Genomic DNA, 461,373 nt, shown 5'->3' with positions numbered 1-461,373 from the left:
AATACAATTTTGAAAGCAATTCACAACAAACCGATCAAAAGAAGTTCATAGGGAACTGTTGGGAATTATAAGCTAAAATACAATTTTGAAAGCAATTCACAACTTTAGATAATGTATGTATGAACTATTTCCTGTTGGGAATTATAAGCTAAAATACAATTTTGAAAGCAATTCACAACCTTGGACTTACCCGAACGAATAGACAACTTGTTGGGAATTATAAGCTAAAATACAATTTTGAAAGCAATTCACAACAGTTGTACAAAGTTACTTTCGTAGCTTGCAGTTGGGAATTATAAGCTAAAATACAATTTTGAAAGCAATTCACAACCTGTTGGTCTTGACCCTATTCAAAGTGAATGTTGGGAATTATAAGCTAAAATACAATTTTGAAAGCAATTCACAACCTTATTCAACAAAGGAAAGAAAGGGAACAAGTTGGGAATTATAAGCTAAAATACAATTTTGAAAGCAATTCTTGAATTAGATAAAGCCAATCAAGAGTTTTATGAATACCTACTATGGGTTATTCAAATAAAATCTTGATATCTACTTTTAATGCTGAAGCAATTTTCAGGAGTGTTTTAACCGTTGGATTACTTTCTCCCCTTTCTATTCTACCAACTTGATTCTCAGATATACCAATCTCTATAGCTAATTTGGATTGAGAAAAATCTGTTGTTTCTTCTCTAATCCTTCTTATGGTAGCACCTAGTGCAATTAGCACCTTATATCGTTCATCTTTTATCACAATATAAAATTCCATCATAAAAAAATATTAATCCCACACATATATGTGTGTTTGTTATATTTTTTTGTTATATTTGCTTTTGAATACATACATTTGCGTTTCTTCATTTAAAACATTTGAAGCATTCGCTTTGAATTTCGTCTTAGAAAACTGGTAATTTTAAAAGGAACGAAATGATAAGTAAGATGCTCACGTCCCATGGCGTGGGCTCACTTATTGTTCCCGGGTATACCAGTACCTCTAAGGCAGTAAGATGAGTTCCATGCCATTTTTTATGCCATTTAATTAGGCAAAACTCAACTTCAAATTCTTAGCGATATCCCTTCACTTACAAGTCTCGCCATTTGTTATCAATATTTTATTAAAAAATAATCTTAACCAACAGCCAGTTCATGATTGCATAATTATTTACTTAAAAAATACCTGCACCGAAAAAACCTTTTGAATACAAATGGACATAATTAAATTTGAGTTAGTTACTAAAAAGGTGCAGGTTATTTTCTAACCTTAAAATTCGTTGCCTATGACAAAATAAAAAACAGGAAAAAAAGCCTTATTACTCTTCTTTCGGTTGAATTGAGGACTCAAGTTCACAAAAATAACGTTTCATCTAAAAATCACTATCATAAAAACTATTTCTTCATACATATGTTTTAGAGTTGTTCCTGAAAATAAATCCTTATTTTCTATAACACAATTACAGACAATAGCAGTTGCTATAGGATTGGTTTTTTAACATCCAAAAAATTAATACATTGAAGTACTACAGATTAATAAAAGCAGTATTAATAGTGGCATTTATAACACTTATATTCTTTTGGCTTTGTGGTTGCGACGGTTTTATGCGAACTTAATGCCTGTTAGATTATAATTTTTGAATAAAAAAAATACTGGGAAATATAACAATTTAATTAAAAGGATGCCTATGATAAAAAAAATAACAAAAAGTGAGATTAGTTAACGCCCCGTTTACTTCTCACCTCAAAATCACAAAAAAGGCCCTCCAACCCGTCAGCAAACTAGTATAGAGGACCATCGCTAACAAAACTAACGTTTCATTTAACTATACCAATATTATGAAAAATATTTCATTTTACAAGGGTGGTTCGGCTTTTTGGTACCTGATTATTTTTGGGTTCTTACTATCCTACACCCCTGCTCCAGCAAAAACCATACTGAGGCAAATGCAGTCGCAACCACAGCAAAGCCAAATAAGCGGTACCATTACTGATGGCACAAGCCCATTACCCGGCGTAACCATTTCCATAAAAGGAAAAGCTACATCTGGAGCTATCTCTGACGTGAATGGTAAATATACCCTGACCGCATCGCCCAACTACATTCTTGTTTTTACGTTCATCGGCTTTAAAACCATAACAATACCAACTAATGGTCGCTCCGTTTTAGATATTCAGATGCAAGAGGATGCCACTGCGTTGCAGGAGGTCAAAATTAATGCCGGTTATTATTCCGTGAAAGAAAGCGAACGCACCGGAAGTATTGCCCGAATAACGGCAGCAGCCATCGAAACCCAACCGGTCACTAATGTGCTGGCCGCCATGCAAGGTCGTATGGCTGGAGTGAGTATAATACAAACCACTGGCGTACCAGGTGGTGGATTCGATATTAAAATACGAGGGCAAAACAGTATTCGAACCGATGGAAATGCGCCCTTATATATTATTGATGGTGTTCCTTACGCCACTGACCCTATTGGATACAATCAAACATCCTCTACATTTCCATCAGTTACCAGTCCTTTAAACAGTATTAATCCTGCAACTATTGAAAGCATTGAGGTACTAAAAGATGCGGATGCTACTGCCATTTATGGTTCCAAGGGTGCGAATGGTGTGGTGCTCATTACTACCAAAAGAGGAATGACGGGTAAAACGACCGTCAACGTTAAATCGACGACCGGCGTTGGAACGGTGACAAAATTCATGAAACTAATGAATACCGAGCAGTATCTTGCTATGCGCCGTCAGGCTCTCAGTAACGACCGTATCACCACCTATCCTCAATCTGCCTATGATGTAAACGGTACATGGGATCAAAACCGGTATACCGACTGGCAAAAAGAATTTATTGGAGGTACAGCACAATTTAACGATGTGCAAGGTGTGCTTTCTGGAGGCTCTAATAAAACGCAGTTTTTACTGAGCAGTACCTATCATACAGAAACTACTGTGTTCCCGAGCGATTTTATCTATAAAAAAGGTGGTGCTCAATTTAATATGAACCATAGCTCTGAGGACAATAAATTCAAATTCACTTTTTCGACGGGATATAATCTCCAGAATAACGACCAGCCGGCTTTCGACCTGACCGCAAGCTCTCGTTCTCTAGCCCCAAATGCACCAGCACTTTATAATGAAGACGGCAAACTCAATTGGGAAAATGGCACTTGGCAAAATCCTTTGCGCTTTATGGTCGCTAAATTTAAATCCAAAACGAATGACTTGGTATCGAATGCCGTAATATCGTATGAAATTTTTCCAGCTGTTGTTTTAAAAAGCAATTTTGGATTTACAGACTTAAGACATACCGAAACCCGAACCTCACCCTCCACTATTTACAATCCATCCTTTAATTTAACAAGCAGCAATTCAAGTATCTACTTCAACACTACCAATCGACAGTCTTGGATTATAGAACCTCAACTAAATTGGGAAAAGGAATTAGGCACAAGTAAAATTGGAGTGCTTTTAGGAGGAACTTTCCAAAACCAAAACACAACCCGTCTTTACCAATTTGGTAGTGGTTTTACATCCAACAGTCTCCTTTATGATTTGGCCTCAGCAACAACTGCTCGTGTTCTTTTTAGCGACGATGCACAATACAAATACCAAGCTTTTTTTGGAAGAATAAATTACAATTGGAACGAACGATACCTTTTCAATTTTACAGGAAGACGCGATGGCTCCAGTCGTTTTGGTCCCGGCAAACAGTTTGCTACTTTTGGTGCCATTGGTATGGCTTGGCTATTTTCGAAAGAAAATTTTCTAAAAGAAAACAGCTGGCTTAGCTTTGGAAAGCTTCGGGCCAGTTACGGTACTACCGGAAACGATCAAATTGGGGATTACCAGTTCTTAAACACTTATACTTCCACAGGTATTCTTTATGATTCCAATGTAGGATTGCAACCTTCAAGACTCTTTAATCCCAACTTTGGATGGGAGATTAACAAAAAATTGGAAGCTGCTATAGAGGCGGGATTTTTCAATGATCGACTATTTCTAACAGCGGCCTGGTACCAAAATCGATCTTCCAATCAACTTGTAGGTATACCATTGCCTGGTACAACAGGATTCCAGACCCTACAGGCCAATCTAGACGCTACCGTAGAAAATGCAGGTTGGGAATTTACTTTACGGACGGTTAATTTTAGTACTAAAAATTTTAACTGGACAACCAATTTGAATCTTACATTTGCTCAGAATAAACTCTTACGCTACCCCGGTTTAGAAACATCCACAAACAGTCAAAAGTATCGTATTGGTCAACCTTTGAACATTGAATTACTTTATGAATACACTGGTATCGATCCACAAAAAGGAGTTTATCAATTTAAAGACATTAATAGCGATGGTGCTATCACCTTCCCGAACGATAAACAAACTGCTGTAGATCTAAATCCTCAGTATTTTGGAGGAATCCAAAACCAATTGAGTTACAAAAACTGGAAATTAGACTTTCTTTTCCAATTTGTAAAACAGGAAAAACGCAATTACACCATCGGATTTGCAGGACAAATGACCAATCAGCCTGCCCGAATGGCTGACAGTTGGCAACAACTGGGAGACGATGCCACTGAACAAATCTATACAACCGGAGCAAATAGTGCAGCAGTGACTGCGAGTTCGCTGTACAATCAAAGTACTGGTATACTTACTGATGCCTCTTTTATACGGCTGAAAAACATTGCATTATCTTATGATTTGCCCCTCGTTATCCAAAATACAAAATGTCAAATCATTTTTCAGGGTCAAAACCTGCTGACTTTGAGTAGCTATAAAGATGGAGATCCCGAATTTATAACTGCTGGCTTTTTACCTCCTTTAAAAATTATAACTGCAGGAATTCAACTCACTTTCTAACTGTACACCTATGAAAACAATAAAACTAACACCGACTTCTAAACATCGCAACTGGTTGGTATTTCCAGTAGCGTTAGTATTACTTTGTATAACGTCATGTGATTCTTTTGTGGAAGTGGAACTGCCAAAATCACAACTAACAACCGTTACAGTATTCGATGAATATGCCACGGCCGAAGGTGCCTTAACTGATGTTTATTCGAAGATTAGAGACCAAGGTCTATTGACTGGCACTTCAGCAGGTCTTTCCTATCAATTAGCAAATTATACTGATGAATTTACTTGCTACTCTGCTCCGGGGGGACCTGCTCTGCCATTTTACTTCAATACGCTCCTACCGGCTAACACTTCAATTTCTAGCTATTGGAATAGTTCTTATAATCAAATTTTCGCTGCCAATGCTGTAATGGAAGGTGTTCAGAAGAGTGCTAAACTATCTGTTAAACAAAAAGAGCAGCTTACGGGGGAGGCTCTCTTTATCAGGGCGCTGCTGCATTTTTATCTCACAAATCTTTATGGTGAAATTCCTTATATCCTAACTACAGATTATCAAAGTAATACTACAGTTAAAAAAAATACTGTAAATGAAGTTTATACACAGGTAATTTCAGACTTAGATACAGCAATAAATCTATTGTCACAACAATATGACGGTCCTGAGAGGATTCGTCCAAATCAATTTGTAGCTAAATCACTTTTAGCAAGGGTATATCTTTACGATGGAGCCTGGGCGGAAGCAGCCAATGCTTCGTCTGGAGTTTTAAATGCCACAAATTTCTATTTTCTTGAAAATTCGATTAGTAGTGTTTTCCTTAAAAATTCTAAAGAAGCCATTTGGCAACTGCAACCTGCCACAGCTGGTAAAAATACCGATGAAGCTGCCTCATTTATCTTCCTTTCAGGTCCTCCGACCATGGTGGCGCTATCTGATAACCTGATAAACTCGTTTACTACTTCTGACTTAAGAAAGAGTAACTGGACTAAAGCTGTATCAAAAGGCAGCGATATATGGTATCATCCATACAAATACAAAGCTTTTAATCCAACGGCCACCTCCGTAGAATATTCGATTGTTTTCCGTTTAGCCGAGCAATATTTGATCCGAGCGGAAGCAAGAGCACAACAGGGCGATTTGATTGGGGCAAAAGAAGATCTTAACAAAATTAGAAAACGTGCAGGATTAAATGAAACAACTGCTGTTACACAACACGAAATTTTAAATGCAGTACTGCAGGAACGAAGATGGGAATTATTTACCGAATACGGACATCGATTTTTTGATTTGAAACGCTTTGGAAAAATTGATTCCGTATTGTCCGCTACCAAAGCTGGTTGGAATTCAACCGATGTTTTATTTCCGTTGCCTCAAAATGAACTGAGTGTAAATCCTAACCTACGTCCTCAAAATAATGGCTATTAAAATTTATAGTATGATAATCCAAACTATTTCCGTTCGAAAGAAACTCAAAATAGGAAAACACTTCCAGCTGAATTTAAAACTCATTTTATTTTTAATATTGATTTTTGCATTTTCAACCTGTCCTATTTGGGGGCAGGTGGTAAAAAAAAAACAGCTCATGGAATCTGACTATCATTTATGGGGAAAATTAAACCTTGATAAAGTAGCGTCAAATGGCAAATGGTCCAGTTATAGCATGCGCTATGAAAAAGGTACTGATACTTTGTTTGTGAGCAATACTGAGACGAGTAAAAAATTCGCTTTCCCATCTGGGAAAAATTCGCTTTTCGTCGGAACAAATCATTTTGTTTGTATGGATGACAAAGGAGCTTTGCGAATTTTAAATTTAGTCACTGGAAAACAGCAGATTTATCCTCCAGTAAGCCACTACGATTATTCTATAGAAACGAACCAGATTGTCCTACTCAGTAAAGAAGAACAGGTACTGAAAATTATAAACCTGAAGACCGACGTAACTGACACCATTAATGATGTTCAAAATTTTAAGATGGATCCTAGTAAAAAGGAACTCGTTTTTACGAAAATGAAAAATCTAAAGTATTCCATTGGTTTACTCCATTTGGGAAATAGCAGTGCAATAAACTGGATTGTCGAAAACAGTTCGAATCATTTCCGTTATTTTACCTGGCATGAACTCGGCAAATCAATCGCCTTTTATGCCTTTAATCTTTCAGATTCTGATGATACAAAACTGTATTTCTATAATGTAAAAGATAATGCTTTACAGGAATTGAATCCTACAACTCAGAAGGATTTTCCAACGGATAAAATCTTGGATAGAAAAATGGTGTACCCTTTAACAATATCCTCTGATGGACTAAGTGTCTTCTTTGGGCTCTGTCCCCAATCGGAACAAGAACAAAAAAAAACGGCTGATAATGTCGAAGTTTGGAATAGCAATGCTAAATGGATTTATCCTTTTGAGAAAATAAAAAGCCAACCAAACGCACAGGTTACATTAGCGTTATGGTATCCACATCTTAAACGTATAAAATCAATTTCGTCTCCTGCATTGCCAAAAGTGATGCTGTCAGGTAATCAGGATTTTGCCATTCTATCCAACCCAAAAGAATATGAGCCTCAATTTGAATACGAAGGCCTAAGGGACTTTTATATCATGAACTTAAAAACCGGAGAAACAGAAATTCTACTTCGAAAACACAAATCCTTTAGTAAATATCTTTTACCCTCACCTTCTGGAAAATACATTGCCTATTTTAAGGACGCCCATTGGTGGGTGTATGATATTGCAAAAAGAATGCATCAAAACGTCACTAAAAACAGCAATACGTCCTTTTCTGGAAAAGTGCATATCCTTGACGGAACCGCGGCGTATGGAAATGTGGGATGGAGTAAAAATGATGATAACTTAATTGTTTACGATCAATATGATTTATGGTCCATAAATTCCGATGGTACCACTAGTAAAAGGCTTACACATGGAAGGGAAAAGCAAATAACCTTCAGAATTGCGTCGCTCGCCGATAATGATCTTTTTAAATCTAATTTTGACGGTAATAAAAGTAAAACTATCGATCTCGACCATGAGCTAATTTTAAGTGCGGCAGGTGCTGATCAAAAAACAGGCTACTTCAAGTGGAACAGTAATTTTGGAGAAAAGCCAATTGTTTATAAAGACAGCTACATTGATCAAATGCACTATATCAAGGATCAGCAGCTATATGTCTATCAAGAACAGCAATCAGACCTCTCGCCTCGCTTGATGTTTCAAAAAAAATCCGAAATACCAAAACCTTTTTTCGAAAGTAATGCGCAACAGTCAAAATACCACTGGGGAACCTCAAAGCTAATTTCCTTTCGCAATTACAAGGGACAGGAACTAAAGGCAGTTTTATATTATCCGGCTAATTATGATCCCCAAAAAAAATATCCAATGATTGTTAATGTCTATGAGAAGCAATCCGATAAAATTCACTTTTACCACAATCCTAGCCTATTGATGCAAGCCGGATATAACCGAACTGTTTTTACGTCAAAAGGCTATTTTGTACTTTGTCCTGATATTGAACATGAGCAAGGAAAAGCAGGATTCAATGCTGTAGATTGTACGGTATCTGCAACCAAAGAAATAATCAAACTCGGTTTAGTGGACCCAAAAAAAATTGGACTAATTGGACACTCATTTGGGGGTTATGAAAGTGCCTTTATTATTACTCAAACTAATATATTTGCAACTGCAGTTGCTGGAGCAACAGCAACGGATCTGACTAGTTTTTACTTGACCGTTGGCTGGGATACAGGAAGACCTGACATGTATCGTTTTCAAAGTGAGCAATGGCGGTTAGGAAAAACTCCTTTCGAAGACCCTTCATTGTACACAAGAAATTCACCAGTTGCGAATGTGAGTGCTATTGAAACTCCATTACTATTATGGACAGGAAAAGAAGACCAACATGTGGACTGGCATCAAAGTGTGGCATTTCATTTAGCCCTGCGCAGACTTGGGAAAAAGAATATTATGCTACTGTACCCCGATGAAAAGCACGTCATATTAAAACCTAATAACCAGAAAGATCTCAGCCACAAAATAGAGGAATGGTTTGATTATTACCTCAAGGAGAGAAAAGATCAATCCTGGATTAAAGAAGGCGTAAAGTAATTATTTTATAAAAAAACAGTGCAGTTCCTTATCGGAACTGCACTGCTCTTTTTGCTCGGCTGATAATTAGTTTGAAGGACGATATAGAATCTCACTACAATTATTATCTTTTCCGAAAGCCTGAACACCGTTTACCTCGCAAATTAGACCAGGATTGGTATCACAATTTACCTCGACACTACAAGGCCCTTCTGGCCCATCCATGTACCCTTGTTTCGGAGTAGCTAAATTAGAACCACTTTGCATCGACGTGGTCAAAAAGGCTCCTGAAATGCCTAGAATTGCAACTGCTGCAAAAGGCACGATCGTTTTAAAAAATGTCGTTTTCATAATAAAAAGTATTAAAATTAAACTTAAAATTGATCTACTTTTTTCTACAGGTTTTCGATCTTTTTTCCTGATACTGGCCGGTATTTTTTTATAAATGAGAATGTGTTCACATTCCATTTATCATTTCTTTTTTAAGAATGTCTTTCAATTCGAAAATTTTTAAGTTTGTACCAAGAATCACATACAAATGGGTTTTCGTAACAAAGAGAGATTGGAGTTTATTCTCCTTGACACCAAAAATTGGAAAGCTCAAAACATAGGTGTTCTTTTTTAGATTGTATACGTCAATAATAGCGGCTTGTTTCCACATGGAATCATCCTCATATAATCCAGGAACCTTCGATTCAACAAATAAAAGGTTACTTTTTGTAGCAGTGTTTGCATTTACGATAGCGGGTGGGGCGGACATTTTTCGTTGCGAACCATCTTTCAAATAAGCCACTTTAATCTTAGCATTTGATATGGTGTCAATCGTACGTTGCCTTTGTTGCAAGGTGCCGTTTTTATCTGCTAAAAAATTTCATTACGATAGAAATAAACATAAACTATTCGACCTAATTCAGCATTAAAAAGCAACATCCCATCGGTATCAAAAATACCATCTATTTGTTTTTGCAATAGAGCTGGCAAATACTGAACTTCAGGAGATCGATTCGAGTTAAAAATACCAAGAATATGGGCGGCTCCTACCCCCGTATTATTTCGAAAAACTATGCTAATACTATCGATAGGTTCTGCTTGGGTAAAATTTGGAACATCTTGTAACTCCTCTGTAATTTTCCAATCCTCAATGCTACCTTTAAAAATTCTGGGCACACTGCCATCAGTTAGAAAAAAGTAATTTCCTCTGATTAAAACTTTTACCGAGCGAAAAGGAAGATTCCTATTTTTAAAATCAATTACAATTCCTTTTACTGCTTTAAAACTGGAATCTATTGATAGCATGCGAAGTGGGTCTGTAAAATTACCAAGATACATAGTGCCTTGGTTGTACCCTGAAAAATAGTAGGAATTAAATTTTAAATCTACCGAATGAACCAGCTCAATAGAGCGTCGGATATACCGCCTAACGAAAGGATTTTTTCGTTGCATTAAATCCTCAGAGCACAAAAAAAGAATAGTCATAATACCTACACTCGATATTATCGCAATAGGAATACTTTTAACAAGAGGTCGTAGTATTTTAAATCGTGTATTTTCAATACTTATTTGATTTTGCCAAACCAAAGCTACAACAGCTAATCCAACAAATGCAACGTTAAAGACAAGATGGGTATTCCAACTCATTTTTTCCAATATACCGCCGCAAGAACAAGGAACAAAAGCACTAAAATTCAGCACAATAAAAATATAGCTTGTAAACAAGGTCATTAAACTTAGCGAGGCAAAAAGACCTAAAGTACGCCACTTTGGAATTGCCAGTACTACCACTATTCCAAGTTCCATTATCGGCACTAATCCAGCTACCCACCAAGCAAAAGCACTTAATAACGGAGACTGTCCCAATTGAACTTGAAAATTTTCAAAATCAAGTAATTTACTGACCGCTGCGTATATAAATAACAGAACGTATAAAAGACAAATTAATTCAACGGCAACACGCTTGATTTTGTTTAGTTGTTTCATAATTCTATAGTTTTTTAGTATACTGCTATTTTAATTAAATCCGTTACATTAGCTACATCCAAAACAAATTTAGGTACGTTATTTTAAAGATAGCGTGTCTGAAACAAGCCAATAGTTTTCAGAAATAAGCCATTTTATCCTTTTAGAAGAACAATAAAAAAAAGTGCTTACCACTATTTTGTTTGGTAAGCACTTCATTTTACTTTGAGAAGCTTATGCTATTTACAAGCTGCACTTAAAGTAGTAAGCTTTTGATTCAATTCTACAATTCCAGCTTTTTGAAGACACTCTTCAGCTACATTCTTAAGCTCTGATAACCCTTCTTTCGACAGGCTACCTAATACTCCTGAAACATCATTTTCCACTGTCATTCCCCGCTCAATAACATGATGCAACAACAGTACATTTTTTCGTGAAATTTTCAAGTCAATTTTCACCATCTCATTCATCCCAGGCGTGCTCAATATCGTATCAAACACTTTAGCCACATCATTTGTTGTCAGCATAATTTTCACATTTTAATTAATAATTTACTGTTACAAAGGTATAAAGGGACGTATTAACTTTGATAGGCGAAATATACCTATGATAGGTAAGATTGCTACCGCTTACTTAACTTCGTATCTGATTCAAATTTTCAACTTAAAATTTATGGTACCAGATGCTGTTTTTTCTTTAAGACAAGAGCCAAAAACCTTCCTAAAAATAGTCAGGACTTTGTCTCTTTTAAGTCGAAATATTGCTTTGAAAAAGCACTTTCTAAATCAAAAATTTTGAACAAAACCGATTTGGATTTTGAGGGTCGAACAGTTCAAAATTTTGATTAGCGTGCCTTTTCCTTGAGTATTATAAATAAAGATAAGAATAGACTCTGCAAGAACTGTAATATTTCAAAAATTATAGCAGTAGGCTCTTACATGCTCCGAAATACTGTTTTTACTATCTCTGATTTTAAAAAATTTGCTGTAAATAAGAAATCAGCTTTTTGAGCATTTTAAAACAATTGAAAATTATAATAGACATTAAAGTCTCTGAAAGATTGCCACGTTCCTGCAATCGGCAAGATGTCCGGTTGTATCACAACCGATATCTTGCTGCCTATTCACTCGGGACTCGTGGGCAGTGACACTGAAAGATTAAAAGAGCTTAAAAACAGTAAAATGATAGATGATGAAAGAGCAAAACAACCGAACAAAATGGCTTCATCTGCGGTTGACCCCTGATGAATATCAAAAGATAATGAAGGAGTTTAATAAATCAACTTGCCGAAAAATAAGCGATTACGCTAGAAAAAATCTTTTACACAAACCTATCGTCAATACCTATCGAAATCAATCCTTAGACGATTTTATGGCGGAAATGATTCGCCTGAGAGGGGAACTTAATGCTATCGGGAACAACTTCAATCAGGCTGTAAAAAAACTTCATGCGTTACAGCAGATTACAGATTTTAAGCACTGGCTCATTAGCTACGAATTGGAAAAAAAGATTCTTTTTAATAAGGTGGATGAAATCAAAAAACACATTCAAAAATTTGCAGAATCATGGTTGCAATAATCAAAACTGGTCATTCCATAAATCGCATTTTGAACTACAATGAAAATAAAGTTCAGCAGGGTATAGCAGAATGTATTGGCGCCGGAAATTACCCGGTCGATATTGAAAAAATAGTTTTTACAATGAAACTAAACCGGTTTTTGAAACAAGCTGATTTGAATGAAAATGTGAAACGGAACAGCGTACATATTTCGCTCAATTTTGATGTGACTGAAAAAGGAATTCAAAAAGAGAAACTAATGGAAATAGCGGATACTTATATGGCGAAAATTGGTTTTAAAGAACAACCCTATCTGGTGTATCAACATCATGATGCGGGACACCCTCACATTCATATCATTTCCCTAAAAGTCAGGGATGATGGTAGCCGAATAGACATGCAGAATATTGGTCGGAATCAATCTGAAAAAGCCCGAAAAGAAATTGAAACAGCGTATGGATTGGTTCCAGCGGAGAAGCATAAACGAGAAAAAGAATTAGGAATAAAACCTGTTGATACAAACAAAGTAGAATACGGACGCACCGAAACCAAACGGGCTATAACCAACGTCTTGGATAAAGTGATCCAGAATTACAAATACACCAGCCTGCCAGAATTAAATGCTGTGCTTCAACAGTATAACATTGCAGCAGACAGAGGAAGCGAAAATTCAAGGATTTTTCAAAACAAAGGGTTAGTGTATCGCATACTGGATCAAGGTGGTAATAAGGTTGGCGTCCCAATTAAAGCGAGTGATTTTTACAGCAAACCAACACTTAAATTTTTAGAAGATCGATTTAATGAAAATGAAAAATCGAGAACGCCTCATAAATCAAGAATAAAAAATGCTGTTGATATTGCATTATTGAAAAATAAAAAAATGTCAATTCAGGAATTGGCAAAAATTGTAGAAACGTCTGGAATCAAAATGGTTATTCGGCAAAATACAGAGGGTTTAATTTACGGTATTACCTATGTGGATCACCAAACTCAATCTGTTTTTAATGGAAGTGCTTTGGGGAAATTATACAGTGCTAAGGCCGTTTTGGAGCGTTGCAATTTGAATGAATTTATTAATCAAAATACAACTGTTTTCACCGTTAAAAAATCAGATGCAATTTCCTTGCAATCAGACTCTAAAGAAGTTGGGCATATTTCTGTTGATCAAGATTCTAAAAAAAGTATAACGGGTGATGATAGTAACGTGATGGCAAAATTTGTTAATGCACTTACACAGTCAGAACACGATTCCTCCTTCTTACCCAATCAACTAAAAGGCAAGAAGAAAAAAAAGAAACGAAAAGGACAATCTGATAATCAATAAACGAAACCATTATGGCTATGCAAACAGGCGAAAACGAACAGGCATTGCGAAAAATTCTCGATATGACCCGACTCATCAGTATTGTACTTTTACTCCTCCATTTTTATTATTATTGTTATAGCGCCTTCAAAGAGTGGGGCTTTGTTAGTGCCTTTAGTGATTCTATTATAGGTAACATACAGCGCACGGGATTGTTCCGCTATTTTCATAAATCCAAGATTTTTACTTTGGGATTTTTATTGATTTCCTTACTTGGAGCAAAAGGCCGCAAAGACGAAAAACTAAATCATAAAACAGCACTTGCTTATATCATAACAGGTGTATTAATTTACTTTCTGAGCTACTTATCGCTGTTCCTAAAAACAGATACTACTGCAAAAGCAATTGTTTATATCGGTAGTACGACTATCGGATTTTTAGTAATGCTTTCAGGAGGTACTTTACTCTCACGGATTATAAAAAACCGGTTAAATAGCAACGATATTTTCAATAAAGAAAATGAAACCTTTCCGCAGGAAGAACGATTGCTGGAAAATGAATATTCCATCAATCTTCCGGCGCGGTATCATTTGAAAGATAAAGTCCGAAACAGCTGGATCAATATTATCAATCCCTTTCGTGCGTTGATGGTTTTGGGAACTCCAGGATCAGGTAAATCCTATTTTGTTATTCGGCATGTGATTACCCAGCACATTCGCAAAGGGTTTACCATGTTTATTTATGATTTTAAATTTGACGACCTTTCAAAAATCACTTATAATACTTGGCTGAAATACAAACACCTCTATCCTATTCCACCACAGTTTTATGTGATTAATTTCGATGACCTGACCCGCACACACCGATGCAATCCATTGGAGCCTTCCGCTATGACCGACATCACGGATGCTGCTGAATCAGCGCGAACTATTTTACTGGGTTTAAACAAGGAATGGATCAAAAGACAGGGTGACTTTTTTGTCGAATCACCGATCAATTTTCTGACTGCGATCATCTGGTATCTAAGAAAGTACAAGGAGGGTCAATTTTGCACGCTGCCCCATGTTATTGAGCTCATGCAGCTCGACTATGACAGTCTGTTTACAATATTGCGGACGGAGAAAGAAATTGAAGTACTCATCAATCCATTTATAAATGCGTATCTCAATGATGCCATGGAACAACTGGAGGGGCAAATTGCTTCTGCTAAGATTGCGATGGCCAGACTTTCTTCTCCCCAGTTGTACTATGTACTATCCGGAAATGACTTTACATTAGACATTAATAATCCGGTTGAACCAAAAATCGTCTGTATAGGAAATAACCCTCAAAAAATTCAAATTTATGGAGCCGTATTATCCTTGTATGTTTCCCGTTTAATCAAGTTAGTGAATCAAAAAGGTAAACTCAAAAGCAGTCTGATCTTCGATGAATTTCCGACTATCTATCTCAACAATATGGATAGTCTGATTGCAACCGCACGAAGCAATAAGGTAGCCACTTGTTTGGGGATCCAAGATTTCAGTCAACTTCGTAAAGATTACGGGCGCGAGCAAGCCGATGTGATTATGAACATCACCGGAAACATCGTCAGCGGTCAAGTTACTGGTGACACCGCCAAGCAATTGTCAGAGCGTTTTGGAAAAATTATGCAGGACAGAAAATCGCTATCGATAAATAGTGGTGACACTTCCATCAGCCGCTCCAAACAATTAGAGTCAGCTGTTCCCCCATCTAAAATATCTGCTTTAAGTTCAGGTGAATTTGTAGGCATGGTTGCCGATGATCCTAACTGCAAAATTGAATTAAAAACGTTTCATTGTGAAATAGTCAATGACCACGATGGACTAAAAAAAGAAGAAGATAATTATAAAGATATTGCCATTATTAGGAAGATTGATACAACTATTGTGCAACGAAATTATTTACAAATTAAGCAGGATATTCAAGAGATTATGCAATCTGAAATTGAGCGCCTTTTAAATGATCCTAGTCTGGCCTATTTGGTATTGAAAAAGTAAAAACTATTTTGCACTCTCCAAAAAGCATATTGAAATTGTATATTATTTTATTTGCTAATTCTGGCATCATTTTTAAAACTTTTTGATTTCAAAAATTAATTAATTATTAGATAAAATCAAAAAGGAGCATTTTGAATAAAAATTTGTACTAAGGAATTTAATAAATTAGAATATTTACCGCAGCGACTATTAAAATTTTTCAATGTTAATGAAATTCATACGATAAAAAGTAGTCCTTTTACGGCTTTTCTCATTCGTCTTAATTAAATATTCAATACATTAGCGATCGAATTATCAGATTTTAAATTAAAATCAATCCCATAATGACATTCAACGAAGATTCCAGAGTAAAAATTCCAACCTTACTCCATTTAACCTGTTTAGGATACAATTACCTTTCGCTCAAAAACGCTGTTTGGGACGAAAGTACCAATATTTTTACCACCGTTTTTATAGACAGTATTTCTAAGATAAACTCAGGTATTGAGCCATCTGATGCAAAACGATTGTTGGATGAAGTCTCTTTACTGTTGGATAACGAAGATTTAGGAAAAGCGTTTTACGAAAGAATTACGGAGCGATCTGGAATCCGATTGATTGACTTTGAGAATTTCGAGAACAACACTTTCAACGTGGTTACTGAATTGCCTTGCAAAAAAGATGATGAAGAGTTCAGAACAGATATTACTTTATTAATCAACGGGATGCCATTGGTTTTTATTGAAGTAAAAAAACCTAATAATCAAAATGGAATATTAGAAGAGCACAAACGTATCGAAAGACGATTTCAAAACAAAAAATTCAGAAAGTTTGTCAACAGCACCCAATTGATGGTTTTTTCCAACAATATGGAATATGACAATAATTCCATCATGCCTATTGAGGGAGCTTTTTATGCTACGGCATCGTATGAAAAACCATCATTTAACTATTTTAGAGAAGAAGTTACTTTTGATTTAAATACACTATTGACTCCATTTGATGATGATCTTGAAAATTTTATCTTAAAAGACAACAATCTCGTCGGGATTAAAAATTCACCAGAATTTATAACCAATAAAAATCCTGACAAAATGACTAATAGAATTTGCACCTCTCTATTCCAAAAAGAGCGTTTGCAATTTATGCTGCAATATTCCATAGCTTATGTAAAAGGTTCTAAAGGCTTGCAAAAACACATCATGCGGTATCCGCAGCTTTTTGCAACCAAAGCCATTGAAGCCAAGCTGGAAGAAGGCGTTAAAAAAGGGATTATTTGGCATACGCAAGGAAGCGGGAAAACAGCCTTGACGTTTTACAACGTAAAATACCTAACCGATTATTTTCAAAAGAAGAATATCATACCTAAGTTTTATTTTATTGTAGATCGTTTAGATCTATTGACTCAGGCTTCTAAAGAATTCAATAGCCGTGGACTGGTCGTGCATAAAATCAATTCAAGAGATGATTTTGCAAAAGATATCAAGTCAACCAGCGTCATTCATAACAATTCTGGTAAAGCGGAAATTACGGTTGTCAATATTCAGAAATTTCAGGATGATGCTGATGTGGTTCGTAATACCGATTACCAACTCAACATACAGCGTGTTTATTTCTTAGACGAAGTACACCGCAGTTACAACCCTAAAGGAAGTTTCTTGGCAAACCTTAACGAATCGGACTCCAACGCTATTAAAATTGGTTTAACTGGAACACCGCTGTTAGGAACAGATTATAATTCGAAAGCTTTATTTGGCGGTTATATTCACAAATACTATTACAATTCCTCGATTGCGGATGGTTATACCTTGCGTTTGATTCGGGAAGAGATTGAAACTAATTACAAGCTGACATTAAAACAAGCTCTGGAAGAAATTGATGTGCTAAAAGGCAATGCTGATAAGAAAATTGTCTACGCACACCCTAAGTTTGTAGAACCAATGCTAGATTATATTGTTCAGGATTTTGAGAAAGCACGCATCTCGATGAATGATAATACGATTGGTGGATTAGTGGTTTGCGATTCATCCGAACAAGCTAAAATGTTGTTTGAAATATTCGAATCGAAATATGCTACAAATACAACCGTTGATAATAGTTTGTTACAAGCTGCGGAACCTTTGGAAAATTATGGATCTAAAAAGAAATCCGAAAGCAAAGTAACCACTGCTGTGGTAATCCTTCACGACATAGGCACCAAAGAAGAACGCAAAAATAAAGTAGAAGAATTCAAAGACGGAAAAATTGATTTTCTATTTGTGTACAACATGTTGCTTACAGGTTTTGATGCACCAAGATTAAAGAAATTATATATTGGACGTGTAATTAAAGCGCACAATTTATTGCAGACTTTAACCCGAGTAAATAGAACCTACAAAGATTTTAGATACGGTTATGTAGTCGATTTTGCCGATATCCAAAAGGAATTCGATAAAACCAATCAAGATTATTTCAACGAATTGCAATCGGAATTAGGGGATGAAATGGAGCATTATTCCAACATCTTTAAATCGCAGGAAGAAATTAATACGGAAATCAAGGAAATCAAAGACGTCTTGTTTCATTTTGATACCATGAACGCTGAGGTTTTCTCGCAACAAATTACGCAAATCAACGACCGAAGCGAAATTCTAAAAATCACTAGGGTGTTGAATAATGCCAAGAGTTTGTATAACTTGATACGATTATCGGGCAATTATGAATTATTAGAACAACTCGATTTTCATACCTTAACCGTACTATCCCGTTCAGCTAATGAACGTTTGGCATTGATTAATGCAAAAGAAGCCTTAGAAAGCAATATTGATAACTCAAACCTATTGAACATTGCCTTAGAAGATGTTATTTTTGCATTTGTAAAAGTGAAGGAAGAAGAAATGGTTTTGGCCGATCAACTCAAGAACATTCTTCAAAAAACCAGAGAAATGTTGGGCGGTAATTTCGACCAAAAATCACCGGAATTTATTTCGCTAAAAGAGGAACTCGAACGCTTATTCAAAAAGAAAAACTTGAATGAAGTTACCAAAGAGGAAATGGAACGCAACATCAGGGAACTTGAAAAGATATACACGCAAGCCAAAGAATTAGAACGCAAAAACCAATTACTGAGAGCCAAATACGATAACGACGAAAAATACGCCCGCTTGCACAAACGATTGATGGAAAAAGATCCCTTGACGGATAGCGAATCCAAACTTTTTGAAGCCTTAAACGGATTGAAAATAGCCGTTGACGCACAAATTATTCAAAACTCTAAAATGCTAGAGAACGAAAGTTTTGTGGAACGTATGGTAATGCGATTGGTGATTGACCAGTTCAAGAATAAACAGCATTTGGAATTGGATGCAACCACAACCAAGCGCATCAACGGAATGATTGTCAAAGAATACATGAATGAGTTTTATGGACGAACAGCCTACTAATATGAAACAGCAAGAAGCCATTCAATTATTTGAAGAAAAAAAAGTAAGAACCCTTTGGAATCAAGACGAGGAAAAATGGTATTTTTCTATTGTTGATACCGTGAGTGTACTAACCGATAGTCCTAATCCACGAAAGTATTGGAGTGTACTAAAAACAAGATTAAAAAAAGAAGGAAGTCAGTTGACTACAAATTGTAGTCAACTGAAAATGCAGTCAGCTGATGGAAAATATTATAAAACCGATGTTGCTGACACCGAACAACTTTTCAGGTTAATTCAGTCGATACCTTCGCCTAAAGCGGAACCTTTTAAAGTTTGGTTGGCGCAAATAGCTGCAGAACGTTTAGACGAAATGCAAGATCCTGAATTGACTATTGACAGAGCATTGGAACAATATATGAGTTTGGGTTATTCGGAAAATTGGATTAACCAACGCTTAAAAAGTATTGAAATCCGAAAAGAATTAACGGATGAATGGAAAAGTAGAGGATTGAAAGAAAGGGTACAGTTTGCAACACTTACTGATATTATTTCTAAAGCCTGGTCGGGAAAAACAACCAAAGAATATAAAATGCTCAAAGGCTTGAAAAAGGAAAACCTGAGAGACAATATGACCAACACCCAATTGATCTTAAATATGTTGGCAGAAGCTTCGACCAAAGACATTTCGAAAGCGACTAATCCTGAAAGCTTCGAAGAAAATAAAAAGGTGGCGGAACAAGGAGGCAACGTAGCCAAAGTAGCTATGAAAGAATTAGAGTCCAAAACTGGGAAAAAAGTTGTAACAGCATTGAATGCAAAAGACAGCTTAAAACAAATAGAAGACAAAAAGAAGACAAAAAGAAGAAAAAATAAATGACTACCACAATACAATTTGAAAAGCAAACCAAAAACCTCATAGACGATTTAAAAAGCGTTTGTGCCAATTATGGTTTGGGAAATGACGGAAACGAATTCAAGATTATCACCCAAGTATTTTTATATAAATTCCTGAACGACAAATTTGTTCATGAAGTAAAACAAATCGACGACAAAATAGCAACAGCCGACAATTGGGAAGCCGTTTTAAAAAGCTACAATGACAACGATTACGAAATGCTGATGATGCAAATGAGCGAAAGTACCGCCCGCTTGCAACCCAAACATTTTATTTCCAGTTTGTTCGAAAGACAAAACGAAGCCAACTTCTCGGATATATTTGACAATACCTTACTGGATATTGCAAAAGAAAACAGCGATTTATTCTCAGTATTGACCGAAGGTGGCGAGAAAATTGTCTTGTTCGAAAACATAAGTAAATATGTAACGGACAAGCGCGATGATTTTTGCAAAGCCATTATCAACAAGCTGATTAATTTTAGTTTTGAGAATATCTTTCATGAAAAGTTTGATTTTTATGCGACGATTTTCGAATATTTAATAAGCGATTACAATACCAATAGTGGCGGAAAATATGCCGAATATTTTACACCGCATGCCGTAGCTAAAATTATGGCACGTTGTTTAGTGGATGGTGAAGTAAGCAATGTAACGTGTTATGATCCAAGTGCGGGATCCGGAACCTTGTTGATGAATCTAGCTCACCAGATTGGCGAAACGAAATGCACCGTGTATTCTCAGGATATTTCACAAAAGTCTTCGAACCTATTGCGACTGAATTTAATCCTGAATGATTTGGTACATTCTATTCCGAATATTGTAAAAGGAAACACGATTCTAGAACCGTATCACAAAGACAAAAACGGACGCTTGCAGCAGTTTGATTACATTGTGAGTAATCCTCCGTTTAAGTTGGATTTCTCGGATTATGTGGCCGATTTAGACAGCAAGGAAAACCACGAACGCTTTTTTGCAGGAATGCCTAATATTCCTAAAGCCAAGAAAGACAGCATGGCAATTTATCCGTTGTTTGTACAACACATTATGTATTCGCTTACCGCAAAAGGGAAAGCGGCTATTGTAGTACCCACAGGATTTATCACTGCACAAAGTGGTATAGAACGAAAAATACGCGAGCAGATGGTGGAACGCAAAATGTTGCGTGGCGTAGTAAGTATGCCGAGTAATATTTTTGCAACTACAGGAACTAACGTTTCTATTTTGTTCCTTGACAAGGAAAACACCAAAGGCGATATTGTACTGATGGATGCTTCTAAACTAGGAACTACGGTAAAAGAAGGAAAGAACCAAAAAACATTATTATCCCCGCAAGAAGAAGATTACATCATTGATACGTTTAACCAGCACGAAGCCAAGGAAGATTTCTCGGTGGTGGTTTCGTATGACGATATCAAAGCCAAAAACTACTCGTTGAGTGCCGGACAGTATTTTGAAGTGAAAATTGAATACACCGATATTACTGCAAAGGAATTTGATGACAAAATGAAATATTTTGAAACCAATTTAAGTATGATTTTCAGCGAAAGCAAAACTTTAGAAATTGAAATTCAGAATAATTTGAAAGGGTTGAGATATGAGTAAGGTGATGACTTTAATGAATGACTTAATAGAATTAATTTCTATGGGGCCTTTTGGTTCCGATATTAAAGTTGATAATTTTATCAGTGATGGAGTACCTGTTTTAAATGGATCAAATGTTTCAAGCATAAAATTAACTGAAACATCATTCAAATATGTATCTCCAGAAAAAGCTAAAGCACTTAAAAAAGCAAATGCTAAACGAGGTGATATTATTATTACACATCGAGGAACAGTTGGTCAAATTAGTTATATTCCTGATAATTCTAAGTATGATAATTATGTAATTTCACAAAGTCAATTCAGAGTTTCATTGAAAAGAGATTTAGTTGATCCAATATATTTCACATATTACTTTCATACTGATGAAGGGCAAAAAAGGTTATTATCTTTCAAAAGTCATGTTGGTGTTCCAGCTTTGGCACAAGCAACAACAAATTTCCGTTTATTAGAATTTCCATTAATTCCATTAAATGAACAACAAAAAATTGCCAAAGTCCTTTCTGATTTAGATGCCAAAATAGAACTCAACAACCGCATCAATGCCGAGCTCGAAGCGATGGCAAAAACGCTGTACGACTATTGGTTTGTGCAGTTTGATTTTCCTGATGCCAACGGAAAACCTTATAAAACTTCTGGTGGTAAAATGGTTTGGAATGAGGAATTGAAAAGAGAAATTCCTGAGAGGTGGGAAACTTTAGATTTAGAAAAGATAGAAAAAAATATCGTAACGGGAAAAACACCTTCAACTTCAAATCCAGATTTTTATAATGGAAATATTCCATTTATTACTATTGGCGATGTTAGAGGAAATATGCATATTGTTTCAACTGTTCAAAAACTGACAATGGATGGAGCCAATCAACAAGCTAATAAATTTATCCCAAAAGGAACTATTTGTGTAACCTGTATAGCAAGCCCAGGATTAGTTGGTTTTGCAGCAGAAGATTCTCAAACAAATCAACAATTAAATTCTGTTGTTTGTAGAAATTTTGAAAACAGATATTATTTGTATTTCTATTTGACTGATTACTTTAAATATTCTAGTGCAAAAACGGGTAATACATTTGCTAATATGAATAAAGGTGATTTCTCTGCTATAGAAGTGATAAAGCCACAAAAAGAAATATTGATTAATTTTTCTAATACGTTAAAATCTTCAATAGATAAAATTTTGACTAATTCTAAAGAAAACCAAGAACTCGCTTCGCTTCGGGATTGGTTGTTGCCAATGTTGATGAATGGTCAGGTTAGTGTGGGTGATGTTGCCGTCCTTCGTCAAGCTCAGGATGACATGTTGGGTATGGTTGCAGAGGCAAGCGCACGTTATGAAAAATAAAAGTACACATCCTGAGTTCGCACTGAAACTGCAATCAGGAGGTATGATTCCATTTGAAAAAACGGGAATTCTACCTAATTATTTGGTTTTCACTTCCCGAGAACTGCGCAGAACATGGCGTTTTAAACTAAAAGCAGATACACAAAATGGCGTTTTAAAAGTGAATGGGCAAGTGGCGTTTTATTATTTTTTTGATGACTTGGGTTGTAAAATCCAGTCCGTCACTGATGGAGAAGTTGGAGAGGATTGGGAGATTGATGATATTTTGTTAGAATTAAGAGATTAAGCATTTCAAAATTATAAAAAGTAAAATATGGAAATTTTAAATAGAAGTGCCATTACAGTGGTACCAAAACAACCTTTTATAGATTGGGCAAATGGGTTAACACCTGAATTCCCAATGAAAATAAATGTTCTAGGCGAATCACATACCTATTTAACCAATCCTGATTTTGAAGATGCCGACAAACACATCAAAAAATATTTCAAGGAAATTTTCATAGAAGAATTAAGCGGCATTTGGACAGATGAGAACGATTGTATAAAAAAAAGAGATTTCAAAACATTCTGTGATTGGTTCAGTTTTGAAATGTCTGATTGGGTACAAGATTTGAGTACTAATCCTCTCTTTGATGATGATTTTTAAATAAAACAAAGATGTCAAAACGCGATGAATTACAGCAAATGCCTTTGTACCAAAAGGCAGAGCAAATCCTAAAAATCACCATGGGATTAGTGGAAATTGTGCCCAAAGAGAACGAGTTTTTACAAGAAACCACGGTACGCTTTATGATGGAAAATGCGTTCCATATTCCTGCCAAAATTGCTGGTGCCGCAGGGGTTGGCTTGTATGATTTAAAAATGGAAAACGCAGCGCTTATTCGCAAAGCGGCCAGAGAATTGTATGTACAGGCAGGTAGTTTACGTTTCGAAGAATGCATCAAGGATAAAGATTACATCGAATTATTAAGAAATACCATTAATGAATTCAGATTATTGTTTATTGATTGGGTGACGGGTTTTGATGTATGGGATTATATCAAAGACAGTTGGGGATTATTTAATCCACCCGGTGTCAATGCCCATGATAAAGATCCGGATGATGATATTCCATTTGATCCAAATGATTTTTTTGATGATATATAAATGAGTTTACGGAAAACCGTAAAGGAGAAAGTATTAAAAGCTGTAGGTTTGAACTTTCATGTTTAGGAAAAAATAAATTTTCCAGTCCAATTATTTGGATACAATATAATTACTTACAGCAAACAAAATATACTTGATGAAACACCTTTACACAATTCTATTTTTATTCTTTCTACTAACTTTTAATGCCAGCTCTGTTTATTCTTCAAATAAAATAGAGGAAAACATAAAAATAAAAACAGTTGCAAATCCATCTGGACATATAACAGGAAATACAACGGTATGCCAAAATGCAACACAGCCTGTTATAACGTTTGAGGTTGACGATAATGCAAAAGCACCTTATACTTTTACTTATACCATAAATGGAGGAGCTCCATTAACTGTTTCAACAACAGGAAGTACTAAAAGTGTAACCGTTTCTGCGCCAACAAATGTTGCAAATACTTTTACATATATTTTGACTGGAATAAAAGACAAAGACAATACTGTTGTAACTGTTGCCAGTAACAATACTGTAACAGTTAAAGTGAACCCTTTGCCAGTTGTAAATTTTACCTTTTCAGATAATCAGTGCTCGGGAACTGCAATACAATTTACATCAACAGTTTCTGGAAACCCTAATTTTAGTTATTTATGGGATTTTGGAGGAAATGGCAGTGGAAATACTTCTATAAATCCAAATCCTGCTCATGTTTTTAGTAATACGAACGGAAATTCGACACAATCGTTTAATGTAACTTTGACTGTTACTGATAATAATGGATGTGTAAATAAAATAACCAAAGTTGTCACAATTCAAAATCCAGATACAACTTTAAATTCAGATGCAGTTTCTGATATTTATAATGGCTTTAAGACTTTTAGGGTATGTACCAATACGAACTCAGAGATTCAATTTATCAATGCCTCTACTACATTAGCAACAAACAACAGTTACACGATAAGTTGGGGTGATTCAACTCCTGATTTTACTTCAACAGCATTTTCAACAACTACACATACTTATGCTGTTGGACTATGGACATTAACCTATACCATAAAAAGTCAAAATGGATGTTCAATTTCAAGAGTATATAAAGTTTTTGTAGGGAATAATCCAGCAGTAGGAATTGGAAATCCCGGTAATACGAATATTTGTATATCAACACCACTAACGTTTCCTATCACAGGAACAGAAAACAATCCACCAGGTACAATTTATACTGTTACTTTTAATGATGGTTCGGCACCTTTGACTTTTAGTCATCCTCCTCCAGCTTCTGTTACTCATACCTTTTTAAAATCTTCGTGCGGGATTACCAGTAATAACGGTTCAACAATTTATCAAAATTCCTTTTCAGCAAATATTGAAGCTTCAAACCCTTGTGATACATCAGGGGGGAGCGTTGTCCCAATACGTGTTTCCATTGCTCCAATTGTTAATTTTACAATTCCACAACCAATAATTTGTACTAATAATTCAATATGCTTAACCAACACAACAATTGGAGGGGAAATACCGACAAATAATTCCTGTGGAGCTCCAAAATTAGTTTGGATAATTTCTCCATCAACAGGCTTCACACTAAATAGTGGGTCATTAGGAAGCGATAACAATGGATCTACAAACATAAACACATGGACATCAGGTACAAATGCAATTTGTCCAATTTTCAATACACCAGGAACTTATACAATTACATTAAAAGCAGGTGGTAACTCATGCGCTTTTGATCAAATAACAAAAACTATATGTGTTGAGGCTCCACTTGTTCCTAACTTTACACTAACAGAAAGTTCAGGTTGTTCACCGCAAACAATAACTGCTACCAACACAACGGTTGAAACTAATTCTTGTAGTCCTCCACCAACCTATGTTTGGAGTACAACTTTTACTCCATCAAGTTGTGGAACAGCTATTGCATCAATTCCAAATCAAACCAGTGCTAACGCATCATTTAATTTCACTGAGCCTGGAACTTATAGTATTAAGCTTACGGCAACTAATTCTTGTACGCCCTCCCAATCTGTAACTAAAACGTTCAACGTTAAACAACCCCCAAAGGTTACCATTGCGCCAATTACATCTTTTTGCCAAACGGGAGTTTCAACAGTAATTAATCCTACAGCGACTGTAATTAACTGTGGGACCCAATCTCCGTTGACGTATGAGTGGAGTTTCCCAAATGGAACACCAGCAACTGCGACAACTGCGAACCCTGGTCCTATTAGTTATACTAGTTCAGGAATCTTTTCCTATTCTTTGAAAGTAAACAATGAATGTGGAACCACTATTACTAACAGTTCTTTCACAATCAAACCCACACCAACAGTCGATGATATCACAAGCCAACAAAAGTGTAAAGGACAACAATCCGATGCTATCCTGTTTGGCGGGGGACTTGCTGGTACAGTTTACAGTTGGACAAACAACAATACAGCAATAGGATTATTAGCTGCAGGCACTGGAAATATAAATCCATTCACCCTTACCAATACAGGAACAACAGTCTTAAAAGCTACAATAACAGTAACACCATCACTAAATGGCTGTTCAGGACCTCCAAAAACATTTACTATCACTGTCAATCCAGAGGCTACAGTAAACACTTTAAGTAACTCGGTGCTTTGCAACTCTGCTCTGCAAAATACAATTACTTTTAGCAGTTCTTCAGCAACAACTACTTTTTCATGGACCAATAATACACCTTCCATTGGGTTAGTGGCAAGCGGAACTGGTAGTATTCCAGCTTTTACTGCTACAAATACAGGAATATCCCCTGTCGTGGCTACTATTACAGTTACTCCATCAAATGCATTGGGTTGTAATGGTCTTCCAAAAACATTTACTATCTCTGTCAATCCCACTCCTACTCCATTGGCCTTGACCAATCAAGAGTATTGCAATGGAGTTGCAACTTCTCCAATAATTTTTAGTAATGACGTTTCAGGAACTACTTACACTTGGACTAATTCAAATATTGCGATTGGTTTAGCCGCAAACGGAACGGGAAATATACCATCATTTACACCAAAAAACACGAGCGGAAACCCTATTACCGCAACAATAAGTGTTACCCCAAAAGCGAATGGATGTGCAGGAACACCCAAAAACTTTACCATTACTGTAAACCCGTCTCCAGTAGTTACCTTTTCAATGCAAAATCAGACCATTTGCTCAGGTGATACTTCGGTTTTGGTAACATTAAGCAGTGTTGCCGGAGCCACTTTAAATTGGACGGCAATCCAACCATCAGGAATGTCAGGAGTCGTTCTAAGCGGAACCAATACAATCCCTGCACAAACTTTAGTCAATAATACAAATGCCAATATTGTTTTAACGTATAATGCCACGTCAACATTATCAAGTGGAGCAACTTGCGCTGGAGCAACATTTATTTATACTATAACTGTAAAACCAAAACCATTCATTGCTGCGAATATGACTGCGATTAGTTGCAGTGGTTTGTCTTTCTCTGTTACCCCAACGAACAGTGCTGGAAATAGTATTCCAACAGGGACCACTTATTCTTGGAGTAATCCAATTGTAACTGGTGGAATTACTGGTGGGATTTCAGGAACAAATCAAACTAATATAACTGGAACATTAAACAATACAACTACTGTTGTTCAAATAGCAACTTATACCGTAATACCATCATTCAATGGTTGTGCAGGTTTACCGTTTGATGTGGTAGTTTCTGTAAATCCAAAACCAGATGTAAATGCGATCACGGATATTATTCTTTGTGCTGGAGAAACAAGTACACTGATTAATTTTTCAGGTAATGTTTTAGGAGCAACCTATAATTGGTCATCCAATCTTACAAGCATTGGAATAGCAGCTTCTGGCAGCAATTCCGTTCCATCATTTACAGCAATAAATACAGGTTTAACCCCAATAATTGCAACAGTTACTGTAACACCAGCAGCTAACAGTTGTACGGGTTTATCCAAAACATTTAAAATAACTGTTAATCCGCGACCGAACGTTAATTCAATAACCAATCTGGTAAAATGTAATGGCATCGCCAGTGGAACTATCCCTTTTACTGGAAGTGTAAATGGAACTACTTTTGATTGGGCGAATGATACACCGTCAATAGGTCTAGCCGCTTCCCGAAGCGGCAGTATTCCAAGTTTTACAACAACAAATACTGGAATAACACCAGTAATTGCAACTATAACCGTTACGCCGAAAGCAAATGGGTGTCTAGGAACTCCAACCACTTTTACTATCACTGTTAACCCAACACCTACAGTAGATTTACCATCAAATCAAACGGTTTGTAATGGCCAATCTACTACCGCTATTTTATTTTTGGGAACAATTCCAAGTACGAGTTACAATTGGACCAACAGCAATTCAAATATAGGATTAGGAGCTAACGGCGTGGGAGACATAACTGCTTTTACTGCGATAAATAACGGAACGACCCCTATTTTTGCTACTATTACCGTTACTCCAAATGTAAATGGTTGTTTAGGAGCTTCCAAAACATTTATCATCACTATAAATCCATCGCCGTCAGTTTCATTTACACCTTCAAATCAAGTGGTGTGCTCTGGATCTTCTAGCAACGTTGTCAATTTAACCAGTTCATCGGGTACAAGTTTTACTTGGACTGCGTTGCAACCCTCTGGAATACTTGGCGTTTTGACTAACGGAACCAATACAATTCCGGTTCAGACATTAATTAATACCACTAATCTTCCTATTGTGGTTACTTATTTTGCGAAAGCCGAATCAAACAGTGGCGTAAGCTGTCAAGGTGTTACCTATCCTTATACTATTACTGTGAATCCAGTCCCTTCCATCACGACCGCACAAGCGCAAACTATTTGTTCCAATTCCGCTTTTTCAATAGTTCCGTTAGATAGTGGCGGAAATACTGTCCCGGTTGGAACCACCTATTCATGGTCCTCTCCAGTGGTTACGGGCGGAATTACAGGAGGCGGAGCATTGACAAATCAAACCACTATAAACGGCACGTTAATTAATCCAACAGATGATGTTCAAACGGCCACATACAACGTGACTCCAAAATCTGGAACCTGCACAGGACCTTCATTTACGGTGGTAGTAACAGTTAATCCTTCTCCAAAAGTTCAATTTTCGGGACCAAATCAAACACTTTGCTCTGGAAGTGATAGTTCTTCTATAAGTTTATCAAGTCTTACTACCGGAAATGTTACCTTCAGTTGGACGGCAACAATTTCTGCTGGAATTACTGGAGCAACAGGTTCGGGAATAGGAACTATCCCAACACAGACTTTAGTAAATTTAACCACAACATCACTAACTGTAATTTACACTGCAACAGCAACTTCCGAAAATAACGGGGTTTCTTGTTCAGGTCAGCCATCGGATTATGAAATAACGGTAAATCCTGCAATTATTGCATCCAGTATTCTGTCTAATTTTAATGGTTTTAATTTGAGTACTGTTGTTGCCAATGATGGTGCAATCAATGTAACAGTTACTGGAGGTTTGGGTTCATATACTTATTTATGGACAGGACCAGGCAGTTATTCGGCATCAAGCCAGGACATTTCAAATGTTCCAGCGGGCGCTTATTCATTAACTATAAACGATGGACTTTGTAATCCTGTGGTATTAAATTTTAACTTAACGTCACCATTACCTTTACTTATTCAGGAAGATATTGCAGCACAAATCGATGTATTGTGTTTTGGTTATTTGACTGGAGCAATTAAAATTGATATTACACAACAATCTGTTGGACCTTATGATTATCTATTGACTTTGCAAGGAGGTGGAGCAATCAGTAACATTATCAACGCGACGGCTACAAATTATACTTTTAATAATTTGACAGCAGGCATTTATGACATTAAAGTTACCGATGCAAATGGAAGTAGTAAGACAATTCTAGGAATAGAAATCACGCAACCCAGCGGTATTTCAGCTTCCATATCATATCCTTCAAATATCAGTTGTGCTGGAAGTGCAGCGGGTTCAGCAACGGTAACTGCTACCGGAGGAATAGGGACTCTTACCTATTCTTGGAATACAAATCCAATTCAAACCACAGCAACAGCAACAGGTTTGACAGCAGGAAATTATACAGTTACAATTACAGATTCCAATAATTGTTCGATCCAAAAACTGGCTGTAATTACGGAACCAAATGGGATTACTGCATCCATCACATCACGAATCAATGTACTCTGTTTTGGCAATAATACCGGTTCTGCAACGGTATCTGCTACCGGAGGAACAGGAGCTTTAACTTATTTATGGGACACTACTCCGGTGCAAACTACGGCAACAGCGACGGGATTAGTAGCAGGTACTTATAATGTAACCGTAACAGATGCCAATGGTTGTTCAAAAAATCTAACAGTACTTATTATTCAGCCCTTAGCAGCATTAGAGTCCATGATTTCGAATTCAACTAACGTGAGTTGTTTTGGAGGAAATAATGGGAATGCTACTGTCTTAGCTTCTGGAGGGGCGCCACCTTACACTTATTCCTGGAATACAAGCCCAATTCAAACCTCGGTAACAGCTACAGGATTAACATCAGGAATTTATAATGTAACGGTTACAGATGCAAATGGATGTGTAGATTCAAGCCCCGTAACAATAATAGAACCAGCAGGAATGTCTGCAACTATAACTGCACAAACGGATGTTTACTGTTCAGGAAATAGCACTGGTTCAGCAACTGTAACTGCTACTGGAGGCACAGCACCTTATAGCTATTCTTGGAATACAATACCAGTTCAAACATCAGCTACAGCAACAAATCTGGCAATGGGTACTTATACGGCCACCATTACAGATGCTAATGGTTGTACTACAACCACTCAAGCCACTATCACAGAGCCAAACGGTATTGTAATTTCAATTGCCTCACAAACCAATGTAAATTGTTATGGAAATAATACAGGTGCAGTTTCTGTTTTAGCAAGTGGAGGAACTGGAATCTTATCATACTCTTGGGATACAATTCCGGTACAAACTTCTTTAAATGCAACAGGATTAATTGCAGGAACTTATCATTTGACCGTTACCGATGCTAATAATTGTACGAAGGTTCAAACAGTAAATATTACACAACCCGACGATATTAATATAACTACTGATCTTGAAAAAGATATTACTTGTTTTAATGATGCCAATGGTGAAATTAAAATCACAATCACCGGAGGTACATTGAACTACAATTATACTTGGACGAAAGATGGAATTCCTTATGCAACTACCGAAGATATATCCAATTTAAGTCCTGGCATATATGTAGTAACCGTTTCCGACGCGAATAATTGCAACCCAAAAACTGCGACATTTACCATCACTGAACCACCTGTATTAGCTGTAAGCCTAACCAGTCAAACTAACATATTGTGCTTTGGAGAAGCTACAGGAGCTATAGAAATTACTGTGGTTGGAGGAACACCTGCACTTTCTGACTATAACTTTGCTTGGACTGGGCGTAACGGATTTACCAGCTCCAATAAAAATCTTTCTGCTATTAATGCTGGAACTTATAATGTATTGGTTACCGATAATTCGGGCTGTTCTAATGCACTTGGTGTTACACTTACCCAACCAACTGCTATTATTTTATCAGCCACTACCACTCCAATAATCTGTTATGGATCTAATGATGCTTCCATATCTCTTACTATAAATGGCGGTGTAACTCCTTATACCATTATATGGAGTAATCTGGGAGGCGGAACGTTTCAGGATAATCTTTCGGCCGGTGATTATCTGATCACCGTTACAGATGCAAATAATTGTGTGAAAACACTAAATGTAAATATCCCGGAAGCACCCATTTTTACAATCAACCCAGTTGTTAAAAACATTTCTTGTTTTGGTGCCCATGATGGTAGTATCAATCTAAATATTATTGGAGGGATTACTCCCGTGAAGTTGGTTTGGGATGACAGTTCAGTAGCTGGAAATGTAATGAATAATTTAGGACCAGGCTCTTACACCGTAACGATTATTGACAGTAAACCCTGTACCATCAAAAGAACTTTTATAATATTGGAACCTCAACCTTTAATTTTATCAGCTAATACAACCAATGCCTTTGATTGTGACAATGCTAATAGTGGTGCAATAAATCTTCTCGTTGCCGGAGGTACACCACCTTTTACCTATTCTTGGTCAAATGGATCTACAATGGAGGATTTAGCTACTATTCCTGCAGGAAATTATCTGGTTAACGTTACAGACAGCAGAGGCTGTTCAAAACAGGCGCAATATAGCATCAACCGACCGCCACCTATAGTTATTGGAGTGGCCACCAAAACAGAATTTGACTGTGAAACCAAATACGTTAAACAAAACTTTGTAGCCCAAGTTTCGGGTGGGGTTCCACCCTACCAATTGTCTTGGTCTAATGGAACTGTCAGCGGTCCAAATAATGAAATAATGAATACTAGCCAAAACGGAACAGCAATATTATATGTAACTGATGCAATAGGCTGTAAAGCAAATTACTCCTTCAATGTTAAATTGCAGTCTCTTGGATCACCATCATTTAATGCAACATCATATTCTTATTTAACTTATGGCAGTTATTCAATAATGGATCCAGTACAGTTTACCAATACCGCTACGGGTGATTATATCAGTATCGTTTGGGACTTTGGCGACGGTAGCTTTTCAACAGATCTTAACCCAGTACATACCTTTATAAATCCAAAAGAGTATACGGTTACACAAACCGTTACGTATCCATTTGGATGCATTTACGTACAAAAAATCAGTTTTACTGTCGAAAAAGGATATGTGTTTGTTGTTCCCACTGCTTTCACACCCAACAACGATACTGTCAATGATACATTCAGACCTGTGACTAAGGCTTTAAAAAATGTTCGTCTGGATATTTATGACACTTGGGGTTCAATGATCTATTCAGAAACCGGAGACACATTGAAGGGGTGGGATGGTAAAATAAAAGGCCAGAATGCAGAAAATGGCAACTACTATTGTAAAGTTAGCGCAGAAACTTTTTACGGAACTATTGTCACTGAAAATCAACCTTTTGTATTAATAAAATAATCAATCACAGAGAATGAAATTTAAATTTGCTTTATATATCCTGTTAACTTCCATATTTATAGTAGAAGTTAATGCACAAGATCCTGTTTTTTCACATTATTATTTTGTCCCTGAAACGCAGAACGGCGCGTTTACAGGAACTGTAAACACGTTAAATACCGGAATTTTACACAGAACACAGTGGCCCGATGGAGCTAGAAGAGTGGATACCGATTACGCCTTTATCAACGGCTCCATTGGGAATTTAGCAGAGGATTCTCGTCCGAGTGATTCAAATCTTCAAAATATTGGAGTCGGCATCACCGTATTAAATCAACATGAGGTTTTTACAAATTATAATTACACTCAAATTAATGGAGTATTTTCGCTAAATCTTGACTTGGATAATTTTTATTCTGGATTAAGAATGATTTTAGGATTAGAAGGTGGCTATGGAACTAAAAATTTTAATTTTAAAAGTCTTTTGTTTGAAGATCAAATTAATAGTAACAATGGTAGTATTGGTAGTGGTAGTTCAGATCCAAGTCTTTTAGGCCTGCAAAATAAAATAGATTTCGTGGATATTTCATCAGGTCTTTTACTTTACACCGATGACTTTTGGTTTGGAGCTTCAGTGAAGCATCTTAACACTCCCAATATTGCCTTCGATTCTCAGGGTAAGCTCCCTTTAGATATGAACTTTAGTTTTCAGAGCGGATATGCCTTCAATCTGGATAGTAGTCCCGCTTTAACATTCTTACCAAATGATTCCAAATTAGTCCTCACCTCAAATTTTATGAAACAAGGACAATATAATCGATTGGATTTTGGTAGTGTTGTTCATTTTAATCCATTTATTCTTGGAGTCATTGCTGCAACAAATCCTATGATGAAAAGTGATGAGAGCCATGTCCTTACTTCAGTGAATCTGATTGGTTCTATTAAAATATCTAACTTCACTTTTGGCTATTCCTATGATATAAATACTTCAAAAATTGCGAATACCCAAGGAGTTCATGAATTTTCGCTTACTTGGCAGATAGGCAGGGAATGTCATAGCTGTAATAATTATTTAGCAAGAAGGCCATGGGGTAGGAATTATGATGATTAAAATTTTAAAATTTTAAAAAGCAAGGGTCTTCTATATCTTCAATCTAAAAGGAGAATGTATTATGCAACTGCCAATTATACAAAACAGTCACTTACCGCAATACCTAAACTTTGGAGTTTTTAGATTAAAACACAACTAGGTTAATTATGCATTTTCACAATAGGACTTTATAATTTTTTGACTCAATTAATACCAATTGCAGTTAAACTAATTTTGTACGTCAAAATAAAAAGATACACCAAAGTCATGAATAATGAAAGACTAATCTCCTTTCCTAAGACTCCTGACTTCGTATTACTTTCTAACAATAACCTATATTTAAAGCTTAATTTTTAAATCGTTAATATCTCTTTTCAACTCTAAAAACATGTCTTTTACACTTACGGTTTCAGTTAATTCCTGTTTTTCATCTGTCAGTCCAATGTTACACACGTATTCCCAAATTTCAAGGATGGAAGATACCTTAACTTCATAAGGAGGATAAAAACTGTTGTCTGATGCTACAACAAGTGCGTTCATTTTGTTTTTATTCAATCGCTTGTACACCATACCTTCATTTTTGGTAATCAGTATGTAGGTTTTACCATCCTTGACATCTCCTAACTTTTCAATATACCGCCCAACAATGATGGAACCATTTTCATGTGGTGGCATCGAATCTCCTTCCACCGGAAACCCCCTGTGCTTGCCCGAGCCCAAAAATGGCAATGAAATTTGCTGCAGATTTTCTATATATTCCGGATCAGCATATCCATTCAAATACCCGGCTTTTACTTTTTGTGTAACGACTTCTATAAAATTTTCTCCCTTATTATCTACCGTAATTGGTAACACCAATCTGTTATTTTCCAATTGTAACAAATCATCTACCGGTATTTTTCGAACATCCACAGATAGCAACAGATCTATACTGATGTGGTAATAATGCGCTATTTTCTTTCAGTATTTCATACGGGGCTTCCGAGGTTCCATCTTCATATTTGACGTACCTGCCCCTGGTTATCCCTAAGGATTCCGCCAGCTTTTCTTGCGAAATTTTATGTTGCACTCTAAGGTTCCTGATGTTGTCGGAAAATAAAGACATAGGTATTTTGTTATAATTTGTAACAACAAATATAATCAAATTTGTTAGTATCTGTACTAATTTTGTAACGTATAAAAAAGAAAAGAAGATGGAAAGAGCAATTGTACACATGGATTTAGATACTTTTTTTGTGTCCTGTGAAAGACTAGGAAATTCAAAACTGGAGGGAATCCCTTTGATTATTGGTGGCGGTGATCGTGGTGTCGTGGCTTCTTGTTCCTATGAAGCCCGCACCTTCGGAGTGCGTTCCGCCATGCCTATTAAAATGGCACTCCGCCTCTGCCCTCAGGCAAAAGTGATGAAAGGCGATATGGAATTGTACTCCAAATTATCGCATGACGTAACCGAAGTGATCCAAGAAAAAGCACCAATTGTTGAAAAAGCCAGCATCGATGAGTTCTACCTCGATATTACGGGTATGGATAAATTTTATGGGGGGTACAAATGGACCAACGAACTGGCACATTCCGTTATTAAAGAAACTGGTCTACCAATAAGCTTTGCTTTATCGGTTAACAAAACGGTTTCCAAAATTGGTACTGGCGAAGCCAAACCAAAAGGAAACTTAGAAATACCCGAAAATAGGGTGCGGTCTTTCTTAAATCCGCTTTCGATTCAAAAAATTCCCATGGTGGGCGATGTGACTTTTCAGTTGTTATCCCGAATTGGAATCCGTACCATTCAGACCCTTTCAGAAATGCCTGCTGAAGTCCTGCAACGGATGATTGGCAAGAACGGTACCGATATTTGGAAGAAAGCCAATGGTATCGATAACAATCCGGTAGAACCCTATACGGAACGGAAATCTATTTCAACGGAACATACGTTTACTCAGGATACCATTGACATTCCAAAATTAAAATCAATACTGATCGGAATGGTGGAAAAACTGGCTTTTCAATTGCGCTCCGAAGAATGGCTGACTTCCACCGTGGTAATCAAAATTAGATATTCCAATTTCGACACCGAAACCAAACAATGCAAAGTCCCCTATACCTCAGCCGATCACACGCTGACCAAAACAGTTACCGATTTATTTGATAAAGTATACCAACGTCGCATGCGACTCCGTTTAATCGGAATTCGTTTCAGTGGGTTGGTTCGTGGCACCTATCAGATCAACTTGTTTGAAGATACTGAAGAAATGCTATCGATATACCAAGCGATGGATAAAATGAAAACACGCTATGGCTTTGATGCGGTGATGCGATGTGCCGGGGCCACCTTTAAACCCAACAACAAAGCAGAAATTTTAAAACGCAAATTATAACATAATGTACCTCAACTGCCATTCTTTTCATTCCCTGCGCTACGGCACCATACCGCTGTTGGATCTTATCCAGCAGGCTGTTGTTTGTGGGGTTAAGACAATGGTATTAACGGACATCAACACGGTTACTGGTATCTATGATTTTACAAAAGCCTGTAACGAAGTTGGGATTAAACCAATCGTCGGAATAGAATTTCGCTGCAACCATCAATTGCGGTACATCGGTTTGGCTAAAAATGCTGATGGGCTCGCCGAAATGAACCGCTTTCTGACCAAACATAATTTTGAAAATAGTCCTTTGCCATTGGCTGCTCCTTCATTTAATGACGTATGCATTATTTACCCTTTCGAAAATAGGCCAACGGAATTAAAAGACCATGAATATATAGGGATTGCTCCCGAACAGCTTCCCAAATTATTTCTTCCCGAATGGAATTCTTGGCTTACCAAAATGGTGATTTTACAATCTGTCACCTTTCGGACTAAAAGAGAATTTAATCTCCATAAAATTCTTCGAGCTATTGATACCAATGTGATTTTGTCCAAATTGACTGAAGCCGATTATTGCAAAACATCTGAAGTAATGATTCCTTTGGAGGAATTGCTTTCGAAATTTGAAGAGTATCCACAGATCATCGAAAACACACAGAAACTGATGGATCAATGTCATTTTGAATTCGACTTCAAAACACCCAAAAACAAAAAATACTATTCTGGAAGCCGGGAAAGCGACATCCAGCTTTTGACTAAGTTGGCTCATGAAGGAGTATTAAAAAAATACGGTGCCGATAATCCGCAAGCGTTAGCAAGAGTCGAAAAAGAATTAAAGGTGATTGACCAATTGGAATTCAGCGGCTATTTCCTGATCACTTGGGACATCATTCAATACAGCATGAGTCAGGGATTTTTACATATTGGTCGAGGTAGCGGTGCCAACAGTATAGTGAGTTATTGTCTAGGAATAACGGACATCTGCCCTATTGAACTCGATTTGTATTTTGAACGCTTCCTGAATGTGAACCGCAAGAGTCCCCCGATTTTGACATTGACTGGTCCTGGAAAGAACGTGATACCATTCTCCGATATATTTTTGATACTTATGGCGCGGATCATGTTGCTTTCTGTGGAACTAATGTGGAATTTAAGTACCGCTCCATATTTCGAGAAGTGGGTAAGGTTTTTGGTTTGCCCAAAGAGGAATTAGATGCTTTGGCTAAAAACCCAATGGCGTTACATGATAAAAATCAAATCGTAAAGCTAGTGCAGGAATACGGTATGCTACTCGAAAAATACCCCAACCAACGCAGCATGCATTCCTGTGGTATATTAATCTCGGAAGAACCCATTACCAATTACACACCTTTGGAAATGCCTCCGAAAGGGTTTTCAGTAGTGTTGTTCGACATGCACATTGCGGAAGATATTGGCTTTGAAAAGTTTGATATTCTGAGCCAGCGCGGGATTGGCCATATCGATGACAGTGTGAAACTTATTGAGAAAAATCAGGGGATTAAAGTCGATATCCGAGATACTGCTATATCAAAAAATGAGGCGAAGGCGAATCATTTTCTAAGCCACGGAAAAACCATTGGATGCTTTTATATCGAAAGCCCTGCCATGCGAGGGTTATTGCGCCGACTGAAATGTGATAACTACAAAATACTTGTTGCAGCATCCTCAATCATCCGTCCGGGTGTCGCTCAATCGGGTATGATGAAAGAATACATTTTCCGACACAACCATCCGGATCGTTTTGAATATTTTCATGACGTTTTTAAGGAACAACTCGGTGAAACGTATGGGGTGATGGTCTATCAGGAAGACGTAATCAAGATTGCTTTACATTATGCAGGACTTCCCGCAGCCGATGGCGACATTCTGCGTCGGGCCATGAGCGGGAAAGGACGCTCTAAAGCAGCACTTCAAAAAGTAAAAGACAATTACTTTGCCTGCTGTGCCCAAAAAGGACATCCGCTTAAGTTGAGTGAAGAAATATACCGTCAGATTGAATCTTTTGCTGGCTATTCCTTTTGTAAGGCGCACTCCGCTTCTTACGCTGTCGAGAGTTACCAAAGTCTTTATCTTAAGGTGTACTACCCTATTGAATTCATGGTAGCGGTAATCAACAACCAAGGTGGATTTTACCGTACCGAAGTATATGTTCATGAAGCTAAAATGTCAGGGGCTACCATTCAGAATCCCTGTGTCAACAAGAGCGACTATGAAACTACGGTATATGGTACCGATGTCTATTTGGGTTTTATGCATCTGGAAGGGTTGGAAAGTAGACTAGCGCATTTTATAGTTAAAGAACGTCAGCAACGGGGCGAATTCATCTCTTTGGAAGATTTTATCAACCGCATTCCAATAGGCATTGAAGGAATACAAATTTTGATTTTTATCGGAGCGTTCCGTTTTACTAGTAAAACAAAAAACCAATTGCTGGTGATCGCCAGACTCATTTTGGTGAATTTCAAACCCGAAAATAGAAATCTAATGCTCCTGCAGGAACCAATCAAGGAATATGAACTGCCAGTACTTGCACGATCCCCTTTTGAAGATGCTTTTGATGAAATCGAACTGCTGAGTTTTCCGGTTTCCTGTACTCCTTTTGATTTGTTGCAAACAAAATATCGGGGGGACGTAATGGCGAAAGATTTACTAAAGCACCATAAAAAAACAGTGAAAATGCTCGCGTATCTTATCTCCAGAAAGCACGTGCCCACCAAAATGGGAACGATGTATTTTGGAACTTGGGTCGACATCGAAGGGGAATATTTTGATACCGCACATTTTACTAAAAGTTTGGAGAAATATCCGTTCCAAGGCGGTGGCTGTTATTTGCTCTTAGGAACTGTAGAAGTGGATTACCACTTTCCTACTATAACTATTTCCAAAATGGCTAAAATGCCATTCATCCCCGATCCAAGGTATTCCAACACCAATGACCGGCAATATAAAGTACACCAACAAATTCGGGAAGATGTAAGCATGACCCAACGGGCACCGTATCCTCAGGAACATGAAATTAATTTGCCGAGGCATAAAATGGAGGTGGGTCCAAAAAAAGAGCCTGTCTGACACTTTTAGGAGTGATAAAGGAGCGATTTTACCAACTTCATACACAAGAATAACAATACATTTTACGTTATATACCAAATGAAAAATCAGGAATACGCAATAGTAGATATAGAAACCACAGGCGGGAATGCCAGTGGCAGCCGCATTACAGAAATTGCCATAATTATCCATAACGGAACTAGTATAATCGACCGTTGGGAAACGCTCGTCAACCCAGAAAAGGAAATACCGCTTGCCATTTTTTCGCTAACTGGCATTAACAATGAAATGGTACAGGACGCACCCATTTTTGATGCCATTTCTGAAAAGGTTTTAGAAATGCTTAGCGGACGTATTTTTGTTGCCCATAATGTGAACTTTGATTATTCGTTTGTTCGCCACCAACTCGAAGCCAGCGGTTTCAAATGGACTGCGCCGAAATTATGCACCGTTCGAGCAGCCAGAAAGATTAAGTCGGGACTAGCTTCATATAGTTTAGGCAGACTTTGCAATTCCTTAGACATACCTTTGACAAACCAGCACCGTGCTGGCGGTGATGCGGATGCTACCGCAATTTTATTTTCCCGTTTACTGAAATGGGACGTTGAAGGTGTAATCGAAAAAATGATAAAAAAGACTTCTCAAGACCAGCGCTTACCCCCCAACCTACCGCCTGCTGATTTCGAGCAGTTACCGGATAAAGCAGGAGTCTATTATTTTTACGATCAGACAAGAAAAGTCATTTACGTAGGAAAGGCTATCAACTTAAAAAAACGCGTGGCTTCCCATTTCAGTGGTCATAATATCACTCCACAAAGACAAAATTTCTTGCGGGACATACATGCCATTTCCTTTGAAATCTGTGCTACCGAATTAATGGCACTGTTGCTGGAGTGTACTGAAATTAAGAAACTGTGGCCCACCTACAACAGGGCATTAAAACGCTTTGACCCTAAATATGGATTGTATGAGTATGAAGCCCGCAGCGGTTACCGATATTTGGCTATTGGCAAATTAGGCAAATTTCAGGCGAGCATAGAATCTTTCAATAGTTTATACAAAGGCATCAATGTATTGCGTAGCTTATCCGAACAATTTGGCATTGATAATCGATTCTGCAATTACGGCATGGACGACCATGAAGAATTTATCCCTAAACCGGACCGGAACGATTTACCTGACATGGAACAACACAACGAACAAGTCGAAAACGCTATTGATTTTTTAGTAAAAAACAGACCCAGCTTTGCCATTATAGACAAAGGAAGATCTGACGAAGAACGCAGTTGCATTTGGGTTGAAAAAGGTCACTTCTATGGAATGGGATATATCGCTTCGGATATTGGTTTTACGGATCCATCTGAAATAAAAAATCATGTCACTCCATACAAAAGTAACCAATACAGTGTGGATTTAATCCTTGCGTATGCGGAGAAATATCCCAGAAAAGTGCTTTTTAAACAGAACCAGAAGGAATGAAAACTCGTTTAAATCACTTAGAATTATTCACAGCAGGAAATTATTGCATCACCATGTTACAGCGAAAACCATAGGTTCTAACTATGTCATAAGTTCCTGAACGATATTCTTCGCAAATCAACTTTATTTTAAGGTAGCTGTAACTACTACTCTAACAAATTTTTAATAAACGCCTTGGATGGGTGATCAATAAAGTAGTACTTTTGGTATACGATTTTCCAATGGCAAGCAAATAAACAAATGACTACTAACAACGAATTAATCAAATTTTTAGACGCACAAAATCAGGTGTACCTAAAAGCACTTTCAGAACTAAAAAATGGAAAAAAAGACACCCACTGGATGTGGTACATTTTTCCTCAATTAAATGGATTGGGTTCTAGTGAAACCGCACAGTTTTATGGAATTGAAAATCGAAATGAAGCTAAAGTCTATTTACAACATCCTGTCTTGGGACAACACCTAATTGAAATTTCTTCCGTTGTGCTCCAACTTGAGGGAAAAACAGCTGCAGAAATATTTGGAACTCCAGATGACATGAAATTACGCTCTTGCATGACGTTATTCGCAAACGTTGAAAATGCCAATCCGGTATTTCAGAAGGTATTGCAAAAATATTTCAATGGATTATCTGATGAACTTACATTACAATTACTAAATAGGATCAAGTTATAATCCAAAACCTGCTGACCATCTGCTTTATCTTCTGAAAATAAGATTCTTTAAAGAAAACTACCAGCAGCCCCGTAAATCCTATTGACACTGATAATAGTATTTCTCCATCAATTGCCTCAATCGGATTTTTTTGTAAAAAACAATACGATTTTAAATTCAGTTTTCTTTCCAAACGGACTAAAAGGCAGCTAAGATAGTGTCTCATGTATGCTGCGAGCGCATAATGGCTGTGTTACTCTGGCCACCCTTCGGGACTTATAGCTCTCCACTTCCATAAGCCCCTTATTTCTTGCTTTCTTTTTTCCCGTTTTTTCTTTTGAAAACATTTTGTGGAGTGGGACGGGTTCTAAGGAAGCAATTGAAATACTAATAGTAATCATCTAAATCACAACATCATGGCACACAATCTCAATTACAACGAGCAGACGGCAAAACACAGCTTTTTCAGTGTCAAAGAAAAAGCATGGCACAATTTAGGGCAGGTTATACAGGACTATCCCACTAGCGCTGAGGCAATACACTACGCAGGACTGGATTACGAAGTGGAAAAAAGGAAACTGTTTACACCCAAGTCGGACAAAATTTCCATCGAAGGCGACCTGCTCCACAGTACTATAGAAGTACCAAATTATTTCAGTTCCGTACGCACCGACAACGATGTCGTTTTGGGCGTGGTAGGCAAAGACTACCAAATCGTACAAAACAGGGATGCCTTTTCCTTTTTTGATACTATTGTTGGTGGTGACGGTATTCTGTACGAAACCGCAGGGGCTTTAGGCAAAGGGGAACGCATTTTTATTACCGCTAAACTGCCAAACTATATCCGCGTGGGTAAAGATGACCTAATCGAAAAGTACATTTTCCTAACGACCTCCCATGATGGAAGCGGAAGCATTACTGCTGCTTTTACCCCCGTTCGTATTGTTTGCGCCAATACCTTGAATGCTGCCCTGCGCAACCAAAGCAATACCGTTCGCATTCGCCATACCTCCAATGCCAAACAACGTTTGGAACAAGCACACAAGGTCATGGGCCTTTCAGATATCTTGTCGGAACAAATGCAAGCTATTTTCAATTATTGGACAAAACTGCCCATTTCGGACAACGAGGTAAAGAAACTCATCCAATCTGCCCTTGCACCAAGCAAAGAGGTGCTCAAAAACCTTCAAGAAGGCAATGAGGACGAACTGTCTTCCTGTTTTACCAATATGGTCGATAGTGCATTTTCTTATGCTATGAGCGACCCTACTCAATTAATGAATACTACCAAAGGAACCGTTTTTGGGGCATACAACGCCATAACAGGCTATTTTCAAAATGTACGCTCTTACAAGGATGAGGAAACCAAATTGTGTTCGCTTTTAATGGGTGGTACAGGACAGCAACGGTCACAGTCAGCTTTTAACCTTTGTACCGATTTTGCAACCAAAGGAATGGATGCGCTACTTTTTAATTAATTCATTAGGGCAGGCAGTAAATACTGCCTGTCCCTAATATTATCAACCTGCTTTAAATTATTTATGTCAGATCGTATTCTCTTTTTACTCCCTCTGCCTTGCTAATACCCCCCGAACGAGACATTTTAATCCCATAAAAAACCGCCCAATTGCTCCCACTTCTGTACCACCTTATCCAAATGGTTACAAAGAAAGGAATGATTTTATGGTTCTTCCAAAAACTCCAAAAGACTTCATTCATAAAGTTGCTACCCGATACCAGCCAATATAGAAGCACCCCTATTAACGGATTTATTACTGATAATACCAACCGAAGCCAAAGGCCCGCCGCACTGAAATCGCGCCGGACTGCGTCGGACTTTTTTCGAGGCGCTTTTGACTGAATCAATTTCTATTATCTGAAGATTATTCTAAAATAAGTCGCAGACTTCAACAATTGACTGACTTCTAATTATTAGCATTTTTTCACGGAATAGTGAATTTTTATATACTCGATTATTAAGGTTGCGCCTGACGCTTTAAAGTGAAGAATTCCCCAAAGTTTAAAATTATCCAAAAATTTGCTATCGAGTTTTACAGCATTTATGATTAATAAATCTGTCTAAGAATATCAACTAAATGATAAAAAATGCAATAAAGGGAGCAAAATCTTGATTTTAAAAATTTATATTAAATTAAATTACAAATTGTAGGTTTCTAATCTGCTACAAAATCAATGGATAATTCCTGATATGAAGGAATAATTGTGATTATACAAAAAAGCTAAAGGAGAGATTTTAAGGAAAGTATTTTTAAGAAAAACGACAAAAAAAAGATAAATTTATACCCAGATATTACAAGAGTACAATTGCTGTCGTATAAAAAAATAGCGTCAAAAAAAACTAAATTTGAAACACTAAATTCAAAATATTGGTATGAAAATTTTTTTGATGCTCTAATTATCAATTTTATTTTTTTCTTGTCACCAAAAATAAAAGGACAATGCCGCAGCTCCTGCCTCATATTCCATTGTAGCAAATAAAAAGAAAAAAGAGAATAAACAAATAGGCGAAACTATTCACATGAATTTTTAGAAATGAAAAAGGCTCCTTTGCAGGGAGATGTTCTTTAGATTTTATACCTATTTATAATATACATCAAATTAAAAATGGAGTTTACTTACTTTGGAGGCACGGAATTGCTCGAACTACAGGTAATTGAAACGTCCGTTTCAATTAAATTATTTTTTCTGGATAAATCTTCCGATTGCCCCTTTGAATTGGATTTAAAAATCCCAGTTTAGCAAAAAGGAGCTTTTATTTTAGCAATAAACATTCGCTAATGGCTGATAATCCCTTTTCGGGTAAATTCAAGGTACAGCCTAAGAATAAAAAAGAATAATTTGTGTCGCTTCCTAATAATCAAAACCATAAGTTACCTGCTAATTATTTATTATTTTTTAGTATCTACTGATCAAATAAAAACCTTGTGAAATCGAAAGTGCTATCCTACTAATTAAATACTGCTATTTAATGTTAGTAACTAATAATTAATATTTCAATGAAACACCATTGTATAATTATTTGTGTATTTGCGGAAGTGTAATCGATTAAATACCGGTCAAACACTTTTAAAATTAAAATAAAAAATGTTTATTTATGAATAAATATTCGATTAAATACCGTGTATCTGTCGATAATTTTACAAAAATATCTTAATCATGGATTTCAGCAAATTATTATCTTCGCTTGCAGCGCAGCCAATCACCTATCAAATTTTGACCAGCCTACTGCGCCAATACAACCGACCTAATCATGAAATTAAAGCACTGAAAAATCAAGGAATAATCAAATCTGTAAAAAGAGGAATCTACATTCCCGGGAAAAATGTAAATATGCAAATGCCCGAAGTTTAATTGCCAATGATACTTAAGGTCTATATTTACAACAGTTAATCTTGATAACTTATACCTTAAAGAAGCCACCTAAGCTTTCTTTCTTGGGGGTCTATATCGCTGTTTTGAATCAGAATAAATGGAAGTCATTTTTTATTTAACCAACACAGCTCTTTGTTTCCTATCGGAAACAGAACTGCTTTTCTATTGATAATAAATTGTTTGACCAACTTGTAAAACTTTGCACGTTTTTTTAATGGGAAATATTTTTTTATCATTTCTAAAGAGAGAGTAAATCATAGACCTTTTATGGAAAAGATACCGATTGCTTTTTTTAAAATATCCGTTGCATTTTTGCATCTTTTTGTTCTATTTAAACTCGGCTATTAGCTCCTAATCTGGTGTTTGCTTAACATTGGCTTTACTAGGATAACTTCCTTATCCAAACCCTTCACACTCTTTTCTCTATCGATACAATTGTAGAGCCGTATTACCAAATTGTTTTACTAATTTTGAAATATTATGTCTTTCATAACTCAATTGAACCGCTATCTCTTTGAAAAATTCGTCGTGAATTTTTCAAATCTTTTCATAAATGAGAATTAAGGTATTTGTTCTGAAATTTTTTATGAGTGTAAAGTTAACATTTCCACATTTTCACTGATAGATATTTTTGAAGAAGTTTTTTTGTGGCCTCAACGTAAGATTATCTTTTTTTTTTAAGATTAAGTAAATATTTTTTTTTCGAGCATATAAATACATTATACCCCAAATAAATACACTTATACCGTTTAATCAACGTTTATTACCTTTTATTTTTTTAACATAAGATGACCTTCGAAATTTGCAATTATTATAATTTGATCATTAATATTTAATTAGTCTTTCCAAAATTATTTGAAGTATAGCGTTAATTATTATCAATAGATCATTAAAATTCATGGTTGTAATTGAAAGTTGAAATGAATTATGATTTAATTCCTATTTCATTCTTTAAGTTCATTCTCACTTAATTAATTTAATGAAAACATATTTATCTTTCAAGATACCGCTTCTCTTATCGATATTGCTTTTTTCCACTGAAATAGTAAGCCAAAACGTTAATCTTGGAATACTGGAATCTTTTGAGGGCTTCACCGGGGCCGGAGCTGTAACAAACGGGGCCGGAGCTTCCTGGACTGGTGATGTTGGAACCAATAATGGATCAATTAGTGGATTTGGTGCACCACCATCGTTTACAGGTAATGTTTATAATGCTAATGCAATCACAGTACAAAGTAGAATTGATTTGTTTCGATTATACATTCACCTTAACGACCTCTTTGTTGACTTTCCGGCCACCCATCCTGCTGCTTTTGGGGCTGGAGAGACAATTCAGCCGGGAGTTTACTCCATTCCGGGTGCAGGATCTATAGGAACAATTCTAAACCTTGACGGCGGAGGCAATCCAAATGCTTTTTTTGTAATTAAGTTTTTCGGTGCAATGACGGTAGGAGCTAATGCGCAAGTTAATTTAATAGGAGGAACGAAATCTAGTAATGTCTTTTTTATTGCAGACGGGACAATTTCTGTTGCAGCAAATGCTAATCTTAAAGGAACAATACTTTCCCGCATAGGTGCCATTGATCTGGGCGCAGGCGCTACTCTTGAAGGACGAATGCTTACCCTTCAAGGTGCGTTGGTTACCGGAGTTGGTGCAAAAGTGAGTCAACCACCAGACGTGTGTACAATTCCAATATTTTGCGAAAATGTATGTAATCCTGCTCCTGATGTTGATGTTTTGGGAGTGCTTTCTAACTATGCCTTGTATACTAACTTAGGGGCTGTCTCTAATACTGGAGTTACAGGTATTGACGGTAATATTGGCTCGAATTCTGGATCGGCAACTGGTTTTGAAAATTCAATAATTGTGGGGTCCTTCAACATTGCAAATGCGAATACAGCACAAGCAAAAATAGATATAGAAAATGCGTATAATTCTCTTATGGCATTACCAAATACAGTGCCCTCCGACGCAGGCGTTTTGCCGCAAGTACTTTTTCCGCATGGTTCTTCGTTTGGGAACACATCACTGGAAGGAGAAACTATAAATGCAGGTGTTTATTTTATAAATGCAGCTGGATCCCTAGTAGGAAATCTTATTTTAGATGGTCAAGATAATCCCAACGCAATCTTCGTTTTTAAATTTGCTTCCTCATTGACAGTTGCTGCAGGAGCAAAAATGATTCTAATCAACGGAGCACGACAATGTAACGTTTTCTGGATAGGTGGAGCTGGCGTTCCCACTGGTGCGATAGCTATCGGTGCAGGTGCTGTTTTAAAAGGAACTTTTCTTTCTCACAACGGAGCTTGTGGCTCGGGTGCATCTGTGTTTCTTGGAGGCAGGCTGCTTTCTACTGGCGGAGCAGTTACTGCCTACTCCGGTGTAATTTTTAACAATCCTGTTTGTATTACTTCTAAATCTTTAAAAATACCGGCCATTGAAGCAATAACAGATAGGCCAAGCGCTTTACCTGACACAAACACAGCAAGTGTAATCAATAACGATGCTTTAAATGGTGCCCCAGCAGTAATAGGAACTGCAGCAGGACAAGTAACTTTGTACTCCACCGCCAACGAACCTTTAACTATGAATCCCGATGGAGCAATAACTGTGGCATCTAATACCGCTGCTGGAATTTATCCTATAACGTACACCATCTGTGAGGTTTCAAATCCAACAAGTTGTAGTACCGTAACTAGTAATGTAACAGTGACTGCACTAGGAATAGCTGCGATAAATGATAATTATAACCTACAGTGTACTGCAAGCGTTACTTTAGGAAATGTGCTAACTAATGACACATTAAATACTACGACTTTTTCGGAAAACGACATCACGATTACCATAATATCAGGAGGTAACGAAAATATTATTTTAAATACAACTACGGGAGATCTTTCAATAACTAGCTTTCTTGGATATGGTGCACATACTTTGGAATATAAAATATGTGAGAAACTAAATCCAACAAATTGTAGTAGTAGTAATATTTATATAAAAATAACTAAACCTGTAGAGCCTGCAAAAGTAGATTGCTCGGATACTTTCACTTTCACACATTGTACATGGGTAAAAGATAATAAGGTTCCCATAATAAGATGATTTTTTATTTTTAAATAGTAAACTTTTATCTGATCGGTTAACATAAAAATTAGAATTTATCATCAATGCATTTTTATAGCTTTTTTCTATCATTTTCATGAAAAAGAAATGAATTTTGATAGGTTTCAATTTTTATGACCCAATTCGATACAATTATGAAACTAAGTGCACTTACTACCTAGTATTATTCCATTAAAAATAATTTAAATAATTTTATCTCCCGTGTACTAAAGAAAATTGTTTATCATAAAATATACTACTAAATTATAAAAATATTACTTGAATTTTGAATTAGTAAAAGAAGCAAGTAACTCCGCTCATAAATTAAACAGAAGCAACCGTAATTAATTTCCATTTCATTATAATTTATAATCCTATCTCTCTTGTGAAAAAAAAGTTATATCTGTCAATAGCAACACTAGTGCTATTATTTAGCTCAAACAAAATATTAAGCCAAACCATTAATCTAGGAATACTGGAATCTTTTGAAGGGTATACTGGTGAATCTTCAATTACAAATGCTGGAACATGGATAGGGGATGCCGGTACAAATGTGGGTGGATTTGGTGGATTTGGTGGACCACCCACCTTTGTTGGTACTACCTATGCTGCCAATGCAACGACTGCCCAATGTAGATTCGATTTGTTTCGATTGTATATCCACCTTAATGCGTTATTTGTAAATTATCCAGATACCCATGCTGCTGCCTTTGGAGCTGGAGAAGTACTTACCCCAGGTGTTTACTCTAGATCAGGCGCTGGATCCGTAGGAACGAATCTTACTCTTGACGGGGGAGGTAATCCAAATGCATTTTTTGTTTTAAAATTTGCTGGTGCAATGACGGTAGGTGCTGGGGCAAACGTTATTTTGACAGGAGGTACACAATCTTGCAATGTGTTCTTCATAGCGGACGGTTCTATAGCTGTTGCGGCAAGTGCTAACATTAAAGGAACCCTTTTTGCTAAGGTAGGAGCCATTGGTTTGGGAGCTGGAGCCATTGTTGAAGGAAGAATGCTTACTTTATCAGGAGCAATAAATACTGGAGTTGGATCAAAAGTAAGCCCTCCACCAGGTAAATGTACTATTCCAATTTTTTGTGAAACTAGTTGTACTCCAGCACCTGCTGTTGATGTTTTAGGAGTTGTGGCTAATTATGCCCTTTATACCAATTTAGGTGCTGTTTCTAACACAGCTGTATCGGGTATTAATGGTAATATTGGTGCAAATTCTGGCTCTATAACTGGTTTTGCAGATTCAATAATTATTGGGTCTTTTAACATCGCAAATTCCAGTACGTCCCAAGCAAGTATTGATATAGAAAATGCCTATTTAAGTCTAATGGCACTCCCAAACACAGTACCCTCTCCACAGGGGGTAGTGCCTGCAATAATAGCACATAGTCCTGTTTTTGGATCTATTGCTGCGGGTGGAGAAACAATAACTCCGGGAGTATATTTGATAAATAATAATGGGGCTTTATTGAATACACTTGTATTAGATGGTCAAAATGATTCTAATTCAATATTTGTATTCAAATTTGCAGGAACTTTTTCAGTTGGTGCAAATGCAAAAATGATTTTGATTAATGGTGCGCGCCGCTGTAATGTTTTCTGGATTGGTGGCGCGGGAATAGCTACTGGTGCTATTGACATTGGAGCAGGTGCAGACGTACAAGGAACCTTTTTCTCTCATGGTGGAGCGGTTGGCTCTGGTGCTTCTTGTTTTATTGCGGGACGACAAATTTCTACAGGTGGAGCGATTGTTACTTATGGAGGAGTGGTTTACAATAACCCAGAATGTGTCACCTCTCGGTCATTAAATGCGCCTGCCATTGAAGCAATAGCAGATACCCCAAGTGCATTACCAGACACCAACACTTCAAGTGTACTTGCAAATGATACCGTAAACGGAATTCAAGCCGTAATCGGGACCGCTCCGGGACAAGTGACTTTAACTTTTACAAACAGCGGTCCATTAACAATGAATCCTGATGGAACAATAACTGTTGCGGCTAACACAGCTGCTGGAACTTATTCAATATCTTATACTATATGTGAGGTTTCTAATCCTGCAAGTTGTAGTAGCGTAACAAGTTTTGTAACAATAACTGCTGCGGTAATTTCAGCGTTCAATGATAGTTACGAGCTGGACTGTAACGCAGGTGCAATATTAGGTACTGTGCTAACAAATGACACATTAAATTCTATTTCTGTAGTGGCAAATAAAGTAACCATTTCTTTAGTTTCGGTTGCTAATGCAAATATAAATTTAAACACAAGTAATGGAGAGTTATCTATAATTAATGGTATTGCATTTGGTGAATATACATTAGTGTATAAAATTTGTGAGAACCTTAATCCTGCAAACTGCAGTAATGGTACAATCAATATCAAAATAACTCAAAAGGCAAAGCCAGCAATAGTAGATTGTTCGGATACTTTCACTTTCGTAAACTGCGACTGGATAAAAGACAGTAAGCTTCCCGTAATTAGATAATTTATATTTTTAAAAAGTATCTGTTAAGTAATTGGTTAATCATAAAAATTAGAATTTATCATCCAAACACTTTTATATCCTTTATTGTAATCGTAGCGAAAGAAATGAATTTTAATAGCTTTCGAATTTAATGATTCATTTCGATGCGGTTATGAAACTGCAAGAACAGTTATTACTTTGTGTTATTTTATTAAAAATAATTTAAATATTTTTGCAATGTTTGCAATGTTTGCAAAACCTAAATTATATTTTTTTTCAGTTAAGTTGTAAAATACAACTTGAATTTTGAATCACGAAAATAGGCAATTAACATAAAGTAAACATAAGTAACTTTCTTTAATTCCCATTTCATTAACTTTTTATATTCCAAACCAACTCTCTTGTGAAAAAAAAAATATATCTATTTGTAGCAATTAGCGTGCTTATATTTAGCTCAAACAAAATATTAAGTCAAACTGTTAATTTAGGAATACTAGAATCTTTTGAAGGCTACACTGGAGCGGGAGCTATTACAAACGGCGGGACTTGGACCGGTGATGCTGGCACAAATGTTGGGGGATTTAGCGGATTTACCGCACCACCAATTTTTACTGGTAAAACTTACGCAGCCAATTCAACGACCGCACAGTGCAGATTCGATTTGTTTCGATTGTATATTCACCTTAACGCTTTGTTTGTAGACTATCCAGCTACTCATGCTGCAGCTTTTGGAGGAGGTGAAACTATTACACCGGGTGTTTATTCTATCCCGGGTGGTGGATCTATTGGGACAAACCTCACCCTCGATGGTCAAGGAGATCCAAATGCCTTTTTTGTAATAAAATATTTTGGTGCTATGACAGTAGGAGCAGGAGCAAATGTTATTTTAAAAAATGGTACACAATCGTGCAATGTCTTTTATATAGCAGATGGCTCAATAGCTGTCGCGGCTGATGCTAATATCAAGGGAACCTTATTTGCTAAGGTCGGAGCAGTTGGCTTAGGTGCTAATGCTATTCTCGAAGGAAGAATGCTATCTTTAGATGGGGCATTAGTCGTTGGTTCTGGTGGAAAAGTAAGTCCCCCGCCAGGGACTTGTACTATTCCAATATCATGCGAAGCTAGTTGTAGCCCTGCTCCTGCCGTTGATGTTTTGGGCAGTTTAGCTAATTATGCCCTATATACCACCTTAGGGGCTGTTACCACTACTAGTATATCTGGTATTGACGGTGATATTGGCACTGATTCTGGCACTATCAGTGGTTTTGAATCTTCAATAATTGTAGGGTCATTCAACATTGGAAATCCGAGTACAGCACAAGCGAAAATAGATATTGACAATGCTTATAAAGCACTTATGGCTTTGCCAAATACAGTGCCTTCGGATGCAGGTGTTAGTCCTGTTGTACTTGTTGCACACTCACCAACTTTTGGGTCTGTCGCGCCCGGTGGGGAAATCATCACTCCGGGAGTTTATTCTGTAAATGGTGCTGGATCTTTATTAAACACATTAGTTTTAGATGGCCAAAATGATCCCAACGCTATATTTGTTTTTAAATTTACTACCACGTTATCAGTTGGGGCGCAAGCCAAAACAATTTTAATTAATGGAGCACGCCGTTGTAATGTTTTCTGGATTGGTGGCGCTGGTTCTCCTACAGGTGCTATAGACATTGGAGCAGGTGCTACATTACAAGGTACCTTTCTGTCGCATGGTGGTGCAGTTGGCTCAGGTGCTTCTAGCTTTATTGCTGGAAGACAACTTTCTACCGGCGGGGCAATTAGTACATATTCAGGCATAGTATATAACAACCCCAAATGTGTTACCTCTAGATCCCTAAACGCGCCAGCTATAGAAGCAATAGCAGATAGTTCAAATGTATTACCCGGGACAAACACAGCAAGTGTGCTTGCCAATGATACTTTGAATGGTGATCCAGTAGTAATCGGAACTGCAGCAGGACAGGTAACTTTGACTTCTACACCAGACTCGAACAGTCCCCTAACCATGAATGCGGACGGAACAATAACTGTTACGGCTAACACAGCTGCTGGAACTTATTCCATATCCTATACTATATGTGAGGTTTCCAATCCGATAAGTTGTAGCACCGTAACGAGTACGGTAACTGTAACTGCTGCAGTAATTTTAGCGGTCAATGATAGTTACGAGCTGGACTGTAACGCAAGTGCAATATTAGGTACTGTGCTAACAAATGACACATTAAATTCTGTTTCTGTCGTAGCAAATAAAATAACCATTACATTAGTGTCGGGTGCTAATGTAAATATTATTTTAAACACAAGTACGGGAGAGCTATCTATAACCAATGGCATCGCCTTTGGTGAATATACTTTAGTATATAAAATTTGTGAAAACCTGAATCCTACAAACTGTAGTAATGGTACAATCAATATCAAAATAACTCAAAAGGCCAAGCCAGAAATAGTAGCTTGTTCGGATACTTTCACTTTCGTAAACTGCGACTGGGTAAAAGACAATAAGATTCCGGCAATAAGATAATGATTTATATTTGGATATTATCCGAAGTGGCACACAGCTTCAATCGATAGTGTTACCAAAAGTAAGAATTAAATGAATCGGTCAATTTCAATTTTCCCGAGGTCGCTTACTGTATTTTTTGAGGAACGCAGCTATCTGCTGTTGTTGACTGCATGCAACATGAGATTGTTGCGTTCTTAACAATTACTGCGTCCCTGGTCGCAATGACGGATTAATGGTGTGTTTTTTTACCACTGATTCAAAAGATTTTCACAGATTCCTCAAATCCGTTTTTATCCGTGTTTTCGCTTTTGCAAATTCGAATTATCAGCGTCCTGTAAAAAAAATTCACCACGGATTCAAAAAATTTTCACAGATTCCTTAAATTTATTTCTATCCGCGTTTTTGATTATGCGAATCGGTATTATCAGCGTCCTGCAATTTTTTCGCTACGGATTATAAAGTTATTAATGCATTTAAAATATTCCATAACCATAACCAAAATCGATAACGTTATACCGATATACGGACAACTATTACTTGGCGTATTTCAGTAGCACATTATTATATCAAATTTTATATTTTAATTTTCACGTCCAAATCCGTACGAAAAACAGAGCGTGTTTTCGGAAAAGTAGTTTTGATCAAAAATTGAATTATTTAAAAAAAATAATCAGAACAAAATTGATAAGAGGCAAGTGCCGGTTATTCTCATTTCATTTTTACCTCAATATTTTCAATTCATCTACATTATGAAAAAAGAGTTATTTTACAGTTTAGTATCTATTGCACTTTTGCTTTTCTCCACTGCCCTTTTTAGTCAAACTCCCAATGGCACTGCCAATTTAGGAATACTTACCTCTTTTGAAGGGTATACAGGAGCTGGAGCTATAACAAATGGAACGGGAGCCACTTGGACAGGCGATGCTGGTACAAATGCTGGAATAATTAGTGGACTTGGTACGCCACCTGATTTTATTGGAAATACCTACAATGCCAATGCGTCAACCGCTCAGGCTCGCTACGATCTAATGAGGTTCTACATTCACCTTAACGGACTTTTTGTTGACTACCCAGCTACGCATGCTGCAGCTTTTGGAGGTGGCGAAACGCTAATACCCGGTGTTTATTCCATACCTGCTGCTGGATCTTTGGGCACGGTTCTTAATCTTGATGGCGGAGGAAATCCTAACTCCTTCTTTATAATTAAGTTTGGAGGCGCAATGACAGTGGGAGCTGGTGCAGTTGTTAATTTAATTGGAGGAACACAATCTTGTAATGTTTTTTTTATGGCTGATGGAGCTATTTCTGTAGCGGCAAATGTAAATCTAAAAGGAACTCTATTTGCAAAAGTAGGCGCTGTAGGCATTGGGGCAGGTTCTGTTCTTGAGGGAAGAATGCTTAGTTTTGAAGGAGCGATAGTTACTGGAGTTGGAGCTGCAGTTAGTCTACCTCCGGGCATTTGCACCATTCCAATATTTTGTGAATCGGATTGCAGTCCAGCACCGTCCGTTGATGTTTTAGGCGTTCTTTCAAATTATGCCCTTTTTACTAATTTAGGTGCTGTAACAAATACCGGCACCAGCGGAATCAATGGAAAACTTGGAACAGAATCTGGTGCTTCATCTGGTTATGAGTCGTCTATTGTTATCGGTTCTTTTGAAACTGCTAACGCTGCAACAGCACAAGCAAAAATAGATTTAGATAACGCATACATAGCGCTTATGGCTCTTCCAAATACAGTTACTGACCATACTGCAGCTTTTGGTATTGGAGAAACAATTAATGCGGGTGTTTATTTTATAAATAGCGCAGGTTCTTTAGGAGGAACGCTCACTTTAGATGCTCAAAATAATCCCAATGCCATATTTGTTTTTAAATTTGCTGGGGCAATTGGTGTAGGAGCAGGATCAAAAATTATTTTAGCTAATGGAGCACGTCGTTGTAATGTTTTTTGGATTGGTGGAGCTGGAATTGCCACTGGTGCCATTAGCATAGGAGCCGCATCTGATTTAAAAGGAACTTTTCTTTCCCATGGTGGCGCTTGTACCTCTGGAGCTGGTTTGTTTCTATCGGGTAGGCTTCTTTCCACTGGTGGTGCAGCTACTACTTATGCAGGTATTATTTATAACAATCCAGAATGTGTAACTTCTACATCTTTAGGGTTGCCTGTAATAGTAACAGTAGCAGATAATCCAAGTGTATTTTCAGGAACCAACACCGTAAGTGTTATCGACAATGATACATTAAATGGAATTCAAGCCGTAATCGGTACAGCTCCGGGACAAGTAACTTTGACAGCTACACCAAACGGACTCTTAACAATGAATCTTACTACAGGAACTATTGCTATTGCAGTAAACACGCCAGCAGGAAGTTATCCAATAAGTTATAAGATCTGCGAAGTTACCAATCCAACAAATTGTAGTACAGTAACAAGTACCATAACGGTAACTATGCCAGCGCCGACTGGAACATTAGATTGTACTAAAACTCAAATTATTCAAGCCCCAATGCTAGGCGTACCTAATCAGGTAACCCTTGTAGTTAGTATGAATGTTACAACCGCAGGTAATTTTCCAGTTACTTTGAATGGGTCAGGTATGAGTTTAGCCAATGGAATTACCTACGTAGCTACAACTTTTACGGGAGAGCGAACATTTAATATCCCAATGAATTATGATGGCACCACCTTAGGCACGCTTACTTTCGCAGTGGGCTCTAACACTTGTATTGCAGATTTAAGTTTGACTATGAAAAAAGCTGTAATTGATGTATGGACATTGGATAATTGTACCATCAAGATTGCAGCGCCAACATTAAATTAAATTATACCATTATCGGTAAACTAAATTTTTTGATATGAAAAAACAGTTCCTATTTAGTGTAATAGCTATCGCTCTATTATTATTTCCAAATTCAAGCTTTAGTCAAATACCTACAATTGGACCTAATTTAGCAAAGTTTACTTCGGTATCAGCTTTGCATACGAGCTACGGTGCAAGCGCTGTAGTGAGTAATAATGTAAGCGCAGGCCTTACATGACGATTGGCGCTAACACAACAGCAGGAGACCTCTATGCTAATGGCTACATCACATTAGGTGCTGGAGCGGTTGTAGGTACGCAAACAATTCCAAATACAATCCTATCCGCTCAACTACAAGAAATAGCTGATGCGAAGGCAGCCCTATCGGCTCTGACGCCAAATTTCACACCTGCTTCCGTTGGCTTTGGTGTCGCAGATATCATTGTACCAGGAGTATACCTTTACACGGCTGCTTTAGGCATTCCTGCTAACGCCGTTGTTACCTTTGATGGTGGTGGGGCTGCAAACCCAAAATGGATTTTTAATGTAAATGCTGCTATCGTCGTGGCTGCTGGTGTTACATTTAAAATAATTAATTCAGGCCCAGGAGCTAGTGTAATTTGGAATTCAGGATCGCATATAACAATAGGTGGACTTACACCATTTGTGGGTACTATTTTTGCAGAAAGTTATGTAACTTTTGCGGCGGGAGCAAGTCTCCCGTGTGGTAACGTATTTTCTCGCACTGGTTATATAATATTAGGTCCTGATGTAAGTTACACATCTTCGAATTGTATTGGTGGAGCTGCATCTAATCCTTATCCAGTTCTATTAGCCGTAGCAGAGACAACTGCATCCGTAAATGGTTTTACGGGTGGAAACACCGCTGCATTAACTGCAAATGACCTTTTGAGCGGTGCGCCCGTAGTTATCGGAACAGCTCCAGGAAATGTTGTTCTTACAGGGGTTACTATACCAAACGGAATGACATTAAATGCAAATGGTACGGTTACTATTGTACCAAATACAGCGACAGGAAATTATAACCTTACCTATAAAATATGCGAAGTTACCAACCCAACAAATTGTAGTACGGTAACAAGTACCATAACGGTAACTGTGCCAGCGCCGACTGGAATATTAGATTGTGCCAAAACTCAAATTATTCAAGCACCTATACAAGGAGTACCCAATCAAGTTGCACTTGTAGTTAGTATGAATGTTGCAACCGCAGGTAATTTTCCAGTTACTTTAAATGGGTCGGGTATGAGTTTAGCCAATGGAATTAACCACGTAACTACAAATACTACAGGAGTTCAGACATTTTATATCCCAATGAAATATGACGGTTCTACCTTAGGCACACTTACTTTCGCAGTAGGCTCTAACACTTGTACTGCAGATTTAAGTTTAACTATGAAAAAAGCTTTAATTGATGTATGGACATTGGATAATTGTACGATCAAGATTGCAGCGCCAACATTAAATTAAATTATACCATTATCTCTAAACTAAATTTTTTGATATGAAAAAACAGTTACTGTTTAGTGTAATAGCTATCGCTCTACTGTCATTTCCAAACACAGGCTTTAGTCAAACACCTATAATTGGGCCTAATTTAGCAAGGTTTACTTCGGTATCTGCTGCGCATACGAGCTACGGCGCAAGCGCTGTGGTGAGCAATAATGTCAGCTCGGGCCAATATGTCACACTAGGCGCTAACACTACAGCTGGAGACCTCTATGCTAATATCTACATCACATTAGGTACTGGTGCGGTTGCAGGTACACAAACAACACCGAATACAGTCCTTTCCGCTCAACTACTAGAAATGGCTGATGCAAAGGCAGCACTATCAGCTCTGACGGCAGATTTTACACCTGTTACAGCTACTTTAGGTGTCGCGCAGACCTTAGCACCCGGAGTATATCACTACGCAAGTGCTTTAGGCATTCCTGCAAGCGCCGTTATTACCTTTGATGGTGGTGGAGCTGCAAACCCAAAATGGATTTTTAATGTAGATAGTGCTATTGTCGTGGCTGCTAATGTTACATTTAAAATAATTAATTCAGGCCCAGGCGCTAGTATAATTTGGAATTCAGGATTGTATCTATCTGTAGGTGGCCTTACACCATTTATCGGTACTATTTTTGCAGAAAGCTATGTAACTTTCGGGGCTGGAGCGAGTCTTCCGTGTGGAAACGTGTTTTCTCGGACTGGTTATATCACATTCACTGATAGTGCAAATTTTACGTCTTCGAATTGTATTGGTGGAGCTGCAACTGCTCCTTACCCAGTTATAGCAGCAGTAGCAGAAACAACTGCATCCGTAAATGGTTTAACGGGTGGAAATACCCCTGCATTAACTGCAAATGATCTTTTGGGTGGTGCACCCGTAGTTATCGGAACAGCGCCAGGAAATGTTGTTCTTACAGGAGTTACTATACCAAACGGAATGACATTAAATGCAAATGGTACGGTTACAATTGCACCAAATACAGCAGTAGGAAATAATAACCTTACCTATAAAATATGCGAAGTTAGCATCCCAAAAAATTGTAATACAGTGACCTCTACAATTGTAGTTGCAGCACCAACAACAGCTGGAATATTAGATTGTGCCAAAACTCAAATTATTCAAGCACCAGTGCAAGGCGAACCAAATCAAGTAACACTCGTAGTTAGTATGAATGTTGCAACCGTAGGTAATTTCCAAGTTACTTTGAGTGGGTCAGGCATGAGTTTAGCCAATGGAATTACCTACGTAACTACAACTAATACAGGAGTCCAAACATTCAATATCCCAATGAAATACGATGGTACTGCCCTAGGCACACTTACTTTCGCAGTAGGCTCTAATACTTGTACTGCAGATTTAAGTTTAACTAAGAAAAAAGCTTTAATTGATGTATGGACATTGGATAATTGTACGATCAAGATTGCAGCACCAACATTAAATTAAATTATACCATTATCTGTAAACCAAATTTTTTGATGAAAAAATATATAAATATAAAATACTGTATTTTGGGTTGGATGTTTGTATTGTTAGGCTTTGTTAATGTAACATTTGCCCAAACCGCAGACTTAACAACGCACCAGCCAAGTGCATCTCCACCAAATGGTGCTACATTTGAGTGGCACAATGCTTTACCAATATCAGCTAGTAGTTGGGTAGCATCTCCCACAGCAGTAATTCCCCGGCTTTACTATGGTGTCTATAATTTTGGTACTTGTTATAGTGAAGCGGCACCATTACGTGTAGCCACAAATACATGTCCTGCTACTACTGTGGATTTGAATAGCTTTGTGGCAACTACGGGTACTCCTTCGGGAATGACTCTTACATTTCACAATGCCTCACCTGTGTCAGATTCCAATAGGCTATCAGGAAGTGCAATTACTGCTGCTGCCCCTTCAGGAACATACTATGTTGCTTATCGAGATAATATAGTAGGTTGTTTCAGCAAAGTAAACGTGATAGTTGTAGTGAATTCTTCCTGTTTAGCAGCAATTGAAGCAGTAGCAGATACTCCAAGTGCATTACCAGGCACCAACACAACAAGTGTACTAGCAAATGATACCGTAATCGGAATTCAAGCCGTAATCGGGACCGCTCCAGGACAAGTGACTTTAACTTCTACAAAAAGCGGCCCATTAACAATGAATCCTGATGGAACAATAACTGTGGCAACAAACACAGCTGCTGGAACTTATTCCATATCCTATACTATATGCGAGGTTTCTAATCCTACAAGTTGCAGCACCGTAACGAGTAATGTAACCGTAACTTCCGCGGTAATTTCAGCGATCAATGATAGTTACGAGCTGGAGTGTAACACAAGTGCAACATTAGGAACTATTCTAACAAATGATAAATTAAATACTATTTCTGTAGTGGCGAGTGAAGTAACAATTACGCTAGAGTCGGGTGCTAATGCAAATATTAATTTAAACACAAGTACGGGAGAGCTATCTATAACCAATGGCATCGCCTTTGGTGAATATACTTTAGTTTATAAAATTTGTGAGAACCTTAATCCTACAAACTGTAGTAATGGTACAATCAATATCAAAATAACACAAAAAGCAAAACCACCAATAGTAGATTGTTCGGATACTTACACTTTCATAAATTGCGATTGGGTAAAAGACGATAAGATTCCGGTAATTAGGTAACTTCTAATACATAAACATAATACTACTATCACATTATACAAATTACCGATTGTTGAAGATATTTTTATGGAAATCAATTTTTTTATTTAATAGCTATAGTGAATTATTAGGTCTCTACTTTTTAACAGCATATTGGGAAGAAGGACAAATCAATTTTAACTTATTTCTAAGAACCAAGGAGTTAAGTTGTATCTATATACCATTTATTTAGTTCTCAAAGCCATTACTAATTAGTTTTTTCTTTACAAAATTATTGAATTTATTTCACAGAATGCAAAAATATCTTTCCTTTATGAGAAATAATCCTTTTAGTTTAGTTAGTAAAATAATAACAGAGATAATATTTTACTAACTAAATGACAAGTAAATAACCAGCAAACTTTATGATAATTAGCTAAAAATCTGTTGCTTTATGAATCTGAAATATTTGATAGAGTTAGCCCTAAACTTTTCCTCTTCAATACATTTTTAATATTGTTTACATCGTAGAGATCGTCAATCGCTACTATTCCCTTTGTGGGAATACACAAATCTCATGCCTCGGAGAGTCACCCCTGCTGAAACATTACTTTTATGTTCGGAAGGTAGATTTAAAAGTTTGTAAAGGCAACGTTCTAATGCCTCTCACTAAATGAAAAAAGAATACGACGAATAGAAATTACAATTATATTCCATAAATTTATTTTTTAGATCTGGCTTTTAATTATTTAATTTTAAAAAACTATTCTCTCACATTAACTAGGGTCATTATTCTATTCCCAATTGTCAAACCTCCTTGATCTGTTTTCCATCTAATATCGATACTCTGGCCAGAGGCTATTGTTGAAATAGCTTGCAAAGAAATATCTGTAGCACTTAAGGTACTTATTCTTGTTCTATTGGAGTTAGCGATCATCACTCCATTTTGATAAATACTAAATGTGGCTAAACCAGCAGTAAGTGGTGCAAGTATAAATTTCACTTGAGCTGATCCCCCTGGTGGAAAAATAACGCCAACAACCATTGGTGCAGTTAATCCTGTAATAACTCCCGAATTAGTTCCTACATTGCCCTTGATAGCCGATGTAAATATATTTTCAATATTACCCAACGAAGTGAACATTCCAAAAGTTTCCAATACTCCTAGTTTAATTGGAGAACAATTTTCTGGAATTGTCAACGTTAAATTATCCGAAAGTATAGTTCCATTTGTGGTTAAAAGTCTTCCTTCGATAACACATCCCGCACCTGCTCCAATTGCTGCACCGTTAGAGATTATCGTTCCCTTCATTTTTGTAATTGCTCCCAAACCAATGGCCGCTTCTGCAACCCAAAAAACATTGCAAGCAAGTGCGCCATTTGTTAAAACAACCATTGCGCCTGCCCCCGAATTAAAAGCCGCGCCAATTCTAAATATAAAAACCGAGTTAGGATCATTTTGACCATCCAATGTTAACGTACCCAGAAATGCAGCTGCAGCACCTGTAGTGTAAACACCTGGCTTAAGAATTTCTCCATTACCCAAAACAGCAATATGTGGGGTTTTAGGCGTTGTTATAGCATTAATCTGATCGTAAATTGCACGGAGATCAATTGCCGCTTGGTTTGTAGTTACAGGTGTTGGTGCACTTTCTGTTGGCCCTAGGGTATAATTGTATTGACTATTAAAATTCACAAAATATGTGCCAGCTGGAGGAGAAATTGTCATTCCAGAAATTACTTCGTCCACTGTGGAGGTCGTCAAAAGAGATTCTGTGGCATTAATTGATTTAAATTTATTAGAATTTGCCAAAACAAACTCGGTTGTAGCGATTTGTGTTGAATTATTTCCCAAGGGTGCTGTAATTGCTTTATTAGAAGTGCCCACCCAAATAATACTCTCTAAGCCATCACCAATATTATTTTCTATTTGATTTGTTGTAGTATTAAAAATCACTAAGCCCTTTGCTGGCTTGAGGAGTGCTCCTCGCTCTAATGTGGTCATTCTTGGCAAAAGCATTCCTTTTGTAGTCGATGACAAATCTAATATAGCAGAGGCATCAGGAATTAGTGTTCCTATGCCTATTTGGGCATGAACAAATCCTGAACTTATAATAAGAAATAATGTAAAAAAGAAAAAGTTTATTTTCATTGTGATTCGCTTTCGAATTTTAATTAAAGTAAATAGTTTCTGGAAACAAATAATAATCTTTTTTAGTAAGAATAATTATAATAAAAAAGTCTCAAAAAAAAGATTATTATCGACAATATGTTTAAATAATCGGACTTAAAACCTAATTAGGTTTTATTTTACTTTAATTATAGTCAAGGTTCTATTTCCTAATGCTATTTTTTCAGAATTTGTGTTCCATCTAACCTCAATAGATTGATTTGCTTCAACGGTTGCTATTGCTTGTAGCGATAGATTTAAAACACTGGCATTACAAGATAATGATTTGGTCGAACTAGGAATTAAATTTCCATTTTGATATATACTAAACGAAGCTACCGATGGCTTATTATTTGGTTCTGTTGTGGTGGTGGTTGTACTAGATCCCACTGATGATGGAGTTGTAGATAAATAAATTTTTCCGTTGTGAGTTGATGTTTCAAGACCTGTAACACCCCCTAAATCAGTACCAATGTCTCCTGTAATTGTCGAAGCTGCAGTATTAGATATATCCCCACCGCCAGTAAATAAAGCAAAGCTTGTTGCTGCTCCCAGATTAATAGGTGATACATCTAAGGGGACAACAGCTGTTGCTGGACCAAAAGTAATTGCACCGGCTAAAGTCATCAGCCTACCTTCAAGAGTACACGTAGCAGAGATTGCTCCTGCACCTGAACCAGCTATCATTGTACCTATCATAGTAGATCCGGCTCCAACACTGGGCGATCCCACAGATGCATAAAAAATATTACTTGCTTTTGCACCATTTTTCAACACAATAATAGTTGATGCTCCACAAGCAAATGCCCCCCCAATATTAAATACAAAAAGTGCATTGGGATCATTTTGAGCGTCTAAGTTTAAAGTTCCTGCAACTGAGGCAGCGGCAACAAAAGAATAAACTCCAGGTAACAGTGTTTCCCCAGAACCCATTGCAGCAGCGTGTAAGGGTTGAGTGTCGGGCATAGCTCTTAGTTGGTCATAAGCTATTTTTAAATCAGCCTTTCCTTTCGCTGTTCCTGCACCCGAAGTTGTTACCGTAGTTGTTACTGTCGATGCAGCATTATTGAACTGACTATTAAATACTACCGAATAAGTTCCACGAGTTAGTGGAGCTACAGTCATTCCAGCTGCCAGAAAATCTGTAGTTGAGTTTGTTGTTGTTTCTCCTGTAGCCGAAACGGATTTATAGGCCGTGGAAAAGTCTTGCCAACCCAAAACAGCACCATTGTATGAATTAAATTCTCCTTCAACTGTATTAAAAATTATTAGACCCAGTGCTGGCGATGCAATTAAGTTCCTTTGAGTGGTCGTCATTCTTGGAATAAGGAGTCCTTTTTCAGTGGATGTTAAATCTAAAATGGAGGAGTTATTTGGAAGTAGTGTACCAATTCCTATTTGGGCTTGGTTAATCTGTGTTAGTAGCAATGCGGTAATAATAATTAAACTTTTTTTCATGTATTGTTTCTGTGTGTTTTATAATTTTTAATTTATCTGACCTTGATTAAGGTTAAATTTCTGGTTCCTAATTCTAGTTTTGCTATTGTTTTTTTCCATTTTACGTCAATTATTTGCCCTGATTCTATTTTTGTGGTTCCCTGTAAACTAATATTCCTATACCCCGAATTACTTGTTGTTGTTCTGAAAGAATTTAGTATCAAAATGTTATCTAAATACAACCCAAAATCGACAGCTGCTTCTATTTTATTATCGCCCATACTAAAAGTTTGAAAAGTACCTGTCGGAGTATAAAAAGTGGCTCCTGTAGCATTTTCGAAACCTGTAATTGCACCTGATTGAGTTGCTATTCCTCCAGTATATGTTGAGATCCCTGCATTAGACAATGCACCGCCTTTTGATAAAATAATAAAATGAGCTAATGATTTAATATCAATAACTTTTGAAAGCGTACATGGGATATAAGCTGCTCCTGGTCCAAAAGCAATGGATCCCATAGTAGAAAACATCCTACCCTCGATAAAAGATCTCGCAGCTATAGAGACAGCACCCCCAGAAATTATAGTGCCATACATTGTAGAATCCGCACCTATATTTGCAGCTCCTGTACTCACCCAAAAAATATTACAAGCTTGTGCTCCATTTGCTAATATCATATTAGCGCCTACAGTTCCAAACGCACCGCCAGTTCTAAAGACAAAAACGACATTAGGATCGCCTTTTGCGTCTAATGTGAAATTTCCAGAAACATCAATAGTTGAAGTTGTGTAAACACCTGGTGCAATTATTTCATTACTACCATAAATTGCAGTATGCACTCCACCCCTTACTGTAAGTCCTAATAAAAAATCTCTAAGCGAGATTAGTTCACTAGCAGCACCATCAATACTTGTAGTCGTAGTGATTGTAATTAATGAATTTTTATATAAACTCACTAGTGTCCACTTAAAATAAGTTAAAAACCAGCTGGTTAGAATCAAGTTCATTGACATTATTGTAATCTGATTTCATAAGTAATTCATTTACAGGTGTTTTATCAAGTAATGATGCTGATAAAATTTGTAGAATTTCGTAGATGGAACGATTGATTTTTAAATCTTTTGCAATTATTGACACCAAGCAATAAGTTATTATTGCGATGTTGATTTGTATGCGAACAGCATTTTCTGTTGTACCCCAAAAGGTCTTAACTTTCAGATGTTGTTTAATCCATTTGAAGAATAATTCAATCTGCCAACGCTGTTTGTAAAGCAAAGCAATTTGCTCGGCTGACAAGTCAAAATTATTAGTCAAAAAGATTAGGGTTTTATTATTTTCAGCATCAAAGAACTTCACTTTTCTAATCTTTTCGGGATAATCTTTTGAATTATAAAAGCCGTCTATTTTCCCTGTTTGGTCATAAATAACCCCAGTAGATTTATCCGTTTTTTTAGAATACATTCTTTTGAATTTTAAATTTGATTTTGCCCTGACTACAAAATAAGCAGTTGATCTTGTGATTTGATAAAGCCTTAAATAATCAACATAAGCACGGTCAAAAATATAGTAAGCAAAAGGTTCGTAATTGATGATGTCCATAGCATTAACATCGTGCACATTTGCCTCTGTGATGTGAATAAATACTGGGATTTGTGTGTTAATATCAAATAGTGTGTGGAGTTTTATTCCTGCTTTGGTTTTTCGAAAATGAGCCCACCAAAACACACTCAAACACAAGTCAATAGTTGAAGAATCAAAAGCATAAATATTACCTTTTATTTCAAAACTATCGTTGCAGTTTTTTTCTTGGGCAATCAATATTAAATGGTTGGCAAAGTCTTCAAATATTTTATAATTACGATTTTCATTTGCCTTGGATAAGTTGCTTCGAGTTACATTTTTTCCAAATCCTAAATGATACGATTTTGATTGATGTGCTTCGATAACAGTTATCAAATCTCGCAAGCTTTCACGAGAGGATAATTGACCAAAAAGCATACATAAAAGTTGATTCCAACAAGTAAAATGTTTAACACTTTTATTACCATTATATTTGTTACAAGTCTATCAAAAACACGTTGTGGTAGAAATTCAACCAATTGAGAAAAGACATATTTGCCGTGATTCATTTTCGTAAAGTTAATTTACGAACATAAGAATTCAATTCAAATCGTCACGCTCTAAAATGAGACTTAAAATACAGATTTACAATAATTTCAAAGAACTTTTTTTAATCTATAGTGGACACTAGTGATATAAACTATCAAAATTAATAAAATAAATACCGGCCATAGGAGTTAGACTCATTCCTGATACTACCACGTAAGCAGGATTGTCGGTACTAATTATCGCCGAGGCTGAAATAGTCTTGTACCCCGCTGTAAACTCACCCGAGGAAATTCCGTCAAATAGATCAACTGCATTTTTATCTGTGTTATAAACAAGTAGTCCTTCAGACGGCAAATCTATAGCATCTCGTTCAACGGCCGTCATTCGAGGAATTAATAATCCTTTTATGTCTGATTTTAATTCTAAAACTGAAGATGAATCTGGATTTTGTATACCTATACCAACTCGGGCTCCAGTTTTTAATGAAAATACTACAAATAGAAAAACTAAATATTGTTTTTTATATTTCATTCTGTAATTAGTCTTAACGATACAAACGACAAGCATGTTGAAAGTGAATCGTTATTTTCTATGATGGATCACCACGATAGTTTTTCATCATCAATTTTTTTTGAGTAACAAAATTAAACTTCTATTAAATTTTACACATTACAAAGTAATAAGTGTAGACATATTAGAATAAGTGATAAAAGAAGGCTTTAAAATATCTCTATTTTAATTACAACAATATTTTTTTGCTACACATTTGATGTATAATTTTTATTACTCACTTAAGAATGATAAAAAACATTTCTGTTCATTTTACATTTGATTCCACTTTAATTTGAGTACGCTTTGAGCAATTATTATTCTCGAATAAATCAATATATACTTCATAAATTTACCAAAGTAGACTTTGAAACTTCTAGGAATTAAGTTCTAAGTTTCTCTGTCTTTTACTTAAGTCAATTTTTTAAAATAAAAAATAAAGTCGACTCGTAAATCTGTAAGTGCGTTTTATCGGATTTTAACAGCTGTTAATATTCTATTTCCTATTTCTACTTTATCAGAATCCGTTTTCCATCGAACTTCTATAGGTTCGCCGGCAGCTATAGTTGCCATGGCTTGCAAAGAAATGTTAGAAGCATTTTCAGAACTAATTAAAGCTTTTGTAGAACTTGGAATTAAAATACCATTTTGATAAATTCCAAAAGTGGCAAGTACCTTATTCTTATTGTCAACTGTTGTAATGGTTGTCACAGTATCCAACGGAATAACTGGTGTTTCTGGTGTGTAAATTTTTCCATTCAGGTTTGCTCCTTCAAAACCTGTGATAGCCCCTAAATTTGAACCTATATCACCCGTTATTGTTGCAATAGCTGTATTGGTAATTGCGCCTATACTAGTAAACATAACAAAACTACTAAGAACACCTAAATCAACATAAGAGCAATTAGAGGGTATCGCTATAAAATCTGCCGCGGTAGATATTGCTGCAGCAGTAGAAAACATTCTCCCCTCAATAACACTATTAGCCCCTGCGCCGACAGCAGCACCATGAGAAAGTAGCATTCCTACAATTTTTGAATCTGCTCCTAAAACAATTGCTGCCTCTATTACCCAGAATACATTACAGGCTTTTGCTCCATTTTTGAGTACCATTTTCGCCCCTGCTCCTGCATTAAAAGCAGCTGCAATTTTGAATACAAAAACGGAATCAGGATTATTTTGACCGTCTAATGTAAGTGTTTCGAGCAAGGTTACCGCAGAAGCTATAGCATAAACCCCTGGCGTCAAAATTTCTCCATTACCCATAATGGCACCATGAGAGGAATTTGTTACTGTTTTACCATTTAACTGCTCATAAATCTTTTGTAAATCTTTTGCCCCTTGGTCCGTGCTTATTCCACCGGATTTTACTGTTGTAGACACCTCAACTTTTGAATTATTATACTGACTTTCAAATGATACTAAATAATAACCCTCTGGAGGAGTTACGATCATTTCTGGCACTTGTACCTCCTGCAGTTCATCTGTGGTAACAGTACCAACTGCATTTATCGAATCAAATCCTAAATTGATTTTTGTAGTTTCCATAATACTAGCCCATTTTACAAGAATAGTTGTGCCAATATTATGTTCTAATACATTTGTATTCGTATTAAAAATGATTAAACCAATGGCAGGATATACTATTAAATCTCGTTGCAGCGTTGTCATTCTTGGGGGAAGTAGTCCCCTTGAAGTAGAAACCAAATCAAGTATAGAAGATAAATCAGGATTTGGCGTTCCTAGACCATTTTGTGCATTTCCCACTACTGAAAATAAAATTAGTAGTACGAAAAATTGTTTTATTCTTTTCATTTTTAAATTATTGGACTTTTAGTACTGTCAAAATTCTATTGCCGACTGTTATTTTATCAGATCCAGTATTCCAACGCACCTCAATAGGCGCTCCATCTACAATAGTTGCTATAGCTTGTAATGAAATACTTGCTGCACTAGCTGTACTAACCAAAGTTTTGACAGAGCTTGGAATTAATACATTATTTTGATAAATACCAAAGTTTGCTTGTACCTTAACATTATTGTCAAAATAGGTAGTTGTGGTAACAGGTTCGATTTTTATTATAGGCGTAGTAGAGGTGTAAATAGAACCCGTTACTTTTGAAATTTCAAGCCCAATTACGACCCCTAAATTTGTACCTATATTTCCTGTGATTACAGAATCAGCTGTATTACTTACCCCTCCAATACTTGTAAATAATGCAAAATTTGAGAGGCTCCTTAAATTAATTGGAGAAATTCCAAAAGGTACTTTAACGATGCTAGGACCAAAAGTTAACGCTCCAGCGATAGAAAACATTCTTCCTTCTAAATCGGTACCAGCACCAACGGAGCCTGCTCCTGCTTTTGCAATTAAAGTCCCTTTGATTATACAAGCGGCACCAATCCCAGGAGAGCCTTCGGATACCCAAAATATATTCCGAGATTCGGCACCATTTGCCAAAACTATTGTTGTAGCAGCCCCAATGGCAAAAGCACCTCCTACCTTAAAAATAAAAACAGCATTCGTATCACCTTTTGCATCTAAAGTTAATGTCCCCGCTATTGAGGCAGCAGCGGTAAAGGAATACACTCCCGGAAAAATGGTTTCTCCACCACCCAATGCGGGTGCATGGGTCGCATCCGTTACCGGAATTGCCATTAATTCTTCGTAAGCCGATTGAAGGTCTAGTACACATTGTGCAGTCCCAACTACGGGCGATGTTGTAAAATCTACAGGGATTTTTTCATTATTAAATTGGCTATTAAAAGACACTAAATAGGTCCCTGCCAAAGGGGATAAAATCATTCCAGAAACTAAAATATCTGTTGGTAAATTTGTTGTAGTGGGCTCTGTTTTACATACAGAATTATGAACCGAACTTGGTGGTCTATTGGATATCACATCCCAAGTTTTAGTCTCTGGTACGCCACTATTTATTTCTAAGCTATTGGTATCCGTGTTAAAAACCATTAATCCTTGGGCGGGTAACGCAATTAAATCTCTTTGGTTTGTTGTCATCCGAGGGAGTAAAAGCCCCTTCGATGTCGAATGTAAATCTAATACAGCACTTTGATCTGGGGTAGCCGTTCCTAATCCGATCTGTGCCGTTCCAGCCACTGTGTATAGTAGTATTGTTATTAAAACAATAGAGTATTTTCTTTTCATTTAGTTTTTTTATGGTAACTATTTTTATTGAATTTTAATAACCGTTAGGGTTCTATTTCCTATTATTAATCTGTCAGAACCTGTTTTCCATCGAACTTCTATCGATTCGTCGGCAGCAACAGTTGCAATGGCTTGCAAAGAAATATTAGCCGCATTGGCTGTGCTAATCAAAGCTTTAGTAGAACTTGGAATTAAGACCCCTTTTTGATAAATTCCAAAAATAGCGAGGACTTTATTATTATTGTCTATCAATAATCCAGGAGTGGAATATCTGTCTGGCGTGTATAGATTGCCATTAATAATGGCACTTGAGTAACCCGATACTAATCCTTTAACAGTACCTATATCACCCGTATAATTAGAAACTGCAGTATTAGCCAGATCGCCATTACTTGAAAAGATAACATAAGTAGCTAGCAATCCTAGATTAATTAGAGAGGGACCCGATGGTATAGCGGCATTTCCGGGTCCAAAACTTATAGCGCCACTTGTGGACAAGAACCTTCCTTCGAGCTCTACACCAGAGGCTCCAGCAATGGCAAACCCATTCGATAAAACATTTCCTTTCATTATGGTACCCGCAGCAAAACCTATTGCTCCCTCGATAACCCAAAAAACATTTTTAGCCAAAGCGCCGTTGGCCAACTTAATTGTAGCTCCTGCCTCTGATGTAAAAGCCCCGTCAACTCTAATAATGAATAAAGCATTCGGATTTCCTTGGGCGTCTAAGGTTACATTTGTTTTTATAGATGAGGCTCCGACTAAAGTGTATACACCGGCTGTTAAAACCTCTCCTGCTTCGGTAGCATTCCCAAAAACGGGACCATGGCCTGTATTTGTGGTTGGCTTTGCTTTTAACTCTTTATAAAGCGCTTCTAAATCCAAAACAATTTGTGGCGTTGTTGTAAGTACTTGTGCATTATTAAATTGACTATTAAATGTTACCGAATAGATTCCTGCCGCTGGAATCAAAATCATTCCACTAATAATTTCTGATGTTATGGAACTAGTTGCACCATCATCCGAAGCGGTTACCGTTTCATACCCTCCTTTTGTTCCTTTCCAATTTGGGGATTGTGGGGTTCCTGTGTTGGTTTCTAAATCGTTTGTAGTGGTATTAAATAATACTAATCCTGCTGCTGGATTTTGAATAGCAACTTTCTGGGCTTCTGACAATCGAGGAGGTAAAAACCCTTTAGAATTCGAATTTAATTCCAAGAGAGAGGAGGCATCTGGGACTACTGTTCCGATACCAATTTGTGCCTTCACTGTTCCATAAAGAAACATCAGGATTAGCACCGCTGTTTTTTTGATCTCTTTCATAGTATTCGATCCATTATTGTTTATGATAAAGAGCATTTTAAAAAAAATTATAGGTAACGAACTCTCATTTAACTTTTATCAAAGTCAATATTCGTTTACTTATTTTTAATTGACTTACATCTGTTTTCCATCTAATATCTATTGCTTCTCCATCAGCTACTTTTGCTATTGCCTGTAGGGAAATATCTACTGTAGGTGTTTTGCTTTGTCTTATTCTACTGGAATTTTCGATTAGAACATTGTTTTCAAAAACACTGAAAGTCGACAAAACATTCTTATCTATAGTGACTAATGGACTATCGGGACCATATATGATTCCATTTATGGTAGAGGTACTAAAACCTGAAATTAAACCAAAATTAGAACCTATATCTCCCGCAATTGTTGAAATACCAGCATTAGTTACAGCACCAACACTTGTAAATAATGCGAACGAAGAAAGTACACCTATATCTATAAAAGTACAATTTTGTGGAATGGTTACCGTGGCGGGACCTAATGTTACTGCACCTTGATTAGAAAACATTCTTCCTTCTAAAACACTTCCAGCAGCCATAGAAACTGCTCCAGCATTAGAAAGTAAGGTTCCTTTCATATTTGTATTTTCCCCTAAGGCTATGGCATCTTGAGCGATCCAAAAAACATTACATGCCGATGCGCTATTAGCCAAAATAACCGTTGCGCCCGCAATTGAAGTTAAAGACAAAAACTTAAAAATAAAAACAGCATTTGGATTTCCTTGGGCATTTAATACTAACGAACCCGCTACAGAACCTGCACCGTTAATTACTCGAACTCCTTCAAAAAGTTCTTCTCCATTTCCAAAAGCGGGAGCATGACCCGGATGTGTTTCGGGAATTGCATTTAATGTATTATACGTGGCCTTCAAATCTACTAACGATTGTTGCGTCATATTTACATCATAACTAAATGGCGCACTATTGTATTGTCCATTAAAAGAGACTGCATATGTTCCTGTACCAGGAATAATTGACATTCCTGGAATTACTCCATCTGTAGCACTCATTGTTGTCGCATCATCTCCTGCATTAGCAGTAAAATAAGTAGCACTGGATCCCGAACTTGAAGCGGCTATTCCATCCCAAGCTTTTGCAAGCGGGGTACCATTATTAATGTCCAATGCATTTGTTGTCGTGTTATAAATAATCAATCCTTTTGCCGGTAGGTCAATAGCGTCTCGTTCTATTTGAGTCATTCTTGGCGGTAATAACCCCTTGCTAACAGAATTCAAATCTAAGAGGGCTGATGCATCGGGCACTAAGGTTCCTATGGCAATTTGCGCACTTGTAATTGAAGAAATTAATCCAATTATTAAGAAAAAGTAAGGTGTTTTAATTTTCATATTATTTTTATAAGAGCTTGTTAATACTCGTATTTTTCCGGTATCACACAAATTATTGTGTTTTTACTATTGTTATTATTCTGTTGGTTACTTTCAATTGGCTTACATCTGTTTTCCATCTCACTTCTATTGTTTGACCGTCTAAAACGGTTGCAATTGCTTGTAATGTAATATCTGTTGTTGGTGTTTTACTTCTCCGGGTTCTACTAGAATTAGGAACTAAAACCCCATTTTGATAGATACTAAAAGTAGCTAGTACATTTTTGTCAATCGTTACTAATTCGCTTTGGGGACCATAAGTATTTCCGAGTACGGTAGAATCCGAGAAACCGCTAATTAAACCTAGATTAGAACCAATATCGCCTGTTACATTTGAAATTCCTGTATTGGTCACGGCTCCCACAGCAGTATATAGAGCAAAACTTGAAAGTACTCCAATATCGAGAAAAGAACAATTATTAGGAATTTTTAAAGTAGAGTTATCTATTGTAACCGCTCCCGTAGTCGAAAGCATTCTTCCTTCTAGCGTACAACCTGATGCCATGCTAACTGCACCATTATGCCCAAAAAGAGTCCCCCTCATACTCGTTGATGCTGCTAAAGCAACTTCCCCCTCGGCTACCCAAAAAACATTGCAAGATGAAGCTGCATTGGCTAAAATGACTTTAGAACCCGCTCCCGATGTAAAAGCTGCTCCTAATTTAAAAATGAATACTGCATTAGGATTTCCTGCTGCGTTTAAAAATAAGTCTCCTGCCAAGGAAGAAGCTCCCGGAAAAGAATACACCCCTGGTGTTAAAATTTCACCATTACCAAAAACGGCTCCATGAGTGCTATTTGTAGTGGGTACAGCCATTAAATTTTTATACATATCTAACAAATCTAATTTTGACTGTTGGGTTATATTTACATCATAGTTAAAGGGGGCACTATTATATTGTCCATTAAATGCTACTGTATATTTTCCCGCCCCTGGCGTAATAGTCATAGCTGGCACAAGCTCGTCAAATACCGACATCGTTGTTACATCTCCAGTGGCATCAACCGAAAAACTGATTGAATTAGCACCTGAGCTTGCTGTAGCAATATCTTTCCAAATATTTCCATCAAAAAAATTAAAAGTAGCTGTTGCTGTGTTGTACAGTAAAAGCCCTGTCGCAGGTTCCAAAATTAAATTACGTTCGCTTGTAGTCATTCTAGGCGTAAGAAATCCTTTCTCTTTTGATTTTAATTCTAAAACCGAAGTAAAATCTGGACTTACTGTTCCAATACCTATTTGTCCCGATGCGACTGCTGTTATAGTCAGCAAAAGAACCAATAGAATTTGTTTCATATTCATGCCTTAATTATTTAATTTTATTAATCTTTCAAACATCTTACTGCATAACCATATCCAGGTACCGATGTAGTAGAGCGAAACACACCTTGCTGCGCTGAATCTAATTTTCGAACCACAGGAAAACCCGCAGTTACTTGACTAGAACTCCAAAAATTTGTTTCGGTTCCACGACCTATAAATTGAATTGTGCGGTCTCTACTTCCGGACAATAAGGCAGAAAACCCAATAGCACTAGTTCCGGTCTGACTTAAACCAATTAATTTAGAACCTACAGCACCACTATTTCTGAAGCCTACTTGCTGTTGGTCTGCTGTTGTCATTCCTAGAGCATTTTCTAGATACATCCATTCGCAATCCGATGGAATATGCCAATCTGTAGGGCAAACTCCTTGTGCCCTTTCGGCTATACTATTGTTCATGGCTGCGCTCCACTGGTACAAATATCCTTCGCTTGGAGCAATTTCAGTGGTACTCCAACCTGCTGTTCCCGATGGAATACTTTCGTTATAAAAGCCCCAATACCCCTGATCTCCTGGTGTTGAGCTAGTCCAACTAGTTGGGGTGTTTGTACTAAAATTAGATGGGATTTCTTTTAAATTCTCGGTCATCCAGCATTGCCCCCCTATAGTTAATGTCCCGTAAGTAGTAGCACCAAGCGTAACCGAATAATCAGAACAAAGACGCGTAGAGATAATTTTTGAAACACAAGCTGTATTGTCTGGAATAGTACCAAAACTAGGGGCTAAATTTGCAGCGAGACTCACTCTATTAAAGGTGCAAGTAGGAGTTGTGTTTATCGTAAAATCATCTGAACCTGATACTGTGGGAATCCCTGTGGCTCTAAATATTATCGTTTGTTTACCAATAGCTGGAAAAGTTCCTGAAGCCGAAAAAGTAACTCCGTTTGCTGTGGCCGACAGTAAATAAGTTCCCGCAATTAAGACCATGGCTTCCACTGTTTGTGTTACACCTGCAACTACATAGCCCTCATACAAATTTCCTGCACTTGCAACACAAGTGTAAGCTTGAATTAAAGAAGAAGCATTAGATGTTATAGAAGTATAACTTTGAGAAGCAGATCGTACCCATTTATTGTTTTCAAAACAAGTGTAAATAAAAGTGGGTGTTATTCTTATTTCTCCCGCTTTTCCACTTGCTGTTGCGGAGGCGGGCGGAATGGTACTAAATTTATAATAATTAGCATCGGCATATTCTTTAGTAACAATTACTTTTTCGGACCCTGCACTTATTAAAGCATTTGTAACGGACGGCAAAGTAGTAGTACCATTTTTAATAATTAAAAAAGCATCTGATCGGGTATTGACATCCGTCCCATTTCCGATATGAAATAATTTATCTGTTGGAATGGTAACCATGGCAGAATTCGGTTCCGTATTTGAGGCATACACCCCCCCTACCCATTCGCCATAGGATTTTGCTTCATTACCAATACCACCCGAAATGGTAGTGCTAATTGCAATTGCTTTATTCAAACTTCCTCCAGAAATGGTTCCGTTAATTTTATTTACCATATTAGTGAAACCACCAGAAATTGTTGCATCTGTATTGCTAAGCTCAATAGTATTTTTTATTCCTCCCGAAATGGTAGCGTTTAAAGTTAGAGAAGAAACTGAATTCTCTGATCCTCCTACAATTACTGAGTTATTTCCAATTGCATTATTTTTAAAGCCCCCTCCTATGAAGGAATTGGTCCCGTTTGTATAATTAGCAGAACCTCCAAAAATAGTATTGCTTACTGCTTCTGTAGTATTGTTTATACCGCCTCCAATAAAGGAACTTCCCCCGATAGCTGTATTTCTAAAACCACCTGCTATACCAGATGCAATTCCTATTGCATTATTATAAAAACCTCCTAAAACTATGGAACTTCCACCATCCATAGTATTACTATATCCAGTGGGGAGATAAGTACTTAAAATATTTTCACCTGCTAATCCAGTATCACCCGCTGGTCCATCCAGACCTACAGGACCTTTTGTACCTGATACACTAATCCAATTAGGAGTTGAATTACTTCCTGAATTAGTTTCAATACTCAATGTACTTGTATTATAAATCAGTAATCCACTAGCAGGATTAATAATATTGTCTCTCGCAGTAGTATTCATTCTAGGCAACAAAATTCCTTTGCTTGTAGATGTAATATCAAAAATAGAGGAGTCATCTGGTGTAACAGTCCCTAGACCAATTTGCGCTTGAGTACTACCTACTATTATAAACAATAGAATAAATAGTATACGGGCTGGTTTTTTCATTTTTTAATGTTTTTTAAAATAAACTACTTCGGAGCCGAGCCCCAAATGTATTAGTGATACAACAGTCACAAATTCACAGATTTTTAAAAATATTTTTTAATATGTGAATCTGCAGCCAAATAAACCGAAGCGGAGCTTCAAGTAATCAAACATAAGGAGATTAAATCACCAAGAATAAGCTGGCGTTCTAATCCATAAATTTGTTGCAATACAAGAATAAATATAATTCTGTGTCAATCGCACTTCACCTGCTACTCCAATATCGGAAGACGAAGTTGGTGCTATTGTTTTTATTCTAGAATAGGTAGCCTCTACAAATTCTTTTGTTATAACCGCTTTAGGAGAACCCTCAGAAATTAGTTTATTAGTTACAGAAGGCAGCGTGGCTAAGCCATTTTTCAAAATCGTAAAAGCATCTTTCCTGTTGGTATCAGATGTGCCATTTCCTACATTAAAAATTCGATCTGTAGCGTAAAACGATGTTGCCGACATGGGTGTGTAATTTGTGCTATAAAGACCACCTACCCATTCACCATAAGACGCAGCAGTGTTGTGGCTTCCGCCAGAAACTGCTGAACTATTTCCACTGGCCACATTATATTCGCCCCCTGAAACTATTGCATTCAATCCTGTGACAGAATTACTTAAACCTCCATTAATAACTCCGTATTGAGCTGTTACTGAATTTAATTTTCCACCAATTATTGTGGATGCACTTCCTGTAGCTTTATTTGTGCTACCACCAGAAACAGTAGCATTTTCTCCTGAAGCTAGATTAAATTCACCGCCACCGATAAAAGAATTAATACCGCTAGCCTCATTATTAGTTCCGCCTGCAATTGTTGAATTCAACGCTGGAGTGCTATTGTTAGCCCCACCCCCAATTATAGAATTTTCTCCACAGGCTGTGTTATTTATTCCTCCAACAACTGTAGAATAAGGTCCACAAGCCGAATTATTATAGCCCCCAACAATCGTAGAACCTATAGCGCCAGAATCATTCATAGGAACTCGCGCTTTCAATCCAACTAATCCAATATCTCCTTTTAAACCTGAAATTCCAATAGGACCCTCTATTCCAATTACAGATATCCAAGCGGGTACATTAGCGTTTCCCTCATTTATTTCTATCCAACTATTTGTAGTATTAAAATACAAAAGTCCTTTTGCTGGATTTAAAATCGAACTAGATGCACTAATTCTTGGAATAAGAAGTCCTTTGTCTGTGCTTGAAATATCCAAAATTGAAGATGCATCAGGGTATAAAGTGCCAACACCCATTTGCGCCTGCATAATTCCAAATTTCAGGAAAATTAAAGCTGTGGTGATTGTTATTTTTAGTCTCATTTTCATACTTTTAAATTCAAAAATTTTATTAACTAGATACTAATTACCATGTTTCTACTTCTGTCCTGACCCAAGTATTAGGCTCAATACATGTATAAATATAAGTGGGTGTAACTCTAATTTCTCCTACTATTCCAAAATCGCCGGGAGCCAGGGGAGCATTTGTATTAATTTTTGAATAATTAGCATCTGTATATTCCTTTGTCATAATAGCTTTTTTACTTGCAGCTTCTATCAATAAAGTGGTTGTACTTGGCAAGGTTGCTAATCCATTTTTAAGAATCGTAAAAGCATCTGAGGAAGAGGTGGGTAATTCCCCGTTGCCAATGTTAAAAATTCGGTCTGTTGCTATAAAGACATCAGTCGAGGTGGCTGAATAATTTGTCCCGTTCAATCCTCCTGTCCATTCCCCATAGGATTTTGCAAAATTATTTCTTCCACCAGAAACAGCCGACGCATTACCATTTGCAGCATTTGATTCCCCTCCTGAAATATTAGAATTTGATGCTGATGCTTTATTATTAGCTCCACCTGCAATGGAGGCATTTTCTCCTGATACGTTGTTTGTTGTACCTCCTCCTACAGAGGAACTAACTCCCGAGGCGGTATTCGTCGTTCCTCCAGATACGCCAGAATTTTTTGCACTTGCCTTATTTGTAGAACCCCCACCAACAGCTGAATTTTTGCCAGAGGCCAAATTAGTTGTTCCTCCAGCAACAGAGGCATTAAAACCTGGAGCAACATTTGTTGTTCCCCCTCCTATCAGGGAGTTTTCTCCACAAGAGTTATTCGTAGTACCACCAATAACTGTTGAATACAATCCACATGCAATATTAGTAGTACCGCCCCCTACAATAGATCCAAGTAAACCACTTGATGAATAGGTGCGTCCCGTAACCCCTGTTAATCCTGTAGGACCTTTAGCACCAGTTAATCCAATAGGTCCTACTGCCGAAAATTGTACCCAATTTGAAATTGGACTACTATTATTAACTTCTAATTTATTAGCTGTTGTATTAAAAATAATTAAGCCTAAAGCAGGATTACTAATTGCATTTCTATTTGAATCGCTCATTCTTGGTACAAGAAATCCTTTCGATTCCGATGAAAAATCTAGTATCGATGAGGGATCTAAAATTGGCTTCCCTATTCCAACCTGTGCGTTTACAATTCCTGAAATAAAGATAAAAACTATTAAACTATATGTTCTCGATTTATTCATACTATTTTTTATTTAATACATTTTATTTATACCAACCTTTTTTTTCCAACTTGTAACTCAAGATAGAATTCCATTATTTGTGGTCTCACAAGAAACCAAGGAATTAATAACAAAAGCTATGTTTGTTGCGCAACCAACTGTGGTTCAATTTACTCCACTCATAGTATTGATGGTTCATGAAATAACTCTAAATTGGGCTCCACTAGCACTATTGCACTATCATCCATTCTCCTAAGATTCAATTCGACTTACACTGTTAGAAACACCTGCTGCAATTCCTGAATTTGCAACAAAAATTGCATTTGCAAAACCATCAGTACCTATAAAAACTAAGCACGTATTGTCATCAGTGCTTCCTAATATAATAACAGTTATAGTACCCCTATATTTGTTTATTGTTACTCCAATTACAATTGTATCGGCTCCACTTACCATGTTACTAAAACCGCCTATTATTGTTGAATTTACTCCTGATGCCGTATTTGTAGTCCCACCGAAAGTGGTAGCATTGGATGCTAATGCATTATTTGTTGTACCACCAATAGCCGAAGAATTTACCCCAACAGCAGTATTAGTAGTACCTCCCACAACACTTGCGTTATTTTCAGAAGCAAGATTGGTGGTTCCACCTAATGCGCTTAAATTAATTCCAGATGCAGTATTCGTTGTGCCACCAACTGCGCTTGAATTTGGTCCTGTAGCAGTGTTTGATGCTCCTAAAGCTATAGTAGAACTTGATTGAGCATCTCCAGCTGGACCAACTGGACCAACAGATCCAGTAGCACTAATCCAAATTGGTTCTATCGATGTTCCTGAATTTATTTCTAACGATTTTGAGGTCAAATTAAAAATAATTAAACCAATTGCTGGACGTTTTATAAAATCTCTATCGGAGGTATTCATTCTTGGAATTAGCAACCTCTTAGTCATTGACGATAGGTCTAAAACTGCAGAAGCGTCAGGGTGTCCTGTGCCTAACCCTAGCTGTGCATTTGTAATTCCAGTAAATAACAACACCAGTACAATAAATATTTTATTTTTATTTCTCATAGCTTTTACTTAAATTATCTTTACTAACAAAATTATTTTATCTTTTAGCAGCAATTACCATGTCCCGGCTGCTATTGTAGACTTTACCCATGTATTGGCAACGATACAAGTATAAATAGCCGTTGCGGTAATACGTATTTCTCCCTTTATCCCTTGTGCTGAAGCAGAGGTTGGAGCTTCAAAAGAAATTTTAGAATAATTAGCATTCGCATATTCTTTGGTTAAAACTGCTTTATCACTTCCATTGGCGATTAATTCATTCGTTACACTTGGTAATGTTGCCAAACCATTTTTTAAAATTGTTAATGCATCTGAACTTAATTGTCCTATACCCTTTCCGTTTCCAATATTGAAAACTCTATCTACACCAACAAAAGTTGTTAAAGATGAATTTAAAGCCGTTGTGCCATATAAACCTCCAGCCCATTCACCATAAGAACCTACACTATTATTTATCCCTCCAGAAACAGAAGAATTAAGTCCGCTTGCAGTATTATTTCTACCCCCAGAAATTGTTGCATTGATGTTTGTAGCTGTATTTATTGTTCCTCCAGCTATATGCGCCGTAAGATTAGCAACTGTATTTAAATAACCACCCGAAATTGTTGAATTTATGCTCAATGCGGTGGTAGCATTTGTATTACCACCTGATATAGTCGAACCAATTCCGCTAGAACTATTATTAAACCCACCGCCTACATAAGAGTCTCCACCAGTAGCAAAATTATTTTGACCGCCCACTACACTAGCATTAATTCCATTGGCAGTATTTTTAAAACCACCACCTATAAAGGAATTACCCCCTATTGCAGAATTTGTATTACCGCCTCCTACTGTTGATGTTACTCCTACAGCAATGTTATTTAATCCACCACCTATTGAAGAGCTTACGCCACTTGCTGCGCTTGAGGGATCCAATACAACTGTATAAACTGTGTTAGTCCCTATTGTGCCTTGAGGTCCCGAGGGTCCGGGTAATCCTATAGCTCCAATTGGTCCTTCGGAACCTGTCCAAATAGGATTAGTTTTGGTACCTGAATTAACCTCAATTCGTTTTGATGTAGTATTAAAAACAATCAATCCAAAGGCTGGTGATACAATATTTCCTTGTTCTATCTGAGACATTCTAGGAACTAATACACCTTTATTTATTGAATATAATTCAATTATTGCGGAATCGTTTGGCAACAGCGTTCCAATACCTATTTGAGCATTTAAACTACTGATTACAAACAAGAAGTAAATAATTAGTATTTGGCGTTTTTTATTCATGTTTAACTACTTTAATAACCATATTATATAAAATATTATTTCTTTTTAGAAACTAGAAACGGGGGTTCTTACCCATGTATTAATAGCATAACAAGTATAAATATAAGTACTAGTCATTCTTATTTCTCCCGGAATTCCCAATGCCTCTGAACTAGATGGTGCATTAGAATTTATTATAGCATAATTGGCATTGGCATATTCTTTAGTTACTATTGCTTTGTTACCTCCGCCAGCAATTAATAAATTAGTAGCAGACGGTAAAGTGGCTAGACCATTTTTCAATATTGTAAAAGCATCAGATCTCGCAACTCCTGCAGCAGAACCATTTCCGACATTAAAAATTCTATCGGTTTCGATAAAAACAGATTTTGAACCTGGAGCATAAATAGTTCCAAATAACCCACCTGTCCATTCTCCATAAGAATAAGCTGTATTTGACAAACCACCTGACACTGTTGAACTATTACCTACAGCAATGTTACTAAAACCACCTGAAACCGTAGATTCCTCCCCATCGGCGGTATTGCTATTTCCACCTCCTATATTTGAGTTAATTTTATTTGCTTTATTTGTAAAACCACCTGCCACATTTGAATTTTCTCCATTAGCCTCATTAGCACTTCCTCCTGATACACTAGAACTTAATCCTCTAGACCAATTTGTTGTTCCTCCTCCTACAGAAGAATTTACACCTACAGCATGATTTGTTGTTCCTCCAACAACACTAGAATTTAATGCTGATGCACTATTTGTTGTACCGCCGCCTATAAAAGAATTCTCTCCACAAGCTGTATTTGTTGTACCCCCACTGATAGTAGAATTTAACCCACAAGCGGAATTTGTAGAACCGCCACCCACGGTTGAATTAGCTCCTGTTGTAGTGTTTGCTACACCTGTTGGTTGATTTGTAAATGTCCCTGCAGGACCCTGTAATCCCTGAACTCCTTGCGGACCAACAACACCCATTGACCCAACGGTACCTGTTAGTAAAAACCAAAGAGGTCCTCCAGCACCATCTCCTATATTCACTTCTAATGCTCCTTTTGTAGTATTAAAAACCAACAGACCAATACTTGGAGAAGTAATTGAGATCTGCTGGGCAGTTGTTAAGCGTGGTATTAGCAATCCTTTTGTCGTAGAACTTAAGTCTAAAATCGAGGAATCATCCGGAACAATTGTACCAATTCCTACTTGTGCGTTTACAATACTAGAAAATAACAATAGCGTGAATCCTAAATATTTTTTTATATTTTTCATTTTGTATAACTTTATTAATTTAATCCCATGTGCTTACCGCTGCTCTAACCCAATTATTTGTAGTGACACAAGTATATATATAATCCGCTGTAATTCTAATTTCTCCAGCAAAACCATTATCTGTTTTTGAAGTTGGTGCTATTGTTTGGTTTTTTTTAGCATATTTAGCTTCCGTGTACTCTTTTGTTACTATTACTTTTGACCCTCCTGCATCTATTAATTCATTTGTAATACTTGGTAAGGTGGCGACACCATTTTTTAATATCGTCAAAGCATCAGATCGGTTACTAATTCCTATTCCATTTCCTACGTTAAAAATCCTGTCAATTCCAACAAAATTTGTGGGTGCTACAGGGATGTAATCTGAACCATAAACTCCACCTACCCATTCTCCGTATGATTTAGCTGTATTTCCAATTCCTCCAGATACGGTAGCTATTGTTCCGCTAGCACTATTGGAAATTCCGCCAGAAATAGTCGAATAAACTCCAATGGCACTATTAGTATTCCCACCAGAAACAGTAGATTCTGCACCTGTTGCACTGTTCGTAAAACCGCCTGAAACCGTTGTATTAGCACCTATTGCATTATTTGTATTTCCACCAGACACCACCGCTCCTTCACCGGAGGCACTATTAACAGTACCACCAGATACTACAGCATTTACAGCTGATGCATTATTGGTATCCCCACCAGAAACCACAGCATTTACACCGGAAGCACTATTTAAAGAACCTCCCATAACTGAAGATCCTGCCCCAGAAGCAATATTGTCTTTTCCGTTTAAAACTCCTGAATTTACTCCCGAAGCGATGTTTTTGTTACCCCCGGAAATGGAGGCTCCTGCTCCTACCGCCTGGTTTAGTGTGCCTCCGGAAACTGTTGCATTAACTTGATTTGCCAGATTAGAAACTCCTCCAGAAACAACCGAACCAGCACCCGAAGCAATATTAAGGCTACCGCCTGAGACATTAGAATTCACTCCATTAGCTTGGTTTTGATCCCCACCTAAAACGGAGGCTCCTGCGCCAAAGGCTCTATTAAAATTTCCGCCAGCAACACTTGCATTGACCCCTACAGCCGTATTATCTTTTCCACCAGAAATTGCGGAACCAGCACCTGAAGCTTCATTATTAACGCCCCCAGAAACATTAGAATTAGTACCCTTGGCAATATTGGAGTTTCCGCTTAAAATACCTGCACCTGCTGCCGAAGCCTTATTTAAAGTTCCACCAGCAACATTTGAATTTACATCAATTGCACTGTTAGAAACGCCTCCCGAAATTACGGAACCTGCTCCACTTGCTGTATTTTGATCCCCACCTGCAATAGTAGCTACTACACCACAAGCCACATTATTAGTTCCACCGCTTACAGTAGAGCCATCCCCGCAGGAACTATTACCAACACCTGTTCCCCCTATTACAGATACGGAACCAGTGAGACCAATAGGACCAGCAGGACCAATAGGACCTGCGGGACCAACTAAACTGTCCCACAAAATACTTGAAGCAGAACCATTGTTGATTTCTATCGTATTGGTACTCGTGTTAAATATTAGTAATCCTTTTGCTGGATTTTGAATCAAATCTCTTTGTTCTACTGTCATTCGTGGTGCTAAAAATCCTTTTTCAGTTGAATACACATCTAAAATCGCAGACGGATCCGGAGTAACTAATCCGATCCCGATTTGAGCTGAGGCAATTTCAAAAGTACTTATCATTAAAATTATCCAAAAGCCTACTCTATTTTTCATTTCTTAATTTTTAAAATTTATTTAATCAAATACAGTCCAGAAATAATTATAAATTGAACCTAACATAACTTTGCTTTATTCTATAACGCTATAATCTGCGCGCACTTTTTAATTCTTCTAAACTGCTGTACTTTCCTAAAATTTTTCTGTCCTTGTCCAAAACAAAAAAACTAGGGGTTGCCATAATATTATAATCTATTACACTTTTTTCATTCCATTTTTTAAAATCCGAGTAATGAATCATATTATCTAAATTCAAAACTGCTTCTGCAAAACTCTTTTTATCCTCGTCTAAGCTAATAGCGAGTACTTTTATGTTCTTTCTAGTTGCCATTAACTCGTTCAGTTTTGGCATTTCAACGGAACAGTTTGGACACCAACTAGCCCAAAACGCAACAATAATGGTTTCGTCGCCTATATCTTTTAATGTTTTCGGATTCCCTTGAACGTCTCTAAATTCAATTTCAGGGGCTTGCATCCCCACTTTCATTTTAGCATAGCCGGATACTCTTTGATCAAAATCTTTTTTATCTGTTTCGTTTTGGCATTGATTCCCATCGAAACTATATTTTTCATCAATATATTGTAATACTTTTTCTTGTCCAATTTCTTTAAAACCAAGTGTTAAATACTGTAAAACAAAATTTTTAGTTTCTTTATTTCCTCCAAATTTCTGCACTATCGTATCTACACTTTTTATAAATCCATTTTCCATTTCTGTTGCATCAAACTTCATTTCTGGATTCCTATAATATTTTAAATAATTTAGAATATGTTCCCAATAAATGGGGGTGTTTATCAGTTTTGGATTTAGAGTATTGATGTGATCCCAATAATGATTTCTATGATTATAGGCTTGTATTTGGGGCAAATCGGTAGGGTTTGCAAAATAATAGGGTCTGTTTGCTACCATTGCACTTGACAATGAAGATGCATTTGATGTAATAAATTTATCGAAATCGAGCCTATAGTTTTCTTTTTCGAGTTGTGCACTTTGTTGTACTTGACGAACAATTTTATCTTTTTGACCTGGATATTGATTCAGCAATTGATCTAACAATTCAATCTTCCTCAATTTTATTTGGCTTTGAGCTAGATAATCATACCATCTTTTATTTTCATTTGACTCCGTAAAAAAGGGCTGCTTAGTGTTTTTGTTTAGATCTAAAGTAAAATGAATTTTCTTCTCTAAACCGTCAATAATAACATCTAAATATTCATTTGCATTTACCTGACTAAACTGAAAGCGATACACACCAGGCACAATAGCATATGGAATTTTCATCGTGAAAATTTCATTTTGTATCTTCACTGCACCTAGCGTTTTTTGACCGACACCAAACCCAATTAGAACTGCTTTTGTATATCTTGAATTCCCTTTTAAATGTCCAGAAATAGTAATGCTATCTTGTGATTGCGAAAACACGAGACTACAATATAAAAAAAGTATTATTTTTACTATAATTTTCAAATGGTCATTTTGTATTAAAACCGCTGAACAACTATTGAGGTGCAGCGGCAATTGAATTATTTATTTTAATTTATAACTACCAGCTGGTAGTCGATAGTACGGATCGGACCCAAATATTATCCGATACACATAAATAGATAAAATTTGGTGTTATTCTCACTTCACCAGCTTTTCCTTCTGAGGTGACTGATAGTGGAGGAGTACTATTAAATTTAATATAATTAGCATCCGCAAACTCTTTAGTTAGAACAGCTTTACCACTTCCATTTGCAATTAATAAATTAGTTACACTTGGTAGGCTAGCGAGTCCATTTTTCAAAATTGTTAATGCATCCGATGAATAGGCTGTACCCGAGCCGTTACCTACATTAAAAACTCGATCGGTACTAGAAAATCCAGTTGCTGAATTTGGCGCATAAATAGTACCATACAGCCCCCCTACCCATTCACCATAGGACTGAGAAACATTTCCTATTCCGCCGCAAACCACGGAAACATCTCCTTTTGAACTATTATTATTGCCCCCAATGACTATCGATTCATTACCTGAGGCTACATTAGTAGTTCCTCCTAAAACTACAGCTCCTATTCCGCTTGATGTATTGTGATTGCCTCCTAAAACTCCTGATTCACTTCCGCTTGAAAAGTTAGTGCTACCAGCAATAATTCCAGCATTTGCGCCAGTAACACTATTAGAAGATCCCGCAAGAATACCAGATCCAGAACCAGCTACGTTGTTAGTAGAACCTCCGAGAATAATGGAATATACTTGGTTTGCAACATTAGAAATTCCACCTACTACACTGGCTCCTAAACCAGTTGCCTTATTAGTATCGCCGCCTACAACAGTAGTGTATACACCACTAGCTAAATTAAACTTGCCTGCAAGAATTCCCGAATCAAGTCCCGAAGCTACGTTAGTGTTACCCGCTAAAACAATCGAATTTACACCGCTTGATAAATTGGATGAACCACCTACTACAGTTGAATTTAATCCACTAGAGGTATTAGTTTCACCTCCAGCTACTATTGAATTAGAACCGCTTGAAAGATTAGTGGTTCCAGCAAAAACGCCAGAATTCAAAAAAATAGCTTTGTTTGTTGTGCCGCCTACAACGGTAGAATTAACCCCACTGGATAAATTAGTAGTTCCGCCTACAACACTCCCATTCGCCCCGCTTACTGTATTAGTAGCTCCAAAAGCTACAGTAGTCACGGAACCAGTTAATCCAATAGGACCTGCAGGACCCACGGAACCAATAGCACTAACCCAATTAGGAATAGCAACACTGCTGATATTTACTTCTAGTTGGCTACTGGTCGTATTAAAAATAATTAACCCCGTGGCAGGATTAATTATATTGTCTCTAAGAGTGGTCGTCATTCTTGGTAGTAGCACTCCTTTTGACGAAGAGGTCACGTCTAATAATGCCGACAAATCTGGACTTGCAGTCCCAATGCTTATTTGTGCATTAGTTAGTGCAGATCCTAAAAAAATTGGCAAAAGTAAAATGGATAGTATTTTTTTCATTTCATAATATTTTAACTTTTATGGAAATTTAAATTTATGTACTCGCTTTGGTTGTCTATTGAATATAATGCGGAATGAACAAAGAATATTCACTACTCAAAATACCTTTACTATTTGAAATATTCTAATATAAAATTATAAGTTCCAAGAGGGTAAACCTGACTAAAAATAGCATCTCCAGTTACCAAATTATCAGTTGTTTTTGAGAAATCGAATGAATGTACGGAAGGGGAAAATACCAGGGAAGATGTTCCCTTAAAAATAGTAATCCTGTAGACTCCAGTAATTCCAATAGGTGGATTTATAGTTGTTACCGCTGAATTACCAACTATTGTAAACTGCCCTTTTATAGCATAAACAGGGGTCCCATCAACTGAAATTGATGAAGTTACTTCTGTATCAGTTATATTTTTTAAGGCATTGCTTCCCATAGCGACCCACATACCTCCTAAAGCCGAATTAACAGTTGGGAAAGATTTGTTTGGATTACTAAAATAATAAAAACCTGGACTAACTGAAACCGACATACCACTTGCCGTAGTAGAGCTTGTTACCGTATTATAAACAACTGTACCGTCAAATTTGTTAGGATTATTGGAGCTAAGATAAGTACCATTATTAGTCAATAATAATATTGACAAGTCTACCTTAGGAAAAGCGAAACCTTTTCCAACATTCGTGCTTCCAATACCTGCACCATTCCATAAAGTAGAACTCGACGCATCTAAAAAGAGACTACTCAAATTAATAGAATTATTACCAACTGTTTGATTTGATTTAATTTGTGCGTTTACAAGCGCACCAAAAATTGCAGAAAAAACAATGGTAAGATATAATTTATTTATCATTTTATTTATTGTAAAATAATCAATTTGAACCTACGTTATACCAGTCAAATCCATCCGTAACAAATTGATAACCAGCATTTGGATTGGCATTGGGAACATTTCCACCTTTATAACCTCCTCCTCCAATTGCAACAGCAAAACCAGGGGCATTCACCCCCGATACTTCAAATACGGTGAATACTTTTCCAAGCATAGCTAACGTCGCCACAGGAAAAGTGATAGTGGTGGCAGAAGTTGTACGAACAAAATTATTACCGTCAGTGGCAAGAATTAAAACATTTTGATTTGAGTCGCTTCTCCAAGTTGGAATACTACTTGCTACTGCCGCTTCATTCTTAACCCAAACCATCCCGTTATTTGTATACAAACCTGGAGTTACATCGCCAATAGTAGCAGTATTATAGACCGTCATTCCCATGACACGTGTACCCGATAATGACCAATCAGCGGTGCCCGTTAAAGCTACATGCGAAAATTTAAGTCCTTTTGTATTTGATTCTAATTCTAATAAAGAACCCGGATTTCGTGAGGTAGGATTGTCGCCGATTTTCAACTGTGCAATCGTCGAAAAACCTAAAAATAACATAACGACTAAAAATATTTTTTTCATTCTAAACTTCTAAAAAAAATTTACTTTTGACAAACTAAAACAGTAACACCACAAATAATGAACAAGACCAAATTTATTATTGATTGGCAATCTTTGTATTTGTTAAGTAATAATCGCTTTTATTTGGTCTTAAACGATAAAAAAAGAGATTACAAATTTTTGAAAGAAAGAATTTAGTAGGACCAGAATAAAATTTTTAAACAAGTACAACCAAATATATTTAGATTTATTGATCCGCTTCATTAAATTTTTTTAGATAAAGCACTCTACTGTAATTTTTTATTATAAAACACAAGTTTGAAATACTTTGAAAATCCAGCACACAAACGGTTATACCTATAAAACAACTACCTAATAGTTAAATAATGTCATAATACTTTTTCTTTATTGTCAAAAGATACTGATGCTGTTACCAAGTCTTAACAACTAGCGAAAGAAAACATAATAATTTTCTAAGTTAAAAATCGAAATCGACCCCTTTTAAACTTTTGAGTTCAATTGAAAATGGTAATTATAAAACCCTAAAGTATGCCATAATATGCTATTATCAACAGATAAAAGGATGTTGAAAGTATTCATCACAATTACAGATAACTAAAAAAAACGCTCAATAAAATACAAACATTATTATAAACCAAAACACCTTTACATCAAAAAGACTTTGATCACGAAAATCAAAGCCTTTTTTTCAGAACTTACACCTTTTAGGAAAGTATAGTACTACTTAACCCTAATGAACCTGTTGAATTTTTCTAACTTCCTGCCTGATATAGGTATAAGAAAACCATTCAATAACTCACAACTCATGCCGTCTCTTTTATCAATTTTATGTACAAAACGCATATTTACAATATACGAGTTGTGCACTCTAAAAAAATGATTGTTATCAAGCACACGACTTTCATAGTCTCCTAAATTTTTACAAGATAAAAGTGAACTTCCATTTGCCAAAAAAAATCTTGTGTATTTACCATCGGCTTTACAATACATTATATCATCCATTTTAAGAAAACTAATTTCATCTACAGAAGATATAGCAACATATTCTCTTTGAGTTTTTCTCATATTTAAAATAGCAAACTCTTCTGAATTTAAAATACCCATAAAAGTCTCCATTTCAATTTTCTTGACGATTTTTCCAACCGCCATACAAACTTCCTGCATGATTAGAGGTTTAAGGTCAACAGAAATAAATATTGAATCTGTAATATTTATTTGGGCAAAAAGACTGTCAATTGGTAGGCCTTGACTCTCTTTAACTTTACTGACACAATAGTTAACAACTATTTGGTTCAATACAGCTAAGTTAATAAGCTCTTCTTGTGTAGTGGTAAGGTTTTGTAATATCATAAATTTTTAATAGATTCCCGAAGGAATTCAAATTTGAGGTTAATTCTGTATCTCATATAAACACATAGGTTAGATACAAAATAAAAAAAAAATTTTATGACTCCAATTCACAAAGTAATATACGCTGACATTTAAAGATAAATGTATATAAAACCAGATATTGAAATTACATCCATAAGTGTACTACTAACGTAACACACATCTAATAAAAAGATTTACTTACTACTTTTTCTAAATTTTACATTAATCTTATCGTACCTAATATTATTGATATAGATTTAATTTTAGCTAAAGGCACTTCAAAAGACAATTCATTATCACTTAACAGAAAAAAAAAATCATTTGTATTATACTTCTTAATTTTTTTAATCCAAGTCCCATCTTCAGCAACTATTAGATATTCACTATTAAATACTTTATCAGATTGAAAAAATAAATTAAATAAATTGATTTTCTTACAAGCAATTATGTCACCACTAGTAAATTTCGGAAACAAGCCAAGATCTTTAACCTCTGTTAAATAATCGGCATCATTGAACGCTGGAATAATAAAAAAATTACTTTCAAAATTATCAATATTCAACGCATCTATTTCATATAAAGAAATTTCATCAAAAGGTACAAAGGGTATTCTTTTACTATTTTCTTTAAGTTTAATTAATAAATTATTACTTTTAACCATGTTTCCAGTCCCAGAAATCAACCATTCAGGATTAATTTCTACACATTTCTCACAAATTAAACCTATATCAAAAGTATTTCTTGATTTCCAATTACTTAAGACCTGAGAAGATACTCCTAAAAAATTTGCGAATTCTATTTTCTTATCAAAACCATAATACTTCATCAAAATATTTAAAATCTCGCTTTTATTCATATTTGTAAATATAAATTAAACAATTTGTTTAACTTTAGTATTTTTATTACACAATTTGTGTATATATTTGTTTCAATATTTGAAACAAAGTAATTAATGGATAAAAATAGTCAAAAAAAACAATATAATAAGTATGTTTCAGTTGTAATAAAACGTTTGAAGGAAAAATACGGTTTTTCAACTCAATATATACATCAATCGTTGAGAGGTGATCGACTTGGAGTTTCCTCCGAAAAGATAAAAATTGACTACGAAAATTTTGTCAAAGAAATTGAAAAAGTTCTTAAAAAATGACTTTTGAAATTTACTGTTATCCAACAACTAAAATTCTTATTTATATTTTGAAATTAAATATTTTCTACACTCACACACTTTAATTATATTATTCATTGAGCTGACTGAATTAATATTAAAAAGTGAAATATTTTTGTTTAAAACAAGAACTATATTAAACAAAAATTAGAAACTAACTATTAACACTATTTATAGAGTCAGTCATCATAAAATATATTTGAATACTGCCTTTGCTTAAAAAAAACAATAGTAATTCTAATTGTCAACTTAAAGAACAGTTACTTAAAATTTACAACTGCACTTTTATAAAGAAATCCGCTAAATTGAGCTGTAATGAACATAAAGCTCGTCATTGGCTGGAGAATTAGGATTTACTGCGCCTCGTTTGAGTGTCTGGTATAAAGAGAACGAAGATTTTAAGCAAGTTTCCCAGATAATGGTAATGTACAGAAAGTCAGAAAAACAAGTTGTTCACGAGCTTGAAAGAAAACTTAGTAATGAAAATCTAGTCGTCCCATATCAAAAAAATAATTGACATCTCTTCCAAAATAGTCAACAAATTATTCATTCATCAGGAATTCTGAAAAGATAAAAGGAATTAAGAAGCTCTACGTAGTCGAATATGTTAGTCAAAAAAGTTATTATCTAGTGAATAGTGACCTGTTTTAAACAGAAAATAAATAATTGATTAAATAAAAAATAAAATTAATCAACCTTAAGCCAGCGATCATATCTATTAGCGTAGAGGCAACTACTGATTTGGGTTTCTTTATCCGAAAATTCATGTGGAATGACCCTTACTATAAATATATCACTTTGATATCAAAGCTTAATTAAACAAGAAATCCGAGGTTACTACCAACTTTAAAGAAAAACATGTAATTGTACAAAATATTCTCAATCAAAAATTTTCATTAAGAAAACTATCAAAAAAATGATTCAGACAGTATTTATATTTAAGTAAAATCAAGTTTTCTATATTAAAGAATCGTTATGTATTTCGACAACAGTATAATTATTGGTCGGAGTATGAGCATCAGGTCGAATTTTGAACAGACATGTTTTGCCGACTTGAAGAATCGTTGTTAAAAACTGAAGTATAAAAAAAGCAGTTAGTTTATTAGTCGGTTTACGATGAGTCATCAAATCCAGCCGAGACTATAATATGATATCGAATCTTATCAATGTGATTAATTCCTTGAAACAGATTACGATTACAAAGCATAAAAAAGGAAACTTTTGTGGTAAAGAAACGACCGAAATATTTTTTAAGATTTTAAAAACCAACTAAGCTTGGGGACTAAAATTTCGTTATTAGAGCAAATAGCTACCAATTTACTTAAATCAACCGCACTAGTATAGAAAAGCATTCCACACTAAACATAAAACCGAATAAATACACGAAATAAATAAACAACATTAAAACGCTATCTACTAAAAACCGCAAACTATATTTATTTACAATAACTTCAATCTTTAGCCAAAACAAATAAAAATATGAAAAAAAAAAAAAAATAGACGCTATCCCGTAAAGTGAAAAGTTGAAAAGTTAAGGCTCGAACTGTTAAGTCGGAGCCTTTTGTCAAATGTAAGGGTAAATTGGTTTATAGCAATTCCCCTGTTATGGCTTGGTATTGACTATTTCTTGGTTGCTTCTCTTAGAGCCAAATATAGGAATTAAAGCACATCATCATCTATAGGGAATGACATTTTATTTTTAGTGTATTTGCAGATTTTACTATTAAGATTTTCAATTAAATTTGTAGTATAAAAATAATTTTTCGGATTTCAATTGCGAAGTCAAAAAGGCTGTTAGCTCATCCCAGTTGTCACGCCAAGATTTGATAGCATAAGAATATTTAGCATCCCATTTATCGGAAAAATTGTATAAACTAGCTCTGCTGCTTGTTTTGTTGGAGCGTTGTAAATATGTTTCATATCCGTAGTAAACTTCTTGCTGTCTTTCCATACAACGTATTTACATGCATTCCTAATTTGATGAACCACACATATTTGGGTTTGAGACTCAGAAAAAACAATTCTGATTGTTTGAGTAAAGCCGTTCAAATTATCGGTAGCTGTGATAAGAATATCTTCTACACCACGAGCTTTTAAATCAGTTATAACACTCATCCAAAAACTACTACTTTCGTTATTGCCAAGCCACATACCTAAGACTTCTTTATTACCTTCTCTGTTGAGTCCCACAGCTAAATAAATGGTTTTGTTGATTACTTTTGAGCCTTCTCTAACTTTGGAAACAATTCCCTCCATCCAAACAATTAAATAAAGATTGTCCAAAGGCCTATTTTGCCAAGTAATTGTTTCAGTGATAATTATGTTAGTTATCCGTGATATTGTTGAAGTGGAGACTTCAAAATCATATACTTCCTTTATTTGTTCCTCAATGTCGCTAATGCTCATTCCTTTTGCATAAAGCGATATAATAACATTTTCTATGCCTTGTAGTACATTTCTTTTTTTTGGAACAAGTATAGGATTAAATGAAGAGTCTCTATCGCGCGGAACTTTGATTTCATTTTCTCCAAAAGAGGTCCTTATTTTTTTTCTTCTGTGTCCGTTACGATAATTTCCGCTGGCGGTTTTGTCGTGCTTCTCATTGTCTAAATGAGCATCGAGCTCGGCATCGAGCATGTGCTCCACAGCTCGTTTGTGCAACGTTTTGATAAATGAAGTTAAATCATCCACATTCTTGAAAGATTTATAGAAATCTTTTTTGTTAAATATTTTGTGTTTGTCGATCATAACTATGTAAATTTTAAAAATATGAAAAAAAGTTATTTCCGAAAACTTTTTTTGAACTTTGCGGCCAAAAAAATATCAGAATAACTTTACGACTTATACAGTTAATGAGACACCACCAATACCTGTTAGAAATGTTGTCATATTTACTATTATTCAAATAATATACTAAATCCTGCCTTTACTCCATTAAATGTGTCATATCCCGCAATAACTCCAAAATCATTAGTTATTTGATATTGTCCACTTGCTCCAATTATTGGATCAAATATCAACTTATCATTCTTATGATAAACATCATCATCCTTTTTAAAGTTCATCATTTGTCCATACATCCCAAACCCTATATTTCCTGTAACTAAAACCTTCCTTACATAACCTAAAGAACCTATCGCATATAAACAAAACCACTGTTCTTTTGAAACGCTTGTTTTATACTGTTTTTCATATTCTGCAATGTGTTTTCCAGCCCATCGACCTTGCGTATTTTTATTTTTTAAAGTCCCTGAAAAACCAACTCCTAAAAAACTACTCTCTGTATTTCTAACTTGGAAATACATCTCTGCTCCTAAAGTTTCATTAGTACCATAATAATAGTGTTGTAATGCTTCTTGACCGTAACTTATTAATGTGCTTGACAGTAACAATATTGTGATTATTTTTTTCATTCATTTAAATAAAAGCACCAAGAATTAAAAATTTATAATAATAAACTCACTACGTCTATTTTTAAAATGCTCATCCTCAGAACACTGTACCCCGTCAATACAATTATTAATTATTTTACTTTCTCCAAAACCCTCACCAATAATTCGATTAGCATTTATCCCATTCTTTACAAGCCAATCTACTGTGGACTTTGCCCTTTTCTTTGACAGTACAAGATTATATGAAACACTATGTCTACTATCAGTATGAGAAGAAACATTAATTTTCATACTTGGGAATTGATTCATTATAATAAGTACTTTCTCTAATTGAAAAGCAGCGTCTTTTTGAATATCGGCACGGTTTAGAGGGAAATAAATAACTGGAATATCTAAAATATTAGCTAAATCAGTACCAACTGATAATAATTTGATACGCTTTTCGAGAACTAAATCATATACAACATCATCACAATTTTTATCAATAATAACTTCAATCTCTTTGGTTTCGAAGTTTTCCATTTCAGCTCTCAAATAATACTTTTTTCCACACAAAATATCGAAACTATAACGGCCGTAGTAGTCTGTACTACTTTCTTTTAAAAAAATAAAATTTTCATCGTAGAGACTAACTTTTGTATTAGACAAAGAAGATTTAGAATCTTGATCAGTTATTATTCCTGAAATATTCTTTTTAACAATAATTTCTCTAATTTCCGTCAGTTTATAAATGTCATCACTTCCATTGCCTCCATCTCTGTTGGAGCTAAAAAACCCGTTCTTACTTTTAGCATCAATAATGAAACTAAAATCATCTTGAGAACCGTTCACAGGGGAACCAACATTTTTAATTTCATCATAACGATTTTCATTGTTCATCTTCACAACATAGATGTCCAATCCACCTAGACCTGGACGTCCATCACTTGAAAAATACAATTCATTATCAGCACTTATGAAAGGGAAAGTCTCTCGACCCTCGGTGTTAATTGTCGCACCTAGATTCTCAGGAATTGAATAACCTCCATTATCTTCTACTATAACTTTGTACAAATCAGACTGACCAAATGTGCCCGGCATATTGGACACAAAATATAATACTTTGTTGTCTAGGCTAAGAGCTGGATGACCTACACTATATTGATTACTATTAAACGGTAACTCAACTATGTTAGTCCACTTTCCATTTAGTAATGTCGCTTTATATAATTTTAACAATGTAACGTTATTAGTATCGGAGCCTAACTTACCATCTAAATAATTATTTCTCGTGAAATACATTGTCTTACCATCTTTTGTGAAAATGGGTGTTGACTCATTAAAATTTGTATTAACATTATCACTGAATTTCTGAGCTTTACTATAGCTACCGCCAGGCATTTGCACCACTTTGTATAAATTAGTGGCTAACTGATTTGTGTACCTTAATTTCTTCTTTGAATCAGCACCACGTATACGAGCTGAACTAAAAACTATCGTATCACCAAAAAAAGCACTACCGTAATCAGAAAATTCCGTGTTAATTCCCGCATCAATTATATTATAACGACCTGAATTATTCTTAATTTCTTCTCTATAATTCCTGTGATTCTTAAACAAAAAAGCTCTTTGGTCATTGCCTGATTTCATATTAAAAAGCACTAACATTTTATCCGCGTTAGTGTAATCAACTATAGCCTTTAACGATTGGGAATATCTGTAATAAAATTCAGGTTCCTGATTATTATTCATTGTATAAAGCTCAGTATACCATCTCGCCGCTGTTGCCAATTCAGCATTAAAATAGTACGCATTACCTAATTTTTGAAACATTTTTTCGTCTTTATACCCCTTTTCTGCTACTTTTTCATAAATCGCAATTGCATCGACGAACGCATTATTTTCATATTTTTTATTCGCAGCATTTAATTTAACAATTTGTGCATTTGCAAAAAAGGAAAATAATGTAAGTCCGATAGCGAAATGTAAAGTTTTAATTTTCATATTAATTTTTTAAAAAAATCTAGGAGAATATAGTGTGGTGTATCTGTTAAATATTTCGTATCGCAAAAAAATCTCATGAGATCCAGAGTTGTAATTAGAAAGACTGGTCGTGTTGAAGTCGTATCCATACCCAATAAACCAAGAGTCATTTGCTTGAAAACCAACTAAAAAACTTACTGCATTACTTGTTCTATAAGAAAGTCCTGCTACAAACTTCTCATTCATCATGAAATTTGCTGACACATCTACTTCCACAGGAGCTCCTAATACAATTTTAGTGAGAACGGAGGGTTTAAATTTAAATTCTCTCGTCAATTCAAATACATGACCAGCTGTTAAATAATAATTTATTAATTTTTTAGCTACATGACTAGTAGCACCTTTATTTGCAAATTTATCAAAATGCTTAGTTTCTAATAAATTAGGGACAGATAATCCAACATAAGCATTTTCAGAATGTAAATAGATCCCTACGCCGATGTTGGGCGTAAATTTATTGTCTATGTTGGTATCAAAACTGTAGTCATTCTCATCATATTGCCCCACTTTTGTAAAATCAATATTTAATAAATTTACAGAACCTTTTAAGCCGAAAGACAACTTAAATTCCTCTGATGCAGGAATTGTATAGGAAAAATCTACAGCTATGTTACTTTCGTCTGAAGGACCGATTTTATCGCTTAATATTGACACACCCAAACCCATATTTGTGTCACCAACGGGCATCTGTAGTGAAACATTGCTTGTCTTTGGTGCGCCGTCTAATCCGACCCATTGCGCACGGTGCAAAGCAAAAATACTTGTTGTTTCTCGTGATCCTGCATAGGCTGGATTTATATTTATTGTGTTATACATGTACTGGGTAAACTGCGCGTCTTGCTGTGCGAAACTTGCTGCTGTTACCAGGAATAAAACTAGAATTTTTATTTTCATCATCTATATTTAAAAAAGCCTAGAAATTTGAATACTAGGCTTTAGGTTTACTATTTTTTATTAATATACAAATACCCTGTATTTTGATAGTTTTTTGATTCTGTATCTCTGTACTTAACTACATAGAAGTAGGTTCCCGCAGGTAATTCCTTAGTTTTTGAGACTGTTAGATAATTTTCTGAAACTCCATAAAAAGCGATATCACTATTGTTATAATTACTACGTTCAAATACTAATGCACCCCACCTATTATATACACTAACTGTATTATCTGGATAACATTCAATACCTCTTATGTACAACATATCATTTTTACCATCTCCGTTTGGTGACATTCCATTGAATACCTCAATAACACAACCATTAAGCATTACAATTGTTGGATTATCTCCCAGTACGTCAGTATCATCTGATTTGTCTGCTACAATATCTCCTGCAAAGGTTGCTCCTGAAACGGAAGCTTGATTGCTAACGCTCCCCTTAATGATATCAGCCTGCGAAATCGTGTAGGTCCCTTTGTAGGTCGATGAGTCAACCTCACCACTTAACAGAGTAATTGGGGTTCCTGCGATATTTATTCCAGGTAAAACATCTGTCACTTTAATATTAATTAATGGTGCCAAACCTGTATTTACTATCGTAAAGCTATAAGTAATTGTTTCGCCAGCTTGTTGAAAACCATCATTATTGCTATCAATGACAACACCGGTTTTGATTAAGGCAATACCTCCTCCTTTTACTACTACAGTCGTTGGCAAACTTACTTTTCCTTTGTCATCAGTAGCTGTAGCTGAGATAAATCCGTCTCCTTGCGGTGCCGCTGATGTTACCGGGCCAAATTTGCCATCTGCACCTACCATAAAATATCCATTTGTCCCATCAGGGAACGTTACTATTACCGCACTGTTTGGTTGCGCTGATCCAAATATTGAAATTGTACCGTTTGCATTAAAAGTGATTGGCAACGTAATTACAGGCGATAATGGTTTTGTTGTATCACTGTATAAAGCTGTAGCCGGCAAACTTATATTTCCTGCAACATCTTTAGCATTAGCGGTGATTGTTCCACTTGTTTGTGGCGTTGCTGATGTTACTGGTCCGTATTTCCCTAGTGAATCTACTAAGAATGTTCCTGTTGTTCCATCAGGGAACGTTACTGTTACTGTACTTCCTGGCTCTGCTGTTCCGATTACCGAGATCGTTCCGTTCGCATTGGCTGTAACCGTATCAATGGTCGGTGCTAATGGTTTTGTTGTATCTTTATAAGGGACAGTTGCATCAGAACTCACATTTCCGGAAACATCAGTAGCTTTTGCTTTGATTGTTCCACTAGTTTGCGGGCTCAATGATGTTACTGGTCCGTATTTCCCTAGTGAATCTGCTAAGAATGTTCCTGTTGTTCCATCAGGGAACGTTACTGTTACAGTACTTCCTGGCTCTGCTGTTCCGCTTACCGAGATCGTTCCGTTTGCATTGGCTGTAACCGTATCAATTGTCGGTGCTAATGGAGCTGTCATATCAGCACAACTCGCTATGCTTACCACGACATGAGCCATAGCTGAACTGTAAGTTCCTGAAGTATATGTAAAAGCAAAATAAGATCCTGCTGTTGCTACCACATAATCAGTCACTTTCGTTGCTGATGAAGGTGTAGCATTAGTGTGCCATTCTAAATTTGCTGCTGTCATATAAGTAGATAAATCCACCGTAACTGCAGAACAACTATTTGTCGCGACACTTATTTTAGATTCTGGACTGTAGCAGTTACCAGGCGCATAATATACACCATAATAAGCACCTGCTTCAGCATTACTGACATTACCCGGAGCTACTAAATTTGATGGATTTGCAGGAGTACCATTATGCCACTCAAAAACACTACCAGTTGGATCCGTTGCAGATGGCTGGTGCTGATTTAAATCTACTGTAGTTTGAGAAAACCCTGCAATACTAAATGCTAGTATTGCAAGAGTTAAAAACCATTTTTGTACATTCATTTTAGAAAATTTCATATCTATTATTTTAAAATAAATTAGCGTAAAATTGGTGCTACATATCCTGCTGGACAACACGTACCAGATTGAGTGGCTACTACTCCTGTTGAAGCTTCACTGCTAATTTTGCAAGTACTTGCTGTTTCCTTATAGAATGCGTAATAGGTTCTATCTGGCGCAGCCTTCGATGGATCGACTACTGAAGATCCTGTTGGTGGATTAGTTAAATTATTGTCATACCATACTACTTCATAGCCTGTAGCTATCGTTCCTATGAATAAAGCGCTAAGATTTACTGTTACAGACGGACATGTGTTTGTAATAGTATATGCAGTTAACGCAGGTGCTGTCGTTAAAGAAGGTTCTGTAATTGTACCTATAGCAGTAGTTGTACATCCATTAACATCGGTTACGGTATAAGAATAAGGTCCTGCAGCGTGCGTGAATGTTCCTGTTCCTGTGTAAGGTGCAGTTCCGCCTGTTGCAGATACGGTTACTGTTGAATTTCCTCCGTTACAAGTTATTGCTGTTGGCGTTACTGTCAATGTAATTGCTGATGGTTCTGCATTGATTGTTGCACTTGCAGTTGCTGTACATCCATTGGCATCTGTTACTGTATAACTGTAATTTCCGGCTGCTAAAGAAGTTGTGGCTGAACCTGTATATGTTAATGTTCCTGTACCACCACTTGAAGCTAAAGCTACACTTCCTGTTCCACCATTACATAAAATTTGTGTTGGCGTTGCTGTAAATGTAATTGCTGATGGTTCTGCATTGATTGTTGCACTTGCAGTTGCTGTACATCCATTGGCATCTGTTACTGTATAACTGTAATTTCCGGCTGCTAAAGAAGTTGTGGCTGAACCTGTATATGTTAATGTTCCTGTACCACCACTTGAAGCTAAAGCTACACTTCCTGTTCCACCATTACATAAAATTTGTGTTGGCGTTGCTGTAAATGTAATTGCTGATGGTTCTGCATTGATTGTTGCACTTGCAGTTGCTGTACATCCATTGGCATCTGTTACTGTATAACTGTAATTTCCGGCTGCTAAAGAAGTTGTGGCTGAACCTGTATATGTTAATGTTCCTGTACCACCACTTGAAGCTAAAGCTACACTTCCTGTTCCACCATTACATAAAATTTGTGTTGGCGTTGCTGTAAATGTAATTGCTGATGGTTCTGCATTGATTGTTGCACTTGCAGTTGCTGTACATCCATTGGCATCTGTTACTGTATAACTGTAATTTCCGGCTGCTAAAGAAGTTGTGGCTGAACCTGTATATGTTAATGTTCCTGTACCACCACTTGAAGCTAAAGCTACACTTCCTGTTCCACCATTACATAAAATTTGTGTTGGCGTTGCTGTAAATGTAATTGCTGATGGTTCTGCATTGATTGTTGCACTTGCAGTTGCTGTACATCCATTGGCATCTGTTACTGTATAACTGTAATTTCCGGCTGCTAAAGAAGTTGTGGCTGAACCTGTATATGTTAATGTTCCTGTACCACCACTTGAAACTAAAGCTACACTTCCTGTTCCACCATTACATAAAATTTGTGTTGGCGTTGCTGTAAATGTAATTGCTGATGGTTCTGCATTGATTGTTGCACTTGCAGTTGCTGTACATCCATTGGCATCTGTTACTGTATAACTGTAATTTCCGGCTGCTAAAGAAGTTGTGGCTGAACCTGTATATGTTAATGTTCCTGTACCACCACTTGAAGCTAAAGCTACACTTCCTGTTCCACCATTACATAAAATTTGTGTTGGCGTTGCTGTAAATGTAATTGCTGATGGTTCTGCATTGATTGTTGCACTTGCAGTTGCTGTACATCCATTGGCATCTGTTACTGTATAACTGTAATTTCCGGCTGCTAAAGAAATTGTGGCTGAACCTGTATATGTTAATGTTCCTGTACCACCACTTGAAGCTAAAGCTACACTTCCTGTTCCACCATTACATAAAATTTGTGTTGGCGTTGCTGTAAATGTAATTGCTGATGGTTCTGCATTGATTGTTGCACTTGCAGTTGCTGTACATCCATTGGCATCTGTTACTGTATAACTGTAATTTCCGGCTGCTAAAGAAATTGTGGCTGAACCTGTATATGTTAATGTTCCTGTACCACCACTTGAAGCTAAAGCTACACTTCCTGTTCCACCATTACATAAAATTTGTGTTGGCGTTGCTGTAAATGTAATTGCTGATGGTTCTGCATTGATTGTTGCACTTGCAGTTGCTGTACATCCATTGGCATCTGTTACTGTATAACTGTAATTTCCGGCTGCTAAAGAAATTGTGGCTGAACCTGTATATGTTAATGTTCCTGTACCACCACTTGAAGCTAAAGCTACACTTCCTGTTCCACCATTACATAAAATTTGTGTTGGCGTTGCTGTAAATGTAATTGCTGATGGTTCTGCATTGATTGTTGCACTTGCAGTTGCTGTACATCCATTGGCATCTGTTACTGTATAACTGTAATTTCCGGCTGCTAAAGAAGTTGTGGCTGAACCTGTATATGTTAATGTTCCTGTACCACCACTTGAAGCTAAAGCTACACTTCCTGTTCCACCATTACATAAAATTTGTGTTGGCGTTGCTGTAAATGTAATTGCTGATGGTTCTGCATTGATTGTTGCACTTGCAGTTGCTGTACATCCATTGGAATCTGTTACTGTATAACTGTAATTTCCGGCTGCTAAAGAAGTTGTGGCTGAACCTGTATATGTTAATGTTCCTGTACCACCACTTGAAGCTAAAGCTACACTTCCTGTTCCACCATTACATAAAATTTGTGTTGGCGTTGCTGTAAATGTAATTGCTGATGGTTCTGCATTGATTGTTGCACTTGCAGTTGCTGTACATCCATTGGCATCTGTTACTGTATAACTGTAATTTCCGGCTGCTAAAGAAGTTGTGGCTGAACCTGTATATGTTAATGTTCCTGTACCACCACTTGAAGCTAAAGCTACACTTCCTGTTCCACCATTACATAAAATTTGTGTTGGCGTTGCTGTAAATGTAATTGCTGATGGTTCTGCATTGATTGTTGCACTTGCAGTTGCTGTACATCCATTGGCATCTGTTACTGTATAACTGTAATTTCCGGCTGCTAAAGAAGTTGTGGCTGAACCTGTATATGTTAATGTTCCTGTACCACCACTTGAAGCTAAAGCTACACTTCCTGTTCCACCATTACATAAAATTTGTGTTGGCGTTGCTGTAAATGTAATTGCTGATGGTTCTGCATTGATTGTTGCACTTGCAGTTGCTGTACATCCATTGGCATCTGTTACTGTATAACTGTAATTTCCGGCTGCTAAAGAAGTTGTGGCTGAACCTGTATATGTTAATGTTCCTGTACCACCACTTGAAGCTAAAGCTACACTTCCTGTTCCACCATTACATAAAATTTGTGTTGGCGTTGCTGTAAATGTAATTGCTGATGGTTCTGCATTGATTGTTGCACTTGCAGTTGCTGTACATCCATTGGCATCTGTTACTGTATAACTGTAATTTCCGGCTGCTAAAGAAGTTGTGGCTGAACCTGTATATGTTAATGTTCCTGTACCACCACTTGAAGCTAAAGCTACACTTCCTGTTCCACCATTACATAAAATTTGTGTTGGCGTTGCTGTAAATGTAATTGCTGATGGTTCTGCATTGATTGTTGCACTTGCAGTTGCTGTACATCCATTGGCATCTGTTACTGTATAACTGTAATTTCCGGCTGCTAAAGAAGTTGTGGCTGAACCTGTATATGTTAATGTTCCTGTACCACCACTTGAAACTAAAGCTACACTTCCTGTTCCACCATTACATAAAATTTGTGTTGGCGTTGCTGTAAATGTAATTGCTGATGGTTCTGCATTGATTGTTGCACTTGCAGTTGCTGTACATCCATTGGCATCTGTTACTGTATAACTGTAATTTCCGGCTGCTAAAGAAGTTGTGGCTGAACCTGTATATGTTAATGTTCCTGTACCACCACTTGAAGCTAAAGCTACACTTCCTGTTCCACCATTACATAAAATTTGTGTTGGCGTTGCTGTAAATGTAATTGCTGATGGTTCTGCATTGATTGTTGCACTTGCAGTTGCTGTACATCCATTGGCATCTGTTACTGTATAACTGTAATTTCCGGCTGCTAAAGAAATTGTGGCTGAACCTGTATATGTTAATGTTCCTGTACCACCACTTGAAGCTAAAGCTACACTTCCTGTTCCACCATTACATAAAATTTGTGTTGGCGTTGCTGTAAATGTAATTGCTGATGGTTCTGCATTGATTGTTGCACTTGCAGTTGCTGTACATCCATTGGCATCTGTTACTGTATAACTGTAATTTCCGGCTGCTAAAGAAGTTGTGGCTGAACCTGTATATGTTAATGTTCCTGTACCACCACTTGAAGCTAAAGCTACACTTCCTGTTCCACCATTACATAAAATTTGTGTTGGCGTTGCTGTAAATGTAATTGCTGATGGTTCTGCATTGATTGTTGCACTTGCAGTTGCTGTACATCCATTGGCATCTGTTACTGTATAACTGTAATTTCCGGCTGCTAAAGAAGTTGTGGCTGAACCTGTATATGTTAATGTTCCTGTACCACCACTTGAAGCTAAAGCTACACTTCCTGTTCCACCATTACATAAAATTTGTGTTGGCGTTGCTGTAAATGTAATTGCTGATGGTTCTGCATTGATTGTTGCACTTGCAGTTGCTGTACATCCATTGGCATCTGTTACTGTATAACTGTAATTTCCGGCTGCTAAAGAAGTTGTGGCTGAACCTGTATATGTTAATGTTCCTGTACCACCACTTGAAGCTAAAGCTACACTTCCTGTTCCACCATTACATAAAATTTGTGTTGGCGTTGCTGTAAATGTAATTGCTGATGGTTCTGCATTGATTGTTGCACTTGCAGTTGCTGTACATCCATTGGCATCTGTTACTGTATAACTGTAATTTCCGGCTGCTAAAGAAGTTGTGGCTGAACCTGTATATGTTAATGTTCCTGTACCACCACTTGAAGCTAAAGCTACACTTCCTGTTCCACCATTACATAAAATTTGTGTTGGCGTTGCTGTAAATGTAATTGCTGATGGTTCTGCATTGATTGTTGCACTTGCAGTTGCTGTACATCCATTGGCATCTGTTACTGTATAACTGTAATTTCCGGCTGCTAAAGAAGTTGTGGCTGAACCTGTATATGTTAATGTTCCTGTACCACCACTTGAAGCTAAAGCTACACTTCCTGTTCCACCATTACATAAAATTTGTGTTGGCGTTGCTGTAAATGTAATTGCTGATGGTTCTGCATTGATTGTTGCACTTGCAGTTGCTGTACATCCATTGGCATCTGTTACTGTATAACTGTAATTTCCGGCTGCTAAAGAAGTTGTGGCTGAACCTGTATATGTTAATGTTCCTGTACCACCACTTGAAGCTAAAGCTACACTTCCTGTTCCACCATTACATAAAATTTGTGTTGGCGTTGCTGTAAATGTAATTGCTGATGGTTCTGCATTGATTGTTGCACTTGCAGTTGCTGTACATCCATTGGCATCTGTTACTGTATAACTGTAATTTCCGGCTGCTAAAGAAGTTGTGGCTGAACCTGTATATGTTAATGTTCCTGTACCACCACTTGAAGCTAAAGCTACACTTCCTGTTCCACCATTACATAAAATTTGTGTTGGCGTTGCTGTAAATGTAATTGCTGATGGTTCTGCATTGATTGTTGCACTTGCAGTTGCTGTACATCCATTGGCATCTGTTACTGTATAACTGTAATTTCCGGCTGCTAAAGAAGTTGTGGCTGAACCTGTATATGTTAATGTTCCTGTACCACCACTTGAAGCTAAAGCTACACTTCCTGTTCCACCATTACATAAAATTTGTGTTGGCGTTGCTGTAAATGTAATTGCTGATGGTTCTGCATTGATTGTTGCACTTGCAGTTGCTGTACATCCATTGGCATCTGTTACTGTATAACTGTAATTTCCGGCTGCTAAAGAAGTTGTGGCTGAACCTGTATATGTTAATGTTCCTGTACCACCACTTGAAGCTAAAGCTACACTTCCTGTTCCACCATTACATAAAATTTGTGTTGGCGTTGCTGTAAATGTAATTGCTGATGGTTCTGCATTGATTGTTGCACTTGCAGTTGCTGTACATCCATTGGCATCTGTTACTGTATAACTGTAATTTCCGGCTGCTAAAGAAGTTGTGGCTGAACCTGTATATGTTAATGTTCCTGTACCACCACTTGAAGCTAAAGCTACACTTCCTGTTCCACCATTACATAAAATTTGTGTTGGCGTTGCTGTAAATGTAATTGCTGATGGTTCTGCATTGATTGTTGCACTTGCAGTTGCTGTACATCCATTGGCATCTGTTACTGTATAACTGTAATTTCCGGCTGCTAAAGAAGTTGTGGCTGAACCTGTATATGTTAATGTTCCTGTACCACCACTTGAAACTAAAGCTACACTTCCTGTTCCACCATTACATAAAATTTGTGTTGGCGTTGCTGTAAATGTAATTGCTGATGGTTCTGCATTGATTGTTGCACTTGCAGTTGCTGTACATCCATTGGCATCTGTTACTGTATAACTGTAATTTCCGGCTGCTAAAGAAGTTGTGGCTGAACCTGTATATGTTAATGTTCCTGTACCACCACTTGAAGCTAAAGCTACACTTCCTGTTCCACCATTACATAAAATTTGTGTTGGCGTTGCTGTAAATGTAATTGCTGATGGTTCTGCATTGATTGTTGCACTTGCAGTTGCTGTACATCCATTGGCATCTGTTACTGTATAACTGTAATTTCCGGCTGCTAAAGAAATTGTGGCTGAACCTGTATATGTTAATGTTCCTGTACCACCACTTGAAGCTAAAGCTACACTTCCTGTTCCACCATTACATAAAATTTGTGTTGGCGTTGCTGTAAATGTAATTGCTGATGGTTCTGCATTGATTGTTGCACTTGCAGTTGCTGTACATCCATTGGCATCTGTTACTGTATAACTGTAATTTCCGGCTGCTAAAGAAATTGTGGCTGAACCTGTATATGTTAATGTTCCTGTACCACCACTTGAAGCTAAAGCTACACTTCCTGTTCCACCATTACATAAAATTTGTGTTGGCGTTGCTGTAAATGTAATTGCTGATGGTTCTGCATTGATTGTTGCACTTGCAGTTGCTGTACATCCATTGGCATCTGTTACTGTATAACTGTAATTTCCGGCTGCTAAAGAAGTTGTGGCTGAACCTGTATATGTTAATGTTCCTGTACCACCACTTGAAGCTAAAGCTACACTTCCTGTTCCACCATTACATAAAATTTGTGTTGGCGTTGCTGTAAATGTAATTGCTGATGGTTCTGCATTGATTGTTGCACTTGCAGTTGCTGTACATCCATTGGCATCTGTTACTGTATAACTGTAATTTCCGGCTGCTAAAGAAGTTGTGGCTGAACCTGTATATGTTAATGTTCCTGTACCACCACTTGAAGCTAAAGCTACACTTCCTGTTCCACCATTACATAAAATTTGTGTTGGCGTTGCTGTAAATGTAATTGCTGATGGTTCTGCATTGATTGTTGCACTTGCAGTTGCTGTACATCCATTGGCATCTGTTACTGTATAACTGTAATTTCCGGCTGCTAAAGAAGTTGTGGCTGAACCTGTATATGTTAATGTTCCTGTACCACCACTTGAAGCTAAAGCTACACTTCCTGTTCCACCATTACATAAAATTTGTGTTGGCGTTGCTGTAAATGTAATTGCTGATGGTTCTGCATTGATTGTTGCACTTGCAGTTGCTGTACATCCATTGGCATCTGTTACTGTATAACTGTAATTTCCGGCTGCTAAAGAAGTTGTGGCTGAACCTGTATATGTTAATGTTCCTGTACCACCACTTGAAGCTAAAGCTACACTTCCTGTTCCACCATTACATAAAATTTGTGTTGGCGTTGCTGTAAATGTAATTGCTGATGGTTCTGCATTGATTGTTGCACTTGCAGTTGCTGTACATCCATTGGCATCTGTTACTGTATAACTGTAATTTCCGGCTGCTAAAGAAGTTGTGGCTGAACCTGTATATGTTAATGTTCCTGTACCACCACTTGAAGCTAAAGCTACACTTCCTGTTCCACCATTACATAAAATTTGTGTTGGCGTTGCTGTAAATGTAATTGCTGATGGTTCTGCATTGATTGTTGCACTTGCAGTTGCTGTACATCCATTGGCATCTGTTACTGTATAACTGTAATTTCCGGCTGCTAAAGAAGTTGTGGCTGAACCTGTATATGTTAATGTTCCTGTACCACCACTTGAAGCTAAAGCTACACTTCCTGTTCCACCATTACATAAAATTTGTGTTGGCGTTGCTGTAAATGTAATTGCTGGATTACCAATTACAATCACCACTTGATTCAAACGTGTTAAAGTCCCTCCAACATTATCAAAAAGAAAATAGGTTCCTCCGATAACAGCTGATGACGTTCCTACCTTTGCGGTACCAATACTATTTGTATGCCACTCAAATGAAGTGGCAGTAAAACCTGTTTGGTACCCTATAAGATTCACTGATGCGTCTCCACAAGCACTAATTTTCACATCTACTTTTGCAGCAGGACTGTAGCATTCACTTGTCGCATCATAAAACACACCATAATTTGTGCTTGTAGTGGCTGCTGTTATCGCTGATCCTAATAATTTAGTTCCTGCACTTGGAGTAACTGAACTATGCCATTCAAATATACTTCCCATCGGAGGTGCTGCACTTGGTTGGTGGTCAGTCAAATTAACGGTGACGGACTGCGAAAAAGTAACTATATAAAAAAATAGTAACACTAAGGTTACCATTTTTTTTCTAATAAAAAACTTAAATACTTTCATGATTTTACTTTATGACTATTTAATTATGGGATAACTTATTCCTGCATTACATACAGCACCAATACCTATGGCCTGAATGCCCTCGACCATTGTACCACTTAAAGTACTATTTCTAGTGAAAGCGCTTGCACCTGCGTCACCAAGATTAATCCAATTTGAACCATTCCATCCTACCAGACGCAAATTAGCCGGATAAATAAACGCACCTATTGCACTTATTTCCGGCATCGATACGGTAATGCTTAAGCCTGCTCCTGTACCACTAATAGACTGCCAATCCCATTGCCCAACTGGACTCACACCCACAATAACCCCCGAAACCGAAGCTTTGAGATTGAACGAATTAGCATTAGTAGGATCTGGAGTAGTACTTGGATCTCCTACAATCCAAGCTGCTGCATAAGCATCCGTATTATTTCCTGAAGGGTAAGACCCAATTGATAGTGTCCTATAGTCTGCTCCTGTTCCAATTGGAAAGGTAAAAGCCTTTGTTCCATATTTTTTAACATAGCCGTTGACATGATGCGTGTCATCAGCACCCGTATATGCATTTCCAGAATCACCGTCCCAACTGTAATAACCTGGTGTTGTGGACCTATCAGTTGACCATACAGTACTACTTTGAAAGTCATATCCCATTGACCCCGAAAATAGTTCACCTCCAGAAGCCACATGATTTTGAGCATTAATGTTAAGCAATGATGCAGAAACCAAAATAAAAATCAAATATGACATGATACCTCGTGCCGCTTTGTTTTTGATATATCTCATTTTTATATTAATTGTTAAACATTTATAATTACAAATTAATTTTAATATCTTTAGTTAATAAAATTTAGCCAATTCAATTTTTTTCTACTACTTTATAGGAATTACTTAAAACTATCGTTTATAGGTGAAGGGGATATCTTATCTCTTAGTGTACAAAATAGGAAATGCCATTATAATGACTTAAAAGGATAAGGACAACTGCTAATATTTACAAAAAATTGGTTTGCGTTTTTTATATTTTTTGAAAAGCATTTAGGAGATTAAAAAATCTCACCAAACATCAGATAAAATTTTTAAGTAAGACCAATTGAACTAAATCTTATGACGCCATCAATCTATCAAAATACTAACCACCGTCTTTGATTCATATTCTAAGATTAATAAATTTATCTCTATTTAAGTTTTATTATACAAGCAGATTAAGCTCCAATTTCATTGACTGCAATATGTTTATTTAGGGTCAACAATAAATTTTCGGCATCAATTAATGATTCTTTCTCTATTATCAATTCTATGAAATCGTATTTGTTAATCAGAATAATTTTATACTGAAAGGTTTTAAAAAAAATACCCATAATGCCGATAAATAGAATTATACAAATAATAAATAACTTTGATACTACTACCATTTTAGCAGTAAAAAGTAAGATAATAAACCCTAACAAAATAAAATATAATAAAAAATTGAAATGAAGCATTCTTCTTTTTAAAAGTAAAATTTTCCTAATATCCTTTATTCGTATCGAAACTTTTTTATCACTAGAAGCAATTATAACCCTACCTCCTTCAATAATAGCAAAGCTGTCATCATACTTATACAATTTTTTATCACGTAATTTTCCTGTCATTTTAAAAAAATTATTTTAATTTCATTAAGACTTTTGTATCATTTTAAGTTTTAAAAGAGAAAAATTGTTTATTCAAATAATTTTCAATTATCACTTGATCTCCAACTTCACACTTAACATTTAAGGAAGAACTTTCACCAAAACAAATAGCTAAGAATTTATTTAAAATTTTATCATATTCTACAATTAAAAAACCTGCAGAAATTGCTTTCTGTGCAACTGTGTTATGAATTATTTCTTTACTAAAAATTATTGGTATATTTTTTTCACCAATTATATATTTCAATATTGTCATGATTATTTAGTTTTTTATATTATCTACAACACTTTTTTAATCTAATATTATTTCGAAAATTTGTTGATCAATCTACATTTAACATTAATACTACCATTCATCTAATCAATATCAACTATAAAGTTTTGAATAATCATTAGTCCCAAATCTATACTAATTTGCAATTCTACATTATCTCCCCTTTTCAGAGAGACATCCTCCATAATAAATACAGCCGTGCACTCAATTAATGTTTTTAGATTAAACTTCTTACACTCAAAACCTACTTTTAAACTATAATTAGCAATTCTTTCAATAGGATTTAATATTTCATATCCAAAAGACTCCAATAACTTTTGTTGTCTATAAAAATTTATTCTTGATTTAAGAGATAATGGGTCAGTGTCATTTTTAATGATGTATATTTTATTTAAAGAATCAATCACATTTTTAATTTCATTACACTTCCTTAAATTAAGTGGTACCAAGTTTGATTTTAGAATCCTGCATCCTACCTTTAACTTATATTCTACTGCCTAAACTAAAAAAAAAGCTTAAAGGAGTTAGATATCATTTACTCTAGTATTGTTATGAAATTTCATTTCTACCATAAATAGAACCGGTTCACTATCTATGCATTAACAAAATTTTAATCAATACAAAAATATTGGTACTGCTTCAAAAAATAAATTAGTAGTTAATAAGTGTTAATATTTAAGCATAGGTGATGATTTTATGCTGAGGTATTACCAAAACTAACAGTCTAACAATAATTTTCAAGAGGGAATACTAATTCAGTATGTCTAATCCTTTACTGTTGAAGTTGCTAAATTCTTCCATGATGTAATATTAAGTAGAAATTTAAAGGAGATCTTTAATATGTAAATTGTCCAATATTCGAATCCATCTATAGAGTGGAATTTATACCGAAAAGTGGACAAAAAAACAACATCTTTGGAGTCTAAAACAGGGAAATGTAAAACCTAAGACTATCTTACACTTTAAAATTTAAGCGCAAGGCTCTAGCGCTGGGCAATACAGATTGCACTATTATAAGGGAAGTGCGTGAATAAGCTACAAAGCGCAGATAACATCCGAGGATGGAATAACCAGCTCAATGATAAAAGACTAAGCTGTAGAGCAAAACAGACTACAGAAAATATACTTCTGCAATTAAAAAGGATGAGGAGAACTTGCAGAAGTCAAGCAGGAAATGGAAATATTAAATAGAGCCGCCAGCATTCTCGCTGTTGAGACATAAGTTAAATTTGAATTTATAAAACAACACACTATTTCTTAACTTTCTGCAATAACTAAGTTAGCATATTCAATGTGCTCAGGAAATTTAATCTACAAAGTTGAATCAATCTAAAAAATCACTAAACAAACTGCTTTTTCAATGTTGATAATAAATTATAGGGTTTAGTAATTTTACAAACAAAAATTACTTTTACTAAACAATACAAGTCTAGTTTCTTGAAAAAACGCATGTAAGAACCTTTAAATTATGTTAGAAAATAAAACTAAAAATTTAATATCAAAATAATGCTTTACGCAGATTTTTAAACATTAATAATTATATTTCTTACAATAATACTTTCGCTCGACGTTTTTGAGCATTTTTTTCCAATAATACCAAAAAAAAACCAAAATAATCATTCATGTATTTGGATATTTATTTCTTTATGTTCCCACTTATTCCTGAATATGACCCCCATTTCCCTTATGTTCTCATTTATTACTTGGAAGTATTTTATTTATTTATTTATTTAGCTATAAAGTATTAATGCTTTATTTTTGATGAGGATGAAACTACGAGTTTTGAACAGCTAACGCTGCTTTTTAATCCCCAAAAAAATATGTTAAGTATCTGTGATTATGTCCTTAAAATTGACACACCTGTAACCGATAAAATTTTTCGTCTGTTACAATTAGAATGACAACTTTTGAAATGCTAGCACTTGCTCAACAAAATAACTCCGATCATAGTGTTTATTCTAGAACTATTGTAAAAACTGCCTTAAAAATTAAATCTTTTATTATTGAAGGAGATAAAAAAAAGGATTTTCTATAGCGGCCAATTTAGATGGTGTAGATCATAATATTCAAGTTAAATTATATTACGGTATTGAAATTGATGAGCATAAAATGACTTCTAAAGAGGCTATTGCAAAATTAAAATCTGAAAAAGATAAAATGGAATTAGGTCTTGTTAGATCCGATGAGTATAATTCAAGAAAATTAGAATTAGTTAAATTTATAAAATAAACGCACACCAGAAGTGAAACTAATGCCACACGAAAACCTTCGTGCGGTTCTTTATAGGTACTGTTATTTTTGAAGATACAGGGAATATAGTAGAATAAAACCGGGAAGCCGAAAACTGTAATAAAGAGTAGGTGATTTAGAAATAAAAAGAGTTTGCTTGTTATGAAGTAATTTATAGCAGCATTAAATTTAAAAGCAATGATTAAAAAAAAGTATTTTACCATATTATTTATTTTTTTAGCTATACTAGCTTCCGCACAGGTTAAAATTGGGGTTAATTCTACCGTTGTTAATCCTAACTCCTTATTAGAATTAGAATCTAATGACAAGGGATTGTTATTGTCTAGAGTAGCTCTAACTAGCACTAATAGTTTTTTGCCCTTAGCAGCACATATTCAGGGCATGATGGTTTATAATACAGCTAATGCTGGAGATGTTTTACCTGGGATTTATACCAACAATGGGGTAAAGTGGGTTGCAACCGCATCAGCCACAGTAACAGACGCCACGGCAACCTCAGGAGGAATAATTAATACTACAACCCAAACTTTAGGCACGGGTGCTAAAACTTTTACTAATGATTTAATTGTACATGGAATTACTGTAGGAACTGGTGCAGGTAGCACAAGTACTAACACAGCTATTGGCAGAAGCGCACTATTGTCTAATTCTACAGGTGCATCAAATACCGCAACGGGAAATAATGCTCTTTTAAAAAATACTACTGGTGCAACAAATACCGCAACTGGAAATAGTACACTTCTATTCAATACTTCAGGTTCACATAATACTGCCACAGGTGAAGGTTCCCTTTTGTTTAACATAATTGGTAATTCAAATACTGCAACGGGCGAATATTCGAACTATATGAATAGTTCTGGAAATAATAATACCTCAATAGGCGAATATGCTTTATATCAAAACACAACAGGCTCAAGTAATACTGCGTTAGGAAATTACAGTCTAAGAGGTAATTATACAGGAAGTAATAATTCAGCCCTAGGAAGTTATACTAGATTTGCTGGAGATTTCAATAATTCTACTGCTATTGGGGCAGAGGCAGCTATTTATGCTAGTAATAATATACAAATAGGTAATAATCAAATTACCAAAGCTACTGTTCAAGTAGCCTGGACAATAACTTCTGACAGAAGATGGAAATCAAATATTAAAACATCTAATTTGGGATTGGATTTTATAAAACAATTGCGCCCTGTTTCGTATTTACGTAAAAATGACGAAAGCAAAAAAACGGAATATGGGTTTATTGCACAAGAATTAGAAGAAACATTACATAAAATTGGCGCTAAAAATGCGGGGATTTTAAGTAAAGATGGACAGGGAATGTATCAAGTTCGTTATAACGATTTTATAGCTCCAATGGTAAAAGCCATTCAAGAACAACAAATAACAATTGAAGCACAACAAAAGCAAATAGATGATTTGAAAATGTTACTGGAGCAATTATTAGCAAAAAAAGTAATTGAAAATACAAATCAAAAATAATCACAGCACCTCGAAGTGTTCTTTAAAAATTAAACTTTCTTAATCGATAGGTATGGACATGCTAACTTAGCCATCAAAGAAAATTAAGAAATAAATCTTAATTTTAACTTATAAAACAAGTGCGCAAAATTTACAACAAAGCTTTTAAAGAGAAAGCAGTCCAGTTGAGTTATGATAGAGCAAACACGTCAGAACTCTCCTGAGAGTTAGGAGTAACAGCCCCAAAGTTGTACAAATGAAGCAAAGAGTACCAAGAGCTTGGAGAAGGAAGTTTTCAAGGAAAAGGAAATTTAAAACTAACACCCGAGCAAGAAAAGTTTCACGAACTGGAGAAAAGACTCAAAGATGCCGAGTTGGAGCGTGATATATTAAAAAAAGCAATAGGCATTTTTTCCAATATCGGTCGATGATTTATAGTTTTATTAAAAACAATGAACAACTATTCCCGATTGAAAAAAAGTGCAAAGTTCTACAAGTGAGTAGTGGAAGTTATTATCGATTGAAAGAACAAGCAACCACTGCAATACAGCAACGAAAAATCGCTATAATAGAAAAGATAACATTAATTTATTTTTAATCCAAACAACGATAAGAAAGTCCTAGAATAACATTAGAACTTCGGAGTATTGGTTATAAAATTTCAAGACATTAGAGCTGTGCTCGAACAAGCTAATCAATTACAGTAGTTAAAAATATGAAACAATTAGGCTTTCGAAGTAGACTAAGCAATAAAAGCAAATTAACGACCAAATCAAAATTACTTAATCGTCGCAAATATAGTAAATAGGGAGTTTATTGTTAAAATCCCTTGAAATGTTTGGATTTCTAATATCACCAATATGAAAAATAAAGAGGAATTTGTATATCTGACAAACTATTATGGATTTATACGACCGAAAAATTATAAGATGGAGTTTGAGCCATGGAATGAGTACAGATGACCCGATCGATAGCGAACAGGCGAAGCAAACTAAGCTTGAAAAATGAAAAATGGCGGTTAAAAACCGAAATATTGAGGAAGGTTCGATTTTTCATTCCGACAGAGGTGTTCAATATACAAGCAAAAAGTTTGTAAATGTACTTGATTCCTATAAGAAAATAACCTGTGGTATGAGCTGCAAAGAAAATTGTTGGGTCAATGCAGTTAGCGGAAAGCTTTTTAAAATCCTTGAAAACTGACCCGAGAGCTTTGTTCGAATAGGCGAAGCAATTGATTTATGGAAACATACTAATTTCAAAAGAACAAATGAAGCTGAAAATCTTTGACCAGAGCTAAGCGAACTGGCGAAACGATACATTGAAATTTGGTACAACAGAAAAAGGAGACACTCTGCTTTGAATTATACGACTATTGAAGAATTTAACAATCAAATTAATTATAAAAATGTAGCTTAACTTAATGTCTATTTTTTTTATTTTTATATCCAATTGAAGATTCTATTTCAAAAGGGATCTTATTGAAAGAGGCCAAGGTAGGAAGAAACACAAATTTTACTATTAAGCTGTAAAAATGTACATCGAAGTAATTTCCAAACTAAAAATTAATATGCTAATTTTTTGTTGGGAAATTTACAGAAATTAGTACCAAATTTGATCAAAAATAGGGTTGTTTTTCTCTTTAAAAAAACCATAAAATTATCAAAAAATAATTTTTTATCAATACATTTATAATGTATTGATTTTATTATAAAAAATTAGGAATTATTATAGGATTACTAATAAATAATGTATTTTTATTAAAAAAATGCTTATTTCTGTTAAAAATAAAAAAATTATTCGGATACTGTTCCTTGTAATCTATTAACTCCTATTAAATAATATATATTTCTGCATCGGTGCATAGAATTAAATTTGTAGCTGTATTTTTTTAAAACAAATTTTAAACTTATTTGTCGCAAGTAAAACCATAATTTATTTACAAATTCCCAATGTTTTTTTTTAAAATTAAGAACTAAACACTGCACCAACCAATAATAGCAAGGTTATTATTTAAAAATAAAATTATTTTAAGTTTTTTACAAAAAAAATGGTAGTACAACAGATTCAAAAAAAATTTATAGATCTAAAAATATGTAGCAAAAGTGATTTTATAAACGGATAACCCAATAATTAAGCACTTATTCATTATATTCGCTGAATTAAAAAAAACTTTGAAAGTATAGTGACTCTATAGGTGACCCCGTTATTAAAAAACGTTTCGAAAGCCCAGTATTTACTGGGACTATTATAAAGGCATCGGAGCCTCTTTCTCCGCCAGTAGAAATACAAATTGAATTAAAACCCTTTAAATCGTATGATTTAGAGGGTTTTTTCTTTTACACCCCCTCCAAAATATTCATTAATGCGTGTCCGTAAAGGGATAAATTGGATCAAGCCCAAAAGTTGTGGAGTAGCAAAAATTACGCATAAATATTAGTCAGCCTAAAAAGGAAAAATTCAACGTTTCTCGCACCTCTGAATTGACTTCTAAATGCTTTTATTTTGGCCTTGAATGATTCCGCTGATGCACTCGTGCTTCTATTATCAAAATAGCTCGATATTGTTTGGTAATGATTCATTATAGATCTGGAGATTGTATTGAAAGGCTTTAACCCAGATTTATTTACTTTCTCATGCCATTTGGCTAATCTTGAGAGTCCAATGATTATATCGGTTATTTTCTCAAAGATATTTCTCAATTCTTGAGCTAAATTGTATGCTTTTTCGATATCGGGATATAATTCAAATGATATAGAGGCACGTTGTATTTGGTTTTCGGACCATTTAGATTTGTGTTTATATAAAAATAGCCGCTACGGACTAGTAATTGTTTAAGTGTATCTCCATTAGATAGCATTTCATATTCAAACTTTATATTCCCTTTTTTAGCTTTTTCCATCGCTTGATTTTCCTGATTTATTGATTGCCAACGGTATTTGATTCTGATTTCTTGTAAAGCTTCCAAGGCTAATTTTTGAACATGGAAGCGGTCGGTTACCAGTGGGGCATTTGGAAAACATTTTTTGGAAATTAATCCCATATTTGCTGCCATATCCTGGGTAATCTCTTTGACTTGATTGCGCGCTTTGAGAGGAATTATTTCTATAATAGAAATGACAGTATCGGCTTTAGTTCCGGCAATCACGGCTACTATACTCCCTTTCTTTCCTTTAGCTGCTTTGTTAGTTAAAATAGTATAGAGTTCGCCATTGGTGAGGGTCGTTTCATCTATTGATAAACGTTTGCCTAAGTTTTTTGGAAAACTAAGCCATTGCTTGGCGTGTGAGAGTTGATCCCAAGTTTTAAAATCACTTAGGAAATCTTTGTATTGATGTTACAGATTTTTGCCACTAACTCCATAGAAAGAAGCAATGGCATTACAGACATTAGCCTTGGAATCTATTGATCTCTTTTAAAAAAGATGCAAACTCCTGTGTTACCCGAGTCCCGTCTGCTACTAAATTCCTCCTGAAGTTTCGGGACTAAAGACGACTTGCCCAGTTTCTTCATTGAGCAATCTTCTGCGTGTGATATGAAGATATACTTGGTGTCCGCGAATTAGAAAATCTTGAAAGGTTATCTTATCAAAGAATCCTTTTCTTAACAAAAAAAAAATCCTCATCAAATGAATGATGAGGATTCTTCAAAGAAAGGCGACGACATACTCTCCCACATAACTGCAGTACCATCTGCGCAGGCGGGCTTAACTACTCTGTTCGGGATGGGAAGAGGTGAGCCCCGCCGCAATAACCACCTTAAGAGGTTATAATTGCTTTGGGCAATTACTTGCAAGTCGTAATTCGTAATTATGAATTCGTAATTGCAATAATATCTTAACATACTGAGATAAAGAAAAGTTTTTTTGTTAGAAAGTTTCTTCTCTCCCGATTTGCATCGGGAGGAAAAGCGTACATAAGCTTACGGGTTATTAGTACTACTCGACTATGACATTACTGCCTTTACATCTATAGCCTATCAACGTGGTCATCTCCCACGACCCTTAAAAGAAATCTCATCTTGTGGTGGGTTTCGCGCTTATATGCTTTCAGCGCTTATCCCTTCCAAACGTAGCTACTCTGCGATGCCACTGGCGTGACAACAGATACACTAGAGGTTTGTCCAATTCGGTCCTCTCGTACTAGAATCAGATCCACTCAAATTTCTTGCGCCCACAGTAGATAGAGACCGAACTGTCTCACGACGTTCTGAACCCAGCTCGCGTGCCACTTTAATGGGCGAACAGCCCAACCCTTGGGACCTTCTCCAGCCCCAGGATGTGACGAGCCGACATCGAGGTGCCAAACCCCCCCGTCGATATGAGCTCTTGGGGGAGATCAGCCTGTTATCCCCGGCGTACCTTTTATCCTTTGAGCGATGGCCCTTCCATGCGGAACCACCGGATCACTATGCTCTACTTTCGTACCTGATCGACCTGTATGTCTCTCAGTCAAGCTCCCTTATGCCATTGCACTCTACGCACGGTTACCAAGCGTACTGAGGGAACCTTTAGAAGCCTCCGTTACTCTTTTGGAGGCGACCACCCCAGTCAAACTACCCACCAAGCAATGTCCCCCGCATAACGGGGTTAGGCCTCAGATAAACAAAGGGTTGTATTTCAACAATGACTCCACAACGCCTAGCGACGCCACTTCACAGTCTCCAACCTATCCTACACATCATTTATCCAAGGTCAATACTAAGCTATAGTAAAGGTGCACAGGGTCTTTTCGTCCCACTGCGGGTAAGCGGCATCTTCACCGCTACTACAATTTCACCGAGCTCATGGCTGAGACAGTGTCCAGATCGTTACACCATTCGTGCAGGTCGGAACTTACCCGACAAGGAATTTCGCTACCTTAGGACCGTTATAGTTACGGCCGCCGTTTACTGGGGCTTCATTTCAATGCTTCTCCGAAGATAACATCTCCACTTAACCTTCCAGCACCGGGCAGGTGTCAGGCCCTATACTTCATCTTACGATTTTGCAGAGCCCTGTGTTTTTGATAAACAGTCGCCTGGACCTCTTCACTGCGGCCAGCATTGCTGCTGGCGACCCTTCTCCCGAAGTTACGGGTCTATTTTGCCTAATTCCTTAGCCATGAATCTCTCGAGCACCTTAGGATTCTCTCCTCGACTACCTGTGTCGGTTTGCGGTACGGGTACTTATTACCTGAAGTTTAGAGGTTTTTCTTGGAAGCCCTTAGGCGCACTATCTCTTTGTCCGAAGACTCCGAGTACTATCGTATTTCCCCAAAACCCGTGGATTTGCCTGCGGGTCTTATAGGTAGGTACTTCAACGAACTATTCCGTCAGTTCGCGGCGCTTTCATCACTCCGTCACCCCATCACAGTAATAACTAGTACGGGAATATTAACCCGTTGTCCATCGACTGTCCCTTTCGGGTTCGCCTTAGGTCCCGACTAACCCACAGCTGATTAGCATAGCTGTGGAAACCTTAGTCTTTCGGTGTGCGGGTTTCTCGCCCGCATTATCGTTACTTATGCCTACATTTTCTTTTCTAACCAGTCCAGCAGGCCTTACGACTCACCTTCAACCCTGTTAGAATGCTCCCCTACCACTTAGAGTAAACTCTAAATCCATAGCTTCGGTAATATACTTATGCCCGATTATTATCCATGCTCGTCCGCTCGACTAGTGAGCTGTTACGCACTCTTTAAATGAATGGCTGCTTCCAAGCCAACATCCTAGCTGTCTGGGCAGACAAACCTCGTTCTTTCAACTTAGTATATATTTGGGGACCTTAGCTGATGGTCTGGGTTCTTTCCCTCTCGGACTTGGACCTTAGCACCCAAGCCCTCACTGTTATGAAACATTATATAGCATTCGGAGTTTGTCAGGAATTGGTAGGCGGTGAAGCCCCCGCATCCAATCAGTAGCTCTACCTCTATATAACTTTACGCATAACGCTGCACCTAAATGCATTTCGGGGAGTACGAGCTATTTCCGAGTTTGATTGGCCTTTCACCCCTACCCACAGGTCATCCGAAGACTTTTCAACGTCAACCGGTTCGGTCCTCCACTGTGTGTTACCACAGCTTCAACCTGCCCATGGGTAGATCACACGGTTTCGCGTCTAACACTACTGACTAAAGCGCCCTATTCAGACTCGCTTTCGCTACGGATCCGTGGCTTAACCACTTATCCTTGCCAGCAACGTTAACTCGTAGGCTCATTATGCAAAAGGCACGCCGTCACCCCACGAAAGGGCTCCGACCGCTTGTAAGCGTATGGTTTCAGGATCTATTTCACTCCGTTATTCACGGTTCTTTTCACCTTTCCCTCACGGTACTGGTTCACTATCGGTCTCTCAGGAGTATTTAGCCTTAGCGGATGGTCCCGCCAAATTCAGACAGGATTTCTCGTGTCCCGCCCTACTCAGGATACCACTATCGTTATCTTCTTTTACTTATACAGGGCTATCACCTTCTTTGGCTCTACTTTCCAGTAGATTCTAATTCAATCCGCAACAAATAACGTGGTCCTACAACCCCAATATTGCCGTAACAACATTGGTTTGGGCTAATCCGCGTTCGCTCGCCACTACTTACGGAATCACTTTTGTTTTCTTCTCCTCCGCCTACTTAGATGTTTCAGTTCAGCGGGTTTGCCCACCTATCGGTGTACTATGTCTTCAACATAGTGGGTTGCCCCATTCGGGTATCTACGGATCAATTCGTGTGTGCCAATCCCCGTAGCTTTTCGCAGCTTATCACGCCCTTCATCGCCTCTGAGAGCCAAGGCATCCCCCATACGCCCTTATTTTGCTTATTGTACCAACCTTAAAATTAATTAAGACCGTTTCTTTTACTTGTCTAATGATAAACAAACAAAAAATGCTTTCTACTTTTTATTATTTTCTTATCTCAATATGTCAATGAACTTTTTCTTTTTGAATAAAGAACATAGAGAATAGATAATAGACTTAATCTATATTCTTTTTTCTATATTCTATCTTCTCGAAGATAGTGGAGAATAACGGAGTCGAACCGTTGACCTCCTGCGTGCAAGGCAGGCGCTCTAGCCAGCTGAGCTAATCCCCCAATCTTTTTTAATTATGAATTGTGAATTATGAATTATGAATTATTGTAATTCGTAATCTTTCAACCCTAGAATTTCCTTTCAATCTGTTTCTATGAACGTTTTTGTATAAATACTTAATAATAAGTACTTAATGCTTTTTTTGTTGTCTCGGACAGACTCGAACTGTCGACCCCTACATTATCAGTGTAGTACTCTAACCAGCTGAGCTACGAGACACTCTTTTTTTTGAGTAAAGAATAAAGACTTAAGATTATAGACTAAATCTATGCTCTATATTCTATTTTCTTTTCTCTCTTTTTTTTATAAATTAACAGCAAGAGTAATAAAATGTTGAAACTTGTTTCCAACTTGAACTTTCGTCTTCTTTCCCTAGCGTGTATTACTACTAACACTAAGGCTCTAGAAAGGAGGTGTTCCAGCCGCACCTTCCGGTACGGCTACCTTGTTACGACTTAGCCCTAGTTACCAGTTTTACCCTAGGCAGCTCCTTGCGGTCACCGACTTCAGGCACCCCCAGCTTCCATGGCTTGACGGGCGGTGTGTACAAGGCCCGGGAACGTATTCACCGGATCATGGCTGATATCCGATTACTAGCGATTCCAGCTTCACGGAGTCGAGTTGCAGACTCCGATCCGAACTGTGACCGGTTTTATAGATTCGCTCCTGGTCGCCCAGTGGCTGCTCTCTGTACCGGCCATTGTAGCACGTGTGTAGCCCAAGGCGTAAGGGCCGTGATGATTTGACGTCATCCCCACCTTCCTCACAGTTTGCACTGGCAGTCTTGTTAGAGTTCCCGACTTGACTCGCTGGCAACTAACAACAGGGGTTGCGCTCGTTATAGGACTTAACCTGACACCTCACGGCACGAGCTGACGACAACCATGCAGCACCTTGTAAATTGTCTTGCGAAAAGTCTGTTTCCAAACCGGTCAATCTACATTTAAGCCTTGGTAAGGTTCCTCGCGTATCATCGAATTAAACCACATGCTCCACCGCTTGTGCGGGCCCCCGTCAATTCCTTTGAGTTTCATTCTTGCGAACGTACTCCCCAGGTGGGATACTTATCACTTTCGCTTAGCCACTGAGATTGCTCCCAACAGCTAGTATCCATCGTTTACGGCGTGGACTACCAGGGTATCTAATCCTGTTCGCTACCCACGCTTTCGTCCATCAGCGTCAATCAATTAGTAGTAACCTGCCTTCGCAATTGGTATTCCATGTAATCTCTAAGCATTTCACCGCTACACTACATATTCTAGTTACTTCCTAATAATTCAAGTCAGACAGTATCAATGGCCGTTCCACCGTTGAGCGATGGGCTTTCACCACTGACTTATCTGACCGCCTACGGACCCTTTAAACCCAATGATTCCGGATAACGCTTGGATCCTCCGTATTACCGCGGCTGCTGGCACGGAGTTAGCCGATCCTTATTCTTACGATACCGTCAAGTCTCTACTCGTAGAGGTGTTTCTTCTCGTATAAAAGCAGTTTACAATCCATAGGACCGTCATCCTGCACGCGGCATGGCTGGATCAGGCTTGCGCCCATTGTCCAATATTCCTCACTGCTGCCTCCCGTAGGAGTCTGGTCCGTGTCTCAGTACCAGTGTGGGGGATCTCCCTCTCAGGACCCCTACCCATCGTTGCCTTGGTAAGCCGTTACCTTACCAACTAGCTAATGGGACGCATGCTCATCTTTCACCGTTGTGACTTTAATATCATGTTGATGCCAACTCGATATACTATGAGGTATTAATCCAAATTTCTCTGGGCTATCCCTCTGTGAAAGGTAGATTGCATACGCGTTACGCACCCGTGCGCCGGTCTCTAATTCCGAAGAACTATACCCCTCGACTTGCATGTGTTAAGCCTGCCGCTAGCGTTCATCCTGAGCCAGGATCAAACTCTTCATCGTATATTGTACGCTTGATTGCTCAAGCTATTGTTATTCGACTAAATTCTAGTGGTTTTTTCAAATCTCTCGATTCTATTACTCTTATTCTTGTGTCTTGTTCTTGCGAACGAGACGGCTGTCAATTCAATATGTCTAGGAACGTGTTCTTATCTTGTTTTTAACTCCTTTTAACACTTGTTATAGTGTTTCTCGAAGCGGGTGCAAAAGTACAACTTTCTTTTTAACTGGCAAGAAAAATTTGAAGTTTTTTTTAAGATAAATTTTATCTCGTTTGCTTCTCTTTTCTTATCAATCTATCAAGGAACTTTGCGCGTCTTGCGGGGTGCAAATGTAACATCCGTTTTCTAATCTCACAAGCCTTTTTAATCTTTTTTAGAAAATAAATTTTCTCTTTTGATTCACTTTACTTGCCAGTATTTGAAAGAACGTCTGCGTCATTGCGGGTGCAAAACTAACACCTTTATACCGTTATTCAAGCTTTTTTAAACCTTTTTTTTACCCTTTTTTTAACATTATCTTTAACTTGCTGAAAACATGCTTTTTGAAGCGTGAAGTTTTTTAAACAAAATAGCAATCTATTAGCCGATACACGCCATTTCAATCCAAAATTACCTATTTCAGTACCATTGCACGGCTATCGACTACCCTTCTTTATTTACTAAAGCTTTAGAAATTCAATCTTTGTTCATACTTTAACAGCTCTTCACTAAACTCTAATCCTTCAAAACAGCCGACCTTGACAGTATTTGAACAAAAAAACTACTTTAGACCAATAAAATGACTTTATCCTATACCTTATATCACTAGTGTCCACTTAAAATAAGTTGAAAACCAGCTGGTTAGAATCAAGTTCATTGACATTATTGTAATCTGATTTCATAAGTAATTCATTTACAGGTGTTTTATCAAGTAATGATGCTGATAAAATTTGTAGAATTTCGTAGATGGAACGATTGATTTTTAAATCTTTTGCAATTATTGACACCAAGCAATAAGTTATTATTGCGATGTTGATTTGTATGCGAACAGCATTTTCTGTTGTACCCCAAAAGGTCTTAACTTTCAGATGTTGTTTAATCCATTTGAAGAATAATTCAATCTGCCAACGCTGTTTGTAAAGCAAAGCAATTTGCTCGGCTGACAAGTCAAAATTATTAGTCAAAAAGATTATGGTTTTATTATTTTCAGCATCAAAGAACTTCACTTTTCTAATCTTTTCGGGATAATCTTTTGAAGTATAAAAGCCGTCTATTTTCCCTGTTTGGTCATAAATAACCCCAGTAGATTTATCCGTTTTTTTAGAATACATTCTTTTGAATTTTAAATTTGATTTTGCCCTGACTACAAAATAAGCAGTTGATTTTGTGATTTGATAAAGCCTTAAATAATCAACATAAGCACGGTCAAAAATATAGTAAGCAAAAGGTTCGTAATTGATGATGTCCATAGCATTAACATCGTGCACATTTGCCTCTGTGATGTGAATAAATACTGGGATTTGTGTGTTAATATCAAAAAGTGTGTGGAGTTTTATTCCTGCTTTGGTTTTTCGAAAATGAGCCCACCAAAACACACTCAAACACAAGTCAATAGTTGAAGAATCAAAAGCATAAATATTACCTTTTATTTCAAAACTATCGTTGCAGTTTTTTTCTTGGGCAATCAATATTAAATGGTTGGCAAAGTCTTCAAATATTTTATAATTACGATTTTCATTTGCCTTGGATAAGTTGCTTCGAGTTACATTTTTTCCAAATCCTAAATGATACGATTTTGATTGATGTGCTTCGATAACAGTTATCAAATCTCGCAAGCTTTCACGAGAGGATAATTGACCAAAAAGCATACATAAAAGTTGATTCCAACAAGTAAAATGTTTAACACTTTTATTACCATTATATTTTGTTACAAGTCTATCAAAAACACGTTGTGGTAGAAATTCAACCAATTGAGAAAAGACATATTTGCCGTGATTCATTTTCGTAAAGTTAATTTACGAACATAAGAATTCAATTCAAATCGTCACGCTCTAAAATGAGACTTAAAATACAGATTTACAATAATTTCAAAGAACTTTTTTTAATCTATAGTGGACACTAGTGACCTTATATAATAACAAAAATCCCTTTTCCATTCGCTACTATATATATAAGGTGACCAGATTTATTGTATTAATATGAGTTCTTCTACTCTTAATTAAACTGGATATCTTAATTATTGCGGGCTTCGCGTTAGGGATAGCAGCGAATAGCCCACAGTCTCGTTGAGTCTCAAACTCAACAAGACGAGGACTTGAAGCGAATAGCCCGACTTATTATATAAAGAAAGACGATTATCCTTTACGATAACCGCCTTTCTTTATATAATGAGGAACGCAATAATGAATTTTATTTCTTGAGATTTTCAGCTCTAGATTCCCAAGAATCAGTTAGACTATCATAATCAACTGGTTTTGCCGGATTTTGATTTTGCAATCGACCGGAATCAAATGCCCGAACTAATATAGTTTCTATCAGGTAGTCTTCATTAACATCAAAAGGCGCATACTTTGTTTTTAAATTTATATCAAACATGCTTGCCGCCGTATTCGACCAAAATGCTTTCCAGCCACTTTTGAGACTTTTTACTAATTCATATGTTGTGGTGCCTGTTTGACGATCAATTAACTTTACCAATATCTGACCTTGTTTACGGGAAAGCTTTTTGAGTTTAGCTTCGAACTCATCACTCAAATAACTTTCTACTATCTTAAAGTACTTTTTTTTCTCCTTGTTTGTTTTTAGGTTCGCCATTCCTCTATTTAAGTTCGACAATCTTTCAGACGCTAGCTTTGCATAAGGATAGGTTTTATAAACACGATTTTGGAGGATTAAAAATTGCTTTCTTGCTTCGGGATCCGTTTTCCCCTTGTATATCAACACTTCTGGCAGTTGAATGGTATCACCAAGAATAAATTCATCTTCTCCTAATTCATATCCCATCTTTGTAGTGTCCTGAGGTATTACCTGAGCATTAACAGTCATAACGGTACATATAAAAAACAATAAAAATTTAATTAGCTTCATACAGGAAAATTTAATTGCCAAAATTATACATTATATACGCAACTGTAATGCCAAATTTCTACTTTAGCAAAAAAATAATTTTATGAGCACTAAATCAATATTAAACAAGTCCTCCCTTGAGTTTTTAGAAAACTACCTTAATAATGCATCACCCACAGGTTACGAAAGTGGCGGCCAAAAAATATGGATGGAATACCTGAAACCTTATGTAGATACTTTTATAACGGACACTTACGGTTCAGCTGTTGGAATCATAAATCCCGATGCACCTTATAAGGTAGTGATTGAAGGTCACGCTGACGAAATTTCATGGTACGTTAATTATATCACTGACGACGGATTAATCTACGTGATTAGAAACGGCGGTTCGGATCATCAAATTGCTCCATCAAAACGCGTTAATATTCATACTAAAGCAGGAATTGTAAAAGGTGTTTTTGGCTGGCCGGCTATTCATACTCGAAACAGAGATAAAGAAGAAGCGGCAAAAGTTGACAATCTATTTATTGACATTGGTTGTGAAACTAAAGAACAAGTTGATAAAATGGGAGTGCATGTAGGTTGTGTAATTACGTATCCTGATGAATTCATGATTTTGAACGAAAACAAATTTGTTTGCCGCGCCATCGATAACCGTATGGGTGGGTTTATGATTGCAGAAGTGGCTCGTTTGTTGCACGAAAACAAAATAAAACTTCCGTTCGGATTGTATATCACCAATTCGGTTCAAGAAGAAGTAGGTCTTCGTGGTGCAGAAATGATTACCAAAACTATCAAACCCAACGTAGCTATTGTCACTGATGTTTGTCATGACTCCACTACTCCAATGATCGAAAAGAAAATTGAAGGAGATACAAAAATTGGTCGAGGACCTGTAGTCACTTATGCACCTGCAGTTCAGAATAATTTGAGAGAACTGATTTTAGAAACTGCAATGGCAAAAGAAATTCCGTTCCAAAGGTTGGCTTCTTCTCGCGTTACCGGCACAGATACTGATGCTTTTGCGTACAGTAATGGCGGTGTTGCTTCAGCTTTGATATCTTTGCCGTTGCGATATATGCACACTACGGTTGAAATGGTACATCGTGATGACGTTGAAAACGTGATTAAATTAATTTATGAAACCTTATTGAAATTAGAAAACGAAGAAACATTCTCTTATTTCAAATAGTTTTAGAAGCTAATACCGTCTCGTTCTAAAAACGAGATTGCAATCTTTCCCTTTTTGGCAGCAAAAAGGAAAAGGATTTCCTCTTCAAACGAAGTTCACTGAACTCCGCTGAAAGTAGAAACAAAGTGAAGTAATCGGGGCTAAAAAACCGCAGTTCAAATTATGAATTGCGGTTTTTTTATTAACTTTACTCATACAATTCATAAAAATGCAATCAACCACCACATCAATCGAAGCGTATTTAGAAGAAATCACAGAGGAAAGAAAGATAGCTTTTACAAAACTCCGAGAAACAATTCTAGAAAATATTCCAAATGGATTTGTTGAACAAATGTCCTATGGTATGATCGGTTATGTTGTGCCACATTCCATTTATCCAAACGGCTATCATTGTGATCCAAAACTCCCGTTACCCTTTATTAACATCGCTTCGCAGAAAAATTTCATTGCACTTTACCACATGGGAATTTATACCAAGCCGGAATTACTGAATTGGTTTGTCTCCGAATACCCAAAACACAGCAAACAAAAATTAGACATGGGAAAAAGTTGCATCCGATTTAAGAAGATAGACCAAATCCCGTTTGATTTAATTGCTGAACTTGTGCAAAAAATGTCAATAGATGAATGGATAACTTCTTATGAATCATCATTCAAAAAATAAAAAAAAACCGCACTTCAAAATTATGAATTGCGGTTTTTATTTTTTTTACAGAAATTGTTTTATCTGTTCGCTAGATATTCCAAAACATTTTTCTCAATTCTTTCATCTATATTAGTGATGTCTGCTTTTATAAATTTCTCTCCTAAGATATTTTCGTATAATTCGATATATCTCTCAGAAACGGTTTCTATATATTCGTCAGTCATATTTGGAATTTGTTGCCCTTCGAGTCCTTGAAAACCATTCTCGATTAACCAACGACGAACAAATTCTTTCGATAATTGTTTTTGTTCTTCGCCGTTGTTTTGACGTTCCTGGTATCCTTCTGCGTAAAAATAACGAGAAGAATCCGGTGTGTGAATTTCGTCGATCAAGACAATTACACCTTCTTTAGTTTTACCAAATTCATATTTGGTGTCCACCAAAATCAAACCACGACCAGCAGCGATTTCAGTTCCTCTTTGATATAAATCTCTTGTAAATTTTTCTAAAACAATATAATCTTCTTCAGAAACAATTCCTTTCGATAAAATATCCTCACGAGAAATATCAGCATCGTGTTCTCCATTATCCGCTTTAGTTGTTGGTGTAATAATAGGTTCAGGAAATTTATCATTTTCCTTCAAATAGTCAGGCATTGTCACACCGCAAATTTCTCTTTTGCCAAGAGCGTATTCACGAGCTGCATGACCTGAAAGATAGCCACGAATCACCATTTCTACTTTGAAAGGATCGCATAGATGCCCCACAGCAACATTAGGATCAGGAGTTGCAATTAACCAGTTAGGAACAATATCCTCAGTCAATTCCATAAATTTAGTAGCAATCTGATTTAAAATTTGACCTTTATATGGAATTCCTTTTGGCAGAACTACATCAAAAGCTGAAAGCCTGTCAGTAGCTACCATAACCAAAAGTTCATCATTAATATTATACACTTCTCTTACTTTACCGCGGTAAACAGATTTCTGGTTTGGAAAATTAAAATCAGTAGTTGTGATGGTGTTGCTCATTATACTAGTTGTGTGTGTTTATTTTTAGTTCCTGCAAATTTAAAACTATTTCATAGAGTTTCGCAAAGAACAGAACTCTTAAATTTAACTTTTATCTCTAAAGTTATTTTTTAAGCAACGTTTCATTGAATAAATTTAAGATTCGGCTATATTCGTCAACCCAAGAATAGGTTTCTTTAAAACCGTGAGCTTCCACCGGGAAACTGGATAAACTCCATTTTTTCTTGCCTAATTCGATAAAACGCTGAGACAAACGAACAATATCTTTGTATTCTACATTGTCATCTACCATTCCGTGAAGCATTAACAAATCCCCTTGTAAATTATCCGCAAAATAGATTGGAGAACTTTTTTTGTATGCATCCGGATCTGTTTCCGGGAAATTAAGAATGTTTCCGGTGTAGCCATGATTGTAATGGGCCCAATCAGTAACGGAACGTAATGCAGCTCCCGAAGCAAACTCTTTTGGAGTTGTTAGCATTCCCATCAACGTGATGAAACCTCCGTAAGAACCTCCATAAATCCCCACTTTTGAAGCATCAATTCCGTAATTTTCGACAAGAAATTTCTTTCCATCAATATTATCTGTTAAATCTTTTCCACCCATAAAACGATAAATTCCTGTTCTAAAATCACGCCCATATCCATCACTTCCTCTATAATCAATATCTAAAACAGTATAACCTAAATCGACCAATAGATTATGAAACATATATTCTCTGTGGTAAGTGCTCCAGTAGTTGTGTGCATTTTGCAAATAACCGGCACCATGTACAAACAAGATTGCTGCCTTGTTCGCATTTGCAGTTTGTGGCTTATACAATCTGGCATTTACAGGAGTTCCATCCTGCGCTTTGAAAGTGATTACTTCCAGTTCACGCCAAGAATATCCTTTGAAAATTTCCGATGTTGATGACGTTATCTGATTTAAGTTTGTATTCTTTTTATTAGCCGCTACATACAGTTCCCAAGGTTTATTTTTATAGGAATAACGAACCAATAAGGTACTCTCGTCTGGAGACAAACTCACTTCATGAGCACCATCTTTAGTTAAAATAGGCTGTAAGACTGGATTTGAAACTTCCAGTTTATAAAAATTTCTGTTTCCCGGATGCGTAGTTGTTGTGGTTAAATAAAAAGATTTTTTATCTTTTGCCAAACTTACGTTGCGCACTTCCCAATTTCCTTTGGTCAACTGCGTTTTCTTTTTTGATTTTAAATTATAGCTATACAAGTGAGAATAATCGGTCTCTTCGGATTGAAAATAAATAGTTTCATTATCTCCCAAAAATCCAAGTGTTCCTCTACCATACGAATTAGAAGGAATTCCAGGTCCGCCAATCCAAGCTTCATCATGTTGATGATCTAATTCCTGAAAAGTCCCATTTTCTAAATTCAAACTAACAATCCATCGGTCTTTGTTGTCTTGACTTCTTATTTCAGCAATGGCATACGAACCGTTTTCATTGTAAACCGGTTCCTGAACTACGATTAGTTTGTCCTTTTGTGCTGCAGTTTTTGATTTTTCATAAGAATCAAAATATTTAGGAACATCCTGAATATGACTCAACGATGAAAAATTCAAGAAATAAACAGAATCTTTGGCGATGTTATAAATTCCGAATTTGGTTGCCAACAAATTATCTACAGAAACTTTTTCCTTCGTGTCTTCAATTTGGTTGAAACCATCGGCAGTTATAAAACGTTCCATTTTTTCACTTTTTCGTTCCGAATCTTCTATTAATCTGAAGGTGGCAAAATTTCCTTTTGGATCTACTTTTAAGCTTCCAAAAGTGTTTTTTCCATAATAATACGGTTTTGGAAAATCCGATTTTGTAGTTTTTGATTTTGCCAAATTCCATTTTTTCAGTGCTTCTTGATCTCTTACAAATTGGAATAATTCCTCTTGTTGGCTTTTCAAAAAAGATTCTTTATCAGTGGCTTTCTCATCTGATTTTCCTTTACGAAAGTTCGTGATTTGAATAATAGAACCTTCATTAGTATTAAACTGAAAAAGATTTTCATTTTGTCTGAAATACAATATTCCTGCCACAGCGCCCATTTGTAAATTAGAAATTGGACTGCTTTGTTGATAGAGTTTTTTCGAAGTTTTACTTTTCAAGGAATATGAAAATAGTCTTCCTTTATCAATGTAATAATACAAATCTGGATTGGTTGTTTTTTTGAAATCTAATTTTGAAAAAGCAGCTTCATTTGGAGTTGCCAATTCAGGTTTTGACAATCCGTTTTTCCAAAAATAAGTACTCGTACCCAATTCATTATTTGGATTCCAATCAAAATAAACTTTCTGTCCATCTAAAGACCATCTTTCATTCTCTGGTTGCGCACCAATGAAAGCATTGCCCTTCATGATTTCTTCCAGTTTTAGCGTTTGGCTTTGAATTGTTATGGAAAACAAAATACAGATAACAAGGATTATTTTTTTGTTCATTTGGTTTTAATTTTATGCATAAATGGGAAAATATGGTTATTTAAAAATTTAATTGTTCAATAATTCTTGGGCAATATATTTAGCAACTCCTTCATTATCATTCGTCATAATAACTTCTATATGAGAAAGTTTATTTTTCAGGCTTTCAGGAGCATTTCCCATCACCAAAGCTTTGCCAGAGGATTTGAGCATATTTTCATCATTATAGCCATCACCAAAAGAAATGCTTTGTTCGAAAAGAAAATTCTCTTTTTCCAGAATTTTGGCAATCGCAACACTTTTGTCCACTGATTTATCCATAAATTCCAAACAAAACGGCAAACTAAACGCATGGCTAAAAAGTTCAGTATGATTCTCTAAAATTCGGTCTCTCAATTCAATTAATTTCGAATGTTTTTCGTGTGTGAAGAATAATTTTATTCCGCTAACGTCATCTAAAGTATCGAAATCAACAATTTCAGGTAGGTAATTTAATTCTGTCTGAAAACTATTTAATTTTTCGTTTATTTTATTGGTTTGCCAAACATTTTCTTTAAATAAAACGGTCGTAATCTCCGGGTCTATATCTAAATTTAATATTGATTTAATATCGTCACTTTTTATATCAAAAGAAAACAGAAGTTCTTTTTCAGGAGAATGAATACGTGCTCCATTTGAAGTAACTAAATAAACTGGGCATCCTAAACCCTCAACCAAAGGCATTGCGTCCAAGTGATGGCGGCCAGTTGCTACAATTATTAAATAATTTTGATTATGAAGTTCTTGAAAAACAGTTTTAGTATATTGGGAAATTTTGTGATCTGAATTGAGTAACGTTCCGTCTAAATCACTGATAACTACTTTAATTTTATCTTTTAAAATCATTTCTTTTAACTGAAATTTTATTAATTCCAAATTTATTGCATTTTTAAGACATACAAAAGGAATCAATCGGATTTTATTTAAAGCTTTACGGATAAACTGGTAGCTTTTTTTAAATAATAAAGCGGAAAGGAAGTCCATTCTCTACTATAAATGAACTTTCTTTCCTCTCCAAAAAATTTTATTTATTTCCTAATCGTTATTTTCAATCATTTTATAAGCATCAATTACTTTTTTGACTAATCGGTGTCGCACAATATCTTTGTCATCCAGATAAATTATTCCAATTCCATCAACATCTTTCAAAACCAATAAGGCTTCTTTGAGTCCGGAAATAGTTCTTCGTGGTAAATCGACCTGACCAGGATCTCCTGTTATCATAAATTTAGCGCTTTTCCCCATACGGGTAAGAAACATTTTCATTTGGGAATGAGTAGTATTTTGGGCTTCATCTAAAATTACAAAAGCGTTATCCAGTGTTCTACCTCGCATGAATGCCAACGGCGCAATCTGAATTATTCCCTTTAAAATATAATCTTCCAGTTTTTCATTCGGCAACATATCGCGCAATGCATCATATAATGGTTGCATGTATGGATCCAGTTTTTCCTTCATATCACCCGGAAGAAAACCAAGATTCTCACCTGCTTCAACTGCGGGACGCGTTAGAATGATGCGTTTAACTTGTTTTTCTTTTAGTGCTTTAATGGCCATGGCAACACCTGTATACGTTTTTCCGGTTCCGGCTGGTCCAACGGCAAAAACCATATCATTTTTTTCCATCGTATCCACCAGCAATTGCTGATTGCGCGTCATGGCTTTTATGATTTTTCCGCCTACTCCATGCACTAATATTTTATCCTGTCCCTGAAATTTTCTGTCTTCCTGAACATCACCAAGAATTACGCGTTCAATTACATTGTTATCAATATTATTGTACCTGGAAAAGTGAACCATTAATCGTTGAAAACGTTTTTCGAACTCGTCCAAAACTTCTTTTTCACCAAAAGCTTTCAATGTTGTTCCCCGAGCGACAATTTTCAATTTTGGATAATATTTTTTAATTGTTTCAAGATGAGTGTCTTGAGCACCCCAAAAGTCTTTTGGAGCGATGTCTATGAGCTCGATTATTCTTTCGTTCAAATGATGTAGTTTTTAAATTAAAATATGTGAATTAGTGATTTTTTTTTCAAAGTGAATAATTGTAGTATTAATTTGAATTTGTCTTTTGTTTTTTGCTTTTTTGAATTTACTATTATTAGCTTTGCGTTTCTCAAATTTAATGAAAATTAGTTTTACAAAACACCAATAGTTATAAACAAATTTATGTCAATAATTACCCTTACTTCCGATTATGGCTTGAAAGACCACTTTGTAGGTGCGCTAAAAGGGAAAATTTTATCTGAGTATTCCGAAGCTAAAATAATTGACATTTCACATGAAATTGACCCATTCAACACGGTAGAAGCAAGTTACATCATTAGTGCTTCGTATGCGAGCTTTCCAAAAGGAACTGTTCATCTTATTGGTGTGGACATGGAACACAATAAAGAAAATCAACATATTGTGATGCAGTGGAACGATCATTATTTTATTGCCGCCGATAATGGTATTTTAAGCATGCTTTCGCAAAAAATTGTCCCCCAAAAAATCGTGGCAATCAATATTCACGATCGTTTACCCAGTGAAGCAGCTGATCTGGATGTGTTTGTAACCGTTGCCTGCCATCTTGCCAAAGGTGGTTTAATGAACGTTATTGGGAAAGAAATAAACACGATTAAACAAGTCACCGACTTACAAGCTTTTCTTTCCGCTGATGGAAATTCGTTGAAAGGACACGTGATTTACATTGACCATTTTGGGAATGTAGTGACCAATATTTCTAAAAAATATTTTATAGAAGTTGCCAAAGGAAGACCTTATGAAATTGTTATGAAAACCAAAAACATCAAAACAATTTTGCCCAACTATTCTGCCATTGCAAATTCTGATAAATATCCTATCAAATCATATGAGGGCGAAAAATTAGCAATTTTTAACGAAGCCGGTTTTCTTGAAATTGCTATTTTTAGAAGCAATCCTTCTAAAGTAGGTTCTGCGAATAGTTTACTAGGATTAAATTATAGGGATGTAATTATTATAAAATTCGTTTAAACTTTAAACAAAAAATCAAATGTTAGTACGCATAGTAAAATTGAGTTTTCACGAGGAAAATATTCCTGCATTTTTAGAAAACTTTGAGTTAATGAAAGATAAAATACGAAATGCGCCCGGAAATCGTTTCTTAGAATTGTATCAGGACAAAGACAATAAAAGTATTTTCTTTACGTACAGTTATTGGGAAACTGAAGCTGATTTAGAAAATTACAGAAATTCTGAACTTTTTTACGATGTTTGGACATTTACCAAGAAATTATTCAACGGCAAACCGGAAGCTTGGAGCGTGGATAAATTAGTCACTTTAGAATAAAAAAAAGTTTAAAAGTTTAAGGTTTAAAGTTGTTGGATTGAAAACTTTAAACCTTAAACATTTAAAACTTTAAACAAAAAAAATAAATGAAATCAATAGTTTTACGAGAGATAAAATCCTTTTTCGGTTCGCCCATAGGTTACCTGGTAATTGCGATTTTTCTAATTATCAACGGATTGTTTCTTTGGGTTTTTGAAGGAGAATATAATATTTTGAATACCGGTTTTTCTGATTTGACTCCGTTTTTCACTTTGGCGCCCTGGATTTTGATATTCCTGATTCCTGCAGTAACAATGCGCAGTTTTTCGGATGAAAAAAAACAAGGAACATTAGAATTATTGTTGACGAAACCATTGAGTATTTGGCAAATCGTAAATGGAAAATTTCTTGGTGCTTTACTTTTGATTGTACTGGCAATTATTCCAACATTTATTTATGTGGCTGTTATTTCCAGTTTAGGAATGCCGGAAGGCAATATCGATATAGGAAGCACAATTGGTTCTTATTTTGGATTATTATTTCTGATTGCAGCGTATTCAGCCATCGGAATATTTACTTCAACGCTATCCGATAATCAAATTGTAGCTTTTATCGTTGCAGTATTTTTATGTTTTTTCTTCTATTTCGGTTTTGAAGGTTTAGCTTCTGTTGTTCCAAATGTCTCTTCCATAATCGCTTCTTTAGGAATGCAAGATCATTTCAAAAGCATGAGCAGAGGCGTATTAGACACAAGAGATGTCCTTTATTTTACGAGCATCACCGTTGTCTTTCTTTCATTTACTGTTTATAATCTCAAATCTTTCAAATCGTAATGACTACTTCTAAGAAAAATAACTTAAAATCAGTATTGATTATTCTTGCCATTGTAGTGCTTGCGAATGTAGTAGGAAGTTCATTATTTCATCGTTTTGATTTAACAAAAGATAAAAGGTATACACTTTCGCCTACGTCTTTGAATATCATTAAGCAGGTTCAAAATCCGTTGTCTATAAAAGTATATATGCAAGGCGATTTACCGCCTGAATTCAAGCGTCTACAACAAGAAACGAAACAATTACTGGAAGAATTTCAGGCGTATAATAACAATATCGTTTTTGAATTTGTGGATCCTTTGGAAAACGAAGACGCCAGCATGGACAATATTAAGGAGTTGTATCGAAAAGGGCTTACGCCAATAAACATAACTGTTGATGACAAGGGAAAGCAATCTCAGGCGATGGTTTTTCCCTGGGCAATTGCCGTTTACGACAATAAGGAAGTTAATATTCCATTGTTGAAAAATATTATGGGAGCTTCAACTACCCAAAAAGTAATAGGATCTGTGCAGCATTTAGAATATTCGATTGCCGAAGGTTTGAATAAAATTACCAAAGCCAAACAAAAGAAAATCGCTGTTATCAAAGGAAATGGACAATTACAGGATATTTTGATGGCAAAATTTCTTTTACAGGTTCGCGAAAGTTATTTTATAGGTCCATTTACTTTAGACTCAGTTGCCAAAAATCCTATTGGAAGTCTTGAAGCTTTGGAAAAATATGACTTGGCCGTAGTTGCTAAACCTACCGAAACGTTTACCGATGCGGAGAAACAAGTTTTGGATCAATTTATCATCAATGGCGGAAAAACATTGTGGCTGATCGACCAAGTTTCGGCAGAAATGGATAGTTTGTACAATCCTTCAGGAGCAACTTTGGCGTATCCAAGAGATTTAAATTTAAATGATATGTTCTTTAAATACGGTGTCAGAATCAATCCTGATTTAGTAAAAGACGAACAAGGAAGTCCAATAAAACTGGCCACTGGAGAACAAGGAAGTGCGACTCAATTTCAGGAATTTAACTGGAAGTTTGCACCGCAGGTGTATCCAAACAGCTTGCATCCGATTGTGAAAAATTTAGGAGGAATCAAATTTGATTTTGCAAATCCAATCGACACTTTGAAAAACGGAATTAAGAAAACCATTTTGTTGGAATCGTCACAATATTCAAAGAAAATAGGAACACCCGCAGAGATAAATCTGAACATCGTTGCCGAAGAAACTTCGCCAAATGATTACTTGAACAAAGGGAAAATTCCACTTTCGGTTTTGTTGGAAGGTTCATTTCATTCGATGTTTGAAAATCGAGTGTTGCCATTTGAACAAAAAACATTTCAAGCCAAAGGAAAAGAGAACAAAATGATTGTGATTTCGGATGGGGATTTGATAAAAAATCAATTGGATAAAAACCTTCAACCGGTCGAATTGGGATATGACCAAAGGTCTGGAAATTTGTATGATAATAAAGATTTCCTGATAAATTGCGTCAATTATTTATTGGATGACAACGGACTTATTAACATTCGAAGCAAAGATCTTGATTTACCTTTATTGGATAAAGAAAAAGTATATGAAAACTACACCCGAACACAAATCCTAACTATCGGGCTTCCAATTCTTATTTTAGTACTTTTTGGTGTGGTATTCACTTTCCTTCGAAAAAGAAAATACAGCAAATAGATGTTAATAAAAAAGTTTCCAAACTAGAATAGTTTACGATATATTTGTAAAATGTATCGTATTTCAGATTTAGAGGAATACTTTAAAAAATAAAACAAAACAGATGAAATTTATAGTATCGAGTTCGTACTTATTGAAACAATTACAAGTTTTAGGTAACGTGATCAACAGCAGTAATACTTTGCCTATTTTAGATAACTTTTTATTTGATTTAGACCAAAATGTGCTGACGGTTTCTGCTTCTGATTTAGAGACAACCATGTCAGCTACATTAGGAATTGATTCAGAAAGTAAAGGAAGCGTTGCTGTTCCTGCAAAATTACTTTTGGAAATCCTTAAAACATTCCCGGAACAACCCTTAACTTTCACGGTTGAAGAAAACAGTACGATAGAAATCAGTTCTAATTCCGGAAAATATGCTTTGGCATATGCTCCCGGTGATGAATTTCCAAAATCGGTTAACTTAGACGATCCATCGGTAACACTTGTCCCTGCTGATGTTTTGGCAACAGCCATAAGCAAAACTATTTTTGCTGCGGGAAATGATGATTTGCGTCCGGTAATGTCTGGTGTATTTTTCCAATTTTCGCCACAAGGATTAACATTTGTAGCAACTGATGCTCACAAATTAGTAAAATATGCGCGTACTGATGTAACCGCTTCTCAAGTGGCTGATTTCATAATGCCGAAGAAACCTTTGACTATTTTAAAAAATATTCTTGGTACTGCGGATGCTGAAGTGAAAATTGAATACAACGATTCGAATGCTACTTTCTCTTTTGACAATTATGTTTTAATGTGTCGTTTGATCGATGGAAAATATCCAAATTACGAAGCGGTAATTCCAAAAGAAAATCCAAATAAATTAATGATTGACCGTTCTCAATTTTTGAGTTCTGTGCGTCGTGTTGCTATCTTTTCGAATAAAACAACACATCAGATTCGTTTGAAAATTGCTGGTGCTGAATTGAATGTTTCTGCTGAAGATATTGACTATTCCAATAAAGCCGAAGAAAGATTGACATGTGATTATCAAGGTGATGATATGCAAATAGGGTATAATTCTCGTTTCTTGACTGAAATGTTGACCAACTTGCAATCAGATATGATTATGCTTGAAATGTCATTGCCAAACAGAGCAGGAATCCTTACTCCTGTTGATGGATTAGAAGAAGGTGAAACGGTTACGATGCTTGTAATGCCGGTAATGCTGAACAGCTAATTCAATTGTAAAATACGCTATTAACCAAACCATTTTTATATTTAAAAAAACCGTCTCGATTAATTATGAGACGGTTTTTTGCTTTTAATCATCTCCTTTTTGTCATTCCGCGGGGGAGGAATCTGTTTGGTATTCCGTTTAAATGATTCCTGATGCCAGTGGTTTGCTTCGTTCCTCGCAAAGACAAACTGAGCGTTTAAATCTAACTAGTCAAAAATCTAAGAAGTCTAAGAATCCCAACTAAATCACTCCCATTTTTTTCATTAAAAATGTAGCACTTCTATTTTTACAAATTCCATCACGCAGTTTGTAATCAAAATGAAGTTCATTATTGATAATCTCTACTTCAAAACATTTGTTGGTTAATATATTTGGATATTCATTGGTGGTCAAGCAAACTTCAATATCATGGGTAGCTATAGCTCCAACGGCTTTTTTACCAATTACTTTTTTGACTACTTCAATTGTTCCGTTGCGTTTATCATCTGAATTTGTTCCGCGTAATATTTCGTCCAATAAAACAAATGCGGATCTATTTTCTAATTCGTCCATAATTTGCTTTAAGCGTTTGATTTCCGCAAAGAAATACGATTCACTATCGGACAACGAATCGGATAATCTCATGGAAACCAAAACGGGTAACGGATGAACATTAGCTTGACTGGCACAAACCGGCGAACCCATTCCTGATAAAACCATGTTGATCCCCAAACTTCTTAGAAAAGTACTTTTACCGGACATATTAGAACCCGTTAAAATCATAAATGATTGGGGATGAAAACGCACATCATTTCCTATTCTTGTCTTTTGATTTAATAAAGGATGGCTTAAATCCTTAAAATCTATTTCAAAATTGGTGTTTAAGATTGGATATACAAACTCGGGATTGTTATACGTAAAATTGGCTAAACTGTTCAACATTTCAAATTCACCTATAACTTCCAGCCAATTTTCTAATGCTTCGTTATGGTCATTTTTCCATTGAATTAATGATTTTAAAACATGTAAATTAAAAAGAAACGTTCCATTGAATACGATAGCCGTTACGAAATTACTGATGCTGTCCATATTAGAAAACAAACCTGCTAATTGTTTCAAATGAACGCTGGAATTGTCTTTTTTGAACATTAGTTTATGTTGCAAATCAATTAATTTTTGTGATTGAAAAGATTCGTTTTCAATTTTTTGCAACAGCAAACTATATTGATGAATAGTTTTATCAATGTTGGTAGAATTAGCAACTTCAGCTTGGATTCGCTTCATAAAACGTCCTAAAATCATTAAATTAATAACAAAAAAATACGACAAAACAGAAGCAAAAAAGGTATTAGAAGTCACTACATAAGCAATCAGAGCTCCCAGGAAAAGAAGTGGTGAAAAATAGGAAATAAAAACACTCATTTTAGACAAAGGCGTGCTATTGAATGTACTCCACTTGAGAAGCGTCTCATAATTTGATTGATTGTCATTGCTTACTTTGGCGAAAGCCAAAAATTCCTGACGCCAATCTAATTTTTCGGATAATTCTTTTACTGCACGATGATTTCTGGTGATTTCATCATTTGGTAAAAGTGTCAATAATTGGTTTGCAAATATTTTTTTACCAATAAAAGTTGCGGTTCTATTCAAGTTTTGGAATAAGGAATGTTCACCAAAAATATCTAAATCATACGCATACGGATGATGAAAATCATTGAATTCCTGTCCGTTTTCGAAAGGAATTTTATTTCGTTCCAAATAGGAAATTTCATTTTCATTAATATCAAATAAGGCTTGATTGACTTGCTTTTCGAAAACTAATTTAGAATGAATGCGCATCAGTACAACGAACAATCCAAAAAGAAAAATCGCGGCAGCGATCAAAATAATTTCGCTGGTTTTGATGTAATAATATATTGAAACCAAAAAAAGTACAATAGTAAGAAGTCTTAAAATGCTTATACTATTGTACTTTTTATTGATTGCAGTTAATGCTGTTGAAAAGCTAATCTTTTTTGCTTTGTATATTTCCATAATTCAATTGATGAATTGCAAATATAATGAAATAGATTACTTTGAAGTCTAAATTAAAAGGCAATGGCGATGCCGAACTACATAGAATTCATGCTTTCAATTGAATCAACACGGAATCAATCAATATGAATCGCTAAAATTGGAAAATCAAAATTTGCAGCTATTTTTTTCGTTAAGCTAGGTTTGAAAATCCCTTCAAAAAAACCTCTTTTATACGTAAGCATTGTCAGGACATCAACTTCTTTATACATTATAAAATCCAAAATAGTTTCTTTGACTGCATCACTGTTAATCACATAAAAATCTATCGGCTCATTAATAAATTCCTCTTCCCACTTAGCAACTGTATCTTTAGAAACATCAGAATCACTGGTTTTTACATACAAGCATTTTACTTTTGCTTTCGTTTTTTTGGCAATCTCCAATACCATTTTTAAGGCTTTTTTATCTTTTGTTCTAAAACGAGTTGTGAATCCAATAATTTCAATTTTTTTGAATTTTGCTTCTATTGGAACACATAACATGGGAACATCTATTCCAGAAATTACAGAACCTGTATTGGTACCCATAAAAAAAGCGTCCCATCCAGTGGCTCCAGAAGTTCCCATTATGACAAAATCTATTTTATCTTCTTTGATACATTTTTTAATATTATGGAGCAAATCCCCATCCATAAGTCTATGAGACATCTTAATTTTATCCAAATGACGCTCTTCGGCTATAGCCCGCAATTTTGGAATTTCATTTTTAAACATATCAAATTGCGCTAACTCTAATGAATCATAAATGACTGCGTAATTTTCTGGAAAAAACTGATTGTCATAAATTGGCAGTTCAAAAGTGTGCAATAAAACAAGTTCACCGTGAACTATTTTTGCAAATTCTAAAGCATGAACAAAGGCATTTGTAGCCACTTCAGAAAAATCGGTTGGAAAGAGAATTTTTTTCATTTGTAATATGCTTTTAAAGGATTCATTTACTAATAAATATTGAGAATTTTTCGAGTATTCAAATCGGAATTAATTTTATTCATGAATCGCCAAAATCGGTACATTGATGTGAAATGCTAATTTTTTTGAAAGACTAATTTCAAAAAGTTTCTCAAAGAAATTTCTGTGATACACGTGCATTGCTAGCAAATTAATTTTATGCAAATCGATAAAATTTAAAATAGCTCCTTCAACATCTTCTCCTTTGATGGAGTGAAATGTAACTTCATTATTTTCTATTAATGCATTCCATTCTTCTCTGGTGTCGTCTTTAACTTCATGATTCGGAGACGCTATACGTAAGCAATCAATATGCGCTTGAAATATTTTGGATAAAGAAAGAACTCTTACAAAAGACCCTGTGTCCTCTGGTTTATATTGCGTAATAAACAGTATTTTTTCAATTGGATGGTATTTACAGTGCTCCGGTATGACTAAAGCTAATGCTTTGACATCATTCATTACTTTTGTGGCTATCGTACCAAAAAAAGTTTCTTTAAGACCCGTGGCGCCTTTAGTTCCCATAACCACAAAATCGAAATTTTCATTCTCGGTTATTTTTTTTATTTCTGGAACCAAATTTCCCAAAATCAAAACATGACTTATTTTGATATGACCTAAATTATGTACTTCCGCAATTTTTCTTAAAATGGGAACTTCATCTTTGTAATTCTCAAAATTACTAAGTTCCGTTACATCATAAATTTCATGCAAATATTCCGAAACATTAACATAATTGGCTTGTGGCAATTGGTAAACATGCATTGTAACTATTTCGGCGTTAATAGATTCTGCCAAATTCAATGCGTAAATGAACGCATTTTTAGACAGCTCTGAAAAGTCGGTTGGAAACAGAATTTTTTTCATAACACTATAAATTATTGCAAATCAATTATTTATATAAATTTACGAAACAAAAAAACGAAATAAACTGATAATTATCAGTTTGGCTAATTTTTAACAAAAAATAAAGGTAATGGTTTAATAAGCGAGTCTTGAAGCCATGTCTATTTTGCTTACTTTTGCATCAAATTGAATTTAAATATGATACCTCAAGATTCCATAGTGGCACTAGCAACTCCTTCGGGAGCTGGAGCTATAGCCGTAATTAGGATTTCCGGCCAAGATGCCATTACTATTGGAAATTCTGTTTTTAAATCTGTAAAAAATAAAGTACTAACGACACAAAAAACGCATACCATACATTTAGGACATATTATGGATGGCTCCAAAACTTTGGATGAAGTGCTGGTCTCCATTTTCAAAGGGCCAAATTCCTATACCGGCGAAAATACTATTGAAATTTCTTGTCACGGTTCTACTTATATACAACAGCAAATCATTCAGTTATTGCTTCGAAAAGGCTGTCGAATGGCAGATGCTGGCGAATTTACGTTGAGAGCATTTTTAAACGGAAAACTGGATTTATCACAAGCAGAAGCAGTTGCCGATTTGATTTCATCAGATAACGAAGCGTCACACCAAATTGCAATGCAACAAATGCGGGGTGGTTTCTCTAATGAGATAGCTAAACTAAGGGAAGAATTATTGAATTTTGCCTCACTGATTGAACTCGAATTAGATTTTGCAGAAGAAGATGTAGAATTTGCCGATCGAACACAATTTCACGAATTACTGAATCGAATTGAATTTGTCCTAAAACGATTAATAGATTCTTTTGCAGTAGGAAATGTGATCAAAAACGGAATTCCTGTGGCTATTGTAGGTGAACCCAATGTGGGAAAATCGACGCTTTTGAATGCTTTATTGAATGAAGAGCGTGCCATTGTTTCGGAAATTGCGGGAACAACGCGCGATACTATTGAAGACGAATTAGTGATTGGAGGAATCGGGTTTAGATTTATAGACACCGCCGGAATTCGGGAAACGGAAGATGTGGTAGAAAGTATTGGAATTCGTAAAACGTTTGAAAAAATTGAACAAGCGCAGGTTGTCGTTTTTCTATTTGATAGTTCCGAGTTTAAAGTTTCAGGTTTAAAGTTAAAAGTAGAATTAGAAAAAATTAAAAACCAGTTTCCTTTGAAACCCCTAGTAATCATTGGTAACAAAGCCGACAAACTAGAGGAAAATGAAATAAAAAATTTGAAATCAGAAATTCCAGAAATCTTACTAATTTCTGCAAAAGAAAAATTAGGTGTTGAGGAATTAAAAAATCAATTACTTTCTTTTGTAAATACTGGTGCTTTACGAAATAATGAAACAATCGTAACTAATACAAGACATTACGATTCATTACTAAAAGCTTTGGAAGAAATACAAAAAGTAAAATTTGGACTTGAAACTAACTTATCCTCCGATTTAATGGCATTAGATATTAAGGAAGCTTTGTATCAGTTTGGAATGATTACTGGACAAGTTACCAATGATGAATTGCTGGGAAATATTTTTGCTAATTTCTGTATCGGAAAATAAAAGAACTTTCTTTAAGTATTCTTAACTTTCTATAACTTGACTACCATTGATTTAGCTGTATTTTAGCTTTCTTGTAATAACTTTAATTCATACATTTGTTACACTCGATGTACACCTCAGGACAAAAAAGGTGTAAAAATGTACACCTATGAATATTACTTTAAAGAAAAAGAAGTTAAAAAATGGTAAGTTCAGTCTATACCTTGAATACTATAAGGGTTCTACTCTAAACTTAGATGGCAAAAGGATTCATTTAAGAGATTTTGAGTATCTAAAATTATATCCAAATCAAGATCCAAAGACTGCTGCTGAAAAAAAAGAAAATAAAGAAATTGACACTTTAAGTGAACAAATATTATCTATCCGTAAAGCGGAATACTTTCAAGGTAAGTTTGACATCAAAAACACGTCTAAGTCAAAAAGATTGTTTTTAGATTATTTTATAGAGAAAACTGAGGAAAAAATTGACTCTCCTAAAAACTACGGGAACTGGACGGCAACTTCTCTACATCTAAAAAGATGTATTTCATCAAATCTTACATTTGATGAAGTTGATGAGAACTTTGTTAAGCGAGTGCGTTTGTACTTTGACAAAGAAGCTAAAACAAAAAGTGATACACCTCTGTCACTTAATTCAAAATATTCTTATTATAACAAGTTCAAAGCTTGTCTAAGAGCTGCATTTGATGATGGCTATTTATCAATAAATTATGCTTCGAAAACAAAATCATTTGAACAAGCTGAAAGTCAAAGAGAATATCTAACGCATCAAGAGCTACAATCACTAGCTAATACTCCTTGCAAATATGAAATTTTAAAACGAGCCTTTATTGCATCTGCATTGTCAGGTCTTAGGTGGAGCGACATAAATACTTTAGTTTGGTCAGAAGTAAGGGATGAAGACAATGGAGTTAGTAGAATAAATTTTCGGCAACAAAAAACTGAAGGAGTTGAATATCTATATATTTCAAAACAAATTCGAGAATTGTTTGGAGAAAGACAAGATCCAGCGGAAAGGGTTTTTAAAGGCTTAAAATACAGTGCGGTTTACAATAACGAAATTGTTCGTTGGTGTAATCGTGCAGGAATATCGAAACATATCACTTTCCACAGTGCTAGGCATACAAATGCAGTACTTTTACTACAAAATGGAGCGGACATCTACACTGTATCAAAAAGACTTGGGCACAGAGAAATACGCACGACAGCAATTTATGCAAAAATTGTTGATCAAAAAATGAAGGAAGCAGCTAATTTAGCGTAAAATCTGATAATTTATTAATTTTAGAAAAATTTTATATGATGAAAGAAATAGATAAAGTTGCCCTGATAGTATTAGAAAACGGGAAAGTTTTAAGCACTAAGTCGATAGGTAAAAATAAATATTACATACCGGGAGGAAAAAGAGAAAATAATGAAAAGGATAATGAAACGCTAGTACGGGAAATTAAAGAAGAATTGAGTGTTGATATTTTGCAGGAAACCATTATGTACGTAGGAACATTTATCGCTCAATCTGACGGTGATACAAAGGGTGTAAATATAAAAATGACCTGTTATAAAGCAGACTACATAGGCGTACTAGAGAAAAATAATGAAATAGAGGAAATTAGATGGCTTAGTTATTACGATATAGGGCTAGTATCTGAAGTAGATAAAATTATATTTGATTTTCTGAAAAATAAAAAAGAGTTGTTTTAATCGCCTCATTTTTTATCTAAAACATCCCTACCCTACTTTCCAATAGTTCCAAATACTTCTCTTTCATATCATCAGTAAGAAAAGAAATTTCAAGCAGCTCCTTCCATTCAGGAGTTGCTTTTTTCATTTGTTCGAGAATGCTTGCTATCGTTTTTTCGTTGAGTTGTAATCTTTCCTTGCCGTAGTAATCTATGAAATCAGTTGCTTTTAAATTACTTTTTTTTCCCTTTAAGGTCAGTGCAATTTCCTCTACTGGATTTTTAATAGCTATGGTAGAATTTAGAAAGTCGTAAATTGGTGCTAGTGAGGTTTTGTTATTTTTGGTAATTAGCGAAAAATTTTTCAAATGCATGTCTTCATTTCCAGTTACATAACAAAAAAGAATTCTTTTGAAAAAATCAGCTTTATCAATAGCAGGAAATGAACAGTACTCGTCAAGTACAGGAATCAATTTTTCCATTGTAAAACGATATTTTGTATCTCTTGTGTTCCCAGTCAATTGAGCAAAATCTTCTGTTGCGTACTTACTTCCCTTACCATGTCGGTCAAAACGTTTAATGAAATAAGACAAACTACCATCTTTACCATAAATCATCCCATGAAATGGCACTTCTAAACCAAACACTTTTGCCATTCGCATAGTTACATCTTCATTTTCTGGTAATTGTGGAAAAAAATCATTTTGTGGCTTTATAATGTAGGTTCCAAATTGATCCACAATTTTAAATTCTTGATCCACTATTGAAATAGCTGCGGTGAGCTTTGGTTGGACACCCTGAATGGATAGCTTTTTAGCTCTATTAGCAGCTTCCTGACGAAGTTCTACAGCTGTATAAGGCAAATCATTTAAATAAGTCAGTTTAGGAGATATCATTCTAAGTCCTTTTTCACTGTATTTATCAGTACCACACAATTCATAAGTAATCGGACATCTATTCATCTTCGATCAATTTAACCGTTACTGAACCTACTAAATCATTTCCAGTTGCAATCAATTGAGAGAAATAATCTTTCTTATCAATTTTCACAATTCGCAGTAATCCCTCTAACATGACACCTTCAGGCAATAGCCCTTCAAAAAAGGGTGGAAAGAATGTATAGCTATATTTTTTCTGAGTTGTGGGCATAGTTAATGAAACCGCTTCGCCATCATAATTTTCATCATATTCAAAATGATAGTCGTTTGCAGCAATCTCTGTTAAAATTCCAGCTCTTTTTCCGTGTGCAAATACAATTGCTCTTCTCATAATTATTTATTTAAAGGACTTTTAAATTCCACTTTAATATTTAGCACGCGGAGTACTGCCAAAAGATTGTTCAAACGAACTGTTTCTTTATTTTTTTCAATATCAAAAACAGTGGTCTTACCTACTCCAGCTAAGTCAGCTAATTCAAGTTGTGTCAATCCTGCTTTTTTCCGATGGTCTTTAATGAAAGTACCTAAATCAAAATCATCCATTTTATACTGTTTTAACGGTAAAAATAAACAATTTAGATATTACAAAACATTTATTTGATATAAATAACCTTTTATTACTGTTATAGCAGTAAATAAACCGATAAAAGATGATTTTACAATTGAAAAATTAAAAAAAAGAAAACAAAAACTGCTATAACGGTAATAATCACCGCAAATATGCGGTGATTAAAAACAATTACCACCGCATCGATCTCCATATAAACAAAAATGTTTACATTTGTACTATGAATGCATTAATCGAAAAATACAAAGGCATACATCCTGGAATAGTATTGGAACGCTTACTTAACAAAAAAGCGATTTCACAGCGCCCTTTTGCCCTTTCAATTGGTGAGCATCCACAAACTATAAACGCAATAACAAAAGGAAGAAGGAAACTCAATATAGCACTGGCATTGAAAATTGAAGAAAAGCTAAGTTTAGAGGAAGGCTCACTAGCTTTACTACAAACCTATTTTGATATTCAGGAACAAAAAAGTAAAACAAAACAAGAAACTCCAAACTTAAACCTTTTAAGAAAGGTGTTGTTTTGGGATACAGATATCACTAAAATTGATTGGCAGAAACAAAGTGCAGCGGTAATTCTTAGAATATTCGAACGAGGAAATGATATTGAAAAAGAAGAAATAAAACGTTTCTATAAAAGTGAACTCATTAGGTCTACACTTGAGCAAAATACTCGTAAACCCTATACTGTTTATAAAAATAAAGAACAATCGTAATGTTATACTATTCCACTGTAAATAAATTACTTAAAGAAAGTTTGATTCAATTAATGCAATCAAAAATCTTTGATGATTTTAGACTTGTAGGCGGTACAGCATTGAGTTTACAAATAGGTCATAGAGAATCTATCGATATTGATCTGTTTAGTGATGCTGAGTACGGATCACTAGATTTTAGAGCCATAGAAATTTATCTAAAAGATAACTTTCAATATGTAGATTTTTTAGACACTATTCCAGCAATGGGGAAAAGTTATAGTATTGGAGAAAATAAAGAAAATACCGTAAAACTTGATTTGTATTACACAGACGATTATATCCAACCCGCTATAGAAGTTGATGGTATCAGAATGGCAACTATTGAAGAAATTATCGCCATGAAGTTAGAAGTTATTCAGGGAGGAGGGAGAAAAAAAGACTTTTGGGATCTACATGAATTACTTCGGTCTCATGATTTAAGCCAAATGTTAGATTTACACGAGCAAAGATATCCTTATTCACATGACAAAGATTTAATAATAAAAAACTTTACATCCTTTGAACAAGCTGATGAAGATTTTAATCCAATTTGCTTTAAAGGAAAGTATTGGGAGTTTATAAAGGAGGATTTTGAAGAAATTATTCTCCAATTTAAATAGCTACAATTTCTTTTACTGTCTTTACAAATGATTATTCTACTATATTAAGTACTCTTTTTGTACACCTCTACCCTTCTAAAGCCTTACAAATACTGATAAATTAGATATTGTATCGGAAAGTAGCAGAACAAAGTATCACAAAACAACAAAAAATAAACGAGTTAAAGTATTGATAAAAAATATTTTAACTCATTTTTATTTAGACTTTATTTTAGATAATAAGCGTTATTTTGATTCAATTTGTACCTCAAATTATGGCTCTTAAATACACCGAGTAGTAATTTAAATGTACTTAAAGTAGTTAGTTTTTAAAGTTATTTCAACTCACAACTTTAATTAATCAATAAAAATTTAGCAAACCCAGTACTAAAATCGCAATTAAGATTGTTATATTTGCGGCCAAATTGCATTACTTCGTTTATAAAAATTAATGCTGTTTGTATAAAATTAAGAATGAAAAAGAAAATTATCTTTATTAATTTTTCAGTGTCTTTAATGGTGTTGTTCACAATGCTATTTCAGACGGTCCATTCTTATGAACATATTTACAGGCAGATCAATGAAAAGCATTGTGATCATAATAATAGCCGAAACAAAAATCAAATCACACACAGCCATTCGGTTGATCCAAATTGTTCTATTTGCCATTTTGCTTTTAGCACATTTATCCCAACTGATTTTTATCCTTATTCCTTTACTAAAGTTATTTATGCAACTCCGCTTGCATTCATTTACTCTAAAGTAAATTCGATTTTTTTTAAAGGCAGCCTTTTTGCACTTCGAGCGCCACCTTCCCTAATTTAACACTACATTTTAATTTATCTATTGAGAGTTCGCGTATTCCTATTTTTTTTAAATATGGAAGAAGTGGCTGGTTTGGGACTGCTTTTCTGTACGCCTCAATTATAATTTGTAGTCAAAGAGCTTTTTGGCTGGAGTATCATCTACTCTTTGTCAGTCTGTTTCTGTGTTTTAAAATCACTCCATTTAACAATTTAAATCTGATTTTCATTAGTGTAGCTTCTGAATATTGGTGAATTGTATCTATTTCTAAAATTCAAATAAAACTATTTATAATATGCTTACAGCTAAAAACCTGACCAAGAAATACGGGAATCAAATTGCTTTAAACGCTTTAAATTTAACCATAAAAAAAGGAGAGATTTTTGCTCTTTTGGGTCAGAATGGTGCAGGAAAAACCACAACAATTAATCTCTTTCTAGGTTTTATAAAACCTACCTTTGGAGAATTAAAAATAAATGATATTTCGGTTGTACAAAGACCGGAGGAAACCAAAAAACATATTGCTTACATTCCCGAAACAGTCACTCTATATACCAATCTTACGGGTCTCGAAAACCTAAAATTCTTTTCGTCTTTAGCGGGTTTTAAATATTCGAAAGATGAACTAACGTTTTTTTTAAACAAAGCAGGTTTGCAAACTACGGCTCATAATCAAAATCTAGGAGGCTATTCTAAAGGAATGAGGCAAAAAGTAGGTATTGCGATTGCAGTAGCCAAACAGGCAAAAGTCTTACTTCTTGACGAACCCACCAGCGGGTTAGATCCAAAAGCTTCTAATGAATTTTCGCAAATCCTGAAAGAACTCTCAGCTGATGGAACGGCAATATTAATGGCTACCCACGATATTTTTAGAGCAAGGGAAGTCGCCACACATATCGGAATTATGAAACAAGGAAATCTTGTCACCATCATCGAAGCGGATAAAATATCGGCAAATGAACTCGAAGAGTTGTACCTCCAAACTGTCTAAACGGAAATAAGAATATTTCCATCAACCTAAAAAATGAAACATTTATATATCTCTTTACTCCTTATTTTAGGGAGTTACACTGCTAATTCTCAGAAAATTTCAGGTAAAATCACAAATATTGACACCAAAGAAGCAATCGCTGGTGCAATCATAAAATTAGTTAATTCTGAAATAGAAACAACAGCTACTCAAGACGGAAATTTCGTTATGGAGGGAGAAGGAACAATAGAAATTACGGCATCGGGCTACAAAACGATTCAAATAAAATCACGTTCTACATTTATGAACATCGAAATGATTTCGAATAGAACTGAATTGCAAACCGTAGAAATAGTTGGTCGCTCTTCCAAAAAGTACAATAGCGATTATTCTTTTTCGGCAACAAAAATTGCAGCACTTAACAAAGATATTCCGCAATCTATTTCTACTATTACCAAAGAATTGATTGCAGATAAAAATGCTTTTTACCTCGGTGATGCCGTAAAAATGGCCAGCGGTGTGATTCCATCGAGCTACTATAATCAATACTCGATTCGAGGCATCAGCCAAAATGAAGAAGGACAAATCATAAACGGAATGCGTACGCGTCAATATTATTTTCTGCAACCTTTGACCAATAATATTGAACGTGTTGAAGTAATTAAAGGACCATCAAGCGCTACTTTCTCATCCGTTGATCCTGGAGGAAGTATCAATTTAGTCACCAAAAAACCATTGGCTGTTGACCGAAAAGAAGTCAGTATGAGCGTGGGAAGTTTTAGTACGCTTAGAGGAACTTTAGATTTTACAGGTCCTTTAAACGAGTCCAAAACGCTACTATATCGCGTGAACGGAGCGTATCAGGAGGCAAAATCCTTCCGTGATTTGGTTAGCAATAAATCCTTTTTAATAGCTCCGTCTTTCAGTTATATTCCAAATGAGAAAACGGCTATAAATACGGAAATGATTTTGAGTAATATGGTTGGAATTCTCGACAGAGGACAACCAATTTTCGGCGCAATTGCTGGTGTTACAAACCTAAACAAAACCCCGATAAGTCTTAATCTAGGCGCTCCAAATGATTTTTTCAAGTCGAAAGAAATGATTTTGATGACTAATCTGGCACATAAATTTACTTCTAAAATTAGTTTTAATGCCTCTTACATGAAACAATCCTGGACCGAAGATCTTCAGGAGCATCGAACCACTAATGCTTTTGCAGTTGATATGAACAATCAGGCTGTGGCAAGTCTGGCAATGATGCAATTTGTGCAACGCCAGCAATACTGGAATGTTGATAATTTGAGTGCTTTTTTAAATTTTGATTTTAAAACAGGAAAACTCAGTCACAAACTACTCACCGGTTACGATTTAAGCAGCTGGAACAAAACCAAAGGTGGTGGACAAAATGCAGCCAGAGGTTATCTTCTAAAAGACGGAACAGTTGCTAATTCGTTTGTCGTAGCAAATGCTACCAATTATCAAACTATTACCGTAGACGGAGTTCTGTTGCCTAAACCCAATGTAAATTATTTCAACTTAAATAATCCATCATACACCATTCGAAATATCGAAGATTACACCTTGAATGTACGAACTGCACTTCCTTCTGCACTTACCTCAACCAATGCCATTTATATTCAGGACCAGATTCAATGGGAGAAATTCACTTTTTTATTGGGTGTAAGAAACGAATGGTTTGAAGACATTACCAATTATGAGACCAATAATGAATTGACAGTAAAAAAAACAGCTTTATTACCACGAATTGGAGTTACATATGCAATTAATGACGCTCTTAATATATATACGACTTATCTAGAAGGGTATCAACCACAATCAAATACGGTTACTTTGATGCCACAAACGGGTTCTTTGCCAGGAGGAAGTTTGTTTGATCCTTTGGAAAGTAATTTGAAAGAATTTGGAGCCAAAGCCACTTTATTCAACAATAGAATAAGCGTAAATATGGCACTTTACGAAATTAATCAAAAAAATATTTTGATGAATGCAAATGACCCAAACAACCCAGATTTATTGGTTACTAGAGGTGCTGAACGCAGTCGCGGATTTGAGTGGGACATTGCAGGATATATCACATCGAACTGGCAAATTAACGCTTCGTATAGTTATATTGATGCAAAAATTACTAATGATAGAGATGTTTCTTTGATTGGAGCACGAAAGCAAAATACACCAAAGAACAGTGGCAATTTATGGACTCGATATAATTTTGATCCGCCTTCAGCTTTAGGTGATTTCGGAGTTGGTTTTGGAGTACAATATCAAAGCAGTAAAGTGCCATGGTTTACCAGATCTTTCATCATTCCTGATTTCACTGTTTTTGATGCCGCCCTTTACTACAAACCCAACAAAAGCAACATGCAAATTGCTATAAATGCCGGTAATTTATTGAATAAAACTTATTGGTTAGGAGCTCAAAACTTCCTTCGATTATTTCCTGGAGCCCCTAGAAATGTAAACCTTACGGTAACTTATAAATTTTAATCATTACACATGTCATTACACAACGAAATTTTAATAGCGAAACATCTTAATAAAGCTATTTTTAAGAATAGGGCTTTGCCTATCATCATAATTTTTATTGGCATATTATTACTTTACGCGACATTTTCGGGTTGGAAAAATTACACCAATCAAAAGGAGACCAGCGAAAAGTACCAACATGAATCTAGGGAAGACTGGTTGAATAATCCTGATAAAAATCCCCATCGAATGGCACATTATGGTAATTTCGCTTTCCGCAAAAGTACTTCTTTGAGCATGTTCGAATATGGGATGGAACCTTTTTTTGGAAATGCTATTTTTCTGGAAGCCCACAAGCAAAATTCGGCTAACTTTTCGGATGCAGGATTTTCTAGCAGTATGATGCGTTTTGGTGAAATCAGTATTGCCATGGTATTACAAATTCTATTTCCGCTGCTGATTTTCTTTATTGGTTTTAATGCTATAGCAACCGAAAGAGAAAACGGAACTTTAAAACTCCTTTTAAGTCAAGGCGTCAGCTGGAAACAAATACTATTAGGCAAAACTTTAGGAATTGCCAGTGTTATTATGATTCTTTTTATTCCAATAATTTTAGTCCTGCTTTTAGTTTGGATGTTGCTCCAAAACTTTACTGTTTCAGCAGATGAAATTCTTAAAATGATGCTATTTATTCTTTTCCATTTTATTTATTTGCTGTTTTTTTGTGTGATAGCGGTTTTAATTTCTGCTGCTAGCAAAACTTCTAAAAACGCATTGGTATCCTTAATTGGAATATGGCTGCTCTTTACGATTATTTTGCCTCGAACCACTCAGTCCATTGGAGCCTACGTGTATCAAGCACCGTCGAAAATTGAATTTAATAGCGCTATCGAAAAAGACATTTTAAAACAAGGAGACAGCCATAATCCGAATGACTTGCATTATAAAGCTATAAAAGATTCGCTACTCAGCGTTTACAAAGTCGATTCGGTACAAAAACTTCCTTTCAATTATTCCGGTTTTATCATGACCGAAGGCGAGAAAATCAGTAGTACTATTTACAATAAACATCTAGATACTTTGTTGCAGGTATATGCCAAACAAAATAGTTTTTCGAAAGCGGTTTCGTTTATCAATCCGTATATCGCCATTAAAAATATTTCGATGGGATTATCGAACACCGATTATGATTCGTATATCAATTTTCAAAAACAGGCGGAGACTTATCGTTACGATATGGCTCAAAAAATGAATGCTTTGCAGATAAAATACATCAGCAATAAAAAGCAAAATCCTACTGATACTCCTCAGACCATCAATAAAAATTATTGGGCAGATGTACAAGAGTTTCAGTATGAACCGAAAGATGTTTTTACAATTTTAAAAAACGAATTACTTTCTATCATCTCCATTGCGTTATGGATTGGCATTCTTTTTTTCCTGATTAAAATCGCCTACAAAAACCTTAAAGCTATTTAATATGTTAGTATTACTCTTCAAAAATTTCATTCGCTCGAGGGGAACCAAAATCGGATTATTATTTCTATTCCTTATTTGTTTTATTAGCCTGTTGATTGGAAAACAATTTCAGGAAAAACAAGCAAAAAACGTACAGGAGGCTATACTTTATCAAAAAGAACACATTGCTAAAAATGTTAACTTTCATCAAGATGATTTGGGGCTTCTGTTGTATTATTTAAAATTTTCGCTTATCAATAAAAGTTTTCCCGTTAACAGTTTGGCTATTGGACAACGGGATGTAAATCCTTCGATACAAAGTGTCACTATTCGTGGTTTAGAAGGGCAAAAATACGATGCCGAACTCAATAATCCGAACAACCTTTTGCTCGGAAATATCGATTTTAGTTTTGTTCTCATCTACCTGTTTCCATTGTTGATAATTGCTTTTTCATACAATCTAATTTCGGAAGAAAAAGAAAGCGGCACTTGGAAAATTGTTGTCACTCAGAGTCAAAATACTTTTTTATACATTCTGAAATTATTCTACATTCGAATTTTAAGTTTGACTCTATTACTAACAATTGTACTTGCAATTGCCGCTTTTTTACTAAATATTCCCTTAAATATTTCATTTCTGACATTTTATGGAATTAGTGTTCTGTACCTACTTTTCTGGTTCGCTGTATGCTTTTTTCTGGTTTCCCTGCAAATGAATTCAAATTTCAATGCGGTTATTTTATTGACAACATGGTTATTTTTAATTATCATTTTACCCGCTTTAATTAATACGTACATTGTAAACAAATATCCTATTCCAGAAGCGTTAGAACTCACTGTAAAACAACGTAATGCTTATCATGAAAAATGGGATATGGATAAACAAGAAACTTTAGATAAGTTTTATACGCATTATCCTCATTTCAAAAATTATCTTTTACCGGACAAAGAATTCAGCTGGCTTTGGTATTATGCGATGCAACAAATGGGCGATGATGAATCGGCAAAAGAATCCGGCGCTTTGGAGTCAAAATTAGAGCAACGCAATCAATCTAGTCAACAAATTGCGCAATTCATACCAACGTTGCATGCACAAATGCAACTCAACGAAATCGCTAGAGCCGATTTAGGAAATCAGCTTTTGTTTTTAAAAGAAACCAAACAATTTCACGAGAAATTACGCTTGCATTTTTATCCTAAAATATTTGACGATGAAGCAGTAAATAAACAAAAATGGGACAACTTCAAAGTCGAAACTTTTAGTGACAAATCAAAAATCAACTTGAAGAATGCTTTTCTTCCCTTAGTAATATTCAATTTTATATTACTCTTTTTGGGTTGGTTAAATTTTAGAAGAAAAAACATTTAAACTATCATTACCGGCAGGAAATAGCAAATCGACAAAGAAAAATCAAGCTAGGTATAGTCAATATTTTGTATTATTTTATAAATAAAAGCATTATTTTGACTAAATTAGCAATAATTAATAACTAAATATCTAATACCATGAAAACTCCTCTTCTTTTTTGCTTACTGTTTGCTAGTATAGGATTCCAAAGTTGTAAAAATAATGAAAACGAAAAAGTCATTAATTCTAAAAAAATCCCAGTTGAAAAACCTTTAAGTGTCCAATGCTATCAAGCTATGTACGAAAAAGATACAATAGATTTGAAAATGAACACTTTGCAAGACGGAAAAATATCAGGCGATATGGTGATGAAATTTTTTAATACACCCAAAAAAGTTGGAACAATTGCAGGAGAATTCAGTGGCGACACATTATTTGCCAGCTATACCTTCTTTCAAGGCGATAATAAAAAAATAACATTTAAAAACCCGATGGCATTTTTAAAGCGAGGCGAGCAACTTATTTTAGGCAATGGAAAAATGTTAAATACTATGGGAGCAACCTATTTTGATAAAAGCTCACCTATAGACTTTGACAAAATAAAATTTAAGTTTACAGCTGTTGAGTGCGCCGCTGAATAGTAGATATTTAGAGTCTAATGGTACTCTTTTTGATAATAATCAAAATATACTCCATATTTTTTTAATTCATTATTTGTAACTGATTGTAATAAATTGAAGAGTTTTATCTTAATTCTTTATTTATATTCAAGTATGCTGTCCGGGGCAGGCTATTTACTGCAAGTTCGCAGGAATCTGTCCATAAAACAAACCCTAAAACGAGCTTCCTGTGGTCGCTGTTTTAGGCTTTGTTTTATAAAAGGGCTTCTTCCTTTGCGAGCTTTCCGTTGCTATCCTTGACAGAGAACCTACATCCCATAACAATCAAATTAGTACACTTCTCAAAAGCTTTTCCAATAAAAAATAGTATATTTAAATTATGAAAAAGCATCACACTATTATTATTGCAGGAGCCGGTGGAATCGCAGAAGCTGTTGGTCTCTTATTGATGGAATGGAGCGAGGTTCCTCCTACTCTTTTCATTGGTGACAGAACGCATTCAAAAGCAAAAAAAGTAGCGCATTGGATTCAAGAAGGAACCACAAAATCAGGATCCATTCAAGACTTTCATCTTGCTGAAAATGGCTTAACCGAGGAAATGAAAACAATCTTACGTCAAGCAGACATCATTCTCGACTGTTTACCGGGCGGCCAAGCACCAAGAATAGCAAAATTTGCAAAAGATTACAATCTCCATTATGCAAACCTAACGGAATACGTTGCGGAAACTGAAGAAATAATAGCACAGGCAAAAGACGCAGAAACAGGGTTCATACTTCAAACGGGTTTAGCGCCGGGATATATTGACTTACTTACTAATGGACTTTTTCAACAGTTTTGTTCAGACTTTGAAGTTGATAAAGTAGACAAACTGGAATTCAAAGTTGGAGCGCTGACCAATCATGCCGTTGCTCCGCATTACTATGGTTTTACGTGGAGTCCTGTTGGAGTAGCTACTGAATATATAAAAGAAACTATAGTATTAAGGAATTTCAAAAAAACTACCCTACCATCACTCTCAGAAAGAACTACTATTATAATTGATGGCATTGCTTATGAAGAGGATCTTACTTCAGGCGGTGCAGCAGATTTGCCTGACGCATTATTAGGAAAGGTTCGCTCCCTCGACTACAAAACCTTACGTCATCCTGGACATTATGCATGGATACAAGAGCAGATTGCTAATTTAGAACATACAACTGACACAATTAAAGGCTTACAAGAAAAAATGGAAGCCATTATCCCTCACATTGAAGACGACAAAATTATTTTATATGCAGCTGTAGAAGGCAAAGATGCAGCAGGTATTTTGCGCAGACGTGAGATTGCAAAATGTATACTTCCTCAAAAAGTGGGAAAACATCAATTGAGGGCAATCCAAACAACTACCGCAGCACCATTGGTACAAGCAGCGCAACTATTACTCGAAACACCGCTTAGCGGAGTTGTATTACAAAGCAAAATTGATCCAATTCCCTTTTTAAATGGAAACTACATCGTCCCAGTTTATGGTAAATTAATTAAATGAAAAACGCAGTGATTCCCATATATCTATTATCCGAAGACTTACTAAAGAAAATCTTGAAAAAGCGAACCGCTTATTTATAACAATAAACAATCATTTTTTGGACAATACTATTGTTCTACGAAAGTTTTATTCTGCTCAAGAACATTTTTTTACAACTGATACCTTTATATTCAACAGCAATCCAAAACCGGAACTTGTACAAGGATTTTTTATTAGTTGAAAATTTTTCAATCCAAATGGCTTAATTCCCTTTAAGTGATCTGCGACATTACGATCAAAACAATGGCTATCAACGCTAGAAAAAGTCCAGCATAATTCATTTTTGTTAGTTTTTCTTTAAAAACAAAAATGCCCACAAGGCTTCCTATGACAATTACTCCCATATTCATACCGGCAAAAACCGTTGAAGGATTTTCAGCGAAAGCTTTATGCGCTTTTAGATAAAAAAGTATGTTTCCAAAATTGAAAATACCTACCAAACCACCAAAAATAATATTTCTAAAGTGCATCGGCTTTTTAGAAACTATGACATCATAGACTACTGCTCCTATCATAATGAGTAGCGCAATTCCAAAAACTACAAATAACGAAGTGGTATAAGGCAGACTTGTGTAAAGAGCAATTTGTTTAAAAAGAATGTCTATAATTCCAAAGCCCAGTAAAACTACTGCAGGATAAATCCATTTGTTTTCTGTACTTTGAGAGGGTTTCGTAAGAATAAGCAATAGCGCCGGAAATCCAACCAAAAGCGCTATGATTTTTAGGATATTAAAATCTTCTTTAAAGATTAACCATGCCGCCAAAATGGGTATAAAAAGCGAAAGCCTTTGGGCCGCATCTGTTTTTACAATACCTACCTGTTTGATTGAAGCTGCCAAGAAAAGAAAAATTGCAGGCAATAAAATACCAATAGGAACATAAATACCCCAAGGTGCCAAAGTCCTTACCTTGCTAAGATCTGGGCTGAATGACAAATAACAAAAAATAAGAGCAAAAACATAATTCCAACCAACAATTTGAACCTGACTTACATTATAACTGCGTGCAATTTTAAACAACACTCCAACAGTTATACTGCATATAATACTCAAAATTAGAAATAGCATAATTCAATATTTACCTTGCAAAATTACTATTTATATGCGTACTTTATATTTGTTTCCACAAATTATAGAAAAGCTTTTTTATAAAAGTAATTGTTTACTGCAGGACAATAATAAAAATATAAAGTATGAAATATATCCTAATCCTATTATTTGGAACTTTTGTCTCGAATGCGCAAATAACCACCGAGCAATTAAACCTGATGCCTTGGCCACAAAATATAAAGTTGTCCGAAGGCACTTTTGCTTTAAACAAAAATTTTAAAGTGAATATTACGGGTAATCCTAATTCTCGAATTTTCATAGGCGCAACCAACTTTGTAAGACGATTGGACGGCAGAACGGGATTGTTTCTGGAGCAAAGTTTTTTGACGAAAGTCAACGAAAGTCCGGAAGCCGAATTACAAATAAATTGTACTCGCAATGGAAAAATAGAAATTAATGAGGACGAAAGTTACCAACTTATAATTACCTCGAATAAAATAATCATTAATGCAACCAATGATTTAGGGGCGTTGCATGGTTTAGAGACTTTATTGCAATTGCTACAAAATAATAGTACCTCGTATTATTTTCCAGTTGTTGAAATTTCGGATTCGCCACGTTTTACCTGGAGAGGATTGATGATTGATGCGGCCCGACATTTCCAGCCGGTAGATGTTATCAAAAGAAATCTGAACGCTATGGCTTCGATGAAAATGAATGTTTTCCATTGGCATTTAGCCGATGATCAAGGTTGGAGAATTCAATTAAAAAATCATCCTAAATTAACTGAATTAGCGTCAGATGGATATTTTTATACTCAGGAAGAAATCAAAAACATTGTAAAATATGCTGATGAAAGAGGGATTCTGGTAATTCCAGAGATAGATGTCCCCGGTCACGCTTCGGCATTGCTGACTGCTTATCCGGAGATAGGAAGTAAAGTTGGTGAAGGAAAAATCACGTATGAAGTACAAAGAAATTCAGGGATTTTCAATTCAACTTTAGATCCTTCAAATCCTAAAACTTATGAAATTTTAAGCTCAATTTTTGATGAAGTTTGTCCGTTATTTCCGGGTAGTTATTTTCATATTGGTGGTGACGAGAATAATGGAAAAGAATGGAATGCAAATCCGGCTATTCAAAAATTTAAGAAGGAGAATAATTTGGCTAACAACCATGATTTGCAGACTTACTTTAACATGAAGTTGATTCCAATGCTGAAAAAACACAACAAAAAATTGATGGGTTGGGAAGAAATAATGACCGAAAACATGTCTAAAGATGCCATAATTCATGCTTGGAGAGGAACGAACGAAGGGCAAGAAGCTGGTGGAGCATTGATCAAAGCTGCGAAAAGCGGTTACAATACTGTTTTGTCTAATGGATATTATATCGATTTGATGCTGGGTGTAGAAAGTCATTATTTGAATGATCCATTACCCAAAAAGATTATTCTTAGTCCAGAGGAAAAAGCAAGAGTTTTAGGAGGGGAAGCTGCAATGTGGAGCGAACTCGTAACACCCTTAAATATAGATTCCAGAATTTGGCCACGAACCGCCGCAATAGCCGAGCGATTATGGTCAAGTGCGGAAGTGAATGATATGAACAGCTTACGCAAAAGGTTGAAAACAATCTCTTTTCGATTAGAAGAACTAGGAATTACACATATTAGAAACAAAGAAGTGACTTTGAGAAACATCAGCAACAATCAAGATACGCGTGCCTTGAATGATTTTTCGAACCTTTGTGAACCTCTGAAAAATTATAAACGCAATGGTGGCGGAAAGAAATACAGAATGCATTCACCGTTAACCTTATTTGCTGATGCTTGCAATGCTGATGCTTCGGAAGCGCTAGATTTTAATGTTGCAGTTAATGCGTATTTAGCTGATAAAAGCAAGGAGAATAAAGTTGCGGTAACTGATTTTTTCAAGAAGTGGATTGCCATGAATTCCGATTTAATTGCTTTGAGTGCCAATGCTCCATTGGTGCAACCTCTTTTACCTTTGTCTAAAAGTTTGAGTGATTTATCGGAGCAGCTATTGCTTTTAATGGATAAAAAACAAAAAATTAATCAAGCGTTATTAGAGGATTTATTAGAAAAATGCAATACCAGAAGTCCTGCTGATGTAGAATTAGCGGTTTATGGGAGTTTGAAAAAATTAAGTCAATGATATAGAGGTTGTAGGTAGTACTATTTATTAAGGTTTTCTATAATCCATTTATCTACTGGAATTTTTCTTTCAACATATTCTGAATACTCTTTGTAATTAACTAAATCAATGTATAAAACATAATAATTTTTTCCGTCTGCAGATACTTTAAAATTTTTATAATCATCATAGTTTTCATCAGCTCCATTTGGATATTTATTACATAATTCAAAAGTTTTTATTTTATAAAAAGAATCAAATTCCGATGGTTTTTCGACAATTTCAAAAAACAACTTTTTATCAGAACAATTAAAGCCATTAATCTTGATGATTTGATTTTTTCTTTTTTCAAAAAAAGCTAGAATTTCTTGTTCTTTTTTATTGTATTTGAATTGATAGGGAATGAATTGATGCTCTTTTGTTTCTATATCTTTCGGATGATTTCGTTTTGAAATTGTTTTAATTTCTTTTCCATTCCTGTCAACAAAACCCCAAACACCTCCAACTAAAGGTGGATGTTCTTCATCTTTGGCGGTGTCCCAATTACAGCCATTGCAATATTGTGCAAACCCAAAACCCAAAGGTGAGATATAATCATATTGGGCTGAAATGATTTTATTTCCAAGTCTGTTAGCTAATCCAGATTTTCCATTTTCTTCGTAAAGAATATATCCTTCATGAAAATCACTATTTCCCAATGCAGCTAGTGCAGTTTTGAATAAGTAATTTCCTTTTCTGTCAAAATATAAATCTCCTCTATTCTTAAAACTCAATAAGAAAATACTAGATTTGATTTCAATACTATCATTATAAGCAACTGTTTCCCAAGTCACATCAGCAGAAACAATTATTTTTCCATCTTGATTTTTGACACCTAGAAGACTATCTTTTTCAATATAATAGAATAACTTTTCAGTTTGTGAAAAGGTTAAATGAGAAATCAAAAGCAATAAGAAAATGCAAATTTTTTTCATAATAAATCAATTGAGGTATTGGGTTCGATCTGTTGATGTTTTTCTATTTGTTAACGCAAAAAAATATTTTTACAAAAGATAAAATTTAATTTAAAGGTATTAAAATTGAGGTAATTATTCTCAAACTAAAAAACCGAAATCAACTTTTTAAAATTTTAGTTTGATATCAAAAATAGCTATTGCTAACTACATTGTTATTTAGTTCATATCTGTGTATTTTTTTCGTATTTTTGCAAAAATTTTATAAAATAAACATTCATGTTAACAGTAAATAATTTATCAGTTCAGTTTGGCAAACGAATTTTGTTTGACGAAGTAAATACTACCTTCACACACGGTAATATCTATGGCGTTATCGGAGCCAATGGCGCTGGAAAATCTACTTTTCTTAAAATAATTGCAGGTGAAATGGACCCAACTTCGGGAAATATTCATTTGGAACCAGGAAAACGTATGTCGGTTTTAAACCAAAACCACAATATGTTTGACGAAAGCACCGTATTGGAGACCGTTATGATGGGAAATAAAACCCTTTATGCGATCAAAAAAGAAATGGATGCTTTGTATTTAGATTACAATGACTCAAATGCAGACAGAATAGGCGAGTTACAAGTGCAATTTGAAGAAATGAATGGGTGGAATGCAGATTCTGATGCAGCATCAATGTTGTCAAATCTTGGCATTACCGAGGAACATCATTACACTTTAATGGGAGATTTGGAAGGAAAAATAAAAGTTCGTGTCCTTTTGGCACAGGCGCTTTTTGGAAATCCGGATTTACTTATTATGGATGAGCCTACCAATGATCTGGATTTTGAAACCATTGCGTGGTTAGAAAATTTCTTGGCTAACTATGAAAATACCGTAATTGTAGTTTCTCACGACAGACACTTTTTAGATTCTGTTTGTACGCATATTTCGGATATTGATTTCAGTAAAATAAATCACTATTCAGGAAATTACACCTTTTGGTATGAATCAAGCCAATTAGCGGCGAAACAACGCGCACAACAAAATAAGAAAGCAGAAGAAAAGAAACAGGAATTAGAAGAATTTATTCGTCGTTTTAGTGCGAATGTAGCCAAATCAAAACAAGCTACTTCGCGTAAAAAAATGATTAGCAAGTTGAATATTTCCGAGATAAAACCATCAAGTCGTCGTTACCCTGCCATTATTTTTGACCAAGAGCGCGAAGCAGGAGATCAAATTTTGAATGTGCAGAATTTAAGCGCTTCCATAGATGGAGAAATTTTGTTTAAAGGAGTAGATTTGAATATGGCCAAAGGCGATAAAATCGTTCTATTCTCGAAAGATTCGCGCGCAACAACTGCATTTTATGAAATATTAAACGCAAATCAAACCGCAGATTCAGGAACTTTTGATTGGGGAGTTACAACAAACCAAGCCTATTTGCCGGGTGATAATCATTCATTTTTTGAAAGTGATTATTCTCTTGTAGATTGGTTGCGCCAATGGGTAAAAACGGAAGAAGAGCGTGATGAGGTAAACATTCGTAGTTTCCTTGGGAAAATGATTTTCTCCGGTGAGGAAGCGTTGAAAACCTGTAGAGTTTTATCAGGAGGAGAAAAAGTGCGTTGTATGTTGTCTCGAATGATGATGGAAAGAGCCAATGTTTTAATGCTTGACGAACCTACAAATCACTTGGATTTGGAATCGATTACAGCTTTTAATAACTCATTAAAAAACTATAAAGGTTCTGTGATTTTCACCACACACGATCATGAATTTGCTCAAACCGTTGGAAATAGAGTTGTCGAATTGACACCAAATGGCGCTATTGATAGATATATGACTTTTGATGAATACTTGGATAACGAAGGTGTTCAGGAATTAAGAGCTAAAATGTACACCATATAAAAAATGATTTGTATAAAATAGAAAATCTCCCGCAATAGTGGGAGATTTTTTTTGAAGAGGTTTCAAATATTGGTTTGAAAGTAATGTTGTTTACTTTCTACCAAAAATTTTGCTGATGATAAATATTATTATGGCTATCACTGCAACAACTATAAATATACCAACACCTACACCGGCTTTAAATATTCCTTCTATTATTGAACAACTTGAAAATGAAATTAATACTATAAAAAGCATCAATAATCTGGTGAGTCTTTTTTGCATGATCTTTTTCTTTAATTAGAAATATAAAATTACTAAATAGGAGTACTTATTTGTTATATAATTTCTACAGTTTATTATAAAATTTCTCAATAGTTTTAAAAAAAATCACAAAATATAACTTTATAAATATTTTTTAAACGACTATTTATGTAAAAAAATATATTTTTGAATTTTATTATTTCTATGCAAACCAAGCTATCAATATGACTAACATAACTTTAAATTTAAAATCTCCAAGAATAGAAGTGGTAGATGCCTTACGTGGTTTTGCCATTATGTCTATTATGCTACTTCATAATGTTGAACATTTTGAATATTATCATTTGCCTGAAAATTTTCCTGCTTGGCTTGTCATTATGGATAAAATAGTTTGGGACTCAATGTTTTTCATTTTTGGAGGAAAATCATATGCCATTTTTGCGCTTCTTTTTGGGTTTAGTTTTTACATTCAAAATGATAATCAAGCTAAAAAAGGAAATGATTTCCGGGGGCGATTTTTTTGGCGTATGATGCTATTATTAATTTTCGGACTTATAAATACTGCATTTTATCAAGGAGATATTCTGACCTTATATGCTTTTCTTGGCCTTTTATTAATACCAGTTGTCAACTGGAGTAACAAAGCCGTTTTTATTACGGCTGTTATATTGATGCTGCAACCTTTAGAATGGGCAAGATGTATTTATTATATGCTGAATCCAGATTATGTAGCACCACCTAACGTATCAACTGGGTATTATGAAGGTATTGCTCTTTATATGAAAAATGGTTCTTTTCTAGATTATGTAGTAGGAAACTTGACGTTAGGAAAAATTGCTTCCCTGTTGTGGTCATGGGAAAATGGAAGATTTTTTCAGGCTCCGGCATTATTCTTATTTGGAATGTTGCTGGGTCGAAAACAGCTTTTTGACACAACCGATGCAAACCAACAGTTTTGGAAAAAAGTATTACTATATTCAAGTATTTTATTTATACCATTATTTGTTTTAAAAACTCATACGGTAGATGTTATAGGAAGAGTAACATTATCAAATAAACTCACCATTATATTTGCTTCTTGGTCAAACGTAGCATTTATGTTAGTTCTCGTTTCAGGATTTATTTTATTGTATCAAAAGGGATCTGTTAATAAAGTATTTTCTAAGCTGATTCCTTTTGGAAAAATGAGTTTGACTAATTATATCATGCAATCCATGATTGGTTCCTTTATTTATTACCGATACGGATTAGGGCTTTTTGAATATACAGGTGCAACGTATTGTTTATTGATAGGTATTGTATTATTTATTATCCAATTGTTATTTTGTACCTGGTGGCTTAAAACCCATAAACAAGGACCTTTAGAAACGATTTGGCATAAAGCTACATGGATTTCATGGGGTAAATAATAAATGACTCTATTTTCTCTCTTTTTAATTACAAAATCATAAATCGGAATTCGTATATTTGCCAAACCAAACCACACAATTACTATGAGTCAAAAAGTATTACTTACTGCAAAAGAAGTTACTATCATACTACATCGTTTGGCCTGTCAATTAATTGAAAAGCACTTAGATTTTTCAAATACAATATTAGTTGGAATTCAACCAAGAGGTGTTTTTTTGGCAGAGCGTTTAAAAGAAATTTTAGAAAAAGAATATCAAACTCCTGAAATTCAGTTAGGTTATCTGGATATTACCTTTTTTAGGGATGATTTTAGAAGAACCGATAAGCCATTAGAAGCTAATAAAACCAAGATTAATTTTATCGTAGAAAATAAGAAAGTCATTTTCATAGATGATGTTTTGTTCACCGGACGAAGCATTCGATCTGCGTTGACTGCTATACAATCTTTTGGACGACCTTCGGAAATTGAACTTCTGGTTCTTATAGACAGACGTTTCAGTCGCAACTTACCCATTCAACCAGATTATAGAGGAAGGCAAGTAGACGCAATCAATAATGAAAAAGTAAAAGTAAGCTGGAAAGAAAATGAGGGTGAAGATGGCGTGTATTTAATTACAACTTAGATTGCATTCAAACGCTAACTATTAAAAACTATAATCGTAAACCAAGATGAAAGAATTAAGCGTAAATCATTTATTAGGCATAAAATATATCAACAAGAATGATATTGACCTGATTTTTGAAACTGCTGATCATTTTAAAGAAGTCATCAACCGACCTATTAAGAAAGTGCCTTCGTTACGAGATATTACCATTGCCAATATCTTCTTCGAGAACAGTACCAGAACAAAACTCTCTTTTGAATTAGCACAAAAACGTTTATCAGCGGATGTTATTAGTTTTTCGGCAGCGCAATCTTCTGTCAAAAAAGGAGAAACATTAATTGATACTGTAAATAATATCCTTTCGATGAAAGTAGATATGGTAGTGATGCGACATGCGAATCCGGGAGCTGCTTATTTTCTGTCTAAAAACGTAAAAGCCAGTATCGTCAATGCGGGAGATGGTGCACATGAGCATCCTACACAAGCGTTGTTAGACAGTTATTCGATTAGAGAAAAACTAGGTGAAGTAGCTGGTAAGAAAGTTGTTATTGTAGGCGATGTTTTGCACTCCAGAGTCGCTCTATCCAATATTTATGCTTTGCAAATGCAAGGCGCTGAGGTCAAAGTTTGCGGACCTAAAACACTTATTCCAAGATATATTGAATCGCTTGGTGTTACCGTGGAACCTGATTTAAGAAAAGCATTAGAATGGTGTGATGTTGCGAATATGTTACGCGTGCAAAATGAACGCATGGATGTTAATTATTTCCCGTCCACACGGGAATATGCACAACAATATGGAGTAGATAAACCGCTTTTGGATTCTCTTAATAAAGAAATTATAATTATGCACCCCGGACCCATTAATCGCGGAGTAGAAATTACAAGTGAAGTAGCTGATTCCAATCAATCCGTGATTTTAAACCAGGTAGAAAATGGTGTAGCAATCCGAATGGCAGTTATTTATCTTTTAGCTTCAAAAATTCAATAAACTAATTTAAAACTTTGTAAATTAGCTACTTATAAACAACACTGCCACAAAGCAGTCTTTGAAATTTAACACAATGAAAGTAGATCAAAAAGGACATACGATAACAATTAGGGATACTCAGGGTGATTTTACTTCTTTTTTAATGAAGGTTACCCATCAATACAAAACTTTCGAAAAACACAATATCATAATTGATCTTTTGATGCATAGCGATTTGTCTACAAATGATATTAAGTCATTTATGCCATTATCAAAACAGCATAAAAAAGCTAAAAAGTCGTTTGTTATCGTTACTTCTGATTTTGATTATAATGCTGTTCCTGCTAAATTAACTGTGGTTCCTTCATTATTGGAAGCGCATGATATTATAGAAATGGAAGAGATTGAAAGAGATTTAGGCTTTTAAATGAGTTTATTCGGTTACTTGTTTAACCGCCAGATTTATTTAACCAAATATGCATAACCGATTAAACAGTTAAACAAATAACCGAATAAATTAAAATTGAAACTAACAATCCTTGGTTGCTATGCCGCAACACCCCGAACATTTACCAATCCTACTTCACAGATTTTAGAAATAAAAAACAGACTTTTTTTAATTGATTGCGGGGAAGGAACCCAAGTGCAATTGCGCAAGAATAAAATCCGCTTTTCTAAAATAAACCATATTTTCATTTCCCATTTACACGGAGATCACTTTTTTGGATTAGTCGGTTTAGTATCCACATTTACTTTACTGAACAGAACTACGGATTTACATATTTATGGTCCAAAGGGCATCAAAGAAATTATCAAATTGCAATTGCGATTGTCCAATTCCTGGACGAATTATGGTTTGTTTTTCCATGAATTGGAATCTTTGGAAAGCGAAATTATTTTCGAAGACGAAAAGGTTTTAGTGAAAACCATTCCTTTGAAACATCGTGTGTATACGAATGGATTTTTGTTCCAAGAAAAAATTGGAGACCGAAAACTGAATTTGGATGCCGTTCAGAATTATGAAATAGAGAGTTGTTATTACCAAAAAATAAAAAACGGAAAAGACATCACGCTGGAAGACGGAAGAATAATTGAAAACGAAAAATTGACATTTGATCCTGTTCCGGCAAAGAATTACGCATTTTGTTCGGATACAGTTTACAATGAAGCGATGCTTCCAATTATAGAAAATATAGATGTGTTGTACCATGAATCTACTTTCCTGCAATCTGAGGAAAATCTAGCTAAAAAAACATTACATTCTACTGCCAAAGAAGCGGCGACAATTGCTTTGAAAGCCAATGCTAAACAATTAATTTTAGGACATTATTCCACGCGATATGAAAATATCGAATTATTTAAAGAAGAAGCGGAAACTATTTTTCCCGAAGTACTCTTGGCTGATGACGGAAAAAGCTTTGAGTTTTAAACCAAAGAAAAAACAATTTTAAGTATCCAAGAGCTGCTGGATTTTTCGATAATGTAAATCGAATTGTGCAGCAATCAACATTTTTAAAATAAAAATTATGAATGACTTAAGTAATTACAGAAAATCATACGAGAAGAGTGAATTATTGGAATCTACTATCCCAGAAGACCCAATAAATTTGTTTAACCGATGGTTTCATGAAGTAGAAGACTTTGGAGGTGACAGTGAAGTTAATGCGATGACAGTCGCTACAATAGGCTTAGATGGTTTTCCAAAATCTCGAGTTGTCTTGTTGAAAAAGTTTACGGAAGAAGGTTTTATTTTTTATACTAATTATAATTCAGAAAAGGGTAAGGCCATCACAGCAAATCCGAACGTTTGCCTGTCTTTTTTTTGGCACACAATGGAGCGTCAGGTTATAATCAAAGGAATTGCAAAAAGAACTTCGGAAATAACTTCTGACAGTTATTTCGAATCCAGACCTGATGGCAGTAAATTAGGAGCAATTGTGTCCAATCAAAGTGAAGTGGTGCCTTCCAGAGACTATTTGGAGGAAAACTTAAAACAGTTGGAAAAAGATTTTGAAAGCATGGTAATTCCAAGACCCAATCACTGGGGCGGATTTTTAGTAACTCCTTTAGAGGTAGAGTTTTGGCAAGGAAGACCCAATCGATTGCATGACAGAATTCGTTATACAAGTCAACAAGATTATTCTTGGAAAACGGAACGTTTGTCTCCATAATCAAATATGTAAAAACATATTTTAATTAATTTACAAATGTGTTTTGCAAAAATTATAATTACCTCGCATGATTAAAAGGCAAGGTTTTCCCTATTCATAAAACGCTATTTTTATTTAAATTTTCATACAAAACGCTGTTTATCTAGCAAATGAAGTAATAACAATACGTACTATATTAAAATTTAAAAATCAGAATTTCTGAATAAAATCAGATTCTAAAAAAAAATAGGTGTTCTGATAAATACTTATAATTTACATGTCTTTACATTACAGAAAATTTTATAAGAGAAAGTCAATATTTTTTATGATAAAGCACAAAAAATACTGATTTTTTTTATTCGGAAAATACATCTTTATGAATTGTAATTTGCTTAACATTAAAGTGCCAATCAAAAAAATCCTGACAGAATAATACCTGTCAGGATTGCAATATTAATTTTCTTTAAAACAAACCACCAACCAAATTGAAAAGAAACTAATATTATAGTATTGATTTAAAACTCAAAGTAACTTTTTTAAACTATTGTAAACTGCTAATTCTACATCAGCATTCTTTTTAGAATTACATTGTAACAATAAATTATTCATTATGGCTGGATTTACAGTTTGCTTTTTCTCGATAACGAGTAAAAGTTGTTCTGAAATATCACTTAAACTTTTAGACAAAGGTAAAAGCGGTTGCATTAATGGAGCATTAGCACTTAAACTAATTAAGTCTGCATTCATCGCAATCCATTTTTTTAAATAATTAGTTACAACAGTTTGATTTTCTGAGCTTTTATTCTCTAAATATTTGTTTACCGCTGTATCAAAATCAAAAACATCTAATGCATCTGCTGTACATGCATCAGCAAATAAAGTGAAAGGAGAATACATGCGATATTTTATTCCATGACTATTACGAGTATATAATTTCAATGGTTCACAAACATTTGAAAAATCATTTAGTGAATTAGTTTGTTGATTGTTACTAATGTTTCTTAAAATTACTTCCTTATTCCTTACATGTGTAATTCCAAGTTCTTCTAATCTAAAAGAAACCGTTTTTAGTCTTTTATAAAGGCTATTCATATCGATAACATTTTCATTAGACCATAATCGTTCCGCAATAGCAGCTGTTCTAGGCCAAATTCTTGAATCTATGTTTAAAGGAGTTGCAAGTTCGCTCCACATAGCTGCTTCTCCACCTAGAATCCTTGCTTTTTCTTCAGGAGAGAGAATGCTGTTTTTGGGGATTGGATCATTTAGATAATGACTTTCTACACCTAACATCAAATCAATGTAATAGCCATTTGACAAAACTGTTTTGAAATCATTTTTTGCGGCTTTGATTAATGAACCACCTGCTGAAAGCCCTTCATTAGTTCCTCTCCAGGCATGGATAATGGCATCTTTAGACATATTATCAGTCATTATTTCTTCCCATCCCATTAATTTTTTGCCATGCTTTTTTAACATAGGCACTAACTGCATGGTGAAATACGTTTGCAAATCATGATTGTTTGCTAATTTATTTTTCTTCTTAAATTCTTGTATTTTAGGATTTGCATCCCATTCTTTTCCATTGTTTTCATCGCCACCAATATGAAAATAATCACCCAGGAATAAAGGACAAACTTCATCAAAAATTTCACTCAACAATTGATATGTTTTGGGATTTATTGGATCTAATGTTGCATCAAAAATTCCGGATCTTCTTTCGATTGCATAATTTGCAATTGTAGCACTTTGTTGTTTACTTTCAACTGAATTAGATTTTAAATCAACCACTTTGCTGCCTAATTCTGGATATGCCGTTAGCATTGCAGATGCATGTCCCGGAACATCAATTTCCGGAACTACTAGAATTCCTCTATCTCCGGCATATTTTACAATATTCTTGATTTCTTCTTGAGTGTAGAACTCTCCGTCTGAAGCCATTTGTGTAAGCTTTGGATGGTTTTTCATTTCTATTCGCCATCCTTGATCATCTACTAAATGCCAATGAAAAACGTTCATTTTCATTGAAGCCATAGCATCCAGATTTCTTTTGATAACATCAACAGGCTGAAAATGCCTTGCAGCATCTATCATCAATCCTCTCCATGTAAACCGTGGTAAATCTGTAATTTCAATTGTTGGGAAATTATATGATTTACTATTATTTTGCAATAATTGCAATAATGTTTCCAAACCATGTAAAGCTCCTAAATCAGTTGTAGCATTAATTTTTATTTTATTAGATTCAATACTAAGTTGGTAACTTTCATCTTCATATAATCCTATTTTTCCGTTGCGAACACAATTAATTTGCAATTCAGCTTCTGGATTTTCGTTAATTTTTGTTGAAAAACCTTGTTCAAAAAACAAACCCGTTCTACCGTCTAATCTTCGCAAGAAGTTAGTTGCTCCTACAAATATTCGAGGGTTTGGATTACCGGTAATATTTACTTTAAATCCTTGGCTTAAAGCAAAAGAACCTGCAGTTAAATTTATATTTTGTGGCCATGGCATAAGATCTAATTGTTCTTTATATATTTGAGCATTAGAAACAAAAGCAGAGAATAATAGGATTAGAATGAATTTCATGTTTTTTATCCGTTTTTTTAAAGGTATTTTTTAATAGTCGAAACGCTTAAAAGCTTCAATAGCTTCATATTCAGCAAGACCTAAATCGTCGTATAGTTTTGCCGTGCTCTTATTACGGTCTTCGGCTCTTACCCAAAATTCTCTAGAGTCGTTCCCTTGAAACATCACTCTGTCTTTTTGAGATTGGTGGTATAAAATAGCATGTCTTTTGAGTAAAACCTCATCAGGACTTAATGGCACAGCCATATCAATTTCGTGAATATCCCATTCATGCCAAGCACCTCGGTATAGCCATAACCAACAGTCATTCATGTATGGCTGTGCTTTTAATGCGGCCATAGCGGTAAAAATAGCATTCAGACAAACTTCATGGGTACCATGAGGATCAGCAAGATCTCCGGCAGCAAAAACTTGATGTGGTTTAATTTTAGCAATAATATCTTGAACAATAGCAATATCTTCTGGGCCTAAAGGGTTTTTCTTTACTTGTCCTGTTTCATAAAATGGTAAATCTAAAAAATGAGTGTTTTCATCTTTTAATCCAATATATCTTGTAGCAGCATAAGACTCTCTGCGTCTAATCAATCCTTTCAATTTTCTAACCTCAACCGAGTCAACTTCATTTTCTGTTTTATTATTTAAAAAATCAATAACTGCTTGAAAATTAATTATAGTTTTATCATCTCCAACAAAATCGTTACAAACTTCGGCAAATTTAAGTGCTTCGTCATCTGTAACTGCAATGTTTCCAGAGGTTTGATAAACTACATGGACATCATGTCCTTGTTTTATTAATTTCGAAAAAGTTCCTCCCATAGAAATCACGTCATCATCAGGATGCGGGCTAAAAAGGATTATTCTTTTCTTATCAGGATTAGCCCTTTCCGGTCTATGAGAATCATCAGTATTAGGTTTACCTCCTGGCCATCCGGTTATAGTGTGCTGCAATACATTGAACATATTTATATTCAAGTCATAAGCAGATCCTTCTAATGCTAAAAGATCAGACATTCCGTTATTATTGTAATCTCTGTCAGTCAATTTTAAAATCGATTGATTGGTACTTTGACACAGCCAAACAATCGCTTTGCTTTTTAATTCTTGAGTCCAAATACACTCACCAACTAACCACGGTGTTTTGAAACGGGTTAATTCTGAAGCTGCCGATTGATCTAAAACGAAAGTGGCATTAGTATGATTTTGCAAAAATGTAGCTGGAACTTCAGAGCTAATATCCCCTTGAATCGTTCTTTTTATTATATCGGCTTTATTTTGCCCCCAAGCCATTAATACAATTCTTTTAGACCTAAGAATCGTAGAAACTCCCATAGTAACGGCTCTTTTAGGAACATTGTCAATCCCATTAAAATCTGATGAAGCATCGACTCTTGTAATATGATCCAAAGTAATTATTCGAGTACCTGAGTTGATATGAGATCCCGGTTCATTGAACCCAACGTGACCCGTACGACCAATACCTAATAATTGAAAATCAAGTCCGCCAGCATTTTTAATATTCATTTCATAATCAATGCAATATTGATTCAGCTCTTCAATGGCTATAGTTCCGTCTGGAATATGTACGTTTTCACGCTTAATATCAATATGATTAAAAAGATGCTGGTGCATAAAATAATGATAACTCTGATTGTTCTCTTTAGTCATTGGATAGTATTCATCCAAATTAAAAGTAACTACATTTCTAAAACTTAGTCCGTCTTCTTTATGCATTCGAACCAATTCTTCATACACTTTTATAGGTGAAGACCCCGTAGCTAAACCAAGAACACAAAATTTATTTTTCTCTTGCTTGGATCTAATTAATTCAGCAATTTCTTGAGCTACAATTAGGGAAGCTTCTTTTGAGTTTTTGAAAATTTCGTTGTGAATTTTTTCAAATCTAGTTTCTTCAAATTTACCGGCACTTTTATAGCTAATATCTGGTTTAATTTCTAAAGCACTTTTCATTTTATTTTATTTTATTTATTAGATTTAATTACCTTTGTGATATTGAGTATATTACAAATACAAACTATTGATTTATTCTTTATACAAAAACTTATTTAAATTATTCTTCATATGTTTTTTATAAACTAAAAAAATATTTTTTGAAAGAATCTATTGATTTTAGCTCTTTTTGCTTAATATATGGTATAAAGCTAACTAAAACGTTTTTTCTGAAAAAATAAAATATACCAACAGTCAAAAAATTTAAACAAACGACATGATTTATTCAATAATGCGTTTCTAAAAATATGCCTTATTTTATAGCGCTGATTTTAAATTCTTTAATAGAGACTCATTTATTAAAAAAATCTCATATAAAAAATGGCGTAAATAATAGGAATTACTTACACCATTTCTATTTTCAATCTATACTTATCTTTTTAGAAGTTAGGTCCGGTAGTATCCCACCAAAGTCTAGTTCCTCCAGTATCAGCTCCACCAAGTTTTGTTAGTCCTGTCGCTACACCACCTGCATTTCCATCTTTTTCAGACTGTACAAAGTTTACCCTTCTTACCCCTAAATTAGAATCAATTTTACCTCCACTTGTGTTTTTAAGAACCGGTAATAATTTTGGATATCCTGTTCTTCTATATTCTGACCAAGCTTCTTGTCCTTCCGGGAAACCTGCAATCCATTTTTGAGTAATAATTTTTTGCAACTTCACTTCATTTGTGGCAGCAACATCCCAAGCAACAGTCACATTATTTAATGCTGCACCATTATTTGACGGAAAATTAGGATCTACATACGCTTTTGCTGTTTTCATATTATCAGCAATGTAAGCTGTAGCCCCTGAAACTCCGTGTTGATCGAAAGAGGCTGTTATACCCATTTCATACAAACTTTGAGCTGTTCCACCCATATTCCAACCTCTTAAAGCTCCTTCAGCTCTTAATAAATATACTTCGGCTGTATTCATCAAAACAATCTCTTTTGAATTAACAATTGGACCAATCGCTGAAAAATCAACATGATCAGCTTTAGCAGCAATTTCTATTCCAGTACGAACTCCTTTGAACTGACCAGGAAATTGAACTGATGTATTAAAGAAAATCGGCAACCTTGGATCAGCATAACCACCCATTATTGATTCCATATCTGCTGACATACGAATGTCTCCCCATGCTGTGCTAATTGTAGCAATTGGATTGTTGTATGTAGGAGATACTACTTTGAAAGTATCAGCATTTACAGTCATAACTCCATATTTTTGAGTAATGGCTTTTTCTGCTTCCGCTTTCGCCAAAGTTGGATTCTTTTTAACGATACGCATGGCTAATCTTATACGTAATGAATTAGCAAATTTAACCCATTGTTTATAATCTCCTTTATAAGATGAAAGATCAGTAGTTACAAATGTAGAAGTTTCATTTGCATCTACTCTTTTTGTTAATTCAGCAACTGCAACATCTAATTCTTTGAACATTTGATTGTAAACTTCGTCTTGAGAATCATAAGCAATTACCGGATCAGTAGTTCCAAATTTTGAATATACAATAGGTCCATATGTGTCCGTTATCCTATGCATTCCTTCAACTTTCAAAATCAAAGAAAGCGCATAAAACTGATCGTATTTCCCTTTTGCTTTTTGTTCTACATTGTAGGCATTAAACATTACATCTCCATAAGCGGATCCCCAAGCAAAACCATTCCAACCGTCTACAAGATCATAAGTAGTGTTGTTTGTTCCTCCTCTAAATGCAGTCCCTGTAGCCATATAACCTGACCAAATATCTCCTTGTAATCCTTGTTGGACTTGGTATTTCCATTCTGGCGTAAGAACTATTATATTATTGAACATTGGCCCAAATGAACCTTTTATATGATTAAAATCTTGTTCTAATAATTCTTGGGTAATACCGTTTGGATTAGTATTTATTTCTTCAAAATTATCTGTACAACTCACTGCAGCAAGCAAGGAAATACAAATAGCTGTTCTTTTTATATTATTTAATTTCATGATTTTTTGATTAGAAAGTTACGTTTAAATTAAGACCGATACTTTTTGTAGATGGCATTCCGTAAACATCAATACCTTGCAAACCTTCCCCTGTGCTTAATGAAATATTAGGATCAAATGGAGCATCTTTATAAATAAAACCTAAATTTCTGGCAATTAATGACAAACTGGCTGTTTGTAAGAAAGGTAATCTTTTAGTATTAAAAGTATACCCTATTGAAACTTCTCTTAAACTTACATTGGTAGCATTATAAACATATTCTCCTGTTGCTCCTGCTCTACCGCCTGTTTGTTTGTAATAACTTTCTGCTGGATATTTTCCTGCAAAAGCAGAACCATCAGGATAAACTGCATTAATAGCAACTCCACCATCATTTCTAGCATCTCCTGTAGCTTTTGAAACTCCAAATTCGTCATTTATAGCTTCAGTTAAACTCATTAGGTTACCACCAAATCTTCCATCGATAAGTACATTTGCAAAGAAAGAACCAAATTTAAATGAGTTAGAAAAACCTAACATAAAGTCTGGATTAGAATTTCCTACTTCTTCAAAATCTGTTTTTTGAATTGTTCCGTCAGCATTTAATAGCACTCTGCCTTGAGCATCTCTTTTTATATTTACACCTTCGATAACACCATAGGGTTTACCTTGATCTAAAACGTAACGGTAGTTATTCACTCCAGCTTCAGTCAAAATTACTTTTCCTCCTAGTTCAGCGGGAATTTCCTTAACTGTATTTTTATTTTGAGAATAATTTACCGTTGCATCCCAAGAGAACTTATCGGTTTTAACAATTTTTCCGGTAACAACAGCTTCAAAACCTATGTTTTTAATACTACCTGCATTAATACCATAGTATTTTACACCAAGCGGATTCGTTAGTGGAGCAAGAATTTGTAAATATTGATGTTTAGTTTCTGAGTTATAATAAGATAATTCGAATCCAAGTCTGTTATTAAACATTTTCCATTCTGTACCAATTTCAACTTCTGATTTTAATTCTGGACGCAATGAAGTTCCAGGTTTTGGAGCAGCAATAGCGGGCTTATTACCTTCTGAAGTAAAACCATTAGTTGGAGAAGTAACAAAAGGAAAAATATCATTCCCTACTTGTGCATACGTTGCACGAACTTTTCCGTAATTAATAAAATCCGGCAAAGTTGTCATTTCGCTAATAATAGCAGTTACACCCACAGAAGGATAAAAGAAACCAGAATTATTTGTATTTACTAATGTAGAAGACCAGTCGTTTCTTGCTGCAAGATCTAAAAATAACATGTCTTTATATCCAAAAGTAGTAGATGCAAAAACAGATTGTACTTCTTTCGAAGAATCTAACGTTTGTAAATTTCCTGCATTATTCACAAAGTTACCCAATGTAAACCAGTTTGCAATTTGTAAACCTCCGCCAATACCCGAATCCAAAGATGTTCTTTGATTTCCAATTGTATTGGTAATGCTTGTTCCTATGTTAGCATTAAAACTAAAATCTTCATTGAATTTAGTATTTATTGTAGCAATCAAATCACCATAGCGTTGCGTGCTTAAAGTATTCACGTTTATGTATCTTCCGTTTGTGTGAGATAAGGTACCTTGTGTAGTGGCATATATCTTTTTATCAAAACCACTTTCTACACGATTATAACTATATCTTGAAGCAACATTTAACCAATTATTTACTTTGTAATCTAAAGCAATCGATCCGTTAAAAAATTGATTAGTATCTTCTGACTTATTTCTATTGATTCCCCAATATGGATTTTGAAGAATGTCCCTATTAGTCATCCAGTTTTGAACCATCATATTTCTTGAAGGATCAAAAACTTCGTAGTTCTCTTTGTAGGCATTAAAATCATTTCCTCTTGGCATCAAATAAACGCCGGTCAAGGGATTAAAATACAGTCCGTTTACAGGTCTATTGATAACTTTTTGAGTAGTATAATTTGCATTAGCGGCAACACTCAATTTATCATTGAAAAATTTTGCTGTTTGACGAATCCCAAAATTATTTTTCTTTAAACCACTTCCCGGTATAATTCCAGATCCACTTGTGTTAGCATAAGATAAAGTAGTAGATGATATTGCTGAAGCCGAAGAAAAAGCCAATGAAGTAATTTGTGTGTTTCCAGTATCAAAGAAATCTTTCACATGGTCATTAGAAGCTCCTTTTGCTCCCCAAGTTTCTTCGCCTCCTACTACAGCAACATATTCATTTTGAAATTTTGGCAAATATGCCGCCGACTCAAAAGTAGTTACTGACGAAGCTTTAAGATTTGATTTTCCTTCTTTTGCTTTTTTAGAAGAAAGTAAAATTACTCCATTTGCACCTTGACTTCCGTACAATACAGATGCAGCAGCGCCTTTAAGAACTATCATCCCTTCATAATCATCTGGATTAATAAGAGACACAACGTCTCCTCCATCACGGTTTCCACCTGCAGTATCTCCAAAAGCACTATTAGGTTGTCCTGAAGTTCCATTAAACAGAGGAATACCATCAATTACATAAAGCGGTTGGTTGTTACTCACGGAAGAATTCCCTCTGATAACCACTTTTGTAGAACCACCTGTACCACCAGCACTTTTTGTCACGGCAACACCCGCAATTTTACCCGCAATTGTATTAATGATATTTGCATCTTTAACACGAGTTAATTCCTCTCCTTTTAATTCTTGAGCGGCATACGTTAATGATTTCCTGGTTTTCTTGATACCAAGAGAAGTTACCACTACTTCAGTAAGTGCTGTAGAAGCAGCCTCTTTCAATTGTACTTTAATAGCACTATCCTCACCGACTAGAACTTTTTGGGTTTCTGAGCCAAGGTAAGAAATCACCAAGGTCTTTCCTTTTTGCACTTGAATAGAGAAATTACCGTCAAAATCGGTAATGGTTCCTTTTGATTCTCCTTGTACTGTAATGGATGCCCCAGGCAATGGTAAACCGACAGCATCGGTCACTGAACCTTTGACAGTTTTTACTTGTGCAAGCATAACTTGCGAAGTAAAAATAATCATAAAGATTAAGATAATTTGTTTCATTTTGAAAGGTTTTTGTTAGTTATGGGGTAAATTTATCTTTAAGGGTATTCTAAAAAAAATAATTTATACCAACTGTACTTTATTTTAAACCAACGACATAATTTTGTCAACAATACGTTTTTCAAGCACACATTTATGCATTTTTTCTACCTGTATTCTATTTTTTTATATTTTTATTTAAAAAAGGTGTTTTTTATTGTCAAATTGATTAAAGTTGTAAAAAATTAAGAACCCCTATTTTAATGCATCAATCATTAATTATTAAGTAAAAAAAGTGCGTAAAAAAAAAGAAATAAAATTCGATATCAGACTTCAAAACCATCTTTGGTTTTGGGGATTGTTTTTTTTAATGAACTTCCTTCGATGGGGTGCTTATTTTAATGATTATGGATATTCATTAAAATCTAATATTTTAGAATTTTCACTTCACATTCCATTAGTATATTTCAATCTATATTTCCTTATACCTCGTTATGTATTAACTTCAAAATATTATAAATATAGTTTAGGCTTACTATTGAGTTTAATGGTGATTTATTTATTGAAAACTGAATTAACCTATTATATTATTTCCGAAGATACTTGGCCAGAAGCAAACAGAGAATACAAACCTTTTGATTTGAATCATATTGTAGCTGTATGCATTGGTGAAATTTATGTGCTTGCAATGGCATCTTCAGTATATTTAACTTTAATCTGGCTTAAGGAAAGGGAACGAAATAGAGCTATAAAAGAAAATCAATCTAAAATTGAATTGAAATATTTGAAAAATCAAATTCAGCCTCATTTCTTCTTTAATACTTTAAATAATTTGTACGCTTTAACGCTTGAATCCTCTGAAAAAGTTCCAGATGTGATTATAAAGCTTTCAAAATTGATGGAATATGTTCTATACGATATTGAAGGAACTAAATTTGTTCCTTTGATAAATGAAATTAATTATATTCAGAATTATATTGAAATCGAAAAACTTCGTTTTGAAAACGTAGAAGTAGCCATTAATATAGATTCTAATATTGATGAAATTAAAGTTCCACCTTTACTTTTTATATCTCTTGTTAAAAATGCGTTTAAACATGGTGGCATAAATAATGGCAATCTTAAAATAAAGATTACCTGTAAAGTCATTAATGGAACTGTCTTGAGTTTTGAAATTCTGAATAATTTTGTACTTTCACAGCATACAAAAACAAAAAAAGGTATTGGTCTAATAAACACTAAGAAGCGGTTGAAATTAATTTTCAAAAACCAATACACTTTCGAACATAAAGTAAAGTTTAATTATTATATCATCTCTTTGCAAATACCTATTCATAATGAAGATTAAATGTGTTTTAGTAGATGATGAACCATTAGCTATAAAAGTCCTTCAGAATTATTTTACCAATTTTGCGGATTTTGAAATTATTGGCACGTTTAGCAATGCTCTGGAAGCCCTGGAGTTTATCAATAACAATAGTGTAGATGCCTTATTTCTCGACATCAACATGCCTATGATGACAGGTTTTGAATTGATCCGATTAATAGAGTATAAAACTAAAATTGTAATCACCACTGCCTTTAGGGAATTTGCTGCCGAAAGCTATGAATTAGACGTTTTAGACTATTTAGTAAAGCCAATCCCATTACCCCGATTTATTAAATGCATCAATAGGATTTCAACAGAAATCAATTTAAAGAATAATATTAAAACGGAGATGCATCGAATCGAACCCCATATTTTTATCAAAGTAGATAAAAAAATGGTAAAAATAACAATAGATGAAATTCTGTTTATCGAAGGAATGAAAGAATACATAAAGGTTGTGACTATTGACAAAACCTATATTACACACAAATCATTAACTTCTTTATCTGAGGAACTACCATTGGATCGATTTGCAAGAATTCATAAATCATACACTATTGCTATTGACAAAATAAAATCTATTGAGGGGAACCGAATCCAAATGCTTTCTTACACTTTACCCATAGGACGAAATTACAGTAAAGATGTAAAAAGTAAAATTTTAGAATAAAAGTGTTTTCAATATTTTATTTGAAATTGCAAAAAATCTAAAAAAAAGCATCTTTTTTTAACAAAAATTGGTTATTCTACAATTCTAATAATATTTTGTCGATATTATTTTTTTTTAATTTACTTAACAAATATATTTACGGTCTTACAACAATAAAAAGTATTTAACACTAATCATTAACCCATTTATACTTATGAATTCAGAACAAACAAAGTCTAATAATTCCGCGCTTTATACGCTCATAACCGTATTTTTCTTTTGGGGTTTTATTGGAGCTTCAAACGGGATTTTTATTCCATTTTGCAAAGCTAAATTTGGCTTAGACCAATTTCAAAGTCAACTAATCGATTTTGCTTTTTATGGTGCTTATTACATCGGTGCTTTATTGCTTTTCATTTTTAGTAGTATTGCCAAAAAAGATATTCTTAACGGTTGGGGATTCAAAAAAGGAATTATTTACGGATTATTGGTCAGCACATTTGGAGCTGTACTTATGATAATTGCGGTAACACAAGGAAGTTATTTGTTTATTCTAGGCGCATTGTTTATTGTTGCACTTGGCTTTTCACTACAACAAACATCGGCTCAGCCTTTTGCAGCATCTCTTGGTGAACCGCATTCAGCATCAAGCAGATTGAATCTTGCAGGAGGAATTAATTCATTGGGAACCACGATAGGACCAATAGTTGTCTCTATCGCTTTATTTGGAGTTATTGCAGGTGTAAATATTGAAGAATTTGCTCAAAAACCAGATTCATTAGATTCAATGAGAATTCTGTATGTATTTGTGGGAGGACTATTTTTATTAGCAGCAGCGTTGTTCCATTTTTCTAAAAAATTACCCGCTGGAAAAAGTGATTCTACTTTTGAAACGGCTAACAAAGCAATGCAAACCTTAATTGCAATCACTGTAATTTTGGTTGCTATTTTTGCATATATCTTTTCTCGTTATGAAGACGCTGAATTTATCACTCGTTTTATAGAGAATAAAGAAAAAGATTATTTAGGATTAGCCTTAACAGTTTCTACACTTTTGGTAGTTGTTATTGGTTTATTCTTCGCAAATACAACAGCTCAAAAAAACCCGGAAGGATGGGGAGCCATGAAATACCCGCAATTAGTTTTGGGAATGTTAGCCCTTTTCGCTTACGTGGGTGTCGAAGTAACTATAGGAAGTAACCTTGGTGAATTATTGGTAACCGCTGATTTTGGTTCTATTTCTGGGCCAGCCTTAGCGCCTTACATGTCTATGTATTGGGGAAGTTTAATGATCGGGCGTTGGGCAGGAGCCATTACGGTTTTCAATCCATCATCACAATTAAAGAAAATTTTACTTATCGTTATTCCTTACATAGCTTTTGGAGTAGTTTTAGCTGCTAACGCCATTTCTGGACAAGACGTAACGCCTTTGTATGCGTACGCATTTGTAATTTTGTTTCAAATCGCTGGTTTCTTCTTAGGAAAAGACCAACCATCAAGAACACTTATGATTTTTGGATTAATGGGAATGACAGCCATGCTTATTGGTTTATTCACTACAGGAACGATTGCAATTTTTGCTTTCATGAGCGGTGGATTATTCTTAAGTATTATGTGGCCTTCTATTTTCTCATTGGCAATTGCAGGTTTAGGAAAATACACCTCTCAAGGTTCGGCCTTCTTGGTAATGATGATCCTTGGTGGTGGAATTATACCGCCATTACAAGGAAAAATAGCAGATATTATCGGTATCCATGCTTCTTACTTTATTCCAGTTTTATGTTTCGCATTCATCGCATTCTACGGTTGGAAAGTAATTGGAATTCTAGAAAAACAAGGAATCGGAAAAGAAATAGAAGTTGGTGGAGCACACTAATTTCAACACAAACTAACCAAAACCAAACCAATAAAAAAACTCCCATTTTGCTTAGCATAATGGGAGTTTTTATTTATTCCGAAATCTGAAATCAAAAATCGCTAATCTTAAATCTATTTATTTCCTTTCTCAAAATCAGCTACAAACTGTGCCAATCCAATATCAGTCAAAGGGTGTTTCAACAAACCGTAAATCGCAGATAGTGGTCCGGTCATCACATCAGCACCAATTTTTGCACAGTTTACAATGTGCATCGTGTGACGTACTGAAGCAGCAAGAATTTGAGTTTCGTAACCGTAGTTATCATAAATTAATCTGATTTCTTCAATCAAAGCCAATCCATCTGTAGAAACATCATCCAAGCGACCAATGAATGGAGAAACATAAGTAGCTCCCGCTTTTGCAGCCAATAAAGCCTGTCCTGCCGAAAACACTAAGGTTACATTCGTTTTTATTCCCTTGTCCGAAAAGTATTTAGCAGCCATCACTCCTTCTTTAGTCATAGGCAATTTTACCACGATTTGCTCGTGTAAATCCGCTAACTCTTCACCTTCCTTAATCATTCCGTCGTAATCCAAAGCATTTACTTCGGCACTTACATCACCATCAACAAGGTTACAAATATCAACATAATGCTTCAAAATGCTGTTTTTTCCTGTAATTCCCTCTTTGGCCATCAACGAAGGATTGGTTGTAACGCCATCCAAAACGCCTAATGCCTGTGCTTCCTTAATCTGAGCTAAATTAGCCGTGTCAATAAAAAATTTCATATTATATAATTTAATTGTGTGTTTCTAATTCTTTTGGGCGTGACCCTTCGTGAAAACTTCGGGTCGGGCTTTCCGTTACAATCTTTTATTATTTAAAGAAAAAAATAAAAGGATTTTCACTGCTATCCCTCACGCAATATAAAATACCTAACAGCCACTGGTTGTTCTCTTCTTAATCTCAAATCTCACGCAAATTTCCGTACAAAATTACAACTTATAATGGTTCATCAGCATTTTTTCATATACTTTGTCGGGAAGTATTCGTTTCAAAACAATTGATATTTTTTGCATAAAAACGCCCACTTTATAATGAATTTTAGGTTCCCGAGTTTGGATAATCTGATAAACTGCTTCAGCCATTTCATTAGGATTACTGCCACTGTCAACATGTTCATCCATCGTTTTCAATGTATTCCCGTACGGAGTTTCGTATGCTGAACCATTTAGCACCGGAGCATGAAAACGTCCCGACGCAATATTTGTCGCAAAATCTCCAGGAGCTACATTAGTAATATGAACACCAAATGATTTCACTTCCATACGCAATGCTTCTGTGATAAGTTCTAACGCTCCTTTTGAAGCAGAATAAACACTTCTGTAAGGCAAGCCCATATACCCTGCAATCGAAGTGACATTGATAATCAAACCCGAGCTTTGCGCACGCATTTGGGGCAAAACTGCTTTCATTACTTCAATTGGACCAAAAAGATTAGTCTCAAAATTATTCTTGATCTCCTGCATCGGAATTTCTTCCAATGGTCCCGTAATCCCAACACCAGCGTTGTTAATGACAACATCAAGTCTTCCGGAAGTCGCAATCACTTTGGCAACAGCCGCATGAATCGAATCCGCATCCCGAACATCCAAAGCCACTAAAGGGAAAACCGAATTCAAAATTCGATCTGGATTCCTACTGGTTCCATACACAACAAAACCTTTATGATGCAAAAACTCTCCAACAGATTTTCCTATTCCCGAAGAACCTCCTGTAATTAGAACTACTTTATTCATGATTATTGCTGTTTGTGATGCGAAAGGTCCAAAAATAAAAAAATCCTCCCGAAGGAAGACTACTTTTGTAATAAATAAAAAATGGCAAGCGACCTACATCGCACCGCTCAACCACGTACCCTTGCTATGTTCCCATCCTGGGGGAGTCTGCAGGAGCTGGTCGTGTAGGACTTGCCGGTGCAAATATACAATCTTTTTATATTTTTACAAGAGCTTTAATCATTAAAAATAACATTGTATATTGGTACAACAAAAAAAATAAATCATGAAAAACTATAACTTCCTATCTGTCATTTTATTAGGAATCACCTTAGCAAGTTGCAACGAAGCAAAAAAAGGTGAAAATACTTTGTTCTCCTTTGATAATTCTAAATTTAAAGAACAATATAAACCTCAGGAAGTTCTTTCTTTGGAAATTTTGAACTCCAATTCCAAAACTATTGACAGCGTTGTCTACTATGTAAATGACAAAAAAATTAGTTCAAAAAAAGGAATTGACAAATTATCTTTTGAACTGAAAGATCAAAAATTGGGATATCAAAACCTAAAAGCTTTAGTATATTATGAAGGACAAAACTCAGAAGCTACCACAAGAGTAGAACTAGTTTCTGATATTCAACCAAAATTATTAAAATACACCATCGTAAATACGTATCCGCACGATATTCAAGCATACACACAAGGGCTAGAATTTTACCGAGACACGCTGTATGAAGGAACTGGAAACGGTTCTGGAAATAGTACCGGAATAAAAGGAGTTTCAAGTTTAAGAAAAACAAACTATAAAACCGGCGAAGTTTATAAAAAAGTGGAATTGGCTGACAAATATTTTGGTGAAGGTATTACGATTTTAAATAACAAAGTATATCAGTTAACCTGGCAAAATAATGAAGGGTACGTTTATGACGCAGATACTTTCAAAAAAGAAAAAACGTTTACCTATTTCAAACCAATGGAAGGTTGGGGATTGACTAATGACGGAAAATATCTTTATCAATCTGATGGTACCGAAAAAATTTGGATAATAGATCCAAACACATTTAAAGAAGTAGATTACTTAAATGTGTATTCTTTTGAAACAAAAATAAAAGCAGTTAACGAACTCGAATGGATTGACGGGAAAATTTATGGAAATGTGTATCAAAAAGACGCTATTGCTGTTATCAATCCGAAAAATGGAGCGGTTGAAGCAATTATTAATCTTGCTGATTTGAAGAAAAAAATAACTCAATTACCTGATACGGATGTTCTAAACGGAATTGCCTACAACCCTAAAACAAAAACCATTTTTGTAACGGGTAAAAATTGGGACAAAATGTTTGAAATCAAAGTTTCAGAATAATTATCATATAAAATGACAACATTAATTATCAATATTAAAGAGTTGCTCCAGGTTCGGGATTCTTCAATTTTGAAAGTTTCGGGTGCTCAGATGGCGGTTCTACCTACCATTAAAAATGCCTATTTAGTACTTCAAAATGGACTTATTTCTGATTTTGGTTCCATGGCGGATTTACCTAACATAAACCCAGAAAAGTGTATTGACGCAGACGGAAAAATAGTTTTACCCTCTTGGTGTGACAGCCACACCCATATTGTGTATGCGGGAAATCGGGAACAGGAATTTGTAGATCGAATCAACGGTTTGACGTATGAAGAAATTGCTAATCGTGGCGGTGGAATATTAAATTCAGCTAAAAAACTGAACGAAACTTCCGAAGAAGAAATTTACCAACAATCCAAAGTACGACTGGAAGAAGTCATGCATTTGGGAACTGGAGCAATAGAAATCAAATCGGGATACGGATTGACGGTTGAAGGAGAATTGAAAATGCTTCGGGTGATACAGCGATTAGCTCAAAACTATCCAATTACAATCAAAGCAACTTTTCTGGGTGCTCATGCTTTCCCATCGGAATACGCAACAAACCACCAAGATTATATCGATTTAATCATCAATGAAATGCTCCCTGAAATTGCTAAAAATAAACTGGCAGATTTCATCGATGTATTTTGTGAAACGGGTTATTTTACGGTTGAAGAAACCGAACAAATCATCGAAGCTGGGATTAAATTTGGCTTAAAGCCAAAAATCCATGTCAATCAGTTCAACTCTTTTGGCGGAATTCAAGTTGGAATAAAACACAATGCACTTTCTGTAGATCATCTAGAAGTAATGAAACCAGAAGACATTAAAGCGTTGGAAAATACAGAGACGATGCCTGTTGCATTACCTTCTTGCTCTTATTTTTTGAGTATTCCTTATACGCCAGCTCGAGAAATGATCGCGGCTGGACTTCCTCTCGCTCTGGCAACGGATTATAATCCAGGTTCAACTCCATCCGGAAATATGAATTTTGTAGTAGCAACTGCATGCATCAAAATGAAAATGACTCCCGAAGAAGCCATCAATGCTGCCACAATAAATGGAGCTTATGCGATGGGAATTTCTGAAACCCACGGCAGCATCGCCATCGGTAAAAAAGCAAATCTGATTATCACAAAACCCATACCCTCCTACTATCAAATACCTTACGCTTTTGGCAGTAATCTGATTGAAACTGTACTTTTAGAAGGTGAAATTTTTGCATAAAAAAAGAGGAACATTAAAGTTCCTCTTTTTTATTCGTATTTTTTTTGGATGATTATCTTAAGATAAAACTTGTTTTAGAAACCAATATATCAGTATCAAAAATATTGATAAAGTAAGTTCCTTTAGCAAAATCTTTACCTTTAAGATCTTGAGTTACTTGAACAGTTTTATTGTCATATTGTACAACCGTTGTAAAACTGTAGGTTAACGTATTATCTCCAAAAGTTTGTGTTTTTTTGTCTCCTAAAACATTGTTTTTACTATCAATTACTTGAACGTAATACATTTTCTCACCAGATTTAGCAATCGGGTTTTCAGGAATTGTAAAACTAACTCTAAGGACGTCAGCTCTGCTAGCTTTGTCTGTTTCAATTTGTTTTCCAGAACTTCTTAATTTAAAAGCCGATCCTCTTGTGTTTAAAACTGTCAATTTTGAACCAATTTCAACCGCTTTCGCTAATTCTTCGTTTTGACCTACCAAAACTTCATTGTATTTCTTTGATTCTCCCAAAACAACTACTGTACTATCACGTTGTGTAGTTAAAGTTGTATTTTGCTTTTTTAGCCCTTCATTTTCCGCCATTAAAACTTTCATATTGCCTTGCAGCGCGTTGAATTGAGTTCTATATTTTGACAATGAAGCCACATCACCTTTTGATTTGCTTAAATCAGACATTAAGTTCACCACTTTATCTCTTTCCAGAATTAACTCATCGGACATTGAAGTGTTTTCAGCGATAGCTGCATCATAAGTCGATTTTAATTCCTGTAAATCTTTCATCACCGACTCTTTCTCAGTCAACGTAGTTTTTAATTCCGTTTTAACAACTTCAGCATCAGAAGTCATTTTAAATATGTATATTAGACTACCCACTAATAAAATAGCTAATACAGCTATGACTGCTTTAAGACTTGAACTGCTTTTTTGATTTTCCATCTCGATTTAATTTTTGGTTTATGTACAAATTTAACAATATATAACTACCTAATAACGTAAGTTAACACAATTATATTATTTTTGACCAAAATATTTTTTTTAATGGAAAAGATTATCCCGTTTACAATAAAAGATCTCTCAAAGATAACCAACCACAGAAGTGGTGAAATAAAATTTGGAGAAAAAATGATAACTGTTCCAAAAGATGTTGATTCTGTTGAGTTTTTGAAAACTTGTGACGCTAAATATGTATTGTTTGGTATTCCCGAAGATATTGGAATAAGAGCAAATTACGGTAGACCCGGAGCTGCTTCAGCTTGGGACAGCGCCATAAAAAGCATCGCAAATATTCAGCACAATCGTTTTTGTAAAGGCAGTCAACTTGTCGTTTTAGGTCAACTTGATGTAAGTGAACTTATGAATAATGTTGAAATTCTTGATTTCAATGACATTGATGACCGTTCTAAATTGAGTCAGCTCGTTGATAAAATTGATAAAGATGTATCGCATATCATTTTCAGTATTGTGAAATTAGGAAAAACTCCAATTGTTATTGGTGGCGGACATAATAATTCCTACGGAAACATAAAAGGAACTGCTCTTGCAAAAGGCAAACCTATAAATGCAATTAATTTTGATGCCCATTCGGATTTTAGAATTCTAGAAGGACGTCACAGCGGCAATGGTTTTTCTTACGCTTTCGAAGAAGGCTTTTTGAAAAAATATTTCATTTTTGGTTTACATGAAAATTATACTTCCAAAAGTGTTTTGGATATTATCAAAAAAATTGAAGATCGAGTTCGATATATCACGTATGATAGCGTTAGTATTAGAAAAGAAAAAGACTTCGACCAAGAAATGATCTCCGCATTAAGTTTTATAAATGATGATTTTTTTGGAATTGAAATCGACTTGGATGCAATTCCTAACATTGCTTGCAGTGCTATGACAATGAGTGGCTTTTCTGTGGAACAATTGCGCCAGTTTATTTCGTTTTTTGGAAAAAATAAAAATGCTTCCTATTTGCATATTTGTGAAGGCGCACCGGATTTAGGAGAAGAAACAAACAATCATCTCATAGGAAAACTGATAGGTTATCTGGTAACTGATTTTATTAAATCCAACAGCGCATTACCAATTTAAAAAAACACTTTGGACTAAAAGACTATTGATTTAGTTGGCAAACATGAAGTCTGCACCGTTACAATTCGAAATAATAGCCACGAATTTCACAATTTAGCACAAATCACTTCGTGAAAATTTGTGGCATTTTCTTGTCAAGCTAAAAACTAAATACACTATAACAATTGATTTTACTTATTTTCAGAACCAACAACTTTTAAAAACTCCATAAATTGGGTTCCTAAAAAAGTTATAAAAAACTGTAAAAAATATTAATACTATCTTTGTCGAACTATCTATGTACTTAATACAAGATATTTAATATCCAAAATATGTTATTCGAAGAATTATCACTTTCAAAAAGTATACAAAAAGCCGTATTTGAACAAGGCTACCTTAACCCAACTCCTATTCAAGAACAATCTATTCCGCTAGTATTAGCTGGTCGAGATTTAATAGGATGTGCACAAACAGGAACAGGAAAAACAGGCGCATTTGCAATACCAATTATACATCAGTTACACCGAATTGTAGGTTCGTCCAAAAAAGCTAAAGTAATTAGATCTCTAATCGTAACTCCAACGCGAGAATTAGCCGTTCAAATAGGCCAAAGTTTCGACGATTATAGCAAATATACTAATTTGACTCAACTGACAATTTTTGGTGGTGTTTCACAAAATCCTCAAGTTGACGCCTTAAAAAACGGTGTCGATATTTTGATTGCAACTCCAGGAAGACTTCTTGATTTACATAAACAAGGTTTTATTGATTTAGATCATCTGCATACACTAGTTCTTGACGAGGCAGATCAAATGTTGGATATGGGATTTGTAAATGATGTCAAAAAAATTGTAAAGCTTACGCCAAAAAACAGACAAACGTTATTTTTCTCTGCAACAATGCCAATTGCTATTAGAGAATTAGCCGAAATGTTTCTGACGGATCCCGCAACCGTAACTGTTTCGCCAGTTTCCTCAACAGCTGAAAACGTAGAACAAAGGGTTTATTTTGTTGAAAAGGCCGAGAAAAGAAATTTACTGTATCATTTGATTAAAAATGAAAATTTATCAGATGTACTGGTTTTTTCCAGAACGAAACACGGTGCTGATAATGTTGTAAAAGCATTGCGAAAAAACAACATTGCCGCCGAAGCAATTCACGGTGACAAATCACAAAATGCAAGACAACGTGTTTTGGATGCTTTCAAAAATAAGGAAGTCGGCATTTTAGTGGCAACTGATATTGCAGCTAGAGGAATTGATATTGACCAATTGCCGTTTGTAATTAATTTTGATTTACCAAATATTCCTGAGACGTATGTTCACCGAATTGGTAGAACCGGTCGCGCTGGAAACGGTGGAATTGCTATTTCTTTTTGCAGTAAAGACGAGCACACCTATTGGAAAGACATACAAAAACTGATAAAAGTTGATGTTAAAACAGTAAATGATCATCCGTATCATTGGCACTCGGGCAGTCCCGAATCAGCACCAGCATCTGCTGCACAAAAAAATTCAAACCGAAGCGGTGGAGCGCATAAGTCAAGAAAGTCTGACGCATCTAAACAAAATAAAAAGCGCTGGTATTAATTGTATTTCCAAATCAATTTTTCAGCTGTAAGAATTGCCCTTTTAACCAAAACATAAAAACGTAATTAAACGTTAATACATTGTTATTCAACGTTTTAAATGTTAAAAGCTGTTTTAAAAAATAATTAAATCATTAAATTTGATTCAAAATATTACAAACAACTTTAAACAAAAAATTATGGAAACCTTAGTTAAAAGAAACGGATTAGTGCCAGTGATTAATTCCAGTTTATTCCCTTCAGTAAATACATTTTTTGATGATTTTATCTCAAGAGATCTTTTTGATTGGACTGATAAAAATTTTACCGCTATGGGCAGTAATTTACCATCTGTTAATTTAAAAGAAACTGATGACAAACTGCAAGTAGAACTAGCTGCTCCGGGAATGAAAAAAGAAGACTTTAAAGTTGAAATTGACAACAACATGCTCATGATTTCTTCTGAAAAACAAGAAGAAAAAGAAGAAACTAGAAAAAAAGATAATTACGTTCGCAAAGAGTTTAATTATCAATCATTCTTTCGTTCTTTTACTTTGCCTGATTCAATAGATGAAAATAAAATTGAAGCAAGTTATAAAGATGGAATTCTTCATGTTGATATTGCAAAAAAAGACAATGGTAAGAAAAAAATGTTGAAAAAAATTGCAATAAAATAAAAAAGCATTCAATCTTAAACAGATAAAAAATCGTTAAATCTAAGAGTTTGTACAAGACTTTAAAGGTTTAACGATTTTTTTTAGTGATCAAAAAATTTTCATTTCTTTAGTTTTTAGAGATTAAAATTGTAATGATTTTGTACAATTTAACCGAATCAAAAGGTTTTATAATAATATCATTAATTCCAGCTGAGAGCGCTTCTTCTGTAATATCAGCTTTATCAAAAGCTGTCAGCGCCACAATTGGTGTTTCGATTCCCATCAGACGAATTTTGCGAGTAGTTTCAAACCCATTTATTAGAGGCATATTGATATCCATCAGGATAATATCAAAATATTCTCTATCAAGGATTTCTAGAGCGGCATATCCGTTATCAACTACGCTACATTTATAATTATTCTTTTCTATGGTTTTTTTGGTCACCAGCTGATTAATACGATTGTCCTCAACAACTAAAACATTTATGGAATGAGGAGGAGAAATATCAACTTGAATGTTATTGATGATATCAATTGTTTTCTCAGGATTGTATTCGAAAGCAATCAAGAACTTAAAAATAGTTCCCTGACCAATGGTGCTTTGTAATGAAATAGTACTATTGAATAAACCTAAAAGTTGTTTTACTATGGAAAGTCCAAGTCCAGTTCCTTGATAATCCGTTTCTTTTCGACCTACCTGCACAAATTTATCAAAAATCTTCTCTTGATCTTCAGCTGCAATTCCAATTCCGTTGTCTTCAATTCTGAATTCTATAAAATAAGATTTACCTTCTACTCTTTCTAAATTTACGTGAATTATTACTTCACCATTTACCGTAAATTTCAGAGCATTACTCACCAAATTCATAATGATTTGTGAAAGCCGTAATTTATCCCCAATCAAATATACTGGTATGGCAGGATCAATTTTTACGATGATAAAATTATTATTTTTTTTAGCTAAAAAGGAAAGTGAATTTTTGACCATATTAATTTCATCCGAAATATTAAAAGTCAAATTCTCCAAAATCATTCTATTATCTTCAATTTTGTTGATTTGAAGAATATCATTTACGAGCGAAAGCAAGTATCTGGCCGAAAATTTTAGCGAACTCAAGTGTGGACTGTCGGCTAATTCTTTATGCTCGTCCAATAACATATTTGTAATTCCTACCACTCCATATAAAGGAGTTCTGAGTTCATGGCTAATGGTTGATACAAATTGCGATTTTAAAACAGAAGCTTCCTCAGCTTTTTCTTTTGCAATTAGTAGTTGTTTATTAGTCGCTGAAAGTTCTGCATTCAATTTTTTTTTGAAATTATTGTTTTTGAACAAAGTATAAAGCAAAAGCAACAAAACGACGGATATTACTGTAAATAACACCAAAATCATTTTAGATTTTTCAACAATTTGAAGTTGGGCTTTTTTTTCGATTTCAAAATTATCGATTTCTCTTTTATGCTCATCCAATTCAACATTAATTCCGGCAACATTAGCTTTCTCCAGTTTTTCTTTGTTGTAGAGTAATGCGGTAATTTCGTTATATCGATTAAGGTTTTCGTACGCATTTTTAAAATCGCCTTTGTTCATTAAATGCTTAGAATATTCAAGATGTGCAAAGGATAAATCCGACTTTTCATTGCTGTCTTTTCCAGCTTTAATAGCATTTAAAAAAGAACTAGTGGCTTTTTCATGATTGCCTTGTTGGGAATAATACATTCCGTTCAGCATATTTACAGCACCAGCATTAGAATTATTACCGAATTTTAAATTGTACTTGTTTACGAATTCTAAACTTGGATATCCTTTTTCAAAATGGCCAACGTCAAAATAAGCCCAAGCAATATTCAATTTTGTCATAAAAATCTGATTCGTGTCCGCTATTTTTTGACTATATTTAATAGCATTTTCATAAAAATTTATGCCTTTATTATATTGCTTCTTTTCAAAACAGTAAATATTGCCTAAATTGTTATGAATCTTACTTTGAAGAGTATCATTACTAGTCCTGTTAGCGTATTTTAATGCTTTATTGTAGAAATAAATAGCTTTGTCAAATTCAGCAAGTTCAGCGTAATTAGCAGCTATGGTATTGTAGGAAATTGTAGTTGCAGCAGAATCATTTGCAGTAATGGCTTTTTGTAATGCTACCTTAGAAATTTCTAATGATTTTTCAAAATTAGCCTCCTTTAAATATTGAGAAGCCAGATCCGTTAGTTTGGTAATTTCTTTTTGAGAAAAAAGTTTTGTTTGTGCAAAAATAGTACTGTTCAACGAATTTACCGTCAACAATACCCACAGAACAACACGTATTTGATACATAAACAATTAAATTTTATCAAATATACATTATATTAATAAAAAAAGAGAAAAAGTATAAATTATGTCTTAAAATCAAAAAGAAGAAAAGAATAGTTTAAATCACAGAAAAATTCCAATTATTAAACAAAAAAAAACCTGCTCAATAATGAACAGGTTAAGATAGGTACTTTAAAATACTATCAATTTCTATTATTCGATAACAGCGTCTTCTGTTTCATCAGCACCTTCCCATTGTCCTACAACAGAAGTTGCTAAAGCATTTCCTAATACGTTTGTTGCGCTTCGAAACATATCACAAAAATGATCAATTGGCAAGATCAAAGCAATTCCTTCAATTGGAATATCAAACATGCCACAAGTAGCAGCAACAACCACCAAGCTCGCTCTAGGAACGCCTGCAATTCCCTTGCTGGTAAGCATTAAAACCAAAAGCATGGTCATTTGAGTGCCTAAATCTAAATCAATACCATAAGCTTGAGCAATGAAAATACTGGCAAAGGTCATGTACATCATACTTCCGTCTAAATTGAAAGAATACCCAAGAGGTAACATGAAAGAAACAATTCTATCTTTTACGCCAAAACGTTCTAATTCTTCTGTCAATTTTGGAAATACAGCTTCACTGCTAGTTGTACCAAAAGCAATAATTAACGGACTGACAATTCTTTTAAGCAATACAGTCATTCTACTTTTTAGAAAAATATACCCCACAACAATCAATACTGCCCAAAGTGATGATATTCCAATTAGGAAAGAACCAAAAAATTTAAAATAGGTAATTGCTAATTCCTGAAAATCTCTTACAGCAAATACTCCCGCTATAGCCCCAAAAACTCCTATGGGAGCAAACTTCATTACATAGTTTACCATTTTAAGAACAATGTGAGATGTTTTATCCAAAGCGTTTGTAACTGGCTTCACATAATCTCCCAATGCAGCTGCGGCGAGACCAAAGAAAATAGAAAAGATTACAATCTGTAAAATTTCATTGGTTGCCATTGCCTCAAAAATACTTTTAGGAACAATATGTTCGATAAAATTTTCAAATGATATGTTTTGTGTTTTTGCAGTAACCTCTGAAACTGAACCCATATCAACATTTGATAAATTAAGGCCAACTCCTGGTTCCAATATGTTTACAAAAAACATTCCTAATAATAAGGAGATCAATGAAGCGGTAAAAAACCATCCCATCGCTTTCCCTCCTATTCGTCCAACTGCCTTGATGTCACCAAGTTTTGCAATACCAACAACTAAAGTGGTGAAAACTAATGGTGAAATAATCATCTGAACCAATCGAATGAAAATTGTTGCCAGAATTTTGATTTTATTACTAAAATTTTGAGCCGATTCTGGAGAAATCGAATTGTGTATGATAATGCCTAAAACAGCACCCAAAACCATAGCTATCAATATTTGCCCTGTTAATCCTGAAAAAAAAGATGTTTTTTTAGTTGTATCGGTATTCATTAATGTGTTTGTTAGGCTTCAGTACTTATCATCATTAGCACACTATCTTTTTTACTGGCGGGAAGCTAAAAATTGATATTGTGTAAAGAAGAAAAGCTCCAAAAATTAGTATTAATATGTTTTGTTTATTAGATAAAAATCAGCTAAAACAATGGCTGCCATTGCTTCAACAATAGGCACAGCTCGAGGAACTACACAAGGATCATGACGTCCCTTTCCAGTCATTTCCGTAATATTGCCTTTATTGTCTAAGGATTCTTGTTTTTGCATTATGGTAGCCACCGGCTTAAAAGCAACTCGGAAATAAATATCCATTCCATTACTGATACCGCCTTGTATTCCGCCTGAAAGATTGCTTTTTGTCGTTCCATCAGCATTGTATAAATCATTATGTTCGCTACCTTTCATTTTTGCACCACAAAAACCACTGCCAAATTCAAATCCTTTTACAGCATTTATGGAAAGCATTGCCTTACCGAGTTCTGCATGAAGTTTGTCAAAAACAGGTTCTCCTAAACCAATAGGTACATTTTGAATCACACAGGTTACAGTTCCGCCTACCGTATCACCTTGTTTACGAATATCCCGTATGTATTCTTCCATGATTACAGCTGCTTCCTCATCTGGGCAGCGAACCGGATTATTTTCGATTTTTAAAAAGTCTAAATCTTGGTATGGTTTTTCTAAAAAGATAGGTCCAACTGAAGAAACGAAAGCATTAATTTTTATTTCTGGTAACATTTGCTTTGCAACCGCTCCAGCCACAACTCTACTGGCAGTTTCACGAGCAGAACTCCGTCCGCCACCACGATAATCCCGAATTCCATATTTTTTTTCATATACATAATCAGCATGACTAGGTCTATAATTATCTTTTATATGGGAATAATCGTCTGATTTCTGATTGGTATTCGGAATGATAAAGCCAATTGGTGTACCTGTTGTTTTACCTTCAAAAATCCCAGAAAGAAATTGCACGCCATCTGGCTCTTTTCGTTGGGTAACTATAGCGGACTGACCGGGCTTTCTGCGAGACATTTCGAATTGAATTGCTTCTAAATCTATTGTGATTCCCGGAGGACAACCGTCTATTATTCCGCCTAAAGCGTCACCGTGAGATTCTCCAAAAGTTGTTACCCTAAATAGTGTTCCGTAGCTATTTCCCGCCATTATAATTAGTTTTGAACAAAAGTACCATTTTAGTTTAAAGTTCAAAATTTTAGTCTTTAAAGTTTTAACCAACATTCCACATTTATTGTTATTAAATTAATCTTGTGTTGCATTTCTTAACCTTAAATTCCATTTCATTTGATAATATTTCGATTATTTTGGTAAACTTCAAATTCAAATACCTTGAAAAAAAGAAAAGTCGAGTTAGTAGTGATTTCAGATGTACATCTTGGAACTTTCGGCAGCCATGCTAAAGAACTTTACAATTATTTATCTGCCATAAAACCGAAAATTTTAGTTTTAAATGGTGATATTATCGATGTATGGCAATTTAGAAAATCCTATTTTCCAAAAACGCATTTAAAGGTCATCCAAAAAATCATCAGTTTTGCTTCAAAGGGAACAAAGGTGTATTACATAACTGGAAATCACGATGAAATGCTCCGAAAATTCAGCGATATGAATTTGGGTAATTTTGCTTTAGTTGACAAATTAGTCCTAGATCTTGATGATAAAAAAGCATGGATTTTTCATGGCGACGTCTTTGATGCTTCTGTGCAGCACTCAAAATGGATTGCAAAATTAGGCGGATTAGGATATGACTATCTAATTCTTTTAAACCGATTTGTAAACTGGTGTTTGTTGAAAATAGGAAAAGAACCTTATTCTTTTTCTAAAAAAATAAAGGCAAGTGTTAAGAAAGCAGTAAAACACATTTCTGATTTTGAGAAAACAGCCACTGAATTAGCAATCGAAAAAAAGTATGATTATGTAATTTGTGGTCACATCCACGAGCCAAAAATGATTCAAAAAGAAACTAAAATGGGCAGTACAATGTATTTAAATTCCGGAGATTGGATTGAGAATTTAACAGCATTAGAATACAATAAAAAACGTTGGAAATTATTTCGTTATTGCGAAATGAATTATGTAGAAGAAGATAATCTATTTGAAATGGAAGATATTTTAAGCAATCAAGACATTGCTTCCGTGCTATTCTCGAAACAAAACATTTTGATGTGATTCTCTTTTAGGTGCGCTGTGATGCCGGGACATGTAAATTATATAACTTATTTCTAAAATTTTATAAAAACGGATCTTATCTTAGCATTACATTTGTATCAACAAAAACTTACTTATGAAAAAAATTATTTTATCGGCAATCATGTTAATTGGATTAGCATTTACCGCACAAGCTCAGGATATTTCAAAAAATGCATTAGGTCTTCGTTTTGGAAGTAATAATGGATTTGGAACTGAGATTTCTTACCAAAGAGGTCTAGGTGACAACAATAGATTGGAGTTAGATTTAGGTTTTAGAAACAGAAATGACTACAAGGGATACAATGATGATTCAATTAAATTCACTGGTTTATACCAATGGGTATGGAACATTGATGGTGGTTTCAACTGGTATGCTGGTGTTGGTGGTGGAGTAGGAAGCTATGATAGAAATTACAATGATAACACAAATTATGACAACAATGGTATTTTTGCATTTGCTGCAGGAAATATTGGTTTGGAATATAATTTTGATATTCCATTGTTGATTTCTATAGATTTCAGACCTGAATTTGGTGGAAACGGATACTATAATGACAATTACGGATCTGATGTAGCTTTAGCTCTTAAATATCAATTCTAGTATTATCTAGATAATACATGACAACGGCCACTAGAAATAGTGGCCGTTTTTTATTTAATTATAATTTCTTTTTTTGAATTTATTTTGACAACACAAAAAGGAGTTGTAAACGCCTGTGTTACCATGCTGCCGGGTTCAGGATTGGTTTCTTTTACGGTTATAATTACATTTTTATCAGTTTCAACAATATTTTCAATTCCTATACTATAACCGCCAGTTGTTTTCTCTCCCATATTCAAAACAATAAAATTCGAGTTTTGAATGTCAGTTGCACTAATCTTATCTTTCAAATTTTCATCATTCTGCAGCATTTTAATTTCGTTTGGCTCAGAAAGTATTTCAAAAAAACGAATATTAGCGCCGCCATTAGATTGCTGTGTCAAAACTTCATATAATTTGCTTGTATCTGAAATCTTTGAAGAAGTAGTACTACATGAAGCAAGCGTAATAGCAAATGCGGAAAGAATTAGTTTTTTCATTTTTGTATTTTTAAATAAACGGAAAAGCTTAAACTACTTATTCTCATTCATAAAATTATCAATCGAGAGTTTATAAATATTTATTAATGGCTTTTTGATACAACTCTTCGTAAAGTGGCAAAATGTTTTTAATGTCAAATTGTTTCGCAACTGAAAACGCATTTTCTTTAAACTGTTTCAGAACCAAATCATCCTTTAAAATTTTCAAGGCATTTTGAGCCATTTCATCTGTATTTCCAACGTCACTTAAATAACCGGAAATCCCGTCAAAATTTACTTCGGGCAAACCTCCGGAATTACTGGAAATGACAGGAACTTTGCACGCCATTGCTTCCAGAGCGGCTAAACCAAAACTTTCTGTTTCAGAGGGAAGCAAAAACAAATCCGTTAAGCACAAAATTTTGTCAATTTCGTTACTGTTCCCAAAAAAGATGACTTTATCTAAAATTCCCAATTCCTGACATAAATATTCTGCTTTTTCTTTTTCAGGACCATCTCCTACCATCATTAGTTTAGCAGGAATCTCCTTTTGAATGTTATAGAAAATTTTTATAACATCCGGAATTCTTTTTACTTTTCTAAAATTACTGATGTGGGTAATAATTCGCTCATTTTCTTTCGCCATAACTGAACGTTGACAAGGAATACTAGGGTCATTACTGTTTTTATCTAATTCAATAAAATTTGGAATCACCTCAATTTCATTTTTTATATTGAATAATTTTAAGGTAGCGTCCTTCAAACTTTGGGAAACCGAAGTTACAAAATCTGATTTATTAATGCTAAAAGTTACGGCCGGTTTATAAAAAGGATGATTACCAACCAATGTAATGTCAGTTCCGTGTAAAGTAGTCACCATCGGAATATTGATTCCTTCATCTTTTAACATTTGCTTGGCCATATACCCCGCATAAGCATGCGGAATGGCGTAATGCACATGAAGCAGTTCTATTTTATATAATTTAACCATATCGACTAATTTACTAGACAAAGCCAATTCATACGGTTGATAATGGAATAAAGGATATTCAGGGACATTTACTTCGTGGTAATGAACATTTGGACTTAAAAGTGCCAAACGTACGGGCTGACTGTAAGTTATAAAATGTATTTCATGACCGCGACGAGCCAATTCCAGTCCGAGTTCTGTAGCGACAACACCACTACCACCAAAGGTAGGGTAACAAACAATTGCAATTTTCATGTGTGTAATTTAATAAAACGAAATTAAGAAAAATAGGAATGGGTTTTATGGAATTTTAAGTTAAATACGAGATGAATTTAAAATTTCATTCGCTGAATTCTAACCGCATTCAAAATTGCCAGTAATGCCACACCAACATCCGCAAAAACAGCTTCCCACATTGAGGCAAGTCCACCAGCTCCAAGAATTAAAACTATCAGTTTTACAGAAAAAGCCAAACTAATATTTTGCCAAACGATTTGTTTTGTTTTTCTTCCAATGGCAATGGCGGTAAAAATCTTAATAGGCTGATCATTTTGAATAACAATATCAGCCGTCTCAATTGTTGCATCGCTTCCTAAACCACCCATAGCAATTCCGGCTTGCGCCAAAGCAATTACCGGAGCATCATTTACGCCATCTCCCACAAATGCGACTTTTAGTTTTTGGTTTATAAGTGCTGTTACTTTTTCGACCTTATTTTCCGGTAATAAATCCCCAAAAGCTTCATCAATATTCAATTCTTTGGCAACAGCCGAAACTACAGCTTGATTATCACCGGATAGCAGAATTGTTTTGATATTTAGTTGGTGTAAACTTTCAATAGCTGTTTTAGCATCTTCTTTTATTTCATCGGCAATAAGGAAATAACCAGAATATTTCTTATCGATGGCAACAATAATAATGGTAAATGGAATTGCATCTAACTGTTTGTCATAATCGATATTAAATTTATTCATCAGTTTTGGACTTCCCACTAAAATTTCTTTTCCATCTGCAACTCCTTTCAAACCAAGCCCTGAAATCTCCGTAACATCAGAAACAACAATTTCATTATTAGCATTATTGGCGAATTCTAGTATTGCAGAACCAACAGGATGCGAAGATTTTGCTTCGATTGCAGCAGTATAAGTTACCAAATCAGCCTCGGGAATCCCTATTGAAACTACTTTTTGAACTTTAAAAACACCTTTAGTCAAGGTTCCAGTTTTATCCATAACCACTACCTGAATAGCTGCCATTATATCCAAAAATGTAGATCCTTTAAATAAAATTCCGTTTTTACTTGCTGCCCCAATACCCCCAAAATATCCCAACGGTATCGAAATAACTAAGGCACAAGGACATGAAACCACCAAAAATATTAAAGCGCGATACAACCACTCTTTAAACACATACGTTTCAACAAACAAGATTGGAACCAAACAGATGGCAATGGCAAGATATACTACTATTGGCGTGTAGATTTTAGCAAACTTCCTAATGAATAATTCTGTCGGCGCTTTTTTGGCAGTAGCATCCTGAACCATTTCCAGAATTTTAGACAATTTACTATCCGTAAATGCTGTAGTAACTTCAACTTGAGAAATCGTATTGAGATTAATCATTCCTGCAAGAATTGTTTCTCCTTTTGATTTGGTGTCAGGTTTACTTTCGCCGGTTAGTGCGGCTGTATTGAAAGTAGCATAATCCGAAAGTAATTTTCCATCCAATGCTAACTTTTCTCCGGGTTTTAATTCTATTATTTCTCCAATAGTAACTTCCCGAGCTTTTTTGGAAACAATATTAACCCCATCAAGAACATTTGCAACATCAGGTCTTTCATCCAGTAATGATTTGATGTTAGATTTGGCTTTTTTAACGGCCAGCATTTGAAACAGTTCACCAATGGCGTAAAATAACATTACAGTAACTCCTTCTGCATATTGACCAATTCCAAAAGCGCCAATGGTAGCAACACTCATCAAGAAAAACTCAGAAAAAACTGCTCCGTTACGAATACTTTGATACGCTTCTTTCAAAACCGGAAAACCAACTGGAATATATCCTATAACATACCATGTAATTCGAATCCAACCATTAAACCAAGATTGAGTAAAGTAATTATCAATTAGAATAGCAATTAGCAATACTATAAAACTAATTATGGCAGGTAAAAACATTTTGAAGGTACTTTCATCTCCATTAGAATGATCATGATCTTCCTCATCGAGATTTTTCGACTCACTGTGACAAGTACAACATCCCGCATCTAGTCCTACTTTGTTAGCTTTTTTCTCTTCTAAATTACAGCAAGCTTGTTCAATATCCACGTCATGTTTGTGTGTCATTTTAGATGGTTTATTTAATAAAAGAACAACTAATAACAATCAAAAGTGTTACTATTACTATAAAGTTAATTGAATTTAGTGTTTTATCTTTTGATATAGCACATAAAATTACCGCTTCTAATAGCCAGACAATTATTTATTTATAATTAAATCATTTAGACTTGAATTCTTTATCATTTTCAAACGTTAATTACAGTACTTCAAGCGCTACTTGTCCTTTATAGAACTTTTTTTATTAATCCATTTATTTACTTTATAGCTAAGATAAGCCGAACCGCTACCAATAATTGCTCCTGCAAGTACATCACTTGGATAATGAACCCCTAAATACATTCGAGAATATCCCACTGCGCCTGCCCATACAAAAGACGGTGCAATAACATACCATTTGGGATAGGCTAAACTCAGTGATGTTGCTGTTGCAAAAGCTAAAGAAGTATGTCCCGAAGGAAATGATTTCCCCAAAGACGATGCTGCTTGATCAATATCAGGATAGGTCTCAAATGGTCTGCTTCTTTTTATAGTATGTTTCAATGCAGTGGTAATAAATGCATTTACTAAGAATGTTTCCCCTATAAAAATTGCTTGTTTCTTGATGGTACTATCTTTCTTTATTAAAGCAACCGAATATAAAATAATGGGAGTTGCCACACTGATTGGAACCGCACTATTCGTTACTAATTTAAAAGTAGGATCTAAATTCATATTCCTATCAACATTGATATCTCGTAGAATATTAATATCAATATTTTGAGCATTTACAAAAGTCATGCAAAAAAGCAATACAATTAAATTGACTTTTGTAAAAACAGCATTCCTATTTTTCATCAAACTATTTTTATCTCAAATATACTTTAATTCAGCTAAAATTTATAACTAAATATTTCTAATAGAATTATTGAAAACGTTTTTAATAGAAATAGTCCAAATGAAATTGTTAATAATTTCATTTGGACTATTTCTATTATAACCTCAAAAATAGGTTAGTTTATAATCGCTTCATAAATCACCTTTTGGATATCTTCCCGAATATTTTCTTTGGATAATCTGTTCTCAGCAGCAACTGGAAAAGTTCTATTTGATAAAAATACATACACAATTTGTGTTTCAGGATCGGCCCAAGCCATCGTTCCTGTGTAGCCAGTGTGCCCAAAACTGGTCATTGAAGCACAACCGCATGTAGGACCTTCGGCACCCAATTGCGGTTTATCAAAGCCAACACCTCTCCTATTTCCTGCCGCACAGAAATAACAAGTATTAAAATCCTCAAATGTCTTTTCAGAAAAATACTGCTGATTACCATAATTCCCTTTTTGCAAATAAAGTTCCATTATTTTAGCCACATCCATTGCATTCGAAAAAACACCGGCGTGACCAGAAACTCCGCCTTCTAAAGCAGCCGATAAGTCGTTGACATACCCTTGCAAAAGCTGGCGACGGAAATACGTATCGGTTTCCGTTGGAGGAATTCTGTTTTTGTCAAATTTATCCAGTGGATTAAAACTGGAATTATTCATACCAAGCGAGCGATAGAAATTTTCCTGAATTAAAACATCCAATGTTTTACCCGTTGTTTTTTCCAAATAATCCTTTAAGATCATGAAAGTTAAATCACTGTATTTGTATTCTTTTTTCACTGACAGCTTACTATCCACAATCATTTTCATAATAGTATCACTAAAATCATTTCGTATAAAAAGACTATCTCCTAATTTTTTCGAGAAATTCTCTTCGGCAACTTTCCTAAAATAAACCTCAGAAGGAGATTTTGATTTATTCATTGTGGCCTTGTAAAATGGAATTCCAGCTGCTAACCCAGCATAATGAGACAATAAATCTTTGAAATTAATATTTGCCTTATTTGAATCTTTGAAAATCGGAGACATTGTTCCTAATGTAGTCTCCAGATTTATTTTTTGTTGATCGTATTGCAACATAACATTTGGTAAAGTTGCTAAAATTTTGGTTAACGATGCCACATCATAAATATCTGAATCCTGCACTTTAATCGTTTTATCATAGGTATGATGCCCGAATGATTTTTGATAAATAACTTTTCCTTTTCGGGCTACCAGAACCTGAACTCCAGGTGTCATTTTAGCATTAATAGCATTATTGGCGATATCGTCAATTTTTGATAAAATAGTTGAATTCATTCCAACATTTTCCGGTGTAGTAAACCCTAAACGATTCAATTTTTCTGTTGGTAAACCATCATTTACTTTGAAACTATCATTGATTGAAACCGGCAATTTACCTTTTGCTTCGATAGATCCAAAAATTAATTCTGCAGAAACTATTTGAGCAATCTTACTATTTTGATAGGAAACAACTAATCCTTCAATATCCTCAAAATTTGCAATTGGTAATAAAGAGTATGGTTTTGCAAAAACATTCAGAATTACATTATTGTTTTTGGCTAAAAAATTGATTTTGAATACTTCATTCGATTTTAAATCATCGTTTCTAAAAGCTACATCTGATTTGTGGTAACCAATGATTACAGTTGTAAAAGGCTGTAATTTCGCTTGAAGACTATCCAAATTCGTTTCTGCAATTTCAGCTACTTCAGCATATTTTTTTAAAGTCGAAACAAATGCATCATTACTGTCATCGCCAATTTTTACATAAGCAATTTTTTGTTTGTCCAAATTTTTAATTGGTAAAACAGTACCCGTATTTTTTAGAACAGTAATCGCATTTTCATACAATTCATATTGCAATGCATCATTTTCGACAGTATTTAAATCGCTGTACAAATTTTCTATAACAATCGGTTTGTACGCATTCAAACCAGCTTTATACTTGAATTTTAAAATTTTCTTTACAGAAAAAGCCAACCGTTCATCAGTAAATAAATTCAATGAATATGCTAATCTAAATTTATCAATCGCAGCAGGGACATTCTCAGGAAACAACAAAACGTCATTTCCGGCCATAAAAGCTTCAAAGTTGATTTCACTTGGTAATTTGAAATCGCTTACACTTTTCATATTTAAGGCATCGGTAAAAATAAGGCCTTTGAAACCCAATTCTTTTTGAAGAATATCAGTCACTACATTATAAGAAATTGAAGAAGGAAAATTATTCCTTGGTTCTAAACTGGGAACGTTTAAATGTGCCACCATAACTGATGCAAGTCCTTCATGAAACATTTTCTTGTAAGGGTAAAACTCAATATCTTTTAATCTTTCTTTTGAAGAATTGATGATTGGTAATTTTTTATGAGAATCGGTATCCGTATCGCCGTGACCCGGAAAATGTTTCCCTGTCGAAAATACTCCCTGACTTTGAACCCCGTTCATTACGGCAATCGCCCGTTCTGTAACTTTAAATTTATCTTCGCCAAAAGAACGAAAACCTATAATAGGATTTTTAGGATTTGAATTGATATCAAGCACCGGTGCAAAATTAAACTGCATTCCCAATCGCTTGCTCTGCTGTCCCATTTGCGCACCAACTTTCTCTAAAAGTTTCATGTCTTGAATAGCCCCGAGAGTCATATTCCAAGGATAACGATAGGTAGAATCCAATCGCATACCTAAACCCCATTCCGCATCACTTCCTATAAAAAGTGGGATTTTTGATTTGGATTGAAAACGAATAGTCAATTTAGCCTGGCGAACCGGACCGCCTTGAAAGAAAATTAATCCTCCAATTTTATAATCCAAAATAAGTTTTTCTATTGCATTACTATGAGCAGAATCTTTATTGGAATAAGCAGCAACCATAAATAATTGCCCAAATTTTTCCTCTAAGGTCATATTATTATAAAGACTATCTACCCATTTGTTTCCTTCGGGAGACAAGTCAAAAAGCTTAGGAATATTAGCAGTATTTATGCTGTCCAAATTCTCTATTTTGGACGGAATGTTGGTTACAATTTTTTTGTTCTTATTCACTTTTGTACCAACACAACCCGCAGCAACAAAAATAAATAAGACATAAAAAAAAACAATTTTAATGCCTATTTTTTTCATTGAACTATTTTGTTTAAAAAAAGCGACTATGCCAGCTGTCAATAGCCGGAACTTCCCACGATTCATTGTATTCTTCTATATTATTAACCAAATTATTGAAAACGATTGTGTTCTCCGTAACCGCTTTATCTTTAACCATCTTTTTAAAATCAATCAATGGTTTGTGCGCAATATGCTCCCCAAGTTTAAAGGTAACATTCATTTTATCCAATAAATCAACAGTATATTTTTGTTCTAAACTTTGAATAAATTCAACCGAGGAATCAATAGAACATCCTGTTGCTGGCTGAACATCTTGATTTACTGCAATAATAATAAAGCGATTGTATTTTAATTCATACGATGATTCTAAACTAGTACCATGCGCAGCCCAACTTTCAAGAAAGGTTTGCAAAGCAGTTTCAATTTCAGAAAATTCCGCATCCGAAAACTTTCTGTTTGATTGATAAATCCAGATTTTAGATTCTTCGGGTAAATTTTCAAAAGGAACGTACATCTTAATTATGATTTATGAGTTATGAATTTTAAAAGTGACATTCAAAATTCTTAATTTTTTTTGATTTAAAGATCTTGAGCATTGGCGATTAATTCCGCAATATCCATGACTTTTACTTCGCCTTCTTTTTCTTTATTTTTAATACCGTCAGTCATCATCGTATTACAAAAAGGACAACCCGCAGCAATTATTTCCGGTTTTGTTTCTAATGCGTCTTCAGTTCTTTCAACGTTGACTTCCTTGTTACCTGGTTCAGCATCTTTGAACATTTGCGCACCACCAGCACCACAGCATAAACCGTTTGCTTTAGAGCGTTTCATTTCGACTAATTCAGCATCTAATTTAAGAATCAAATCTCTAGGTGCTTCATATACATTATTAGCTCTTCCTAAATAGCAAGGATCGTGAAAAGTAATTCGCTTTCCTTTGAATTGTCCTCCTTCAATAGTCAATCTTCCGTCATCTAATAATGATTTCAAAAATTCCGTATGGTGAACTACTTCATATTTTCCGCCTAATTCCGGATATTCATTTTTTAGTGTATTGAAACAATGCGGACAAGCAGTGACAATTTTTTTTGCTTCGTATGCATTTAAAACCTCGATATTCATCATGGCTTGCATTTGGAACAAAAACTCGTTTCCAGCTCTTTTTGCAGGATCACCGGTACAACTTTCTTCAGTACCTAAAACGGCAAAAGGAACATTTGCACGATTCAAAATACGGACAAATGCCTTTGTAATTTTCTTTGCTCTATCGTCAAAACTTCCTGCACAACCTACCCAAAATAAAACTTCTGGTTGTTTCCCTTGAGCTAACATTTCGGCCATTGTTGGCACTATTAAATTCTCTGACATACTATTTGTGATTCGGTTATTCGTTGATTTGATTATTCAAGTAAACGGAAAATTATTCTTATATTATACGAAATGAATTCTTAACAAATAAAACAATTATTCATTTTTCCAGTTCAATCGGTCTTGTTGATTGTATTGCCAAGGCGCTCCATTATTTTCTATATTGGTCATCATGGCATTCAAAGGCATTGGAGCCGCACTTTGCTCCATAACTAAATAGCGACGCATATCCATAATAATAGAAAGCGGGCTAATGTTTACTGGACACTCTTCCACACAAGCATTACAAGAGGTACAAGCCCAAAGCTCTTCTGGTGTGATATAATCGTTTAATAATGTTTTGTTATCCGGAATAAAAATACCTTTATTGGCATCAATATTTCTACCCACTTCTTCCATCCTGTCTCTGGTATCCATCATGATTTTACGAGGAGACAATTTTTTTCCAGTAATATTGGCTGGACAAGATGAAGTGCAACGACCACATTCTGTACAAGTATAAGCGTTCAATAATTGTACCCAATTTAAATCCTGAATATCACTAGCACCAAATTTACTCGGAACCGCATTTTCATCCGCTGGTGCTGCTGCAAAAGGATCTGCATTAGGATCCATCATTAATTTTACTTCTTTGGTAACAGACTCTAAATTATCAAATTGTCCTTGTGGATTCAGATTTGCAAAATAGGTATTAGGAAAAGCTAACAGTATATGTAAGTGCTTTGAAAAATAAAGATAATTCATGAAAATTAAAATTCCCACAATGTGCAACCACCAAAATATCTCTGATAGCAACATTACCAATTCATTTGACATTCCATTAAAAACAGGCTCAATAAATTGACTTATTGGGTAAGAACCTGCTTTTATAAAATGTGAAAAACCTCCGGGTACATTTTGCAAATGCAAATCAGATGCATTCATCAATAAAAATAAAGTCATCAGAACCACCTCAAAATACAAGATGTAATTCGCATCACTTTTAGGCCAACCTTTCAAGTCTGAACTTACAAATCGTTTGAGTTTGATTGCGTTTCTTCTACTCCAAAAAGCAAAAACAGCAACTAAAACCAAAAATGCTAAAATTTCGAAGGAAGCAATCAGCACATCATACGTTGTTCCTAAAAAAGCAAAAACACGATGCGTACCAAAAAGCCCATCGATTATAATTTCTAATAATTCAATGTTGATGACCACAAAACCTACGTATACAATTATATGAAGTATTCCAGCAATGGGTCTTTTCACCATTTTTGATTGGCCAAGAGCAATCATTGCCATATTAGTCCAACGCGCTTTAGGATTATCAGAACGATTTACATCAGTTCCAAGATTGATATTTCGTCTAATTTTTTTAACACTTGTAAAAAAATAACCAAAACCAATTACCAACAGAATGGCAAATAAAATATTGTCTAAGTAGCTCATAATTACTAATTTTTTACATTAGGTATAGAATCGTTCGTAGGACCAACATAAGGTTTGTTTTTCTTTCCAAAAACAGAGATATTCACATATCGTGTTGGATAAAGTCTAATATCCTGCAATAATAATTCTAATTCTTTTGTAGAACTTTTAATGTTCTGGTAGAAAGCTTCATCGTTCAATAATTTACCCATAGAACCTTTACCAGATTCCAAACCACTCACAATACCATCGACTCTTGCTAAAGTTGCATTCAAATTACGGGCAGTTTTAGCTAAATCAGCTTTATTAAGGGAATCGGATATTTTAGAAAAATTTCCAGAAATTTTATTAAAATTGGTTACTACTCCATTTATTTGAGTTTTATTAGCGTCCAATAAATCATTAACATTTATAGAAACTTTGTGGAACTGTTCAATAGTCTTACCTAATTCAGCCAAAGTAAGTTTTAAATCTTGCTGGCCTTTTTGATCCAAAACGTTATTTAATCCTGTCATTAATTTTTCAGTACTTCCCAACAACTTTTCAAGTTTTTCCTGAAGGGGAGCTAATTGATCTCCTACTTTATCAGTAAGACCCATTTTTACTCCACCTTGCAACTTCTGACCATCAACAGCAAAGGTTTTGTCATTAAAATTCGGAATAATTGCAATTTGTTTTCCTCCAATAAATCCTGGCTCATAAATAGATGCAATACTGGATTTAGAAATTGGAAAATCAGTTTTTAATTGTAACTCGACTAATAATACACCTGTATTTTCATTTATGGTAATGCGACTCACTTTACCTATAACTAAACCGTTAAGGGTTACTGGTGCTGATGTTGCTAAACCTTCAACACTTTTATACTCTACAAAAAAAGTTTTGTAATTGGTAAAAAGATCTCTTCCTTTTAAAAAACTGTAGCCCCAAATAAATAATAAAATAGATGCAATTACCAAGATGGCAGTTTTAATTTCTCGTGTTATTTTCAAAATTTAAGTATTTTTTACAAATTTAATATAAAATATTTGACTTGTTATAATTATTTCAGTGCTTCTTCAACACTAATATTTTTTCCATTCCTAAACGCTATAATATACGCTGAAGAATACCCTTTGGATTTAACCTCTTTCAAATTCTGTTTCGCAAGACTATAATCCGTTGTAGCGCCGTAAGCATATTTATAGAAAGAACCATTGTTTGTTCTAACGCTGACATTCTTTAATCCCTTAAAATTAGAAGGATTTAATTCGATATTTTTATTTCCAGCGGCAAATTGAACTTTAAAAACCACATCGGAATTTTGTGTTTTTGTTTCGCTCTTTTGTGAAACTGATTTTTCAATATTTAGTTTTGATTTAGTGCGCTTTAAATTAATTTTTGTACTGTTTTCCGTTATTTTTTTGGAGAAATTATCCTGATTAGTATTATCGGATTGTGTTCCAAAATATTCTTTTTTGTACGCGATAATTGCTGTTGCAATTGCCTGCGCCATCTTGTTTTGTCCCACATTTGAATTTAGAAAAATTCCTTCCTCATTATTGGATAAAAATCCTAATTCAATCAATACACTGGGCATGTAAGCGGCATCCAAAACCCATAACGGAGTCTGCTTTATACCTCTTGATTTTCGATGCACTTTATTTTTAAAATTATTTTCAATTTTTGAAGCTAAATTTATACTTCGGTCTAAATAATCTTCTTGCAGAATTTTCAATCCTATTAACGTTTCGGGATTTTTGGGATCAAATCCTTTATAAGTTTGCTTGTAATCTTTCTCCAATAATATAACTGAATTTTCTTGTTTTGCGATTTCCAAGTTAGCTTTACTCCTTGCCAAACCCATTACAAAAGTTTCTGTACCAAAAGGAACTGGATTTTTGACAGAATTACAGTGTATAGAAATAAATAAATTGGCATCAAGACTATTCGCTTTTTTAGGTCGGTCCTTTAATTCTATAAAAACATCTGATTTTCTAGTATGAATGACTTGAATACCACCCTCTTTTTCAAGGAGCTTTTCTAGTTTCAATGTTGTTTTGAGTGCAATTTCTTTTTCAACAAAACCGTGATAAGAATTACCAGGATCTTTGCCGCCGTGACCCGCATCTAAAATTACAATAAACTTTGCATGGGACTGAGGAAAAACATTTACTGCGAAAAATAAAAACAGTACTATAAAAACGATTTTAATTTGTTTGAGAATCTTCAAAATATAAGTAGGTGTGTTTTCCAATTATAACATAAAAGTAAGTGCTATTATTTTAAAGCATCCTGAATGTTAATTTTTTCTCCGTTTTTGAAAGCTATCAAAAAAGCAGTATTATAACCTTTATCCTTTGCTTCGCTTAATTGTTTTTTTGCTTCGTCATAATCAGCAGTTTCTCCGTACATATATTTATAAACTCTATTTTCATAGGCTACAGAAATATTTTTCAACCCATTGAAATTTCTAGGAATTAATTCTACTCTTTTAATGCTTGCCGAAAGTTGTACTTTGAATATTGGTTTAGAATTATCAACCCCCTTTTTAGTTTGCGTTGACTCCACCGTTTGAGAAATAGTCTTTGGTTTTGTTGGGGTAATCGTATCTCTTATTGGTTTTTCATTAATTTTTTGCGAAGGTCTTTCTTCAAAAATTTCAATTTCACCACTACCATAATATTCCTTTTTATAGCTAATAATCGCATCTGCAATAGCTTTGGCAATTTCATCCTGTCCTTCTTCAGAATTTAATCTATTTCCTTCGATTGTATTAGATATAAAACCCATTTCTATCAACACGCGTGGCATGTATGCTTTATGAAGCACCATAAAAGGTGCTTGTTTCACTCCGCCTCCTCTTATTTTTTTTCCTAGATCTTCAAAAGCGTCTTCTACTTTACTGGCGAGCGAGATACTGTTATCCAAATATTCTTCCTGCATCAGCGTCATTCCAATCATCGTTTCCGGAGAGTTAGGATCAAATCCTTCATATTTTTGTTTATAATCTTTCTCTAAAGTAATTACGGAGTTCTCTTTTTCGGCCGCTTCTAAATTTGATGCCACTTTACTCAAACCCATTACGTAGGTTTCGGTACCGTCAGCAGCAGTGTTTCTATTAGCGTTACAATGAATGGAGACAAAAATAGTAGCATTAAATCTATTGGCAATGTTAGCTCTTTCAATCAAATCAATAAATACATCTGTTTTTCGGGTGTAATTCACCTCCATTTGTGGAGTAGCTGCTAATATTTTTCCAACTTTTAAAACTACTGCCAAAGCAATGTTTTTTTCGATCCGGCCTTCGTAAACAGCACCAAAATCATGCGCTCCGTGACCTGCATCTAAAGTCACCTTAAAATTATTGGTTTGACTATATCCGATTACCGAAAATATTATCAAAATAAAAGTTAATATTCTTTTAATTTTATATGTTTTGCGCATAAAGATATAAGTTAATTTAATTAAAAGACTACCGCTATAAAAATATTTATTTGCCTATTTTTGACAAAAAATAATATGTAAGTTTGACATGTCAAAAAACAGGCCATAATTTTACAAAAATAGCATTTAAACCTTTGCATACAAACTTATTTAATATCGTTTTATTATCAATTTTCCTATCCGTAGGTTCTGGTAAATTATATTCTCAAGATATAACAAAAAAAAAGACGGCTATATCCCCTACTAAACAAATAGATAGTACCAAAAAAAGTATTATCAAAAGTAAAACTCCTATTTTAATTGTTGAAAAAGATACCGATACAATCAAAATCGACAGCATAAAACCTAAAAAAGCATTTCTAGATGGTAAAGTGAGATACAAAGCCGATAATTATGCTAAAATTGATCAGAAGAAAAAAATCATAACCTTATATGACCAGGCAGAATTGTACTATCAGGACGTTGAACTGAAGTCTGGGATTATTGTAATGGATTATGAAAAAAATGAAGTTTATGCCGGACGTATCAAGGATTCAACGGGTACTTATACGCAATATCCAAATTTTAAGCAAGGTGCAAATGTAATTGAACCCGATTCTATTCGGTTTAACTTTAAAACAAAAAAAGCTTTAATTTGGAATTCAAGGTCGGACCAAGGTGAATTTAAAATAAAAGCAGCCATAACAAAGAAAGAGAACGACTCGGTTTATTTTCTAAAAGGAGCTCGTTTTACCACCTCAAAAGATATAGACAATCCAGAATATTATTTTCAAACGAATAAAGTAAAATTTATTCCAGGTAAAAAAGTAGTAACCGGTTTGACCAATATGGTTATCGCAAACGTACCAACTCCAATTGCATTACCCTTCGCTTTTTTTCCAATGAGCAAGGAAACTAGTATTTCCGGGTTGATTTTACCCAGTTACAATGACTCTAATAATCGAGGATTTTCACTTCAAAATTTAGGATATTATTTTGCGCTAAGCGATAATTATGATTTAACGGTTTTGGCGGATTATTATACCAACGGAAGCTATGGATTGCGTTTTGAATCCAGCTATGCGAAACGATACAATTACAGAGGAAACTTGAATGTTCGATTTGAAAATTTAATAAACAGTGAAAGAGGTTATCCGGATTATTTGAAACAAAACATTTATAACATTCAATGGTCACATTCAAAAGACTCTAAATCAAATCCGAATTCTAGTTTTTCAGCATCTGTGAATCTTGGAAGCAGCAAATATTTCCAGCAATCCATCAATCAGGTAAATATTGGATCAAACCTGAACAATACTTTGAGTTCATCGATATCGTATTCAAAAACTTTTACATCAGTTCCTCAGGTAAGAATGTCGCTTACTGCAACACATTCACAAAATACGCAAACCGAGGAAATCAATATGACTTTACCAACGTTACAGTTAAGTGTTGACCGAATTTATCCGTTTGTTGGAAAAGATGGAGTTAGAAAAGGTTTGTTAAAAAACATCAACTTACAATATAATTTAAATGGAAGAAACAGTATCATTACTTCTGATTCTTTATTTTTCAAACCGCAAATGTTCAGAGATGCAAAAGTCGGTTTCCAACACAGCATTCCATTAAGTACCAATTTTAAATTATTCAAATATTTTAGTGCTTCATCATCTTTAAATTATGAGGAAATTTGGTATACCAAAACAATTGAAAGAAGTTTTGATGTAGACCAAAGTAAAGTTGTAGATAAAACAATCAATGGATTTGACGCTTTTAGAACGTATTCATTCTCATCGAGTGTTGGAACCACGATATATGGAACTTTTAATTTTGGCAATGACAAAAAAATCAAATCCATAAGACACGTCATGAGACCATCGATATCATATGGTTACACTCCAAGTTTCGAAAAATATTATGATACCTACGCATCTGACGCTAGTGGAACAATAAACAAACAATATACTCGGTTTGAAAATGGAATTTACGGTGCTCCTGGTTTAAACAATGCTAATACCTTAGGCTTTGATTTAAGCAACACATTTGAGGCTAAAGTAACCGATAAAGACAGTACAAAAGTAGAGCCTAAAAAAATAATGCTGCTTAACAACTTAAATCTTTCAACATCCTATAATTTGGATGCAGACGGAGTAACTTCTTTAGCTTTTTCACCAATACGAGTTAGCGGTGGGACAACTTTATTAGATAATAAAATGAATGTTAATTTTGGAGCCACGTTAGATCCATATGCAATTGACAATTCCGGAAACCGAATAAATGTTTTTAATATTGATAATGGGGGAAGTCTTTTTAGAATGACGAGTTCTAATATGACGTTAAACTATTCTATTTCAAGCCAAGGTAAAGACGATAAAAAAGATAAAAATGTTCAAAGTCAACGAAATGGTGGTCGCGAAGATGATTTATTTGGAACAAATACTGACTTAGGAGACAGCAGAAGAAGCCAATTCGAAGATGAAGAAGATACTGACGACGAAGATATAATTTCTGAATTTTTCAACTCTAAACTTCCTTGGGACATGACTTTTGCCTATTCATTAACGTATGGAAATAACAATAGGGAAAACAAAATAATTGGTAATTCTATTATGATATCAGCCAATGCTGACATTACTCCAAAATGGAAAGCAGGTGTTTCTACAGGTTACGATTTTGTTCAGAAAGGTGTTACTTTCACCCAACTTCGTTTTGAAAGAGATTTATTAAGTTGGAGAATGGATTTCAACTGGTCTCCGTTTGGTACCAATGCCAACTGGGGTTTCTTCATTGGAATAAAATCTGGCGTGTTGAGCGACATCAAATGGGATAAAAGAAGTACGATCAACAGATAATTCTATTCCATATTAAATACTAATTGACACTACGTTTTTTTAACTTTAGACCAGCTTACTTTTATGAAAAAAATAATTTTAACAGAAAATGCTCCGGCTCCAATTGGACCTTATAACCAAGCTGTTCTTAAAGGAAATACACTTTATACTTCAGGTCAAATTGCGATAAATCCAGCGTCAGGAGAATTGATTACAGAAACCATCGAATTGGAAACCGAACAAGTGATGCAAAACATGAAAGCAGTTCTAGAAGCTGCAGAAATGACATTTGACAACGTTGTAAAAGCAACAATCTTCATTATGGACATGAATGATTTTGGGAAAATAAACACTGTCTACGGTTCTTATTTTAATGAAACAACAGCTCCTGCGCGAGAAACAGTTCAAGTGGCTTGTTTGCCAAAAAACGTAAATGTTGAAATTTCAATGATTGCAATACTTTAATATTTAATAGCAACATTGAGTTAAGCAATATACATTCCGTTTGGAACTATTTCAAATAATATTAAATCAAAAAATCACTGGCAATTTACTTTTAATCAAGTAAATTGTCAATGATTTTTTTTAGTTCAAAACTGAATTTCTCTAGCTGAAACTATTTATTTGCTATGTGGTACGCAATAAGTCCGTCAATAGGTCTTCTTAAAACATTACCTAATTGCAATTCATATTTATCAAAAGTTTCTTGTAATTCATCTTTTAGATAAAAAGCAATCGAACCTACAAAATGTACAGGAACTTCTTTACAATTATCATATTGTTTGATATAATTTTTCACAAAAGATTTCATTCCTTTAAAAATAATTTTTCTGCAGAATTCTGTTTCTTTATGTTGAATTAAAAACTTTGCGAAAGTAGCCAAGTACGCATTTGGATTTGGTTCTTTGTACAATTTGCTTTTTATCGCATCTGGATCTAAATCGTATTCTTTTTCAAATTCGACTGCTAGTTCTTTTGGCATTTTGTTGAAATAATACTTTCTGATTAGTTCTTTACCAAAAACATTTCCACTACAATCATCCATGGCAATATAACCTAGGGACTGTACTTTTTGGTGTAATTCTTTACCATCAAAATAACTGCAATTTGATCCTGTTCCTAAAATTGAAACAATTGCCTTCTCTCCTTTTGGAGTTGTTGCATAAACTGCTGCATAGGTATCTTCTTTCACGTCAATAATAGCGTTAGGAAAATAAGTTTGAAAAACTTGTGAAAGTGTAATTTTCATTCTATCAGTGCCGCAACCGGCGCCATAAAAAAACAAATGGCTTGCATTTTTTTTATTTTGTAAAATATCAAAACGATCATTCAAACGTTCAATAATTTCATCTGCATCAAGAACTTCAGGATTTAACCCTAATGTTTGTGTTGTAAACAATACTTTTCCATGGTCATCTATTGCAATCCAATCAGCTTTTGTAGAACCACTATCAACTATTAATCTCATATTCTTTTGGTTTTTCGGTTTCGGAGTTACCTGTTTTTAATTGCGTTTAACGGAAAACATCTATCTTAAAAAGTAACAAAAAATAAAATCCCGTTAAAATAAAGATAACGGGATTTGTAAATATAAAGAATTATTTTAAACCTGCAATGTGAACAGATAAATCAATTAATTTGCTAGAATATCCGTATTCATTATCATACCAAGAGATGATTTTGAAAAAAGTAGAATTCAATCCAATCCCCGCATGAACATCAACAATAGAGGTTCTTGGATCAGAAATAAAATCCTGAGATACTACTAAATCTTCTGTATATCCTAAAATACCTTTCATAGTAGTTTCAGAAGCCTTTTTCAATACTGCCATTACTTCTTCATAAGAAGTTTCTTTAGCCACTTTTACTGTTAAATCTACCACAGAAACGTCAGCTGTAGGAACACGCATCGACATACCTGTTAATTTTCCGTTCAATGATGGAATCACTTTACCAACTGCTTTTGCAGCACCAGTTGATGATGGAATAATGTTTAAGTTTGCTGCACGTCCACCTCTCCAGTCTTTCTTAGAAGGACCATCTGTAGTCATTTGAGTTGAAGTTGTTGCGTGAACCGTAGTCATTAAAGCTTCAACTATTTCAAAATTATCGTGAATAACTTTAGCTAAAGGAGCTAAACAGTTTGTTGTACAAGAAGCATTAGAAACAACCATATCCGTAGCTTTCGCTTCAGTATGGTTAACTCCCATTACAAACATTGGCGCATCAGCAGAAGGAGCAGAAATAATTACTTTTTTAGCACCACCTTTAATGTGCTCGGTTGCAGTTTCAATAGTAGTAAAAAAACCAGTACATTCAGCAACTACATCAACATCAACCTCATTCCATTTTAAATCTGCTGGATTTCTTTCAGCTGTAATACGAATGTTTTTTCCGTTCACAAAAAGTTGTCCTTCTTTTACTTCGACAGTTCCGTTGAAACGTCCGTGAACTGAGTCATATTTTAATAAGTATGCCAAGTGATCTACATCTAATAAATCATTGATCGCTACTACTTCAACGTTATCTCTGTTGAAAGACTCTCTGAAAACGATTCTTCCAATTCTTCCAAAACCGTTTATTCCTAATTTTACTTTTGACATTTTACTTTAATTTTTTTGTTTATTTTATATTAACTTCATATAAAGTCTAATTTCCTCACAATAAACTTTAACCACTTATGTAGACATAATGTCTGAAACTCTTAATAATTCTCTATCAATCTCTGTTTTGCCTTTGATTGCTTGTTCTAAAGGTGTCAACGAAACTTTATCATTTTGTAATCCAACCATATAATTTGATTTACCTTCTATTAATGACTCAACAGCTTTCACTCCTAGTCTACTGGCTAAAACTCTATCAAAACACGAAGGCGAACCACCACGTTGCATATGACCTAAAACAGAAACTCTAACATCATATTCAGGCAAATTAGCTTCGACATAATCTTTTAATTCGAATACATTTTTACCTATTTTATCTCCTTCTGCTATAACTACTATACTGGATGATTTACCTGAAGCTTTACTTTTTTGCAAAGATTCCAATAATCGATCTAAACCTAAATCTTCTTCTGGAATAAGAATTTCCTCTGCTCCTGCTCCAATACCGGCATTCAAAGCAATATGACCGGCATCTCTACCCATTACCTCTACAAAGAATAAACGGTTGTGAGAACTCGCAGTATCTCTAATTTTGTCAATTACATCTACTACAGTATTCAGCGCGGTATCATATCCTAAAGTATGGCTCGTTCCAAAAATATCATTGTCAATGGTTCCCGGAATTCCCATCACAGGAAAATTAAACTCCGTATTAAACAACAACCCTCCTGTAAAAGTTCCGTCACCACCTATTACCACTAAAGCATCAATTCCGGCTTTGATAAGATTTTCATGTGCTTTTTTTCTTCCTTCTGGTGTTTTAAATTCTAGAGATCGAGCCGATTTCAAAATCGTTCCGCCTTTATTTACAATGTTGTTGACACTTCGGGGTCCCATTTCTTTGAAGTCTCCTTCAATCATTCCCTGATATCCTCTATAAATTCCTATACATTCTATGTTATGATAAGCACAAGTACGAACAACTGAGCGAATTGCTGCGTTCATCCCTGGTGAGTCTCCTCCTGAGGTGAGAACGCCAACTTTTTTTATTGTTTTTGGCATTATTTAAGTATTAAAGCGTAAAATTAGCAAACATAAACCATTTTCAAGGCTGTGTGTTTAATAAATTAGTAAAGCATTATGAATTCAAACGTTTTCGTTGATAAGTTTTTTAGAAACTCAAATAAATTGAATTTTATTTAACAAAAGTGAAAAATAACTAACTTTTATTTAACAATTAACAATTCGTCTGTTTTTTCACTATTAAACGAGTCGATATACTGCATAATTTATTAGCAAGAAATCATAAAGTTTTTTCCTGTTTGGATCTAAAAAAAAAATTGTGGATTTAAGTATGTACGTTTTGGTTTACTGCAAAACAGTTTGAGGCGTCACTTTTTTTCAATTCAAAATGATATTGCCTCCAAGTCCAAAGTGTGACAACTAGTCTTCTTCAGGTATCAAACCTTCTTGATTTTTTTTGATTTTTTCAGTATTCGTTTTTTTTGATTTTGAAAAATTAATATAATCCGGAGATAAATTTGAATCTTGATCTTCCGAAACCGGAGCTGAAAGACTCTCAAATTTGAGATTTTTAAATATTTTATTGACAAATTCTTTGAACGTATCAAAATCGACTTCATAAGAAACCCCTAAACCTTGCGTGTAGCCAATTCCTTGACCAACATAATTAATGTCATTTTCTTTATTAAAAAGTCGTAAATTAAGCGTTCCGTCCTGGTTAACTCGATATAAAACTTCAACGTCGCCTACAATTGCTGATTCATTAATTCCGCCAAAAGGAACTCCCAGTTTACCATTGATGGTCACTCTTTCATTAATTTTAGATGAAATTGTAGCAACAAATCTTCCGTCGGTTTCTTTTCCTATTCTTCTGTCGGCACCAATAAAATTAAGTCCAACTTTAAATTTTTCATCATCAGATTGAATAATCCCACCTAAAATACTCGAAGCGGTTTCAAATAAACTTCCAGAGAAATCAGACTGGTTCACTCCTTCCGGACTCAAAAATCCCCCTGAAGATAGTAAATACAACGCCTGCGTCTGACGGACATCTTTGTCGTTTAATTTATATTGAATTTCCGATTTCAATACATTACTTACTGTTGGAAATTCAATATTAAAATCAGGTTCAGGACTAGTTAAATCACCTCGAAGCCCAATCACTACTTCAACGGGAACTTTGGTATTAAAGGAGGAGTTATCCAATAAAACAGCAGGATTCGCCGAAGTTTTATAGATTGCTTCCAAGTTTAATTGCGCCTTCATAGGATTTCCTTCCCATGTAATTGAACCTCCTTTTTTTACTTCAAATTTCTTATCAATAAGCCCACCGTATTTGAAATTATAGGTTCCTTCATACGCCTGGAAATCACCCCACATATTGAATCTTCCCAAAGTATTAATTTTAAACAAAAGCGATCCAAAACCTTTTCCTTTCATTCCGTGACCAGTATTTCGGTCCAAAATCACTTCTACTTCGGCGTCTGGTGTAATATCAAAATCAAATTCTAATTCTAGTCCGTTGTAATTTCTGCTGTTTTCAACAATACCATTTTCCAGATTGTATTTTTCCTTAGCCGTTACAAAATGAATAAAGATATTATCACTAACACTTTCGGCATTATTTATAGGTATTTTTACCGCAGTTCCTTTCTCAGATTTAGCTTCAACTTTTATAAACAAGGAATTTGTGGGCCCCTTAATAGTTGCCTTTCCATCTATAAACGCTGTACCATAATATGCTGCATCTTCACTATCTTTAGTATCTAATGCTAATAATCTTTTAGAATTAATGGCTAAATCTAACTTCCAATCCGTAAAATTATTATGTTCAATACTTCCGTTTAAGTTTCCTTTTGTTCCATATTTAGTGTCGGTCAGCGTATTATTTCTAAAGAGAAACTTTTCATCCGTCAAATCAATAATCGTATTATCGCTCAAACCATAATCTACATTCAGATACGGTATTGTAATTCCAGCAGCATCTAAATAAAGACGACCGCTAATATTAGGTTTTTTAAGATTTCCTTCAATCGTTGAATTCCCTGAAATATAACCTCGTATATTAGACAATACTTCACCGCCAAGAGAGTTTAAAGTTGCAATATTGAATTTATCAAATTTCAATTGTAAATCTAAAATTGTTTCTTTATTCACTATTTCAAAACTTCCATCCGCTTTGAATAAATCAACATTTTCATTTTCTAAATTCGAATTGATGTTGAATTTCCTCAGACTTTCGTCGCCTTCAATATCAAAATTTAACGTTCCTAAATCCGTTTTATTCACGTTCAATTTGTCAATAATAATAGAAGCTGTCGGTTGGTAAACGTCGTTATTCTGCTTGAAATTCACTTCTCCATTTATATTTCCATGGACTACAAACTTTTCATTGACGGGCGTAATCTGATTTAAATCAACGTCTTTAAAACTCAACTTCAAATCCTTAATGGTAGTGTCCTTAAAAACCCCAGCTAATGAAATAGATTGGTCTTCATGCGATAATATGATGTTATCAATATCAAAATTCTTGAATGATTTATCAAAAACAATCTGGTTGTCTGGTGTTTCATTTTCATTTAAAAACCAAAGATAATCCTTGAATTTAACCTCCGATTTACTAATTCCTACGACATTATTATTATCCTTATTGATGGTGTGGTATAAATTCAGGTTATAATAATCTTCCGCTTTTGGACCACCTTTAAATTCAGAACGAAAGAACAACGTATCTTTCATCGTAACATTTATCAGGCTAAAATCGCGTATTTTATAATATTTCGTCTTAATACTATCTAATTCTATATAAGCATTATACAATGGGTTTTTATTATCCACTGAAACTCTAATATTATCAAGTGTATTGTTCGCAGCAATAATCTGAGGTGAATTAAAATTGAGTTTAAACTCCTGATTATCGGAGTTAATACTTCCTTTTACAATAGTATTGGAGCCAATTGAAATTTCAGGATAAAATATCTCGATGATCTTATTATAGATGGAAAAATTAAACTTTAGGAACTGTCCTTTTTTGACTTTACTAGGTTTGAAATTCGTGTAAAGACTTCCAAGAGAATTTTTAACCAAATTTTCCAATTGATTGAATTCATATTTACCCACAATTTCACCCTGAACAATATCTGGAGAATTTACGGTTATCGTTCGTACTCTATTGCTGTCAAAAGTTGAATTTATTGCAAAATCATCAAAATTATAAGTGTCTTTTGCATTTTTATATGACGTTTTGTTTATGTAGACATTTCCCTGAAAGTTCTCGATATTATTCCCTGAAGCCTGAACCACAACATCGCCTTTAAACACCGAAACCGAATCTTTCATTAACTTCAACTTATACAAATCTGCATTTTCAACGTTGATATGAAAATCGTAACGGCTATCTTTTTTACTCAAGTCCAATAATCCATCAAAATTCATGATCAAATTTGGGTCGTTAACAGAAATTTGACCTTTATAGTAAGGACTTTTAAGCGTACCGTCGACAACAATATTGGTATAATTGTAATTTTTATAATCTATTTGACTAATATCTCCTTTGATGGCAGTATCTAAAAATTTTTGTTTAAAACCTTTTCCATCAACATCAATATTCAAACTAACGCGACCCAAATCTTTTTGATCCAATAATGTTCCAATGTCAAAATTATCAAAGATTACATTCCCTAAATAAGAAGCCTTGTCAATTACATTTATATTTTGAATCGCCAATTTTGAAGTTACTTTTCCCAATGCGGTAATCATAGAAAAATCAGCATCAACTGCTGTAGTTGAAACATTAGAAGTTCCCGAGGCAGAAAATCGACCTAACTTTTTTAAGGAACTAGGTAATTTAGTTCCTAAAATATTTGGGAGTATAACTACCAAATCTCCATAACTTGACGTTAACTTATCAAACTTAGCGTACATGGAGAATTTTTGACCTTTTTTGGCAAACAAATTTTTAAAATTGATATCTCCGTTGATTTGTGTTTTGCGGTCATCAACTAATTTCAAGTTTTTAAATTTCAGATCATTCAGCGTCCCCTTAATACTTGCTTTAGCATAAAAATGCTGGTTTTTACCAATTTCTTTATAAAAATAACGAATATCATTTGAAGCTATGGAAGCCGAATTTAATTGGATATCAAACAGTACTTTATCAGTAAAATTGGAGAAATCTTCAATTTTATAGTTCAACAAAACCGTTCCAACCAGCGTAGATTCTTTGGTCAATAAATCAAGATTTTCAAGCTTTATGTTTTTCTTTGAATATGTGAATTTTGATTTCAAATTTTTAACATATAAACCCCGAAAGTCAAGAAATGACATTTTGTTTATAGTAGTAGTCACGTCTGGACCAAATATCAAGAAATCCGTTACGGATGCGTTAAGTTTTGTTAAATCAAGATCTTTTGGATTGTCTCTATTATCATCGGTTAAGATAAAACGTCCGTCAAAAATTTGAAGCTTATTTGCTTTAAGCAAAAACTTTCTGCTGGAAGGTTTCCCGGTTTCAAAAGCTTTAATGAATTTATCAAGATTAGATTCTTTTTCGTTTTTATAAGTTCTCAGATTAAAAAGCAAACCATGCAAATCCAAACCATCAAAAATCAAATCACCATTAAGTAGTTTCTTACTTTCCAAAATAGTGGTTGAAATTCTTTCGGAGTAAATTAAAGTGTCTTTATGGTGGTCCAGAATCAATACTTTTTTAAATTTCAACCCACCAAAAACCGAAACGGCAACACCATCAATGGTAATATTAGTTCCAAAATCCTTATTGATACTATTAGTAAAATAACGTGCAATTTTCGTTTGAACAACTGGCATAGTAACCGCAATAGCAAGTACCAACAAAAGCAGGATTAATCCAAGCAGCAAGCGCAACGCTATTTTTATAACTTTTTTGATACCTATTTACTATTTAATGTTCTAAAATTTGATTTTGCCATTGGAAACGGGGTGCCTTTGATAAAAATTCTTTAATTTTGGCTTTTGACAAAGAAATATTTTTCTATAATTGACCCATCAAATGTAATTCAAAATTTGTGCCTTTTTATGCAAAATCCTGAGGTTTTTATTCTTGCTATCGAAAGTTCCTGTGACGATACTGCTGCTGCCATTTTACAAAACGATAAAGTACTATCAAATGTTGTGGCAAATCAGCTCATTCATAATCAATACGGCGGCGTAGTTCCTGAACTCGCCTCTCGTGCGCATCAACAAAATATAGTTCCCGTTGTCGATGCTGCTCTTCGCAAGGCAAATATACAAAAAGAACAACTATCCGCAATTGCTTTCACTCAAGGTCCTGGCCTTATGGGTTCGCTTTTGGTAGGAAGTTCTTTTGCAAAATCATTGGCGCTGGCGTTGCAAATTCCATTGATAGCAGTAAACCACATGCAAGCCCATGTTTTGGCTCATTTTATTGATGAAGATGGTTTTGAAAAACCTAGCTTTCCCTTTTTGGCGTTGACCATAAGTGGCGGACATACTCAAATAATTAAAGTAGATAACTTTTTTGACATGACGGTGATTGGCGAAACTACTGACGATGCAGTAGGTGAAGCCTTTGACAAAAGTGCGAAAATTTTAGGTCTTCCCTATCCAGGCGGTCCGTTGATTGATAAATATGCGCAACTTGGTAATCCAAAAGCATTTGCATTTACAAAACCTAAAGTTCCCGGTTTAGATTTTAGTTTCTCTGGTTTGAAAACGGCAATTTTATATTTTATTCAAAAGAAAAAATTAGAGAATCCAAATTTCGTCGATGAAAACCTCCATGATATTTGCGCTTCGATTCAGTTTACCATTATAGAAATTTTGATGGACAAATTGAAATTGGCCGTAAAAGAAACCGGAATAAAACAGATTGCTATTGGTGGTGGCGTTTCTGCTAATTCTGGAATTAGAAATACGTTGAAAGAAGCCGAGAACAAATACGGATGGAAAACATTTATTCCAAAATTTGAATACACCACTGATAATGCTGCCATGATTGGAATTGTGGGTTATCAAAAATTTTTAACACAAACATTTGAAACTTCCGCTGTCGTTTCTAAAGCAAGAATACAACTATAAATTATGCAATTATTTTACAATCCAACTATTACAGAATCCACTGAAGTTTTTTCTTTCGATAAAGAAGAAAGTAAACATATCATCAAAGTATTGCGCAAAAAAGATACCGACCTACTATATGTTACCAATGGTCTGGGATTTTTATTTAAAACTGAAATCACATTGGCTTCCGACAGTAAATGCACGGTTAAAATCATTTCTTTCGAGAAAGCTGCTCCTTCAAAATTCAGATTGCATCTGGCTGTAGCGCCCACTAAAATGAATGACCGCTATGAATGGTTTCTAGAGAAAGCCACCGAAATAGGCATACAGGAGATTACACCAATTATTTGCGATCACTCCGAACGTAAAATAATAAACAATGAACGCTTTGATAAAATTTTATTGACAGCGATGAAGCAATCTAATGAATTATATCTGCCTAAATTGAATCCCGCTATCACTTTTAAGGAATTTGTAAAACTTAAAAATGAAGATGTAAAACTAATTGCGCATTGTGAAGAAACAGATAAAAAAACATTGAAATCCGTTTTGAAACCAAATGAAAATATTACTATGCTGATAGGTCCTGAAGGTGACTTTTCCGAAAAAGAAATTGCTCTAGCACTTGAAAATGATTTTACTGCCGTTTCATTGGGAAACACCAGATTACGCACAGAAACTGCAGCAATTGTTGCCTGTCACAGTGTAGTATTTGTTAATGAGGACTAATTGATTTAATTATGAGGCAACTGTTTTATCTTCTTTTAATCCTTTCAACACCGTTGTTTTCGCAAGAAATTGCACTCGTAAAATACAGTGGCGGTGGCGATTGGTATGCTAACCCAACTTCACTGCCAAACTTGATAAAATATTGCAACACCAATATTAATACCCGTATAAAAACAAAACCGGCAACTGTTGAACCAGGAAGTCCCGATTTATTTTCATATCCTTATGTACACCTCACTGGTCACGGAAATATCGTTTTCAATGAAGCTGAAGTAAGCAATCTTAAAAATTATTTATTGGCGGGAGGATTTCTTCATGTAGACGATAATTATGGGATGGATCAATACATAAGAAAAGAAATAAAAAAAGTATTCCCCAATAATGACTTAGTTGAAATTCCAGCGAATCATCCTATTTTCCAAAAACCTTATACATTTCCTGCTGGCTTACCAAAAATACACCAACACGATGGAAAACGACCTCAGGCATTTGGCATTTTTATAGAAAACAAACTTGTACTGTTGTATACCTACGAATGCGATTTAGGAGACGGCTGGGAAGATCCGGAAGTCAACAACGATCCTGCATCAGTACGCGAAAAAGCATTAAAAATGGGCGCAAACATCATTAGTTATATTTTCAGTAACTAAACGCAATCTAATACCATCTATCTATTCCAATTTCTTTAGTATCTTTTTTTATTTTAAAGATCAAATTGTAGTTTATTTTTAAAGCTACATTGAAAACGTCTCTAACATAAATATAGAAAAATATCTTTTTCTATATTTTATGTTTTTAAAAATCAGTCCATTACTTTAGACTATTTGTGATGCTGTAGTTAACAAAATTGACCTAAAAAATCTTGATTAATACTAATTATGCTCAAGTAGCACATTTCTATATTTCAAGCAAATCAGCGCATTATCAGAACAAATGATAACGAAGGTCACAAATCATTCAATTAAACACACTAAAAGAAGTAATTCTTTATCGAATAGTAAATTCAAACATAAGAAAATACATTGAAAATTAAAAATCGAAATTTACGGAAACCCGTAATATCTACAAGTTAGAAATTATTCAATAAAAAAGTTGAGTAATTATTTTTTTTGTGAAATATTTGTTATAAAATTGTGAAATAATTAACCAAATCTATTAATTTATAACAAATCTATTATGAAAAAAATTATTTTATCTGCTGCAGCATTTTTGATGCTTTTCTCTTGTCAGAATGACACAACAGAAACTACTCCAGAGACGAGTGCTACATTACGCCGCGGCTGTGCTTCACATGAAGTGCTTGCTGCTCAAATGAAAGCTGATCCTACATTAGCCTTGAGAATGAATAAAATTGAAGCTTTAACTCAAAAAGCTATGACCTCAGGACGTTTAGTAAATGGAAAAATAGAAATTCCTGTTGTGGTTAATGTACTATATAGAACTGCCGCAGAAAATATTTCATTAGCACAAATTCAATCACAGATTGACGTATTAAATGAGGACTTCAATGCTACGAATGCAGATTTTAGCAGCACTCCGGCTTTGTTCTCTAATGTTGCAGCAAACGTAGGAATAACATTTGTACTCCAAAATGTAGTTAGAAAATCAACCAGAACGGTTTCCTTCTCCACTAATAATGCGATGAAAACTGCAAGCAAAGGAATAGCGCCTACTTCACCAACGACGGTCTTGAACATGTGGTCATGCAACATGGGAGGCGGTATCCTTGGATATGCACAGTTCCCTGGAGGATCATCAGCAACTGACGGGGTTGTTATGGATGACAATGCATTTGGACGAACAGGTACAGCTGCAGCACCCTTTAACTTAGGAAGAACAGCAACGCACGAGGTGGGGCACTGGATGAACTTACGCCATATTTGGGGTGATGCAACTTGTGGAAGCGATTTAGTTTCTGACACACCTACACACAATACAGCAAACTATGGCGTTCCTGCTTACCCACATTACAGTACTTGTGCTGGAACTCCGGTAGAAATGTCTATGAACTACATGGATTATACCGACGACAGAGGAATGTACATGTTCTCTAACGGTCAAAAATCAAGAATGGCTGCGATTTTTGTTTCAGGTGGAGCAAGAGCAAGTTTCGGAATATAATTTCTCTCAAAATTAATAAAAAGAGGTGACCTTAAATTAGACTCCCCAAAAAAGTTAAACACTATTTGGGGCAGTGGAAAAGTCACCTCTTTTTAATTTAAAAGACTATAACTATATTTTTTTAACATGATTATACAGAAGACATAATCTCCATAAATTTTATTTACTGGAATATGTTGCTTTAGTCTAAAATAGTAAAACTAGAATCTTTATTGTTCCGATACTAAGCACATAATTTTAACTCTTTTTTTTTTAAAATTATTTTTCAAATAAATGTTATGAAAGTTTGTTATTAGTAAAAATTAAAAAACAGTTAACCAAAACCATTACTTTAGAACAAATTTATTATGAAAAAAATTCTTTTATCTGCTGTAGCATTATTGATGCTTTTTTCTTGTCAAAATGACACAACAGAAATTACTCCTTCAGCTGATGCAGCTACAAAACGTGGTTGCGCATCTCAAGAGGTGTTAGCTGCCCAAATGAAGGTTGACCCAACTTTAGCCTTAAGAATGAACGAAATTGAAGCTTTCACACAAAAAGCAATGTCAACAGGCCGTTTAGTAAACGGAAAAATTCAAATTCCTGTAGTAGTGAACGTACTTTATAGAACAACAGCTGAAAATATTTCATTAGCTCAAATTCAATCACAAATTGATGTTTTAAATAAAGATTTTAACGCAACGAATTCCGATTTTAATCAAGTTCCTTCTTTATTTTCAGGTGTAAAAGCGAATGTAGGAATCTCTTTTGTACTAGAAGCTGTTTATAGAAAAGCTACTACAAAAACTTCTTGGGGTACTAACGACGCTATGAAAATTGCTTCTCAGGGCGGAATTGCTCCAACTACTCCAACTACTAGGATGAACCTTTGGGCTTGTACTATTGGTGGTGGAATCTTAGGTTATGCTCAATTTCCTGGTGGGTCTTCTTCTACTGATGGTGTTGTAATTGATTCAAAGTATTTAGGAAATACTGGCACAGCCGTTTACCCTTTCAACTTAGGAAGAACAGCTACTCATGAAGTTGGTCACTGGATGAACTTACGTCACATTTGGGGTGATGCAACTTGTGGAAGCGATTTAGTTTCTGACACACCTACACACAATGCAGCAAATGCTGGAGTTCCAGCATATCCACATTACAGTACTTGTTCTGGTAACCCAGTCGAAATGACAATGAACTATATGGATTATACTGATGATAGAGGAATGTATATGTTCTCTAACGGTCAAAAATCAAGAATGGCTGCCGTTTTTGTTTCAGGTGGATCAAGAGCAAGTTTCAGATTGTAGTTTTTTAGTTTTTTAGAATCCGAAACTCGCTACTTGTTAGCGAGTTTTTTTTATATTTACAAACTAAAATATAAACATGATTACTTCAAAAACTATTTCAAACGGAATTCTTAGAGCATTATTAACAATAACTTTTTGTGCACTAGTATTGTTCTTTTTTTATCAAATTCAATCCGTACTGATTTATCTTGTTGTATCGTTCATACTCACATTAATAGGGAATCCCATTTTAGACTTTTTTAAAAAGCGATTAAAATTCAATCATATTGTTGCAACGATAGCAACATTGTTTATTTTCATATTAATCATTTTTGGTTTTATAATGATGTTCGTCCCTTTGATCTTATCTCAAGGACAAAACCTGTCACTTCTCAACACTGCTGAAATTGAAAAAAACATAGTTCAGTTAATCAATCAAATTACCGTTTTTCTGGACAATCACCAAATTGACTCTGCTCAAGTTTTACAAGAAGCAAACATTACCTCCAAAATAAATTTTAATTTTATACCTAACTTTTTAAATACGATTCTAGGTACACTAAGTAGTTTAGGCGTTGCATTAGGTTCTGTTTTATTCATTACTTTTTTCTTTTTAAAAGATAGACTCATGTTCATTGTAGGAGCAAAAAAACTAATTCCAAATAGCCATGAAGATCAAATATTACATTCATTAGAAAAAATTAATCACTTGCTATCTCGCTATTTTATTGGATTATTGCTTCAATTATTCATTGTTTTCCTTTTATACCTAATTGTGTTATTCCTTTTTGGAGTTCCAAACGCGCTTGTCATTGCCTTTTTATGTGCAGTTTTGAACATTATCCCCTATATTGGACCGCTTATTGCATCCGTTTTAGCTGCCATTCTAACTATGTTAAGCAATCTGGGAAGTGATTTTCAAACTGAAATTTTGCCTACCACCATTTATGTTTTAATTGGTTTCTGGATTGTTCAAATAATTGATAACAATTTATCTCAGCCAATTATTTTCTCCAAAAGCGTAAGCTCACATCCGCTGGAAATATTTCTTGTTATTCTGATTGCCGGTTTCCTTTTTGGAATATTAGGAATGATAGTCGCTGTTCCTTTATACACCATAATTAAAGTAATGGGTAAAGAATTTTTCCCCGAAAACAAAATTATCATGCTATTAACAAAAGATATTTAATGTTGGATTTAATGCTTTTAAATCCCGAAATACAAGCATTTATCAATGCGAATATTGGCGCGAGCATTTCGAAATTAGCGCTCCAAAAAAATCCATTTCCTGACGTGGATTGGATTCGTATTTTGAATCAAATCGAAGCAAAAACAAAAGCAAAAGATAAATTACCAAATTGGTTTTCAACCGAAAATATTATTTATCCAAGTAAAATATCAATAGAACAAACTTCATCACAAAAAACAGCAGAATATAAAACTTCCATAGTTTCTGGTGAAAGTTTAATTGATTTGACGGGAGGTTTTGGTGTAGACGATTATTATTTTGCAAAAAAAATAAAAAATATCGTCCATTGCGAAATCAGTTTAGAATTATCAGCGGTTGTAAAACATAATTTTGAGCAATTGAATGTTTCAAATATTTCTTGTTATTCAGGTGATAGTTTGGATACTTTACACCTTTTAAATAAAAAATGGGACTGGATTTACATTGATCCATCCAGACGGAATGATACCAAAGGAAAAGTATTTCTGCTCAAAGATTGCTTGCCTAATGTACCTGAAAATTTAGATTTTTATTTTAAAAATACAGAGGCAATTTTAATCAAAACTGCTCCATTATTGGACATTTCAGCTGGATTATCTGAATTACGACACATAAAAACGATTCATATTGTAGCCATTGATAACGAAGTTAAAGAGTTATTATGGGAAATCCACAAATCTTTTTGTGGTAATACAACTATAAAAACAATAAACATAACAAAGGATAAATCAGACACTTTTGAATTTATTTTGAATGAGGAATCTAATTCTTCAACCTTAAGTTTGCCAAAAAAATATCTTTACGAACCCAATAGTGCAATAATGAAATCTGGTGGATTCGATGCCGTAAGTTCCCTCTACAATTTAGATAAACTTCATAAGCATTCTCATTTATACACTTCGACTGAAATCAAATCTTTTCCAGGACGCGTTTTTGAAATTCAAAAATTTTTGCCGTACAACAAACTGGAAATGAAATCCTTTTTAGAAAACACACAAGCAAATATCACAACACGAAATTTTCCAGACAGCGTTGAAAGTATTCGAAAAAAATGGAAAATAAAAGACGGTGGAAATGTATATTGTTTTTTCACAACCGATGAAAATAATCATAAAATTGTTTTAATTTGCACCAAAATTTCATAAAATGAAATACATTATTACAATAACCATATTATTCTTCAGTCTGAACATATTTGCTCAAAAACCATGTGATTACAGCGCTAATGTAAATGATTCTATTGGGAGTTATAAATCGACCAAAGAATACATGATTAGCGAAAAGAATTTTGCGGGGAATTCCAGTTATATTTTTTATTCTTTGGCATTAACAGATGGATTACCAACTTTAACAGTTCAATTAATTCAAAAAAGTAAAGATTTTATAAAAGCGAATTGTTTCGACAAAAATTCTAAATTATTTTTGCAGTTAACCAATGGAAAAATAATCACATTAATTCATATCGATCAAGAAAATTGCGGCACTATGATACGTGATGAGAAAGGATTTGACAATAGAGTTAATTCCGGAATTTTCATGTTTATGAAAGATAGTTTTCAGGATTTAAAAAGCTCACCTGTATCCATGATGCGAATTAAATATTTAACAGATACCGAAGATTATGTGTTCAAAAAAGAGTTCAAATCTGAATTAACGAGCGAAATTTACAATCCAGAGACCTATTTCATTGATAACTTAAAATGCATTGAATAAGTACTTATTTACAATCCCATTTAGCATTAGAAACTGCATCATTCAATCCAGACTTTAAGTTGTAATGCCACCATTCGGAATCGAAAGAATTAAACCCGTTACTTGTCATTATAGTTTTCAATACTATTCTGTTTTTCTTCACTTCTTCTGAAACATTTAAATAATTGTGACTTGCTTCTATTCCAAAAAAGTCGAAGGAAGTTCCCATGTCTAATTCTTTTCCAAAACGATCTACTAAAGTAATATCTACTGCTCCTCCTCTATTGTGAATAGAACCTTTGGCAGGGTTAGCCACATATTTTGGGTTAGAAACAATTTTCCACATTTTTTTTTGAATATCCAAAGGGCGGTAACAATCAAAGATTTTGATTTTGTAACCTTTTTCAATAAACTTTTTATTAGCTGCAATAAGTGCATTAACCGTTTTTAAACGTAAAAAACATTCTCCACAGTCATAGACTTTTGCTTTTAAGAAGTTATCAGCAGTAGCATATTTCATATCATATTCAAAATCTTGACTATACTGTTTTAAATTGACAAACGTACTGTCATTTACAAACTGATTATTGACTTCAGCCTTATAAATCACATTTTGAGATTTACAGCTAACCATCCAGAAAAGAGAACATAGCAATACGGATAATTTATAGTCGAAATTCATAGCATCTATTTTTTATAAAAATAACACAATTAACGAAGTTTTTCTAATACTTCTAAAAACAAAAAAAGCTGCTCAGAAGAACAGCTTTAAGAATCAAAAAAATCTTATTTTTTATAATATTTCTTATACTTTGGATAGGAAATTGCACCAAACAATGTAATTCCTACAAGAGAATACCAAATCCAACTTAAAGAATGTGCTTCACCACTTGCGTAAGAATGCAATCCTACCAAGTGGAAATTTACGCCATAATACGTAAACAACGTAGAAATAAAAGCGAACATACTCATCAAATTGAAAATCCATTTTCCTCGTAAAGATGGAACAAATCGAGCATGAATGACAAAAGCATATACCATAATAGTAATCAATGCCCATGTTTCTTTTGGGTCCCATCCCCAATAACGTCCCCAACTTTCATTAGCCCATTGTCCTCCAAGGAAGTTTCCAATAGTTAACATTATCAAACCTATCGTCAAGGCTAATTCATTAATATAAGTGATTTCCTGAATATTCAAATCCATTTTGGCTTTGTTTTTTTCATTGGTAAACAAAATCAGTAATAATGAAACAGCACCTAAAATAAATCCTAATGCAAACGGTCCATAACTAGCTACAATTACCGCAACGTGAATCATCAACCAGTAGGAATTCAGTACCGGTTGCAGATTTGCAATTTCCGGGTCAATCCAATTCATGTAGGCTGCAGCCAAAATCATCGCAGTTACAAAAGCTGAAGAAGCCACCGTAAGTTTCGATTTTCTGTCGAAAGCCAATCCAAAAAACATTGTTGCCCAAGCGACATAAATAATCGATTCATAAGCATTACTCCATGGCGCGTGTCCAGAAATATACCATCTTGCAATAAGTCCCAAAGTGTGTAACACAAATAATCCAATTACAACAATGTGCATAAAATTAACTAAATAATTCAATGCCTTTCTTTCTTTGAAGATTTGTAAAATCGTGAAAAACAACATCAAAATCGATGCGAAAATATACCAATACGGTAATTTTTTGAAAACATCATATTTATTATACAACACTTCTGATGTAATTCTTTCTTCACTTGGTCTTACTTTACTTCCAAAACGTTTTTGGAAACCATTGATGCTTTCCAGCAATTCATCGGCAGTTTTGTAATCGTTAGAAGTTGAAGCGTTTGCCAAAGAACCAAAATACAATGGCAATACATTTTTAGTGTATGTTGCTTCCATTCCTTTGAAACCTGCTTCGTTGAGTTCTAAATAGGAAACCCATTTGTTATTTTTATCATCCGGAAGTGGAAAAATCTTTAATATTCGACCGCTTAATGCAGATTCCATCAAGTTTACTTTCTTATCCGTTTCTATAAAATCTTTTTCGAATTGATTAGGATTAGCTGCTTTAAATGCTTCTTCTAAATATTTAGAAAGCTTATAATTTCCTTTGGCATCAAAGAAAGCCACAAAAGGAGCAAATTCTGCTTTTTTGTCGACTCCAATAATTTTTCGAATACTGTCATTCCCGCTTTTGATGTATATAATTGGAATTTCAATCCAGTAACTTGCATATTGCGTCATGGACAAAAATACCTGATCAGAATTCATTCCGTTATACGAATCATCATGACTTACTTTACGCAACAATTCTGATGAAAACGTATTAATTGGTTTCATTCTACCTCCACCATCTTGAATAACAAGCCTACCGAATTTTGCTGCATGTGCTTCAGGCACTTTATATTTAGTAATCAAATCATTCAGTTCATCCTGACTCAATATTTTTTTGGTATGATTAGCATGCGTTGCCGGTGCTGCTTCAGCTTCCGTATGCGCATGTCCTTCGTGATCCGCGTGATTATGTTCCTGTTCTTGTGCGAAACTGCTGAAACTAAAAAACAATACAAGAATAGTTAACAATTTAGCTTTTTTAATTTTCACCACTTCCAGTTTGCGCTTGATATCCGCAAAACGGGAATATTTAGTAAACATAATCGCCATCATTGCAAAATACAACATAAAGTAACCAATGTAAGTCAGTGTGGTTCCCCAAAAATCATGATTTACAGACAAAACCGTTCCTTTTTCGTCTGGATCAAATCCTGATTGAAAAAAGCGATATCCATCATAATCTAAAACATTATTCATATAAATTCTGGCATCAAATGGTTCTTTGTCCTCAACAGTCACCTTACTTTCAAACGAAGAATAACTTTTCTCCGTTCCTGGATATTTCTGGGCAATGAAATCATTCAATTTTATCTTGAAAGGCAATACATACGCTTTACTTCCGTAGAAAAAAGAGTAATCGATATTCCCGATTTTTACAGTTTTGGCCTCTCCTACTTTACCCTTGGAACCTAAAACAGTAACAGTTTGTTCTTGACCTTCAGCCATAACTTTCACCGTTATTGCATCTTCATGATTCTTAGCTTTGAAATCATTATCCGATTCATAATCAACAATTCCTTTTACGGCAGGATCTGGAAACACAAATCGCATTTCGCCAATGCTGTATAACGAACGCATCATCAATGGTTGTAAATTGTCCTTAGTTACTTTTCCTTGTAATTTATCTGCCATTCGCATAAAGTTTCCTTCAAAAGGCGTTTGAATTGTGTAGGCACTTCCTGTAGTGTTGATGTTTATGGCACCATCTGTAAATTTATTTAACGAAAATAATACATTATGTATATTTTGTACTTCACCATCTTTCAAGAAATGCTCGTGTCGACCACTATCTCCAGCTTCTACAATTTTTAAAAATACTGTTCCCTTTGGATCAGGCTTAATGTATTCTTTGGCTCCCATTATGAAATTTTCATATTTTACTTCAAATGGTGTGTCAGCAAACTTTTCGGAAATACGGAAATTATTATTTACAGCCGGAGAAAGCAACACTTGTTTTTCAAAAACCCTGCGCTTCATTTCCCCTTTATATTCGCCATCAACAAAAACAGTCAAAAAAGTTTTATCTGAAAAAATTTGATTTTCTGAAGCGCCTTCGCGAATGGGCATCATCCCTTCATAACTAATGTAACGGGTTACAAAAGCACCCGTAATTATGAAGATAAAAGATAAATGCAGCAATAAAGTAGCCCATTTTTCTTTTTTTAAGAGTTGGTAACGCTTGATATTTCCAATGAAATTGATCACAAAAAATAAGTGAATGGCTTCAAACCACCAGGCATTATAAACTAAAATTTTTGCGGTATCGGTGTTGTATTTACTTTCGATAAAAGTTCCGGTAGCCATGGCAACGGCATAAGAAATAAATAAAAAGGCCATTAAACGTGTAGAAAACAAAAAAGAGAATATTTTTTTATCCATTTTTATGGGATTATGTTTTGTAAAAGTGCCACAAAAGTACTTAAAAATGTTGACTTCTTTATTCTGACATTTGTTAATTAAATCCAAAATTAAGAATGATTCGCGAACCCTGAAAAGGCTCTTTTTAAGACAAAATCAAATTTTTTATTCGTGTAAATTTCGAATAAAACTCTTAATATTTTTTTGCTAATTTTGTCCCATGGTCAAAGTAGTAATTATTGGTTCCGGTAACGTAGCGCAACATCTGATTGCCGCTTTTCAAAATACTCAAATTCTGGGGTCGGAAATTGAGCTTGTTCAGGTGTATTCCAGACAAACAGCAAGTGTTTCCCACCTACTCGATTTGGAACAGATTACAAATGATTTAGACACTTTGGCGGAAGCGGACTTGTATATTATTGCTGTTTCTGACGATGCAATTGGAGCAATTTCATCGCAACTTCCGTTTAAAAACCGGTTGGTTGTGCATACATCAGGAAGTGTTCCACTACATGCTTTGGATGAAGATAACCGAAAAGGAGTTTTTTACCCTTTACAAACTTTTACAAAAAATAAACCCGTTGATTTCAAAATTATACCCATTTGTTTGGAAAGTGAAAATGCAACTGATTTTCAATTACTGGATAAAGTAGCCAAATCAATTTCTGAAAAAGTTTTCGCAATCAATTCAGACCAACGCAAAGCCTTACATGTGGCAGCGGTATTTGTCAATAATTTTACGAATCATTTGTACCAAATAGCTCAGGAAATTTGCCAGGAACATCAAGTGCCTTTCGAAATTTTGAAACCTTTAATCGCTGAAACCGCCAATAAAATCATGGTGCTTTCTCCGGAAGAGGCGCAAACTGGTCCTGCAAAACGCAATGACACAGAAACTATTGCAGCACATGAAGCTTTTTTATTACAGGCAAATCATTTAGATATTTATAAAACACTAACACAATCAATACAAGAGAATGGCAAAAAGTTATAAGGAAATAATGAACGATATCACTACTTTTATTTTTGATGTCGATGGCGTACTTACTGACAGTTCTGTTTTTGTAACCAATGAAGGAGAAATTCTGCGTACGATGAACATTCGCGATGGTTATGCGATGAAAGCTGCAGTTGAAAGCGGTTATAATGTATGTATAATTTCGGGAGGAAGTAATGAAGGCGTTCGGGTCAGACTGCGAAATCTTGGCATTACTAATATTTATTTGGGCACACCCGATAAAGTAGAAACCTTTGATGAATATACTGATGTTTACCAAATAAATCCGGAACACGTTTTATATATGGGCGATGATATTCCAGATTATCATGTGATGAAATTAGTAGGATTACCAGCTTGTCCTCAAGATGCAAGTCCAGAAATCAAAGGGATTTCAAGTATATTTCGCATAAAAATGGAGGAAAAGGCGCTGCGAGAGATGTCATTGAACAAGTGATGAAAGCGCAAGGAAAATGGATGGCGCATTTTGACGGGAAACACGATTAGTGCTATTTTAAATATTAAATTATAAATTTTAAATGACATCTGTGGTTCCATTTCTAAAACTCATCCGATACCAAAACCTGCTCATGCTTGCTTTTATGCAGCTTATTTTTAGGTACGGATTTTTTAAAATTCAAAATATTCCTTTGGCATTAACGGATTGGCAATATGGATTATTGGTATTGTCAACCGTTTTGATTGCTGCTGGTGGCTATGTCATTAATAATATTTTTGACCAACAAACGGATGCTATCAACAAACCCAATATGGTTGTTGTGGGCAAAAATATTTCGGAAACAAAAGCCTATAATTTTTACATTGGACTTACTGTAACAGGCGTGGCGATTGGTTTCTATTTATCAAATGTTATAGCCAAACCAGGTTTTGCATCCATTTTTATTCTGATTGCAGCTACACTTTATTTATATGCCACAAGCCTGAAACAAATGATGCTCATTGGCAATATTATTGTAGCATTATTGCTTTCGTTTAGTGTAATTATAATTGGGATTTTTGATTTATATCCTGCCACAGGATTAGACAATCAACAACAAATGGGATTGTTTTTTTCGATCTTATTAGATTACGCCATTTTTGCTTTTATGATTAATCTGCTTCGGGAAATCGTTAAAGATATTGAAGATACTGATGGTGATTACAACCAAGGAATGAACACATTACCCATTGCAATAGGAAAATCGAGAACTGCAAAAATAGTTTTTGGATTGAGTTTTATTCCACTTTTTTTTATTTTGTTTTACATAAATAAATACTTATTTGAATTACTATTCGTTACCATTTATCTGTTGCTTTTTGTTGTAGGTCCGCTGGTTTTTTTCACTGTAAAAATGTGGACGGCTACAACCAAAAAAGAATTCCATTTTTTGAGTATACTTTTAAAATGGATTCTACTTTTTGGAATTCTTTCCGTTATTGTTATCAGTTTAAACATGAAATATAATGCTTAGAAATAAATTAAAAAAATACACTTTAATTCTGGCTTCGGGTTCACCGAGACGTCAGCAATTTTTCAAAGATTTAGACTTGGATTTTGAAATCCGATTAAAAGAAATTGAAGAAATTTATCCACCTGAATTACAAGCGCACGAAATCACTAATTATTTGGCTGAATTGAAAGCAAGCGCTTTTGAAGGAGAATTAAAACCAAATGAAATTCTGATTACCAGCGACACTATTGTCTGGCATAACAATACTGCTTTGGGTAAACCAAAAGACGAACAACATGCTTTCGAAATATTGAAATCATTATCGAATGCTACTCATGAAGTTATCACTTCGGTTTGTTTTAAAACGAATGAAAAAATAAAAATTTTATACGAAATAACAAAAGTCACTTTCAATGAATTAAGCGATAAATCGATTCGCTATTATTTGGAAAACTACAAACCATATGACAAAGCAGGTTCGTATGGAATACAAGAATGGATTGGGTTTGTAGGCGTTTCAAAAATTGAAGGTTCGTATGCTAATGTGATGGGAATGCCAACGGATAAAGTCTACGAATATTTAAATAATTTAGCCTAGTCGTTTTATGGAAATATCATTTATACAGGAATTTACTCGGGAACTAATTGCAACCGGAATCTTAGGGATTTTACTGATTTTATTGCGAATAATTTCAACAAAATTAGTCCGACGCTATGCAAAACTAAATCAAAAGCTGGAACACAGAACCAATCTAGTTATCAAATACATTCATTTATTGATAAATATCCTGGTGATTATTTCTTTAATACTAATTTGGGGAGTTCAGACTCAAGACATTATTATTGCGCTTTCATCAATCACAACTGTTGTAGGCGTTGCTATGTTTGCCCAATGGTCTATTTTGAGTAACATTACTTCCGGTATTATTTTGTTTTTTTCTTTTCCTTTTAAGATAGGTGATATTATCAAAATACATGATAAAGATTTCCCAATTGAAGCAGAAATAGTAGACATTGGAGCTTTTCATGTTTTTTTAAAAACAAATGACGATGAAAACATTATTTACCCAAACAACCTTCTTTTACAAAAAGGAATCTCAATATTAAAAAATCATTTTGAAAATAAAGAATTCGTAGATTAATTCATAACTTTATGAATGAAAAATTTATTTTCATTCATAAATCTCTTGATTAAGAAGTGATAATTATGCAACAATTGCTAAAAAATATGTAATACTTTAATTTTTATATTTACACATATTTGTCGGTTGCTAACTGGTAAAAAACAGTTGATTTATAAAACAAAACCAAAAGATATGAATGACATCCTGAAACTTCCATTTTACGCAAAATTAAGCTTGACTTTATTGGGTTTAATTTCTATTGTCTTTATTTTTTATATTGGTCAAGACATATTGATTCCTGTAATGATGTCGTTTTTATTTGCCATATTATTGTATCCTATTGTTCAGTTTTTCAAATCAAAACTTCGTTTTCCACATGTCTTGGCTGTAATGATAGCAGTGATATTGTTTGTCTTAATTTTTATAGCTCTTTTTGTATTCCTATCTTTTCAGATTAGTGATTTTGCTGATGATTTTGATAAAATTGAAAGAAACATTAATATTCATCTTAGTAATATCCAAGGATTTGTCAGAGATAATTTTCATTTAAGTTCCAGAGAACAAAAACAGTATATTGATACTGCAGCTGAAGATTCAATGGAAAAAGGAAAAGAAATCATTGGAACTACCCTAATGTCTTTTACAGATACTTTAGTCAATTTGACTTTGATACCGATTTATACCTTTTTAATTCTTTTATACAGAACTCATTTTTTATTGTTCCTATCTAAATTAGTTAAAAAGGAAAATCACGAACAGTTAAAAAACATTTTAACAAATGTTAGAGTAGCCATCAACAGTTACATTGTAGGTTTGATTATTGAAATGATTTTAATATCTATAATGACAACGCTTGGTTTTATGCTTATAGGTGTAAAATACGCTATTTTATTGGGAATAATAACAGGAATTCTAAATCTGATTCCGTACATCGGAATTCTATTTGCCGGCGTTTTAAGTATTGTTGCTTCGCTTACCGGTTCCCCTGATTTATCAATAATCATTGGTGTTATTGTAATTACTATTGTCGTTCAGCTTATTGACAATAATATTATTGTTCCTTTGATTGTAAGTTCTAAAGTTGAAATAAACGCATTTATATCGATTGTCGGAATCATTATTGGTGGAGCAATTGCAGGCATTTCTGGAATGTTTTTAGCACTTCCTATTCTAGCTGTTTTAAAAGTGATTTTCGATAGAATTGAATCTTTAGAACCTTGGGGATATTTAATGGGCGATCATTTACCTAAAACATACACGTGGCGTAAAATCAAATTACCCCTATTTGATTCTGAAGCACCAGCGGAAAATATGATTATAAAAGCTGATGTTGTTGTTCCGATTTTTACTGAAACTACTACAGAAAATGATTCAAACCGAACCAATAGTTAGATTAAGTATTCAAAAAAATATTAGTTTCGAATTCTGAACTTTTACATCCTTATGCAATCATAGAGCTATACTCTTGAGTTGCTTCACTATTTTTACAGTTGATTCTTTTGCAATGTATAAAAAAATAAAACTGATATTATTCCTTCTTTTTATCTGTGTTTCACAGATAACTATTGCGCAAGAAACAGAGACCAAAAAAGATTCCTCCAACTTATATTTAAATATTAAAAACTATTCTAAAAAGAATAAGTTTACCAAATTAATGCATAAAATAGTTTTTAGAACGCCTGTTTTAAAAAAAGAAATAACAAAAGAAGTTCAAAAAAAATACGGCAGTTTTGAAGGAAAAATTATAAGGAATATTACTATTCTAACACTTGATCCTTTTGGTTATTCTGAAATTGACACATTAAAAAAGCCTATAAATTGGGCGGAAAGAAACGGAAATAAAATCCATATTAAAACCAATCGACTTACAATAAGAAATTTATTACTTATCAAAAAAAACAAGCCTTTTGATTCGCTGCTTGTGAAAGAATCCGAACGTTTGATACGTACACAACGCTTCATAAATCGCGTGGATATTGCTCCCAATTTAATTCCGAATAGCCCTGATTCTGTTGATATTGCTATCCGAGTTTTGGATTCCTGGAGTTTGGTTCCCAAGGGGTCGCTATCAAGTTCACGAGTAAGCTTTGGACTGAATGACCGGAATTTTTTAGGATCAGGTCATCAATTTGAAAATAAAATAAGAAACAGATTTAGTGACGGAAAAAGTGCCTATTCCGTTGCTTACAGTATTCCCAACATAAAAAACACTTTTATAAACACTAAAGTCAGCTATCAAATTGATTTAGAAGAGTATTATGGTAAAAGTATAGCAATTGATCGCCCTTTTTATTCTCCATTGACAAAATGGGCTGGAGGAATTTATGTCGATCAGCAATTTAGAAAAGACACTTTGCCCGACTCCAATTTAATATTTGCATATCAAAATTTTAAATACAACACACACGATTTTTGGCTTGGACGAGCTTTTAGAATTTTCAAAGGGAATACCGAAAGAGAAAGAACAACAAATCTTGTTACTACAGGCCGATTTTTACATATTAAATATCAAGAAAGTCCCGTTTTTGAATACGATCCCGATGATTTTTATTCCAATGAAAAACTCGCTTTGGTTGGCATTGGGATTTCATCCCGTAAATTTATTAGAGACCGCTTTATTTTCAGAAACGGAATCATTGAGGATGTTCCTATTGGAAGAATATACGGAATAACAACTGGTTATCAATATAAAAACAATGCCGGACGATACTATTTGGGTGGTCGCGCCGCTTTTGGAAACTTCTATAAATGGGGGTTTCTAAGTGGTAATATTGAAATTGGGACTTTTTTTGAAAGAGCCACTACAAAACAAACGGCATTTTCTTTTCAGGCCAATTATTTTACCAATCTAATAAGCATTGGGAGATGGAAATTGCGTCAGTTTGTAAAACCACAATTAGTCATTGGTTCCAACCGAATGGAAGCTATTGGAGATCAACTTTCAATCAACGAGAATTATGGTCTGAATGGATTTACAATCGCGAAATACGGTACCGAAAAAGCACTATTAACACTCCAAACTCAAGCATACGCACCTTGGGATTTATGGGGTTTTCGATTGAATCCGTATCTAAATTATTCAGTTGCATTACTTGGAAATGCTAAAAATGGCTTGACAGAAAGTAAAGCGTATTCAAAAATTGGAGTTGGTTTCATTATCAATAACGATTATTTGGTTTTTAGTTCGTTCCAAATTTCAATTTCCTATTATCCTTCAATACCGGGATATGGTGAGCATATTTTTAAAACAAATTCTTTTGAAACGACTGATTTTGGTTTCCAAGATTTTGAATTAGCAAAACCACGAACTGTAATTTACAAGTAAAAGAAAACAAATCAGAATCACAAGTATAAGCAATATAAATCTTTAAAATGCTAATTTTAATAACAATACAAATTATTCATCAGGCGTCTTAGTGGAAATTATATAAATAATGATATTAATAGTATAAGAATTTGTAGCGTAATATTTGTTACATTTATCAAATAGAAATTTTTAACTAAAACTAAAAGAAATGAAAAAAGTTACCTTTTATTTAATGATGATGGTATTGTCATTGAGTGTTGTTCCTACGCAAATGTTAGCTGCTGAAAAAACTCCAACTTCGGTTTCAAATACCCCAAAAGAGGTTCCTGCTGAGGTTAAAGTATTGCTTAATCGTCTAGACGAAATAAAAGCAATGGATAAATCTTCTTTGAATTCTTCAGAGAAAAAAGAACTACGTAAAGAAGTACGTGCGATTAAAGCTGAATTAAAATCTACAGGAAATGGTGTTTATTTATCTGTTGGAGCTATTATTATCGTTATTCTTTTATTGATTCTTTTGTTATAAGCCAATAAAATTAAAAATTAAAAAAGGAAACGGTCATTCGTTTCCTTTTTTTATGCAGGGCATATTTCAAGCTTGGCATAGTTCTTGGCTTTTGTTAAGAGAATAGCGACTTAGTCAAGTACCGTTAAATAGAATATTAATTAAATTTTGAAAATATGAAGACATTAAAATTAATCGCCGCCGGAATAGTACTTTTATTATCCAGTACAGCAATGCAAGCACAAGTTTCAGTAAATGTAAATATTGGCAGTCCACCAGCTTGGGGCCCTGCAGGATACTCAGCTGCCGAATATTATTATTTGCCAGATGTGCAAGCGTATTATGATGTAAGACAGAGTCAATTTATTTATTTAGGAGGAGGCCAGTGGGTTCGTTCCAGAAATTTGCCAACACAATATAGAAGCTACGATTTGTATAATGGATACAAAGTGGTATTAAATGATTATCATGGTTCAAGACCTTATACTTACTTTAAAAATCATAAAGTTAAATATTATAAAGGGTATAAAGGAAAACCACAAAAAACAATTGGAGTCCGAAAAGTGGTAATTCATAAAGATTCTTATAAACAAGGAAATAACGGTAATGGACGTCAAAAAAATGGAAATAACGGAAAAGGAAATGGAAAAGACAAGCATTAATCCTTCATAAAAACCTAAAAATCAGAACCTCCAATCGAGGTTCTTTTTTTTGACAAAAACACACCCTTAATTAAATCGTAAAAAGATGTTAATTATTTTACGTTGGCACAGTTGTTGAAAATAGGTAAAAAGATATATCAATAAAAGAATTATACAAAATATTTAAAATTAAAGAACATGAAAACATTAAAATTAATCGCCGTAGGAATTATACTTTTTGCATCTAGTACCATACACGCACAAGTTTCAGTTAATGTAAACATTGGTAGCCCTCCATCTTGGGGACCTGTAGGATATGCTGAAGCACAATATTACTATTTACCCGATGTTGAAGCATATTATGATGTTAGAGCTACCCAATTTATATATTTCGGTGGTGGACGATGGATTCGTTCCAGAAATTTACCTAACCAATATAGAAATTACGATTTGTATGGCGGATACAAAGTAGTACTTAATGATTATCGTGGATCCAGACCTTACAATAATTTTAGAAATCACAAAGTCAAATATTATAGAGGATATCATGGAAGAGAACAAAGAAATATAGGTTATAACAATAACCGTAGAGTATATGTAAAGCAAAGAGGAAATGACAATCATAGAAGATATGATAATGATAACAATAGAAAATATAAAAAACATGATAACCGAAATAATGGAAACGGCAGTGGAAACGAAAGAGGAAATGGGCGTGGAAATGGACATGATAGAGATTAATCACACATTTGTTTAAAGAGAGAGAGGATACCAAAATTGGTGTTCTCTCTCTTTTTTATTAAAGAAAACCCAAAATATTTCAGAAGAAATTATTTAATTCCTACTTTTGAAGCTATTGCAAATTAAATTTAAAAAAATGCAAAAAAAATACGTGTCCGCTATTTTAATGTTTCTTTTATGTTGCCAAATAACAAATGCGCAACAACCACAAAAACCAAATTCTGTTGAAACTTACAATCAAATCGAAAAGCTGAATTTTCTAGGTTCTGTATTATATATCGCCGCACATCCAGATGATGAAAACACCCGATTAATTTCTTATTTATCCAATGATCAAAAAGCCAGAACTGGGTATTTGTCTTTGACACGCGGTGATGGTGGCCAAAACCTAATTGGTACTCAATTACGCGAATTATTGGGAGTGATACGAACCCAAGAGCTTATTGAAGCCCGAAAAATTGACGGAGGAGAACAATTTTTTTCCCGTGCCAATGATTTTGGTTTTTCCAAAAATCCAACAGAAACTTTAGAAATTTGGGATAAAGAGAAGGTTTTGGCAGACGTTATTTGGGCCATCCGAAAATTTCAGCCGGATGTAATAGTAAACCGATTTGACCATCGTTCTCCAGGAACTACGCACGGTCATCACACTTCATCGGCAATGTTGAGCGTCGAAAGTTTTGAACTAGCCAACAATCCAACTATTTTTCCGGAACAATTGCAATTTGTAAAACCTTGGCAAACCAAACGCCAGTTTTTCAATACTTCCTGGTGGTTTTATGGAACTATGGAAAAATTTAATGCTGCTGATAAAAAGAATCTAATTGCTTTAGAAACTGGTGTTTATTATGCCGGATTAGGAAAATCAAATCAGGAAATAGCAGCATTGAGTCGTAGCCGTCATCAATCACAAGGCTTTGGAAGCACCGGTGAGCGTGGTGAAGAAACAGAATATTTAGAATTCATAAATGGTGATGCTTTAAAAGATAAAATATCACTTTTTGAAGGAATTGATACTTCTTGGAACCGAGTAAATGGAGGAAAAGCAATAGGAGAATTATTGACAGTTATTGCATCTGAATTCGACCACAATAATCCTTCGGCAAGCATTCCTAATTTGGCGAAAGCCTACTCTATGATGAAAACTTTGGATGAAAATCATTGGGCGCCATTGAAATCAGCAGCCATAAAAGAAATTATAGCGGCTTGTTCCGGTTTGTATCTTGAAGCCGTTGCCCAAAATCAGGAAGCGACTCCCGGAAGCACAATCAAATTGAAACTCGAAGCAACAAACAGAAGCTCCGCACCCATACAATTAATTAGTGTTACTACTTTACCCAATCAAATTACCACACCTCAAAATCGTGAATTAAAGAACAACATCCTAAATAACATAAACCTCGATTTAAAATTACCGGAATCAATTAATTATACACAACCGTATTGGTTAAGAGAAAACGGAACCGTTGGGATGTATGCCGTAAACCAACAACAAAACATAGGAATTCCGGATATTATTCGGGAAACGAAAGTGGTCTTTAACATTCAAATCAATGGAATCAAAATCCCTTTTGAGCGAACTGTAGTCTATAAATACAATGATGATGTAAAAGGCGAAGTGTATAATTATCTAGATATTGTTCCTGAAGTTACCACTTCAATTCTAGACAAAGTATTGCTATTTAAAGATACCAAAATTAAATATGTAGGCGTAAAAATCAAAGCAGGTAAAGATGCCGTTAAAGGAAATCTTCAACTTGAACTGCCTCAAAACTGGAATGTTTCACCTAAATCCATTCCTTTCAATATACTAAAAAAGGGAACGGAACAAATTGTTTATTTTGAAGTAACTGCACCTAACAAATCCGATGAAGCAGTTGCAAAAAGTGTTGCGATAATTGATAACAAGCGATTTGACAAAGAACAAATCATCATTAATTATGACCACATCACGAAACAGCAAGTTTTGAAATCGGCTGAAGCCAAATGCATTAAAACAGATTTAAAAACTAATGGTGAAAAAATTGCCTACATTATGGGTGCCGGAGATGAAGTTCCTAGCAGTCTGATTCAGTTAGGCTACACCGTTACCCTCCTTAAACCTGAAGAAATAACACCAGAGAAATTAGAAAATTTTGATGTAGTAATGACTGGAGTTCGTGCATACAATACTGTTACAGCATTAGCAAATAAGCAAAATATACTTTTTGATTTTGTAAAAGGCGGAAAAACAATGCTCGTTCAATACAATACTGCCGGTGATTTGGTAACCGAAAATATTGCGCCTTATCCATTGAAACTATCGCGCGAACGCGTAACGGAAGAAGATGCCGAAGTCCGATTTTTAGCACCAAACCATCCCGTTTTGAATTTCCCAAACAAAATCACTGCTAAAGATTTTCAAGGTTGGAAACAAGAACAAGGATTGTATTATCCTAGCGAATTTGACAAAGCCTTCACTCCTATTCTATCTTCAAATGATAAAGGAGAAACACCAAAAAATGGTGCTTTGCTGATTGCTCCTTATGGAAAAGGGCACTATATTTATACGGGATTAAGTTTTTTTAGAGAATTGCCTGAAGGCGTTACCGGAGCCTATAAATTACTCTCTAATATCATCTCATTGAAATCATCCGAAACAGTTCCTCCCCAAAAAATCAAAAACTAAACCAGTCTGAAATGGAAACAAAAAAAATAAAAACCTGGAAGAAAAACTATACTTGGGTCCTTGTAGCCAACGCTATTTACATCTTAATCTTTTGTCTCATCATGAAATTATACGCTTAAATTATGCAATTATTTGACTGGATTATACTCATTGTTACCTTACTTTTCATCGTAATTTATGGCGCTTGGAAAACCAAAGGAAGTAAAAATGTAGAAGACTTTATACTGGGAAGCAATGAAACTCCTTGGCATGTTGTAGGACTTTCAGTGATGGCAACACAAGCCAGTGCCATCACGTTTCTTTCTACTCCAGGGCAGGCTTATCACGACGGAATGGGTTTTGTGCAGTTCTACTTTGGACTGCCAATTGCCATGGTTGTAATTTGCGTCACGTTTATCCCTTTATACCACAAATACAAAGTATATACAGCTTATGAGTACCTCGAAAAAAGATTTGATTTAAAAACGCGTTCCCTTGCAGCCATTCTTTTCTTGTTCCAAAGAGGACTTGGAACTGGATTGACTATTTACGCTCCGGCGATTATTTTGTCGGCAATATTGGGTTGGAATCTTACTTACATGAATATCATTATTGGTGTTTTAGTCATCATTTATACTTTTTCCGGTGGAACCAAAGCAGTGAACGTGACTCAAAAACAGCAGATGTTTGTGATCATGTCGGGAATGTTTATCACCTTTTTTCTGATATTACATTATCTTCCTAATGACATGACATTTACTAGTGCGCTTCATATTGCTGGAGCTAATGACAAAATGAATATTGTCAATTTCTCTTTTGACCCGGAAGAAAAATACACGTTTTGGAGCGGAATCACAGGTGGTTTTTTCCTTGCATTGGCTTATTTTGGTACCGACCAATCTCAAGTCGGACGTTACTTATCAGGAAGATCCGTTCGAGAAAGTCAGATGGGACTGATTATGAATGGGCTGCTAAAAGTTCCTATGCAGTTCTTCATTTTACTGACCGGAGTTATGGTTTTTGTCTTTTTTCAATTCAATCCTGTTCCGTTAAATTTTAATCCAAACAACAAAGCCATGATTGAAAAATCAGCATACAAAGGCGAATACAATGCTTTGGAGCAAAAATTAGACGATTTATCCGAAGATAAAAAAGTAATTAATCTGTTGTACATCGATCAGCTTAACCAAGATTATGACAATCCAATCCTTCGAAAAGAATTAGTGGCATTGTCCAATAAAGAAAAAGATTTAAGAGATCGAGCCAAAGAAATCATCCTGAAAGCTGATAGCAACAGTGAAACGAACGATAAAGATTATGTGTTTTTTCACTTTATCCTGAATTATTTACCTCGAGGACTTATTGGATTATTGTTAGCCGTTATCATTTCAGCAGCTATGTCATCAACCGCTTCAGGACTGAATGCATTGGCTTCTACAACAGCAATCGATATTTACAAACGCAATCTGAAAGAAGAAAAATCAGAACGCCATTACCTGTATGCTACTAAATTTTTTACCTTATTATGGGGAATTATTGCAATCCTTTTTGCCTGCATCGGAACACTGTTTGAAAATTTAATTCAGTTGGTAAATATCATTGGGTCTATATTTTACGGAACTGTATTAGGAATATTTTTAGTTGGTTTTTACATCCACAAGGTACAATCCAAGGCTATATTTTACAGCGCCGTAGTTAGTCAGCTTACTATTTTTATCATTTATTATTACGCTATTTACATCTTTCCAAGCGGTGAAGAAAAATTGGGGTATTTATGGCTAAATTTCATTGGAGCGATGCTGACAATTGTGATTTCTTTATTATTGCAGTGGACCATTTTCAGAAAACAGAAAGTACGCTTGCAGTCTTAAAATTTAGAATTCATTTTTAATGCATCAAATGATGATTAAATTTTAAAACAACCATGGTTCATAAAAACACTATTGGTTAAAAATAAAAATCTCCCAAATTTGAATCAAATTGGGAGATTTTTTATGATAAAAATAATGCTATTTATTTCCCATCAACATAATCTTGTAAATAGCTAAATCGTGGAGTCAGTTTTCCTTTCTCGGTAATTTTAGCTCTTTGTAAAATTCCGTCTTTATCATTATTAAAAAACGCAGGAATTACATGTTCCAACACCATTTCTCCAAATCCTTCACTAGCGTCTTTGGGTAATTCACAAGGTAAATTATCAACTGCCATGACCACAACCGCTGCAGGATGAAAAACGTCAACTTCTTTATCTTCACTTGGAAAATATCCGTACAAAGGTTCCGCAATAGTCGATGATCTTAGCGTACAGGCAATTGGACCGTTAACATCGCAGGAAACATCAGCCACAACTTTGATTTTGCAATCTTTGGACTGAAGCATCTCGCGAGTCAAAATCACCGGAGCTTCATTGGCATAAAAATGACCTGAAATATAAATATCAGATACTTTTGTAAATCTTTCGAAATTAGAAATATATTCGTCCGGATTTTGATAAAAATCAGTAAAATCGAATACTTGCCCGTCTTTTCGTTTGTTGTAATCTAAGACGTCAATTTGAGTATAAACGGGTTGTGTATAGTTTTTATTCAAATAATTCTCTACGGAAACTTCTTTAATTTTTATGGCATCCAGAATTTCTTTGGCTCCATTTCCCACTTTACCAGTTCCTGTAATTACAAATTTCAAAGGAGGTAATACTACCCTTTTTAAATGTGTAATCAATGCCTCTTTGCCCGAAAGTGTTTCTGCTTTTGGTAATTTAAACAATTCGAATTTGATTCCAAAAGCGCGAATGCTATTATAAGCGCCTACGATTCCGGCATAACGCCCAAAACCTATCAGCCTGCGATTATTAGCATCAACTATGGTTTCATAATCATACAAATCAATCTTTTTTTCTAATATTGCCTGCAATAATTTTCGATTGTAAGGCTGTTTTTTTATCGTGTGAGAAAAAAAGAAATAGGTTTTATTTGGAATCAAATTTTCTAACGGTACTTCTTTTACACCAAATAAAACATCACAATCAGTGATATCATCCGTCAATTCGATTCCGAGATTTTCATATTGAGCATCGGTAAAAACCCTAATATCAGAACGCTCTACTTTCACAGTGACATTTTGATGCTGTTGTTTTAACCTTGTCAGCTCATCTGGTGAGAATACAACTCTGCGGTCTGGCGGATTTTTTCTTTCTTTTATGATTCCAAATTTCATATATTTCGTACGCTTTGAATTTATTTTAATATAACTTTATAATACATATTTGTTACAAATATAACAATTTAAACTAAATTGAATTTATTTTTTAATAAAAATACACTGACTGAAAACTACTACTCCCTGATGTCCAAAATAGTACCGAAAATGGGATTACAGACGACTAATAAAATAGTGTTAAGGTTTGGAAAAAACAACGTCTAAAAAGACATTGATTCTATATATTTGCCTTTCTAGCACTACAGAAATGATTTTTATAAAAAAAACAAAGATACTATATATATTTCTCCTCTTTTTAATTTTGGGCTCTTGCGCAAAAGAGAAAAAGAAAGTTGAGTTAAGCGATGCCAAACTACCAAAGAGTACATTACCTAAAAAGAAGCCGTTAACAAACCCGGAGCCTAAACTTACGGCAGAGTATATCAATTCGAAAAAACAAGAAATAGACTCGTTTTACAAAAAAAACTGGCCTAATAACAGTGCAAACGGAAGTTTTTTGGTTGCTAAAAACGGCCAAATTATCTATGAGAAATACGAAGGCTACGCTAATTTCAGAGATAAAACATTAATTACTAAATCTACTCCTTTACATATTGCATCAGTTAGTAAGGTTATTACGGCAACCGCTATTTTGAAACTCGTAAATGCAAAAAGGATAGAACTAGATCAAAAGGTAAATACAATCTTGAAAGAGTTCCCTTATCCGGATGTTACCATAAGAACATTACTGAACCACAGAAGCGGTATGCGTCATTATGCCTATTTTACAGATCGTGACAAAACTATTTGGGATAGAAAAAACATACTTACCAATCAAGATATTCTGACAATCATGGCGACTAAAGATATTGGATTAGAATTCAAAACCGATACCCGCTTTAGTTATTGTAATACTAATTATGCCATGCTGGCATTAATAATTGAAAAAATCACAAAACTACCTTACAAAGATGCCATGAAACAGATTGTTTTCGAACCACTCGGTATGAAAAATACCTATATTTTTGACTATGAAAGAGATAAAGATACTGCAGTTACTTCTTATAAAGGGAATAAAGTTGAGATAGGAAAAGATTATCTGGATGCAGTTTACGGAGATAAGAACATATATTCGACACCGCGGGACTTATTTAAATTTGACAGAGCCAGAAACAATTCTTCTTTTTTAACACCTGAATTACAAAGTCAAGTGTATAAAGGATACAGCAATGAACGTAAAGGAACAAAAAATTATGGTCTTGGAATTCGAATGGTCAATTGGGAAACGGGACAAAATTTTTATTTTCATAATGGTTGGTGGCACGGAAATACATCATCCTATATCACATTACGAAAAGAAGGAGTAACCATTATAGCGCTATCTAATAAATTTACCCGTAAAACGTATGACGTTCGTAAATTGGCTGTGCTATTTGGCGACTATCCGTTCCGATTAAAAGATGAATAAAAAAAGGTACGGTTTTTGAAATACTGATAGTAATTCATTAATAGTAGTTAAAATAAAAAGTGTACATTTGCCAACTCAAAATTCAGGTTTGGATTTTGAAATAAAAAAGGGGTCGACTGGTTTTGACAGCAAGTCGAATTGATTAGTAAGCACGTCGAGCATTGAGACCTTGCTCGTAAATATAAGATCTTATCATTTTACACGGCGAAAATAACTACGCTTTAGCTGCATAATCCGAATTAAAGTACGATTACGCCACGTTCCTATCAGATAGGAAAGCTGGATTCTCCTTGAAAGCCTTGGTTTGTGGCGTTCAGTTCAGGGGAACCGTAAAAATAAACCTAGATTTCCATGAGCTTCGGGTGGATTTCAAAATTAAGAAGATAAGTAGCGTGTGGCTGTTTCTGGCCTAGTACACTATCGAAAATTCAATCAGGAAATAAACGCGTAGAAAGCTTCTTAGTTGCTTGTTTGGACCCGGGTTCGATTCCCGGCGACTCCACAGGATGGGATGATTGAAAAATCATCCCTTTTTTTATTATATAAAAGCAAACCTTTTTCCTTCATTAACAGGTGATTACGAGACAATAAATCAATCATTGTAGGTGTTCGATATATACTCTTTTCTGTTATTTTATTTGCCATAATCCGTATTTTATAACGAATGTATGGTGCTAACAGCATGAAAAAGTCTGTAGTTCTTAATGCTCAATTTTACCCCAAAATCAGGTGGTCAATTTGACTGGTTTTTCCAGCATCCTTCTTAATCACAATTTTCGAAAGAAATCTTAAAAACTTTCTAATAATTAGCCTTTCTGACCATTTAACAATTTCCTTATATTTTTTTCTCTTCAAATATGATCTAATAAAAAGTCTAATTTATATTCAATTCACAACGAAAAAATATAAAATTTCAATGATTTTAGTAACAGTTGTCTTGACAGCCTTTAACGCAGAATTTTCGTCTTATTGAATTAAAAGCATATTACAGTGTTTTAATCCACAAAATATTTATTTCAAAAAATGGCACCTTATATTACAAATATCCTATATAAAATACCCTTTTTTAAGAATTACTAATTAATTCTTAAAAACACAAATTAAGTATCTTAATTAAGTATTAATACTTATATTTGTCTAATAATACTTAATTAAGAAGATTATGATTAAAGTAATAGTAGTCGGAAACGGCATGGTAGGTTACAAGTTTTGTGAAAAATTCATTGCAAAATCAGGACAAGAAAAATACCAAATCACCGTATTTGGAGAAGAACCAAGACGCGCTTACGATAGAGTTCACTTGAGCGAATACTTTTCCGGTAAAGGCGCTGACGACTTATCATTATCAACCTCCAATTGGTATGAAGAAAACAACATCATATTAAACACCTCTGAATTAATTACGGATATTAATAGAGAGCAAAAAACAATCCACACCCATTTAAAGAAAACTCATACTTACGACTACTTAGTTTTAGCAACAGGTTCGGCTGCTTTTGTTCCGCCCATTGAAGGGGTAGATAAAGAAGGGGTTTTTGTATACAGAACCATAGAAGATCTGGATGCAATTATGGCTTACGCCAAAAAAATAAAGCAAAATGGCGCTACAGAAGCTGCCGTCCTTGGTGGTGGATTATTAGGATTAGAAGCCGCTAAAGCAGTCTATGATTTAGGATTAAATCCTCATGTAGTGGAATTTGCTCCCCGATTAATGCCCAGACAACTGGACAAAGGTGCCAGTGAGATGTTAAAATCAAAAATTGAAGAACTTAATATTAGCATTCACCTGAATAAATCAACCCAATACATTGCAGGTGATGATGCTATAACAGGAATGATGTTTGAAGGAGAAAATCTCCTGAAAGTCGATATGTTGGTAATTTCTGCAGGGATAAAACCACGAGACGAACTGGGAAGAGTTTCCGGACTGGAAGTTGGCGTACGAGGTGGAATTGTAGTAAACAACAAAATGCAATCTTCAGATCCATACATCTATGCGATAGGCGAAGTAGCGCTTTACAATCATATGATTTATGGTCTGGTAGCTCCTGGATATGAAATGGCCGATGTTGCCGCTGAACAAATCCTAAAAGGGGCAAAAACGATGCGGGAAACCATCGATATGTCTACACAATTAAAATTAATTGGGGTTGAAGTGGCGAGTTTTGGAGATCCATTTAATGAAAATGAAAATGTGACTGCCATTGTTTACGAAAATAAGTTCAATGGAATTTATAAAAGAATTAATGTTACCAAAGACGGGAAAACCCTTTTAGGCGGGATTTTAGTTGGCGACTCGAGTGATTATAATGCTTTATTCCAAATTTACAGCAATGCTATGGCTTTGCCTAAAAACCCGGAAGATTTGATTTTGGGTTCAAGAGGCGGTGAAACATCTTCTTTTGGAAGTGCAATGGATTTACCGGATTCAGCAATAATTTGTTCTTGCGAAAATGTTACAAAAGGGGCTATTTGCTGTTCCATTATTGATGAAACTTGTTCCAGCTTATCAGATGTTGTGAAACTTACCAAAGCTACAACGGGTTGTGGTGGCTGTAAACCGATGGTGGTCGATATTGTAAAAGCCACTCAAAAATCAATAGGAAAAGAAGTTAAAGACACGATATGCGAGCATTTTCATTATAACAGACAAGAATTGTTTGATATAGTAAAAATAAATAAATACACCAATTTCTACGCAGTAATTGATCATCATGGTAATGGGGATGGTTGTGAAGTTTGCAAACCAGTAGTTGCTTCTATTTTCTCCAGTATCTATAATGACACCGCGAACAAACACGTTACTACCCAAGACACAAATGACCGATTCCTTGCCAATATTCAAAGAAACGGAACCTATTCTGTTGTTCCAAGAATTGCCGGTGGAGAGATTACTGCGGAAAAACTAATTGTCATCGGACAAGTGGCCAAACAATTTGATTTATACACTAAAATTACCGGAGCACAACGTGTCGATTTATTTGGTGCACACTTAAATGATTTGCCAAAAATTTGGAAAATACTAATCGAAAATGGTTTTGAAAGTGGACACGCTTATGGAAAATCATTAAGAGCCGTAAAAAGTTGTGTAGGAAATGCTTGGTGCCGTTATGGTATGGATGACAGTGCTGGTTTTGCCATTGAATTAGAAAACAGATACAAGGGAATTCGTGCCCCACATAAAATAAAAGGAGGCGTTTCTGCATGCATCAGGGAATGCGCCGAGGCAAGAGGTAAAGATTTTGGACTAATTGCAGTTGAAGGTGGTTGGAATCTTTACATCTGTGGCAACGGCGGAGCGAATCCAAAACACGCTGTTTTATTGGCCGAGCAAATAGACAAAGCAACCGTTATCAAATATTTAGATCGTTTCTTAATGTACTACATCCAAACTGCCGGACCATTAGTCAGAACGGCCACATGGTTGGAAAAATTAGACGGTGGCATGGATTACCTGAAAGAAGTAATCATCTTTGACCGTTTGGAGATTTGCGAAACATTAGAAGCAGAAATGGAGTCGCTGGTTGGCACTTTTGAATGTGAATGGAAGCAAGTTCTTGAAAAACCAAGATTGATGAAGCGTTTTAACCACTTCGTTAATTCTGATGAGAAGGACGACAATATTGAATATGTTCCTTTAAGAGATCAAAAAATGCCAAAATCTTGGTAAAAAAAAATAAAAACACAAACATGGAAAACATCTTAGATCAATACGAAACAGTACATCCAAATGATGCAAAAATATGGTTCAAGGCAGGAAAAACGATTGATTTTTCGACTAATAGAGGCGGCTGTATTAAATACAAAAACAAACAAATTGCCATTTTCAATTTTAGTCGCCGCAATCAATGGTATGCCTGTCAAAATGCCTGTCCGCATAAAATGGAAATGGTACTATCCCGTGGAATGTTAGGTTCAGCAGACGATATCCCTAAAATTGCCTGTCCGATGCACAAAAAAACATTTTCGCTTATAGACGGTTCAAACCTAAATGGGGATGATTTAAAAATAGCGACTTACCCAGTAAAAATTGTCGATGATGAGGTCTTCGTTGGCTTTTTGGATTAATTATGTATCTTTGATTTCAAACATTTTAAATGACAACAACACCATTCCAAAACGCAAGTACATGGATTGATGCAGAGAATGCTCAAGATCCAAATCACGAAATATGCCAATCTGTAACCTATCCAAAGGAACTATTGTATTCGAACAGAATGTATGAGAGGCTGATGGATTTCTATCCAAATGCATCCGAAGCCATTCAAATAGCTTCCAAAGCGCAACACATTTGCCGATGGAAAATAGCGCGGGAATCCTACCCAATGGATCGTGTGGGATATCTGAAATGGCGCGAAGATTTGAAAAAATTCCATGCCCAAACCACCACTGTAATTTTAGAAAAAGCAGCCTACTCAGAAGAATTTATAGCCAGAGTTTCATTTTTAATTGAAAAAAAATTACTCAAAAAAGACGCTGAAACGCAACTCCTCGAAGACGTTATTTGTCTGGTTTTTCTAGAATATTATTTAGACCCTTTTGTACAAAAACACGACAGGGAAAAAATGAAAAATATCATTCTGAAAACTTGGAATAAAATGTCAGAAACAGGACATCAGGAAGCCTTAAAAATAAACTACAGCAATACGAATCTTGAATTGATAAAAGAGGCACTTGGATTGTAATTTGATTTCGTTATGAAAAAAAGCGCAAAAGCGTCTATCGATACTATTTCATTTAAAAACTTGCGACGATTGTATCTTTTCGCCTTATTGACGATTGCCATTACGGTATTGTTAAGCCAGCTGTTGATACAATACAATCTCAACAGTCAAATGAGCGATTCCCGAATAATCAATATTTCCGGAAAACAAAGAATGTTGAGCCAGAAGTTGACGAAAGAAGTTTTGATTTTAAATTTCGTAACAGATACTGCTAAAAAAAACGAAAAAATAAACAGTATCAATGAAACGCTTTCGCTTTGGAAAACTACCCATTATAATTTAGAAAAAGGAAATGACAGCCTCGGTTTTCCAAAAGAGAAGAGTAAATCCCTTTCTGAATTATTTAAGTTCATTAAACCTAATTTTGATAGTATAGTTAACGCTACTACCATTTTTTTAGAAAATAAAAAACTAAACAAAAAAGAACCCGAAAATCAAAAATTAGTACAATCCATTCTTGAAAATCAAGTAGTTTTCCTGTCTAAAATGAACCAAATTGTTAATGAATATGACAAAGAAGCACTAGAAAAAGTAACCCTGCAGAGTAAAACGGAATATGCGATTTTGGCTTTTACATTATTGATTTTATTACTGGAATTTCTATTCATTTTTAAACCCACAAATAAAAAAGTAGAAAAGCTAATTTCTAAACTGCTGCTATCCGAAAAAAAGGCTTTGAAACTCGCACACGACACTGAAGTTATAAGCGAAATAAAAGAAAACTCAGTCAAAGAATTGAAATCGCTCAATTATGCGATGGAAAACACCTTACTCTATTGCCGCGTTTCACCGGATGGAAAGCTGATACACATTGGAGAAAAGTTCTCTAAATTATTGCAATACAATCCCTTTATTTCTGACAAAACATTCTCTCAAGTCGTAACACCAATAGAGAAAGAGCAAATCGTTATTGACCGGATTATTACTGAAAAACAACGAAGTGGCTGGCAAGGCGAAATAAACATTACCAATAGAAATGGAGAATCTATTTGGCTGGATTTATCGATGGTTCCAGTTACCATAAAAAAAGAAGAATCCGAATTATTGATTATCTGTTTTGATATTACTGAGCGTAAAAAAGCAGAAGAGGAAGTCGAGCGATTGAACACTGAAAATGTAACCGACAAAATCAATCAGCAGAAGGTTATTTCGAGTAAAATTGTCGAAAATCAGGAAAACGAGCAAAATAGAATTGCACGAGAAATCCACGACGGAATTGGACAAATGTTAACCGGATTAAAATTCAGTTTGGAAAGCATTAATCTGGATGATAAAGAAAAAGCATCTCAAAAAATTGAGTACCTCAAAAAACTATCTTTGGATATTATAAAAGGAGTACGAACGGCCACTTTCAACTTAATGCCACCAGAATTAAGCGACCACGGAATCAATTCCGCGCTTGCAAAACTCACTCAAGAATTATCAAAACTAACCGGGAAGAATATTCTTTTTTACAACAAAACCAATTTTGACAAACGTCTGGATTCGCTAATAGAAATCAATATTTACAGACTAACGCAAGAAGCAATTAACAATGCCATTAAATATGCTGATTCTACTCATATTATTGTACAATTGTCTCATAGCTATTCCATATTGAGCATTACAATCGACGATAACGGAAAAGGATTCGATATTAATGCAGCAGAGAAAAAGCGAAACAGCGAGTCCGGAATGGGATTGCTTTTTATGAAAGAAAGAATACAATACATTAATGGTCGTGTTTTCTTTAACTCCATTCCCGGTGAAGGAACCCGAATCACCTTCAATATTCCCATATAAAAGATAAATTTTAGAATTAGGACTTTATTTTTAAGAATTACGTATCTTAGCCTTCCTTTTAGGTTTTTATACGTAAAAATTAGATTTTAAAATTAAGCAAATTATGAGTAATACTATTCGAGTTGTATTGGCAGATGACCATGTATTTGTGAGAGACGGAATCAAATCATTATTGGAAAACGAAGCAAATATTGAAGTTGTCGGCGAAGCGACCGACGGTTTGGAGGCATTGAAAATAGTAGAAAGTTGTAAACCTGACTTACTAATTTTAGATATTCGCATGCCTAATATGACAGGAATTGAAGTTGTCGAAAAACTACGAAGTCAAAATAATTTGGTTAAAATTGTTATGCTGTCCATGCATGAATCAGAGGAATACGTATTAAAATCAATCAAAGCCGGAGCTGACGGATACTTACTAAAAGGATCTAGTAAAGAAGAATTTCTTAAGGCATTGCATACCATTTCTAATGGCGGAAAATATTTCAGTGGCGACATTTCATCTATATTAATTGGACAACTGACCAATTCAAATTCGGTTCAGGAACCAAAACAAATGTCCGACGAAGAGCAGTTGATTACCAAAAGAGAACGCCAAATTCTTAAACTTTTATTGTCAGGCAAGGGAAACAAAGAAATTGCCGAGGCTTTAGATATCAGCAAAAGAACTGCCGAAGTACATCGTTTTAATTTGATGAAAAAATTGAAAGTAAAAAACCTTATGGAACTTTCTAATAAAGCTAACGAGTATTCCTTGATATAAACGCAACTCTAAAAACACTTATTTTCCTAGACTACGTATACTATTTTCTTGATTCTCGGCTAAAAACAATATCAATTTCGTATTCAAAAATCTTTTTTCATGCAACTAAGTTTTTTTTCAAGCTTAAAAAGAGCAACTTGCTTAATAATTTCATAATATACAAGTCCAATAATAGCTATTTAGAAATAAATACCTCAAATTTTAAAACATTGACACAAATACGTATTTTTACGTATTAAATACTTAAATTAAGTAATAGTACTTATATTTGTAAAAAAATATAGGTACGATGAAAACTTCAAACTCTTTATCCCAATCGCATAAAATTTTATTTTTAAACACACTTGCATTCACGATATGTTTTGCTTGCTGGACTTTAAATGGTGTTTTGGTAACTTTCTTGGTAGACAACGGTATCTTCAAATGGAGCGTTGTGCAAGTGGGATGGCTTCTGGGAATTCCAATTCTTACGGGTTCCATTATGCGATTACCAATTGGTATTTTGACTGATAAATTTGGCGGAAAATACGTTTTCTCCATACTACTCCTTCTCTGCTCTATTCCCTTATTTCTACTGCCATTAGCGGATAGTTTTTTTATGTTTGCCCTTTTAAGCTTTTTGTTTGGTATGGTAGGAACAAGCTTTGCCGTTGGTATTGGCTATACTTCTATTTGGTATCCAAAAGAATGGCAAGGTAGAGCATTGGGGATTTTCGGAATGGGAAATGCCGGAGCTGCTATTACCACATTCATTGCCCCCTCTTTATTGAATCATTTCTCACTTGATGATCCGCAAAACGGTTGGAAATTATTACCTATTATATATGGTTTTGCTTTAGTCGTTATTGGGGTATTTTTCTTGATTTTTGCCAAAAACAAAAAGATAGAAAACCACACCAAAACCGTTTCACAAATGCTGTATTCCTTAAAAAGCGCACGCGTTTGGCGATTTGGAGCCTATTACTTTTTGGTTTTTGGGTGTTTTGTTGCTTATTCCCAATGGTTGTTGCCTAATTTCATGAATGTATACCAAACGAGTCTTGTGATGGGTGGATTGTTCGCCACCATGTTCAGCTTACCATCTGGAGTGATTCGTGCTTTTGGAGGATATTTATCGGATAAATTTGGTGCTCGAAAAGTGATGTATTGGGTATTGGGTTCTTCTGTAATCCTAAGTGCTTTGTTGATGATTCCAAAAATGGATATTACCACAACAGGGCCTGGAGTTTTAGCCACCAAAAAAGGTACAATCACTATGGTTTCTGATTCGAATGTAAAAATTGGTGACACCGATTTTGCCATTACTCAAAAGACAGAACAACCGCAGCAAAGTTCTATTTTTCCGGTTCGAACATCGTGGCAACAAGTAGTTGTAAGTCAGAATCAAGATGTCAAGAAAAAGGAATTGATTGCTAAAGGAATTACCCATATTCGTTTTGATGCCAATATGTGGGTGTACTTAGTTTTGGTGATTCTGATTGGTATTTCCTGGGGAATTGGCAAAGCTGCCGTTTACAAACATATTCCTGAATATTTCCCGACAGAAGTGGGTGTTGTAGGTGGAATGGTAGGAATGATTGGTGGATTAGGTGGTTTTTTTGGACCAATAATCTTCAGTTATTTACTGACAGCAACAGGAATTTGGTCCAGCTCTTGGATATTCATCCTGTTATTTTCAGCCATTTGTTTGATTTGGATGCACTTTACAGTAACGAAAATCATGAACGAAAAACAACCTACGCTATCCCGAGAAATGGAGCGCAAAAAATAAAAATATACTTTTTTGAATGGGTTATTTGGGTTAAAGAAGTTGTTATTCATACACAAAAACCACCTTTAAAAAAGTTTCCTAAACTTTCGATTCCTCTAGAAAGTTTTTACTTCATACACAGTTATAAAACTAATTTTCCTATTACGGTTTTATATCTTGTGTAGAAGCTAAAAAAAGTATTCAACCGCAGATTCATAGATTTTATGTTTGTGATTTGCGGTTTTTTGTTTTAATTGAATGTTCCAAATCAACCACGGATTAGCGAATTAACGATCATTGTTATAATTGCATTTGCGATTCATTTTAAATTAAGTCAATATTTGAGATTGATGATAAATACTACGATCTAAAAACCCAATTAATCTGTTTATCGCATTGTAGAGACGCACTGCAGTGCGTCTCTACAATGCGGTTATGTCGCACGTCTTTACAATATCCCCTCTTTAAATATATATCCAACAAAAATCCCCGTAACGTTTTAACATTACAGGGATTTTTCACTCAAAAAAATTAAATAAAACTAACTTTTATACACCATTCCCATATCTTCGATGGAGAACTTATCGGTTAAGAGGTGTAATAATTTATCTCTTAGTTCAATATATTCGGGCATTTTTACGATTTCGATTTTGTTTCTGGGTCTTGGCAAATGTACTTCTACAATTTCCCTGATGGTGGAAGCCGGACCGTTATTCAGCACCACAATTCTATCGGATAGGAATAAGGATTCTTCGATATCGTGCGTAATCATAACGATGGTTTTTTCACGGTTGTTTAAATTCCATAATTTCAACACTTCCAGTTGCATCGAACCTTTGGTTAAGGCGTCCAAAGCGCCAAAGGGTTCATCTAATAGCAACACGCCCGGATTGATGGCAAAAGCTCTGGCAATGGCAACTCTTTGTTTCATTCCACCCGATAATTGTCCGGGTAACTTATCTTTATGCTCGTATAAATTAACCATTTTCAGGTTTTTCTCGACAATTTCTTGTTTCTCTTTTTTGGAGCAATCCATTACCGAATCAACTGCTTGAAAAATGTTTTGTTCAACAGTCATCCAAGGCAAAAGCGAATAATTTTGAAAAACGATTCCGCGATCCGGTCCCGGTCCTTTTATTTTTTTATTATCTAATGCTACTGTTCCTCCTGTTGGCGTAAGCATTCCTCCTATCGCATTCATAATAGTCGATTTTCCACAACCGGAATGTCCAATGATGGAGATGATTTCCCCTTTTTTGATGGACAGATTGATATCTCTTACGGCTACATATTTTCCTTTTGGTGTTGGAAATGAAATTTCCAAATCTTTAATTTCTAAATAACTCATGATTTCTTTATTTAATGATTTAAAGATTGGCTCTAAAAATCGATGTTATTTTATAGTGAATTCTTTATTTATCGGGTTTGCGTGAGTGATGGCAGTGGAGCTCTTTTTTGAGCCGATTTTCTCGGCTTAAAAAAAGCGGGAACGTACAGCGCGACCCGAAGTTGCGAGGCGACAGACGAAGCAATCTGAAGGGGCACGCCCAAAAGAAAAACTTTCTAATTTTAAAACTACGCTTTGTAAGCTACTTTATTTTCGATAAAAGTGAAGATTCTATCAAAAAGCAATCCTACAATCCCGATGATAATAATGGCCGAAATTACTTTTTCGAGACTTAGCGCATTCCAGCTGTCCCATACAAAAAACCCGATTCCTGCACCACCGGACAACATTTCGCCCGCTACAATTACCAACCAAGCGACGCTAATACTCAATCGTAATCCGGTGATAATGTGTGGTAAACTATAGGGAATTAAGATTTTAGTCAGGTATCTCATCTTGGAAAAACCAAAAGCTTTAGCCACATTTTTATGATCTTGCGGAATCGACGCCACTCCAAAAGAAGTGTTGATCAGCGTGGACCATAATGAGGTGATGAATACGATAAATACGGTTGCCATTCCGGTGTCTTTGAAAACTACCAAGCCAATTGGGAACCAAGCCAGCGGCGAAACGGGTTTGAGCAACTGAACGATTGGATAAAAAATTTGTTTGCAAATGGTGCTTGCTCCCATAAGAATCCCAATAGGAATGGCAATTAAAGAACCCAATAAAAATCCGGAAAGTACCGTTTTGATAGAGCTGAACAATTGCAATCCAATTCCTTTGTCATTTGGTCCGTAATCATAGAACGGATCGCTTAACATTTCTTTTAAAACGGTCAAAGTAGCCACTGGTCCCGGAAGTGCGTCTTGAGTAAAATAACTGAGTAAGCTCCAAAAGCCTCCAAAAATGACCAAACCAATTCCGGCAAAAAAGCCTGATTTTGATTTTTCAAGTAGTGTATTTACGGCTAATTTGATTTTATAATTTTCTGCTGCGACACTTTTTTTGCTTTCTGTCGCCACATTGATGGATGAATCTAATGCATCAATAGTTAGTGTGTTTTTATCGGACATGGTTCTAAAATTTAGTTTAATAATTCATTTATCTTTTTACAACTTTCAAATAAGCCGCAGGATTTGCAGGATCAAAAACCGTTTTATCCATGGTAAGTGCAAATGGTTTCATATCATCATTTGGCACTTTAATTTTCATGCTTGCCGCTACTTCTTTATACAAATCATCCAAAATCAATTTATCTGCAATGGCAGCATAATTTGGTGCTTCTTTCAAATATCCGAATCTAACAAACTGCGCCATTGCCCATATTGCGTGTGATTTACGAGGAAAGTTTACCATTCCGCCTTTGTGAAACAACATATAATCTTTGGCATATACTTGTGTTCCTTGGTTGCAACCCAAATCATAATTTCCCATCAATCTGTTTTCGATTACATCAGCCGGAGCGTTCACATAAGGCGCTCTACCGATAATCGCTGCTGCTTTTTTACGGTTTACAGGATTGTCTAACCAAATGCAGGCTTCCATAACGGCTTTCATTACTTTCACTAAATCGGCTTTGCGTTTAGCACTGAAATCCTTGTTTACCACCAAAGCTTTTTCCGGGTGATCTTTCCAAATATCCTGAGAAGCCACTTGTGTAAATCCAATTCCTTGTTTTACCGCAACGCCACCCCAAGGCTCTCCTACACAAAACCCGTCCATATTACCCACTTTCATATTAGCAACCATTTGAGGCGGTGGAATTGTAATGATTTTTACTGCTTTTTGATTCAAACCTGCAATTGACATCCAGTTGCGCAACCATAAATCGTGTGTTCCTCCAGGAAATGTCATTGCAAAAGTCACTTCTTTTTCGGCTTTTAGTTTAGCCGCAACCACTGGAGTCACTTTATTCATTTGTTTGAATCCCACTTTTCCACAAAAATCTTTTGAAAGCGTAATCGCTTGTCCGTTTACATTCAGCATCATCGCAATTTTCATTTCGGAACCTGCTTTTCCACCTACTCCGGTGTATACTGAAAATGGCATGGAATACAAACAATGTGCTCCGTCTAATTCTCCTGTCAGGATTTTGTCACGAACATTTGCCCAAGACGATTCTTTGGTCACCACAACCTCAACACCGTATTTCTTGAACAAACCCAATTCCTTTGCCATAACTATTGGCGAGCAATCCGTAAGCGGAATAAATCCTAATCGCACCGGATCTTTTTGGGCGGTTATTGTTGTAAAAGCCGAGCTGAATACTACTAAAACCATCAATAGTATTGCTTGGAAATTCCCTATTATTTGTTGATTTGATTTTTTCATTTTAAAAAGATTTAAAAGTTATTTTTTTATTTTTTAGCTAAAAAATTAGGTTTAATATTGACCATTACATACGCAAATTGCGGACTTAAATCTGGTGTTGTAACATTCTTAACCGCCGCAGAAGCCATAGAATTAGTCGCTTTCATGATAGAATAACCCGCTTCAATATTGATCATTTTGGTTAAATTGTATTTCACTAACAAATTCACTTCGGTTCCTAAATAAGAACTTAATTCTCCTCCAGCTCCGTTAGATAATTTATCCGCAGCTTGAAAACCATGAACATCTAAAAAGAGACTCAAATTATCTTTTACATTGTACTTCACTTTGAAGAAATAGTTAAGTAATCCTTGTTTTCCAAAACCATTCGCCGCATAGAAATAATCCATGCTTCCCCAGAATTTATGTGGTGTTCCATAAAGCGGATCAAAACGATTATTATCTGACGTTGCCGTTACTGTTTTTGTACCGTCATCACCCGATAAATAATCGATTCCAGGGCCTACAAATAATTTTCTTCCCACTTGCAAAGCTGAAGTAATAGAAGCCAGATTAGCACTTATAGAGCGACCATCTTTGTCCTTTCCGCCTTGATGGTAGAGACTTCCCGTAAGATTCAGTTTTCTGGTAATCGTCGAATTAAAATAAAATCCGGTTGTATTGCGGCTCCAAACTCCTTCTCCAAATACTTTAGTAGTTACCGCCGGAGTTCCTGAAGTTACATTAGTGTATTTATTGAAATCATCTTTGAAGAACAGAAAAGACACATCTCCAAAAAAGAATTTTCGACCTAAATACGCATACTGAAAGGATTTATACATTGTTCCAATTCCATTTGTACCGGCACCATAAGCAGGATTTGTCCCGTTATAAATAGTGCTTGTGTTTAGTTCTTTGTTTTGATTAAAAGCAGCTCCAACATCGGCAATCCAACCTTTATTCGCAAACTTAAAAACAACAGCATCGTGTCTTCTTCCTTGTTGCAACCAGTCTAAACCGCCCAATACTTTTTGGTCATCATACGAGATTTCCTGGCGTCCAAACTTTACGGATAGATTCTGGATTTTACTAATCGTATCATTCAACATAATCTCTCCCCAAGCTTCATGCAATAAAATTCCGTTATTCGCTTCAGTAGTTGTTCTGTTTATAGTTGAAGCATCTTGACCCCAAACGCGTACGTCTTGCAAAGCCATAAATACTTTAAAACGATATCCAGTATAACCTATATTTAATCGCGCTCTTTGTGAAGTAAACAAACCTGCTTTATCATCTTCTTTCTGCAACGTTCCTTGTCCCGCTCTAAGTTCTGTTCTTTCTCTTACTTGTCCTGTTGCTGTTAATTGCGCTTTGGTTTCGTTATAAATTAAAAATGTTAAAGCAATGCCTAAGAAAATAGATTTGGAAAGAGTTCTACTTGACATTTTTTCTTTGCTTAATCCTTGAATACGTAATGATGTAGTTTTAATCTTTTGCATAATCATCTGTTTTAATTAGTATGTAGCAAATTTACGTAAGTATAAATACTTACGTATAATATAAAAAACAGCTGTTAATAGCTTTTTAATACCAGAAAAAAAGTAGTTATGTCAGTTTAATTACTGCCTTTTAGCAGTAAATAGCAGCAAACCCAGCAATAGCTTGAGGTTAGCTGAATTGAATACGTAGAAAAGGAAGTAGAAACTTCTGGGATTTTCTCGAAAGGCGTTTGGATAATTGACTTTTAAAGACTTTCGATGTTAATTAAATGGGAAGTGGTGGTGGATACAATCTGAAATTGAGCACTAAAGGTATTTGTGCTCTTTTATTTCAGATTTTAATTTGTCTGTGTCGACTAATCCTATTTTCTTACCGATGGTTGTAATAAGTACTTCTTTTTTTAAACTTGAAATCACTCTAATTACCTGCTCATCAGTAGTTCCTGCAAAATCGGCAATTTCTTTTCTGGATAAATCCAAATCGATAACACCGTTCAACTGACCAAATTTTTTATGAATATACAATAAGGTATCAATGACTCTTTCCCTTACGTTCATTTGGGCAATTTTTCGAATGTTATTCTCGCTTTTATTCAATTCTTCTGCGTAAAATAACATTAAATCAAAGGTAAATTCAGGAACATTATGAAGTATTTCCAGCATGTCTTCATTACTGAAATTACACAACATCGTATCCTCTAAAGCGTACGCACCAATGTGGTAGCGCTTGCTCGTACCAAAGCCTCTAAAACCAACTGTATCGCCATCTTTGGTCAAACGTACAATTTGTTCTCTGCCGTGAATGCCTGTTTTTACAGTCTTTACTTTTCCTTTGTAAATAAAATACAAGCCTTGGATTGGCGCCCCTTCAATTATAAATTGTTGCGATTTTTTACAAGTGAAACTTCGATTTTTATCAATGTACTTTTTCATTTGTTCTAAATGAAGGTGCTTTTTTATAAAACAATTTTCATTTATGCAACTGGTACAAGTGGCTAATTCTTCTTTCATACGTAGCTAAAATTTAAAAATCGTTTACAAAATGATGGGATGCATTCATTTATTTTAACCAAAAATATAAAATAATATTCGTTTAATACGTATTAATACGTAAAAATACTTATTTTTACATTTCAATATCTTAGTTAGCGCTCAAATACAGGCTTTCATTATTAATAAAGAAATTCAATAATGCAAAATTCAGAAATCAAAACTACGTGTTCCTATTGTGGAGTAGGATGCGGAATTATAGTAACCAATGATTCTAAAAATGGAATAACAGTAACCGGCGACAAAAACCATCCTGTCAATAAAGGAATGTTATGTTCCAAAGGGTTGAACTTGCATTATGTAGTCAATGATACTTCTGACCGAATCCTATATCCGGAAATGCGATGGAGTAAATCACATCCTATGGAACGTGTGAGCTGGGATACTGCTTTGGATCGTGCTGCGGCAGTATTTACCTCCATCATAAAAAAACACGGTCCAGACAGCGTAGGATTTTACATTTCCGGACAATGCCTCACCGAAGAGTATTATTTGGTAAACAAGCTCGTAAAAGGATTTCTGAAAACCAATAATATCGACACCAACTCTCGCTTGTGTATGAGTTCAGCTGTGGTGGGTTACAAAAAAACATTTGGCGAAGATGCGGTTCCCATCGCTTACAACGATATTGAACTCGCCGATACCTTTTTGATAACCGGAGCGAATCCTGCTTGGTGTCACCCAATTCTTTTTAGACGTATCGAACAACACAAAGAAAAAAATCCAAAAGTAAAAATCATTGTAATTGATCCCCGAAAAACAGATTCGGCCTTAAATGCTGACTTGCATTTACAAATCATTCCAGGGACTGACATTGTTTTATACCATGCTTTGGCCAAAAGGCTCATCGAAAAAGGATATGCCGACACTGATTTCATTAAAAACCATACTGAAAATTTCAAATTATATAAAGATTTAGTTCTTGCAAGCTCGCTAGAGAAAGCATCAAAACTCTGTGGAATACCCGTAAACGATATCAAATTAGCCGCCGACATCATTGGCAAAGCCAAAGGATTTCTTTCGCTTTGGGCGATGGGACTCAACCAAAGTGCTATTGGCGTAGATAAAAATACCGCTTTACTCAACCTTTCTTTACTCACCGGACAGGTAGGAAAACCGGGTTCAGGCCCTTTTTCATTGACGGGTCAACCCAATGCTATGGGCGGTCGTGAAGTGGGCGGAATGGCAAATTTACTCGCAGTTCATAAAGAATTAAATAATCCCGTTCACCGAAAAGAAGTTGCAGATTTTTGGGGAGTGGAAGACATCTCCGAAAAACCGGGATTAACGGCAACAGAAATGTTTGAAGCCTTAGAATCTGGAAAAATGAAGGCAATTTGGGTTATTTGCACCAATCCATTAGTGAGTTTACCGGATTCTCGCCGAGTAGAAAAAGCGTTGGCTAATGCCAAATTTGTGGTGGTTCAAGAGATTTCCCATAATGCTGATACTTCAAAATTTGCCGATTTATTATTGCCGGCAGCAGGCTGGTTAGAAAAAGAAGGCACGATGACGAATTCGGAAAGACGAATTTCGTATTTACCAAAAGGCATCAACGCACCGGGTGAAGCACTTCCCGATGTGGAAATCTTGACTCGCTTTGCTAAAAAAATGAATTTCAACGGTTTTAATTTCAACACCGCCGAAGACATTTACAAGGAATATTGCCTGATGACCAAAAACACCAATATTGATATTTCTTTTTTAAATTACAATCGATTAAAAAACGAAGGTACTTTTCAATGGCCAGTTCCAGATTATGGACATCCCGGAACGCCTCGTTTATTTGCGGATAAAAAATTCTATACGCCTTCGCAAAAAGCGATTTTTAATCTGCCGACAGCGATTGAGAATACCTCAGAACAACCCAGTAATCAATTTCCGTTTATTTTAACAACGGGACGCATTAGAGACCAATGGCATACGATGACTAAAACGGGAAAAGTATCCCGATTGATGACGCATATCCCAAGTCCGATGCTGGAAATAAATCCTATTGATGCCTACAAAGCAGCCATAAAAAGCGGCGATATTGTGGTGGTGACTAGCAAAAATGGTACTGTTCGCGTAAAAGCAAAAGTGTCTGATTCTGATTAGGGAAGGCATACTTTTCTTGCCGATGCACTGGGGAAAACAATTAGAAAATGACTTGAACAGAACCAATAATTTAACCAACACCGTTGTAGATCCCATCTCAAAAGAACCCGATTTTAAGTTTACGACCGTTTCTGTTGCCAAATATGTGAAACCTTTTGAGAAAATCGCAGTTGTGGGCGCAGGAGCAGCCGCTTTCCGATTCATTCAGAACTATAGAGAAATCAATACTTCGGATGAAATTATCGTGTTTTCGAATGAAGAGAATCCTTTTTACAACCGCGTTTTATTACCCGAATATGTAACGGCGGAACTTTCGTGGGAACAGCTTTTGAAAATCAAAGACGAAGCCCTGAGTAAGCTAAATATCACGATGAAATCGAATGTTTCAATTGATACTATCAACACTAAAGAAAATACAATTCTTGATAGTGATGGCATCGTTCATACTTTTGATTCCCTGATATTAGCAACCGGAAGCCGACCTTTTATTCCTGAAAATGCGCAGTTGCATCTGCCGGGACGCTTTACCATAAGAAAAAAAGAAGATGCGGACCGATTGAAAAACTATCTGGATGACACTAATTTGCCTCCAGAGGAGCAGCATGTAGTTATTGTAGGCGGTGGATTATTAGGATTGGAATTGGCTGCAGCCTTGAAACACAAAAAAGTAAAAATTACTATAATTCAAAGGGCTTCCCGATTAATGGAACGTCAATTAGATCGAATTTCCAGTAAATTACTGGCCGAGGAAGTCCAGCTTCGGGACATTCAAATTTATTTTGATAATGAAGTTAGCACGGTATTCGAAACAGAGAACCCGAACGAAATTGAAATTGCGCTCAAAAGTGGTCGAATCATAACTGCTAATGCCATCGTATACACCATTGGAACTATCCCAAATATAGAATTAGCCAAAGAATCCGGCATTTCCTGCGGGCGTGGCGTAAAAGTGAATCAGTATTTACAATCGTCGAATCCAAACATTTTTGCCATTGGTGAAATCGCTGAATTCAACAATCAGTTATTCGGCATCACCTCAGCGGCTGAAGAACAAGCGGATGTTTTGGCGAATTTTATGGCCGGCGACATCAGCAGTTTCTATAAAGGTTCCGTTTTAATGAACATCCTGAAACTCGAGGACATCAATTTATGCAGCATTGGTGTAATTGAAATCCCAGAGAATGATGATTCCTACGAAGAAATTGTGTTTTCTGATTTGGGAAAAAGATATTATAAAAAATGTATCGTCAAAAATGATTTGTTAGTAGGTGCAATTTTGATGGGCGATAAAAATGAGTTTGCCGAATTCAAAACCATGATTGAAAGCAAAATCGAATTATCCGACAAAAGAAATACGTTGTTGAGAGGAAGTTCGAATGCGAAACCCGTTTTAGGAAAACTCGTTTGCTCTTGCAGCCAAGTGGGAAGCGGGAATATTGAAGAAGCCATAAAAAGCGGCGTAACTAACTTCACTGAATTATGCAAAACCACCGGCGCTGGACTGGGTTGCGGAAGTTGTAAAACCGAAGTGAAAGAAATTTTAGCAAAAACTAAATAGTGTTTGTTTCAAGTTTAAGGTTTAAAGACGAAACCTTAAACTTGAAACCTTAAACTTGAAACTATAAAAAACATGGAATTGACAAGACTAATAGTAAAAGGAGGCGTGATTTCACCGGGTGAATTACGAGAAATTGTAAATATGGCTTTAGAACAAGGGCTGGATTCCATCTCCTTTGGTTCTCGACAAGACATTATATTTCCAAAAGATTTTACGGCGGTTGATAAGGAAAAAGTCGGCAAAAATCTTTTTGTTCATCCCAATGAAAAAAGCGGAAATAACATTGTTTCGTCCTATGTTTCCACCAATATTTTTAGGAATACACCTTGGCTTACGGGAAATAAATTTTTATATATTTTAGAACAATTTACGGAACATCCCAAGCTAAAAGTTAATATCACCGACCCAAAACAACAGCTTGTTCCTTTGTTTACCGGACACATCAACTTCATTGCTTCGGATCACGAGGATTACTGGTTTCTATACATTCGTTTGCCCAAATGGGACAAAATGGAAATGTATCCCGTACTGATTTACAGCTGGAATATCGCTGAAATATATTATGAAATAGAAAAGAAACTTATTGAAGAACCAGATTCTGTTGAAATGATTTTTCAATTGGTCAGCGATGCTTTGGACACCAATAACAGAACCATAGACAAACCCTTGAACATTCCTTTTTATCCTTTCCCGTACTACGAAGGCATGAATCGTTTGGGAATTGACCAATATTGGCTGGGTTTGTATTGGAGAAATAACCTCTATGATTTAGACTTTCTAGCAGCAATGTGCGATTTGTGTTTTGATTGTAAAATTGGAAAAATATGCATCACGCCTTGGAAATCGTTTATCATAAAAGGGATTCCAAAAGACCGAAAATTAGACTGGGAAAAATTCCTGGGCAAAAAAGGAATTAACGTGCGTCACTCCTTATTAGAACTCAACTGGCATTTACCCGTTGCGATAGAATGGGCATTGAATCTCAAAACATTTCTGGTTCGAACGCTGGATCAGTTTGACATCAGCACATACGGGCTTACCTTTGGTTTATCAGAATACAACAGAGACGGGCATTATTTCACTTCGATTGTAGTTGAAAAAAATGAGTTGCCAAAAGATTTAGAATCCATCAAAATTAGAGACACCTATAATGTCTTGTATGCCAAAAATTTTGACCCAAATACCAAAGAATATATTGTTCATGCCCAAGATGTGGACAAACTGGAATTGCCAACGATTTTAATTGAATTGAGTAGGAAATATTTTGAGGAATTAGGAAATCAAATTGCCGAAGTACCAACAAAAGCTGCCAAAAAAGAGAAAGTAGCGCAAGACATTCATCAATGTCCGGAGTGCTTGACTTTATACAATTCAGAATACGGCGATGTTATTCAAGGCATTGAAAAAGGAGTTTTATTCAAAGATTTACCTGAGGATTATTACTGTTCTTTATGTGAATCTCCAAAAATAAACTTTATCGTATTAGCCGGAGAAAAACTGGGAACTGTATAAAAAAGCCATTTATAAAACAACTAACGCATCAAATGAACACTACTTTCAAAACGGTAAGCACCTCACATATCACCATTTCAGAATTAATGCTGCCTTCGCACACTAATTTTAGTGGCAAAATTCATGGAGGTTACATTTTATCACTACTCGATCAAATTGCTTTTGCCTGCGCTTCCAGATTTTCAGGAAATTATTGTGTAACGGCTTCTGTAGATACGGTGAATTTCTTGAAACCTATTGAAGTGGGCGAACTGGTAACTATGAAAGCCAGTGTAAATTACGTGGGAACGAGTTCTATGATTATTGGTATTCGTGTTGAAGCCGAAAACATTCAAACCGGAGTCCTAAAACATTGCAATTCGTCTTATTTTACAATGGTTTCCAAAGACAAAGAAGGAAAAAACGCTCCCGTTCCCGGATTAATTTTAACCAATCTAAAAGAAGTTAGTCGGTTTCAAAACTGTGTCAAACAAATTGCTTTGAAAAAAGAAAGAGAATACCAAAGAAGCATTGCTACTTTTGGGTCTATTGAAACTATTTTGAGTTTAAATCAGTATAATGTCAAGGTAGAATTGCAATGAATTCCATTGATTCTAAAATATAAAAATGGGTACTCCTTTTACAAAACAAGATTGTAAAAGAAGAACCATTACTACTATAAATACTTCAATTATAATGAATAATTTTGGGCAACACCGCATGATTTCATTTCGCCAGTTTGAAAACCATGTTGTTTTCTAATCGAATCAATATCACTTCGAAGTTTTTCTAAATTCTCATTTTTGCAAATTATTGTTGCAACGATAAAATGTATCCCTTGACTTTCAAAATCAAAAGAATTATTCCCAAATTCGTCTACAAATGCAGTAATATTTTGTTGCATTTTGTTTTTTTTTTAATGAGGTATAACGTTTATTCACTTGGCGATGTGGCGGATTAAGTAAGTCTAAACTTTCGGGTAACAACTATTTTTACAAATACAAAACCATCTTTAAAAGAAGACTAAATCCGCCATATTGCCAAAGGTCATACCTAGTTATTCTATTTCAATGTCAAGCCTATTTTTAAAATGGTCTTTCCAAAATTTGATTACTATTTCAATTTCATAGACAAAATATAAAATAGTTCCTTCCTCCATTTCTATTTCAAGACTTGTTTGATCAAATTCTCTACTAAAAACATTAGAAAATGGACCTTCGTGTCTTAAAGTTGTATTTATTGAGGCCTTGGCGTAGAAACTTTTGAATGTTTTGAACCATTATCAATATCATGCATAATCTTTAGTGATCCACATTCAGGATAAAGTGTTTCTCTAAAATCTCCAATAGAAGACATTAAATGGACATCTTTGTATTGTTCAAAAACCCAATCAACCAAATGCCACGCATTAGTACATAGTTCAGTTGCTTTAACTGATGATGTGTCATCTTTTTTAAATTCTTCGTATTGTAAAAGCAAATCCTTTAATCTATCTTTTTAGTTCATATCTTCAAATGTGTACATAGTTTCTTTATAATTAGGAATAACTAGCATATAGTACTGACGTTATTATACTTATCATCCTAAATCGGTTAGGCAGCACTGATAATCATCAGACATTACTTCTTTCAAATGTAGTATTTAATCACCGAAAAATCTGATAAATCAGTTTTGATAATTAACTTATTTTCAAAAATAATTCCTTCTTAATAGTAAACTTTACGGGAAACCGCATTCACGGTTTTTTCCACAAATACCCTAGCCCCGGTAGCAATGAATACCCCATGCAGGTGGAGAACCACTTTTTCTGGTGGTGGCAGAGCGACCGCAGGAAGCTCCTGCCAGCGCCTAGAAAAAGGGTTTGAGACCAAATAGGTTGTAACGAATAACGGGAGTAGCTCCTAAAAAAAGCGTCGTATTAACCGCCAATAGCAATCATGCTGCGGTTATCTTGATTCAAAGCAGGATTATTCACATCCTCGATTGTAGCCATTCCTGCGCGTACTTTCTTTTTGTTTTTAATGGCAAAAGCAATCAAGTCTTCTATCGCTTCGCCATTTCTGAAAGGCGTCAGTAAATCTGTCTCGGAGTTGGAGAACAGACAGTTTTTAATTTTCCCGTTGGCTGTAAGCCGAATTCTGTTGCAACCGTCACAAAAAGGATTGGTTATCGAACTGATAATCCCAAAACTTCCCAAGTAGTTTTTTATTCTGAATTCTCTGGCGGTGAAGTTTTTATCATCTTCTAATTTCTCTAAATGGGATTCCGGGAAATGATGTTGCACCTGATCCAGAATCTCCTTTTGAGAAACCATTTTGCTCTTATCCCACTCATTTCCTGCAAAAGGCATGAATTCTATAAACCGAATCGAAATGGGTAAAAACTCGGCGAGTTTAATAAAATCAATGATTTCGTCGTCATTGAATCCTTTTATCAAAACCACATTTACTTTGATTTTGAAATCATTGTTCAACAATAAATGCAGATTATCAATTACACTCTGAAACTGGTTTCTAAGGGTAATCGAATGGAATTTGGAAGCCACCAAAGTATCTAAACTCAAGTTGATTTTCTTGACCTTAAATTGCTTTAAAACGTCTATATGTTTGTTAATCAGAATTCCGTTTGTAGTAATGGAAATCTCGGTTTTGAGTGACGCTAGTTTGGCTATAATTTCAGGAAAATCTTTTCGTAACAACGGTTCTCCGCCGGTCAATCTTATTTTGTCAACACCATTATTGACGAATGTTTGGGCGATGGCGTGAATTTCGTCAGCCGTCATCAAGCTCGCTTTTGGACTTAATACAATTCCATCGGCTGGCATACAATAGGTACAACGCAAATTGCATCTCTCAATTAAGGAAATACGCAAATAGTTGTGTTTACGTCCAAAATCATCCGTTAAAACAGCATTATTTGGTGTCATGATTATTGCCTTTTAAAATATGAAAAACATGTAGCACATGAGGAAATATGGCATCCATGGATTCTTTTGCACCATTGGTTGAACCGGGCAAAGCCAAGACCAACGAATTTCCTAAAGTTCCTGCTACGGTTCTGGAAAGCATCGAATACGGCATGCGTTCTTGCCCATAACTTCGTATGGCTTCCTCGATTCCCGGAATTCTGGTTTCTAATAAAGGTTCCAATGCTTGCGGTGTAACATCTCTTGGCGAAAGCCCGGTTCCTCCCGTAAAAATGATCAATTGATTCTCTTTGGCGAAAGCTTTAGTGCGCTCTTGAATCACATCAATTTCATCCGGTATGATTTCGTAATGCGTAGTTTCCACTCCGCTAGTTTCCAGTTTTTCAACAATAATTTTACCGGAACGATCTTGTTTATCGCCTGCAAAAATAGAATCGGAACAAACAAAAACCGCCGCTTTAATGGCTGATGGAAATCTATTTTTGAAAGACGATTTTCCACCTTCCTTACTGATTAACTTAATCGTCGAAATCTCGATGTTTTTGTCAATTGGCTTCAGCATATCATACATCGTAAGCGCCACAATTGAAGCCCCGTGCATCGCCTCGACCTCAACTCCGGTTTTGTAAACCGTTTTCACATTGAAAATAATATCAATGCTCAATTCGTTGATTTCATATGCTACCGAAGTAAATTCAATTGGAATAGGATGACAATCCGGAATGGATAAATGCGTGTTCTTCACGGCAAACAATCCAGCAGTTTTTGCCATTTCCAGTACGTTTCCTTTTGGAACCAGATTATTTACAACGGCATCAATAGTTTCTTGCTTGCTAACTATAACTGTTGCTTTTGCGGTTGCGGTACGGAGCGTACTTATTTTATGTGTGATATCAACCATTTTTATCTGTCTATAGTTTTAAAATCTAAAGTTGCAAAGTCAGCCTCTTGAAACAATAAAACCGTTATTTTTAATTCGTTTGGATTATTCTATTTATAGAATTCAAAAAGACTTCAGCCTAATCCACTTTAAGACTTTCGACCTTCGACTTTATGGCTTTATGACTTTATGACTTTATGACTTTTATGATTACAAACTATTTTTCTTCCAAGTAAATGTACTGTTTTCAAAAATTTCTTTGCCAAAAATAGGCACATCTGTTTTTATCCAATTCACAATCGTTTCCGTGGCCTCATACACTTGCTTTCTTCTGGCTGCCGAAACAAAGACAAATAAACAGATTTCTCCTGCTTTAACCACGTCCAAACTATGATAAATGTGCATGCAAATTAAATCGAATTGCGCAAAAGCTTTCTCTCTAATTACGTTCAGGGCTTCGTCTGCCATTTCTTCGTAAGCGGTGTAATCTATTGCAGCTACGGTTTGCCCATCAATTACATCGGCTCTGACCTGTCCCAAAAAAATATTGTGCGCACCAATAGTGGTTTTCGATTGATGTTTGGCAATCGACTGCCCTATAAATTCCGAAGAAATTGGTCCTTGAATGAAAACAGTTTTCTTACTCATGATTTTATTTTATTTATACTTACAAAGTTTCAAAAGCCTTGTAGGCATCTATTTTATCTAATGCTTTAGCGCCACCGGAAATACTTTTGGCATTCCTGAAATTATTATTTCTAAGAATCTCTACTGCCTTTTTACTTCTAATTCCGGATTGACAAAAAACAAATAATTCTGCATTGCTATCCAACAGATGCAAGGTTGCTTTTAAACGGTGTAACGGAATTTGAAGTACATTTTTGATTGTTATTTTTGGATACTCATCCAAATTTCGAACATCAAGAAAAACAACATTTTTATTATTTATTTGTTCCAAAGCGAGAGCAGCACTAATTTCAAGATTTGCAGTTTCTACTGAGCTATACTTGTTTTTGAAAGTTAGTAAATCAATAGTGCTCGTAACTTTTTTTGAAAACTCAAATTTCTGTTGTTCGTTATTCAACATATTATAAACCAATAATTTTCCAGACAACAACTCTCCTATTCCCAAAACCATTTTCAAAACTTCATTCGCCTGAAACATCCCGATGATTCCCACCGATATTCCCATAACACCTGCATCATTACAGTTCCTTACTTCACTATTTTCCTCTGGAAACAAACAGCGGTATGTAGGTCCGTTTTCATAATTAAAAACAGCAACCTGCCCTTCAAATTTATAAATAGAACCGTAAACAAACGGTTTGTTGGTTACGCAACACGCATCATTAATCAAATATTTAGTAGTTAGATTATCCGTGGCGTCAACCATAATATCATAGTGTTCGAATAAAGAAATTGCGTTTTTCGAGTCTAATTTCTCCGTGATTGCATTTATATTTATCGAAGGATTGAGTTCCAAAGCCATTGCTGCTGCCTCCAGCACTTTGCTTTTCCCCACCGAACTGCTTTTGTAAATCACTTGGCGTTGCAAATTGGTCACTTCGATTCGATCATCGTCAATAATCCCAATTTCCCCTATTCCGGCTGCAGCCAAATACGGTAAAACAGCCACACCCAATCCTCCGGCACCAATTATTAAGACTTTGGCTTGCTGCAGTTTTTGTTGACCATTAATGCCTACTTCAGGAAGTATAATTTGTCGGTTGTATCGTGTTGTTTCCATAATCTTAAATCTCTATCCTCCGGCAAATGGTGGTAATAAAGCAACAATATCGTTACTTTTTAGAATATAACTGGTCGTATCTTGTATTATTTTTTGATTAATGGCTACGCTAAATGAAAGCAGATTCAATTCATATTTATAGTTTAATACAGACAATAAATCTTTCAAAGACATATTCGAAAAAGAAAATTCTTCCCCTTGACTTTTTGTTTTTTCAGCTATAGCTCCAAAATATTTTACCGTTATCATGACATTACATTTAAATTTTGAAAAATAAACTCGTCTTCTAAATTCTCCTCTTGAAAATAAGCCGTTAGTTTCGAAGCATTTCGCACCACTTCACCAATGACAATAATTGCGGGAGAAGAAAGTTGTTGCTCTTGAACTAATTTTGCAATCGAACTCATTGTTCCAACCACTTTTTTCTCCGTGTCTTTTGTTCCGTTTTGAATGATGGCAACAGGCAAATCATCGGTTCTGTTGTTTTGATAAATCGAAATAATTTCGTCCAATTTATTCATTCCCATCAAAATAACTACCGTTGCTGAGGATTGTGATGCCAAAACCACGTCTTTAGACAATTTATGATCCGAAGTAGTTCCGGTAATTACCCAGAAACTTTCGGCAATTTTTCTTTGTGTCAAACTAATTCCATTTGATGCCGGCACTCCTAAAGCCGATGAAATTCCGGGAACAATTGCTGTTTCCAAATCAAATTTTTCGGCGAATTCTATTTCTTCACTTCCTCTTCCAAAAACAAATGGATCGCCGCCTTTTAATCGGACGACATGGCCAAAACGTTTTGCCATCGACACAATCAATTCATTAATTTGATCCTGACTGTAGGCGTGACAACCAAAACGTTTCCCCACAAAAATGATTTCGGCATCCGACGCATATTGCAATAATTCTTCATTTACAAGGGCGTCATACAAAACTACATCAGCACTTTCCAGCGCTTTAATAGCTTTTAAAGTAATCAACTCTACATCTCCAGGACCTGCCCCGACGATTGTCAATTTTGGTGTATTTGAATTTTTCATTTTAACTGGGATAAATTGGTATTTAATTCGTTCAACTCGGCAACAGAATTTATATTTTTAAATAAGTGTCTTTTTTCATCCGTAATCGGAATCAATTGATGTTTTACATTTGAAATGAAGCGCATCATTTTTAAATCATTATCATCAATTGCCTTTTTTAAAACAGGTATTACAGTTGTAGCATAAATTCCTATCAAAGGATGAATCCGATTTGCATCTTCAAAAACAGAAACATCAAAATTTGAGCTATGCTTTTCGATCAACTCCAATAGTATTTCACTAGAAATCAATGGAATATCACAACTCAATATCAAATTCATCACGGTTTCTGAATGAGCCAAAGCGGTATATATTCCGCCCAAAGGTCCTTTATCAACTACAATATCTTTTATTTTTTTGTATGCTAAATAATCATAATCGTTTGTATTCGTAATCAATTGAATATTACTTGAAATTGGCAAAACCGATTCAATAATATGCTTGATAAAAGGTTTGTTTTGGTATAAAACCAATCCTTTCTCCGATTGCATTCGGCTACTTTTCCCTCCACAAAGAATCGATACTTGCATACTTTCTAATGTATTGATTAAACAATCAACTTCACGCTCGCTAATAATATTACGGTTGCCAATACATATTTTAAAACCTTATTCGAAAAATAACCACTCCCGTAAAAGGCTCCTAAAATCCCTCCGAAAACAGCTATTGGAACTAAATAAAAGCTTTCTGTTGGAAACGTTTTGTCTCCCATAAAATATCCCGAAAGTCCTGCAATAGAGTTCACCAGAATAAATAAACTGGAAATAGCTGCTGTTTCTTTTAACTTTGCCCAACCCAATAATAATAGAATTGGACTCAAAATAACGCCTCCGCCAATCCCTAACATTCCAGATAACAACCCTATCCCGAAACCTATTCCCATAGCTAAAGGAATATTTATTTTGGCACTTTCTGTTTCTTTTGAATTAAAAAAACCGAACAACCGCAACGCTGCCAGAATCAAAACAATTCCTAACAATATCTTATAAAAACTATTTTCTAACGGAATCATCCCTCCAATAAAAGCAGCCGGTACCGAAGTTATCGCAAAAGGATAAAACAGTCTGGGCTTGAAGAAATCTTTTTTATAATAAAAGAAAAAAGAAATTCCTGAAACAAACAAATTAAGCAATAAAGCAGAAGGTTTCATCACCGAAACAGGGAGTGCAAAAATCGCCATCAATGCCAAATATCCCGAAGCACCGCCGTGTCCCACACTGGAATACAAAAACGCAACCACCACTAATAATACGCCGAATACAATCAAAAAATCATTATTTACTATTGACATCTTTACGCTATTAATTAAGTGGTATAACCAGTACTTCCTGATCTTTTTCAATATTTACGGCATCATAGGGCAAACAAATTAAAGCATTTGCTGTTGCAAAAGTATTCAGCATGGCGGAACTTTGACTCTCTAAAACCGTCACTTTTTCATCATCAAAAAACGCTTTCAAGAACAATGTTTTCCCTGAGGTATTTTCAAAGTGTGCAGTTATTTTTCGTTTGATTTTTGGCAAATGAACCGCTTCAAAACCCATATTTATTTTTAGCGCCGGATGAACATAAATATAAAAACTGGTCAATGTCGAGGCTGGATTTCCAGGCAAAGCAAAAACTATCGTTTTGTCTTTTTTTCCAAAAAATAATGGTTTTCCAGGCTTTTGATTGATTTTATAAAACAACTCTACTACTCCATTAAATAAAAGCGCTTCCTTCACAAAATCATAATCCCCAACCGAAATTCCGCCCGAAACAAGCACTACATCAAATGCAGACACACAATATTTCAAGAGCTTTTTAGTAGCTTTCAAACTATCCTTTACCCGGAATGTTTCCATTTTTTTAATACCAATTCCCTGCAAAGCGGCTTGCAGCATAATCGAATTACTTTCGTAAATCTTTCCTTGAGCCAATTTCTTACCTGCTTTTACCAATTCGTTTCCAGTAACCACAATCGCAACTTTTGGCTTCGCATAAACGGTAATTTCAGTGATTCCTAAACAGACTAAAAAACCTACAGCTGCGGGAGTTATCACCGTATTATTTTCAAGTACCAGCTCGTTTTCCTTGATTTGCTCGCCTTTGTTTCTGACATTCGCAAACTGTGCGGGCATTTTGGTGATTTCAAGCGTTTGATTTGCGACCGTAGTATGCTCTTGCATCACAACCGTATCCAAATTATCTGGGACATAAGCACCTGTGAATATTCGGATTGCCTCTTCTTTTTTTATTTTTTTATTCGAAAAATCACCGGCTTTCGAAGTGCTTACCACATTAAACTGTTGCATTTCACTACAGGCAAAAGCGTAACCATCCATTGCTGATTGACGAAAAGGAGGCATATCCATTGGTGAATAAATAGCTTCCGCCAAAATAAAACCAAGTGATTTAGCTACTTTAATTTTCCTGATAGGCATCTTGCAACTATTTTGTGCAATAATTGATAAGGCTTGGTCTACTTGTATCATACAATTTTGAATAAAAATAAGTAAAAATACTTATTGCGAATATACGTAAATATACCAACTTCAATAAAAAATTAACTTCAATAACTGACGAAATGAATAAAGTGCAATTAAATTGGTTTTACTTATCATAAACCAAATAAAGCTATATCAAATCTGAAATATCCGTAAAACAAAAAACAAAAAAAATGATATATAGATTGGTTTATTAATAGAAGTTGAAATCTTTGAGCCACAAAATATAGGCCCCTGTAATAGCAAATTTTAATGAAAGCTTTAGTGGAATTATTTATTATTAATGAAACAGATCTTATCAAGATTTTTTTACTTTCCATAAAGTCAGTATTTGCAGGTACTGCTGATTCGGACTTCATCAAGTATCTTCAATTTCTAGATCTAACAATGTTTGTTTTTAATAGAGTAAGGAACTATTCCTCTTTAACTTTATCTTTACTTTTTGTTTGCATATCCATTATCCTCTTGCAACACTTTTCGATTGATTATTAAACAAATTTTAAGCTATTAAATCAGATAAAAAGAGGCTACTATTCCATATGCATTTTCTGAAACAAATCACAGTTATCGACTTAAATGTCGGTGGGCATTCAAAATAAATCATCAATTTCAACTATATGCTTTTACATATAAATTTAATTTAATAAAACAAATTATATGCTTTTACATATAATTAATTATATTTGTTTAAAATTGTTGCAAAAGCATATAATTATGCCATCGCTAACAATACAGTTAAAATCATTAAAAATGGCGATTACACAGAATCTATAAGAATCAATAAATTTCCGACTATGAAAACAATAGCAGATTTTGTAAAAGAGAAAAGAAATGAGGTAAACCTCACTCAGGAGGACTTTGCAGTGCGAGCCGGTGTTGCTCTTACAGTGATACGAAAAATAGAACAAGGAAAAGAAAACCTGAATCTCGAAAAAGTAAACCAGGTACTCAAAATGTTCGGACATACCTTAGCTCCGGTAAATGCAAGGGAATTATCAAAAAGTGAAGATTAGAATCTATGAGAAAAGCAGCAATCTATTATAAAGAATTCCTGGCAGGAGTACTCACAGAAACAGATGATGGGGATTATACGTTTCAATACGAAGAAAAGTATGTAGCGGAACATCCGAAAGAAAGTATCACTTTGACCATGCCGGTACGAACAAAAACATATACGGAAAAACGGTTATTCCCTTTTTTTGAAGGTTTAATACCCGAAGGATGGTTATTGGATATTGCCTCCAAAAACTGGAAAATAAATCCAAACGATCGTATGGGACTCCTTTTGGCTTGTTGCCAAAATTGTATCGGAGCAGTCAGTGTTCAACCAATACCAAATGAAGATGCCTAAGAAATGTTTATATTGTTACCAATCATTAGACGATAAAATCGGTGATGATTTTCATGAGCAGTGCAGCTTAGAATTTTTCGGTACCAAACAACAGCCGGCATTCGAGCATTCGTTAAAGCAAATGGTAGAATTAGCCAAAAATGTGGTAGAACGAAGCGTGGCAGTACCTGGAGTACAACCCAAATTGTCGTTATCTATTGTAAACGATACTATCCAGGACGGAAACAAAGGAAGGTTTACAGTCGTTGGCACTTTAGGCGGCAATTATATTTTCAAACCACCCTCCAAACAATTCCCTGAAATGCCAGAAAATGAGCATGTAACGATGCGAATTGCGGAAGCTTTCGGCATCAACACCGTAAAGTCGAGCTTGATCAAATTACAGTCGGGCGAATTGTCCTATATCACCAAACGCATTGACCGAACGGAAACTGGAGAAAAAATTCACATGCTCGATATGTTCCAAATCACAGAAGCTTTTGACAAGTACAAAAGCTCGATGGAAAAAATAGGCAAAGCTCTAGACGAATTTTCAGATAATACTTTGCTGGACAAAGTATACTTTCTGGAACTGGGTATTTTCAGTTTTCTGACCGGCAATAATGATATGCACCTGAAAAACTTTTCGATGATCCATCCCGGGGAAACCTGGACATTGGCACCAGCCTATGATTTATTAAACGTGGCCATCGTAAATCCAGATGACACCGAGGAATTAGCTTTAACATTGGAAGGTAAAAAGAAAAAATTAAAATGGGAACATTTCAAAAGACTGGGCATTAACCTTGGCTTGAATGAAAAACAAATAAAAGGAATTGCAAAACGGTTCCAAAAAAACAAGTCCATAGCTATCCAGTGGATTGATAATTCATTCCTGTCGGATCCATTCAAAGAAAAATACAAAATTTTGTTGGAAGAAAGATACGATAGGTTATTTGAAACCGATTAAGCAAACACTTTTTTCATAAATTTAGGTTAGATAACTTGTTCATTTTTTAGAGTCATTTTCTGTTATTTTGCTGCATAATTCTCAATAAAACAGCACTCTTATAGAGCATTATTTATTGAATTCAGCACGGTAAAAATAGGGTAAATTCGGTTAGCCATATAACATCCAAGAGCCTAATTTATTAACAAACAGTAAATTATAAAGAGATACAAATCTCTCTTTCATCCCCATTGAAAGTTTCAAAAAAAACGTTAAAAGTTCAAAGTCATTGAATCATTAATGCTATAATTGTGCTGTTTTTTAAATTTTTATAAAAAAAATTATAACTTTCGATCAACCATTGGATTAATGTGTTCTTCGAAATATAGTACTTCAAATTGAATAAACACAATAATTTACTTTAAATTTGTTAAAGGTTTGTTTGTTGTTATTGAGGTGTTATTGAGGTGTTATTTTGTTCAGATTAGTACCTTATTTGTACATCGACATCTGTAAACCCCTATAAAAACTGGGTTGATAATTTCTGCATCGAAAACCGATGATTGATATATTTTTTTCATCCCCTCACTAAATTATTATTAAGGATAGGAAAAAATTATTATTTATCTTTATTACCAATTCTGCTTTTGTTTTAAAATTTATATTGAATTTGAGATTGCTAATTTCTTTAAATCATCTAAAAAATGGTTCGAAAATTCTCCTGAAATAATTACATTTCAGGAGAATTTGATTAGATAATTTTCTTGTTTTAAATTTATCTATCTAAAGTGTTCAGCTGTGAAAAGAGTTTGACAGTCGAACTCTCACGACTACTTTAGCTATAACTTTTTACCTTAAAAAAACTTAGAATTATTAAAAACATTTCGCAAAATATTTTAAAATTAAAAAATAATCACTTTAATTAAGTGATTAAAAAACAACATATTACGTCATAATTTTAAGCTATCAAAAAAAGTTAAAATTGACATAAGGTGTTCGATTGAAGCCCCAGTCACTCCACAAAAAACAATTAAATTATAATTAGAAAGTTTTATAGCAAAAACTGATTATGATCAAAGTGAGCGTCGAACACTTTTTTATTTTAGTATAAAGTTAAAATCTAGGAGAGACACCTCATACCAGATAAAAATATAACTGTCATAAATTCTAAATTTTATTTTAATGGATGCTCTATGGATTTCGTAAAAAAGACAGTACCCACGATAACGGGATCAAAACTAAATTGAAATGGGTTTTTATAAAATAAAAAAAACAGTAGTAAACTTATGCTCACTACTGTTTAAAAGTAATTATTGACATACTCTTTATTAGGAACCCGAATTTATTTCCATCCGCCACCTAAATCTCTGTAAACATGCACCACCGCGTTAAGTTGCGCTTTTTTGGTATCTATAAGTTCGAGTTTGGATTCCAAAACATCACGTTGGGTCATCAAAACTTCAAAATAATCCACTCTGGCAGACTTAAATAAATCACCTGCTACCGTAATCGAGCGGCTCAAAGCCTCTACTTGTTGCGCTTTCAATTCGTAACTTTTTTCCAAATTATTAATTTTAGAAAGCTGACTGGAAACCTCGAGATACGCGTTAAGAATTGTACGCTCATAGTTGTACAGCGCCTGAATTTGTCTGGCATTCGCAGATTTATACTCCGCTTTTATTGCATTTCGATTGATCAATGGTGCTGCAAAATCTCCTGCTAATGAATACAATAATGATTCTGGTAATGTAAACAAGTACGATGGTTTAAAAGCATTTACGCCTACCCTTGCACTAATATCTAATGAAGGATAAAACTCAGCACGAGCTACTTTTACATCTAGTTTTGCTGCCTCCAATTCCATTTCTGCTTGTTTAATATCGGGTCTGTTCGCCAATAATTGAGCAGGAATCCCAGAATGAATTACCGTAGGCAACACGCTAATAAAATTCGTTTTATCTCTCTTTATTTCCTGCGGGTATTGCGCTAACAAGAAATTAATTTTATTCTCAGTTTCTTTTATATTCTGGAGAATCTCAAACTCCATACTTTTGGAAGCCATAACCTCTGCCTGAAATTTCTGAACAGCCAACTCAGTTGTCCTAGCAGCTTCTTTCTGAATTTTCACAATTTCCAAAGCGGTGCTTTGCAAGGCAATATTCTGTTTTACAATATCTAATTGGCTATCCAAAGCCAGCAATTCATAATACGAATCAGCAACTTCAGCAATAAGATTAGTGATTACGAAATTCTTTCCTTCAACCGTTGATAAATATCGACTTACAGCTGCTTTTTTAGAATTGCGCAATTTTTTCCAAATATCTACTTCCCAATTGGCATAAGCGGCTATTTTCAAATTGCCCAATGGATCTGGCATTTCTAAGCCGGGTCGAATTTCAGTTGATGCATCTCCGGCGCCTTGGCTGGTATATCTTCCCACTTTTTCAATTCCTGCGCCTGCGCCAATACCTACTTTTGGCAAAAGAGCACCTTTTCGCACACGGATATCGTTTTTAGCAATTTCAATTTCCTGCAAAGTAATCTGTAATTCCTGATTGTTTTTTAAAGCAATTTCAATCAGGTTTACCAAATTAGGATCTTTAAAATAGGTTTGCCAAGGCGTCGCAGCTATGTTGGTAGTATCGGTGCTCTTGTCGAAAGATTCCGGAACTGCTTTGGTTTCAATCAACGGTGCTAAAGCAGGCGTACAACTTGCCACCGCCAGACAAATACCTAGCGGGACAATATATTTATAATTCTTTATTTTATACATGATTATCATCAAATTCTTCGGTTAATGGATTTTCTTTTTCATTTTTTACCAGTTTATATTTTTCAGCAATTTTGCCAAAAACATAATACAATCCGGGAATCACAAATACCCCGCATATAGTTCCTATCAGCATTCCTCCTGCTGCCGCTGTACCAATAGTTCTATTACCAATTTTACCCGGTCCAGAGGCAAATACTAATGGAATTAAACCTGCGATAAAAGCAAAAGAAGTCATCAAAATAGGACGGAATCTGGCTTTTGCTCCTTCCATTGCAGCTTCAAAAACTGATTTTCCAGCCGCATGCCTTTGAATGGCAAATTCGACAATCAGAACGGCATTTTTACCTAGCAAACCAATAAGCATTACCATTGCCACTTGGGCATAAATATTGTTTTCTAATCCTGCTATTTTCAATAAAAGGAAAGCTCCAAAAATTCCCGCTGGTAAAGAAAGTATTACGGATAATGGCAGTATAAAACTTTCGTATTGGGCTGCCAAAACCAAATACACAAATCCCAAACAAATCAGGAATACCCAAATGGCTTGATTTCCTTGTGCTACTTCATCGGCAGAAATTCCTGCCCAATCAATATCGTATCCTCTTGGTAATTTCTTGGCTGCTACTTCCTGAATCACTTTAATAGCTGTTCCGGAACTATAACCTGACGCAGCTCCACCACTAATTTCAGTAGAAGTGTACATATTATGTCGGGTGATTTCCGAAAGTCCATATACTTTTTCTAATTTCATAAAAGCGGAAAAAGGCACCATTTCATCCCGATTGTTCTTTACGTATAATTTCAAAATATCATCAGGTTGTGCACGATATTCCGGAGCAGCCTGAACGATTACTTTATAGTTGATTCCGTATTTAATGAAACTGATTTCGTAGTTACTTCCCACCAATGTGGACAAAGTATTCATTGCATTTTCGATGGAAACCCCTTTTTGCTGTGCTATATCATTATCAACTTTCATCATATATTGAGGAAAACTGGCGCTGAAGAAACTAAAAACATTCGTTAATTCTGGACGTTTGTTCAATTCCTCCACAAACTCTTTATTGACTTCTTCCAGTTTTTTGAAATCGCTAGTGCCTGTTTTATCAAGCAAACGAAGTTCAAATCCTCCTGCTGCACCATATCCCGGAACTGCTGGTGGTTGGAAAAACTCTATGTTAGCTCCGGGAATATCTTTCGATTTTTCTTCGAGCTCTGTCATTATCTCCTGTACAGATTCTTTTCGATCATCCCAATCTTTAAGATTAATTAAACAAGTTCCAGCGTTTGCTCCAGTTCCTTCGGTCAAAATTTCGTAACCTGCTAATGACGAAACCGATTTTACACCATCAATTGTTTCAGCAATTTTCTGTAATTTCTCGGCAATATTATTGGTTCTTTCTAGTGAAGATCCCGGAGGTGTTTGAATAATGGCATAGAACATTCCCTGATCTTCATTTGGAATAAATCCAGAAGGAACAGTGCTACTAATCAGCCAAGTTCCAGCACAGAATCCCAGAAGTGCAATAAACGTAACTGTTCTTCTATTGACAATTTTACCCAATACATTTTGGTATTTGCCTTGAGCCAAATTGAACTTATCATTGAAACCATCAATAAATCGATTGATAGGCGTTTTCTTTTTTGGTTTTCCGTGATTGTTTTTTAACATCATTGCACAAAGTGCTGGTGTCAAAGTCAACGCTACAATTCCCGAAAGGATGATTGCAGTTGCCATCGTAATAGAAAATTGTCTGTAGAAAACTCCAACCGGACCCGACATAAATGCAACTGGAATAAATACCGCAGCCATCAGAAATGTAATCGCTATAATAGCTCCCGCAATTTCGTGCATTGCTTTTTTGGTCGCTTTTAGTGGCGAAAGATGTTCTTCTTCCATCTTGGCGTGAACAGCTTCGATCACCACAATGGCATCATCGACGACGACTCCAATAGCTAAAACCAAGGCGAATAACGTAATTAAGTTCAATGAAATATCAAAGAAAGTCATAAAAGCAAAAGTTCCAATCAAAGAAACAGGCACCGCAATAGCTGGAATAACCGTAGAACGCCAATCTCCCAAGAAAAGAAACACCACTAATCCAACCAAGATAAAAGCTTCAACCAAAGTATGAACTACTTTTTCGATAGAAGCGTCCAGGAATTTAGAAACGTCATAAGAGATTTCATAATCCATTCCTTTTGGAAATTTCGTCTTAATTTTTTCTAGTTTAGTTTTTAAATCTTTTATAACCTGATTGGCATTCGATCCAAAAGATTGTTTCAGTATGATGGCTGCAGAAGGTTTTCCGTTCAAATTTGAATAAATATCATACATCGAACTACCAAATTCTACTTTTGCAATATCTTTCAAACGCAATAATTCTCCGTTACTATTGGATCGTACTACAATATTTCCGTACTGTTCCTTGGTAGTAAAACGACCCGAATATTTCAATACATATTCAAATGCTTGTGAACGTTTACCAGAACTTTCTCCAGTTTTTCCTGGCGAAGCTTCTAAACTTTGACTGGATAAAGCTTCCATTACTTCTTCGGCAGAAATTTTATACGCCAACATACGATCTGGTTTTAGCCAGATACGCATTGCATATTCACGTGTTCCTAAAATATCTCCAGAACCTACCCCATTTACCCTTTTCAATTCGGACAAAACATTGATATCAGCATAGTTGTATAAAAACTTCATATCGGTATTTTTGTCCGTACTATAAAGATTGACATACATCAACATACTCGGTACTTCTCGAGTAATTTTCACTCCTTCACGGACTACTAATGGTGGTAATTTATTGGTAACAGAAGCGACACGATTCTGAACATTAATAGCAGCCTGATTCGGATCGGTTCCTAAATTAAAAACTACCTGAATACTGGCTTCACCGTCATTTCCAGCATCAGAAGTCATATATTTCATTCCTGGAACTCCATTTAACGCTCTTTCTAGCGGAATGATAACCGATTTGATCATCAATTCTCCATTAGATCCAGGATAATCAGCGGTAATATTTACCATCGGTGGCGAAATGGAAGGAAACTGGGTAATCGGTAAATTAAGTACCGACAATACCCCTAAAAAGACAATTACAAGCGATATCACTATGGACAACACTGGTCTTTGTATGAATTTATTAAACATTTATTTATTTTTTAATGATTAAACCAAATTGAAGTTTAAATTTTGAACTGCAAACTGTCACTGAATACTGGACACTTTTACTCTGCTTTTAATCGTAAATGAGTGATAACCTCTTTTGGCGATACATATTCGTATTTAATTTTGTCATCTTCTTTCACTTTCTGAACTCCATCTAATAAAATTTTGTCATTAAGAGTAATACCGCTGGCAATAACATATAAATCAGGGATTTCACCAGTAATGGTAATTTCTTTGGACTCGATTGCATTGTTTTTATTCACTACAAAAACATATTTTTTATCTTGAATTTCATAAGTTGCTTTCTGTGGAATTACAATTGCATTATTCAACGCAACAATCATTTGAACTTCTCCTGTTTCTCCGTGTTTTAATAATTTATCCGTATTGGGAAATCGTGCTCTAAAAGCAATATTTCCTGTTTCATTATTAAATTCGCTTTCTATAACTTCAACATCCCCTTTGAATTTAAAGACTTCGTTATTTGCTAAAAGCAGGCTTACTTTGGTATTAGCCCTGTCATTTATATGGGTTTGATAGTCCAAATATTCAGGTTCCGAAACATTAAAATAGGCAAACATTTGACTATTATCAGAAAGACTAGTTAGTATTTCACCTTCATCAATCAAGCTTCCTAATTTCAAGGGAATTCGGTCAATAGTTCCGGCAAATGGCGCTCTGATTTCAGTGAAAGATAAATGAAGTTTAGCCAAAGCCACTTCGGCTCTTGCCTGCTCCAATTTGGCTTGAGCCAAAGACTGTTCGTTTCTGGAAACTATATTTTTGTCGGCAAGGGTTTTGGCATTTTGTAATTCAATCTCAGCGCCTTTGGCTTCTGCTTGTGCCTTTAGTAATTCTGCCTGATACATTCCCGGCATAATTCTAAATAGTAGCTGACCTGCGTTTACATATTGTCCTTCATCTACATAGATATTTTGTAAATATCCTTTTTCCTGAGCTCGGATTTCAATGTTTCGAACGGAACGAATTTGTGAAACATATTGTTTGGTAAACGAAGTATCAATTTTTATTGGATTGGTAACAATAAATTTTGTCTCTTCTTCTTTTTCTTCTTTTTTTGTTGTACAACTTGTTAGACACAACAAGGCAATCAAGCCCGTGAACACGAGTATTTTATTCATGATGTAAAATGGAAATTAAGCGATTAAATACATGGAATTGGGAATTCCTTAGACATAAAAAGTCATCAGTTTACAAAAAATATTGGAGCTGAAATACCATACATGGAAACGCAAAGCTTTCATAAAGTAAGCAACCTCAAAAATTTAGTAACTGATTTCAGTATTAATCAAATTCTTAATACCTGCTGAATAATATAAATAGGATTTGACTGCCCACAAAATGGTGCGAAGATTTTAAAATTCTTATTACAATGGTTTATAACAGACTGACAAGAAAATGTCTGATACCAAATTTTTAAAACGCCAAATTTTTCGGTGAAATTTTTATTTAAATTTTTGTCTTTGAGAGAATCGCTGTTGGAAAATTCCTCTTCTATATCAAATCCATCAGCATTAAACATAATACTACCTGAACTAGTGTTATCAATTTTTACTAGATCTGACTTTAAAAAACTAGAAGTTATCGAGTTGTAAATAACATTGTCATGCGAAGCAGCATGTATATAATTTCCTCCGCTTTGCAGATAGAAAAACAAATATAGAAAAAATACAGTTACTCTCATTTCAAGGCCAAAAGTAATGAAAATAATGAAAGAAAAAAACAATTTAAATTATGTTTAACAAGGAAAAAAAAGAGAAAACGATTGCAACACCTTTAAAGAAAAATTCACTAAAAAATGAATAGATTTGAACGCATTAGATACCTTTAAACATATAATTTTTAGAGTTATATAAACAAATGGCGAACAATAAATAGCGATTTATAGGAAGCCCGAAACAATTGTATTCGTAAATATTCTTTCAAAGCGTTCTGTTAATTCAAAAACTCTTCTTTAAAACAGGACAACTATTTTCATGTTTATACTTTAATGACACTATCCTAAAAAGTGTGTAAGTAAAAAATATAGGGATTTGACTTTTTAATTAAAGTTGAACACTTTTTTCAAATGTAGTTAAAAACTGGTAGAGTATTAATCCACAGGTAAAGATTGGCATTGACTATGTTTTGGTTGCTTCTCTTAAAGCCGTATGTACAAATTCTAAGACAGCTTCATCTGTTGGGAATGATATTTTATTTTTGGTGTATTTCTGATTTTGCCGCTCAGATTTTAAATTAAATTTGTTGCGTAAATTATTTTTCTAATTTCTACAGGGAAGTCAAAGAATATGGTAAGTTCCTCCCAGTTTTCTTCCCAAGATTTAATAGCGGATGGATATTTATGGTTCCATTTTTTAGAAAAATCTTTCAAGGATGCTTTGGCTGCTTCTTTAGTTGGAGCGTTGTAAATAAGCTTCATATCCACCTAAAATTCCTTTTTATCTTTCTAAACCACATACCTTGCCGGATTGCAAATTTGATGTACGACACAGATTTGGGTTTGTGATTCTGGAAACACATTTTTAATAGTCTGCGTAAATCCGTTTAAGTTGTCAATAGCTGTAATTAGGATGTCTTCAACACCTCTAACTTTTAAATCGGTAAGAACTCCAAGCTAAAAACTAACACTTTCATTCTTTCCTAAGCATACTCTGAGAACTTCTTTTTTGCCATCTCTGTTGAGTCCAACGGGCAAATAAATGGTTTTGTTGATTATTTTTGAGTTTTCACGAACTTTAAAAACAATGCAATCCATCCAGACTATCAAATAAACAGCTTCTAAAGGCCTGTTTTGCCAAGCAATTATGTCACTCGAAACAGTATCGGTAATTCGGGAGATGGTACTAGTGGAAACTTCAGAATTATAGACTTCTCTAATTTGTTCTTCGATGTCGCTATTGCTCATACCTTTGGCCATAAAGAAAGATAATTACATTCTCTAAACCACCTAGTATATTTTGCCTTAAGGGACAATTAAGGGATTAAAAGAAGCGTCCCAACTCTTGGAACTTGAATCTCGGATTTTCCAAATGAGGTTTTTATTTTCTTGTTAGAAACCATTACGAGCATTGGTTTCTAGTAGATTTCTTTTACCTATCATAGCCTAACTGGGCATCTAATTCACCTTCGAGCATTTTCTCTATTCCTCGCTTTTGTAGTTGCGCTAAAAAGCCATAAAGGTCTTCGCCTGTTTTGAATTGCCTCAAAAATTCATCGAATAATAAATCTTCCTTTTTCATAAAATGTGTAAATATTAAAATTAAGTAAAAAAAGTATTAGGGTTTGTGCAAACCCTAATACTTTTTTTACCTACACTTTATAAAATACTACCATTAGAATTTATAAAACAATGTCCAAAACTGCTTATTCAATCTAACCCATTTAGAAATTGTTAGACTCATTATAACTTTCTAGATTCGAAGAGTAAAAAACATAATTTTTTTTTCAAATGTTATTTCACTCATTGAAACTTAATAACATTATCATACTTGACTAATCATCTAAAAAAATACCCCCCAATAGCATCTAACTTTGTGGGGTACTTTAGAAAATTTGTTGTTATCAATTTTAATTTTATTATTCCATTGTAACAATAATAAACTCACTACGTCTGTTCGCTTGGTGTTCGTCTTCAGTACATTTCACTCCATCAACACATTTATTTACCAGTTGACTTTCACCATATCCTTTTCCAGTTAATCTATCGGATGATATTCCATTTTTAATCAACCATTCAATAGTTGCTTTCGCTCTTCTATCCGATAACTTTTCATTGTACTTATTGGTTTGTCTACTATCCGTATGTGAACGCACATCTATTTTCATCTTCGGATTTGATTCCATAACTGATAGTACTTTCTCTAGTTCAAAAGCAGCATCTTTTCTAATAGTCGACTTGTCCAAATCAAAGTAGATGATTGGTATATTCAACGTTTTGGCCAAATCAGTTCCAACTCCTATTTCTTTAATACGTTTTTCTAACTGTAACGACAACTCTGTCTTACCAGTTCTGTTTCGTATTGTAACTTTTTCTTCTGTAGTTTCATACGACATTTTATCTGCTCTTACATAATATGTTTTACCACACACTGCCTCAAAATTATATCTCCCTGTTTCATCGATTAAACTCTCTTTTACTAACTTAAATTCGTCATCGAACAAACTTACTTTTGCATCTGATAATTGTATCCCTGTCTCCTTATCTGTGATAATTCCACACAACATTTGCTCGCAAGTCAGTTTTCGTAGTTCTGTAAATCTGTAAATATCATCATACCCATTGCCGCCTTCTCTATTCGATGTAAAAAAACCATTACGATTTTTACTATTGATTAAAAAAGCAAAATCATCTAGAGGCCCATTAATGGGTGACCCTACGTTTTGGACTTCTCCAAAAAGATTAGATTCCCCTATTTTTGAAACAAATATATCTAATCCTCCTAGTCCTGGGTGTCCATCACTTGCAAAGTACAATTCATTATCTTTGGCTATAAAAGGAAATGTTTCTCTACCTTCTGTATTAATTGATTTCCCTAAATTTTTTGGCGATCCATAACTACCATCTGAGTTTATCGTCACACTAAACAAATTGGATTGTCCTATTGTCCCTGGCATATCAGAAGCAAAGTACAAGATTTTCTCATCCAAACTCAAAGCAGGATGCGCTACACTATATTCATTACTATTGAAGGGCAATTCTATAACATTTTGCCACTTTCCAGCCTCGAACGTAGCCTTATACAATTTTAGTAAAACTATTCTTTCCGAACTTCTTTGCTTTTTACCATCTAAATAATTGTTTCTGGTGAAATACATTGTTTTCTCGTCTCGTGTAAACACCGGAGTTGACTCATGGAATTTAGAGTTGATACTTTTATCAAAACGAATTGCTTTTCCCATCTCTCCATCTGGCTTTATTTCCGAAAAATACAAATTGGTAAATGATTTATTATTCCATTTGAACACTTTCTTTGCAACTCCACCTGTATCTCTTGCTGATGCAAACACCAAATTATCTTTCAAAAAAGAACTCCCATAATCAGAATATTCGGAATTTATACCTGCATCTACTACTTCAAAACGACCCGAATTAGTTTTTATGTCCTCCAGATAATTTTTTTGTTCTGCATAAAGTTTTCCCCGCTGATCATTTTTCGATCGCTTATTAAATTCTTCTAACATCGTATCGGCTTTGGTATAATTACCCACAGCTTTTAATGTTTGCGAATAGCGGTAATAATATTCTGGCTCCTGTTCTTGATTCATAGCGAAAAGTTCAGTGTACCATTTCTCTGCTTTGACAAGATCTGCTATAAAATAGTAAGCATTACCCAATTTTTGAAACATTTTCTCATCCTTATATCCTTTTGAGGCTACATACTCATAGGTATAAATAGCATCTACGTACGAATAATTTTCATACTTTTTATCAGCTGAAGGTACCTTAGCTTTCTGACTATATCCTGACAATGTCAACAGCAGCAATACCGTACTGTAACTATAAAATATTTTTCTTATTTTCATAATGCTTTACGTTATTTAGAAGAATCTTGGAGAAATTATTTTGGTGTAGTTATTGAACAATTCATATCGCAAAAAGATTTCATGAGAACCTGAATTGTAATTGGCTAGTCGTGTGGTTTCTAAGTCGTATCCATATCCTATGAACCATGAATCAGTTACTTGAAAGCCTACCATAGCACTTACCGCGGCACTCCATCTGTACGCTACTCCCATAACAAACTTATCATTGAACATGAAGTTTGTTGATAAATCTACCTGCAAAGGAGCTCCCTGAACATACTTAGTTAATAATGATGGTTTGAATTTTACATTGTAACTTAAATCAAAAACATGCCCCGCTATTAAATACAAATTAATATTTTCTTTGGCAACATGACTATTTGCACCTGGAGCAGCGTATCGATCAAAATGCTTAGTTTCCAGTAAATATGGAGCCGATAAACCAACATAAGATTTATCCGAATGCAAATAAAAGCCAACCCCAATATTAGGAGAAAATTTATTATCAATATTAGTCTGAAAAGCATAATCATTCTGATCATATTGACTCAATCTATTAAAATCTACATTCAACAAATTAGCCGATGCTTTTATTCCGAAAGATAGTTTATAATTATCCGATGTATTTATGCTATAAGAAAAATCAACGGCAAGATTATTTTCGTCAGATGGTCCGATTTTGTCATTTATTATTGACACACCTAATCCTATATTACTACTATTGATGGGAGTATTCATCGAAGCAGTATTGGTTATGGGTGCACCATCTAATCCTACCCATTGTGTTCGATGGAGTGCAAAAGCACTCAATGACCCCCTAGAACCAGCATAACCCGGATTTATGTTAATTGTATTATACATGTACTGGGTAAACTGAGCATCTTGTTGTCCGTATCCCGATAGAAATACTAACAGAAAAACAAAACTTACTATCTTCATTCTCATCTCTATATTTTTTTTTAATTCTTAAGGATTTTTACAGTTTATTTCTTTCCATTTATATATTTATATATAAATAACCGGCTTTTTCCTGTTGCTTATTATCTTGATCTTTATACTTAAAGATATAATAGTAAGTTCCTACAGGTAACGCTTCCTTTTTGTTAACCGTTACTCTACCTTCTGATATACCAATAAATGCCTTATCTTCATTATTGTAACCATTTCTTTCAAATACCAAAACACCCCAACGATTATATATTTCTACTGTATTCTCAGGATAACATTCTATTCCATCAATTCTTAAAATGTCATTATTACCATCACCATTTGGTGATACAGCATTGAATATTTTTATAGTACAGGCTGGGTCAACTTTTGGTTCATCCTCTAATATGGTAATTACAATATTGGAGTTACTTTCTATTAAAACTAATTGAGGAGTCAATCCGGTAACAATAGCCTGATTAGTAACTTTTCCAAAATTAATATCCAATTGTGTTATTGTGTAAACTGCTGAATAAGCAGTACTATTAATTTCTGTTAAACCTAAGGATGCAATAGCACTTCCTGTAATTACCAAACCTGGTAAAGAATCACTGACAGTTACATTATTTAGAACAGTGCTTCCAGTGTTAGTGATTATAAAAGTATAACTTATAGTCTCACCTACCTGAGCAAACCCATCCCCATTTTCATCATTAAATACTCCCGCTTTTAATACGCTTAAATTCGGAGAATCATCATTATCCACTATCGTTCCTGTAGCACTTACTGCTCCATTGTTGATCGTGAAAGTCTCATCTGCTTCATCAATAGCATCTTGAGTCGTTGGTACACTTACTGTTCCTGTGGTTGCACCTGCTGGTACGGTTACCGTCACATTCGTTGTCGTGTAATCTAAATCACCCGCTGTTCCATTGGTGAATGTAAAGGTATACGTCGTATCTACTGCAGATGGGTTGCTCAATACAAATTCGAATACGATTGCATCGCCTTCTGTGGCACTTGCTGGTGCGATTCCGATTACTGTTGGTGCATTGTCATTATCCACTATCGTTCCTGTAGCACTTACTGCTCCATTGTTTATTGTGAAAGTCTCATCTGCTTCATCAATAGCATCTTGAGTCGTTGGTACACTTACTGTTCCTGTGGTTGCACCTGCTGGTACTGTTACCGTCACATTCGTTGTCGTGTAATCTAAATCACCCGCTGTTCCATTGGTGAATGTAAAGGTATACGTCGTATCTACTGCACTTGGGTTGCTCAATACAAATTCGAATACGATTGCATCGCCTTCTGTGGCACTTCCTGGTGCGATTCCGATTACTGTTGGTGCATTGTCATTATCCACTATCGTTCCTGTAGCACTTACTGCTCCATTGTTGATTGTGAACGTTTCATCTGCTTCATCAATAGCATCTTGAGTCGTTGGTACACTTACTGTTCCTGTGGTTGCACCTGCTGGTACGGTTACCGTTACATTCGTTGTCGTGTAATCTAAATCACCCGCTGTTCCATTGGTGAATGTAAAGGTGTACGTCGTAGCTACTGCACTTGGGTTGCTCAATACAAATTCGAATACGATTGCATCGCCTTCTGTGGCACTCGCTGGTGCGATTCCGATTACTGTTGGTGCATTGTCATTATCCACTATCGTTCCTGTAGCACTTACTGCTCCATTGTTGATTGTGAACGTTTCATCTGCTTCATCAATAGCATCTTGAGTCGTTGGTACACTTAATGTTCCTGTGGTTGCACCTGCTGGTACGGTTACCGTTACATCCGTTGTCGTGTAATCTAAATCACCCGCTGTTCCATTGATCAACGTGAAAGTATACGTCGTAGCTACTGCAGATGGGTTGCTCAACGTAAAGTCAAACACTACTGGGCTTCCTTCTGTGGCACTTGCTGGTGCAATTCCGGTTACTGTCGGTGCATTGTCATTATCCACTATCGTTCCTGTAGCACTTACTGCTCCATTGTTGATGGTGAACGTTTCATCTGATTCATCAATAGCATCTTGAGTCGTTGGTACACTTACTGTTCCTGTGGTTGCACCTGCTGGTACAATCACTGTTACATCCGTTGTCGTGTAATCTAAATCACCCGCTGTTCCATTGGTCAACGTGAAAGTATACGTAGTTGCTACTGCACTTGGGTTGCTCAACGTAAAGTCAAACACTACTGGGCTTCCTTCTGTGGCACTTGCTGGTGCGATTCCGATTACTGTTGGTGCATTGTCATTATCCACTATCGTTCCTGTAGCACTTACTGCTCCATTGTTGATTGTGAAAGTCTCATCTGCTTCGTCAATGGTATCTTGAGTCGTTGGTACACTTACTGTTCCTGTGGTTGCACCTGCTGGTACGGTTACCGTCACATTCGTTGTCGTGTAATCTAAATCACCCGCTGTTCCATTGGTGAATGTAAAGGTATACGTAGTTGCAACTGCAGATGGGTTGCTCAACGTAAAGTCAAACACTACTGGGCTTCCTTCTGTGGCACTTGCTGGTGCAATTCCGGTTACTGTCGGTGCATTGTCATTATCCACTATCGTTCCTGTAGCACTTACTGCTCCATTGTTGATTGTGAAAGTCTCATCTGCTTCGTCAATGGTATCTTGAGTCGTTGGTACACTTACTGTTCCTGTGGTTGCACCTGCTGGTACGGTTACCGTTACATCCGTTGTCGTGTAATCTAAATCACCCGCTGTTCCATTGGTCAACGTGAAAGTATACGTCGTAGCTACTGCACTTGGGTTGCTCAATACAAATTCGAATACGATTGGATCGCCTTCTGTGGCACTTGCTGGTGCGATTCCGATTACTGTTGGTGCATTATCATTATCCTCTATCGTTCCTGTAGCACTTACTGCTCCATTGTTGATTGTGAACGTTTCATCTGCTTCATCAATAGCATCTTGAGTCGTTGGTACACTTACTGTTCCTGTGGTTGCACCTGCTGGTACAATCACTGTTACATCCGTTGTCGTGTAATCTAAATCACCCGCTGTTCCATTGGTCAACGTGAAAGTATACGTAGTTGCAACTGCACTTGGGTTGCTCAATGTAAATTCGAATACGATTGCATCGCCTTCTGTCGCGCTTGACGCTGTAATTTCGGTTACTGTTGGTGCATTATCATTATCCTCTATCGTTCCTGTAGCACTTACTGCTCCATTGTTGATTGTGAAAGTCTCATCTGCTTCATCAATAGCATCTTGAGTCGTTGGTACACTTACTGTTCCTGTGGTTGCACCTGCTGGTACAATCACTGTTACATCCGTTGTCGTGTAATCTAAATCACCCGCTGTTCCATTGGTCAACGTGAAAGTATACGTAGTTGCAACTGCACTTGGGTTGCTCAATGTAAATTCGAATACGATTGCATCGCCTTCTGTCGCGCTTGACGCTGTAATTCCGGTTACTGTCGGTGCATTGTCATTATCCACTATCGTTCCGGTAGCACTTACTGCTCCATTGTTGATTGTGAAGGTCTCATCTGCTTCATCAATAGCATCTTGAGTCGTTGGTACACTTACTGTTCCTGTGGTTGCACCTGCTGGTACAATCACTGTTACATCCGTTGTCGTGTAATCTAAATCACCCGCTGTTCCATTGGTCAACGTGAAAGTATACGTAGTTGCTACTGCACTTGGGTTGCTCAACGTAAAGTCAAACACTACTGGGCTTCCTTCTGTGGCACTTGCTGGTGCAATTCCGATTACTGTTGGTGCATCATCATTATCCACTATCGTTCCTGTAGCACTTACTGCTCCATTGTTGATTGTGAACGTTTCATCTGCTTCATCAATAGCATCTTGAGTCGTTGGTACACTTACTGTTCCTGTGGTTGCACCTGCTGGTATTGTTACCGTCACATTCGTTGTCGTGTAATCTAAATCACCCGCTGTGCCATTGGTGAATGTAAAGGTATACGTCGTATCTACTGCAGATGGGTTGCTCAATACAAATTCGAATACGATTGCATCGCCTTCTGTGGCACTTGCTGGTGCGATTCCGATTACTGTTGGTGCATTGTCATTATCCACTATCGTTCCTGTAGCACTTACTGCTCCATTGTTGATTGTGAAAGTCTCATCTGCTTCATCAATAGCATCTTGAGTCGTTGGTACACTTACTGTTCCTGTGGTTGCACCTGCTGGTACGGTTACCGTCACATTCGTTGTCGTGTAATCTAAATCACCCGCTGTTCCATTGGTGAATGTAAAGGTATACGTCGTATCTACTGCACTTGGGTTGCTCAACGTAAAGTCAAACACTACTGGGCTTCCTTCTGTGGCACTTGCTGGTGCAATTCCGGTTACTGTCGGTGCATTGTCATTATCCACTATCGTTCCTGTAGCACTTACTGCTCCATTGTTGATTGTGAAAGTCTCATCTGCTTCGTCAATGGTATCTTGAGTCGTTGGTACACTTACTGTTCCTGTGGTTGCACCTGCTGGTACGGTTACCGTTACATCCGTTGTCGTGTAATCTAAATCACCCGCTGTTCCATTGGTCAACGTGAAAGTATACGTCGTAGCTACTGCACTTGGGTTGCTCAATACAAATTCGAATACGATTGGATCGCCTTCTGTGGCACTTGCTGGTGCGATTCCGATTACTGTTGGTGCATTATCATTATCCTCTATCGTTCCTGTAGCACTTACTGCTCCATTGTTGATTGTGAAGGTCTCATCTGCTTCATCAATAGCATCTTGAGTCGTTGGTACACTTACTGTTCCTGTGGTTGCACCTGCTGGTACAATCACTGTTACATCCGTTGTCGTGTAATCTAAATCACCCGCTGTTCCATTGGTCAACGTGAAAGTATACGTAGTTGCAACTGCACTTGGGTTGCTCAATGTAAATTCGAATACGATTGCATCGCCTTCTGTCGCGCTTGACGCTGTAATTTCGGTTACTGTTGGTGCATTATCATTATCCTCTATCGTTCCTGTAGCACTTACTGCTCCATTGTTGATTGTGAACGTTTCATCTGCTTCATCAATAGCATCTTGAGTCGTTGGTACACTTACTGTTCCTGTGGTTGCACCTGCTGGTACGGTTACCGTTACATCCGTTGTCGTGTAATCTAAATCACCCGCTGTTCCATTGGTCAACGTGAAAGTATACGTCGTAGCTACTGCACTTGGGTTGCTCAATACAAATTCGAATACGATTGGATCGCCTTCTGTGGCACTTGCTGGTGCGATTCCGATTACTGTTGGTGCATTATCATTATCCTCTATCGTTCCTGTAGCACTTACTGCTCCATTGTTGATTGTGAACGTTTCATCTGCTTCATCAATAGCATCTTGAGTCGTTGGTACACTTACTGTTCCTGTGGTTGCACCTGCTGGTACAATCACTGTTACATCCGTTGTCGTGTAATCTAAATCACCCGCTGTTCCATTGGTCAACGTGAAAGTATACGTAGTTGCAACTGCACTTGGGTTGCTCAATGTAAATTCGAATACGATTGCATCGCCTTCTGTCGCGCTTGACGCTGTAATTTCGGTTACTGTTGGTGCATTATCATTATCCTCTATCGTTCCTGTAGCACTTACTGCTCCATTGTTGATTGTGAAAGTCTCATCTGCTTCATCAATAGCATCTTGAGTCGTTGGTACACTTACTGTTCCTGTGGTTGCACCTGCTGGTACGGTTACCGTCACATTCGTTGTCGTGTAATCTAAATCACCCGCTGTTCCATTGGTGAATGTAAAGGTATACGTCGTATCTACTGCACTTGGGTTGCTCAACGTAAAGTCAAACACTACTGGGCTTCCTTCTGTGGCACTTGCTGGTGCAATTCCGGTTACTGTCGGTGCATTGTCATTATCCACTATCGTTCCTGTAGCACTTACTGCTCCATTGTTGATTGTGAAAGTCTCATCTGCTTCGTCAATGGTATCTTGAGTCGTTGGTACACTTACTGTTCCTGTGGTTGCACCTGCTGGTACGGTTACCGTTACATCCGTTGTCGTGTAATCTAAATCACCCGCTGTTCCATTGGTCAACGTGAAAGTATACGTCGTAGCTACTGCACTTGGGTTGCTCAATACAAATTCGAATACGATTGGATCGCCTTCTGTGGCACTTGCTGGTGCGATTCCGATTACTGTTGGTGCATTATCATTATCCTCTATCGTTCCTGTAGCACTTACTGCTCCATTGTTGATTGTGAAGGTCTCATCTGCTTCATCAATAGCATCTTGAGTCGTTGGTACACTTACTGTTCCTGTGGTTGCACCTGCTGGTACAATCACTGTTACATCCGTTGTCGTGTAATCTAAATCACCCGCTGTTCCATTGGTCAACGTGAAAGTATACGTAGTTGCAACTGCACTTGGGTTGCTCAATGTAAATTCGAATACGATTGCATCGCCTTCTGTCGCGCTTGACGCTGTAATTTCGGTTACTGTTGGTGCATTATCATTATCCTCTATCGTTCCTGTAGCACTTACTGCTCCATTGTTGATTGTGAACGTTTCATCTGCTTCATCAATAGCATCTTGAGTCGTTGGTACACTTACTGTTCCTGTGGTTGCACCTGCTGGTACGGTTACCGTTACATCCGTTGTCGTGTAATCTAAATCACCCGCTGTTCCATTGGTCAACGTGAAAGTATACGTCGTAGCTACTGCACTTGGGTTGCTCAATACAAATTCGAATACGATTGGATCGCCTTCTGTGGCACTTGCTGGTGCGATTCCGATTACTGTTGGTGCATTATCATTATCCTCTATCGTTCCTGTAGCACTTACTGCTCCATTGTTGATTGTGAAGGTCTCATCTGCTTCATCAATAGCATCTTGAGTCGTTGGTACACTTACTGTTCCTGTGGTTGCACCTGCTGGTACAATCACTGTTACATCCGTTGTCGTGTAATCTAAATCACCCGCTGTTCCATTGGTCAACGTGAAAGTATACGTAGTTGCAACTGCACTTGGGTTGCTCAATGTAAATTCGAATACGATTGCATCGCCTTCTGTCGCGCTTGACGCTGTAATTTCGGTTACTGTTGGTGCATTATCATTATCCTCTATCGTTCCTGTAGCACTTACTGCTCCATTGTTGATTGTGAAAGTTTCATCTGCTTCATCAATAGCATCTTGAGTCGTTGGTACACTTACTGTTCCTGTGGTTGCACCTGCTGGTACGGTTACCGTTACATCCGTTGTCGTGTAATCTAAATCACCCGCTGTTCCATTGGTCAACGTGAAAGTATACGTAGTTGCAACTGCACTTGGGTTGCTCAATGTAAATTCGAATACGATTGCATCGCCTTCTGTCGCGCTTGACGCTGTAATTTCGGTTACTGTTGGTGCATTATCATTATCCACTATCGTTCCTGTAGCACTTACTGCTCCATTGTTGATTGTGAAAGTCTCATCTGCTTCGTCAATGGTATCTTGAGTCGTTGGTACACTTACTGTTCCTGTGGTTGCACCTGCTGGTACGGTTACCGTCACATCCGTTGTCGTGTAATCTAAATCACCCGCTGTTCCATTAGTCAACGTGAAAGTATAAGTAGTTGCTACCGCAGATGGGTTGCTCAACGTAAAGTCAAACACTACTGGGCTTCCTTCTGTGGCACTTGCTGGTGCAATTCCGGTTACTGTTGGTGCATTATCATTATCCACTATCGTTCCTGTAGCACTTACTGCTCCATTGTTGATTGTGAAAGTCTCATCTGCTTCGTCAATGGTATCTTGAGTCGTTGGTACACTTACTGTTCCTGTGGTTGCCCCTGCTGGTACGGTTACCGTTACATTCGTTGTCGTGTAATCTAAATCACCCGCTGTTCCATTGGTCAACGTGAAAGTATACGTAGTTGCAACTGCACTTGGGTTGCTCAATGTAAATTCGAATACGATTGCATCGCCTTCTGTCGCGCTTGACGCTGTAATTTCGGTTACTGTTGGTGCATTATCATTATCCTCTATCGTTCCTGTAGCACTTACTGCTCCATTGTTGATTGTGAACGTTTCATCTGCTTCATCAATGGTATCTTGAGTCGTTGGTACACTTACTGTTCCTGTGGTTGCACCTGCTGGTACGGTTACCGTTACATCCGTTGTCGTGTAATCTAAATCACCCGCTGTTCCATTGGTCAACGTGAAAGTATACGTAGTTGCAACTGCACTTGGGTTGCTCAATGTAAATTCGAATACGATTGCATCGCCTTCTGTGGCACTTGCTGGTGCAATTCCGGTTACTGTCGGTGCATTATCATTATCCACTATCGTTCCTGTAGCACTTACTGCTCCATTGTTGATTGTGAACGTTTCATCTGCTTCATCAATAGCATCTTGAGTCGTTGGTACACTTACTGTTCCTGTGGTTGCACCTGCTGGTATTGTTACCGTCACATTCGTTGTCGTGTAATCTAAATCACCCGCTGTTCCATTGGTCAACGTGAAAGTATACGTAGTTGCTACTGCACTTGGGTTGCTCAATACAAATTCGAATACGATTGCATCGCCTTCTGTCGCGCTAGCAGGACTGATAGTTGCAACAGTAGATGCGTTATCATCATCTAAAATAGTACCTGTAGCACTTACTGCTCCATTGTTGATTGTGAAGGTCTCATCTAACTCGTCAATAGTATCTTGGGTCGTTGGTACACTTACCGTTCCGGTAGTTGCTCCCGCAGGAACTGTTACTGTAACATCTGTTGTAGTGTAATCCGCACTTCCAGCAGTTCCATTAGTTAAGTTGAAGGTATACGTAGTCGCTACCGCAGATGGGTTGCTCAACGTAAAGTTGAATGACACATTTGATCCTTCAGTAGCACTAGCAGGACTGATAGTTGCAACAGTAGATGCGTTATCATCATCTAAAATAGTACCTGTAGCACTAACAGTTCCAACAGCAATGCTGAAGGTCTCATCCAACTCGTCAATAGTATCTTGGGTCGTTGGTACACTTACCGTTCCGGTAGTTGCTCCCGCAGGAACTGTTACTGTAACAGCTGTTGTAGTGTAATCCGCACTTCCAGCAGTTCCATTAGTTAAGTTGAAGGTATACGTAGTCGCTACCGCAGATGGGTTGCTCAACGTAAAGTTGAATGACACATTTGATCCTTCAGTAGCACTAGCGTTCGCAATAGCGTTCACAACAGGCGCAGCATCATTATCTAAAATAGTACCTGTAGCACTAACGGTTCCAACAGCAATGCTGAACGTTTCATCTGATTCGTCAATAGCATCTTGTGTCGTTGGTACACTTACCGTTCCGGTAGTTGCTCCCGCAGGAACTGTTACTGTAACAGCTGTTGTAGTGTAATCCGCACTTCCAGCGGTTCCATTAGTCAAGTTGAAGGTATACGTAGTCGCTACCGCAGATGGGTTGCTCAACGTAAAGTTGAATACCACATTTGATCCTTCAGTAGCACTAGCAGGACTGATAGTTGCAACAGTAGATGCGTTATCATCATCTAAAATAGTACCTGTAGCACTAACAGTTCCAACAGCAATGCTGAACGTTTCATCTGATTCGTCAATAGTATCTTGGGTCGTTGGTACACTTACCGTTCCGGTAGTTGCTCCCGCAGGAACTGTTACTGTAACAGCTGTTGTAGTGTAATCCGCGCTTCCAGCGGTTCCATTAGTTAAGTTGAAGGTATACGTAGTCGCTACCGCAGATGGGTTGCTCAATGTAAAGTTGAATGACACATTTGATCCTTCAGTAGCACTAGCAGGACTGATAGTTGCAACTGTAGATGCGTTATCATCATCTAAAATAGTACCTGTAGCACTAACGGTTCCAACAGCAATGCTGAACGTTTCATCTGATTCGTCAATAGTATCTTGTGTCGTTGTTACACTTACCGTTCCGGTAGTTGCTCCCGCAGGAACTGTTACTGTAACAGCTGTTGTAGTGTAATCCGCGCTTCCAGCAGTTCCATTAGTTAAGTTGAAGGTATACGTAGTCGCTACCGCAGATGGGTTGCTCAACGTAAAGTTGAATACCACATTTGATCCTTCAGTAGCACTAGCATTCGCAATAGCGTTCACAACAGGCGCAGCATCATTATCTAAAATAGTACCTGTAGCACTAACAGTTCCAACAGCAATGCTGAACGTTTCATCTGATTCGTCAATGGTATCTTGGGTCGTTGGTACACTTACCGTTCCGGTAGTTGCTCCCGCAGGAACTGTTACTGTAACAGCTGTTGTAGTGTAATCCGCGCTTCCAGCAGTTCCATTAGTTAAGTTGAAGGTATACGTAGTCGCTACCGCAGATGGGTTGCTCAACGTAAAGTTGAATACCACATTTGATCCTTCAGTAGCACTAGCAGGACTGATAGTTGCAACAGTAGATGCGTTATCATCATCTAAAATAGTACCTGTAGCACTAACAGTTCCAACAGCAATGCTGAACGTTTCATCTGATTCGTCAATAGCATCTTGAGTCGTTGGTACACTTACTGTTCCTGTGGTTGCACCTGCTGGTACAATCACTGTTACATCCGTTGTCGTGTAATCTAAATCACCCGCTGTTCCATTGGTCAACGTGAAAGTATACGTAGTTGCTACTGCACTTGGGTTGCTCAATACAAATTCGAATACGATTGCATCGCCTTCTGTCGCGCTAGCAGGACTGATAGTTGCAACAGTAGATGCGTTATCATCATCTAAAATAGTACCTGTAGCACTTACTGCTCCATTGTTGATTGTGAAGGTCTCATCTAACTCGTCAATAGTATCTTGGGTCGTTGGTACACTTACCGTTCCGGTAGTTGCTCCCGCAGGAACTGTTACTGTAACATCTGTTGTAGTGTAATCCGCACTTCCAGCAGTTCCATTAGTTAAGTTGAAGGTATACGTAGTCGCTACCGCAGATGGGTTGCTCAACGTAAAGTTGAATGACACATTTGATCCTTCAGTAGCACTAGCAGGACTGATAGTTGCAACAGTAGATGCGTTATCATCATCTAAAATAGTACCTGTAGCACTAACAGTTCCAACAGCAATGCTGAAGGTCTCATCCAACTCGTCAATAGTATCTTGGGTCGTTGGTACACTTACCGTTCCGGTAGTTGCTCCCGCAGGAACTGTTACTGTAACAGCTGTTGTAGTGTAATCCGCACTTCCAGCAGTTCCATTAGTTAAGTTGAAGGTATACGTAGTCGCTACCGCAGATGGGTTGCTCAACGTAAAGTTGAATGACACATTTGATCCTTCAGTAGCACTAGCAGGACTGATAGTTGCAACAGTAGATGCGTTATCATCATCTAAAATAGTACCTGTAGCACTAACAGTTCCAACAGCAATGCTGAACGTTTCATCTGATTCGTCAATAGTATCTTGGGTCGTTGGTACACTTACCGTTCCGGTAGTTGCTCCCGCAGGAACTGTTACTGTAACAGCTGTTGTAGTGTAATCCGCGCTTCCAGCGGTTCCATTAGTTAAGTTGAAGGTATACGTAGTCGCTACCGCAGATGGGTTGCTCAATGTAAAGTTGAATGACACATTTGATCCTTCAGTAGCACTAGCAGGACTGATAGTTGCAACTGTAGATGCGTTATCATCATCTAAAATAGTACCTGTAGCACTAACGGTTCCAACAGCAATGCTGAACGTTTCATCTGATTCGTCAATGGTATCTTGGGTCGTTGGTACACTTACCGTTCCGGTAGTTGCTCCCGCAGGAACTGTTACTGTAACAGCTGTTGTAGTGTAATCCGCGCTTCCAGCAGTTCCATTAGTTAAGTTGAAGGTATACGTAGTCGCTACCGCAGATGGGTTGCTCAACGTAAAGTTGAATACCACATTTGATCCTTCAGTAGCACTAGCAGGACTGATAGTTGCAACAGTAGATGCGTTATCATCATCTAAAATAGTACCTGTAGCACTAACAGTTCCAACAGCAATGCTGAACGTTTCATCTGATTCGTCAATGGTATCTTGGGTCGTTGGTACACTTACCGTTCCGGTAGTTGCTCCCGCAGGAACTGTTACTGTAACAGCTGTTGTAGTGTAATCCGCGCTTCCAGCGGTTCCATTAGTCAACGTGAAAGTATACGTAGTCGCTACCGCAGATGGGTTGCTCAACGTAAAGTTGAATGACACATTTGATCCTTCAGTAGCACTAGCAGGACTGATAGTTGCAACAGTAGATGCGTTATCATCATCTAAAATAGTACCTGTAGCACTAACGGTTCCAACAGCAATGCTGAACGTTTCATCTGATTCGTCAATAGTATCTTGGGTCGTTGGTACACTTACCGTTCCGGTAGTTGCTCCCGCAGGAACTGTTACTGTAACAGCTGTTGTAGTGTAATCCGCGCTTCCAGCGGTTCCATTAGTTAAGTTGAAGGTATACGTAGTCGCTACCGCAGATGGGTTGCTCAATGTAAAGTTGAATACCACATTTGATCCTTCAGGAGCACTAGCAGGACTGATAGTTGCAACAGTAGATGCGTTATCATCATCTAAAATAGTACCTGTAGCACTAACAGTTCCAACAGCAATGCTGAACGTTTCATCTGATTCGTCAATAGTATCTTGGGTCGTTGGTACACTTACCGTTCCGGTAGTTGCTCCCGCAGGAACTGTTACTGTAACAGCTGTTGTAGTGTAATCCGCGCTTCCAGCGGTTCCATTAGTTAAGTTGAAGGTATACGTAGTCGCTACCGCAGATGGGTTGCTTAATGTAAAGTTGAATGACACATTTGATCCTTCAGTAGCAGAAGCGTTTGCAATAGCGTTCACAACAGGCGCAGCATCATTATCTAAAATAGTACCTGTAGCACTTACTGCTCCATTGTTGATCGCGAAGGTCTCATCCAACTCGTCAATAGTATCTTGGGTCGTTGTTACACTTACCGTTCCGGTAGTTGCTCCCGCAGGAACTGTTACTGTAACAGCTGTTGTAGTGTAATCCGCGCTTCCAGCAGTTCCATTAGTTAAGTTGAAGGTATACGTAGTCGCTACCGCAGATGGGTTGCTCAACGTAAAGTTGAATGACACATTTGATCCTTCAGTAGCACTAGCGCTTGCAATAGCGTTCACAAAAGGCGCAGCATCATTATCTAAAATAGTACCTGTAGCACTTACTGCTCCATTGTTGATTGTGAAGGTCTCATCTAACTCGTCAATAGTATCTTGGGTCGTTGGTACACTTACCGTTCCGGTAGTTGCTCCCGCAGGAACTGTTACTGTAACATCTGTTGTAGTGTAATCCGCACTTCCAGCAGTTCCATTAGTTAAGTTGAAGGTATACGTAGTCGCTACCGCAGATGGGTTGCTCAACGTAAAGTTGAATGACACATTTGCTCCTTCAGTAGCACTAGCGTTCGCAATAGCGTTCACAACAGGCGCAGCATCATTATCTAAAATAGTACCTGTAGCACTAACGGTTCCAACAGCAATGCTGAACGTTTCATCCAACTCGTCAATAGTATCTTGGGTCGTTGGTACACTTACCGTTCCGGTAGTTGCTCCCGCAGGAACTGTTACTGTAACAGCTGTTGTAGTGTAATCCGCACTTCCAGCAGTTCCATTAGTTAAGTTGAAGGTATACGTAGTCGCTACCGCAGATGGGTTGCTCAACGTAAAGTTGAATGACACATTTGATCCTTCAGTAGCACTAGCAGGACTGATAGTTGCAACAGTAGATGCGTTATCATCATCTAAAATAGTACCTGTAGCACTAACAGTTCCAACAGCAATGCTGAAGGTCTCATCCAACTCGTCAATAGTATCTTGGGTCGTTGGTACACTTACCGTTCCGGTAGTTGCTCCCGCAGGAACTGTTACTGTAACAGCTGTTGTAGTGTAATCCGCGCTTCCAGCAGTTCCATTAGTTAAGTTGAAGGTATACGTAGTCGCTACCGCAGATGGGTTGCTCAACGTAAAGTTGAATACCACATTTGATCCTTCAGTAGCAGAAGCATTCGCAATAGCGTTCACAACAGGCGCAGCATCATTATCTAAAATAGTACCTGTAGCACTTACTGCTCCATTGTTGATTGTGAAGGTCTCATCGGATTCGTCAATAGTATCTTGGGTCGTTGGTACACTTACCGTTCCGGTAGTTGCTCCCGCAGGAACTGTTACTGTAACAGCTGTTGTAGTGTAATCCGCGCTTCCAGCAGTTCCATTAGTTAAGTTGAAGGTATACGTAGTCGCTACCGCAGATGGGTTGCTCAACGTAAAGTTGAATACCACATTTGATCCTTCAGTAGCACTAGCAGGACTGATAGTTGCAACAGTAGATGCGTTATCATCATCTAAAATAGTACCTGTAGCACTAACAGTTCCAACAGCAATGCTGAACGTTTCATCTGATTCGTCAATAGTATCTTGGGTCGTTGGTACACTTACCGTTCCGGTAGTTGCTCCCGCAGGAACTGTTACTGTAACAGCTGTTGTAGTGTAATCCGCGCTTCCAGCGGTTCCATTAGTTAAGTTGAAGGTATACGTAGTCGCTACCGCAGATGGGTTGCTCAATGTAAAGTTGAATGACACATTTGATCCTTCAGTAGCACTAGCAGGACTGATAGTTGCAACTGTAGATGCGTTATCATCATCTAAAATAGTACCTGTAGCACTAACGGTTCCAACAGCAATGCTGAACGTTTCATCTGATTCGTCAATGGTATCTTGGGTCGTTGGTACACTTACCGTTCCGGTAGTTGCTCCCGCAGGAACTGTTACTGTAACAGCTGTTGTAGTGTAATCCGCGCTTCCAGCGGTTCCATTAGTTAAGTTGAAGGTATACGTAGTCGCTACCGCAGATGGGTTGCTCAATGTAAAGTTGAATACCACATTTGATCCTTCAGGAGCACTAGCAGGACTGATAGTTGCAACAGTAGATGCGTTATCATCATCTAAAATAGTACCTGTAGCACTAACAGTTCCAACAGCAATGCTGAACGTTTCATCTGATTCGTCAATAGTATCTTGGGTCGTTGGTACACTTACCGTTCCGGTAGTTGCTCCCGCAGGAACTGTTACTGTAACAGCTGTTGTAGTGTAATCCGCGCTTCCAGCGGTTCCATTAGTTAAGTTGAAGGTATACGTAGTCGCTACCGCAGATGGGTTGCTTAATGTAAAGTTGAATGACACATTTGATCCTTCAGTAGCAGAAGCGTTTGCAATAGCGTTCACAACAGGCGCAGCATCATTATCTAAAATAGTACCTGTAGCACTTACTGCTCCATTGTTGATCGCGAAGGTCTCATCCAACTCGTCAATAGTATCTTGGGTCGTTGGTACACTTACCGTTCCGGTAGTTGCTCCCGCAGGAACTGTTACTGTAACAGCTGTTGTAGTGTAATCCGCGCTTCCAGCAGTTCCATTAGTTAAGTTGAAGGTATACGTAGTCGCTACCGCAGATGGGTTGCTCAACGTAAAGTTGAATGACACATTTGATCCTTCAGTAGCACTAGCGCTTGCAATAGCGTTCACAAAAGGCGCAGCATCATTATCTAAAATAGTACCTGTAGCACTTACTGCTCCATTGTTGATTGTGAAGGTCTCATCTAACTCGTCAATAGTATCTTGGGTCGTTGGTACACTTACCGTTCCGGTAGTTGCTCCCGCAGGAACTGTTACTGTAACATCTGTTGTAGTGTAATCCGCACTTCCAGCAGTTCCATTAGTTAAGTTGAAGGTATACGTAGTCGCTACCGCAGATGGGTTGCTCAACGTAAAGTTGAATGACACATTTGATCCTTCAGTAGCAGAAGCATTCGTAATAGCGTTCACAACAGGCGCAGCATCATTATCTAAAATAGTACCTGTAGCACTTACTGCTCCATTGTTGATTGTGAAGGTCTCATCCAACTCGTCAATTGTATCTTGGGTCGTTGGTACACTTACCGTTCCGGTAGTTGCTCCCGCAGGAACTGTTACTGTAACAGCTGTTGTAGTGTAATCAGCGCTTCCAGCGGTTCCATTAGTCAACGTGAAAGTATACGTAGTCGCTACCGCAGATGGGTTGCTCAACGTAAAGTTGAATGACACATTTAATCCTTCAGTAGCACTAGCAGGACTGATAGTTGCAACAGTAGATGCGTTATCATCATCTAAAATAGTACCTGTAGCACTAACAGTTCCAACAGCAATGCTGAACGTTTCATCTGATTCGTCAATAGTATCTTGGGTCGTTGGTACACTTACCGTTCCGGTAGTTGCTCCCGCAGGAACTGTTACTGTAACAGCTGTTGTAGTGTAATCAGCGCTTCCAGCGGTTCCATTAGTTAAGTTGAAGGTATACGTAGTCGCTACCGCAGATGGGTTGCTCAACGTAAAGTTGAATGACACATTTGATCCTTCAGTAGCACTAGCGCTTGCAATAGCGTTCACAAAAGGCGCAGCATCATTATCTAAAATAGTACCTGTAGCACTTACTGCTCCATTGTTGATTGTGAAGGTCTCATCTAACTCGTCAATAGTATCTTGGGTCGTTGGTACACTTACCGTTCCGGTAGTTGCTCCCGCAGGAACTGTTACTGTAACAGCTGTTGTAGTGTAATCCGCGCTTCCAGCAGTTCCATTAGTCAACGTGAAAGTATACGTAGTCGCTACCGCAGATGGGTTGCTCAACGTAAAGTTGAATACCACATTTGATCCTTCAGTAGAACTAGCAGGACTGATAGTTGCAACAGTAGATGCGTTATCATCATCTAAAATAGTACCTGTAGCACTAACAGTTCCAACAGCAATGCTGAAGGTCTCATCCAACTCGTCAATAGTATCTTGGGTCGTTGGTACACTTACCGTTCCGGTAGTTGCTCCCGCAGGAACTGTTACTGTAACAGCTGTTGTAGTGTAATCCGCGCTTCCAGCAGTTCCATTAGTTAAGTTGAAGGTATACGTAGTCGCTACCGCAGATGGGTTGCTCAACGTAAAGTTGAATACCACATTTGATCCTTCAGTAGCACTAGCAGGACTGATAGTTGCAACAGTAGATGCGTTATCATCATCTAAAATAGTACCTGTAGCACTAACAGTTCCAACAGCAATGCTGAACGTTTCATCTGATTCGTCAATAGTATCTTGGGTCGTTGGTACACTTACCGTTCCGGTAGTTGCTCCCGCAGGAACTGTTACTGTAACAGCTGTTGTAGTGTAATCCGCGCTTCCAGCGGTTCCATTAGTTAAGTTGAAGGTATACGTAGTCGCTACCGCAGATGGGTTGCTCAATGTAAAGTTGAATGACACATTTGATCCTTCAGTAGCACTAGCAGGACTGATAGTTGCAACTGTAGATGCGTTATCATCATCTAAAATAGTACCTGTAGCACTAACGGTTCCAACAGCAATGCTGAACGTTTCATCTGATTCGTCAATAGTATCTTGTGTCGTTGTTACACTTACCGTTCCGGTAGTTGCTCCCGCAGGAACTGTTACTGTAACAGCTGTTGTAGTGTAATCCGCGCTTCCAGCAGTTCCATTAGTTAAGTTGAAGGTATACGTAGTCGCTACCGCAGATGGGTTGCTCAACGTAAAGTTGAATACCACATTTGATCCTTCAGTAGCACTAGCAGGACTGATAGTTGCAACAGTAGATGCGTTATCATCATCTAAAATAGTACCTGTAGCACTAACAGTTCCAACAGCAATGCTGAACGTTTCATCTGATTCGTCAATAGTATCTTGGGTCGTTGGTACACTTACCGTTCCGGTAGTTGCTCCCGCAGGAACTGTTACTGTAACAGCTGTTGTAGTGTAATCAGCGCTTCCAGCGGTTCCATTAGTTAAGTTGAAGGTATACGTAGTCGCTACCGCAGATGGGTTGCTCAATGTAAAGTTGAATGACACATTTGATCCTTCAGTAGCAGAAGCGTTCGCAATAGCGTTCACAACAGGCGCAGCATCATTATCTAAAATAGTACCTGTAGCACTTACTGCTCCATTGTTGATCGTGAAGGTCTCATCTAACTCGTCAATGGTATCTTGGGTCGTTGGTACACTTACCGTTCCGGTAGTTGCTCCCGCAGGAACTGTTACTGTAACAGCTGTTGTAGTGTAATCCGCACTTCCAGCAGTTCCATTAGTCAAGTTGAAGGTATACGTAGTCGCTACCGCAGATGGGTTGCTCAACGTAAAGTTGAATGACACATTTGATCCTTCAGTAGCAGAAGCATTCGCAATAGCGTTCACAACAGGCGCAGCATCATCATCTAAAATAGTCCCTGTAGCACTTACTGCTCCATTGTTGATCGTGAAGGTCTCATCCAACTCGTCAATAGTATCTTGGGTCGTTGGTACACTTACCGTTCCGGTAGTTGCTCCCGCAGGAACTGTTACTGTAACAGCTGTTGTAGTGTAATCCGCGCTTCCAGCAGTTCCATTAGTTAAGTTGAAGGTATACGTAGTCGCTACCGCAGATGGGTTGCTCAACGTAAAGTTGAATGACACATTTGATCCTTCAGTAGCACTAGCGTTTGCAATAGCGTTCACAACAGGCGCAGCATCATCATCTAAAATAGTACCTGTAGCACTTACTGCTCCATTGTTGATTGTGAAGGTCTCATCCAACTCGTCAATTGTATCTTGGGTCGTTGGTACACTTACCGTTCCGGTAGTTGCTCCCGCAGGAACTGTTACTGTAACAGCTGTTGTAGTGTAATCCGCACTTCCAGCAGTTCCATTAGTTAAGTTGAAGGTATACGTAGTCGCTACCGCAGATGGGTTGCTCAATGTAAAGTTGAATACCACATTTGATCCTTCAGTAGCACTAGTGTTTGCAATAGCGTTCACAACAGGCGCAGCATCATTATCTAAAATAGTACCTGTAGCACTTACTGCTCCATTGTTGATCGTGAAGGTCTCATCCAACTCGTCAATAGTATCTTGGGTCGTTGGTACACTTACCGTTCCGGTAGTTGCTCCCGCAGGAACAGTTACTGTAACATCTGTTGTAGTGTAATCCGCACTTCCAGCGGTTCCATTAGTTAAGTTGAAGGTATACGTAGTCGCTACCGCAGATGGGTTGCTCAACGTGAAGTTGAATGACACATTTGATCCTTCAGTAGCACTAGCGTTCGCAATAGCGTTCACAACAGGCGCAGCATCATTATCTAAAATAGTACCTGTAGCACTAACGGTTCCAACAGCAATGCTGAACGTTTCATCTGATTCGTCAATAGTATCTTGTGTCGTTGGTACACTTACCGTTCCGGTAGTTGCTCCCGCAGGAACTGTTACTGTAACAGCTGTTGTAGTGTAATCCGCGCTTCCAGCAGTTCCATTAGTTAAGTTGAAGGTATACGTAGTCGCTACCGCAGATGGGTTGCTCAACGTAAAGTTGAATACCACATTTGATCCTTCTGTCGCGCTTGCTGGTGCGATTCCGGTTACTATAGGCGCAGCATCATTATCTAAAATAGTACCTGTAGCACTTACTGCTCCATTGTTGATTGTGAAGGTCTCATCTGATTCATCAATAGTATCTTGGGTCGTTGGTACACTTACCGTTCCGGTAGTTGCTCCCGCAGGAACTGTTACTGTAACAGCTGTTGTAGTGTAATCCGCGCTTCCAGCGGTTCCATTAGTTAAGTTGAAGGTATACGTAGTCGCTACCGCAGATGGGTTGCTCAACGTAAAGTTGAATACCACATTTGATCCTTCAGTAGCACTAGCAGGACTGATAGTTGCAACAGTAGATGCGTTATCATCATCTAAAATAGTACCTGTAGCACTAACAGTTCCAACAGCAATGCTGAACGTTTCATCTGATTCGTCAATAGTATCTTGGGTCGTTGGTACACTTACCGTTCCGGTAGTTGCTCCCGCAGGAACTGTTACTGTAACAGCTGTTGTAGTGTAATCCGCACTTCCAGCAGTTCCATTAGTTAAGTTGAAGGTATACGTAGTCGCTACCGCAGATGGGTTGCTCAACGTAAAGTTGAATACCACATTTGATCCTTCAGTAGCACTAGCGTTTGTAATAGCGTTCACAACAGGCGCAGCATCATCATCTAAAATAGTACCTGTAGCACTTACTGCTCCATTGTTGATTGTGAAGGTCTCATCGGATTCGTCAATAGTATCTTGGGTCGTTGGTACACTTACCGTTCCGGTAGTTGCTCCCGCAGGAACTGTTACTGTAACAGCTGTTGTAGTGTAATCAGCGCTTCCAGCAGTTCCATTAGTTAAGTTGAAGGTATACGTAGTCGCTACCGCAGATGGGTTGCTCAACGTAAAGTTGAATACCACATTTGATCCTTCAGTAGCACTAGCGTTTGTAATAGCGTTCACAACAGGCGCAGCATCATTATCTAAAATAGTACCTGTAGCACTTACTGCTCCATTGTTGATTGTGAAGGTCTCATCTAACTCGTCAATAGTATCTTGGGTCGTTGGTACACTTACCGTTCCGGTAGTTGCTCCCGCAGGAACTGTTACTGTAACAGCTGTTGTAGTGTAATCCGCGCTTCCAGCAGTTCCATTAGTTAAGTTGAAGGTATACGTAGTCGCTACCGCAGATGGGTTGCTCAACGTAAAGTTGAATACCACATTTGATCCTTCAGTAGCACTAGCAGGACTGATAGTTGCAACAGTAGATGCGTTATCATCATCTAAAATAGTACCTGTAGCACTAACAGTTCCAACAGCAATGCTGAACGTTTCATCTGATTCGTCAATAGTATCTTGGGTCGTTGGTACACTTACCGTTCCGGTAGTTGCTCCCGCAGGAACTGTTACTGTAACAGCTGTTGTAGTGTAATCCGCACTTCCAGCGGTTCCATTAGTCAAGTTGAAGGTATACGTAGTCGCTACCGCAGATGGGTTGCTCAACGTAAAGTTGAATACCACATTTGATCCTTCAGTAGCACTAGCATTCGCAATAGCGTTCACAACAGGCGCAGCATCATTATCTAAAATAGTACCTGTAGCACTAACAGTTCCAACAGCAATGCTGAACGTTTCATCTGATTCGTCAATGGTATCTTGGGTCGTTGGTACACTTACCGTTCCGGTAGTTGCTCCCGCAGGAACTGTTACTGTAACAGCTGTTGTAGTGTAATCCGCACTTCCAGCAGTTCCATTAGTTAAGTTGAAGGTATACGTAGTCGCTACCGCAGATGGGTTGCTCAACGTAAAGTTGAATACCACATTTGATCCTTCAGTAGCACTAGCGTTTGCAATAGCGTTCACAACAGGCGCAGCATCATTATCTAAAATAGTACCTGTAGCACTTACTGCTCCATTGTTGATCGTGAAGGTCTCATCCAACTCGTCAATAGTATCTTGGGTCGTTGGTACACTTACCGTTCCGGTAGTTGCTCCCGCAGGAACTGTTACTGTAACAGCTGTTGTAGTGTAATCCGCGCTTCCAGCAGTTCCATTAGTCAACGTGAAAGTATACGTAGTCGCTACCGCAGATGGGTTGCTCAACGTAAAGTTGAATACCACATTTGATCCTTCAGTAGCACTAGCGTTTGCAATAGCGTTCACAACAGGCGCAGCATCATTATCTAAAATAGTACCTGTAGCACTTACTGCTCCATTGTTGATCGTGAAGGTCTCATCCAACTCGTCAATTGTATCTTGGGTCGTTGGTACACTTACCGTTCCGGTAGTTGCTCCCGCAGGAACTGTTACTGTAACAGCTGTTGTAGTGTAATCCGCGCTTCCAGCAGTTCCATTAGTTAAGTTGAAGGTATACGTAGTCGCTACCGCAGATGGGTTGCTCAACGTAAAGTTGAATACCACATTAGATCCTTCAGTAGCACTAGCGTTTGCAATAGCGTTCACAACAGGCGCAGCATCATTATCTAAAATAGTACCTGTAGCACTTACTGCTCCATTGTTGATCGTGAAGGTCTCATCCAACTCGTCAATAGTATCTTGGGTCGTTGGTACACTTACCGTTCCGGTAGTTGCTCCCGCAGGAACTGTTACTGTAACAGCTGTTGTAGTGTAATCCGCGCTTCCAGCAGTTCCATTAGTCAACGTGAAAGTATACGTAGTCGCTACCGCAGATGGGTTGCTCAACGTAAAGTTGAATACCACATTTGATCCTTCAGTAGCAGAAGCATTCGTAATAGCGTTCACAACAGGCGCAGCATCATTATCTAAAATAGTACCTGTAGCACTTACTGCTCCATTGTTGATTGTGAAGGTCTCATCCAACTCGTCAATTGTATCTTGGGTCGTTGGTACACTTACCGTTCCGGTAGTTGCTCCCGCAGGAACTGTTACTGTAACAGCTGTTGTAGTGTAATCCGCGCTTCCAGCAGTTCCATTAGTCAACGTGAAAGTATACGTAGTCGCTACCGCAGATGGGTTGCTCAACGTAAAGTTGAATACCACATTTGATCCTTCAGTAGCAGAAGCATTCGTAATAGCGTTCACAACAGGCGCAGCATCATTATCTAAAATAGTACCTGTAGCACTTACTGCTCCATTGTTGATTGTGAAGGTCTCATCGGATTCGTCAATAGTATCTTGGGTCGTTGGTACACTTACCGTTCCGGTAGTTGCTCCCGCAGGAACTGTTACTGTAACAGCTGTTGTAGTGTAATCCGCGCTTCCAGCAGTTCCATTAGTTAAGTTGAAGGTATACGTAGTCGCTACCGCAGATGGGTTGCTCAACGTAAAGTTGAATGACACATTTGATCCTTCAGTAGCACTAGCGTTTGTAATAGCGTTCACAACAGGCGCAGCATCATTGTCTGTGATAGTAACTGTAGCAGTTTGATCACCTAACTCTGAAGCACAACCTCCAGTTACATTAACGACATTGGCTATAACAGTTTCAGAACCTTCATTAATAGTATCATCTACTGGGGTAATGGTAACAGTTCCTGTAGTAAATCCCGTTGGGATAGTAATAGTTGTACTGCTTGCCGTATAATCAGATCCTGATGTTGCTGTTCCTAAGTAAGAAATTGTAACAACAACATCACTAATAGTTACTGTTGATAAAGTGGCAGTCAATGTTCTGCTGCTTCCAGAATTTTCAGCGATTGCAGTTGTTCCTGTTAAAGTTATATTTGGTGAATACACTGTAACTGTTCTTGTCGAAGTAGCATTAGCACATCCTCCACTGCCTAATACTGTATAGGTAATAGTAGTAGTTCCAGGAGCAATTCCTGAAATCAATCCTGATGTACTAACCGTAGCAACTCCCGTTGCATCTGAACTCCATGTTCCTCCTGAACTTCCATTAGATGAGAATGCAGTTGTACCTCCAACACAAATAGCTTGTGTTCCTGATACTGTTCCTGCATTTGGTGCAGCGGTTACTGTTACTGTTCTAATAGCGGTAGTATTACCGCAACCTCCTGTACCTGTTACAGTATATGTTATAGTAGCTGTTCCTGGACCGGCTCCTGTTATAACTCCGCTTGAAGCATCCACAGTAGCAACTCCTATTGCATTTGTACTCCACGTACCTCCAGTATTTCCACTTGAAGTAAAGGTCGCAGAGCCTCCAACACAAATAGCTTGTGTTCCTGATACTGTTCCTGCATTTGGCGCAGCAGTTACCGTTACTGTTCTAGTCGCTGTAACATTGCTACAACCTCCGGTTCCCGTGACTGTATATGTGATAGTCGCTGTTCCTGGACCGGCTCCTGTTATAGCTCCGTTTGAAGCATTCACAGTAGCAACTCCAGTTGCATCTGAACTCCATGTTCCTCCACCATTTCCATTAGATGAGAATGCAGTTGTACCTCCAACACAAATAGCTTGTGTTCCTGATACTGTTCCCGCATTTGGTGCAGCGGTTACCGTAACCGTTCTAGTAGCGGTAGTATTACCACAACCTCCAGTACCTATTACAGTATATGTTATAGTAGCTGTTCCTGGACCAGCTCCTGTTATAACTCCGCTTGAAGCATTAACAGTAGCAACTCCTATTGCATTTGTACTCCACGTACCTCCAGTATTTCCACTTGAAGTAAAGGTCGCAGAGCCTCCAACACAAATAGCTTGTGTTCCTGATACTGTTCCTGCATTTGGCGCAGCAGTTACCGTTACTGTTCTAGTCGCTGTAACATTGCTACAACCTCCGGTTCCCGTAACTGTATATGTGATAGTCGCTATTCCTGGACCAGCGCCTGTTATAGCTCCGTTTGAAGCATTCACAGTAGCAACTCCAGTTGCATCTGAACTCCATGTTCCTCCACCATTTCCATTAGATGAGAATGCAGTTGTACCTCCAACACAAATAGCTTGTGTTCCTGATACTGTTCCCGCATTTGGTGCAGCGGTTACCGTAACCGTTCTAGTAGCGGTAGTATTACCACAACCTCCAGTACCTATTACAGTATATGTTATAGTAGCTGTTCCTGGACCGGCTCCTGTTATAACTCCGCTTGAAGCATCCACAGTAGCAACTCCAGTTGCATTTGAACTCCATGTACCTCCAGTATTTCCACTTGAAGTAAAGGTCGTAGAGCCTCCAGCACAAATAGCTTGTGTTCCTGATACTGTTCCTGCATTTGGCGCAGCAGTTACCGTTACTGTTCTAGTCGCTGTAACATTGCTACAACCTCCGGTTCCCGTAACTGTATATGTAATAGTCGCTGTTCCTGGACTAACGCCTGAAACTACTCCTGATGAATTAACCGTGGCTACTCCAATTGCGTCAGAACTCCATGTTCCTCCACCATTTCCATTAGATGAGAATGCAGTTGTACCTCCAACACAAATAGCTTGTGTTCCTGATACTGTTCCTGCATTTGGTGCAGCTGTTACCGTAACCGTTCTAGTAGCGGTAACATTGTTACATCCTCCAGTACCTGTTACAGTATATCTGATTGTCGCTGTTCCTGGACCAGCTCCTGTTATAACTCCGCTTGAAGCATTCACAGTAGCAACTCCGATTGCATTTGAACTCCATGTTCCTCCGGAATTTCCGTTAGATGTGAATGTAGTCGTGCCTCCAACACAAATTGCTTGTGTTCCAGATAGAGTTCCTGCATTTGGAGCTGCAGTAACCATTACCACCACAGGTTTTGTATCAGTACAGCCTATTGTATTTGTACCTTTAATATAATAGGTACCAGCAGTTGCAGCTGTAGGTGTTGCATAAACATTTGTTGCAGCTGAATCAGTGTAATATGTATATGTTTGATTTGAGGAACCTGCAGTAATAGCATTTGTTGTTAAATTCACCGTAGCAGGAGAACAAACTGCAGCTGGATTATTTACAACTAAAGAATATGCAGAACATTCAGGTTGAACAATTAAACATTGTGGTACTACATTTGTAGAGACACCGCCTGTAGTTGTAAAATTAGAATTACTATTTGTAAAAGGGCCCGGATTTCCTGTACAGGATGGATTGTATTGACCAGGACGATTGGTAATATCTACAGTAATCGTAGCTGTTGCTCCAGCAGGCAAAGTCAATCCAGAAAGGGAAACGCTTCCCGAATTTGGATTTGCAGTTACCGTACCTAAAGTTCCTCCTCCGGTATAATTAATGGTCATATTAGGAGTAGCTGCTACTCTTAAACTAGAAGGTAATGTATCTACAAAACCTAATCCTGTTAATAAAGCAGCTCCACCACCATTATTTGAAACAACCCAAGTATAAGTAGCAGTTTGTCCGTCTATAATTGTTGTAGGGGAAAGCGTTTTTGTTACTGTAGGAGCGGTTACATCTATCGATATAAAATAAGAACCTGCAACTAAATAGTCTCCTCCTGTGGATTGTTGTTGTAATCTAACATTTATAGGAGTTAGTGAATTTGGTAAAATACCTGACGCATTAAAAATATCAGCATCATAATCCCAAGATTCAGCAGGACCATATAAGTGGCCTGCACTGATTGGGTTTCGAGTAGTTATATTACCAGACATCGCAGGACCGCCATCTGCGGAAACATTATTATTTGCAGTCATGGCGATACTACTGTTTAAAGCATCATCTACTCTTCCTGTACTAGGGTCTGCTAAATTATTTAAAGTTGGAGTTGTACCTATTAATCTTCCAAATCTTAAATAATCCGCATAATTTCTATCACCATAAGTTCCTGTTAAACCAACAACAGCAGTAACTATTCCCGAAGCAGGAACAGTTACATTGTTTACATCTGAATTGACTGTCGCATTGTTAAAAAACTGCCAATTGTCAGCAACTGTAATGTTTCTAGATGGTGAAGTGGCATTACTATAGACCACGATAATAGACCATCCACCCATTGGTAAATTTTCAGCTATAGGCATCGGGTTAGGATCTGCAAGAAAGTATCTTCCATCTGGTCCGCCACCAGTCACACTCACGTATCCATTTGCAGGCATCATTGAGGTAATATCCCATATTGATTGATGGTAATACGCATCACCCACAACTCTTTTGTTTGCTATTGCATCCGCGACCAATAAAGTAGTGTACGCTGTATTTCCTGGAGCTTTAAATTTCACCGACGTAAAATTATTGCTTACATTATTATTGCTTCGACCTTTTTCAATGGCCAAAAATGCTCTTTCTATTCGAGATCCAGCCGGTAAAATTAAATCTGAACTTGTTGAATGGCTAGTCGTAGGATCACCGTCAATATCAGGAACTAATCTAACATTTGTACCAAAGCCAGCATTGGCCGTGGTCGAATAATACCATGAGTTACCAAACAGCGTGGCTCCTCCTTTTATAACACCCTGGTATCGATTTGTTGATTGAGAAAATGAAACCGAAGTAACCGCTAACATTAAAACAATAAAAAATAATTCAATAGTTATAATGTGTAATTTTCTTGTCATGTAATTCTTTACGGAGGTAAAATTTATCATGTATATCTGGGGTATTTGGATAGTAGTATTTTTAATATTCTATTTACGAAAAAAAATAGAATTTGGTTTTTTTATCTGTCTAGTTTATTGGACAACTCAAAAGCACTAAATTCTTTTGTGGATAAATATTGATGGTTCGGCAATTAGTAAAAATAGTCACGGCTAATTCGTTAGAGAATTTATGACGAATTTGTATGGAGTACAAATAGAACAAAGTTACATTATCAAAATATTTGTATAAGATAGAGATAAAATAAGACACTGTAAAAGAGATAATAAAAGTAAAGTTCTTCATATATTGAATTTTATATTTTAAATCTGTTTTGTAAACTTAATTATCACTTACAATAATTAATTGTTAAGGATTACAAAAAAAATCCAAAATCAATGTTTAATTACACAATACCCTGCAAATGTAAGTTTTTAAGCAATTACTAGTGATGACCCAAAAAAAAAAGACTAAATAAGACCTTTATTCGACAAAATGTATTATTTACTCGTTATAAAGCACAGTTTTAGAGCCCCAAATTGCTAATTGAAGTAAAAATATGGTACGATATATTAACTTACAGGCTATTAATCCCCTATAAAAGCAAAAAAAACTGACTCTTTATCGCTAAGTAGTCAGTTTTTTTTTATAGTCTTAAGCTTGTAAATAATATGTTAATGTGGCGTACCTTCTATAGATTAAGCTTACTATTTTTTCGGCTAAAACCAAAATAAATCACCAATCCAATCAAAAGCCAGATTCCAAAATAAATCCAGTTCCAAACACTCAATTCTGCCATCATATACAAACAACAAATCAAGCCTAATAACGGAATCAATGATAAGTTTGATTTAAAAGACCAAACCAATAATCCAACCAAAACGATAAGGAAAATCCACATTGGAATTTTATGTTTAAACAAACTAAAACCACTTTCATATTTCACAGCGTCTGCAATTGGCAAACCAGCTATAATACTGGAATATTTTGCATCGTCTTGTTGGTATTGACTTAATAAAAGTTCTAAATCTGGCGTTTCATCCGTACTATTATTAGCGTCAATACGCACTAAATACTCGTATACTTTTTGGGTTTCTTCTTTGTTTAACGATGTGATAATATCCGATGAACTATTGATCTGTGTTTCATTCGTAATAAAATCCATAGTCGCTTTTTCATTGTAACCAAAAGCAAATACTAATCCAATAATAATGAAAACTGGCAATATGTATTTTGAATTTACATAAGGAGTTTTGAATTTTCCACGAGGGATATCAGTTCTGTTTTGTAACACTAAAACTCCGGCACAAACCAATACAAAGGCGAATAAAGTTCCAATACTACACAAATCCGTAACTAGTGTTAAATTCAAAAACAAAGCTGGAACGGCAACCACAAAACCAGTCACGATTGTAGCGTAGGAAGGCGTTTTATATTTTGGATGTACTTTTGAGAAACGTTTTGGCAACAAACCATCACGACTCATACTCATCCAGATACGCGGTTGTCCCATTTGGAAAACTAATAAGACACTAGCCATAGCAACTACTGCACTTACTGCAATAATTCCCGACATCCATTTCAGATCTAATTTCTCAAATACAAAAGCCAATGGATCACCTACATTCAATTGGTCATAAGAAACCATTCCAGTTAAAACTAAGGCAATTGCAATATATAAAATGGTACATATAATTATGGCCCACATCATTCCTCTTGGTAAATCGCGTTGTGGATCTTTACATTCTTCCGCTGTTGTTGAAATAGCATCAAAACCGATGTATGCAAAAAATACTGCTGAAACTCCTTTTAAAACTCCTGTAACACCATTAGGTGCAAATGGATCCCAATTTGCAGTATCTACATAGAAAACACCAACAGCAATTACTAAAAGAACGATACATAATTTGACAACCACCATGATATTACTCGCATTTCGAGACTCCTTCATCCCGCGGTAAATTAATGCGGTGATTAAAACGATAATTAATAATGCTGGAAGATCTGCCACAAAATGAAATGAACCAATAACAGGTGAAGTTGTCCAAGCCATATAAGCATCTTGCAAAGCCGGACTCAAGTTGGCATATTCTTTTCCGCCTTGCATGAGTGCAGTTGCATCATCAAATCCTCTGGAAGCAGACAAGAAATCCATTTGAACCCATTGCGGTAACTGAACGCCACCACTCTCTAGTAAACTTGTAAAATAATCACTCCACGATATGGCAACCGTTATATTACCAACCGAATATTCCATAATCAAGGCCCAACCAATAATCCACGCTATAATTTCGCCAAAAGCAACATAAGAATATGTATAAGCACTCCCGGAAACGGGAACCATTGAGGCAAATTCAGCATAAGCAAAAGCAGCAAAACTACATGCTATAGCAGTAAACAAGAATAAAAAGATAACCGCAGGACCTCCATCAGCACTTGCTTTTCCAATGGTACTAAAAATACCTGCTCCTACAATTGCAGCAATACCAAAAGCAGTCAAATCTCGTGCAGTCAAGTGTTTCCCTAGGGCATTGTGTCCATCAGCATTATTTTTTTCAACTTGTTTTAATATATCTTGTACTGTTTTTTTTCTAAATAAACCCTTTAACGCCATATTGTAAATTTTATCATTAAAAATTAATATACTGTAAATTATGTGTTTTTATGTTGGATATTATGCAAATAATCTTCAAAAATCAAAAGTATAAAACAAATTGAACTAATGCTGTTTCTCTAACTATTTTTTTTATTATTTTTTAAAACCTTTAAAATGATTTCTTTATTCATTTAAAAAGTCAAATAAATCAATTTCAGTACTAAAAAAAATAAATTTCATAAAACTAAAAGACATTTTTCCGCTTCTGATAAATATCTTCATTTTCTACTGATTACTTCAAACAACTCCTTAAAATTGTCACCGGATGCAATGCTCTTCTGCTAGTTCCGTCAAAAATCTGATGGCGACAACTCGTTCCAGCTGCTGCAATAGCTGTCGTCGATTCAGTAGCTCTAATTTTAGGAAACAATGTATCTTCGCCCATTTGCATGCTGATTTCGTAATGTTCTTTTTCGTATCCAAAAGAACCTGCCATACCACAACAACCGGAATTATAAATGGTAACTGAACTATTTTTAGGAACATTCAACATCGCAAAAGTCGCTTCCATCGTGCTCAACGACTTTTGGTGGCAATGCCCGTGAATTTTTATTATTTTCTCTTCATCGGAAAATTGCTCTTCATGAATTTTACCTTTTGTAATTTCATTTTTGAAAAATTCTTCGATCGTAAATACACTTTTGGCTAATTTTTCGGCACCTTTTTTATCATCTGCTAATCGAATATATTCGTCTCTAAAGGTCAATATAGCTGAAGGCTCGATTCCTATCAAAGGAAAATCTGCAGTAATGTAATCCGAAAAAATAGCCACATTTGTATTCGCAATTGCTTTTGCTTCTTCGAGAAACCCTTTCGAAATAAAAGCTCTTCCACTTTCTTCATGATCCACCAGAATCACCTCATATCCTAACGCCGTCAATAACTCATACGCATCGATTCCTACCGAAACGTCATAATAATTAGTGAACTCATCACAAAATAAACATACTTTTCCGTTTACAAAAGAATCACTTGGCGCCTGATTCCAATTTTTCTCGTACCATTTTCTAAAAGTCTTTGGAGCCAAAAGCGGCACTTCTCTTTTTGGAGCAATTCCCATGCTTTTTTTCACCAAAGGCAAATTCACCATGAAATTCGTAAACTTTGGAGTAATACTTCCCAAACCATTTAGTTTCGCATTAAAAGCAAATATTTTATTGCGCCATGAGAATCCATTTGCTTTTTGATATTGGTACAAAAACTCCGATTTCAAAGCCGCTACATCCACATTACTGGGACATTCGCTGGCACAAGCTTTACAACTCACACACAATTCAAATACCTTATACAATTCTTCGTGGTCGAATTTATTATCTTTCTCTGAATGTGTCAGGTATTCCCGCAGCGCATTAGCTCTGGCGCGAGTCGTATCTTTTTCATTTCGGGTAGCGCGATAACTTGGACACAAAGTCCCGCCAGCAGAAGGTAATTTTCTGCAATCACCAGAACCATTGCATTTTTCAGCAGCACGCAAAATCCCCAAACTATCCGAGAAATCCTGAATTGTTTGTATATCCGGTTCCTCTCTACCCGCCTCCACCCGAAGGTTTTCATCCATTTTGAAAGCATTTACAATTTTACCTACATTCAAAATGGTATTAGGATCAAAGGCATGTTTGATTCTTCTTAGCAATTCATAATTCTTATCCCCAATCATAAAAGGCAAAAACTCACCACGCACAATTCCGTCTCCGTGCTCCCCACTCAAAGATCCTCTATATTTTTTAACCAAAATTGCGACTTCGGTTGCAATGTTTCTAAATTGATGTAATCCCTCTGTTGTTTTGAGATTTAAAACCGGACGCAAATGCAATTCTCCTGCGCCGGCATGTGCATAATAAATAGCACTCTGACCATGACGCTCCATCATAGCGGAGAATTCGGCAATATAATTAGGTAAATCACTCAATTCAACGGCGGTATCTTCAATAGAATCAGCAGCTTTATTATCACCCACAATACTTCCTAAAAGCCCGAGACCTGCTTTTCGCAACTCATTTATTTTATCAATATCAGCTCCATATATTTTTGGCAAAGCATACCCGAAATTGTTTCTTTCCAAATCGGCGATTAAAGCATTCGCTTGTCTTTCGGCATCCTCCATACTATGATGTGAAGCTACTTCGAGCATAATAACCGCTTTTGGTTCGCCTTGAATAAAAAATCGATTTTTGGCTTGCTCTCGATTGGTTTTAGTACAATCCAATATTGTATCATCCATCATTTCGCATGTGTACAAATGATGTTTCATCGCGGTAACCACGGCTTCTAAACTTTCTTGAATCGTATGAAAATGCGCAACCACCATCACATTATATATTGGTGGTACATGATCTGCTTTTAGTGTAATTTCAGTGGTAAAAGCCAGCGTTCCTTCGCTTCCGCAAAGGAGTTTTCCTAGATTTATAGTGTTTTCGGTTCCTCCAAAAAGTTCCGATTTCAGTAACAAATCAATTGCGTATCCGGTATTTCGTCTGTGAATTTCAGGTTTCGGAAATTCCTTGATAATCTCTTTCTGGTTTTCTACATTCGAAAGTTCCTCATAAATGGTCTTGTAAATAGAACTTTCAAGCGTGTTCCCTTTTGTTTTTTCAATGAATTCGGCTGAAGTTATTTCTTTAAATATTGCCAAAGTCCCATCACTCAAAACCGCTTTGATTTCCACTATTTTATCTCGGGTCACTCCGTACCGAATCGAGGTAGTTCCCGATGAATTATTGCCTACCATTCCTCCTATCATACAGCGATTTGAAGTTGAAGTATTAGGTCCGAAAAATAATTCGTGCGGTTTTAAATATAAATTCAGTTCATCCCGAATTACTCCCGGCTGCACGGTAACCGTTTTTTGTGCAGAATCAAAAGAGACAATCTTGGTGAAATGTTTTGAAACGTCTACAATTATTCCGTTACCTACTGTTTGACCGGCTAACGAAGTTCCAGCAGTTCTCGGCGTAATTGAAATTTTATTTTTTGCTGCAAAGCGAATAATTTTGACAATATCGTCCTCTGATTTTGGAATCGCTACAGCAACTGGCATAATTCGATATGCGGACGCATCTGTGGCATAAAGTGTCTTATGGAGATCATCGTATAAAAGTGTTCCTTCTAATGACTGAGATAATTCTTGTAATTGAGGCGTAATTGACATGTGGTGGCGTAAATTGCTATTATTTTCACAAATATAAATAATCGTGAATTATATTTTTACTATTTAAGTAATAAAAAAAAACTTTTATTTATCGTACTTTTATATCTACAATCTTAAAAATTTAGGATAAATGGCTTATAATGTCATACTTCACGATAAATTAAATGAGGTAAAAAATAGATTATAAAATTATACTGAAACCATATTGAAATTTTTAAAAAAATATTCGCTGTGTGATAAATGTTACTGTAACTAAAATTTAAACTGACAATATTTGCATCATAAAATTTACAATTATGGAATATTTCGGTTATTTTGCGTCAATACTAATAGGCGTTGCATTAGGACTAATCGGTGGAGGTGGTTCCATTCTTACAGTGCCCGTCTTAGTTTATTTATTTGCAGTTGAACCAGTGCTAGCAACGGCATACTCTTTGTTTATTGTAGGCTTAACTAGTGCGGTAGGAACTGTTGGCTATTTTAAAAAAGGGTTGGTAAACATAAAAACAGCCATTGTTTTTGGTATTCCTTCCATCATTGCCGTTTTTACTACAAGGGCATTAATAGTTCCTGCGATTCCTAAAGAAATATTTTCGATAGGAGACTTTATCCTGACGAAAGACCTTTTCTTAATGCTGCTTTTCGCAGTGATTATGATTATTGCGTCTTACAGCATGATTAAAAAAGATAAAAAAATAGCTTCTGAAGAACCTCAGGAACAAAAATTTAATTATCCACTCATACTAGTAGAAGGAGCACTGGTTGGAATAATCACCGGACTTGTGGGAGCTGGAGGTGGATTCCTGATTATTCCTGCTTTAGTTATTTTGAGTAAACTTCCCATGAAAGAAGCGGTTGGAACTTCATTAGTAATTATTGCTGCCAAATCTCTAATCGGTTTTTTTGGAGAAGGTGGAGAAAACGGTATCGATTGGCAATTTTTATTTACCATTTCAGCATTTGCTATTGTTGGAATTTTTATTGGCACAGCATTATCTAAAAAAATTGATGGCGCAAAACTAAAACCTGCTTTTGGTTGGTTCGTTTTAGTTATGGGAATTTATATCATCACCAAAGAGTTATTCCTAAAATAACACTCTTATGTGACAAAAGTCACAATTGTCTTGATGGGAATTCAATATGTTTATTTCTTTATTAAAAAAATAAAAAAAATGGCTAATCATTATCAAATACTAATCATCGGTGGTGGAAATGCGGGACTTTCTGTTGCTTCCCAATTACTTATCAAAAGAAGTAATCTAAACATTGGAATCATTGAACCATCTGAAAAACATTATTATCAACCTGCATGGACATTGGTTGGTGCCGGTATATTTGATATCACTAAGACCATTCGTAATGAAAAAGATGTAATCCCAAAGAATACCACCTGGATCAAAGAAGCTGTAGCTGAATTTATGCCCAATGAAAACAAAGTAAAATGCCTTTCGGGTGCTGAATTCACTTATGATTACTTGGTAGTCTGCCCCGGAATTCAATTGGATTGGAATAAAATAAAAGGACTTCAGGAAACTCTGGAAAAAAACAATGTCAGCAGCAACTACTCATTTGAACATGCACCATATACTTGGGAAATGATTGAAAATTTCAAAGGTGGTACAGCGGTTTTTACAAACCCAACAACACCTATAAAATGTGGAGGAGCACCACACAAAATTATGTACTTGGCTTGCGATTATTGGCGCAAAAAAGGAATTTTGGATAAATGTGACGTTCATTATATTTCTGGAGCAAGCGCAATATTTGGTGTCAAAGAATATGCTGAAACATTAAAAAAAGTAGTGGCTAAATATAATATTCATGTTCATTATGGCGCTAATGTTACAGCGATAGATGGTGAAAAGAAAACAGTTGAATTTGAAACCAAAGAAATTGATGAAAACCTAAACCAGAAACTATCTTCTAAAAATGCCGGCTGTTACGGTATCATCGAAAATAGCGCTGATGAAGAACTTCAAAAAGTAACATTGAATTTTGACTTATGCCACGCAGTTCCACCACAATCAGCTCCTGATTTTATAAAAAAGAGTCCATTACATGACTCTATAAATCCATTAGGTTATGTGGAAATTGACAAAAATACAATGCAACATATCCGTTTTCCAAATGTATTTGCCCTTGGAGATTGCACCAATGCGCCGTGTAGTAAAACGGGTGCGGCAATTAGAAAACAAGCTCCGGTTGTGGTAGAAAATCTTTTGGCATTTATGGATAATAAAAAAGCCACCGCAAAATATGACGGGTATAGCGCCTGCCCTATTCCAACACAATATGGAAAATTAATGTTGGCTGAATTTGATTATACAAATACGCCAAAAATGACTTTCCCTATAAATCAGGCAAAACCAAATTGGGCCATGTGGATTCTTAAAACTAAAATATTACCATGGTTGTATTGGAATAAAATCCTAAAAGGAACTGCTTAATAATTAATACCTAGATTTTTAATTTGTTATCCCTTTCAAGTCAAACTGAAAGGGATTTTTTTATTTTGGCTTATGTGACAACTATCACTTTTTAATGGAATTAGTATTCGGAAATTTACAGAGTGAACATTCACTTTCTTGTTTTTAAATCAATTTAAAATGGAAATTTCAGAAAAGCAGCGAAATTAAATTCGATATTAATTTTTAGAAAATGATACAATTAAGAACTATTATTACACGCAAAAGGAGTGAGTAACTATTTTTACGAAACCGAAAAATTAAGGTTTTGATCGACATCTCTTTTAACATCCACAAAAGTGAATTTGTAACTACCATATGAGAATCGTGTGCGGGGAAATCGACTTTGTTATACCTACTTTCAACAATGGATAAGGATTATAAAGCAATATTATTTTGGAAGCTTCAGCAGAAATAAAGAAAAGTTATTTAGAAACGACGGACTGATTTTAGCCACAAAATCACTTGAAAAACTCCAATATTTAATTAATTGAGACCACCTTTATGATGGTTTTTTTTGTGCATATTAAATAAAAAAACAGTTTTATTTCCTTCTGTGACTTTTGTCACATACTGTATTTACTGATAAAATAGTTATTTTAGTATGATAATTATCACTTTGAGAATTAAAAGTGTCTTCTAAATTTGCCCTAATCTTATTTATCTGAAACTACTATTAATTCAAAAACCTTGATTATGAAAATCGAACAAATTTACACCGGATGTATTGCACATGCAGCTTATTATTTAGAGAGTAACGGAGAAGCGGCAATTTTTGATCCTTTACGCGAAGTGCAACCGTACATTGATAGAGCATTTAAAGACAATGCCAAAATTAAGTACGTTTTTCTGACCCATTTCCACGCTGATTTTGTTTCGGGACATTTGGACTTAGCCAATAAAACAAATGCCAAAATTGTTTACGGTCCAACAGCAAAACCGGCTTATGAAATTATTACTGCCGAAGACGGACAAATTTTTGAAATTGGAAACTACAAAGTTAAGGTGATTCATACACCAGGACACACCATGGAAAGTACTACTTTTCTGTTGATAGACGAAAACGGAAAAGAACACGGAATTATAACCGGTGACACCTTATTTATTGGTGACGTAGGCCGTCCCGATTTAGCGCAACATGTTGTTGCTGATTTGACCGAAGACAAGCTGGCCAGACATCTTTACCAATCCTTACGCAACAAAATCATGCCTTTATCTGATGATTTGATTGTATATCCCAATCACGGAGCAGGTTCAGCTTGCGGGAAAATGATGAGTAAAGAAACTACCGATACATTGGGAAATCAAAAGAAAACCAATTACGCCTTGAACCCAAATATGACCGAAGACGAGTTTGTTACCGCTGTTTTGACCGGATTGACGAATCCTCCTGCCTATTTCCCTGCCAATGTGTTGCTGAATATAAATGGTTATGACAGTTTGGATGCGATACTAAAAAAAGCAAAAACACCATTAAATCCAACCGAATTTGAAGTTGTGGCAAATGAAACCAGAGCTTTAGTATTAGATACACGTGACGCATCTGAATTTGCTGCAGGATTTATTCCGAACAGTATTAACATTGGTTTAGATGGAAGTTTTGCTATGTGGGTGGGCGAAATGATTGCTGATATTAAACAAGAAATCTTATTAGTCACAGAAATTGGTAAGGAAGAAGAAAGTATGGTGCGCCTTTCGCGTATAGGGTACGATCATACTATTGGCTACTTAAACGGTGGAATTACTTCTTGGAAAAAGGCAGGTTTTGAATTGGATACGGTAAATAGAATTACGGCCAAACAACTGGAAGACACTGTTGATTTTGATGCAACACTAATTTTTGATGTCAGAAAGAAAAGCGAATTTTTATCGGAACATCTTATTGGAGCAATAAATGTTCCCTTAAACGAAATTAACAATCACTTGGCAGAATTTCCAAAAGACAAAAAATTTATTTTGCATTGTGCCGGTGGATATCGCAGTATGCTCGCAGCATCAATTCTAAAAATGCGTGGCTGGAATAATTTTGTGGATGTTATTGGCGGTTTTACAGAAATTAAAGAAACCAGTCTTTTAACATCTGATTATGTTTGTCCAACGACATTACTGTAAATAATTCAAAGGTTTTTAAATCAAAAGAGATTGCCATTTTCAGGCAATCTCTTTTTTTGTTATGTGATATAAGTTACCATAACTACAAAATGCGTGAGCTACTTTTGAAGAAATAATTGAAAGTAACATGAGAAATACAATCCTGACAATTGCAATTTTAAGTATGATAATAGGTTGTAAGAAAGAAGAAATTGCAACCCCGATTCTAGAAAAAAAAACACCAATAGAACAACTAATTTCCGGAAATCAACGTTTTATTGAAGAAAAATCTATTCATCCGCATCAAGACAAAAAAACAGTGCTAAAAAACCAAAATGAACAACATCCTTTTGCAGTAGTACTATCTTGTTCAGACAGTAGAGTTTCTCCTGAAGTATTATTTGACCAAGGATTAGGCGATCTTTTCGTCATTAGAAATGCAGGAAACTTAATTTCAGATATTGACATGGGAAGTATTGAGTATGCCGCAGAACATCTTGATGTGAAATTAATTGTTGTTTTAGGTCACACAGAATGTGGTGCCATCAAAGCCTATATCGAAGATAAAGATAATTTATATAAAAAACATTTGAACCACATTGATGATATTGTAGCCACTCTTGCCGAGGAAAAAGAAGAACAGGCTGAAGAAAAAAAAATGCCGAAGGAAAAAAACTTATTGGGTTCTATAAATGCTAATATTGAACACTCAAACAGGCTTATTCAAGAAAATTCAATTGTAAAAGAGCATAAAACTAAAATTATTTCCATGCGCTATGACGTGCATACAGGCAAAATAATTCAGTTATAAACTGCTATGTAACATTAGTCACCAAATTTAAAGAATTCATGCATTAATTTTGTCAAATAAATTAGAAACTTAAAAAAATAAACGATATGTATTTTCAACACATTTACGACAAGAGTCTTGCTCAGGCAAGTTATTTTATTGGCTGTCAAAAAGCAGGAGTAGCCGCAGTTATCGATCCTAAAAGGGATGTTGATACCTACCTTGAAATTGCCAAACAAAACAATATGAAAATTACTCATATTTTAGAAACACACATTCATGCTGATTTCCTTGCTGGATCTAGAGAATTAGCCGCATTGACGGGAGCAGAAATGTACCTTTCAGCCGAAGGCGGACCCGATTGGAAATATGAATTTCCTCATGTTGACATAAAAGACGGTGATGTTCTAAAACTAGGGAACTTAAAAATAGAAGTGGTTCACACACCGGGACATACTCCGGAAAGCATCAGTTTTCTGCTAACAGATACGCCTGCCAGCGAAGAGCCTGTAATGCTGTTCACCGGTGACTTCGTATTTGTTGGTGATGTTGGAAGACCTGATTTGTTAGAAAAAGCAGCAGGAATGAAAGGAACGCAGGATATTGGTGCCAAACAAATGTATCAATCTATTAATAAATTCGATGCATTACCTGAATACATTCAAGTTTGGCCAGGCCACGGAGCAGGTTCTGCTTGTGGAAAAGCGTTAGGAGCTGTACCAAGCACGACTGTAGGTTATGAAAAAATAAGAAACTGGGCTTTTCAGCATAAAAATGATGAAGCTGGATTTGTAAAATATTTATTGGAAGACCAACCGGAACCACCAAAGTATTTTGCAATGATGAAAAAACTAAATAAAGTTGATCGTCCTTTGCTTACTGCTGTTCCAAAATTAAAAAAATTAGATTACACTGAATTAACCGCAGCTTTAGCAAAAGGAACTAAATTGATTGATGCCAGAGATAAAACAGAATTTTCTAAAGGATTTATTCCGGGAAGTATCAACATTCAGGGGAACAATTCTTTTGCAACTTGGGCAGGATGGTTTCTTACGTATGAAGAACCTTTTATATTGCTTGCCGATGAATCGCAATTAGATGATTTGACCAGAAAACTAATGAGAATCGGATTAGACAACATTCAAGGTTACGTTCCTTCTACAAAAATATGGGAAGAAAATGGTGGTTCTTTAGAAACTGTAAATCAAATTTCATTAGAAGAATTTAAAACGCTACAACAAGAAAAAGATGTTCAGGTAGTTGATCTTCGTGGTGTTGCAGAATACAATGCAGGTCACATCAAAGGAGCTGACAATGTATTTGTAGGTACTTTAGTGAATAACCTTGACAAAATAAGTAAAGATAAAAAAGTATTAATCCATTGCCAAGGCGGTGACAGAGCGGCAATTGCCTACTCCTTATTAGCACGAAATGGTTATAAAAATGTACTGAACTATTCTCCTGGAATGAATGAGTGGATGAGTCAAAATAATGCTATTGAATACTAAAAAACGCAATTATGTTTGGAATTTTTAAAAATATGTTTTCAAAAAAAGACAACACACAAATGGAAAAAATAATAAAAGAAGGCGCGTTCCTTGTAGATGTTCGCACACCGGGAGAATTTGCTGAAGGTAATGTAAAAGGATCAACCAATATTCCGTTGGATCAGGTGGCGAGCCAATTGGAAAAATTCAAAGGAAAAGAGCACATTATTGTTTTCTGCCGAAGTGGGAATCGCAGTGGTCAAGCCAAAATGATTTTGGAGCAAAATGGTTTCAAAAACGTTACCAATGGCGGCACTTGGCAGGACGTAAACGAAATGATCAATAAATAAACAGCAATAATTTTAAAATAGTGTGCAGTTTAAAGCAAGTAAAATATCTGTTTTAAACTGCACACTTATTTATTCAGCAATCGAAATTAATTACATTGGTATAAGTAACGGACAGCGATATTGATTTAAATAAAGAGTAAATTTGATAGTATTTCTAGAAAAGGTATTGATTTTACCTTTTTTAGAAAACGACGATGACTAAGCTAAGCAATAAGAATAAAACAATGTTGCATTTTTTTTACCATATAAGTCATGTAAGTTTAAGTTTCGATTGTGTTAGCCTTATGTAACTTAAACAATCATAAGGTCATTTAAGGTTTAATTCTTATATGACTTATATGTTAAATATTATTTCACTCATTTTTTAGTATGACATTAAATAGGTCCAACTACTTACTTTAGCAATTAATCAAACAAATAAAATACTATGGAAGCGAAAAAACCAGCAAACAAAGACTTAATTTTAAGAGAAAAATTAGCATTACAGCGAACTACTTTGGCTAATCAATCTACTTTTCTTTCCTTTTTACGGACCTCCATGTATTTTTTGATTGCAGGCTTGAGTTTGAGAAATCTCCTAAAAATTGAAAATAGTTTACTGATTGAAATCGCACTTTTCGTCACTTCATTCATCATTTTTGTTTATGGAATTGTGAACTATTTTAAGCACAAAAAATCCATTGCAGAAAATAAAAAACACATCGGTGACTATCAATTAGAATATTACAAATTATAAGAACCTATTCTTTTAGGGCTAACTTCTATTCCAAACAGTCATTTTAATTCCTAAAAAAATCAATTGAAAACAAATACAACTAAACTTGGATTAAAAGAAAATTGGAAACAGTTTACTATTTTGGTTATTGTCAATGCTTTTGTTGGCGGAATGATAGGAATGGAACGAACAATTATTCCAAAGTTTGCCGAAATTGAATTTGGCATTGCTTCTAAAACGGCTATTCTCTCTTTTATCATTGCATTTGGAATCACGAAAGCCATTACCAATTATTTTACAGGTAAACTGTCGAATCGTTTTGGTAGAAAAAATTTGCTTTTATTTGGTTGGATGCTAGCCATACCTATTCCTTTTATTTTGATACATGCTGAATCTTGGAACTGGGTCATTTTTGCAAATATCCTTCTGGGAATCAGTCAAGGACTTACTTGGAGCAGTACGGTGGTGATGAAAATTGATTTGGTTGGCGAAAAAGATCGCGGACTTGCGATGGGACTCAATGAGTTTGCAGGTTATTTTGCCGTTGGATTAGTTGCTTTTCTATCAGGCTATATCGCCCAAAAATATGGTATTACGCCCTACCCTTTTTACTTGGGAATCGGAATTTCGATAATTGGTTTTCTGTTGACTTTGTTTTTTGTGAAAGACACCCGAGTATTTGTACATCAAGAAAATGCCACCAATACAACTAAAAAACTAGAAAATATATTTCTCGAAACCACTTTCAAAAACAAAACATTAAGCGCCATAACCCAAGCCGGATTAGTAAATAATCTGAATGATGGTATGATTTGGGGTCTGTTGCCTATAGTGTTGCTTTCGTTGAACTATGACTCTCAGAACATTGGAATTATAACCGCTATTTACCCTACCGTTTGGGGTTTTGGACAATTAATAACCGGAAAAATGTCTGATGTTTATTCGAAAAAAAAGATGCTGTTTTGGGGAATGTTACTGCAGGGAATAGCGATACTTTTTATTCCTTTTGCTGAAGAATTCTATCAGTTGGTCGCCATTTCAGCCTTTTTGGGTTTGGGAACGGCTTTGGTTTATCCTACTTTTTTATCAGCAATTGCGCAAGCGACAAATCCACATCAAAGAGCCGAAAGTATTGGTACATTCCGACTTTGGCGCGATTTAGGATATGCAATAGGTGCGATTATTTCAGGAATAACAGCCGATTTATTTGGTGTAAATTATGCCATTATTCTGATTGGTGTCATCACCATTGTATCGTCACTGATTATTAAAATCCGAATGCCGAAAGACTCTTTATAAAAAATAAGTCACAAATTTTAATCTAAAATCATCTCTTTTTAGAGAATAACAATTAAAAAAATGGAACTAAAAAAATCAAAAAAATCAACTATTCAAAATATTGTTTTTATCGTATTGATAGCACTTCTTTTGTTTAGTCCTTTGGGCACTTTTGTAAAAGTACATTTAAACCGATTAATTGCTTTTTCGCCTAAAACTATAGCCGTAACAGATCAAAAAATGCTTTCCAGTTATCAATGGCAATTAAAAGATGCCACTGGAAAGATAGTGTCATTGGAAGCATACAAAGGAAAAATTGTATTTATTAATTTCTGGGCCACCTGGTGTCCGCCTTGTATTGCAGAAATGCCAAGCATCCAAAAATTATATGTTGATTATCAGGATAAAATCGTCTTTTTGTTTGTGACGACGGATCCATTCGAAAAAGCAAATGCTTTTATGATTAAAGAAAATCTGACACTTCCTGTCTATCAATCCATAACCAATCCTCCATTCGAAATGGAATCTTCAACAATTCCGGCAACCTATCTTATTGATCAATCCGGAAATGTAATTGTCGCCAAAATTGGAACTGCGGATTGGAACAGTGATTCGTTCCGAGAAAAGCTAGATGAGTTATTAAAAAAATAATAGCGATGGAAAACGTAATTTCTGTATCGGTCAAAATCAATAAAAAAGATAATAAACAGTCATAAAACCTTAATTACAAATTAATTTTTTACATAATTATTTAAAGTATTTGAAAAATCAAATACTTTTTTTTGGTTAAATTTTAATACGATCCTATTAATTTAAATCGTAAATTACTGATTACTAATTAATTAAAATTATTTCAAATTGTTTCAATTATATTAATATTTTTTCCTTGTGTGACAAAAGTAACATAACTACTCATTTATAAATATAATCTTTGCATTGACAAAAAAATTAAATATGGGAATTTTAGAATTAATCAGAGAACCTTGGCCGTGGTATATTGCGGGCCCTTTAGTTGGACTTACTGTTCCGGCTTTACTAATCATTGGAAATAAATCATTTGGAATTAGTGCCTCGTTACGTCACACTTGTGCCATGTGCTTACCGGCAAACATAAAGTTTTTCAAATACGATTGGAAAAAAGAAATCTGGAATATGTTTTTCGTTTTCGGTATTTTATTGGGTGGTGTAATTGCCTTTAGTTTCTTATCAAATCCTAATCCTATTATCATTGATGGTAATCTAAAAACTGAATTGGCTGGCTACGGCATAACCGAAATTTACGGAATGTTACCGGAGCAATTATTCTCGTGGGAAAGTTTATTTACACTCAAAGGCTTTTTTATGATGGTTATTGGTGGCTTTTTTATCGGTTTTGGTTCTCGTTATGCGGGAGGTTGCACCAGTGGTCATGCGATTTCCGGTTTGTCTAATTTACAAATGCCATCATTGATTGCAACATGTTGTTTCTTCATTGGCGGATTGATTATGGCAAATGTTATATTACCATTTATTCTTTCACTTTAAAAATTACAAATTATGAACATTAAAGATCAAAATACAGATTTCGAGACACGTTCTTTAGATACTTCTTGTATCAATGAGAGCCAATTGGAACACAAATGGTACCACAACTTAAAATACTTAGTCATTGGTGTTTTGTTTGGTATTGTTTTCATCAAAGCAGAAATTATCAGTTGGTATCGCATTCAGGAAATGTTCCGTTTCCAATCTTTTCACATGTATGGTGTAATAGGAAGTGCCGTTGTGGTCGGAATAATTTCCGTTTTCCTGATTAAAAAATTCAATATTAAAACCATTTACGGTGAGAAAATTGAGTTCCACGACAAAACCTTCAACAAAGGACAGATTTATGGTGGACTCATTTTTGGATTGGGCTGGGCAGTAACCGGAGCTTGTCCTGGACCGTTGTTTGCACAAATTGGAACGGGTGCTACCGTGATGATTGTTACCCTGTTTTTTGCAATTGTGGGAACTTGGGTTTATGGTTATTTTAGAGATAAACTGCCTCATTAATAAATTATGAATCCAGAAAAACAAAATATAGTCCAATTTAGATCACTCGTAAAAAGACTGATTTATCTCTTTATGACTATTATTTTCTTAGTCATGGGGTTGTTCTTGGTTGTGTTTTTCAATTCATCCATCACCTCTTGGTTTCAAAATAGTGATTCAAACCTCGATTCCCTTTATATCGATGCTAAGAAAAAAGTGATGGTGCAAAATGAAACGGCAAAATTCTGGAAGCCAGCTGATATCAATTTGATTACAGATGGCACTTTAAAACAAGAAGTCGAATATGGAAAAGATCTAATTGCGCATACGTCTAAATATTTGGGACCAAATGGTAGTGTGAAACAAATCACAAACGGGATGAATTGCAACAATTGCCATCTGGATGCCGGAACAAAACCTTGGGGAAACAATTATGGTTCCGTATATTCGATGTATCCAAAAATGAGAGCGCGTAGCGGACAAGTGGAAAATCTCTACAAAAGAGTCAACGATTGTATGGAAAGAAGCTTGAACGGCCAGCCACTCACAAAAGACGACAGGGAAATGAAGGCCATGATAGCATATATCGAATACATTGGTAGTAATGTCCCAAAAGGAAAAGAAGCAAATGCGGCTGGAATATATGATTTAGAGTATTTAGATCGTGCGGCTGATCCTATAAAAGGAAAGGCATTGTATGATGCCAAATGTGCGAGTTGCCATCAGGTGAATGGTGAAGGAATTTTGGCAGCAGATGAAAAAGAATATACGTATCCGCCACTTTGGGGTAAAAACTCCTATAATACTGGTGCGGGATTATTTAGAATCAGTCGTTTTGCTGGGTACATAAAATATAATATGCCTTTAGGAGCAACTTATGAAAATCCCCAATTATCCGATGAGGAATCATGGGATATTGCGGCATATGTAGAAAATATGGAAAGACCATCGAAAGATTTGAGTCAAGATTGGCCCGATATTTCTAAAAAACCAGTGGATCATCCTTTCGGTCCTTTTTCAGATTCATTTTCAGAAAACCAACATAAATTTGGACCTTTCAAAACTATAAAAGACGAAAAAAAGAAAAAAGAAAAAAAATAATTTTTAAAAATCAATTATGAAAAACGTGAGGATTTTATTTGTTTTTGCATTTAGTATGATTTCCATCATTTCTATGGCGCAAAAAAAGCCAAATAAACATAAAATCATTTTTCAGTTTACCAATGCTATCGATACTTTACAACAGAAAGCAATTATTAACCAGCTGAAAAATATGACTACACATTGGCCAAATGCCAAATACGAAGTAGTGATTCACAGCATGGGTTTACCATTTATAATGTCAGCAAAATCAAAGCAAATACAAGCTATAAAAGCATTACGGGCTAAAGGTGTTCGTTTTGTAGTATGTGAAAACACTTTGAAAAGTCAAAAAGTAACAAAAGAACAATTGATGTCAGAAGTTGAATACATTCCGGTGGGAATAGCAGAAATTGTAGAAAAACAAGAGCAAGGCTGGAGTTACGTCAAAGGTGGATTCTAATTTATCCCTGCTAAATAGCAGTAAATTAAGTATCGGTTAGCGGTTATTTTCATCGAAGTTAACCAAATCAATACTTACATTTTGACTTAAAATGACCTCCAAATTTTAACTTTAATTCGAGGCATTAATTCTATATTTTATAGTAAGTAATACGCTGTTTTTTTGCCTTTTTTTTATCACGTTTTAAAAAAAATTGAATAGTCAATCAGATAGAAATATCACAGAAAATTTCTTAAACGAAAAAAAATAATTCATTTTTAAAAACAACATATTCATTGTTTAATTCAGCATTACATCAAAGATTTTGAAGCTTGTAATTTAAAAGATTCGATCCATTGGCTGTAATTATTTATAAATAAGATGATATTTTGTTATTTCATTTGAGGAATAACAATCTGATAAAGTCTATAAAATGCGATTTCTAATTCCTCGACATGACAAAATAAAAGAGTATTAATTTACAATTTATAACTTTTAATAATTAAATCTAATTCTATCGAACGGATTAGATTCAAGATATAAAAATCATCTTTCGTATGTAATGCGCAACGTGACGAAATATACTCAAACCCTGTTTTACGATTTATAATAATTTTAAACTAACCAATTAATTATAACAAACAAAATCTAGAACTTATGAAAAACAGACTAACCATAATTTTGATTTTCTTTATTACTAACTTTTTTGCACAATCTGGACATTTAATGCAGGGAGTTGGAGCCGTAAATATGTCTATGGGCGGTGCTTCAACTGCGCAACCAATTGACATTAACGGTGCTTTAAAATGGAATCCCGCTGCAATATCTGCATTTGAAGGCAGCACTATTTCCTTAAATATAGGTTTATTCATGGCAAATCCAGAGCTTTCATCGACCGTTCCTACACCTAATGGTCCAATGAGTGGTAAATCTACCGATGTAAAAAGCAATTCGATATTACCCTCTTTGGGTTTTGTTTACGGAAAAAAAGACAGTAAACATACCTTCGGAGCATTTGCGTTTGGAGTAAGCGGTTTTGGTGTTGATTTTCCTGAAAGCACGACAAACCCGATAAATATGCCTCAATCTATGGGCGGTTTTGGAAATTTAACTTCCAATTATATGATGCTTCAAACTGGTTTAAGTTACGCCTATAAAATTTCAAAATCACTTTCTATTGGCGTTAGTCCAAACTTTAATATTGCTACATTAGAATTAAAACCCAATCCTACCGCAAATCCCACAATGGCAGGATATCCAACCACTAATAATGCCCTGGCAACAGGTTTTGGTGGTCAAATTGGTATTTTTTATCAAAATGAAGAAGGTTTCAAATTAGGAGCCAGCTATAAATCAAAACAACAATTTTCAAATTTTGAATTTGAGAATACCTATTTGGACAATTCCAGTTCTAAAAATTCTTTTAAAATGAATTTTCCTGCAGTCTATTCATTAGGAGTTGGATATTCAAACCGTGAATTTGATTTAGCATTTGATTTTAGACAAGTTGAATACTCTAAAACAGAAGGTTTTGAAGACTATGGATGGTCTGCAACAGGTGCTGTACAAGGTTTTGGCTGGAAAAATATGCAAGTATTATCGATAGGAGCACAATATAAAGGAATCAAAAAATTGCCTTTAAGAGTAGGGTATACCTATAATACCAATCCTATAAAACCAGAACTAGCGTTTTTCTCAACTTCTGCAACTGCAGTAATTCAAAATGCCTATCAATTTGGTTTTGGATATGAATTTTCAGAAAAATTAACGTTGAATGCGGTTTACCATAATGCTACAAGTGACGGCAGTACCGAAGGACCTATTTACAACCCAATGTTAGCTGGGCAAACTGATTCGTTAGGCACAGTTCCTAACAGTAAAGTTTCTTATAAGATGGACACAAGTATGCTAATGTTAGGCATTTCATACAAAATATAGTTTTAAATAATAATCATTTTAAATAAATAAAATGGAATCAAATAATAACCGACGAAATTTCCTAAAATCAGTAGGAACTTTAAGTCTGGGAGCGGCGATAATTTCGCCCCTTTCTGCTATTGCAAATACAAATGAAACCGAGGGAATAAAACTGGATGCAGCAATCGACCAAAGCAAACCTCAAACAATTTCTATTCTGCAAACTACCGATGTGCATTGCCAGATTCATCCGCATGATGAATTATTCTGGGAAAATGGGAAAGCTGTTTTTAGAAAAACTGGCGGCTATGCCTATATGGCAACGATGCTAAAAAAGCTAAAAAAGAAAAACCCAAACACCTATATCATTGACACTGGTGATATGTTTCAGGGCAGTGAATTAAGTGTGGAAACTACCGGTGAAGCTTTTATTCCCATATTAAATGCGTTGAATTACGATTTATATCTTCCAGGAAATTGGGAAGTGATTTACGGAAAAAGAAAAATGCAAACCTTAATGGGTTCTCTGGATGCGCCAAAAATTTGTACCAATATGTACCATGATTTAGGCGAAGGAAAACGAGGCGAACTTATTTTTCAGCCCTACACGATATGGCATATTGCCGGAGCAAAAATTGGTTTTTTAGGCTACACAGATCCATTGGTACCGTTGAGACAAAGTCCCAATTACAGCAAAGGAATTATTTATACCAACCCTGAAGAAAATCTGGCTCATTATGTGGATGTCCTCAGAAATCAGGAACAATGCAGTTATGTAATTATGATTGCACATCTTGGTTTATCGCAGCAAATAGCATTAGCAAACCACCCTGAATGTGAGGGTGTCAATTATATTTTAGGAGGGGACACACATGAAAGAGTCCGTAAACCAATAGTTTGTAAATATTCTAAAGTGGTAGAACCGGGAGCATTTGGTTCTTTTATTGGAAAATTAGATTTGACGGTTTTAAACGGAAGAGTAATTGATGATAGCTATGAACTACTCGAAGTTGATTCACCAAAAATTAAACCAGATGCTGCAATTGAAAAATTATTAATAGAAAAAGAGTCTGTTTATCAAGAACAAATCAATACGATTATTGGATACAGCACAATTCCTTTGTACCGCTATTTCGTGGTGGAAAATCCTATTGATACGATGATTCTCAACGCTTTGCACTGGAAATTTCCTGACATTGACATTAATCTTTCCAATGGATTTCGTTTTTGTCCGCCAAAAACTACTCCGGATCAAACCGGAAATATTCCAATCACAAACGGATTTATTTTTGATATGTTACCCGTTGACAGCACTGTAAGAACAGCAAAAGTTACAGGAAAACAACTGAAAAACTGGTTGGAAAAAGAATTAAATAATGTCTTTGCCGAAGACGCTTCAAAACGTTTTGGTGGTTGGGTCGTAAAGTTCAAGGGAATGGAAGTACGATTTAATGCTTTTGCCGAAATGGATAAAAGAGTTCAAAGTATTACGGTAAAAAATATACCATTAGATCTTGAAAAAATGTATTCCATAATGGCCTGTGAACGGGACGGAGATCCTGTGGATATGCTTTGCAGAATGAAAGGTGTTATGGATGCCAAAAACACCAATGCAACTCTGCATTCAGTAATGAAAGAATATTTAAAACAAAACTCTCCTGTTACGCCTACTCCTCAAAAAAATGCGATAATTCTGGATGCTCCAGAGACGCTGTTATCCCAAGTTACTGGAGTCGATTACACTTTTAGATAAATATAAAGCAGAAAAGTCAAAAATTAATAAAGTCGAATGCCTAAAACATTCGGCTTTTTTTGGGTCAATGTGATAAAAGTTACTTCCCATTTAGATGGTTGAGATTATTTTTGTTGCAAATCTAAACGTACAAAAAATGAAAAAATTTTTCGTTGGAATTTATATACTTGCTTCCCTACTTTTTACCATAGATACCAAAGCACAACATCAGGAAATCTCAGAAAAACCGGGCGTTTGGAAAGAAAAAAGCGATGAAAAAATTGATTCCACTTCGATTTTAAATGCTTTCAAAAACGGAAACTTCAGCGGTCATTTCCGCTATTTCTTCATGGGTACCAACAATGAAAGTGGTTTATCTGATTATTATGCTAATGCTGTTGGCGGAGGCGTAAAATTTGAAACGGCGAAATTTCATGACTTTCAATTTGGCGTGAGCGGTTATTACATTTTCAATATTGGTTCTTCTAATTTTACTCAAAAAGATCCCGTTACTAATGCGTCCAATCGCTATGAAGTGGCACTTTTTGATATTCAAAACCCGTCAAACAAAGACAATTTAAGCCGATTAGAAGAATTATATTTAAAATACAATTATAAAAATTCGACGATAACTCTTGGAAAACAATTACTCAACACGTCCTTTATAAATCTGCAAGACGGCAGAATGCGCCCTACAGAAGTAAACGGAATTTGGGTAGATTTTAATCAAATCAAAAAGACTAAAATCAATTTGGGATATCTCTACGGAATCTCCCCACGGAGTACACTGAACTATTTTGAAGTCGGAAAATCCATCGGAATATATCCAACTGGTGTGAATCCTGATGGAATAAAATCCGGTTATGCAGGAAATTTAGACAGTAATGGAATTTATATTGTTGGGATACAAAATGAATCCATAAAAAACCTAAAAGCACTTTTATGGAATCAGTACACGGAAAACATTTTCAATTCGGCTTTATTCCAAATGGACTATAAATACGATTTAAATCCAAACTCGAAACTGCTTTTCGGTTTTCAGACGATATACCAAAACGCATTGAATTTTGGCGGTAATGAAGATCCCAACAAAACTTATTTTGAAAAAAATAGTAATTCTCAAACGTTTGGAGGAAGATTAGGCTGGCAAAATAAAAAAATAGAAATTACTGTAAATTACAATCGAATAACTGCCAAAGGAAGGTATTTAATGCCGCGAGAATGGGGACGAGACCCATTTTATACTTTCATGGCCAGAGAACGAAACGAAGGTTTTGGAGATGTACAGGCAGTAATGACTAAAATACAGTATACGAATCCTAAAAAAACATTCAAATCTCATCTGGCGGTTGGGTATTTTGATTTACCGGATGTAAAAAACGTTGCCATGAATAAATACGGATTACCTTCTTATGTGCAGACTAATGCTGATGTTCGTTACCAATTTCAGGGAATGTTAAAGGGTTTTGATGCGCAATTATTGTATGTACACAAGTTCAATGTGGGGGAAACCTATGGGAATAAAAATTATATTTTCAATAAAACAAATATGAGTAATATAAATTTTATACTCAATTTCAATTTTTGAGAGAATCCTTTTTTAATCCAAATGATAAAACTTCATTATCAAATAATTTAGAAGCAAATACAACAGCGTTCCTACCACTGCAAATGTGATAAATAAGCTAATCAGGTTCAGCACAATATTAGGAACAAACTTCAATCGAGGATGTGTGATTAAAGGTTCTCTATGAAGCCTTTCGCGAAAGTTTTCCTTTGCTATTTTGAGTTTCTTTTTGATAGTCTTTGCGTTTTAAAGACAATAGTGATGAATGGTCTTAATTGATTTTTGTTTTCCTATTTTGAATAGTCTAAATTACATAATATTTTTAAGATAAAGAGGTTATAAAATAAATTTAATCTGCTTAGATATTAATTGTATCAGAATTACCACTTATATTCCTTTAATATTCCCTTTGTTTTTCAAGAAAATGACTTCAATTATTTTGCTTGTCATTTCTGGCTCAATTTTTAATTGATTTGATAAAACTTCGATTACGTTTTTTTCCTCTTTTTCCAATGTTCCGTCAGCGAGCAAAACTTCCAATGCAAGAGCAAATAAAGTTTCCTTATCTTCCCCTTTTATCCATTCGGAACAAGCCGAAATATATTTTAATTGTCCCAGTTCCGCTCGTACATTAAATGCTTTTCTGTAAAGGGGCGCAATATCGATTCCGATAAATTTCTGTTTTGAAGACAATACCCTAGATAATGTTGCAGCTTCCGAAGCGGTAATTTGATTATCAGCAGAAATACAGGAATATAAAATGCCAACCCAAGCTTCAAACTCAGAATTTACAGTATTTTGACTACTATTATTATTTTCAAATGAACTCATGTTTTTATTTTTGGTTAAAGTTAATGCTAACAATCCTTATATTTACTAGGTTTTAGCAATACATTATGATTTAACATTTATAAATTAATTGCAGATTTTAAAAATTGAGGTCCGGAAAAATAATTATAATTTCAGTTAATTCAAAAATATTTCAGAGATAACGCAGTACCTAGAGGTTTCTGTTGGCAATCGACAATTTAATATAGTCTTAACATTATGAAGCTGCTAAAAAGAGGCGTTATTACTATAATTTCATTAAATTTAGCATATTCAAAGACAATTACCATTATCAATTTTATCTATTGAAAATTAAATTAAGTAAGGGTTATTTGTGATAAATTCGCTTTAAGAAAATAAAAAAAACAATTATACTATGGAAAATAACACAAACCCAACATCTTATGATGTCAACAAAGAAAGTAAATGCCCATTTTCTGGCGCAGCTGCTCCAAAGCAAAGTGCGGGTGCTGGTCCAAGTAACCGCGACTGGTGGCCAAACCAGTTGAAATTAAATATTTTACGCCAAAATTCCTCCCTATCCAATCCGATGGGAGAAAGTTTTGATTATGCCGAAGAATTCAAATCATTGGATTTAGATGTATTGAAAAGAGATATATTCGAAATGATGACTACCTCTCAGGAATGGTGGCCAGCAGATTATGGTCATTATGGCCCGTTCTTTATTCGAATGGCTTGGCACAGTGCAGGAACCTATCGAATTGCTGATGGTCGTGGTGGAGCAGGTTTTGGAACGCAACGTTTTGCACCCTTGAACAGCTGGCCTGATAATGCAAATTTAGATAAGGCTCGCTTATTATTATGGCCTATCAAACAAAAATACGGTAAGAAAATCTCCTGGGCCGATTTAATGATTCTAACCGGTAACTGCGCCCTTGAGTCGGCTGGATTAGAAACATTTGGTTTCGCCGGTGGTCGCGCCGATGTTTGGGAACCGGCTGAGGATATTTATTGGGGTTCTGAACGCGAATGGTTAGCACTTAGCAACACACAAAATAGCCGTTACTCAGGTGATCGTGAGCTAGAAAACCCTTTAGCAGCAGTGCAAATGGGACTTATATATGTAAACCCCGAAGGTCCGGACGGAAATCCTGATCCGTTATTGGCAGCGCGTGATATTCGGGAGACTTTTGCCCGTATGGCGATGAATGATGAAGAAACTGTTGCCCTTATTGCCGGAGGACACACATTGGGGAAAACACATGGTGCTGCTGACCCAAATAAATACGTTGGTTCAGAACCTGCAGGAGCAGGTATCGAAGAGCAAAGTAAAGGTTGGAAAAACAGTTATGGAAAAGGTAATGCCGAAGACACAATTACCAGTGGTCTTGAAGGTGCATGGACAACTACACCAACAAAATGGAGCAATAACTATTTCGAAAACTTATTTGGTTTCGAATGGGAATTGACCAAAAGTCCAGCTGGTGCCCACCAATGGAAACCAGTAGGAGACGCAGGTGCTGGTACTGTTCCAGACGCACATGATCCTTCAAGAAGTCACCAACCTTTTATGTTGACTACTGATTTATCTTTAAGAGTAGATCCAGTATACGAGAAAATTTCAAGACACTTTTTTGAAAATCCAGCCGAATTTAATGAGGCATTCGCAAGAGCTTGGTTCAAATTGACGCACAGAGATATGGGACCAAAAGCGCGTTATTTGGGGCCAGAAGTTCCTAGTGAAGAACTAATCTGGCAAGATCCAGTTCCAGCAGTAACCAATCCGTTAATTGACGAACATGATATTGCTATACTAAAAGTTTCCATTCTTGCTTCTGGATTGTCTGTATCCGAATTAGTTTCTACTGCCTGGGCATCAGCATCCACTTTTAGAGGTTCCGATAAACGTGGTGGTGCAAACGGTGCTCGTATTCGTTTAGAACCGCAAAAAGACTGGAAAGTAAATAATCCTTCTCAATTAGAGAAAGTATTAGCAACGCTTGAGAACATCCAAAAAGAGTTCAACAACGCAAACTTTGGCGGTAAGCAAGTTTCCATTGCAGATTTAATTGTTTTAGGTGGTAGCGCCGGAATTGAACAAGCTGCTAAAAATGCTAATTTTGAAGTAAATGTACCTTTTACTCCAGGAAGAACGGATGCTTCACAAGAACAAACAGATGTTGAATCATTTGCAGTTTTAGAGCCTCAAGCAGATGGTTTCCGTAATTATGTGAAGACAAAATATACGGTATCAGCTGAAGAAATGTTGATTGACAAAGCACAATTATTGAACTTATCAGCGCCGGAAATGACTGTTCTAGTAGGTGGACTTCGTGCTTTGAATATGAATTTTGATCAATCTCAAAGTGGAATATTTACGAAACGTTCAGGTACATTGACTAATGATTTCTTTGTGAATTTATTAGATTTAGGTACTACTTGGAAAGCATTTTCAGAATCTGATGATGCTTTTGTGGGAGCTGATCGTAAAACTGGTGAAATCAAATGGGTTGGTACTCGTGTAGATCTTATTTTTGGATCTAATTCAGAACTTAGAGCCATTGCAGAAGTATACGGTTGTTCAGATGCTCAAGAAAAATTTGTTAAAGACTTCGTTGCAGCATGGACTAAGGTAATGAACTTAGACCGTTTCGACCTGCTTTAATTTTAGATTTTATAATTTGTTTAAAAAGGTGGTCTGGCAACAGATCACCTTTTTGTTTTTTATAGGTTATATAGAATCACCTCAACAACCCAAACTTCATAAAAAAAGCCGTCTCATTGCAAAAACGAGACGGCTTTACTTTTTTAATTAAAATAGATTTACATCGTATAATCCGTGTTAACGAAATTGGATTCTTTGCTGTTCAATAATTCCTGTAAAATAGCATTATTATAGTCGTTGTCTTTAGAAGCCACAAAAGTTCTAATCGAGAACGAACGCAAGGCATCGTGAATACTCAAAGTTCCTACAGCTGAATCTTTACGTCCTGTAAATGGGTATACGTCAGGACCTCTTTGGCAAGAGCTGTTTAAGTTTACTCTGCACACTAAATTCACTAAAGTATCAATTAGCGGCGCGATAGTTTTGATGTCTCTTCCAAACAAACTTACTTGTTGGCCATAATTTGATTCCGCCATATCATTCAATGGTTCCTGAATGTCTTTGAAGGTCATCACTGGTATCACCGGACCAAATTGCTCTTCGTGATACACTCGCATTTCTTTATTTACTGGAAACAAAACTGCAGGAAAAATATAATTAGGTGAATGTTCCCCCCCTTTTTCATTGATGATTGTTGCGCCTTTTTTGACAGCATCATCGATCAATTCCTGAATGTAAGCCGGTTTATCTTTCTCCGGTAACGGAGTCAGCATTACTGATTGGTCCCAAGGATTTCCAAAAACAAGCGAATCTACTTTGGCAGCAAAACGTCTGTTGAATTCATCAGCAATCGTCTCGTGAACGTATAAAATTTTCAATGCTGTACATCGTTGCCCGTTGAATGACAGCGTTCCAGCAATACATTCCTGAATAGCCAAATCTAAATCGGCATCGGGTAAAATGATAGCTGGATTCTTAGCTTCCAGACCTAAAATTAAACGCAATCTGTTTTTGTTTGGATGTTGATCCTGTAAAGCAATTGCTGATTTACTGTTTCCTATCAAAGCCAAAATATCGACTTTTCCGGATTTCATTATTGGCGAAGCAACTTCACGCCCTCGTCCGTAAACGATATTGATAGCGCCTTTTGGAAAACTGCTTCTGAAAGCTTCCAGCAAAGGCGAAATTAATAGTACACCGTGTTTAGCGGGTTTAAAAATAACAGTATTCCCCATGATCAAAGCCGGAATCAGTAGCGCAAAGGTTTCGTTCAACGGATAATTGTATGGTCCAAGACACAAAACAACTCCTAAAGGTCCACGACGCACCATGGCATTAACCCCTTGAGTTTTGGTAAAGCGGGAACTATTTCGGTCTAATAATTTATAGTCTTCAATAGTATCGTAAATATATTCTACGGTTCTATCAAATTCTTTTTCGGAATCACCGTGAGATTTACCAATTTCCCACATCAAATATTTAACGACTTCGCTACGGGTCGCTTTCATTTGAGTGACAAAATTCGACATACATTTGATTCGGTCTGACACTTTCATCGTAGGCCACAATCCCTGACCGTTATTGTACGCAACACTAGCCGCATTGACAGCTTCCAGCGCTTCGGTTTCACCCATAAATGGAATCGAACCTAATATAGTTGGACCGTATTCCTCAGTAGATGAAATCGTTGAAAAAACAGCGGTAGTCTGACCTTCCCATTTTTTTAATTCGCCATCTACTAAATACGTGTCTTGATTCAATAATGTGGTAATCTGAAATTCTTCTGGTATTATATTCATACTAAAGGGTATTATATTTATAATTTAAATCCATAAAAAAAGTGGTTGACTCTTTCTGCCTTATGGTTCTATGACTTCGCCTTCCCACTCTGTGATGCCTCCAATAAGATTATAGGCATTTTCGAAGCCCAGCTGATTCATTATTTCACAAGCTTTTGCACTTCGCATTCCCGAGCGGCAATACACATAATAATTTTTATTTTTGTCCAAAGCTTCAATCTCGGTTACAAAATCCTGCCCTCTGTGAATATCAATATTGATGGCACTTGCTATAAAACCTTCGTTAAATTCATCTTCGGTTCTCACGTCCAGAATCACTGCATTTTCATCAGCTTCAAATTGAGAAACCCAATCTTCTTGTGTTAAATTCATAATGATGTTTTTTGTAAAAATACAACGTTTTTACCAAACAATAAACGCAACAATTGTTAATTAGATAATATTCATAAGAAATCCTTTTCGCAAAATATTAACTACCAATAAAGTATAAATTAGACTTTTATTTTATGAAAAAACAGTCTATTAAATCCATAGACAATACACCATTATTAATCCGTAAATCAAGTACTTGCCACAATTTTTAGTCGTAAAATCACTCGGTTTTTTTGAGTTTTTACACTACTTTTACATTATAAAACTTAGAAAAAAACTAAAATGCTTGATCCGATAAAGAAAATATTTCCTTCCTTCTCTACTGAATTAGTAAAAGATGTTGATGCCAATGCTTCTATTCAATCTTTCAAAGCTGGCGATATCATCATGCGAACCGGACAGTATATCAAAAATACGGTACTGGTAATCAGTGGAAAAATTAAGGTCTATCGTGAAGATGAAAATGGCGGAGAGTTTTTCATGTATTATTTGCAACCGGGTCAAGCCTGTGCCATTTCTATGATTTGTGCCACCAAAAATGAAAAAAGCCAGATCATGGCCAAAGTAGTTGAGGATGTGGAGTTGATTATGGTGCCTTTACCTTTGATGGATAAATGGATGATGCAACACCGAAGCTGGTATGAATTTGTAATTGACACCTACAGAAGCCGTTTTGAAGAAGTATTAGAAGTCATTGATAGCATCGCTTTTAGAGCCATGGACGAACGATTGGAATTTTATTTGAAACGCCATGCAGATGTTTGTGGTTGCAAAGAATTGAAGCTTTCCCATCAGGAAATTGCCTCCGAATTGAATACGTCAAGAGAAGTAATTTCCCGTTTGTTAAAAAAAATGGAACAACGCGGCATCGTTGCTTTGCATCGCAATAACATTGAACTTTTAAAATAAATTCCCTCAAGTAATAAAGAAAATCGCTTTTTAAAAAGGCATCTTTATGGGTAAAATTATTTACAAACTACTATTTTAAATCTGAATATCAATACTTTACCTTTTACTTTTATAAAAAAATTACTTTGTAAAATGATCACTAAGCTTCATTTTTGATTATCTTTAGTATTGTTTTTTTTGGGATTATTTTCGAAATAGAAAAAATCAATCAATCACATATTTTTTGGTTCCAAAATAAAAGCAATGTAACAATTGTCACTGTTTATCCTAAAAAACAGAAGTACATTTGTATCATAATCTTAAAAAACGAAATCATGCAGATAGAACAAATATATACCGGCTGTTTAGCACAAGGTGCTTACTATATTACTTCAAATGGTGAAGCTGCGATTATTGACCCGTTACGCGAAACTCAACCCTATCTGGACCGACTCGAAAGAGACGGTGTAAAATTGAAATATATTTTCGAAACCCACTTTCATGCTGATTTTGTTTCCGGCCACGTAGATTTGAGTCGTCAAACTGGCGCTCCTATTGTTTATGGTCCAAATGCGACCTGTGAATTTGATTGCATTTCTGCAAAAGACGGACAGGAATTTACCATTGGAAACATCAAAATAAAAGTATTGCACACTCCAGGACACACCATGGAAAGCTCCACTTTTTTATTAATTGACGAAAACGGAAAAGATCACGCTATTTTCTCTGGTGACACTTTATTTATTGGCGATGTGGGAAGACCGGATTTAGCACAAAAAGCGGCACACATGACGCAAGAACAATTGGCCGCTACCCTATTCCATTCGTTACGAACAAAAATAATGACTTTGGCGGATGACGTCATTGTATATCCAGCTCACGGTGCAGGAAGTGCTTGTGGAAAAAACATGAGCAAGGAAACCGTTTCGACCATTGGCGACCAAAAAGCCACTAATTATGCCTTGCGTGCGAATATGACAGAAGCCGAATTTGTACAAGAAGTGACCGAAGGTTTATTACCACCGCCAGCTTATTTTGGTATGAACGTGGCCATGAACAAAAAAGGATATGACAGTTTTGAAAATGTTTTGAATTTAGGAATGCGTGCGCTGTCCCCATCAGAATTTGAAGTGGCCGCCGAAGAAACTGGAGCTTTACTTTTAGACACTAGAAAAAATGGCGAATTTGCCAAAGGATTTATTCCGCAATCCATAAACATTGGGATTGACGGTGATTTTGCTCCTTGGGTTGGCGCTTTAATTGCTGATGTGAAACAACCCATTCTAATTATTTCCGAAGTGGGTCAGGAGGAAGAAACTGTTACGCGCTTGAGCCGTGTGGGTTTTGACAACTTAATAGGTCATTTAGCAGGCGGTTTTGATGCTTGGGCAAAAGCCGGAAAAGAGATTGATACCGTAAATAGAATTTCAGCCGAACAATTTGCCAAGGAAGTGAAAATTGGCGAAAGCAAAATAATTGATATTCGGAAAGAAAGTGAATATTGCGCAGAGCATGTTGAGGAATCCTACAGCAAGCCATTAGCGGCTATTAATGATTGGGTCAAAGATATTAATCCAAAAGAACATTTTTATCTGCATTGCGCCGGCGGATACCGCAGTATGATTGCAGCTTCGATTCTGGAAGCGCGTGGTTTTAGAAATTTCACCGAAATTGAAGGCGGTTTTAATGCTATTGCAAAAACGGATGTTCCTAAATCGGATTTCGTTTGCCAAAGCAAAGTTTTGAAATAATTTATAACCAAATAAAAAGAATACAATGAAAAAAAACATGGGTTCAACAGACAAAATTATTCGCATCGCTTTAGCAATACTTATTGCGATATTGTATTTTACCAATACAATCAGCGGGACGCTTGCACTAGTTTTAGGAATTTTTGCAGCCATTTTTATACTGACCAGTTTTATTAGTTTTTGCCCATTGTATTCCCCGTTTGGAATTTCAACCCGAAAAAAAATATAATATGTCCGACTTAAAATGTTCTGATACTTCTTGTGAAAAACCGCTGAATGCTAATTATTGGGAGGCGCAATACAAAGCTAAAACCACCGGTTGGGATTTAGGCCAAGTATCACCACCAATACATGCGTATGTGGATACGGTTGCTGATAAAAACAGCCGTATTTTAATTCCGGGGTGTGGCAACAGCTATGAAGCAGAATATCTTCTGGAGCAAGGATTTTCGGATATTACCGTTATCGATATTGCACCAACACCAGTTGCAGTTTTAAAAGAAAAATTCAAAAACAATTCTAATATTCAGATTGTTTTAGGTGATTTCTTTGAACATCAAGGAAACTATGATTTGATTATAGAGCAAACTTTTTTCTGCGCTTTGCCTCCAACAATGCGTCAAAAATACGTTTGGAAAATGCATCAAATTTTAGCTGATGAAGCAATTCTGGCAGGATTACTATTCAATAGAATGTTTGAATCCGGACCTCCTTTTGGCGGAAGCAAAGAAGAATATGAAAAACATTTTGCAGCTGCTTTTGATTTTACAAAAATGAATTTGTGTGACAATTCTATTGCACCAAGAGCGAATTCAGAATTATTTATCGAATTGAAAAAGAAAAGTTTAACATAAAACAAAGGAATGAGAATGAAAAGATATCGGTTTTTTAAATCCTAATAAATCCTCTTTTTTTGGTTTCTCTGTTGTAATAGTAATTTAAAACATGGGATGTAGTCAATAAAGTCAATCAATCTTAAATTGAAACACATAGAAACATAGAAAAAAGAGTCATATAGGCCAATTCTTGGATTCACATAGCTAAGGTTACTTTAAAAAAATGAAACGCCCCAAAATATTTAAAAAAGCTATGTTTCTATGTGGTTAAAATTAAACGAAATGTACGGTTCATTATGATGAAACAATCATGAAAAACTAAATTCACTTTAAAAAAAAATGAAAGCATTATTATTCACCAATTGGCATATTATGCGCTGGGTTCGCCTAGTGTTTGCCTTATTTTTATTTGCACAAGCCTATATTTTGAAAGAATGGATGTTCATTGGTTTTGGACTATTTTTCTTCGTTCAGGTAATTTTCAATTTTGGTTGTGGCGCAAACGGTTGTAGTATTCCTAACACTAAAAAACAATAACGATGAGTAATTTTGATACGATTATACAATCCGAAAAACCAGTTTTAATTGACTTTTTTGCTACGTGGTGCGGACCTTGTAAAATGCTTGGCCCCATTTTGAAAGAAGTAAAAGACAGTTTGGGAGACCGCGTTTCCATCATAAAAATTGATGTGGACAAAAACCAGCAAATTTCAAGTCAATATCAGGTTCGCGGTGTTCCTACGATGATTTTATTTCAAAACGGAAAACAGTTGTGGAGACAGTCCGGTGTTTTGAGTAAAGAAGAAATCATTAAAACTATTTTGGAAAAAAGTAATAAATAATGATTGCTTTAAAAATATTTTTTTTGAGTTTACTTATACTGAAAATCTAGGAAAAATTGAAATATAACTCATTTCTATTTTTGAAGATTCATACATTTATTAAGTTGGAAAAATAAATCTCGACTGTTATTTTTCCTATCTTAGTAATCTATGGAAAACTCTCGCCAATATAGACTTTCTAAATCCGAAACTTTATTTGTAAGAGGTCCCTTGACTCGTTTTAAAAACCTTTTCTTCATTTTTAAAGTGCTCTATAACTTCATCAGAGCTTTTCAGAAAATGCATTTTATCGGACCTTGCGTAACCGTTTTTGGATCGGCACGTTTTGGACCGCAAACAGCACATTATAAAAGCGCTGAACGCATTGGTTCTGAAATAGCAAAATTAGGATTTACAGTAATGACAGGCGGAGGCCCAGGATTAATGGAAGCCGCCAATAAAGGAGCTTATGAAGTCGGAGGTTATTCGGTAGGTTGTAATATTGTCCTTCCTGTGGAACAGAAACCAAATCCTTATCTTCATAAATGGATATACATTCCCTATTTTTTTGTAAGGAAAGTAATTTTAATCAAATATTCCTATGCATTTGTGGTAATGCCTGGAGGAATTGGGACTTTAGATGAATTATTTGAAGCACTGACTTTAATTCAAAATAAAATAATAAGCGATTTTCCGATCGTTATTTTTGATTCCGTTTACCACCAAGAATTATGTCATCACATTCAAAAAATGGCAGACAACGAAAGCATCAGCCCTGAAGATATGAAGCTTTTATTCGTGACTGATTCCGTAGAAGAAGTGATGGAGCACCTCAAAAAACATGCTATCAAAAAATTTGGTTTAAAAAAAACATAAACATAAAGCCTTACGGCTACTTGGTTGAAATAAAGCTGATTTTTGTTTTGTTTTTCATTGAAATTTTCTACTAAAAACAAGAGCATTTATTGTTAATTAAGTACGAGAAGTTCTTTGTGTGCATCAATTATTTTCGCTCAATGTTTTATTTCTTAACCATTTATACAAAACTTCTTCTAAATTACATCTGATAATTGGTTTTGAAACATAATCATCCATTCCGGATTCCAGACATTTTTCTTTTTCCCCTAACATAATTCCTGCGGTCAAAGCAATTATTGGAATATTGTTATATTTTTTTAGATGCTTAATTTCTGCAGTTGTTTCATATCCATTTTTATGTGGCATTTGAATGTCCATTAAGATTAAATCCAGCGTCTCTTTTTTGTACATTTTAATTGCTTTTTCACCATCAGACGCTTCAAGAATAGTGCATCCCGGAAGTATCGATTTGAGTAGTGTTTTTACCAAAAGCATATTGATTCGATTGTCCTCGACCACTAATATTTTTTTGTCTGAGAAATCATCTGAAGCAAACGTTTTATCTTCAAGTATGACGTTTATTTCTTTTACATCCGAGGAAATTTCCTGAAGTGAATTTTCTAATTCAACATCAAAATAAAACTCACTTCCCTCACCAAATTTACTTTTTAGTTTTAGTTCACTATTCATCAAACCTAAAAGCTGATTAGTAATTGCCAACCCAAGTCCCGTACCCCCAAATTTGCGCGTGATAGAGCAGTCTTCCTGAATAAAGGATTGGAAGACTTTTTCTTGATTTTCCTGTTTGATACCAATTCCACTGTCTTTAACAGAAAAATGTAAAAGACAACGATTCTCGCCACTGGTGCTTACTGCGCTGCTAATGTCCAGTCGTACAAAACCTGTTTTTGTGAATTTTAATGCGTTACCAATTAAGTTGACTAAAATTTGTTTCAATCGCACGGAATCAGCAAAAACAAAATTAGGAACAGAAGTCATTATATTTAGAATTAAATCTATTCCCTTTAATTCTGCTTGGTATTTAAATATATCAACAACATGATGCGTCAGTTCCATAAGGTTAATTTCCTCAATATTTAATTCTAATTTTCCGGATTCAATTTTCGAGAAATCTAAAATATTATTGATGATTTCAATTAGTATATTTGCTGATTCATGAACGGTATTCATGTATTCCCTCTGGTTTTCGTCCAGATTGGTTCTCATTAGTAAATCAGTAAAACCAATAATTCCATTCAAAGGAGTTCGAATCTCATGGCTCATATTAGTCAAAAAACTAGATTTTGCTTTATTAGCTGCTTCGGCCTGTTCTTTGGCTTTTGTAAGTTCAATTTCCAGTTTTTTTAATTCAGTTATTTCTATAAAACTAATCACAATCTCATCAATCTCATCGCTGGTATTAAAAACTGGAAAACCATTTACTAAGAACCATCTCACCTCAGTACTATCCGTTTTAATTGTTCCAATAATAAAATTACTGATTGGTTTTTTTGTGCGAATAATTTGATTGACTGGGAAATTTTCTGGTGATAATGATTTATTATACTCTTTTATAAATTTCCAAATTGGATTAGCAACATCCTTTTCTTTTATTTGTTCCTCACTCAAACCTATCAATTCGGAAGCTTTTGGATTCGAATAAATAATCGCAGTATCTTTATTGTGTACAATTATTCCAACATCCAGATTGTTTAATAAATCGCGATACCGCTCTTCACTTTCTCGCAAAGCGGATTCAGTTTCTTTAAGTTGAGTAATATCTAATATCGTAATTAGCGCATGCTCTTTATTCTCTAAGACGATTCCTGTCAAATAAACATTAATTGGAATATTATCATCCAAAAGCAATTCAACTTCACAACATTCTTTTGCGCTAGTTTGAAAAACAGTCTCTAAGAATTGATTAAAAACTGGCTTCGTAGCATTAGAAATAAAGAAACCTAATTGACTATTTATCAATTTAGATCTTTCTTTCCGCAGTAATTGTGAACCAGCAAGATTCAGTTCGACAACTGTTCCTGAATTTGTCAATGTAAAGTAACCTGTAGGCGCAAATTCATACAATTCAGCATATTTTTGCCTCACAATTTCAGCTTCCTCTGTGGCAAGCATCAATTCTTCTTTTTGCATTTCAAGCTCTATCTGATGAACCTCTAGTTCATGAATAAGCTTTAAAGTATCTACTTCTAAAAGTTTAGAATTGTACTTTGATTCTGTACTTCGATGTAATTCTTCCGCTTTTTGTCTGATAATGAAGCGGGCTTCGGTTTTATTTTCGATATTTCCCATATGTGCTGCCTTTTTAAATACTACTAATTTAATTGTCTGAAACTGGAAATTATGCAACCTATTGTAACTTACATACTATTCTATACTGCTATTTCATGAATAAAAAACTGAATGTTTTTTTGATTCCCGATAAAATATACTGTGCTGATAAATTCGATATTGATTCGCTTATTATTGCTTGTTTCAATTTCCTTGAAAATGGAATGAAACGATTTTTTTTGGCTTAATTCTGTAAAAGTAGACTTGTTTGGTATTAAATTTTTTAGAAATTCAACAGCCCAAACTTCTTTCCCAATAAAATTCTCTTTGGTTTCCCCTATCAAATCTGTAAAAAAAGGATTTATCGCATTGATCTTTCCTGTTTCACCTTCTACGAAAATAATTCCATCTTTCACTGATTCAAAAAGGTGCTTGTAACGGGTTTCGGCATTGACTAAAGCCTCCTGAACAAATACTCGATCCGAAATGTCACGGATAATACACTGAATGACTTTTTTATTATTTACTAAATAAACATTGCTGACAAACTCAACATTTATTTTTCTTCCTTTAGCGGTTTCGAGCGGCAAATTTTCATAGCGAATAAATTCTTTTTTTTGTAATTCTGAAAATTTGTCTTTATTAGTCACAATGTCTTTGAGTGAACCTATTTCCCAAATTGATTTTTCAATTAACTGCTCGTGAGAATACCCCAACATTCCTACTAAAAAAGGATTCACATCTATTATTTTACCCGTATCATAATTCAGAATCAAAATTCCATCTTTGGCTGATTCAAAAAGACGGCGGTATTGATTTTCTAGTTTTAGGGATTCCTCTGCTTTTTTGGCTGCGCTAATATCCGTAAATGTGATTACAAGACCATCTATACGATCGTCCAATGTACGATACGGCATAATTCGAACGTAATAATACCTGCCATCAACTGTTGCAACTTCCTTTTGAATGGGTGTCAATGTTTTGATAACTTCCAATGCATTACTAACCATTTCAGGATATTTCAAATCGCAAACTAAATCCGTGAAAGGTCTCCCGGTATCTGTTGCACGCAACTTGAATATTTTGGTTACCGGATCAGTAAATCGGCGTATATTTAATTCTTTATCTAAAAAAAGAGTGGCTATTTCAGTACTGTTGAGCAGGTTTTTCATATCATTATTGGCCTGTTCAAAATCGACTAATTTGCTTTGTAATTCGGTATTCACCGTTTGTAATTCTTCATTTAAACTCTGTAATTCTTCCTTTGAAGTAGTCAATTCCTCATTGGTAGATTGTAATTCTTCGTTCGTAGACTGCAGTTCTTCATTCGTGGATTTGAGTTCCTCCTGAGACGTTTGCATTTCTTCTCTCACGCTATTCAAATCTTCATTGCTGCGTTTCAGCTCTGCTTCTAATTCTTGTTGTTTAAGAGTCGCACTTTGTTTTCTTGATTTAGAAGTTCCTGAAACGGATTCGGTACTAGTTGGAATGTCTGTAAAAACAACCATAATCATTCCTTTTAGTGCATCTGGACTTTCTATTTGTTGCACCGTCAGATTGATAAAATGGAATCCTCCGTTTTCAACTATTTTTATATTATCAATATATGCCGGTTCGAAACTTTGCAACGCTTTTCGGAACGCTCCTGGCAGTTCATTACGCAAACCTTCGCGTGCCATCGCATGAACATTCCAGTTTGCTTTACCAGCTACAGGTTCTAAATATTTTCCGGTTCTGCCGGTAATGTATATGATATCACCTTTACTATTTACAAGTATGCTTGCAGGTGAAAAACGTTGCAATAAAATTTGATCCGTAAGGGTCTGTATGTTTTCAACGACCTTAGTTTCTTTCATAGTGTTAATGGTTATTCTTTTTGTTTGGGAATAAGAACTTGGAAAATTGGAGAACTCTGGAGAAACTGATTTTGAAATCCGTTTATAAAACTTCAGTTTAGAATCTACTACTTCAAATCCTTTGATGCTGCTTGCAACGGTCTCTGCAGTACCAAGCATCATTATCCCGCCCTGATTTAGGCTATAATTAAACAGCATTATTAATTTATTTTGTAATTGTGGCTCCATGTAGATCAACATATTACGACAAGTCAATAAGTCTAATTTTGTAAAAGGAGGATCTTTAGTAACATTGTGAGGTGCAAAAACTATCATTTCACGAATGAATGTATTTACGCGGTATCCGTCATTTTCAAGGGTAAAAAATTTAGTAATCCGTTCTGGAGAAATATCTTTTATGATACTGGAATAAAAAAATCCTTTTCGGGCTTTTTCAATAGACAACAGGTCTAAATCAGTAGCGAAAATTTGTAATTTTATACTTTTAGGAGGTTTTATTTTTGATAATGCTTCTTCAAAAACTATTGCTAGGGAATACGCTTCTTCACCCGTTGAGCAAGCTGGAACCCAGGCGCGCAACGTTTTACCTTCTGGAATATCTTTTAGCATATTCGGAATAATTTCTTCTTTGAGTTTATCCCAAACAGCGGGATCCCTAAAAAAGCTTGTTACACCAATTAATAGTTCTTTGAAAAGCAATTCAATCTCTTTTGGGTTTTCCTGTAAAAAACGCACGTAAGTTTGTATTTTATCAATGTGATGTATTCCTTTTCTTCTTTCAATGCGCCGCATTAAAGTACTTTTTTTATACATCGAAAAATCATGACCGGTTTGATCCCGCAACAAGATTATAATTTTGTCCAGACTGCTTTTGGTTTTGACAAGAAAATCCGATTCTGATTTAATTTCCGGAAAATAACGTAGCAAAGCCATCAGTTTAGCAGGTAATTCCTCGACAGGAGCAACAATATCGGCGATCACTGAATCTATAGCACTGCGAGGCATACTATCAAACTTTGCAGATACAGGATCTTGCACAACTACAATTCCATTTTTTTCTTTAATGGCTTTCAATCCTAAACTTCCATCGGAACCCATTCCGGAAAGAACAATACCAATACTTTTTTCCAGCCGATCCAGTGCTAAAGATTTAAAGAAAATATCGATGGGCAATCGCAAGCCACGAGACTCTTTAGGAACAAATAAATGTAATTTTCCGTTTAATAGTGATAAGCTTTTATTGGGTGGAATTACATAAACGCAATTGGGTTTTACTTGTAGTGCATCAGTTGCCTGATAAACTTTCATTGTTGTCATTCTTTGCAATAACTCTGGCATTATTCCAGTATGGGTTGGATCCAAATGCTGAATTACTACGAATCCTATACCACTATTGACGGGCATGTTTTTAAAAAATAACTCAAGTGCTTCCAGCCCACCAGCAGACGCTCCAATACCAATAATTGGAAAATCAGCGGCATCTGCATCCGATACCTTCAACTTTGGTTTCAAATCTAACACCGTACCTTCACCAAGGTTGGCTTGATTATTTTTTATCATTACAAATTTTGAATTTTCAATAACTATTATAAGATGAGTAGGAATGCTCTATCAAATTACTTCTTTTATTTTGAGTATTAATAAATGGCTAATTTAGTACGTTTTTAGCGGTTTGTTCCTTTAAAAAAAACAAAAAAATATCTCTTGCATCACAGAAACTAAATTTAATTTAACAACTGTTTAATAATTCTAAAAAAAGGATTGAAATAAAATATTCATAAAAATAAGCAATTTTCATAAATAGTGTCTTTTTTGTAAGGTTTGTATAATTAATTAACTGATAAGTAGTTAATACATGTTAAATTTAGTAAAAAAATGTGTTTTCACAAGTAAATTACATATTAAAAAAAATGAACAAAATTTTAAATTTTTTACATAAAAAAAGTGCCTAAATCATAAGACACTTTTATTAATCATTAAAATCTATTATTTTTTTTGCAGCCACATAAACAGCATTTGTTCTAAATCTGATTGAATAATTGGCTTAGGTAAATAACCATTCATACCTGCCTCCAAACACTTTTCTTTATCTCCAACCATAATTCCTGCAGTGATTGCAATTATGGGAATATGTTCCGCTCCTTTTAGCTGCCTGATTTCTTTGGTAGCTTGATAACCGTTTTTATTTGGCATCTGAATATCCATTAAAATAACATCCGGTTGCTCTTTTTTATACAATTCTACAGCTTCATTTCCATCTTTTGCTTCAATAATTATGCAATTTGAAATAATTTTTTTGACAAGTGTTCTAGCCAATAGCATATTGATTTTATTGTCTTCTACTATTAAAACCTTTTTATCTTCCAAAACAGTGACTGGAATTATTGCTGCGTTTTGAACTGCATCAGAAAGGAGTCGCTCTTTGTTCTTCTTATGATTTGTCTTTTTGAATTTAACAACAAAGTAGAAATCACTTCCATCGCCATGTTTACTAATTAATTGCAACTTACTGTTCATCAGGGCCAAAAGTTGATTCGATATTGCCAATCCTAATCCGGTTCCGCCAAATTTACGATTCGTTGAATTGTCTTCCTGAACAAATGAATTGAATATTTTTTCGTTGTTTACTGTTTTTATTCCCACTCCTGTATCTTTTACAGAAAACATAATTGTAGACCATTTCTTTTCGTTTGTTTCTATTTCGGTAATATCCAAACGAATTTCACCAAAATTGGTAAACTTAATCGCATTGCTTAATAGATTCACCAATATTTGTTTCAATCGCACGGAATCTGCCAGAACATATTGTGGAATACTTTTATTGATATCAAGAATTAAATCTATTTTTTTCAAATCAGCTTGATACTTAAACAAATTAATAACCTGATTTGTTAATTTGAAAAGGTTAATTTCTTCAATATTCAGTTCTAATTTTCCCGATTCAATTTTAGAAAAATCCAACACATCATTAACAATATCCATTAGTGAAATTGCGGATTCATTAACAGTTTTCATATATGCGGACTGATTCTTTTTTAGATTTGATTTCATCAACAAATGCGTGAAACCAATTATTCCATTCAGCGGAGTTCTAATTTCATGACTCATATTAGCTAGGAAATCAGTCTTTGCTTTATTTGCGGATTCAGCTAATTCTTTCGCTTTTACCAGCTCCATTTCCATCACTTTCTGTTCCGAAATATCAATAAAACTGATTACGATTTCATAAATTTCCCCATTTGCATCCACATCAGGATATCCATTTATTAAAAGCCAAACAACATCATTGATTATTGGTCGGCTTACGCCAAATCTAAAATTTTTGAGTGCTTTTTTGGTCGCGACAATTTGGTTTACAGGATATCTTTCAAAAGACATCACCGTATTATCTTCATTTAAGAAATTCCACGTCGCATCAAAAGCTGTAATTCCGCGCATTTGATCGTCCGTTAATCCCAACAATTCAGCTGCTTTCATATTATTGACCACTACGGAAGTGTCCGGTGCATGAACTACTATACCAGCATCTAGATTGTTCAACAAACCGCGGTATCGTTCCTCGCTTTTTAGCAATGCCCAATCGGATTTTTTGGCTGCTGTGATATCTCTTGAAAGACAAATGTAGTGCATTTCATCATCCTGACTTTCTTGCATAGGAGCGATAGAAAGTTCAAACCAATGCAAACCACTTGGTAACTCCAAAGAATACTGTCGGCCTGTTGAATATCCTTTTTCAGAAGCTTCCCGAATAGCAGAAATACACAAATTTGAAACATCCGGTGGCAATACTTCCGAAAATGTTTTTCCTAAAAATACTTCCCGAGGAAAAGCTAATAAATCATCTCGACGGGAATGGTAATTAAAAATTTTACCTTCAATATTCACTTCAAATAACAAATCCGGTAAAGCTCCAATTATGGCTTCCAGTTTTTTATTCATTTTCCTGAAATCATCCTCAGATTTTTTACGTTGGGTTACATCTCGAACAATGGCCACAATACGACCATCAATAATCATTTTGGCAGTAATCTCAACTGAAATTAATGTTCCATCACGATGCAACATATTACGCTCAATCAATGTTTTTTCCCCACCCAATAATTCCTCCAACATTATGGATCTTGATTTCAGCTCTTCTTTTGAATACAAATCCTGTAGATTTTTTGTACACAATTCTTCCTTTGAATAGCCTAACAGCAAACAGGCACTTTCATTTACTTCCAGTAAATCTCCGGAAACATTATTAATAAAAATAGCATCTGAAGCTTGTTCTACCAAACTGCGATACTTTTCTTCACTATTAATAAGCTGCTTCTTTATATTTTTCAATTCGGTTATCTCAGTTAAAGCACCATTCAACCGCAATGCTTTACCCGTTTCATCTCTAGAGATTACACCTCGGTCATAAAATATTCCATAACTGCCATCTGCCTTTTGAAAACGGAATTCATCTGACCACAAATTTGCAATTCCGGCATAAGAATCCTCTAATTTTTTAATCACTCGTTCCCTGTCATCCGGATGCACTCTTGATCGCCAAACAACACTGTTATTTTCTCCATTGGGTTCAATACTGCCAAAGCCTAAAAGATCTACAAAAGTTTGATTATTCCAACTTTCCCCCGTTGATAAATCCACTTCAAAAACTGCATCATTGGTGGCCGCAGCAATCATTTCGAATCGTTCATTTGCTTTTTTGACTTTCTCTTCCGCTTTTTTACGTTCAGTAAGATCAATTCCCATTCCTACCAAGCACCTTTTTCCTTCATAATCAATTACATGAGAACTAATATAATATGGAATTCTATTTTTATTTTTAGTAAAGAATTCAACTTCAATACCAGGTGATTTTCTTTCAAATACTGTTTTTATTCTTGTTTTAACTTTTTGCTTCTCTTCTCCATCAAAAAATTCTAGAGGATTCATTTGCCTGATTTCCTCATAATCATACCCAGTTACATCTTCAAAATTTTTATTCCATTTTAAAAAACTTCCTGATTCATCATAGAGATAAAAAATTCCCGGAAGATTATTAATTATCGATTCCGAAAGATTTTTTTCTCGCAGGATTATCGCTTCTGCATTTTTTCGTTCCGTAATATCAGTGATTGTACCTACGTAACCTACAATTTCATTTTTTATATTTTTTTCAGGTAACGCTTGTCCCATCACCCAGGAAACAGAGCCATCCTGACGCACAAATCGGTATTCAGACGATGAATTTTGTTTGTTGTTTGTAGCATTTTCCCAGCCTGTAAACAATGAATTTTTATCGTCCTCATGAACTGCTTTTAACCAACCATTTCCTAAAGCTTCCTGAAAAGACAAACCTGAAATTTGACACCAATGTGGATTGACAAACGTAGTATAGCCACTAGCATCAGTTCTAAAAATTCCTACAGGAGCAACATCAGTAAGCAAGTGATAACGCTGTTCACTTTCAAAAACTGCTTCCTCAGCCTTTTTTCTCAAAGCCTCTTTTTCAAAAACTTCTAATGCAAAAGACACATCACCTGTTGCCTCCTCTAACAATGCAATTTCTTCCGCGTCAAAAAAGTTTTTTTCATTAGCATAAAAAGAAAAAACGCCTATTACCTTTCCTGATTTTTTTATTGGCACCGCCATCGATGAAAGATAACCTCGTGATAAAGCTTCTTTGCGCCAAGGTTGCATCATTGAATCGTTTTCAATATCATTACAAATAACATATCGTGCTTCCCGCATTGCCGTTCCGGCAGGACCTCTTCCTTCAGGAATATCTTCTATGGAAATAGTTTTAATTATTGACAAATACCCATTATTCTCTCCAGCGATCATCTCCGGAATTAATTTTTTGGTTTTTTCATCGACAGTCCCAATCCAGACCATTCTAAATTTACCTAAATCCACCGCTATTTTACAAGCTTCTTCAAAAAGCGTTTTTTCATCAGTAATACGAACAATCATTTGGTTAATTTGACTGATGAACAAATAAAGTCGGTTGGCTTTGATCAGTTTTTGATCAGCTCTGATACGTTGCGTAATATCAGTAACAATACCGTGACAGATCACAGTTCCTTCCGGTTCAACTACCGGTAAAGAATTTACATCATGCCATACTAATCCTTTTTTGGGATGAAAATAGCGATATTCGCATTTTAAAGGAACTAATTTTGATTTTGTTTCGGCAACACTTTGCACAACGAAATCCAAATCATCTGGATGAATCAGTTGAAATATTTTTTCCGGATTATTCTCAATTTGTTTAAAAGTGAAACCGTAAATTTCCTCAATAGCCTTGCTGGTATAAGGATAAGATAGGCTTCCATCCTTATTTTGACGCATCGAATAGATTAATCCTGGTGAAGCGTCTGCAATTTTAGAAAACTTATCTCTTTCACTCAACAAAGTTTCATTTGCTATTTTGGTCTCCGTTATATCTCTTAAATTCGAAATAATTCCTCCAACGCTACTATCATCAATTTTATTATTTAAGATTCCTTGGAGCCAAATGTAATTCCCGCTTTTATGCTTAGCCTGAAATAGTACTTCAACAGGTTTACCAGGATTATCGATTGCTTTTTGTAACATCTGATTCAGATAATCTAAATAATCCGGGTGAAAATATTCATTTTTTAGAATTTTCTCAAATTCATCATCTGTGTATCCTGTAACACGAGCCGAAGATGGGCTTCGGAAAATAGTATTTATATCTTTATCAAAAACCGTAATAATACCATCATTGTTCTCAACCAAAGCACGGAATCGTTTTTCGCTTTCAACAATTTTCTGGTCTGATAATTTTTTTTCAGTTACATCCCTAAAAAAATTAGACAATCCATCAGGTGAGGGGTAAATATGGTTTTCAATCCACAAACCGCTTGAAGGGTAGAAAATCTCAACATAAACATATTCCTGTTTATTTACTGCTCGATGGCAAGCATTATAAAACTCTTGGTTAATAGATTCCGGAAATTCTTGCCAAATATTTTTTCCTATTATATCTTGAGGATTACGCTTCAGTATTTCACCTGCCATTTTGTTCATATAAGTATAACACCAGTTACTATCTAATGCAATAAAGGCATCGGTTATACGTTCAAAAGTATTAGTAAGTAACTCATTAGCTAGTTTAATATCGGTAATGTCTTTCACAAAACCCATAAATCGATTTTCAGAAAGTTTAACTGAGTCTATACCACTCCATCTAATTTCACCAGTTTTATGAACTGTTTTAAATTGTCCTTTTGATACTCCTTCTTTTTTTAATCTACTAAAACATGCCTCCAAATCTTCAATGGATTCTTGGTAGGTTAAATCCATCATCGAAAATGTCAAAAGTTCTTCTTTTGAATAACCCGAAATTAAAGTTACTGCATGATTTACTTCAACAAAGTTTCCGTTTTCATCCACAATACAAACCCCATCAGGAGCATTCTCTATATAATTCTTAAATTTAGCATTGCCTTCTTCCTCAATTAATTTTAATTTATATTCTACTACAGCTGCTTCTTGCTCTTTGATGGAATCTTCAACAATTTTTTTCTGGGTAATATCTTGTGTATTTCCTCTTAATGCATAAACATTTCCAGAGGTATCAAGCAGCGGAATTACAATTGCATGCAACCACTTATTACTATTATCTGATAAAATGACGTTTTGTTGTACTTCAAATTGCTCTTTATCGGCGATGGATTGATTAATTTTATTCTGAAAAAATGTAGCATCTTCTTCTGAAAAAAGATTCAAAAACTCCTTATATAAATTTTGGTCCGTTTTACTCTCGATTCCATAAATCGAATACAATTCCTCAGACCAAATCATTTTTTTATTCAATAGATTGAACTCCCAACTTCCCATTTTTGCAATTTGTTGTGCATGGTTTAATAGGTCTTCACTCTTTATTAACTTTTCTTGCGTACTTCTTATCTCGGTAACATCTCTTCCAATTGCATAAATATTTTCTACAGAAATAGCATTTGCAGTCCACTGAATCAGTACGAAATCACCATTCTTTTTTTTAAATCTGTTCTCAAAATTCATCGTTGGGTTTCCCATTATAAGACTTCCAATCTCTTGTAACGTTCTTTCAAGATCATCCGGATGCAGAATATGAAGAAAGGATTCCTGTAATAATTCTTCTTTTGAATATCCTAGAATTTTAACAAAAGCAGAATTAATCTCCTTGAAAAAAGCATCTGATCCCACAATACATACTAAATCATTAGACTCTTCAATAAAAAATTTGAAACTAGACAATGACGCTGCTTCTTGTGTTAACCGGTTTACTTCTAATTCTTGCTCCTTTAATTTAAGAAGTAGAGCTTCGTAAGATAGATTGGCTTTATTCATACTGGTTATATTCAAATAATTTTTAAATATAATAAATAATAGTCACAAAATAAATAGGACACTATTTCATAACTATTAAAACCCTTAAAAACAATATTTTAAATATAATTGTATTGCATTCATATTTAAAATCCAAAAAAATAAATCAATCCTTTTTACCAATAAACGAGAAAAAACCAAACTCTCATTTCAGTTTTAACTCTATTATTCCACCTCTTCTTGGATTCAATACTTGAAAAGAGAATAATTATGGTATATGTTTTTTTTATAATCAAAGAAAACAGGTTACTTAATTTCATTCAATTATTGAAGGCTAAATAAAATCAGTTAGCCACTTTTGAAAAAACAAACAACTGATTTACAATGAATAATGATTATCAAAGATCTCATTTACCACAGCTTTTTAAAATTTTAACAAAAAATTAATTTACATTTGTATATACAACTAAAATAATTGTTACATTTGTACCAACAAATTACATATATACAAATATGAAAATTGAAGAAATTTTAAAATCAACTGTGACAATGGATAATTCTAAAAAAATTATCCTAAATGTTTTATATACGCAAAACATAATTACAGATAATTTTAATGAAATATTAAAACCTTACGAAATTTCGGGAGAACAATACAACGTACTTCGAATCTTAAGAGGACAAAAAGGAAATCCGGCAAATATGTGGACCATTCAAGAACGAATGTTAGCCAAAACCAGTAATACAACGCGATTAGTAGATAAATTGTTATTGAAAGAATTAGTCACTCGGAAAGTATGTCCTGAAAACAGACGAAAAATAGAAGTGTTAATTACACAAAAAGGATTGGAAGTTTTAGCAGCATTAGATCCAAAAGTGATTGCTCACGAGCAATTTTTTTCAAAAAATCTAAATTCACAAGAAATAGACCAGTTAAATCAATTATTAGAGAAATATAGAAACCAATAAATAGTCAATACATTATGAGTACTTTTTTAGAAAATCAAAATTGGAGATACGCAACGAAAAAATTCGATGCAACAAAAAAAATAACTGCCGAAGATTTAAATACTTTAAAAGAAGCAATTCGATTGAGTTCTTCATCTTATGGATTGCAACCGTATAAGGTTATTATCGTTGAAAATCCAGAATTGAGAGCAAATATTCAACCGGCAGCTTGGGGACAATCACAAATTGTTGAAGCTTCACATTTAATCATTTTTGCTAATGAAACAAATCTTGATGATTTAGCTATAGATGATTATATCAAAAATATAAGTCAAACCAGAAATACTCCAATTGAAGCTTTAGCTGGTTATGGGGATTTTATGAAATCTAAAATTATTTCTCTTTCTGATGAAGAAAAAAATATTTGGACAGCAAAACAAACCTATTTAGCATTAGGAAACTTATTGAACGTAGCAGCAGAACTTAAGATTGATACTACTCCGATGGAAGGTTTTGTTCCTGCTCAAGTTAATGAAATATTAGGGCTTGACAAATTAGGTCTAAATGCTACTTTAATTGCAACTCTGGGTTACAGACATGATGAGGATGCAACTCAACATTACAAAAAAGTCAGAAAATCAAACGAAGACTTATTCATTACATTATAAATTACTAATTCAAAATCAAATATTAATTAAAATCAAATTTAAACAAATGAAAAATTTCAAATCAATCGCATTAGCATTAGTAGTAGTTTTATCTACATTATCCGTAACAGCACAGACTAAAAAAATCAACACTGCTGGAAGTACTATCAACTGGACAGGAAAAAAAGTAACTGGACAACATGAAGGAACTATCAATCTGAAAGATGGTGCTTTAATTTTCCAAGGAAAAAAATTAATTGGTGGTACATTTACTGTAGACATGAATTCAATCGTTGTTACTGATTTGAAAGCAGGTCAAGGAAAAGAAAAACTAGAAGGACACTTGAAAGCTGATGATTTTTTTGGTACTGATAAATTCGCTATGGCAACTTTAGTTTTCAAAAAAGTAGTTACGAAATCTCCAAATTTGTATACTGTAACAGGAGATTTAACTATTAAAGGAATCACTAAACCAGTAACTTTTGATCTTGCAACAACAGCAAACACAGCTACAACGAATGTAGTTATTGACAGAACAAAATACGATATTAAATATGGTTCTGGAAGTTTCTTCGACAGCTTAGGAGACAAAGCTATCAATGACGATTTCAATTTAGCAGTAGCTTTGAAATTCTAATTTCATCTCAGAAATACTATTTTAAAACCGTAACAAACAATTGCTGCGACTTTAAATCAATTAATAATCAAGCCCTTGTGTAAAACAAGGGCTTTTTTTATTTAAAATTTAATGTAAAACAACAGAATGAGTTTGGTTTAGAAATAATTGAATTTTAGATTATAAATCTTGAATTTGTAGGGCTATCAAAAATTTACATAATACATCCTATTGTAACATATCGTTAATATTCTATGCTTATTCAGTTAACACAACCTGCTTAATTTTGAAAAATAAATAAATGATAAACCTCCCAAAATGAATAATATGTTTTTTGTTGACCAAAAAACGTAATGTAAATCTTTAGAAATAAATACCTTTCAAATATTTCATTAACAAAATTTAATTATGAAAAAAATAATACTTATTCCAATACTCTGTTTGATCAATAGCATGACACTAAATGCCCAACAAATAAAAGGTATTATCGGAGACACAAATTGGATGGGTAATTGGACTAATTTTAGACCTACAGCTGCAGAGTACCCTGAGACTACAAACATTTTGACTGGTACAATTAATAGTGACCTTACACTATATAAGAAAAACACGTACTTATTGACAGGTGTTGTATACATCACAAATAATGCTGTTTTAACCATTGAACCAGGAACTGTTATTCGTGGCGATGTAGAAACATGTGGCACTCTGGTAATATCAAAAGGCTCTAAAATAATGGCAGAAGGCGAACAAACAGACCCCATTGTTTTCACTTCCAATAGAGAAATTTCTACCAGAAAACCTGGAGATTGGGGAGGTATTATTATAATGGGGGACGCTCCCATCAATAAAACTGGAGGAGTAGGATTTTTGGACTTTAATATAGACCCAATGGCAAACCATTATGGAGGACAAAATCAGGATAGCAATTCCGGGATATTAAAATATGTCCGTATCGAATTCTCCGGAAGGAAACTTAATGCTCTAAAAGAACTCAATGGCTTATCATTAGCAGGCGTAGGTAGAAAAACTAAATTTAATTTTATTCAAATCAGTTATTCCAATGATGATTCTTATGAGTGTTATGGTGGAGATGTAAATTTTGAGAATATTATTTCATTCAAAGCTACTGATGACGATTTTGATTTTACGCAAGGTGCACAATGCAATATTAGCAATAGTCTTGCAATTCGATATCCTTTTTCATCCGATATTTCTGGTTCGAGATGCTTTGAAATCGACTCTTTTGATAAAATTGAAAATGCAGATGTAACCAAAAAAATGACCAAAATAACAGCTAAAAATATTACTTTGGCAAATTTAGAAGAAAACAATCAAGGATTAGTTCGGGAAGCCATTTACATTAAAGACAACAGTTATTTTAGTTTAAATAACAGTGTTGTTTCAGGATTTAAAAATTGCATTTTATTAGAAGGTAAAATAGCTAATATTTCAGCTAATTTGGCAAAAATTAATTTACAAACAGTACTTATTAATAACTGTGATGGAGGTATTCAAAGTGAAATCCCAACTAATGATTCGGAAATAAAAAATTGGTATAGCAATGAATCCTTTTCTATTGAATACTCTAAAACAAGTCATACAGCATTATTCAAGGAGTCTAACCCTAAAAAAACTTTTGATTTTAGGCTAAAAGTCGACCCAACAGTCGTCAGTGACAATTAAAGTCTAAAGTCTTTCAAATTTTGAATGACCGAATTACTCTATTTTATTAATCGTAACATTCAGGATTGCTTTTTTTAAGGTTAGTATGTTTTTTTTGAGGTTATATTTTTTTTTAAATTCAAAGCTATAGATTTATTTAACAAAAATTCTTGGCTTTTAATGTTTTTTAACGCATTTTATGTTTGAATAATCGAATTTCATTTATATATTTGTTGCAACAAAATAAATCATGAAAACAATTTTAAACAATACTTGGTGGTGGAACAATTTACGTCATTCGTCGTGAACTAAGCTCCAATAGTATTATTTAAACTATAAATATAAAAGGCTTGTCATCACGACAGGCCTTTTTTTTGTGCCAATTCTATCGTAACACACAACATTAAAAACATAAAAATTGAAATCATTTAATTTAAATACCAATTACAAGCAAATCCTGGCTGATACAATAACACCAGTGAGTGTGTATTTCAAAATTCGGGATAAATTTCCAAATAGTCTTCTACTTGAAAGTAGCGATTATCATGGGAATGACAATAGTTTCTCCTACATCTGTTGCAATCCGATTGCTTCAATAAAAATAGAAAATGAAATTATTCACAAGACTTTCCCTGATGGAAGTTTTGAGAAAATTGCAATTGATGCCACTACCAATATTCCTGAAGTAATTCAAGAATTTTCGGGTCAGTTTAAATCCGAGAAGAATGATTTCAAGTTCATCAATAATGGACTTTTTGGATATATTTCTTATGACGCTGTTCGGTATTTTGAAAAAGTGACTATTGCCAAAAAAGAAAACAGCAATACCATTCCCGATGTCTATTATGCCGTGTACCAAAACATCATTGCCATTAATCATTTCAAAAATGAAGCATATATTTTCTGTCACAGTTTAGACGGAAAAAACAACATTTCAGAAATCGAACAATTATTACAATCCAGAAATATTGCTTCTTATAAATTTTCGAAAGAGGGCGATGGTTTTTCGAACCTGACGGACGAAGAATTTAAGCATAATGTGGCTTTGGCCAAAAAGCATTGTTTCCGCGGTGATGTGTTCCAATTAGTTTTATCCAGAAGATTTACCCAAGGATTCAAAGGCGATGAATTCAATGTCTACAGAGCGTTAAGAAGCATTAATCCTTCACCTTATTTATTCTTTTTTGATTACGGTGATTTCAAAATATTTGGTTCATCACCCGAAGCACAGATTATAGTAAAAGATCGTAAAGCGGAGATTCATCCTATTGCGGGAACTTTCAAAAGAACGGGAGATGATGAAAAAGATGCGATTCTTGCTAAAAATTTATCTGTAGATAAAAAAGAAAATAGCGAGCACGTGATGTTAGTGGATTTGGCCAGAAACGATTTGAGCCGAAACGGTCATCATGTCAATGTGGAGAAATACAGAGAAGTACAGTTTTTCTCTCATGTGATTCACTTAGTTTCAAAAGTAACGGGACATCTGCATGAAAATGCTACAACGATGCAAGTGGTTGCCGATACTTTTCCAGCAGGAACATTAAGCGGCGCACCAAAACACCGAGCGATGCAACTCATTGAAGAGTATGAAAAAACAAACAGAAATTTTTATGGAGGTGCCATTGGTTTTATGGATTTTGAAGGTAATTTTAATCACGCCATTATGATACGGACATTTCTAAGCAAAAATCATCAGTTGCATTCTCAGGCAGGTGCCGGAATTGTAGCCAGTTCCGATGAAGAAAGTGAAATGCAGGAAGTCTACAACAAATTGAGAGCGCTGAATGCGGCGTTGGATTTAGCGGAAACGATATAAATCCCCTCCCCAACCCTCCCCGAAGGGAAGGGAGCCAATCTAAAAAAATTAGCAACTTATGAAGTTGTAAATAAAATAACAATTAAAAAACCTATTTACCCCAATAGGTTACTCCCCTCCTTCGGAGGGGCTGGGGGAGGAAAATGAAAAAAATACTAGTCATAGACAATTACGATAGTTTTACATATAATTTAGTACACTATCTGGAAGATTTAGAATGCGAAGTAACCGTTTACAGAAACGATGAATTTGATATTGATGAAATTGCCGTTTTCGATAAAATTCTTCTTTCTCCCGGACCTGGTGTTCCTGACGAAGCTGGATTATTAAAAGATGTGATTCGGAAATACGGGCCAACCAAAAGTATCTTTGGGGTATGCTTAGGTCAACAAGCTATTGGAGAAGTATACGGAGGAACGCTTTCTAACTTAGACAAAGTGTATCATGGTGTGGCTACCAATGTGAAAACCGTTGTTGATGATGAGCTTTTATTTGAAGGATTAGGAAACGAATTTGAAGTGGGACGTTACCATTCCTGGGTCGTAGATGCTAATTTACCGGATGTTCTGGAAGCAACTTCATTTGATGAAAACGGACAGGTTATGTCCTTGCGCCACAAAACGTATGATGTGCGTGGTGTTCAATTTCATCCAGAAAGTGTTTTAACTCCAAATGGTAAAAAGATATTAGAAAACTGGGTGAAAGGGTAATTCCTCCCCCCAACCCCCTCCAAAGGAAGGGGAGCCAATATGGATATTTAGATTGAAGTTTCAGGTCTTGTATTAAACTTTAAACCTGAAACCTGAAACAAAAAAATAAAAATGAAAAATATATTAAACAGATTAATCAACCACGAAATCCTGTCGGCGGCAGAAGCAAAAGATGTATTGGTTAATATATCAAACGGAAGTTACAACACCAGCCAGATTGCTTCTTTTCTTACGGTTTACATGATGCGAAGTATAAGTATAGATGAACTTGCCGGTTTTCGTGAAGCCTTGTTAGAATTGTGCATTCGCGTGGATTTATCCGCTTACAATACTATTGATTTGTGTGGAACGGGCGGTGATGGAAAAGATACTTTCAATATTTCAACCTTGGCTTCATTTGTGGCTGCGGGAGCAGGAATAAAAGTGGCAAAACACGGAAATTATGGAGTTTCTTCTATCTCTGGTTCGAGTAACGTGATGGAGAAACTAGGAATCAAGTTCAGTAATGATACTGATTTCTTAGAGAAATGTATCGACAAAGCAGGAATTTGTGTTTTACACGCGCCGTTATTTCACCCCGCAATGAAAAATGTGGGACCTATTCGAAAAGAATTAGCTATAAAAACCTTTTTCAATATGCTGGGACCTATGGTAAATCCATCGTTTCCACAAAACCAATTAGTGGGTGTTTTCAATTTGGAACTGGCCAGAATGTATGCGTATTTGTACCAAAACACGAATACTAATTTCACCATCTTACACTCGCTTGACGGTTATGACGAAATTTCGCTGACAGGACCTACAAAAATAATTACCAGTTCCAAAGAAGGAATGCTAAATCCAGAAGATTTTGGTGTTCGCCTTTTGCTGCAAAGCGAAATTGAAGGCGGAACAACTATCGAAGAATCGGCACAAATATTTACCGATATTATTTCTGGAAAAGGAAGCGAGGCTCAGAATAATGTGATTTGTGCCAATGCTGGAATGGCAATTGCAACCGTTACAAAATGTTCTCCTTTAGAAGGATTTCAAATAGCGAAAGAAAGTTTATTATCCGGAAAAGGACTTGTAGCTTTGAAGAAATTGAAAGATTTAAGCAAATAAAAATAGTTTGAAGTTCAAGGTTTAAAGTTATTGGAATTTCGAACAACTTTAAACTTGAAACAAAGAAAACTTGAAACAAAATAACAAATGAACATCCTAGATAAAATCATAGTTGACAAAAAAAGAGAAGTCATTCTCAAGAAATTGATTATTCCTGTTTCACAATTGGAAGCTTCGGTTTTCTTTGAGAAAAAGACTATTTCCTTGAGCAACAATTTAAGAAACAGCACATCAGGAATTATTGCGGAGCACAAACGCCGTTCGCCTTCCAAAGCAGAAATTAATTACAGCTTTACAGTGGAAGAAGTAACCAAAGGATATGAAAATGCAGGTGCTTGCGGTATTTCAGTATTGACGGACGGAAAATATTTCGGTGGTTCGTTAGACGATTTACTTTTGGCAAGAGCCACAGTGAACATTCCATTACTGCGAAAAGAATTTATTGTTGATGAATATCAAATCTTGGAAGCAAAAGCCCACGGAGCCGATTTAATTCTGCTTATTGCAGCGGTTTTAACCAGAGACGAAATCAAATCATTATCTGAATTTGCTAAAAGTTTGGACCTCGAAGTTTTACTGGAAGTTCATAGTCAGGAAGAACTAGAAAAATCGATTATGCCCACATTAGATATGATTGGGGTGAACAATAGAAACCTAAAAACATTTGAAGTGAGTTTAGATTTCAGCAAGCAATTAGCAGCGCAAATCCCAAGTGATTTTGTAAAAATTTCTGAAAGTGGAATTTCATCTATTGAAGCCATAAACGAATTAAAACCTTTTGGTTATAAAGGATTCTTAATTGGAGAAAATTTTATGAAAACCGATAATGCAGGAAAAGCAGCAGCGGAATTTATATCAAAACTATAAACATGAAACTCAAAATCTGTGGCATGAAATATCCCGATAATATTCTCGAAGTAGGTTCGCTCCTACCCGATTATATGGGATTTATATTCTGGGGAAAGTCAGCTCGATATTTTGACGGTGTGATTCCAGATTTACCAAAATCAATCAAGAAAGTAGGCGTTTTTGTGAATGAAAGCATAGAAGTTATTTTGGCGAAAGTACAAAAATACGATTTACAAGCCATTCAATTACATGGAAATGAATCAGTTGAATTCTGTCAGGATTTGAAAAATAAAATAGAGAATCCAATTCAAATCATTAAAGTTTTCTCTGTCGATGATGATTTTGATTTTGAAGTATTGAAACCCTTTGAAACCGTTTGTGATTATTTCCTTTTTGATACCAAAGGAAAATTACCAGGCGGAAACGGAACCACATTCGACTGGAAAGTATTAAAAAACTATCCTTCAAACAAACCATTTTTCTTGAGTGGCGGAATTGGAATTGAGGAAATGGAAGCAGTGAAAGAAATAGCAAAAACTAATTTACCGCTTTACGCCATTGATGTAAACAGTAAATTTGAAATAGAACCGGGATTAAAAAATATAGAAAAATTAGATAGTTTCAAGAATAACTTGAAAACTTTAAACTTATAAACTTTAAACAAAATGAGTTACAACGTCAACGAAAAAGGCTATTACGGAGAATTTGGAGGTGCTTTCATTCCTGAAATGTTATATCCAAATGTTGAGGAATTACGCCAAAACTATTTAAAAATTACAGCTGAACCAGAATTTCAAGCTGAATTTGATTCCTTACTGAAAGAATATGCAGGCCGACCAACGCCTCTTTATTTTGCCAAACGCTTATCTGAGCAATATAACACTAAAATCTACCTAAAAAGAGAAGATTTATGTCATACTGGTGCCCACAAAGTCAACAACACGATTGGGCAAATTTTGTTAGCCAAACGCTTGGGCAAAAAACGAATCATTGCTGAAACCGGAGCTGGTCAACATGGAGTTGCAACTGCAACTGTATGTGCGTTAATGGGTCTGGAATGCATCGTGTACATGGGTGAAATCGATATCAAACGTCAGGCGCCAAATGTGGCTCGTATGAAAATGTTAGGTGCTGAAGTTCGTCCGGCAATGTCAGGATCAAAAACCTTAAAAGATGCCACAAACGAAGCCATTCGGGATTGGATTAATAATCCTGTTGACACCTATTATATTATCGGATCTGTTGTGGGACCGCATCCTTATCCGGATATGGTAGCGCGTTTTCAAAGTGTCATTTCTAAGGAAATCAAGGAACAATTGTTGGCGAAAGAAGGTCGGGAAAACCCTGATTATGTGATTGCCTGCGTAGGTGGCGGAAGCAATGCTGCCGGGACCTATTATCATTTTCTGGACAATGAGGACGTAAATATTATTGCGGTCGAAGCAGCAGGTTTAGGAGTTGATTCCGGCGAAAGTGCCGCCACATCAGCCTTAGGAAAAGTGGGTGTTATTCACGGAAGTAAAACACTGCTGATGCAAACAACTGATGGCCAAATCACCGAACCGTATTCCATTTCGGCAGGACTGGATTATCCAGGCGTAGGTCCTATGCACGCTAATTTATTCGCCACCGGAAGAGCACAATTCATCTCGATTACAGATGACCAAGCCATGCAGTGGGGAATCAAATTATCCAAAATGGAAGGGCTTATTCCCGCCATTGAAAGTGCGCACGCCTTTGCTGTTCTCGATGAAATGAAATTCAAACCGGAAGATGTGGTTGTCATCAATCTTTCCGGTCGCGGCGATAAAGATTTGAGTACTTATATCGATTATTTTAAATTATAAAAAAGGCATAATTTGGGCGTTCACAAAGGGTCGGGCTGTCCGCTATATCTTTTTCATGGCAGAAAAGCCATAAAAAAGGATGCCGCTTCCATCCCTAACGCAGACAAATAACTAGAAAACATTATTTATGGAACAGCTATTCTCATACGGTACATTGCAGTCAAAAGAAATTCAGATGCAGGTTTTTAATAAACTATTAAGTGGAACTGAGGACATGCTTTTAGGATACAAACTAAAAGATTTTCAAATAGAAGAAGAATTTGGAATGGAAGATTATTTTGTAGCTATTCCAAGTGAAAATCCTTCGGATGCAATAAATGGTATCGCTTTTACTGTAACAAACGAAGATCTCATAAAAGCAGATCAATTCGAATCTAATGCTTATAAAAGAATTCAAATAACATTGCAATCTGGACTTTGGCCTGGATTTATATTGAAAGTTAATAATCCAGAAAAATAGTTCCGATTTAAACAACCTATTAGGTTTCTAAAACCAAATTTTGAATACAAAATAATACCCACAAGGTTTTGGAACCCTAGCGGGAATAAATAAAATTATATTAAAATGAACAGAATAAATCAAAAATTACAAGAGACTAAAAAAATACTTTCCATTTATTTTTCGGCGGGATATCCTAACCTCAACGATACCGTACAAATCATCCAGGATTTAGAAAGAAATGGCGTGGACATGATTGAAATTGGATTGCCGTTTAGCGATCCATTAGCTGATGGACCAACCATTCAAGCCAGTTCCACGCAAGCATTGCATAACGGAATGACAACACAAGTTTTGTTTGACCAACTAAAGGACATTCGTAAAACGGTTGCTATTCCTTTAGTGATTATGGGTTATTTCAACCCAATGTTACAATTTGGGATTGAAAATTTCTGTCAGAAATGTGCCGAAATAGGTATCGACGGATTAATTATTCCTGATCTTCCCGTTGATGTGTATGCCGATGAATACAAAGCCACTTTCGAAAAATACGGTTTAAAAAATATATTCTTGATTACGCCACAAACTTCTGTCGAACGAATCCACTTCATTGACAGCGTCTCCGATGGATTTATCTATATGGTAAGTTCCGCGAGTGTTACGGGATCGCAGACGGGTTTTGGAAGCGCTCAGGAAGAATATTTCAAACGCATTGCCGACATGAATTTGAAAAATCCTCAGGTTATTGGATTTGGAATCAACAACAAGGAAACCTTCAACCAAGCCACACTATTTGCAAAAGGTGCAATTATAGGAAGCGCTTTCATTCAGCATCTAACCGAAAATGGAGCTGGAAAAATTGAAGAGTTTGTAAAAGCGATTCGATAAAAATTTATTTTTCATATTATCAAACGGCGTTTAAATTGATTTAAACGGCGTTTTTTTGTGGTTTAAACAATTGGACATTTAGTCGTTTATAAGATTATTTTTATATATTAGCATCAATGATAAAACTGATGTTTATCAGACCTATCTCTCTATATTTGGGGTGATAGGTCGCAAAATGTCAGACCAATACACTAGTTATGCGTCATTTTAGCAGAGCGAACCGAAAAACGAAAAAACAAAAATTTAAAATTTTAAAATGAAATTATTCCTAAAAGTTATTATCTTTTTCACACTTTTTAGTTCTATAAAAAGTCAATCTCAAACAATTGATACTTTAGTTGATGTTGGAAATCATAAACTACATTTCAATATTATAAAAGGTTCAGGAATTCCCATTCTTTTTGAAGCTGGTGCAGGAAGCGATGGAAGAGTTTGGAATTCTATTTTGAAACCAATTGCAGATATAACTGGAGCAACAATTATTACATACGACAGAGAAGGTTTAGGTAAAAGCACTATAAATACTGTGGAAACTGAAGACTCAAAACACGGAATGTTAAATAGTCTTTTGGATTTAGAAACTGGATTAAAAAAATTGGGCTTTAATAAACAAATTATGTTAGTTTCTCATTCTTTTGGCGGTTACTTTTCAACTTTATATTCGGTAAGAAATCCAAATCTTGTAAAATCGATTGTATTAATAGATGTAAACCATAATTTTATGGAAAAGTTTGTAGAAAGCGATTTAAAAAAGCAAGAACTACTTATTCCAGAATGGAAAAAAAACAAACTTGCTATATATTATATGGCTGCAAATATAAGTGAAACTGTAAAAATGATGAGTGAAATTTCAATTCCACAAAATATTCCAGTTGTAGATTTAGTTAGTGGAATTCCATCTTTTAAAGAAACTGAAAAAGTAGAACATTGGAAAGAATGTCATAAAAATTTTGTCGCCAGTCACCAGCTCCGCAAAGTGTTCTTCTAAAAAAATAAATTTCTCGTGAATGCTGCGCAAATGTCTCTGACTTTGCGCAATTTCCTAAACTTGATAAAACTACTAAAACGCCATAAAGTCTCTGACTTTCATCGTCTTAAATTTAAAAACCCCCAGCTCCGCAAAGTGTTCTTCTAAAAAAATAAATTTCTCGTGAATGCTGCGCAAATGTCTCTGACTTTGCGCAATTTCCTAAACTTGATAGAACTACTAAAACGCCATAAAGTCTCTGACTTTCATCTTCTTAAATTTAAAAACCCCCAGCTCCGTAAATTCTTCTTCTAAAAAAATAAATTTCTCGTGAATGCTGCGCAAATGTCTCTGACTTTGCGCAATTTCCTAAACTTGATAGAACTACTAAAACGCCATAAAGTCTCTGACTTTCATCAACTTAAATTTAAAAACACAAACAAGTCATTAAAATCGTTATTTTTATATTAAAAATACGTCAAGATGAAAGAAGGCTATGTAATTAGAGATCAGACTTTACCACATTATATAACGGCAACAGTTATTGACTGGATAGATATTTTTACAAGACAAACCTACAGAGACAGTGTAATAGAATCTTAAGATTACTGCATAAAAAATAAAGGAATGATTTTGTATGGTTATGTTATAATGAGCAATCACATTCATTTAATCATTCAATCTGAGGACGGGAAATTATCAGATTTGATACGAGATTTCAAAAATTTACCGCGAAAAATATTTTGGATAAAATCCAATCCGTACCGGAAAGCCGAAAAGAATGGATGCTGGAGCGTTTCAAATTGGCAGCAGAAAAACATACAAAAAACCAAAATTATCAATTTTGGCAATATGGAAATCACGCAGAAGAAATTTACACTAATAAATTTATGTGGTCTAAATTAGATTACATTCATCTGAATCCTGTAAGAGCTGGTTTAGTTGAAAAGGCTTCACACTATATTTATTCCAGCGCAAGTAATTACATAAACGATTCCGGATTATTAAAAATAGAAAAAGCAGATAATCCAGTCGTTGATGTTTTGAATCTTAACGCTTTTACAAGGTATAATCAGTATTGAAATAGTATTCAAAAGTCAGAGACTTTTATGACAATGCTACTTTAAACATAAGCTGAAAATTGCGCAAAGTCAGAGACATTTGCGCAGCATAAGCAACAAACACTTCTACTCAGCTACATATTTTAAAAAAAAATACACTCCCCAATCATAAATTTTTCAAAATTCAAACTTTGTTTTGTACTTTTAAAGCACACTCACTAACTAAAAACTCAAATTACACTAATGAATTATCACTTTAGAAAAGCGGAACTATCTGAAATAGCTCCGATATGGGGAATTTTACTACAAGCTATACAACGCAGAAAAGATGACGGCAGTACCCAATGGCAAGACGGTTATCCAAATCAAGAAGTCATACATAAAGATATTGAAAAAGGAGAAGGATTTGTTTTAGCAGACGGAGAGACTATCATTGGTTATAGTGCGGTATTAATTAATGACGAACCTGCTTATGCTAAAATTGAAGGCAACTGGTTAACGAATAATGATTTTGTTGTCATGCACCGGGTAGCCATTTCAGAGAAATATTTGGGTAAAGGACTGGCCAAATTGATGCTAAAAAACATAGAAGATTTTGCGTTAAGCAACAACATTTACAGTGTAAAAGCAGACACTAATTTTGACAATACCGCCATGATGAAAATTTTTGAAATCCTAGGTTATACCTATTGTGGCGAAGTTTATTTTAGAGGAAGCCCAAGAAAAGCATACGAGAAAGTATTACACAAACAAGACTAATTAAAATTAAAAAACCGCAAATTCGCAAATAAAAACAGCTAACAACTGTTTCAATACTTTGCTAATTTGCGGTGCGTTTTTTTAAAACAATCTTAAACTACAGCTTCTTCTTCAAGAGCAGTTTCAAATTCCATATGGTCCACGATTTCTGCGACTACTTCCGGTTTAGATGCTTTTAACGCATTGAATCTCTCTAGTTGTTCCAGTTCCCCTTCTTCCCCGCTGAAATAAGGAAAAACATCCATAATAGGAGATTCTGAAATTGCAGGAACGGTGTAGTCGCCCATAGTACCTTTCATCACGCTAATGGTGTTATCGTAAGCCTCTTTTACATCATTGGCTTGTACTAATAAATACATATTAGTTTTGCGCTCTTTACCGCTTTCTTCGTCATAGGCCAATAAAGAAACTTTGGATCTGAACCAGCGATCCGCGTTTTCGAAAGGATGAATCTCAGCATAATTAGCCACTTTTATATTCGTGATTTTGAATTCTTCACTGATATACGCCGACATCTCTTCATTGATTCTGCTTTCAGCTTCAGTGTAAGACAACGCGTCTACCAGGTACGGTTCGGTTGTAATCTTCTGTCCGCCAGTTTCGTCCGTTTTTCTATATTTTACTTTACATTCGTACCAAGTTGTGCTCATTTCTTTTTTTTTTAAGGATGTCAAAGATAGATTTAAAAGAAAAAAAACAACCGCATTACTAAAATAGATATTCACAATTTAAGAAGAAGATTCCTGTTGTTATGAACTTTATATTGGCCAAGTTTAAAATGTTAAAATTATGTTAAAAAAAAACCAAACACTTGTTTAACTTAAACACTTGTTTAGTTTTGTTTTGCAAAATTAAATTCCATTGAAAAGTAATTTTAACGACAAACAAATTCAGATTCTTGAAGTTGCAGAAACTCTTTTTGCAGAAAAAGGATTTGATGGAACATCAATAAGAAACATAGCGAAAGTGGCAAAAATTAATATTGCCATGGTTTCCTATTATTTTGGTTCCAAGGAACGATTGCTAGAATCCCTTCTTGTATACAGAACTTCAGATCTTAAAAATCAATTAGAAAATTTACTGCTGGAAGACCTTGAACCTATTGAAAAAATCAATAAACTTATTGAACTTTATATTAATAGAATCAATAGTAATCGAGGTATTTATAGGATTTTACACTTCGAATTCACCTCTAAAAAGAGAGAACAAAACCTTCAAGCTTTTTCGGAATTAAAAAAAGGAAATTTAAAATCCCTGGAAACCATTATCGAGGAAGGTCAGAAAAAAGGAATTTTCAGAAAAGATGTTGTAATTCCGCTTATTACACCTACAATTCTGGGTACTTTCTTTCATTTTCATATGAATAAACCTTTCTTCGAAAATTTATTGAACTTGAAAACCGAAGATTTATACAACAATTACATCAAAACAAATTTGACAAAGCATATTCAACAAACTATAAAAGCACTTCTGATATATGAAAGTTAGTCAATTCATGCTCTTTGGGATTTTCTTTATTGGAATTTCATCGGTAGAAGCACAAGAAAAAACAAATTTAACATTGAACGAAGCCATTACTTTGGCTTGGACCAAAAGCAATGAAGTTACGCTGGCCAATACGAAAGTAAAGTCCAAAAAGTACGAATTACAATCTACTAAAAATAATCAATATCCAGATTTGAAACTTTCAGGTCAGTACCAAAGATTGGCAAATGCATCAATAGATTTTAAACTCAATCAAAACAATTCCGGTACCCCACAAGCGATTCCTATTGTCAATCAGCTAATGATTGGTCAGTTGAATGCCAGTGTTCCAGTATTTTCTGGTTTTAAAATCCAAAACAGCATCAAAGCGAATGAAAATTTGTATCAGGCTGAAATGGCAACATCATCCCAAACTAAAGAAGAAATTGCGTTGCGGGTAATTGATTATTATGCCAGTTTGTACAAAGCACAAAAAACAATTGAACTGTTGAAAGAAAATCAAAAAAGTGCCAAACAGCGCGTTAAAGATTTTATAGAGCTTGAAAAAAACGGAATCATTCCCAGAAATGACCTTTTGAAATCTAAATTACAAGCTTCAAAAATACAATTGTCATTAGATGAAACGACTAATAATTTAAAAGTAATCAACTTTTATTTGGTTACACTTTTAAAATTAAATCCAGACACCAAATTGGAAATTAGAGAAGATGATTTTGCTGATTTCAAAATGACAAATATTCCAACCAATGAATTACCGGCTTTAGAAAATCGTAAGGATTTAGAAGCCATTCGGTTTCAGGGAAAAGCCAGCGAGGCGAATATCAAAATAGCGAAAGGTTCCTATTATCCAGCCATTGCGATTATTGGCGGATACACCGCTTTAGACCTGAGTAATGTAATTACCGTTCAAAACGCGATGAATATTGGAGTTGGAATTTCGTATGATTTGAGTGCTATTCTAAAAAACGGAACTTTGGTTAGACTGGCTGAAAATAAGTATTTAGAAGTACAAAATTCTGAAGCAATATTAACGGATTACATTAAAATCCAAGTCCATAAAGCAATTGAAGATTACGATTTAGCATTGAAACAAAACATGGTTTATGAAGAAGCACAAGAACAAGCGACTGAAAATTTCCGGATTGTAAAAGACAAATATGATAATGGACTTTCGGACACCAATGATCTGCTTGAAGCTGATGTAGAACAATTAAATTCAAAAATCAATAAGGCTTTGGCGAAAGCCAATACCATCCAAAAATACTATGAGTTACTTTCGGTAACTGGTCAATTATCTCAATCATTCAATCTAGCTCAAAAATAATCATACTACCATGGAAAAGAAAAAAACAAATAAAAAATTCATTATTATCCTAGTAGCTTTGGTTGTTTTAGGAGGAACGTATGGAACTTTTAAATACATTCATTCACAATCTCACGAGGAAACTGATGATGCACAAATTGAAAAAAACATGAATCCTATTATTCCAAGAGTTTCGGGATATGTGGATAAAGTGTACATCAAAGACAATGATTTTGTGAAGAAAGGCGACACGCTTTTTACTATTGACCGTAGAGACTACCAATTGAAAATTGAAGAAGCCAATGCAGCAATGATTGGCGCTGAAGGCAATTTTGAAGTGACTAAAGCTGATATTGGAAGTGCTTTAGCCAGCATTTCTGTTTCGGATGCAAATGTGTTATCAGCCGGTGGAAATATAGAATCCGCAAAAATAAGATTGGGACGTATCACAAGTGATTACAATCGATATGAGAATTTGTACAAAAGCCATTCTATCACAAAACAGCAGTACGAACAAGCTCTAGCGGCTAAACTGGAAGCTGAAAGTCAAGTTCGTGTTCTGCAACAACAAGAAAGAGCCAGTGCATTTCAAAAATCAGTTATTGTGGCCAAATCTAAAGTTTCTGATAAACAAACCGAAGTGGCTGCTGCCAATATTAAAAGAGCAAAAGCATTGCTGGATGCCGCAAAATTGAATTTAACCTATACCGCGGTAACTGCTGCGATTGATGGTCAAGTATCCAAAATAGATATTCAGCCAGGACAATTGGTTCAGCCAGGACAATCTTTATTTTATATCATCAATAACAAAGAAGCTTGGGTAATTGCAAATTTTAAGGAAACACAATTGAACAAAATGGTAATTGGACAAAAAGTAACTGTAAAAGTAGATGCATATCCTAATTATGATTTTCAAGGTTCTGTCACTTCATTTTCACCTGCAACAGGATCTCGATTCTCATTGCTACCGCCAGATAACGCGACAGGAAACTTTGTAAAAACGATTCAAAGATTACCAGTCAAAATCAGTTTGAGCGCAACAAATGATCCTGAAAAAATAAAATTACTTCGTCCGGGAATGAATGTCGATGTCGATGTACATTTAAAATAAATCTGTTTTTCTGGATTCAAAAAGTAAAAAAAAGCGACACTTTTAAGACAATTATAGTTTACACTTTAGCATAAATGGTACAAACGGGAGAAGACGATTTAGTAGAATATGGCTACAGACGAGTTCTGATTACGATTACAGCAATACTTTGTACCTTGCTTGAAATCGTCGATACTACAATTGTCAATGTAGCACTGACGAACATGAGGGGAAGTCTGGGTGCTACGCTTAACGATGTTGCATGGGTAATTACAGCTTATGCTATTGCCAATGTCATCGTAATCCCTATGACGAGTTGGTTATCACAACAATTTGGTAGACGTAATTATTTTGTCACTTCTATTATCATATTTACAATAGCTTCTTTTTTATGTGGGAATGCAGATAATATCTGGGAACTTGTCACTTTTAGATTTATTCAAGGATTGGGCGGTGGGGCTTTATTAGTGACAGCTCAAACCATTATAACCGAAAGTTATCCTATTGCAAAACGAGGTATGGCTCAAGCGATATACGGAATGGGTGTCATTGTTGGGCCTACTTTGGGTCCCCCATTAGGAGGCTATCTTGTTGACAATTTTTCTTGGCCATATATTTTTTACATCAACATACCACTTGGAATTATAGCCACTATTTTAGCCTTGACTTTTGTAAGAAGTCCCAAATATGGCGAAAAACTGAAATCCAATCAAGTTGATTGGTTGGGAATTTTTCTATTAACGGCTTTTATTGGTTCTCTACAATATGTATTAGAACACGGTCAACAAGACGATTGGTTCAATAATAAAACAATTATACTTTTAAGCACCATTACCGTATTTGGTTTAATATTGTTTATTTGGAGAGAATTAACTTACAAATACCCTATCGTTAACTTGAGCGTTTTAAAAGATGGTAATCTACGGATTGGAACAGTAATGTGTTTCATTTTAGGATTTGGACTCTATGGATCCACCTTAATAATCCCAATTTATACCCAAACTATTTTAGGGTGGACTGCAACTGATGCGGGGCTGTTACTGATTCCAGGATCAATAACCACAGCTTTAATGATGCCAATTGTTGGAAATCTACTTCAAAAAGGTGTTCCCCAAAGTTATATGGTAGGACTTGGTTTTTTAATTTTCTTTTTCTTCACTTACATATTGCAAAATAGTATGACAACAAATACTGGTGTTGAACATTTGTACTGGGGCTTAATTTTAAGAGGAATTGGATTAGGACTCCTTTTTGTACCTATAACTACATTGTCCCTTTCTACTTTAAAAGGAAAAGATATAGGAGAGGGTGCTGCATTTACAGGAATGATGCGCCAATTAGGAGGTTCTTTTGGTATTGCCATTATCACAACATTTATCACCCGATTTAGCCAGGAACACAGAGTCAATTTAGTTTCACATTTAGGCACAACCAGATTAGAGGTTCAAGAGCGAGTTTTAATGCTTCAAAAGGGATTTATGTCGAAAGGATTTACTGCTAATGAATCGTTGAAAAAAGCGTATCAGGTAATGGACTACTCTGTGATGAAACAGAGTGCAGTTTTATCGTACATGGATATTTTTATGTATCTCGGAATTATGTTTCTGTGTTGTATTCCAATTATCTTTTTTATTAAAAAAGGAAAAAACAAAATCAACCCGGCAGATGCCATGCATTAGCAAAAAAGCGATTAATTCCGTCTATACCTACCTCGTAAAAACCAAACGATTGCCTTCAGATAAATTTGCATCAAATTGATAGCCATCATAATTAAATCCTTTTAAATCGTCTATCGTTTGAGCATCAATATCAATAATATAACGAACCATCATTCCTCTGGCTTTTTTGGCAAAAAAACTAATTATTTTTAATTTCCCATTTTTATAATCTTTAAATTCCGGAGTAATTACAGGAACATTCAAAGCTTTAACATCAATTGCCGAAAAATATTCAGTACTCGCTAAATTGACAAATAACTCTCCATCTTCAAGTTCTTTATTTAAAGCCTTTGTAATTATTGGCTTCCAAAATTCATAAAGGTTTTTGCTGTCGCCAATGGGTAATTTTGTTCCCATTTCCAATCGGTATGCCTGAATCAAATCTAAAGGTTTTAACAATCCGTACAAACCGGAAAGGATTCTTAAACGATCTTGTAAATCCGCTATTTTTTTTTCAGAAATCGAATAAGCGTCTAATCCAATGTAAACATCTCCGTCAAAAGTATAAATAGCAGGACGCGAATTTGAAGTCGTAAAAGGGGTAATCCAATCCTGATTTCGCTTCCAGTTCAAATCAGCCAATTTATCTGAAATACTCATTAAATGCGATAAATCAGCAGGATTTTTTTCTTTTAAAATTTTTTGAACTTGACGCGATTCTTTCAAAAATAATGGCTCCGAATGCAACGCAGTGGGCAAATTTTTATCAAAATCTAAAGACTTCGCTGGCGATATTACAATTTTCATACACAGTACTCTTTTGAGCGTTTTTTATTAATTTTCTCAAAAGTACTAATTGCAATCAAGAAATCACGAATCATTAAATTGATTTGTTTAATAGTTCAATAGATAATGAAAATTGTTTCCTAAATTAATTATTTTTGAAAAACAAAATACCATCAAATAATTATGAATACAATTGAGATTAGAAAAGCAACAGGATCTGATTTGGAAACAATCCAAAAGATAAGCATCCAAACTTTCACTGAAACTTTTGCCGGTGTAAATACGACAGAAAATATTGCCGATTACATAAAAAACAGCTTGAATACGGGGCAATTAACGGCTGAATTAAACAATGTAAATTCTCAGTTTTATATCGCGTACTCAAATGATGAAGTTGTTGGCTATTTAAAAATAAACTTTGGTGACGCGCAAACAGAATCTATAAATGAAAATGCTTTAGAAGTGCAACGAATTTATGTTTTACAAAATTTTCATGGAAAAAATATCGGACAACTTTTACTAGACGAAGTAAAAAAAATTGCGAAAAATACTGATGTTGATTCTGTGTGGCTTGGTGTGTGGGAAGAAAATCACAGAGCACTTCAATTTTACACTAAAAATGGATTTGTTGTCTTTGACAAACACGTTTTTATAATGGGTAATGACGAGCAAACAGATTTATTGATGCGATTTGAAATTCATGAATAAAAATTAAATTATAACTTGTTTAGGCACTTCTAAAACGGCAATTGACTTATTTTTGTGCCAAACATTATCAAAATACTATGAAACAGGATGTAATTATTGTGGGAGCAGGACTGGCGGGATTAGCTGCTGCTATTCATTTGCATCGTCAAGAGCGAAAAGTACTGCTGTTGGAAGCCAGTGAACGCGCGGGCGGGAGAATTAAAACCGATTCACATGAAGGTTTTCTTTTAGATAGAGGTTTCCAAGTGCTGTTGACGGCTTATCCAGAAACAAAAGCATTACTTAATTATAATGATTTAAAACTAAAGAAAATGTTACCCGGAGCAACTGTGCTTTATGATGGAGGCAGTTTTGAAATCGCAGATCCATTCCGAAGACCTTCGGCAGCATTTGCCACTCTTTTTGCTCCCGTAGGTACTTTAAAAGATAAAATCAATACGCTTTGGTTAAAAAACAGGTTGCAAAAACTAACCATTGACGAAATTTTCGAACAACCGGAACAAACAACGCTCAAGCAACTGGCGGATTATGGTTTTAGTCCAAAAATGATTCAACGTTTTTATGCGCCTTTCCTTTCCGGAATCTTTCTGGAGAATGAATTGAAAACTTCGCGTCGAATGTTCGATTTTGTAATGAAAATGTTTTCAGATGGTGATGTGGTGGTTCCTGAATTAGGAATGGAGGAAATTCCAAAACAATTAGTTGCAATGCTTCCCGAAGGCAGTATTCTATGCAATACAAGAGTCACTGCTATTGAAGGCAAAACCGTAGTTACCGAAGATGGAACCGTTATGGAAGCCAACCAAATCCTTTTGGCTACGACCGCAAACAACCTTACCCAAAAATTCTTTCCGAAACAAAAAATGACCTCTCATCAGGTTACAAATATCTATTTTGAAGCCAATGAATCGCCAACTGATAAAGCAGTTGTGATTTTAAATGCTTCAACTAAGAAAAAATGGGTGAATAATTTGACGGTACTATCGAATGTTTCTGAAGCTTATGCTCCAAAGGGGAAAGTGCTTATTTCCATTTCTTACAATGGAATTCCAACTGTTGATGATGCGACTTTGGCCGAAAACATGAAGCAAGAATTGAAACAATGGTACGGTGAAAAAGTAAATTCATGGAAAATGCTTAAATCGTATCGCATTGAATATGCTTTACCAACTCAGGAAAATGTACAAAATGAAATAGCTTCTTCAGAAATAAAAATTTCAGATACGTTGTTTATTTGTGGCGATAATTTACTGAATGGTTCTATTAATGCTGCAATGAAAACGGGACGATTAGCCGCTGAAGCGATGAAAATATAAATTGTTATTTATAAAAAAAAGTTTACCAAGTTAAAGCTTTCAACTAATATGCCACGAATTCCACAAATTATCACGCATTAATTTGTGTGAATTTGTGTAATTCGTGGTGAATTTTTTTATAATTATTATTCAGACCAATAATTGGTCTTATTAGTCTTAGACGAGAGCTTTTTTTATTGGTTTTGAAACTAATCCTGATCGATAACCAATTTATACGTAGGATCTTCCATAATATTCACATCAATGATGGCTTCTGCATTTTTAAGTAACAAAATACAATCGGTACTCAAATGGCGCAAATGCACTTTTTTACCTTGTTTGTGATAACGATGTGTAATAACATTCAATGCTTCAATTGCTGACATATCAGATACTCTACTTTCCTTAAAATCAATAATAACTTCATTTGGGTCAGTCAATACATCAAACTTTTCAATAAATGCAGTTGTAGAGGCAAAAAATAAGGGTCCATATATTTCATAATGCTTCACCCCGTTTGCATCAATAAATTTTCTGGCGCGAATGCGTTTAGCACTTTCCCATGAAAAAATTAAAGCAGAAATAATCACACCAATTAAAACGGCTAAAGCCAGATTGTGCAAAAGAACCGTGATTAAAGCCACTATTATTACAAGAAAAACATCCTTTTTAGGCATTTTATTGAAAATTTTCAAACTAGCCCATTCAAAAGTCCCTATCGCAACCATAATCATAACGCCTACTAAAGCCGCCATCGGTAATAGTTCAATTACCGGAGCACCAAATAAAATAATTACCAAAATTGTCAATGAAGCGACAATACCGGCCAAACGGGCTCTGGATCCTGCTGATAAATTAACCAGCGTTTGCGCTATCATTGGGCAGCCTCCCATACCAAAGAAAAAGCCGTTTAGGATATTAGAACTACCCTGCGCAATACATTCTCTATTTCCGTTACCGCGAGTCTCAGTGATTTCATCAACTAAATTCAGGGTCAGTAAACCTTCTGTCAATCCGACTGCAGCCATAATTAAGGCATATGGAAAAATTATTTTTAAAGTCTCAAAAGTGATTGGAATATTCGGAATGTGAAATGGAGGAAAACCACCACTTACCGAGGCAATATCTTTCACGGTTTTTGTTTCGATTCCTAAGAAAAAAACCAAAGCAAATACCACAATAATAGCCACTAATGAAGATGGAATAGCTTTTGTTATTCTGGGAAGCAACACCACAATTCCTATTGTCAGCGCTACTAAACCTACCATAATCAACATTGGAGTTCCTGTAAGCCATGTAGTTTCTCCATTAACCACCATTTTAAATTGTTCCAATTGGGACATGAAAATAATAATTGCCAATCCATTAACAAAACCAAACATTACAGGATGTGGCACCAATCGGATAAATTTTCCAAGCTTAAAAATACCCACTAAAATTTGTAAGATACCTGCCAGCGCAACCGCCGCGAAAACAAATTCTAAACCATTTGACTTCATTAAGGCAATCAAAACAATCACCGTTGCGCCTGCTCCTCCTGATATCATTCCGGGTCTGCCTCCAAATACTGCCGTAATAAAACCTGCGATAAAGGAAGCGTACAATCCCATTAATGGAGGAAAACCTGCGACTATTGCAAATGATAATGATTCTGGAATCATAGTCATCGCTACGGTTAATCCTGCTAAAATTTCTGTTCTGTAATTTACCTTTTGCGATAAATCAAATAAATTAAATACTTTTTTCATGAAAAAATTCAAATAGGGTTTGTGATACAATTTCAGCTACTGAAATCATATCGAAAAAAATTAATAAAATGGTTTAGGAACTATCTTTAAATTTAAAAAATCTAAAAAACAAGCGGAAGTAACGGTACTAAAATAAATACTGTTGTTATTCAAAAAATGTATTAATCAGTCACTTTCTTATATAGAAAGCGTCTTCAAAAAATTGAATGCAAATTTTTAGGTGATATCCTTCGATTTAAAGACTATAAATCAAGGCGGAGTAACGGAGATAAAATGAGTACTGTTTTTCATAAATATGAGGCAAAAGTAAAACTTTTTTCTTGCTTTACCAAACAGTTAATGAAAATGCTTAAATTTGGCAAAAATTACAACTTTTTTTACAGCAATCAACCTTTTAAGTGCTACATCATTAAAATCAAACATCGCTTTCTTTGAAAATGATAAGCAAAACACTATAGACACAATTAAAAAAAACTATGAAATTACTACATATTTTATTCTTCGCTCTTTTAATAAATACAAGTTACTCGCAATCGACGAATGACTATTTTGAAAATATCAGAAACAATGAAGCAGAACTAACTGCTTTCTTTTCGCAAATGCCAAAAGGCGGCGATTTACATCATCATTTTTCGGGTTCTATTTACGCGGAACCGTTATTACAACGCGCGATCGCTGACGATTTTTATCTCAATACTGAAACGATGGATGTTTTAAAAGAAAAACCATCAACCGGAAACTGGGAATTATTTTCAACATTAAAAAGCAACGGAACATTAGACGTTTACAAACAAAAAATAATGCAAAAATGGTCTGTAAAAGATTACAATCATGTGGATTACCCTTCGGACAAATTATTTTTCGAATCGTTTATGAAGTTTGAACCGGCTATCAAAGGGAATTTTGGACAGGGATTATTGGAACTAAAGAACAGAGCCATTTCAGAAAATGTCAGTTATATCGAAACACAATTATCTACGATACCAACTGCAATGAACACGGATGATTTGACGCAATTCAATTCCATACTGCGAAAATTAGCTTTGGCAAAAGACGAAAAAGCAATTTTGAAAACATTGGATTCAGTGTACAATTCCTTACTGAAAAAAGATGCTGAATCCTACGCCAAAACATTCAATACTAGTTTTGTAGCGAAAATGCACAACGATTTAAAAATTGATGACAAGCAATTTACTATGCGCTATCAAAATTTTGTGTTGCGATTCATGGAACCCGTGGATTTATTCAAAAATCTGGTAATTGCATTCATTTCGGCAGATGGAAGTCCACTGATGGCAGGAGTTAACATTGTTTCTCCAGAAGATGGCGAAACTTCGATGAAAGATTATTGGTTGCACATGGTCATGTTTAAATATTGTAATTCTCGTTATCCAAATGTAAAATACACAATGCATGCCGGCGAACTGACGCTGGGTTTAGTGCAACCCGAAGATTTGACTTGGCACATTGGCGCAGCCGTTTATACTGCAGGAGCCAATCGCATTGGCCACGGAGTCGATATGGCGTACGAGAAAGATTCGTACAGTTTATTGCGTTACATGGCAAAGAAAAATATCCCTATCGAAATTAACTTAGTGAGCAACGAGTTTATTTTGAAAGTAAAGGAAAGCCGTCATCCGCTTACTTTGTATAAACAGTTTGGCGTTCCTATAGTAATCAGCACTGATGATGCGGGGATTTTACGTACTAATATGACCGAACAATATGTTTTGTTAGCCAAAAGATACCAAGACGTTTCTTATACTGATATCAAACAATATGTGTACAACAGTATCAATTATAGTTTTATAAAAGAGGCTTCCGTTAAAAAGCAAATGCTAAAGGATTTAGATGCCAGATTCAAAACTTTCGAAGCGAATTTCCCTTTGAAGTAAATAGTTCACTTCAATCTAGATTTATTTTACAACTCAAAAAATCCGCTACGAAAGCGGATTTCTTGGTGAAACAGAATTTACATTCTGATTATTTTGGATTTAAAATAAGTTCAATTCTTTTGATAGCATCCTCATAATGGTATTTGGTTTCTGCATTTATAGCTCTAGTTTTAGCTACTGATAAAGTAGTTCTCAAAGCGTTCAACTCGCCTCTCACCAATCCTCTCACGTCAGATTGAGCCACATTATAATAATCAGATGGACGACCGGATTTGATTTCTTCTTTCATCAAAAATGCCATTCTTTCGATATATGCTCTTTGTAAATTTCTTCTATAAATCGTCACGTTTGATGGTAAATTAGCCTCTTTCCAAATTCCTTTGCGCATATCACCAAATAAATCCAAAGCTTTATAATTAGTAGCTCCCATGATTTCTGCATCCATCAATCGACCAATACGCTCAAAACTCAAAACACTATTCAAATGTCTGGCTTGCAAATTACGGAAACGTTCAGTGTATCCCGCATAATTTATGTTTTTCAATGTACTGATATTTACCAACCACGTTGGAGAGGCAAAAGCATTTTCTTGCAACCACTGCATCGCTTCTTGCTGTTTTGCTTTTGGTACAATTTCATAAATACTTCCTTTTTGGTTTGGTTTTTTAGTTGCTTCATAAACGCCGCCAACATTAGTCACCACATGACCTACATACCTACTCCAAACTCCCAACATTTCTTCATACAACTCCTCTAAATCTTCGTAATTATTAGTCACATCACTGGTCCATTCCGGTAAATGTGACGCTACATATTGCAAGTTTTTAAGTCCATACGAACCCGCTTTCATGGAATTATTTCCGATATCTTCTGTTTGCGAAGTTGGGTCAAAACTACTGCTTTGAGATCCAAATTTATAGATTGGATTTCCCTCTTTTTCCATAATCCATTTATCTAATGTGGGAACCTCGGCTTCAGGAGAACTTATATTTGGAATGAATCTGTAACCCCAATTGGTGGCATAATGGTCGTAAGGTCCCATCTGGCGAATGAAACGCACATTTTTATCTCCTGGTTGCGCGATATAATTAAAACGGGCATAATCCATCAAACTCGCTGCTATACCGTTCTTTTGAGTAAAAGCACCGTCTCTGTAATTTTCGGTATCATACGCGCAACTCGCACCCATGTTATGAGGAAAACCAAGAGCATGTCCCACTTCATGCGCAATAACCATACGCATCATTTCACCCATTTCTTGGTCACTGGTATTCAAAGTTCTTGCCGAAGGATTCGCTGCTCCGGTTTCTAACAAATACCGATTTCTGTACGAACGCAAATGGTTGTGGTACCAAATTACATCACTTTCAATAATTTCTCCTGTTCTAGGATCAGAAACACTTGGTCCAACCGCATTACGCGTTGTACTCGCCACGTAACGAATCACCGAATACCGAATGTCTTCCGGGCTAAAATCAGGATCCTGTTCTTTTGTTGGAGGATCTTTGGCGATAATAGCATTTTTAAAACCAGCAGTTTCAAACGGCTTTTGCCAATCTTCAATTCCTTGCTTGATGTATTTGCGTAATTTTTCAGGCGTGGCAGGATCTAAATAATAAACAATAGGTTTAATGGGTTCTACCAGTTCACCTTTTGCGTAAGCAACAGGATCTTTTGGTTCCAATTTCCAACGGCGGATGTAGGTTTTACTGTCGGATTTTAATTCGTTACTTCCATAATCAATTTGATTCATCGTAAACCAGCCCACTCGCGGATCCGCTAATCGGGGTTGCATTGCTTTTTCAGGCAATAAAATCATCGACTGATTCATTTGGATACTTATCGTCTCTGAATCTGCCTGAACCGGCGGTTTTGAAGCGTTATAGGTAAAATCCTGAATTACTTCAATATTCATGGGGAAACTTTTCATTGTATTGATAAAACTGCGAGTTTCATCTAGGCCTTTTACTTTGTAGGTTTCTCTCATTTCACCTGATAAACCGCTTATAGACTTTACATCGGTGCCATAAAATTTAGTCACATCAATCACCGTATTTGTAGAATCTTTGCTAAACGCTACAATATCAAAAGCAAATAAAGTAGGCTCATAATTATTGGATTTTACTGAAATACTGATTGGCAAACTGTCATTGGCAACGGCACTGAATGATTTTAATTTGATCAGGATTTTATCCTGAAAACGCTGCCAAACAATCAATTGCTCATTGGTTTCAGAACCTGCATTTACATATCCGCCGCCTAAATTAGCAGGGAGTTTAGCTAATCTACTTACCAAAAGCATGTCTTTATCTAAGTATTTATTGGGGATTTCGAAGAAATATTTTTTATCTACTTTATGAACGATAAACAATCCATCGTCAGAAACGGCATCTTTAGTAATTACCTTGTTGTATTCCCTGATAATAGCTTCTGGTATCTTTTCCGGTGGTGGAACTACAGTGGCATTTTTATCTTTTTTCCTTTTAGATTGGGCAAATTGGGCGGTAGGTACAAGCATTGCCGCAGCAATAGCAGTTAAAATGAAAAATTTCTTCATTTAATGGTTATTTAATGGTTAATCAATATCAAAAATATATTTTAGAGTCAGCAAATTGAATAGTATTCATTGGTTTAACTTTTAATTAACAACCATTCAATCTAATATTTTTCTTTTTATTATCGGTAATTTTGCACCATAAAATACAACCTACCAGATTTGGTTTTAGTCTAAAAATAACTGCTTTACGTTAATCAAATCCTGAATCTCGAGCAAAATTTATTTACAAAACACGTATCGCTTTTACGAATCTACGGGTATATCCCGGCTTTGTTAAACTTGTAATAACCACTTTCATTTCACGACCGGAGGTGGAGTGAATAAAATCACTGTCCATTCCTTTTGGATTTGATACGATGCCCAAATGGCCGATAACATTTCTGGTAGGGCTCAAAAACAACAAAACATCTCCTTTTTTCACGTCGGCAATCGGGATTTCTTTACCGAAATTCTCAAATTGCGACGAGCTGCGAGGAACCTTAATTTTAAAATTATTATAGACATAGTACACAAATCCGGAGCAATCGAAACCATTTTTACTACAGCCCGCTGTAATATAAGGTGTTCCTAGTAATCTCATTCCAAAATTGACAATCTTAGTTCCCAAGGAATCATCATTTTTCAATCGGATCTACAAATGTCTTAGTGACAGTATTTTCATTTCTTTGAGGAGACGATTTAACTGACCTAAATGCCCCATAAGAAACGTTACCTACAGCAAGTAGTGATAAACCGATGAATAATGTCAATTTCACGGTATTTATACTTTTAAATTTCATAGTAAAAATCAAATTAGCATCCTTTAAATTTTTATCATTGGAATCCCTGCCTTGTGTATTTCATAATTGAAACAGAACTTTATGGAATTCCATAAAGTTCACTTTTACAAATCTCAATGAATTATATCAATTGTAGTGAAAGCGCGTAAAAAAGTCCAAGTATTACAAGACAAACAATAAACATACCAAGAAACATACAGTATAATAATCATTGCGTGTCTTTTAGAACAAGCAATGCAAATTACTTTCCACAAAAAAGCCCCAATCCGGGGCTTTTCATATTTTTACTCTTCTTCCTCGTCCGTACCATGGGATTTTGAATAGCCTCTCCATTTCTCGATACAATCCTTTAAATCCTGCGGAAGTTCCGTATCAAAACGCATCATCTCACCGGTTGTAGGATGTACAAAACCTAATGTTTTAGCATGTAAAGCCTGTCTTGGCAAAGCTTTGAAACAGTTGTCTATAAACTGCTTGTATTTTGTAAAAGTAGTTCCTTTTAAAATCAAATGACCGCCATAACGCTCGTCATTAAATAAAGGATGTCCTATGTGTTTCAAGTGTGCCCGAATCTGATGTGTTCTACCGGTTTCTAATTGGCACGAAATCAACGTAACATAACCAAAACGTTCCAACACTTTGTAATGTGTCACGGCTGGTTTCCCTATTTCCGGATCATCAAAGACCGCCATTTGCATGCGATCTTTCACGTGTCTGGCTAAGTTTCCTTCAATTGTTGCTTTATCAGCCACGACATTTCCCCAAACCAACGCGACATACTCTCTTTCGGACGTTTTCGCTTCAAATTGCTTGGCAAGATGTGTCATCGACGCTTCAGTTTTGGCAATCACTAATAGACCTGAAGTGTCTTTATCAATTCGATGTACTAATCCCGGACGTTCGCTGCTGTTCATTGGCAAATTATCAAAATGATACGCCAACGCATGCACTAAAGTTCCCGTATAATTCCCGTGACCGGGATGCACCACCATTCCTGGCAATTTATTTATCAACAATAAAGTATCGTCTTCATACACAATATCAAGCGGAATATTCTCCGGAATAATATGGTTTTCATAAGGAGGATGGGTAAGCATAACGCGCACCACATCATTGGATTTTACCTTATAATTCGACTTTACTGTGGCGTCGTTTACAAAAATATTTCCTTCGGTTGCTGCGGTTTGTATTTTGTTGCGAGTCGCATTTTGAATAAGTCCCATCAAGTATTTATCAATTCGTAAGGACGCTTGGCCTTTAGGAACTTCAAACCTGAAATGTTCAAATAACTCGTCTTCTAAATCTATTGTATCTATATTATTGTTCATCAACTGGTATTTCTTCTTCTATTGGTGCTGCAAGCGTATCTGCAGCATTTTCCTCTTCTTCGTAACTCATTTTTCCGTCACCTAAAACCAAATCGATTTTGGATGATTTTAAGACTCTGTCCCCTGCTTTCAGGTTTCTTCCTTTGAAACGCATTTCCATTACCATATCTTTTCCAAGATTTGGAACATATGTAACTGATCCTTCTTCAAGTCCTAAAGCTTTCAATGTTGGCACCGCTTCACGATATGTTTTGTTTACTAATTCAGGAATTCGCACAGATGAAAATCCCGAAGTATTTATTTTTATGTATATTTTTCTACCTACTTTTACCTTTGTACCCGGCGTTGGATCTTGCTCTACAACACTGTATTGCGGAAAATCACTTCTATAATCCACACTGTCCAAAAGCACATAATCTAAATCCAACTCGTCCAGCTTTTCCTCCACTTGCTCTTCCGTCAATTTACTCAAATTTGGAACCGCAATTTCATTGCCATGGTCGGTTGTAAAAGTCAACCAATGCATAAATAAATAGCCTAAAACAACAATAATGGCAATCGCAATTAATACTTGTACTAAAAAGACACGGCTGGTAAGATACTTACGTAAACTCATAAATTTATTTTTATATGCGGCAAAGATAAAGCTATTTCGTTCCAAAAAAAATGATAATTTTGTTTTATGCTTTTTGGAGCTATTTCCCGCTATTCGTTGCAATCTTTCTATCCGCCGAAAAGGCTGATAAAAAGGATTTCCACTACTATCGGGGCTATGGCGTCCGTTTTCAAAAGAAAACTTTCCATTTAAAACAACTGAAAAGCTACCCCGCCCGTTGGGCACCCCTCCATTAGAAGGGAATACATACAACTTCCCCCTCCGCTGGAGGGGTGCCAAAAAGGCGGGGTGGTTTTTTACTATTTAGAACAGTACAATAATCAAACAAAAAACAATGAAAAACATTGCCATTATCATGGGCGGATATTCCAGTGAGTATAAAATATCACTTATCAGCGGAAACGTCGTATATCAATTTCTGGACAAAACGAAATACAACGGATTCCGAATCCATATTTTCAAAGAAAAATGGGTCTATGTTGATGCTGATGACGCTGAATTTCCTATCGATAAAAATGATTTTTCAGTAACGGTTAATGGTAAGAAAATCACTTTTGACTGTGTTTTCAACGCCATTCACGGAACTCCCGGCGAAGACGGATTAATGCAGGCTTATTTCGAATTACTGCTTATTCCGCAAACCTCATGCGATTATTACCAAGCGGCTTTAACGTTCAACAAACGTGATTTATTATCGGTTTTAAAACCATATGGCATAAAAACCGCAACATCTTATTATTTAAATAAAGGCGATGAAGTCAATACTGACGAGATTGTCGCAAAAGTTGGTTTGCCTTGTTTTGTAAAACCTAATAAAGCGGGTTCTAGTTTTGGAATTTCCAAAGTAAAAACTGCAGCCGAATTACCAATCGCAATAGAAGTCGCTTATAAAGAAGATAACGAAATCATCATCGAAAGTTTCCTTGACGGTACCGAAGTTTCTGTTGGAGTCATCAATTACAAAGGAAAAGTAATTGTTTTACCGATAACTGAAATTGTTTCGGACAATGATTTCTTCGATTATGAAGCTAAATATTTAGGCAAATCGCAAGAAATCACACCGGCAAGAATCTCAGCTGAAATGACACAAAAAGTAAGCGAAATAGCCAAACGCGCTTACGAAGTCCTCAAAATGAGAGGTTTCTCCCGAAGCGAATTTATATTGGTAAACGGAGAACCACACATGTTGGAAATGAACACCATTCCGGGATTAACAACGGAAAGTTTGATTCCTCAACAAGCCAAAGCCGCTGGGATTTCATTGGAGGATTTATTTACAAATGCGATAGAATTGGCTTTAGCCTAAAAATATAAAAATGAGAAAAGCCATATTCCCAGGTTCATTTGACCCGATCACTTTAGGACACGAAGACATCATCAAAAGAAGCATTCCTTTATTTGATGAAATCGTAATTGCCATTGGTATCAATGCTGAAAAAAAATACATGTTTTCGCTAGAAGACAGAAAGCGTTTTATTGAAGAAACCTTCAAAAACGAACCAAAAATTTCAGTGATTACCTATGAAGGTTTGACAATTGATTTGTGCCATAGAATAAAAGCAGATTTTATCCTTCGTGGTTTACGCAATCCAGCCGATTTCGAATTTGAAAAAGCAATCGCCCACACCAATCGTAGGTTATCAAAAATAGAAACTGTATTCCTATTGACCGCAGCAAAGACATCATATATCAGCTCCAGCATTGTGAGAGATGTAATCCGAAACGGAGGACAATATGAAATGCTCGTTCCCGATGCAGTTCGTGTGAAATAGTGGCCAGTATTCAATGGTCAGTCGCAGCTTCCGGTTAACTCCTCGCTTAGACTTCAGTACAATAACTTGTGAAACGAGGTAATAAGCTGTAAATTCGCCAAAAATAAAAGCCATTAAACATGAGTATAGAAAGAGAATTAAGTAAACGCAGTGGATCAAAATGTGAACTTTGTGTAGCAACAGAAAACCTAAAAGTATACCAAGTTTTACCAACTAAAAAAGGCGGACTTGATGAGAGTATCATGGCTTGCAGTACGTGTATAGACCAAATTGAAAATTCAGATAACGTAGATTTAAATCATTGGAGATGTTTAAATGACAGCATGTGGAGCGAACATACTGCCGTACAGGTTGTCGCGTGGAGAATGTTAAGTCGTTTGCGTGCAGCTGGATGGCCTCAAGAATTATTAGACCAAATGTATTTAGACGAAGATACTTTAGCTTGGGCACAAGCAACTGGTGAAGGCGAAGAAGACGAAACAAAAGTAATTCACCGTGACAGCAACGGAGTAATTCTTGAAATTGGAGATTCAGTCGTTTTAATCAAAGATTTAAAAGTAAAAGGTTCAAGCATGGTGGCCAAACAAGGAACTGCAGTGCGTAACATCAGACTAGATCACGAAAACGCCGAATATATTGAAGGAAAAGTCGACGGTCAAACTATTGTAATTATTACACAATACGTTAAGAAAATATAGTTCTTATTTTAGTGAAAAGTGAGTGGTGAATCGTGAATTGTGAATAACTCAGATGTACACTGACTTCCAAAAGAATCATTTTTAATATAAAAAATCGTTGGCAGTAAAACTTTACTACTAACGATTTTTTTTTATAAACATTAGAAAAGGAATCAGTATTTTTCTCACTTCTCACCACCTACTACTCTTCCTCTTTCTTAATCACTTTTCGGGCCACTTCGATTTTAAATTTCTTGCCTTTCATTTTCTCATCTTTAATGGCGTGCAATAAATCTTTTACTTTGTTGAATTTCACAGCAGCAAAAGAGATAAAATCTTTCACTTCGATCAATCCCAAATCACCTTTTTCAAGTTTTCCTTTTTGAGAAAAGAAACCAACGATATCTATTTTATTTAGTTTATTTTTCTTTCCTCCACTGATATAAATGGTTTGAAATTCAGGTGGTTTTGGTAATGAAGTGGAGTTTTCTACTTTCAAAGCTTCCATGCCGTAATCAATGTAATCCATTTTTTTCTCACTTTCATGAGCAATAATATACGCGGTTCCAGAAGCCAACATACGCGCTGTACGTCCGTTTCTATGGGTAAATTCATCTTCTTTAGATGGCAAATGATAATGAATTACGTGATTCATTTCGGGGATATCGAGTCCACGGGCAGCTAAATCGGTTGTGATTAAATAGCTTACACTGCCGTTTCTAAACTGGATTAAAGCGCGTTCTCTTTCATCCTGATCCATTCCGCCATGATAATATGTGGCATAAATTCCTTTTTCATTCAATGTATCGCTGATACGTTCTGCAGCATCACGATGGTTGCAAAAAACAATAGCCGACTGTGATTTCAACGAACAAATTAAGTTGAACAAACTTCCTATTTTGTCTTTCTCTTTCGAAACCACCAATTTCATCGAAAGATTCGTTTCTTCGACATTTTCCGGAATGAAATCCAAAATAGTTGGGTTTACAACTCTTGTATATCTTGGAATCTCAATATCGGAAGTAGCCGAAACCAAAACACGTTTGTTCAGTTTTGTTAATTTTCCAATGATAAAAGACATTTGCTCATGAAAACCCAATTGCAAGGATTTATCAAATTCATCCAAAATCAGCGTTTGGATTTTATCTACACGGAAAGTTCCTCTGTCGATATGATCAGCAATTCTTCCCGGAGTTCCTATTAAAACCGCTGGAGGATTGCTTAAATTCTTTATTTCAGTATCAATGGAATGTCCACCATAGCATACATTTACTTTATAATCGGTTCCCATTTTTTTCCAAACCTGCTCAATCTGCAATCCTAATTCACGTGATGGAACAAGAATTAAACATTGCACCGATTGAATTTCAGGCTGCAACATTTCTAAAACAGGCAACAAAAAAGCCAAAGTTTTCCCGGAACCTGTTGGCGAAAGCAATAAAACATTATTGTCGTTCAGGATAGTATCTTGTGCTACTTCCTGCATTTCGTTCAGGCTTTCAATGCCTAAATTCAAAAGTATATTGTTGGAATGGTGTTTCTTATTCATTTTTTCAATTTGGTGCAAAGGTAATTTTTAATTGTGAGTTATGAATTTTGAATTATCAAATTTCATTCTTTTTCAATCGGAAAATTCCTTTTAGTACATTCATTTCTACAGTTATCTAAAAAAAGCTACATTTGAAATTCCATTTAAAAACCGAAAGATGAGACTTTTCACATTCCTTTTTTTACTATTCTCCATCAGTACTTTTGCACAAAAAACGAATAAATACGATACTTTTTTCGAAAAAGGCAATGGAAACCAATCTGCTAGTTATCAAGAAACAATTGCTTATTACAAACTTTTGGCAGATGATTTTCCTACTATCGAAATGCAAAAAATGGGATTGACAGACAGCGGCGAACCGTTGCACATGATTGTTTTTAATCCTGAAAAGCAATTTGACTTTGGAAACATCCAAAAAAACAAAGCAGTAATTCTACTCAATAATGGTATTCACGCAGGAGAACCAGACGGGATTGACGCTTCAATGCAATTGTTTAGAGATTTAGCTTTGGGCAAAATAAAAGCTCCTAAAAATACGGTTATTGTTTGCATTCCGGTGTATAATATAGGCGGCGCTTTAAACAGAAATTCCACTTCAAGAGCCAATCAGGACGGACCGGAAATCTATGGCTTTCGTGGAAACGCCAGAAACTATGATTTGAATCGCGATTTCATCAAATCAGACACTCGAAACACGAAAAGTTTTGTGGATATTTTTCATAAAATAAATGCCGATGTTTTTATTGATAATCACGTTAGCAATGGCGCGGATTACCAGTACAAACTCACCTACATTATGACGCAACATAACAAATTGGGAACTGTTTTAGGTGATTTTTTAAATACTGAAATGATGCCCGTTTTGGTCAAAGATTTACAAAAAAAGAATATAGAAAGTACGCCTTATGTAAACGCTTTTCAGGACACACCAGACAAAGGTTTTGGTCAATTTTTTGAAAGCCCACGATTCGCTACGGGTTATACTTCATTGTTCAACACTATTGGGTTTGTGGTGGAAACGCACATGCTTAAAAAATATGCCGATCGCGTAAAAGTGACCTACGAATACATGCGTTCCGCAATTGACTTTACGGATGCTAATTACAAAAAAATCAAACAGCTGCGATTAAAAAATGAGGAGCAGTATCAACCTAAGAAAGCGTACACGCTAAAATGGGAAATAGACAGTACAAAAACGGTTCCTTTTTCGTTTTTAGGCTATGAAGCCAGTTACAAGAAAAGTGACGTTACATCAGGAAATCGCTTATTTTATGATCAAACAAAACCATTCAAAAAAGACGTTCCATACAGTAAAGAATTCAAATCTGTAAAAGAGATAATCATTCCGGAAGCGTATATCATTCCAAAGGGATTTTGGCCAGTTATTGAATTATTAAAGAACAATACCATCACCTATCGCCAATTAAAAAACGATACGATAATTGAAGTCGAAAGCTATAGAATTGCGGATTTTAAAACGACAAATTCAGCTTATGAAGGCCATTATTTACACCGAAACACTTCGGTAGCTTCAAAAATGGAGAAAGTGGCTTTCGCCAAAGGAGATTACATCATTCCTACACAACAAAAGGGAATCAAATATTTATTGGAAACATTAGAACCAGAAGCAATCGATTCTTTCTTCAACTGGAACTTTTTCGATACGATGTTACAGCAAAAAGAAGGTTATTCAGATTATGTTTTTGAAGATTCAGCAACACAGATTTTGAATGAAAATCCAAAACTAAAAGCTGAATTTGATTTGAAAAAACAAAGTGACGTGAATTTCATCAATAACCCAGAAGCCCAACTCGAATGGATTTACAAACATTCGATATATTATGAAAAGGCACATTTACAATATCCCGTCTATCGCATTTTGAATTAAAAAATATTTTTACAAAGAATTGCCCCCAAATAGTGTTGACTTTCTGGGGGCATTTCATTTATATAATCTTCTCTTCCTCGAACAATAATTTTATGTTTTCATAGGAGTTCTTCAAAGCTTCTTTAATTTGTTCTGGATTCATCCAAGCTACTTTATCGATTCCTTCATCTAATTGCCCTTGAGGCGTACCTTCAAAATCAGATTGCATTTCGAACCAATGGGTGATTTTTAGTTTGTACTTACCATTGCGTCTAAAAACATGATAGGTTTTTTGAAGTTTATGTGAAATTGACAAGCCATTTACACCAGTTTCCTCCTCAACCTCACGCATGGCAGTATTCTCAATTCCCTCTCCTTTTTCGATTCCACCTTTAGGCAAATCCCACTTTCCATTTCTAAAAATGAATAAAACTTCCCCATTTTTATTGTAAACCAAGCCGCCTCCCGCTTTGCAAACGGGGATTTTAGCTTTTAAAGTCTTCATAATCAAGCTTTCGTCAGGATGATATAGATAGGCTTTATTAATTTTATTTTGAAAGATTTTAACTATAAGTTGTTCTATATCAATACTTTCTAACAGAAATAATTGAAAATCTGTCTCCTTGGAGATGTGATTTGTTAAAAAAAGTGGTTTGTCGTTAACAAAAACTTTATACATTTGTACTATGATTTTTAATAAAGATACAGCCGAAAAAACAGCCGAATTTCTTTTGCAAATAAATGCAATTAAATTGAATCCAAGAAATCCTTTTACATGGGCTTCTGGATGGAAATCGCCTATTTATTGTGACAACCGATTAATCCTCTCATTTCCAGCCGTAAGAAATTATGTCCGGGATGAATTTTCCAAGAATATTGAGAAACAATTTGGTAAACCAGATGTTATTGCCGGTGTTGCCACCGGAGCAATAGGAATTGGTATGCTGGTAGCGGAAAGTATGGGATTGCCATTTGTGTATGTTCGTCCAGAACCAAAAAAACACGGCAGACAAAACCAAGTGGAAGGTTTTTTACAAAAAGGACAAAATGTAGTCGTTGTAGAAGATTTAATCAGCACCGGAAACAGTAGTTTGCTTGCTGTAGAAGCCTTGCGAGAAGCTGGAGCCAATGTTAAAGGCATGGTCGCTATCTTTACGTATGGATTTGATGTAGCTGAACAGAATTTTAAGAGCGCACATTTGGATTTATTTACGTTGAGCAATTATCAAAATTTATTGAATTTGGCTGTTGCAAAAAGATACATCAGTGAGGACGAAGAACAGACTCTACGAGAATGGAATGTGAGTCCGTCTACTTGGACAATTGAAGTTTAAACGATTAATAAAAAATATATACAATGAACTTAGAAAGTCCTAAAGTTACAGTTCAAAAATCAGCTCAAGAATTATTCGATTTATTGAGTGATGTGAAAAATTTTGAAAAATTAATGCCAGAAAACATTGCTAAATTTGAAGTTATTGGTGACGATGCTTTCATTTTTGGACTGAAAGGGATGCCGGAAATAAAGTTAAAAATGAAAGAAAAAGTAGCTCCCTCCAAAATAGTTTTGGGTGCAGCAAGCGACAAACTTCCATTTACATTGGTAGCAAATATAGATGCTGTTTCTGAAACTTCAAGCGATGTAAAACTTGATTTTGAAGGTGATTTCAATCCTATGATGGCCATGATGATAAAAGGTCCAATCGGGAAATTTATCGAAACTTTAGCAAGCAACATGAACAAATTGTAAAAACTATTTTAAAGAAAAAAACCGTCTAAAATTATTACAGACGGTTTTTTGCTTTTTTAATTTATTTTACCAAATATTTTTTCTTTATTAGGTTTTTCGCTTTTTTATCAATTCCAAATTCTGCTAACAGCATTTTGTCAATGCTTACGTATTTTTTGATGATGTTATTCCAAGAAGCCTCTAAATAAGTTGCCTTTACTCCCATTAGCAAAGCCATTCTATCTTCTGGAATTCCATAGGCTTTGTATTTAGCCAAATCGGTTTTTGCTAATGCTTCATTCGATCTTAAATAATCTTTCATAATTTCCTCATCAGAAACATCCAGAATGTGCAAAAATAACGCTGAAGCTAATCCTGTTCTGTCTTTACCTGCTGTGCAATGGAACAAAACGATAGATTTTTTTTTTGAAATTTCATCGAAGAAAGGTTTAAAATCTTCAATATGATTTGTGAATCCATCGCTCGCGCTAATCATCAAAGAATCTAATGCCGTTTCACTAAATTTTGGAGCCATTAGCACTTTCATAAATCCGCCCATTTCTTTTTCATTAATAGATCCAATCATAGCTCTTTTAATCTCTATTTTTTGACTGGTTGGAATAAAATCGGGGTCTTTTTGTATCTCGCTATCCGTCCTAAAATCTACAATTGTGGTAATATTCATAGCATCAAATCGTGAAATATCACTTTCTGTAAGTTTAGAAAAATTACCCGAACGGTATATAATTCCGCCTTTGATTTTTTTACCTTCTTTATTTTCGATACCGGATAAGGTTCTGAAATTTGGGCTATTTTCTATATTCATACTTTTTTGAGCAAAACCACTTATTGCCAAACATAGCGACAGCATAGTTGCTTTTAATTTGATTGTGTTTTTCATTTTATATTTTTATTTAAAACAATTAATTTTTAAAAAACTTGGTACCTAATGCCTAATTGTCCGTTTATTGACGACCATTCGCTGGTGGAAATTCTACCTTGATTTGCTCCTAAATACTGTTGGAATGGCTCGTTGGTAAGGTTTCTAACTTCCATAAAAACTTTTATTTTATCGCTGATAGAATAATCGGCAGATAAATCGACAGTGAAATTGCTTTTGGCAGAAATATAATAATTAGGCCCTAAATTTTGATTGATTGTTTCTACCGATTCGCCTCTATAATTCCCCGCAATTCTAAACATAAATCCGTATTTTTCGTAAAAAACAGACGAATTGAACAACAATTTAGATTGATTTGGCAAAGTCGTTTCGTCGGTAGTAGTTATTTTTCCTGTGGCATCGTATCTTGAAACCTCCAATTTGGAATTGATAATTGAAGCATTAAGATCAACTCCAAAACCTCCCATAAAACCACTTAACTCGGTGAACCTTTTGGTAATTCCCACTTCAAAACCTAACAAACTTGCGTCTTCAATATTTTTGGGTTGCGTCACTAAATAATCTACACCATTAATTTTTTCGTATGAAATATCTTTGAAAATATAATCTGAGATTCCTTTATAAAATACGCCAGCAGTAATTAGTCCGATATCTTTTAAGAAATACTCGCCCATCAAATCGAAATTATTAGAAAAAGTGGGCGACAATTCTGTATTTCCTCTACTAATTTTGAACACAGCACCGGTAATATCTACAATTTCGCTTGGATTTAGATCTGGAAAATTGGGTCTTGCAAAAGTCCTAGTGTAAGCTGCTCTCAAATTGATATTTTCATTTAAAGCATATTTTATGTGTAGCATTGGCAAAAATGCATTGTAGGAAGTTTTTTGAGTAATAGGAGAAACAACTTTAGTTTTTGTATCATATTTGCTACTATTCATCGTAACATCCGTTTTTTCGTTTCTAACACCTGCAATAATTTTTGTTTTATCAGTAAGATCATAAATTCCCATTGCATAAACACTAAAAACATCCTCAGTTCCGTTAAATTTTGTAGTTGGATTCGAGGCTGAAGAATAATCTTTGAATCCATTGGCAGCAAAATATTCTGGAGAAAATATAGCAAACAATTGATCTTTTGTAATTGGATTCACAATTAGATTGTTGAATGGACTGTTTATTTCTGCAAAGAAGTTGTCTGCATTTGGATAACTTTCGGTTGCCAAATTACTCATCGGAACCAAGGCTGGTGATCCAGGAATACCAAGAGCTGCGCCTGGCAAGTAGGCTAAAGGTGTTTGTTCTCCTGAATAATTTTTAAATTTTAGCTTTGAACCCGCTTTAATGAATAATTTTTCAGTAGCATCATAGGTAAAATTTATTTGTCCTACTTTATCTTTATCTCTTTGATCTAATTGATAAATTACTAATTGATTTAATGTTAATTTTTTTGGATCCATAACATCGTTTGGATTGGTCAACTTTGGGTCAATAGCAAAAATATCCACTCCTGTTCCGTTTGGAGAATCGAATGTGTTGTAAATCAATCCGTCCGAAGATCTATTGCCAAAATCACCAACTAATTTTTGATTGAATTGTGCTATTGGCAAACCTTTTTTATTAGAAGGCATATTAGGTGGCGTGTTTAAAAGGTATGTCATTTCATTATTAGAATACGACCAATCCATTTTCAATTTAGAAATAATACGGTGTTCTCCGCCGATTTCTATGGTATTTAAATTTGTTTTGTAATCCGAGTAGCGGTAACTGAAGGTGTATCTTTTTTTGGCGAAATCATAAAATGATTCGTAAACAGGTCGAACATCTTGAAATTTATCCAATAGAAATTTACCGAAAACTTTGTTTTTATCATTCAGTACATAATCAACCGCGCCGCTAAAAGCTTTGGTAATCCTTTCGCCAAAATAACGTTTAGCATTTACCGAATTGATGGCGTATTTTTGTAATTCATTGGCTGCATTAACATTATAATCAACAACTTCTTCATCTGTAGCAAAATTTCTGTCCCAAACCGAAGCTGCAAGTACAATTCCCACTTTATCTTTAAAAAATCTTTGTCCGTAAACAGTGGATCCGTTGTAGGATTCTTTTCCAGATTTTTCATTATAACCACCACCCAAACTAAAATTCAACATCGTTTTTTGTGGGGCAGTTCGTGAAACAAAATTTACCGATCCACCAATAGCATCCCCTTCCATATCAGGAGTAATGGCTTTTGAAAGTTGGATGTACTGAATCATCTCCGTAGGAAAAGCGTCTAAAATGGTATTTCTTGACCCAAATACCGATGCGCTTGGAAGTCGTGTTCCGTTGTATAACGTTGATGTCCATCCGTAAGGTGTTCCTCGAACACTCACTTGATTCGCTTCGCCGTGATAACGGTTTACACTTACGCTTGGCATTCTCTGAACGGCTTCTGCAGCGTTGCGGTCTGGTAATTTACCCACAGCATCGGCCGAAAGTACATCCATAATAGCAAAAGATTTCTTTTTGATGCTTAAAGCTTTAATTTGCGAAGGTGCTGTAAAACCTTTTACAATTACTTCATTCAAAGCACCTTCCTCGGCAGGAAGTACGATTGTTCCTAAATTATTTATCCCAGATACTAATTTTATATCTTTAGTTGTGGTTGCATAACCCATATAACTAATTGAAACTGTAATTTGCTCTTCGGGTACATTAGAAATTTGAAAATTTCCATCTAAATCTGAACTCCCAACAATCTTTTTTCCTAAAATTGAAATATTTACACCCGGTAAATAAGATTTTCCGTCTGAAATTTTCCCGATAAGCGACGCTCGATTTTGAGCTATTATCTGTGTTCCAATCGACATCAATGCGAATAGTAATAGTAATTTTTTCATTGTTTTTTTTGTTTTTAAAATTTCTGGGGCAAAACTATCGGAAGATTTTTTTTCAGAAGTCTTTTTAAATTTATACATACAAAAACAAAATAAATAACTTATAAATCATTGTTTTTCAGTTATTTATGTATAATATCAAATTGTTATCAAAGTGTAAAATAGTTGTAGTGAAGAACATTCTACATTTTTAAAAGAATTTGATTGAGACAAAATGGAGTGTAGAAAATAGTAAAACAGAAAGCCTAAGCTACGATTGGACTAACATCTTTTTATAGTCGCTTGGAGTGGCTCCCGTAATTTGTTTGAAATATTTGTAAAACGTAGATTTGTTTTTAAAACCACTTTCATAACCAATAGTAACAAAATTTAAATCTTGCTTTTTATCAATCAATCTTTTGGCCTCTTCAACCCGTAAAGAATTGATGCATTGATGAAAATTAGTTTTTAACCTCAAATTCAATGCTTGCGTGATTTTAATTTTAGAAATATTTAAATCCAATGATAATTTATCTAAATTGAATTCAGAATCTAAATAACCTTTTTTTAATTTAAAATAAGAATTCATAGAGGTGATTATTTCATCCATTTCATCTGAATCTAACTCATAATTCTTATATTTTTCTTCGGTTTTTAATTCTAAAATTACTTTCTGAATTTCGAAAAATATAGCAAATCGAATATGAATCACGTAAACAAAAATGAATAACATAAATAGGTAAAAAATAAATCTCATATTTATTGAACTCGTATAATTGAATGACAATAAAAGTACTCCCCAAACAGCGAGGAGTCCTAATAAGCAAAAAATGCTGCTTATGACTTTTATTATATTGATTTTAAGGTTAAAAATTTTAGTTCTTTCAACTTGCAAATTAGTTACTAATCTCAAACAATGAATGCTGTAAACAAAAAAAGATGGCATTAAAAGCACCATCACGACAATATTGGAATTGTTGATAATCAAATAAAAGAAAGGATGATTTACTGAAATAAACAATATGACAACATTGAGTATAAAACCAATAAAGAATGGAATACAATAATATAAAATTTGTTTGGTAGCAATTTTTTTGTCCAAAACAGAAAGTGTATAAAAATACAACAGTGGACCATAGAGAAATGAAAAGCTACCGTGGAGTTTTTCGAATAAATTGGCATCTTGATAGATATAAATCAAGGAAATTTTGAACAGGATATGAAAAAAAACAACGCCAAAAAAAAGGCTCAAATAAAAATCTTCTTGCTTGAATTTTTTATTAAAAAAAATCAATAGAGCCGTTATGAGCGATTGAATTGAGGTTAAATACAACAAAAATAGCATAGTGAATTTTATTAAAAAACAAAATTACACCTTATCGATTATTTCTAAGTTACCTAAACATTAAGCTAATTTTTTATCAATACAACATCTGGATTTCCTTAATATCAAATTCTGAAATACTATCATCTTCCAAAAGAACCTGAAGTTTGCCAATAGCGGAAACGCCTTGGATAATTCCCATAAAAATAGTCATGTGTTGATTTGAAAAAGGCATTGGCAAACCCTTTTTGTATAAGTTATCAATGTATTTAGTCCACAATAAAGTTGGATGCTGTTTCCAGAATGCAATATTTTTTTCAATTGCGCTGCCGATTGAAAAAAGAAGTGCTTCTTTATCGAATTCTTGGCCAGTAATAACAGCTAGAGAAGATGCTTTTGGCAAATTTTTAAAACTAGTTTGATTCACATTCAGCCCTAAACCGACAATCGAGAAGATTGTTCCGTCACTTTTAATAGTATTTTCAATCAAAATGCCACCTATTTTTTTATTGTATGACATTATGTCGTTAGGCCATTTAATACTTAGATCCGGAATATTAATATATTCTAAAACCTCAATTACAGCAAGCGAAACAACAATATTAAGATTGAATATCTGACAAATATCAGATAAAAAATCTTTTACCAAAATACTCATTATTAAGTTTTTACTTGGCTCAGAGGCCCAAACGGCACCCATTTGTCCTTTTCCTTTCGTTTGAGTCTCCGCAGTAACAACTGTGAAATTTTCAAGCTCTTGTTTGCTCGATAGCCCTTTGAGGAACTCGTTTGTTGAATCTATGGCATCGAGTTTGATTACTTTCATATGTGTTTTTTTGTGAAACAGAATTTAATATTGTGTTAAGGTTCAAAAATAATCACAAAAAATGGTAACTTTACAAACTTATATAAAAATAATTCATGGCGAAAAAGACTATAAATAATGATGACCTGTTGGCGAACATCATTAAGGGAATAGAAGAAGTAAAAGGAAATGATATCACTATCCTTGATTTAAGAGAAATAGACACTGCAGTTTGCGACTATTTCATTATTTGCAACGGTAATTCAAATACTCAGGTTAACGCCATAGTAAACTCAATCCAAAAAACAGTTTCTAAAGAATTAAAAGATAAACCTTGGCATGTTGAAGGAACTGATAATGCAGAATGGGTTTTGATGGATTATGTGAATATTGTAGTTCACGTATTTCAAAAACATATTAGAGAATACTACAACATCGAAAGTTTATGGGGCGATGCTAAAATAACAACCATAGAAAACAAATACTAAAGACATATATCCGTAGTAATGGCGAAAGAAAATAATCCAAATCCGAATAAGTTTAAAGTAAGCCCTTGGCTGATTTATGCTGCAATATTATTAATTTTCTTATTTATAAGTTTTATAACAAATGGTTCAAGTCTAAATGAACCAGGACAATTAACTTCATCCAAGTTTAACGACTATTTAGAAAAAGGACAAATTGAAAAAGTTATTGTTTACAACAAAACTGAAGCTGAAGTTTTTCTTAGCGCTGCAGCAATGAAAGATGCTGCACACAAGAAGGTTTCTAAAGATGTTTTTGACCGACCAAATAAAGGGCCTCACTACACTTTTGACATTGGAAACGATCAAATATTTCAAAACAAACTTGAAAAAGCAGTTGCTGATGGTAAATTGAAGGACTTTAATTTCTTACCAAAAAACAATTGGTCTGATATTTTAATTAGTTTATTACCTATCATTATCATTATTGCCGTTTGGATCTTTATCATGAGAAAAATGTCTGGTGGTGGTGCTGGTGGTGGCGGACAGATTTTCAATATTGGAAAATCAAAAGCTAAGCTTTTTGATGAAAAAACAGATATTAAAACTACCTTTAAAGATGTAGCTGGTTTAGAAGGCGCAAAAGAAGAAATACAAGAAATTGTAGAATTCCTCAAAAACCCTGAAAAATATACTAATCTGGGTGGTAAAATTCCAAAAGGAGCTTTACTGGTTGGGCCTCCTGGAACAGGTAAAACATTATTGGCAAAAGCCGTAGCCGGCGAAGCTCAAGTACCATTTTTCTCTTTGTCAGGATCTGATTTCGTTGAAATGTTTGTAGGTGTTGGAGCGTCTCGTGTACGTGATTTATTCAAACAAGCAAAAGAAAAGTCTCCTGCGATTATCTTTATTGATGAGATTGATGCTGTAGGTAGAGCAAGAGGAAAAAGCAATATGTCAGGCGGAAATGACGAACGTGAAAACACATTGAACCAATTACTGACAGAAATGGACGGTTTTGGAACTAATTCTAACGTAATCGTTTTGGCTGCAACAAATAGAGCTGATGTATTAGATAAAGCTTTAATGCGTGCAGGTCGTTTTGACAGACAAATATTTGTAGACTTACCAGACATTCGCGAAAGAGCTGAAATTTTTAAAGTTCACCTTGCTCCTTTAAAGAAAGTAGAAGGCTTGGATACTGAATTTTTAGCCAAACAAACTCCAGGTTTTTCTGGTGCTGATATTGCAAATGTATGTAACGAAGCTGCATTAATAGCGGCAAGAAACAACAAAACTGCTGTTGACAAACAAGATTTCCTTGACGCTGTTGATAGAATTGTTGGTGGTCTTGAAAAGAAAAATAAAATTGTTACACCTGACGAAAAGAAAGCAATTGCAATACATGAAGCAGGTCACGCAACGGTAAGTTGGATGTTAGAACATGCTGCTCCGTTAATTAAAGTAACTATTGTTCCTAGAGGACAAAGTTTAGGGGCTGCCTGGTATTTACCAGAAGAACGACTAATTGTTCGTCCAGACCAAATGCTTGATGAAATGTGTGCTACAATGGGTGGAAGAGCTGCTGAAAAAGTAACTTTCAACAGAATTTCAACTGGTGCGTTGAGCGATTTAGAAAAAGTGACCAAACAAGCACGTGCTATGGTAACTATTTATGGATTGAATGATAAAATTGGTAATGTTACCTATTATGATTCAACCGGGCAAAGTGAATATAACTTTTCTAAACCATATTCTGAAGAAACAGCTAGAGTTATTGATGAAGAAATTTCATTATTAATTGAAAGTCAATACCAAAGAGCGATTCAAATATTAGAAGAGAACAAAGATAAACTGGATCAATTGGCAAATATCTTAATTGAAAAAGAAGTGATATTCAAGGATGATTTAGAAGCTATTTTCGGAAAAAGGACTTTTGACAAAAATTTGGAAGAAGTAGTATCTTAGAAAAATACATCATTATTTAATTATTTTTAAAATCTTAATTCAAAAACTACTTTTGAATTAAGATTTTTTTATCTTTGGACGTTTTCAAATAATAAATTATAGCAGTTTACAGAAATATGAGTCTTTTTAGAAAAATTTTTGGTTCTATTAATCCGCCTTCTGAGGAAGATAAAGAAAGTGAATTTAGTAAATCCCATGCTGAAAACGCAACTTCTATAGATGAACAATTTATCTTTAATTTTAAAAAAAATGGAGGTAAATTTCTGTATTGCGAAAATATTAATGAAGTAAAAGAACAGTTTGAAAATATATTAGAAGAAAATGACTGGTTTGAAAGTCAAGTTTTGTGTTATGACCCAACACTTTTTAGCATGCTTGATGATAATAAACTTACGTATGACAAACCTGTAAATCCTAAATTCCTTCTTGCTAGTTGTGAAAATTTGATTGCAGATGAAGGTTCAATCTTATTTTCCTCTAAACAAATCAAACAACATAAACCAAACGAATTACCAGCAAATATTATCGTTTTGGCTAAAACAAGCCAAATCTTAGGCACTAAAAGTGATGGCTTAAGCGCCATCAAAAAGAAGTACGAAAGAGATTATCCTACCAACATTACTACAATAAAATATTTCGAGAAAGCCAAAGAAGAAGACTTTACACAATATGGAAGTTCAGCTAAAAATCTTTATTTATTGCTTTTAGAAGATCTTTAAAATGAATGAAACTCTAAAACGAGGTATATCAGGAGCTATTTATATCATATTATTACTTGCTTCTATTTTATATTCTACTGAAACCTTTTTTATCCTTTTTGGTATATTTCTTATTATTGCAGTTTATGAATTTTGTAATTTAGTTCAAATACATAAAGTTTTTCCAATTATTTTAGCTATTGTTATATATACTCTGGTAACTTTAGTGAGTCATTACAATACACTTACTGCAAATACTTTAAATCAGATTTTAAACACTGATTATTTAATTGATATAAATGTACAACAGTTGGATATCGTTTTATTAGTGATAGCTTTAGTTGTTTCTATAAAATGTATTCTTTTTTTGTTTTATGATAACATTCAAAAAATAAGCACTTCTTCCAAATATTTGTATTTATTAGGCTATATAATTTTGCCTTTTGTGTTTATTACTAAAATTTCATTTGGTATCAATGACTATAATCCAAAAATCATTATTGGATTATTTATCTTGATCTGGACAAATGATACTTTTGCTTATATTGTGGGTAAATCTATAGGCCGAACTAAATTATTTGAAAAAATATCACCTAAAAAAACAGTAGAAGGTTTTTTAGGAGGAATACTTTTTGCCATTTTAGCGGGATATTTAATATCTAAATATTACATCAGAGCCAATCCTGAATTTAGTGAGAAATCAATATTAATCTGGACTTCTATAGCTGTAATTGTTGGAATTGCCGGCACCATTGGAGACTTAATTGAATCCAAATTCAAGCGCATTGCAGGTGTAAAAGACAGCGGAAGCATAATGCCTGGTCATGGAGGCATACTAGATCGTTTAGATAGTGTTATCTTTGTAGCACCAATTATATTTTTATTTTATCAAATTTTAAACTATGTTTCATAAAGAAGGAACCCAATCTATTTTATTAGGCACTATTTTCACTGCTGTTGTCCTTTTATTGTCTGACAATTTAATAGACACCAACTGGCTAAAAATGGCCATTCAAATAGCAGCGTTGTTGCTTTTGATGATCATCTTGCAATTTTTCAGAAATCCAAAAAGAACTGTTGTAATTAATGAAAATCAGATTCTGGCTCCTGTAGACGGTAAAGTTGTGGTTATTGAAGAAGTGTATGAAAGCGAATATTTCAAAGATAAACGTTTGCAAATATCAATCTTCATGTCACCCATCAACGTACATGTTACTCGTTATGGATTGAGTGGACTAATAAAATTCAGCAAATACCATCCTGGAAAATTCTTAGTGGCTTGGCATCCAAAAGCAAGTGAGGAAAACGAAAGAACAACTATTGTTATCGAAAACAAAACCTTTGGTGAAGTGTTATACCGACAAATTGCCGGTGCACTAGCCCGACGAATTGTAAATTACGCTGAAGAAGGAATGCAAGTAATTCAGGGAACTGATGCTGGATTTATAAAATTTGGTTCAAGAGTTGATATTTTTTTACCTCTTGGAACACCTATAAATGTCGTATTAAACCAAAAAGCAATTGGAGGAAAGACAGTTATTGCGACCAAAGCATAATGATTGAAAAAGATTTAAATACCCGATTTCTGGAAGCAGTAGAAATAGCCTCCGAAATGACACAAGCATCTTTACCACAAGATGTACAATTGCGACTCTATGCTTTTTATAAACAAGCAACTTTGGGAACTCTAGATCTAAAACAAAATTCTTCTTACCATTTAAGAGATGCTTTTAAAACTAACGCTTGGATGCAAATCAGTCATCTGAGTCCGGATGAATCTAAAGAACAGTATATCGAATTAATTCATTCTCTGTTGAAAAAATAATCTAATCATGAAAAATTTATTTTTTTTAGGTCCTATTGTAATTCTCTTAATTACATTACAATCCTGCAATGACAAAAAATTAATTGAAGTAGTTGAAGTCCCTTTACCAACTGATATTCAAGAAAAAATAGCCATTGGCTCTCCTGATGACGTAAAAGCTGATGAAGGGTCATTTCAAATGGACAAGTTGCCTTATGCTTACGATGCATTATCTCCTAGCATATCAGCCACAACTTTAGAAATGCATTATTCAAAGCACTATCTAACGTATACAAATAATTTGAATAGAGCCATAGTAGGAACTCCTTTAGAGAATTTGACAATAGAAGAAGTTTTAGCCAAATTAGATCCTAACGATGCTGTACTTCGTAATAATGCCGGTGGATTTTACAATCATTCCTTATACTGGAAATGCATGGCACCAAAATCTGGTGGTGAACCAAGTAATGCATTAGCCGAAGCTATTACAAGAGATTTTGGATCTTTCGATAACTTTACGTCACTATTTAAAGATGAAGCAACAAAACAATTTGGTTCCGGTTGGGCTTGGCTTATAGTTGATAGAACTGGAAAACTTCAAATAACAAGTACCGCAAATCAAGACAATCCTTTGATGCGTAATACACTTATTCCCGGAACACCAGTATTAGCATTAGATGTTTGGGAACATGCTTATTATCTAGATTACCAATACCGAAGAAAAAATTATATTGATGCATTTTTCAATGTAATTAATTGGAGAAAAGTGGAAGAAAATTACGATGCTGCTGCAAAAAAATAGCGTTCGTTTCTAATCATAAAAAATGCTGATATAAATTTATATCAGCATTTTTTTTGTCTTTTTGTTAGTATAAAAAACTCTTTTTACAATTGATAAATGAATGATTCTGAAGGTGCGATTGTAATTTGAGCTTTGCCTTCACCATTCAAAACCTGAAGCTGAACAGCACTTTTATTATACAACTGATCCATTACAATATAATTTCCATCTTCCAAATTCCATTTTTGAATGATATCTGAAGGGATTTTTAATTCGAAATTGCTGGTGGTAATCCAAGAAAAATTAGTGACAACTATTAGTTTTTGAGTATCAGACCAGCGTGTGAAAGCGTAAATTCCCGGATCGTAACCTTGAGTTGATTGGCGATTCACCGTCTGAATTTCTTGGTATTTCCCCATTAAAGCCGAACTATTTAAAGAGAAATTCAATATTTTTTTATAAAAATCACGCAACTCGTTTTCATCCTTTGTCAACTGACCTCCATCAAATTTACCGCCGTTCATCCAGCGTTGGTGATTCGGAACTCCTATATAATCAAAAATTGACGTTCTAGAATGAGTTCCAAATCCTGCATTTTCATTTCCTGCCTCACCAACTTCCTGTCCAAAATAAACCATTGTAGGCGAAGTGCTGATGGTTGTAGAAAACACCATCAAAGGTTTTCCTTTTTGTGGCGTTCCCGCAAATTCAGGGCTAGCCAACCGCTGTTCATCATGATTGTCCAGAAAATGTAACATGTGATGTTCAATATCCGCCATTCCGTTTTGTATGTCTGATAAGCCATCAGGTAATGATTTACCTTGAATGATATCTTTCAATTTATCATAGGTTTCTACTTTGTCATACAAATAATCCATTTTACCCAAATGAATATAATTTCGATATTCTTTAGGATTATAGACCTCTGCTAATAAAAAAGCATCAGGATTATTTACTTTAATGGCTGAATTCATATAGCTCCAAAATTCATAAGGCACCATTTCGGCCATATCAAATCGAAAACCATCCACCCCTTTGGCAGTCCAATACAATGCTATGTCTTTGAATTTATCCCAAGAATCCGGAACGTCTTTTCCTTTCCAAAAATCGAAATGATCCTGATACGATTTGGTTTCAAAACCAGCTGGAAGTTCCGGAAAATCTTTGGAACCATCCGGACGAATGCCATAATTCACTTTAACGGTTTCATACCAATCATTGCGGTCGGGTTTTGCCATACGGGAACCATTACCAGTCCATTTTGCAGGGCTTTCTTCAAATTTCCCATCAATATATGGATTCTTTTCTCCATTTAACGGCTTGTCAGTATCGGGAATTTCAAAACGTGTATTAGGAATATAGTAGAAGTTATTGTCTCTTTTGTATTCAACCGTTGTATCATCATCCGCACCAAAATCTCTAACACCTACCGGATTGCTCTTTCCTTCATATTTGCGAGCAATATGATTGGGAACAATATCGATAATCACTTTCAAACCCGCTTTGTGTGTTCGGTCAATTAAAGCTTCAAATTCCTTCAATCTATTTGCTGGATTTACGGCCAAATCTGGATTTACATTGTAATAATCTTTTACGGCGTAAGGGGAACCAGCCCGACCTTTTACCACTTCGGGATCATCATTGGAAATCCCAATATTGGAATAATCACGTATCAAAGCATGATGCGGAACTCCAGTGTACCAAACATAGGTAACTCCCAAATCCTTGATTTCCTGCAAAGCTGTTTCCGTAAAATCATTGAATTTACCTACTCCATTTTCTTCAATGGTTCCCCAAGGTTTATTAGTAGAATTTTGATTTCCAAATAATCTAGTAAAAACCTGATACACTACTTCTTTTTTATTCTTGACTAACTGTTTCTGTTCTATGCTCATTTTTAAATCTTTCGTTTTACAAGCCGTTGCAAAAAGCACCACGCTTATCCCTGCAACAATAGTTATTTTTTTCTTCATATAAAATTATTTACACTGATTTCAATTCTTTTAATAACAAAATGAATATCAATTTTTAAATTTAATATTTTTTAAATATAAAGAAGTCTATATCGTTTTAAATTAAATAATTCCGTTTTAAAAAAAGAATACTACAACGAAGGAGTTACGGTATTTGTTGATAACTTAAAGGAGGAAAAGTCATAGCTTTGACTCCCATTGACTAATTATAAATAAATCCTAATATGGATTAGGATTGTTTCCTTTTTCATAAATTTGACAAAAATTAAATCCATTGAAAAAATCGTTGTTTTTCCTTTCTTACTGTTTGCTACTACTTTTTACTAATTTGGTTTTGGCGCAAGCCCCAAAAAAAATTATTGTAGAAAACTCTGATTTTGCCGATGTAAATCAAGTCGAAATTCCTGATGCATTATTACTTATCGGAAACGTACGTGTTAATCATGACGGTGTTGTAATGACCTGCAATAAAGCTTATTATTTCCAAAAAGAGAATTACATAAAGGCTTTTGGAAACGTTCAAATGGTTCAAGGTGATACTTTATTTTTGAACAGTAAATATGCAGAATACAATGGAAATGTAAAAAAAGCGTACGCTTCCGGAGATGCCGTAATGAGTTCCCCAGATGCAACTTTGACCACAGAAATAATTAATTTTGACCGAAATATTCAAGAAGTATTTTACGATACCCCAGGGACAATTACGAACAAAGACAATACGCTTAAAAGTAATTCAGGAAGATATTACGTGAAACAAAAAAAATTCCAATTCCTTACTGCAGTAACCATCACAAACCCAACGTATGTAATCAAATCAAATCACTTGGATTATTATAGTAATTCGGGACATTCCTATCTTTTTGGGCCTTCAACCATTACCAGCAAAACAAATTATATTTACACCGAAAAAGGATTTTATGATACCAAAAAAAATCTGGCGCATTTCCTGAACAAATCATACATCAGATATGATGATCGCGTTATTAAAGGCGACAGTTTGTATTATGATCGAAACCGCGAATTTGCATCGGCTACGCGAAATGTAAAAATAACGGATTCTATTAATCGCGGCATCGTAAAAGGACATTATGCTGAAGTGTATAAAAAACTGGATTCCATGTACGTTACTAAAAGAGCCGTTTCTGTGAATTTTGTCGAAAATGACTCGGTTTACATCCACGGAAAAAAATTAATGGTTACCGGAAAAGAAGGAAACCGAATTATCCGAGCGTTCAATAATGTTCGATTTTTCAAAACGGACATGAGCGGAAAATGTGATTCGATTCATTCTAGTTCTAAAACTGCCTTGACAAAAATGATTGGAAATCCGATACTTTGGAACGCAGAAAGCCAAATTACAGGCGATGTTATGCATCTTATAGGAAATAATACAACTAAAAAACTAGATTCACTCAAAGTGCTCAATAATACATTCATCGTCTCCAAAGACACCATAGGAACTGGCTATAATCAAGTCAAGGGACAAGATCTCTATGGCAAGTTTGAGGAGGGAAAACTTCATGATGTTGATGTCGTAAAAAATGCCGAAGTAATTTATTACATGCGAAACGAAGCGCAAGAGCTCATAGGTATCAACAAAAACAAAAGCAGTAAAATCAACCTTATTATTGAAGATAATGAGGTCGAAACCATTACCTTTTTTCAACAAATAGATGGCGATATTTTTCCGGAAAAGGATTTACCAGAAAATGCCAGAAAACTGCGAGGACTAGTATGGCGTGGCGATGAACGAATAAAATCAAAAGACGATATTTTTCCTCCCGAAGAAAATGAAGATAATGACAAAATCGCCAAAGCAACTAAATTAGCTGAAGCCAAAGAGGATATTCCTATGAAAATCCGAAAAGAAACGCTGAATTACGATAAGAAGAAAGTGAAAAAATAGTATTAGTGTTCATCCCGAAGTTTCGGGAACAGTTTTCATTCTCAAGCTACAGACAACAGCTTTTAGGATATCCGATTAAAAAATACTTTTAAAAAACTTCGTGAACTTTACGAAAAAAACTTCGTGAACTTTGCGGTTAAATTTCTAAAAAATTGAATACCGATTTCTTAAAATACCAAGCGCAAACCTCACCATATCCATTAGGTATGGAAGTTTCACACGCTGTAGGTTCTTATATATACGATACTAATTCTAAAAAATACTTGGATTTTGTAGCTGGAGTTTCGGCTTGCACCTTAGGACATCAACACCCAAGAGTGAATAAAGCTATCAAAGATCAGCTGGACAAATACTCACACGTCATGGTGTATGGCGAATATTCACAAAGTCCTGCAGTTCAATATTGCAAATTGTTAGCGTCACACCTGCCCGCTCCTTTAGACAAAACCTACTTGGTCAATTCAGGAACAGAAGCTATTGAGGGTGCCTTAAAACTCGCAAGAAGAACAACCGGAAGAAGTCAGTTGATTTCGTGTCATAATGCGTATCATGGCAATACTATGGGCTCTATGAGCGTTATGGGATTTGAAGAACGCAAACAAGTCTTCCGACCGTTGATTCCTGATGTTGATTTTATTACGTTCAACAACGAAGAAGATTTACAAAAAATAACCACCAAAACGGCTGGAATTATTCTGGAAACCATTCAAGGTGGCGCCGGATTTATTCAGCCTCACAATGATTTCCTTAAAAAAGTACGTCAACGTTGTACTGCAGTTGGCGCAATGATGATTCTCGACGAAATCCAACCGGGTTTTGGGAGAACAGGAAAACTTTTCGGATTCCAAAATTATGATGTTGTTCCTGATATTGTAGTCATGGGAAAAGGAATGGGCGGCGGCATGCCAGTAGGCGCTTTTACGGCTTCCTCTACTATGATGGAACTGTTGAGTCATAATCCAAAACTGGGGCACATCACCACTTTTGGAGGTCACCCTGTCATTGCGTCAGCCTGTTTGGCGACTTTGCAGGAAATTACCGAAACCAATTTGATGGCCGATGCCATGGAGAAAGAAAAGCTATTCCGTTCACTTTTGGTACATCCTTTGATAGAGGAAGTTAGAGGAAAAGGATTAATGCTTGCCGCAATGACAAAAACTGCCGACATAACAAACGAAGTGATTCTCAAATGTCAAGACAGAGGACTCATTTTATTCTGGTTACTGTTTGAAGGTTGCGCCATTAGAATAACACCTCCTCTAACCATTTCTGAAGAAGAAATACGAGAAGGTTGTAGTATCATACTTGAAGTAATGGATGAAATGATGAGTGAAGAATGATGATTAACGATTTTTGATTGCAGAAGTTGAACGATTGAATATATATTGAAATACCTATTCAAAACAATTAAAAAAATTGGGAGCTGTTTCTGCTATCCGTTATAATCTTTTACTTTTTAAAGAAAAAAGTAAAAGGATTTCCACTCTTATCAGGGCTATGGCATCCGTTTTATCTAAAGCTTTTTTTGTTAATTAAATTGTTCACAACAATTCTAACTTTACCTCACAGTACAAGCACGATTCCCTAAATTTATTTAGGCTAAATTAAAAACAAACAGTATGCAATTAAGCAACGAAGAAGAAGACTATAACTTATCCCTGTCTAAATTTGAGTCCATGTTGAAAACCAACAAAGTACTCTTTTTTGACTCTGAAGAATTTGAAGAAATTATTCTTCATTATCTCGATATGGGTAAGGCCGCTTTGGCAAAAAAAGCACTAAAACTAGCATTGGAACAACATCCAAAATCTACCGGACTAAAACTAGTTCAAGTAGAAATGTTAGTATATGATGATAAACTTGAATTAGCCGAAAAGCTATTGAATGAGTTATACGCCATTGAACCAACAAATGAAGAAATTTACATTCAAAAAGCCAATATTTGCTCCAAAAGAGACCAACACGAAAAGGCAGTTGAATTACTAAAAATAGCGTTAAAATACACTGATGATTATGCTGATGTCTATAATTTAATAGGCATGGAATATCTTTTTATGGACAATCTTGAAATGGCGAAAGAAAGCTTTATCAAGTGTTTAGAAGAAGATCTGGAAGACCAATCCGCATTGTATAACGTAGTGTATTGTTTTGAATTTTTAGATCAAAACCAAGATGCGATTAGCTATTTACAAAAATACATTGACAAAAATCCTTATAGCGAAATTGCCTGGCATCAACTGGGACGTTTGCATTACGGTGTGAAAGAATATGAAAATGCTATTCGTGCCTTTGATTATGCTACTTTAATCGATGATGAATTCCTTGGCGCTTTCATGGAAAAAGCAAAAGCGTACGAGCGATTAAAAAAATACGATGAAGCCATTGAAAGCTATAGCAGAACCATCGAATTAGATGATGCAACTTCCTATGCGCTACTTCGAATGGGAAAATGTTATGAAAGACTAGGTAACAAAGCGCTGGCATTAAAATATTTCAATCAAACTGTTCATGAAGATCCGCTTTTAGATAAAGGTTGGATTGCCATCACTGACTTTTACGTCCGTCAGAAAAATTACCAAAAAGCGCTATTTTTTGTCAATAAAGCATTAGCCATTGACAACCAAAATCGTTTGTACTGGAAACGTTTTGCTACTATCAACAAGCAAATGAATTTCTTTGAAGAAGCTGAATTTGGATATAGAAAAGCAGTCGAATTTGGTGATTACAGTTTAGACACTTGGTTATTTTGGGTAGATATTTTGCAATTTTTAGGCGAATTCGAAAGTGCTATTCAAACCTTATTACAAGCCTCAGAATATTTCCCGGAAGAGAACGAAGTGGAATACCGTTTGGCAGGACTTTATTTTATGTTAACTGATAATACTAAAGCAAAATTCCATTTAAGCAATGCTTTGCGATTAAATTTTGACAATTATATCCTTTTAGAAGATTTATTCCCTGTGGTTTGGACAAAAAAAATGGTGCAAAATTATATTGCAAAACATAAAAAACAATAATGACTGGCACTGTTAAGAAACGCTTTGGATTATTAGGACGTAATATTAGTTATTCTTTTTCGAAAGGATATTTCACTGACAAATTTAGTAACGAAAACTTTGCAGGTTGCAGCTATGAAAATTTTGATATTCCAGAAATATCAGGCTTTCTAGAGGTAATTAAAAACACTTCGGATTTAAAAGGATTGAATGTTACTATTCCGTACAAGGAGACGGTTATTCCATTTTTGGATAAATTGTCTAAAAAAGCGGAATTAATTGGCGCTGTAAACACCATTAAAATTACTAAAAAAGGAAAGTTCAAAGGCTACAATACGGATTATTATGGTTTCAAAAAATCATTAGAACCGTTACTGCAACCGCACCACAAAAAAGCATTGATTTTAGGAACTGGAGGCGCTTCAAAAGGAGTCGCTTTTGCTCTGGACGAACTTAATATCCCCTATACTTTTGTTTCGAGAGAAGCCAAAGAAAATGGAATTGATTACGACCGAATCAATGCAACCACATTTGACAATTACCAAATCATTATTAATGCTACTCCGGTAGGAACAAGTCCTAATGTCGATGCGTTTCCATTAATTCCATACGAATTTTTCACGGACAAGCATATTGCGTATGATTTGATTTACAATCCTGCTGAGACGCAGTTCCTCAAAAAAGCCAAACAACAAGGCGCACAAATCAAAAATGGTCTGGATATGCTTATTTTTCAGGCAGAGAAAGCCTGGAAGATTTGGAATAAATAAAAAAAGTCAAAGTACCATATCCTTTAAATGTCTTGTTTTAAAATTGACTTTACCTCTTATGTAAAGTAGTTTAAAACAAGACATTTTTTTTTATCATTAATTTAAAATACTATTGAGGTTTCCCGTATTGTAATTAATTAGTTAATGTGTTAATTTGACTGACAATCAAATTCTTGAGTTTAATTTAACACTTTAAATTATGATTAAAAGAACAATTCTCGTCGAAAACAAATCCTCAATCACGACAAAAAATCAGCAGTTAGTACTCAAATCAGACGTAAGGGAAAGTGCTATTCCAATAGAAGACATTGGTTTTCTAGTTCTCGATCATGCTGAAATTTACCTGAGTATTCCTGCCATGAACTTAATCGTAGAAAATAATACTGCAATTATTATTTGCAGCAGCAACCATCTGCCAAACGGAATGTTTCTTAATCTCAACAGTCATCATATCCAGCAAGAAATTTTCAAAAATCAAATCGAAGCCTCTATGCCGCTAAAAAAACAATTATGGCAACAAACCATTATTGAAAAAATTAAAAATCAAGGAGAATTATTAGAAAAAATAACTAAAAATAAAAATACATTTGAATTTCTGGCCAGTAAAGTATTAAGTGGCGACACATCAAATATGGAAGGAGTTGCGGCACAACAATATTGGAAAAATTTCCCGTTACCCAATCATGAAAAAGATGGTATAAAAAGAGAACGTTTTGGCGATTACCCCAACAATTTTTTAAACTACGGGTATGCAATTTTAAGAGCTGCCACTGCACGTGCTCTTTCTGGAAGCGGATTATTAAATACTTTAGGAATTCATCACAAAAGTAAATACAATGCTTTTGCACTTGCAGACGATATCATGGAACCTTTTCGTCCCATTGTTGACGAAAAAGTTTTTGAGATCATGAAACGGTATCAAGAACAAGAACTAAACACCGCTATTAAAGCGGAACTATTGCAAATGCTGACACAAACAGTTTATTTCAAGGAAGAGAAAAGTCCGTTAATGGTAGGATTGCAAAAAACAGCCAGTTCGCTACAGCAATGTTTTACAGGAGACCGTAAAAAAATTAAATATCCTAAATTATGGAACTTAACGGATATCGAATAATGTGGCTGTTCGTTTTTTTCGATTTACCAACAGAAACCAAAAAAGACAGAAGAAATGCCTCTCAGTTTCGAGGAAATTTACTGAAAGATGGTTTCAGTATGATGCAATATTCCGTTTATATTAGGCATTGTGCGAGTGGCGAAAGTGCTGACGTTCATGAAAAACGCATTAACAGACTTGTTCCTGCGTTAGGAAAAGTAAGTGTTTTAAGGATTACCGATAAACAATTTGGCATGATTATCAATTATTTAGGCAAGGCAAAACAAGATGCTGTTGCTGCGCCAACGCAGTTGGAGTTGTTTTAATTCTAACTAGTGTGAAATTTATCTTTATGCCAAGTATTGGGATTTTTTTCTATATAGCTTACAATGTTAAAATACGATTTTTCATCTCTAATAATATGGTCGTAAAAAGAACGATGCCATGCAAACTCATCATTACCAGCTTCATGAATTAATTTAGAACTAGTCGTTTTATATGCTCCCATAATTTGAGAAAGCGATTTTATTTTAACAATCTCTGTTGGCAAACATTGATTAGTAGCTGCCTTTATTAAATTAGAATCAATTTCAATCACTGCATGAATATGATTTGGCATTACAATATAAGAATGAAGACTAATGTAAGGATATTGTTTTTCTAACCATTCCAATTGATTATTCGCTATAATCCCATATTCATTTAAAATCATTTCTGCTTCAATTTCATCGAGATCATTTTTATCGGGAATATTTTTATCAAGATTATTTTTATCTGGATTGTTTTTATCAGAAATATTTTTATCGGGAATACGTACGGACAGGTCGCGACCTGTCCCTACCGAAACCACATCACCAAAACAACATTCCATATTTTTCACGCATGATGTTACAAAATATAAATTATTTTTCGAATAATCATATCCTTTCAATCTATTTGCTTTTCTATTTTTCATATTGATTTGCTATTTTCAGCCATTACGCCTTGACACACGGTAGTACGGACAGGTCGCGACCTGTACCTACAAATAAAAAAATGCCTCAATGTTGGGTTATCAATCCAAAAAAGAGGCATTTTTTTATACGACATTTACTCTTAATCAGTTGAAAATTAGAAGGTAACAAGCCAACTAATATCGTGTTTTCTAATCTTTAATCAAACCACAACTAGTTTGACACTCGAGAACAATTCCCGCATAATATCGTGTTTTCTAATCTTTAATCAAACCACAACGAACCAGGAGCGAGAAATGAAGATTTTCAAAATATCGTGTTTTCTAATCTTTAATCAAACCACAACAATTACGGTGAACTTGACTATTTTTAATTTAATATCGTGTTTTCTAATCTTTAATCAAACCACAACTAATCACTCGCGATAATATTAGTACGGCGTAATATCGTGTTTTCTAATCTTTAATCAAACCACAACTACATAAATCTATGGATATAAGCGTTTTAAAATATCGTGTTTTCTAATCTTTAATCAAACCACAACAATAATTAAATTATAGTCTCTGGACAATGGAATATCGTGTTTTCTAATCTTTAATCAAACCACAACTGGGGGGTGTTACTGTAGTTTTTGTTCTTAATATCGTGTTTTCTAATCTTTAATCAAACCACAACTTAACTGACCCGTATTGATAATCATTGTTTAATATCGTGTTTTCTAATCTTTAATCAAACCACAACGTGTAATTTCAACGCTTCAACAAACCAGTAAATATCGTGTTTTCTAATCTTTAATCAAACCACAACATAGTTTATGTCCCAAACTTTTTTCAAGCTAATATCGTGTTTTCTAATCTTTAATCAAACCACAACACGGCTTAATAAATTATCGAGTTCAGAATCAATATCGTGTTTTCTAATCTTTAATCAAACCACAACTGCCTAGTAATGCTATTGTTCATAAAAAATAATATCGTGTTTTCTAATCTTTAATCAAACCACAACGTGCAATTTCAACGCTTCAACAAACCAATAAATATCGTGTTTTCTAATCTTTAATCAAACCACAACGTTTGGACCTAAATCAACAAAGTTTTTGAAAATATCGTGTTTTCTAATCTTTAATCAAACCACAACTTCTACTAATTGTGGTAATTTTTCGGCAACAATATCGTGTTTTCTAATCTTTAATCAAACCACAACAGTCATTTCAATTGTATTTAAATTAATATTAATATCGTGTTTTCTAATCTTTAATCAAACCACAACTATCGCTCTGAATTTCGCACGTTCCGCACAATATCGTGTTTTCTAATCTTTAATCAAACCACAACTGAGCACACATCTTCTCAAGCATTAGCTAAATATCGTGTTTTCTAATCTTTAATCAAACCACAACTATATAAATAGATATGGCTAAAAAAACATTAATATCGTGTTTTCTAATCTTTAATCAAACCACAACTATTTGGATTAAACCACCCAACTGAAAAGTAATATCGTGTTTTCTAATCTTTAATCAAACCACAACACTGGTGTTTTTGGTAAATCATACGAATCAAATATCGTGTTTTCTAATCTTTAATCAAACCACAACACGGCTTAATAAATTATCGAGTTCAGAATAATATCGTGTTTTCTAATCTTTAATCAAACCACAACTAATCAAACGTAATGGATAAAAAGTATAAAAATATCGTGTTTTCTAATCTTTAATCAAACCACAACTACATCGTAAATTGATGTGAATGTAATAAAATATCGTGTTTTCTAATCTTTAATCAAACCACAACTGAGCGCTTACTTTATTATAAAAACCATAGAATATCGTGTTTTCTAATCTTTAATCAAACCACAACTACCATTATGTGCGCCTTCGGTTATATTCGAATATCGTGTTTTCTAATCTTTAATCAAACCACAACGTTTCATCGCACAGCGTGTAATTATAATTAATATCGTGTTTTCTAATCTTTAATCAAACCACAACTGTCTGGCATAATATGCTATTATTTTTACAAATATCGTGTTTTCTAATCTTTAATCAAACCACAACAAACAACCGCTTTACACGTTTAAGACTTTAAATATCGTGTTTTCTAATCTTTAATCAAACCACAACGAGCTGGTAAAACGTATGTTGAAACTGGTTAATATCGTGTTTTCTAATCTTTAATCAAACCACAACAACCTTTAGTTCATACTTAATAAGGCTGTTAATATCGTGTTTTCTAATCTTTAATCAAACCACAACATCGATAATATTTCTAATTACTTTTTTTGAATATCGTGTTTTCTAATCTTTAATCAAACCACAACTGAAAGCTACTGCATCCCTACTGGGCGGATGCTATACCTTTCAGTTGTGGTTTGGCTGTTTAAGATGTCGAACGAAATGTCAAAGAACATTCAAATTTACAATTTTTCAATTTTTCCTGAAACTGAAATTTTTACTTTTATTGGATTATGTGTAGACCATCCATTTTTCCCTAATCCAAAACTATTTATTTGTTGTTTTTCATCAGCATTATTTATTGATGAAGTTTTATTGATTCTAAAATAATAATCTCCTGAGGTAAATTTTTGTACCCTATATAAATGCTCTTTCAAAATCTCATAATCTGGATTCTCCCAATTAATTTCTTCATCTTCCAACCCCAATAAAAACATATCGTTTATTTGCAAAGTGTCAACAATTGAAGTTCCATCGGCTGGCAATTGAAAGACTCCTTGCTTTTGTCGTTTGCGTTCTACCACAGTCCAAAAAGTCACAACATCTTCTTTTAGATTCCCTTTTTCGTCTTTATAAATTAATACGTGATGGTTATTTCTTGGATTTACATATTGATTAATATCTTCTTTTAATCGTTCTGCCCTACCTATACTTTCTTTCATTCTAATTTTCTTAACAGGAACTGGAGCACCGTTTTTATTAGGCAAGAAAATTTGCGGTTGGTTTATACCATTTTCATCAACTACAAAAAAAGTATTAGCAGGAACTTTATCTTTTACAAACCCTCCTAATTCTTGAATTCTTTTTAATATCAACATTCGAGTAGACTCATCAACTACTTTTTCGATTTGTTTTTCAGTTGATAAACTTTCTATAGGTTTACGAACGTGAAAAGCTTCTTCTCCATTAAAATTTCGCTTTCCAAAAACAGTTTCCTTGTGCAATTGCCCTCTTGCGGCTACGCCAACATTTCTATAAACCTGTCCGTTTTTCTCTGTTTTATGAGTTCTAACGGTTATAATATTGTTTAGTTTTTTATGCGACACCAAAATTTTATCAACAGCTATTTCAGCATCTTTCACAAAACCAGTCCAAGGTAGAGGGAAATTTTTGTTTTCGGGTTTTCTGTCGTACCTATTCCATTCGGATAATTTCTGTAAATGTTTAACCGTTCCACAAGCCATAACCAAAGCATCAATAGCGTGATGGCGATGATCTTCTCTGGTTTTGGTTTTATCTTCGGGATTGAGTACAGCATTCAGACCCCATTTTTGACGTAAATTAGCTGTCATTTGACCTGGAGAAACAGCTACTTTATCACAAATTTTAGACATATAATTTTTAGCTTCCTTGCTTATATATCTCGTATCATTTAAATTTTTACTTGCAAAATCATCATCGAATTTTTGTTGTACAAAACGTTTGAACTTTTGATAACTATTTGGATATTGAGCAGTGTCCGAAAACAGCTTCAATGCTCTTTCCTTTACTTCGTGCCATTTGTTTTCTCCTTGCAAACTATAAAATTCAAAAGGAGTTTTGTCACCTTTAGCTCTATTTTCATCAGCAAAACAAAGTGTTTTGTTCATAAAACTATCGTTCAAGGATTTACTCCACGGATGAATATGTTCAATTTGAACTTCGCCACTAAACAATTGAGTTACACTTACACTTCTTCCTGTATATGGACAAGTCCGCTTGCATTCTTCCCAAAGTTTATAAAGCAAAAGATTGTCGTGAGAAATATGTTTACCCAAATTATTGAGTTCAACTTTTACTCTGTCATTTTCCCTTTCTAATTTCTGCTGTCTCTTCCTTTCTTCATTTCTACCTGATTTTGAAGCTTTTAAATTCCGTGCCAATTCTACTTTTATTTCATCTGGTTTTCCGTATTCATCGACAATTTCGTTTACTAATTTTCTAATTTCGAATAATGCAGTTATCACAACAGGATTTCTAATTGCTTGGATTTCTTTGTCAGCATTAGCATTTACTGGAAGTTTTTCGAGCAAAACAGTTTCGTCAATATTAGCTGAATGATGATACAATTTAGTCAATTGTTTATCTGTAAAGTACAAATCTACTTTAAGAAAATGTTTCAATGGCTCTATAAATCCTCCTTTTAAGTTAGAGCGAACAATTTCATAAATATTATCCAAAATTAAACCTTTGTCACTACTGTTTAAAGTTTTCCAATTTTGACCATAAGCATTTTTTATTCCGCCAAGAACTACGGCAATATCATATTGAAATCCCATTCCTAAAAACGGCAAAATATTGTTAATCGCTTTTCGACTTAAACTGGCATATTTGTCTTTTAAATTAAATTTAGAAATAGCCTCTGCTTGTGTTTCATCAAAACCCCAATTTTTAATGGCATATTCTTTTACCTTGTCTTTGCTGTCAAAGAAATATAAAACGTGCCAAATATCTTCTTGTTCCTTTTCTGTGAAATCAAACCATTTTTTTCCAAAGAACTTCTTGTTACATAGATTTGAAATCGTATGTGTTCCCACAACTTTATCTTCATCTTTGTAATTGAATTTATAAATGACGTCGAGCTTGTTGATAGCTTTGCGAATGTCTTTGAAACTTGGTTTCTCTTTTTCAATTAGAAAATTAAAAACTAACTTTCTTTCATCGGCGTGTAACTTATGACCATTATATTCAACCGTATTAATCCATTGGTGCAATCTATATAGTTCAAAAGGAATTGCACTTAATTGACATTTTGTTTTATTGGGTTCAAATGTACAATTACCAACTAAATGTTTTTGAGAACGCAAAGGGCGTTGATGAAATAAAATACCGTCTTCTTTGAAACCTTCATCATTCTTTCTCCCTCCAATTTTTTCTTTTATTTTGTGAGTTAAATTAGAATGATATTTTTTTTGATGTTCCCAAATTTCTTCAAATTCATCAACATACATTTGGCGAGTAGTATATCTATTTCTAATGCGCTCCAAACCATCTACGAAAGGTTGATTTTCTTTGGGTGAAATTTCATAAAAATAAGAGCCTAATGTTTTATTCTCAATTTGTTCTCTAGTTTCATCAATTCCTATTTTACCTTCTTTGGCATTGCCTTTAAAAATAGCACCATCATCTTTTCCTGCGCTTCGGCTATTGCTTAAAAATCCTCTCCGTTGAATTAAATGATAAAAAATACGCCCAATTTCTTCAAAATTTAACTTTTCATTCAATGCTCTATTTCTTAATTCATAAGGATTAAGTGCAAACCAAGAAGCTAATTCTTGAGACGGAAACTTTTTAGTAGTTTTCCAATCATCAAAACTTTGATTTGTTAATGGACACATATTTAAAGAAGCTAATTCTTTAAGTAAAACTTTCTTTCGTAACTTTTTTCTAAAAAACTGTCTTCTACTTCCTCTTGCACCAGTTCTACTGGCATTTTTTGAAAGCTCTCCTTCTCCATCTCCTAAATTATCAACTCCAACAGGAAATATTCTACTTCCCATTCCTATAATTTTATTCAATTTATCATCAATCAAAGCCCACCCAATCGAGTTTGTCCCTAAATCTAATCCTAATATTTTTGCCATATCACTGTCTATTTTGTAAGAATTTTTAAAGCTACAAAGAAAATAATTACCCATTTTACGGTTTTCCGCATTGCAACCTAACTATTTTTTGTTTAGGTTTGTAACTGATTAAAATTTCTAATCTTTAATCTTATCACAATAAGGCTATATGCCGTAGATGAAAATCTTTAGTCCTGCTTCGGTGGGACTTTTTTTTTAAACAACTCCTAATTTCATCCTAAAAACCCTAGCCCTGATGGTAGCGGCATCTCCCGATATAGAAAAACAAGGCTTTTTCAGCCGTCATTTTTTTTAATCGGGAATACAGCGAACAGCAGGATATTGCTCCAAAAAGAAATATTTTGCAACCTAAAATGACAATAAATAAGGGGTTTTATTTTGTACTCTCATACTGCTTTAGTATCTTTCGTGTTGAATCTAATTAGAAACCTTACACATTGAAAAAATGTTAGAAGAAAAGAATGATAACCTGCTTGATGCAGATGGAAATTTAGAGCACAAAGCTGTTGAATCTAATCAATTAGTACCTGAAAGTTTAGAAAGTGCGTCAATTGAAGAGCCTAGCGATTTTCCGGCAGAGGACAATGTTGTTATTCCAGCTGAAGATGAAGTTGCAAAAACAGAGCCAACTGCTGACACAGAAAATCAATCGGCCACCGATGCAATAGCAGAATCAAACGCGGAAGAAAGTGAAGATGAAACGCTGAAAGAGCGCCATGAGATCCCGATGCAGGATTACGATACTTTGTCACTTGAATCATTGGTTGACGAGCTTAAAAGTTTGGTTTCTAATGAAAAAGTAATGTCGTTTAAGGATCATATTGAAGAAATTAAAAAAGCATTCTTAGCCAAATACAACCATCTTGTTGAGGAGAAAAAAGAGGAATTCCTTGCAGAAAATCAAGATCCAAATGAAGATTTTCAATACTATTCTCCACTGAAGACTCAATTTGATAAATATTATTCTCAGTTTAGAGATACTAAAAACACCCATTTCAAGAGTTTACAAACGAATTTGAAAACAAATTTAGAAAACCGTTTGGCGATTGTTGAGGAATTGAAGGAGTTGATTAATCCGCAGGCAAACATTAAAGACACTTTAAAGCATTTTAATGATTTAAGAGAACGATGGAAAAATGCAGGACCAATTCCGAAGGATAAATACAATCACGTTTGGAACAACTTCCATTTTCATGTGGAAAATTTCTACGACTATTTACATTTGGACCGAGAAGCGAGAGACTTGGATTTCAAACATAACTTAGAGCAAAAGCAAAAAATTGTGGCGCGTGTTGAAGAATTGGTAAAAGAAGCCGATATCAATAAAGCGTTTAGAGAATTACAGGATTTACACCGAATCTGGAAAGAAGATATTGGTCCCGTTTCCAGAGAACACCGCGATGAAATTTGGAATAAATTTAGCGATTTGACCAAACAAATGCACGATAAACGTGAGGTTTTATTCGAAAATCAAAGAGGAACAGAACTTGAAAATTTAGAGAAGAAAAAAGAAATTATTGCTAAAATTGAAGTTTTGGCGACGGAGAAAGTCAATGCTCATGCACAATGGCTAGCTCAAATAGAAAAAGTTGAAGCCTTAAGAACAGCTTTTTTCTCTGCAGGTAAAGTACCGTCGGAGGTAAATGAGGAAACTTGGGCCAGTTTTAAAACTGCCGTGAGAAATTTTAATTCTTTTAAAAATTCTTTTTATAAAGATATTAAGAAAGATCAAAATGACAATTTAAATAAGAAAACAGCGCTTGTTGCCAAAGCTAGAGAATTACAAGAAAGCACTGATTTTGCAGTAACAACACCTATCATGAAACAAATTCAGGAGGAATGGAAACAGATAGGTCATGTACCAAGAAAATATTCCGATAAAATCTGGAAAGAGTTTAAAGATGCTTGTAATCATTATTTTGATAAGTTAAAAGAGCAAAAAAATGAGGAAAATAGTGAAGAGGTAGAAGCTTTTGATAATAAAAAAGCATACTTAGAAACGTTAAGAGAATTTCAGTTGACTGGAGACCATAAAACGGATTTAGACGCAATTAAGTTACACATCGAAACTTGGAAAAACTTTGGAAAAGTGCCTTTCCCAAGAAGACATATTGAAGGGAAATTCAATAAAATCCTGGATGCACTTTTTGAAAAATTGAGTTTGAGTAAAAAAGATACTGATATGATGCGTTTCGCTAATAGAATGGATCATTTATCAGAAAGTCATGATACTCGCAAACTTGATAATGAAAAGATTTTCATCATGCGTAAAATTGATGAAGTACAGAATGAAATTTTCCAACTGGAAAACAACATTCAGTTTTTTACCAACACCAGAAATGCAAAAAAAGAAAATTCAATCGTATTAGAAGTCCGCAAAAATATCGCTATACATAAAGAAAGTCTTGATGTTTGGAAAGAAAAACTAAAACAATTAAGGAATTTAAAAATAGAATAATTTTTAATATTATTTTATAACTATAAGCCTCGGACAATATTAGTTCGAGGCTTTTTTATAAAAACGATTTTCTGCATTCAAATTTTAACTTTCATTTATTAGAAATAAATATAGTAATCTAAAACGAAATTTTATTTTTACAAAATGAATTGGTTTCGAAAAACACTCGTTTTTATTGGACTTTTAATAGTTTTTTTATTTGCTTTTAGTGCAAGTGAAATTCCTGTTCAAACCATTAAAATAGAAAAGTCAAATTCTTCATTGTCTGCGAACAGCATTCATTCTTCAGTTTTTATACAACCTCAAGTAAGTAATACATTTACTTCCTATCATAAAACTCCTGATTATACGATTGCAAAATATCTAGAAAATTTTCTGAATGTAATTCCGGATTTTAAAAGTAGTATATTCTTTATTAGTTTTGCGAAACAAGACATCAATCGATGTGAGATGGTTTCGCTGTTACTCTTTCCTTTCCATTTTTTTTGGTGATTTGAAACACTGATTTCGTAAATTGAAGATATAGTATCTTCCCTTTTGAATTGATTCCCTTTGGATTTCAGTTCAACATATCACGTTTTACAAATAACTAAAAAATAAAAAATGGATACTTCCGTAACTATAATTGGACTAATATTAACTTTAATAATTGCCATTCCTCTATTCTATTCCATGAGGTCATCTTCAATTAACAAAGCAAAAATCAAAGCAATAAAAAATAAATTCAGTCAAAACAATCGCTTTACTTTTGAAATAACCGAAACACAAAACAAAAAAGTCTTGGCTTTAGACGAAAAAAACAAAGGGTTTCTTTTAATGGATTTTAATGCTGAGGAAGAAGTTGTTTCTTTTGTAGATTTAAATACAATTCAGTCCTGCAAACTGATTCCAACAACGGAGAATAACACTAATACGATTCTAAAAATTGAATTTGAATTTCAATACAAAGATGGCAAAGAAACAGAGTTTATACCGTTTTACAAAATTGAGAATGATCAAATTGGTCAAGTTTGTTTATATGAAGATCATCAACTAGCCAAAAAATGGACTAAAATGATTCAGGATTGCTTAGCGACACAAACAATTAATTTATTCTGTACAAGAGGCTTTTAAAGCCTCTTTTTTTTGCAAAAGGTTTCTTCAATATGATAATTATCATTTTAATAGTTGATTAGTCGTTCTACTTTTGAACAACTATAAATGATTTTGCCATGAAAAATTCCTTAATACAAAAATACAATGTTCCGGGACCAAGATACACCAGTTATCCTACAGTTCCGTATTGGAATGAAACGGATTTTACGGATGAAATCTGGGCTAAGACATTAAAAAAATCCTTTCAAGCGAGTAATTCTTCCGAAGGTATTAGTTTGTATATCCATTTGCCTTTTTGTGAAAGCTTATGCACTTTTTGTGGCTGTAACAAGCGGATTACTAAAAATCATGGCGTTGAGAATCCATACACAGAAGCAGTCTTGAAAGAATGGGCATTATATTGTAAAATTCTGGGTGAAAAACCAACTATAAAAGAGATTCATTTGGGCGGAGGAACTCCCACATTTTTCTCTACTAAGAATTTAGAGGATTTAATAAACGGTATTTTTGTTCATGCCAAAAAAGCCAAAGATCACGAGTTTAGTTTTGAAGGTCATCCGAACAACACTTCTCATGAACATTTACAAAAGCTTTACGATTTAGGTTTTAGAAGAGTAAGTTTTGGCGTTCAGGATTATTCAGAAAAAGTACAAAAAGCAATTCACCGTTTGCAGCCTTTTCATAATGTTGCAAAAGTTACATTTTGGGCGAGAGAAATTGGGTATACTTCTATTGGACACGATATTATTTTTGGATTGCCTTTTCAGGAAATAGAGGATGTAATTGATACTATAGAGAAAACAAAATCATTACAACCCGACCGATTGGCATTTTATAGTTATGCGCATGTTCCGTGGATTAAAGGAAATGGACAACGCGGTTTTAATGATGAGGACATTCCAAAAGATGATAAAAAGAGAATGTTGTACGAGACCGGTAAAAAATTATTGTATGAAAACGGATATCATGAAATAGGAATGGATCATTTTGCATTGGAGAATGACAGTTTATACGATGCCTTCCAAAATGGCACATTGCACCGTAATTTCATGGGGTACAGTTCATCCAAAACACAATTGATGATTGGTTTGGGCGTTTCTTCCATCAGTGACAGTTGGTACAGTTTTGCACAGAATGTAAAAAATTTAGAAGATTATTATCAAATATTAGAATGGAATAAATTACCGATTTTCAGAGGACATTTATTAACTGATGAAGACCTTATCATCCGAAAACACATTCTGAATTTAATGTGCCAATTTGAAACTTCCTGGGAAACCAAAGAGGGTTATTTCAATGAAATTCCAGAGGTTATACTTCAGTTGAAAGAAATGGAAAACGACGGATTACTTATAATTAAAGACAATGGAATTGCCGTTACTGAAAAAGGAAAGCCTTATGTTCGTAATATTTGTATGGCATTCGATTTACGCTTGAAAAGAAAAGCGCCGGAAACCGAATTGTTTTCGATGACAATTTAATGTTTCTCAACTCTTACAAAATAAAAAAGCACGCCTAGCAGCGTGCTTTTTCTATGCTAAACTATTAGAAAATTAGTGACAGTTTGGATTGGCTTGAATAAACAAACTCATATTGGATGGGGAAATATAAGGAATTCCCAATCCCAATCCTCTTAAAATAAATAAGCAACCAATACATACCGCAACATAAGGAATTGCTTTTTGGATTCGGTTCCGAATAGGAATTGTGAGATATGAATTAATGTACACAACGCTGCTCATCATAGGAACGGTTCCTAATCCAAATAAAATCATATACAAAACCCCAAGACTTTCACTTTGCATCGCTATGGCACCGAACAAGGCCACATAAACCATTCCGCAAGGTAAAAAGCCATTCAGTAAACCAATAGTAAAAAGGGATTTGTAACTTTTGTTTCTAAACTGACTTCCTAAAGATGTTTTTATTTTTGAAATTAATTTAAAAACCGGTTTTGAAAAATTGTATTTCGCAAAAATTTTCTCCGGAGTCAAAACTACTAAGATCATGGCTACACCAATAAATATGGATAAATTCTGTTGTAAACCGGCCAAGAAGAAACCTTTTCCAAGCAGTCCAAAAACAAAGCCTATTGTCGCATACGCCGTTAATCTTCCTAAATGATAGGTAATGATTTGCGTTGCTTTTTTGGTTTGATTCGTTCTGTCTACAGGCAACATCATAGCAATAGGACCGCACATACCAATGCAGTGAAAACTACTTATTAAACCGAAAATGAAGGCAGTGTAGAGCATTTTTTTAGTCTGATGTCTAAAGTTAAAAGGGCTTAAAGCCAATTGATGAACTTTAAACTTTTTACTTTAAAACTAGTTGATATAAACAGTTTCTTTAGACAAATACGATTTTCCATCATATTGCCATTCCATATTAATGTCCCATCGACCGCCTGCCAAACTTTTTTTAGGTATGAGCAAAGTAGTAGCACCAGATAATGAAATTGGAATTTCAAAATCTAATTTTTTGTTAGACGGTCTATAAAGAGACACTTTACCTTTGATGTTTTTTGAATCAAAAACAATTGGAAAGATTATCTCAATTCCGTTTGAAACATTGTTAATTGTTGGTTTTTGAGCCAAATCAGCTGCATTTTGTACACGAGCCATTTCATCACCAAAATGCGCATCATGTTTGTAATATTCTTCTATAACTAACTCATTATCATATTTTGAATCGGATTGTACTGTAAAAACAAAATACAAAATAAAGGTCATAAACAAACCAAAAGCGATTACTATTCCTGTTCCCCAGCTAATTTTCATAATATTATATTTAATTTTTTGAACCTCAAATTGGATACAATTTAATCAAAACTACGTGGACTTAAAAAATTAGTGGTCGCCGTTTCAATTTTTTTATTTCCATTATACACCTCAATCTTCAATTTTGTTTTATCACTATCCAATAAATTTTGGTTGATTTCAACAAATAAGGTTCCACCATTCATCCCTTGTCTGGGTACTTTTAATTCTTGTTTTCCAACCACTTTTAAAGCCCCATTTATTCCAACAAGTTTAAAATGAATATCGTCAAAGTCATTATTTGTTTTATTGATAATTTTAAAAGTATATATGTTACTGATATTTTCGCCTTTGTGCTGAAACAATTGTCCTGGCAATCTTAAAATACTGGCTTCAACATCCGAACGCAAGAACAATAATCCAATCAAAATTCCTGTTAGAATGAATAATACAGCTGAATAGCCTTTCATTCTAGGCGTGAACTTGAACTTTATTTTTTTCTCAATTTCATCTTCAGAAGCGTATCTGATGAGTCCTTTGGGCAAACCAACGCTATCCATAATTGTATCGCATTCATCAATACAAGCGGTGCAATTAATGCATTCCATTTGTGTCCCGTTACGGATGTCAATTCCGGTTGGACAAACATTTACACATTGTTTACAATCGATGCAATCGCCTTTTCCAGTAGTCGCTCTGTCTTCTTGCTTGTTGAATTTAGCACGGCCTACTTCTTTTTCGCCACGTACAAAATCGTAGGCTACATTTATCGATTTATCATCTAATAAAACGCCTTGCAATCTTCCGTAAGGGCAAGCAATAATGCAGACCTGTTCTCTAAACCAAGCAAAAATAAAATAGAAAACACCTGTAAAAATCAATAAAGAAACTAAAGTACTAATATGATTTGCAGGCCCTTCTTCAATCATCAAAAGCAACTTGTCACTACTGATAAGATAGGCAAGAAACACATTGGCAATGAAAAAAGAAATGATTAGGAAAATAGTCCATTTTATGCCTTTCTTTCTGATCTTCTCTGCATTCCATTCTTGTTTTTCTAAACGAATTTGAGCACCACGATCGCCTTCAATCCAATATTCAATCCTGCGGAAAACCATTTCTAAAAAAATGGTTTGCGGGCAAATCCAACCACAAAATATTCGTCCAAAGATTACCGTAAAAAGGATGACGAAAACTACCCCGATAATCATGAAGAGCACAAAAAGATAAAAATCCTGCGGCCAAAAAGGAAATCCGAAAATATTAAATCGGCGTTCCAATATATTGAACATCATAAATTGATTGCCATTTACCTTAACAAAAGGATTTGCAACAAGAACAATCAGTAAAAAATAACTCACCCATTTCCTGTAATCATAAAACTTTCCTGAAGGTTTTTTGGGGAAAATAAATTTTCTATTTCCTTCTTCATCAATTGTACCGATGGTATCTCTGAAAGCTTCGTCTGGTAATTTTAACATTTTTTCTTATTTAAAACACAAGTTCAAAATAATTATTAAGCTAAATAAAAACGTGTGTTTCTAATAGTTATTTAACTGCAACAGTAATATTTTCTTCTACCCAAACCTCACCTTCCGGAGCTTTAGGATCTGGTGGATTACTTCCTTTTAAAGATAAAATGTAGCTGGCAACTTTCTGCATTTCTTTTGGTTTCAATGTTCCTTTCCAAGAAATCATTCCTTTTCCGTCACGCCCACCATTTACCAAAGTATGAAAGACATTTTTTATTCCTCCCCCTAAAATCCATTTATCATCCGTAAGATTTGGACCAATTTGTCCTCCGGCATCGGCTCTGTGACAAGCGGCACAATTAGTTATGTAAATTTCTTTACCAGCTGCTAAATCGGCAGGATCTGTCAATAAAGTCACCGTTTTTTCATCCATCATGTCCGGTGCAGTTTTCATGTATTCTGCAATATCAATCTTGGCCTGAGCAACTTCTTTCTTAAGTTCCATCTCCTGATTGTCAGCTCCTAAAACTTCAAATCGCACCATATAAACAACTCCAAAGATGATACAAGCATAAAATAAGTACACCCACCATGGCGGCAAATTGTTGTCTAACTCTTTGATACCGTCGTAATCGTGGTCCAATAACAACTGGTCTTCATTATCCAACGACTCTGTTTTAGTCAATTTCGTCATCAATTTCTTGTACCATTCACTATCCTTGAAACTTAAATTACTTACTTCATTTAATTGGATTTTTTGTTCCTCGGTCAACAATTGATACATAATGTTATCAACGGCACTCACAGTAATTTCTATTGCTATCAAAAGGAAAAGAAACACGAATAAGAACACGGAGACCATTGGGAATTTTATAAAAGCAGGTCTGTCTCCTGAGTCAATAAAGTATTCCATTGCTATCAATACAGCAAAGAAAATAACAGGTACCCTAACGTATGCTGGAAGTAATTTTTTCATTTTCTAAATTTTAAAACTTATACTATTTAGTTGTCTCTTAATGGAAATTGACTCAATTCATTAATCGTTTCTTTTTTATACGAGAACACCCATAAAGCAAGGCCAACGAAAAAAAAGAAAAAAATCAATAGTGATAAGATGGGATATATCGCCACACCTTCAATCGTTTCCATATTATGTTTTATTTGTTCGAACATGGCTTTTATTTTTTAGCAACATCTTTTACTTTAATATCGGTTCCAAGTCTTTGCATGTAAGCAATCATTGCAACGATTTCTCTTTCATTCATTGGAATAAATTTCTCTCCTCTGGCTTCGGCTTTTCTCTTGCTTTCGTCATAACTCTTTACAAAGTCAGGATCATTTTTCAAACTTTCTTCAATTGCAACAGCTTGTTTTCGTAAATCATCTAAACCACTTGCAATTTCAGCTTCAGTGTAAGGAACTCCAAGCGTTACCATTACCTGCATTTTCTTTTGAGTCAAAGAAACATCCATTGGTTTATTGTCAAACAACCATTTGTAACCTGGCATAATTGATCCAGCAGATATACTTTGAGGATTCCAAAAGTGGTTAAAATGCCAGTTATCATTGTATTTTGCACCAACTCTTAATAAATCCGGACCTGTACGTTTTGATCCCCATAAAAACGGATGATCGTATACAAATTCTCCTGCTTTAGATTGCGGCCCATAACGTTCCACTTCACTACGGAACGGACGAACTGACTGCGAGTGACATCCTACACAACCTTCACGAATGTATAAATCACGTCCTTCTAATTCTAATGGAGAATATGGTTTTACACTGGCAATAGTTGGAATATTAGATTTCACCATAATCGTTGGTACAATTTGGATAACACCACCAATTAAAATAGCAATTGTTGCCAAAATGGTTAATTGAATAGGTTTTCTTTCTAACCAAGGGTGAAATTTCTCTCCTTTAACTCTACCTGCACTAATTTTTATTAACTCAGGAGCTTCCGCTAATTCGTCTTCAATTGTAGAACCTAATCTTACCGTTTGGATAATGTTATAAACTAATGCAAACATTCCAATTAAATAAAAGGTTCCACCAATAGCTCTCATCCAATACATTGGCATAATTTGAGTCACAGTTTCTAGGAAGTTACCATACGTTAAAGTTCCGTCTGGGTTAAATTGTTTCCACATAGATGCTTGTAAAAAGCCCGCAACATACATTGGAATCGTGTATAATATAATCCCTAAAGTTCCAATCCAAAAGTGAAAATTAGCTAATTTAAGAGAGTACAAACTACTTTTAGTCATTCTAGGAACCAACCAATAAATCATACCAAAAGCCATAAATCCATTCCAGGCTAATGCACCTACGTGAACGTGAGCAATAATCCAGTCTGTATAATGCGCAATAGCATTTACGTTTTTCAAGGATAACATCGGACCTTCAAAAGTGGCCATTCCGTAACCGGTAATTGCTACTACGAAGAATTTCAAAACTGGTTCCACACGTACTTTATCCCAAACGCCTCTCAACGTTAAAAGTCCGTTTATCATTCCACCCCAAGATGGCGCAATCAACATAATAGAAAATGCAACTCCTAAATTTTGTGCCCAGTTAGGTAAAGCAGAATATAATAAATGGTGTGGTCCTGCCCAGATATAAATAAAAATCAACGACCAAAAGTGAACAATTGACAGTCTATAAGAATACACAGGACGATTCGCCGCTTTTGGAACAAAATAATACATTAACCCTAAGAAAGGCGTAGTCAAGAAAAACGCAACTGCATTATGACCATACCACCACTGCACTAAAGCATCTTGAACTCCTGCATAAACAGAATAACTTTTCATTCCTGAAACCGGTAATGCCAAACTGTTGAAAATATGTAAAACCGCTACAGTAACGAAAGTTGCTAGGTAAAACCAGATGGCAACATACAAATGGCGCTCTCTACGTTTCATGATTGTACCAATCATATTTATACCAAAAACAACCCAAATCAATGCGATTGCAATATCTATTGGCCATTCTAATTCGGCATATTCTTTAGATGTACTGTATCCAAGTGGCAACGAAATAGCTGCCGCAACAATAATTAATTGCCAACCCCAGAAATTAAGATTACTTAAAAAATCACTGAACATTCTGGCTTTTAGCAATCGCTGCAACGAATAATAAATACCCGCAAACATTGCATTTCCAACAAAGGCAAAAATAACCGCATTGGTGTGTAATGGTCTTAATCGACCGTAACTCAACCACGAAATACCATCGGTAATATTTGGAAAAAGAAACATAAAGGCCAATGTAAGTCCCACTAACATTCCTACTACTCCAAAAACGATGGTCGCGTAAATGAAGTTTTTTACAATTTTGTTATCGTAATAAAACTGCTGCATTTCCATAAATAAAAAAATTAAATGATTGAAAAATTTAAAAAATTAGTGTTGAATATTATAAAGTCTCCTGACTTTCGCTGTTTGACTTCTCAACTTTGGGCTTTATTAGCTCATCGTCAAATAGCATTCTGACTGAGGGTGTATAATCATCGTCATATTGCCCAGTTTTTACTGCTGTTATAAAAGCAATAAAAAATCCAATGGCAACTATTATACTGATGGAGATTAATAAATAAATGACACTCATACCTTAATTTATGTTAACAAAGTTACTTTGACGATTTCAAGTAAAATATGACATTTATCATACTTATTACTTTTGTTAAAAATATGTGAAAAAAATACTAAATCGTACTCCATTCTATTTGTTCCGAGCATAATAACTGCTCATCACCGTTACAAAACTTACAATGGTTATTGTACTCAACGGCATGATAATAGCTGCGACCAGTGGCAATAAATTCCCGGTTATAGCAAATGACAATCCCACCACATTATACAATAATGAAAGCACAAAACTCATTTTGATGGTCGTAATCGCATTTTTAGCTAATTTCAAGAAATAATTCAGTTTTTGAAATTCACCGGCATCCAAAATAGCGTCACAAGCCGGTGAAAAAACATTCACATTTTCAGAAATTGAAATTCCAACATTGCTTTGCGCCAAAGCTCCGGCATCATTTAGTCCATCGCCTACCATCATCACATTTTTACCTTGTTCCTGCAAATTTTTAATGAATTCCAATTTTTGTTCTGGTTTCTGATTGAAAATTAATTCCGTGCCTTTCGGCAAAAGCTGTTCAAGAGTTGCTCGTTCTCCTTCATTGTCACCTGACAAAACTTTGATCTGATAGTTGCTTTTTAAGTTTTTAAAAAGTTCCTCCAAACCATCCCTGTATTGATTATTAAAAATAAATTTTCCGTAATAAACAGTATTGATCTTAATATGAACCGATGTTTGCTGAACGTTCTTTTCTTCGATTTTTTCTACAAAATCGGCAGAACCAATTTGAATTTGGTGCCCAAAAATTTGTGCTTGAATTCCTTTTCCGGTGATTTCTTCAAAATAATCCACTTTTACCTTTTTGGCATCATTCCCTGATTTACTTTGCAAAATTGGAATAGGCAAATAATCATATAGCATGCGGCTTAACGGATGATTGGAGGCGCGAAGCACATTTTTCACCAGCAATAAATTCTCATCGGAAAGAACGGTTCCTTCATAAGAAATATTCGATTTTTTATTAGTTGTAATCGTTCCCGTTTTATCAAAAACTATCGTATCAACTTTAGCTAACTGTTCAATTACCAAAGCATTTTTGAGGTAAAATTTCTGCTTACCTACAATTCTCAATATGTTCCCAAAAGTGAATGGTGCCGTCAATGCCAAAGCACATGGACAAGCAACAATAAGCACTGCCGTAAACACATTGAAAGCAGTGTTGGCATCTATAAAAATCCAATATCCAAATCCTGCAAAAGCAATCAATAGTAAAATTGGCGTAAAATAACGGCTGATACTGTCGGTAATCGTTTTGTGTTTTTGCTCGACATTTTTTTGGAACACATCGTTGCTCCATAATTGCGTCAAATAACTTTGGGAAACAGAATGTAAAACTTCCATTTCGATTACTTTTCCTATTTGTTTTCCCCCCGCAAAAACTTTGTCTCCGGACTGTTTCGTAATGGGAATCGCTTCTCCCGTAACGAAACTATAATCGATTTCCGCCTTTTCAGAAATTAGAATCCCATCAACGGGAATCAGTTCTTGGTTTCTGATGAGTAATCGATCGCCTTTTTCAACTTCATAAATTGCTACGCTTTCTTCTGATAAATCCGAATTAATTTTGGTAATAGCTATTGGAAAGTACGATTTAAAGTCCCTTTCGAAACTCAAAAAACTATAGGTTTTGATTTGGAACATTTTCCCCAAAAGCATAAAGAAAATCAATCCGGTTAAGCTGTCGAAAAAACCGGAACCGTAGTCCATGACAATATCAAAAGTACTTCGCACAAACATCACTACAATTCCTAAAGCTATAGGAATATCGATGTTGAGCATTTTAGTTTTGATACTTTTATACGCCGAAACATAATAACCACTCGCCGAATAAAAGAAACTCGGTAAAGCTAAAGCAAAAATCAACCAACGGAAGAAGCCTCGGTATTGGTCTAACCAAAATTCTTTTACTTCAAAATATTCGGGAAACGAAAGCAACATAATATTTCCGAAACAAAAGAAAGCAACGCCCAATTTATAGGTCAAACTTCTATCTACATTTTTACTTCCCGTTTCATAGTTTTCTAAACTAATGTACGGTTCATAACCAATAGAACTTAACAAGTAAACAATCGTTTTGATAGAAACCACTTCCGGATTGAAGGTGATTCTGACTCTTTTTTCAGGGAAATTAACCTGCGAAGTGCTTATTCCTTTTTGAAGACGCTGTAGATTTTCCAAAATCCAAATACACGAGCTACAATGAATATGTGGAATGTTAAGTGAAATAATTGCGGTTGAATTTTCTTGAAATTCCAAAAGCTTGGATACAATACTTTCATTGTCTAAAAAATCATATTTACCATTAATATCTTGCGGGGTTGCTCCAGGGGATTTTTCAAAATCATAATAGCACGTCAAATCGTTAAGACTAAAAATTTCATACACCGTTTTACAACCGTTGCAACAGAAATTTTTAGCATCAAAAATAATTTCGTCTTCTTTAATAATATCTAACCCACAATGAAAACAGTTTTGTGTGTCCATAACTTTGCTCATTTTACCTGAGGCAAAGGTGATTAATTGAATAAGTTAAAAATATGATATTTGTCATATTAAAGGGTTAGTTTTGTAATACAAATAAATCACATATACTATGAGCAAATGCGAACAATGTATCGTCAGAGAATTTAGCTCTTTAAAAGCCTTAACTAAAGAAGAATTGATCAAACTTTCTGACTGCAAAACATCCCATATTATTAAAAAGGGTGAAGTTATTTTTGAGGAAGGTGAGAATGTAAATGGAATTTATTGTATCAAAGATGGTGTGTGCAAACTGACCAAATTGAGTGCAAACGGCAAAGACCATATTGTGAAATTAGTCACTAAAGGAGAATTACTGGGGCAACGCTCAATGATTAGTGATGAACCGGTCAACTTAAGCGCCGTAGCTCTTGAAGATATGCAGGTTTGTTTCATTCCAAAATCAGAAGTGATGGGATACTTTGATAAGAACAATCAGTTTTCGATGAATGTTATGAAAAGTATTTGCGGTGATTTAAAAGATGCCGATGATCACATGGTGAATTTAGCCCAAAAAACCGTTAAAGAAAGATTGGCCGAAACGCTCCTTTATCTAAATGACACTTTTGGAAAAAACGAGGATAAATCCTTAAAAGTACAACTTTCAAGAGACGAACTAGCCAGCATAATTGGCACTGCCACTGAAAGCTGTATTCGTTTGCTTTCCGATTTTAAAAAATTAGGATTGATTGAATTAACAGGCAAAAAAATTGTTTTAAAAGATATCAATGCGCTAAAAAAATTAGCAGAATAGCTCCATTAATTTTGCTCTTTCTTATTATTCATTACAAAATAATACACCGGAATTCCAAGCGCCACAATACACAATCCCAATCCAGTATTGAACGTATCATAAATCAATAAAGTCAAGCAGATTGCCGAGGTCACTATAATATAAATGGCTGGTACAACCGGATATCCAAACGCTTTGTATGGTCTGTCTGCATTTGGTTCTTTTTTTCTAAGAATGAAAACTCCCAAAATCGTCAGGATATAAAACAACAACGACGCAAAAGTAGCATAAGTTAACAAATCACCGAATTTTCCCGAAATACAAAGTACACAAGCCCAAATACATTGCACCCATAATGCTTTAGCCGGAACCTGGTTTTTATTAAGTTCTGTCGCTTGTTTAAAAAACAAGCCGTCTTTTGCCATCGCAAAAAACAATCTTCCTCCCGAAAGAATCAAACCGCTGTTGCAACCAAAAGTGGAAACCATGATTAAACCAGCCATAACAAAAACTCCAACATTTCCCATAATCACACTTGCCGCCGCAGCTCCTACTCTATCATTACTGGCAAACATGATTCCGTTACTCAGACTATCAGCAGCATTTGGAGTTCCCTGCATTGGCAACAAAGCCAAATAAGCCAGATTTGCCAAAACATAAATAATGGTAACAATTAGAGTTCCAAGAAACAAACTTCGGGGAATATTCTTCTTCGGTTCTTTAATTTCTCCTGCGATGAAAGTCACGTTATTCCATGCATCGCTGGAAAATAATGAGTTGATAATCGTTGCTCCTGCTGCACCTAAAATTGCCATTCCTGCTAATTTTGTAACCGTAATTGTTCCGTCAGGATTTACCACCGTTTTGCTGGCTTCCCACATATTTGCAAAATTATTGGACAAAACATCCGTTTGTAAACCAACATACAATCCTAAAATAATCAATGCAAAAAGCGCAATTAATTTAGCCGAAGTAAAAATCAATTGAACCGTTTTTCCGCTTTCAACTCCTTTGGTATTAATATAAGTCAGCAGAATTATACTAAAAATAGCCAATACTTTTTGGTACGAAAAAACAAAACCCGTACCAATAGTAAAAAGACGTTGATCTAAAACAGGAAAGAAGATAGCGGCATAATTAGCAAAAGTAACCGCAATAGCGGCAATAACTCCAGTTTGAATTACAGTGAAAACAGTCCAGCCGTAAAGGAAAGAAACTAATCTTCCGTAAGCGCGTTGAATATAGACGAATTGTCCACCCGCATTAGGCATCATTCCAGCCAATTCCCCGTAACTCAATGCTGCAGCAACTGTGATTAATCCCGTTACCACCCAAATTACCAATAACCAGGCAGCAGATCCAATATCTCTCGCCATGGCTGATGTAACAATGAAAATCCCGGATCCTATCATGGAACCGGCTACTAAACTTGTGGCATCTATTAATCCTAAAGAACGTTTTAACTCGGTTTTATTTTCTGACATTAGTAAATTAATTATTTAAAAACTGAACACTAATCCCGAAGTATCGGGACTGAAATCTGAGCACTGATTACTAAATACTATAACTTCTTCGCTTCCTCCCAAAAAACATCCATTTCGGCTAAAGTCATATCCATTAAAGGTTTTCCTAATTCTCCTGCTTTGCTTTCCAAATATTGAAAGCGTTTGATGAATTTTTTATTGGTACGTTCCAAAGCATCTTCCGGATTTACATTCAGAAATCGCGCGTAGTTAATCAGCGAAAATAAAACATCTCCAAATTCGGCTTCAATTTTATCCTGATCGCCTGCTTCAACCTCAACTTGTAATTCTGCTAATTCTTCTTGAACTTTGTCCCAAACTTGATGCGATTCTTCCCAATCAAATCCCACTCCTTTTACTTTGTCCTGAATTCGGCTTGCTTTGACTAATGCCGGTAAACTTCTTGGAACACCTTCCAGAACAGATTTCTTGCCTTCTTTGAGTTTTAGTTTTTCCCAGTTTTGTTTTACTTCTTCCTCATCTTTTACCACAACATCACTATAAATATGCGGATGACGGTGAATTAACTTTTCACAAATTTCATTGCAAACATCAGCCATGTCAAAATCGTTGGTTTCGCTTCCTATTTTGGCATAAAAAACAATATGCAATAATAAGTCACCCAATTCTTTTTTGACTTCGATCAAATCATTATCTAAAATAGCATCACCTAATTCATATGTTTCTTCAATCGTAAGATGACGCAACGTTTGCATAGTTTGCTTTTTGTCCCAAGGACACTTTTCTCGCAAATCATCCATAATGTCTAATAATCTTTCGAAAGCTTGCAGTTGATTCTGTCTTGAATTCATCAGAGATTGTTTTTGGTAAAAATAAAAAAATCCTGTTCAGAAAATAGCTGAACAGGATTAAATATTATTGTAGTGTTAAATTACTCTTTAATAGCTTTAGCTTTCTTAGCAGTAGCTTTAACTTCAGCTTCTGGAGTTTCTTCTGCAACGGCAACAACCTCTTCTGTAACTGCAGCAGCCGGAGCTTCATCAGTGACTAATCCTTTTGCCTGAAGCATATTGTACCAGTTTAAAACTTTTTTGATATCAGAAGGATACACTCTTTCCTCGTCATAATCTGGTAAAATTTCTTTGAAATAAGCCGTTAGTTTAGCATTGTCTTCTTTATGAGAAATTGCTGGACCTTTGCTTTCTTTATCAGCAATTTTTTGCATGATCTCAGCTAAAGGTTTTTCGCCTTCATACGTGTAAATCGAAATTTCCGATAATAAACTCACATTGCTTTTCAAATTCACTGTGATTTTTTTTCCGTCTGCCAATGATTCTGCTACAAAGCCAGTTCTTGTTTGCACTTTCAATACATATAAACCTGGTTTCCCAGAAATGGCTAATATTTTTTCTAAATTCATGTTTTGTGTAATTATTATTAAGAATTTGACTTATTTAATTTTTCTTATAAAACCAAAAATCATACCAACCGAAGCTTTAGATTTGTTTTACCTTCCCTTTTTAGCAAAAAATTTCATTCGGTAATCTTGGAATGTTTTTCCTTCTAAGATGTTTTTCAGTTTCTTTTGAATCAATCGTTTCTTTAATGATGAAATTTTATCAGTGAATAAAATTCCTTCAATATGATCGTATTCATGTTGGATTACTCTGGCGATTAATCCGTCAAAAACTTCTGTTTTCATAACAAAATCCTCTTCGCAATATTCCATTGTTATGGTTGGATTTCTGTAAACATCCTCTCTAACATCAGGAATACTTAGGCAACCTTCGTTAAAACTCCATTCTTCACCTTCTTCTTTTATCATTTTTGCATTGATAAAAGTTTTTTTGAATCCTTTTAATACTTTTTGTTCCGCATCTTCTAATTCTTCATCATCGCTAAAAGGAGTGGTGTCGATTACAAATAAACGAAGTGCTAATCCTACTTGTGGAGCAGCAAGTCCCACACCATAGGCATTATACATGGTCTCGTACATATTAGCAATCGTTTCTTTCAAATTTGGATGTTCCGGTGAAAGAACCTCTCCTGTTTTTCTTAAAACTGGATCGCCATATCCTATAATTGGTAAAATCATCGTGTAGTATTAAAATTTATCTTCTGAAATTGAAATAAGTTTCCTTTTCATTCAGTTTGCAAAAATAGTAAAAAAATAGACAATGAATAATCTGCCGTTAAATATTAGCTAATATTTACAATTTAAAACAAAAGAGATTCTAATATTGTTTGTATCATTCCTACAAATAGTACCTTTGTATCAATACAATTATATGATATACAAGATCCGAAAGTTTACCGACAGTACTTATTTTACCAATGCTATAAAAGTTACTATAGCGGCAGTTATTCCCGTTATAATCTTTTCGTTTTTGGGAAAATTTGAAATAGGTTTTGCCATGGCTCTTGGAGCTTTTTTTACATATCCAAGTGATATTCCAAGCAGTCTGAAACATAAAATTAACGGTGTTTTGGTAACTGCTGTTCTGGTTGCGGGCATCAATTTGATTGTTAATATTGTATTTCCATATTCTTGGATTTTCTATCCATTTTTGGCGGTTTTAATTTTCCTCATATCGATGCTTTCTGTTTATGGGCAAAGAGCTACGATGGTTTCTTTTTCTGGCCTTATCTCGGTTTCATTAGCATTTGCAAGCATCAATACGGGATGGGCGATGCTGCTGCATGCCGGACTAATTCTTGCCGGCGGTTTATTCTATTTGCTGATTTCGCTCATTTTTCATTATATCAGACCGCATCGCTATATCGAGTTACAAATTGCGGAATGCATCAAGCTTACCGCCAAATATTTGAAGCTGCGAGGCGATTTGTGGACTTTGAATGCTGATAGAAAATCAATCATTGAAAAGCAATTACACCTTCAAGTCGAGCTCAATACCATTCATCAAAACATTAGAGAAGTATTAATTAGTAGTCATACAACTTCAGGTTCTTCCAATCAAAACCGTAAAATGCTATTGGTTTTTATTTCCTTAGTAGAAATTCTAGAACTCGCGCTATCTACAGCTTTCGACCATGATAAATTGCATCAAAAATTCGATGATCATCCAAAGGTTTTGCATACGTATCAAAATTTAGCTTACAATCTGGCGGCTAGCTTGAAGCAATTATCTAAAAGTGTCAAAAAAAGTACGAAATACATTTCTAAACATACTTTACTGGGCGATTTGAATGCCTTACAGATTGCCATTGCAGATTATGAAAATGATTTAGGGAAAACTACTGCTTCCGAAGGAGTTTTTATGTTGACAACGATGCTTCAGTATGCTGAAAAACAAGTCGAAAAAATAAAAATTGTAGAGCATGCTTTTACACTTGCTTTTAATTCGCACGATTTTAAAGGAATCGATACTGATTTAGAAAAATTCCTGACTCCACAATATTACCCGTTGAGTACGCTGACCCAAAACTTGAGTTTCTCGTCTACTATTTTCAGGCATTCCTTGCGATTAACCATAACATTAATGCTTGGATTTATTATCGGAAAATTTCTGCCGTTCCACAATGTCTATTGGATTTTACTGACCATAATTGTAATCATGCGGCCGGGTTATGGTTTGACAAAAGAGCGTTCTTTTCACCGAATAATTGGCACAGTGATTGGTGGATTAGTTGCTTTCGGGATTCTTTTCATCATAAAAGACAACATCATAATCAGTGTTCTTTCTATTGTTTGTATGCTGTTGGGATTCTCTTTTACACAAATTAATTATAAGGTGAGCGCCATTTTTGTCACTATGTATGTGGTTTTTATTTATGGATTAATGACACCTAATATTGGTGATTTAGTTCAATATCGAATACTGGATACTGTTGTGGGTGCCGCTTTAGCCTTTTTGGCAAACCACTTTTTATGGCCTTCCTGGGAGTTTTTGAACATTCCCCTCTATTTAGAAAAATCAATTAAGGCAAATCAAGAATATCTAAAAGAGATTTCTGTTTTTTACAATAAAAAAGGAAGCATTTCTACTTCCTATCGTCTCGCGCGAAAAAATGCTTTTATCGAAATTGGAAATCTAATGGCTTCGTTTCAAAGGATGGTACAAGAGCCTAAATCAAAGCAAAAACAATTGCCACAAGTATACAAACTGACTGTTTTAAATCATTCTTTACTGTCTTCTTTGGCTTCATTAGGGACTTATATTCAGTCCCACAAAACCACAACTGCTTCTGAGGCGTTTAATGTAGTCGTTGATACTGCCATTAAAAACTTAGACAATGCCATTGCAATCCTGAAAGAAAATAATGTAGCACTCAAAGAAAACCTTCCGCAAAAAGATTTAGCGTTGCGCTTTACAGAGCTGAAGAATATTCGGAAAAAGGAGTTAAAAGAAGGAATTCCAATTGACAAAGAGGCGTTTCAATTGAAAATGCAGGAAGCACAATTAGTAATCGAACAATTAATCTGGTTAACTAATCTATCCGAAAATATTTTGAAAACCACAAAAATACTAAAGGATTCGTAACGAAAAAGGCGCTGAAATTAGATATAATCTAAAATTCAGCGCCTTTATAATTTTTATATTCTAATTATTTAACTTTAAAACCGTTGCTGTTTCTTTTCTTATTTCCTTTAATAAATCTGGATTATCATTTAATTTCTGACCAAAAGAAGGAATCATCGTTTTTAATTTCTCTTGCCATTCCGGTGTCTCGAATTGATCTTTAAAACATCTTCCAATCAAATCAACCATAATAGAAACAGCAGTTGAAGCGCCCGGTGAAGCACCTAGCAAAACAGATAAAGAACCATCGGCAGTAGTAATCACTTCGGTACCAAACTCCAGAATCCCGCCTTCTTTTTCATCTTTCTTAATCACTTGAACGCGTTGTCCTGCTCGTTCAAGAACCCAATCTTTGGATCGTGCTCCTGGAACATATTCTCTTAAAGCGTTTATTCTATCTTTAGGAGACTGACGTACTTGCTGAATTAAATATTTAGTAAGTGGTATATTCTTGATTCCGGCGGCAACCATAGGAATAATATTATCTGGTTTTATCGATAAAGGTAAATCCGAATAGGAACCATTTTTTAAAAATCGTGTTGAAAATCCAGCAAAAGGTCCAAAAAGCAATGCTTTTTCTCCATTTATCATTCGGGAATCAATATGCGGAACAGACATTGGCGGTGCGCCAACACTAGCTTTACCATATACTTTGGCCTGATGTTTTGCAATCACTTCCGGATTAGTACATTTTAGCCATTGCCCGCTAACCGGAAAACCGCCGTAGCCTTTTCCTTCAGGAACATCTGCTTTTTCTAATAATGGCAACGAACCGCCACCAGCACCAATAAAAACAAACTTAGTATATGCTTTTTTCTTTTGGCCTGAAGCCAAATCAGTAATTTTTATTCTCCAGGATTTATCTTCCCGTTGTTTTAATTTTTGAACTTCATGGTTGAAATGAATGGTAACCCCATCTAATTTTGTCAAATAACCAAAAATACTGCGGGTTAACTCTCCAAAATTTACATCGGTACCAATTGCCATTGAAGTAGCGGCAACTGCATCAGCTTCCTTTCTACCTTCCATAACGAGAGGCATCCATTTTTTTAACTCAGAAAAATCCGTGCTGAAAACCATTTCTTCAAAAAGAGGATTCGAATGCAAAGCTTCATATCTCTTTTTTAGATACTCCACATTTTTTTCACCCCAAACAAAACTCAGGTGTGGAATGCTTTTTATAAAATTTTCTGGGGATGGAACTTTATTTTCTTGAACGAGATACGCCCAAAATTGTCTTGAAACCTCAAAAGACTCCGCAATACCAATTGCTTTATTGGGATTGATGCTTCCATCTTCACTTTCAGGAGTATAATTGAGCTCGCAAAAAGCAGAATGTCCTGTTCCGGCATTATTCCAGGCATCAGAACTTTCGGCAGCTGCAATATCTAAGCGTTCGTAAATTTCAATTTTGATATCCGGCTGCAACTCTTTTAGGATTAGACCAAGAGTGGCGCTCATAATTCCAGCTCCAATAAGAACTACTTCACTATTTGTACGTATGGTTGTATCAGGCATAACTAGATTTTAAAGTGCAAAGATAATTTATATAATTGCAAAAAAAAGCATAAAATTTACCTCAAAAGTTACATTTATCTAACCTTTTCAGCCTAAACACTAGTTTTTTGTCTTGATTTTAAAATCTTTTACTGGACAAATAATCCTGAAGCATTATTGTTGCCGAAATTTCATCTATTAATGCTTTATTTTGACGATGTTTCTTACTCATTCCGCTATCAATCATCGATTGAAAAGCCATTTTTGAAGTAAATCGCTCATCAACGCGAATTACCTTCATATCTGGAAAATGATTAGTAAAATGGGTTACAAATCCCTTGATAATAGAAGCACTTTCGGACGGTTGTCCATTCATTTGTTTGGGTTCACCAATAAGAACGGCTTCTACTTTCTCTTTGGAAAAATAGTCTTTCAAAAAAGCGATTGCAGTTGCTGACGGAATGGTTGTCAGTCCTGAAGCTATGATTTGCATTTCATCGGTAACAGCTATTCCGGTTCTTTTTTGTCCGTAATCTATGGAAAGAATTCTTGGCATAATAAAATATAAAAACTTAGTACTAAGGTTAATGTTAGCTAATTAAAATGCTAAGATAAAGTTATTATTTAATTAGATTATTTTTGGCTAAAAATATTTCTTATTTTAACAATTTCAGAGGTGTTAACATCGATTAAGATTGGCTTTTTGTTTTTATAAAACTGAAAACTAAGTGTATTAATATTTTTAAATTCAAGGAGCTCCTCTTCGCTATAATTCAATTCAAATTGATGCATTAAACGAGAATCACTTTGAAAACCCGTGACAATTTCGACTTTTTTATCCTCATTGTCTTTAATAGACTCGGTATCGGTTTTTGTTTCTGTATTTATACTCTGACTGTAATTTTTGATCGTTTTAGAGTAAATTCTCTCGTTTATTTTTACATAAACCAAGCTGTCTATTTTGCCAAAATCTTGAATTGTAAAAAAATTAAAAAAAGAAATAAATGTATCAGATTCCCCCTTTTTTTCTAGAACAAACTCATTGTTTACATAATAGATTTCACGGTTTTTTTTGATGAAATACCTTTGTTTACAAGAGACTATAATGGTGTTTTTAATTGTATCTGTTTGTCTATAGATGCCATTTGAAGAATAAAGACCACAACTTTGAAAAATAAATAATAAAATCCCAATTAGTATAATTCTTTTCATAAATATAACTTTTATAAAAAAGTATTAACACATACAATGCCAAAACATCAAAATTAATTTACAAATTTTATTGCTAAGTTTTGGAGCACATTTATAATTTAATTCTAATTAAGATTTTATTTCATTTTTAATAATATAAAATCTTTCTAATCCATATATGATTCATCCGAAGAGACCGAACTCAATAATTATGAGATTTGGGTTTTAATGTTGGTCTCAAATTCTAATCGAATGACTTCGATAATTTATAAATTTAATATAGAAATCTGTAACATTTTCAACCCATTTTGCTTTTTTGCTTTTGGTTAAAAATCCTATCTTTGTCAAAAATTATCAAAAAATGAATCCATTACAGCCGATTATAGAACAAGCTTGGGAAAACCGTGCTTTGTTACAAGAAACGACAACCACTGACGCAATCAGAGAAGTTATCGAATTATTAGACTCCGGAAAATTGCGTGTTGCCGAACCAGTTGGTGAAGGTTGGCAAGTAAACGAATGGGTTAAGAAAGCCGTGGTTATGTACTTTCCTATTCAAAAAATGGAAACATGGGAATCAGGGATTTTCGAATATCATGATAAAATGTTGTTGAAAAGAGGTTATGCCGAAAAAGGAATCCGTGTGGTTCCTAATGCTGTGGCCCGTTATGGTGCTTACATTTCAAGCGGAGTTATTTTAATGCCAAGTTATGTAAATATTGGCGCTTACGTTGACGAAGGAACAATGGTTGATACATGGGCAACCGTAGGAAGCTGTGCTCAAATTGGTAAAAACGTGCATTTAAGCGGCGGTGTTGGTATTGGTGGTGTTCTAGAACCGTTGCAAGCGGCTCCGGTAATCATTGAAGATGGTGCCTTTATTGGTTCGCGTTGTATCGTAGTTGAAGGCGTTCATGTTGGAAAAGAAGCCGTTCTTGGTGCCAATGTGTGTCTGACTGCCTCTACAAAAATTATTGATGTTACAGGCGAAACTCCAGTAGAAATGAAAGGATTTGTTCCAGCTCGTTCCGTTGTGATTCCGGGAAGTTATACAAAATCATTTCCTGCAGGTGATTTCCAAGTTCCTTGTGCATTAATTATCGGACAAAGAAAAGCCTCTACTGACTTAAAAACATCTTTAAATGATGCTTTACGTGAATATAACGTAGCGGTATAATTCCTCTTAAAATAAAAAATTATTGTATATTCCTCCCTTAAACGGGAGGTTTTTTATATTATGAAAATACTAGTTACACAACAAAAAATGATTGGTGATGTTTTGACAAGCAGCATTTTATGCAATAATCTTCGCACTGCCTATCCTGAAGCCCAAATTGATTATTTGGTGTATGCATCAACAACTCCTGTATTAGAAGGCAATCCTAATATTGATACCATTATTTTATTTGAGGAAAAACACCGCAAAAGCAAAAAAGAATTCTTGAATTTAGCGCTTCAAATACGAGCTGCAAAATATGACATAATCATAGATGCTTATTCCAAACTAGAAAGCTGGCTCATTGTTTTTTTAAGTGGTGCAAAAAAGAAAATATCCTACGAGAAGAAAGGACGAAAATTTTTATATACCCACAACATACCTTATCAAGATACTCCAAAAACTAATTTTGGTTTAGCAATCGAAAGACGACTTTCATTATTAGATCCTTTAGAGTTATCCATCCCAATTAATCCGTTCCCTAAATTATTCGTGACCAATGACGAAAATCAAAAAGCCATTGCCCTTTTTGAAAAACACCAACTAAAAAAAGATAGAAAAACAGTAATGATCAGCCTTTTGGGAAGTGAAAAACTCAAAACATATCCACTGGAATATATGGCAAAAGTTATCGATACAATTGCCGAAAATAAAGATGTAAATATTCTTTTTAATTATTTTCCAAAGCAAATCAACGATGCCAAAACTATTTTTAAGGCTTGTAAATCTTCAACACAAGAAAAGATCTATTTTGACTTATTAGCCAAAGATTTAAGAGGATTTATTGCCATTATGAATCAATGTGATTTGATTATTGGTAATGATGGTGGCGCCATAAATATGGCAAAAGCATTAGAAAAACCTTCTTTCATTATTTTTTCTCCTTGGATAGAAAAGAAAATCTGGGCTACATTTGAAGACGGAATACAGCACATGTCTGTTCATTTTAATGATTTTAAACCTCAATTATTTCTTTCAAAAACTGAAAAAGAACTCAAGAAACAAGCGCTTTCTTTATACCAAGAATTCACACCTGATTTGTTCGGGGATAAAATTGAACATTTTTTAAACCAAAATCTAAACAATACCGAAAAACCAAATATTACTGTTCATCAAAACAAAGTGCCTATAAGTGCTTTAATCATCACATATAATGAAGAACAAAATATCAAATCTGTAATTAACGATTTAGATTTTGCAGAGGAGATTGTGGTAATTGATTCTTTTAGTACTGACGAAACAACAGCCATTGCTTTGTCACATAAAAATGTAAAAGTGGTTCAACATGCTTTCATAAATTATGCTGCACAGCGGAACTTTGCAATAAGTTTAACCAAAAACAATTGGATTCTTTTTCTGGATGCTGACGAAAGAATCAGTACTCAACTTAAGGACGAAATCATTGAAACTGTTTCTCAAAAAGAAGGTCAATCAGCCTATTTTTTCGATAGAACCTTTATGTTCAAAAACAAAAAGCTACACTTTAGTGGTTGGCAAACCGATAAAATATTCAGACTTTTTCAAAAAGACAAAGCACATTATGCTACACAAAAGATTGTTCATGAAAAACTAATTGTAAACGGAACTATCGGCAAATTAAAAAACAAACTCATTCATTTTTCGTATAA

The 461,373-nt window shown here is 35.2% G+C and carries 313 protein-coding genes, 2 tRNA genes, 3 rRNA genes, 2 other RNA genes, 9 pseudogenes and 2 CRISPR repeat arrays (2 of these 331 running past the window's edge); of the genes and pseudogenes, 177 read left to right on the top strand and 152 right to left on the bottom strand.

What is annotated here, in order from left to right:
* A CRISPR array of direct repeats spans window positions 1-483; the repeat unit is 46 nt; unit sequence GTTGGGAATTATAAGCTAAAATACAATTTTGAAAGCAATTCACAAC (it extends 3,055 nt beyond the left edge of the window).
* Between the two features lie 43 nt (window positions 484-526).
* A complete protein-coding gene (locus AC0J6S_RS11545; RefSeq protein WP_474953945.1) occupies window positions 527-769 on the bottom strand; it encodes a helix-turn-helix domain-containing protein in 243 nt (80 codons plus the stop codon).
* Window positions 770-1,827: 1,058 nt separating this feature from the next.
* Here AC0J6S_RS11545 and AC0J6S_RS11540 point away from each other — a divergent pair.
* The 3 genes from AC0J6S_RS11540 (at window position 1,828) to AC0J6S_RS11530 (ending at window position 8,951) form a co-directional block, all read left to right on the top strand.
* Window positions 1,828-4,851 carry a SusC/RagA family TonB-linked outer membrane protein gene (locus AC0J6S_RS11540; RefSeq protein ID WP_474953944.1) on the top strand — a complete coding sequence of 1,008 codons (3,024 nt, stop codon included), beginning with the start codon at window positions 1,828-1,830 and terminating at the stop codon, window positions 4,849-4,851.
* A 10-nt stretch (window positions 4,852-4,861) separates the two neighbouring features.
* Window positions 4,862-6,271 carry a RagB/SusD family nutrient uptake outer membrane protein gene (locus tag AC0J6S_RS11535; protein WP_474953943.1) on the top strand — a complete coding sequence of 470 codons (1,410 nt, stop codon included), beginning with the start codon at window positions 4,862-4,864 and terminating at the stop codon, window positions 6,269-6,271.
* Between the two features lie 157 nt (window positions 6,272-6,428).
* Window positions 6,429-8,951: a S9 family peptidase gene (locus tag AC0J6S_RS11530; protein ID WP_474953942.1), complete on the top strand. Its 2,523-nt coding sequence runs from the start codon at window positions 6,429-6,431 to the stop codon at window positions 8,949-8,951.
* 66 nt (window positions 8,952-9,017) lie between these two features.
* On the opposite strand, the gene AC0J6S_RS11525 is transcribed toward AC0J6S_RS11530, so the two are convergent.
* The 4 genes from AC0J6S_RS11525 to AC0J6S_RS11510 form a co-directional block, all read right to left on the bottom strand.
* Window positions 9,018-9,281 carry a DUF6520 family protein gene (locus tag AC0J6S_RS11525; protein WP_146779248.1) on the bottom strand — a complete coding sequence of 88 codons (264 nt, stop codon included), beginning with the start codon at window positions 9,279-9,281 and terminating at the stop codon, window positions 9,018-9,020.
* A gap of 106 nt (window positions 9,282-9,387) precedes the next feature.
* Complete coding sequence (locus AC0J6S_RS11520; RefSeq protein WP_474953941.1) at window positions 9,388-9,774, bottom strand: hypothetical protein; 387 nt, start codon at window positions 9,772-9,774, stop codon at window positions 9,388-9,390.
* Between the two features lie 17 nt (window positions 9,775-9,791).
* Window positions 9,792-10,907: a MauE/DoxX family redox-associated membrane protein gene (locus tag AC0J6S_RS11515; protein ID WP_474953940.1), complete on the bottom strand. Its 1,116-nt coding sequence runs from the start codon at window positions 10,905-10,907 to the stop codon at window positions 9,792-9,794.
* Window positions 10,908-11,125: 218 nt separating this feature from the next.
* Window positions 11,126-11,413 (bottom strand): hypothetical protein, encoded by a 288-nt coding sequence (locus tag AC0J6S_RS11510; RefSeq protein ID WP_113637231.1) that lies wholly within the window; start codon window positions 11,411-11,413, stop codon window positions 11,126-11,128.
* 661 nt (window positions 11,414-12,074) lie between these two features.
* On the opposite strand from AC0J6S_RS11510, the gene AC0J6S_RS11505 reads away from it, so the two are divergent.
* The 12 genes from AC0J6S_RS11505 to AC0J6S_RS11450 all read left to right on the top strand — a co-directional run bounded on the left by AC0J6S_RS11505 (window position 12,075) and on the right by AC0J6S_RS11450 (window position 34,253).
* Window positions 12,075-12,464, top strand: a complete 390-nt coding sequence (locus tag AC0J6S_RS11505) for a plasmid mobilization protein (RefSeq protein WP_474953939.1) — start codon at window positions 12,075-12,077, stop codon at window positions 12,462-12,464.
* Window positions 12,452-13,768, top strand: a complete 1,317-nt coding sequence (locus AC0J6S_RS11500; protein WP_474953938.1) for a relaxase/mobilization nuclease domain-containing protein — start codon at window positions 12,452-12,454, stop codon at window positions 13,766-13,768. The genes AC0J6S_RS11505 and AC0J6S_RS11500 overlap by 13 nt, the downstream gene beginning before the upstream one ends.
* A gap of 17 nt (window positions 13,769-13,785) precedes the next feature.
* On the top strand, window positions 13,786-15,768 hold the full coding sequence (mobC, locus tag AC0J6S_RS11495; protein ID WP_474956356.1) for a conjugal transfer protein MobC: 1,983 nt from the start codon (window positions 13,786-13,788) through the stop codon (window positions 15,766-15,768).
* Between the two features lie 323 nt (window positions 15,769-16,091).
* The gene (locus tag AC0J6S_RS11490) at window positions 16,092-19,169 is read left to right on the top strand and encodes a type I restriction endonuclease subunit R (RefSeq protein WP_474953937.1); all 3,078 of its coding nucleotides are present in this window, start codon (window positions 16,092-16,094) and stop codon (window positions 19,167-19,169) included.
* A complete protein-coding gene (locus AC0J6S_RS11485) occupies window positions 19,141-20,028 on the top strand; it encodes a BRO-N domain-containing protein (protein WP_474953936.1) in 888 nt (295 codons plus the stop codon). Before AC0J6S_RS11490 ends, AC0J6S_RS11485 begins: the two co-directional genes overlap by 29 nt.
* Window positions 20,025-21,650, top strand: a complete 1,626-nt coding sequence (locus tag AC0J6S_RS11480) for an HsdM family class I SAM-dependent methyltransferase (RefSeq protein WP_474953935.1) — start codon at window positions 20,025-20,027, stop codon at window positions 21,648-21,650. The genes AC0J6S_RS11485 and AC0J6S_RS11480 overlap by 4 nt, the downstream gene beginning before the upstream one ends.
* Window positions 21,643-22,986, top strand: coding sequence for a restriction endonuclease subunit S (locus AC0J6S_RS11475; protein ID WP_474953934.1), 1,344 nt, complete (start codon window positions 21,643-21,645; stop codon window positions 22,984-22,986). Before AC0J6S_RS11480 ends, AC0J6S_RS11475 begins: the two co-directional genes overlap by 8 nt.
* Window positions 22,976-23,272, top strand: a complete 297-nt coding sequence (locus AC0J6S_RS11470) for a hypothetical protein (protein ID WP_474953933.1) — start codon at window positions 22,976-22,978, stop codon at window positions 23,270-23,272. Before AC0J6S_RS11475 ends, AC0J6S_RS11470 begins: the two co-directional genes overlap by 11 nt.
* 27 nt (window positions 23,273-23,299) lie before the next feature.
* Complete coding sequence (locus tag AC0J6S_RS11465) at window positions 23,300-23,632, top strand: hypothetical protein (protein ID WP_474953932.1); 333 nt, start codon at window positions 23,300-23,302, stop codon at window positions 23,630-23,632.
* A gap of 11 nt (window positions 23,633-23,643) precedes the next feature.
* Window positions 23,644-24,132, top strand: coding sequence for a hypothetical protein (locus AC0J6S_RS11460; RefSeq protein WP_474953931.1), 489 nt, complete (start codon window positions 23,644-23,646; stop codon window positions 24,130-24,132).
* Window positions 24,133-24,268: 136 nt separating this feature from the next.
* On the top strand, window positions 24,269-33,163 hold the full coding sequence (locus tag AC0J6S_RS11455) for a PKD-like domain-containing protein (protein ID WP_474953930.1): 8,895 nt from the start codon (window positions 24,269-24,271) through the stop codon (window positions 33,161-33,163).
* Window positions 33,164-33,176: 13 nt separating this feature from the next.
* Window positions 33,177-34,253 carry a PorP/SprF family type IX secretion system membrane protein gene (locus AC0J6S_RS11450; RefSeq protein ID WP_474953929.1) on the top strand — a complete coding sequence of 359 codons (1,077 nt, stop codon included), beginning with the start codon at window positions 33,177-33,179 and terminating at the stop codon, window positions 34,251-34,253.
* 318 nt (window positions 34,254-34,571) lie between these two features.
* Here AC0J6S_RS11450 and AC0J6S_RS11445 read toward each other — a convergent pair.
* Window positions 34,572-35,337 (bottom strand): annotated as a pseudogene (locus AC0J6S_RS11445) (XRE family transcriptional regulator).
* 88 nt (window positions 35,338-35,425) lie between these two features.
* Between AC0J6S_RS11445 and dinB the strand changes: the two are divergent.
* The 13 genes and pseudogenes from dinB to AC0J6S_RS11380 all read left to right on the top strand — a co-directional run bounded on the left by dinB (window position 35,426) and on the right by AC0J6S_RS11380 (window position 60,261).
* Window positions 35,426-36,607, top strand: coding sequence for a DNA polymerase IV (gene dinB, locus AC0J6S_RS11440; RefSeq protein WP_474953928.1), 1,182 nt, complete (start codon window positions 35,426-35,428; stop codon window positions 36,605-36,607).
* 4 nt (window positions 36,608-36,611) lie between these two features.
* A pseudogene (locus AC0J6S_RS11435) lies at window positions 36,612-39,688 on the top strand (DNA polymerase III subunit alpha).
* 78 nt (window positions 39,689-39,766) lie between these two features.
* Complete coding sequence (locus AC0J6S_RS11430; protein ID WP_474953927.1) at window positions 39,767-41,146, top strand: exonuclease domain-containing protein; 1,380 nt, start codon at window positions 39,767-39,769, stop codon at window positions 41,144-41,146.
* A 240-nt stretch (window positions 41,147-41,386) separates the two neighbouring features.
* Window positions 41,387-41,821, top strand: coding sequence for a DUF1810 domain-containing protein (locus AC0J6S_RS11425; RefSeq protein WP_474953926.1), 435 nt, complete (start codon window positions 41,387-41,389; stop codon window positions 41,819-41,821).
* A 395-nt stretch (window positions 41,822-42,216) separates the two neighbouring features.
* Window positions 42,217-43,278: a DUF932 domain-containing protein gene (locus AC0J6S_RS11420; protein WP_474953925.1), complete on the top strand. Its 1,062-nt coding sequence runs from the start codon at window positions 42,217-42,219 to the stop codon at window positions 43,276-43,278.
* 1,699 nt (window positions 43,279-44,977) lie between these two features.
* Window positions 44,978-45,172, top strand: a complete 195-nt coding sequence (locus AC0J6S_RS11415; RefSeq protein WP_474953924.1) for a hypothetical protein — start codon at window positions 44,978-44,980, stop codon at window positions 45,170-45,172.
* A 1,000-nt stretch (window positions 45,173-46,172) separates the two neighbouring features.
* Window positions 46,173-48,296, top strand: coding sequence for an ice-binding family protein (locus AC0J6S_RS11410; RefSeq protein WP_474953923.1), 2,124 nt, complete (start codon window positions 46,173-46,175; stop codon window positions 48,294-48,296).
* 421 nt (window positions 48,297-48,717) lie between these two features.
* Window positions 48,718-50,793, top strand: coding sequence for an ice-binding family protein (locus AC0J6S_RS11405; RefSeq protein ID WP_474953922.1), 2,076 nt, complete (start codon window positions 48,718-48,720; stop codon window positions 50,791-50,793).
* Between the two features lie 382 nt (window positions 50,794-51,175).
* On the top strand, window positions 51,176-53,296 hold the full coding sequence (locus AC0J6S_RS11400; protein ID WP_474953921.1) for an ice-binding family protein: 2,121 nt from the start codon (window positions 51,176-51,178) through the stop codon (window positions 53,294-53,296).
* A 731-nt stretch (window positions 53,297-54,027) separates the two neighbouring features.
* A complete protein-coding gene (locus AC0J6S_RS11395; protein ID WP_474953920.1) occupies window positions 54,028-56,103 on the top strand; it encodes an ice-binding family protein in 2,076 nt (691 codons plus the stop codon).
* Window positions 56,104-56,316: 213 nt separating this feature from the next.
* Entirely contained in the window at window positions 56,317-57,573 is a 1,257-nt protein-coding gene (locus AC0J6S_RS11390) for an ice-binding family protein (protein WP_474953919.1), read from the top strand.
* Window positions 57,574-57,607: 34 nt separating this feature from the next.
* Window positions 57,608-59,044, top strand: a complete 1,437-nt coding sequence (locus AC0J6S_RS11385; RefSeq protein ID WP_474953918.1) for an ice-binding family protein — start codon at window positions 57,608-57,610, stop codon at window positions 59,042-59,044.
* A 32-nt stretch (window positions 59,045-59,076) separates the two neighbouring features.
* On the top strand, window positions 59,077-60,261 hold the full coding sequence (locus tag AC0J6S_RS11380) for a hypothetical protein (protein WP_474953917.1): 1,185 nt from the start codon (window positions 59,077-59,079) through the stop codon (window positions 60,259-60,261).
* Between the two features lie 721 nt (window positions 60,262-60,982).
* On the opposite strand, the gene AC0J6S_RS11375 is transcribed toward AC0J6S_RS11380, so the two are convergent.
* From AC0J6S_RS11375 to AC0J6S_RS11265, 23 genes and pseudogenes are all read right to left on the bottom strand, one after another.
* The gene (locus tag AC0J6S_RS11375) at window positions 60,983-62,371 is read right to left on the bottom strand and encodes an ice-binding family protein (protein ID WP_474953916.1); all 1,389 of its coding nucleotides are present in this window, start codon (window positions 62,369-62,371) and stop codon (window positions 60,983-60,985) included.
* Window positions 62,372-62,524: 153 nt separating this feature from the next.
* Window positions 62,525-63,847 (bottom strand): ice-binding family protein, encoded by a 1,323-nt coding sequence (locus tag AC0J6S_RS11370; protein WP_474953915.1) that lies wholly within the window; start codon window positions 63,845-63,847, stop codon window positions 62,525-62,527.
* 32 nt (window positions 63,848-63,879) lie between these two features.
* Window positions 63,880-64,782: an ice-binding family protein gene (locus AC0J6S_RS11365; RefSeq protein WP_474953914.1), complete on the bottom strand. Its 903-nt coding sequence runs from the start codon at window positions 64,780-64,782 to the stop codon at window positions 63,880-63,882.
* 10 nt (window positions 64,783-64,792) lie between these two features.
* A pseudogene (locus AC0J6S_RS11360) lies at window positions 64,793-65,872 on the bottom strand (IS4 family transposase); the annotation flags it as partial.
* A 201-nt stretch (window positions 65,873-66,073) separates the two neighbouring features.
* Window positions 66,074-66,466 (bottom strand): hypothetical protein, encoded by a 393-nt coding sequence (locus AC0J6S_RS11355; protein WP_474953913.1) that lies wholly within the window; start codon window positions 66,464-66,466, stop codon window positions 66,074-66,076.
* 486 nt (window positions 66,467-66,952) lie between these two features.
* On the bottom strand, window positions 66,953-68,299 hold the full coding sequence (locus tag AC0J6S_RS11350) for an ice-binding family protein (RefSeq protein WP_474953912.1): 1,347 nt from the start codon (window positions 68,297-68,299) through the stop codon (window positions 66,953-66,955).
* Window positions 68,300-68,306: 7 nt separating this feature from the next.
* A complete protein-coding gene (locus AC0J6S_RS11345) occupies window positions 68,307-69,650 on the bottom strand; it encodes an ice-binding family protein (protein ID WP_474953911.1) in 1,344 nt (447 codons plus the stop codon).
* Between the two features lie 24 nt (window positions 69,651-69,674).
* The gene (locus tag AC0J6S_RS11340) at window positions 69,675-70,973 is read right to left on the bottom strand and encodes an ice-binding family protein (RefSeq protein ID WP_474953910.1); all 1,299 of its coding nucleotides are present in this window, start codon (window positions 70,971-70,973) and stop codon (window positions 69,675-69,677) included.
* Window positions 70,974-71,037: 64 nt separating this feature from the next.
* A complete protein-coding gene (locus AC0J6S_RS11335; protein WP_474953909.1) occupies window positions 71,038-72,336 on the bottom strand; it encodes an ice-binding family protein in 1,299 nt (432 codons plus the stop codon).
* Window positions 72,337-72,388: 52 nt separating this feature from the next.
* Window positions 72,389-73,675, bottom strand: a complete 1,287-nt coding sequence (locus AC0J6S_RS11330) for an ice-binding family protein (protein WP_474953908.1) — start codon at window positions 73,673-73,675, stop codon at window positions 72,389-72,391.
* Window positions 73,676-73,695: 20 nt separating this feature from the next.
* Window positions 73,696-75,951 (bottom strand): FISUMP domain-containing protein, encoded by a 2,256-nt coding sequence (locus AC0J6S_RS11325; RefSeq protein ID WP_474953907.1) that lies wholly within the window; start codon window positions 75,949-75,951, stop codon window positions 73,696-73,698.
* A gap of 165 nt (window positions 75,952-76,116) precedes the next feature.
* Entirely contained in the window at window positions 76,117-77,298 is a 1,182-nt protein-coding gene (locus AC0J6S_RS11320) for a hypothetical protein (protein ID WP_474953906.1), read from the bottom strand.
* Between the two features lie 43 nt (window positions 77,299-77,341).
* Window positions 77,342-78,520 (bottom strand): hypothetical protein, encoded by a 1,179-nt coding sequence (locus tag AC0J6S_RS11315; RefSeq protein WP_474953905.1) that lies wholly within the window; start codon window positions 78,518-78,520, stop codon window positions 77,342-77,344.
* Between the two features lie 231 nt (window positions 78,521-78,751).
* Window positions 78,752-79,570, bottom strand: a complete 819-nt coding sequence (locus AC0J6S_RS11310; RefSeq protein ID WP_474953904.1) for a hypothetical protein — start codon at window positions 79,568-79,570, stop codon at window positions 78,752-78,754.
* A gap of 54 nt (window positions 79,571-79,624) precedes the next feature.
* On the bottom strand, window positions 79,625-80,842 hold the full coding sequence (locus AC0J6S_RS11305) for a hypothetical protein (RefSeq protein ID WP_474953903.1): 1,218 nt from the start codon (window positions 80,840-80,842) through the stop codon (window positions 79,625-79,627).
* A gap of 45 nt (window positions 80,843-80,887) precedes the next feature.
* Window positions 80,888-82,099, bottom strand: a complete 1,212-nt coding sequence (locus tag AC0J6S_RS11300) for a hypothetical protein (protein ID WP_474953902.1) — start codon at window positions 82,097-82,099, stop codon at window positions 80,888-80,890.
* Window positions 82,100-82,118: 19 nt separating this feature from the next.
* On the bottom strand, window positions 82,119-83,855 hold the full coding sequence (locus tag AC0J6S_RS11295) for a hypothetical protein (RefSeq protein WP_474953901.1): 1,737 nt from the start codon (window positions 83,853-83,855) through the stop codon (window positions 82,119-82,121).
* An 88-nt stretch (window positions 83,856-83,943) separates the two neighbouring features.
* Entirely contained in the window at window positions 83,944-85,326 is a 1,383-nt protein-coding gene (locus tag AC0J6S_RS11290) for a TlpA family protein disulfide reductase (protein ID WP_474953900.1), read from the bottom strand.
* A gap of 76 nt (window positions 85,327-85,402) precedes the next feature.
* On the bottom strand, window positions 85,403-86,857 hold the full coding sequence (locus AC0J6S_RS11285) for a hypothetical protein (RefSeq protein ID WP_474953899.1): 1,455 nt from the start codon (window positions 86,855-86,857) through the stop codon (window positions 85,403-85,405).
* 110 nt (window positions 86,858-86,967) lie between these two features.
* Window positions 86,968-87,705 (bottom strand): hypothetical protein, encoded by a 738-nt coding sequence (locus AC0J6S_RS11280; protein WP_474953898.1) that lies wholly within the window; start codon window positions 87,703-87,705, stop codon window positions 86,968-86,970.
* A 19-nt stretch (window positions 87,706-87,724) separates the two neighbouring features.
* Window positions 87,725-88,315 (bottom strand): hypothetical protein, encoded by a 591-nt coding sequence (locus tag AC0J6S_RS11275; RefSeq protein ID WP_474953897.1) that lies wholly within the window; start codon window positions 88,313-88,315, stop codon window positions 87,725-87,727.
* A 720-nt stretch (window positions 88,316-89,035) separates the two neighbouring features.
* Window positions 89,036-89,665: a LytR/AlgR family response regulator transcription factor gene (locus AC0J6S_RS11270; RefSeq protein ID WP_474953896.1), complete on the bottom strand. Its 630-nt coding sequence runs from the start codon at window positions 89,663-89,665 to the stop codon at window positions 89,036-89,038.
* A 238-nt stretch (window positions 89,666-89,903) separates the two neighbouring features.
* Window positions 89,904-90,542: a helix-turn-helix domain-containing protein gene (locus tag AC0J6S_RS11265; RefSeq protein ID WP_474953895.1), complete on the bottom strand. Its 639-nt coding sequence runs from the start codon at window positions 90,540-90,542 to the stop codon at window positions 89,904-89,906.
* A gap of 96 nt (window positions 90,543-90,638) precedes the next feature.
* Between AC0J6S_RS11265 and AC0J6S_RS11260 the strand changes: the two genes are divergently transcribed.
* Window positions 90,639-90,836, top strand: coding sequence for a hypothetical protein (locus tag AC0J6S_RS11260; RefSeq protein WP_474953894.1), 198 nt, complete (start codon window positions 90,639-90,641; stop codon window positions 90,834-90,836).
* 1,521 nt (window positions 90,837-92,357) lie between these two features.
* Here AC0J6S_RS11260 and AC0J6S_RS11255 read toward each other — a convergent pair.
* The 10 genes and pseudogenes from AC0J6S_RS11255 to AC0J6S_RS11210 all read right to left on the bottom strand — a co-directional run bounded on the left by AC0J6S_RS11255 (window position 92,358) and on the right by AC0J6S_RS11210 (window position 110,452).
* Window positions 92,358-93,602, bottom strand: a pseudogene (locus AC0J6S_RS11255) (IS256 family transposase).
* A 149-nt stretch (window positions 93,603-93,751) separates the two neighbouring features.
* Window positions 93,752-94,267, bottom strand: a complete 516-nt coding sequence (locus AC0J6S_RS11250; protein WP_474953893.1) for a hypothetical protein — start codon at window positions 94,265-94,267, stop codon at window positions 93,752-93,754.
* Between the two features lie 24 nt (window positions 94,268-94,291).
* Window positions 94,292-96,229 carry an OmpA family protein gene (locus tag AC0J6S_RS11245; protein ID WP_474953892.1) on the bottom strand — a complete coding sequence of 646 codons (1,938 nt, stop codon included), beginning with the start codon at window positions 96,227-96,229 and terminating at the stop codon, window positions 94,292-94,294.
* Window positions 96,230-96,238: 9 nt separating this feature from the next.
* Complete coding sequence (locus AC0J6S_RS11240; protein ID WP_474956355.1) at window positions 96,239-97,162, bottom strand: PorP/SprF family type IX secretion system membrane protein; 924 nt, start codon at window positions 97,160-97,162, stop codon at window positions 96,239-96,241.
* A gap of 50 nt (window positions 97,163-97,212) precedes the next feature.
* Window positions 97,213-99,174: an Ig-like domain-containing protein gene (locus AC0J6S_RS11235; protein WP_474953891.1), complete on the bottom strand. Its 1,962-nt coding sequence runs from the start codon at window positions 99,172-99,174 to the stop codon at window positions 97,213-97,215.
* Between the two features lie 20 nt (window positions 99,175-99,194).
* The gene (locus AC0J6S_RS11230; RefSeq protein WP_474953890.1) at window positions 99,195-108,038 is read right to left on the bottom strand and encodes a hypothetical protein; all 8,844 of its coding nucleotides are present in this window, start codon (window positions 108,036-108,038) and stop codon (window positions 99,195-99,197) included.
* A gap of 48 nt (window positions 108,039-108,086) precedes the next feature.
* Window positions 108,087-108,842, bottom strand: a complete 756-nt coding sequence (locus AC0J6S_RS11225) for a hypothetical protein (protein ID WP_474953889.1) — start codon at window positions 108,840-108,842, stop codon at window positions 108,087-108,089.
* A 419-nt stretch (window positions 108,843-109,261) separates the two neighbouring features.
* Window positions 109,262-109,690 carry a hypothetical protein gene (locus AC0J6S_RS11220; protein WP_474953888.1) on the bottom strand — a complete coding sequence of 143 codons (429 nt, stop codon included), beginning with the start codon at window positions 109,688-109,690 and terminating at the stop codon, window positions 109,262-109,264.
* 43 nt (window positions 109,691-109,733) lie between these two features.
* Window positions 109,734-109,985: a hypothetical protein gene (locus tag AC0J6S_RS11215; protein WP_474953887.1), complete on the bottom strand. Its 252-nt coding sequence runs from the start codon at window positions 109,983-109,985 to the stop codon at window positions 109,734-109,736.
* 101 nt (window positions 109,986-110,086) lie between these two features.
* Entirely contained in the window at window positions 110,087-110,452 is a 366-nt protein-coding gene (locus AC0J6S_RS11210) for a hypothetical protein (RefSeq protein WP_474953886.1), read from the bottom strand.
* A gap of 1,978 nt (window positions 110,453-112,430) precedes the next feature.
* On the opposite strand from AC0J6S_RS11210, the gene AC0J6S_RS11205 reads away from it, so the two are divergent.
* Window positions 112,431-113,738, top strand: a complete 1,308-nt coding sequence (locus tag AC0J6S_RS11205; protein WP_474953885.1) for a tail fiber domain-containing protein — start codon at window positions 112,431-112,433, stop codon at window positions 113,736-113,738.
* Between the two features lie 2,399 nt (window positions 113,739-116,137).
* On the opposite strand, the gene AC0J6S_RS11200 is transcribed toward AC0J6S_RS11205, so the two are convergent.
* The 9 genes and pseudogenes from AC0J6S_RS11200 to AC0J6S_RS11160 form a co-directional block, all read right to left on the bottom strand.
* Complete coding sequence (locus AC0J6S_RS11200) at window positions 116,138-116,470, bottom strand: transposase (protein ID WP_474956354.1); 333 nt, start codon at window positions 116,468-116,470, stop codon at window positions 116,138-116,140.
* A pseudogene (locus tag AC0J6S_RS11195) lies at window positions 116,425-116,991 on the bottom strand (ISL3 family transposase); the annotation flags it as partial. The pseudogene AC0J6S_RS11195 and the gene AC0J6S_RS11200, both read right to left, overlap by 46 nt.
* A gap of 374 nt (window positions 116,992-117,365) precedes the next feature.
* Window positions 117,366-117,475, bottom strand: a 5S ribosomal RNA gene (gene rrf, locus AC0J6S_RS11190).
* Between the two features lie 150 nt (window positions 117,476-117,625).
* Window positions 117,626-120,509 (bottom strand): 23S ribosomal RNA (locus AC0J6S_RS11185).
* A gap of 195 nt (window positions 120,510-120,704) precedes the next feature.
* Window positions 120,705-120,778, bottom strand: a tRNA-Ala gene (locus AC0J6S_RS11180).
* A 143-nt stretch (window positions 120,779-120,921) separates the two neighbouring features.
* Window positions 120,922-120,995 (bottom strand) — tRNA-Ile (locus AC0J6S_RS11175).
* Between the two features lie 187 nt (window positions 120,996-121,182).
* Window positions 121,183-122,696: ribosomal RNA gene (locus AC0J6S_RS11170) — 16S ribosomal RNA — on the bottom strand.
* The 16S, 23S and 5S rRNA genes sit together here with 2 tRNA genes alongside, the layout of an rRNA operon.
* Before the next feature lie 814 nt (window positions 122,697-123,510).
* Window positions 123,511-124,674, bottom strand: a complete 1,164-nt coding sequence (locus AC0J6S_RS11165) for an IS4 family transposase (RefSeq protein WP_474953884.1) — start codon at window positions 124,672-124,674, stop codon at window positions 123,511-123,513.
* A gap of 409 nt (window positions 124,675-125,083) precedes the next feature.
* On the bottom strand, window positions 125,084-125,761 hold the full coding sequence (locus AC0J6S_RS11160) for a DUF4294 domain-containing protein (RefSeq protein WP_474953883.1): 678 nt from the start codon (window positions 125,759-125,761) through the stop codon (window positions 125,084-125,086).
* 82 nt (window positions 125,762-125,843) lie between these two features.
* Between AC0J6S_RS11160 and AC0J6S_RS11155 the strand changes: the two genes are divergently transcribed.
* Window positions 125,844-126,932: a M42 family metallopeptidase gene (locus AC0J6S_RS11155; protein WP_474953882.1), complete on the top strand. Its 1,089-nt coding sequence runs from the start codon at window positions 125,844-125,846 to the stop codon at window positions 126,930-126,932.
* Between the two features lie 208 nt (window positions 126,933-127,140).
* Window positions 127,141-127,596: a DUF1801 domain-containing protein gene (locus AC0J6S_RS11150; RefSeq protein WP_474953881.1), complete on the top strand. Its 456-nt coding sequence runs from the start codon at window positions 127,141-127,143 to the stop codon at window positions 127,594-127,596.
* A gap of 59 nt (window positions 127,597-127,655) precedes the next feature.
* On the opposite strand, the gene AC0J6S_RS11145 is transcribed toward AC0J6S_RS11150, so the two are convergent.
* The 4 genes from AC0J6S_RS11145 to AC0J6S_RS11130 all read right to left on the bottom strand — a co-directional run bounded on the left by AC0J6S_RS11145 (window position 127,656) and on the right by AC0J6S_RS11130 (window position 133,065).
* Window positions 127,656-128,609 (bottom strand): phosphoribosylaminoimidazolesuccinocarboxamide synthase, encoded by a 954-nt coding sequence (locus AC0J6S_RS11145; protein ID WP_474953880.1) that lies wholly within the window; start codon window positions 128,607-128,609, stop codon window positions 127,656-127,658.
* A gap of 103 nt (window positions 128,610-128,712) precedes the next feature.
* On the bottom strand, window positions 128,713-131,061 hold the full coding sequence (locus AC0J6S_RS11140; RefSeq protein ID WP_474953879.1) for an alpha/beta hydrolase family protein: 2,349 nt from the start codon (window positions 131,059-131,061) through the stop codon (window positions 128,713-128,715).
* 48 nt (window positions 131,062-131,109) lie between these two features.
* Window positions 131,110-131,955, bottom strand: coding sequence for a Cof-type HAD-IIB family hydrolase (locus AC0J6S_RS11135; protein WP_474953878.1), 846 nt, complete (start codon window positions 131,953-131,955; stop codon window positions 131,110-131,112).
* Between the two features lie 159 nt (window positions 131,956-132,114).
* Complete coding sequence (locus tag AC0J6S_RS11130) at window positions 132,115-133,065, bottom strand: PhoH family protein (RefSeq protein ID WP_474953877.1); 951 nt, start codon at window positions 133,063-133,065, stop codon at window positions 132,115-132,117.
* A gap of 183 nt (window positions 133,066-133,248) precedes the next feature.
* Between AC0J6S_RS11130 and AC0J6S_RS11125 the strand changes: the two genes are divergently transcribed.
* From AC0J6S_RS11125 to dnaN, 5 genes are all read left to right on the top strand, one after another.
* A complete protein-coding gene (locus AC0J6S_RS11125; protein ID WP_474953876.1) occupies window positions 133,249-134,076 on the top strand; it encodes an SAM hydrolase/SAM-dependent halogenase family protein in 828 nt (275 codons plus the stop codon).
* A gap of 19 nt (window positions 134,077-134,095) precedes the next feature.
* Entirely contained in the window at window positions 134,096-134,392 is a 297-nt protein-coding gene (locus AC0J6S_RS11120) for a putative quinol monooxygenase (RefSeq protein ID WP_474953875.1), read from the top strand.
* A gap of 86 nt (window positions 134,393-134,478) precedes the next feature.
* Window positions 134,479-135,204, top strand: a complete 726-nt coding sequence (gldF, locus tag AC0J6S_RS11115) for a gliding motility-associated ABC transporter permease subunit GldF (RefSeq protein ID WP_474953874.1) — start codon at window positions 134,479-134,481, stop codon at window positions 135,202-135,204.
* Window positions 135,204-136,889 (top strand): gliding motility-associated ABC transporter substrate-binding protein GldG, encoded by a 1,686-nt coding sequence (gene gldG / locus AC0J6S_RS11110; RefSeq protein WP_474953873.1) that lies wholly within the window; start codon window positions 135,204-135,206, stop codon window positions 136,887-136,889. The genes gldF and gldG overlap by 1 nt, the downstream gene beginning before the upstream one ends.
* Before the next feature lie 103 nt (window positions 136,890-136,992).
* The gene (dnaN, locus tag AC0J6S_RS11105) at window positions 136,993-138,111 is read left to right on the top strand and encodes a DNA polymerase III subunit beta (RefSeq protein ID WP_474953872.1); all 1,119 of its coding nucleotides are present in this window, start codon (window positions 136,993-136,995) and stop codon (window positions 138,109-138,111) included.
* Window positions 138,112-138,351: 240 nt separating this feature from the next.
* Here dnaN and AC0J6S_RS11100 read toward each other — a convergent pair whose 3' ends face one another.
* The 3 genes from AC0J6S_RS11100 to AC0J6S_RS11090 all read right to left on the bottom strand — a co-directional run bounded on the left by AC0J6S_RS11100 (window position 138,352) and on the right by AC0J6S_RS11090 (window position 141,980).
* Window positions 138,352-140,124, bottom strand: coding sequence for a MutS-related protein (locus tag AC0J6S_RS11100; RefSeq protein ID WP_474953871.1), 1,773 nt, complete (start codon window positions 140,122-140,124; stop codon window positions 138,352-138,354).
* A gap of 116 nt (window positions 140,125-140,240) precedes the next feature.
* Entirely contained in the window at window positions 140,241-141,074 is an 834-nt protein-coding gene (locus AC0J6S_RS11095; protein WP_474953870.1) for a universal stress protein, read from the bottom strand.
* A gap of 75 nt (window positions 141,075-141,149) precedes the next feature.
* Entirely contained in the window at window positions 141,150-141,980 is an 831-nt protein-coding gene (locus AC0J6S_RS11090) for a universal stress protein (protein ID WP_474953869.1), read from the bottom strand.
* A gap of 177 nt (window positions 141,981-142,157) precedes the next feature.
* On the opposite strand from AC0J6S_RS11090, the gene mnmE reads away from it, so the two are divergent.
* The 3 genes from mnmE to AC0J6S_RS11075 all read left to right on the top strand — a co-directional run bounded on the left by mnmE (window position 142,158) and on the right by AC0J6S_RS11075 (window position 145,247).
* Window positions 142,158-143,546, top strand: a complete 1,389-nt coding sequence (gene mnmE, locus AC0J6S_RS11085) for a tRNA uridine-5-carboxymethylaminomethyl(34) synthesis GTPase MnmE (RefSeq protein WP_474953868.1) — start codon at window positions 142,158-142,160, stop codon at window positions 143,544-143,546.
* A 148-nt stretch (window positions 143,547-143,694) separates the two neighbouring features.
* Complete coding sequence (locus tag AC0J6S_RS11080; protein ID WP_474953867.1) at window positions 143,695-144,810, top strand: site-specific integrase; 1,116 nt, start codon at window positions 143,695-143,697, stop codon at window positions 144,808-144,810.
* Between the two features lie 38 nt (window positions 144,811-144,848).
* Window positions 144,849-145,247 carry an NUDIX hydrolase gene (locus AC0J6S_RS11075; RefSeq protein WP_474956353.1) on the top strand — a complete coding sequence of 133 codons (399 nt, stop codon included), beginning with the start codon at window positions 144,849-144,851 and terminating at the stop codon, window positions 145,245-145,247.
* 16 nt (window positions 145,248-145,263) lie between these two features.
* Here AC0J6S_RS11075 and AC0J6S_RS11070 read toward each other — a convergent pair whose 3' ends face one another.
* From AC0J6S_RS11070 to AC0J6S_RS11060, 3 genes are read right to left on the bottom strand one after another with little or no spacing between them, the layout of a single operon-like run.
* A complete protein-coding gene (locus AC0J6S_RS11070) occupies window positions 145,264-146,187 on the bottom strand; it encodes a HipA domain-containing protein (RefSeq protein WP_474953866.1) in 924 nt (307 codons plus the stop codon).
* Window positions 146,180-146,494 carry a HipA N-terminal domain-containing protein gene (locus tag AC0J6S_RS11065; protein ID WP_474953865.1) on the bottom strand — a complete coding sequence of 105 codons (315 nt, stop codon included), beginning with the start codon at window positions 146,492-146,494 and terminating at the stop codon, window positions 146,180-146,182. The genes AC0J6S_RS11070 and AC0J6S_RS11065 overlap by 8 nt, the downstream gene beginning before the upstream one ends.
* A gap of 2 nt (window positions 146,495-146,496) precedes the next feature.
* Window positions 146,497-146,706: a helix-turn-helix transcriptional regulator gene (locus tag AC0J6S_RS11060; RefSeq protein WP_474953864.1), complete on the bottom strand. Its 210-nt coding sequence runs from the start codon at window positions 146,704-146,706 to the stop codon at window positions 146,497-146,499.
* Between the two features lie 245 nt (window positions 146,707-146,951).
* On the opposite strand from AC0J6S_RS11060, the gene AC0J6S_RS11055 reads away from it, so the two are divergent.
* The 8 genes from AC0J6S_RS11055 to AC0J6S_RS11020 all read left to right on the top strand — a co-directional run bounded on the left by AC0J6S_RS11055 (window position 146,952) and on the right by AC0J6S_RS11020 (window position 157,284).
* Window positions 146,952-147,449: a helix-turn-helix transcriptional regulator gene (locus AC0J6S_RS11055; RefSeq protein ID WP_474953863.1), complete on the top strand. Its 498-nt coding sequence runs from the start codon at window positions 146,952-146,954 to the stop codon at window positions 147,447-147,449.
* The gene (locus AC0J6S_RS11050) at window positions 147,449-148,090 is read left to right on the top strand and encodes a nucleotidyl transferase AbiEii/AbiGii toxin family protein (protein ID WP_474953862.1); all 642 of its coding nucleotides are present in this window, start codon (window positions 147,449-147,451) and stop codon (window positions 148,088-148,090) included. The genes AC0J6S_RS11055 and AC0J6S_RS11050 overlap by 1 nt, the downstream gene beginning before the upstream one ends.
* A 1,078-nt stretch (window positions 148,091-149,168) precedes the next feature.
* The gene (locus AC0J6S_RS11045; protein ID WP_474953861.1) at window positions 149,169-149,864 is read left to right on the top strand and encodes an ABC transporter ATP-binding protein; all 696 of its coding nucleotides are present in this window, start codon (window positions 149,169-149,171) and stop codon (window positions 149,862-149,864) included.
* A gap of 33 nt (window positions 149,865-149,897) precedes the next feature.
* On the top strand, window positions 149,898-152,351 hold the full coding sequence (locus AC0J6S_RS11040) for a TonB-dependent siderophore receptor (RefSeq protein ID WP_474953860.1): 2,454 nt from the start codon (window positions 149,898-149,900) through the stop codon (window positions 152,349-152,351).
* Between the two features lie 9 nt (window positions 152,352-152,360).
* Window positions 152,361-153,809 (top strand): ABC transporter permease, encoded by a 1,449-nt coding sequence (locus AC0J6S_RS11035; RefSeq protein WP_474953859.1) that lies wholly within the window; start codon window positions 152,361-152,363, stop codon window positions 153,807-153,809.
* Between the two features lies 1 nt (window position 153,810).
* The gene (locus AC0J6S_RS11030; RefSeq protein WP_474953858.1) at window positions 153,811-155,157 is read left to right on the top strand and encodes a DUF3526 domain-containing protein; all 1,347 of its coding nucleotides are present in this window, start codon (window positions 153,811-153,813) and stop codon (window positions 155,155-155,157) included.
* Between the two features lie 137 nt (window positions 155,158-155,294).
* On the top strand, window positions 155,295-155,777 hold the full coding sequence (locus tag AC0J6S_RS11025; RefSeq protein WP_474953857.1) for a hypothetical protein: 483 nt from the start codon (window positions 155,295-155,297) through the stop codon (window positions 155,775-155,777).
* A gap of 358 nt (window positions 155,778-156,135) precedes the next feature.
* The gene (locus AC0J6S_RS11020) at window positions 156,136-157,284 is read left to right on the top strand and encodes a saccharopine dehydrogenase family protein (RefSeq protein WP_474953856.1); all 1,149 of its coding nucleotides are present in this window, start codon (window positions 156,136-156,138) and stop codon (window positions 157,282-157,284) included.
* Window positions 157,285-157,535: 251 nt separating this feature from the next.
* Here AC0J6S_RS11020 and AC0J6S_RS11015 read toward each other — a convergent pair whose 3' ends face one another.
* On the bottom strand, window positions 157,536-158,390 hold the full coding sequence (locus AC0J6S_RS11015) for an EamA family transporter (RefSeq protein WP_474953855.1): 855 nt from the start codon (window positions 158,388-158,390) through the stop codon (window positions 157,536-157,538).
* A 125-nt stretch (window positions 158,391-158,515) separates the two neighbouring features.
* Between AC0J6S_RS11015 and AC0J6S_RS11010 the strand changes: the two genes are divergently transcribed.
* A complete protein-coding gene (locus AC0J6S_RS11010; protein WP_474953854.1) occupies window positions 158,516-160,546 on the top strand; it encodes a beta-N-acetylhexosaminidase in 2,031 nt (676 codons plus the stop codon).
* Window positions 160,547-160,566: 20 nt separating this feature from the next.
* Here AC0J6S_RS11010 and AC0J6S_RS11005 read toward each other — a convergent pair whose 3' ends face one another.
* Window positions 160,567-161,499, bottom strand: coding sequence for a WG repeat-containing protein (locus AC0J6S_RS11005; RefSeq protein ID WP_474953853.1), 933 nt, complete (start codon window positions 161,497-161,499; stop codon window positions 160,567-160,569).
* Window positions 161,500-161,757: 258 nt separating this feature from the next.
* On the opposite strand from AC0J6S_RS11005, the gene AC0J6S_RS11000 reads away from it, so the two are divergent.
* From AC0J6S_RS11000 to pdxH, 8 genes are all read left to right on the top strand, one after another.
* Complete coding sequence (locus AC0J6S_RS11000; RefSeq protein WP_091168562.1) at window positions 161,758-163,377, top strand: ABC-F family ATP-binding cassette domain-containing protein; 1,620 nt, start codon at window positions 161,758-161,760, stop codon at window positions 163,375-163,377.
* 115 nt (window positions 163,378-163,492) lie between these two features.
* A complete protein-coding gene (locus AC0J6S_RS10995; RefSeq protein WP_474953852.1) occupies window positions 163,493-163,660 on the top strand; it encodes a hypothetical protein in 168 nt (55 codons plus the stop codon).
* Window positions 163,661-163,844: 184 nt separating this feature from the next.
* On the top strand, window positions 163,845-165,029 hold the full coding sequence (locus tag AC0J6S_RS10990; protein ID WP_474953851.1) for a DUF418 domain-containing protein: 1,185 nt from the start codon (window positions 163,845-163,847) through the stop codon (window positions 165,027-165,029).
* Between the two features lie 84 nt (window positions 165,030-165,113).
* Window positions 165,114-165,653 carry a bifunctional pyr operon transcriptional regulator/uracil phosphoribosyltransferase PyrR gene (pyrR, locus tag AC0J6S_RS10985; RefSeq protein ID WP_474953850.1) on the top strand — a complete coding sequence of 180 codons (540 nt, stop codon included), beginning with the start codon at window positions 165,114-165,116 and terminating at the stop codon, window positions 165,651-165,653.
* Between the two features lie 46 nt (window positions 165,654-165,699).
* Window positions 165,700-166,626, top strand: coding sequence for an aspartate carbamoyltransferase catalytic subunit (locus AC0J6S_RS10980; RefSeq protein ID WP_474953849.1), 927 nt, complete (start codon window positions 165,700-165,702; stop codon window positions 166,624-166,626).
* Between the two features lie 73 nt (window positions 166,627-166,699).
* The gene (locus AC0J6S_RS10975; RefSeq protein ID WP_474953848.1) at window positions 166,700-167,032 is read left to right on the top strand and encodes a ribonuclease Z; all 333 of its coding nucleotides are present in this window, start codon (window positions 166,700-166,702) and stop codon (window positions 167,030-167,032) included.
* 96 nt (window positions 167,033-167,128) lie between these two features.
* Complete coding sequence (locus AC0J6S_RS10970) at window positions 167,129-168,034, top strand: ribonuclease Z (RefSeq protein ID WP_474953847.1); 906 nt, start codon at window positions 167,129-167,131, stop codon at window positions 168,032-168,034.
* 97 nt (window positions 168,035-168,131) lie between these two features.
* Complete coding sequence (pdxH, locus tag AC0J6S_RS10965; RefSeq protein ID WP_474953846.1) at window positions 168,132-168,776, top strand: pyridoxamine 5'-phosphate oxidase; 645 nt, start codon at window positions 168,132-168,134, stop codon at window positions 168,774-168,776.
* A gap of 501 nt (window positions 168,777-169,277) precedes the next feature.
* On the opposite strand, the gene AC0J6S_RS10960 is transcribed toward pdxH, so the two are convergent.
* The 4 genes from AC0J6S_RS10960 to AC0J6S_RS10945 all read right to left on the bottom strand — a co-directional run bounded on the left by AC0J6S_RS10960 (window position 169,278) and on the right by AC0J6S_RS10945 (window position 178,352).
* Entirely contained in the window at window positions 169,278-171,344 is a 2,067-nt protein-coding gene (locus tag AC0J6S_RS10960; RefSeq protein ID WP_474953845.1) for a beta-N-acetylhexosaminidase, read from the bottom strand.
* A 30-nt stretch (window positions 171,345-171,374) separates the two neighbouring features.
* The gene (gene nagB, locus AC0J6S_RS10955) at window positions 171,375-173,312 is read right to left on the bottom strand and encodes a glucosamine-6-phosphate deaminase (protein WP_474953844.1); all 1,938 of its coding nucleotides are present in this window, start codon (window positions 173,310-173,312) and stop codon (window positions 171,375-171,377) included.
* A gap of 419 nt (window positions 173,313-173,731) precedes the next feature.
* Entirely contained in the window at window positions 173,732-175,312 is a 1,581-nt protein-coding gene (locus AC0J6S_RS10950; protein ID WP_474953843.1) for a RagB/SusD family nutrient uptake outer membrane protein, read from the bottom strand.
* A gap of 10 nt (window positions 175,313-175,322) precedes the next feature.
* Window positions 175,323-178,352 carry a SusC/RagA family TonB-linked outer membrane protein gene (locus AC0J6S_RS10945; RefSeq protein ID WP_474953842.1) on the bottom strand — a complete coding sequence of 1,010 codons (3,030 nt, stop codon included), beginning with the start codon at window positions 178,350-178,352 and terminating at the stop codon, window positions 175,323-175,325.
* 274 nt (window positions 178,353-178,626) lie between these two features.
* On the opposite strand from AC0J6S_RS10945, the gene AC0J6S_RS10940 reads away from it, so the two are divergent.
* The 3 genes from AC0J6S_RS10940 to AC0J6S_RS10930 all read left to right on the top strand — a co-directional run bounded on the left by AC0J6S_RS10940 (window position 178,627) and on the right by AC0J6S_RS10930 (window position 182,225).
* A complete protein-coding gene (locus AC0J6S_RS10940) occupies window positions 178,627-179,679 on the top strand; it encodes a sensor histidine kinase (RefSeq protein WP_474953841.1) in 1,053 nt (350 codons plus the stop codon).
* Window positions 179,669-180,370, top strand: coding sequence for a LytR/AlgR family response regulator transcription factor (locus AC0J6S_RS10935; RefSeq protein WP_474953840.1), 702 nt, complete (start codon window positions 179,669-179,671; stop codon window positions 180,368-180,370). Before AC0J6S_RS10940 ends, AC0J6S_RS10935 begins: the two co-directional genes overlap by 11 nt.
* A gap of 193 nt (window positions 180,371-180,563) precedes the next feature.
* Window positions 180,564-182,225 carry an MFS transporter gene (locus tag AC0J6S_RS10930; RefSeq protein WP_474953839.1) on the top strand — a complete coding sequence of 554 codons (1,662 nt, stop codon included), beginning with the start codon at window positions 180,564-180,566 and terminating at the stop codon, window positions 182,223-182,225.
* Between the two features lie 113 nt (window positions 182,226-182,338).
* On the opposite strand, the gene fsa is transcribed toward AC0J6S_RS10930, so the two are convergent.
* The 3 genes from fsa to ffs all read right to left on the bottom strand — a co-directional run bounded on the left by fsa (window position 182,339) and on the right by ffs (window position 184,183).
* Window positions 182,339-182,995, bottom strand: coding sequence for a fructose-6-phosphate aldolase (fsa, locus tag AC0J6S_RS10925; RefSeq protein ID WP_073353076.1), 657 nt, complete (start codon window positions 182,993-182,995; stop codon window positions 182,339-182,341).
* A gap of 207 nt (window positions 182,996-183,202) precedes the next feature.
* The gene (locus AC0J6S_RS10920; protein ID WP_474953838.1) at window positions 183,203-184,006 is read right to left on the bottom strand and encodes an SDR family oxidoreductase; all 804 of its coding nucleotides are present in this window, start codon (window positions 184,004-184,006) and stop codon (window positions 183,203-183,205) included.
* Between the two features lie 79 nt (window positions 184,007-184,085).
* Window positions 184,086-184,183, bottom strand: an RNA gene (gene ffs, locus AC0J6S_RS10915) — signal recognition particle sRNA small type.
* A gap of 88 nt (window positions 184,184-184,271) precedes the next feature.
* On the opposite strand from ffs, the gene AC0J6S_RS10910 reads away from it, so the two are divergent.
* Together AC0J6S_RS10910 and hutI are read left to right on the top strand one after the other, a co-directional pair.
* The gene (locus tag AC0J6S_RS10910; RefSeq protein WP_474953837.1) at window positions 184,272-185,348 is read left to right on the top strand and encodes a glutaminyl-peptide cyclotransferase; all 1,077 of its coding nucleotides are present in this window, start codon (window positions 184,272-184,274) and stop codon (window positions 185,346-185,348) included.
* A gap of 12 nt (window positions 185,349-185,360) precedes the next feature.
* The gene (gene hutI / locus AC0J6S_RS10905; RefSeq protein ID WP_474953836.1) at window positions 185,361-186,599 is read left to right on the top strand and encodes an imidazolonepropionase; all 1,239 of its coding nucleotides are present in this window, start codon (window positions 185,361-185,363) and stop codon (window positions 186,597-186,599) included.
* 52 nt (window positions 186,600-186,651) lie between these two features.
* Here hutI and AC0J6S_RS10900 read toward each other — a convergent pair whose 3' ends face one another.
* A complete protein-coding gene (locus AC0J6S_RS10900; RefSeq protein ID WP_474953835.1) occupies window positions 186,652-187,536 on the bottom strand; it encodes a hypothetical protein in 885 nt (294 codons plus the stop codon).
* A gap of 102 nt (window positions 187,537-187,638) precedes the next feature.
* Here AC0J6S_RS10900 and AC0J6S_RS10895 point away from each other — a divergent pair, with 102 nt between their 5' ends.
* The 3 genes from AC0J6S_RS10895 (at window position 187,639) to AC0J6S_RS10885 (ending at window position 190,902) form a co-directional block, all read left to right on the top strand.
* Window positions 187,639-188,679 (top strand): formimidoylglutamase, encoded by a 1,041-nt coding sequence (locus AC0J6S_RS10895; protein ID WP_474953834.1) that lies wholly within the window; start codon window positions 187,639-187,641, stop codon window positions 188,677-188,679.
* 311 nt (window positions 188,680-188,990) lie between these two features.
* Window positions 188,991-190,247, top strand: coding sequence for a DEAD/DEAH box helicase (locus tag AC0J6S_RS10890; RefSeq protein WP_474953833.1), 1,257 nt, complete (start codon window positions 188,991-188,993; stop codon window positions 190,245-190,247).
* A gap of 139 nt (window positions 190,248-190,386) precedes the next feature.
* The gene (locus AC0J6S_RS10885; RefSeq protein WP_474953832.1) at window positions 190,387-190,902 is read left to right on the top strand and encodes an Hsp20/alpha crystallin family protein; all 516 of its coding nucleotides are present in this window, start codon (window positions 190,387-190,389) and stop codon (window positions 190,900-190,902) included.
* Window positions 190,903-191,008: 106 nt separating this feature from the next.
* On the opposite strand, the gene AC0J6S_RS10880 is transcribed toward AC0J6S_RS10885, so the two are convergent.
* The 3 genes from AC0J6S_RS10880 to aroC form a co-directional block, all read right to left on the bottom strand.
* Window positions 191,009-193,204 (bottom strand): response regulator, encoded by a 2,196-nt coding sequence (locus tag AC0J6S_RS10880; RefSeq protein WP_474953831.1) that lies wholly within the window; start codon window positions 193,202-193,204, stop codon window positions 191,009-191,011.
* 189 nt (window positions 193,205-193,393) lie between these two features.
* The gene (locus AC0J6S_RS10875) at window positions 193,394-194,674 is read right to left on the bottom strand and encodes a dicarboxylate/amino acid:cation symporter (RefSeq protein ID WP_474953830.1); all 1,281 of its coding nucleotides are present in this window, start codon (window positions 194,672-194,674) and stop codon (window positions 193,394-193,396) included.
* Between the two features lie 111 nt (window positions 194,675-194,785).
* Window positions 194,786-195,844, bottom strand: a complete 1,059-nt coding sequence (gene aroC / locus AC0J6S_RS10870) for a chorismate synthase (protein ID WP_474953829.1) — start codon at window positions 195,842-195,844, stop codon at window positions 194,786-194,788.
* Between the two features lie 183 nt (window positions 195,845-196,027).
* On the opposite strand from aroC, the gene AC0J6S_RS10865 reads away from it, so the two are divergent.
* Both AC0J6S_RS10865 and AC0J6S_RS10860 read left to right on the top strand, forming a co-directional pair.
* Window positions 196,028-196,867 (top strand): UDP-2,3-diacylglucosamine diphosphatase, encoded by an 840-nt coding sequence (locus tag AC0J6S_RS10865; protein ID WP_474953828.1) that lies wholly within the window; start codon window positions 196,028-196,030, stop codon window positions 196,865-196,867.
* 115 nt (window positions 196,868-196,982) lie between these two features.
* Window positions 196,983-197,489 carry a hypothetical protein gene (locus AC0J6S_RS10860; RefSeq protein ID WP_474953827.1) on the top strand — a complete coding sequence of 169 codons (507 nt, stop codon included), beginning with the start codon at window positions 196,983-196,985 and terminating at the stop codon, window positions 197,487-197,489.
* 50 nt (window positions 197,490-197,539) lie between these two features.
* Here the strand turns inward: AC0J6S_RS10860 and AC0J6S_RS10855 are convergent, their stop codons facing one another.
* The 11 genes from AC0J6S_RS10855 to AC0J6S_RS10805 form a co-directional block, all read right to left on the bottom strand.
* Window positions 197,540-197,968 carry a protease complex subunit PrcB family protein gene (locus AC0J6S_RS10855; protein ID WP_474953826.1) on the bottom strand — a complete coding sequence of 143 codons (429 nt, stop codon included), beginning with the start codon at window positions 197,966-197,968 and terminating at the stop codon, window positions 197,540-197,542.
* Window positions 197,969-198,038: 70 nt separating this feature from the next.
* The gene (bshA, locus tag AC0J6S_RS10850) at window positions 198,039-199,172 is read right to left on the bottom strand and encodes an N-acetyl-alpha-D-glucosaminyl L-malate synthase BshA (protein WP_474953825.1); all 1,134 of its coding nucleotides are present in this window, start codon (window positions 199,170-199,172) and stop codon (window positions 198,039-198,041) included.
* A gap of 77 nt (window positions 199,173-199,249) precedes the next feature.
* Entirely contained in the window at window positions 199,250-201,262 is a 2,013-nt protein-coding gene (locus AC0J6S_RS10845; protein WP_474953824.1) for a heavy metal translocating P-type ATPase, read from the bottom strand.
* A gap of 207 nt (window positions 201,263-201,469) precedes the next feature.
* Entirely contained in the window at window positions 201,470-202,090 is a 621-nt protein-coding gene (locus tag AC0J6S_RS10840; protein WP_474953823.1) for a phosphatase PAP2 family protein, read from the bottom strand.
* A gap of 155 nt (window positions 202,091-202,245) precedes the next feature.
* A complete protein-coding gene (locus tag AC0J6S_RS10835) occupies window positions 202,246-205,242 on the bottom strand; it encodes a glycoside hydrolase family 3 N-terminal domain-containing protein (RefSeq protein WP_474953822.1) in 2,997 nt (998 codons plus the stop codon).
* Window positions 205,243-205,255: 13 nt separating this feature from the next.
* Entirely contained in the window at window positions 205,256-205,738 is a 483-nt protein-coding gene (locus AC0J6S_RS10830) for an ABC transporter ATPase (RefSeq protein ID WP_474953821.1), read from the bottom strand.
* A 65-nt stretch (window positions 205,739-205,803) separates the two neighbouring features.
* Window positions 205,804-206,595: a (Fe-S)-binding protein gene (locus tag AC0J6S_RS10825; RefSeq protein WP_196853250.1), complete on the bottom strand. Its 792-nt coding sequence runs from the start codon at window positions 206,593-206,595 to the stop codon at window positions 205,804-205,806.
* A gap of 96 nt (window positions 206,596-206,691) precedes the next feature.
* Entirely contained in the window at window positions 206,692-208,023 is a 1,332-nt protein-coding gene (locus tag AC0J6S_RS10820; protein ID WP_474953820.1) for a 4Fe-4S dicluster domain-containing protein, read from the bottom strand.
* A gap of 5 nt (window positions 208,024-208,028) precedes the next feature.
* Window positions 208,029-208,994 (bottom strand): MlaD family protein, encoded by a 966-nt coding sequence (locus tag AC0J6S_RS10815; RefSeq protein WP_474953819.1) that lies wholly within the window; start codon window positions 208,992-208,994, stop codon window positions 208,029-208,031.
* Between the two features lie 50 nt (window positions 208,995-209,044).
* A complete protein-coding gene (locus tag AC0J6S_RS10810; protein WP_474953818.1) occupies window positions 209,045-210,214 on the bottom strand; it encodes an N-acetylmuramoyl-L-alanine amidase family protein in 1,170 nt (389 codons plus the stop codon).
* 47 nt (window positions 210,215-210,261) lie between these two features.
* Entirely contained in the window at window positions 210,262-211,428 is a 1,167-nt protein-coding gene (locus AC0J6S_RS10805; protein WP_474953817.1) for an N-acetylmuramoyl-L-alanine amidase family protein, read from the bottom strand.
* An 83-nt stretch (window positions 211,429-211,511) separates the two neighbouring features.
* On the opposite strand from AC0J6S_RS10805, the gene AC0J6S_RS10800 reads away from it, so the two are divergent.
* Window positions 211,512-214,259: a putative LPS assembly protein LptD gene (locus AC0J6S_RS10800; protein WP_474953816.1), complete on the top strand. Its 2,748-nt coding sequence runs from the start codon at window positions 211,512-211,514 to the stop codon at window positions 214,257-214,259.
* 63 nt (window positions 214,260-214,322) lie between these two features.
* On the top strand, window positions 214,323-214,703 hold the full coding sequence (locus AC0J6S_RS10795; protein ID WP_474953815.1) for a RidA family protein: 381 nt from the start codon (window positions 214,323-214,325) through the stop codon (window positions 214,701-214,703).
* 151 nt (window positions 214,704-214,854) lie between these two features.
* Here the strand turns inward: AC0J6S_RS10795 and AC0J6S_RS10790 are convergent, their stop codons facing one another.
* The 4 genes from AC0J6S_RS10790 to AC0J6S_RS10775 form a co-directional block, all read right to left on the bottom strand.
* Window positions 214,855-215,706, bottom strand: a complete 852-nt coding sequence (locus AC0J6S_RS10790; protein ID WP_474953814.1) for an N-acetylglucosamine kinase — start codon at window positions 215,704-215,706, stop codon at window positions 214,855-214,857.
* Window positions 215,707-215,836: 130 nt separating this feature from the next.
* Entirely contained in the window at window positions 215,837-216,841 is a 1,005-nt protein-coding gene (gap, locus tag AC0J6S_RS10785; protein WP_474953813.1) for a type I glyceraldehyde-3-phosphate dehydrogenase, read from the bottom strand.
* A 75-nt stretch (window positions 216,842-216,916) separates the two neighbouring features.
* Window positions 216,917-217,903, bottom strand: a complete 987-nt coding sequence (pfkA, locus tag AC0J6S_RS10780; RefSeq protein ID WP_474953812.1) for a 6-phosphofructokinase — start codon at window positions 217,901-217,903, stop codon at window positions 216,917-216,919.
* Between the two features lie 381 nt (window positions 217,904-218,284).
* Entirely contained in the window at window positions 218,285-222,691 is a 4,407-nt protein-coding gene (locus AC0J6S_RS10775) for a translocation/assembly module TamB domain-containing protein (RefSeq protein WP_474956352.1), read from the bottom strand.
* A gap of 228 nt (window positions 222,692-222,919) precedes the next feature.
* On the opposite strand from AC0J6S_RS10775, the gene tsaD reads away from it, so the two are divergent.
* The 8 genes from tsaD to AC0J6S_RS10735 all read left to right on the top strand — a co-directional run bounded on the left by tsaD (window position 222,920) and on the right by AC0J6S_RS10735 (window position 230,989).
* Entirely contained in the window at window positions 222,920-223,942 is a 1,023-nt protein-coding gene (tsaD, locus tag AC0J6S_RS10770; RefSeq protein ID WP_474956351.1) for a tRNA (adenosine(37)-N6)-threonylcarbamoyltransferase complex transferase subunit TsaD, read from the top strand.
* A 3-nt stretch (window positions 223,943-223,945) separates the two neighbouring features.
* Window positions 223,946-224,653 carry a 16S rRNA (uracil(1498)-N(3))-methyltransferase gene (locus AC0J6S_RS10765; RefSeq protein WP_474953811.1) on the top strand — a complete coding sequence of 236 codons (708 nt, stop codon included), beginning with the start codon at window positions 223,946-223,948 and terminating at the stop codon, window positions 224,651-224,653.
* An 11-nt stretch (window positions 224,654-224,664) separates the two neighbouring features.
* Complete coding sequence (locus AC0J6S_RS10760) at window positions 224,665-225,303, top strand: DUF4159 domain-containing protein (RefSeq protein ID WP_474953810.1); 639 nt, start codon at window positions 224,665-224,667, stop codon at window positions 225,301-225,303.
* Between the two features lie 526 nt (window positions 225,304-225,829).
* The gene (locus tag AC0J6S_RS10755) at window positions 225,830-226,774 is read left to right on the top strand and encodes a zinc metalloprotease (RefSeq protein WP_474953809.1); all 945 of its coding nucleotides are present in this window, start codon (window positions 225,830-225,832) and stop codon (window positions 226,772-226,774) included.
* Window positions 226,775-227,121: 347 nt separating this feature from the next.
* Window positions 227,122-228,069 carry a zinc metalloprotease gene (locus AC0J6S_RS10750; protein ID WP_474953808.1) on the top strand — a complete coding sequence of 316 codons (948 nt, stop codon included), beginning with the start codon at window positions 227,122-227,124 and terminating at the stop codon, window positions 228,067-228,069.
* Between the two features lie 76 nt (window positions 228,070-228,145).
* Window positions 228,146-229,237: an AI-2E family transporter gene (locus AC0J6S_RS10745; RefSeq protein ID WP_474953807.1), complete on the top strand. Its 1,092-nt coding sequence runs from the start codon at window positions 228,146-228,148 to the stop codon at window positions 229,235-229,237.
* A 2-nt stretch (window positions 229,238-229,239) separates the two neighbouring features.
* Entirely contained in the window at window positions 229,240-230,421 is a 1,182-nt protein-coding gene (locus AC0J6S_RS10740) for a THUMP-like domain-containing protein (protein WP_474956350.1), read from the top strand.
* Between the two features lies 1 nt (window position 230,422).
* Window positions 230,423-230,989 carry a hypothetical protein gene (locus tag AC0J6S_RS10735; protein ID WP_474953806.1) on the top strand — a complete coding sequence of 189 codons (567 nt, stop codon included), beginning with the start codon at window positions 230,423-230,425 and terminating at the stop codon, window positions 230,987-230,989.
* Window positions 230,990-230,993: 4 nt separating this feature from the next.
* Here the strand turns inward: AC0J6S_RS10735 and AC0J6S_RS10730 are convergent, their stop codons facing one another.
* On the bottom strand, window positions 230,994-231,650 hold the full coding sequence (locus AC0J6S_RS10730; protein ID WP_474953805.1) for a M15 family metallopeptidase: 657 nt from the start codon (window positions 231,648-231,650) through the stop codon (window positions 230,994-230,996).
* 104 nt (window positions 231,651-231,754) lie between these two features.
* Window positions 231,755-234,961 (bottom strand): cytochrome c biogenesis protein, encoded by a 3,207-nt coding sequence (locus tag AC0J6S_RS10725; RefSeq protein WP_474953804.1) that lies wholly within the window; start codon window positions 234,959-234,961, stop codon window positions 231,755-231,757.
* A gap of 199 nt (window positions 234,962-235,160) precedes the next feature.
* Here AC0J6S_RS10725 and AC0J6S_RS10720 point away from each other — a divergent pair, with 199 nt between their 5' ends.
* From AC0J6S_RS10720 to AC0J6S_RS10665, 12 genes and pseudogenes are all read left to right on the top strand, one after another.
* On the top strand, window positions 235,161-235,934 hold the full coding sequence (locus AC0J6S_RS10720) for a Rossmann-like and DUF2520 domain-containing protein (RefSeq protein ID WP_474953803.1): 774 nt from the start codon (window positions 235,161-235,163) through the stop codon (window positions 235,932-235,934).
* Window positions 235,918-236,444 (top strand): annotated as a pseudogene (locus AC0J6S_RS10715) (KdsC family phosphatase). The gene AC0J6S_RS10720 and the pseudogene AC0J6S_RS10715 overlap by 17 nt, the downstream one beginning before the upstream one ends.
* An 83-nt stretch (window positions 236,445-236,527) precedes the next feature.
* Complete coding sequence (locus AC0J6S_RS10710) at window positions 236,528-237,409, top strand: geranylgeranylglycerol-phosphate geranylgeranyltransferase (protein WP_474953802.1); 882 nt, start codon at window positions 236,528-236,530, stop codon at window positions 237,407-237,409.
* Window positions 237,402-237,986: a Maf-like protein gene (locus AC0J6S_RS10705; protein ID WP_474953801.1), complete on the top strand. Its 585-nt coding sequence runs from the start codon at window positions 237,402-237,404 to the stop codon at window positions 237,984-237,986. The genes AC0J6S_RS10710 and AC0J6S_RS10705 overlap by 8 nt, the downstream gene beginning before the upstream one ends.
* A 7-nt stretch (window positions 237,987-237,993) precedes the next feature.
* Window positions 237,994-238,530, top strand: coding sequence for a mechanosensitive ion channel domain-containing protein (locus tag AC0J6S_RS10700; protein WP_474953800.1), 537 nt, complete (start codon window positions 237,994-237,996; stop codon window positions 238,528-238,530).
* A 174-nt stretch (window positions 238,531-238,704) separates the two neighbouring features.
* A complete protein-coding gene (locus AC0J6S_RS10695) occupies window positions 238,705-239,904 on the top strand; it encodes an AI-2E family transporter (protein WP_474953799.1) in 1,200 nt (399 codons plus the stop codon).
* A gap of 262 nt (window positions 239,905-240,166) precedes the next feature.
* Window positions 240,167-241,837 (top strand): hypothetical protein, encoded by a 1,671-nt coding sequence (locus AC0J6S_RS10690; protein ID WP_474953798.1) that lies wholly within the window; start codon window positions 240,167-240,169, stop codon window positions 241,835-241,837.
* 190 nt (window positions 241,838-242,027) lie between these two features.
* On the top strand, window positions 242,028-242,345 hold the full coding sequence (locus AC0J6S_RS10685) for a hypothetical protein (RefSeq protein WP_474953797.1): 318 nt from the start codon (window positions 242,028-242,030) through the stop codon (window positions 242,343-242,345).
* A gap of 155 nt (window positions 242,346-242,500) precedes the next feature.
* Window positions 242,501-242,986, top strand: coding sequence for a hypothetical protein (locus AC0J6S_RS10680; protein ID WP_474953796.1), 486 nt, complete (start codon window positions 242,501-242,503; stop codon window positions 242,984-242,986).
* Window positions 242,987-243,163: 177 nt separating this feature from the next.
* Complete coding sequence (locus AC0J6S_RS10675) at window positions 243,164-243,706, top strand: hypothetical protein (RefSeq protein WP_474953795.1); 543 nt, start codon at window positions 243,164-243,166, stop codon at window positions 243,704-243,706.
* A 136-nt stretch (window positions 243,707-243,842) separates the two neighbouring features.
* On the top strand, window positions 243,843-246,374 hold the full coding sequence (locus tag AC0J6S_RS10670; RefSeq protein WP_474953794.1) for a PIG-L family deacetylase: 2,532 nt from the start codon (window positions 243,843-243,845) through the stop codon (window positions 246,372-246,374).
* Between the two features lie 122 nt (window positions 246,375-246,496).
* A complete protein-coding gene (locus AC0J6S_RS10665; RefSeq protein ID WP_474953793.1) occupies window positions 246,497-248,224 on the top strand; it encodes a sodium:solute symporter family protein in 1,728 nt (575 codons plus the stop codon).
* Between the two features lie 142 nt (window positions 248,225-248,366).
* On the opposite strand, the gene AC0J6S_RS10660 is transcribed toward AC0J6S_RS10665, so the two are convergent.
* Window positions 248,367-249,569 carry an NAD(P)-dependent oxidoreductase gene (locus AC0J6S_RS10660; RefSeq protein WP_474953792.1) on the bottom strand — a complete coding sequence of 401 codons (1,203 nt, stop codon included), beginning with the start codon at window positions 249,567-249,569 and terminating at the stop codon, window positions 248,367-248,369.
* A 250-nt stretch (window positions 249,570-249,819) separates the two neighbouring features.
* Here AC0J6S_RS10660 and AC0J6S_RS10655 point away from each other — a divergent pair, with 250 nt between their 5' ends.
* The 8 genes from AC0J6S_RS10655 to AC0J6S_RS10620 all read left to right on the top strand — a co-directional run bounded on the left by AC0J6S_RS10655 (window position 249,820) and on the right by AC0J6S_RS10620 (window position 260,059).
* On the top strand, window positions 249,820-251,019 hold the full coding sequence (locus tag AC0J6S_RS10655) for a serine hydrolase domain-containing protein (RefSeq protein WP_474953791.1): 1,200 nt from the start codon (window positions 249,820-249,822) through the stop codon (window positions 251,017-251,019).
* A gap of 108 nt (window positions 251,020-251,127) precedes the next feature.
* Window positions 251,128-251,524, top strand: a transfer-messenger RNA (tmRNA) gene (gene ssrA, locus AC0J6S_RS10650).
* 657 nt (window positions 251,525-252,181) lie between these two features.
* The gene (gene nirB / locus AC0J6S_RS10645; RefSeq protein ID WP_474953790.1) at window positions 252,182-254,689 is read left to right on the top strand and encodes a nitrite reductase large subunit NirB; all 2,508 of its coding nucleotides are present in this window, start codon (window positions 252,182-252,184) and stop codon (window positions 254,687-254,689) included.
* A 20-nt stretch (window positions 254,690-254,709) separates the two neighbouring features.
* Window positions 254,710-255,087, top strand: coding sequence for a nitrite reductase small subunit NirD (gene nirD / locus AC0J6S_RS10640; RefSeq protein ID WP_474953789.1), 378 nt, complete (start codon window positions 254,710-254,712; stop codon window positions 255,085-255,087).
* Between the two features lie 29 nt (window positions 255,088-255,116).
* Window positions 255,117-255,704: a DUF4202 domain-containing protein gene (locus AC0J6S_RS10635; RefSeq protein WP_474953788.1), complete on the top strand. Its 588-nt coding sequence runs from the start codon at window positions 255,117-255,119 to the stop codon at window positions 255,702-255,704.
* A 12-nt stretch (window positions 255,705-255,716) separates the two neighbouring features.
* Window positions 255,717-257,525 (top strand): sensor histidine kinase, encoded by a 1,809-nt coding sequence (locus AC0J6S_RS10630; protein ID WP_474953787.1) that lies wholly within the window; start codon window positions 255,717-255,719, stop codon window positions 257,523-257,525.
* Between the two features lie 103 nt (window positions 257,526-257,628).
* Window positions 257,629-258,288, top strand: coding sequence for a response regulator (locus AC0J6S_RS10625; protein WP_474953786.1), 660 nt, complete (start codon window positions 257,629-257,631; stop codon window positions 258,286-258,288).
* 289 nt (window positions 258,289-258,577) lie between these two features.
* Window positions 258,578-260,059 (top strand): MFS transporter, encoded by a 1,482-nt coding sequence (locus AC0J6S_RS10620; protein WP_474953785.1) that lies wholly within the window; start codon window positions 258,578-258,580, stop codon window positions 260,057-260,059.
* A 520-nt stretch (window positions 260,060-260,579) separates the two neighbouring features.
* On the opposite strand, the gene AC0J6S_RS10615 is transcribed toward AC0J6S_RS10620, so the two are convergent.
* From AC0J6S_RS10615 to AC0J6S_RS10595, 5 genes are all read right to left on the bottom strand, one after another.
* The gene (locus tag AC0J6S_RS10615; RefSeq protein WP_474953784.1) at window positions 260,580-261,386 is read right to left on the bottom strand and encodes an ABC transporter ATP-binding protein; all 807 of its coding nucleotides are present in this window, start codon (window positions 261,384-261,386) and stop codon (window positions 260,580-260,582) included.
* A gap of 227 nt (window positions 261,387-261,613) precedes the next feature.
* Window positions 261,614-262,501, bottom strand: coding sequence for a nitrate ABC transporter permease (gene ntrB, locus AC0J6S_RS10610; protein ID WP_474953783.1), 888 nt, complete (start codon window positions 262,499-262,501; stop codon window positions 261,614-261,616).
* Between the two features lie 28 nt (window positions 262,502-262,529).
* A complete protein-coding gene (locus AC0J6S_RS10605) occupies window positions 262,530-263,759 on the bottom strand; it encodes a CmpA/NrtA family ABC transporter substrate-binding protein (protein ID WP_474953782.1) in 1,230 nt (409 codons plus the stop codon).
* Window positions 263,760-263,785: 26 nt separating this feature from the next.
* Window positions 263,786-265,237 carry an alginate export family protein gene (locus AC0J6S_RS10600; RefSeq protein WP_474953781.1) on the bottom strand — a complete coding sequence of 484 codons (1,452 nt, stop codon included), beginning with the start codon at window positions 265,235-265,237 and terminating at the stop codon, window positions 263,786-263,788.
* Window positions 265,238-265,543: 306 nt separating this feature from the next.
* A complete protein-coding gene (locus AC0J6S_RS10595) occupies window positions 265,544-266,248 on the bottom strand; it encodes a Crp/Fnr family transcriptional regulator (protein ID WP_474953780.1) in 705 nt (234 codons plus the stop codon).
* Between the two features lie 180 nt (window positions 266,249-266,428).
* Between AC0J6S_RS10595 and AC0J6S_RS10590 the strand changes: the two are divergent.
* The 3 genes and pseudogenes from AC0J6S_RS10590 to AC0J6S_RS10580 all read left to right on the top strand — a co-directional run bounded on the left by AC0J6S_RS10590 (window position 266,429) and on the right by AC0J6S_RS10580 (window position 272,035).
* Window positions 266,429-269,942 (top strand): annotated as a pseudogene (locus AC0J6S_RS10590) (molybdopterin-dependent oxidoreductase).
* A gap of 72 nt (window positions 269,943-270,014) precedes the next feature.
* Window positions 270,015-271,454: a rubredoxin gene (locus AC0J6S_RS10585; protein ID WP_474953779.1), complete on the top strand. Its 1,440-nt coding sequence runs from the start codon at window positions 270,015-270,017 to the stop codon at window positions 271,452-271,454.
* 32 nt (window positions 271,455-271,486) lie between these two features.
* On the top strand, window positions 271,487-272,035 hold the full coding sequence (locus AC0J6S_RS10580; RefSeq protein ID WP_417980447.1) for an acyl-CoA thioesterase: 549 nt from the start codon (window positions 271,487-271,489) through the stop codon (window positions 272,033-272,035).
* Between the two features lie 89 nt (window positions 272,036-272,124).
* Here the strand turns inward: AC0J6S_RS10580 and AC0J6S_RS10575 are convergent, their stop codons facing one another.
* The 11 genes from AC0J6S_RS10575 to AC0J6S_RS10525 all read right to left on the bottom strand — a co-directional run bounded on the left by AC0J6S_RS10575 (window position 272,125) and on the right by AC0J6S_RS10525 (window position 280,542).
* Window positions 272,125-272,337: a DUF3800 domain-containing protein gene (locus tag AC0J6S_RS10575; RefSeq protein WP_474953778.1), complete on the bottom strand. Its 213-nt coding sequence runs from the start codon at window positions 272,335-272,337 to the stop codon at window positions 272,125-272,127.
* 332 nt (window positions 272,338-272,669) lie between these two features.
* The gene (locus AC0J6S_RS10570) at window positions 272,670-272,912 is read right to left on the bottom strand and encodes a hypothetical protein (protein ID WP_474953777.1); all 243 of its coding nucleotides are present in this window, start codon (window positions 272,910-272,912) and stop codon (window positions 272,670-272,672) included.
* Between the two features lie 439 nt (window positions 272,913-273,351).
* Window positions 273,352-274,359 carry a GTP 3',8-cyclase MoaA gene (gene moaA / locus AC0J6S_RS10565; protein WP_474953776.1) on the bottom strand — a complete coding sequence of 336 codons (1,008 nt, stop codon included), beginning with the start codon at window positions 274,357-274,359 and terminating at the stop codon, window positions 273,352-273,354.
* Window positions 274,346-275,260 carry a bifunctional molybdenum cofactor biosynthesis protein MoaC/MoaB gene (gene moaCB, locus AC0J6S_RS10560; RefSeq protein WP_474953775.1) on the bottom strand — a complete coding sequence of 305 codons (915 nt, stop codon included), beginning with the start codon at window positions 275,258-275,260 and terminating at the stop codon, window positions 274,346-274,348. The genes moaA and moaCB overlap by 14 nt, the downstream gene beginning before the upstream one ends.
* A gap of 189 nt (window positions 275,261-275,449) precedes the next feature.
* Window positions 275,450-275,887 carry a molybdenum cofactor biosynthesis protein MoaE gene (locus AC0J6S_RS10555; protein ID WP_474953774.1) on the bottom strand — a complete coding sequence of 146 codons (438 nt, stop codon included), beginning with the start codon at window positions 275,885-275,887 and terminating at the stop codon, window positions 275,450-275,452.
* A gap of 19 nt (window positions 275,888-275,906) precedes the next feature.
* Window positions 275,907-276,986, bottom strand: a complete 1,080-nt coding sequence (moeB, locus tag AC0J6S_RS10550; RefSeq protein WP_474953773.1) for a molybdopterin-synthase adenylyltransferase MoeB — start codon at window positions 276,984-276,986, stop codon at window positions 275,907-275,909.
* A 12-nt stretch (window positions 276,987-276,998) separates the two neighbouring features.
* Window positions 276,999-277,235 (bottom strand): MoaD/ThiS family protein, encoded by a 237-nt coding sequence (locus tag AC0J6S_RS10545; protein WP_474953772.1) that lies wholly within the window; start codon window positions 277,233-277,235, stop codon window positions 276,999-277,001.
* Entirely contained in the window at window positions 277,232-278,029 is a 798-nt protein-coding gene (cobA, locus tag AC0J6S_RS10540) for a uroporphyrinogen-III C-methyltransferase (protein ID WP_474953771.1), read from the bottom strand. Before cobA ends, AC0J6S_RS10545 begins: the two co-directional genes overlap by 4 nt.
* Window positions 278,026-278,598, bottom strand: coding sequence for a molybdenum cofactor guanylyltransferase (locus tag AC0J6S_RS10535; protein WP_474953770.1), 573 nt, complete (start codon window positions 278,596-278,598; stop codon window positions 278,026-278,028). Before AC0J6S_RS10535 ends, cobA begins: the two co-directional genes overlap by 4 nt.
* Before the next feature lie 17 nt (window positions 278,599-278,615).
* A complete protein-coding gene (locus tag AC0J6S_RS10530; protein ID WP_474953769.1) occupies window positions 278,616-279,359 on the bottom strand; it encodes a sulfite exporter TauE/SafE family protein in 744 nt (247 codons plus the stop codon).
* Between the two features lie 10 nt (window positions 279,360-279,369).
* Window positions 279,370-280,542 carry a molybdopterin molybdotransferase MoeA gene (locus AC0J6S_RS10525; protein WP_474953768.1) on the bottom strand — a complete coding sequence of 391 codons (1,173 nt, stop codon included), beginning with the start codon at window positions 280,540-280,542 and terminating at the stop codon, window positions 279,370-279,372.
* 806 nt (window positions 280,543-281,348) lie between these two features.
* Here AC0J6S_RS10525 and AC0J6S_RS10520 point away from each other — a divergent pair.
* Genes AC0J6S_RS10520 through AC0J6S_RS10510 form a run of 3 tightly spaced genes read left to right on the top strand, consistent with a single transcriptional unit; the run spans window position 281,349 to window position 282,854 of the window.
* Window positions 281,349-281,567, top strand: coding sequence for a helix-turn-helix domain-containing protein (locus tag AC0J6S_RS10520; protein WP_474953767.1), 219 nt, complete (start codon window positions 281,349-281,351; stop codon window positions 281,565-281,567).
* 5 nt (window positions 281,568-281,572) lie between these two features.
* Window positions 281,573-281,905, top strand: coding sequence for a HipA N-terminal domain-containing protein (locus AC0J6S_RS10515; RefSeq protein ID WP_474953766.1), 333 nt, complete (start codon window positions 281,573-281,575; stop codon window positions 281,903-281,905).
* Complete coding sequence (locus AC0J6S_RS10510; RefSeq protein WP_474953765.1) at window positions 281,892-282,854, top strand: HipA domain-containing protein; 963 nt, start codon at window positions 281,892-281,894, stop codon at window positions 282,852-282,854. Before AC0J6S_RS10515 ends, AC0J6S_RS10510 begins: the two co-directional genes overlap by 14 nt.
* Before the next feature lie 1,321 nt (window positions 282,855-284,175).
* Here AC0J6S_RS10510 and AC0J6S_RS10505 read toward each other — a convergent pair.
* From AC0J6S_RS10505 to AC0J6S_RS10460, 10 genes and pseudogenes are all read right to left on the bottom strand, one after another.
* On the bottom strand, window positions 284,176-285,606 hold the full coding sequence (locus AC0J6S_RS10505; RefSeq protein ID WP_474953764.1) for a TolC family protein: 1,431 nt from the start codon (window positions 285,604-285,606) through the stop codon (window positions 284,176-284,178).
* The gene (locus AC0J6S_RS10500; RefSeq protein WP_474953763.1) at window positions 285,599-288,766 is read right to left on the bottom strand and encodes an efflux RND transporter permease subunit; all 3,168 of its coding nucleotides are present in this window, start codon (window positions 288,764-288,766) and stop codon (window positions 285,599-285,601) included. Before AC0J6S_RS10500 ends, AC0J6S_RS10505 begins: the two co-directional genes overlap by 8 nt.
* Before the next feature lie 77 nt (window positions 288,767-288,843).
* Window positions 288,844-289,926 carry an efflux RND transporter periplasmic adaptor subunit gene (locus tag AC0J6S_RS10495; RefSeq protein ID WP_474953762.1) on the bottom strand — a complete coding sequence of 361 codons (1,083 nt, stop codon included), beginning with the start codon at window positions 289,924-289,926 and terminating at the stop codon, window positions 288,844-288,846.
* A 924-nt stretch (window positions 289,927-290,850) separates the two neighbouring features.
* Window positions 290,851-292,044: pseudogene (locus AC0J6S_RS10490) on the bottom strand (IS256 family transposase).
* Window positions 292,045-292,381: 337 nt separating this feature from the next.
* The gene (locus tag AC0J6S_RS10485; protein ID WP_474953761.1) at window positions 292,382-294,328 is read right to left on the bottom strand and encodes an OmpA family protein; all 1,947 of its coding nucleotides are present in this window, start codon (window positions 294,326-294,328) and stop codon (window positions 292,382-292,384) included.
* A gap of 15 nt (window positions 294,329-294,343) precedes the next feature.
* Window positions 294,344-295,273, bottom strand: coding sequence for a PorP/SprF family type IX secretion system membrane protein (locus tag AC0J6S_RS10480; RefSeq protein WP_474953760.1), 930 nt, complete (start codon window positions 295,271-295,273; stop codon window positions 294,344-294,346).
* Window positions 295,274-295,325: 52 nt separating this feature from the next.
* Window positions 295,326-321,956, bottom strand: a complete 26,631-nt coding sequence (locus AC0J6S_RS10475; RefSeq protein ID WP_474953759.1) for a Calx-beta domain-containing protein — start codon at window positions 321,954-321,956, stop codon at window positions 295,326-295,328.
* 109 nt (window positions 321,957-322,065) lie between these two features.
* Entirely contained in the window at window positions 322,066-322,281 is a 216-nt protein-coding gene (locus tag AC0J6S_RS10470; protein WP_474953758.1) for a hypothetical protein, read from the bottom strand.
* Between the two features lie 385 nt (window positions 322,282-322,666).
* Complete coding sequence (locus AC0J6S_RS10465) at window positions 322,667-324,589, bottom strand: amino acid permease (RefSeq protein ID WP_474953757.1); 1,923 nt, start codon at window positions 324,587-324,589, stop codon at window positions 322,667-322,669.
* A gap of 274 nt (window positions 324,590-324,863) precedes the next feature.
* Window positions 324,864-327,779 carry an FAD-binding and (Fe-S)-binding domain-containing protein gene (locus tag AC0J6S_RS10460; protein WP_474953756.1) on the bottom strand — a complete coding sequence of 972 codons (2,916 nt, stop codon included), beginning with the start codon at window positions 327,777-327,779 and terminating at the stop codon, window positions 324,864-324,866.
* Between the two features lie 296 nt (window positions 327,780-328,075).
* Between AC0J6S_RS10460 and AC0J6S_RS10455 the strand changes: the two genes are divergently transcribed.
* The 16 genes from AC0J6S_RS10455 (at window position 328,076) to AC0J6S_RS10380 (ending at window position 345,727) form a co-directional block, all read left to right on the top strand.
* Window positions 328,076-328,873, top strand: a complete 798-nt coding sequence (locus AC0J6S_RS10455; protein ID WP_474953755.1) for a sulfite exporter TauE/SafE family protein — start codon at window positions 328,076-328,078, stop codon at window positions 328,871-328,873.
* Between the two features lie 78 nt (window positions 328,874-328,951).
* Complete coding sequence (locus AC0J6S_RS10450) at window positions 328,952-330,226, top strand: NAD(P)/FAD-dependent oxidoreductase (RefSeq protein WP_474953754.1); 1,275 nt, start codon at window positions 328,952-328,954, stop codon at window positions 330,224-330,226.
* 714 nt (window positions 330,227-330,940) lie between these two features.
* Entirely contained in the window at window positions 330,941-332,356 is a 1,416-nt protein-coding gene (locus AC0J6S_RS10445; protein WP_474953753.1) for an MBL fold metallo-hydrolase, read from the top strand.
* Between the two features lie 127 nt (window positions 332,357-332,483).
* Window positions 332,484-333,146 carry a carbonic anhydrase gene (locus AC0J6S_RS10440; protein WP_474953752.1) on the top strand — a complete coding sequence of 221 codons (663 nt, stop codon included), beginning with the start codon at window positions 332,484-332,486 and terminating at the stop codon, window positions 333,144-333,146.
* Between the two features lie 86 nt (window positions 333,147-333,232).
* Window positions 333,233-334,633, top strand: coding sequence for an MBL fold metallo-hydrolase (locus tag AC0J6S_RS10435; protein ID WP_474953751.1), 1,401 nt, complete (start codon window positions 333,233-333,235; stop codon window positions 334,631-334,633).
* Between the two features lie 11 nt (window positions 334,634-334,644).
* On the top strand, window positions 334,645-334,962 hold the full coding sequence (locus tag AC0J6S_RS10430; RefSeq protein ID WP_474953750.1) for a rhodanese-like domain-containing protein: 318 nt from the start codon (window positions 334,645-334,647) through the stop codon (window positions 334,960-334,962).
* A gap of 427 nt (window positions 334,963-335,389) precedes the next feature.
* A complete protein-coding gene (locus AC0J6S_RS10425) occupies window positions 335,390-335,698 on the top strand; it encodes a DUF202 domain-containing protein (RefSeq protein ID WP_474953749.1) in 309 nt (102 codons plus the stop codon).
* A 63-nt stretch (window positions 335,699-335,761) separates the two neighbouring features.
* Window positions 335,762-336,976, top strand: a complete 1,215-nt coding sequence (locus tag AC0J6S_RS10420) for an MFS transporter (protein ID WP_474953748.1) — start codon at window positions 335,762-335,764, stop codon at window positions 336,974-336,976.
* A 60-nt stretch (window positions 336,977-337,036) separates the two neighbouring features.
* Window positions 337,037-337,606: a TlpA family protein disulfide reductase gene (locus AC0J6S_RS10415; RefSeq protein ID WP_474953747.1), complete on the top strand. Its 570-nt coding sequence runs from the start codon at window positions 337,037-337,039 to the stop codon at window positions 337,604-337,606.
* A 303-nt stretch (window positions 337,607-337,909) separates the two neighbouring features.
* Complete coding sequence (locus AC0J6S_RS10410; protein WP_474953746.1) at window positions 337,910-338,479, top strand: YeeE/YedE family protein; 570 nt, start codon at window positions 337,910-337,912, stop codon at window positions 338,477-338,479.
* 12 nt (window positions 338,480-338,491) lie between these two features.
* Complete coding sequence (locus AC0J6S_RS10405) at window positions 338,492-338,989, top strand: DUF6691 family protein (protein WP_474953745.1); 498 nt, start codon at window positions 338,492-338,494, stop codon at window positions 338,987-338,989.
* Between the two features lie 72 nt (window positions 338,990-339,061).
* Window positions 339,062-340,069: a c-type cytochrome gene (locus AC0J6S_RS10400; RefSeq protein WP_474953744.1), complete on the top strand. Its 1,008-nt coding sequence runs from the start codon at window positions 339,062-339,064 to the stop codon at window positions 340,067-340,069.
* A 16-nt stretch (window positions 340,070-340,085) separates the two neighbouring features.
* The gene (locus tag AC0J6S_RS10395) at window positions 340,086-340,511 is read left to right on the top strand and encodes a DsrE family protein (protein ID WP_474953743.1); all 426 of its coding nucleotides are present in this window, start codon (window positions 340,086-340,088) and stop codon (window positions 340,509-340,511) included.
* A gap of 636 nt (window positions 340,512-341,147) precedes the next feature.
* Window positions 341,148-342,428: an OmpP1/FadL family transporter gene (locus AC0J6S_RS10390; RefSeq protein WP_474953742.1), complete on the top strand. Its 1,281-nt coding sequence runs from the start codon at window positions 341,148-341,150 to the stop codon at window positions 342,426-342,428.
* A 31-nt stretch (window positions 342,429-342,459) separates the two neighbouring features.
* Window positions 342,460-344,160, top strand: a complete 1,701-nt coding sequence (locus AC0J6S_RS10385; RefSeq protein WP_474953741.1) for a bifunctional metallophosphatase/5'-nucleotidase — start codon at window positions 342,460-342,462, stop codon at window positions 344,158-344,160.
* Window positions 344,161-344,296: 136 nt separating this feature from the next.
* Window positions 344,297-345,727: an OprD family outer membrane porin gene (locus AC0J6S_RS10380; RefSeq protein ID WP_474953740.1), complete on the top strand. Its 1,431-nt coding sequence runs from the start codon at window positions 344,297-344,299 to the stop codon at window positions 345,725-345,727.
* A gap of 366 nt (window positions 345,728-346,093) precedes the next feature.
* Here the strand turns inward: AC0J6S_RS10380 and AC0J6S_RS10375 are convergent, their stop codons facing one another.
* Window positions 346,094-346,537, bottom strand: coding sequence for a tellurite resistance TerB family protein (locus AC0J6S_RS10375; protein WP_474953739.1), 444 nt, complete (start codon window positions 346,535-346,537; stop codon window positions 346,094-346,096).
* Between the two features lie 373 nt (window positions 346,538-346,910).
* Between AC0J6S_RS10375 and katG the strand changes: the two genes are divergently transcribed.
* Window positions 346,911-349,160 carry a catalase/peroxidase HPI gene (gene katG / locus AC0J6S_RS10370; protein WP_474953738.1) on the top strand — a complete coding sequence of 750 codons (2,250 nt, stop codon included), beginning with the start codon at window positions 346,911-346,913 and terminating at the stop codon, window positions 349,158-349,160.
* 158 nt (window positions 349,161-349,318) lie between these two features.
* Here katG and AC0J6S_RS10365 read toward each other — a convergent pair whose 3' ends face one another.
* Both AC0J6S_RS10365 and AC0J6S_RS10360 read right to left on the bottom strand, forming a co-directional pair.
* Window positions 349,319-350,899 carry an NADP-dependent glyceraldehyde-3-phosphate dehydrogenase gene (locus tag AC0J6S_RS10365; RefSeq protein ID WP_474953737.1) on the bottom strand — a complete coding sequence of 527 codons (1,581 nt, stop codon included), beginning with the start codon at window positions 350,897-350,899 and terminating at the stop codon, window positions 349,319-349,321.
* 60 nt (window positions 350,900-350,959) lie between these two features.
* Entirely contained in the window at window positions 350,960-351,271 is a 312-nt protein-coding gene (locus AC0J6S_RS10360; RefSeq protein WP_474953736.1) for a rhodanese-like domain-containing protein, read from the bottom strand.
* Window positions 351,272-351,553: 282 nt separating this feature from the next.
* Between AC0J6S_RS10360 and AC0J6S_RS10355 the strand changes: the two genes are divergently transcribed.
* The 7 genes from AC0J6S_RS10355 (at window position 351,554) to AC0J6S_RS10325 (ending at window position 356,443) form a co-directional block, all read left to right on the top strand.
* Entirely contained in the window at window positions 351,554-352,180 is a 627-nt protein-coding gene (locus AC0J6S_RS10355; protein WP_196853167.1) for a Crp/Fnr family transcriptional regulator, read from the top strand.
* 314 nt (window positions 352,181-352,494) lie between these two features.
* Window positions 352,495-353,910: an MBL fold metallo-hydrolase gene (locus tag AC0J6S_RS10350; protein ID WP_474953735.1), complete on the top strand. Its 1,416-nt coding sequence runs from the start codon at window positions 352,495-352,497 to the stop codon at window positions 353,908-353,910.
* A 25-nt stretch (window positions 353,911-353,935) separates the two neighbouring features.
* Window positions 353,936-354,139 carry a YgaP family membrane protein gene (locus tag AC0J6S_RS10345; protein ID WP_474953734.1) on the top strand — a complete coding sequence of 68 codons (204 nt, stop codon included), beginning with the start codon at window positions 353,936-353,938 and terminating at the stop codon, window positions 354,137-354,139.
* Window position 354,140: 1 nt separating this feature from the next.
* Complete coding sequence (locus tag AC0J6S_RS10340) at window positions 354,141-354,764, top strand: methyltransferase domain-containing protein (RefSeq protein WP_474953733.1); 624 nt, start codon at window positions 354,141-354,143, stop codon at window positions 354,762-354,764.
* Between the two features lie 321 nt (window positions 354,765-355,085).
* Entirely contained in the window at window positions 355,086-355,283 is a 198-nt protein-coding gene (locus tag AC0J6S_RS10335; protein ID WP_121365770.1) for a hypothetical protein, read from the top strand.
* A 2-nt stretch (window positions 355,284-355,285) separates the two neighbouring features.
* Window positions 355,286-355,588 (top strand): thioredoxin, encoded by a 303-nt coding sequence (gene trxA / locus AC0J6S_RS10330; RefSeq protein ID WP_474953732.1) that lies wholly within the window; start codon window positions 355,286-355,288, stop codon window positions 355,586-355,588.
* Between the two features lie 150 nt (window positions 355,589-355,738).
* Window positions 355,739-356,443 carry an LOG family protein gene (locus AC0J6S_RS10325; RefSeq protein WP_474953731.1) on the top strand — a complete coding sequence of 235 codons (705 nt, stop codon included), beginning with the start codon at window positions 355,739-355,741 and terminating at the stop codon, window positions 356,441-356,443.
* Window positions 356,444-356,566: 123 nt separating this feature from the next.
* On the opposite strand, the gene AC0J6S_RS10320 is transcribed toward AC0J6S_RS10325, so the two are convergent.
* From AC0J6S_RS10320 to AC0J6S_RS10310, 3 genes are all read right to left on the bottom strand, one after another.
* Window positions 356,567-358,735, bottom strand: a complete 2,169-nt coding sequence (locus AC0J6S_RS10320) for a PAS domain-containing hybrid sensor histidine kinase/response regulator (protein ID WP_474953730.1) — start codon at window positions 358,733-358,735, stop codon at window positions 356,567-356,569.
* A gap of 80 nt (window positions 358,736-358,815) precedes the next feature.
* Window positions 358,816-362,130: a chemotaxis protein CheB gene (locus AC0J6S_RS10315; RefSeq protein WP_474953729.1), complete on the bottom strand. Its 3,315-nt coding sequence runs from the start codon at window positions 362,128-362,130 to the stop codon at window positions 358,816-358,818.
* A gap of 426 nt (window positions 362,131-362,556) precedes the next feature.
* Window positions 362,557-368,901, bottom strand: coding sequence for a PAS domain S-box protein (locus tag AC0J6S_RS10310; RefSeq protein WP_474953728.1), 6,345 nt, complete (start codon window positions 368,899-368,901; stop codon window positions 362,557-362,559).
* 492 nt (window positions 368,902-369,393) lie between these two features.
* Between AC0J6S_RS10310 and AC0J6S_RS10305 the strand changes: the two genes are divergently transcribed.
* The 16 genes and pseudogenes from AC0J6S_RS10305 to AC0J6S_RS10230 all read left to right on the top strand — a co-directional run bounded on the left by AC0J6S_RS10305 (window position 369,394) and on the right by AC0J6S_RS10230 (window position 383,199).
* Entirely contained in the window at window positions 369,394-369,849 is a 456-nt protein-coding gene (locus AC0J6S_RS10305) for a MarR family winged helix-turn-helix transcriptional regulator (protein ID WP_474953727.1), read from the top strand.
* 14 nt (window positions 369,850-369,863) lie between these two features.
* Window positions 369,864-370,496 (top strand): NAD(P)H-dependent oxidoreductase, encoded by a 633-nt coding sequence (locus AC0J6S_RS10300; RefSeq protein ID WP_113666101.1) that lies wholly within the window; start codon window positions 369,864-369,866, stop codon window positions 370,494-370,496.
* Between the two features lie 46 nt (window positions 370,497-370,542).
* Window positions 370,543-371,112, top strand: coding sequence for a YceI family protein (locus tag AC0J6S_RS10295; RefSeq protein ID WP_474953726.1), 570 nt, complete (start codon window positions 370,543-370,545; stop codon window positions 371,110-371,112).
* 387 nt (window positions 371,113-371,499) lie between these two features.
* A complete protein-coding gene (locus tag AC0J6S_RS10290; protein WP_474953725.1) occupies window positions 371,500-372,777 on the top strand; it encodes a hypothetical protein in 1,278 nt (425 codons plus the stop codon).
* 397 nt (window positions 372,778-373,174) lie between these two features.
* Entirely contained in the window at window positions 373,175-374,575 is a 1,401-nt protein-coding gene (locus AC0J6S_RS10285) for an anthranilate synthase component I family protein (protein WP_474953724.1), read from the top strand.
* 143 nt (window positions 374,576-374,718) lie between these two features.
* Window positions 374,719-375,285, top strand: a complete 567-nt coding sequence (locus tag AC0J6S_RS10280) for an anthranilate synthase component II (protein ID WP_474953723.1) — start codon at window positions 374,719-374,721, stop codon at window positions 375,283-375,285.
* Window positions 375,286-375,396: 111 nt separating this feature from the next.
* Window positions 375,397-376,389 (top strand): anthranilate phosphoribosyltransferase, encoded by a 993-nt coding sequence (trpD, locus tag AC0J6S_RS10275; protein ID WP_474953722.1) that lies wholly within the window; start codon window positions 375,397-375,399, stop codon window positions 376,387-376,389.
* A gap of 87 nt (window positions 376,390-376,476) precedes the next feature.
* Complete coding sequence (trpC, locus tag AC0J6S_RS10270) at window positions 376,477-377,256, top strand: indole-3-glycerol phosphate synthase TrpC (RefSeq protein ID WP_474953721.1); 780 nt, start codon at window positions 376,477-376,479, stop codon at window positions 377,254-377,256.
* Window positions 377,257-377,258: 2 nt separating this feature from the next.
* The gene (locus tag AC0J6S_RS10265) at window positions 377,259-377,891 is read left to right on the top strand and encodes a phosphoribosylanthranilate isomerase (RefSeq protein ID WP_474953720.1); all 633 of its coding nucleotides are present in this window, start codon (window positions 377,259-377,261) and stop codon (window positions 377,889-377,891) included.
* Window positions 377,892-377,903: 12 nt separating this feature from the next.
* Entirely contained in the window at window positions 377,904-379,085 is a 1,182-nt protein-coding gene (gene trpB, locus AC0J6S_RS10260) for a tryptophan synthase subunit beta (RefSeq protein ID WP_474953719.1), read from the top strand.
* A gap of 127 nt (window positions 379,086-379,212) precedes the next feature.
* Window positions 379,213-379,545 (top strand): gamma-glutamylcyclotransferase family protein, encoded by a 333-nt coding sequence (locus AC0J6S_RS10255; RefSeq protein WP_474953718.1) that lies wholly within the window; start codon window positions 379,213-379,215, stop codon window positions 379,543-379,545.
* Between the two features lie 105 nt (window positions 379,546-379,650).
* Window positions 379,651-380,412: a tryptophan synthase subunit alpha gene (gene trpA / locus AC0J6S_RS10250; protein ID WP_474953717.1), complete on the top strand. Its 762-nt coding sequence runs from the start codon at window positions 379,651-379,653 to the stop codon at window positions 380,410-380,412.
* A gap of 256 nt (window positions 380,413-380,668) precedes the next feature.
* Entirely contained in the window at window positions 380,669-381,400 is a 732-nt protein-coding gene (locus tag AC0J6S_RS10245; RefSeq protein WP_474953716.1) for an alpha/beta fold hydrolase, read from the top strand.
* 606 nt (window positions 381,401-382,006) lie between these two features.
* Window positions 382,007-382,117, top strand: a pseudogene (locus AC0J6S_RS10240) (REP-associated tyrosine transposase); the annotation flags it as partial.
* Between the two features lie 5 nt (window positions 382,118-382,122).
* Complete coding sequence (locus AC0J6S_RS10235) at window positions 382,123-382,461, top strand: transposase (RefSeq protein ID WP_474956385.1); 339 nt, start codon at window positions 382,123-382,125, stop codon at window positions 382,459-382,461.
* A 222-nt stretch (window positions 382,462-382,683) separates the two neighbouring features.
* Window positions 382,684-383,199: a GNAT family N-acetyltransferase gene (locus AC0J6S_RS10230; RefSeq protein WP_474953715.1), complete on the top strand. Its 516-nt coding sequence runs from the start codon at window positions 382,684-382,686 to the stop codon at window positions 383,197-383,199.
* A gap of 92 nt (window positions 383,200-383,291) precedes the next feature.
* Here the strand turns inward: AC0J6S_RS10230 and AC0J6S_RS10225 are convergent, their stop codons facing one another.
* Window positions 383,292-383,849 carry a DUF4494 domain-containing protein gene (locus AC0J6S_RS10225; RefSeq protein WP_474953714.1) on the bottom strand — a complete coding sequence of 186 codons (558 nt, stop codon included), beginning with the start codon at window positions 383,847-383,849 and terminating at the stop codon, window positions 383,292-383,294.
* Window positions 383,850-384,060: 211 nt separating this feature from the next.
* On the opposite strand from AC0J6S_RS10225, the gene AC0J6S_RS10220 reads away from it, so the two are divergent.
* The 4 genes from AC0J6S_RS10220 (at window position 384,061) to AC0J6S_RS10205 (ending at window position 388,756) form a co-directional block, all read left to right on the top strand.
* Window positions 384,061-384,687, top strand: coding sequence for a TetR/AcrR family transcriptional regulator (locus AC0J6S_RS10220; protein WP_474953713.1), 627 nt, complete (start codon window positions 384,061-384,063; stop codon window positions 384,685-384,687).
* Complete coding sequence (locus tag AC0J6S_RS10215) at window positions 384,677-386,008, top strand: TolC family protein (protein WP_474953712.1); 1,332 nt, start codon at window positions 384,677-384,679, stop codon at window positions 386,006-386,008. Before AC0J6S_RS10220 ends, AC0J6S_RS10215 begins: the two co-directional genes overlap by 11 nt.
* 10 nt (window positions 386,009-386,018) lie before the next feature.
* Entirely contained in the window at window positions 386,019-387,098 is a 1,080-nt protein-coding gene (locus AC0J6S_RS10210) for an HlyD family secretion protein (protein WP_474953711.1), read from the top strand.
* Between the two features lie 74 nt (window positions 387,099-387,172).
* Entirely contained in the window at window positions 387,173-388,756 is a 1,584-nt protein-coding gene (locus AC0J6S_RS10205) for an MDR family MFS transporter (protein ID WP_474953710.1), read from the top strand.
* Window positions 388,757-388,783: 27 nt separating this feature from the next.
* Here the strand turns inward: AC0J6S_RS10205 and yaaA are convergent, their stop codons facing one another.
* Window positions 388,784-389,542: a peroxide stress protein YaaA gene (gene yaaA / locus AC0J6S_RS10200; RefSeq protein WP_474953709.1), complete on the bottom strand. Its 759-nt coding sequence runs from the start codon at window positions 389,540-389,542 to the stop codon at window positions 388,784-388,786.
* 162 nt (window positions 389,543-389,704) lie between these two features.
* On the opposite strand from yaaA, the gene AC0J6S_RS10195 reads away from it, so the two are divergent.
* On the top strand, window positions 389,705-390,229 hold the full coding sequence (locus tag AC0J6S_RS10195) for an N-acetyltransferase family protein (RefSeq protein WP_474953708.1): 525 nt from the start codon (window positions 389,705-389,707) through the stop codon (window positions 390,227-390,229).
* Window positions 390,230-390,270: 41 nt separating this feature from the next.
* On the top strand, window positions 390,271-391,545 hold the full coding sequence (locus AC0J6S_RS10190; RefSeq protein WP_474953707.1) for an NAD(P)/FAD-dependent oxidoreductase: 1,275 nt from the start codon (window positions 390,271-390,273) through the stop codon (window positions 391,543-391,545).
* Between the two features lie 188 nt (window positions 391,546-391,733).
* Here AC0J6S_RS10190 and AC0J6S_RS10185 read toward each other — a convergent pair whose 3' ends face one another.
* Window positions 391,734-393,272, bottom strand: a complete 1,539-nt coding sequence (locus tag AC0J6S_RS10185; RefSeq protein WP_474953706.1) for a SulP family inorganic anion transporter — start codon at window positions 393,270-393,272, stop codon at window positions 391,734-391,736.
* Between the two features lie 476 nt (window positions 393,273-393,748).
* Between AC0J6S_RS10185 and AC0J6S_RS10180 the strand changes: the two genes are divergently transcribed.
* The gene (locus AC0J6S_RS10180) at window positions 393,749-395,167 is read left to right on the top strand and encodes an amidohydrolase family protein (protein ID WP_474953705.1); all 1,419 of its coding nucleotides are present in this window, start codon (window positions 393,749-393,751) and stop codon (window positions 395,165-395,167) included.
* An 88-nt stretch (window positions 395,168-395,255) separates the two neighbouring features.
* Here AC0J6S_RS10180 and AC0J6S_RS10175 read toward each other — a convergent pair whose 3' ends face one another.
* From AC0J6S_RS10175 to AC0J6S_RS10160, 4 genes are all read right to left on the bottom strand, one after another.
* Window positions 395,256-397,724 carry a zinc-dependent metalloprotease gene (locus tag AC0J6S_RS10175; protein ID WP_474953704.1) on the bottom strand — a complete coding sequence of 823 codons (2,469 nt, stop codon included), beginning with the start codon at window positions 397,722-397,724 and terminating at the stop codon, window positions 395,256-395,258.
* A gap of 223 nt (window positions 397,725-397,947) precedes the next feature.
* On the bottom strand, window positions 397,948-398,331 hold the full coding sequence (locus tag AC0J6S_RS10170; protein WP_474953703.1) for a C40 family peptidase: 384 nt from the start codon (window positions 398,329-398,331) through the stop codon (window positions 397,948-397,950).
* Between the two features lie 456 nt (window positions 398,332-398,787).
* On the bottom strand, window positions 398,788-399,831 hold the full coding sequence (locus AC0J6S_RS10165) for an RluA family pseudouridine synthase (RefSeq protein WP_474953702.1): 1,044 nt from the start codon (window positions 399,829-399,831) through the stop codon (window positions 398,788-398,790).
* Complete coding sequence (locus AC0J6S_RS10160; protein WP_474953701.1) at window positions 399,821-400,447, bottom strand: PASTA domain-containing protein; 627 nt, start codon at window positions 400,445-400,447, stop codon at window positions 399,821-399,823. The genes AC0J6S_RS10165 and AC0J6S_RS10160 overlap by 11 nt, the downstream gene beginning before the upstream one ends.
* 334 nt (window positions 400,448-400,781) lie before the next feature.
* On the opposite strand from AC0J6S_RS10160, the gene AC0J6S_RS10155 reads away from it, so the two are divergent.
* From AC0J6S_RS10155 to AC0J6S_RS10145, 3 genes are all read left to right on the top strand, one after another.
* Entirely contained in the window at window positions 400,782-401,753 is a 972-nt protein-coding gene (locus AC0J6S_RS10155) for a D-alanine--D-alanine ligase (protein ID WP_474953700.1), read from the top strand.
* A gap of 10 nt (window positions 401,754-401,763) precedes the next feature.
* Window positions 401,764-402,219, top strand: a complete 456-nt coding sequence (gene coaD, locus AC0J6S_RS10150; RefSeq protein WP_474953699.1) for a pantetheine-phosphate adenylyltransferase — start codon at window positions 401,764-401,766, stop codon at window positions 402,217-402,219.
* 119 nt (window positions 402,220-402,338) lie between these two features.
* The gene (locus tag AC0J6S_RS10145) at window positions 402,339-402,917 is read left to right on the top strand and encodes a PhnA domain-containing protein (RefSeq protein WP_474953698.1); all 579 of its coding nucleotides are present in this window, start codon (window positions 402,339-402,341) and stop codon (window positions 402,915-402,917) included.
* A gap of 181 nt (window positions 402,918-403,098) precedes the next feature.
* Here AC0J6S_RS10145 and AC0J6S_RS10140 read toward each other — a convergent pair whose 3' ends face one another.
* On the bottom strand, window positions 403,099-404,445 hold the full coding sequence (locus tag AC0J6S_RS10140) for a DEAD/DEAH box helicase (RefSeq protein ID WP_474953697.1): 1,347 nt from the start codon (window positions 404,443-404,445) through the stop codon (window positions 403,099-403,101).
* A 157-nt stretch (window positions 404,446-404,602) separates the two neighbouring features.
* Between AC0J6S_RS10140 and AC0J6S_RS10135 the strand changes: the two genes are divergently transcribed.
* Window positions 404,603-406,333 carry a M14 family metallopeptidase gene (locus tag AC0J6S_RS10135; protein WP_474953696.1) on the top strand — a complete coding sequence of 577 codons (1,731 nt, stop codon included), beginning with the start codon at window positions 404,603-404,605 and terminating at the stop codon, window positions 406,331-406,333.
* A gap of 58 nt (window positions 406,334-406,391) precedes the next feature.
* Here AC0J6S_RS10135 and AC0J6S_RS10130 read toward each other — a convergent pair whose 3' ends face one another.
* The gene (locus AC0J6S_RS10130) at window positions 406,392-406,991 is read right to left on the bottom strand and encodes an NUDIX hydrolase (RefSeq protein WP_474953695.1); all 600 of its coding nucleotides are present in this window, start codon (window positions 406,989-406,991) and stop codon (window positions 406,392-406,394) included.
* Window positions 406,992-406,998: 7 nt separating this feature from the next.
* Between AC0J6S_RS10130 and pyrE the strand changes: the two genes are divergently transcribed.
* Together pyrE and AC0J6S_RS10120 are read left to right on the top strand one after the other, a co-directional pair.
* Entirely contained in the window at window positions 406,999-407,646 is a 648-nt protein-coding gene (gene pyrE, locus AC0J6S_RS10125; protein ID WP_474953694.1) for an orotate phosphoribosyltransferase, read from the top strand.
* A 23-nt stretch (window positions 407,647-407,669) separates the two neighbouring features.
* On the top strand, window positions 407,670-408,062 hold the full coding sequence (locus AC0J6S_RS10120; protein ID WP_113634258.1) for an SRPBCC family protein: 393 nt from the start codon (window positions 407,670-407,672) through the stop codon (window positions 408,060-408,062).
* 61 nt (window positions 408,063-408,123) lie between these two features.
* Here AC0J6S_RS10120 and AC0J6S_RS10115 read toward each other — a convergent pair whose 3' ends face one another.
* The 4 genes from AC0J6S_RS10115 to AC0J6S_RS10100 form a co-directional block, all read right to left on the bottom strand.
* A complete protein-coding gene (locus tag AC0J6S_RS10115) occupies window positions 408,124-408,942 on the bottom strand; it encodes a tyrosine-protein phosphatase (protein ID WP_474953693.1) in 819 nt (272 codons plus the stop codon).
* A gap of 29 nt (window positions 408,943-408,971) precedes the next feature.
* Window positions 408,972-411,827 carry a TonB-dependent receptor gene (locus AC0J6S_RS10110; RefSeq protein ID WP_474953692.1) on the bottom strand — a complete coding sequence of 952 codons (2,856 nt, stop codon included), beginning with the start codon at window positions 411,825-411,827 and terminating at the stop codon, window positions 408,972-408,974.
* A gap of 247 nt (window positions 411,828-412,074) precedes the next feature.
* The gene (locus tag AC0J6S_RS10105) at window positions 412,075-412,560 is read right to left on the bottom strand and encodes an AraC family transcriptional regulator (protein WP_474953691.1); all 486 of its coding nucleotides are present in this window, start codon (window positions 412,558-412,560) and stop codon (window positions 412,075-412,077) included.
* A 664-nt stretch (window positions 412,561-413,224) separates the two neighbouring features.
* Window positions 413,225-413,953, bottom strand: a complete 729-nt coding sequence (locus tag AC0J6S_RS10100) for a biotin--[acetyl-CoA-carboxylase] ligase (RefSeq protein ID WP_474953690.1) — start codon at window positions 413,951-413,953, stop codon at window positions 413,225-413,227.
* Between the two features lie 95 nt (window positions 413,954-414,048).
* Here AC0J6S_RS10100 and rsfS point away from each other — a divergent pair, with 95 nt between their 5' ends.
* From rsfS to AC0J6S_RS10065, 7 genes are all read left to right on the top strand, one after another.
* Window positions 414,049-414,420, top strand: a complete 372-nt coding sequence (gene rsfS, locus AC0J6S_RS10095; RefSeq protein ID WP_091209004.1) for a ribosome silencing factor — start codon at window positions 414,049-414,051, stop codon at window positions 414,418-414,420.
* Window positions 414,421-414,438: 18 nt separating this feature from the next.
* Entirely contained in the window at window positions 414,439-416,364 is a 1,926-nt protein-coding gene (ftsH, locus tag AC0J6S_RS10090) for an ATP-dependent zinc metalloprotease FtsH (RefSeq protein ID WP_474953689.1), read from the top strand.
* A 116-nt stretch (window positions 416,365-416,480) separates the two neighbouring features.
* Window positions 416,481-417,083: a lactate utilization protein B/C gene (locus AC0J6S_RS10085; protein ID WP_474953688.1), complete on the top strand. Its 603-nt coding sequence runs from the start codon at window positions 416,481-416,483 to the stop codon at window positions 417,081-417,083.
* A 1-nt stretch (window position 417,084) separates the two neighbouring features.
* Complete coding sequence (locus AC0J6S_RS10080) at window positions 417,085-417,975, top strand: phosphatidate cytidylyltransferase (RefSeq protein WP_474953687.1); 891 nt, start codon at window positions 417,085-417,087, stop codon at window positions 417,973-417,975.
* Complete coding sequence (locus AC0J6S_RS10075; protein WP_474953686.1) at window positions 417,965-418,618, top strand: phosphatidylserine decarboxylase family protein; 654 nt, start codon at window positions 417,965-417,967, stop codon at window positions 418,616-418,618. Before AC0J6S_RS10080 ends, AC0J6S_RS10075 begins: the two co-directional genes overlap by 11 nt.
* On the top strand, window positions 418,618-418,887 hold the full coding sequence (locus AC0J6S_RS10070; protein WP_113666144.1) for an acyl-CoA-binding protein: 270 nt from the start codon (window positions 418,618-418,620) through the stop codon (window positions 418,885-418,887). The genes AC0J6S_RS10075 and AC0J6S_RS10070 overlap by 1 nt, the downstream gene beginning before the upstream one ends.
* A gap of 7 nt (window positions 418,888-418,894) precedes the next feature.
* On the top strand, window positions 418,895-419,668 hold the full coding sequence (locus tag AC0J6S_RS10065) for a superoxide dismutase (RefSeq protein WP_474953685.1): 774 nt from the start codon (window positions 418,895-418,897) through the stop codon (window positions 419,666-419,668).
* 83 nt (window positions 419,669-419,751) lie between these two features.
* On the opposite strand, the gene AC0J6S_RS10060 is transcribed toward AC0J6S_RS10065, so the two are convergent.
* On the bottom strand, window positions 419,752-421,620 hold the full coding sequence (locus AC0J6S_RS10060) for an alpha-amylase family protein (protein WP_474953684.1): 1,869 nt from the start codon (window positions 421,618-421,620) through the stop codon (window positions 419,752-419,754).
* A gap of 274 nt (window positions 421,621-421,894) precedes the next feature.
* On the opposite strand from AC0J6S_RS10060, the gene AC0J6S_RS10055 reads away from it, so the two are divergent.
* The 6 genes from AC0J6S_RS10055 (at window position 421,895) to cas2 (ending at window position 428,711) form a co-directional block, all read left to right on the top strand.
* Window positions 421,895-423,526, top strand: a complete 1,632-nt coding sequence (locus AC0J6S_RS10055) for an OstA-like protein (protein WP_474953683.1) — start codon at window positions 421,895-421,897, stop codon at window positions 423,524-423,526.
* Between the two features lie 152 nt (window positions 423,527-423,678).
* Window positions 423,679-424,866 carry an aspartate aminotransferase family protein gene (locus tag AC0J6S_RS10050; RefSeq protein WP_474953682.1) on the top strand — a complete coding sequence of 396 codons (1,188 nt, stop codon included), beginning with the start codon at window positions 423,679-423,681 and terminating at the stop codon, window positions 424,864-424,866.
* A 279-nt stretch (window positions 424,867-425,145) separates the two neighbouring features.
* Complete coding sequence (locus AC0J6S_RS10045) at window positions 425,146-426,543, top strand: tetratricopeptide repeat protein (protein ID WP_474953681.1); 1,398 nt, start codon at window positions 425,146-425,148, stop codon at window positions 426,541-426,543.
* Window positions 426,543-427,292 carry a shikimate dehydrogenase family protein gene (locus AC0J6S_RS10040; RefSeq protein ID WP_474953680.1) on the top strand — a complete coding sequence of 250 codons (750 nt, stop codon included), beginning with the start codon at window positions 426,543-426,545 and terminating at the stop codon, window positions 427,290-427,292. Before AC0J6S_RS10045 ends, AC0J6S_RS10040 begins: the two co-directional genes overlap by 1 nt.
* Window positions 427,293-427,491: 199 nt before the next feature.
* Window positions 427,492-428,406, top strand: coding sequence for a type II CRISPR-associated endonuclease Cas1 (cas1, locus tag AC0J6S_RS10035; RefSeq protein WP_474953679.1), 915 nt, complete (start codon window positions 427,492-427,494; stop codon window positions 428,404-428,406).
* The gene (gene cas2, locus AC0J6S_RS10030) at window positions 428,382-428,711 is read left to right on the top strand and encodes a CRISPR-associated endonuclease Cas2 (RefSeq protein ID WP_417990995.1); all 330 of its coding nucleotides are present in this window, start codon (window positions 428,382-428,384) and stop codon (window positions 428,709-428,711) included. The genes cas1 and cas2 overlap by 25 nt, the downstream gene beginning before the upstream one ends.
* 2 nt (window positions 428,712-428,713) lie before the next feature.
* Here the strand turns inward: cas2 and AC0J6S_RS10025 are convergent, their stop codons facing one another.
* Window positions 428,714-429,340, bottom strand: coding sequence for a transposase (locus AC0J6S_RS10025; protein WP_474953678.1), 627 nt, complete (start codon window positions 429,338-429,340; stop codon window positions 428,714-428,716).
* Window positions 429,341-429,516: 176 nt separating this feature from the next.
* Window positions 429,517-431,657: direct repeats of the CRISPR family, unit length 36 nt; unit sequence AATATCGTGTTTTCTAATCTTTAATCAAACCACAAC.
* A gap of 96 nt (window positions 431,658-431,753) precedes the next feature.
* Entirely contained in the window at window positions 431,754-435,134 is a 3,381-nt protein-coding gene (gene cas9, locus AC0J6S_RS10020) for a type II CRISPR RNA-guided endonuclease Cas9 (RefSeq protein ID WP_474953677.1), read from the bottom strand.
* 445 nt (window positions 435,135-435,579) lie between these two features.
* Here cas9 and AC0J6S_RS10015 point away from each other — a divergent pair, with 445 nt between their 5' ends.
* The 4 genes from AC0J6S_RS10015 to hemN all read left to right on the top strand — a co-directional run bounded on the left by AC0J6S_RS10015 (window position 435,580) and on the right by hemN (window position 440,168).
* Window positions 435,580-437,592 (top strand): DUF349 domain-containing protein, encoded by a 2,013-nt coding sequence (locus AC0J6S_RS10015; protein ID WP_474953676.1) that lies wholly within the window; start codon window positions 435,580-435,582, stop codon window positions 437,590-437,592.
* Window positions 437,593-437,736: 144 nt separating this feature from the next.
* Window positions 437,737-438,084: a hypothetical protein gene (locus tag AC0J6S_RS10010; RefSeq protein ID WP_474953675.1), complete on the top strand. Its 348-nt coding sequence runs from the start codon at window positions 437,737-437,739 to the stop codon at window positions 438,082-438,084.
* A gap of 111 nt (window positions 438,085-438,195) precedes the next feature.
* A complete protein-coding gene (locus tag AC0J6S_RS10005; protein WP_474953674.1) occupies window positions 438,196-438,705 on the top strand; it encodes a hypothetical protein in 510 nt (169 codons plus the stop codon).
* Between the two features lie 98 nt (window positions 438,706-438,803).
* A complete protein-coding gene (gene hemN, locus AC0J6S_RS10000; RefSeq protein ID WP_474953673.1) occupies window positions 438,804-440,168 on the top strand; it encodes an oxygen-independent coproporphyrinogen III oxidase in 1,365 nt (454 codons plus the stop codon).
* A 72-nt stretch (window positions 440,169-440,240) separates the two neighbouring features.
* On the opposite strand, the gene AC0J6S_RS09995 is transcribed toward hemN, so the two are convergent.
* The 8 genes from AC0J6S_RS09995 to AC0J6S_RS09960 all read right to left on the bottom strand — a co-directional run bounded on the left by AC0J6S_RS09995 (window position 440,241) and on the right by AC0J6S_RS09960 (window position 449,047).
* Window positions 440,241-440,942 carry a sulfite exporter TauE/SafE family protein gene (locus AC0J6S_RS09995; protein ID WP_474953672.1) on the bottom strand — a complete coding sequence of 234 codons (702 nt, stop codon included), beginning with the start codon at window positions 440,940-440,942 and terminating at the stop codon, window positions 440,241-440,243.
* A gap of 72 nt (window positions 440,943-441,014) precedes the next feature.
* Window positions 441,015-441,467 carry a FixH family protein gene (locus AC0J6S_RS09990; RefSeq protein WP_474953671.1) on the bottom strand — a complete coding sequence of 151 codons (453 nt, stop codon included), beginning with the start codon at window positions 441,465-441,467 and terminating at the stop codon, window positions 441,015-441,017.
* A 41-nt stretch (window positions 441,468-441,508) separates the two neighbouring features.
* Window positions 441,509-442,927 (bottom strand): cytochrome c oxidase accessory protein CcoG, encoded by a 1,419-nt coding sequence (ccoG, locus tag AC0J6S_RS09985; RefSeq protein WP_474953670.1) that lies wholly within the window; start codon window positions 442,925-442,927, stop codon window positions 441,509-441,511.
* Window positions 442,928-442,994: 67 nt separating this feature from the next.
* The gene (locus AC0J6S_RS09980; protein WP_474953669.1) at window positions 442,995-443,894 is read right to left on the bottom strand and encodes a cbb3-type cytochrome c oxidase N-terminal domain-containing protein; all 900 of its coding nucleotides are present in this window, start codon (window positions 443,892-443,894) and stop codon (window positions 442,995-442,997) included.
* Between the two features lie 26 nt (window positions 443,895-443,920).
* Entirely contained in the window at window positions 443,921-444,091 is a 171-nt protein-coding gene (locus AC0J6S_RS09975; RefSeq protein ID WP_474953668.1) for a CcoQ/FixQ family Cbb3-type cytochrome c oxidase assembly chaperone, read from the bottom strand.
* 5 nt (window positions 444,092-444,096) lie between these two features.
* On the bottom strand, window positions 444,097-446,286 hold the full coding sequence (gene ccoN / locus AC0J6S_RS09970) for a cytochrome-c oxidase, cbb3-type subunit I (RefSeq protein ID WP_474953667.1): 2,190 nt from the start codon (window positions 446,284-446,286) through the stop codon (window positions 444,097-444,099).
* Window positions 446,287-446,335: 49 nt separating this feature from the next.
* Complete coding sequence (ccoS, locus tag AC0J6S_RS09965; protein WP_474953666.1) at window positions 446,336-446,527, bottom strand: cbb3-type cytochrome oxidase assembly protein CcoS; 192 nt, start codon at window positions 446,525-446,527, stop codon at window positions 446,336-446,338.
* Between the two features lie 114 nt (window positions 446,528-446,641).
* Window positions 446,642-449,047: a heavy metal translocating P-type ATPase gene (locus tag AC0J6S_RS09960; RefSeq protein WP_474953665.1), complete on the bottom strand. Its 2,406-nt coding sequence runs from the start codon at window positions 449,045-449,047 to the stop codon at window positions 446,642-446,644.
* A gap of 109 nt (window positions 449,048-449,156) precedes the next feature.
* Between AC0J6S_RS09960 and AC0J6S_RS09955 the strand changes: the two genes are divergently transcribed.
* Entirely contained in the window at window positions 449,157-449,837 is a 681-nt protein-coding gene (locus tag AC0J6S_RS09955; RefSeq protein ID WP_474953664.1) for a Crp/Fnr family transcriptional regulator, read from the top strand.
* A 5-nt stretch (window positions 449,838-449,842) separates the two neighbouring features.
* Here the strand turns inward: AC0J6S_RS09955 and AC0J6S_RS09950 are convergent, their stop codons facing one another.
* The 4 genes from AC0J6S_RS09950 to def form a co-directional block, all read right to left on the bottom strand.
* On the bottom strand, window positions 449,843-451,300 hold the full coding sequence (locus AC0J6S_RS09950; protein WP_474953663.1) for an APC family permease: 1,458 nt from the start codon (window positions 451,298-451,300) through the stop codon (window positions 449,843-449,845).
* A gap of 77 nt (window positions 451,301-451,377) precedes the next feature.
* On the bottom strand, window positions 451,378-452,151 hold the full coding sequence (gene mazG, locus AC0J6S_RS09945) for a nucleoside triphosphate pyrophosphohydrolase (RefSeq protein WP_474953662.1): 774 nt from the start codon (window positions 452,149-452,151) through the stop codon (window positions 451,378-451,380).
* 80 nt (window positions 452,152-452,231) lie between these two features.
* Complete coding sequence (locus tag AC0J6S_RS09940; protein ID WP_474953661.1) at window positions 452,232-452,720, bottom strand: DUF5606 family protein; 489 nt, start codon at window positions 452,718-452,720, stop codon at window positions 452,232-452,234.
* Between the two features lie 87 nt (window positions 452,721-452,807).
* Window positions 452,808-453,395 (bottom strand): peptide deformylase, encoded by a 588-nt coding sequence (gene def / locus AC0J6S_RS09935; RefSeq protein WP_474953660.1) that lies wholly within the window; start codon window positions 453,393-453,395, stop codon window positions 452,808-452,810.
* Window positions 453,396-453,588: 193 nt separating this feature from the next.
* Here def and AC0J6S_RS09930 point away from each other — a divergent pair, with 193 nt between their 5' ends.
* Window positions 453,589-455,802 carry an FUSC family protein gene (locus AC0J6S_RS09930; protein ID WP_474953659.1) on the top strand — a complete coding sequence of 738 codons (2,214 nt, stop codon included), beginning with the start codon at window positions 453,589-453,591 and terminating at the stop codon, window positions 455,800-455,802.
* Window positions 455,803-455,862: 60 nt separating this feature from the next.
* On the opposite strand, the gene AC0J6S_RS09925 is transcribed toward AC0J6S_RS09930, so the two are convergent.
* From AC0J6S_RS09925 to AC0J6S_RS09915, 3 genes are all read right to left on the bottom strand, one after another.
* Window positions 455,863-457,359, bottom strand: coding sequence for a malate:quinone oxidoreductase (locus AC0J6S_RS09925; RefSeq protein ID WP_474953658.1), 1,497 nt, complete (start codon window positions 457,357-457,359; stop codon window positions 455,863-455,865).
* A gap of 118 nt (window positions 457,360-457,477) precedes the next feature.
* Entirely contained in the window at window positions 457,478-457,894 is a 417-nt protein-coding gene (gene ruvX / locus AC0J6S_RS09920; RefSeq protein WP_474953657.1) for a Holliday junction resolvase RuvX, read from the bottom strand.
* 77 nt (window positions 457,895-457,971) lie between these two features.
* Window positions 457,972-458,550 carry a hypothetical protein gene (locus AC0J6S_RS09915; RefSeq protein WP_474953656.1) on the bottom strand — a complete coding sequence of 193 codons (579 nt, stop codon included), beginning with the start codon at window positions 458,548-458,550 and terminating at the stop codon, window positions 457,972-457,974.
* Between the two features lie 340 nt (window positions 458,551-458,890).
* Between AC0J6S_RS09915 and AC0J6S_RS09910 the strand changes: the two genes are divergently transcribed.
* The gene (locus AC0J6S_RS09910) at window positions 458,891-459,706 is read left to right on the top strand and encodes a 2,3,4,5-tetrahydropyridine-2,6-dicarboxylate N-succinyltransferase (protein ID WP_474953655.1); all 816 of its coding nucleotides are present in this window, start codon (window positions 458,891-458,893) and stop codon (window positions 459,704-459,706) included.
* A 60-nt stretch (window positions 459,707-459,766) separates the two neighbouring features.
* Window positions 459,767-461,373, top strand: partial view of a glycosyltransferase family 9 protein gene (locus tag AC0J6S_RS09905; protein ID WP_474953654.1) — the 5' portion only. Its footprint extends 247 nt past the window's final position; only the first 1,607 of its 1,854 coding nucleotides appear in the window; it begins with the start codon at window positions 459,767-459,769; its stop codon lies off the right edge, out of view.

The organism is Flavobacterium sp. TS_SC_5 (assembly GCF_056156265.1).
This window is presented reverse-complemented; position numbering and strand designations above follow the sequence as displayed.

Bases quoted from the DNA above. Each gene is read 5' to 3' on its own strand.
- AC0J6S_RS11545 (WP_474953945.1), bottom strand. From the start codon at position 769: ATGATGGAATTTTATATTGTGATAAAAGATGAACGATATAAGGTGCTA.
- AC0J6S_RS11540 (WP_474953944.1), top strand. From the start codon at position 1,828: ATGAAAAATATTTCATTTTACAAGGGTGGTTCGGCTTTTTGGTACCTG.
- AC0J6S_RS11535 (WP_474953943.1), top strand. From the start codon at position 4,862: ATGAAAACAATAAAACTAACACCGACTTCTAAACATCGCAACTGGTTG.
- AC0J6S_RS11530 (WP_474953942.1), top strand. From the start codon at position 6,429: ATGGAATCTGACTATCATTTATGGGGAAAATTAAACCTTGATAAAGTA.
- AC0J6S_RS11525 (WP_146779248.1), bottom strand. From the start codon at position 9,281: ATGAAAACGACATTTTTTAAAACGATCGTGCCTTTTGCAGCAGTTGCA.
- AC0J6S_RS11515 (WP_474953940.1), bottom strand. From the start codon at position 10,907: ATGAAACAACTAAACAAAATCAAGCGTGTTGCCGTTGAATTAATTTGT.
- AC0J6S_RS11510 (WP_113637231.1), bottom strand. From the start codon at position 11,413: ATGCTGACAACAAATGATGTGGCTAAAGTGTTTGATACGATATTGAGC.
- AC0J6S_RS11505 (WP_474953939.1), top strand. From the start codon at position 12,075: ATGATGAAAGAGCAAAACAACCGAACAAAATGGCTTCATCTGCGGTTG.
- AC0J6S_RS11500 (WP_474953938.1), top strand. From the start codon at position 12,452: ATGGTTGCAATAATCAAAACTGGTCATTCCATAAATCGCATTTTGAAC.
- mobC (WP_474956356.1), top strand. From the start codon at position 13,786: ATGCAAACAGGCGAAAACGAACAGGCATTGCGAAAAATTCTCGATATG.
- AC0J6S_RS11490 (WP_474953937.1), top strand. From the start codon at position 16,092: ATGACATTCAACGAAGATTCCAGAGTAAAAATTCCAACCTTACTCCAT.
- AC0J6S_RS11485 (WP_474953936.1), top strand. From the start codon at position 19,141: ATGAGTTTTATGGACGAACAGCCTACTAATATGAAACAGCAAGAAGCC.
- AC0J6S_RS11480 (WP_474953935.1), top strand. From the start codon at position 20,025: ATGACTACCACAATACAATTTGAAAAGCAAACCAAAAACCTCATAGAC.
- AC0J6S_RS11475 (WP_474953934.1), top strand. From the start codon at position 21,643: ATGAGTAAGGTGATGACTTTAATGAATGACTTAATAGAATTAATTTCT.
- AC0J6S_RS11470 (WP_474953933.1), top strand. From the start codon at position 22,976: ATGAAAAATAAAAGTACACATCCTGAGTTCGCACTGAAACTGCAATCA.
- AC0J6S_RS11465 (WP_474953932.1), top strand. From the start codon at position 23,300: ATGGAAATTTTAAATAGAAGTGCCATTACAGTGGTACCAAAACAACCT.
- AC0J6S_RS11460 (WP_474953931.1), top strand. From the start codon at position 23,644: ATGTCAAAACGCGATGAATTACAGCAAATGCCTTTGTACCAAAAGGCA.
- AC0J6S_RS11455 (WP_474953930.1), top strand. From the start codon at position 24,269: ATGAAACACCTTTACACAATTCTATTTTTATTCTTTCTACTAACTTTT.
- AC0J6S_RS11450 (WP_474953929.1), top strand. From the start codon at position 33,177: ATGAAATTTAAATTTGCTTTATATATCCTGTTAACTTCCATATTTATA.
- dinB (WP_474953928.1), top strand. From the start codon at position 35,426: ATGGAAAGAGCAATTGTACACATGGATTTAGATACTTTTTTTGTGTCC.
- AC0J6S_RS11430 (WP_474953927.1), top strand. From the start codon at position 39,767: ATGAAAAATCAGGAATACGCAATAGTAGATATAGAAACCACAGGCGGG.
- AC0J6S_RS11425 (WP_474953926.1), top strand. From the start codon at position 41,387: ATGACTACTAACAACGAATTAATCAAATTTTTAGACGCACAAAATCAG.
- AC0J6S_RS11420 (WP_474953925.1), top strand. From the start codon at position 42,217: ATGGCACACAATCTCAATTACAACGAGCAGACGGCAAAACACAGCTTT.
- AC0J6S_RS11415 (WP_474953924.1), top strand. From the start codon at position 44,978: ATGGATTTCAGCAAATTATTATCTTCGCTTGCAGCGCAGCCAATCACC.
- AC0J6S_RS11410 (WP_474953923.1), top strand. From the start codon at position 46,173: ATGAAAACATATTTATCTTTCAAGATACCGCTTCTCTTATCGATATTG.
- AC0J6S_RS11395 (WP_474953920.1), top strand. From the start codon at position 54,028: ATGAAAAAAGAGTTATTTTACAGTTTAGTATCTATTGCACTTTTGCTT.
- AC0J6S_RS11390 (WP_474953919.1), top strand. From the start codon at position 56,317: ATGACGATTGGCGCTAACACAACAGCAGGAGACCTCTATGCTAATGGC.
- AC0J6S_RS11385 (WP_474953918.1), top strand. From the start codon at position 57,608: ATGAAAAAACAGTTACTGTTTAGTGTAATAGCTATCGCTCTACTGTCA.
- AC0J6S_RS11380 (WP_474953917.1), top strand. From the start codon at position 59,077: ATGAAAAAATATATAAATATAAAATACTGTATTTTGGGTTGGATGTTT.
- AC0J6S_RS11375 (WP_474953916.1), bottom strand. From the start codon at position 62,371: ATGAAAATAAACTTTTTCTTTTTTACATTATTTCTTATTATAAGTTCA.
- AC0J6S_RS11370 (WP_474953915.1), bottom strand. From the start codon at position 63,847: ATGAAAAAAAGTTTAATTATTATTACCGCATTGCTACTAACACAGATT.
- AC0J6S_RS11355 (WP_474953913.1), bottom strand. From the start codon at position 66,466: ATGAAATATAAAAAACAATATTTAGTTTTTCTATTTGTAGTATTTTCA.
- AC0J6S_RS11350 (WP_474953912.1), bottom strand. From the start codon at position 68,299: ATGAAAAGAATAAAACAATTTTTCGTACTACTAATTTTATTTTCAGTA.
- AC0J6S_RS11345 (WP_474953911.1), bottom strand. From the start codon at position 69,650: ATGAAAAGAAAATACTCTATTGTTTTAATAACAATACTACTATACACA.
- AC0J6S_RS11340 (WP_474953910.1), bottom strand. From the start codon at position 70,973: ATGAAAGAGATCAAAAAAACAGCGGTGCTAATCCTGATGTTTCTTTAT.
- AC0J6S_RS11335 (WP_474953909.1), bottom strand. From the start codon at position 72,336: ATGAAAATTAAAACACCTTACTTTTTCTTAATAATTGGATTAATTTCT.
- AC0J6S_RS11330 (WP_474953908.1), bottom strand. From the start codon at position 73,675: ATGAATATGAAACAAATTCTATTGGTTCTTTTGCTGACTATAACAGCA.
- AC0J6S_RS11325 (WP_474953907.1), bottom strand. From the start codon at position 75,951: ATGAAAAAACCAGCCCGTATACTATTTATTCTATTGTTTATAATAGTA.
- AC0J6S_RS11320 (WP_474953906.1), bottom strand. From the start codon at position 77,298: ATGAGACTAAAAATAACAATCACCACAGCTTTAATTTTCCTGAAATTT.
- AC0J6S_RS11315 (WP_474953905.1), bottom strand. From the start codon at position 78,520: ATGAATAAATCGAGAACATATAGTTTAATAGTTTTTATCTTTATTTCA.
- AC0J6S_RS11310 (WP_474953904.1), bottom strand. From the start codon at position 79,570: ATGAGAAATAAAAATAAAATATTTATTGTACTGGTGTTGTTATTTACT.
- AC0J6S_RS11305 (WP_474953903.1), bottom strand. From the start codon at position 80,842: ATGAATAAAAAACGCCAAATACTAATTATTTACTTCTTGTTTGTAATC.
- AC0J6S_RS11300 (WP_474953902.1), bottom strand. From the start codon at position 82,099: ATGAAAAATATAAAAAAATATTTAGGATTCACGCTATTGTTATTTTCT.
- AC0J6S_RS11295 (WP_474953901.1), bottom strand. From the start codon at position 83,855: ATGAAAAATAGAGTAGGCTTTTGGATAATTTTAATGATAAGTACTTTT.
- AC0J6S_RS11285 (WP_474953899.1), bottom strand. From the start codon at position 86,857: ATGAAAAAAATACTATCCATTTTACTTTTGCCAATTTTTTTAGGATCT.
- AC0J6S_RS11280 (WP_474953898.1), bottom strand. From the start codon at position 87,705: ATGATAAATAAATTATATCTTACCATTGTTTTTTCTGCAATTTTTGGT.
- AC0J6S_RS11275 (WP_474953897.1), bottom strand. From the start codon at position 88,315: ATGAAAAAAATATTTTTAGTCGTTATGTTATTTTTAGGTTTTTCGACG.
- AC0J6S_RS11270 (WP_474953896.1), bottom strand. From the start codon at position 89,665: ATGATATTACAAAACCTTACCACTACACAAGAAGAGCTTATTAACTTA.
- AC0J6S_RS11265 (WP_474953895.1), bottom strand. From the start codon at position 90,542: ATGAATAAAAGCGAGATTTTAAATATTTTGATGAAGTATTATGGTTTT.
- AC0J6S_RS11260 (WP_474953894.1), top strand. From the start codon at position 90,639: ATGGATAAAAATAGTCAAAAAAAACAATATAATAAGTATGTTTCAGTT.
- AC0J6S_RS11250 (WP_474953893.1), bottom strand. From the start codon at position 94,267: ATGAAAAAAATAATCACAATATTGTTACTGTCAAGCACATTAATAAGT.
- AC0J6S_RS11245 (WP_474953892.1), bottom strand. From the start codon at position 96,229: ATGAAAATTAAAACTTTACATTTCGCTATCGGACTTACATTATTTTCC.
- AC0J6S_RS11240 (WP_474956355.1), bottom strand. From the start codon at position 97,162: ATGAAAATAAAAATTCTAGTTTTATTCCTGGTAACAGCAGCAAGTTTC.
- AC0J6S_RS11235 (WP_474953891.1), bottom strand. From the start codon at position 99,174: ATGAAATTTTCTAAAATGAATGTACAAAAATGGTTTTTAACTCTTGCA.
- AC0J6S_RS11230 (WP_474953890.1), bottom strand. From the start codon at position 108,038: ATGGTAACCTTAGTGTTACTATTTTTTTATATAGTTACTTTTTCGCAG.
- AC0J6S_RS11225 (WP_474953889.1), bottom strand. From the start codon at position 108,842: ATGAGATATATCAAAAACAAAGCGGCACGAGGTATCATGTCATATTTG.
- AC0J6S_RS11220 (WP_474953888.1), bottom strand. From the start codon at position 109,690: ATGACAGGAAAATTACGTGATAAAAAATTGTATAAGTATGATGACAGC.
- AC0J6S_RS11215 (WP_474953887.1), bottom strand. From the start codon at position 109,985: ATGACAATATTGAAATATATAATTGGTGAAAAAAATATACCAATAATT.
- AC0J6S_RS11205 (WP_474953885.1), top strand. From the start codon at position 112,431: ATGATTAAAAAAAAGTATTTTACCATATTATTTATTTTTTTAGCTATA.
- AC0J6S_RS11165 (WP_474953884.1), bottom strand. From the start codon at position 124,674: ATGAATCACGGCAAATATGTCTTTTCTCAATTGGTTGAATTTCTACCA.
- AC0J6S_RS11160 (WP_474953883.1), bottom strand. From the start codon at position 125,761: ATGAAGCTAATTAAATTTTTATTGTTTTTTATATGTACCGTTATGACT.
- AC0J6S_RS11155 (WP_474953882.1), top strand. From the start codon at position 125,844: ATGAGCACTAAATCAATATTAAACAAGTCCTCCCTTGAGTTTTTAGAA.
- AC0J6S_RS11150 (WP_474953881.1), top strand. From the start codon at position 127,141: ATGCAATCAACCACCACATCAATCGAAGCGTATTTAGAAGAAATCACA.
- AC0J6S_RS11145 (WP_474953880.1), bottom strand. From the start codon at position 128,609: ATGAGCAACACCATCACAACTACTGATTTTAATTTTCCAAACCAGAAA.
- AC0J6S_RS11140 (WP_474953879.1), bottom strand. From the start codon at position 131,061: ATGAACAAAAAAATAATCCTTGTTATCTGTATTTTGTTTTCCATAACA.
- AC0J6S_RS11125 (WP_474953876.1), top strand. From the start codon at position 133,249: ATGTCAATAATTACCCTTACTTCCGATTATGGCTTGAAAGACCACTTT.
- AC0J6S_RS11120 (WP_474953875.1), top strand. From the start codon at position 134,096: ATGTTAGTACGCATAGTAAAATTGAGTTTTCACGAGGAAAATATTCCT.
- gldF (WP_474953874.1), top strand. From the start codon at position 134,479: ATGAAATCAATAGTTTTACGAGAGATAAAATCCTTTTTCGGTTCGCCC.
- gldG (WP_474953873.1), top strand. From the start codon at position 135,204: ATGACTACTTCTAAGAAAAATAACTTAAAATCAGTATTGATTATTCTT.
- dnaN (WP_474953872.1), top strand. From the start codon at position 136,993: ATGAAATTTATAGTATCGAGTTCGTACTTATTGAAACAATTACAAGTT.
- AC0J6S_RS11100 (WP_474953871.1), bottom strand. From the start codon at position 140,124: ATGGAAATATACAAAGCAAAAAAGATTAGCTTTTCAACAGCATTAACT.
- AC0J6S_RS11095 (WP_474953870.1), bottom strand. From the start codon at position 141,074: ATGAAAAAAATTCTCTTTCCAACCGATTTTTCTGAAGTGGCTACAAAT.
- AC0J6S_RS11090 (WP_474953869.1), bottom strand. From the start codon at position 141,980: ATGAAAAAAATTCTGTTTCCAACCGACTTTTCAGAGCTGTCTAAAAAT.
- mnmE (WP_474953868.1), top strand. From the start codon at position 142,158: ATGATACCTCAAGATTCCATAGTGGCACTAGCAACTCCTTCGGGAGCT.
- AC0J6S_RS11080 (WP_474953867.1), top strand. From the start codon at position 143,695: ATGAATATTACTTTAAAGAAAAAGAAGTTAAAAAATGGTAAGTTCAGT.
- AC0J6S_RS11075 (WP_474956353.1), top strand. From the start codon at position 144,849: ATGAAAGAAATAGATAAAGTTGCCCTGATAGTATTAGAAAACGGGAAA.
- AC0J6S_RS11070 (WP_474953866.1), bottom strand. From the start codon at position 146,187: ATGAATAGATGTCCGATTACTTATGAATTGTGTGGTACTGATAAATAC.
- AC0J6S_RS11065 (WP_474953865.1), bottom strand. From the start codon at position 146,494: ATGAGAAGAGCAATTGTATTTGCACACGGAAAAAGAGCTGGAATTTTA.
- AC0J6S_RS11060 (WP_474953864.1), bottom strand. From the start codon at position 146,706: ATGGATGATTTTGATTTAGGTACTTTCATTAAAGACCATCGGAAAAAA.
- AC0J6S_RS11055 (WP_474953863.1), top strand. From the start codon at position 146,952: ATGAATGCATTAATCGAAAAATACAAAGGCATACATCCTGGAATAGTA.
- AC0J6S_RS11050 (WP_474953862.1), top strand. From the start codon at position 147,449: ATGTTATACTATTCCACTGTAAATAAATTACTTAAAGAAAGTTTGATT.
- AC0J6S_RS11045 (WP_474953861.1), top strand. From the start codon at position 149,169: ATGCTTACAGCTAAAAACCTGACCAAGAAATACGGGAATCAAATTGCT.
- AC0J6S_RS11040 (WP_474953860.1), top strand. From the start codon at position 149,898: ATGAAACATTTATATATCTCTTTACTCCTTATTTTAGGGAGTTACACT.
- AC0J6S_RS11035 (WP_474953859.1), top strand. From the start codon at position 152,361: ATGTCATTACACAACGAAATTTTAATAGCGAAACATCTTAATAAAGCT.
- AC0J6S_RS11030 (WP_474953858.1), top strand. From the start codon at position 153,811: ATGTTAGTATTACTCTTCAAAAATTTCATTCGCTCGAGGGGAACCAAA.
- AC0J6S_RS11025 (WP_474953857.1), top strand. From the start codon at position 155,295: ATGAAAACTCCTCTTCTTTTTTGCTTACTGTTTGCTAGTATAGGATTC.
- AC0J6S_RS11020 (WP_474953856.1), top strand. From the start codon at position 156,136: ATGAAAAAGCATCACACTATTATTATTGCAGGAGCCGGTGGAATCGCA.
- AC0J6S_RS11015 (WP_474953855.1), bottom strand. From the start codon at position 158,390: ATGCTATTTCTAATTTTGAGTATTATATGCAGTATAACTGTTGGAGTG.
- AC0J6S_RS11010 (WP_474953854.1), top strand. From the start codon at position 158,516: ATGAAATATATCCTAATCCTATTATTTGGAACTTTTGTCTCGAATGCG.
- AC0J6S_RS11005 (WP_474953853.1), bottom strand. From the start codon at position 161,499: ATGAAAAAAATTTGCATTTTCTTATTGCTTTTGATTTCTCATTTAACC.
- AC0J6S_RS11000 (WP_091168562.1), top strand. From the start codon at position 161,758: ATGTTAACAGTAAATAATTTATCAGTTCAGTTTGGCAAACGAATTTTG.
- AC0J6S_RS10995 (WP_474953852.1), top strand. From the start codon at position 163,493: ATGATAAATATTATTATGGCTATCACTGCAACAACTATAAATATACCA.
- AC0J6S_RS10990 (WP_474953851.1), top strand. From the start codon at position 163,845: ATGACTAACATAACTTTAAATTTAAAATCTCCAAGAATAGAAGTGGTA.
- pyrR (WP_474953850.1), top strand. From the start codon at position 165,114: ATGAGTCAAAAAGTATTACTTACTGCAAAAGAAGTTACTATCATACTA.
- AC0J6S_RS10980 (WP_474953849.1), top strand. From the start codon at position 165,700: ATGAAAGAATTAAGCGTAAATCATTTATTAGGCATAAAATATATCAAC.
- AC0J6S_RS10975 (WP_474953848.1), top strand. From the start codon at position 166,700: ATGAAAGTAGATCAAAAAGGACATACGATAACAATTAGGGATACTCAG.
- pdxH (WP_474953846.1), top strand. From the start codon at position 168,132: ATGAATGACTTAAGTAATTACAGAAAATCATACGAGAAGAGTGAATTA.
- AC0J6S_RS10960 (WP_474953845.1), bottom strand. From the start codon at position 171,344: ATGAAATTCATTCTAATCCTATTATTCTCTGCTTTTGTTTCTAATGCT.
- nagB (WP_474953844.1), bottom strand. From the start codon at position 173,312: ATGAAAAGTGCTTTAGAAATTAAACCAGATATTAGCTATAAAAGTGCC.
- AC0J6S_RS10950 (WP_474953843.1), bottom strand. From the start codon at position 175,312: ATGAAATTAAATAATATAAAAAGAACAGCTATTTGTATTTCCTTGCTT.
- AC0J6S_RS10945 (WP_474953842.1), bottom strand. From the start codon at position 178,352: ATGAAACAAATTATCTTAATCTTTATGATTATTTTTACTTCGCAAGTT.
- AC0J6S_RS10935 (WP_474953840.1), top strand. From the start codon at position 179,669: ATGAAGATTAAATGTGTTTTAGTAGATGATGAACCATTAGCTATAAAA.
- AC0J6S_RS10930 (WP_474953839.1), top strand. From the start codon at position 180,564: ATGAATTCAGAACAAACAAAGTCTAATAATTCCGCGCTTTATACGCTC.
- fsa (WP_073353076.1), bottom strand. From the start codon at position 182,995: ATGAAATTTTTTATTGACACGGCTAATTTAGCTCAGATTAAGGAAGCA.
- AC0J6S_RS10920 (WP_474953838.1), bottom strand. From the start codon at position 184,006: ATGAATAAAGTAGTTCTAATTACAGGAGGTTCTTCGGGAATAGGAAAA.
- AC0J6S_RS10910 (WP_474953837.1), top strand. From the start codon at position 184,272: ATGAAAAACTATAACTTCCTATCTGTCATTTTATTAGGAATCACCTTA.
- hutI (WP_474953836.1), top strand. From the start codon at position 185,361: ATGACAACATTAATTATCAATATTAAAGAGTTGCTCCAGGTTCGGGAT.
- AC0J6S_RS10900 (WP_474953835.1), bottom strand. From the start codon at position 187,536: ATGGAAAATCAAAAAAGCAGTTCAAGTCTTAAAGCAGTCATAGCTGTA.
- AC0J6S_RS10895 (WP_474953834.1), top strand. From the start codon at position 187,639: ATGGAAAAGATTATCCCGTTTACAATAAAAGATCTCTCAAAGATAACC.
- AC0J6S_RS10890 (WP_474953833.1), top strand. From the start codon at position 188,991: ATGTTATTCGAAGAATTATCACTTTCAAAAAGTATACAAAAAGCCGTA.
- AC0J6S_RS10880 (WP_474953831.1), bottom strand. From the start codon at position 193,204: ATGTATCAAATACGTGTTGTTCTGTGGGTATTGTTGACGGTAAATTCG.
- AC0J6S_RS10875 (WP_474953830.1), bottom strand. From the start codon at position 194,674: ATGAATACCGATACAACTAAAAAAACATCTTTTTTTTCAGGATTAACA.
- aroC (WP_474953829.1), bottom strand. From the start codon at position 195,844: ATGGCGGGAAATAGCTACGGAACACTATTTAGGGTAACAACTTTTGGA.
- AC0J6S_RS10860 (WP_474953827.1), top strand. From the start codon at position 196,983: ATGAAAAAAATTATTTTATCGGCAATCATGTTAATTGGATTAGCATTT.
- AC0J6S_RS10855 (WP_474953826.1), bottom strand. From the start codon at position 197,968: ATGAAAAAACTAATTCTTTCCGCATTTGCTATTACGCTTGCTTCATGT.
- bshA (WP_474953825.1), bottom strand. From the start codon at position 199,172: ATGAAAATTGCAATTGTTTGTTACCCTACCTTTGGTGGTAGTGGTGTT.
- AC0J6S_RS10845 (WP_474953824.1), bottom strand. From the start codon at position 201,262: ATGACACACAAACATGACGTGGATATTGAACAAGCTTGCTGTAATTTA.
- AC0J6S_RS10840 (WP_474953823.1), bottom strand. From the start codon at position 202,090: ATGAAAAATAGGAATGCTGTTTTTACAAAAGTCAATTTAATTGTATTG.
- AC0J6S_RS10835 (WP_474953822.1), bottom strand. From the start codon at position 205,242: ATGAAAAAAATAGGCATTAAAATTGTTTTTTTTTATGTCTTATTTATT.
- AC0J6S_RS10830 (WP_474953821.1), bottom strand. From the start codon at position 205,738: ATGTACGTTCCTTTTGAAAATTTACCCGAAGAATCTAAAATCTGGATT.
- AC0J6S_RS10825 (WP_196853250.1), bottom strand. From the start codon at position 206,595: ATGTCAGAGAATTTAATAGTGCCAACAATGGCCGAAATGTTAGCTCAA.
- AC0J6S_RS10820 (WP_474953820.1), bottom strand. From the start codon at position 208,023: ATGAGCTACTTAGACAATATTTTATTTGCCATTCTGTTGGTAATTGGT.
- AC0J6S_RS10805 (WP_474953817.1), bottom strand. From the start codon at position 211,428: ATGCGCAAAACATATAAAATTAAAAGAATATTAACTTTTATTTTGATA.
- AC0J6S_RS10795 (WP_474953815.1), top strand. From the start codon at position 214,323: ATGAAAAAAATAATTTTAACAGAAAATGCTCCGGCTCCAATTGGACCT.
- AC0J6S_RS10790 (WP_474953814.1), bottom strand. From the start codon at position 215,706: ATGAGATTAATAGTTGATAGTGGTTCTACAAAAGCTGATTGGATTGCA.
- gap (WP_474953813.1), bottom strand. From the start codon at position 216,841: ATGTCAAAAGTAAAATTAGGAATAAACGGTTTTGGAAGAATTGGAAGA.
- pfkA (WP_474953812.1), bottom strand. From the start codon at position 217,903: ATGCCAAAAACAATAAAAAAAGTTGGCGTTCTCACCTCAGGAGGAGAC.
- AC0J6S_RS10775 (WP_474956352.1), bottom strand. From the start codon at position 222,691: ATGCCAGTTGTTCAAACGAAAATTGCACGTTATTTTACTAATAGTATC.
- tsaD (WP_474956351.1), top strand. From the start codon at position 222,920: ATGCAAAATCCTGAGGTTTTTATTCTTGCTATCGAAAGTTCCTGTGAC.
- AC0J6S_RS10765 (WP_474953811.1), top strand. From the start codon at position 223,946: ATGCAATTATTTTACAATCCAACTATTACAGAATCCACTGAAGTTTTT.
- AC0J6S_RS10760 (WP_474953810.1), top strand. From the start codon at position 224,665: ATGAGGCAACTGTTTTATCTTCTTTTAATCCTTTCAACACCGTTGTTT.
- AC0J6S_RS10755 (WP_474953809.1), top strand. From the start codon at position 225,830: ATGAAAAAAATTATTTTATCTGCTGCAGCATTTTTGATGCTTTTCTCT.
- AC0J6S_RS10750 (WP_474953808.1), top strand. From the start codon at position 227,122: ATGAAAAAAATTCTTTTATCTGCTGTAGCATTATTGATGCTTTTTTCT.
- AC0J6S_RS10745 (WP_474953807.1), top strand. From the start codon at position 228,146: ATGATTACTTCAAAAACTATTTCAAACGGAATTCTTAGAGCATTATTA.
- AC0J6S_RS10735 (WP_474953806.1), top strand. From the start codon at position 230,423: ATGAAATACATTATTACAATAACCATATTATTCTTCAGTCTGAACATA.
- AC0J6S_RS10730 (WP_474953805.1), bottom strand. From the start codon at position 231,650: ATGAATTTCGACTATAAATTATCCGTATTGCTATGTTCTCTTTTCTGG.
- AC0J6S_RS10725 (WP_474953804.1), bottom strand. From the start codon at position 234,961: ATGGATAAAAAAATATTCTCTTTTTTGTTTTCTACACGTTTAATGGCC.
- AC0J6S_RS10720 (WP_474953803.1), top strand. From the start codon at position 235,161: ATGGTCAAAGTAGTAATTATTGGTTCCGGTAACGTAGCGCAACATCTG.
- AC0J6S_RS10710 (WP_474953802.1), top strand. From the start codon at position 236,528: ATGCTTGCTTTTATGCAGCTTATTTTTAGGTACGGATTTTTTAAAATT.
- AC0J6S_RS10705 (WP_474953801.1), top strand. From the start codon at position 237,402: ATGCTTAGAAATAAATTAAAAAAATACACTTTAATTCTGGCTTCGGGT.
- AC0J6S_RS10700 (WP_474953800.1), top strand. From the start codon at position 237,994: ATGGAAATATCATTTATACAGGAATTTACTCGGGAACTAATTGCAACC.
- AC0J6S_RS10695 (WP_474953799.1), top strand. From the start codon at position 238,705: ATGAATGACATCCTGAAACTTCCATTTTACGCAAAATTAAGCTTGACT.
- AC0J6S_RS10690 (WP_474953798.1), top strand. From the start codon at position 240,167: ATGCATAAAATAGTTTTTAGAACGCCTGTTTTAAAAAAAGAAATAACA.
- AC0J6S_RS10685 (WP_474953797.1), top strand. From the start codon at position 242,028: ATGAAAAAAGTTACCTTTTATTTAATGATGATGGTATTGTCATTGAGT.
- AC0J6S_RS10680 (WP_474953796.1), top strand. From the start codon at position 242,501: ATGAAGACATTAAAATTAATCGCCGCCGGAATAGTACTTTTATTATCC.
- AC0J6S_RS10675 (WP_474953795.1), top strand. From the start codon at position 243,164: ATGAAAACATTAAAATTAATCGCCGTAGGAATTATACTTTTTGCATCT.
- AC0J6S_RS10670 (WP_474953794.1), top strand. From the start codon at position 243,843: ATGCAAAAAAAATACGTGTCCGCTATTTTAATGTTTCTTTTATGTTGC.
- AC0J6S_RS10665 (WP_474953793.1), top strand. From the start codon at position 246,497: ATGCAATTATTTGACTGGATTATACTCATTGTTACCTTACTTTTCATC.
- AC0J6S_RS10660 (WP_474953792.1), bottom strand. From the start codon at position 249,569: ATGAAATTTGGAATCATAAAAGAAAGAAAAAATCCGCCAGACCGCAGA.
- AC0J6S_RS10655 (WP_474953791.1), top strand. From the start codon at position 249,820: ATGATTTTTATAAAAAAAACAAAGATACTATATATATTTCTCCTCTTT.
- nirB (WP_474953790.1), top strand. From the start codon at position 252,182: ATGATTAAAGTAATAGTAGTCGGAAACGGCATGGTAGGTTACAAGTTT.
- nirD (WP_474953789.1), top strand. From the start codon at position 254,710: ATGGAAAACATCTTAGATCAATACGAAACAGTACATCCAAATGATGCA.
- AC0J6S_RS10635 (WP_474953788.1), top strand. From the start codon at position 255,117: ATGACAACAACACCATTCCAAAACGCAAGTACATGGATTGATGCAGAG.
- AC0J6S_RS10630 (WP_474953787.1), top strand. From the start codon at position 255,717: ATGAAAAAAAGCGCAAAAGCGTCTATCGATACTATTTCATTTAAAAAC.
- AC0J6S_RS10625 (WP_474953786.1), top strand. From the start codon at position 257,629: ATGAGTAATACTATTCGAGTTGTATTGGCAGATGACCATGTATTTGTG.
- AC0J6S_RS10620 (WP_474953785.1), top strand. From the start codon at position 258,578: ATGAAAACTTCAAACTCTTTATCCCAATCGCATAAAATTTTATTTTTA.
- AC0J6S_RS10615 (WP_474953784.1), bottom strand. From the start codon at position 261,386: ATGAGTTATTTAGAAATTAAAGATTTGGAAATTTCATTTCCAACACCA.
- ntrB (WP_474953783.1), bottom strand. From the start codon at position 262,501: ATGTCCGATAAAAACACACTAACTATTGATGCATTAGATTCATCCATC.
- AC0J6S_RS10605 (WP_474953782.1), bottom strand. From the start codon at position 263,759: ATGAAAAAATCAAATCAACAAATAATAGGGAATTTCCAAGCAATACTA.
- AC0J6S_RS10600 (WP_474953781.1), bottom strand. From the start codon at position 265,237: ATGCAAAAGATTAAAACTACATCATTACGTATTCAAGGATTAAGCAAA.
- AC0J6S_RS10595 (WP_474953780.1), bottom strand. From the start codon at position 266,248: ATGAAAGAAGAATTAGCCACTTGTACCAGTTGCATAAATGAAAATTGT.
- AC0J6S_RS10585 (WP_474953779.1), top strand. From the start codon at position 270,015: ATGGAATTGACAAGACTAATAGTAAAAGGAGGCGTGATTTCACCGGGT.
- AC0J6S_RS10580 (WP_417980447.1), top strand. From the start codon at position 271,487: ATGAACACTACTTTCAAAACGGTAAGCACCTCACATATCACCATTTCA.
- AC0J6S_RS10575 (WP_474953778.1), bottom strand. From the start codon at position 272,337: ATGCAACAAAATATTACTGCATTTGTAGACGAATTTGGGAATAATTCT.
- moaA (WP_474953776.1), bottom strand. From the start codon at position 274,359: ATGACACCAAATAATGCTGTTTTAACGGATGATTTTGGACGTAAACAC.
- moaCB (WP_474953775.1), bottom strand. From the start codon at position 275,260: ATGGTTGATATCACACATAAAATAAGTACGCTCCGTACCGCAACCGCA.
- AC0J6S_RS10555 (WP_474953774.1), bottom strand. From the start codon at position 275,887: ATGAGTAAGAAAACTGTTTTCATTCAAGGACCAATTTCTTCGGAATTT.
- moeB (WP_474953773.1), bottom strand. From the start codon at position 276,986: ATGGAAACAACACGATACAACCGACAAATTATACTTCCTGAAGTAGGC.
- AC0J6S_RS10545 (WP_474953772.1), bottom strand. From the start codon at position 277,235: ATGATAACGGTAAAATATTTTGGAGCTATAGCTGAAAAAACAAAAAGT.
- cobA (WP_474953771.1), bottom strand. From the start codon at position 278,029: ATGAAAAATTCAAATACACCAAAATTGACAATCGTCGGGGCAGGTCCT.
- AC0J6S_RS10535 (WP_474953770.1), bottom strand. From the start codon at position 278,598: ATGCAAGTATCGATTCTTTGTGGAGGGAAAAGTAGCCGAATGCAATCG.
- AC0J6S_RS10530 (WP_474953769.1), bottom strand. From the start codon at position 279,359: ATGTCAATAGTAAATAATGATTTTTTGATTGTATTCGGCGTATTATTA.
- AC0J6S_RS10525 (WP_474953768.1), bottom strand. From the start codon at position 280,542: ATGATACAAGTAGACCAAGCCTTATCAATTATTGCACAAAATAGTTGC.
- AC0J6S_RS10520 (WP_474953767.1), top strand. From the start codon at position 281,349: ATGAAAACAATAGCAGATTTTGTAAAAGAGAAAAGAAATGAGGTAAAC.
- AC0J6S_RS10515 (WP_474953766.1), top strand. From the start codon at position 281,573: ATGAGAAAAGCAGCAATCTATTATAAAGAATTCCTGGCAGGAGTACTC.
- AC0J6S_RS10510 (WP_474953765.1), top strand. From the start codon at position 281,892: ATGAAGATGCCTAAGAAATGTTTATATTGTTACCAATCATTAGACGAT.
- AC0J6S_RS10505 (WP_474953764.1), bottom strand. From the start codon at position 285,606: ATGTATAAAATAAAGAATTATAAATATATTGTCCCGCTAGGTATTTGT.
- AC0J6S_RS10500 (WP_474953763.1), bottom strand. From the start codon at position 288,766: ATGTTTAATAAATTCATACAAAGACCAGTGTTGTCCATAGTGATATCG.
- AC0J6S_RS10495 (WP_474953762.1), bottom strand. From the start codon at position 289,926: ATGAATAAAATACTCGTGTTCACGGGCTTGATTGCCTTGTTGTGTCTA.
- AC0J6S_RS10485 (WP_474953761.1), bottom strand. From the start codon at position 294,328: ATGAAAATAAGAAAAATATTTTATAGTTACAGTACGGTATTGCTGCTG.
- AC0J6S_RS10480 (WP_474953760.1), bottom strand. From the start codon at position 295,273: ATGAGAATGAAGATAGTAAGTTTTGTTTTTCTGTTAGTATTTCTATCG.
- AC0J6S_RS10475 (WP_474953759.1), bottom strand. From the start codon at position 321,956: ATGACAAGAAAATTACACATTATAACTATTGAATTATTTTTTATTGTT.
- AC0J6S_RS10470 (WP_474953758.1), bottom strand. From the start codon at position 322,281: ATGAAGAACTTTACTTTTATTATCTCTTTTACAGTGTCTTATTTTATC.
- AC0J6S_RS10465 (WP_474953757.1), bottom strand. From the start codon at position 324,589: ATGGCGTTAAAGGGTTTATTTAGAAAAAAAACAGTACAAGATATATTA.
- AC0J6S_RS10460 (WP_474953756.1), bottom strand. From the start codon at position 327,779: ATGTCAATTACGCCTCAATTACAAGAATTATCTCAGTCATTAGAAGGA.
- AC0J6S_RS10455 (WP_474953755.1), top strand. From the start codon at position 328,076: ATGGAATATTTCGGTTATTTTGCGTCAATACTAATAGGCGTTGCATTA.
- AC0J6S_RS10450 (WP_474953754.1), top strand. From the start codon at position 328,952: ATGGCTAATCATTATCAAATACTAATCATCGGTGGTGGAAATGCGGGA.
- AC0J6S_RS10445 (WP_474953753.1), top strand. From the start codon at position 330,941: ATGAAAATCGAACAAATTTACACCGGATGTATTGCACATGCAGCTTAT.
- AC0J6S_RS10440 (WP_474953752.1), top strand. From the start codon at position 332,484: ATGAGAAATACAATCCTGACAATTGCAATTTTAAGTATGATAATAGGT.
- AC0J6S_RS10435 (WP_474953751.1), top strand. From the start codon at position 333,233: ATGTATTTTCAACACATTTACGACAAGAGTCTTGCTCAGGCAAGTTAT.
- AC0J6S_RS10430 (WP_474953750.1), top strand. From the start codon at position 334,645: ATGTTTGGAATTTTTAAAAATATGTTTTCAAAAAAAGACAACACACAA.
- AC0J6S_RS10425 (WP_474953749.1), top strand. From the start codon at position 335,390: ATGGAAGCGAAAAAACCAGCAAACAAAGACTTAATTTTAAGAGAAAAA.
- AC0J6S_RS10415 (WP_474953747.1), top strand. From the start codon at position 337,037: ATGGAACTAAAAAAATCAAAAAAATCAACTATTCAAAATATTGTTTTT.
- AC0J6S_RS10410 (WP_474953746.1), top strand. From the start codon at position 337,910: ATGGGAATTTTAGAATTAATCAGAGAACCTTGGCCGTGGTATATTGCG.
- AC0J6S_RS10405 (WP_474953745.1), top strand. From the start codon at position 338,492: ATGAACATTAAAGATCAAAATACAGATTTCGAGACACGTTCTTTAGAT.
- AC0J6S_RS10400 (WP_474953744.1), top strand. From the start codon at position 339,062: ATGACTATTATTTTCTTAGTCATGGGGTTGTTCTTGGTTGTGTTTTTC.
- AC0J6S_RS10395 (WP_474953743.1), top strand. From the start codon at position 340,086: ATGAAAAACGTGAGGATTTTATTTGTTTTTGCATTTAGTATGATTTCC.
- AC0J6S_RS10390 (WP_474953742.1), top strand. From the start codon at position 341,148: ATGAAAAACAGACTAACCATAATTTTGATTTTCTTTATTACTAACTTT.
- AC0J6S_RS10385 (WP_474953741.1), top strand. From the start codon at position 342,460: ATGGAATCAAATAATAACCGACGAAATTTCCTAAAATCAGTAGGAACT.
- AC0J6S_RS10380 (WP_474953740.1), top strand. From the start codon at position 344,297: ATGAAAAAATTTTTCGTTGGAATTTATATACTTGCTTCCCTACTTTTT.
- AC0J6S_RS10375 (WP_474953739.1), bottom strand. From the start codon at position 346,537: ATGAGTTCATTTGAAAATAATAATAGTAGTCAAAATACTGTAAATTCT.
- katG (WP_474953738.1), top strand. From the start codon at position 346,911: ATGGAAAATAACACAAACCCAACATCTTATGATGTCAACAAAGAAAGT.
- AC0J6S_RS10365 (WP_474953737.1), bottom strand. From the start codon at position 350,899: ATGAATATAATACCAGAAGAATTTCAGATTACCACATTATTGAATCAA.
- AC0J6S_RS10360 (WP_474953736.1), bottom strand. From the start codon at position 351,271: ATGAATTTAACACAAGAAGATTGGGTTTCTCAATTTGAAGCTGATGAA.
- AC0J6S_RS10355 (WP_196853167.1), top strand. From the start codon at position 351,554: ATGCTTGATCCGATAAAGAAAATATTTCCTTCCTTCTCTACTGAATTA.
- AC0J6S_RS10350 (WP_474953735.1), top strand. From the start codon at position 352,495: ATGCAGATAGAACAAATATATACCGGCTGTTTAGCACAAGGTGCTTAC.
- AC0J6S_RS10345 (WP_474953734.1), top strand. From the start codon at position 353,936: ATGAAAAAAAACATGGGTTCAACAGACAAAATTATTCGCATCGCTTTA.
- AC0J6S_RS10340 (WP_474953733.1), top strand. From the start codon at position 354,141: ATGTCCGACTTAAAATGTTCTGATACTTCTTGTGAAAAACCGCTGAAT.
- AC0J6S_RS10335 (WP_121365770.1), top strand. From the start codon at position 355,086: ATGAAAGCATTATTATTCACCAATTGGCATATTATGCGCTGGGTTCGC.
- trxA (WP_474953732.1), top strand. From the start codon at position 355,286: ATGAGTAATTTTGATACGATTATACAATCCGAAAAACCAGTTTTAATT.
- AC0J6S_RS10325 (WP_474953731.1), top strand. From the start codon at position 355,739: ATGGAAAACTCTCGCCAATATAGACTTTCTAAATCCGAAACTTTATTT.
- AC0J6S_RS10320 (WP_474953730.1), bottom strand. From the start codon at position 358,735: ATGGGAAATATCGAAAATAAAACCGAAGCCCGCTTCATTATCAGACAA.
- AC0J6S_RS10315 (WP_474953729.1), bottom strand. From the start codon at position 362,130: ATGATAAAAAATAATCAAGCCAACCTTGGTGAAGGTACGGTGTTAGAT.
- AC0J6S_RS10310 (WP_474953728.1), bottom strand. From the start codon at position 368,901: ATGAATAAAGCCAATCTATCTTACGAAGCTCTACTTCTTAAATTAAAG.
- AC0J6S_RS10305 (WP_474953727.1), top strand. From the start codon at position 369,394: ATGAAAATTGAAGAAATTTTAAAATCAACTGTGACAATGGATAATTCT.
- AC0J6S_RS10300 (WP_113666101.1), top strand. From the start codon at position 369,864: ATGAGTACTTTTTTAGAAAATCAAAATTGGAGATACGCAACGAAAAAA.
- AC0J6S_RS10295 (WP_474953726.1), top strand. From the start codon at position 370,543: ATGAAAAATTTCAAATCAATCGCATTAGCATTAGTAGTAGTTTTATCT.
- AC0J6S_RS10290 (WP_474953725.1), top strand. From the start codon at position 371,500: ATGAAAAAAATAATACTTATTCCAATACTCTGTTTGATCAATAGCATG.
- AC0J6S_RS10280 (WP_474953723.1), top strand. From the start codon at position 374,719: ATGAAAAAAATACTAGTCATAGACAATTACGATAGTTTTACATATAAT.
- trpD (WP_474953722.1), top strand. From the start codon at position 375,397: ATGAAAAATATATTAAACAGATTAATCAACCACGAAATCCTGTCGGCG.
- trpC (WP_474953721.1), top strand. From the start codon at position 376,477: ATGAACATCCTAGATAAAATCATAGTTGACAAAAAAAGAGAAGTCATT.
- AC0J6S_RS10265 (WP_474953720.1), top strand. From the start codon at position 377,259: ATGAAACTCAAAATCTGTGGCATGAAATATCCCGATAATATTCTCGAA.
- trpB (WP_474953719.1), top strand. From the start codon at position 377,904: ATGAGTTACAACGTCAACGAAAAAGGCTATTACGGAGAATTTGGAGGT.
- AC0J6S_RS10255 (WP_474953718.1), top strand. From the start codon at position 379,213: ATGGAACAGCTATTCTCATACGGTACATTGCAGTCAAAAGAAATTCAG.
- trpA (WP_474953717.1), top strand. From the start codon at position 379,651: ATGAACAGAATAAATCAAAAATTACAAGAGACTAAAAAAATACTTTCC.
- AC0J6S_RS10245 (WP_474953716.1), top strand. From the start codon at position 380,669: ATGAAATTATTCCTAAAAGTTATTATCTTTTTCACACTTTTTAGTTCT.
- AC0J6S_RS10230 (WP_474953715.1), top strand. From the start codon at position 382,684: ATGAATTATCACTTTAGAAAAGCGGAACTATCTGAAATAGCTCCGATA.
- AC0J6S_RS10225 (WP_474953714.1), bottom strand. From the start codon at position 383,849: ATGAGCACAACTTGGTACGAATGTAAAGTAAAATATAGAAAAACGGAC.
- AC0J6S_RS10215 (WP_474953712.1), top strand. From the start codon at position 384,677: ATGAAAGTTAGTCAATTCATGCTCTTTGGGATTTTCTTTATTGGAATT.
- AC0J6S_RS10210 (WP_474953711.1), top strand. From the start codon at position 386,019: ATGGAAAAGAAAAAAACAAATAAAAAATTCATTATTATCCTAGTAGCT.
- AC0J6S_RS10205 (WP_474953710.1), top strand. From the start codon at position 387,173: ATGGTACAAACGGGAGAAGACGATTTAGTAGAATATGGCTACAGACGA.
- yaaA (WP_474953709.1), bottom strand. From the start codon at position 389,542: ATGAAAATTGTAATATCGCCAGCGAAGTCTTTAGATTTTGATAAAAAT.
- AC0J6S_RS10195 (WP_474953708.1), top strand. From the start codon at position 389,705: ATGAATACAATTGAGATTAGAAAAGCAACAGGATCTGATTTGGAAACA.
- AC0J6S_RS10185 (WP_474953706.1), bottom strand. From the start codon at position 393,272: ATGAAAAAAGTATTTAATTTATTTGATTTATCGCAAAAGGTAAATTAC.
- AC0J6S_RS10180 (WP_474953705.1), top strand. From the start codon at position 393,749: ATGAAATTACTACATATTTTATTCTTCGCTCTTTTAATAAATACAAGT.
- AC0J6S_RS10175 (WP_474953704.1), bottom strand. From the start codon at position 397,724: ATGAAGAAATTTTTCATTTTAACTGCTATTGCTGCGGCAATGCTTGTA.
- AC0J6S_RS10165 (WP_474953702.1), bottom strand. From the start codon at position 399,831: ATGAACAATAATATAGATACAATAGATTTAGAAGACGAGTTATTTGAA.
- AC0J6S_RS10160 (WP_474953701.1), bottom strand. From the start codon at position 400,447: ATGAGTTTACGTAAGTATCTTACCAGCCGTGTCTTTTTAGTACAAGTA.
- AC0J6S_RS10155 (WP_474953700.1), top strand. From the start codon at position 400,782: ATGAAAAACATTGCCATTATCATGGGCGGATATTCCAGTGAGTATAAA.
- coaD (WP_474953699.1), top strand. From the start codon at position 401,764: ATGAGAAAAGCCATATTCCCAGGTTCATTTGACCCGATCACTTTAGGA.
- AC0J6S_RS10145 (WP_474953698.1), top strand. From the start codon at position 402,339: ATGAGTATAGAAAGAGAATTAAGTAAACGCAGTGGATCAAAATGTGAA.
- AC0J6S_RS10140 (WP_474953697.1), bottom strand. From the start codon at position 404,445: ATGAATAAGAAACACCATTCCAACAATATACTTTTGAATTTAGGCATT.
- AC0J6S_RS10135 (WP_474953696.1), top strand. From the start codon at position 404,603: ATGAGACTTTTCACATTCCTTTTTTTACTATTCTCCATCAGTACTTTT.
- AC0J6S_RS10130 (WP_474953695.1), bottom strand. From the start codon at position 406,991: ATGTATAAAGTTTTTGTTAACGACAAACCACTTTTTTTAACAAATCAC.
- pyrE (WP_474953694.1), top strand. From the start codon at position 406,999: ATGATTTTTAATAAAGATACAGCCGAAAAAACAGCCGAATTTCTTTTG.
- AC0J6S_RS10120 (WP_113634258.1), top strand. From the start codon at position 407,670: ATGAACTTAGAAAGTCCTAAAGTTACAGTTCAAAAATCAGCTCAAGAA.
- AC0J6S_RS10115 (WP_474953693.1), bottom strand. From the start codon at position 408,942: ATGAAAAACACAATCAAATTAAAAGCAACTATGCTGTCGCTATGTTTG.
- AC0J6S_RS10110 (WP_474953692.1), bottom strand. From the start codon at position 411,827: ATGAAAAAATTACTATTACTATTCGCATTGATGTCGATTGGAACACAG.
- AC0J6S_RS10105 (WP_474953691.1), bottom strand. From the start codon at position 412,560: ATGAGATTTATTTTTTACCTATTTATGTTATTCATTTTTGTTTACGTG.
- AC0J6S_RS10100 (WP_474953690.1), bottom strand. From the start codon at position 413,953: ATGAAAGTAATCAAACTCGATGCCATAGATTCAACAAACGAGTTCCTC.
- rsfS (WP_091209004.1), top strand. From the start codon at position 414,049: ATGGCGAAAAAGACTATAAATAATGATGACCTGTTGGCGAACATCATT.
- ftsH (WP_474953689.1), top strand. From the start codon at position 414,439: ATGGCGAAAGAAAATAATCCAAATCCGAATAAGTTTAAAGTAAGCCCT.
- AC0J6S_RS10085 (WP_474953688.1), top strand. From the start codon at position 416,481: ATGAGTCTTTTTAGAAAAATTTTTGGTTCTATTAATCCGCCTTCTGAG.
- AC0J6S_RS10080 (WP_474953687.1), top strand. From the start codon at position 417,085: ATGAATGAAACTCTAAAACGAGGTATATCAGGAGCTATTTATATCATA.
- AC0J6S_RS10075 (WP_474953686.1), top strand. From the start codon at position 417,965: ATGTTTCATAAAGAAGGAACCCAATCTATTTTATTAGGCACTATTTTC.
- AC0J6S_RS10070 (WP_113666144.1), top strand. From the start codon at position 418,618: ATGATTGAAAAAGATTTAAATACCCGATTTCTGGAAGCAGTAGAAATA.
- AC0J6S_RS10065 (WP_474953685.1), top strand. From the start codon at position 418,895: ATGAAAAATTTATTTTTTTTAGGTCCTATTGTAATTCTCTTAATTACA.
- AC0J6S_RS10060 (WP_474953684.1), bottom strand. From the start codon at position 421,620: ATGAAGAAAAAAATAACTATTGTTGCAGGGATAAGCGTGGTGCTTTTT.
- AC0J6S_RS10045 (WP_474953681.1), top strand. From the start codon at position 425,146: ATGCAATTAAGCAACGAAGAAGAAGACTATAACTTATCCCTGTCTAAA.
- AC0J6S_RS10040 (WP_474953680.1), top strand. From the start codon at position 426,543: ATGACTGGCACTGTTAAGAAACGCTTTGGATTATTAGGACGTAATATT.
- cas1 (WP_474953679.1), top strand. From the start codon at position 427,492: ATGATTAAAAGAACAATTCTCGTCGAAAACAAATCCTCAATCACGACA.
- cas2 (WP_417990995.1), top strand. From the start codon at position 428,382: ATGGAACTTAACGGATATCGAATAATGTGGCTGTTCGTTTTTTTCGAT.
- AC0J6S_RS10025 (WP_474953678.1), bottom strand. From the start codon at position 429,340: ATGAAAAATAGAAAAGCAAATAGATTGAAAGGATATGATTATTCGAAA.
- cas9 (WP_474953677.1), bottom strand. From the start codon at position 435,134: ATGGCAAAAATATTAGGATTAGATTTAGGGACAAACTCGATTGGGTGG.
- AC0J6S_RS10015 (WP_474953676.1), top strand. From the start codon at position 435,580: ATGTTAGAAGAAAAGAATGATAACCTGCTTGATGCAGATGGAAATTTA.
- AC0J6S_RS10010 (WP_474953675.1), top strand. From the start codon at position 437,737: ATGAATTGGTTTCGAAAAACACTCGTTTTTATTGGACTTTTAATAGTT.
- AC0J6S_RS10005 (WP_474953674.1), top strand. From the start codon at position 438,196: ATGGATACTTCCGTAACTATAATTGGACTAATATTAACTTTAATAATT.
- hemN (WP_474953673.1), top strand. From the start codon at position 438,804: ATGAAAAATTCCTTAATACAAAAATACAATGTTCCGGGACCAAGATAC.
- AC0J6S_RS09995 (WP_474953672.1), bottom strand. From the start codon at position 440,942: ATGCTCTACACTGCCTTCATTTTCGGTTTAATAAGTAGTTTTCACTGC.
- AC0J6S_RS09990 (WP_474953671.1), bottom strand. From the start codon at position 441,467: ATGAAAATTAGCTGGGGAACAGGAATAGTAATCGCTTTTGGTTTGTTT.
- ccoG (WP_474953670.1), bottom strand. From the start codon at position 442,927: ATGTTAAAATTACCAGACGAAGCTTTCAGAGATACCATCGGTACAATT.
- AC0J6S_RS09980 (WP_474953669.1), bottom strand. From the start codon at position 443,894: ATGAAAAAATTACTTCCAGCATACGTTAGGGTACCTGTTATTTTCTTT.
- AC0J6S_RS09975 (WP_474953668.1), bottom strand. From the start codon at position 444,091: ATGTTCGAACAAATAAAACATAATATGGAAACGATTGAAGGTGTGGCG.
- ccoN (WP_474953667.1), bottom strand. From the start codon at position 446,286: ATGGAAATGCAGCAGTTTTATTACGATAACAAAATTGTAAAAAACTTC.
- ccoS (WP_474953666.1), bottom strand. From the start codon at position 446,527: ATGAGTGTCATTTATTTATTAATCTCCATCAGTATAATAGTTGCCATT.
- AC0J6S_RS09960 (WP_474953665.1), bottom strand. From the start codon at position 449,047: ATGGACACACAAAACTGTTTTCATTGTGGGTTAGATATTATTAAAGAA.
- AC0J6S_RS09955 (WP_474953664.1), top strand. From the start codon at position 449,157: ATGAGCAAATGCGAACAATGTATCGTCAGAGAATTTAGCTCTTTAAAA.
- AC0J6S_RS09950 (WP_474953663.1), bottom strand. From the start codon at position 451,300: ATGTCAGAAAATAAAACCGAGTTAAAACGTTCTTTAGGATTAATAGAT.
- mazG (WP_474953662.1), bottom strand. From the start codon at position 452,151: ATGAATTCAAGACAGAATCAACTGCAAGCTTTCGAAAGATTATTAGAC.
- AC0J6S_RS09940 (WP_474953661.1), bottom strand. From the start codon at position 452,720: ATGAATTTAGAAAAAATATTAGCCATTTCTGGGAAACCAGGTTTATAT.
- def (WP_474953660.1), bottom strand. From the start codon at position 453,395: ATGATTTTACCAATTATAGGATATGGCGATCCAGTTTTAAGAAAAACA.
- AC0J6S_RS09930 (WP_474953659.1), top strand. From the start codon at position 453,589: ATGATATACAAGATCCGAAAGTTTACCGACAGTACTTATTTTACCAAT.
- AC0J6S_RS09925 (WP_474953658.1), bottom strand. From the start codon at position 457,359: ATGCCTGATACAACCATACGTACAAATAGTGAAGTAGTTCTTATTGGA.
- ruvX (WP_474953657.1), bottom strand. From the start codon at position 457,894: ATGCCAAGAATTCTTTCCATAGATTACGGACAAAAAAGAACCGGAATA.
- AC0J6S_RS09915 (WP_474953656.1), bottom strand. From the start codon at position 458,550: ATGAAAAGAATTATACTAATTGGGATTTTATTATTTATTTTTCAAAGT.
- AC0J6S_RS09910 (WP_474953655.1), top strand. From the start codon at position 458,891: ATGAATCCATTACAGCCGATTATAGAACAAGCTTGGGAAAACCGTGCT.